Genomic DNA, 461,373 nt, shown 5'->3' on the forward strand with positions numbered 1-461,373 from the left:
CGCTATTGACATGCCTGCACGAGTCATTCATATAGATCGCACACGATCTAATTACCCATTCCCCCCGAAACGAAAGGACAGTCTCATGGCCAGCAAGATCCTCTACTCCACCACCGCCACCGCCAACGGAGGCCGCGACGGCCGCAGCCGCACCGAAGATGGCGCGCTTGACGTCACGCTGGCTGTCCCCGTCGAAATGGGCGGCAACGGTCAGGGCAACAACCCCGAGCAGCTCTTTGCCGCCGGCTACGCCGCCTGCTTCCTGGGTGCGATGAAGTTCGCCGCCAGCCAGGACAAGGACCTGCCCCGCGTGCCCAACGACACCACCGTCTCGGCCACCGTCAGCATCGGCCCGCGCGCCGACAAGGGCTTCGGTCTGGCTGTGAAGCTGTCGATCAACCTGCCCGGCGTGGAACGCGCCGCCGCCGAGGCTCTCGTCGCCGAAGCCGACACCATCTGCCCCTACAGCCACGCCACGCGCGGCAACATCACGGTGGACCTGTCGGTCGCCTGATCACCGGGTAGCGCAATGACAAGGCCGGAAGGGGGATGCCCTTTCCGGCTTTTGTCGTTCTCAGGCCGTCGAACGCAGCGTGTAGATCGCCGGCTGAGGCGCCGGGTCCTGGAGCCTCTGAAGCTTGATGATCGCCGAAGCGACATCGATCGCCGCAAGGCCGAGCTGAGCGCGATCAAGCTCTGCCAGCACACCGTCAAGCGTGGCAATAAGGGTTTGAACCTGACGCGGATCAGGCTGATTTGCGCGATACATGGCCAAATCTTGCTTTAAAGAGCGTCGCACCGAACGCCCTTCTCGCCACCGGACGCTGAACCTAGTTTGAACCTGAGCTGCGGTTTGTTTTCAAGGGATTGAAGGTCGGGAAAAGGGAAAAAGCGAGGGGGTTACCCCCTCGCGCTCCCATGACGTCTTCCGGCGAGAGGGTGGTGGCGCCCGATCGTGGTGCGGGAACCCTCCACCGGTGCGAGGCAAAGCACCGCAGGCAGGCAGTGTTGGAACGATGAGTCGTGCTGGCGATATGAAAGCCTGCGGCGCGGCGTCGTTGCTCCAAGGCCGAACCCGAAGCGCAACGCAGACAGTAAAGGGAGCGCGAGGGTGTAACACCCTCGCATTCTCTTTTCTCTTCATTTCTTTTCTGTCTCAACAAACAGCGCAGCGTAAGGCGGCAAGCTTGTGCTGGTCGCGCCATTGACCGCCAGCACGGTGCCGCCGTCCGGCGCCTTGTGCTTGATCGCCTCGCCCGAGAGGTTGAAGGCGCAAGCGATGCTCTGCCCCTCATGGCTGCGGGTGAAGGTGAGCAAACCGCCATCGGCCTTGGCCTCGGTCAGCGCGCCCAGCTTGAGGGCAGGATGGTGCTCGCGCAGGGCCAGCATGGCGCGGGTCCAGTGCAGCTGACTCTCGGGATCGGCCTCTTGGCCCGCCACCGCCTTGGCGATGTTGGTGGGCGAGAGCGGGAGCCAAGGCTCACCCTCTGTGAAACCGGCGTGGAAGTGCTCGCCGTCCCAGGGCATGGGGGTGCGGACGCCGTCGCGGCTCAGGGTCAGGGGCCAGTTGGCGATGGCCTCGGGGTCTTTCAGGAGGTGGAAGGGGATTTCGTCCTGCTCAAGGCCCAGTTCCTGACCTTGGTAGAGGAAGATGTTGCCGCGCAGGCTGGCCAGCAAAGCGGCGGTCAGGCGGGCGAAGGCGGGGCGATGCTCCTCGCTCACCCAGCGGGAGATATGGCGGGGAGCGTCGTGGTTCTCGAAAGCCCAGCTGGGCCAGCCTTCGGGGAGGCTTTCTTCGGAAGGCTCCTCGCCCCATTGCGACAGGGCTTTCACCACCAGATCGGCAGTGAGGTAAGGGGCATAGAGGAAATCGAAGCTGTAGGCTGAGGACAGGCGCTGCTCGCCTGCGGTGTAGGCTTTCATCAGCGGGACGGCCTCGTCTCCGCCCACTTCGGCGACGGTAAAGGTGGCGCCATACTCGGCACAGAGCTTGGCGATCTTCTCGACGAAGCCCACCACATCGGGGTGGTTCTGGCTGTTGACCTTCTGCTGGAAGTCGAACGGTCGCGTGCGGGGGCGGCCATCCTCGGGCGCGGCGGGATTGTCGGTGAAGGCGGGATCGAACATCGAGTGGTTGAGCGCATCGAGCCGGAAGCCATCCACCCCGCGATCCAGCCAGAAGCGCAGCGCATCGAGGGCCGCCGCCTGCACCGCCGGATTATGGGCGTTCAGCTGGGGCTGCTCCTTGAGGAACTGGTGCATGTAGTACTGCTGGCGACGGGCATCCCACGTCCATGCCGGGCCGCCAAAGACGGACTGCCAGTTGTTGGGCGGGGTGCCGTCTGCATTGGCGTCTTTCCAGACGTACCAGTCGGCCTTGTCATTGATCTTGTCCGCGCGGCTCTGGGCGAACCAGGGGTGCTTGTCGCTGGTGTGGGCGAAAACCATGTCGATGGTGACCTTCAGGCCCAGCCCATGGGCCTTCTCCACCAGAGCATCGAAATCCGCCAGCGTGCCGAAGATGGGATCGACATCGCAATAGTCCGCCACGTCATAGCCGAAATCCGCCATCGGGCTGGTGTAGAACGGGCTGATCCAGATCGCTTCCACGCCCAGACTGGCCACATAATCCAGCCTTGCGGTGATCCCGGCCAGATCGCCGATCCCGTCGCCATTGCTGTCCGTAAAGCTGCGCGGATAGATCTGGTAGATCGCCGCCCCTCGCCACCATGAATCCACAGATGCTTCCAAAGACGGGGCCAAAACGGTCTGAGAACTCATGCAGGCATCTCGCAATCGATGGTCGAGCCCGCACTCTATGGCAAGGATCGGGGCCTGCCCAGCGGTATACGAATGTGCTGACCTGCCCTGAGGATCAGCTTTGTGACGAATTTTTGCCGATCCGGTTCATCTTGCGCAAATCCTCGTGAAATTACAGGGCTCGACAAAAGCGAGCCTTGCATCTGGCGCACAGATGCGGGATCGGGGTTATTCAACCCTTGTTGCAGGACAAGGGCACAGGCAGGAGCATTTCGGCATGAGCATCACCGGCGGGGCGCGTCCCCCATTTCCCTCGCGGGCAGGCATCGCGCCCGTGGCGGAGGCCCGTGAAGCTCAACATCATGGCACAAGCCGCTGGCTGAAGGGCGCCGCCCTCGCCTCGGCGGGCCTGCTGGGGGCATGGGCTGCTCCCGCGCTGGCTGGTCCAGCCGATCAGGCCACGCTGACCTATGCGCCGCTCGATTCGCTACAGGCTGCCGATGGCGCCGCCCAGACCGCCGTGCCCGCGCCGGCCTTCCCCGCAGCCACCACGCCGTCCCCGGCAGCGGCGGACCAGCCCGCTCAGGCCCCGGCCAGCACGCCGCCCGCTGCAGCCTCCGCCGACGACAAGGGGTCCGCCACCGGCCAGCACAGCACCACGCCTGCCCCCGCGCACGCCACCAGCGCCCCGGGCGACATCGTCGTCTCGGGTGAGCGCAAGGCTCCGGCGGGCGATCCGCTGGAAGGCGTCAACATGAAGTCCTATGCCGTGGTGCAGGCGACGGACAAGGCGGTCGTCGGCCCGGCGGCCATGGCCTATAAGAAGACCCTGCCCTCGCCGCTGCGTCAGGGCCTGCACAATGTGCTCTACAATCTGCGCGAGCCCCCTGTGGCCGTGGCCTTTCTGGCGGAGCACAAATTCGGCAAGGCTTTCGAGACAGTCGGACGGCTGGCGATCAACACCACCATCGGTCTGGCGGGCATTTTCGACATCGCCAAGCGCAAGCCCTTCCATCTGCCCCGGCGCGCCAACGGCATCGCCGATGCCATGGGCTTCTACGGCATCAAGCCGGGCCCCTACTTCTTCCTGCCGCTGATCGGCCCCACCACGCTGCGCGACCTGATCGGCACCACCATCGACCGTGTCGGCTTCCCGGCGCTCTATGCCGACGAGCTGCGCGGGCCTGCCTATGGTCTGGCGGTGACGATCATCGGCGGCCTGGACGACCGCGTGATGATCGATCCGGAACTGCGCGTGTTCCGCGATGCGCCCGATTCCTATGCGGCGATGCGGCGTTTCTATCTCCAGCACCGTCAGGCCGAGATCGACGAGCTGCATGGCATCCACACCCGCCCGATCACGGCGGAAGAGGCTGTCTATGGCCCCTCGGCAGCGCCTGACGCCGCGCCTGCGGCCAGTTTGCCCCCGCTGATGATCCCGCCGATCATTCAGGAGCCGGCACCGCCGCCGCCGCCTGCGCCGATCATGGTGTCCAATCCCGTCGTTCAGCCGATTCCGCCCGGTCGACATCGCTGACGGCCATCAGGCGGTCAGCAGATCAGGCGGCGGAAGAAGGCGGCATTCTGCGCGATTCGTTCGCGCAGATGGCGCGGCACCTGTGACAGCGGACGGCGCAGGATCGTCGGGCTGCTGAGCGCCGGGGCGATCGAGACCATGATCGCTAGAGTCGCCTGCCGCCGCAGCACCGGCGTCAGGCGATGCAGAGAAAAGCCTTTCAGGAAGGCCACATCGCCCAACCGGGCCAGCAGCGCATGGGGCGGGCTCTGTCGCGCCAGCGCCTCGACCTCCTCCTCGGCATAGAGGCGGGGCTCCAGACATTCGGACCATTGCGCGCTGCCCGGCAGCACCAGCATCGGCCCGTCCTCCTCTCCCCGCACATCGCCGAGCGGCACCAGCACCTGCACGGCATTGAAGGGCTCGTCATTGTTGCGATGCCATTTCCATTTGGGCGATTCGAGATAACCCGGATTGGCGATCCACGCCTGCCCCCAACTGACCGCCGCACGCGGACCCATGATCTCGCGGCAAAACGTCATCACCTCGGGATTTGTGCAGATTTCGAGAAAAATATCGCTGGCAAACAGCGCATGCGGCAGCATGTGCAGCTCGCTGTAGGGCGCCGCCTCGACCAGGCCGCGATAGGTCCAGCCGGGAATCGTGGGGTCATGGTAGAGGTGCTGATGCATCACCTCATCACGCATGGCCCGCAGCAAGGCGGGCGGCAGGATGCCCGGCTCGGTATGGTGATCCTGCGCATCGAAGACGGCGGCGCGCGGCGGAAGGGGCGCCCGGTGATGCAGCGGATCGGACAGGCGCCGCTCCATCCGCGCCATACGCAGCAACCACGAGGGCTCGTTGGAGTGTTTCCTTAAGCCGTTGATATAGTTATAGGCTATGTTCAGTCTTAACCAATATATCAGGCGCGCAAAGACCCCGCCGGCGGGGCAGCGCCCCGCGTCCCTGTGATCCTGCCAGCTGTCGGCCCCCGCTTCGGGACGATACCCGAAGCCGACGAGCCCGCCGTGCCCAAAACGCATTCAAACTCCCTTGGCACCGGCCTGCGCCGGATGGGTTGCACCGTGACGGCTGTCACGACGGCGCCCTTGAAAGACCACGCGCGACGCCACGCGCAAGACGCTCTCATAGAACGGGCCAGGGATCATAACATTCAATTGCATAACACGCAGCCGCCGCCCGCTTACCAGCGTGTCCGCGCGACCACCCTAACAACCACGGTTAAGAGAGTTTTACCGAATCCCCTCTATGCAGAACGGGCAAGTTGATCGAATCCCGGCCCCCCGGGAGGACGCTGGCCTGCGAAAAGGGACATCACATGATCGCTCTGACGGCAAAAAGCCGGCACAAATCGAGTCGCGCCACGCCAACCAGCATTCTGCTCTGGGCGCTTCTGCTCGCCGTCATTTGCGGCGCGATCGACCTTGGCGAGCCGCTGGAGGATCTCTTCCGCGGTGGCCGCAACATGATTCGCGCCCGGCCCGCCGATGGCAAGATCGTGGTGGTGGGGCTGGACGAGAAGACCTTCCAGCGTTTCGACACTTTGAAATTCTCGCGCAAGGTCGATGGCAAGCTTATCGACAAGCTTGTCGCCATGGGTGCCCGCCATGTCTATTTTGACCGGGCCTACGCGGAACCGTCCTCACCTGCCGATGATGAAGCCTTTGCCGAAGCCTTGAAGCGCAACCGCGGCAAGGTTTCCCTGGGTAGTATGAGCGCTTCGGGCAACAGCGTAGGTGCCATGACCACCTATATCTTGCCGATCCCTCTCTTCCGTCAAAATGGTAATCTGGTCCTGCTCAACGGCACAACCAAGCCCTTTTCGCTTTCCGCAGAATTTCCCTACCAGGGAATCGTGGATGGCAAGACCGTCCGCTCTCTCGCCTCAGATCTGTCCAATCGCTCTGGCCCCACGGGAACACTGTTTCGCCCTGATTGGTCGATCCAGATGCGAACCGTTCCCACGATCAGCTTCATTGACGTGATTGATGGCAAGGTTCCGGCCTCCCAGGTGCGCGGCAAGGACATTCTGGTCGGCTGGACCTCGGTCAGGCAGCTCGACATGCATGGCATGGCCGGACAGGGCTGGATGCCGGGAGTCTATTTTCTTGTCGTGGCAGCACAGACGCTGCGTGAAGGCATTCCACAGAACTGGGGCTGGATTCCCGCCGTTGCCATCGCGACGGCCTTTGCCGCCCTGCTGCTGCGCTGCCGCCAGCGCCGGATGGCCGGGCTGGTAACGGCGGGAGCAATGGCTGTGCTGCTGGCAGTGCCGTTCATCCTCGATGCCCATTTTATCACCGCCGATTTCCTGCCTGCCTACCTGCTCTTCGGCATTGTGGCCTATCGCTCGATGATGCTGCGCGAGATCAGCCGGGCCCAGCGGCTGCATGCAGGCACGCTGCTGCCCAACCTCTCGGCGCTGCGTGAAGAGCCTCAGGCCACCGAGAAGCCTTTGGTGGCGATGCGCATCCGCAATTATGCCGCGATCTGCTCCAGCTTCCCCGAGGCGATCGAGACCGATCTGATCAACGAGCTGGTGCGCCGCCTGTCGCTGCCCGGCCACCGCAATGTCTTCTATCAGGCTGAGGACGTCATCTACTGGCTGGCCCCGCGCCTGCCTGCCGACGAATTGGCGGATCATATCGAGGGCCTTGCCCGCCTGATCGAAACGCAGATGATTCTCGGCACCCGCAAGATCGACGTGCAGGTCTCCTTCGGCCTCGACGATGAGTATGATCGCACCGTCACCAACCGCATCGCCAGCGCCCTGCTCGCCGCGGACCGCGCCGCCAGCCGCAACCAGCTGTGGCGCTTCCATCAGTCGGACAGCGAGGGCGACACCAGCTGGCAGCTGTCGCTGGTCGGCGAAATGGACAATGCGCTCGATCAGGGTGACATCTGGGTGGCCTATCAGCCGCAGTTCACCATCGACGATCTGCACATCATCGGCGCCGAGGCACTGGTGCGCTGGCAGCATCCCGAGCGTGGCTCGATCTCGCCCGAAACCTTTGTGGGTGCCGCCGAAGCACATAACCGCATCCTGCGCCTGACGCTCTATGTGCTGGAGCGCGCCACCAGTGATATGCTGCGCATCGTGGGCAAGCAGGCCGGTTTCCGCCTCAGCGTCAATCTCTCGGCCACGCTGCTGGACAATCCCGAGCTGGTCGCGCGCATCGCTGGCGTGCTGGCGACCACCGGCTTCCCGGCCTCAAGCCTGACGCTGGAGCTGACCGAGACCGCCCAGATCACCGAGAACAACAAGGCCAGCACCACGCTGGCCCAGCTGGCCGAGATGGGCATCCAGATTTCGATCGACGATTACGGCACCGGCAATGCCACGCTGGATTACCTCAAGAGCTTCCCCTGCGACGAGGTGAAGATCGATCGCAAATTCGTCACCCATCTCACCACCGATGAGGATGACCGCCTGATGGTCGAATCGACGATCGCTCTGGCGCACCGTCTGAACCGCCGCGTGATCGCCGAGGGCATCGAGGATCGCCCCACGCTGGACCTTCTGCGTCAGCTGGGCTGCGATATCGCCCAAGGCTACCATCTGGGCCGGCCGATGAAGTTTAAGGATTTGGTGACCATCGTGTTCCCTTCCAGGACACCACGCGCCGCCTAAAGGTTAACACGCGTTTACCACTTGCGTTTGGTTTACAACCAGTTAACGTCGCCCTTGCCGGAACCGTCTCCGGTAGGTCATGTTTTCTGGGAGCGTTACCATGACGAACAAGAAGCCTGCTGCCCGCAGCATCTGGGACAGCCTCGGCAATTTCTTCGGCACTTCCGACTAATCGGAAACTGCTGAATTTGCTGAATAAAAAGACGGCCTTGGATCACCTCCAAGGCCGTTTTCATATCTGATCCGGGGTGGAGACAAAGCCGGGCTCCATTCCGTGGCGAGCCCGCCAAACTGGTCAATTAGGGACGAATCCGGAAGCCATTTATGAAGGGCGCAATCATCAAGTTATAGGTAAATATACCCATTCCTTAACGCCCTTTCTTATCCCGCCGTCGCAAACCGGCCCGTCCCTGACAGCCAGCGGTCGATTGCATCGTAAACCTGCTTCACCGTGTCGCCATATTGGCCCGGCGTTTTTTCGCAGGGCTTGCAGGGGGTGTAGACATGAGTCGCCCCCTCCACGAAAAAGATCGAGCGGTCCCTCGCAGGTGAGCGTTCATACAAGGTCTCAGCCGCCAGATACTCCCAATTCGCCGTCATCCCCATCACCAGCGTAGGCACATGGATGCCCGTGATGTTGCCCGGCGTGTTCGACCAGCTTGACGACCAGTCGATCCCCCGCACGCCGCTTTCATCATAGCCGTAATCGGGCGTGGTGCGAATGGCATAGGTCATCAGATAGTTGCGCAAGGTGGTCTTCATCGCGCCCTTCACCATGCTGCCCGTCACCGACTGGTTGTTGGCGGGCACGCGCACCGTATGGACGATCTGTGTGGTGATGCTGCCATCGGGATGGATCAGTGGCCATGGCTTCTTCGTATGCGACATCAGCCGCACATCCTGAGCAAAAAGCTTGTTGTTCCAGCCCAGCAGGCTGGCACCCGGCACGAAATAGGGCTCGTCATCGGCGAATTGCCCCTCGCCCGCTTTCACCACCGCCATGCGCTTCAGCGCCGTATCGATCAGCCGGTTGTTGCGCGCGCCCTCGGCCTGCTGGAAGCGGACGACAAAGGCCTGCGGGAAGGTCGATCCCCCGGGTTTGAAGCCATTGGCCGGATTGAACAGATCGAGCGCGGGATCGAGCTTGAGCGCATGCCCCTCATCCGTCACAGCGGGATCGATGCTGAACAGAGTCATGGTGGAAAGGCCCCAATTGGCATCCACCGCCATAAAGCCATCCGCCTTGGGCAGCCCGGCCAGCGCATCGGAGCATTTGAAAATCTTCTCCGCCCCCTGACAGGTCGCCACCCCGCCCTCGGCGATCATCTGATAGGCGCTCATCACCGTGGCGCCGCCGCTATGCCCCATCAGCACCACATGTTTTACCTCGGGCAGGCTGCGCAGATAGGTCACCGCCGCCTTGGCATCGAGCAGCACCCGCTCCAGCGAGCCCTCATCGAAACTGCCGCCCTTGCCCGTGCTGTTGTTGGCGCAAAGCACGCGATAGCCGCGCTGAGCCAGCTGGGTGCAGGCCGAAAAGCTGAGATAATCGCCCGCCGAATGCATGGCGAACACAGCAATCGCCGCCTTCGTCCCGGGGTTCACCGGCTCATACAGCACGCCGGGCACGCCCTGCGCCAGATGGACGAAGCTGGTCTTCACCCCCGACGGCAGAGCGGGCGGATAGGCTGGCCCCTGCCGCACCGGGGCCTCCTGTGCCTCTGCTGAAGGTGCCGCCGATACAGCCAGCATCAAACCGGCCAGCGCCACCGGCGCCAGCCTTCCTTGTCGAAACATCCTCATGGTAACCTCTTTTCTTGCGAAGCTTCAGCGATGGGCGGCGAAGGTCACGCTCACCGGATGGCTCATCTTGAGATGGTGGCCGGTGTCGCTCACCTTGCCGGTGGCAGGATCGATCTTCAGCACCGCCACATCGTCGGACTGTTCATGCGCCACCAGCATCCAGCGGCCATCGGGCGAGATGCCGAAACCCCAGGGATAGGAGCCACCCGTCGGCACGCGCTGGATCAGCGTGGGCTTGCCGCTGGCCTTGTCGAGCGTGTAAACCTGAAGGAAGCTCTCCGCGCGGTTGCCGATATAGAGGAAGCGCCCATCGGCACTGGTGGCGATCTCCGAGCCCGAGCCCTCGCCCTTCAGATCGGGCGAGCTGATCGACTGGCGATCCACTTCGGTCAGCTTGCCTGCCCTGGCGTCCCACGCCAGCGTCGCAACATCCGCGACCAGCTCATCAAGCAGATAGACGAAACGCCCATCGCCCGAGGCCGCCATATGGCGCGGACCGCTGCCCGCAGGCGCCACGAAATCCTGCGCCTCGCCCGGCTGAGCCTCCCGCGCCTTATGCGTCGCGGGATCGAAGGGATAGACATAGACCCGGTCGGTCCCCAGATCGGCCACCAGCGCGAAATGGCCCCCCGGAGCAATCATCGCCGAATGGGCATGGGCGCTTTTCTGGCGCTTGTGCGGGCCCGAACCCTTTTCCACCGTCAGCGAGGCCAGCGGCCCCAGAGATCCATCCTTCTCAATGCCGATGGTCGTCAGCGATCCGCCGCCGTAATTGGCCGCCGTGATCGTCATGGACTTGGGATCGAGCGAGAGATGCGTGGTGCCGCCCCCGCCCGCATCGACCTGGCTGATCTGGGTCAGCTTGCCGCTCTTTTCGTCGACGCGATAGGCGATGACCATGCCATTGGTCTTGCCGTCATTGCCCAGCTCATTGGCGACATAGAGCACCGGCAGGCGCGGATGCATCACCGCCCATGTCGGCCGCCCCGGCGAGGCGACCGGGCCGATCAGCGTCAGATCGCCGGTCCTGCGGTCGAACCGCGCGGCGGTGATGTCCGTGCCATGCTGCCCGAAATAGACGATCTCGCTCGTAGGGGCTGCCGCAGGCCTGGCCACAGCCGGCCCGGCCATCGCCAGCATCATGCCCAGCCCCGAAACCGTGATCTTCCAGAAATTGCCCATGGCCTGTCCTCTTCCTTGCGCCGCCCGTGGCCGACGCCCTCTTCTCATGCGGGCAGGAGTTTAGGAGCCGCAAGCGCGATCCCGCATCGAAAAGACAGGCAGGGTGATCGCTTTACCGCTCAGCCCGGCGGGACATCGAATTTCCGCGCCGCGCGCAGCTCCGGAAACATCCGCGACCATGCCAGCGCCACCACCACAGCCCCCACGCCGCCAAACACCACCGAGGCCACCGGCCCCATCAGCGAGGCAAGAAAGCCGCTCTCCGCCTCGCCCAACTCGTTGGAGGCGGAGATGAACAGGGTGGAGATCGCCCCCACCCGCCCGCGCATCTCATTGGGCGTATGCAGCTGCATCAGCGACTGGCGGATCACCACCGAAACCATATCCGCCCCGCCGATCACCACCAGCGACAGGATCGAGAGCGGCAGCCAGCGCGACAGGCCAAAGCCCACCGTGCCCAGCCCGAAGATCGCCACCGCCACCAGCATCGCCCCGCCCACCTGATTGCGGATCGGCCGCCAGGCGAACCACACCGCCATGGTCAGCGCGCCCACCGCCGGGCTGGCCCGCAGCATGCCCAGCCCCTGAGGCCCGACATGCAGAATATCACGCGCATAGGCGGGCAGGATTGCCGTCGCCCCGCCCAGCAACACCGCGAAAAGGTCGAGCGAGATCGTCCCCAGCAGTAGCCGGTTGGTGAAGACATAGCTCAGCCCCTCGCGCATCTGCGCGAAGGGATGGGCCGTGCTGCGCTCGGCAGCGTTCATGCGGATGCGGATGGCGATCAGGCAGCACACCGAAACCAGCAGCAGCACCGCCGCCTGCCCGAAGGCGTAACCCGGCCCCACCGCATAGGCCATGCCGCCCAGCACCGGCCCCAGAATAGCCCCCGCCCGGCCCGCCATCGCATTGGTGGCAATGGCGCGCGGCAGCACCTCTCGCGGCACCAGATTGGGCGCCAGCGCATTCATCGAAGGCATGTAGAAAGCGCGAAACACGCCCAGCGCCGTGGACACCAGATACAGCACCACCAGGCTGACCGAGCCGCCAAAGGCCAGCACCGCCAGCAGCACCGCCCCCAGCCACTGCACCATCAGCGAGCCGCAAGCCACCAGCCTGCGGTCCACCCGATCCGCCACCAGCCCGGAAATCGGCGTGAGCAGCAGCACCGGCAGGAACTGGAAAAAGCCGATCAGGCCAAGGCGGAAAGCCGATTCCTTCACACTCATCGTCAGACGCGCGACATCATACACCTGCCAGCCGATCGAGAGCACCATGCTGCTCTGCGCCAGCATGGCGAAGATTCTTGCGACCCAGAACAGGCGGAAATCGCGATAGGCAAAGGGAAAGGTGCTGTCAGTCACAGGCGGTTCCTGAAGCCGGACGTGCCGCGGGGCAAGATGGAAAGGTTGTGGGAGGTATTAAAAAGGGAAATGCGAGGGGGTTACCCCCTCGCGCTCCCATGACGTCTTCCGACGCATGGGCAGTGGCGCCGAAATGCCGCGTCTCGGCTCTCCACCTGCGCAAGGCAAGGCGCCGCAGGGAAGAATGCCCCGGTGCCTCATGATCGATTAAAAGCCTGCGGCGCGGCGACCTTGCTCCAAGGCCGAACCCGAAGCACCACGTAGACATTCATGGGAGCGCGAGGGTGTAACACCCTCGCATTCTCCACTTCCCCTTGAATCCAAAAAAGCCCCCGCCTTGTGAGCGGGGGCCAGGGTGGAGAGCTTTATCCCAGATTGCCGGTCGTTTCGTCGAACAGCTCATCCACCGACAGCTTGCGGGGAATGATCTTCTGCTCGAAGGCCCAATCGATGGCCAGTTGCAGGCCCTTTTCATTGGCCGCGCGGCCCATCGGCGGGAAGGGATCGGGCACGCCACCTTCGGTCAGGTCGCGGCTTTCCTGGATCATGCGGTAGAGTTCGCGCACCACATCGGGGCGGTTTTTCGAGATGTCCTCATGCACCACGAAGATGTGGTTGATGGGCACGACGCCCTCGCGCGCGAACCAGTCCTTGGCGGCATTGAAGGGATCGGGGACAAGGCGCTCGACGCGCGGGTCCTTGGGCAGATCGACACCCTGAAGCGTGGCGGTCAGTTCTCCGTCGAGCATCATCTGGCCGATGTCGGAGCCCTTGGGCAGGCGCTCGCAATTGGCGGGGTCGGTGTATTCCAGCAGATGGCCCTCGCCCACGGTGCACCAGGTCACCTTGTCGAGATCGACGCCATACTCGTGCTGCAGAATGCCGCGCACCCACAGGCCGGTGGTCTGGGCATAGGTCCGCACGCCCACGCGCTTGCCCTCGATGTCCTTGGGGCTGACATGGCCAAGCTCGCGGTTGAAGCCCGCGCAATGGTGCTGGAAGCGGCCCGAGATGGGCGCGGGCAGCATCACATAGGGCTTACCGTAGCACTTGGCCTGCAGATAGGTGACGATGGCCAGCTCGCCGCAATCATAGGCGTTTTCGCGCAACATGGGCTTGAAGCCATTCTGCGCCGGGCTGGGGCCGCAAATGTCCAGCTTGACGATTGGCGAGGTGACGCGGCCCTCGCGCAGCGCTTTGGTAACGGGGTATTCGTCGATGTTGGCGCGCAGCGTGAGCACGTCTTGCGTGGTGTCGGTCATGAACCTCTTCCCTTTGTTTTACAGACAGACTTCGATGAGTGCCGGGCCGCTCTCGCCCACGGTGCGCACCATCTGGGCGTAGAAATCCTCGGCGGTTTCCACGCGCACGCTGGGCACGCCCATGCTGGTACCCATGGCCACCCAGTCGATCTTCGGATCGCCGATGTCGATCATCGCCAGCGCCTGAGGGCCCGGAGCGCCAAAGCCCATATTGGCATATTCGCTCTTGAGGATCTGGTACGAATGGTTGGCGAAGATGATGGTGGTGACGTTCAGGCTTTCACGCGCCTGAGTCCACAGCGACTGGATGGTGTACATCGCGCTGCCATCGCCCACGATGGTGAAGACGCGGCGGTCCGGGCAGGCCACCGCCGCGCCCGTGGCGACAGGCGTGCCATAACCGATCGAGCCGCCCATGTTCTGGATGGTGTCATGCGGCAGGGCGCCCGCCGTCAGCCCCATGGACTGGCGGCCTGTGGTCAGCGATTCATCGACCAGAATGCAGTGTTCGGGCATGGCGGCGGCCAGCGCATGGGCGATGCTGGTGGGGTCCAGCTTGCCCTGAGGCACAGGCGTTTCGATGCGCGGCTGCAGGATCGGCGCGGACTGGCGCGCGCCCAGAGCATCCAGCAGCATCTCCAGCGCCTTGGCGCTGTCCTCGCCGGTTTCGGAGAGGGTATGTACGGCGGCATCGGGATGCTTGAGCAGGCTGGGCGAGCCGGGATAGCTGAAGAACGCGATCGGCTCGGTGGTTTCCAGCGTGATGATGTGGCGGAAGGGCGCCAGATATTCGAGCGCCGCCGGGACGAAATAGGGAATGCGCTCCAGCGGAGCCCGGCCAGCGCCACGCTCGATACGGGCGGTGAAGAATTGCGTGGCGATGCGCGCACCGGTCGCAGCAGCAAGGCGCCCGGCCAGCTCGACAGCGGGGCCATGGGTGGCCAAACCGGCGAGGATCACCAATACCGGCTCGCTGGCGCCCTTGATGGTGCGGGCGATATGGTCGATCCGCTCTTGCGAGGGGGCGGGCGGCTCGGGCAGTTCGACAGGGAAGTTGGGCACCTCGCCTGCGTCGCCCCAGCTGGTGTCACCCGGCAGGATCAGCGTGGAAATCTTGCCCGGACGCGCTGCGGTGACGGCGCGATAGGCGTCATAGGCCAGTGTTTTCGCGGTATCCGTGCGGCGCACCCAATGGCAGAGCGGGCGGGCCAGACCCTCGATATCGGACTTCAAGGGCGCGTCATACTTCAGGTGATGCGTGGCATGCTCACCGATGATGTTGACCATCGCGCTGCCCGCGCGCTTGGCGTTGTGAATGTTCGACAGGCCATTGGCCAGACCCGGCCCCAGATGCAGCAGCGTGGAGGCCGGCGTGCCCTTCATGCGGTAATAGCCATCCGCCGCGCCCGTCGCCACGCCCTCATACAGGCACAGCACGGAGCGCATCGCGGGGTTCTCCAGCGCGGCCAGAAAATGCATCTCCGAGGTGCCCGGATTGGCGAAGCAGACGTCCACCCCCTGCGCAACCAGCGTGGTGACAAGGCTTTCCGATCCGTTCATGCGTCAGCTTCCATGTTCCAAAGGCGTTGAAACCACCATCGGGGGGAGCGGGCGTTCGCTCCAATCGAAACGAACGATATTGTGATCCGATTTGGGTTTCAGGGAAGGGAAGATGCGAGGGGAAAGTGGTTCCGAAACCAAGCGGCCAGCCTCCCCGCCAGCACGACAAAAGGCGCCGCAGGCAAAAAAGCCCCGGCGCCTTCCCATCACTTAAAAGCCTGCGGTGCGGCGACCTTGCCCCGAGGCCGAACCCGAAGCGCCACGCCGACACAATATGGGAGCGCGAGGGTGTAACACCCTCGCATGTCCCTTTTCTTCCAAACCTTAATAGCCGGCCATTTCCCGCGCCGCGCCCACGACCCCGAAGGACCGCACCGGCGCGCTCATCAGGAAGCCATAGCCTTCCGAGATCAGGCGATCGACATTCTTGGCGTTGGTGTGCGGGTTGCCGACCACCACATTGTGCTTCTTGCAGGTGGCGACGATCTGATCCATCGCGGCCTTGACCTCGGGGTGCTCATACTGACGGGGGAAGCCCAGCTCCTGCGACAGGTCGCCCTCGCCGATCAGGCAGAAGCCGATGCCGGGCACGTTGGCCAGCATATCGTCGAGGTTCTCGATGGCCTCGGTGCTTTCGATCATCAGGCCGACCAGCAGCTCGCCATGGGGGGCCAGCGGCCAGACATCGGCCTTGTCGTAATATTCGGCCTGAGTCAGGCCCCAATAGCGGGCAGCGGTGGCCGGGCCATCGCCGCGTACGCCCTTGGGCTCGTACAGAGGTGCGTTCTTGGGGCGGGCGTAGCGGCAGGCGGCCACAGCGTTCCAGGCCTGCTCCACGGTCTTCACATGGGGGGTGATGATGCCATAGACGCCGCGATCCAGCGCCTGCTTGGCCTGCCACTGGTCCATCTCGCCGCCATTGGAGGGGATGCGCACCAGCGGGGTGACGGCGGGAGCCACGGTGCCCGCCTTCAGGATCTGCTTGCGGTTGAGCAGATACTGCAGGAAGTCACCCAGAGCGCTCATGTCGAAGGGATTGTGCTCCATTTCGACCACGAGGCCGTCATAGGGGCTGTCCGAGAGATCGATGGCGCTCTGCTTGTCGGATTTGGCGAAGCAGGTGTAGGCGGGCTTGCCGGATTCAAAGGCGCGGATGATGCCGTTCAGGCGGGTGCTCATGGGGATATCGTCCTTGAAAGGGGGAGGCCGGGCGCGCGGGGCGGCCCGGCCGGAATGGATCAGGCTTCGGGCGCTTTCCAGTACATGAAGCCCATGCCCTCGCCCGTGCCGGCTTCGGTGCGCCAGCAGGGCACATAGTCCACCAGCCTCATCTGCGCGCCGGTGTGCTGAAGCGCCATCATCACGATGGAGTAGATCTTCACCTCGGAGGTGCCCGACTGGAACCAGCTGTCATCGATGGCCGAGAGGCCATCGTAATCATAGGCGGCCAGCTTGCCCATCACGTCGCGGTCGAACTCTTCATCGTTCACGAAATGCGTGAGGCCGCCGCTGGCGATCACCGCCACGCGCACATCCTCGGGCCAGGCCTCGATGGCCTCGCGCAGCACGCGGCCGAACTGGATGCAGCGCGCCATCGAAGGCTGCGTGGGCGGGTAGAACAGGTTGAACAGCATGGGCACATGGCGCGGCACATCGTCGCCCATGATCTGGTGGTAGACGAAGCTGTAGGCATGCGGCACCACCGGATAGTCCGGCTTCATGCCCTGGCGCTGGGCCATCCAGACGTTCTCGGGCCAGGCCTGAAGGTCGTTGAGGTCAAAGCCCTCCTGCTGGAAGGTCTTGATCAGATAGGTCGCGAAATCGGGATAGGCCTGATGCACCACATGATGGTCGGGCGCATAGACCGGGCGCTGCGGCGGGCCATTGTGCACATCCTCGCCGGTGTAGATGGTGATCGAGGGGGACTGATCGGGCCAGATCTCCTTCTGGTCCTTGCCCAGCACGATGGCCACGTCGACCTTGGCGTCGCGGTAAGCCTGAGCCATGTCATCAAGCGCCTTGCGGCAGCGGTCCGCGCGTTCGGTGCGCTCCTCGATGGTCAGGAACGGCTCGAAAGCCTTGCCGCGCAGCGCTTCCAGCTCGGGATAGGTGTAGGTGCGGCCCTTGAACCACAGCTCCTTGTTGTTGCGGTCACGCTCGCCGTTGGTCAGCCAGTCTTCCGGCTTCTGCCCCAGCATGCCGCTGTGCGGCACAGCCATGCCAAATACGATCTTAGCCATGCGAGTCCTCTTCAAATGTCTTCGTGGGATGCCGGGGGCAAGGCCGACCTAACCGTTGGAGCGGATGCGAGGCCAATCCATTCTTGTCTCACAGCGATTGCATCAGGGTGATTCAAGGGAAAGGAAAAAGGGAACAGCAGGGGTGTTACACCCCTGCACCCCATAACGTCTTCCGGCGAAACGGCTGCGTTTCCCACACGGTGCGCCCCACCTCTCCACCTGCGCAACAAAAAGGCGCCGCAGGCAAAAAGCCCCGGCACCTTGCTGTCGTTTCAAAGCCTGCGGCGCGGCAACGTTGCCCTGAGGCCGAACCCGATGCACCACGCCGACAAAACATGGGAGCGCGAGGGGGTAACCCCCTCGCATTTCCCCTTTCCTTCTTCAAACCTCACTCAACTTGGGCGCCCACTCGGGCCGCAGCAGAATCCATGTCGAGGCCGCGCCCAGCAGCAGGAACACGAAGATCACCATCATCGGCAGATCGTACCCCCCGCTGACCGAGAGCAACCAGCCCGACAGCGACGCCGAAACTCCCCCCGCCAAGGACGTCGCCACCTGCTGCACGCCCGTCACCAGCCCGACAGCGGGCTTGGGAATCAGCGTCAGGCGGCACAGGGCCAGGTTGTTGGCCGTGGCCAGCCCCAGCGCCGTCAGCGAGAAGACATTCCAGAACAGCGCCACATTCAGCGAGGAGGAGTAAGCCCCCAGCAGCACCGTGCAGCCGCCGAAGAAACCGGCGATGATGAAGGTCTTGCGCACCAGCACCGGGTCCTTGCCGCGAGCGATGAACTGGTCGGCGGCCCAGCCCGCGATCATGGCCATGATGGCGATGCCCGCAAAGCTGAAGAAGGTGTAGAGGCCTGATTTAGCTAGAGAAAGTCCGCGCTTTTCCACCAGATAGGCAGGCATCCAGGTCATGCAGTAGAAGGTGAAATAGCCGTAGCAGAAGTTGGTCAGCATGCCGCCCCAGACGACGGGGCTGCTCAGCGCGGCGCCCAGCGTGATGCCGCCGGCCTTGCGGCCGATCTCGGCGCGGGCTTCGGCTTTGGGCATGTCATCGGGCACCAGGAACATCCAGCCCAGCAGCCAGATGATGCCCACCACCGCCATGGAGATGAACATCGCCCGCCACGAATAGTTGACGATCAGCCACGCCGCCGCCGGAGCGCCGATGGCCGGGCCGAACTTGTTGCCCATGGCGAAGATGCCCACGGCCAGACCGCTGCGGCCTTCCTCGAAATTGTTGCGAATCCAGCGGTAGCTGGCGGGGATCACCACCGCCTCGGCCACGCCGACCAGCAGGCGCATCAGGAACAGCGCGCCCAGCACATTGATCATGCTGGTGAAGAAGGACACCGCGCACCACAGCAGGAAGAGGATGGCATAGGGGCGCTTCACGCCATAGCGGTCCACGATCCAGCCCATCGGCACCTGAGCCACGCCATAGGACCAGAAAAACGCTGAATTGATCCAGCCGCGCCCCACGTTGGAAAGCGCGAATTCCTTCACAAAGCCCTTGTCGGCAATGGCCGAGCCGATGCTGGTGCGATCCAGAAAGGAGATCAGCACGCCAAGCGCCAGCAGAAACAGAATCGCCCAGCGCGCCGCGGCGGAGAGGTCTGACGATGCCCTGACCGCGCCATCAGGCGCCGCAGGTGTGGTGGAAGTCGATGCCATGAACCCTCTCCCGGGTGTGTCTTGCGGTGTTATGCGACCCTTGGAAGGGGCCGTGCCATCTGCGTGGCGCGGCCCCTCGTGCCCGATCAGGCCAGCGAAGGATAGAGTTTTTGGGCGGTCTTGCCGAAGACCCAGGCGCGGTCCTCATCCGACAGGGTGGACAGGCGATCTTCCGCCGTCGCCTTGATCTCGGAGAGCGTGCCGGGCGAGGTCGGGAAATTCGAGCCCCAGGCCAGACGGTCGGCGCCGAAGGTTTCCACCACCTTGGGGAAGAAGGTTTCGGCGCTGGCCTCGCCCTTCTTTACATCGCCCATGATGCGCGGCGTCAGCTTCATATAGACATTGGGCAGATCGGCCATGTCCCACAGGCTCTGTGCATTGGCATAGGGCGGGCCGTCCAGCACATCGGGGCGGGCCAGATGGTCAAGAATGATGTTCACATTCTTGAAGCGCGTGGCCAGATCGCGCACCTGAGGCAGGCCGATGGGGCCGGTCTGGATGCACATGGGGATGCCCAGTTCACCCAGCAGCTCCCACGCGGGATAGGCTTCGGGGTTTTCCAGCTCGGTCGGGTCGAAATCCTTGGTCGAGCCGCCGGTGAAAATGCGCAGGCCCTTCAGGCCCTTGCCGACCCAGTCCTTGATCGTGGCCACCGCATCGGGCGCCGCCACATCCACGCTGCCCACCGCGATCAGGCGGTCCGCATACTGGTTGCAGCCATCGACCACATAGGCATTGTCAAAGCCATAGGTGGTGGAAGAATGCACCACCGCCGCCTTGGCCACGCCCGCCTCATCCATCGCGGCAATCAGCGCCTCGACGGTGTTCGGGCGCTCCTGCGACCAGTCCGAGCGCTTGCCGAACAAGGGCGCGGGCGGATAACGCGTCTCGTCATCCGAAATGATGTGCGGGTGGATATCGACATACTCAAAAGCCATCGCGGCCAATCTCCCCTCACCGGCGCGCTGGCCGGGGTGTTCCTCAAAAGCGCATTTACGTTCGCGCGATCGCCGAGCGCCGGGAAGTCGATGTTGGGGCTGGAGTCATAAGTTTGGTTGTTCGGAGGGAAGGGGTTTGGGCGTTTGAAGGGGGTTGGAAGAGAAGAAGCGAGGGGGTTACCCCCTCGCGCTCCCATGACGTCTCCCGACATTGAGGTTGGTGGCATCCTGGCGGTGCGCAACCTTTCCACGGGCACGAAAAAGGCGCCGCAGGCAGGAAGCCCCGGCGCCTTGAACTGGTGCCTGCGGCGCAGCGACGTTAGCCCTATGGCCGAACCCGAAGCGCCACGCAGACATTCATGGGAGCGCGAGGGTGTAATACCCTCGCATTCTCCTTTTCCTGCCTTCCTGAACCCTTACAGCTTGCGCGGATCGATAAACAGCTCATCCATGCTCATCCGGCGCGGGGTCAGGCCCTGATCGAAGGCGGTCTTCTCCAGCGCCTGAATGGTCTTGATGTTCTCATCGATGCCATAGGGCAGCGGATCATGCCCCACCAGCGGCAGCAGCTTGCGATAGCGCTTGTCCGAGGCCGTATCCGCCGCGCCCGAATGCAAGTCCTTGAGCCAGCCCTGCTTGGCCTCATCGAAGGCCTCATAGATGGCCTTGGCGACCCAGGGGTTCTCGCGCACCACCGATTCCTTGATCACAATCGTGCCGTGCATCGGGTAGACGCCGGTGCGGCGGTAGTAGTCCCACTCCAGCTCCTCGGCATTGGGGAAGAGGTCGGGGTAATGGGCCTCGACCTCCTGCCAGCCGGTGTTGCTGAAGCCGGCGGTGGGGTTGCCCTTGCGGCCAATGCCCGCGTTACCGTGGAAACCCGCCTGAAGCTCGCCATCGGCCATCATATCGGCCAGCGGGCGCGTGGCATGGGCGACATTGGCGGGCAGCTTCATCTGGGTGACGTGCTCTTCATCGTCCACGAACCAGTTGATCTTGCTGTTGTCCACGCCGTATTCGTCGATCAGCACCTGGCGGGTCCAGGCGCCGGTCGTCACCGAATAGGCACGCACGCCCACCTTCTTGCCTTCCAGATCTTTGGGGTGCTTGATGCCGCTGTCCTCGCGCACCAGCAGGCCCGCGTGATGGAACTTGCGCAGCACGAAGATCGGCAAAGCGATGAAGGGCGCGCCATAGGCACGGGCGATGATGTAGGTGGTGGGGGCCAGTTCGCAGACGTCGAACTCCACATCGCGGACCATGCGGCGGAAGGCGCCGATCTGCGGCTTGATGGTCAGCCAGTCACCCGCGACGCCCTCCACCCCAATCGTGCCATCGCGCAGCGCCGAGGTATGGGGCGCTTCGGCCACCGCGAATGTCAGGGGCAGCTTCTCGGCCATCGTCGTCTCTCCTTCAATCTTGCATAGCTGGCTTCAATACCCCGCCTCCTCACACCAACCCCCGCAACACCGTCAATCGAGCCGCACAACTTCCTCTAACCGAGGGAGCATTTCCTATCGCCCCTCCGCCAAGCGGGTGATTGAGGTCTTGTGCGCTGCGTTATAAGTTTTGCGCCCGGCTTATACATTCAACGCTCGGCGAGAGGGTGCGCCTGCCCTTGCCGGCACCATGCAAAACACCGCTCGCGCGATCTGCCGAGCTGCGATCCGCTCGCAGCAGGCATCCGCAAATTAGCGCATTATATCAAATTAATGCTGGGATTATCGCTTCTGAATCACATCCAGAAACGCGCACCCCGGCCGCCCTTTCAATCGCCGCCCCAGACCCGCATTGCACCGCAACATGGGGCAGCCCGATAAGTCGGGCGATATTCCCGGTGATAAATTTTACTGCTAAAGGCGGGATAAGGGAGAGCGAAAACCATGCCTATCGAACAGGATCAGGATCGCCACGAAGACATCAGCCATGATCAGGCCGATCAGGGCCAGGCCCATCATGAGCAGGACCGCGCTTCATCCATCAGCTTCCGCCAGCTGAAGCTGTTCGAAAGCGTGGGCCGCCTCAACAGCGTGCGGCGCGGGTCGGAGGAGTGCAACCTCTCCCAGCCCGCCGTCACACAGGCGCTGGCCAAGCTGGAGCAGCAGCTGGGCGCCTGCGTGCTGGAGCGGCGCGCCAGCGGCAGCTACCTCACCGATGCCGGGCGGATCATGCACAAGCGCGTCACCCGCCTGTTCGATCAGATGGAGCAGGCGCTGGTCGATCTCAACGTGCCGGGCGGCGCCAGCGGGGCCCATGCCATCGCCAACCGCATCTCGCGCTCGCAGGTGCGCAGCCTGATCTCGATCATCGAATGCGGCTCCTTCGCGCTGGCCGCCCGGGAGCTGGGCCTGACGCAAGCCAGCCTGCAGCGCGCCGCGCGCGATCTGGAAAGCAATCTGCGCCAGTCGATCTATTACCGCACGGCTGCGGGCGTGATGGTCACCCCGGCGGGCATCGAGTTTGGCCGCAAGCTGAAACTGGCGCTTCAGGAAATCGCCTGGGGCATTCACGAGATCGAGGTGGCGCGCGGCGCGGGCGAGAGCAAGCTGGTGATCGGCGCCCTGCCCTTCGGCGGCAGCGTGCTGCTGGCCAGCGTGCTTGAGGAGTTCCTCGCCCGCCACCCCGCCGCCGATCTGCGCATCATCAACGAAGGCGCCAGCGAGATGATGAAGCGCCTGCGCGCGGGCGATGTCGATCTGGTAATCGGCCTGCTTCAGGAGGCGCCCGAAGCCGATATCACCAATCAGATCCTTGCCGAAACGCCCTACACCATCGTGGCCCGGCGCGGCCATCCGCTGACGCGCAAGGGGCAGGTCACGCTGGAGGATCTGGCCCGCTATGACTGGATCGTCGGTTCGGAAGGCTCCAGCCGCCGCGCCTGTTTCGAATCGCTCTTTGCCGGGAGCGCCAAGCCGCATGCGCCCATCGCCACTTCGGCCATGGCGGTGATCCGCCATCTGCTGAGCGGCAGTGACCGCCTGACCCTGATGACCAGCTATGAGCTGATCCATGAGGGCAGCGCTCTGGCGCCCGTGCCCTTTGACGATATCCTGCCGCTGCCCGCCATCGGCATCACCCAGCGCGCCAACTGGTTACCCACAAGGCTGCATCAGGATTTTATCGACCTGCTTCGCGCCCATGTCACCGCCTCCACGGTGCTGCCTTTGAGGCAGTTGGCGGGCTGATCGAGAGGGCGCGCCGCCAAAAGGCGGCGCGCCTTGCCGGTCTCAGAATATATCGCCGCGACGCGGATTGGATAGCACCGCGCCGCCGCCAGCGGCCACAAGGCACTCCAGAAAAAACCATATATGTCGAGGAGAGCCCGCTTGCGCCGCCTGCCACCGATCATCGCCCCATCGCTCGCTGTGGCCCTGAGCAGCCTGATCGCTGCCCCGCTTCAGGCCCAGCCCGCCCCCTTGCTCAAGGTGAGGATCGAGACGGGCACGCTGAAGGGCACGGCAGGGCGCGATGCTGCGCTGGGCGTCTTCAAAGCCATCCCCTATGCCGCCCCACCGCTGGGCGATCTGCGCTTCCGTCCTCCGGCCCCCGCCACGCCGTGGCAGGGTGAGCGCGATGCCTCCGCCTTCGGCCCGGCCTGTCCGCAGGTCACGCCCCATGCGCAGGAGCAGCATCTGGCGATGAGCGAGGATTGCCTCACCGCCAATGTCTGGACCGGGGCCCGCAAGGCCGGTGAAAAGCGCCCGGTCTTCGTATGGATCTATGGCGGCGGCTTTAACGAGGGCAATGCCGCCGACCCCAATTTCGATGGCGAGGGTCTGGCGAAGAAAGGTCTGGTGGTCGTCACCTTCAACTATCGCCTGGGGCCGCTGGGCTTCCTCTCCACGCCGGAGCTGGACAAGGAATCGGGGCATGGCGCCTCGGGCAATTACGGGCTGATGGACGACATCGCCCTGCTGCAATGGGTGAAGCGCAACATCGCGGCCTTTGGCGGCGATCCCGCCAATGTCACCATTGCCGGGCAGTCTGCGGGGGCGGGATCGGTGCAGTTTCTCACCATGTCACCGCTGGCGCGCGGGCTGTTCAAGCATGGCATCGGCGAGAGTCAGGTGCGCGCGCCGGGCGATCCGGAGCTGCGCTATCTCGCCACCTCCTACCGCAGCAAACCGGCGGCACGCGCTCAGGGCGAGGCCTATATGGCGCAAAAGCACGCCACCACCATGGCCCAGCTGCGCGCCATGCCGTGGGAAGAGGTGATGCAGGGCACCAGCACCGCCGACACGGATGTCGACACCGGCAGCGGATCGCATCCGCCGCTCTATCGCCCGCTGATCGATGGCTATGTGCTGCCGCGCGGCTATGCCGCCACGCTGAAGGCGGGCACGATGAGCCCGATCTCCTATGCGGCGGGCAACAACAGAGATGAAAGCGGCGCCGTCACCGAGGCTGCCATCCTCCAGCGCCGCGCCCATCCCCAGACCGGCCCGCTGCGCGGCGGCGCGCCCACCACCAATGTTACGCTGAGCGCCTATCAGGCCTGGGCGAAGCACAAATTCGGGCCGATGGCGGCGGAGTTCCTGCGCCTCTACCCCGCCACCACCGATGATGAAGCGGCCCATGCCAACAATGATGCCGCGCGAGACAATGGCCGCATCTCGACATGGCTGTGGGCGCGCGACTGGAACAAAAAGGTCAAGATCCCGCTTTACACCTACTTCTGGACCCATGCGCTGAGCGGCCCCAGCAAGGAGATGGCCGGAGCTTTCCATGGCTCCGAAATCATCTATGCTTTCAACAGCCTCGACGCGAATGCACTCCCTTGGACTCAGGAGGACCGCAAGATTGGCGACACCATGTCATCCTATTGGGCCAACATCGCGCACACGGGCAACCCCAACGGCCCGGGCCTGCCGCGCTGGCCGGCCTATGACCCCGCCCAACCGCAAGTGATGGAACTGGGTGACCATTTCGGCCCCCAGACCATCGCCACCCCGGCCAAGCGCGCCTTCTGGGAGCGCTTCTTCCAATCGCAGGACCAGTGGTAACCATGACCGACACCATCCTCACCATCATCGATGTCACCACGCCCGATGGCGTGATGCCCACCCATGTCCACACGCCGCATGGCGAAGGCCCCTGGCCCACGGTGATCATGCTGATGGATGCCCCCGGCATCCGCCCGGCGATGCAGGATCTGGCGGCGCGCCTGGCCTCACACAGCTTCGCGGTGTTTCTGCCCGATCTGTTCTATCGCGCCGGCCCCTATGAGCCGATCGACGCGAAGAAGGTCTTCGGCAATCCGGAACTGCGCGAGGAGCATCGCGCCAAATTCATGACGCCCACCACCACCGAAAACACGCTGAGCGACCTTGGCGCCCTGCTGGAAGCGATCACCCTGCATGATGCGGCGCAGGGCGGCCCGGTGGGCGTGGTCGGCTATTGCATGGGCGGGCGCCTGGCGGTGACGGCGGCGGGCACCTTCGGCGACAGGATCGCCATTGCGGCGGCCTATCACCCCGGCGGTCTGGTGACCGACAAGCCGGGCAGCCCGCATCTGCTGGCCCCGCGCATCACGGCGAAAATCTATGTCGCAGGTGCCAGCGAGGACAAGAATTTCGACGATGCCCAGAAGGCCCAACTGATCGCCGCGCTGGATGAAGCCGGCGTGGACAGCAAGGTCGAGACCTATCCCGCCCATCATGGCTGGGTGCCTGCCGACATGCCCGCTCACAATCCTGCCGAGGCCGAGCATCACTGGCAGACTCTGGTGCCGCTGATGGAAGGCTTGCGGCCCTAATCTTTCAAGCCGAGCCGGTCGCGCAGAGCCCAGAGCGGCAGGTAGGGCCGTGCTAGCGCCTTGTCGATGGCATAAGCCCACCAGCCCGGCCCGGTGGGCAGATAGAGCCGCAAGGGAACACCGTGTTGCCGCGCCACCGCCTCGGTGCGGCGGTGCGGCAGGCCGCGCAATTGCTCCAGCAGGCAGGGCGTACCCGCAGCGATCAGCAGATCGAGCGCCTGCGCCGCCAGCGCCGGATCATGGGTCGCCACCACCACCGGCGCCGCGCGACCGGCCAGACCACGCACCAGATCGAGATAGGCCACGTCCGGATCAGCAGGATCGCCCTGCGGATCGGCCCACTCCCCCTTGACGATCCGCAGGCTCAGCGGCTGATCACGCAGCCTTGCGGCATCCTGAGCGCTACGCCGCCAACGTGCGGGAAGCGCACAGCCGACAGAGGGATGCAGCGCCATGGCCTGCTCCACCAGCGCCAGCGTGGCATCGGCCAGCGCCGGGCCATGGGCATCGAAAAGCAGCGGCACACCGGCCTGAGCCGCCGCCTCGGCCAGTGTGGCGATGCGCGCTTCACTCAGCCCCAGAGCGGGCGCTTTCACGGCCAGCACAGCATCCTGACCCGCCAATGCCGCAACCAGCGCCAGATGGCCCGCCAGCACACCATCGGCATCTTCAGCGCCGGGGAACCAGCCAAAGCTCGTCGCCCGGCCCCGCGCCTGCCAGAGCCGCGCCTGCTGCCCCGCCCAGACCGCATCGGGCGCGGGCAGATGGCGCCCGAGCAGACCCGGCAAGGCATAGCGGGCATCCCTGAGGCGACTGCGGAGACTCACATTCCTGAGGCTTTGCGCTTTGGCCGTCTCAACCGCCACCTCAGCCATTCCACACCATCCTGCGCCAACGCCAGAGCGCCGCGCGGGTTGAAGGGATAGGTCCGCACCCGCACACACTCATGGCTTTCGCGGGTCCAGAAATCGGCGATCCAGGGTTCGGCCTCGCCCAGCAGCTCATAGGCCTCAAGCCCGGCGCGCGCGGCGTGGCGCAGGCTGTGCAGCATCAGCAGATTGCCCGGTGAACAGCTGCGATAGGCCTCATCATAGCCGATCTTGAAGAGCCAGTAACGGTTGAGGCTGACCACCGCCAATTGCATCGCCACCGCCTTGTGACCGATGCGCAGAAAGGCGATGCGCAAGCTCCCCTCCTCGCAGGCATGGCGGAACCAGGCGCGGGCAAAGGCCTCTTTGGCCGGGTCGCAGGCGATGGCGCTGCCCGCCGCGCGCTTCCAGCTGTTCATCTCCACCGCGATAGCTTCATCGAACAGCGTGTCGAATTCGCCGGGGTCGGGCGCGATGATTTCATGGAAGACCGCGCCCATGGCGGCGGCACGGCGCTCGGCCCGGCGGAAATCGGAGCGGCGCCCGGCGTTGAGGAAGCTCTCGCCCTGCCCCCAGCCCGCATCGAGCGGAATGGTCGGGCAACCGCGCGCCGGGCGCACCGAGACCAGCCCGCGCCCGCGCATCGCCTCATGCAGGGCCGGGATCAGCAGCGAAGAGGCCGGAATGCGATCCAGACACAGCGCATGGGGATCGCGCGCCAGAACCTGTGCCAGCAGAGTGGCGCCCCGCTCGCCCGCGCACAGGGCATCGCCGGGCTCGAAGACCTCACGCGCGCCCGCCAGACGCCAGCGGGCAGCATAGGATTGTGCGCGGCACAGCGGGATCAGCGCCTCGATTCCGCCCTCGCCGCGCCCGAGGAAGACCGCGATGTTCACCCCCGCCAGCAGGCTGCGGGCCAGCGCCGCGATAAAGCCCAGAGTCTGAGTCGGCAGGCTGGCGTGGCGCTCCAGATTCAGCCAGGCGTCGGCCAGCAGATACCCCGCCTCGAAGCGCTGGAAATCCAGCGCCACCCCGCTTTCGGGGCGCGGATCAGGCTCGGCAAGACTGGTCGGCATGTTGAAACTCTGGTGTCCCACGAAAGCTGCCCTTTCACGGGGCGCTTTACAAGGTAATCCCTAAGGATTGCCTGCCCTCGCGCAGCCTATTGGTCCTCCGCAAGATAGGGCGCGCGCTTGGGCAGGGCCCAGCTGACCAGCACGACCAGCACCATCACTGCGGTGACATACCAGTAAAACGCACCTTCATGGCCGATGGATTTGGTCCAGAGCGCGACATATTCCGCCGAGCCGCCAAACACCGCATTGGCCAGAGCATAGGCAAAGCCCACGCCCAGCGCGCGCACCTGTGTGGGAAACAGCTCGGCCTTGATGATGCCGGAAATCGAGGTGTAGAAGCTGATCAGCGCCAGCGCCGAGGTGATCAGCAGGCCGGCCTCCAGCGGGCTTTTGGCGCCATGCAGCAGGGTGATCACCGGCACCGTCAGCACCACGCCGCCGATGCTGAAGATCAGCATGTTGCTGCGCCGCCCGATCCTGTCCGACAGGGCGCCCATCACCGGCTGCAGGCACATGAAGACAAACAGGCAGACCGTCATGATGCTGCTGGAGGTGGCGATGCTCATGCCCGAGGAGTTCACCAGAAACTTCTGCATATAGGTGGTGAAAGTGTAGAACAGCAGCGATCCGCCCGCCGTAAAGCCCAGCACCGAGAGGAAAGCGCGCGGATAGCGCTCCATCAGGGCGATCAGGCTGCCGGCCTCCTGACTTTCGCGCGCCTCATGCCCGGCGGTTTCCTGCAAGCGCAGGCGGGCGATCAAAGCGCCCAGCGCCGCCAGCGCGCCGATCACGAAAGGAATGCGCCAGGCCCAGGCCTTCAGCTCGGCCTCGGGGAAAATCTGCTGCAGCCCCACCACCACCAGCGAGGCCAGCAACTGCCCGCCGATCAGCGTGACATATTGGAACGACGACAAAAACCCGCGCCGCCCCGCCATCGAGACCTCGCTCATATAGGTGGCCGCCGTGCCATATTCGCCGCCCAGCGCAAAACCCTGCACCAGCCGCGCCACCATCAGCAACCCCGGCGCCCAGACGCCGATCTGGGCCTAGGTGGGCAAAGAGGCGATGCCCAAGGACCCGGCACACATCGTGAGCACCGAGGCGATCAGCGCGCCGCGCCGCCCATGCCGGTCGGCCATGCGCCCGAAGAACCAGCCGCCGACCGGGCGCGCCAGAAAGCCCGCCGCGAAGAGCCCCGCGGTGTTGAGCAATTGCGTGGTCAGATCCGCAGCCGGGAAGAAGGCCTTGGCAAAATAGATCGAGCAGAAGGAATAGATATAGAAATCAAACCATTCGACCAGATTTCCGCTGGATGCCGCGATGATCGCGCCGATCTTCGCCCGCGTGCTCTGGTCGGTCATGGCAACCATGATGGTCTCGCTTCCTCGCATGGCCCGGCACCTTGCCCTTTGCCCTGTGGCGGACCTTGTGCGTCAGGCGGGCGGTCAGCACAACCGGCAGCTTGCCCCTTGCTGATCATTGGCTTGCTCGACCAAAGCCGTCTTCGTGCGCGGCAAAAAACCGTGTATGACAAGCCGATGACCGGCCAGATTCACGAGTCACCAACGCCCATCGCTCGGTCGCGCCCCGCGCGCTCGACCCCGATCGAACGCGCGCTGCCCGCCGCCCTGCCCCGGCGCCGCGATGCCGTGCAAAGGCGTGAGGCGCTGCTCAATGCGGCGGCGGCCTGTTTCGAAACGCGCGGCTATTCGGTGCCGCTGGAGGAAATCGCCGATCTGGCGGGGGTCGGGCGCGGCACGCTCTATCGCAATTTTCGGGATCGCGTGGCGCTGGCCCTGGCCATTTTCGAGCGCGAGATCGACGAGCTGAACCCCGATCATGAGCGCAATCTGCCGCTGGATCAGGCCTTGCGCTCCATGGTGTTTCGCGGCGCGCGCATGTCCTCGCTCTTCACCCGCATGGCCGCCGAGGTGGATCTGACCGAAGCCCAGCTCGCCGATTTCAAGGCGCTGGGCCAGCGCGCGCAGGTGGCGATGGAGCCGCTGGTCAGCCGGGCCCATGCCGCAGGGCAGCTGCGCAAGGACATCGGCCCCGCCGAGGTGCTGACCGCCGTCCGCATGCTGAGCGCCCTGTGCAAGACGGTCAAATCCGACGAGGACACCACAGCCCATATCGATATGGGCCTCTCGCTGCTGATGGGTGGGCTGGCGCCGCGCTAAGGCGGCTTATTCGTGCCAGCCTAAACCCAGCGCCTTGTTCACCGCGATAAAGTCCAGCGTCAGATCGGCATTGGCCTGAGCCAGCGACAGGCTGGCCTGAAGCCGGGCATTCTCGCGCCCGATCTGCTCCAGCCCGGAGGCCGTGCCCGCCGCGAAACGCTGGGCACCCAGGGCTTCGTCGCGCTGTGCCGCTGCCTCGCCCTGCGCCAGATGCGCCAGACGCGTGCGCGCCGCGCCGAAGCGGGAGAGGCTGCTTTCGGCATCCTCCAGCGCTTTGAGCACCGCGCTGCGGTATTGCGCCTCGGCCGTGTCGCGCTGGGCTTCGGACTGGCGCAGCACGGCATGGGCCTTGCCCCAATCCAGCCCGGACCATTTGAGCTGAGGCAGCAGGCCCCATGCGCCCATCGAGGGATCGACCAGATCGCCCAGCTTGCTACCGCCCAGACCCAGAATGCCGGTAAAGCTGATGTTGGGCAGCAGCTTGGCCTTGCTGACGCCGATCTGCGCCGTGCTGGCGGCCAGCGCCCTTTCGGCCACGCGAATATCGGGCCGCTGGGCAATCAGCCGCGCCGGATCGCCAATGGCCACCTGAGCAGGCAGCGTGGGGATCGGCTGCGCAGCGCCAAGCTGGCTGTCCAGAGCGCCGGGCGCCTGCCCCGTCAGCACGGCCAGCTGGTTCATCGCCACCTCGGCCTGAGCCTGCAAGGGCGCGCCCTGTGCCAGCGTCGATTGCAGATCGGCCTGAGCACGCTCCACATCCTGCTGCGTGGCGGTGCCCGCGCTCTGACGCTGCTTGGTCAGATCCAGCGCATGGCTCTGGCGCTCGGCCAGCGTGGTGAGCAGCGCCTTGCGGGTCTGGGCATCGCGCAGGTTGACATAGGCCTGCGCGACCTGTGCCGAAAGGCTGACCTGCGTATCGGCAAGGCTGGCCTGTCGCTGGCCGATGGTGGCGCGCGCGGCTTCGTTGTTGCGGCGGTCCGCGCCCCACAGATCAGGCTCCCACGAGGCGGTGGCGCCCAGATTGTAGAAGGTGAAATTGGTGCGGTCGCCGCTGCCGCTGATCGGCGGAATGTCGAGATGCGCCGCCATAAAGCTGGGCGCCAGCGTGGGCAGGCCCGCCGCCTGACGCTGGCGCAGAATGGCGCTCGCCTCGCGGATGCGCGCCTGCGCCTCGTCGATGGAGGGGTTATGCGCCAGCGCGGCGTCGATCAGCGCGGAGAGCTGGGCGTCGTTGAGCGGCTCCCACCAGCGGGCGAGAGCCGGGCCATTGGTCACTGCATCGGCGCCACGCGCAAAGGCAGGGTTGGCCAGAGCGGCAGAGCCTTTGGGCGGCCCGGCGTAGTTCGGCCCCACAGTGCAAGCAGCCAGCCCCAGCGGCAGAACCATGGCGAAAGGAAGGAAACGCATCGTCATCTTGGGGCCTCAATGCATCGGCGCGCTGGGCGCGGCATCGCTGGGGAAAGGGCGAAGGAACAGGACCAGCGGCAGCACGATCAGCGTGCCCATGCCCATGATCCAGAAGATATCGTTGAAGGTCATCACCAGCGCCTGCTGCTCGATCTGCTGCTCCAGCTGGGGCGCGGCACGGATGATCCCGCCCAGCGAGGCCACCTTGGCCTGCACCAGATGGCCATTGGCGTTGAGCGTTTCCTCAATGCGACGGGCGTGGAACCACGAGCGCTGATCCTGCACGATGGCGATGCCCGCCAGCGCGAAGCTGCCCCCCAGATTACGGAAAGCATTGAAAAGCCCCGAGGCATCGCCCGAATCCTCACGCGAGACCGACCGCACACAGGCCTGACTCAGGAACAGCATGCCCAGAATCTGCCCGACACCGCGCATCAGCTGCGAAGCGACGAAATCCCCGCCATCCGAAACAGCCGTCAGATCCGTATCGAACAGTGCCGAGGTGCCCATGATCAGCAGCCCCGCGGCCACCGCGATCCGCACATCGATGCGCTTCAACAGGATCGGCACGATCGCCATCATAAACAGGCTGGGAATGCCCGAAAGCAGCACGATCTTGCCCGATTGCAAGGCATTGTACCCCGCGATCAGCGCCAGAAACTGCGGGATCGCATAGGATGTGCCATAGAGCACGATCCCCAGCACAATGCCCATCATCGCCACCGCGCCGAACTGCCGGTCGGCCAGCAGGCGCAGCTTGATGACGGGGCGTTTCGCGGTGAACTGCCCGACGGCAATGCTCACGAAGCCCAGCCCCGACACCAACGCCATATAACGGATCAGATCGGAGGCGAACCATTGCTCACGCTGGCCTTCTTCCAGCAGCACGGTCAGCCCGCCCAGCCCCAGCGCCAGCCCGATGATGCCGAACCAGTCGGCCTCCTTGAACTGGTTGAGGTGGCTCTTTTCATGCGGCAGGCCGATGATCAGCAGCGCCAGCAGCGCGATGCACACCGGCAGATTGAGGAAAAAGGCATAGTGCCAGCTGACATTCTCGGTCAGCCAGCCGCCGATCAGCGGGCCCATCACCGGGCCCATCACGGCGGTCACTCCGAAGGCGGCGATGCCGATGGGTTGCTGGCTGCGTGGCAATCGCATGGCGATGATGGTCTGCGCGGTGGGGATCAGCGCCCCGCCGGTAAAGCCCTGCCCCACGCGGCCGATGATCATCTGCGGCAGCGTGCCCGCCATGCCGCACAGCATCGAAAACAACGTAAACAGGCTGGCCGCGATCAGCAGAAAGGTGCGCAGGCCCAGCACCCGCTGAAACCATGCGGCCAGCGGGATGATGACGATTTCGGCCACCAGATAGCTGGTGGCGACCCAGGTGCCCTCGGTGCCGGATGCGCCGATCTCGCCCTGAATGGTGGGCAGGGCGGAGTTGACGATCGAAATGTCGAGCGTCGCCATCAGCGCGCCCAGCGTGCCCGCCGCCACGGCGAGCCATGCGGTCAGATCCGCCTTTTCGGGCGGGGGCGGAGGATGGGGCAGATCGCCGGCCATGGCCTTAGTGCGCCTCATCCTTGGCGGATTTGGTGTTGACGATCGTGGTCACAGACAGGCCCGGCACCAGCAGGCGGCGCGTGGCGGCATCGGCATCGATGCGGATGCGCACCGGCACGCGCTGGACGATCTTGGTGAAGTTGCCGGTCGCATTGCTGGGCGGGATCAGCGAGAATTGCGCCCCCGTGCCCGGCGCCATGCTCTCCACCGTGCCATTGACGGCGCGGCCACCCAGAGCATCGACCTTGATCTTCACCGGCTGACCGGGGCGCATCAGCTCAAGCTGGGTTTCCTTGAAATTGGCGGTGACATAGATTTTGCTCAGCGGCACCAGCGTCATCAGGCGCGTGCCCGCCTGCACATATTGGCCCGGGGTGACGCTCTTGTCACCGATGCGGCCATCCTCGCTGGCGCGGATCAGCGTGGCGTCGACATCGACATTCGCCGCCGCCAACTGAGCCTTGCCGCCCGCGCCCTGCGCCTTGGCCTGCTCGATCTGGGCCTGAAGCGAGGTGATCTTGCGCTGCTGGCCAAGGATCGCGGCCTGCTGCGCGCGCACCTGAGCCGCCGACTGCTGGGCATTGCTGCGCAGCTGCGCCAGCTGCTGGCCCTGCTCGGCCCCGCTGGCGACCAGCGGCGTATAGCGGCGCACCTGCTCGGCATCATAGGCGGCCTTGGCCTGCGCCACGACAAGCTGGGCGCGCGACTGCTCGATGGCGGCTTCCTGCTCGCCGATCCCGGCCTTGGCATTGGCGACCAGCGCATCAGCCACCTCGATCTGCGCCGAGGCCTGCGAGGATTTCGCCTGGAAATCGCGGGCATCGATGCGCACCAGCGGCGTGCCAGCCTTCACATCCTGATTGTCCGTCACCAGCACCTGAGCGACGTAACCGGCGATCCGCGGCGAAACGACCACCGAATCGACCTGAATCGTCGCATCATTGGTGTCTTCGAGATATTTGCCGGTGGTCTCATAATTGATCAGCCACCAGCCGCCGACGACCAGCGCCGTCACGCCCAGAACCGAGAGAACCAGCCGGGTACGACGCTTCTTGGCGGGGCTATCGGCCTCCTCGGGCATGGATTCCGGGGCGGGGGAGGAAGACTCGCTCATCGCTCTCTCTCATCTTTTGGCAGCAGTGTGGCAGGCCGTATCCGTCGGCCACGGGCACCCGCCGGAGCGGTTGACTGGACGCCCTCATAAACGGACACTTTGTCCGCTTCCACCAAAAAATGCATAGACCCGCGAAAATGAGCGGCGTGCAGGCACAAGGGTTCTGCAGGGAGGAGGCTCCCTGTTCAAACCTTTATGCCGTTGTTTTGATCCCGCGCAGGAGCCGTGGTCAGCCCTGCGCCTCGGCCAGTTCACGCGCCAGCAGGGCAACCAGCTCGGCAGCGGGCAAGGCCCGGGCCAGCGGAGCCCCCTGCCCGGCCCATTGCGCGGCAAAGCCGGTTTCGCCCTTGGCCTTGGCGGCGGCGTTCAGCGCCTTTCCGGCGTCATAGGTGCGGGGGTAGTCGGGGGGCTGCAGCCCGCCCAGCGCAGCTTCCAGAGCGGTAAAGCGATTGGGCAGGCTGCGCGCGATGCGGCCCGAAATCAGTTTCGTGAACGCAGTATGCCCCGCCCCCGGCCCGGCCAGAGCCGCCCGGAAGGCCGCATCGGCAGCGCTTTCCGGGCAGGGCACAAAGGCGGTGCCCAGTTGCGCAGCAACGGCGCCCAGCTTCAGCGCGGCGGCGATCCCCGCGCCATCCATGATCCCGCCCGCGGCGATCACCGGCAGGCGGCCCTGCTTCACCAGCAGGCGGGTGAGCGCCAGCGTGCCCAGCCGGTCGTCTGGCGCTTCGGGATCGAAGATACCGCGATGCCCGCCCGCCTCGATGCCCTGCGCCACCACGGCGTCCACACCGGCATCGGCCACCGTCAGAGCCTCGGCAGGGCTGGTGGCGCAGGCCAGCAGCACAATGCCTGCGCCCTTCAGCGCCGCAATCGCTTCCGCCGAGGGCAGGCCGAAATGGAAGCTGACCACCGCCGGGCGCGCCTCCAGCAACAGGGCCAGCATCGCCGGATCATCGGCAAAGCTGGTGTAGATGGTGGAAAGCTGCGCAGGTGGCTGAGCGCCGAATTCCGCGAAAACGGGAGTCAGGGCCTCCAGCCATGCGGCTTCGCGCACAGGATCTGCCTGAGGCGTGGCGTGGACGAAGAGATTGACGTTGAAAGCCCTGTCCGTCAGCGCACGCGTCTTGGCGATCATCGTTCTGGCGCCCGCCGCATCCGTCGCGCCCACCGCGATCGAGCCCAGAGCGCCTGCATGGCTCACCGCCGCTGCCAGTTCAGGCGTGGAGACGCCCGCCATCGGCGCCTGCACCAGGGGAAGCGTGACACCAAGCTGATCGAGAAGACTCATGGGCCATCCTTTCACGTCTCTCCCCCGTTCAGCGAACCTAACCCGCCCCCTCCCCGGCGACAATCGCCACGCTATGGCACCATGGTCCTATGTGCTTGGCGGCCTGTTAACCTTCTTTCGGCTAGAGCAGCGCCATGCCCTTCCCCGCCCTTTCCCGCCGCTGCTGGGCCGTGTTTGCATGGCTGCTGCTGGTCGCGCTGGTGACGCGGGCCTCGGTGCTGGGCGATGTCAGCTATTTCAACGATGAGTCCTTCTATCGCCTCGCCGGGCTGAGGCTGCATGAGGGCCTGCTGCCCTATGCCGATGTGTGGGACCGCAAGGGGCCCGGCCTGTTCCTGCTGTGGTGGCTGATCACCTTTCTGCCGGGCGGAGTGCTGGCCTATCAGTTGCTGGCCTGCCTTGTAACAGCGCTGACCGCCGCTGTGGCCACAACCATCACCCGCCGCTTTGCCGGCGAACAGGGCGCGGTGCTGGCGGGCACGGCCTATCTGGTCAGCCTGCCGCTGTTTGGCGGCGCGGGCGGGCAGAGCCCGGTGTTCTACAACCTTCTGACCGCGCTGGCGGCATGGCTGCTGCTGCGCGCCGGGCCAGCCATGGCGCAAGGCCGGATGCCGCGCGGCGTGATCGGCGCAATGCTTCTGGCCGGGCTGGCGATCAGCTTCAAGCAGACCGCCGCCTTCGAGGGCGCCTTTTTCGGCCTCTGGGCGCTGGCCGCCATGGCGCGGGGTGGCGCCTCCCTTGCGCGACTGGCTGGCAGGGCCGCGCTGATGGTGGCCGCCGGGCTGGCGCCACTGGCGCTGGCCGGAGCCTTTTTTGTGGCGCGCGGCCATGGCGCCGAATTCTGGCACGCCATGGTCACCGCCAATCTGGCCAAGCATTACGATCTTTTCGACGATTACTGGCATCGCTTCTGGGTGCTGGTGCTGGCCGCCGCACCCTTGCTGATTGCCGCCCTCTGCGGGCTGCTGTGGCGTGACAAGGCCCAGAGCGCGGGGCGCAGCTTTATGGCGCTGTGGCTGGTGGCGGCGTTGGCGGGCGTGCTGGTGCTGCCCAACCTCTATGAGCATTACCTGCTGCCGCTGATGCTGCCACTCAGCATCACCGCAGGCTTCGCACTCAATCGCGGCGCGGCAGGAAGGATCGGCGTGGTGGCTGTGCTGGGCTTCTATGTGGCCACCAGCACGATCCCCGATTTCGCCACCCGCCATGCCGCCAGCGCAAGGGTCAAGGCGCTGGCCGAAGCCATCGATGCGCGGCAGGCCCATCCGCGCCTGCTGGTCTATGAGGGGCCGATGTCGCTCTATGCGCTGGTGCGGGGGCCGGATGCCGTGCCGCCCAGCCCGCTGCTCGACAATTTCCACCTCTATTTCCCCGGTGAGGACAACACCAGCCACCTCGACACCGCCGCCGAAATGCGCCGCATTCTGGACTGGCATCCCAGCGTGGTGGTGGCCGGCACCGCCATGGGCGCGCGCAATGAGAACCAGCGCACCCGCCCGCTGGTCGATGCCTATCTGGCGCAGCATTGCAGGCCATGGCGCAGGCTGGACTATACCGAGATGAACGGCACGATGAAGGCCATGGCCTATCTCTGCGAGGGTTAGGGGCCGCTTCAATTCCGGCAGGTTTCACGCTATGGGCGCGGCCATGCAAGCCGATCCCACCCCTCTTTGCCCCCCATCCCTCTGCGTTGCGGCGCTCTACCAGTTCGCGCCCTTTGCCGATTGCGCCGCTCTGCGCGCGCCCTTGCAGGCGCTGTGCGACGAAGAGGGCATCAAGGGCACGCTGCTGCTGGCGCCCGAGGGGATCAACGGCACCGTCGCGGGCACGGATCAAAGCATCGCCCGCCTGATTCAGCATATCCGCGCCCTGCCCGGATGCGCCGGGCTGGATGTGAAATTCTCGACCGCGCCCGCCATGCCCTTCCACCGCATGAAGGTGCGCATCAAGCGCGAGATCGTCACCATGGGCCAGCCGGACATCGACCCGCTGGCCAGCGTCGGCACCTATGTCGAGCCGCAGGACTGGAACGCGCTGATCGCCGATCCCGACACCATCGTGATCGACACGCGCAATGATTACGAAGTGGCCGTGGGCACTTTCGCGGGCGCCATCGATCCGCAGACCCGCAGCTTCAGCGAATTCCCCGCATGGTTCCGGGAGCAGCGTGAAGCCCTATTGGGTGCGGGCAAGCCCCCCAAAGTGGCGATGTTCTGCACCGGCGGCATCCGCTGCGAGAAATCCACCGCCTTCCTCAAGGCCGAGGGCGTGGAAGAGGTCTATCACCTCAAGGGCGGCATCCTCAACTATCTGGAAAAGGTGCCCGAGGCCGACAGCCTGTGGCAGGGCGAATGCTTCGTCTTCGACCAGCGCGTCACCATCGGCCACGGTCTGGCGCAGGGCAGCCATCTGCTGTGCCACGCCTGCCGCCGCCCGATCACCGAGGCCGACACCGCCTCGCCGCTCTATGAGGAAGGCGTGAGCTGCCCGGCCTGCCACGGCGAGCGCACCGATGCCCAGCGTGCCTCCTATCGCGAAAGGCACCGGCAGGAAGCGCTGGCCGCCCGGCGCGGCGAGGCCCATCTGGGCGCGCGGCACGATCTTGACCGCGAGGCCCGTCACGCAACCGACATGCCCTCCTGATAGCCCTTAACGCCTGAGTCCGCAAAAAGTGGATGGCCGGATCGCGCTCTGGTGCGTTCCTCTCCCTGTGTGTGCGGCAAGGGTGTCCACGGCAAGGAGCAACAGGCATGAGCATCGAACACAAGGTGGCGGTTCTGATCGGCAGCCTTCGCAAGGAATCGATCAACCGCAAGCTGGCCCACGCCCTGATCGAGCTGGCGCCCGCCGAACTGAAGCTCTCCATCGTGGAGATCGGCGATCTGCCGCTCTACAATCAGGATCTGGACGACACGCCTCCCGAACAATGGGTGCGTTTCCGCGACGAGATCGCCGCTGCCCGCGCCGTGCTTTTCGTGACGCCGGAATACAACCGCTCGGTGCCCGGCGTTTTGAAGAATGCCATCGACATCGGCTCGCGCCCCTATGGGCATAGCGTGTGGAACGGCAAGCCCGGCGCGGTGATCAGCGCCTCGCCCGGCGGCATCGGCGGCTTTGGCGCCAACCATCACCTGCGCCAGTCGCTGGTCTTCCTCAACGTGCCCACCATGCAGCAGCCCGAGGCCTATCTGGGCCATGCCGACCAGCTGCTCGACGCCGAGGGCAAGGTCAGCAGCGAGGGCAACCGCAAGTTCCTCACCAGCATCATCGAGGCCTTCGCGCATTGGGTGGATATCCACCACTACTGACGCGCGGATATTCACCACCACTGACCGGAACAAGCGGGGCCGATGGCTCGTTGTCTTTGCATAAGGCGCGGTATGTGACCGCGATGCCCCTTACCGCCATAAAAAAGGGAATGAGCCATGCCCCGCCAGATCGACCCGACCGAAGAAGACAACAGCGAACAGCGCGATGAGGGCCAGGCGCAGGATGTCGCCGGGGACGCCCTCGACCGCCAGACCGGCCTCTATGAGGACAGCGACAAGGACGATGACAGCGATCCCACCGAGATCCTGCCCGATGACGTCCCCGATCTGATCGACACCATGAACCAGATGATCCGCAGCGGCCAGATCGACAATGGCGCCTATGCCGGTGAGCCTGTCCATGACGATGAGGAAGGCTTTCTGGGCGATACCGACAGTGATGAGGATGACGAATAGGATTTGAAAAGAAGAGGATATGCGAGGGGGTTACCCCCTCGCGCTCCCGTTCTTGTCTGCCTTGTTCGCAAACGATCTGTGGCGCGGGTTATGGCGTCCGCTCTCACACCACGCTGTTGAGAAAACTCGCAAGAATGCGATGGTAATCGGCGGGTTGCTCCAGTTCGATCAGCTCGCCGGCTTCCGGCATGACGACCAGTCTGGCGCCGGCAATCGCCGCAGCCATCTCTTCGGACAGAGGCAGCGGCGTGCAGTGATTCTGCTCTCCGCACAGCACCAGTGTCGGCACCGTGATCCTGCCAAGGTCCGGCAACGTGTCATGCGCGGCGATCATATCGATCCGCTTGAGCGCAATGGCCCGATCCTCCGCGCTGGCGGGATGAGAGGCGGCCTTGTCGATCCATGTCTGGACCGCCTCCGGCTGTTCACGGGTGTAGCGCGGCGAGAAGAGGAACAGCGAATAACCCGCCAGAAGCGAGGGCCTGTCCCATGTGGCAGCCATCCTGCCGCGAATGGCAAATTGCCGATGCATGTAGGCATCGAAGCGGGCGAAAGAGGAAGACAGCACCAGCGATGCCACCGCTTCAGGGTGATCAAGCGCCATATGCTGCGCGATCGCACCGCCGGTGGAGGCCCCCACCACATGAACCGGCCCCAGCCCCAGATGATGAAGCAGCCCCGCCATATCCGCGGCCAATTGCCGGGTGGTATAGCCATCAGCAGCCCGTGAACTGCGCCCGGTGCCACGCTGATCGGGCAAGATCACATGGAATTCGCGAGCCAGACGCTCGACCTGACAGCCCCAGCTCGCGCCCGTTCCGCCAAGCCCAGAAATCAGGAGGACAGGCGGTCGATCGGCCTGCCCATGCAGCTCATAATATTGGTCAAAGCCCTGGATGTTCACTGTCGGCACGATCTTGCTCCCGAAACTGGCGGATGGGTGGAGCGAAGGCGCGAAAGGGGCCAGCCCTCGCTTGCCCTTTCCGCCTTTGCGGCTATATACTTCGATTATCGAATCAATATAGTTCGGATATCGAAGCAATATGCCCCTGTCAAGCGACCGCATGTCCCGCTACATCCCCGCCATCCAGCTTTTCGCCGCGCGTCTGGTGCTGTTCCATCAGAAGGTTGCGGAACGCCTTGGGCTGACCGCGACCGAGTTCAAGGCGCTGCGCCTGCTTGAACTGCTGGGCCCGCTCACGCTGACCCAATTGGCAGAAGAGGCGGGGCTCGGGCTGGGCACGATGAGCGGATTGGTGGACAAATTCGTGGCCGAGGGCCTTGTCCTTCGCGAGAAGGATCAGGCCGACCGGCGACGCACGCTGCTGTCCATCACGCAGCGCGGAACGGGCGACGCCGGCCAATTCTACCAGGATCAGAGCGCGGCCATGGCAAACCTGCTGGAAGGCTATGAAGACAGCGACTTCGAAACGATCATGGCCTTCCTGACGCAGACCAGCGCAACCCTGGCCCTCTCGACCAAGACTTTGGATTAAAAAGGGATTGCAAAGGGTGATAACCCTTTGCCCGCCGGAGGCCTCTTACTTCACACCGGGCAGAGCCAGACGAATGGTTGCCACCATCCCCCCGCAACTGCGGTTCTCCAAGGCAACCTCGGCACGAAACAGCTTGGCCTGAGCCCGCGCAATCGTCAGCCCCAGACCGGTGCCCCCCGTGGCGCGCGACCGGCTCTGCTCCCCGCGCGCGAAGGGCTGGAACATGCGCTCCAGATCCTCGGGCGGGATGCCGGGACCTTCGTCGGAGATGCGGATCTCCAGCTGATCCGGCGTGGCGATGCAGTCGATCCGCGCCGATCCGCCATAGTTCACGGCATTCTCGACCAGATTGGTGACACAGCGGGTCATGGCATCGATCTTGATCGGGATCGCCAGCCCGCAGGTCTTGCCGATCTCCACCTCGGCGCCCAGCTCCATGGCATCCTCGGCGATGCTGGCCAGCAGGGAGTCAATGTCCACGGTGGACCATGGCTCGCGATTGTCGGAGCTGCGCGCCAGATCGAGCCCGTCGCGCACGATGGACTGCATAATGGCCAGATCGGCGCTAAGCTGCGCGCGGATCGCCGGGTCGCTCACCTCGTCCAGCCGCAGTTGCAGGCGGGTGAGCGGAGTCTGCAGATCGTGGCTGATCGCGGCCAGCATGCCGGTGCGCTCACGATGCCCCTCGCTGACGCGCTGCTGCATCAGGTTGAAGGTGGCGATGGCAGTGCGCACCTCGCTGGGGCCGGTTTCGGCGAGCAGATGCGGCTCCTCGCCCAGCGAGAAGGCCTCGGTGGCGCTGGTCAGCTGGCGCAGCGGGCGGATGGCGACATAGGCCGCCAGCGTGGCCAGCAAAGCGCTCAGCACCACGATCAGCACCAGATAGAGCGGATCATACAGCGTCTGGCTGACGTTGAGATAGCGCGGCAACACCACGGCCAGCATGCGCGGATGGCCGCGCGGATCGTCAAAGCGCACCAGCCAGCAGGTGGGCACACCGGGCCAGACGAATTGCATCTCGGGATCGTTGCGGTTGCGCGGGAAGCAATATTCATTGGGCTTGGCCTGCGCCAGAGCATGGGCGCGGGGCCCCAGCCGCGCGACCAGCAACTGGGTGAGCCGGGGACTGGGCCGGTCAATGGTCCAACCGGGCTGGGAGGTCAGAATATGCCGGACCAGACCGGCTTCCAGCAGCTTTTCGGTCACCTCGGGCCGGGCGCCCAGCTGGTTGGAGATATCCTCCACCGTGGAGGCGACGCTGGCCATGCGCAGATCGTTGAGGTTGCGGCGATGCGCCTCCTGCGCCACCATCAGCGCGGCGGTGGCCACCAGCGCCATGCCGCCCGTCAGCAGCAGCACCATGCGCCCCGCCAGAGAGGCCCAGAGGCGCGAAGCCCAGAAGCGAGACCTGCTCAGGCCCATTCAAAGCTGACGGTGCTGGCGAAGACATAGCCCTCATTGCGCACGGTGACGATCAGGCCTTCGTCCGCCCCTGCCGCCACCAGCTTCTGGCGCAAGCGGCTGATCTGCAGCACGATGGAGCGGTCCACCGCCACCGTCGCCTTGCGCTCGGGCAGCAGCAGTTCTTTGGAAAGCACCCGGTTGGGCATCTCGATAAAGCGTTCGAGCAGGCGGAATTCGGCCGAAGACAGGATCACCAGATGACCATCGGGCGCCACCAGCCGCCGCCCGATCAGATCGAGCCGCCACTCCCCAAAAATCGCATAGCGCGCCCCGCGCGGGCGCCCGGCAGGCATGGCGGCGAAACGGTGCAGCAGCTTGCGCACGCGGGCCAGCAATTCACGGAAATCGAAGGGCTTGGTCAAATAATCATCGGCGCCCAGTTCGAGGCCCAGCACGCGATCACTGGTGCTGTCACGCGCCGTCACCATGATGATCGCCCCGGCAAAACCCTGCGCACGCAATTGCGCGCAGAGCGCCAGCCCATCGCCATCGGGCAGGTTCAGATCCAGCACGATCAGGTCGATCTGCTGGCTGCCCACGATCTGGCGCACCTGCGCCACATTGCCCGCCGTGCTGACATGGAAATGCTCACGCCCGAAGCGCTGGGCCATCATCCCGCGAATATCCTCATCGTCATCGGCGACGAGGATGCTCTCTCCCTGTTGTTCGGCACCTTCCTGCATGCTTGGCCTATAACCTGCTCACGCCAAGCCTGTCACGCTGCGCCCCCGGCTTTGAGATGTTTTGAGACATTTCAAGATGCGCCGCAATGCTTCGAGACGCGCTGATCCTAGGCCCCGCCCGCCCCGAGGCCTAGCCTGACGGCACGATGACAAAGCCACACCTCTGCCCCAGCCGCCTGATCCCGGGAGCCCGCGCATGACCGACACTAGCGAAGCCCCCTCCTCCCAGAAGCGCCAGCGCCGCATCATCTTCGGCGCGCTGGGCGTGGTGGCGCTTGGCCTGCTGGGCTGGGGCGTCTTCCACAAGAAGGCCGACGCGCCCAAGCCCGCCGCCGCCATCCCCGTCACGGCGGAGAAGGCCGTGGTGCGCGATATGGCGATCAACATCGCGGCGCTGGGCGCGGCGCAGGCCTGGACCAGCGACACGATCTTCGCGCAGGTCAGCGGCCGGCTGCTGAAGGTGAACTTCACCGAAGGCACGATGGTGCAAAAGGGCCAGGTGCTGGCCGAGGTCGACCCTGCTCCCTATCAGGCCGTGCTGACCCAGGCCCTGGGCACGCTGCACCGCGACGAGGCCATTCTGGCCGGCGCCCAGCGCGACCTCACCCGCTATCAGCATCTGGTCGCCACGGAATCCATCGCCCGCCAGACCGCCGAGGATCAGGCCGCCACCGTCGCGCAGGACAAGGGCACGGTGGAGTATGACAAGGGCGTGGTCGCCGCCGCGCAGGTCAATCTGCGCTGGTGCCATATCGTCTCTCCGGTCACGGGCCGGGCGGGTGTCCGTCTGGTCGATCCGGGCAATCTGGTGAGCGCCAGCGGCTCGACCGCCAGCGCTCAGGCCACCGCTTCCGCCACCAGCAATGCTTCGGCTACCTCCTCCACCGGCAGCGGCATCGTGGTGATCAACCAGCTTGAGCCCATCGCCGTCACCTTCACCGTGCCCGAGGGCCAGTTCGAGCATCTGGTGCAGGCCTCGCAAGGCTTCACCAAGCCGTTGACGGTGCAGGCCTTCGCTCAGGAAAGCGGGCAGCTGCTCGACACCGGCCAGCTGACCATCGCCGACAACAAGGTCGATCCCTCCACCGGCACCGTGGCGATGAAGGCCCGCTTCACCAATGCGGGCAAGCATCTGTGGCCCGGCCAGTTCGTCAATGTGAAGCTGGCCAGCCAGACGCTGAGCCATGTGACGGTGATCCCCAATGCCGCGGTCAACCGCGGGCCCAAGGGCAGCTTCGTCTTCATCGTGGGCGCTGACGGCAAGGCCGCCATGCATCCCACCCAGATCATCGGCAGCGATGGCGGCTATACGGCGGTGAAGGGCGGGGTGAACCCCGGCGACACCGTGGTGACCGACGGGCAGATGATCCTGAAGGAAGGCTCCGCCGTGCGCATCGCCCATGCGCCTGCCGGGCAACCGTCCAGCCTGCAGGGTGGCGCATGAGCATCTCGCGCCCCTTTATCCAGAGGCCGGTGGCGACCACGCTGCTGGCCGCCGCGATCCTGCTGATCGGCATCGTCGCCTATTTCAACCTGCCGGTCGCGGCGCTGCCCAGCGTGGACTTTCCCACGCTGCAGGTCAGCACCAGCCTGCCCGGCGCCAGTCCGACCACCATGGCCTCCAACGTGGCCACCCCGCTGGAGCGGCAATTCGCGCTGATCCCGGGCATTTCGCAGATGACCTCGGTCAGTTCGCTGGGCAGCACCAGCATCACCCTGCAGTTCCAGCTCAACCAGAGCATCGACTCTGACTTCATGCAGGTGCAGGCCGCCATCAACGCGGCCAGCGCCCAGCTGCCATCGAACCTGCCCGCCCAGCCCACCATCCGCAAGGTCAACCCCGCCGACGCGCCGATCATGGTGCTGACCATGACCTCGGACACGCTGCCGCTCGATCAGGTGGACAATTACGCCGACGTGATCCTTTCGCAGCAGGTCTCCAGCATTCAGGGCGTGGGTCTGGTCACCATCGGCGGGCAGCAGAAGCCTGCGGTGCGCATCCAGCTCGATCCCAACAAGGTGGCCGCGCGCGGGCTTCAGCTCGACAATGTGCGCGCCAAGCTGGTGGCCTCCACCACCAATGCGCCCAAGGGCTCGATCAATGGCGCGCAGCAGGGGCTGACGGTCTATGCCAATGACCAGATTCTGGACGCCAAGGGCTGGCAGAATCTGGTGGTCGGCTATTCCGGCGGCAAGGCCGTGCATCTCTCAGACATCGGCAGCGCCGAGCCGGGGGTGGAAAACAATCAGGTCGGCGCCTGGACCTTCCCGGGCAAGGCCAATGAGGACCCCACCTTCAAGGCCAATCAGGGCATCCTGCTGGTGATCTACAAGCAGCCGGGCGCCAATGTGATCCAGACCGTGCAGGCCATCCGTGATGCCCTGCCGCGCCTGAAGGCCAACATCCCGCCGGGCATCAATGTTTCGGTGCTCCGCGATTCCACCCAGACCATTCAGGCCTCGGTGAAGGATGTGGAGCAGACCCTGCTGATCACCATCGTGCTGGTGGTGGCGGTGATCTTCGTCTTCCTGCTCGACATTCGCGCCACGCTGATCCCCAGCGCGGTGATCCCGCTCGCCCTGCTGGGCGCTGCTGCCGGTCTGTATATTCTGGGCGACAGTCTCGACAATCTCTCGCTGATGGCGCTCTCCATCGCGGTCGGCTTCGTGGTGGATGACGCCATCGTGATGGTCGAGGTGATCTGGCAGCATATGGAGCATGGCGCCAAACCGCTGGAGGCGGCTCTGGCCGGCGCCGGCGAGGTGGGCTTCACCATCCTGTCGATCACCGCCTCGCTGATCGCGGTGTTCACGCCGCTGATGTTCATGGGCGGCGTGGTCGGCCTGTTCATGCATGAGTTCGCCGTGGCGCTCAGCACCGCCGTGCTGATGTCCATGGTGCTGACGCTGACCCTGACGCCGATGCTCTGCGCGCAGTTCCTGAAAAACCCGCATCCGCCTACGCATGGCATCACCAAATGGCTGGAGCAGAGCTTCCACCGCATGGACCGCGCCTATGCCCGCGCGCTCGACCGGATCATGCATCACCGCCTGATCACGCTGATCATCTTCCTGATCACCATCGTGATCGCGGTGGTGCTCTATGCCACGGCCAACACCGGCTTCTTCCCGCAGCAGGACACCGGCTTCCTGTCGGGCGTGATGCTCACCTCGCAGGATGCCGCTTTCGGCAAGACCAAGGACAAGATCCAGCAGGTCGGCAACATCATCAAGAATGATCCCGATGTGGCCGGGCTGGGGCTGTTCGTGGGCAATGGCAGCGCCAATCAGGCCAATCTGATGATCGCGCTCAAGCCCAAAGATGCCGGTCGCGAGGCCACTGCCGATCAGATCATCGCCCGCCTGCGCCCCAAGCTGGCGCAGCTTGTTGGCGTGCAGACCTTCCTTCAGGCCACGCAGGACATCAATGTCGGCGGGCGTGCGGGTCAGGCGCAGTATCAGTACACGCTGTCGGATTCCGATCTCGATGAGCTGAACGAATGGGCGCCCAAGATGATGGCCGCCATGCAGAAGCTGCCCGAGCTGAAGGATGTCAGCTCTGACCAGCAATCGAAGGGCGGTTCGCTCAACCTCACCATCGATCGCGATGCGGCGGCGCGCTTCGGCCTCTCCCCCACCGATGTCGACACCGCCATCTATGAGATGATCGGTCAGGATGAGGTGGCGCAGTATTACACCCAGCAGAACTCCTATCACATCGTGATCGAGGGCCCGCCCAAGCTGCAACAGACGCCCGACATTCTGGACTCGCTCTACATCCTGTCGTCCAGCACCGGGAAGACCGTGCCGCTCTCCTCCTTCGTGAAGGCCACGCAGTCGGGCAACAGCAGCGTGACGATCAACCATCAGAGCGAATTCCCTGCCGCGACCCTGTCCTTCAACCTGTCGCCGGGCGTGTCGCTCAGCCAGGCCACGGCGGCGGTGGAGAAGGTGCGCGAGGATCTGGGCGCCCCGGTGACGCTGAACGGCGCCTTCCAGGGCAATGCGCAGGCCTTCAAGCAGTCGCTTTCCAGCGAGCCGGTGCTGATCGCCGCCGCGCTGATCGCGGTCTATGTGATCCTTGGCGTGCTCTATGAGAGCTTTATCCATCCGATCACCATTCTCTCAACCCTGCCTTCTGCGGGCGTGGGGGCACTGCTGGCGCTGCGCCTTGCCGGGCAGGATCTCAATGTGATCGGCATCATCGCCATCATCCTGCTGATCGGCATCGTGAAGAAGAACGGCATCATGATCGTGGACGTGGCCATGCGGCTGGAGCGCGAGGAAAACCTCTCTGCCGAGGATGCGGCGGTGAAGGCCTCGGTCCAGCGACTGCGCCCGATCCTGATGACCACGGCGGCGGCCGCGCTGGGCGGCGTGCCGATGATCCTGATGACCGGCACCGGCTCGGAATTCCGCCAGCCGCTGGGTTACGCCATCGTCGGCGGCCTGCTGGTGAGCCAGATCCTGACGCTGTTCACCACCCCGGTGGTCTACACCTATCTCGACCGCCTGCGCAGCCGCCACAGCCAGCATGGGGATGAGCCCCAAGAGTCGCATAAGCCCGAAGAGGGCCAGCATGAGGAGGTGGCCCCGGCATGATCCGCCTGCATAAAACCATCGCCGCCCTGCTGGCCGTCACCGCTTTGTCGGGCTGCGCCGTGGGCCCGAACTATCACCGCCCCGAGGCCCCCGTCGCGCCCAAATTCAAGGAGGCCGAAGGCTGGACCCCCAGCCAGCCAGCCGACGGGATCGACCGGGGCGCATGGTGGTCGATGTTCAACGATGCCACGCTGGATCAGCTGGAGCGGCAGGTCGCCAGCTCCAACCAGACGGTCAAGCAGTATGAGGCGGCCTATCGGCAGGCTCAGGCGGTGACCTCGGCGGCCAAGGCCTCCTTCTTCCCCACCGTGGGCGCCACGGCGGATGCTCAGAAAAGCCATGCCCCCAGCACGGCCAACCCCGGCCATGGCGTGACCACCACGACCTACAGCGGTGCGCTGGAAGCCAGCTGGGTGCCAGATCTATGGGGCAAGGTGCGGCGCACGGTGGAAAGCGACAAGGCTCTGGCCCAGGCCAGCGCCGCCGATCTGGCCAATGCGCAACTGGTGGCGCAGGCCACGCTGGCGCAGGACTATTTCGAGCTGCGCGTGCTGGATGAGCAGGCCAGCGTCTGGCGCGACACCATCGCCGATTATCAGAAATTCCTCGAACTGACGCAGAACCAGTTCAAGGAAGGCACCGCCGCCAAATCCGCCGTCATCACCGCGCAAACGCAATTGTACGGGGCACAGGCCTCGCTGGTGGACATTGGCGTCAAGCGCGCCGCCATGGAGCATGCCATCGCCATGCTGGTGGGCGTAACGCCCGCGCAGCTGACCATCGCCCCGGCCCCGCTGGCGCATACGGTGCCGGTGGCGCCGGTCTCGGTGGCCTCCACCCTGTTGCAGCGGCGGCCTGATATTGCGGCATCCGAACGGCGTATGGCCTCCTCCAACGCGCTGATCGGCGTGGCGGTCTCGGCCTATTTCCCTGACCTTACTTTGTCAGGCCAGGGCGGCACGCAGGGCGCCACTTTGGGCAGCCTGTTCAGCGCCGCCACCAACCTGTGGTCCTTTGGCGGGCAGCTGACCGAGACGCTGCTCGATTTCGGCGCGCGCAAGGCGCAGGTGCGCGAGGCGCGCGCCGCCTATGACGAAAGCGTCGCCTCCTACCGCCAGACGGTGCTGACGGCCTTCCAGGGCGTGGAGGATGAACTCGCCGCGCTGCGCGTCTATCAGGAAGAGGAGGATGTGCTGCTGCGCACGCAGGCCTCCGCGCGCGAAGCGGTGCGGCTGGACCTCAACCAGTATAAGGAAGGCACGGTGGATTACACCACCGTCATCACCGCTCAGGCCACAGAGCGCACCGCCTCGCAGAATGTGCTGACCGTGCTGCAACAGCGCCTGCAGGCCAGCGTGCTGCTGGTCGAGGATCTGGGCGGCGGCTGGGATGCGAAGGATCTCCCCAAAGGCTGATCTCGACATGAAAACGGAGCCTTTCCGCAGAAAGGCTCCGTTTCAAAGCATCAGGAGGTTTTCACCGCCCCCTTGGTGGGCAGAGCGACAACCTTGGGCGAAGGCTCATCCCTGCCGCAGGCATCCAGCGCGGTCGTGAACTCATTAAGCCACCACATCACATCGCGCTTCTGCACATCCTCCATCATGATGGTCCAGCGGCGCTTGCGCTCCTCCAGCGGCATCACCAGCGCCTGAAGCATGGCGTCGGACAGTTCCTCGGCGCTGTGCGGGTTGACGAGGATCGCCTCCTTCATCTGCGAGGCCGCCCCGGCAAAGCGCGAGAGGATCAGCACGCCCGGATCGGCAGGGTCCTGCGCGGCGATATACTCCTTGGCGACCAGATTCATGCCATCCATCAGCGGGGTCACCAGCCCGATGCGGCTGGCGCGATAGACGCCTGCCAGCATATCGCGCGCATAGGCCTGATTCACATAGCGGATCGGCACCCAGTCCAGCCCGGCGTAAGCGCCGTTGATGCGGCCCGCCAGACCTTCCAGCGTGGTGCGGATGCGCTGATAGCTCTCCACCGCCCCGCGTGACGGCGGCGCGATCTGCAGCAGCACCACCTCCTTGCGCTCCTCGGGGTGTTCGGTGAGGAAGCGTTCGTAGCCGAGGAAGCGCTCCTCCAGCCCCTTGGAATAGTCGAGGCGATCCACGCCCACCATCAGGGCACGGCCCACGGCGCTGTCCTTCACGCGACGGAAGGTGGTGCGCGCCGTGCCGCTGGCGGCCAGATCGGCGAATTCGCGCGCATCGATCCCCACCGGGCAGGCGATGAGTTTCAGCGTGCGGTCGCCCAGCGTGGCGGTGGTGCCATCATCGCTGATCGTGCCGCCCAGCTCCTCGCGCACGAAATCGCAGAAGCTGTCTAGCCATTCCTGCGTGTGGAAGCCCATCAGATCATAGGCGAAGAGCATCTCCACCATCTCGCGCGCCTCGGGCAGGGTCATCAGCAGCTTGCGCGGCGGCCAGGGGATATGCAGGAAAAAGCCGATGCGGTTGGTCACGCCCCGCTCGCGCAGATCGGCGCCCAGCGGCAGCATATGGTAATCCTGCACCCAGACCGAATCCTCAGCCTCGATCAGCGGCAGCACGGTTTCGGCAAAACGCTCATTCACCCGGCGATAGCCACCGGCGAAGCTGCGCTCATATTCGGCCAGATCGATGCGGTAATGGAACAGCGGCCACAGGGTGCGGTTGGCGTAGCCGTTGTAATATTCCTCGATGTCCTGATCTTCCAGATCGATGGTGGCGGTGCGCACATCGTCCTCGATATGGAAGTTGATATGGCCGGTGAACTGGTCGGTGCGACCACCGGACCAGCCGAACCAGATGCCGCCATTTTCGCGCAGCGCAGCCATCAGCGCCACGGCAAGGCCGCCAGCGGCGCCTCCGCCGGCACTGACACGGTTGGAGATGACGATCAGACGACTCAACGGATGGAACTCCAGGGTTTGCTGAGCAAAACAGCGCAGTTGATGATGCCGACCAGCGAATAGGTCTGGGGGTAATTGCCCCACAGCTCGCCGGTGACAGGGTCGATGTCTTCGGAGAGCAGACCCGCAGCGGTGCGGCGGGAGAGCATTTCCTCGAAGAGGGCGCGCGCTTCGGTCTCGCGCCCGGTGTAATAGAGCGCCTCGATCAGCCAGAAGGTGCAGACGTTGAAGGCGGTCTGCGGCAGGCCGAAATCATCCTCCGTGGCATAGCGCAGCATATGCGAGCCGCGCCGCAAGCCTTCCTCCACCGCCGCCAGCGTATCGAGAAAACGCGGATCGTCGGGGGCCAGAAAGCGCAGTTCGAGCAGCTGCAGCACGCTGGCATCCAGATCGTCGCCCGAGAAAGTGGCCGACAGACGATGCGTATCCGGGCGCCAGGCCGCGCTCTCGATGCGGGCGCGGATGGTGTCGGCCCGCTCCTGCCAGAGGCGCGAACGTTCCTCCAGCCCCAGCACATGGGCGGCATTGGCGAGGCGGTCGCAGGCGGCCCAGCACATGGCGGCGGAATAGGTGTGGACCGATTGCCGCGTGCGCAGCTCCCACAGGCCTGCATCGGGCTGGTCGTAATGGTGCCATGCGCGCTCGCCCACCCGTTCCAGCGACTGGAAATCATCGATCCCGGCCTTGCGGAACAGGCGCTCATCGAAAAAGGCCTGCGTGTTCGAAAGCACGATCTGGCCGTAGGCATCGTGCTGGATCTGCTCATAGGCCAGATTGCCCACGCGCACTGGACCCATGCCGCGATAGCCGGTCAGGCGTTCTTCCTCGCGCTCATGCAAGGTGGCCTCGCCCAGCACGCCATAGAGCGGCTGGATATGCCCGCCCCGCGCCGAATCCACGATGTTGCGCAGATAGACCAGATAGCCTTCCAGCACATCGAGCGCGCCCAGCCGGTTCAGCGCCTGCACCGTGTAATAGGCGTCGCGAATCCAGCAATAACGGTAATCCCAATTGCGCTGCGACCCCTTATGCTCGGGGATCGAGGTGGTCAGCGCGGCGACGATCGCCCCGCTTTCCTCATGCTGGCACAGTTTCAGCGTGATGGCCGAGCGGATCACCGGCCCCTGCCACTCCAGCGGAATGGCCAGACCGCGCACCCATTCGCGCCATTCATCCGCCGTGTTCTTCAGCATCTCGTCGAGCGTCGAACTCATATCCGCCGAGAAGCTCTCGTCGGGGCCGAGGAAGAAATGCATCGTCCCTTCAAGGCGGAACAGCCGCTCCTCATGAATATAGCCGACCGGCGCAGTGGTGGTCAGGCGCATCACCATCGCCTCGGTGGGATAGCGGATATGGTTGGTGCCGCCCACCACGCCGCGCGCCGGATGGCCCCAGTTGCGCGTGGGGCGCAACCGCATGCGGATGCGCGGATTGCCCGAGACGGGCCTCACGATGCGGGCAAAGGCCACCGGGCGATAGGTGCGGCCATGGCGGCGGAAATAGGGGCAGAAATCGAGGATCTCGATGGCATTGCCCGCGCCGTCGCTCTGTCGCGTCACCAGCACCGGCGTGTTGGTGAGATAGGATTGCGTGGTTTCGGCCACATCCTCCAGCTCCACCGACCAGAAGCCGTGGCCATCCGCATCGCTGACCGGGTCTTCCCCGCCGATCAGCGCGGAAAACAGCGGATCGCCATCGACGCGCGGCACGCAGCCCCAGACCATGCGCCCGGCGCGGTCCACCAGCGCGCTGACATGGCAATTGCCGATCACCCACAGGTCCAGATCGCTGGTGTTCTTGCTCATGCCGCATCCTCCAGCCAATGATGAACCGCCGCCACATCGGGCAGGCGCCACAGGGCAGCGGTCTGCCGCATCGGCCCCACGAGAATGCCCGCCCCGCCCAGCGCGCGGGCGGCGCGGAAGGCGGTTTCATCGGTGTCGTCATCGCCCAGAAACACCGGCTTGGTGCCGCGCATGGCGGTCTGGCCCATCAGCCGGTTGAGCGCGATGCCCTTGTCCGCCCCCCCCATGCGCAGCTCCACCATCATCTTGCCGGTCTGGAGATAGAGGCCCAGACGACGCGCCAGATCGGTGGCAAAACCGTCGGCGGCGTCCTGAAGCTCGGGCGCCATGCGGTAATGGAGCGCCACGCCCTGCGGCTTGTCCTCCACCAGCAGGCCCTGTTGGCCCCCCTCGCCCTGATAATCACGCGCGAAGGCCTGAACCGCCAGCACCGCCTCTTCCAGCGCCGCCGAGCGGGGCGGGGCGGCGATCCGACCCGAAGCATCGCGGAATTCGGCGCCATGGCTGCCGACGATCAGGCAGGAGGGCTGGCCCAATTGCTCGGCCACATCGCTGGCGCCACGCCCACTGACGATCGCCAGCCGCCCATCAAGGCGCCGGGCCAGCGTATCCAGCAGATCATGCAGCCGGGCGGAGACATGCACCGCGTCGGGCCGCTCCGCCAGATCGACGAGCGTGCCGTCGAAATCGAGGAAAAGGCTGGCATTTTCCAGCAGCTGTGGCGGGGGAGGCTGCAGATCAAGGCAGGCGGTCGAGCCCTCTTCGGGCGATGGAGCAAAATCCGTCATCCCTTGGCGAACGTTTTACAAGCGCCTTCGGTTCCCTGCCTTGCCGGTGGATGAACGGCTTATTCACACGCTTCGCCTTGCAGAACGGGGCTCCCGCCGCGCCTCACAAGCTATTGATGTGCTGGCTTTTCATGTTTTTCGCGCCGCACCACATACTCGCGCAGCGCCGCCCCCAGCAGCACCGCGGCCAGTGCCGCCTCCACCGCCAGCCGGGGCTGCTCATGCCCCAGCGGCAGGGCCAGCACCAGCACCGCCATGGCGATCAGATGCGAGAGCGGCCAATGCCCATAGACCACCCTTTTGTAGAGCGTGCTGCCCAGCAGATAGAGCCCCGGCCCGGCCCCCAGCGCCAGCAGGTCGCGCCATTCGGTATGCCCCAGCGGGGCCTCGATCACCAGATCATGGCCCACCGCCGCCGCCACAATGCCGCCCACCAACAGGGCATGGACATAATGGAACTGCGCCCCGATCGCGCCGGGGTCTTGCGCATGTTCGATCTTGGCATTGGCCGCCCGGCTGGAGGTGCCGAAATAGAGCCACCACAGCGTCAGCGTGGTGATAAAGGTAACGGCCAGCGCCGCCACCAGCCCCCAAGACCACTGCTGGCTTTCCGCAAAACCGCCGCCGGTGGCCAGCACCGCCTCACCCAGCGCGACGATCACGAAGCACTGGCAGCGCTCGGCCAGATGGGCGCCGTCGATGGTCCAGTCCTCAGTCTGTGAGCGGCCCAGCCCCGGCAGCCGGAAACCGATCATCGGCGAGATATAGATGCAGGCCACCCCGCCCAGCCACAGCGCGCGCCGGGCCATGGGCTCGGCCAGACCGCCCGCGATCCAGAAAGCGGCGGCGATCACCATCCAGCAGAAAATGCGCAGATAGTTCATCCGCAAGGGATGACCACCGCGCAGATCCCACAGGCTCCAGCCCGCACAGCCCACCTGCATGGCGGCATAGGCCAGCGCGAAGATCAGGCCCCTTTCGCCAAAGGCCTCGGGCAAAGCAGCGGCGATCACCAGAGTCAGCGGCATCACCGCGAAGAGCAGGCCCCGCACCCTTGGTGTTTCGGGGTCAAACCAGTTGGTGATCCAGCAGACATATTGCCAGCCCAGCCACATGGCGAACCACAGGATCAGCGTATCCACCGCGCCGAGCCAACCCAGCCGGTGCAGCAGCAGATGCGACAGCTGGGTGACGGCAAAGGCATAGACCAGATCGAAGAACAGCTCTTCATTGGTGACGCGGGCGTGCTTGCCGTCGCGACGACGCAACAGGGGTTGATGCTGGCCCTTCATGCGCGACCTCCCTTCAGCAGCTTGGGCAGGCCATGAGTCGCGCCCACCACCACAAATCCCGCGATCAGACCGGCCACCCCGGCCAGCGCCGCCGAGACCAGCCAGCCCAGAGCCGCCCCCGGAAAGCCCGCCAGCGCCGCTTCCACATGGTGCGACGCCTCATGCTGCCAGTCGGCCAGCAGCGGCCAGCCCAGCACTGCCGAGCCATGCAGCAGAATGCCGCCGCCCACCCAGAGCATCGCCGCCGTACCGATCCTGGCCAGCACATCGAGCATCACCGGCGTCCCCGTCACCAGAGAGCGGCCCAGCGCCTTCATCCCCGCGCCACCCCCCTGTTCGCCTTTGCGCACCAGATGCAGACCGATATCATCCAGCTTCACGATCAGCCCCACCGTGCCATAGACCAGCGCGGTCATCCCCACACCCACCAGTGCCAGCACGATGGCCCGCTCAAGCAGCGGCTCGGCAGTGACTTCGGCCAGCGCAATGGCCATGATCTCGGCAGAGAGAATCAGATCGGTGCGCACCGCGCCCGAGATGCGCTGCCGTTCAAAGGCGGCGGCATCGGTGATCGGGGCGTCGTCCTCGGCCTCATGTTGGCCGCCCAGCGCTTCGACCAGCTTTTCGGCGCCCTCATAGCTCAGATACAGGCCGCCCAGCATCAGCAGCGGGGTGATCGCCCCGGGCAGCAGCGCCGAAAGCACCAGCGCCAGCGGCAGCAAAATCACCAATTTGTTAATGAGGCTGCCCCGCGCAATCCGCGCGATCACCGGCAATTCGCGGTCCGGCGTGAAGGCGTTGACATAGGCGGGCGTTACCGCCGCATCGTCGATCACCACGCCCGCCGCCTTGGCGCCCGCCTGCGCCACGCCCGCCCCGATATCGTCGAGCGAGGCGGCGGCGCCGCGCGCAATCGTCGCCACATCGTCAAGCAAGGCGAGCAGACCCACGGACATAAAACGGAAATTCCCCAGCAATGAAGCCAAGGCATGCCGATTCGCAGGCGGGAGATCAAGCCGCCGCCAACCGTCACTATGGGCTTTAGAGGGGACCAAATCCGCACGAATCTTGCGCCGAGACGCCCCGCGGACGGCGCTGCGCCAGCGAATTTAAGGGCCCCATCCGCATTTGGGCCGAAAAAGAGCAAATATTAACCATTGCAGGCCATGCCTAAGCGCGAACACTTAAGGATAATTCCGATGCGCACGGATGTGGCCAATCTGCTCGAACGGCTGGGCAAACGCGATTTCCATTATCAGGACTTTGCCGAGCGCTTCACCGATATGGAGCTGTGGCCGCTGTTCGAAACGCTGATCCGCGATCCGCGCATTCTGGATGCCGCGCCGCATACCGATGCCGAACTGGCCGCCGCCCAGCCCCAGACCAGCCAGCCGCCCAAGGCCGAGCAGCTCCCCGCCGCTCCCGCCATCAGCAGCACCGATCTGACGGCGCTGTTCGCCCGCTATGGCGGCGCTCAGGCCGAGGAAGCGCCCAGCGATGTGCATGCGCTGCTGCAACGCCTCGCCCAGCAGCTCGATGCGCAGCAGCATGACGGGGGCGCGCGCTGATGCCTTTCATCCTTTGCCATTCACCCAAGGGCGGATCGGGCACCAGCTTTGTCGCCGCGCATCTGGCCATGGCGCTGGCCGAGGCGGGCCACGCCACCACCGCCATCGACTTCACCCGTCAGGACAGTCTGAAGCTCTATTTCGGCCTGACACCAGCCCAGCAGCTGCCCGATCTGGATCTGCCCTCCGATCAGGGGCTGACCATCGCGGGCGTGTCGCTGCGTCAGGGCCATCGCGTCTCGAAGGCGGCGGATTTCGCCCGCGCGCTGGCCGAGGGTGAGCTGCCGCTCGCCAATGATGGTTTCACCATCGCCGATGTGTCCGCCGATGATCTGGCGCTGCGCGATCTGCTGCTGCCTCAGGCCGCGCTGACCGTGGTGCCGATCACCCCGACAGCGCTGGGTCTGGCCACGCTGACTCAGGTCGGTTCGGGCACGCCGCTGATCGATCTGGACTACACCGCTTTCGTCATCAGCCGCCTGGACGAGACCCGCCGCTTCGCCCGCAACGCGCATACTTTCCTGCGCGAGCTGCTGGGCAGCAAGCTGGTGGGCGCCATCCATGAGGATGAATGCGCCAATGAGGCCACCGCCATGGCGCAGATGCTGCCGCGCTATGCCACGGCCAGCGTCGCTCTGGCCGATATGCGCGCGCTGGCCCGCACCGTGGCCGAGGTCTGCGGCCAGACCAGCGATGAGGAAGAAGCGGCGTGATCCAGCATCTCCTTCGCTTTGGTCAATGGGCCGCATGGGGCATTCTGGCCGTCATCGCCGCGCTGGTGATCTCCGTGCCGCTCGATGCGCTGGCGCAATGGCAGTTTGCGGGGGCCACCATTGTCGGCGTCTGGGCCATGTCGCGCTGGAAGGGCCGCAAGGGCACGCTGGCGATCGGCCTGCTCTCGATCATCGTCTCCACGCGCTACATGGTCTGGCGCACCACCCAGACGCTGACCTTCGGCGCCCCGCTGGAGGGCCTGCTGGGCACCGGCCTCTATCTGGCCGAGGCCTATGCGTGGCTCATTCTGGTGCTGGGCTTCGTGCAGACCAGCTGGCCGCTCGACCGGCCCGTGATCGAGCCCGAGGGCGATCCCTCCACCTGGCCCACGGTGGATGTGTTCATCCCCACCTACAATGAGAGCCTCTCGATCGTGCGCAACACGGTCTATGCCGCGATGGACATGGATTACCCGGCGGACCGCTTCAACGTCTACATCTTGGACGATGGCAAGCGCCCGGAATTCAAGGCTTTCGCGCGCAAGGTCGGCTGCGGCTACATCACGCGGGACAACAATCTGCACGCCAAGGCGGGCAATATGAACGCGGCGATGAAGAAGACCGATGGCGAGCTGATCGCCATCTTCGACTGCGACCATGTGCCCACCCGCGCCTTCCTGCAGCTTTCGGTCGGCTGGTTCGCCAAGGACCCCAAGCTGGCGCTGATGCAGACGCCGCATCATATGTACTCGCCCGATCCGGTGCAGCGCAACCTCGGCACGCTGAAAGACATGCCCGGCGAGGGCGACCTGTTCTATGGCCCCGTGCAAGGCGGCAATGATCTGTGGAACGCCGCCTTCTTCTGCGGCAGCTGCGCGATCATCCGCCGCGAGGCGCTGGAAATCACCAACGGCTTTGCGGGCGAGACCGTCACCGAGGACGCCCATACCGCGCTCAAGCTGCAGCGCATGGGCTGGAACACCGCCTATATTGAGGCGCGCCTTTCGGCAGGTCTGGCCACCGAGCGCCTGGTTTTGCATGTCGGCCAGCGCATCCGCTGGGCGCGCGGCATGACGCAGATCCTGCGCATCGACTGCCCGCTGTGGGGCAAGGGCCTCAGCCTGTCGCAGCGGCTTTGCTACCTCAATGCGATGATGCACTTCCAGTTTCCGCTGCCGCGCATCGTCTTCCTCACCAGCCCGCTGGCCTATCTGATCTTCGGGCAGAACATCATCCATGCCTCGGCCTCGCTGATCTTCGCTTTCTCCATGCCGCATCTGGTCTGTTCGCAGGCGGCGGCGGGGCGCACGCAGGGCGGCTGGCGCCGCCCGTTCTGGGGCGAGGTCTATGAGACGATCCTGGCCTTCCACCTCGTGAAGCCCACGGTGATGACCTGGTTCCAGCCCCGCAAGGGCAAGTTCAACGTGACGGACAAGGGCGACCTGCTCGACCAGACCTTCTTCGACTGGCGCATCGTGAAACCGCATCTGGTGACGATGGCGCTGCTGGCGGGCGCGGTGTCGCTGGGCTGGATCAAGTGGCTGTTCTTCTCCTCCACCTTTAACATCCAGATCGACACGCTGGTGCTGAACACGGCATGGGCGGGCTTCTCGCTGGTGATCCTGACGGCGGCGGTGTCCGTGGCGCGCGAGACGCGTCAGGCAAGGCAGGACATCCGCATCTATGCCGAGCTGCCCGTCACCCTCTACCTCAAATCCGGCCATGTGCTGACCGGCGTCACGCGTGACATCTCGATGGGCGGCGCCGCCGTGAAACTGCCCGCCGACATGCCGGTGAAAGACCCCGAACTCACCCATATCGGCCTCGATATGGACAGCGAGCGGCTGGTGCTGCCGGTCGACATGCTGCGCGCCGCGCGCGGCCATGCCTTCCTGCGCTTCCACCCGCTCGACATGGATATGGGGCGCAAGCTGGTGCGCGCGGTGATGGGCCGCGCCGACGCCTGGCAGGCCGATGGCCCGCCCCCGCAAGTGGGTGAGCTGCGCTCGCTCAACGACATTATCGTGGTGGATCTGATGACCCTCAAGCGCCTTCTTGGCCTGAACTTTGCCGAGCGCAAGCGCATGAAGGCGCAGCGCGCGGCCAGCCTCGCTGCCGCCAAGGCGGCGGCGGAAACCGCCCTGCCCGTGGCCCTGCCTGCTGCCGAGGCCGCGCCCGCCAGCCAGCCAGCCGCGCGCGCCACCCCCCGCCCCGGCCTGAGTGCCCGCGCTGTTGGTCAGGGCATGCGGGCTGCGGCCTGCGCTCTGGCACTGGCCGGTATGGCGCTGATCGCCTCGCCGCGTGACGCACAGGCTCAGGTGGCGCAGGCCCAGTCCGCCGCCCAGCAGATCGCTGCCGTCGCCGCTGTTTCGGGCACCGATGTTGCCGCGCCCGCCACGGGCAGCGCCCCGGTGCTGGTCACCTCGGGCACCAGCGGCACGCGCCATGAGCATCTCTCCTTCAAGGATCTGCGCATCAAGCAGCCGATCCGTCTGGCCGGCACCCATGGCGAGATCGGCATCCCCTTCGGCATCCGCCGCAGCGATGTGGTCACCAATGCCACCATCACCCTGCGCGCCGCCTGGAGCCCGGCTCTGCTGGGCGATCTCTCGCAGCTGGTCGTGCTGCTCAATGGCGAGGTGGTGCAGACCATCCCGCTGCGCCCTGGCGATTCCGGCGGCCAGACGCTGACCATCCCGGTCAACACCGCCCTGTTCCTGCCGGGTGACAACCAGCTCAACCTGCGCCTTGTCGCCCATTACGCCCGCGATTGCGAGGACCCGTTCCATTCCTCGCTCTGGGCCAACATCAGCAACATCCAGTCGAGCTTCGACCTGACGGTCTCCTCGGTGGCCAAGGCGCCCGATCTGGCCCAGCTGCCCGGCCCCTTCTTCGACCGCTATGACAATGGCGCGCTGCATCTGCCCTTCGTCTTCGCCAGCGCCCCCGGCCATGGCGAGTTGGAAGCAGCTGCCAGCATCGCCTCATGGATGGGTGGTCTTGCCTCCTATCGCGGTTTCGCCTTCCAGCCGGTGATCGGTCATCTGCCCACCGGCAATGCCGTGGTCTTTCTGAAGGGCCCGGCGCTGGGGCTGTCCATGCCCATCAATGGCGCCTCGGCCACGATGATGGCCAACCCCGCCGATCCTTCCGCCAAGCTGCTGGTGATCACCGGCCGCAACGATGCCGAGCTGCGCCTTGCCGCCGCCGCCCTCGCCAGCGCCAGAGGCGTGCCCGGCGGCGCCAGCATGAACTTCGACAATGCCCGCATCCCCTCCTACCCGCGCTATGGCGCCCCGCGCTGGCTGACCACCGACCGCCCGGTCAAGCTGGGCGAAATCATGGCCCCCTATGCCATGCAGGGCATGGGCCTGCCGCCCGGGCCGCTTTCGGCGCGCTTCCGTCTGGCGCCCGATCTGTTCTTCTGGCCGCGCGCGGGCGGTTCGCTCAGCCTTGGCTATCGCTATCCCGATGCCAAATGGCTGGACCATGAAGCCTCGCGCCTCGATGTCTCGATCAACGGCCAGTTTCTGAAGACCCTGCCGCTCACAGGCATGCACTGGTGGCAGCGCCTGTGGTGGGGCAATGGTGCCGCCAGCGCCGATGCGCGCGGCGACGTTGGCCTGCCGCGCTACAACCTCTTCGGCCAGAACGAGCTGGTCTTCGACTACAATCTCATCATCGCCGACAAGAAGAAGTGCAGCGGCACCTTGCCCGACAATGTGCGCACCGGCATCGATCCGAACAGCACCATCGATCTGACGCATGCTTCTCACGGCTTGCTGATGCCCGATCTGGCCAGCTTTGCCGGGGCCGGTTACCCCTTCACCGTCCGCCCCGACCTGTCGGAAACGGTGGTGGTGATGGACCAGCATCCCTCCGAGGCCGCGATCGCCGCATTCCTCAACATGATGGGCCGTCTGGGCGATGCCACGGGCGTTGCGGCCACCGGCGTCTCGGTGATGCTGGGCGCCGATGCCGACAGCCTTGCCGAGCATGACGTGCTGGTGATCGGCAGCGCGGCGCTGGCCGCCAATCCCATCTTCGCCAATGCCCCCGTCCGCACCGAGAACGGCCAGCTGCACGTCACCGAGCGTTCGCCGCTGCAATATGTCGAGGCGCTGCTGGGCGCTTCAGGCGGCAGCCGCAAGGATGATGTGGAAAGCGTCGTCTATGCCACCAAGGGCTTCAGCGGCATTCTGGGCTTCGAGAGCCCCGTCACCGCCGGGCGCAGCGTGGTGGCGCTGGTGGCCGATGACCCGGCCACCCTGCCCCAGCTGGTCGATTCCATGAGCGACGAGAAGATCAACGCCGAGATTCAGGGCGATCTGGCCGTGACCACCGGCGACGGCATGACCAGCTTTGCGGTCGGCCCGCGCTATTGGGTGGGCGATCTCTCGCTGTGGATGAAGATGGCCTGGTGGTTCAGCCAGCGCCCCCTGCTGATGGCCCTGAGCGGCGTGCTGATCGCCCTGCTGCTGGCCGGCCCCGCCTATGTGATCTTCAGCAAACAGGCCCAGCGCCGCCTCAAGGCGCTCGATAAGGGAGAGAGCAAGTGACCGAGCGTGCGGGCCTGTCGTTGAACCGGTCGCTGATCGCCACCGGGCTGGCCATGGCGGCCCCGGCGCTGGCCGCCGGGGAGGCCCATGCCGATGCCGCAGGCGTGAAGGCGCTGCAGGATCAGGCGCGTTACTGGGAAGGCAAGGGCCGCCACGATCTGGCGACTCAGGCCTGGCACCGCGTGCTGGAGATGGAGCCGGGCAATGCCATGGCCCGATCCGCGCTGGCGGGCGGCCCGGTGGCTGCCGCGGCGCCTGCTGCCGCGCCTGCTCCGGCCCCCGCCGCGCCGCGCCCTGTGGCCAAGCCCGCTCAGCCGCGCGTGGCAGCCCGCGTCGCCAAGCCTGAACGCGCCGAAAAGGCCGAACGCCAGCCGACTGTGCGCGTCGCCGCCGATGCTGCCGGGCAGGCCCGCGTGCTGGGCTACAACGCCTTGCGGGACAATGATCTGGACACGGCGCAGCGCCAGTTCCAGTTCGCCCTTTCGCGCAACAGCCGCGATGCCGATGCGCTGGGCGGCATGGGTCTGGTCTATCTCAAGCGCGGTCGCTTTGGCGAGGCGCGCGATGCGCTGGCTCAGGCAGGCTCGCTGGGCGATGCCGCCAAATGGACCGAGGCCCTGTCCTCGGCCCGCTATTTCGCCGATCTTCAGGATGCGCAGGCAATGGTCACGCGCGGCCAGCTTGACAGCGCCCAGCGCGCCACCGAGGCGCTGATCCGCTCCGGCTACAGCCAGAACGGCAGCGCCATGGAGCTGCTGGCGAACATCTATGAAAAGCAGGGCCGCTATGCCGATGCCGCCGATATGTACCGGCAGGCCGGGCAGGGCAGCAGCGCGGGCGCAGCGGGCAACGCCCGTTTGCAGAGCCGGGCTTTGCGCGGCACCGCTCTGGCCGATGCCGCGCGGGGCGACGATCTGGGCGCGGAACAAGCCTTTCAGCAGGGCCTGATGCTCGACCCCAGCGATCCATGGATTCGCTATGAATTTGCCCGTTTCATGCAGGCGCGCGGACGGGCTCCCGAGGCGGATTCGCTGATCTCCTCGCTCTCGGCCTCGACCGATCCCGATGCGCTTTATGCTGCCGCCATGCTCAATGCCGATGCCGGGCGCGGCGCAGTAGCGCAGGGGCTGATCGATCGCATTCCCGCCGAGGAACGCTCCGCCCCGGTGCGCAGCTTTGCCATCGGGCTGAAGGTGGACAATGCCGTCACCCGCGCCAAGGCGATTGCCGCCCAAGGCCAGCGCAGCGAGGCCATCGCGGCTCTGCGCCAGCTTGGCACCACGCAGGGCGTAGCCCCCACCAAGCAGGCCGCCATCGCCGATGCGCTGAACGATTTGGGCGATTCTGCTGGCGCCGCCAACATGGCCCAGCAGGCGCTGAACGGTCAGGTGACCGAGCTGGCCGGATATGAGGCGATCATGCGCATCGCCGCGCGCACCGGTCGCGACGATCTGGCCCGCACCGCCATGGCCCGCGCCTCGCAGCTGGCGGCAGGTTCGCCCGATGGTCAGCGTGCTTTGGGCCGCATGGGGGCCAGCGCCGCCGCGATTCAGGCGGATCGCCTGCGCAATGCCGGGCAATATGCGCAGGCCTTCGATGTGCTTCAGGCCGCCTATGCCGGAGCGCCGGACAATATGGACCTGCTGGGATCGCTCGCTCGGCTCTATCAGTCGGGGAGGATGAACGCCCGCGCGGCCCAAACCTTTCAGATCATCCTGACGCGCGATCCGCGCAACCGCGATGCGCTTTCGGGCCTGATGGAAACCGCGCAGGCGGCGGGCGACAAGACCCTGAGCCAGCAGGCCGAGCGCGATTTGCTCAGCCTCTATGGCGACCATTACGAGACCTATCTCGCCGCCGCCCGCACCGAGCAGGCGCGCGGCAATGCCGGAAACGCCACGCGCTATTTCAAGCAGGCGCGCGATCTCTACACGCGCGGCACAGGTGTGGGTGCGGAGGGAAGCAATCCTTTCGCAGCCTCGCCCTTCGCGCCGAGCGGGATCGCTCAGGCGGACAATCAGGCGGGCGGGGGCAATCCCTTCCGCAACCAGCCTCAGGCACAGGCGGCTCCGGCCACGCCCAACCCCTTTGCACTGGGCAACGGCACGCGGTTGAGCACCCCTGCCCAGCCTGCCTACACCGCGCCTGCCTATCAGAGCTATCAGCCCACCCCGCAGGCCTATCAGGCGCCGGGCAATTATGCCCAGACCCCCGCCTATGGCCAGCAGGCGCAGCAGCAAGCGGCGGCCTATGTGCAACCGGCCTCTTATCCACAATCGCAAGGCGCCGCCGCCCTGCCCGTCCCGGCCTTCGGCGCCGCGCCCGTTTACGGCGATGCTTCCCAGCCCGGCGGCAATGTCAGCAATGGCTGGGGCGGCACGCCGGTCGGGCCGCAGGTTGCGCCCGATGGGATGCCCCAGAACGTCTCCTCCGATCCCGTGCTGGCGGGCATCGAGAAGGACATCGCAGGCCTCGCCGAGGACAAGGGCCCCCGCGCCGAGGTCAACACCTCCTTCCGCTCGCGCGCTGGTGAAACCGGCCTGTCGCAGCTCGACGAGATCAAGGCCGAGGCCAAGCTCTCCACCGGGCTGGGCCGGGGCCGGGTCTTCGCCCGCGCCGAAGAGGTGGTGATCGACGCCGGCCGCCCCACCGGCTCCTCACTGGCGCGCTTCGGCACCAATGCCACCATCGAGGCGCAGGCCATCGTCAACAAGGTCGCCTCGCAGTTGGTGAATGCGGAAACGCAGCGCGCCTCGGGCGTGGCGGTCAGCGCGGGCTATGCCGACAAGCTGGTCCAGATCGAGGGCGGCACCACCCCCATCGGCATGGGCGAGACCAAAGCCGTCTGGCGCGCCGAAGTCACCCCCAAGCTGTCCGATGATTCCAGCGCCCGCCTGTGGTTCAAGCGTGAAGCCGTCACCGACAGCGTCCTCTCCTACGCCGGCACCCGCGATCCCGTGACGGGCCAGCGCTGGGGTCAGGTGATGCGCATGGGCGGCGGCGCGGGCTATTCCTATGACCGCGACGGCAATGGCGCTTACGGCGATGTCAGCTACAACGTCTATCGCGGCGACAATGTGCGCGACAATCACAATGTCGAGGTCAATGTCGGCGGCTATCTGCGCGCCTGGCACACCGAGCATTCGAATTTGAGCGCCGGCATCAACGTCAATTATCAGGCCTATGGCAACAATCAGAATGAGTTCACCTGGGGCTCGGGCGGCTATTTCAGCCCGCAGAGCTTCCTGGCGATCGGCTTCCCCATCAACTACACCTATGAGAAGAACAGACTGACGGCCAAGGCGGGCGTGACCCCCGGCTTCCAGACCTTCTCGCAGAACCAGACCAACCTCTATCCCACCGATGATGCGCTTCAGGGCACGCTCAACACGCTCAAGGCGCAGGACAGCGATGTGCGCAATTACTACGACAGCCTGAGCAAGACCAGCTTCGGCATGTCGGCGCAGGGATCGCTTTACTACGCCGTCAGCCCCGCCACGCGGATCGGCGGCGAGATCAGCTACAACAGTTTCGGCACCTATGACGAAGTGCGCGCCACGCTGGGCCTTCGCCAGACATTGGGGAGCAGCAAATGAGGCTTGCCTATCAAACCACCGGGGAGGATCTGGCCATGGAAGAAGCTGCTGCCTCTCAATCCATCGCCCCGCCCGTCAAAGCGCCCGATCCTTCCGCCTATGGCCGCGCTTTGCTCGCCACGCTGGTGATGAGCGAGGTCTTCGATGCGGCGCTGCCCGCGCAGGCACAGGGCTTCTATCGCGCCGTGGGCAAGCGTCTGGCCGCGCATCACCCCATCCCGCATATGCAGGATCTGCGCGAGTTGCAGCGCGCCGCCAATGCCGTGTGGGAGCAGCTGGGGCTGGGCCATGCCGACATCACTCTGGAGGTGCAGGGCGTGGTGATCCGCCAGATGGGCTTCCCCCCCGCCATCGAGGGCGACAAAGTCAACCATTGGGGCACGGCCCTGCCCGCCCTGCTGGAAGGGGCCTATGATGGCTGGTTGCGCTCGCTGGGCAGCCCCGAGGCGCTGGTGACCCGCGTCACCGCTCAGAGCGCCGACAGGATCGAGATCCGCCATGGCGCTCTGGCCGATGGCTGAGATGGGTATGAAGCCGGAGTCTTTCCTGTTCGACCGCCGCCGTATGCTGGTGGCCGCCGCCGCCGCTCTGGCCGTGGGCTGCTCACGCGAGGGGGAAGGCAAGGCTGTGGCGCGCAAAAGCGAGGAAACGGCGGAGGCCGACCCGATGTGGAGCGCTTTCCGCCAGATCTATCTCGATGCTTCGGGCCGGATCGTGGACAATGGCAATGGCGGTATCAGCCATTCCGAGGGTCAGGGCTATGGCATGGTGCTGGCCGTGCAGAACGGCGACCGCCCCGCCTTCGAGGCGATGTTCAACTGGACCCAGAGCAATCTGGCCCGTCAGGATGTCGCCCTGTTTTCATGGCGTTACGATCCGCGCCAGCCCAATCCGGTGTCAGACCCCAACAATGCCACCGATGGCGATCTGATGATCGCCTGGGCCATGGCCCGCGCCGCGCGGCAATGGGGCGTGGCGGCATGGGAGACGCGCTCGGCCCAGATCCGCGCCGCGATCCGCAACCGTCTGGTGGTGGACCGCTTTGGCCAGCATCTGCTGCTGCCCGGGCTGATGGGGTTCGATCAGGGCCAGTCTGTCACGCTCAACCCCTCCTATTTCGTCTGGCCCGCGCTGGATGCCTTTGCACAATATGATGGCGAAAGCACATGGGGCCCGGTGATCGAAAGCGCCGAGGCCGTGCTGCGCGCCGCCCGCTTCGGCCCCTCCGCCCTGCCGACCGACTGGATCGTGGTCGGGCCGGACGGCAAGCCCGCCCCCGCGCCTGACAAGCCCCCGCGCTTCGGCTTCGATGCGGTGCGCATTCCGCTCTATGCCGTGGCGGGGCATCGCGCCTCTCTGGCGGCGCCGATTGCCGATTTCTGGCGGGCGAAGCTGGCATCCGGACAGGTTCCGGCCTGGGTTGATGTCACCACCGGCGAGCAGGCGCCCTATGCCCTCTCGCCCGGCGCGCGCAATGTGATGCAGCGCCTGCTGGACCAGCCGCTGGGCCGCGAGGCGCTGGCTCAGGACTATTACGGCTGCGTGCTGCAGCTGCTGGCCCGCGATCTGAAGTGACGGATGGGCGGGGCCAAAAGCCCCGCCCCCTTACCCCAAGGCGATCCGGTCGCGACCCTTGTGCTTGGCCTCATAGAGGGCCTTGTCCGCCACCTCGACCAGCCCGAGCGGCTCACCATCCTTGTCGGGAACGCAGCAGGCCGCGCCCACGCTGATCGTCACATGATCGGCCACGGGTGAGGATTTATGCGGCTCATCCAGCGCCCGCACCGCCTCCACCGCGCGCTGGGCCAGCATGGCCAGCCCTTCGGGCGGGGTGGCGGGCAGCACGACGACAAATTCCTCGCCGCCCAGCCGCACCGTCAGATCGCGCGGGCGGCGGAAGGTCTCCTGCACGGCGCGCGCCACCTTGCGCAGCACCTCATCGCCCGAAAGATGGCCATAGGTGTCGTTATACTGCTTGAAATGGTCGATATCGATCATCAGCAGCGAGAGCGGCTCCTTCATGCGCGCCGCCTGCCGCCATTCGGTTTCGAGATAATCCTCGAAATAGCGGCGGTTGGACAGGCCCGTCAGCCCATCGACATTGGTCAGGCGCTGCAGCGCGAAATTGGCCTCCATCAGCTCCTGCTGGCTCTTGCGCAGGGCGCGATAGGCCTCATCACGCTGGATCTGCGAGAGATAGGCCGCCGAATGATAGCGGATGCGCGCGATCAGCTCGATCCTGTCAGGCAGCTTGACCAGATAGTCATTGGCCCCGGCCATAAAGGCATCGCTCTTGATCGTGGCCTCTTCCTTGGTGGAGAGCACGATGATCGGAATGCCCCGCGTCACCGGATCGGCGCGATAGGCCCGCACCAGATCGAGCCCGTTGACCTGAGGCATCACCAGATCCTGCAGAATCACCGTGGGCGCCACCTTGCGGGCGATCTCCACCGCCTCGACCGGGCTGGAGCAATAATGGAACTCGATCCCCGGCTCGCCCAGCAGGGCGCGGCGCACCGCCTCGCCGATCACGATCTGATCGTCGACCAGCAGCACCATCACCGAACGCGGCGCGACATCATGAGGGTTGACCATCGAAGGCTCGGTGCGGGCCAGAGTGTTCATGCATGAAATCCTTGATGACCGCGCCCGGCCGACAGCAACTCTATAAGCCGCGGCGCGATCCTCTCCAGAGGTAAGATCTGTGTAGCAGCGCCCAGCGCGGCGGCAGCCTTGGGCATGCCATAGACCGCGCTGCTCGCCTGATCCTGAGCGATGGTGTGATGGCCCATAGCGCGCAAATCCTTGAGGCCCCGGGCGCCATCGGCCCCCATCCCCGTCAGAAGCGCAGCAACCAGCGTTCCGTTCCACCAGCGCCCGGCGCTGGCAAAGAAGACATCGATGGAGGGGCGATAGGTGTGATCGGCCGGCTGGCTGGTGTAGCCCAGCCGGTCTCGGCTCTTGAACACCAGATGGTCGTCGGTGCCCGCCACCAGCACCGTGCCGGGCCGCAGACTGTCACCCTCGGCGGCGAGGCGCACCGGCAGGGCACAATGCTGGTCCAGCCACTCGGCCAGCCCCTGGGCGAAACGGGCATCGACATGCTGGACGATCACCGTGGCGGCCGGAAAATCGCGCGGCAACCGTCCCAGCACGGCGGCCAGAGCCGCAGGCCCCCCCGCCGAGGCGCCGATGGCCAGCAAGCCCCCGGCCGCAGCGCCGCGCGAAGCGGGAAGGACGCGCGGTGCCTCCCCCTCTTCCACCAGCCGGGCAATGGTGTCGATCTTGGCGAGCAGGGCCCTGGCGCCCTCCCCTTTACCGCCCGCATCCAGCAAGGGCGTGTCCACCGCATCGATGGCCCCCTGCCCCATGGCGGCGAAGACATGGGCGGCATTGTCCTCCACCCCGGCGGTGACGATCAGGATCGCGCAGGGGTTTTGCGCCATGATGCGGCGCGTGGCCTCCACCCCGTTCATGCGGGGCATGGTGAGGTCCATCAGGATGAGGTCGGGCCGGTCGCGGGCGCACAGGTCCACCGCTTCCGCGCCATCGCCCGCCGTCCAGACGATCTGATGCGGCGAGGCGGACAGGGCCCGGCGCATCGCCTCCACCGCCATGGGCAGATCATTGACGATTGCGATTCTCATGGCGCGATCCTCACGAAACCGCCTCCCCGATCAGATCGACCACCGCATCGATCATTGCATTGTTCTGGAAGCTGCCCTTGGTGAGATAGTAATCCGCCCCCACCTCAAGCCCGCGCTGGCGGTCTTCCTCACGGTCCTTGTAGCTCAGGATCATCACCGGCATGGCATGCAGCGCGGCATCGGCGCGGATGCGGCGCACCAGTTCGATGCCGTCCATGCGCGGCATGTCGATATCGCTGATCACCAGATCGAACTGCCCGCCGCGCAGCGCATTCCAGCCATCCATGCCATCGACCGCGACCTCCACATGATAGCCATGATGATCGAGCAATTTGCGCTCCAGCTCGCGCACGGTGAAGCTGTCATCCACCACCAGCACGCGCTTGCGCTGGCTGCCGCCCTGAGCCGGAGCCTGCCCACCCACCGTGCCCAGCCGGTCCGAGGCGGACAGCTTTTCCAGCGAGCGGATCATATCGTCCACATCCACGATCAGCAGCGGTTCGCCATCCTCGGTCAGCGCCGCCGCGCCGATATCCTTGATCTTGCCCAGCCGCGGATCGAGCGGACGCACCACCAGCTCCGCCCCGCCGACAAAGCGGTCCACCACCACGCCGTAAAGGCCGCCGGCGCCGCCCAGCAGCACGACGCTCAGATCCTGCCCGGCCTCTTCCACCGGCGCGGGCGCGCAGCCCAGCACCTGATGCGCCGCGACCAGCCCGACCGCCTGCCCCTCAAGCTCGATATACTGCCGCCCCTCCATCACCTTGACCTGAGCCAGCGGCAGTTTCAGCGCCCGCGCGATATGGGCGAAGGGGAAGGCATAGGGCTCGCCCCCGATGCTCACCAGCAGGGAGCGCACCACCGAGAGCGTCAGCGGCAGTTCCAGCTTGAAGCGGGTACCTTCGCCGGGCCGCGCGGTGATGCGCACCAGACCGCGCACCTGCCGGATCATCTCCTGCACCACATCCAGCCCCACGCCGCGCCCGGAGATCTGGGTGACACCCTCCTTCATGGTGAAGCCGGGCAGGAACAGGAATTCCAGCAATTCGCTTTCGCTGAGTCTGGCCGCCGTATCCTCCGGCGAAAGGCCCCGCGCGATCACCGTGGCGCGCAGCTTTGCCAGATCGATGCCGCGCCCGTCATCCTCCACCACCACCTGAAGCGCCCCGGCGTGATGACCGGCGGACAGGCGGATGACGCCCTCAGGCAGCTTGCCGGCCATCAGCCGTTCCTCGGGGCTTTCCAGCCCGTGATCCAGCGCATTGCGCAGCAGATGGCCGAGCGGCGCCTCCAGCCTTTCGAGGATGTCGCGGTCGACCTGGGTGCGCTCGCCGCTGATCTCCAGCCTCACCTGCTTGCCCAGCTCATGCGCGATGTCCCGCACCATGCGGGGGAAGCCGCCCAGCCCATCGGCGAAGGGGCGCATCCGCACCATCAGCGCCTGATGATAGAGGCGATGCGCCAGATCGCTGCTGCGATGGTTGCGGCTTTCCAGATGGCCGAGCCGGTCACCCAGATGCTGGCGGCAGGCGGAAAGCTGATCGCGCAGTCTGGAGAGCGCGGTGCGGGCGCGGTCATCGAGCTGATCGAGCGGCAGCGCGGCCTCCAGCGCATCGAGCGAGACCGAAGCCTCGCGCTGCATGCGTTTGAGGCGCAGGAGGGATTGCTCGAAGGGGCGCAGCTGGTGGGTTTCGACCAGCGTCTCGCCCGCCAGATCGAGCATGCGGTTGAGGTTTTCCGCGCTGACCCGCAGCGAACGGTCGAGCGGGTCTTCCGTCGGCGTGGGAACGGGCACGGCAGGGGCGGCGATCACAGTCCCTGCGTCAACCGGGGCATTCAGCTCCGCTGCGAAACGGTCGGCGTCGCTTTGCCATGCCGCGCGTTCCGCCTCGCTTTCCTGATCCGGCGCGCGGGACAGGGCCGAGAGCAGATCCACCCCGCCCAGCAGCCGGTCGATCCGCATCCGGTCCAGCACGGTCTCGCCGCGCTGGGCCGCCACGAAGAGGTCCTCCATGGCATGGGCCACCGTCACCGCCGCATGCAGATCGACGATCCGCGCCGCGCCTTTCAGCGAATGGGCCGCGCGCATGCATTCTTCCAGCAGATCGGGGCGGGCGGGCGCGCGTTCCAGCTCCAGCAGCGTGGCGGTGAGCGATTGCGTCAGCCCATCGGCCTCCATGCGGAAGAGGTCGCGCATCGAAAAGCTGCTGAGATCGGGCGCGCCCATCAGATCAGACACCGGTTCAGCGCGGCAAACAGCGCCTCGGCATCGAGCAGCCCCACGCGATGCTCGCGCCAGAGCAGCAGGCCTTTTGTCAGGCTGGCGGTCGAATGGGCCAGCGTGGCGGGCAGCGGCAGCACCGCACCGGGGGCATGATGCAGCGTCTGCGCCACCTCATCGACCGGGAAGGCAAAGCGCCCGCTCTCATGGCGCGCGACGATGATCCTTCCCTGCGTGGAGGCGATGCCCCCCTCACCCAGCACGGCGCGGGCGATCGAGACGCAGACCACCAGCTCGCCGCGCACATTGACCAGCCCCAGCAAACCGGGATCGCGGCGATGCGGCAGCGAATGGACGGCACGCGCGGGCACGATCTCATCCAGCACCAGCGTGGGCAGGGCGAACCATTCGGCGCCCAGCCGGAAAATCGTTACCGACTGGCCGCGTTCAGCAGGTTCGGCGGCGGCAGCGGGGATGGCGGGAAGCGGCGTGTCGTCCGGCGTTTCCCGGTCGAGCAGGCGCGCGGCCTGGCGCGAAAACACCGGGCAATTGCGGCAATGCGACAGGGCCGCCAGCTCCCGGCAGGACTGGTCGCCCTGAACGCCGATGCTTTTCCAGCAGGCGTCGATAGCAAGAGCAGCCTCTGTCATCAGCTGACCTTCCCGGTCTGGCGGGTGAGGCGGCGGGTCAGCAGATCGGCGCGGGCGTGATCGCCCTGTTTGCGCAGCAGCAGCGCCAGATGGCCGATGGCCTCGCCATGGTCGGGATCAAGGTACAGCACCTTGCGATAGGCGGCGGCGGCCCCGGCAGCATCACCGCGCGCATCGGCGATCAGGCCCTGAATCATCAGCGCATCGGCGCTGGCGCCATGGGTACGGATATGGGTCTGGCAGGCACGCTCGGCCTCTTCCAGCCGACCGCTGTCGAGCAGGGTCCACAGGCTCTCCAGACCGGGCGCCGGTGGGGGTGCAGGCTGGCTGATTTTGACCGCAGGGCGCGGCGCAGCAGGGCGCGATACGGGCGCGCGCTTCAGCGGCTTTGCAAGCGCTGCCGGGGCAGGTTTGGGCGCCGCCTTGGCAGGCTCTGGCGCCTCGGCCCGGCGGAACGCAAAGGCCATGGAAATCTGCGCCGAGGCAAAGCCATGCGCCGACACCACCCCCGATTCCGAATGGCCCGCCAGCAGCAGGCCTTTGGGCGCCAGCAAACGCCGCAGCACCGCCACCGCGCGGCCTTGCGTGGCGGCATCGAAATAGATCAGCAGATTGCGGCAGAAGATCACATCATAGGGCGCCGCCCCCGCCAGAAATCCGGGATCGAGCATATTGCCCTGCGCGAAATGCACACAGCCGCGCACCGCATCCTTCAGGCGCCATTCGCGTTCGACAGGCTCGAAATGGCGGTCGCGAAAGCCCAGATCGGGCGACCGGAAAGCATTGCGCCCATAGATACCGCGCCGCGCCAGCGTGAGCGCCCGGTTGCTGATGTCCACCCCGTCGATATGGAAGCGCCCGGCGGGCCACCCGGCCTCCAGCAAGGCCATGGCGATGGAATAGGGCTCCTCCCCCGTCGAGCTGGGCAGGCTGAGAATGCGCAGGGGCGGCGAACCATCGGCCAGACGCGGCGCGCACAGCTTCACCATGGCGTCAAAGGCGGCGGAATCGCGGAAAAACCATGTTTCGGGGATGACGACGGTTTCGATCAGCGCCTGCACCTCGCCGGGGGCCTGTTGCAGCAGGGCCCAATAGGCCTCCTCATCGGGCAGGTCGCAGGCGCGGATGCGCGCCGCCACCGCGCGATCCACCGCCGAGACGCCGATCAGCGCGGCATCCAGCCCCATCACCCGGTCCAGCAGATCGGCGAAACGCGGCTGGATCATGCCCGCGCCTCCTGCGGCACCAGATCGCGCGGCTCCACGCGCTGGACCGGCCCGTCGGGGCCTTGGGCGAAGGGTGCGAAATCGGCGGGCTCGAAGCGCAGCATGGTGCTGGCGCCCTCGGCGATCAGGCCCAGCAGCGCATCATCTGTATCGCTCCAGGGCGAGCGGATCACCACGATGCGCGTGCTCATCCGCCGCCGCGCCGGCTGGCCGGTTTCACGCAGGGCCAGATCGAGCACAGGGATAAAACGCCCGCGATAGTCAAAACCGGGCGCCCCCTGACGCGGCTGCTCGATATCGACCAGCGGCACGATCTCGACAATATGCTCCGCCGCCAGCGCGCACAGATCCTGTCCAAGGCGGAACTGGAGGAAGAGCATCGCCGTCTCTCAGCTCACCAGCCGGAAGCGGGTGATGCTGCCATGCAGACTGCCCGAGACATGGTTCAGCTCCTCGATGGCCGCGCTGGACTGGCGCAGCGATTCGACCGTCTGCTGCGTGGCTTCGGTCAGCTGCACCAGCGCCTCGCTGATCTGTTCGGCGCCGGTGGCCTGCGCCTGCATGCCCTCGGTCACGGTCTCGAAGCGGGGGGCCAGCGCCTGCACCTGGCCGATGATCTCGGCGAAGCGGTTGCCGATGTCATGCACGTCACTCATGCCGCGCCGCACTTCTTCCGAAAACTTGTCCATCCCCATCACGCTGGCCGAGACCGCCGACTGGATCTCCTTCACCATCTGCTCGATGTCATAGGTGGCCACGGCGGTCTGATCGGCAAGGCGGCGGATTTCGGTGGAAACCACAGCAAAGCCGCGCCCATATTCGCCTGCCTTCTCGGCCTCGATGGCGGCGTTGAGCGAGAGCAGATTGGTCTGATCCGCCACTTTGGTGATGGTGGTGACGACCTGATTGATGTCGCCCGCCTTCTCGTTGAGGATCGCCAGCTTGGCGTTGATGGTGTTGGCGGCCTCCATCACCTGCTCCATCGTCTCGCCCATATGGGCCAGCCCCTGCTGGCCGCCGCTGGCCAGCGTGGCCGCGTGGTCGGAGACGGCGGCGACATCGGTCATGGTGCGCACCAGCTCCTTGGAGGTGACGGTGATCTCGCGCGAGGTGGCGCCGATCTGCGTGGTGGTGGCGGCCACTTCGGCGGCGGTGGCCTGCTGCTGTTTGGAGGTGGCGGCGATCTCGGTCATCGAGGTGGAGACGCGGATGCCGGAACGCTGCACCTGCCCCACCAGCTCCATCACCTCGCCCGCCATGCGGTTGAAGCCCTCGGCCAGTTCGCCCATTTCATCCTGCTGAGTCACGGTGGCGCGATGGGTGAAATCGCCCTGTCGCATCACATCCATCGCCGCCATCAACGCGCGCAGCGGCACCAGAATCACCCGCATCAGCATCGTGCCGGAAATGACCGCCACCAGCAGCGCCATCACAAAGCCCAGCGACATGGACACCAGCAGGGCCCGGATCTGGCCGTCGATGTCATCCACCTTGGCGCCGCCCCGCTGCTGGTTCAGCACATTGACGGCAACGATATCGTCGAAAGCGGCCTTGAAACGGGCCTGCAATTCAGGCGCATCGCCATGCAGGCGGGCGCGCGCGGCCTGATAAAGCGCCAGATCGCCCTTGAATTTGGCGAAGGTCTGGCGGTCTTCCTCATCGAAGATGGTCTTTTCGTAATCGGCCACCAGCCCGGCCATCACCGCCGTGTCCGCCTCGGCATGCCGCGCAGCATCCCCGCTGTTTGCAGGGTCGCTCAGCGAATGGAGATAGTCCGCATTGAGCGCATCCTTCACCAGCCCGCTCTGATAAAGCCCGGCCAGCGCATCGCCCCGCAGCGAGAGGGCATGCTCCTCAATCACCGCAAGCCGCGCATGGACGAACAGGCCAACCGCCAGCATCGCGGCGAGAATGACGCCGAAACTGGCCAGAATTCTGGCGGAAATCCTGAATTTTACCATAGTCTGCGGCCCACTACCCAGTCATTCACCGAGGGGATGGAATTTAACCCGAATTAATCAGGAAATTTGCCATTTCGGAGAGGATAGCGATGTATAAGTTTCCAACTAAAAGATCATTAACACGGACCTAAAGCCCCTGCCTTGCCGCGCTGCTTCTGCACCGGGCCCCATAAGGCAAGAGGCCGGAATTTGCGCAATCCGCGCCGAATAAAACAGGCGGGCGAGATGATCTGCCCCCGCACGCCAAGACATTGCACAATGTTGCGCACCATAAGTTTGCGCCATGCGTCGAACCGATCAAGCGATGTAAAATAATTTAACACAATCTCCATAGTTTCAGCACTAGCCTGTCCCCCCAAACCTACATTGAGGCCCCCCACCGCAATGCCATCCGCCGCCCTCCCCCCCGACGAAGCCGAGCGCATCGCCACCCTGCGTGGCTATCGCATCCTCGACAGCCTGCCTGACGAACGCTTCGACCGGCTGACGGCGCTGGCCGCGCAGCATTTCGGGGTGCCCATGGCGCTGATCTCGCTGATCGACAGCGCGCGGCAATGGTTCAAATCCTCGGTGGGCTTTGCCCAGCGCGAAACCGAGCGCGACCACGCCTTCTGCGCCCATGCCATCCTCGCCCCCGATGCCGTCACCGTGGTGCATGATGCCACGCAGGACCCGCGCTTCGCCAACAACCCGCTGGTTCTGGGGCCGGATCATATCCGCTTTTACGCCGGGGCACCGATTCTCGCCCCCAATGGCCAGCCACTGGGCACGCTGTGCATTCTGGACCGGGAACCGCGCGCCTTCAGCGAGGAGGACCGCCATTTCCTCACCCAGCTGGCGGCGAACGCGAGCGACCTGTTCGACCTGCATCTGAGCCATCTGACTCTGGCCGAGGCCGCCACCCGCGATCCCCTCACCCGCCTGGCCAACCGCCGCCAGCTTGAGGCGGCGATGGATACGGCGATGGAAGCGGCCTTTGCCGGGCGGCCTTTCGCGCTGCTCACCATCGATCTCGACGGCTTCCGCGCCATCAACAACAAATATGGCGATGAGGCGGGCGATGATGTGCTCAGCCAGATCGGCCAGCGCCTGTCCTCCAGCATCCGCGCCAGCGATGTGCCCGCGCGGATCGGCGGCGACGAATTCGCCATCATCCTCTCCGATCCGGTCTCGCATGAGATCGTCAGCCGCGTCGCCCAGCGGCTGATCGCCGACATCAACGCACCCATCGAGATCGAGGGCGCGGCAGACGGCAGGCCGGTGGTGATGTCGGCGTCTGTGGGCTGCGCGCTGGCCTTGCGCCACGGCACCACGCCCGCCGAGGTGCGCCGCTCCGCCAAGGAGGCCATGTATATGGCCAAGCGCGAGGGCCGCAACCGGCTGGTGATCGCCGATGAGGTGGTGCCGCTGCTGGGCAATGCCTCCTACAACACCATCGAGCACCGGCTGGGCGAGGCCATCGCGCAGGATCAGCTGAAACTGCAGTGGCAGCCCTATTTCCTCACCGGCGAAGGCCGCCTGACGGGCTATGAGGCGCTGGTGCGCTGGACCTGCCCCGGCCTTGGCCCGGTGGTGCCCTCCACCTTTATCCCCGTGGCCGAGGCGTCCGGCCTGATCGGCGCGCTGGATGAATGGGTGCTGCGCGCGGCCTGCAAGGCAGCGCTGGAGATCCCCGAACAGCTGACCATCTCGGTCAATCTTTCGGCCTATTGGTTCAGCCGCGAGGAGCTGGTGCCGCTGGTCAAGCGCGTGCTGAGCGAGACCGGCCTCACGCCGCAGCGCCTGATTCTGGAGCTGACCGAGCGCACCATCATCACCCATGACGAAAGCGCGCGCCATTCGATGGAAAGCCTGCGCGAGCTGGGCGTGGGCTTTGCGCTGGACGATTTCGGCACCTCCTATTCCTCGCTCAACTATCTGCGCAAGCTGCCCTTCGACCGGCTCAAGCTGGACCGCAGCTTTGTCGGCGATCTGGGCGCGGACCGGCAGGCCGAGGCGGTGGCCGGTGCCATTGTGCAGCTGGGCCATGCGCTGGGCATGAGCGTCTGCGCCGAGGGGGTGGAGACGCCCTTGCAGCTGGGCTTCCTCAATGGCGCGTCCTGCGATCTGGTGCAGGGCTATCTGCTGGGCCGCCCGGATTGGGAGCCGATGAGCGCCTCGACCCCGGTTGCGGCTTTCGCCAAAGCCTGATCGCGGGGCCTGAGGATCAGGCCCCTTTCCCGGCGATGGCTTCGGCGATATGCCCGCGCCACAGGGCGCTCAGCAATTCGGTCTGGGTGACGAGGCCCAGATAGCGGCCATGGCCATCGACGATGATCGCCTCATGATAGCGGCCGCCCGAGAGGATCGGCAGCACCTCATCGATGGGCGTATCGGCCGAGGCGATGCAGGGTGACCGGTCCATCGCCTGCGAGACCATGCCCTGCCCGCCCAGTTGCGCCACGCCCAGCAGGCCCTCGACATGGCCATCGGGCGCCACCACCGGCAGGGCGTGCAAATCCTGCGCCGCCATGGCCCGCTCGGCATCCTGAAGCGAGGCCTCCGGGGCCAGCGCCCGGGCCTCGCGCATGATCTGGGCGCAGCGGATCACGCCATGCAGCCGGCGCCATGCCCGGCTCTCCACCTGACGGAACAGCGTATCGAGATCCTCGCTGCTGACATCGAGCAGATCGTCGTAATGGGCCAGCACCTCATCCACATCGGCGATGGTATAGCCCACGCCGCCCGCTGGCGGCGCCACATAGGCCGCCGCGCGATGCGGATAATTGCCGCGCACCGCCGCATTGAACAGCCAGCCGATCCCCACCAGCAGCAGGCAGTTCACCAGAACCGGCAGCAAGGCGAAACCCCACCCCGCGCCCACCACCGCCGGGCCGCCGATCACCGTGGTCAGCGCCACCGCGCCGCCGGGCGGGTGGAGGCAGCGGGCCAGGCTCATCATGGCAATGGCGGTGGCGACGGCCAGACCCGCCGCAGTGGCCGGATCACCGATCAGCTTCATCCAGAGAATGCCCGACAGCGCCGAGATCGTGTTGCCGCCAATGATCGCCCAGGGCTGCGCCAGCGGACTGGCCGGCACCGCGAAGAGCAGCACCGCCGAGGCGCCCATCGGCGCGATCAGCAGCGGCAGGCCTCCTGCATGCCCCAGCCAGAGATGCATCACCGCCCCGGTGAACAGAATGCCCAGCGCCGAGCCGATAAAGGCCTGCACGATGCGCGTGGGCGTGCTGGCCGGCTGGATGCCGATCCAATGCGCAAAGCCGTGAAGCCGGTTGGCCGGGGTGGTCATGCAATGTCCTGGGAGCAAGGGTGGTCGAGCGGCAGCCTTTAGGGATCGAGGGCGATCAGCGACAACACTCTCTTCCTGGGAGGGGCATAGTTTCTGTTGTCAGCGCGATGGCCGTCAAAGCCCCGGGCGGCCCTCGATCTGGTGAAGCAGGCCGTTGAGCATGGGGCGCAGGCGCAGGATTTCCTCGCGATGGGTGGCCGTCAGCCGGGCGAGTTGTTCGCGCGCCTTGTCGGTCAGCACCAGCAGGGCGCGGCGCTTGTCTCCGGGCGCGGCGCGGCGCTCGACAAGGCCGAGGGCCTCCAGCCGGTCGATCAGCCCGGTGGCGCTGTGAGGCTTCAGGATCAGCCGCTCGGCAACATAGCCCACGGTGACCTCCCGCTCCCCCGCACCGCGAATCGCCAGCAGCGCCTGATGCTGCTGAGGGGTGAGGCCGCAAGCGGTCGCCGCCGCCTCACTGAAGGCCAGAAACTGGCGCAGGGCATGGCGGAAATCGGCCAGCGCCACGTAATCGGTGTCGGCCAGATCGCCGGGCACGGCCTGGCTGAGGGCGTCGTCATTCATCATCTTTGCCTTCATGACTTGAATAATATCGTGATGCGATATAAATGGCCAGCATCTTTACGCAGCTCCACCCGGAAAAAATCACGCCATGGCTCAGGATTACAGCATAAACCCCGCCGCCGATACCAGCCCCAAACCCCTGGGCGATCACAGCGCCGATCGGCGCATGGTGATGCTGGCACTGGCCGCCACGGTGGCGGGCACGGGTGGCGCGCTGGGCGCATGGGTGCTGCTGCGGCTGATCGCTCTGGCCATCAACCTGTTCTGGTATGGCCGCGTCTCCACCGCCACCGCCGAGATCGGGGCCAGCCCCCTGTTTTCATGGCATGCGGGGCTGTGGGTGCTGGCGATCCCGGTCATCGGCAGCGTGATCGTGGGGCTGATGGCGCGCTTCGGTTCCGAGAAAATCCGCGGCCACGGCATTCCCGAAGCCATCGAGGCGATCCTTTATGGCGAGAGCCGCCTGTCGCTGAAGGTGGCGATCCTGAAGCCCCTGTCCTCGGCGATCTCGATCGGCAGCGGCGGGCCTTTCGGCGCCGAGGGGCCGATCATCATGACCGGCGGGGCGATCGGCTCGCTCTTCGCGCAATGCTTCCGCCTGAGCGCCGCCGAGCGCAAGACCCTGCTGGTGGCGGGCGCGGCAGCGGGCATGACCGGCATCTTCGGCACGCCTCTGGCCGCGATCCTGCTGGCGGTGGAGGTGCTGCTGTTCGAATGGAAGCCGCGCAGCTTTGTGCCGGTGGCCATCGCCGTGCTGGTCAGCTTTGCCTGGCGCCCGCTGCTGCTGGACCATGGCCCGCTGTTTCCGCTGCTGGCCACCAGCCTGCCTTCGGGTGGCGCGGTGGCGGGCATGGCGCTGGCACTGGGCGGGGTCATCGGGCTGGAGGCGGCGCTGCTGTCCTCCTGCCTCTATCGCATCGAGGATCTGTTCCACCGCCTGCCCATCCACTGGATGTGGTGGCCCGCGCTGGGCGGCGTGGCCGTGGGGATCGGCGGCTGGATCGACATGCGCGTGCTGGGCGCGGGTTATGGCAACATCCAGCTGCTGCTCGATGGGGCGTTTACGCTGAAGATGATCGCGCTGCTGCTGGTGGTGAAGGCGGCGGTATGGCTGGTGGCGCTGGGCTCTGGCACATCGGGCGGTGTGCTGGCGCCGCTGCTGATTCTGGGCGGGGCGACGGGGGCCTTGCTTGGCCATTTCCTGCCCGGGCCGATGGGCTTCTGGGCCATGGCGGGCATGGGCGCGATGATGAGCGGCGCCATGCGTGCTCCGCTGACCGGCGCCCTGTTCGCCGCCGAGCTGACGGGGCAGTTCAATTCCCTGCCCGCCCTGATGGCCGCCTCCATCGGGGCCTATGGGGTCAGCGTGCTGGTGATGCGCCGCTCGATCCTGACCGAGAAGATCGCCCGGCGCGGGCGGCATATCCTTCAGGAATACACCGTCGATCCGCTGGACTTTATGCAGGCCGGGCAGATCATGACTCACAATCCGCAAACCCTGCGTGGCAGCATGCAACTGCGCGAGGCCTCGGCGTTTTTTGCCCAGAGCGCCAAACACCGCTCCTATCCGGTGGTGGATGAGGATCAGCGCCTGCTGGGGCTGGTCTCGCGTTCGGATGCGCTGCGCTGGCGGGTGGAGGGCGCATCGGGCGAGCAGACGCTGGCCGAGGTGGTGTCCGATGCCTCGCAGCCCTTTGCCCGGCGCCAGAGCCCTATCGGGGACGTGGCCGATCTGATGGTCGAGACCGGGATCGGGCGGATTCCCATCGTGCAGGATGACAGCGCGCGGGTGATCGGCATCCTCTCCCGCCATGATCTGCTGAAGGCACGCAGCACCACGCGGGGCGCCGAACGCCGCTAGATTCGCTTTTTGGCGCGGGCCTGTGCTAGGGGCCGCGCCGATGAAGCAGCCAGCAGGAAACAAGTCATGATCGAGCCCGAATTGCTGGGCACCGCGCAGGTGCCCGATGGCGTGGAACTGCGCCTGATGCGTCGCGGCGCGGATTTCATGATCACGCTGGCCGGCAATGAGCTGATGACCACCCGCATGCATCATTCCGAGGACAGTCTCGCGGTGATGACTCACGAGCGGCTGGGCGAGCGCGGCCCGCAGCGCTGGCTGATCGGCGGCTATGGCATGGGCTTTACCCTGCGCGCGGCGCTGAACGTGCTGGGCACCGATTCCGCCATCACCGTGGTCGAGCTGGTGCCAGAGATCATCCAATGGGCGCGCGGCCCCATGGCCGAGGTGGCGGCGGGCTGCCTTGATGATCCGCGCGTGATGCTGGTCGAGGACGATGTAAGCAATGCCATCAAGGCCGCGCATGGCATCTATGACGCGATCCTGCTCGATGTCGACAATGGCCCGGACGGGCTGGTGCGTGAGGGCAACAATGGGCTCTACACCGGGCGCGGGCTGCGCGCCGCCAAGCATGCGCTGAGCCCCGGCGGCATGCTGGCGATCTGGTCGGCGCATCAGGACAACGCCTTTGTGAAGCGCCTGAAGGACACCGGCTTCGAAGTGGAGGAGCGCTTTGTGCGCGCCCGGCCCAACAACAAGGGGCCGCGCCATTTCATCTGGTTCTGCCGGAAGCCCGATCACGATGTGGCCGGATGAAGCTGTGGTTTGATGGCGGTTGCCGCCCCAACCCCGGCGTTCTGGAAACGTCGGTGGTGACGGGCGGCAAGGCACATATCCGCGCCGATTGCGGCAGCGGCGACAACAATGATGCCGAATGGCTGGCGCTGATCCATGCGCTGGAACTGGCGCAGGGCCTGGGCGCGAAGGATGTGGCGCTGCTGGGCGATGCCGCGATGATCGTGCATCAGGCGCGCGGCGAGTGGCCCTGCAAGACGGAGCGCTTCAAGGCCTATCATGCCCGCTTTACGGCTTTGGCCGCGCAGTTCGATCGCGTCCGTGTGCGCCATATCAAGCGGCAACAAAATCTGGCGGGAATTGCGCTGGAACGCCATCACGGCAAACTATAGATTGGCCCGATGCCCCGCCTGATCCTGCTCAACAAGCCCTTCGATGTGCTCTCGCAATTCACCGATGCGGGGACGGAAGGCAGCACGCGCGCCACGCTCTCGGACTTTGTGAAGGTGCCCAGCGTCTATCCCGCCGGTCGGCTGGACCGTGACAGCGAGGGGCTACTGCTGCTCACCGACGATGGCCGCCTGCAGGCTCGCATCGCCGATCCGCGCTTCAAGCTGCCCAAGACCTATCTGGTGCAGGTGGAAGGCGCCCCGGATGAGGTGGCGCTGGAAAATCTGCGCCGCGGCGTGATGCTGAAGGACGGCCACACCCTGCCCGCCGAGGCCGAGGCCATCGAGACGCCCGACCTCTGGCCCCGCGACCCGCCCGTGCGCTTCCGCAAAAGCGTGCCAGACCACTGGCTGCGCCTCACCATCCGCGAGGGCCGCAACCGGCAGGTCCGCCGCATGACCGCCGCCGTCGGCCTGCCCACCTTGCGACTGGTGCGCTGGAGCATCGGCGACTGGTCCGTGGAGGGCATCCCGCAAGGCGAATGGCGCGAGGGTGTGATCCCTCGCTTCGGGCGTTAATCCTCGCCTTCGAAGGCGAGGCTGCCCTGATTGCACAGGGCGGCGATCAGGGTGATGGCTTCGGGCAGATCGGCCAGCGAAGGATCGGGTTCGATGGCGCCGCCCGCGCAGATCTCTTTCGCCAGTTCGGCGGTGGCGCCTGACGCTTCGAAGCAGGTGCCATCGGCAAACAGCCACAACGCATCGCCGCCGCGTGCCACAAAGGCAAAGCGGCTGGCGGGGTTGCGATAAAGCGCCAGCCCCTCTTCCAGCCCTTCACTCACCTCTTCATCGGTGAGGGGTTCTTCGGGGCGCCAGTCCTGATCGGCATATTTGGGCGTGGTGTTGTGGCAGCCGAACCAGCGCGCGAAGGCCTCGCGGTCCTGCAGGCTTTCCGTCACCATCTTGTGCAAGCCGTCCAGCGCAGAGGCCACGATCTCGCCCGGATGGTCCTGAACGGGCAGGCCGGGGTCGGCATAGCGGTCATCGTCATTCTCGCGGGAGAGAAGTTCCTCGCTCCAGCCCTCGATCAGATCGTGGCGCGAGGGCGCGCGAAAGCCAATCGAATAGGTCATGCAATCATCGCCCACGGCCACGCCGTCATGCGCGAAGCCGGGGGGCACATAGAGCATATCGCCCGGCTCCAGCATGAAGTCTCCGGTGGGTTCGAAACCCTCCAGCAGGCGCAGATCCTCATGCGGGCGCAGCGGCGTGGTGTCATCGCAGCGCGGGCCCACCGTCCAGCGGCGGCGGCCAAGGCCCTGCACAAGAAAGACATCATACTGGTCGAAATGCGGGCCGACGCCGCCGCCATCCGTGGCGTAGCTGACCATCACATCGTCGATCCGCCAATCCGGGATAAAGCGGAAAGGCTCGATCAATTCGGCGACATCGGGGACATGCTGGTCCACCGCCTGCACCAGCAAGGTCCACGGCTGCGCGCCCAGCTTTGCGAAGCGATCCTCGGCCAGCGGGCCGTTTTCCATGCGCAGTTTCTCGCCATCCTGAAAGATCAGGCGGGATTCCACGCCCTCTTCGCAGGCCAATCCGGCCAGTTCATCGGGCTCCAGCGGGTTGGCCCAGTCGGGGAAGACGCCCCGGAACAGGCGGGGTTGGCGCTGCCAATCGTTGCTCAGGAAGGCGGGGATGTCGAAATTCTCAAGGGCCATGGGGCTGCTCTAGGCCGAGCGGCCCTTTCAGGCCAGCCTCTTGCACGCTACAGGCCCCTTTATGAAACGCAGAAAGCGCTATCTGACGGCCACCATGCCGGACGGCTATGTGAAGACCATCGGCCCCACCTCCGATCCCTTCACCCATTACTGGCGCATCGTGGCCATTCTGCAGAACGGCAAGACCGAGGTGTTCTGGGGCCATGCGCGCTCGCTAACCGAAGCGAAAAGCAAAAAGGCCGCCACGCAGGAAGCGGCCAAAATGCGCGGCTGGACCAGCTGGCAATTCGAAATCGCCGAGCTGGTCGAGAGCGATACGCCTCCAGACTAATCAGCCGAAGGTAAAAGCAAAAGCCTCCACACCGGGATCGAGGAAGGTGATCATAAAGCTGTGATCGCCCGCGCCCTTGGCCAGCCGCACCAGCTGATAGAGCCGGTTGTCCGTCACCACACCATTGCCCTGCGCATCGGTGTCCACACCATGGTCGGCACCGGGCGCATGGCCGTCGATGGTCACACGGAAGCGCACCAGCTTGCCGCCTGCCGCCGGGCCCAGCACCAGATGCAGGTCACGCGCCTGAAAGCGATAGGCGATGCCGCCGCCCGCCGTTTCCAGCCGCGCGCTTTCAGCGCCAACCGTCCAGCGCCCTTCCAGCCCCCAGCCATCCGACTGCAAGCCGCCCAGAGCATAGGTTTCCGCCGCATCCTGCTTCACCGCAGGCGTGCTGGAAAAGCCCTGAGAGCGGGCATAACCCACATAGGTTTCAGGTGATTGCTCCTGACCGCTGCGCTCGGCCTCAATGCCCTGGTCCATACCCTGCACCGTGCCGCCGGGCACCGCCGAGGCGCCATTTTCGGCCAGCACCTTCTGGATCAGCTTTTCGAAGGCGGCATCGTCGCCCTCGCCGAACATATGCGCGCGGATGCGGCCCTGAGCGTCGATCAGATATTCGGCGGGCCAGTACTCGTTGTTGAAGGCCTTCCAGATGGCGTAATTGTTGTCCAGCGCCACCGGGTAGGTCACGCCCAGCCGCTTCACCGCATCGCGCACATTGGTGGGGTCTTTCTCGAAGGCGAACTCCGGCGTGTGGACGCCCACCACTACAAGGCCCGCCTGCCTGTACTTCTCGGCCCAGCCCTTCACATAGGGCAGGGTGCGCAGGCAGTTGATGCAGCTGTAGGTCCAGAAATCGACCAGCACCACCTTGCCCTTGAGATCAGCCGCCGTCAGCGGTTGCCCATTGAGCCACAGCGTCGCGCCATTGAAACCGGGGTTGGCGCCTTCATCGCCGAGCCCGTCGCCGCTGCTGGCCGCTTTGCGGGCGATGCCGAAGCGTTCCAGCAGGCCCTGCTCGATCCGGTTGGTGCTGGCTGCCGAGAGCTTGGTCAGCACGCCTGTGTCAAGCCCCAGAGCGATCACCGCCACAGCGCCGAGAACCACCAGACCCAGAACCTGCCTCACCCTCTCGCCAAAGCCCAGCGAGCGCTTCATCGCGCCATAGACCTTGCCGCCCACCACCAGCGCCAGCGCCAGAGACGTCGCCGCGCCCAAGCCATAAGCCAGCAGCAAAGCGCCCGTCGCCAGCCCACCGCCTTTCAGCGCTGCGCCGGTCAGCACCAACCCAAGGATCGGCCCGGCGCAAGGTGCCCAGAGCAGGCCGGTGGCCGCACCCAAAGCCAAGGAACCGCGCCACCCGGAATCGCCATGGGCATTTTCCGCCCAGCGACCGCCCAGTTGCACCAGAGGCCGCGTCATCCTGTCGGCCAGCGAAGGAAACACCAGCGTCAGCCCGAAGAGCGCCAGCAGCACCAGCGCCACGCCCCGGCCCACATCATTGGCGCCCACCGCCCATTGCCCGCCCACCGAGACCAGCACCGCCATGCCGGCGAACATCACCGTCATGCCCGCCAGCATCGGCAGCCCATGCGAGAGGAAGGGCTTGCCCGCGCGCGCAAAGGCGAAGGGCAGGATCGGCAGGATGCAGGGGCTCATGATGGTGAGCGCGCCGGCCAGATAGGAGAGCAGGTAAAGCAGCATGGATCGTTGGCCTGAAATGTCTCGATACTGGCGTTACGTGCGAAACAGCCCTCAGGTTACGCTCAGGCCAGCAGATCCTCGTAAAAAGCGCCGAAACTGCGGGTGGGATGGCGGATCTGCATCTCCAGAATCCACAGGCCCGGCGTGGGCGCTTCGGGGAATTGCCCCAGCTTGCCGCCGTTGTGAACCGAATGCGGGTAGTCGCCCACGCGGTGGCCCTGAATGTCGAGGTTGATCACCCAGCCCAGCTTTTCAGCCTCGGCACGGGCAGCTTCGTACAGAGTTTCGCCCGTCACCGCACCGCCGTTCCACAGGGTAGCGACGGTGTCGAACAACACCTTCACATCGCGGGCACAGGCCTGCATCTCGGCATCATTGCCTGTGGTGAAAGTGGCCCCGGCATCGCCCTCATGCCCATCGAAGACCGGGCCCATATCGACGAACCAGATGTCATTCTCGCCCAGAACGGCGGTGCCTTCGGAGCGGTCCGAAAAGATCTTCAGCGTGTTTTCGCCAAAGCGGATCAGCAGCGGGTGCCAGGCCAGCTCCATGCCCATCTCGGCCAGAACGCCCTTGCCCATGGTGGTGGCTTCGGCCTCGGCCATACCGGGGCGGACCTGCGCGGCGATGGCGTTCAGCGCCTCCCAGCTTTTGGCCTGAGCCGCCTTGATCGTGGCCAGATCATAGCTTGCGCCAACAGCTTCGCGAGGGGACAGGGTGGTGGACATGCGGCAATCTCCGAGGTGGGTGAGGTCTGCGCTAAACCGCGCAAATTCTTAGCGCAAGGCCGCGTTGACGATACGGGTCTGGGTGAACTCCTCCACACCCTCGATCCCCTGATGCCGCCCCATGCCCGAGGCCCGCGCCCCGCCCAGCGGCACATCGAAAGGCAGATCGAACACGCGGTTGACCCAGACCAGCCCGGTTTCCAGCCGCGCCGCCACGGCCATGGCGCGCTGCACGTCGCCGCTCCACACCGATCCGCCCAAAGCGTAATCGGCAGCATTGGCCAGAGCGATGGCATGGTCCAGATCGTCAAAGGCCTGCACCGGGATCAGCGGGCCGAACTGCTCCTCGCGGATCAGGCGGGCGGTTTCGGGCAGATCACGCACGACCGTGGGGGCGATGAAATAGCCCTCGCCCGCAGGCGCGCTGCCCTTCCCCACGATGCGGCCCAAAGCGCTGGCTTCCGCCGCCAAATCCAGTACCCGGCGATGCTGCGCCATATTCTGCACCGGCCCCATGGTGGAGCCCGGCGCCAAACCATCGCCTACCACCGCCTTGCGCGCCAGATCGGCCAGTGCCTCGGCCAGATCGTCGGCCTTGTTGCGGGCGGCATAGATGCGCTTGATGCCAAGGCAGACCTGCCCGGCATTGGCGGTGGCGCCCGCGAAGAGATCCGCCGCGATGGCACCGACATCGGCATCGTCCAGCACCAGCGCGGCATCGTTGCCGCCCAGCTCCGCTGTCACGCGCTTGAGGCTGCCCGCCGCGCTAGACAGCACCTTGCGCCCCGTCGCTGTCGAGCCGGTGAAGCTGATATGCGCCACATCCGGATGCGCCACGAGCAGCGGCCCCAGATCACCGGCATCCCCCAACACCTGCACCACACCTGCCGGGAAGATGTCCGCCGCCAAGGTGCCCAGCATCAGCGTTGTCAAAGGCGTGGTCGGCGCGGGCTTGGCGATCACCGTGTTGCCCGCCAGCAGCGCGGGGGCCAGCTTCAGGATCAGCATCAGCAGCGGGTAATTCCACGGCACGATCGCCACCACCACACCCAGCGGGAAGCGCTGCTCCACCACCAGCTCATCGGCGGATTGCTTCAGCACGCGCGGTTCCAGCCGCAGCCCGGCGTGATAGCGCAGCGCGGCAATCGAACCCTCCACCTCGCCGCGCGATTCATCCAACAGCTTGCCCTGTTCGCGGGTGAGCATCATGGCGAAGGCCTCGGCATGGGCCTGCAGCGCATTGGCCAGCGCTTCCAGCGTGGCGGCGCGCCTTTCCATCGGCACCAGCGCCCAATCGCGGGCGGCGCGCTTGCCCGCAGCCACCGCCTGCCCGACCTGTGCAGCATCGGCGCGCGGCGCCTGAGCGAAGACCTGCCCGCTCGCCGGTTCGATCACCGGAAGAAGCCCTGCGCCCGCAACCAGACGCCCGTCGATCAGAAGATGGTCATGCATGCGGGCGCTTTACCCTGCTCCGCCCCTCAAGGCGAGCATCTCGGGTAAAATCCGCAGAATTCCGCGCACAATCCCCTGCAGCATGGAACAGCAGAGGCCACACCCCGTTTCACCAGCACGGGCGATTCACGTCCGGGGAGGCCGCGATGAAAAAGACCCTAGCCCTGTTCGCACTGTCCCTGTCGGTCACGACTTTGGCTGCCTGTGTCGATGATGGCTATGGTTATGGCGGCGGCGTGGCCTATGGCCCCGGCCCCTATGCCTATGACGGCTGGTATGACGGCGCCTATGGCCCGATCTATGACGGCTATTGGGGCTCGGACAATTACTTCTACTACCGCCATGGCGCGGGGGATCGCGGCTTTATCCGCGGCGATCGCGGGCATTTCTCGCGCGAGGCACCGCAGGGCCGCCCCAACTTCCAGCACTTCCAGGGCAATATGACGCCCGGCCAGGGCATGCATATGCCGCATTTCCGCGGCAATGGCGGCGGTGAGCGCCACCACTAAGCCGTCACACGCCAACAAAAAGGGCCGCGCCTGTTCACGCAGGTGCGGCCCTTTGTTCAGGCCCTAACTGAACATGCGCTTTCGAGCATGTTCCAGACAGACTCTCAGGGCTGGCCTGCCAGTTGCAGCGGCGGCTGATCGAGACTCGCTCCCTGATCCGCCGGGGCATAGAGCGTGACGTGCAAGGGCATGCTCACCCATGCCTTGCCGATCCCCACCGACAGCCGCGCCGCCACCAGCTTGCGACTGCCATCATAGACCGGGCCTGACACCCAGCGCAGCGTGCCCTGAGCCCGCGCGCCCTGCTCCAGCCGCAGCAGCACCATCACCGGTCCGGGATGCATCCCCACCGGCGCCTTGCGCGCGGCAGGAAGCGCCCGCCCGCGCGCATCGCGCAGCACCACCTGCGGCAAGGCAGGCAGGCGGCAGGCCGCGCCCCGGTTCACCAGCACAAAACCCGTTCCGGCATGCGACATGCCGTCCAAATCCCCATCCCGATCCTGAGGCAGCAAACGCAGCTGTGCCGCGCGGCATGGCGCAAGCGCAGCCTGCGGCGCCAGTGCGGAAGAGGGGGTGGAAGGGGGCACGGCGGGCAGGCCCTGAGCAAGGACCAGAAGGGCAGGCAGCAAGGGCATCATCGCTCTCCCATGGCAATGCGGATGTCTTAGCGGTTCACCCCTAATACGCCCGTCATCATGTCGTGATGATGAATGCCAATCACAGTTAATTATTTATTCCATAAAAGTAACCATTCAAGAATTCATCTTCATGAAAACGAACAAATTCAATATTGTTACAAATATTACATGAAATTCCCAAAATAAGCAGGAACCCGATAGCTCATGGCCTATTTCCCCGTTGGATTGGCACATGATCTGGCGCCTTTTCGCACCACCTCACGCCGCCAAGACGCGGGCCGCAAGACAGACAATCGGGCCGGCCCGTCCGCAAGCGAAGGAGGATGACATGATCGCACATCACAGCCGGTGGATGGCCTCAACCATGGCCGCAGCGGCCGGCATGTTGCTGAGCCTGAGCGCCTGTGCCGGTGATTCCCATCTGGCCTATGGCTCGGTCGGCACGCCGGGCGGCACCGGGTCGAGCGGCTCGGATGGATCGGGCGGCGGCACGGGTGGCAGTGGCAACACCGGCGGCAGCGGCAGCACAGGCGGCAGCGGAGGAACGGGCGGAACCGGCGGCACGCAGACCGCCGCCTCCAGCGATGTGCAGACCGTGCTGGCTCAGGCCGGGCCGGCTCTGGTGACGGCGGGCAATGCCTCGCTGGGTCTGGCCAGCGGCGTCGATGGCGCCACCACCACGCTGGCCAGCGCCGTGCCGATCACCGCCCCCATCACCGGCACGGTCACGCGGGTGCTGGGCGATACGGGTCAGGTGCTGGTCGATACCGGCAATGGCAAGACGCTGCTGCTCGATGGCGTGCAGAAGGTCGTGGGCGATGTGGTGACGATCAACCTCGGCAATCAGGGGGTGACCACCTCGGCGGATGGCACGCCGGGCGCCGTGGGTCTCAGCGTGCTGTCGCCCACGCAGGCGCAGGGCACGCTGGCCAGCGCGGGCGTGCTGACCTCGGGCCAGGTGGCGACGGCCAATGTTAACGGCGTGGCCAATGTGGCGGTGGCCAATGTCACGGCGCCGGGCGGCGGGCTTTCCAACCAGCTGCTCAATGTCGCGGTGGCTGATCACCAGATTCTGGGCAGCGGCAATCCCGCCCTTATCAACGCCAATCTGCTCTCGGGCGCGGCGGGCGGCGGGCTGACGAGCGGCGGCGCGGTGCTGACGCCCGTGACCAGCCTGCTGAGCGGCGTCACCAATGGCGCAACCTCTGGCAGCGGCGCGACCGGCGGCCTGCTCAAGCCGGTGACCGGGCTGGTCAGCAATCTGACCGGCAACACGGCCACAGCCACCCCCGCGACGGTGAGTGCCGGTGCCACCGCCACAGCGGCCAACACCGCGGCGACAGGTACGCTGACCGGCACCACCACCGGCCTGCTCAAGCCCGTCACCACGGCGGTGAACAACACGGTGGGCACGCTGCTGTCTGCCCAGCGTTGATGCCTCTGGCAGAGGGGCGCCCCGTTCGGCGCTCCTCTGCCCCCTTCCCCGTTTTCCGCTCCATCTTCGGGGAGACAGGCTTCCATGCTCACCCATCTGCTGATGGCGGTTGCACTGGCCGCCGGGCCCGTGGCCAGCACGCCGCCGCTGATCATCGATTCCGGCCGGGCCGACCGCGTGCAAACGCCCAACCTGCCCCCGCCCATGCCTGAAAAGCCTGTCGAGCAGCGCGCCAAGGTGTTGTCGCGGGTGGACGCCACCGGATCGGACCAGCCGATCAAGGGCATCCGCTTTATCGACGATCTGGTGCCCGCCCCCGTCGCCCATGCCGCCGAGCGTTTCGTGGGCCAGCCCGCCAGGCGCGACACGCTGGAGAGACTGGCGACGGCCATGTCGGATGCCTATGCCACCAGCGATGTGGCGCTCTACACCGTGGCGATTCCGGACCAGAATCTCTCGGGCGGGCGGGTGATTGTGCGGGTGGCGCAGGGCTTTATCGAGGGGATCACCTATCCCGATGGCTCGACCCCGCTGATCCGCGCCTATGCGCAGCATCTGTTGGGGATGAAGCCACTGCGCCGCTCCGCGCTGGAGCGGGAGCTGTCCCTGATGCGCGACATCGCCGGGGCCAGTGTCAGCGCCGATCTGCTGCGCGGTCGGCAGCCGGGCGGGGTGATCCTGTCGCTGAAGGTGAAGCGCAAGCATCTCGACGGCTCGCTGGCCTATGACAACAGCCGCTCCCAACTGCTGGGTCAGGGGCAGTTCAACGCCACGCTTGCGGGCAACAGCCTGCTGCGTGACGGCGACGAAACCAAGCTCAACGTGATGGTGGCCCGCAACTTCCGCAGCTTTATCTACACCGCCCTCACCCACGCCACCCCGCTGGGCCACGATGGCCTCAAGCTGACGCTTTCCGGCGCATGGCTGCAGACAAATGTTCCCGAATACAATCTGCGCGGCCATGCCGTGGTGGGCGGCGCCTCGCTCAGCTACCCCGTGATCCGGGGCTATCGCAAGAACCTGACCGTCAGTGCCGGGCTGGATGTGCTCAACAGCGATTCCGCTTTGTTCGGCACCGTGGCCTCCAGCGACCATATCCGCACCCTGCGCGTGGCGGCGGGCTACTCATGGGCGGGCAAGAAGACGGTCTGGTCGCTGGGCAGCACCGTGAGTCAGGGCCTGGCGATCCTCAATGACCGCGGGCTGGTGGGGCAGAGCGATCCGCGCTTCACCAAGATGAATGCCTCGGCCAGCTATGACCGCGCCTTCGGCAAGCATGTGGTGCTGCGCCTGAAAGCCCAAGGCCAGTACAGCCACAACCAGCTCCCCGCCACCGAGCGCATCGCCTTTGGCGGCAGCGACTATGGCCGCGCCTTCGACACCGCCGCCATCACCGCCGACAGTGGCGGCACCGGGTCTCTGGAATTGGCGCTGCGGCCCAAGCTGGGCAAAAGGCTGAACGGCACCGAGATCTACGGCTTTGTCGATCACGCCAAATTGCGGATCAATGATCGCGTTGGCGCTCCGGCATCGAGCTGGGATCTGGGCTCGGCAGGGGGCGGGATCAGACTGGCGTGGAACGATTGGGCGGTGATCGGGGTGGAGGGCGCAAAAGCCGTGACCGATCCCTTCCATGGCGCTCTGGGCGATTGGCGGGTGAATGTGAGCTGGAAGATCAGCAGGCCGCAGAAGAAGTGAAAAAGAGAGAATGCGAGGGTGTTACACCCTCGCGCTCCCGGGTTTGTCTACCTTGCGCTTCGGGTTCGGCCTTGGCGCAAGGTCGCTGCGCCGCAGGCAATCAAAGGGGTTTGCGCGAACTTGCCAACACAGCGCCTGCGATCGTTTCTGCCTGCGGCGCCATGAATCCGTGCCGAAACGATAGGTTGTGCGCAAGGTGGACAGGTATGGGAGCGCGAGGGGGTAACCCCCTCGCATGTCCCTTCTTCAATCCTCTTCCCTGCTATGCTCCAGATGCAGCGCCACAATCCGCGCCATCAAAGTGGCGGGGAACAACTGCCCCATCACCGCTTCCAGATTGGCCAGACTGCGCGCCAGCGGCAGCACGGGCACCACATCGCCATAGCCGGTGGTCGTCAGCGTCGAGAGGCTGAAATAGGTGAGCAGCGCGGTGCGCCCGCCCGCTTCGGGAGCGAGCGGGGTGCCGCTGCCGGTCACCAGCGCGCCGGGCCAGTGCGAGAGGACCGCCGTAAACACGATGCCGAAGATCGCCGCGATGTTGAGATAGAGCAGCACCGCCCCGCGCACGCGATGGCCCGTCACGCGCCCGGGGCCGAAGACATGGCGCGCCACCAGCAAAGTCACCCCCATGTTGAAGGCGAAGGCGGCGATCTGGATCAGATCATGACGCAACGCGGCGCTGGTGGTGGAATCGAGGCTGATCAGCACGCGCCGCCCGATCTCCGGCCCCACGATCAGCAGCAGCAAAGCGGCGATCAGCACCGCCTGCACCGCGCGGTGCCGCGCCAGCGCGGCCACGCAGACCAGCGCATAGGCCAGATGGCACAGATCGAGCAGGATATGCAGCGATGGATCTTCGGTGACCAGCGGCATGGCCACGAAGAGCGTGACCACCTGCACCGCCAGCAGCGTGGTGAGGCTGGGGTCGATCTTATGCGGCTGGGCCTGCGCTGGCGGCATGGTGGAGGTTCCTCTGCTGGCGGCGGGAGTGTGGCGGGCCGGGGCACAACCGGGGATGAACGGGTTTGCGGGGGGCGGTTCCGCTATTCCTTTTAAATCACATTATAAAATCCTTACTGACATCGTTGTCAGCAATCATTCTGCCGCTCGTCAAAGGCGGTGCGGGCCGCTTCCACAGCGCCCAGATGCTCCTCGGCCCAGATCCATACGCCGCAGAAGGCCGCACCCAGACTCTGGCCCAAAGGCGTCAGGCGGTAATCGACATGCGGGGGGATCACCGGGTGGATGGTGCGGATCACCAGACCGGTGCGCTCCATCTGGCGCAGGGTCTGGGTCAGCATCTTCTGGCTGATGCCTTGTACCGCCTTGACCAGCTGGGTGAAGCGCAACGTGCCATGCTCATCGAGCGCTTCGAGAATCAGCATCGTCCATTTATCAGCCACGCGGCCGATCAGCTCATTGACCAGCGCCTCGACGCGGGGATCGATCACGGGGGGCGGCGTCTGCGCCATGATCTCGCAGGCCTTGCTGACAGTCATTTCATCGAACGGCGGGGGCGTCATACCGACACTCTCTTTCAGGTAAGTATCAATCTTTGAGGTGCCTTCTTACCATTGGTGAGCAGCGGTTTAAATAAGGCTCATCCCTTCCTTCCCCAAAGCCTTCCTTCCCCAAAGCCTTCCTTCCAAGGAGACCTCCCATGAAGAACAGCGGCAACACCATTCTTGTCACCGGCGGCGGATCGGGCATCGGCGCGGCGCTGGCCCAGCGCTTTCATGATGCCGGCAACACGGTGATCGTGGCCGGGCGGCGGCAGGATGCGCTGGATCAGGCCATTGCGGGCCGCCCCAACATGCATGCGCTGACGCTGGATGTGGAAAGCGCCGATGGCGTGGCGGATTTTGCCAGGCGCCTGCTGGCCGCGCATCCAGCGCTCAATGTGCTGATCAACAATGCCGGGATCATGCGTTTCGAGGATGCCACGCAGAAGCGTGACCTTGCCGATGCCGAGGCGACGATCACCACCAATCTGCTGGGCCCCATCCGGCTGATCGATGCGCTGGTGGATCATCTTTCGGCGCAGAGCGATGCCGCGATCGTCAATGTCACCTCGGGTCTGGCCTTTGTGCCGCTGACCACCACCCCCACCTACAATGCCACCAAGGCGGCGATCCACTCCTACACCGTAGCCCTGCGCGAGGTGCTGAAGGGCAAGGTCGAGGTGATCGAGCTGGCGCCGCCCGCCGTGCAGACCGGCCTGACGCCCGGTCAGGAAAACCGCCCGGGCTATCAGCCGCTGGGCGAGTTCACCGATGAAGTGATCGCCCTGTTCGAGCAGGCCCCCACCCCCGCCGAAATCCTTGTCGAGCGCGTGAAATTCCTGCGCTTTGCCGAGGCGCAGGGCCGTTTCGATGAAACCCTTGTGCAGCTCAACGCTTTCGCGGCTAAGGCCCGCGAAGAGCAGTAAGCGAAAGAAGGATCAGACCCATGACCATGCGGCAGGCGATCACCACTTTGACGGTGGCCACCCATGGTCAGGGTCTGGTCGAGTTTACCCGCGAGATCCTGCGCTGGGTGGAGCAGACCGACATCCGTGATGGCCTGCTGACGGTGTTCTGCCGCCACACCTCGGCCTCGCTGCTGATTCAGGAAAATGCTGCGCCGGAGGTGAAGACCGACCTGCAGCATTTCTTCGCCCGCCTCGCCCCGGAAGACCCGCGCGCCTATGAGCATGACGATGAGGGGCCGGACGATATGCCCGCCCATCTGCGCACCGCGCTGACACAGGTGCAGCTGTCGATCCCGGTTGCGGGCGGCAGGCCGGTGCTGGGCACATGGCAGGGCGTCTATCTCTTCGAGCATCGCCGGGCGCCGCATCGTCGCGAGATCGTGCTGCATCTGCTGGGCACATAAAAAGGGAGCCGGACCGACGTCCGACTCCCCTTCAAGCCTTACGCGGCAAAAGGCTTAGCGATAGCGCCAGCCATCGCGATGACGCTCACGATGCTGCCAATAGCGATGGCCGTCCCAATAGCCGCGGCCCTGATAGAAATTGCCGATGATCAGGCCGCCAGGGCCAACGCCCACAACGGGACCACGCGGCCCGGGGCCACGGTTGGGACGGCAGTGGCCATAAGGCCCGCGATGGCCACCGGGGCCGCAGCCCTCGCGTGCTTCGGCGGGCGCAGCGGCGGCCAGCGCCGAGCCGGCGGCAAGGGCAATAAGAAGTGCGCGTTTCATCATGGTTGTTCTCCCATCTTTGGATCAGGCGGCTGGTCGCATAGCCGCAAAGCAGGTGATTGGCTGTGTAACGCTCGGCGCCGACTGCTTTTCGGCGTCAACACGGTCTATACAGCACAGTCTTTCTGAACATGTCATGGCTGGCATGTTATTGTTCATGCAGGGACAATAAACGAATTAAGCCGCCACCAGACGCAGCGGCACGGAGGGGCCCGCAGAGGATGCGGTCAGGGCCTGACCCAGCGGCGCCGTGATCGCCGCGCCGCGTGCCAGAATGGCATCGCGCAAGCGCACCAGATCGGTCCCGGCGCGGCGGCCAAGAGCGAAGATGCCCTCACCAAAGCGCTCATCCTCGGCGATCTGGCCACGCACCGCGCGCGACAGGCGGGCGACCATCACCGCCAGCCCATCATCGCCAATGCCGGATTCGCCGGTGCCGGTTTCCGCCGCTTCGACCGCCGCAACCAGCCCTGCCGCCTGCGCATGCAGACCACAGGCCCGGTCGAGCAGATCGTCGGCGACGCGGCCGCGCAGGGCGGGGTAGAACAGGCCAGCTTCAAGCGCGATCTGGCTTTTCCAGATGGCGCAGATCTGCGCGGCCAGCTTGCGGCGACGGGCGGGGGATCGGGTGGCTTCGAACCGCTCGAACAGATCCTCAACCTCGCGATGCCCGGCCTTGAGCACGGCGATGGCGTCGGTGAACTGCGGGTCGATCATGGCAAGCCCCTCGATTTCGGATTATCGAGTCAAAGAAGCCTGCAAAAGCCCTTTGGTTCCATGGTTTCGCACTGTTTCACGCAACTTTTATCCACAGGCCTCAGGTGCTATCTCAGTGCCCGAATGTGTCGGAATTGGCGATACCGCTATCACCCTCATCCAGAGCGGCGATGGCGGTCATGTCCTCCGCGCTCAGCGTGAAGGAAAAGACATCCAGATTGGCGCTTTGCCGCGCGGGATCGGCGGATTTGGGGATGGGAATGATCCCTTGCTGCACCTGCCAGCGCAGCGCGATCTGGGCCGTTGTGCGGCCATGTGCCTCGGCGATTTCGGCCAGCACCGGATGGGCCAGCAGATCATTGCCCTGCCCCAGCGGACTCCAGCCCTCGGTGACGATGCCGTGCAGCTTGTGGAAGGCCAGCAGATCACCGCGCCCATGGCGGGGATCGAGCTGGATCTGATTGACCTCCGGCACGAAACCGGCGTCGATCAGCCGCAGCAGATGCGCCTGCTTGAAGTTGGAGGTGCCGATGGCGCGCACCAGCCCCGCTTCGCGCAGTTTCACAAGGCCTGCGAAAGCCTCGACATAGGTGTTCTGATCGGGGTTGGGCCAATGGATCAGCAGCAGGTCGAGATAGTCCACACCCAGCCGCTTCAGACTGGCCTCGCAAGCGGTGCGCGCGCCGTCGACGCTGTGCCACTGGCGGTTGAACTTGCTGGTGAGGAAGATCTCGTCGCGCGGCAGGCCGGATTGGCGGACGCCCTCACCCACGCCGCGCTCATTGCCGTAATTTTCCGCCGTATCGATCAGGCGATAGCCGCGCTGGATCGCCGTGCTGACAGCGCGGGCCGCCTGAGCATCGTCGAGCGGCCAGGTGCCCAGCCCAAGTTGCGGAATCGAAGCCCCGCCACGCAGGGAGAGAGTGGGAGCGATCGTCATAAAACCAGTCCTTTATCAGGCCATACCGGGCCGAGATGGGAGAGGATGCTTCCGATTCAATGCGTTAATGCGAATTTCCAGCGCGTCTGCCGCACAGACCACGGCATTATCGCATCGCTTTTGGGAAAACCCGGTCCCCACTTTTTCGCGCGATGCACGTTTTTGTGCTCGCGTCGCTTTTGCGAAAAACCGGTCCCCACTTTTTCGCGCGATGCTCAGTGCCAGATCAATGCCCCCGCCACCATCGCCGCAGCGATGATCACTCCGCCCGCAATCCAGCGCGCGCCCTCCCGCAGCGCCGGGGCCAATTGCGCAGCGCCAGTGCTTTCCACCGGCTCGGCCTCCAGACGGCGGATCGCCGCGCGCAGCAGGCGGGGCGCATCCTCGCCCAGCCGCCCCAGCTCCCAGGCCAGCGCCATCAGCGTGGGCCGCCAATGCTCGGGCGAGAGCCGCGCCCGCACAATCCGCAGCGAGGACCGCTCCATCGCGCCCGACAGATCGAAATCCGGGCAGATCGCCGTCAGCACACCGTCGAGCGTCACCAAAGTCTTGAAGATCAGCAACAGGTCGGGCGGCATGGTCAGCCCCACCTCGCGCATCAGCGGCAGGAAATCGCCCACCAGTGCGCGCAACACCAGCCGCCCACGACCATGGCGCGCGATCAGCCTGTCCGCTGCCAAAGCGATCTGCGGGCGGGGCACCGCCTCTACGCCCTGCCCGGCGCTCTGCTCGGCCCAGACGGCCAGAATGTCGGTCAGCTGCGCCGGATCGCCCATCGCCAGCGACTGCACGAAAGCCATAAACTCCTCGCGCCGCCGGGGCGAGACATGGCCGATCATTCCGAAGTCGAGCAGCGCCAGCCGGTTGCCGGGCAGGCACAGCAGATTGCCCGGATGCGGATCGCCATGAAAGCGCCCATGCACCAGCACCATATCCAGCACCAGATCAGCGCCCAGACCGGCGATGGCCTCCGGATCGATGCCGCCGGCGCGTAAGGTTTCGGCATCGCGCGGCGGCAGGCCCTCAACGTAATCCATCACCAGCAAGGTTTCGGAGGACCAGTCCCAATGGATGCGCGGAATTTCCACACGCGGTTCGCCTGCGAAATCCTCACGCATGGCGTCGGCATTGCGGCCCTCCATAGTGAAGTCCAGCTCGCCCAGCACCGCATCGCCCAGCTGCCGCATCAGCGCCACCGGCGCAAAGCGCCGCGCCGCCGTGCTGGCCGCCTCCACCAGCGCCGCGCCTTGCGCGATCAGCCGTAGATCGGCCTCCATGCGCGGGCGGATATCGGGGCGCCGGATCTTGAGGATCACCTCCTGACCATCGGCCAGCCGCGCCCGGTGGATCTGCGCCATGGAGGCTGCCGCCAGCGGTTCGGGATCGAAATGGGCGAAGATCTCTTCTGGCGCGCCGCCCAGCGCTTCCTCCACCGCCGGGCGCAATTGCTCAAAGGGCAGGGTTGGCGCGCGGGAATGCAATTGCTCCAGTTCGGCGATCCATTCTGACGGCAGCAGATCGCCGCGCGTCGCCAGAATCTGACCTAGCTTGACGAAGGTGGGCCCCAGCTCCTCCATCGCCAGCCTTGTGCGCAGCGGCAGGCTGCGGGGATCATCGTCGCCATCTGCATCGCCGCCGCGCTCCAGCCCCAATTGCGCCAGCAGCAGCCCCAGTCCGAAGCGAGAGGCGATCTGGAGAATCTCGCCGAGCCGGTTGCGGTCCCGCGCGGCCACCAGCAGAGTCTTGATCATCACCACATCCTTTTACGCAGAACTTACATGAACCAGAGCGTACAATCGGATGACCCGCCCGCCATTTGATGGCACAGAAGACAGCATGAATGCCCCGAGCCACCGCCGCAAGCCAAGACCTGCCCCGGATGGCCGCCCTGTAAGCACGCCCTCACGCGGACCGCTGCTGCGCCGCATCGCCCGCAAACTGGAAGTGCGGGCCATCGGTCTGGTTCCCGAATATTTCAACCCCGCCGAGGGTTTGCGCGCCGCCGTGGCTGTCGGCGTGCCGCTGGTGCTGGTGTTGGCGAGCGGACTTTACGCCCTTGGCTGGTCGATCTTCGCCGCCTTCTGGACCTGCCTGTGCGTCGGGCCGGGATCGGGGCGCAGCCAGCGGCGCCTGCTGGGGACTTTCGTGGTGCTGGGGGCCGTCATCGCCTTTGCCGGATCATGGCTGGCCTTCTGGGGGCCGACAGCGGCGCTGGTGGCCGGGCCTGTGCTGGTGTTCCTCTCGATCCTGCTGCCCGCCCGCGTCGCCAATGCCAATCTGCTCGCCACCTTGCTGGCGGTGGTCGCGGTGGTGGCCGTGGGCTTTCCGCTGCCGATACACCAGGCGCTGATCGAGGCGGTGTCTTTCCTGCTGGGCGCGGGCTGGGCCTATGCGCTAATCCACGGGGTCTGGCGGATCGATCCGCATGCCCCGCTCGATCTGGCGGCACGGGCCGTTGTGGCCCGGCTGGCCGATATGGCCGCCGATCTGGTCGCCACCGGAGAAGGCCCGCATCGCGACGCGCAATGGCACCGCGCTCATGGCGAGCATCGCCGCGCCGTGCGTCTGGCGCTGGAGCGGCTGGGCGCGCTGCTGCCGCTGCATGCCGATGAAAGGCCCGAAAGGCTGGCGCCCTATCTGCGCGCTCAGGAGGCGGCAGAGACCGTGTTCAGCGCCCTGATCGCGCTGGACCATGCCTTTATCCTGCAAACCGGCCCCGCGCATGAAAGGCTGGCGGTGGCCCGTACCTTCCATAGCGGGCTGGAGGCATGGCGCCGCACACCTCGTGCGTTCCAGACCAACAGCGGCGTGATCGACCGCTGGCTCAAGCTGGTGGAGCATCGGCGCGAAAGGTTGCGCGGGGCTCTGGTCAGCGGCTGTCTGCGCGCGCTGGGTCAGGCGCTGGCCACGCTGAAGCAGAGCGGGCCGCCTGCCGCGATGCCGCCCTTACCGCGCCCCGTGGCGACGCGCGCCGCGCTCAGGCAGGCGCTGAGGCAGGCCACCGGCGTGCTGCTGGTCTATATCGCGGCGCGGGCCTTTCATCTGGGCTATCCCTATTGGGGGTCGATGGCGGTGGTCGTCGTGCTGCAAAAGGGCACGCGCGTCACATGGATGCGCGCCATGGAGCGCATCTGCGGCAGCCTGCTGGGCGGTGTCGGCGCGGCGGCCTTGCTGCATGTCGCCTATCCGGTGCCCTTGCTGGCCGCGCTTTGCGTGGTGCTGGCGGCCTTGGCTATCGCGCTGCGCAGCGTGAACTACACCAGCTTCGTGGTGTTTCTGACGGTGCTGTTCGTCACGGTGACAGCCCTGCTGCATCCGGGAGAAGGCATCGCCACCGCGCGCATTGCCGACAACACTCTGGGCAGTCTGGTGGCGCTGCTCAGCGTGCTGGCGGTCTGGCCCGAGCGGCGGCCCCGGCTGCGCGCCACGCTGAAAAACACATTGCAAGCCAACCGCGCCTATCTGGACGCTGTGGAGACCCTTGCGCCCTTCGCTCAGGTGCATGCGGCAAGGCGCGCGGCAGGATTGGCCAGCATCGAGCTGGAAATGGCGCTGCACGATCTGGGCAGCACGGTGCAGCGCCTGCGCGACCGCGCGCCCGAAGATCTGGCCGATCTGACCGCGCTGCGTCTGGTGGCCGGACAGGCCGCCGCCGCCTGGCATGAGCGGCTGGCGGACCTGCCCAGATAGATTACGCCGCGATCACCTCGATCTGCGCGGTGTCGATGGTGAAGGAACCATCGGCCTCGATCTCGAAGTGACGGACGGTTTCGGCGCCCGCGATCTGCTGCAGGGCGCGGATGGCGGCGCGATGGATTTCCGGCGTCTGCATGCGTTCGACCCAGCTTTCATACTCCATGCGCAGGCGGCGGGTCTGCACGGACTGCACGCGGAAGCCGGATTGCTCCAAAGCCTCCAGCCACTGCGCCACCGTATAGTCGCGCACATGCGAGGGATCGCGCAGCAATTCAACGGTTTGCAGATGGGTGTCGAAAGCGGCAGGGCCGGGAGACACCACATCGACAAACACCGCAGGCGCGCCAGCCTTCAACACCCGCCGCGCCTGACGCAATCCGCCGACAAAATCCTGCCAGTGATGCGCCGAAAAGCGGCAGGCGAGCAGATCGAATGTACCATCGGTAAAGGGCAGATTTTCCGCCGGACCCGCCTTGGTGCCGATGTTGGTGAGGCCGCGCTGCGCGGCGGTGGCGGCCACCACCTCCAGCATGGCAGGCGAGAGATCGCTGGCGGTCACCTGCGCGGCGTGCGCGGCCAGCGCATAGGCGACATGGCCGCCGCCCGTGCCCAGATCGAGCGCATGGGCCGGGGCATGGCGGTGGGCGATCTCGCCGATGGCGGCCAGATCCTCGCCGCTGGCATGGACGGCGCTGGAAACATAGGCCGAAGCGCGGGGGCCGAACTGGTGCTGGACCAGCGTGTCATGAGCCACAGATTCAGGGGTGGGGGTCATCGAAAGCTCTCCTTCTGGCCGCTGGGTGAACCTCTTCTTAGCCTAGGACCAGTTGCGATCTTATCCTGTTATAAGAAGGCCTAGGCTGGAGCCGCCTGCCCCATCAGCCAGTCGCGCCATTGCCGCATGGAGCGGCTTTCCGCGCGGGTGTGCAGGCGCGTCAGCCAATAGGCGCCCAGATCGACCTCCTGTGCAAAAGGTCGAACGAGGCGGCCGCTGGCCAGTTCCCGCGCGAACATGGCGGCGGGGGCCAGCGCCACGCCGCGCCCCTCCATCGCCGCCGTGACGCTGAGCACCGAGGCATCGAAGATCACCCCGCGCAGGGGCGGGCAGGCCAGACCGCAAGCGCCCAGCCAGCGCGGCCATTCATCGGCGCGGTAGGAGCGCAGCAGACTTTCGCGCAGCAAGTCTTCGGGGCTGTGGAGACGCGCCGCCGTGATTGGGTCGCAAAGGGGCGTCAGCGGCGCGGGCATGATGCGTTCGGCATGGGTGCCGTGCCACGCGCCATCGCCAAAGCGGATCGCCAGATCGAGCCCCTCGCCCGCCAGATCGACGCGGTTGTTGTTGGTGAGCAGGCGCAGGTCGATATGGCGGTGGGTGGTGGTGAAATCATCCAGCCGGTCCAGCAGCCAGCCCGAGGCGAAGGTGCCGACCACGCCCAGCGTCAGCACCTCTTCCACGCCGCCGCCCGCCAGACCGTCGAGCCTTGCGCCGATGATGTCGAAGGCGGTGCCCACGCTGGGGAGCAGGGCCAGCCCTTCATCGCTGAGTGCCAGCCCGCGTGGCAGGCGGCGGAACAACGGGGCGCCAACCATCCGTTCCAGCAGCGCCACCTGATGGCTGACCGCGCCTTGCGTCACGCATAATTCCCGAGCGGCGCGGGTGAAGGAGAGGTGGCGCGCGGCGGCCTCAAAGGCGCGCAGGGCGTTGAGCGGCAGGCGGGAGCGGTCCATGCGCAAACCATGAATTCAATTCATGGCTTTGTCGAGAATTGATGCTTTGTGATGAGCGCCCAGCGTTGCGAAAGGGGGACATCAACCGGAACGACCAACCAGACGGGAGCGCCGCGATGGTCAGACTTACCACCGCTTTTGCCATGAGCCTGATTGCAGCTTTGGGCCTTGCCGATGCCGTATCGCAGGCGCTCCGGGCCGAAACAGAGAGGAACACCATGCCCAGACTGACCACCACCCTTGCCATGAGCCTGATTGCGGCTTTGGGCGCCGCGCCCGCCCTTGCTGCCAAGACTCCCGCCGATGACCCGCTGCTGCGCCCCATCGCGCCAGCCTATTCGGCCAAGCGCTTCCTCACCCCGGCCCAGCCGGTGCGGGTCTATGGCAACACCTATCTCGTCGGCTTTGGCGGGGTGAGCGTGGCGCTGATCCGCACCAGCGCCGGGCTGATCCTGATCGACGGCAGCGTCCCTCAGGGCGTGCGCGCGGTGGAAGAGCATATGCGCGCGCTGGGCTTCTCGATCCGCGATGTGAAGCTGATCCTCTCCACCGAGCCGCATTTCGACCATGCCGGGGGCATCGCCGCGCTGGAGCGTGACAGTGGCGCCACCGTGCTGGCGGGCGCGGCGGCGGTGCCGGTGCTGCGAGCGCACGGGCTCGATCCCAGCGATCCTCAGGCCTCGGGGCTGGAGCGCTTTCCCGCGCCGCGCAACATCCGGGCCGTGCGCGACGGTGAGCGCATCACTTTGGGCGATGTGACGGTGACCGCCGTCGCCATGCCCGGCCATACGCCCGGCTCGACAAGCTGGAGCTGGAAAAGCTGCGAGGGACAGCGCTGCGAAACGGTGGTCTTCGCCGCCAGCATCAATGCTGTCGCGCTGGGTGGCTATCGCTTTTCGACGCCGGCGCATCGCGGGCGGGTGGAGGTTATTCGGCGCTCGATCACCAAATTGCGCGGCATGCCCTGCGATCTGGTTCTGACATCGCATCCGGAACTTTCGGATGGTGAGGCCAAGCAGAAGCAGTTGTTGCGCCAAAGGTCGCCCAATCCGTTTATCGATCCGCAGGGCTGCCGCAAGGCCGCCGATGCTTTCGAGAAACGGTTGAGCGACCAGTTGGCCGAAGAGGCAAAGCGTTAGAAGCGGCTAATCACGCCGCCCCCTCACACGCTGCCCTGAAGCACCAGAACCAGCAGAACGATGATCAGAATGGTGCCCAGACCCACCGGAGCATAGCCCCAATTGGCATTGTAGGCCCCCGCGCGAGGGAAGGAGCCGCCCAGCCACAAGACGAGCAGCACAATGAGCACGATGGTCAGCATAGGTCCATCCTTTCCCGTAAAAGATCAGTGATGTCGGTTAGCGGGGGATGGAATGTTTACCAAAAGCGGATGTTCCATGGCGGGATTGGCGGCGCTGGCTGGCCGGCCCATCCCGCCAGCCAGCGGCTTGCCGCAAGACCTCTTGTATCAGGACCTTGCTCTCCCCACTCTGGGAAGCATGACAGCCCCCGTCCCCCTCTCCGTCCTCGATCTGGTCCCCGTCAACGATGGGGGCAGCCTGAGCCAGGCGCTGGCCAATGCCGCCAGCCTGGCCGCCCATGCCGAAAGCGCCGGATACCACCGCTATTGGGTGGCCGAGCATCATGGCATGCAAGGCGTAGGCGGCGCGGCGACATCGGTGGTGCTGGCCCATGTCGGTGACGCAACGAAAACCATCCGCATCGGATCGGGCGGGATCATGCTGCCCAACCATGCCCCTTTGCAAATCGCCGAGCAGTTCGGCACTCTGGATGCGCTGTTCCCGGGGCGCATCGATCTGGCGCTGGGGCGCGCTCCCGGCTCGGACGGGCGGGTGGCGATGGCGCTGCGCCACGGCAATCCGGAAGAATTCCCCCGGCAGGTGGTGGATCTGCAGAACTATTTCGCGGGCGATCCGCGCATGGGCTTTACCGCCGTGCCGGGCGCGGGTGCTGCGCCCGAGATGTGGATTCTGGGCTCCAGCACCTATGGCGCGCAGCTGGCGGCGGCTTTGGGCCTGCCCTATGGCTTTGCCTCGCATTTCGCACCCGCCGCTCTGGATGACGCGCTGGCGGTCTATCGCCACCAGTTCCAGCCTTCCGCCGTGCTGGACAAGCCGCATGTGACGGTGGGCTTCAACATCTTCGCCGCCGATACGGCGGAAGAAGCGCGCTTTATCGCCACCTCCATGCAGCAGAAATTCGTTGCTCTGCGCAGCGGTCATGGCAGCGGCCCCTTCCGCGCGCCTCTGGAGGGGTTCTATGAGAATCTGCCGGTGCATCAGCGCGCCATGCTGGACCAGATGCTGCAATGCACCGCCATCGGCACGCGCGAGGATGTGGCGAAGAGCTTGGCGGCGTTGCTGGAGCGGACTCAGGCCGATGAGGTGATCGTCGCAGGACAGATCTTCGACCATGACGCGCGGCTGAAGAGTTATTCGATCGCCGCCGAGGCTATGGAGATGGTGGGGAAAGCTTCGGTTTCGGTTTGAAAGTAAGAAGAAAGGGAAGATGCGAGGGTGTTACACCCTCGCGCTCCCATTTGTGTCTGCGTTGCGTCTTGATCTCAGCCGAGGATGCGCATTCACAGCCTGGCGGGCTTTGACTTTGCCAGCCCAGCCCAGCCCAGCCCAGCCCAGCCCAGCCCAGCCCAGCCCATCGTCCAGATATTGACTGCCTGCGGCGCATCAAGAGCCGCTAATGCATATTCTGAATTGCAAAGCGGACTGTCCGGACACGACAACATTGCAGACATCTTATGAGGTTGACCATGAGATAATTTTTCGTTCTCATGGGGTATGTCTGATGAGCTTTCCACCCAACAAGAAGAGCAATGGTGTGCGGAGCAGCGGGCCAATGTGGTTGCCTATCTCGCCTTCGAGAAGTGCCCTTCGACCAGTGTTGGTGAGTGGCCGGCATGGCATGTCGCGCCACTCATATCGATTTGGGCGGTTGAAAGTGTCAAGGCCCCCGGATGGGTCGGTTGGTGGGCCGTATCGGGTGATTTTCCAACGGATTACATCGAATGCGGGGCAGAGCGTCATCCTCGTCAGGGGCTACGCGATATTGGGCTTCGCTGGCAAGAGGCAGCAAAGCGCTGGCGAAGCGGGGAGGAAGTTGAAGGCTGGCGAATGGGAGATGGCGAACAGCCTCGGGAGTTGGCTCCGCTGTTGGCTGAGCGCGCGATGATGTTTCTGGAAATTGCTGCCGACGATGAAAATTGGGCGGAGGAAGCTTAGTCCGCTTCCCCTAACTTAGCCGCCATTCACCTCCCGCGAAGCGGCCTACAATAGCTGCCACACCACCTCCTGCTTCTGAGGCCGCACCCATGGCGCGAGGCAGACAATAAAGGGATTGCAAAGGGCGATGGCCCTTTGCCCGCCGGAGGCAAACCCTTCAAACCTCCTTCAAATCCAGTCCCGCCACTTGAACCACAGATAGGGCACCACCGCCGACAGCACGCATAGTCCCAAAGCATAGGGATATCCCCATGCCCATCCCAGCTCGGGCATGTTCTTGAAGTTCATGCCATAGATGCCCACGATCAGCACCGGCGGGATGCCCACCACAGAGGCCACCGTCAGCAGCTTGACCACATCGTTCTGCTCGATGCTGATCAGCCCGGTCGCGGCATCCTGAATCAGCTGGATGCGGCCTGAGAGGCTCACCTCGAACTCATCCAGCGAGACGATGTCGTGGTTGATCGCCGTCAGCCTGTCATTGATGTCCTGCTCAAGCTTGGGGGTGCAGCGGTCACCCACGAAGCTGGCCATGCGCCCCATGCTCAGGAACATGTAGCGCACGCGCGAGGCGCGATCATTGGCGCGCCCGATGGTGCGGATCGTCTTGCGCAGCACGCGGGTTTCGCGGGCCAGACCGCCGTCCCCCATATCCTCGAAGAAGACGGTGCGGGCCACCTCGCCCACCAGTTCGGCGGCATGTTCGAGGTGATCGGCGGCGCGGTCCACCGCCGCTTCCAGCAGCATGACCAGCGCCATGGAGGGCGTCAAACCCTTGGCCTCGCCCGCTTCGGTCATCACGCCCTCGAACACGCCGAGCGGGGCGTAGCGCACCGTCACCAGCACGTCAGGAGAAAGGATGAAGCCGGTGGGCGCGGTTTCCCAACGCTCGGTGTCGGTATGGGCCAGCATGGGGACGCTCATATAGAGCGTGTCGCCATCGGCGCGCAGGCGGCTGCTGGCTTCGATTTCGCGCAGAGCCGCGCGGTCGGGCACCTTGATGCCATAGTCTTTGGCGATGCGGGCGATCTCGGCCTCATCGGGGGTCAGCAGGTCGATCCAGACCGGTTTGGCGGCGTCAGAAGGAATTGCAGTCAGCATGGATCTTCCGTTTCTTCCTTATCCCCCGCATGCCAACATCTTGAAACGCCGAATGTTGCGCTACAATGAAAAAGGACCGGCGAGGCCACCCCCGCCGGTCCTTTTTTACGTCCTGCGATCGGTCAGCGGGCGCCCAGCCAGTGGGAGAGGCCATCGACCGGCGCCGGGGTCTTCGCGGTGAAGCTGGCCGCCTCATCCATCGAGCCCTTGCCGGTGTAGACCGCCACCTGCGGATAGGCATAGACCGGACGGCTGCGCGGCGGCAGCTTGGGCTGAGGCGGCATCATGCCCGGAGGCGGGCCATCGGCAGGCGGCGGGCCCTTGGCCATCATGCCGGAGGGCGCCGTGGGCTGGCCCTCATGCGTCTGCCCGGCGCGATGGGCCAGCATCACCTGAGGGGCGGCACCATCCTCCACCCAACCCATGATCCCCGCCAGCATCGGGAACTCGCTGGGCCCGTCGCCGCCCGAGCAATGGCTCATGCCGGGGAAGAGGAACAGCCTCACCGAGGCATCGCGCTTCGCCTTGCCGAGCTTGAGGCCGATGCGCTCGAAATAATCGAGCGTGCCCAGCGGGCTGATATGCGGATCGCTCCAGCCGTGCCACAGGATCAGCTTGCCGCCATGGGCGAAGAAGGCCGAGAGATCGGGGTTGGTGGCATCGTACAGCGCGCGGGCCGGTTGCAGCCTGGCCAGCATCGCATCGTCGAAGGGGAAATCCGCGATGGTGTAGGGCGTGGCCGGATTGGGCGTGAACATCACATGGTTGATGGCATCGAGCGCAATGCGGCCCGAAAAGATCGGCATGCCGGGGCGCGGCGGCACGAAAACGCCCACCCAGTTCAGCTCGCTGCCCGGCTGCAGCGGGGCGACCTCCAGCAGGCGGCCCTTGGCGTCGCGCGCGCCGCCGAAGATCCGGCGCACGGCCTCGACCTGAACGGCGGTCAGGCATTTGCCTGCCTCATAGACGCCCTTGCAGAGCAGCGGCGCGGGGTTGAAACGGCACAGGCGCGGATCGGTGATCTGGCCATCGGCCAGCCCGTCGAGCTTATCACACTGGCGCAGCACCTCGGCATGGATCGGATTGACATCCACGGCGGTGATCAGCGGCTGGCCATCGGCGCCGGTGTTCACCCTGGCCAGCCAGGCGTGATGGAAGCTGTTCTGCATATGGAAATTCATCGCCGGAGCCCCGGCGGTGATGCCGTCGAAATCATCGGGGTAGCGCTGGGCGGCGATCAGCGCCTCGCGCCCGCCATCGCTGCATCCGGCGAAATAGGCATATTTCTGCGGCTGGCCATAGAAGGCGCGGATCAGCGCCTTGGCCGCCAGCGTGGTGGCATGCACGCCGCGAAAGGCGAAATCCTCGCGCTGCTGCTGGTTGTCGCCCCAGGCAGTGTCATTGCCCTGATGGCCCATATCGGTGCTGGCCAGCGCCAGCGTGCCATCGGTGGCCGGGGTGCAATCCTCCGCCTTGGAGACATCGATGCGCAGATTGCCGCACAGGCCGCCGCAGCCGGTCTGCAGGAAGCGCTGGCTCCAGCCCTGAAGCGGCAGGCGCACCTCATAGGTGATGGCCGGCGCAATGGTGCCGGTGAGCTTGCAATAGGGATGATCGCCAGAGACCTGCGTGGCGGTGATGGACGTTTTGGCGCCTGTGGCAGCGGACAGATCGAGCTGGGCCAGACTCTCGCAGCTGCGCAACGGCGCCACGCCGGCCAGAGCGGGCGCGGGCGCGGCTTGAGCCGGCGCCGCCAGCCCCAGCATCACGGCCAGCGCCACCATCATGGCAGTCAGCCACCCTGCCCCCTTGCGCAGGCTGCCCGGCCTTGCCGGTGTTGCTGCTCGAACCATCATCGTCCTCCCTTGTGCCGATCCCATCGTACCTTGTCTGCACCGATGGGCGCGGCGCATCAATCGCCCGGCCCATCGGAATTTTGTCGCAATCCATAGCATCAGCGAAAGGAGGCCTTGCGCGCCAGACACACAAACGGCGGGCCTGCCTGAGCAAGCCCGCCGCCTGATGGTCAGTCTGGCAGAGACTTACTGGCGATGGGCCACTTCAGCCGCCGCAATGGTCGTCAGGTTCAGAATCCCGCGCGCGGTCACGCCAGGCGTCAGCACATGGATCGGCTTGGACAGGCCCATCAGCATCGGCCCCACGGTGGGCGAGCTGGAAGAGGCCGCCAGCGCCGTCAGCGTGATGTTGGCAGCATCCAGATTGGGCATGACCAGCAGGTTGGCCGGGCCTTCCAGCGGGCTGTCGCCCACCAGCGTCTCACGCAGGCGCTGCGAGAGCGCGGCATCGGCATGCATTTCGCCATCGACCTGCAGATCGGGCGCCTGCTGCTTCACCAGCTTGAAGGCGGCGCGCATCTTGCGCGCGCTGGGGCTGTGCGAGGAGCCGAAGTTGGAGTGCGAGAGCAGCGCCACGCGCGGCGTCAGGCCGAATTGCGCGACATGGCTTGCGGCCAGCACCGTCATTTCGGCAATCTGCTCCGGCGTGGGATCGGGCACCAGATGGGTGTCGGTGATGAACAGCGCGCCCGCATCCAGAATCAGGCCCGACAGCGCATAGACGCGCTGCAAGCCCGGCAGCGGATCGATGATGCGCAGAATATGTTCGATCTGGCTCCAATATTCCGACTTGCCGCCCACCAGTGCGGCATCCACCCGGCCCGTGCGCAGCAGCATGGCTGCCGTCACCGTGGGGCGGCGATAGACATGGCGCGGAATTTCCTGCGAGGGCACGCCCTTGCGCGCGGCGATCTCGCGATAGGCCTCGACCAGCGGGCGCAGGATTTCGTGATCGGTCTCAGGATCGATCACCTCGACATCGCGGTCCAGCGCGAAACGCAGGCCCAGTTCGGGCATGAGTTTGGAGAGGATGCGGCGGCGGCCCACGATGGTCGGCTTGGCCAGCCCTTCGTCCAGCACGTCCTGAATGGCGCGCAGCACGCGCTCATCCTCGCCTTCGGCATAGACCACGCGCTTGTTGGTGCCGCGCGCCGCCTCGAACACCGGCATCATCAGATGGGTCGAGCGCAGGTTCTGCTCGGCCAGCGAGCGGCGATAGGCGTCGAGATCGATCGTCTTGCGGGCCACGCCGCTGTCCATCGCCGCCTTGGCGACAGCAGGGGCGATTTCCGAAATCAGGCGCGGATCGAAGGGCGTGGGGATGATGTATTCCGCGCCGAAGGTCAGGCGGCGGCCGCCATAGGCCTGGGCCACGCTCTCATGCGCGGGCAGGCGCGCCAGCGAGGCGATGGCCTCGGCCGCGGCCGCCTTCATCTCCTCATTGATCGCCGTGGCGCCGACATCGAGCGCGCCGCGGAAGATGTAAGGGAAGCACAGGACGTTGTTGACCTGATTGGGATAATCCGAACGTCCGGTGGCCACGATGGCGTCGGGGCGCTGCTCGCGCACCACCTCGGGGCGGATTTCCGGCTCGGGATTGGCGAGCGCGAAGATCAGCGGCTTTTCGGCCAGCAGCGGCAGCCATTCGGGCTTCAGCACGCCCGGCGCCGAGAGGCCGAGGAACACATTGGCGCCCGGCAGCACTTCGGGCAGGGTGCGGGCGTTGGTTTCGCGCGCATAGCGGGCCATGTTGGGGGCCATGCCCTCACGCCCGCTGTGGATCACGCCATCCTTGTCGGTCAGCGTGACATTCTCGATCCGCAGCCCCATCGAGACCAGCAGATCGACGCAGGCCAGCGCTGCCGCGCCCGCGCCGGAGGTGACCAGCTTGACCTCGGACAGCTCCTTGCCCTGAAGCACCAGCGCATTGCGCACACCGGCGGCCACCACGATGGCGGTGCCGTGCTGATCGTCATGGAACACCGGAATGTTCATGCGCTTCTTCAGCTCGGCCTCGATGAAGAAGCATTCGGGGGCCTTGATGTCCTCAAGGTTGATGCCGCCGAAGGTGGGCTCCAGCAGGGCCACCGCATCGATGAACTTTTGCGGATCGGTGGTGTCGACCTCGATGTCGAACACGTCGATGTCGGCGAATTTCTTGAAGAGGACCGCCTTGCCCTCCATCACCGGCTTGGAGGCCAGCGCGCCGATCGCGCCCAGACCCAGCACCGCCGTGCCGTTGGAGATCACGGCTACCAGATTGCCGCGCGCGGTATACTCCAGCGCCTTGTCAGGGTCGGCGGCGATTTCGGTGCAGGGGATGGCCACGCCCGGCGAATAGGCCAGCGCCAAGTCGCGCTGGTTGACCATGCGCTTGGTCGGCTCGATGCTGAGTTTGCCCGGCTTGGGATAGCGGTGGTAATCGAGTGCGGCGCGGTAAAGCGTATCGTCCATCTTCAAACCTTGAGCAAGGGCAGCAGGATACCCGGCAGGAATGCCCGGCAGACACGCAAGCGGGCCAATGCGTTAAGACACATGCCTTATGCATACGAACCCGCCGCGCGAGTCAGGGCCTTAACCCATTCATCTTGCCGAGGCGAGAGCGAACCGACACGGTTTTTACGCTTGGTTCGTTGCAGTTTTTGCGCCCATCTGCGCGTGGTATGCAATCATGCTGCACTTGGCTGCGCCTTGCCGCCCCGGCCCGGTCCGGCGTCTGATCGTCAGGCCAGCGCCGGCCTCAGCAGACATTTTTCCAGCAGGCGGCGGCAGCGCCGGGCCAGCGGCATCTCCAGCCAGCGGTAGCACAGATCGGCCAGCAGCACCGTCATCCCGGTGGACGCTACGAACAATGCCAGACGGAAGGCAATCTGTATGGCACCGGCTCCGCTGCGCATGGGGTCATGCCCGATCAGCAGCAGCACAGCTTCGCGCAGCCCCTCGATCACGGCGAAATGCAGCAGATAGCCGGAATAGGACGCCCGCCCGATCCGCGCCAGCCAGCGCCACCCCAGCAGCGCCGGAAACCACCCGCGCCCCGCCGCCGCCATGGCCACGCAGCCGACCCCCAGCATCGTCGCTGCGGAAAAGATGAAGGCGCCGCGCCCCTGCCCCATGCCGTCGCCCGAGAGGATCTTCTGCACCACCTCGATGCCCTGCGCCCCCAGATGGTGGTTCACCACGGCATAGACCGCCACCAGCAGGGCCATCGCCATCACCCCGAGCATCATCAGGAAAGAGGCCTGCATCGCCCCGATCTTTCGCCGATACAGCGCCAGCAGGCAGCCCGCCGAGAAGGCATCGAAATGCAGGAAGGAGATATGCGCCGACTGGTTGAAATGCTGCAACTGGCCGATCAAAGCGATGCGCCCCAGCAGGCACCCCACCACCACCCCGGCCAGACAGCGCTTGAGCGCGCCATCCGACAGCAGCACGATGGCGATCCCCGCCAGCGCATAGAACTGCATCTCCACCGAGATGGTCCAGAGATGGGTGGTAGGCACCACCGATATTTCGGGATGATCGAGCAGATAGAAATTATAGGTGAAGCTGGCCTGCGACAGGATCTCCCACGGGTCATCCGGCCCCGGGAGCCAGAAGGTGATCAGCCCGGCCAGTGCCACATAAAGCCAATAGAGCGGCATGATGCGCGCCGCGCGACGGATGTAGAAGCCCGCCAACATCGCCCCTTTCGTCGCGGGTTGGGCCGCACCCGCCACCGGCGCGGCGGCGCGGATCGAAAGGGTCACCACAAAGCCCGAGATCACATAGAACACCCAGACCCCCAGCCAGCCGAAGGGCAGAATATCCGTATGCTGGGCGATCACCGCCGCCATCGCCAGAGCGCGCAGGGCATCGACCCGGTCGTAACGCGCCCCATCGCCCGGCACCGCAGCGCCGGACGGCGAGGCCGCAGCATGAGGCGCGCAAGGGGGCGACACCACCGTCAGCCGCGGGCTTGTCAGCATGGATTCCATCGCAGCCCCTTCCCGGCCCGCCAGCCGCCCCTTGCGGACCGGGTCTGGCCATCTTGCCGCCACGCCCCGCCGTCCTCCGCTGGCTGGGGGGCGCCGCAGAACCCTTGTGGCCTAACATCCCCCCTCGCGAAGGGAACGGCACGAAACCTCCGAAGCGGAGCGATGGCCCGCGAAACCCTGCCCAGCCCGCGCTAAAATGCCCAAAGCGGATGCTTCATGCGCTCAAAACCACGCCTCAAGGCGCCGCGATCCCCCCGAATCCCAACCTGCTCATGGCTTGACGGGTATGCCCCGCAAGCGCACAGGAGCATCCCCAAGGTGCTCGCCAGGCCTTTGGAACCCAAGGCCCTGTGGGAACGGGAGTTTGCCCCGTGCATTCCCTTTTGCAGGATCACATGCATCTTACAGAGCAGGACAAAGCCTTCGTGTCAGAACAAGAGCAAACGGTCGACCTTACCAATTGCGATCGTGAGCCCATTCATCTGCTGGGGGCCATCCAGCCTTCGGGCTTCCTGCTGGCGCTGACCTCGGACTGGCTGGTGGCCCGCGTCTCCGCCAACATCGGCGAGTATCTGGGGGTTTCGCCCGAGCAGCTGATCGGCCAGCCGCTGGCCGATTTCGTGCCGCGCGTGCTGATCCACAATCTGCGCAACCGTGTGGCCTGCCTGACCAACCCCGATATGGTCGAACGCATGTTCGGCGCCACCTTCGCCGAGGATGAGCGCTTTTTCGACATCGCCATCCATGTCTCGGGCGGCCAGATCGTACTGGAGGCCGAGCCCGGCGCGCAGCACAATGGCGACGCCAATGGCACGGTGCGCAGCCTGATCGTGCGGCTCGATGCCCAGCCCGACCTGCCCTCCTTCTACCGCGAGGGCGCCCGCCAGATCCGCGCCCTGCTGGGCTATGACCGGGTGATGGTCTACAAATTCGCCCCCGACGGCTCGGGCGAGGTGGTGGCCGAGGCCTGCCGTTCGGGCATCGGCAGCTTCAAGGGGCTGCATTACCCCGCCAGCGACATTCCCCAGCAGGCCCGCCAGCTCTATAAGCGCAATTTACTGCGGCTGATCCGCGATGTTCACGCCCAGCCGGTGCCGATCGTTCCCGCGCTCGATGCCAACCGCAAGCCTTTGGACCTGTCGCTGTCGGTCCTGCGTTCGGTCTCGCCGATCCATATCGAATATCTGAAAAACATGGGGGTCGAAGCCTCGCTGTCGATCTCCATCGTGGTCGATGGCGAGCTGTGGGGCCTGTTTGCCTGCCACCATTACGCCCCACGCGCGCCCAGCTATGAATTGCGCTCCTTGAGCGAACTCTTCGCCCAGATGTTCGCCATGCGGCTGGAAAGCCGGGAACGCCGCGAGCTGGTGGACTATGAACGCCGCGCACGTGACATTTCCGATCAGCTGCTCAGCGCCGTGGCCTCGGATGAAACGCTGCTCAACGATCCCGACTGGCTGGGTGACATCCTGACCAATGCCATCCCTGCCGATGGCGTGGGCGTATGGATCAACGGCGGCTATGCCTTCTCCGGCATAACGCCCCCCACCGACGATTTCCGCCGCATCATCCGCGCCCTCAACGGCACGGCGGCGGGCAAGGTCTATGCCACCGATCATATCGGCTCACTGGTCGATGGGGCGGAGACCTTTGCCGAACTGGCCTCGGGCCTGCTGGCCATCCCCATTTCGCGCTCGCCGCGTGACTATGTGGTGCTGTTCCGGCGCGAGATGCGCTCGCAGGTGCGCTGGGCGGGCGATCCGCACAAGCCGGTCACCTATGGCCCCAACGGCCCGCGCCTGACCCCGCGCGAAAGCTTCGCCGAATGGCATGAGCTGGTGGAGGGCAAATCCACGCCCTTCAGCAACTCGCAGATTCGCGTGGCCGAAACCCTGCGCGCCACGCTGATCGAGGTGGTGCTGCGCCTGGCCGACGAGGCTACCGCCCATCGCCATCAGGCCAATGCGCGGCAGGAATTGCTGATCGCGGAACTCAATCACCGCGTGCGCAACATTCTGGGGGTGATCCGTGGCCTGATCCGCCAGTCGCAGCCCGATGAGGAGGCGGTGAAGGATTTCGTCCGCGTCGTCGATGGCCGCATCCATGCGCTGGCCCGCGCCCACAACCAGATCACCGACGACCACTGGGGCCCCGCCCCTCTGGAGGCGCTGATCGAGGCCGAGGCCGCCGCCTTTGCCGCCGACAAGGAAAGCTCGATCCTGTCGGACGGTCCGCCGATCCTGCTCAACCCGCAGGCCTATTCCTCGATGGCGCTGGTGGTGCATGAGCTGGTCACCAACTCCACCAAATATGGCAGTCTTTCGGGACAGGGCGAAGTCCATATCAAATGGTATCGCGAGGAAGCGGGCGATCTGCGCTTCGAATGGGTGGAAAGCGGCGGCCCGCCGGTGCAGCCCCCGCGCCGCAAGGGCTTCGGCACCACCATCATCGAGCGTTCGGTGCCCTATGATCTGGGCGGCACGGCGGACATCCGCTACGATCCGGATGGGGTGAAGGCGCGCTTCTGCATTCCCGCCCGCCATGTTTCGGAGCGCAAGAGCTTTGCGGGCAAGAAGATCCGCATCCCCCACGCCCATCCGCAGGAAAACTTCTCCTTCACGCCCAATTTTCTGTCGGGCAAATCGGTGCTGCTGGTGGAAGACAGCCTGATCATCGCGCTGGATGCCGAAGATATTCTGGTGCGCTTCGGCGCCTCCATCGCGACAGCCTCCACCACCGAGGCGGCGCATGACATTCTGGACGATGTGAAGCCCGATCTGGCGATCCTCGACATCAATCTGGGGGACCGCAACAGCTTCGGCATCGCCAGCCGGTTGCTGGATATGGGCGTGCCCTTCTTCTTCGCCTCGGGCTATGGCGAGCAGGCGCAATTGCCGATGGAGCATCGTTCGCGGCTGGTGGTGCAAAAACCCTATACCACGGCCAACATCGGGCGGGCGATCGTGGAGCTTTTGGGGCTGGAGAGCGAGCCGGAAGTGGTCGGCTAAGGCAGGTCAGGCGCTCGGCATATCCGTAGCGTCCCCTAGGGGAACATTCGGAAGAGCCGCAGCGCCTGAGGGGTGGTTAGCGGGGCAATGATGAACATGGCCCTAACCAAACATGGGCGGAAAGCTTAATCGCAAATCCTTGCTTTTTCAGGATAGCGGCAGCGCCGGCCCGGACTCCATTCGACGCGAAGCCCCTTATGCCACCAGTCCCTTGGCCGCCACGACGCTGCCGTCGAGAGCATCGAGCGCGCCGACCAGCAGCCGGTTGGTCAGCGCGGACCTGCTCCCCCGTTTTGCGTTGAACGATGGCTGCTTTCCGCATTCCAAAACCGTTCAGATGAGGACGCCCAAAGAGCCCTTGCCGCTTCGACGCCACGGGACAGCTCCGTCCCCGCGTCGACCGGCAAAGACAAGGTGCGATCAAAACGCTCGCCTGATTTTCTCGGGCGTTTTTACTGTCAGGAGGATTTATGAAACTCGCCATTGCGACTCTCGCCGTTGCTGCCAGCCTGATGACCGTCGGTGTCGCCAGTGCCCAGCCCGGGCCGTGGAACCCCGGGGCTTTCTGGCGCGGCGCTCCCGACAATCCCTATGAGCGCATCCACTTCCTGCGCGACCGCGTGGGCAATGGCCTGCGTGACGGCAGCCTCGACCGCCGCGAGGCCGCGCGGGTCAACCATGAGCTGGACGGGGTGGATCAGTGGATTCACCGCATGCATTGGGAAGACGCCGGCCGCCTGACGCCGGGCCAGCGCGCCCAGGTGCAGGGCCGCCTCGACGGGATCAGCCGCCAGATCCACTGGATGCGCCGCGACGGCTTCTGACGCCAACATGCCCTCCCGCCGGCTTTGACCGGCGGGGGTGGCTATGGGCAGACATGATGGAATGGTGAGCCCTGCTGGATTCGAACCAGCGACCTACTGATTAAAAGTCAGTTGCTCTACCGACTGAGCTAAGGGCCCCACCGGGCGCCGGGCCGGTTTACACCGCATCGGCGCCATCGTTGCGAGGCGTTCCCCTAGGGGCACGCGCCCGCGCGGTCAAGCGGCTGTGAAGATGTCTGGGGGTAAAGCCCGTCAAAGGGTCTCGCCACGTTGCCGCAATCGCCATCGCCGGGGCCAATACGAAGCCTCGCTCGCGGTAGGCGCCATGCGGCACGGTCAAGGCCTGACGCCCCGTCCCGCCCGAGCGCCAGCTGCCGCCTTCCCACAGCACGATGTCCAGATCCAGCACCCGCGAGCCCCAGCGCCGCGCCCGCCTGCGCCCGAAAGCAGCCTCGATCCCCTGCAGCACCCCCAGCATCGCCACCGGCCCCAGCGAAGAGCGCACCAGCGCCGCGCCATTGGCATAGCGCCGCAAGCTCGGCCCCAACGGAGCGCTATCGATCACCGGCGCCACCTCCAGCACCGTCACCCCGGCCTCACGCAAGGCCTCCACCGCCGCGCCCAACACAAAGCGCGGCCCGCCATAACGATGATGCCGCTGATTCGACCCCAGCGCGATCAGATAGAGCCAGCCCCCGCCAGAGCCCTCAACCGGCGCCTCAGATATCCTCAACGAGGCGGCCATAAAGCTGCGGGCGGCGATCGCGGAAAAAGCCCATGCCCGCACGGTGCATCGCGGCGCGGCTCAGATCCAGCGTGGCGGTCAGCACGCCGACATCCTCGCGGCCGTAATCGCCCAGAAGATCGCCCCATTCGTCGCTGATGAAGCTGTGGCCGTAGAACGTCTGGACGGTGTTCTCGCCCTCCACGCCGATGCGGTTGCTCGCCACCACCGGCATGCAATTGCTCACCGCATGGCCGATCATCGCGCGGCGCCACATGCGGCTGGTGTCCAGATTGGCGTCATAGGGCTCGGAGCCGATGGCGGTGGGGTAGAACAATACCTCCGCGCCCAGCAGAGCCATCGCCCGCGCGCATTCGGGATACCACTGATCCCAGCAGACGCCCACGCCGATGCGCGCGCCGAAGACGTCCCACACCTTGAAACCGGTGTTGCCGGGCCGGAAATAATACTTTTCCTCATAGCCCGGGCCGTCAGGAATATGGCTCTTGCGGTACGTGCCCATGATCTCGCCATCGGCATCGATCATCGCCAGCGTGTTGTAATAGTGATGCCCGTCACGCTCGAAAAAGCTGGTGGGGATCGCCACGCCCAGCCCCTTGGCCAGCTTCTGCATCGCCAGCACGCTGGGATGCTCCAGCGTAGGCTTGGCCAGAGCGAACAGCGCCTCATCCTCCACGGTGCAGAAATAGGGGCTGCTGAACAGTTCCGGCGGCAGGATCACCTGCGCCCCCTCTTTCGCGGCCTGCTCCACCAGCGCGGAGACGGCGGCAATGCTCTCCTGCTCATCCCACGAAGGCAGGGCGAGTTGCAGGGCGGCGACGGAAAGCGTGCGAGTCTGGGTCATGGCCCGTCTCCTATGCCCCCTCTGTTACAAAGTCTATCGCGGGGCGCCTGCACTTAACGCCCTCTTGCGAAACCGTCTCATCATCGCCACTTGGGCCCAGCCCCCCCAAACGGAGATTCCCCCATGGCCGACACTGCCACCCTTCCCCAAGCCATCGTCGCCGGCGGCTGCTTCTGGTGCACCGAGGCCGTGTTCCGCATGTGCGCCGGGGTGGAAAACGTGGAAAGCGGCTACATCGGCGGCTCCGTGCCCAACCCCACCTACAAGCAGGTGTGCAGCGGCGCCACCGGCCATGCCGAGGCGATCCGCATCACCTATGATCCCTCGGTGCTATCCTATGGTGATCTGCTCGATGTGTTCATGGCCACGCATGATCCGACGCAGCTCAACCGTCAGGGCGGCGACATCGGCACGCAATACCGCTCGGCGATCTTCCCCCTGTCGGACGAGCAGCGGGCAGAGGCTTCGGCTGCGATCGAGCGTTCGCAGGAAGATCACAAGCTGCCCATCGTCACCACCATCGAAGGCCCCGCCGAGTGGTATGCCGCCGAGGACTACCATCAGGACTATTGGGACGGCGAAGGCCAGCGCAACCCCTATTGCATGGCCGTAATCCCGCCGAAGCTGGCCAAGCTGCGCAAAGGGTTCGCAGCCAAGGTGAAGGAAGGCGCAGAAGGTTAAAGAGGTGAATGCGAGGGTGTTACACCCTCGCGCTCCCTTTAATGTCTACGTTGCGCATCGGGTTCAGCCTTAGAGCAACGTCGCAGGCTTTAAAATTGGAGATTATCGTAAGGCGCCGGGGCTTTCTGCCTGCGGCGCCTTTCCTTTGCGCAGGTGGAGAGTTGAGGCGCACGGATCGGGAATCACTGCCCGTGCGTCGGAAGACGTCATGGGAGCGCGAGGGGGTAACCCCCTCGCATTTCCCTTTTTACCCCTTCTGCCACCGGGCAACAAAGAACCCGTCCAAACCGCCTTGCTCGGCAAGCATCCCCGGATCGGTCCGCACCCAGCCTTCGGCGGTCGGAGCCACACCCTCGGGCAGTTCCGAGGCCAGCACCGGCTCGGCCACCAGACCCGCAACCTGTGCAGCCTGATCCTCGCCCTCTTCACGCTCCAGCGAGCAGACAGCGTAAACCAGCCGACCGCCCGGCTTCAGCCAGCCGGCAGCGCGCGCGATCAGCGCCTGCTGGATCTCGGCCATGTCGGCAATCTGGCGCGCACCGATGCGATGCAACACATCGGGATGGCGGCGCGCGGTGCCCGTGGCGGTGCAAGGAGCATCGATCAGGATCGCATCGAAAAGGCCTTCTGGCTCCCACTTCAGGGCATCGGCGGCGATGGCTTCAGCTTTCAGGCCCGTGCGGGTCAGGTTCTCGCGCACCAGTTCAAGGCGGCGGGCCGACTGGTCCAGCGCCGTCACATCCCAGCCCAGCGCGGCCAGTTGCATGGTCTTGCCACCGGGCGCGGCGCAGAGGTCCAAAGCGCGGCCCGTTCCAGCGCCGATCAGGCGGGTGGGGATCGCGGCGGCCAGATCCTGCACCCACCAAGCGCCCTCGTTAAAACCCTCCAGCGTCTCCACCGCACTGCCGCGCGATAGGCGCACATGGCCCGGCATCAGGCTAACCCCACCCAGCTTTTCGGCCCAAAGCGCGGTTTCGGCGGGATCACGCAGGGTAAGGTCCAAAGGGGGCGGCACGGCCAACCCCTGCGCCACAGGCAAAGCCCGCTCACCCCAGCGCGCGGCGACGGCCTCGGGCAGGCTGGGCGTTTCGGGCAAAACCGCATTGCGCTTCACCAAAGTCGAAAACACCCCATGCGCCAGACGGCGCGGGCCGCCCATCAGCAGGTCGAGGCCGGTCGCCACCACGGCGTGGGGCGGTGTGCCCAGCCGCAGCCAGCCCGCCAGCATCAGACGCAACACGGCGCGGGGCTTGGCGTCTTCCGGCAAAATCTGATGCGTGGCCGAATCGATCAGCGCGTCCAGATCGACCAGCCAGCGCAGCGCCTCCCCGGCCAAAGCGCGGGCCAGAGCGCGATCCTCGCGCGCCTTGATGCCCTGGCAGGCGGCGTGAGCGGCATTGTCCAGCGTTTCGCCCCGGCGCAGCACGGCATCCATCATGCGCAGCGCGGCGCGGCGGGCGGGAAGGCCTTTTGTATCCTGATCTGTCATCGTGGCCCCCCTACTCTATCTTTGGCCATATTGAAATCGCCGCGCTGCGGGTGCATCTGGGGGCCTATGGCCGACATGATCAAACGCTCGACTCAGCGCCCCGCCGCTTTCGCCAAGCCCGCGCATTGGTCGAACGATCCGGTACCCGCCCCCGCCGCTCCAGTGGCGGAGGACGACCCCGAGGGCCTCTCCCCCACGCGCTATGGCGATTTCACGCGCAAGGGCATCGCCTGGGATTTCTGAACCCGCCTCACAGCAAGGTCTGAAGCTGACGTAAGGGAGATACGCCATGCCGATTGCCAGCCTGCTCCTGCTGCTTGCCGCCCAGCCGACAGAGGCACCCGCTGCGGCCCCTGCAGCGACTCCCACCGCCGATCCGCTGGCCTTCGTGGCACAGGGCCTGCTAGAATGCGCCGAGCCCGATGAGGCTTCGAAAACCTGCCATGCGCTGGCCCATTTCACCCCGCGCCCCGACGGCAGCTTCACCGATGACACCGAAGTGCTGCTGCGCCCCGATATGAAGATGACGCTCAGCTTTTCCGGCGTTGCGCGGGTGAAGGGCAATCAGGTCTGCGGCACGGTCTCGATGCAGATGGTGCAGCAAGCCAAACTGCGTTTCGCCGGAGAGCCGCTTCCGCCCGAGCACAGCGCGGAATTGCTGCCGCGCATTCAGGAAGGCATGGCCCGCGAGGGGCTGATCGACCGGGAATTGTGCTCCACCCGCACGCCGGATGGGAGCGGCAATCCCCGCAGCTTCACCCGCCATGCCACCATTGCCGGGCAGCCGGTGAATCACCCTGATGATCATCTGCTCTGGGTGTCGCCCGATGCCGGCTACAGGGTGGCGCCCAAACCCAAACCCTAAGCCCAGCCGGACAGTTCTCGGCGCACCAGCGTTTCGATCATCGCCATGCCTTCCTCGCGCGCGTTGAGGCAGGCGAGCACAGCGAAATCCTGACCACCGGCTTCCACAAAGACCTCGCGCCCACGGATCGCCAGTTCCTCCAGCGTCTCGACGCAATCGGCGGAGAAGCCCGGCGCCACGATGGCCAGCCTGCGCGTGCCCTTGGCGGCCTCGGCGGCCAGCACGGTTTCGGTGGAGGGCTCCAGCCATTTGGCGCGGCCAAAGCGGCTCTGGAAGGCGGTTTCCACGCGCAGCGCCGGGAACAGCGGGGCCAGAGCCTCACTCAGCAGGCGGGCGGTCTTGCGGCATTGGCAGTGATAGGGATCGCCCAGATGCAGGGTGCGCTCGGGCATGCCATGGAAGGAAAGCAGCAGCACCTCGGGCACGAAGGGCAGCGCGGAAAGCTGCCGCGACACATCGCTGCTCAGCGCCGCGATATGGGCGGGATCGTCGTGATAGGGCGGCAGGGTGCGGATCGCGGGCTGCCAGCGCATCGCGGCCAGAGCCTGCCCCACGGCATCCATCACGCTGGCGGTGGTGGCGCCCGAATATTGCGGATAGAGCGGGCAAATCAGGATACGGTCGCAGCCCTGCGCCTTCAGAGCCTCGATCTCCCCGGCGATGGCGGGCTGACCATAGCGCATGCCCCAGCGCACCGTCACGCCCTCACCCAGCCGCGCCTGAAGCGCCACAGCCTGAGCCTTGGTGATAGCAGCCAGAGGCGAGCCTTCGTCGGTCCAGACCTGCGCATAGGCATGGGCCGATTTGGCAGGCCGCGTGCGCAGAATGATGCCATGCAGGATCGGCAGCCAGATGGCGCGCGGAATCTCCACCACGCGCGGATCGGAGAGGAATTGCGCCAGATAGGTCCGCACGGCAGCAGGCGTCGCGGCCTGAGGCGTGCCCAGATTGACCAGCAGCACGCCCACCTTCCCCACATTCACGGCGGGATGGTTTGCAGGCAAAGCGGTCTGGCTCACAGTCATATCCTCATTCTTCGCTGCCAAGAGGCAGACGGCGCAGGCGCAAGCCCGTCGCCGAAAACAGCGCATTGGCGATGGCCGGGGCGGCCACGGCCACACCCAGCTCGCCGGGATCTTCGGGATCGGCGGTGGAGGCGATCAGGTCAACCACCACTTCGGGGCAATTGCCCAGCAGCGGCAGATTGAGCGCCGCCAGCCGAGCCCCCATCGGCAAGCCACCATTCCACACCGGGGCCGAGCCCAGCGCCAGCCCCATGCCATAGACCAGCCCGCCCTCGATCTGCTGCCGGGCGATATCGACATTCACGATGCGGCCGATATCGGCCACGGCAACGATGCGGTCCACCGCCACGCCTTCGTCACCGCGCCGGGCCGTCACCACGGCGGCGATGCAGCCGCCACGGATGCGGTGGCAGGCGATGCCCTGCCCGCTGGCATCATGCCCGCCGTTCCAGTTGGCCAGCGCCGAAACGCGTTGCAGACACGCCGCCAGCCGGGGATCTCCCTCCAGCAAGGCCATGCGGTAGGAGAGCGGCTCGCGGCCCTGAGCGGCGGCGATTTCATCGACAAAGCTCTCGGTGATGAAAGCACCCAGAGCATGCCCATTGCCCCGCAGCCGCCCGGTCGGCAGGCCGACGCTGACGGGCGCCTGCTCGATGGTGAGGGCAAAGCTGTAGGGCGGAACGAAGCCCTCCATCGCCAGCGGATCGGCATGGGCGTTCTGGTGATGCGCCATCGCCTCGGCGCGGCTGGCGCCTTGCAGCAGGCGCGCACCGAACTCCCGCGCGGCAGAGGGCATCGCCACCCGCAGCCGCCATGCCGCGATGGTGCCGGTCTGATCGACGCGCGCCTCGATCTGCGCGGCCAGAGGCGGGCGGTGGATGGCGGTGACGGCCTCCTGCCAGCGGGTGTAGATCAGCAGCACCGGCTTGCCGGTCTCGCGCGCGATCAGCGCGGCCTCCACGGCATGGGGGCATTCCAGCCGCGCATCGAAACTGCCGCCCGCCGCCAGCGGGTACAGCACCACATGCTCCACGCTGATATCCAGCGCCTTGGCCACGGCGCGGCGGGTCTGTTCGGGGGCTTGTGAGGCCACCCAGATTTCGCAGCGGCCATCACGCAGTCGGGCTACCGCGCTGGCGGTTTCCAAAGGCGCGGCCACGGCGGCGGCGACGTCATAGCGCTGGCTGTAGGGCGGCTTGCTACCAAGCAGGGTCTCGGGATCGCCCTGCTTGGCGATGATCTGCCCGCCTTGCTTGATCGCCGCCTTCAGCGCCGTGTCGAGCGCGCCATCGATCTTTTCCGCACTGATCGGGCGATGGACCGAAAAGCGCGGCGCCACGGCGGCCAGCGCCTGTTCCGCCGCCCAGCTGTTGGTGGCGACGGCAGCCAGCCAATCGGGCCCTTCCACCAGCCTGAGGAAGCCGCTGATGCCCTTGGCAGCCTTGGCATCGTGACCGGCCAGATGCGCCGCCTCGCCCACGGGAGCATGGCGGATCGCGGCGAAGACCATATCGGGCAGGCGTACATCGCCCGCAAACATCCAGCCGCCATCGAGTTTGGCAGGCAGATCGAGCCGGGGGAAAGGCGGTGTACTGCCAGAAGGCAAACGCGCGGGGTTTTCGGCAGGGGGCGGGCCAAGCGGCAGGGGATCGGGCAGCGTCAGCCCGGAGGCTTCCTGCGCCAAAGCTCCAAACGTCAGGCTCTGCTGGCCATGGCGCACCAGCCCGGCGGAGACCGTGCAGTCTTCGGCATTAACGCCCCAGCGCTTGGCCGCAGCTTTCACGAGAAGCACCCGCGCCCCAGCGGCTGCGTGGCGCACAGGCGTTTCATAGGCCGCGAGTGACAGCCCATCGGCAGTGGCGCTAAAGCGATGCTCTTCCGCCCAATGGCGAGGCAACCACGTTGCCGGTTCGATTCCGTCCCCAGGAACCATCGGCAGCCACAGCTCCGCCCAGCGCGCCGCCAAAGGCGCATTGGCGAAAATCTCCGACACCGGCGCGAAGACCACGCCCATCTGCCGCCAGTCCGCGCCCAGTTCCAGCGCGGCGATCTGCGCCAGCTGGGTGCTGATCCCCTGCCCCATCTCCAGCTGCGGCACGCTGACGGTCACCACACCATCGCGCGCCACCCTGATCCACGCATCGAAGGCCACTTCGCCCTCGCCCGGGGGCAGAGGCAGCGGGTAAGGCCGCTGGCGCAGCCCCCATGCCACCACCAGCCCGCCGCCAAGGGCCGCGCCCACCAGCAATCGGCGGCGCGACAGCTCCATGGTCAGGCTTGCGCTTTCAGCCAGACGGCCAGCTTGGCGGCAATCGCGGCGAAGGCCTTGCCCTGCAGCGTGTCACCGGCGGCTGGAGGCCTGCCCGCATCGCTGTCCACGCGGATCGAGAGGTCCAGCGGCACGCGGCCAAGGAAGGGCAGGCCCATCTCATGCGCGGCCTGCTCGGCGCCGCCATGGCCGAAGGGGTCGGAATGCTCACCGCAATGGGGGCAGATGTAGCCCGCCATATTCTCGACCAGACCGATCACCGGCACGCCCACCGTGTCGAACAGCTGGATCGCGCGCGTGGCATCCATCAGCGCCAGATCCTGCGGCGTGGAGACGATGATCGCGCCCGCCGGCTTGTGCTTCTGCACCATGGTCAGCTGCACATCGCCGGTGCCCGGCGGCAAATCGATGATCAGCACCTGCGTGTCGCCCCAATGCGCCTCGACCATCTGGCCCAGCGCGCCCGCCGCCATCGATCCGCGCCAGGCGATGGCCTTGCCCGGCTCGATCAGATTGCCCATCGAGAGCGCCTTGACGCCGAAAGCCGTGGGGATCGGAAACATCTTGCTGTCGGCGGCTTCGGGCTTGATGCCTTCGGTGCCCAGCAGGCGCGGCTGGCTGGGGCCGTGAATATCGGCATCGACCAGCCCGACCTTGATCCCCTGCCGCGCCAGCGCCACCGCCAGATTGGCCGAGAGCGTCGATTTGCCCACGCCCCCCTTGCCCGCGCCGACCGAAATGATGATCGGCCCCTTGGGCTTGGGCGCCTCGGCAGGGCGGTCGGCCATGATGCCCACGCGCACCTCGTTCACGCCCTCCACGCCCGCCAGCGCCGCACGAATGGCCTGTTCGGCCTGCTCGCGCCCGGACTGATCCAGACCGGCGCCATCCAGCACCAGCGTCGCCACGCCCTCGGTCAGCCGCGCGGATTGCACCCGCTGCGCCAGAGCTTGGGGCAAATGCTGCTTGAGCATATCGGGCGAGGTCATGGGCAAAAAACTTTCAGGCATCGGAACATGGGAGATTGCCTAGGGCCCTAGCAGGCTTTCCGCCATGGCACAGGATGAATTTCGGCAATACCGGCGCTTGTCCCCTGTTCTTGCGCGAAAGGCGTCCTATAGATGTGTTCATGAAGCTTTTGGGTGAATGGATCGACCGTCTCAGGCCGGGGCACGCAGCCGCTCCGCATCTTCTGGCCAACCGCAAGGAGGATGGCGCGGGGGAAACGCCGCCGCCCGCTGCTGATGGCCCCGGCGATCAGCCGCCTGCTTCGGGTGACAGCACCCAGCCACCCCGCAATCCATGGGCGCCCGAAGCTCCTCCTCCCCGCCGCACGCCGGGGATCGAGGAGATTTTCCGCCAGACCCGCAATGGCGGCCCCCGGAAAGAGGGCGGAGACAAGCCCGGCGGCAACGGCGGTGGCGGCCCCAAGATCCCCACGCCGCCTGATCTGCGCCATCTGCTTCACCTGCCGCCGCGCCACAATGGCAAGAGCTGGTGGCCGATCATCATCGGCGGCGCGCTGGTGCTGGGCGGTCTGCTGTCTTCCGCGCATCAGCTGGGGCTGCATGAGCAGGGCATCGTCACCACCTTCGGGCAATACACCAAAACCCTGCAACCCGGCTTCAACCTCACCCTGCCATGGCCCTTGCAGGAGGTGGCGGTGAAGGATGTCACCACCATCAAGCAGCTCTCCGTCCCCAATGGCGAGGCGGAGAATCTGATGCTCACCAGCGATCAGAGTCTGGTCAACATCTCCTATGTCGTGCGCTGGAGCATCCGCGACCTCAAGCTCTACAGCTTCCAGCTGAAGGACCCCGAAGGCACCGTCACCGAAGTGGCCGAGGCCGCCATGCGCGCCACCATCGCCGAGGTGCGGCTGAACGATGTGATGGGCGGCACCGCCAGCGCGGAGGTCGGCGCCCATGTGCAACAGCGCATGCAGGCGCTGCTCGATGCCTATCACGCCGGCGTGCTGATTCAGGGCGTGGACCTCAAGAAGGCCGATCCGCCGAGCAAAGTGAACGAGGCCTTCCAGAAGGTGCAGGCGGCGCAGCAGGACCGCAGCCGCTACATCCAGCAGGCACGCGGCTATGCCCAGCAGACCGTCGCCCGCGCCGAGGGTGAGGCCGCCGCCTTCGACCGCGTCTACACCCAGTACAAGGCCGCGCCCGAGGTGACCCGCCGCCGCATGTATTACGAGACGATGGACCGCGTGCTCTCGCAGAATGACAAGGTGATCCTGCCCAACGGGCCGACAACCTATCTGCCGCTGCCCGAACTGCGCCGCCGCGCCGAAGCGGTGCCCGATGGTTCGGCCCCGCCGCCGCCCCAGATGGGAGGCGCCCAATGACCGGCACCTTCTGGCAGGATCACAAGCTGGCGCTCAGCGTGGTGGCCGCCGCTGCCGTGGCGGCGCTGCTCAGCGTGGTCGAGGTGGATGAGACCGAGCAGGCCGTGGTGCTGCGCAATGGCGCCCCGGTCTCGGTCATCAACAAGTTCAAGCCCAATCAGGATTTCGGCCAGACCGGCGCGGGTCTCTATCCGCGCATCCCCTTCTTCGAAACGGTGGTGCGCGTCGACAAGCGCATCCAGCCGATCGAGATGGACCGCCAGCTGGTGATCTCCTCCGATCAGCAGCGGCTGGAGGTCGATGCCTTTGCGCTCTATCGCGTGATCGATCCGGTGCTGATGGTCAGCACGGCGGGCACGATGGACCGGCTGAAGGAGCAGTTGCAGCCGATCCTCAATTCGCGCCTGCGCCGGGGGCTGGCCTCGCACACCTTCCAGACGTTGCTGACGGCCGAACGCGGCGCGGTGCTGGCCCAGATCCGCCAGCAGTTCGACCGCGAGGCGCGGCAATATGGCGTGCAGGTGATCGATGTGCGGATCAAGCGCGCCGACCTGCCCGAGGGCACCGCGCTGGAACGCGCCTTCGCCAATATGGAAGCCGCCCGCGAGCAGGAGGCCACCGCCATCCGCGCCGACGGCCAGAAGCAGGCCCAGATCATCGAGGCCGATGCCGAGGCCCGCGCGGCGCAGACCTATGCCGCCTCTTTCGGCAAGGACCCCGGCTTCTACGACTTCTACCGCGCCATGAAGAGCTATGAGGCGACCATGGCCAATCCGCAGGTCAAATCGGGCACCACCATCGTGCTGACGCCCGACAATGATTATCTGCGGCAGTTTCGAGGCGGCGGCAAAGCCGCCCCAACCCAGGGAGGCGGGAAAGCCAAATAGTTCATTTACCCAAATGGGTTACGCCCCAGCCACCAGAATCCCGCGAAGATGAACCATTCAAACTGCGTTCAGGGCAAAAAGCGCCAATATCCGGCGAAACCTGACGTCCATCCGCCCGTTAGAGCATCGTGCGAAAAAGTGGGAACCGGTTTTTCGCGAAAACGATGCGACAACAAAAATCAGGAAGATCCAGCGCGATCTTGAAATCACGCTGGATCTTCCAACCTGTTGAATTGCTCTTGCGCCTTGCGCCCCGACCGGGGCAGCATGCGCCGACTTCAGAAAAGAGGACCGAGCCCCGTGCGATATGCTTATGGATTGACCAGCGCCCTGCTGCTGGGTGGCGCCACATTCTCGCTGGTGTCCGGCTTCCCCGCCGGCGCGCAGGTGGCGCAGAATGATGCGCAGAAAATGTCCGCCGTGGTGCCCCGCGCCGGTGCGCCCGCCAGCTTCGCCGATCTCACCGCCCAGTTGCAGCCCGCCGTGGTCAACATCTCCACCCGCCAGAAGGTGAAGGTGCAGAACGAAAACCCGCTGGCCGGCACGCCCTTCGAAGGCATGTTCGGCGGCGGCGACAATGGTGGCGGCGGTGGCGGCCAGACCCGCGAAGCCCAGTCGCTGGGTTCGGGCTTCATCGTGTCGGCGGACGGCTATATCGTCACCAACAACCACGTCATCACCGCCGAGGGCCAGGGCGAGGTCGAATCGATCAGCGTCACCCTCACCGACGGCAATGAATATCCCGCCAAGCTGGTCGGCAAGGACGCCCAGTCCGACCTCGCCGTGCTCAAGATCACCACGCCCAAGCCCCTGCCCTTCGTCAAGTTCGGCGACAGCGGCGCGGCCCGCGTGGGTGACTGGGTGATCGCCATCGGCAACCCCTTCGGTCTGGGCGGCACCGTCACCGCCGGTATCGTTTCCGCCGTGCTGCGCAACACCGGCTCGGGCAGCGCTTACGACCGCTACATCCAGACCGACGCCGCCATCAATCAGGGCAACTCGGGCGGCCCGATGTTCGACATGAAGGGGCAAGTGATCGGCATCAACCGCGCCATCCTCTCGCCCACCGGCGGCAGCGTGGGCATCGGCCTCGCCATCCCCTCTGACATCGCCTCGCCCATCGTCGACAAGCTGATCCATGGCCAGACCATCGCGCGCGGCTACCTTGGCGTGCGCATCCAGCCGCTGAATGACGATCTGGCGGATTCGCTGGGCGTGCCCCACAACAAGGGCGAGTTCATTCAGGGCGTCGAGCCTGGCAAGGCCGCGGCTCTGGGCGGCGTGCTGGCGGGTGACGTCGTGCTGCGCGTCAACGGTCAGGATGTCAGCCCGCGTCAGTCGCTGTCCTATCTGGTGGCCAACACCGCGCCCGGCACGCGCATCCCGCTCGACATCATCCGCAACGGCAAGCCGATGACCCTGCAGGTCACCGTCGCCACCCGCCCGAGCGAGGAAGAGCTAGCCCAGCAGACTTTCGACCCCGACAATGCCGGCGGCGACAACCCCTTCAAGAAGGGCGCCAACCCCAAGGCCCCGGCCAGCAGCGGCCTGACGGAAAAGGCCATCGGCCTCTCCGTGCAGCCGCTGACGCCGCCGATCGCCCGCGCCGTGGGCGTGGCCGAGAACACCAAGGGCGTGGTCATCGGCTTCGTCGACCCCAATTCGGACGCGGGCGCCAAGGGCCTCTCGCGCGGGGACGTGGTCGTCTCGGCGGGCTACCAGCCGGTCAACACCGTGGCCGAGCTGGAAGCCGCCATCCGCGCGGCCCAGGCCTCGAACCGCCCGGCGCTGCTGCTGCAGGTGATCCACCGCGGCCAGCCTGCGGCCTATGTGCCGATCCGTCTGCGCTGATCGCGCCGGCTTCGATTGCAGAAAGGCCCTCGCCGGTTGGCGGGGGCTTTTTTGTTTGTGCAAGGGGTTTGAAGAAAAGAGAAGATGCGAGGGGGTTACCCCCTCGCGCTCCCGGAACGTCTTCCGACGCAAGGGCAGTCGTTCCGCAGCGGAGCGTAAACTTCCCACAGGCACAGAAAAGGCGCCGCAGGCAGTAAGCCCCGGCGCCTTACGATAGCTTGGTATTTTTAAAGCCTGCGGCGCTGCAACTTTAGCGCCTTGGCCGAACCCGAAGCGCCACGCAGACAAAAATGGGAGCGCGAGGGTGTAACACCCTCGCACTGTCCTTTTCCTTCTTAATAGATCCCGAACCCGGGCTGAGCCACCGGCTTCTTCTTCTGCTGAGGCGCCGGCACGGGCTGCGGCTGCTGCGCTTGAGGCGACTCCGGCACCTGCTGCTGATCCGTATCCCCTGCACCCTGCTGGGGCGCCTGCTGCGGCGGCAGGGGCTGGCCATCGGGGCCGACCAGATTGCCCTGATCGTCGGGCGAGTAATAGGCGTTGGGATCGCCCATACCGGCCTGATCGTCCGGCTCCAGCTGCCATTCGGGCAGCTTCAGCTCGGTGTCGAAGGGCTCGGCGGGGCGACCGGCGACGGCGATGCGCATATATTGCGCCCATGCGCGCGCCGGGGCGGTGCCGCCCTGCAGGCCGGGGACGGGGTGAGCGTCGTCGCGGCCCATCCACACGCCGGTGGTGATCCCGCTGGAGAAGCCCATGAACCAGCCATCCTTGTTCGAGGAGGTGGTGCCGGTCTTGCCTGCCACGGGGCGCCCGATCTGGGCGGCGCGACCGGTGCCGATGTTGACGGCGGTCTGCATCAGGTCGGTCATCCCGGCCGCGACGAAGGGGGCGACCAGCGTCTGGCCCTGCGGCTGGGGATGCTGGTAGAGCACCTTGCCACTGGCGGTCACGACCTTGACGATGCCATAGGGCGTCACCGAGGAGCCGTGCGCCTGCACTTCGGAGAAGGCGCGGGCCATCTCGATCAGGCGCACTTCGTTGGTGCCCAGCACCATTGAGGGGTTGGTGGCAATGGCGGTGGAGATGCCGAAGCGCCGCGCCATGGCCGCCACCTGATCGAAGCCCACCTTCTGGCCCAGCTGGGCGGCGACGGTGTTCTTGGAATAGGCGAAGGCGGTGCGGATATCGATCTGACCGGCATAGCGACCGGCATCGTTATGCGGCGTCCAGCCGTCGATGGTGACGGGTTCGTCGTTGATCGGATCATCGGGCTTCACGCCGGATTCCAGCGCGGCCAGATAGACGAACAGCTTCCACGCCGAGCCGGGCTGGCGCATGGCCTGCGTGGCGCGGTTGTAGTTGCTGGTCACGTAATCCGTGCCGCCGACCATGGCCAGCACGCTGCCGTCGCGGTCCAGCGAGACCAGCGCACCCTGCGCGCCCTTGGGGGCGTTGGCGGCGACAGCGGCGGTGGCCGCCGACTGCATCTTGGGATCGAGCGTGGTCCAGACTTCCACCGGCTCGGTGTTGTCAGTGCCGATCAGCGTGTCGAGCTGGGGCAGCGCCCAGTCGGTGAAGTAGCGCACCGAGTTCTGAGCGGGCTCGGCGGCCATCTTCACCTTGTCGAGATGCACGGCGGCATGCTCGGTGGAGGTGATGGCGCCGGCATCCTCCATCACATCCAGCACCACGCTGGCACGGTCGACAGCGGCCTGCGCGTCGGCGGTGGGCGAGTAATGGCTGGGGGCCTTCACGAGCCCTGCGATGATCGCCGCCTCGGGCAGGCTCAGCTGGGTGCCGGGGTGGTTGAAGAACTTGCGGCTGGCCGCGTCCACACCATAGGCGCCGCCGCCGAAATACACCTTGTTGAGGTAGAGTTCGAGGATCTGATCCTTGGAGAACTTCCACTCCAGCGCCATGGCGATGAAGATCTCCTTGATCTTCCGGCTGAAGGTGCGGTCATTGTTGAGGAAGATGTTGCGCGCCAGCTGCTGCGTCAGCGTCGAGGCGCCCTGACGGCGGTGGCCGCTCTTCACGTTGACCGCGGCCGAACGCATCATGCCGATGGGATCGATGCCGATATGGTCGCGGAAGCGGCGATCCTCGGTGGAGACGATGGCGTCCTTCATCACCGAGGGGATGCGGTCATAATCCAGCCACTGGCCATAGGAGGGGCCGATGACGACCAGCTGCGAACCATCGCGCGCGCGCACAAGGATCGTCTGGCCATTCTGGCTGGATTTCAGCGATTCCAGGCTGGGCAGGCTCTGGGCTTCGAAATAGACGATGCCGAAGACCAGCGAACATGCCAGCACGCCCAGGGCGGCCAGCCACACCAAGATTTTCACCCAGATACTCCGTTTGGAACGCCGTGGTTTCGGGGAGCCTCCGCGAGGGGGCTGCTCACCCGAACCCTGATTTGCCTGGCGCCGAATATCGCGTCTTGCCATTGCGTGAAATTGCATCCTATCGGCGGACAGGCAGGGCGCGAGTCCGCAGCTTTCGCGCCCTCCTAGGCTATCAAAGGGGCAAGGTTAACCCCTGCCCCCGCGAATTCTTGCCGAAAACCGCCTGAACAGGAGCTTAGGGCCTGTTTGGAAAATGCGCTTTCGCGCATTTTCAGCGCGGCACCGGCCCTCTCCCCCACCCGGCCACCCAACGGCAGTATCATATGGGTGGCCGGGTGGGGGAGAGGGCCGGTGCCGCAAATCCGGCTTTCGCCGGATTTCCAGACAGACTCTTAGTCCTTCGCTTCGGGCTCGAAATCCAGCGCGGCGCTGTTGATGCAATAGCGCAGGCCCGTCGGCCCGGGGCCATCGGGGAAGACATGGCCCAGATGGCCGTCGCAGCGGGCGCAGCGCACTTCGGTGCGCACCATGCCATGGCTGACATCGCGATATTCGGTGATGGCTTCCTCGGCCTGAGGCGCCGAATAGGCCGGCCAGCCGCAGCCCGAGTTGAACTTGTCCTCCGAGGTGAACAAAGGCGCCCCGCAGCCCGCGCAAGTGTACTCGCCATCCGCGAACAGATGGTCATACTCGCCGGTGAAGGCGCGTTCCGTGCCCGCCTCGCGCAGCACATGGTACTGCATGGGGGTCAGCCGCTCACGCCATTGCGCATCGGTCAGCGTCTGGGGATCGGCGGGAAGATCGGACATCACGGGGAACTCCTTGGGAAGCGAGCCCCCATATGGAAACGCCCCCGCCCGCCCGCAAGGGTGGAGCAGGGGCGCATCGGTTCAGGCGTGTCTACAGCTTGGCGAAGAGCGCCGTCATGCGGGTCCAGGCGCGCTCGGCCTCTTCCTTGTTGTAGCTGGGGGCGTCCAGCGTGGTCCAGCCGTGATCGGCGTGAAACACCTCCACCTCCGCCGGGCGACCGGCGGCGGCGCAGGCCTTTTTCAGCGCATCCTTGTCACCGGGGGCGCGCGCATCGTCGTTCTGGGCGATGGCAAACAGGAAGCTGGCCCTGGTCTTGGGGATCAGCGCGATGACGCCATCGGGTTTGTCGTCCACCAGCCCGCCGCCATGCAGCGAGGCGCAGGCCTTCACGCGATTGGGCGCCACAGCCGCCGCGCGCACCGTATAGCTCCCCGTCATGCAGTGCCCCGCCGCGCCCAGCCCGCGCGCCTTGTTGACCGAGGGCTGCTTGTCGAGAAAGGCCACGAAAGCCGCCGCGTCCTTGGTGATGCGTTCGGGGTTCAGCGCCGCAATGGCTGGCTTGAGCTTGTCAGCGCCAGCCGGGGTGCGCCATTCGGCCATCGTCGCCAGCAGCGGGGCTTTCGCCGTGCGGTAGTAGTGATTGACCACCAGCACGCTGTAGCCCTCACCCGCCAGCCGCTTGGCCCACAGCTTGTAGGCATCGCGCAGGCCCGCAATGTCCGGCCAGACGATGATGCCAGGATGCGTGCCCGTGGCCGGGTGATAGAGGAAGGCATCGCACTCGCCATCGCCCGTGGGGATGCTGACCGCCTTCTCCACCACGCCCGTCGCCGCATAGGCCGGGCTCGCGGCGATGGCGGCAAGGCCCGCGCCCGCCGCCAGACCGGCGAAATCGCGGCGGGACACGCCCATGGCCTTCAGGGCCGCGTCTTCCTCCAGAACGGTGAAATCATCGCACATGATTTGGATCTCCTGCTCATGCACCCCCTCTGTGCGGGGCGGAATGAAGCATATTGTGGAGAAGGGCGCCATGAAGGATTTGAGAGAAAAGAAGAAGGAAATGCGAGGGGGTTACCCCCTCGCGCTCCCGGAACGTCTTCCGACGATAGGGTATTGGCACCGCATCGTGGCGCCCCGCCTCTCCACCTGCACAAAGGAAAGGCGCCGCAGGCAGAAAGCCTCGGCGCCTTACACTGGTCTGGGAATTTAAAGCCTGCGGCGCTGCAACCCTAGCGCCTTGGCCGAACCCGTGGCGCAACGCAGACAGTAAAGGGAGCGCGAGGGTGTAACACCCTCGCACTTATTCCCTTCAAACCTTCTTACCGCCCCTTGAGAGCCGTCTCACACTCATCCAGCAGCTGGGTGATGATGTCCAGCACAGGCTCTTCCTTGGTAACCATGCCCACCGACTGGCCCGCCATCAAAGACCCGCTCTCGACATCGCCATCGATCACGGCGCGACGCAGGGCACCGGCCCAGAAGCGCTCGATCAGCAGCTGGGCCTCGTGCATGTCCACCTCACCGGCGTCCAGCTTGGCGGCGACTTCGCGCTGCTTGGCGGTGAACTCCTCGGTGCCCTTGTTCTTGAGGGCGCGCACGGGGATCACGGGCAGGCGGGCGTCGACCTGCACCGAGGGCATGGCGTCGCGCGCATGGCCACGGAAGAAGGCCTTCTTGAAATCGGGGTGAGCGATGCTCTCGGTGGCGGCGGCAAAGCGCGTGCCCAGCTGCACGCCAGAAGCGCCCATTTCCAGATAGGAGGCAATCGCCTCGCCGCGACCGATGCCACCGGCGACAAACACGATGTTGTCGGCAGCCAGCTCAGGCAGGATTTCCTGAGCGAGGACGCTGGTGGAGACGGGACCGATATGGCCGCCAGCCTCATGGCCCTCGATCACAAGGGCATCCGCGCCGCTACGCAGCAGCTTCTTGCCCAGCGCCAGCGTGGGGGCAAAGCAGATCACCTTGGCGCCGGTCTCCTTGATCGCCTCAAGGCTGCCCTTGGGGGGCAGGCCGCCGGCGAGGACCACATGAGTCACCTTGTGCTTCGCGCAGACCTCGATCAGCTCGAAGAGCTTGGGGTGCATGGTGATCAGGTTCACGCCGAAGGGCTTGCCCGTCAGCGCGGCGGTGGCGGCGATCTCCGCGTCGAGCAATTCGGGCGTCATGGCGCCGCAGGCGATCACGCCGAAGCCGCCAGCATTGCTGATGGCCGCAACGAGGTTGCGCTCCGAAACCCAGCTCATCGCCCCGCACAGAATGGCATGCTCGCTGCCCAGGAATGCGGCGCCCCGTGCCATCAGCGCCTTGGTCTTGTCCGTCACCAGTTTCTCATATTTTAGGGATTCTCAGGCCGCGCCTATAAAGCGGACATCAAGAAACGGCAATCCGCCTGCATATCAGGGCTGCTATACCCGAGTATGGCTCGGCAATATGGTCACAAATCCGTATTATCCAAAGGCTCGATCAGTGTGACAGGCTTAACCGCTTTTGCGGCACACGAGTGTCGCGCTAGCAAGGCATGCATCTGATCCGAAGGTTTTGAGGAGGCCCACCCATGTCCGATTCCAACAACCCCACCGGCAAATGTCCCGTTGCTCATGGCAGTGCCGCACCCGGCTCCACCCCGCTGACCACCGCCTTCGGCGCGCCGGTGGTGGACAATATGAACTCCATGACCGCCGGGCCGCGCGGCCCCCTGCTGATGCAGGATGTGTGGCTGCTGGAGAAGCTGGCCAATCTGAACCGCGAGGTGATCCCCGAGCGCCGCATGCATGCCAAGGGTTCGGGCGCTTTCGGCACCTTCACCGTCACGCATGACATCACCAAATACACCCGCGCCAAGTTCCTGGGCGAAGTGGGCAAGCAGACCGAGATGTTCGCGCGCTTCACCACCGTGGCGGGCGAGCGCGGCGCGGCTGACGCCGAGCGCGACATTCGCGGTTTCGCGCTGAAGTTCTACACCGAGGAAGGCAACTGGGACATGGTGGGCAACAACACCCCCGTGTTCTTCCTGCGCGATCCGCGCAAGTTCCCTGACCTCAACAAGGCGGTGAAGCGCGACCCGCGCACCAACATGCGCAGCGCCACCAACAATTGGGACTTCTGGAGCCTGCTGCCCGAGGCCTTCCATCAGGTGACGATCGTGATGTCCGATCGCGGCATCCCGGCCAGCTATCGCCACATGCATGGCTTCGGCAGCCACACCTACAGCTTCATCAACGCTGACAACGAGCGTTTCTGGGTCAAATTCCACTTCAAGACCCAGCAGGGCATCAAGAACCTGACCGACGCCGAGGCCGCCGAAACCGTGGCGGGTGACCGCGAGAGCCATCAGCGCGACCTGTATGACGCCATCGAGCGCGGCGACTTCCCCAAGTGGACGATGTTCGTGCAGATCATGCCCGAGGAAGAGGCGGCGACCTGCGGTTTCCACCCCTTCGACCTCACCAAGATCTGGCCCAAGGCGCAGTATCCGCTGATCCAGGTGGGTGAGTTCGAGCTGAACCGCAACGCCGCCAACTTCTTCGCGGACGTCGAGCAGAGCGCCTTCGCACCCAGCAATCTGGTGCCCGGCATCAGCGTTTCGCCCGACAAGATGCTGCAGGCACGTCTCTTCGCCTATTCGGATGCGCAGCGTTATCGTCTGGGCGTGAACTATCACCAGATCCCGGTGAATGCGGCGCGCTGCCCGGTGCACAGCAACCATCGCGATGGATACATGCGCGTCGATGGCAACTATGGCAGCACCATCCACTATCAGCCCAACAGCTTCCACCAGTGGGAATCGCAGAGCGACTATCGCGAGCCGCCGATGAAGATCGACGGCGCGGCGGACTTCTGGAACTTCCGCGAGGATGATGCCGATTACTTCAGCCAGCCCCGCGCTCTGTTCCAGCTGATGACGCCCGCGCAGCAGCAGGTGCTCTTCGAGAACACCGCACGCGGCATGGGTGATGCGCCGGACTTTATCAAGGCGCGCCATATCGCCAACTGCCTGCGCTGCGATCCGGCCTATGGCGCGGGCGTGGCCAAGGCTCTGGGCATGGACGTGCCTTCGGACGTGCCGAGCGATCCTGAACTGGCCGACTGATCCCCATAGCCCTGAAGGGTCGCACAAGAGCCCGCCCCCGGATGGACCACCGGGGGCGGGTTTTTGATTTGAGGTTTAAGGAAAAGAGAGATGCGAGGGGGTTACCCCCTCGCGCTCCCAGGAATGTCTGCGTTACGCCCTATTCTCACCGTTTGGTACGCATTCGGGCATGGGCTGTCCCCCTTCAGGGGGCGGTTCATCGGGATTGTCTGCCGCTCTGGCTTGCTTGTCGGCCTGTGGGGTGGCGACTTGCCGCTGCTCCGCCAACATGGCGGTGCATGCTGTTGCGGAGGATCACGTGAAGGAAAAAAACCGCCTTTCAGGCCGTGTTTGCGTGGTGGCAGGCGTCATGGGCGATATGGGGGAGGCCATCGCCCGGCGCTTCGCCGAGGAAGGCGGGATCGTCGTCGGGATTGATCGCCGCCCGCACGGGATCGGGGAGATGGCGCTGGTCGGGGATCTGACGGATGAGGCAACGGTTCAGGCCCTTTACGCAGACATAGCGGCGCGGTTCGGCCGCCTCGATGTGGTGTACAACAATGCCGGCCCGATTGACCCTGACGACCATTCAGCGCTCGACACCAGCCTTGCCACCTGGAACCGCGTGATCACCTCAATCCTCACCGCGACATGGCTCAGCTGCAAACATGCGATCCCGCATATGGGCAAAGGAACGACCACCGCTTCGATCATCAACACGGCCTCGTTTCTGGCGGGGATGGGCAGCGCGACAGGCCAGATGGCGTTCAATGCCGCCAAGGCAGGCGTGGAACAACTATCTCGCGATCTGGGCGTTCATCTGGCGCGCAGCAACATCCGGGTGAACGCGATCGCGATGGGGCCGATCGAAACCGCGCAGATCAAGGCCACATTCGACCGCATCGGGCCCGAGCAAGCCGCCCGCCGCTTCACCCATATGCCGATGGGTCGCTTCGGAACGCTGGAGGAACTGGCCGCGACAGCAGCCTATCTCGCCAGTGACGATGCGGGGTTTGTGACGGCGGCATCCTTCCCCCTGAACGGTGGCATCCCCCACGCCTTCACGGTTCCGGATGCCTGATCATCTTGTTCAGACAAAACGAATTTTCCCAAAACCAGCCGCACGCCTCCCCACACCCGACGCCAAGCCCCATGGCGCAAAGGCAGACAATAAAGGGATTGCAAAGGGCGATGGCCCTTTGCCCGCCGGAGGCAAAACCCGCTCCCCCTCCCTCACTACGCAATTAACCCCATCCCCTCCTGAAACACCATTAAGCTTAAATCTTTAGATTTGGCCACTCTGGCAACCGTGTCGGCAGTCAGGGAGCGCATCGTGATTCCAAAGGTTTTCCATTTCATCTGGGTGGGCGATGAAAGCCGCCGTCCTGACAATTGCATCCAGACCTGGCGCGATGCCCACCCCGATTGGACCTTCCGCATCTGGGGCAATGACGAGCTGGCCGCCGGCAACTGGATCAACACAATGCACATGAGGGCCATGTCCCAGCGCGAGCTGAACGGCGTGGCGGACATGATGCGCTGGGAAATTCTTCACGAGCATGGCGGCATCGTCTTCGATGCCGACAGCGTCTGCCGCCGCCCGCTGGATGACAGCTTCCTCGATTGCGAGGCCTTTGCCTGCTGGGAAAACGAGATCGCCAGACCGGGCCTGATCGCCGCGGGCTATTTCGGCTGCGAGGCGGGCAATCCCTTCGTCGGCCAGATCATCGCCGATATCCAGAACGAGCCGACCGTGGTGGATCGCATGGCGTGGGAAAGCGTTGGCCCCATGCGCCTGACGCAAAGCTATCGCCAGCACGTCTATACGCCGCTGCGCATCTACCCCAGCCACTATTTCATCCCCACCCATTTCACCGGCCTTACCTATCAGGGCAAGGGGCCGGTCTATGCCGACCAGCTGTGGGGATCGACCAACGGCAGCTATGAGCAGCTTCACACGCTCGATCTGGAGGCCAGGAGCCTGCCGGATATCGCCACCTCGGCGGCGAGCGCCTATGCGGCGGAAGCGCCGGCCCAGACCAAAGCTCAGGCCCGAGTTCAGGAGCTGGCGCGCGCGCAGACCGCCAACCCCGTCCATTCCCAGATCGAGCGGCTGCATGATGCCTATTTCGTGCAGAAGGTCACCGTCGGCACCGAGCTGATGGGCCTCTCGCGCATGCAGGTGCTGGGCGATCTGTGCGCGGGCAAGCGCGTGCTGCATGTCGGTTGCGCCGACTGGCCGATCACCGATCTGAACAGCTCACTGCATCTGCATCTGGACAAGGTCTGCGCCAGGCTCGACGGGCTGGACCCGCATGTCGAGGCGCTCGATCTGCTGCGCCCCCATGTCAAAGGGCGGCTGTTTGCCGATTTCTCCGAGGTGACGGACGACTATGATGTCGTGCTGGTGCCTGAAGTCATGGAGCATGTGCCCGATGTCGGCGATTTTCTGGCCAAGCTCTCGGCGGTCAAGGCGCAGTGCTACCTGATGAGCGTGCCCGATGCCTATCAGTGCCGGGCCGGCCATTTCGACTACATCGATGACAGCGAGACCTTCGTGGAAGTGGTCCACCCCGATCACAATGTCTGGTACACGCCCTACACCTTCCAGAACACCATCCGCAAATACAGCGATATGACCGTGGAGCGCATGTGGTTCTTCAACGGCATCTCGCTGCTGGCCCTGCTCTCCCCCGCGCGACTGGCGGCAGCGGCATGAGCATCGCCGCCGTACTCATCATGCGCAATGAGGCGCGCTGCATCGCTCGCTGCCTCACCAGCCTTGCGCCGCATGTCGACCGCCTCTTCTGCCTCGACACCGGTTCAACCGACGACACCATCGCCATCGCCAGAGCCCATGGCGCCACGGTGGAGCAGATGGTCTGGCCCGATGATTTCTCCAGGGCGCGCAACCATGCGCTGGCGCTGGCCGATGCCGACTGGAACCTGATCGTCGATGCCGACGAATGGATCGCCCAGGGCGGCGAACATATTCGCGCCTTCTGCAAGGGCGCGCCCCGCCTCGGCCGGGTCTGCGTGCTGAGCGATGATGACAGCGCGGGCATGCTGCAGGCAAGCGCCACCCCCCAAAGCCGCAGCTGGATCACCCGCCTCCTGCCGCGCGGCGTGCGCTTTTCAGGCCGCGTCCACGAGCAGGCGATCTCCGACCTGCCGCGTGAGAAGCTGGACGTGCAGATCGGCCATGACGGCTATCTGGCCGCGCATATGGTCGCCAAGCAGGGGCGCAACCGCGAGCTGCTGCTGGCCGAACTGGCCGCTCACCCCGGCGATGCCTATCTGCAGTTCCAGCTGGGCCGCGATGCCGAGGGCGCCGACCACCATGGCGAAGCCTGCCGCTGGTACGAGCAGGCGCTGGCGGGCGCCGCGCCCGATGTGCCATGGCGGCATGATCTGGTGGTGCGCTATCTGCATTGTCTGGGCCAGTCTGGCCGACGCCCGGAAGCGCTGATCATGGCCGAGGCGCAAATGGCCAACTTCCCGACCTCGCCCGACCTGTTCTTCGTCATCGGCAATCTGTGCCTCGATACCGCAGGCCATGAGCCTGCCCGCGCGCTGGACCACTGGCTGCCGCTGGCCGTGACGGCATGGCAGCGCTGCCTCGAAATCGGCGAGAGGCCCGATCTGGAAGGCTCCGTCGCCGGGCGCGGGAGCCATCTGGCGCAGCATAATCTCGATGTTCTGCTAGGCGGGATGCAGCATTTGCCGGGCTGATTGAGGGGTTTTCAGGAAGGAAGAGGCAATGCGAGGGGGTTACCCCCTCGCGCTCCCATGAATGTCTACCTTGCGCCCTGTCCTCGTCGTTACGCAAGTGTTCTGAGCGCTGCGTTTTTTGCTTTGCGCGTGCAGCTTTATTGGCCAGACATTGATTGCCTGCGGCGCACAGAAGGGCCGCTATCGGCAGGCCTCACCGCGTTGCTATCGCTCAAAAGATCATGCGCCTGCCGATTGCAGGCACCCACAGGGCGAGGCACAAAGCGTTTATTCGAATTGCGAGCGGAATGATGGATCGTCAATGAGCCAGCGCATAAACCAGCTGTTGCAAAGGCCGGATGAAGACTTGATCGAAAGATTGACGCTGCTGATCGAGAGTGCCGTCAGCGCACTCGATGAGGGTCAAGAATGCGCTCATGACATAGCAGAGATCAATCGCCTCTCTGGTGGAAGGCACTACAACCGTCATACCTTTTTCGAGCTGTATCGACACACCTCGGCAAGGACTTTTGCCGAAATTGCAGCCAAGGGCCGACCTCCTCTCTTGGAGAATCTTGACCGAGATGAGTTGATAGAGATTTTGGACGCAATCAAAGATCCAGACCTCTATCCCGAATATTTCATTGAGATTCTCGATCTTTCTTTGCCGAAAGTGTGGAGTAGCGACCTCATCTTTTGGCCGACTAAGGAACGATCGTCATCCGAACTTGCTGACTATCTCATCAGCCAAGATCAGAAAGAGGTCTAGAGCGACATTATATATCCGCGAATCGGCTTACAACAACAGCCACCTCGCCCCCAAACCCAAACGCTGCACTCATAACGCAAAGGCAGACAATAAAGGGATTGCAAAGGGCGATGGCCCTTTGCCCGCCGGAGGCATCATCCCCGAACCTGAACCTTAAGCCGGACGCCCCGGATAACGGCACCCCTTCGTCATCCCCACACCTTTCAGGAAACCGCGCCGCGCCATGCCCGCAGCGATGGCGGCTTGCAGCTTGCGCTCCTCGGCGCTGGCGCCTGAGACCTCGCGGATGATCCCGCGGAAGGGAATGAACGACCCCACCACCGTCTGGGCCACATGCCCTGCGCCAACGTTGCGCTTCTTCGCCTTGGCGATGTCCACATCATCGCCCAGCACCGCGTTCAGCTGCGACACCGCATTGGTGATCGCCGGGCAGCCCTTCAGCCCGGCAAGGCTATAGGGGTCCTGCTGGGCGCGCAGCAGCACGGGCGGGATCTCGCCCTTTTTCACATTGAGGTCGGTCAGCGGGGTCTCGGCCACCTGCTGGGCGTTGGGATTGTCCTTGGTGACGGGCTTGGGCGCCTTGTGGTCCTTCTCATCGGTCTTCTCGACGACGGGCTGGCTGGTGGTCTGCTGGGCATGAGCGATCAGGCTCCCCGCAGAAACAGACACCAGGGCGCCAAGCGCCATCGCCGCCGCGCGCAAAGGCCGAGGATTGGAGGATTGCAGCTTCACCATCTGGAGCACCTTTCAAGCTGATATGAAACCATTATGCCCGAAGGCTCGGCAAGTTCCACATCGCTGCTTCAGGGCGCCCGAACGCAAAAACCCCTCGGCAAGCGAACTTGTGCCTGCCGAGGGGTTTTTAAGCGAAACCTGTAACAGTTCCGCGACGTCGGAAGGCTTTAGCCGTCCAGACCGTAAGCGGTGTGCAGCAGGCGCACGGCCAGCTCGACCTCATCGGCGTCGATCACCACCGAGACCTTGATCTCGCTGGTGCTGATCGCCTGGATGTTGATGCCGCGATCGGCCAGCGACTTGAACATGGTGGCGGCCACGCCCGCATGGCTGCGCATGCCCACGCCCACCACCGAGACCTTGGCCACCTTGGGGTCGGTCGTCAGCTTCTGATAGCCGATGACCTCGCGGTTGGCTTCCAGCACGGCCTGCGTGCGGTCCAGATCGGCCTGGGGCACGGTGAAGGTCACGTCGGTGTCGGTGTCTTCACGGCCGACATTCTGGATGATCATGTCGACGTTGATGTTGGCCTCGGCCAGCGGCATGAAGATGGTCGCCACGGCGCCCGGGCGGTCCGGCACGGCGGTCAGGATGACCTTGGCTTCGTTCTTGTCGGCGGCGATGCCGGTGATCAGCTGGCGTTCCATGTCCAAACCTTCCAGTTCCTCGTCGGAAACAATCATGGTGCCCGGCAGCGTGTCTGCGGCGGGCGCGTTTTCATCGATAAAGGAGGAGAGCACCTGCACCCGCACGCCCTCTTTCATGGCGAGCGCCACACAGCGCGTCTGCAGCACCTTGGAGCCGACACTGGCCAGTTCCAGCATCTCTTCATAGGTGACGTTTTTCAGCTTGCGGGCCTTGGCCACGATGCGCGGATCGGTGGTGTAGACGCCATCGACATCGGTGTAGATGTCGCAGCGGTCGGCCTTGATGCCGGCGGCCACGGCCACGGCGGAGGTGTCCGAACCGCCGCGCCCCAGCGTGGTGATGCGACCGTCTTCGGTCACGCCCTGGAAACCGGGGATGACGGCGATCTCGCCCGCAGCCATGCTGGCCAGCAGAGCTTCGGATTCGATGCTCTGGATGCGGGCCTTGGCATGGGCGTCGTCGGTCAGGATCGGCATCTGCCAGCCCAGCCAGCTGCGCGCCTTGCAGCCCATGGCCTGAAGCGTCATGGCCAGAAGGCCGCTGGTCACCTGCTCACCGCTGGCGACGACGACGTCATATTCGGCGGGATCGTAAAGCGCATGGGCCTCACGGCTGAAGTTAACGAGGCGGTCGGTCTCGCCCGCCATGGCTGAGACGACCACCGCCACCTCATGCCCGGCTTCCTGCTGGCGTTTGACGATGCCCGCCACGCGCCGAATACGCTCGGTCCCGGCCATGGAGGTGCCACCGAATTTCATCACGATGCGGGCCACAACAGGCTCCTTACAACTTTGCCTTGAAGAAACTTGCCACCCCGCGCTTGCCCGGGGCGGACGCGGCGCTTTAGAAAGGGATCATGAGCAACGCAACAGGCAACATTGATACAATCCGCAAGGCCGAAGCAGACCATTTCGGAAAGCTGGCGGCGGAATGGTGGAATCCGAAGGGTTCCTCGGCGATGCTTCACCGGCTTAATCCGGTGCGGCTGGGCTTTATCCGCGATTCCATCGATTCGCACTGGAAGGGTGATTCGCGTTCCGTGCGCCCGCTGGCGGGCAAGACGGCTCTGGATGTCGGCTGCGGCGCGGGGCTCTTGTGCGAGCCTTTGGCCCGTCTTGGCGCGGCGATGACCGGCGTGGATGCGGCAGCGGAAAACATCGAGGCAGCGCGCGCCCATGCGGCGGGATCGGGCCTGCCGATCACCTATCACCATGGCGAACTCTCATCGCTGGGGCTGCGCGGCTTCGATCTGGTCACCAGCATGGAGGTGATCGAGCATGTGGCCGACAAAGCCGCCTTCATCGCCGCTCTGGCCGAGACGCTGGCCGACGATGGGCTGATGATCCTCTCCACCCCCAACCGCACGGCGGCCTCGCGCCTGCTGCTGATCGAGGCGGCGGAGCGCATCGGCATGGTGCCGCGCGGCACCCATCACTGGGACGATTTCATCACCCCGCCCGAACTGGCAATCCTGCTTCAGGATGCCGGTTTTCAGGTGGGCCAGCCGATGGGCATCGCCTTCTCGCCGCTGAAAGGCCTGCACCTCTCGGACGATATGAGCCTGAACTACATCCTGACCGCCAAACGCGGCTGAACCGGAACCGGCGGCCTTGCGAGGCCGCCGGGCCTTCACCTGATCAGAACACTTCAGCCCACTCGGGCTCCTTGAAGCCCACGGCGACGACCTTGCCGTCCTTCTCCACGATGGGCCGCTTGATGGCGCTGGGGTTGGCGGCCATGATCGCCACGGCCTTGGCCTCGTCCAGATCGGCCTTCTGCTCCTCGGGTAGTTTCTTGAAGGTGGTGCCGGCGCGGTTGAGCACCTTCTCCCAGCCCACAGCCTGAGCCCAGCGCGCGATCTGCGCCTCATCGGCCCCGGCCTTCTTGTAATCATGGAAGGCGTAATCCACGCCCTTGGCGCCCAGCCAGGTGCGGGCCTTTTTCACCGTGTCGCAATTGGGGATGCCATAGAGGATGATCGACACGGGCGCTGCTCCTTTGCCTGCAAGAGAGGCAGCCCCTAGCGCAAGCTTACGCCGGCATCAAATCGTCAAAGCTTTAAGGGAGATGGCGCATCCAGCAGGATTCGAACCTGCGACCCCTGCCTTCGGAGGGCAGTACTCTATCCAGCTGAGCTATGGATGCTTGCTCTGGCCATGCGACTAGCAGCGGTTGAATCGGATTGCCAGCCCTTTCAGCATTCAAAGCGCCGATGGCCCTCTTCCCAATCTTTCCATGCTGGCGCTCAGCCGGGCTCCCTCATCGGCTCATGCCCATCCTGCGCGCCATGAGCGACAACCGCATGCCTGTGCCCGGCGGACAGCTCGCCATAAGCTTTGTAACCGCTCAGGATCGACAGGCATAAGACGATCAGGAAGAAGCTGGCAAAAACCTGTTCCACCTCTTCATCCAGCATCGGCTGATTGATATCCATGTCCGCCTGTATGCCTTCTGTCTTTCAGCGATCGGGGCGCTCTGCCCGCCCGGCGCCCTTGCCTGCACGCGCCGCGCTTGTCTCTCCGTAAGATTTACGGAGAGACATCCCGACCATGGTCGCAGCGCGATGATCCCTTGTCGCGCGCCAGAATCGTCAGGCGCCCGGCCATGGTTTGTGATTATGCCGCAAGCAGCTCAGGGAAAGCGCCGCACCCGCGCCTCATCGGCCGCATACATCGTGAATTCGGCGTAGTAATCGTCACGCCCGCGCGCTTGGGCCGCCAGATGCTCGGGATTACGCGCCCAAGCCCTGGCCGCCTCGGTGCTTTCCCAGACCGAGATCGTCACCGTCTCGCCATCGGGAGCAGAGAAGCTCTTGTAATCGACAAAGCCCGGCTGCGCCTGCGCCAGCTCGCCCATGCGCGCGGCATCCGCCGCATAGGCGGCAGCATCGTAATCGGCTTTCTTACGGCTGCGGAAGACATTCATATACATGCCCGCCCTCCTATCCCCCGCGCAACCTTATTCCAACCCCGCAACGGTGGACTTTTGCGAGAATGCGCGCCAAAGGCTGGCCACATGAGCTGGAACACCTTTGGCCGCATCTTCCGATTCACCACCTGGGGCGAAAGCCACGGGCCCGCGCTTGGCGCCGTGGTCGACGGCTGCCCTCCGGGTCTGGCGATCGACGAGAGCATGATCCAGCCCTTCCTCGACGCCCGCCGCCCCGGCCAGAGCAAGTTCACCACCCAGCGTCAGGAGCCCGATCAGGTGCGCATCCTGTCCGGTGTGTTCGAGGGCAAGACCACCGGCACCCCGATCAGCCTGATGATCGAAAACACCGATCAGCGCTCCAAGGATTATTCCGAGGTCGCCAAGTCCTACCGCCCCGGCCACGCCGATTACACCTATGACGCCAAATACGGCTTCCGCGACTATCGCGGCGGCGGGCGCTCGTCCGCGCGCGAGACGGCAGCCCGCGTGGCCGCCGGCGGCGTGGCGCGTCTGGTGATCCCCGAGGTGACGATCCTTGCTTACGTGTCGGAAATCGGCGGTGACGCCATCGATCCGGCCAATTTCGATGCCGACCAGATCCGCGCCAACCCCTTCTTCTGCCCCGATGCCGCTGCCGCGCAGCGCTGGGAAAAGATCGTGGACGACGCCCGCAAGGCCGGTTCCTCGGTCGGCGCCGTGGTTGAATGCGTGGCCACCGGCGTACCCGCCGGTTGGGGCGCGCCGATCTACGCCAAGCTGGATTCCGACCTCGCCGCCGCGATGATGACCATCAACGCCACCAAAGGCGTGGAAATCGGCGACGGTTTCGCCGCCGCGCGCCTGACCGGCGAGCAGAACGCTGACCCCATGTATCCCGGCAATGAAGGCCCGCGCTTTTCCGCCAATCACGCGGGCGGCATCGCGGGCGGTATTTCCACGGGCCAGCCGGTGGTGACCCGCGTTGCCTTCAAGCCGACCAGCTCCATCCTCACCCCCATGCCCACCATCACCCGCGAAGGCGAGGCGACGGAATTGTTCACCAAGGGCCGCCATGACCCTTGCGTCGGCATTCGCGGCGTGCCTGTGGTGGAAGCGATGATGGCGCTGGTGCTGGCCGACCATAAGTTGCTGCATCGCGGTCAGACAGGGCGATAAGAAAAGGAAGATGCGAGGGGATTATCCCCTCGCGCTCCCATAACGTCTCCCGGCGATAAGGCAGTGGCGCCGAAACACAGCGCCTCAACGGTCCCCCAGCGCCGCAGGCAGGCATCCCTTGAACGATAGGCTGCGCTGGCGATTTGAAAGCCTGCGGCGCCATGAATCCGTGCCGGACCGATAGGTTACGCGCCACGTGGACATTAACGGGAGCGCGAGGGTGTAACACCCTCGCATTCTCTTTCCTGTCATACTACCATCACATAATCGCCTCGTCCGATCAGAACCACTGATCGGCAATCCTGTTCTGATTAATCGGGAAAGCCCACTTCGCATCTGCGGTGTGAGCCCCTATCTCCCCGTCAAGCAGTTCAACACCAAACGACCAAGGAGTTACCCCATGTCGCTTATCGGCTATTCGATTCAGCCCTTCACCGCCACGGCCTACAAGGAAGGCGCTTTCGTTGACGTCACCGATGCCGACATCAAGGGCAAGTGGTCTGTCTTCTTCTTCTACCCCGCCGACTTCACCTTCGTGTGCCCCACCGAGCTGGAAGACCTCCAGAACGAGTATGCCACGCTGAAGGGCATGGGCGTGGAAGTGTATGGCGTGTCGACCGACACCCACTTCAGCCACAAGGCCTGGGCCGACACCTCGCCCGCCATCGGCACCATCCAGTACTATCTGGTCGGCGACCAGAACCATGACCTGACCAAGCAGTTCGGCAACCTGCGCGAGGGCGTTGGCCTGGCCGACCGCGGCACCTTCGTCACCGACCCCGAGGGCGTGGTGCAGCTGGTCGAAGTGACCCCCGAGGGCGTGGGCCGCAACGCTGCCGAGCTGGTGCGCAAGATCAAGGCCGCCAAGTACTGGCAGGAGCACCCCGGTCAGGTCTGCCCCGCCAAGTGGGAAGAAGGTTCGGAAACGCTGGCTCCGTCGATCGATCTGGTCGGCAAGATCTAAGCAAGTAAAAAGGGATAAGTGCGAGGGGGTTACCCCCTCGCGCTCCCGATACGTCTCCCGACGCGAAGGCAGATTGTGCGGCGCCACTGCGCCCGATCTCACCGCCGGAGACATTAAATATTTTGGCTGCCACGCAGCTTGGGGACCGCACGCGACGTTATCCCCATAGAACTCCCCTCTCGCCGGAAGACGTTCCGGGGGTGCAGGGGGCGTAACGCCCCTTGCTTTTAACACTTCAAACCCCCTTATTCATTCCGAAGGACAAGATCATGCTCGACGCCGCCCTGACCGCCCAGCTCAAACAGTACCTCGCCATGCTGCGCGAGCCGATCGAGCTTGTCGCCACGGTGGGCGACGATGCGAAGTCCGCGCAGACCCGTGAGCTGCTGAACGAAATCGCCGCCCTGTCGGACAAGGTCACGGCCAGCTTCGATGGCGAAGATGCGCGCGTGCCCTCCTTCAGCATCACACGCGCCTCGGCCCGGCATGCCACCGTGCGCTTCGCCGGTCTGCCGCTGGGGCATGAGTTCACCTCGCTGGTGCTGGCGCTGCTGTGGGCCGGTGGCCATCCGCCTAAGGTGGAGCAGAGCGTGATCGATCAGATCAAGGCCCTGCCCGGCAGCCATGATTTCGAGGCCTATTTCTCGCTGACCTGCCACAACTGCCCCGAGGTGGTTCAGGCCCTGACGCTGATGGCGCTGAACAACCCCAACATTTCGGCGACCCTGATCGAGGGCGGCACGCATAATGCCGAGGTTGAGGCGCGCGGCGTGATGGCCGTGCCCGCCACCTTCCTGGGCGGTACGATGTGGGGCAGCGGCAAGATGACGGTCGAGGAAATCCTCGCCAAGCTGGACACCGGCGCTGTCGAACGCGCGGCTGCCGAAATCTCCCAGAAGGCGCCTTACGAGGTGCTGGTGATCGGCGGCGGCCCTGCCGGTGCGGCGGGCGCGATCTACACGGCGCGCAAGGGCATCCGCACGGGTGTCGTGGCCGAGCGCTTTGGCGGTCAGGTGCAGGACACGCTGGGGATCGAGAACTTCATCTCCGTATCCAAGACCGAAGGCCCCAAGCTGGCCATGGCGCTGGAGAACCACGTCAAGGATTACGACGTGGATGTGATGAACCTGCAGCGCGCCGAAAAGCTGATCCCCGCCAAGGATGAAGGCGGCCTGCATGAGGTCGTTCTGGCCAATGGCGCCAGCCTGAAGGCCCGCACGCTGATCCTCTCGACCGGCGCGCGCTGGCGCCAGATGAATGTGCCGGGCGAGACCGAATACGCCAACAAGGGCGTGGCCTATTGCCCGCACTGCGACGGCCCGCTGTTCAAGGGCAAGCGCGTGGCGGTGATCGGCGGCGGCAACTCCGGCGTGGAGGCTGCCATCGATCTGGCCGGGCTCGTCGCCCATGTCACGCTGGTAGAGTTCGACACGCAGCTGCGCGCCGATGCGGTGCTGCAGGCCAAGCTGCGCAGCCTGCCCAATGTCACCATCATCACCTCGGCGCTGTCGACCGAGGTGAAGGGTGATGGCTCGAAGGTGACGGCGCTGGTCTATAAGGACCGCAATGAGGAAACCTTCCACACCATCGCGCTGGAAGGCATCTTCGTGCAGATCGGCCTGGTGCCCAACACCGAATGGCTCAAGGGCACCGTTGCCCTCAGCCAGCGCGGCGAGATCGAGATCGACGCCCATGGCGCCACCAGCCTGCCGGGCATCTATGCGGCGGGTGACTGCACCACCGTGCCTTACAAGCAGATCATCATCGCGATGGGCGCGGGGGCCACGGCGGCGCTGTCGGCCTTCGATCATCTGATCCGCCTGCCCGCGCCGGAGACGGTGACCGAAAACGCCTGATCCCGCCCGGATCAAAGCTTTAGCAACATTGGAGACCGGGGGTGGCAACGCCCCCGGTTTTCGTTTGTCCGGCCTCGGCGCGCGTTCGGCGGTGTTGCGCGCGGGCCACGATTGCTATGGCCGATCCACAAAAAGAGCGAATCAGTCGCAACAATTGCTTGCAGTTGCGAGGCGCTCGCATTAGCGCGAGCGGCGATCGGTTTCCCCCGCCGAACGACAGACTCAAAACGGTCGCTGCCCACCCCTGCCATCGCGTGATGGCGGGAACGGCGGTGGTCAATCCCTTCCCCTTCGGGCGCAGGTCGCGCGCCTTTCAAGGATTTGCTCCATGTTTCCCCGCCCCTTCAATCGCCGCCTTCTGACCTGCGCCACGCTGGCGCTTGCCACGGCTCTGGCCGCTCCCGCCTTCGCGGCGGATGCTGCAGCCGCCGCCGCTGACGCCAATGGCGATGAGAACACCATTCTCGTCACCGGTGCTCTGGGTGACAAGGCAGTTTCGGCGGGCAGCAAGAGCGTGCTGCCGATTGCGGAAACCCCGCAGTCGATCAGCGTGATCAGCCGCGAGGATCTCGATCGTCTGGGCGTGGCCAACCTCAATCAGGCGCTGCGCTATGTGGCTGGCATCACGCCGGAAACGCGCGGCGCGGGCGCTGAAATCTACGACCAGTTCAAGCTGCGCGGCTTCGATGCGCCGATCTATCTCGATGGCCTCAAGCAGTTCGCCAGCACCACCGGCTATGCCACGCCGCAGGTCGATGTCTCGCGTCTGGAGAGCATCGACATCGTGAAGGGCCCGGCTTCGGCGCTCTATGGCCAGTCGAGCCCGGGCGGTCTGGTCGCCATGAGCAGCAAGCTGCCGCTCGACAAGGAGTTCTACGGTTCGGCTGCGGCCACCTATGGCACCTATAACCTCTACCGCGTCGATGCCGATGTGGGCGGCAAGCTGAGCGATGCCATCGGCGTGCGCCTCTATGGCAGCGCCAATGGCGCCGACACGCAGCAGACCTATGGCAGCCGCGCGCGCCAGACGATCAGCGGCGCCGTCACCGCCAAGATCGACAGCAAGACCACACTGACGGTGCTGACCGCCTATTCGCACGATCCCAAGAACGGCAATTACAGCGGCGCCCCGGCTTCGGGCACGCTGTTCCCCAACGTGCATGGCAAGGTTGCCACCACCTATGCCGATGGCGAGCCGGGCGGCTTCTTCCGCCGCGATCAGTTCGCCACCACCTATATCCTCAACCATGACTTCGGCAGCGGCTGGAAGTTCCGCGCCTCGGGCCGTTACCAGCAGGTGACGAGCAGCCTGGGCGCTGTCTATGAAAGCGGCCTGCAGACCGGCCTGTCGGACATCAGCCAGCAGACCACCTCCAGCCGCGGCAGCTATGCCACGCATGAAACGCTCAACAACTGGGCCTTCGACAATCAGCTGAGCGGCCATATCAAGACCGGCCCGATCACCCATGACATCCTGCTGGGCGTCGACCGTCAGACCGCCCATTCCACCGAGCTGGCAGCCTTCGGCACGGCCAATGACATCAGCATCTTCAACCCCGTCTATGGCACGCAGGCCGTGCCGCAGAGCGCGGAGCAGATCGGCGGCGCCTCCAACTATCTGGTCAGCCAGGGCCAGACCGGCATCTACGGTCAGGACACGATCAGCTATGGCGGCCTGCGCGTGCTGCTGAGCGGGCGTGAGGACTGGGCCGCGACCTGGAGCCAGACGGTCGGCTCTGCCGCAGCAGTGCAGAAGGACAGCAAGTTCACCGGCCGCGCCGGTGTACTCTACAAGACCGACATCGGTCTGGCGCCCTATGTCAGCTACTCGACCTCTTTCGAACCGCAGAGCGCCACGCTGGAAACCGGCGGCATCGCCAAGCCCTCGATGGGCAAGCAGGTGGAAGCGGGCGTGAAGTTCCAGCCCAATGGCTCGCCGATCCTGATCACCGCCTCGTGGTTCCATATCGAACAGACCAATGTCGTCTCGACCAACCCGATCACCTTCCTCGCCACCCAGAGCGGCAAGGTGCGCTCCGAAGGCTTCGAGGTGGAGGCCAATGCGCCGCTGCCCTATGGCTTCAACCTGCATGGCGCCTACAGCCATCAGCGCGTGCGCAATGTGGCCGATGACGACTCGCGCAATGTCGGTGGCGGGCTGATCGGTGCCGGCGACGGCAATCTGACCATCAACCTTGACTGGACCGCCAAGAGCGGCCCGCTCAAGAGCCTGAACATCGGCGCTGGCATGCGCCATGTCAGCCGCGTCTATGCCGGTGTGCTGGACCCCAGCCAGACCTATGTGAACAGCGGCTACACCGTGTTCAACCTGGGCAATTACAACAAGTATTACACCCCCGCCTACACGCTGTTCGATGCCTCGCTGCATTACGATCTGTCGAACCTGACCGAGAAGCTGAAGGGCATGACGCTGAGCGTCAACATCACCAACCTGTTCGACAAGAAGTATCTGACCAGCTGCTATATGTACCCCGATTACGACGCATGGTGCTGGTATGGCCAGCGCCGTACCGCTCAGGGTACGCTGGCGTGGAAGTTCTGAGTCTGACGGAGTAACCGACCGGTATGAGCCCCCTCACCCGTCCGTTCTGGGTGTTGATCCATCGCTGGGCAGGGCTGACTCTGGCCCTGTTCCTGGCGATGGCCGGGCTGACCGGCACCTTCCTGGCCTGGGAAGACGATCTGGAGGCGCTGACCGCACCGCACTGGCTGCGCGCGGCACCGCCAACCCCGGGCGCCCCGATGCTGGATGCCGCCGCGCTGGCTGTGGCGGCACAGGCACGTCATCCCGGCATGAGCGTCAGCTATCTGCCGCTGAGTGTCGAACCGGGCAAAACGCTGCGCCTGCGCGTGTTCTGGAAGGAGCCTGCGAAAGCGCCCGACTGGGACGAGCTTTTCATCGATCCCTACACCGGGGCCGAGCTGGGCCACCGCCGCTGGGGCGATATTTCGCAGGGCATCAACAACCTGCTGCCGCTGATCTACCGCCTGCATGAGAATCTGCTGGTCGAGGGCACCGGCACGCTGATCATGGGGACCGCCGCGCTGGTCTGGGTGGTGGACTGCTTTGTCGGCTTCTATCTGACCCTGCCGATGCGGCAGAAGGTGCCTGTCGGTGTCAGCAAAATCGGCGGCAAGACCAAGGGCTGGTGGCAGCGCTGGCGGCCTTCATGGCTGGTGCGGCGCGGCGGCTCTGCCTACAAGCTGAACTTCGATCTGCATCGCGCGGGCGGCCTGTGGGTCTGGCCCGTGCTGCTGGTCTTTGCGCTTTCCAGCGTGTCGTTCAACCTGCCGACGATTTACGGCCCGGTGATGAAGGCGCTGGGCGCGACGGATGACACCGCCCTCTACGCACCCCTACCCCAGCCGCGCCCGATACCGAAGCTGGATGTGGTGAAGGCCCATGCCGTGGGTGAGGTTCTGGCCCGCCAGCAAACCGCCAAGGCGCATGACAGCTTCGATGCCAACCGCCTGCAATGGCTCTATTACATGCCCACCACCGGAGCCTATATGTACGGCTTCACCACCAGCGGCGATGTGCCCGATGCGGGCGGCGCCTCACGCCTGATCTTCGATGGCGACACCGGCGCGCTGAAAAACGTGGCGCTGGCCAGCAAAGTGCCCGCCGCCAACCGCTTCACCGACTGGATCGTCTCGCTGCATATGGCCAGCGTGTGGGGTGTGGCGTGGAAGATCGTCACCAGCCTGATCGGCATCATGGTGACCATGCTGAGCATCACCGGCGTGGTGATCTGGATGAAAAAGCGCTCCGCCCGCGCCTTTCACCGCCATCGCGGCGAGAAACCCGCCGCAGTTACCCGGCCAGTCCGCAAGGCGGCCTGACCGGGATAGAAGGGGTCAAGGGTAAGAAATGCGAGGGCCATCGCCCTCGCGCTCCCTTGACTGTCTTCGTTGTGCCCTACCGATCGGTTCGGCACGCATCGCAACGCCGCCGACCCGATCGCAAACCGCTTTAGCCCCGCACCAGACCCAACGCATCGTAGGTCGCAGCCAGAGTGGGTGCCGCAGCCTCGCGAGCCTTGGCAGCACCCTTGCGCAGAATGGCGTCCAGAGCATCGCGATCCTGCTTCAGCTCCACAAAGCGGGCGTTGATTGGCGCCAGCTTCTCCACCAGCAGCTCGCCCAGCGCGGGTTTGAAGGCGCCGAAGCCTTTGCCGCCGAAGTCGGCCAGCACCTGCTCCACGCTGGTGCCCGCCATGGCGGCATAGATGCCCACCAGATTGCGCGCCTCGGGGCGGGCCTCAAGGCCGTCCTTTTCGCTCGGCAGCGGCTCGGGATCGGTCTTGGCCTTCTTCACCTTGTTCATGATGGTGTCGGCATCGTCGACAAGGTTGATGCGGCTCATGTCGCTCGGGTCCGACTTGGACATCTTCGAGGACCCGTCGCGCAGGCTCATGATGCGCGCGGCGGCGGGGGGGATGATCGGCTCGGGCAGGGTGAAGAGCGGCTTGTCCTCGGCGCAGAAGTCATTGTTGAACTTCTGGGCGATGTCGCGCGCCAGCTCCAGATGCTGCTTCTGGTCCTCGCCCACGGGCACATGCGTCGCCTGATAGAGCAGCACGTCAGCGGCCTGCAGCACCGGATAGGTAAACAGCGCCACCGAGACCGAATCCCGGTTCTTGCCCGCCTTGTCCTTGAACTGCGTCATGCGGCTGAGCCAACCCATGCGCGCCGTGCCGTTCAGCAACCATTGCAGCTGGGGATGCTCAGGCACCTGAGTCTGGTTGAACAGCGTCGAGCGATCGGGATCGATGCCGCAGGCCACCAGCGCCGCCACCATCTCGCGCGTGCCCGCGGACAGCGTGGCCGGGTCATGCGGCATCGAGATGGCGTGAAGATCGGCCAGAAAGAAGAAGCACTCGCCGCCGGTGTTGACCGTATCGTTCTGCATCGCCACCCAATTGCGGATCGCCCCCAGATAATTGCCGAGGTGGAGATTGCCCGTAGGCTGAATGCCGGAAACGATACGCATTGACGTGTACTCTTCTTGTTGAATTAGGCGCGCCGCCGTTTCAGCAGCGCCAGATCGGCTTTGGTAAAGGCCCCCAGCACGATGGTGGCCACGCCATAGACGCAAACCCCCGCCCCCACCAGAGCGCCCATCGCCGCGCAGCGCACATACCAGGCGCCATGGGTGTAGGGCATCAGATGATCCTCACCGGCCAGCAGCAGCCCGCCCATCGCCAGCGCCGCCAGCGCCAGACGCCACCAGCGGCGCTTGAGCCGAGGGTCCATCACGAAATGCCCGCGCTTCACCAGCGTGGTGTAGAGCATCACCACATTGAGCGTGGAAGACAGGGCGGTCGCCAAAGGCGGCCCCATATGGTGCAGCGGCAGGATCAGCGCCAGATTCAGCACCAGATTGGCGGCGATCGAGATCATCGCGAAACGCACCGGCGTCTTGGTGTCATGCCTTGCATAGAAGCCGGGCGTCAGCACCTTCACCAGAATATAGCTGGGCAGCCCCACCGAAAAACAGGCCAGCGCCTGCGCCGTGAAATGCGTGTCGGCAGCGCTGTAACGGCCATAGCCGAACAGCGCGGCGGCAATCGGCTCGCCGCAAAAGACCAGACCCATGGTGGCAGGCAGGGTCAGCAGCAGGGCCAGCTCCAGACCACGGTTCTGCGTGTCCATCGCGCCCGCCTCATCGCCCGCACCCAGCTGGCGGCTGATGGTGGGCAGCAGCACCGTGCCCAGCGCAATGCCGATCAGCCCGAGCGGCAGCTGGTTCAGCCGGTCCGCCATATAGATATAGGTCACGCTGCCGTGATCGAGCAGGCTGGCAGCCAGCGCGGTGGAGATCACCAGATTGATCTGCGCCGCGCCTGCTCCGGCAGCAGCAGGCCAGATCAGCGCCATCAGCTTCCTGACCTCGGGATTGAGGCGCGGCCAGCGCGGGCGCAGCGACACGCCGCTCGACCGCGCGGCCCATGCCAGCCAGGCCAGCTGCAAGGCGCCTGAAATGCTGACGGCCAGCGCCTGGTTGCGCGCCGTCACCATCGGGTCATGCGAGCCGAAGCCCAGCAGCGCCACGATCAGCGTCAGGTTCAGCAGGATCGGCGCTGCGGCATTGACCCAGAATTTCTGCAGCGAATTGAGGATGCCGCCCAGCAGGCTGACCAGCGAGATCAGCATCAGATAGGGGATCGTCAAACGCGAGAGGGTGACGGCGAAAGCGAATTGCTCGCTGGTCACGCCATGGAACTTGCCGGAGAGCGCCCAGGTGATCGGCCAGGCAAACACCTCCAGCACCACCGTCATCAGCGCCAGCACCGGCAGCAGCACGGCCAGAGCCTGCTCGGCGAAGATCAGGCCGGATTGCAGCCCCTGACCTTCCGGATCGGCCACCTTCTGGTTGAACATCGGCACGAAGGCGCTGGCAAAGGCCCCTTCCGCGAACAATGCGCGAAACATGTTGGGCAGGCGGAAGGCCACCAGAAAAGCGTCGGAGGCAAAGCCCGCCCCCACGATCCGCGCAAACAGCGAATCGCGCATCAGTCCCAGCACGCGGCTGGCCAGCGTCAGGCCACCGATGGTGCCCGTCGCCTTCAGCAGATTCATCTTGGCCGCCCTTCAAACGCCGAATGGACTACGGGCCGGAGCATCAAGCCCCGGCCCGTTTGAAATCAGGCGTGGCCAGCAGGCTCGGCCGTGGCGATGTCGGGGGTTTCACCCTGACCTTCGGCCTGAGCCTGCATCTGCTGGAAATAGAGCGCGCCGAAGTCGATCGGCTCCAGCAGCATCGGGCCGAAACCTGCATCGCGCACGGCATCGGCCAGCACGCGGCGGGCGAAGGGGAACAGCAGGCGCGGCGCCTCGGCGAAGATGAAGGCGTGCATCTGGCCTTCGTCCAGACCCTGCATCGCGATCAGACCGGCGAAGGTCAGGTCGACGATGTAGGCGGTGCCGGCTTCATGCTTGGCGGCCAGGGTGATCTTCAGCTCGGCCTCATGCACGGTGGGCTGGATGGCGCGGGCAGCGATGTTGAACTGGATGTCCATCTGCGGCTGATCGGTCCACTGGAACGATTCGGGCGCATTGGGATTCTCGACCGACAGATCCTTCACATATTGCGAAAGAATGCCCGCCGAAGGCTGGACGTCCTCTTCGAACTTCAGGCTGGAGGTGACGTTACCTTCCTCGGACATGGGACTGCTTTCTGTCTTGGCGCCGCCTCTGTAGAGGGCTGGCGCGTCAGGTGGATTGTGCTGGTTCCAGCGCCTAGCATCTGCCCCGCGAGGGCACAACCGCCATGGGATGGGTGCGCGATACCATGCGGGGAGAGGGCCGGTGCCGCAAAATCCGGCTCCTCAGCCGGATTTTCAACCAGACTCCCCGCGATTCGCCCCCTATGCTCGCACGCCTGCCACGGCACGGCGAAAAAAAGCCCTTAAAGGCCTTGTGCATGCGTTGTTCATTTGTGTTCGCTACCTATCTGTAGCATGATCGCGGTTCGTTAAGGCGGGTGGTCTATGCTCCCCGCATCTGCCGAACCTCTTTCGGCCCGGTCAAATCGACCACGCGTCAAATTGGACAAAGCTTGTGACTGTCGAAATCGTCATTCTGGCCATGATTGCTGCCTTCCTGGGCCTGCGGCTCTACGCCGTGCTGGGGCGCCGTGCCGAACAGGGCGACGAGCAGCGCGAACCCGCGCCGCGCGATGCGCTCGGGCGACTTGATGCGCAGGCGCCGACAGGTCAGGCCAACCTCTCCTCGCAGCCGCGCGGGACGGATCGCGGCGCAGACCGCAGCGCAGACCGCAAGGATGAGCGCGCCCCGCTGGCTGGTGGCCGCAGCGCCCGTGAGCCGCTGTCGGTGCTGCCCACCGTGGAGCGTGGCCTGCGCGAGATCATCGCTGTCGATCGCCGCTTCGATCCCCATGCCTTCCTCGAAGGCGCGCGCGGCGCCTATGGCATCGTGCTGGGCGCCTTCTGGCGCGGCGACAAGGATGAGCTGGCCAAGCTGTGCGACGCCGATGTCGCCACCGGTTTCGCCGCCGCCATCGATGAGCGCAACGCTGCGGGTGAAGTGGTCGACAACCGCCTGGTCCGCCTGAACGAGGTGGTCATCACCGGTGCCACCTATGCCGCGCCCTATGCCCGCATCACCGTGCGCTTCGTGGCCGATATCGCCGCGATCACCCGCGATGCCGAGGGTCATATGGTTGCAGGCTCGCTGCATGACGCGGTCGAGACGCGTGACGCCTGGACCTTCCGCCGCAACATCAATTCCGCCGATCCCGATTGGCTGCTCGACGAGACCGATGAAGGTTAAGGTCGGGAGCTGAATCCATGATCGCAGGGCTGGGGAAGAACAGGGCCGCAATGGCCCTGTTTACATTGATGCTGCTGGCCGGTTGCGGCCGGGTGATTCCTGAATCGCATGGGCCGGTCTCAAACCGCCCCTATCCCGCGCGCCCGGCGCCGGTGCCCGTGCAGCCCACCCAGCCTGCTGCGCCGCCCCCACCCGCCAATGCGCTGGTGGCTGGCGTGCATGCCGGCCCGTCGATCGCCAGCTTCGGCCTCACCCCCAGCAGCGCCGGACCGGTGCTGGCCGCCTTCCGCGCCAGCTGCCCCCGCCTCACCAGCCACAACGACCCCAGCGGCCTCACCATCAAGAGCGACTGGCAGAGCGCCTGCTCGGCGGCTGGTGACTGGCCCACGGCCGATGCGCCCAACTTCTTCAACACCTATTTCCGCGCCGTGACCATCGGCTCGGGCGCCACCTTCGTCACCGGCTATTACGAGCCGGAAATCGCGGGCAGCCGCCAGCATGCGCCAGGCTATGACGCGCCGGTCTATGGCATGCCGCGCGATCTGGTCCACGCCCGCCCCGGCGATGCCCCCGTCAAGGCCAATGGCCAGACCCCCTTCGGTCGCTATGACGAAACCGGCCATTTCGTCCCCTATTACGAGCGCGCCCAGATCGAGAACGGCCAGCTTGCCGGGCAAGGCGACGAAATCGCCTGGGCCGCCGATCCAGTCGAGCTGTTCTTCCTGCAGGTGCAGGGCTCCGGACGACTGCGTCTGGCCGATGGCTCGGTGATGCGCATCGGCTATGCCGGGGACAATGGGCAGAATTACACCAACATCGGCGGGCTGATGCGCCAGCAGGGGCTGATCGGCACCGGCCCGGGTCAATATCCCGGATCGATGCAGGGCATCGTGCAATATATCCACGACCATCCCGATGATGGCCGCGCCCTGATGCGCCAGAACAAGAGCTGGGTCTTCTTCCGCGAACTCAATGGCGACGGTCCTGTGGGCGCGATGGGCCTGCCGGTCCATGCCCATGTCAGCGTGGCCGCCGATCCGCTCTTCACGCCGCTGGGCGCTCCGGTCTTCCTCTCGATGGACCCGGCGCTGGCAGGGGCGACGCAGGCCAATGGGCTGTGGATCGCTCAGGACACCGGCGGCGCGATCAAGGGCGCCAACCGCTTCGACAGCTTCTGGGGCGCCGGGGCTGACGCACGCCGCATCGCTGGCGGCATGGTCGGCCATGGGCAGGCCAATGTGCTGCTGCCGCGTGCCTCGCTCGCCCGATTGGGCCTGCGATGAAACGGTCGGGCTGGGCACTCCCCCGGCCTGCATTCGCCCGCAGCCGCAAGCTGACGCAGGAAGAGGAGGCGCTCTGGGCCCGTCTGGCGCAGACCGTCACGCCTCTCGAACCGCAACGCCGCGCCACGCCTGTCGCCCAGCCCAGGCCTGCCGACAGTGCCGAGGCGCTGCCTCCTCCACCCAAGCGGATCAAGGGCCGCGTGCCGCCGCCCCTGCCGCCACCGCCCACCGCAGCCCCACCGCCGCGCCCGCTTGACCGGCACGGGCTGGATGCCGGGTGGGACAAGCGCCTTGCCAAGGGGCTGGTCGCGCCCGATTTCAGCCTCGACCTGCATGGCTTCACGCTGGATGAGGCCCATGCGCGGCTCGATCACGGGCTCACGCTGGCGCGCCAGCAGCAGGCGCGGCTGGTGCTGCTGATCACCGGTCGCCCGCGCCCGGCAGGCTCCTCGCGCGGGGCGATCCGGGCCCATGTGGCAGACTGGCTGGCACAGGGCGCGCATGGCCATGCCATTGCCGCCTTGCGCGTCGCCCATGTGCGGCACGGCGGGGCGGGCGCGCTCTATATCGTGTTGAAAAGGCAGCGCTGACACCATTTGCGACAAAATGTTGCACCCCTGCATTCAACATCTGTTCAGTCGCCCTCCGGTAAGGCACAAGGCGATAACACATGCGTCCGGACCGCTGGGGAGGATAGGCCCCGGGCGTGATCTGCGGAGGACAACACAATGAACGACGTCGCGCGTAAACCCTTCTCGCGCCTGGCGCAGGCCGCCATGGCTGGCCTGCTGGTGCTGGGCCTTTCGGCCTGCGCCGAAAACTTCGACAGCAAGGTCACCCGTTTCTCCAGCCAGCTGCCCGCACCCCAGGGGCAGACCTTCTCCATCGTTTCGGACAATCCGGCGCTGAACGGCGGGATCGAGTTTGGCCAATATGCCACGCTGGTGGCGCAGAACCTGTCCAAATATGGCTACACGCCCGCGCCCAATCCTGACGCCGCAACGCTGATCGTCCATTTCAACTATGGCATCGACAAGGGCCGCCAGGTCCTGCGCTCGACCGGCTTTGCCGATCCTTATTGGGGTCCGTGGCGCGGCTATCGCGGTCGCTTCGGCTATGGCTGGGGCGGTTACGGCGGCTTCGGTCGCGGCGCCTGGGGCTGGGGCTGGAATGATCCCTTCTTCGACAATGGCCTCGACGTCTCGACCGTCTACACCAGCGACATCACACTGCGCATCGACGACAAGGCCAGCCAGCGCCGCCTGTTCGAGGGTCGTGCCCAGGCAGCCTCCACCTCGGATCACCTGAGCTATCTGGTGCCCAATCTGGTGGAAGCGATGTTCACCGGCTTCCCCGGCAATTCGGGCGAATCGCTGAAGATCACCATCGCGCCTGAAAAGAAGGTCACGGTGAAGCCGGACAAGTAAGACGTTCTGATCGGCGCGGGTGAGGTCACCCGCGCCGACCTCAATACTGGCCAGATTTTCAGGGATAGACCGCGATGATCCTTGCTCCGCTGTTCCTGTTGGCAGCCACGCCCACGCAGGCCTTCAACGATCCGGCAGCGCCCTGCCGCTCGGCCAGCACAACCTATGATATGGTGCATTGCTACGCCGATGCGCTGGGGCGTGAGGACAAGACTCTCAACACGCTGTATTCCCGCATTTTGCGTGTGCTGAGCGGGCCGGAACGCACCGGGCTGGTCAATGCCGAGCGCAGCTGGATCGGCTATCGCGATACGCAATGCGCCGCTGAATTCTCGCTCTATGCCGGGGGCACCGGCGGCCCGCCCGCAGAGCTGGTCTGCCGCTGGAAGCTGACGCGCGAGCGCAGCGCCTGGCTGCGCCAATCCTATGACTGGGTGCTGAAACAGCGCGAGCGGTAAGCCGCCCGCGCTGCTTTCAAGCCTGAGCCGGCGCCTTAGTTGCCCAGAGCCACCACGCCGCCCGTGCTGCCGAAGCCGCCCTCGCCGCGATCGGTGGCGTCCAGCTCTTCCACTTCGAGCCAGCCACCCTGCACCACCGGGGCCAGCACCAGCTGAGCCACACGGTCACCGCGCAGGATTTCAAACGCCTTGTCGCCGTGGTTGATCAGGATGATCTTGACCTCACCGCGATAGTCGCTGTCGATGGTCCCCGGAGCGTTGGGCGCCGAAATGCCATGCTTCAGGGCCAGACCCGAACGCGGGCGCACCTGAATCTCGAACCCTGCGGGAATGGCCATCGACAGGCCCGTCGCCACCGCATGGCGCGCGCCGGGGGCCAGCACCACATCCTCGGCAGAGACCACATCCATGCCCGCCGCGCCGCTGGTGGCATAGGCGGGCAGAGGCAGGCCCTCGCCATGGGGCAGGCGCTTGACGCGCAGGGGGATGGTGTCAGTCGAATGCACGGGCAATCCTTTCAATCAATGCCTGGGCGATGGCCGCCTTGGGGGCCTGCTCGATGGCCTCGATGCCCTGCGCCGTGACGATCTGCACCGCATTGCGCGTGCCCCCCATCACATCGCCCGAGACATCATTGGCCACGATCCAGTCCGCCCCCTTGCGCAGGCGCTTGGCCTGAGCATTGGCGATCACATCATGGGTTTCAGCCGCAAAGCCCACCACCAGAGCAGGCCTGCGCGGCGAGGCACAGAGCCCCGCCAGAATATCGGGATTCTCGACCAGCCGCAGCGCCGGGGGCTGGCCAGAGCCATCCTTCTTGATCTTGCGCGCGGGATCGCCAGCGTTGTCGACACGCCAGTCCGCCACGGCAGCGACCATCACCGCCACATCGGCGGGCAGCGCCTTCTCCACCGCCGCTTCCATCTGCAGCGCGCTCTCCACATTCACCCGCGTGACGCCAAAGGGCGTGGGCAGATCGACCGGCCCGGCCACCAGCGTGACCTTCGCGCCCGCCGCCGCCGCCGCCTCCGCAATAGCAAAGCCCTGCAAGCCGCTGGAGCGGTTGGCGATATAGCGCACCGGGTCGATGGCTTCATGCGTGGGACCAGCGGTGACCAGCACATGGCGGCCTGTCAGCGGACCGGGGCCGCGCAGAGCATGCTGGATGGCCTGAAGCACCGCAGGCGGCTCCGGCAGGCGACCGGGGCCATATTCGCCGCAGGCCATGGCGCCATCATCCGGGTCCAGTACGGTGATATCGCGTGAGCGCAGCGTGGCGACATTGGCCTGAGTCGCCGCGTTCAGCCACATCCGCACATTCATCGCGGGCACCGCCAGCACGGGCTTGTCGGTGGCGAGGATCAGCGTGGTGGCCAGATCATCCGCAATGCCAGCGGCCATCTTGGCCATCATATTGGCCGTCGCCGGGCAGACCACCACCAGATCGGCCTGACGCGAGAGCTGGATATGGCCCATCTCCACCTCGTTCTTCAGATCCCACAGTGTGGTGTGAACGGGGTTTTCGCTCAGGGCCGCCAAGGTCATTGCCGTGACGAAATGGCTGCCGCCCTCGGTCAGCACACAGGTCACCTCGCCGCCAGCCTTGCGGATCAGGCGGACCAGCTCGCAGGATTTATACGCCGCGATGCCGCCGCCGATGATGAGAAGGATGCGTTTGCCTTGCATGCTGGCGTGATAGCGGGGGGTTGAGGCAAGGGGAAGAAGAGAAGATGCGAGGGGGTTACCCCCTCGCGCTCCCATGAGTGTCTACGGTGCGCTTCGGGTTCGGCCAAGGCGCTGAGTACGCCGCGCCGCAGGCAGGGATATTGATGCCTGCGGCGCCTGAGAGGTAGCGCAGGTGGAGAGCCCAGGCGCTTCGTTTCGGCGCCACTGCCGCTTCGTCGGGAGACGTTATGGGAGCGCGAGGGGGTAACCCCCTCGCATCTTCCCTTAAACCCCTTCCCGCCCCGTCCAGACCGCCTGCCAAACCCCTTGCAAAGCCATCGGCGCGAAAGCCAGCCCCACGAACATCGCCGGAGCGATCACCGCGCCCCAGTAGAAATTGTCATCCCGCCCGGCGATCATGAACAGCAGGCCATAGCCGAGGAACAGCAGCGTGGCGGTGGCGCCGGCTTCGCTGCGCCAGCCTGCCCAGCCGAGGATCATGGCGATCACGATGGGCCCGGCGATCCAGTGCGGCAGGAAGCGCAGGTTGGAGGCCAGCACCACATTGGAGAGCCAGCCGCCCAGCCCGCGCAGGGCGAACCAGCTGGGGCCAACAGGGTCCGTGGGCAATGTGTGCTGGGCGATCAGGTGGAGGTGAACCGCCATCCCGGCGAGGAACACCGCCACAAGCCCACCCCATGCCGCAGCCTCGCGCCGGTTGCCGCGCCACAGGGCCATGGCGCCCATCAGCAGCACATAGGGCAGCACCAGCTCGCGGATCGAGAGCGCGAGGGCGGCGGCCAGCCATGCGCCCAGCCAGCGGTTGCGCGTGGGCCGGTGCAGGCCCAGCGACAGGGCGATCAGCATCCCCGCCCAGAGTTCGTGAAGCACGAAATAATAGCGGTTGAGGCCCAGCGAGGCGCCCAGAAAGATCAGCGCCGTGCCGAAGAGGCGCTGGCTGTCGGAGCAGGCTTCCTCGGTCAGCCTCTGGCGCCAGGCCCAGATCACGGCCAGCATCAGGGCGATGGAGGCGGCGATGGCAAAGGGCGCGGGCGCGGCCTCGTCCACGCCCATGGCGGCGCAAAGATAGGCCAGCGTGGGCAGGCGGACGGCGAGGCCGGGGCGCAGGGGGTAATGCGCCTGTCGGTGCTCCTGCGCGATGAAGTCGTAATAGTTCTCGCCGTGGCGGATGCGGGCGATGGCGTGATCGTAGAGGGTCAGGTCGTCGTCACGCGGGCGCTCGGCCTGCTGGCTTGTGGCGCCCAACGTCGGGAGATGGGCGGGCTTGGCGATCTCGCCACGGCCCACGGTGAGCGGCACGATGGCGCTGGCCGCCAGCATCAGCACCAGCGCCACAAGCGCGGCCAGAGCGCGCCTGCGGGGCCATGAGGCAAAGCGATCCCAGACGGCAGCTGGCGCCAGATGCGCCAGCCCGCCACTCAGATATGCGCCATCACTCCCCACGTCGCCAGACCTCCTGCCAGAGCGGCGACCACATATCCGGCCCAAAGGATAAGATTGCGTTTACCATGCCCCCACATCAGCGGAATGTCCGGCAGCGGCGGCGGTTCGGGGGCGGCGCCCTTGGTGGGCACCATGGATTCGAGACGCTCCAGCACATCGGGCAGGCGGCGCAGCGCGCTCACCGCGCCCTGCACACGATCGGCGATGGCGCCTTCGGGGCCAAGCTCGTCGCGCATCCAGGCCGAAACGAAGGGGCCGGAGACGTCCCACATGTTGATGTCGGGGTCGAGGCTGGTGGCCAGACCTTCCACCATCACCATGGTCTTTTGCAGCAACAGCAGATGCGGCTGGGTGACCATATCGAAATCGCGGGTGATGGCGAACAGGCCGTCCAGCATCTGCCCCACCGAGAGATCCTTCACCGGGCGCCCGCGCATCGGCTCGCCCACGGCGCGCAGGGCCGTCGCGAACTCGTCGACCGAATGGTAGGAGGGGACGTATTGCGCCTCGAAATGGATCTCGGCCACGCGGCGGTAATTGCCGGTGGTGAGGCCATGCAGGATCTCGCCCAGCCAGATGCGAGCCTGACGGTTGATGCGCCCCATGATGCCGAAATCGATGGCGGCGATGGTGCCGTCCGCCTCGATGAAGAGGTTGCCCTGATGCATGTCGGCATGGAAGTAACCGGCGTGGATCGCCTGCGTGAGGAAGGCCAGCACCAGACGCCGAGCCAGCGACTTCAGGTCATGGCCCGCCGCGCGCAGGGCAGGCAGATCGCTGACCTTGACGCCATCGATCCATTCCATCGTCAGCACGCGGCCGCAGGTGCGCTCCCAGTCGATGGTGGGGACGCGGTAATGCTCGACGCCCGACATGACATCGGCCAGCTCGCTGGAGGACGCAGCCTCGCGGCGCAGATCGAGTTCGCGCGCGGTCCAGCGCTTGAAGTTGGCGATAATCAGGCGCGGACGCAGACGCCCCGCCTCACCACCGAGCGCTTCAAGATGGGCGGCGGCCCATTCATAAGTCTCGATATCGCGGGCGAATTTGCGGGCGATGCCGGGGCGCAGCACCTTGACTGCCACCTGCTGCCCATCATGCAGCCACGCGCGATGCACCTGCGCGATGGAGGCGGCGCCAACCGGCTCCTCCTCAACCCGCGCGTAAAGGTCTTCCAGCGGGCGCGCGAAGGCGCCCTCGATCTCGGCGCGGATGGCAGAGAAAGCGACGGGCGGCAGGCTGTCCTGAAGCGCCAGCAGATTATGCGCGGCTTCCTCGCCCACCAAATCGGGGCGGGTGGCGAGCGTCTGCCCCAGCTTGATCGCCGCCGGGCCGATGGCGCGGAAGGCCCCGGCGTAATCCGGCACCTCCGGCACACGGGCGCCAAAGCGCGCGATGCGGCACAGGCGCTTGACCGGGCCGGGGGTGGCGGGTGCGTCCTCGATGATCTTGAGCGCGCCATGCCGGGCCAGAATGCGGCCCCAACTCAGCAGGCGCCGGATATGCGTGATCGACGTCGCCAAGATCAGGCCTTCCAGCCCGAATGGATCGCCACCAGACCGCCCAGAATCGGCTCGACCTTGGTCTGGGTGAAGCCCGCATCGCGGATCATCTTCTCAAACTCGGGCATGGGCGGGAAGCGGCGGATCGATTCGATCAGATAGCGATAGCTCTCGGCATCGCCCGCGATCATCTGGCCGATCTGCGGCACCAGCTTGTGCGAGTAAGCGTCATACACTTCCTTGAAGCCCGGCCATTCGGTGGTCGAGAACTCAAGGCAGAAGAAGCGCCCGCCATAGCGCAGCACGCGATGCGCCTCGGCCAGCGCCTTGTCGATCCGCGTGACGTTGCGGATGCCGAAAGCAATCGTGTAGGCATCGAAGTGACGGCTGGGGAAGCTCAGCTCCTCGGCGTTCTGGCGGCTCCACACGAGGCCGTCGATGCCCCGCTCCACCGCGCGCTCCAGCCCGACATCGAGCATGTCCTGATTGATATCGGACACGGTGATGCTGGCGCCCTTCGCGGCCATGCGGAACGCGATGTCACCCGTGCCGCCCGCCATATCGAGGATCTGCTCATGGGGCTGCGGCTTCACCGCGCGCACGAAACGATCCTTCCACACCCGGTGCAGACCCGCCGACATCGCATCGTTCATGATGTCGTACTTCTTCGCCACGCTGGAGAAGACATGGCCCACACGGTCCACCTTCTCGTCAATGGGAACCTCCTCATAGCCGAAGGAAGCGGTCTGGGGCTGGTCTTGCGTGCTGTCGGTCATGGGGTGCGCTTTAGGGAATTTGAGGGAAGAGGCAAAGGGGAGGATGAGGCAGAATGAAAAGATAGAAAATGCGAGGGGATTATCCCCTCGCGCTCCCATGACGTCTCCCGACGCATGGGCAGCGGCGCCCGAAGGGTGCGCCCCACCTCTCGACCTGCGCCACCTATGGCGCCGCAGGCAGGAAAGTCTGGAATGCGAACGCCTGCGCAGGCTCAATGATCCCTGCCTGCGGCGCGGCAAGTTGGGCGCAAGGCCGAACCCATGGCGCAATGTAGACAGTAAAGGGAGCGCGAGGGTTATGACCCTCGCATCTTCTCTTTCCTTCTTATCCCCCTTACATCGCACACCATGCCAGAACTTCCAGAAGTCGAAACCACGATCCGCGGCCTGACGGGTTACCTTCACAACCGCCGCATCGAGCGCATCGAGGTCCGTCGCGAGGGCCTGCGCCGCCCCTTCCCGCCCGAACTGGTGCAGACCCTGACCGGAGCAAGGATCACCGACCTGACCCGCCGCGCGAAATATGGCGTGCTGCATACGGACCGCGATGTGGCGATGGTGTTTCATCTGGGCATGTCGGGCCGCTGGCGGATCGAGCCCGATGCGCTGGAAAAGCACGACCATCTGGTGCTGCACACGCAAGCCGAAGGCCCCCTGCCCGCCGCCATGCTGGCGCTGAACGACGCTAGGCGGTTTGGCTCGGTGGATCTGGTGACCAGCACGGCGCTGGATCTATGGCCCGCCTTTGCCGCTCTGGGGCCGGAGCCTTTGGGGGATGGGCTCAGCGTTGCCCATCTGGCAGCGGCCTTCAAGGGGCGTGTGGGGCCGGTGAAGCTGCTGCTGCTCGATCAGGGAATCGTGGCGGGACTGGGCAACATCTATGTCTGCGAGGCTTTGCACCGCGCGCATATCAGCCCGTTGCGCAGTGGCGGCTCGATCAAGAAGGCGGAGCTGACGCGGCTGGTGCCCGCGATCCGCGATGTGCTCTCGGAATCGATTCTCGCGGGGGGCTCGACCATCCGCGATTACGCCCAGCCCAATGGCGAGCTGGGCTATTTCGCGGCCAACTGGAGGGTGTATGGGCGGGAGGGTGAAGCCTGCCTCGCGCCGGGTTGCAGCGGCACGATTGCGCGGGTAACGCAGGGCGGCCGGTCCAGCTTCTGGTGTCCGGTGTGTCAGCGTTAAGGCCATTGAATGGCGCTCAGTGCTTGACGATTCGCAACACCCTCGCTAAGGGCGCTGCCTTCAAGGTGGCCTGTGCTTCTGGCGCGGGTCTGCCTGTATCAGGTTTCAGCAGCATTTTCGGCCGCATTCGGCCAGTTTGAGGATAGACATGGCCAATACGCCGCAAGCCCGCAAGCGCCTCCGTCGCAACGAGAAGCGCGCCGAGATCAATGGTGCCCGCGTCTCGCGCATCCGTACCTTCGTGAAGAAGGTGGAGGCCGCTCTGGCCGGTGGTGACAAGACCGCCGCCACCGAAGCCCTGCACGCTGCCCAGCCCGAGCTGGCCCGTGGCGTTGCCCGTGGCGTGATGCACAAGAACACTGCCAGCCGCAAGCTGTCGCGCCTGACCAAGGCCGTCGCTGCGCTGTAATCAATCGGCTGCGGCCACCATCCGAGTCGCTCTGGCGAGTCGTTTTACGGTGACCGAAAAAGCAGCGATTGTTTAAGTATTGTGACGAGGATTAACCGGTGGGGTTCCCCCCGCCGGTTTTTTCGTGCCCGCTGTATCCAAAATTCTTTCACCTGCGACGAATCGTGGAAATGCGCCGATTCGTGGAAAGTTGATGAAATTCGACTGCATTTTCTTGTTAATAATCAGTGGATTATTCGCTTTCACGGTTTTCTGCCGCTGCATCACTGTCAAGGTGGTTTATTTCAAAATTTTTGCAGGCAGCCCCCTTGCTCTGACCCCAGAGTCGTCCATAGAAACCCTTCTGCCCCGGACACATCCTGCTCGGGGCTTCATGGAAAAATGACTCACCGGATGTCCTTGCCGTGGGTGGTTTGGGCCAGCGGAGAAGCTGTGCCTGAAGTACGGTCGGGATTTCACGGAGGGGGTAGCGGATCGCGATGGCATGCATTCCCCCGCTCTTTGGGGCGGGGCAGGCATCCTCGTGTCCTGTGTGTGTAACATGGCCGTGGCAGGCGGCGCCCCCTTGGGGTGAAGCCTGTGCGGCCTGGTTGGTGACTGGTCGGCCTCGCAGCGGGCATGTGTACAGGCTATGACAGATCGGGAGTATCAACGGTGACAGGAACGGTGTGGGGCGGGCGACGTGCCGAAACGGCCAGCAAAAGCAAGGCCGCCCCGGACAGCGCGCAGGATCAGGAGGCGATCGATCTCGCCGCCGATTGGGCTGATATCAGCCAGGGCCTGCGCAAGGACCTGGGGCAACAGCTGTTCAACCAGTGGATCCGTCCGATCCAGCTGGGTGGTTTCTGCAAGGAAACCGGCACGCTGGACCTGTATTTGCCCACCGAATTTTCCGCCAACTGGGTGGCCGATCGCTATTCGGACCGCCTGACGCTGGCGTGGAAGATCACGCGTGACGTGCGCCATGTGCGCATCTCGGTGCATCCGGGCCGCCGCGCCATGCCCGAGCTGCGCCTGACCCGCGACACCGCCGCGCGCCCCGCCAACGATGCCCCCACGCCCCGCGCCGCCAGCCTGTCGGTGGGCGAGGTGGCCAGCGTGGTCACCGATACGCTGGGCATGGCCTCGATCGGTCTCGACCCCTCGCTGACCTTCGCGACCTATGTCACCGGCACCTCCAACGTGCTGGCCGCCAATGCCGCCCAGCGCATGGCCGCGCTGGAGCAGCCCCAGTTCTCGCCCCTCTACCTCAAGGCCGCCACCGGCCAGGGCAAGACCCATCTGATGCACGCCATCGGCCACGCCTTCCTGGCCAACCATCCGCGTGCCCGCATCTTCTACTGCAGCGCCGAGCGCTTCATGGTCGAGTTTGTTCAGGCCCTGCGCTCGAACCAGACCATCGAGTTCAAGGCCCGCCTGCGCGGCTTCGACCTGCTGCTGGTGGACGATATCCAGTTCATCATCGGCAAGGCCTCGGCTCAGGAGGAACTGCTCTACACGATCGATTCGCTGCTGGGTGAAGGCAAGCGTCTGGTGTTCGCCGCCGACCGCGCCCCTCAGGCTCTGGACGGCGTGGAGCAGCGCCTGCTCTCGCGCCTGTCGATGGGGCTGGTGGCCGATATCCAGCCCGCAGACATCGAACTGCGCCGCTCCATCCTCGAACACCGTCTGGCGCGCTTTGCCTCGCCTACGGCCGTCCCTGCCGATGTGATCGAGTTTCTGGCCCGCACCATCAACCGCAATGTGCGCGAGCTGGTGGGCGGCCTGAACAAGCTGATCGCCTATGCCCAGCTGACCGGCCAGCCCGTGTCTCTGGCGCTGGCCGAGGACCAGCTGACCGACATCCTGTCGGCCAACCGCAAGCGCATCACCATCGACGAGATTCAGCGCACCGTCTGCCAGTTCTACCGCGTGGACCGCACCGAAATGTCGTCCAAGCGCCGCGCGCGCGCCGTGGTGCGCCCGCGTCAGGTGGCGATGTATCTGTCGAAGGTTCTGACGCCGCGTTCCTATCCGGAAATCGGGCGCAAGTTCGGCGGGCGTGACCATTCCACGGTGATCCATGCCGTCCGTCTGATCGAGGACCTGCGCACGCGCGATGCCGATATGGATGGCGATGTGCGTTCGCTGTTGAGGCAGCTGGAAAGCTGAGAAGGATCGATGCGAGGGGGTTACCCCCTCGCGCTCTCATAACGTCTCCCGACACAAAGGTTGATGGCATCCTGATCGGTGCGCAACCTTTCCACGGGCACGAAAAAGGCGCCGCAGGCAGGAAGCCCCGGCGCCTTTTCTCGTTTCAAAGCCTGCGGCGCCGCGACGTTAGCCCTATGGCCGAACCCGATGCGCGACGCAGACAATCATGGGAGCGCGAGGGTGTAACACCCTCGCCCTTCCCCTTCCTTCTTCCTCTTAAAGCCCCCTTGCCTTCAACAGGGCATCCAGACGCGGATAGACGCGGCGGGCATTGCCCTCATAGATCGCATGACGATCCGCTTCGGACAGCGCCTCACAGGCGTCCACATAGCGCTTGGTGTCGTCGAAATAATGCCCGGTGCAAGGGTCCTTGCCGCGCACGGCGCCGATCATCTCCGAACCGAACAGCACGTTGGAGGTCGGCACGACCTTGGTGAGCAGCTCGACGCCCGGGTGGTGATAGACGCAGGTGTCGAAGAAGATGTTGCTCAGCAGGCCTTCCAGCGGGCGGTCCATCATCTCAAGGCTCATGCCGCGATAGCGGCCCCAGTGGTAGGGCACCGCGCCGCCGCCATGCGGGATGACCAGGCGCAGCGTGGGGAAGTCCTCGAACAGCTTGCTCTGCAGGATCTGCATGAACACGCTGGTGTCGGCGTTGAGGTAATGCGCACCGGTGCCGTGGAAGTTGGGGTTGCAGCTGGCGGCAACGTGGACCATCGCGGGCACATCCAGCTCGCACAGCGCCTCGAAGAGGGGGTACCATTCCTTGTCGGTGAAGGGCTTGCCGGTCCAGTAGCCGCCGGTGGGATCGGGGTTCACATTGACGCCCACGAAGCCCAGCTCGTTCACGATGCGCTTCAGCTCGGGGATCGAGTTCTTGGGCGGCGCATAGGGGCTCTGCGGCAGCATGCCGACGGGCACGAAATTCTCAGGGTAAATGTCACACACGCGGCGAACCAGATCGTTGCTGATCGTGGCCCATTCCAGACTGGTGCGCTCATTGCCCAGATGGTGGCTCATCAGGCCCGCGATGGGCGAGAAGAGCGTGAGGTCATAGCCGCGCTCCTGCTGCAGCTTGAGCTGGCCATTGCCGACACCCTCGCGGATCTGATCATCGGTGACGTAGCCGTCGCTGAGCGGGGGCGCATTGGCCGGATCATTGGCCGCCGCCACCTGAGCAGCGCGGAAATCGCGGAAGGACTTGGGGACGGTCGTGAAATGGCCGTGGCAGTCGATGATCATCGGAGGTCTCCGTCAAGCAGGGTTGGCCCCGGCTTAGGCGAATGTGAAGAAGCCCGATCATTGATAGTGATCTGCGGAAGATAAGTCTTGGGGTGGAGTTTGGGCGTTTGAAGGGGTTGGGAGAGAAGAAGCGAGGGGGTTACCCCCTCGCGCTCCCATGACGTCTCCCGACATTGAGGTTGGTGGCATCCTGGCGGTGCGCAACCTTTCCACGGGCACGAAAAAGGCGCCGCAGGCAGGAAGCCCCGGCGCCTTGAACTGGTGCCTGCGGCGCAGCGACGTTAGCCCTATGGCCGAACCCGAAGCACCACGCAGACATTCATGGGAGCGCGAGGGTGTAACACCCTCGCATTCTCCTTTTCCTGCCTTCCTGACCCCTCAAAGCTTGCGCGGATCGATAAACAGCTCGTCCATGCTCATGCGGCGCGGGGTCAAGCCCTGATCGAAGGCGGTCTTCTCCAGCGCCTGGATCGTCTTGATGTTCTCATCGATGCCATAGGGCAGCGGGTCATGCCCCACCAGCGGCAGCAGCTTGCGATAGCGCTTGTCCGAAGCCGTATCCGCCGCGCCCGAGTGCAGATCCTTGAGCCAGCCCTGCTTGGCTTCGTCGAAGGCCTCATAGATGGCCTTGGCGACCCAGGGGTTCTCGCGCACCACCGATTCCTTGATCACGATCGTGCCGTGCATCGGATAGACGCCGGTGCGGCGATAGTAATCCCACTCCAGCTCCTCGGCATTGGGGAAGAGGTCGGGGTAATGGGCCTCGACCTCCTGCCAGCCGGTGTTGCTGAAGCCGGCGGTGGGGTTGCCCTTGCGGCCAATGCCCGCGTTACCGTGGAAACCCGCCTGAAGCTCGCCATCGGCCATCATATCGGCCAGCGGGCGCGTGGCATGGGCGACATTGGCGGGCAGCTTCATCTGGGTGACGTGCTCTTCATCGTCCACGAACCAGTTGATCTTGCTGTTGTCCACGCCGTATTCGTCGATCAGCACCTGGCGGGTCCAGGCGCCGGTCGTCACCGAATAGGCACGCACGCCCACCTTCTTGCCTTCCAGATCTTTGGGGTGCTTGATGCCGCTGTCCTCGCGCACCAGCAGGCCCGCGTGATGGAACTTGCGCAGCACGAAGATCGGCAAAGCGATGAAGGGCGCGCCATAGGCACGGGCGATGATGTAGGTGGTGGGGGCCAGTTCGCAGACGTCGAACTCCACATCGCGGACCATGCGGCGGAAGGCGCCGATCTGCGGCTTGATGGTCAGCCAGTCACCCGCGACGCCCTCCACCCCAATCGTGCCATCGCGCAGCGCCGAGGTATGGGGCGCTTCGGCCACCGCGAATGTCAGGGGCAGCTTCTCGGCCATCGTCGTCTCTCCTTCAATCTTGCATAGCTGGCTTCAATACCCCGCCTCCTCACACCAACCCCCGCAACACCGTCAATCGAGCCGCACAACTTCCTCTAACCGAGGGAGCATTTCCTATCGGCCAAAAGGGTTCGGGCGATGACCGGTGGCTGATCGATTGTGCGACAGGGTGATCCGTTTTCCCCTTGGCGCCTTTCCTCCCCGCCCGCCTTTGCTGTTAGCCAGCGTCGGGGGAGAACAAGCATGGTTCCAGACAGGCTCCAGGATCAGGGAGAAGGCATCAGCTTCCGGCAGCTGAGATTGTTCGAAAGCGTCGGGCGGCTGGGCAGCGTGCGGCGCGGGTCGGAGGAGTGCAATCTGTCGCAGCCCGCCGTCACGCAGGCGCTGGCCAAGCTTGAGCAGCTGGTCGGCGTGGCTCTGCTCGACCGGGGCGCCAGCGGCAGCGATCTGACCGACACGGGGCTGATCCTGCACCGCCGCACCCGCCGCATGTTCGACCAGATCGAGCGCGCCATCGGCGAGCTGGGCGTGCTGCATCCGGCGGCGGCCAACAGCGCGCGGCGCATCACCCGCTCGCAGGTGCGCGTGCTGATCGCGATCATCGCCCAGGGCTCCTTCCCCGCCGCCGCGCGGGCGCTGGGGATCACGCAGGCCAGCCTGCAGCGCGCCGCGCGCGATCTGGAGAGCAGCCTTGGCCAGAGCGTCTATTGCCGCACCGCCGCCGGGGTGATGGTCACGCCCGAGGGCATCGAGTTTGGCCGCAAGCTCAAGCTGGCGCTTCAGGAGATCACCTGGGCGCTGCGTGAAATCGCCGCGCAGCAGGGCGACACCGCCACCAGCCGCATCACCATCGGCGCCCTGCCCTTTGGCGGCAGCGTGCTGCTGGCCAGCGTGCTTGAGGAGTTCATGGCACGCCACCCCCGCGCCGATCTGCGCATCACCAATGAGGGCGCCAGCGAGATGATGAAGCGCCTGCGCTCAGGCGATGTCGATCTGGTGATCGGCCTGGCGCAGGAGACCAGCGGCGCCGATCTGGCTCATGAATTTCTGGCCGAGACGCCCTGGCTGGTGGTGGCCCGCCGGGGCCATCCCTTGACCAGGGCGGCCATGGTCACGCTGGAGGATCTGGCCCGCTATGACTGGGTGGTGGGCGCCGAAGGCTCCAGCCGCCGGGCCTGTTTCGATGCGCTGTTCAGGGGTGCGGCGAGGCCCAAGGCGCCGATCGCCACCTCCTCCATCTCGGTGATCCGCCCGTTGCTGAGCGGCAGCGGGCGGCTGACACTGATGACCTCCTACGAGCTGACTCATCAGGACGGCACGCTGGCCGCCCTGCCCTTCCGCAGCATCAGCCCCGTGCCCGCCATCGGCATCACCATGCGCGCAGACTGGTTGCCCACCGCGCTGCATCGTGATTTTCTCGATCTGCTGCGGGCGCGTGTCACCGCCTCGACAAGTCCGCTGCGTTTGCCGCGTGTTTCCTCCGCGCAGGATCATGCGGAAGGTTGAAGCGTTGATGCAGCGAATGGACAGAAAAAGGCAGGAAAGCATGGTTTCTGAGCGACTTATCCCATGCCCCCGGCATCATCGCCCCGGCCCCGCATCTGCACAAGAAATTTGTGTGCAGCTGCACAACTGCACAAGCCCCTTCTTGTCCGCTTAAGGGAATCCCCCCTAAGGCACGATCAGAAACAGTGGCCCCCACGGTCGCGCCCCGTTTGCAGAGGACAGCATGAGCGATACTCCATACGTATTCAAGTTCGGGAATGGCGCCAATTCGGTCGATCCGCGCTCACGCGACAAGACCGTGGTGGGCGGCAAGGGCGCCAATCTGGCCGAGATGGCCAGCATCGGCCTGCCCGTGCCTGCAGGCCTGACGATCAGCACCGAGTTCTGCGCGGTCTACAACAGCAACGGCAAGCAGTTCGACGATTCGCTGCGCGCGGGCGTGGCCGATGGCGTGAAGCATATCGAAGAGGCCACGGGCCGCATCTTCGGTGACACCGCCAACCCGCTGCTGGTCTCGGTCCGCTCGGGCGCGCGCGTGTCGATGCCGGGCATGATGGATACGGTGCTGAACCTCGGCCTCAACGACCAGACGGTGCAGGGGCTGGCCGATGGTTCGGGCAATCTGCGTTTCGCGTGGGATTCGTACCGCCGCTTCATCCAGATGTACTCGGACGTGGTGCTGGGTCTGGAACATCATCTGTTCGAGGAAGCGCTGGAGCAGGCCAAGGAAGACAATGGCTTCCATGAGGACACCCAGCTTGAGGCCGAACACTGGCAGGCCCTCGTCACGGTCTACAAGCAGATCGTGCAGGATGAGCTGGGCCGCCCCTTCCCTCAGGATGTGCATGAGCAGCTGTGGGGCGCCATCGGCGCCGTCTTCGACAGCTGGGAGAGCGAGCGCGCCAAGGTCTACCGCCGCCTGAATGACATTCCCGGTGGCTGGGGCACCGCCGTCAATGTGCAGGCGATGGTCTTCGGCAATATGGGCGACACCTCGGCCACCGGCGTGGCCTTCACCCGCGACCCGGCGACCGGCGAAAAGGCCTATTACGGTGAATGGCTGGTCAACGCCCAGGGCGAGGACGTGGTGGCGGGCATCCGCACGCCTCAGTATCTCACCAAGCAGGCGCGTGAGCGCGCCGGTGCCAAGGCACCGAGCATGGAAGAAGCCATGCCGCAGGCCTATGGCGAGCTGGCCAATGTGTTCGAAGTGCTGGAAAAGCACTATAAGGACATGCAGGACATCGAGTTCACCGTCGAGCGCAACCAGCTCTTCATGCTTCAGACCCGCAGCGGCAAGCGCACCGCCAAGGCCGCGCTGAAGATCGCGGTGGAGATGGTGCAGGAAGGCCTGATTGACGAGAAGGAAGCCATCCTGCGCGTCGATCCCATGGCGCTGGACCAGCTGCTCCACCCCGCCCTCGACCCCAAGGCCGAGCGTGACAATCTGGGCAAGGGCCTGCCCGCCTCGCCTGGCGCCGCCAACGGCATCATCGCGCTCGACGCCGACACCGCCCAGCAGTGGGCCGAGCGCGGCGAGAACGTCATCCTCGTGCGCGTCGAAACCAGCCCCGAGGACATTGCGGGCATGCATGCCGCCCGCGGCGTGCTGACGGCACGCGGCGGCATGACCAGCCACGCCGCCGTGGTGGCGCGCGGCATGGGCCGTCCCTGCGTGTCGGGCATGGGCACGATCTCGATCGACAACCGCAGCCGCACGCTCCGTTTCGGCAATCGCGAGCTAAAGGAAGGCGACGTCATCACCATCGACGGCAGCACCGGCGATGTCTTCGCGGGCGCCGTCCCCACCATCGAGCCCGAACTGGGCGACGATTTCGCCACGCTGATGGGCTGGGCCGACAAGCACCGCCGCATGAAGGTGCGCACCAACGCCGAAACGCCGGAAGATTGCCGCATGGCGCGCGTCTTCGGCGCCGAGGGTATCGGCCTGTGCCGCACCGAGCATATGTTCTTCGACGCCGAGCGCATTCCCTATGTGCGCCAGATGATCCTCGCCGAGGATGAGGCCGGTCGCCGCTCGGCACTGGCGCATCTGCTGCCTGCCCAGCGCGAGGATTTCCGCTCGATCTTCAAGATCATGGCCGGCCTGCCCGCCACGATCCGCCTGCTCGATCCGCCGCTCCACGAATTCCTGCCGCACAGCGACGCCGAATTCGCGGACCTCTCGGAAACCGTCGGCATCGGCGTGGAAACCCTGAAGCGCCGCGCGGGCGAACTCCACGAGTTCAACCCCATGCTGGGCCATCGCGGCTGCCGCCTCGCCATCACCTTCCCCGAGATCTACGAGATGCAGGCCCGCGCCATCTTCGAGGCGGCCTGCGAGGTCGCGACGGAAAGCGGCGAGGCCATCGTGCCGGAAGTGATGATCCCGCTCGTCGCCACCAAGCGCGAGGTCGAGATCCTCAAGGGCCTGATCGACCGCACCGCCGCCAAGGTCTTCGAGGAGAAGGGCAAGACCCTCGACTACCTCGTCGGCACCATGATCGAGCTGCCCCGCGCCGCGCTGATGGCCGGTGAAATCGCCGAGGAAGCCCGCTTCTTCTCCTTCGGCACCAACGATCTGACTCAGACCACGCTGGGCATCAGCCGCGACGACGCCGCGCGCTTCCTGGGCGCCTATGTCGATCAGGGCATCTACCCGCGCGATCCCTTCGTCAGCCTCGACATCGAAGGCGTGGGCCAGCTTGTGTCTCTGGCCGCCGAGCGTGGCCGCAAGACCCGCCCCGACATCAAGCTGGGCATCTGCGGTGAGCATGGCGGCGATCCCGCCTCCATCGCCTTCTGCGAGGCGACCGGGCTGGATTACGTCTCGGCCTCGCCGTTCCGCGTGCCGATTGCGCGACTGGCGGCGGCTCAGGCTGCGATCAAGGGGTAAAAGAAAAGGGAAGGTGCGAGGGGGTTACCCCCTCGCGCTCCCATAACGTCTCCCGACATGAAGGTTGGTGGCATCCGAACGGTGCGCAAACTTTCCACGGGCACGAAAAAGGCGCCGCAGGCAGGAATGCCCCGGCGCCTTTTCTCGTTTCAAAGCCTGCGGCGCCGCGACGTTAGCCCTATGACCGAACCCGGTGCGCCACGCAGACACTAAAGGGAGCGCGAGGGTGTAACACCCTCGCATTCTCCTTTTTCTTCCAAACCCCTTACCAACCCCCGCCTAAAGCGAGAAACAGCGTCACCTGATCCTGAGCCAGCCCCTCACGCGCGCTCAGCTCGGAGGCCTTGGCCCCGACAGCGCCCTGACGCCCGCCGATATCCGCCAGCAGCGGCGACCGACCACCGGCACGCAATCTGCGCGCCTCATCGGCAGCCTTATCCGCTGCCTCACGCGCGGCGATGATCGCCACGGTGCGGTCACGGTCCTGCGCATAGGCGTTGAGCGCGGTTTCCGTCTCGCGCAGGGCGCCCAGCACCACGCCGTCGAAGCGGGCCAGCGCGGCATCGGCATCGGCGCCTGCCGCGCGGACTTTCGCGCGGGCTCCGGCGCCGGGGATGTTCCAGTGGATCAGCCCGCCCACGGCCCACATATTGGCCGCCGCCTGCCCCAGATCGCTGAGGAAGCCGCTTGAGCCGCCCGAAATGCCGATGCCCACGCTGGGGTACATTTCGGAGGTCGCCACGCCGATGCGCGCGGTGGCCCCGGCCAGATGGCGCTCGGCCATACGCACGTCCGGGCGGCGGCGCAGCAGGGCGGCGCCATCGCCGACGGGCAGCGGGTTTTTCAGCTGAGGCACGGCCTTGCAGCCTTCGGCCTCGCGCGGATATTCGGACGGGGTGCGGCCCATCAGATAGGCCAGCCTGTAGAGCGCCGCCTGCGCCCGCGCCTTTTGCACCGGCACCAGCGCGCGCAACTGCTCATAGCGGCCTTCCGCTGCGGTCACTTCCACCGTGGAGGTGCGCCCGGCGGCTTGAAGGCGTTTAGCCACATCCAGCGCGTGGCCTTGCAGCTCCACCGCCTGCTCGGCCAGTTCGAGGTCTTCGTTGGCGCCGCAGATGGTGATGTAGGAGCGGGCAACATCGGCGGCCAGAGTCACCTTCACCGCGCCGATGGTGGCGACAGTGGCTTCCTCATCGGCGCGCGCGGCTTCGATGCTGTGCTTGATGCGCCCGAAGAGGTCGATCTGATAGGACATCTCCAGCGAGCCCGTGCCCAGCGTGGAGACGGGGATCGGTTCAGTCAGCAGATAGGATTCGCCCGAGAGGCGCGCGCGTTCGGCGGCGAAGCTGGCGGCGAAATCGGGTTCGTGCTGCCCTTCCGCGGCGGCGGTGACGGCGCGGGCGCGGGTCAGGCTGGCCTGCGCCACGCGCAGATCGGTGTTGGCGGCCAGCGCCTGCTCTTCCAGCGCATCGAGCACCGGATCGTCATAGAGATGCCACCAGCGCGCGGGCAGATCCTCGCGAGACACAGCCCCGGCCTGCTGGAGGGCATCCCCCTCGCGGAAGGCGGCCTGGGTCGCGGGATTGTCGATCACCGGCTTCTGCGCGACATGGGGCGGCACGCCGCAGCCCGCCAGCGCCAGAAGGGCAACCCCGGAAAGCAGGCGCCTCACTTGTGCTGCTCCTGCTGCTTCTTCCTGCCCTGATCCAGCGTCACCGTGGCGGTGCGGCCCGAGATCAGCGCCACATCGGCGGGCGGATTGTCGAGAGCGATACGCACGGGCACGCGCTGGGCCAGACGCACCCAGCTGAAGTTGGGGTTGATCGCGGGCAGACCATTGGGGCTGGCCGAGCGGTCATGATCCTCGATGGCCGAGGCGATGGAGGTGACATGGCCGTTGAGCGTCCGGTTCTCGCCCATCAGGCGCACGGTGGCGCGCTGGCCGATATGGACCTGAGGCAGCTTGGTTTCCTCGAAATAGCCCTCGATGCGCAGCGAACCGGTGTCCACCAGCGCCAGCACCGGCTTGCCGGGCGACACATAATTGCCGGGCCGCAGCGAGAGGTCCGACAGGCGACCGTCCAGCGGCGCCACCACACGGGTGCGCTCCAGATTCAGCGCCGCCACATCGCGGGCGTTCTTCGCTTCGGCCACCGCCGTCTGCGCCTCGGCCAGAGCGGCACGGGCTTCGGCCAGCTTGGCCTCACCCTCGGCCACCTTGGTCTGGCTCTGCTCGGTGGTTTCGGTGGCGACCAGCTCGCCCAGCCCCTTGTTGCGGCTGGCCTCACGCCGGGCCTCGCTCACCGTGGCCGTGGCGCTCTGGATCGCGGCTCCGGCGCGGATCACGGCGGCGGCGGCCTTCTGCTGGGCGACCTCGGCCTGATGCAGCGCCAGTTCGAAGCGCGCACGGTCGATCTCGAAGAGCACATCGCCGCGATGCACCAGCTGGTCATTGCCGACATAGACCTTCGTCACCAGCCCCTGCACGTCGGGCGCCACCTGCACCACTTCGGCGCGGACGCGGCCATCGCGGGTCCATGGATCGACCTGATAGTGAATCCACAGGGCACGCGCGCCGATCACCGCCACGATCACCGCCGCTCCGGTGATGGCGACCTGGATCACCTGACGCAGATTGCGGGAAACGGGGGCGTTCATGGCAGGAGTCCTTGCGGTACGGGGAGGGGATAGAGGGTGATGAGGCACCAGATCGTGACGAAGACGGCCGTATCGAACAGCACGGGATGCCAGACCCAGCGATAGAAGCGCACAGCCACCAGCAGACGGTGAATCAGCAGTGCGATGATAAAGGCCAGAAAGGCGGTGACGGGCACGGTGGCCACCAGCACCCCGCCGAAGGAATATTCCGGGATCATGCAGTCACCTCCGGGCTGGGGCCCTCGACCGCGAAGGCCGGGGCGGCGGGGAAAAGATTGCGGCGCATCGCCACCAGAGCGGCGCGGCCCTGCGCGCGGTTGGCGACGATCAGCGCACCGGGGCCGATCAGCTCGCCCGCCGCTTCCGGCGTGGGCATGGGGCCATCCAGCGTGAGGCGCAGCGCCTTGTCGATCTGACCCAGCAGCTCGGGCGGCGGTGCATCGCCGGGCTGGCTGGTGGCGAAATGGTCCTGCGCGGTGCGCAGCAGGCGGGTCAGCGCCACGCGGGGGGCGCGGGGCGCGTTCACCCGCAGATGCTGGATCGTCACCAGATTGAGCGCCACGCGCACCTCGCCAAGGCCCGCCACCGAACCCTCGGTGTCATCGGTCAGGCGCTGGGTGATCAGGGCCAGCTGATCGGTGGCGCGCACCAGCGTGCGGTTGGGATCGGGCGGGGTGCGGGCCCCTGCCAGCACCGCCAGATCGTGATGCAGCCGCCTGACCAGCACGGCGATGGCGCTTTCCGAGCTGACCTTGCGGAAGGTGGCGGTCACGCCCACGGCCACCGCCACGGCCACCACCTGCCCGCCATTGGTGTTGATGAAATGGGCCAGATCGGCGTTGTAATTTTCGGTGATGGCGATGCCGCTGCCAAAGCCCACCATAAAGGCCGTGGCCGTGCCGCCATAGCGCGGATGCATCATGAAGATGCCCGCCACCAGACAGATCGGCAGCAGCACCACACACAGCATCTCGAAGGTTTCGACATGCGGCAGGATACCGAACAGCACCACCCCCGCCACCGGCACGCTGGCGATGATCGAGCCGCCGAAGTTGAGGATTGCGGGCACCGGATTGTCCAGCGCGGCAAACAGGCAGCAGAACACCGCCGTCATCGCCGCGGCCCCGCCGCCATCGACCCAGCCGGTCCAGATCCAGAAGGTGCAGATCAGCATCAGCGCGAACATCGCGGCCAGACCGGCCAGAATCGCCGAGCCCGGATCGGTGTGCAGCTTGAGGGGAATCCGCTCCGCCACCAGCGCATCGGGCACGGAGGCATGGGGATTGTCGAGCCGTGCCAGCAGCTGGCGGCATTCGGCGATCACCGTGGCGCTTTGCGTCAGGCGCACCAGAAAGCTTTCGCGCAGCAGTCCGCGCCAGTCGCGCTCGGGCGGAGCCATGTGCAGATAGTCCGGGACCTCCGGCGGCGCGCCATTGTCCAGCCAGCGGTCGGTGCTGGCCAGGGCCTCCTCCAGCACCGCATCGTCGCCCAGCGCCGCACGGCGGTCCACACTGCCCGAGAGCAGCGGCAGCAGCAGCAGCATGCGATAGAGCAGCGCCTGCACCACCCGCGTCGCCTCGCGCCAGTGCGAGGTGTCGTAGGGCACATGGGTCGCCAGCGCGATGCAGTCCAGCGCATCGACGGCCAGCTTGCGACGGTCGGCGATTTCATCGGGATTGCCCGCGATGGCATCGCGCATCCATTGCTCGGCATCGGAGAGCCAGCCATGCAGGCGCGGCCCCAGCCGATCGCCCACCGACAAGGGCCAGAAAAGGCTGTGCGACACCGTGACGCAGACGATGCCCAGCGTGATTTCCGTGACGCGCGCCGCCGCCGTGTCGAAGATCGCCTCGGGCCGGTCGACGCTGGAAAAGCCGATGATGGCGGCGGTGTAGCCCGCCAGCATCATCACATAGGCGCGCGGGCTGCGGTCCAGCAAGGAGACCGTCAGGCAGAAACCCACCCATGCCGCCAGCCCCAGGCTGAGCAGCGCGGGCCAGTCCACCAGAGCAGGCACCATGGCCACGGCCACCGCCGCGCCGATGGTGGTGCCCATCACGCGATAGATCGATTTGGAGCGCGTGGCGCCAGACAGGGGATTGCTGGTGATATAGACGGTGGTCATCGCCCAGAAGGGCATGGGCAGCCCCACCGCCAGCGAGATGCCCAGCGCGGCAAAGGCCGCCGCGGCGGTCTTGAGCGAATAGAGCGTGGCCGGGCCCAGATTCTTCATCAATCCTGCCCCGCCTGACAGGCGCGCGGCAAGGCAACGCGGCGGCATCCCGTCACGTCGGCACATGGCACACAAGCGCTTTGAGCGGCCATGCAGGCATGGCCGCTGCAGCAATTCACTGGGGTCAAGATCATCCGGTCTCTCATACCCCCCCATCTGCCCCGTTACGCAGGGGCCCCTCCACAATCAATCCGACCAACCGCCAATAAAGCCTTACCCCTTGGTCTAAACAACAGCTCTTCAGAATTGATGACGCAATCCGATGTTGATGGTCGTGGTGTCGCCCGAAACCAGCCCTGCGGTGCGCGCCACGGTCAGCTCCGCACGCAGCAGGCGGGTCATCGCCAGCGAGCCATGCAGCGCCACCTCCACCCAGGGATCATGCAGGCGATAGGCATTGGCGCCCGGCCCCGGCAGCCCCGGGCCAGACCCGGCAGGCCCGCCGACCCCGCCCACGCCGCCCGCCCCGGCAAAGGAGGTGGCATTGCTGGACCACAGACCGGCCAGAGACACGCCCAGATAGCTGCGCCGCGCCCGGCCCATCATATGATCGACGCGCAGCCGCATGGTGCCGGTCCAGGTCGGTTCGCCGGTGGCGTAATCCTGCCCGGCGCTTACCGGCTGATCGGGGCCCTGCAGCACGGTGCCCGCCGGACGCAGCCAGCGCCCCCAGGCATAGACCACCGCCAGCGTGGGCGTGATAAAGGTGCGGTTGCTGACCGGGATCATCTTCCCCACGCTGGCGCCCGCCGCGTAATAGGGGCTGCCGCTGGGCCCGTTGCTGGGGCGCACGATGGTGTTCACCCCGCTGCCATCGTCGACGCGCACCGCGCCGAAATGCTGCCAGCCATAGCTGACATAGCCATCGAGCAGCCAGTTGTTGAGGTTGATCCCCCCCGCCAGCGTGCCGACATTGAAGGTGGAGGCCGCCGACACCGCATCGGAGAGCAGCGGCGTGTGATAGCGCATGGCGCCCAGCTGCACATAGCCATGGCCGATCTGGCGGCGCAGCTCGACAGCGCCATAGGCGCCGGTCGCGCCGCCGTCGCGCGGGGCCAGACCGCCCGAGACACCGATCGACCACAGCGCGGGCGGCGGCACGATCACCGGATGATTGCCGGCCTCAGGCGGGACGGCCACGCCGGGGACCTGCAGGCAATGCTCCATGCCATCGGCGGGGCAGGGAACGTTCGCGGTGTCGGGCGGGGCCGGTTCGGACGACACGGCGTCAGCGGACGCAACGGCCTGTGCCTCGGTCCGAGTTTGTGTCTGGGCCAGCGCCATCGTCGGCAGGGCGGCCAGCATGGCTGCCGGCAGGCCGAACCGTACCCCCATGGACAGGAGGCCCTTGCCGCGGGCCGCGATGTCGATCTGTCTCATGTCCCGGCTTTCGTCGATAACCCCTTGGTCCCGCTGGCTTGCTCTAAGCTCTTCCCCGGCGAGACCCGTATCCTTCCTTACCCGGCAAGGCGCCGTCGCACCAGTCCCGGCAAGCACAAGAGTTGCCCGCCCGCGCGCGCGATCAGCAGGATGTAGAAAGAGAGCCACAGGCCGATGTTGCCCCAGGGCGCCGCCAGCCACAGCGCCGCATTGAAGGCCAGGAAAGCGGCGGCCATCGTGCCCAGCATCGCCCGCGCCCAGCCTGCCCCCACAAAGACCCCGTCCATCACATAGGAGGCCACCCCCAGCACCGGCAGGGCGGCGGCCCATGGCGCGATCCGGGTGGCGGCAGCGCGCACCTGAGGGTTGAGCGTGAAGCTGGAGGCGATGTCCGCCCCCGCCACGGCATAGACCAGCGTGATCACCAGCCCCAGCCCCAGCCCCCAGCGCAGATTGGCGCGCACCGCCGCGCGGAAGGCGGGGGCGTCACCCTGCCCTGCCGCCTCGCCGCAGAGGACCTGAGCGGCGGTCTCGAAACCGTCGAGGATCAGGGCGGAGAGCATGAACATCTGGAAGAGAATGCCATTGGCAGCCAGCGTCACGGCACCCGCCTTCGCGCCTGCCCGCGTGAATTCCAGCATCACGCCCGTCAGCAGCAGGGTGCGCAGGAACAGGTCCCGGTTGAGCGCCAGCAGGCGGCGGAAGGGCGCCAGATCGCCCAGCAGCGCGCGGTGCTGATGCAGGCCCTGCCATGCCCCCTGCCTGACCGCCAGCGTGAGAAGAAAGGCGAATTTCAGCCATTCGGAGATCAGCGAGGCGCTGGCCACGCCCTGCACGCCCCAATGCAGGCCCAGCACCAGAGTCAGGTCCAGCGCGATATGCACCAGATTGGCGCCCACCTCGGCGGCCAGCACACCGCGCACCTGCCGCTGCCCCACCAGCCAGCCGGTGAGCGCGCCATTGATCAGCGCGGCAGGCACCGCGCCATAGCGCCGCGCAATATAGGCCCCGGCCAGAACCGAGAGATCCCCTTTTGCCCCCAGCCACTCCAGCCCCAGCGGCACGATCAGCGGATAGGCCGCCAGCAGCAGCGCGGCGATGGCGCCCGCCAGCAGCGCCGCGCGGGCCAGCGTGGCGGCCTGCTCGCCCGCGTCACCCCGTCCGGCCTGTTGGGCGCTGAGAGCGCCAGCCTGTTGGGCGCTAAGCGCCGTGGTACCGGTGCGCAGGAAGTTGAACACCACCAGCAGCGAGGTCATGAAGCGCGCGCCCAGCTCCACCCCGCCCTGCGCGGCGGCATCGCCCAGCCGGCCGATCACCCACAGATCGGCCAGACCGAACAGGGCGGTGGCAATGTTGGTGAGCATGGCCGGCAGCGCCAATGCCCAGATCACGCGTGCCTTCATCATGCGTGTTACGGCGGCGTCAGGCCGAGATGCGTGGCCTGCGCCACGATGCCGGGATTGGCGGCGGTGACAGCGGCCAGCTCGGCCTTGCCCTCATCCGTCTGACCCAGCCGCAGCTTGGCCAGCGCCTGACCATAGCGCGCCCAGCCCATGGCGGGCGCCTGAGCCAGCACCTGCTTGTAACCGTCGAGCGCCGCCTGATTATGGCCCAGCCGCAGCTCGACCAGCGACTGGCTGTCCAGATAGGCGGGCTTGGGCCCGTCGCGCTTGATCGCCTTGCGGCAGTCCTGAGCGGCTTCCTCCAGCATGGTGCCTGCCAGCCCGCGCGCCCAGCAGCGCAGATTGAGCATGGAATTGACCTCGCTGTCCTCGGGGTGGAGGCGCATCCAGTCGTCGAGGAAGGGCAAGGCATCGGCAGGCTGGCCGGTCTCGATCAGCATGCTGGCCAGCGGGCGCACCAGCGTCGATCCGGCGGGAATCTTGCTGCGCAGCGTGGCGACATCGGCCTCACCCTTGGCACGCTCGGCCTTGTCGCGCTGGCCGCGGACCAGATGCAGGCGGGCGCGCATGATCAGCACCTCGGGCTTGTCGGGCGCCAGCTGCACGGCCATGTCCAGATCGGTGAGGGCCGTCTCCACCGTGGCGGCGGGGACGCGCGCGCCATCCTTCGGGGTCATTTTCGCGCGGGCGCGGGCATAGTAGAAATCGGCGCTGGCCGGGGCATCGGGGGCCATGGCGATGGCCTTGTCCAGATCGTCCATGGCGCCGACCGTATCGCCGCGCGTCAGCCGGGCCTGACCGCGCAGGCCATAATCCTGCGCCGTCCTGGGTTCATCCTTGTTTTCGACGCCGGGGGTGGAGGCCGCGCTCATCTCGCTCAATTTGTCATGCGCGGAAACACGGCCGCCATTGTAGCTGAAATAGATCTTGCGCTGGCTGTTGGCGATCCAGAGATGATGCGAAAGGATAAAATCCAGCCCCACCAGCATTTCGACCGGATCGCTGCGATCCTCGATATCGCCGTCGATCACCGACATGCGGCTGTTCTGGATGCTTTCGGTGCCCACCTGATACAGAGCGACGCGGGCGATCCATGATTCATAGCGCTTGCGCCCGAAGCCGCCCGTCATCCCGTTCGATTTGGCCGCGGCCGGAGACAGATCGATGCCGGTGCGCAGGGCAGCCTTGCGGCTGATGATCGTGCTGGGCGCGCCAGTGTCCAGCAGCGCCTTGACCGGCTTGCCATTGATCATCACGGTGAAGCGGCTTTTGCGGTCGAGCTGGCCTTCAGTGGGCAGCAGCTTCACCTCATTGTAATTGCCGTCTTTCGCCCAATAGGCCATCGACAGTTTCTGGCAGCTGAGGTTGGGCTTGAGCAGGCCCAGCTTGCCCTGCGCCAGATCGAGATCCAGATCGGCCAGATCCAGCAGATTGGCGCCCAGCAGCCCCATGCCCATGTCGCTGCCGCCGACGACGAATTCGATGTTGTGCAGCTCGGCCCCCAGAACGCCGAAATCCCGCACATGGGTGACATTGGCCCCTGACGAACCACCGATGCCGCTCAGAGTGAGGCCGATCGGCGCCATTTCCAGGGTCAGCCCCATGGCGCTGGCATTGGCCCGCGCCATAACATTGTAGAAGGCACCAGTATCGAGAATGAAGCGCGTATCGCGCCCATTGATCTTGACCATGGTGGTGGCACGCCCCCCCACAACCTCCACCGGCATTGTGCCATAATTGACGACCTTGCAACCATCCGCCCGGGCCGCCTGCGCCGTCATCGTGCAGACCAGCGCCATCATCACGGGCACAGCCCGCCTTCCAATGCTCGATACCATCTTGCCCTATCCCTTTGGCAACACCTTCGATTCATGATGGTTTCTAGCAACTTACAAGCATCTGTCTTGTCATTTCTCGAAACGATAAAGAAAGTTGCGTGATGGCCCCCGCCGCCGCAACAGACGGACGCAACTTTCTGTACCGCGCATGAATAAGTCACAAAAGCGCAACAGGCTGGTCATATCAGCGCCCCGACAGGACGGTCCCGCCCATGCTCCCCGGGCGAGAAGACCGCACGGGTTCTCTCCCTTCATGAGGTGTGTTTTCGATGACGTCTCCCTTTTGCCGTATGCTGGCGCTTGCCTCGGTTTCGCTGATGCCTTTTGTCGCGCTGTCCGCTCACGCTGAAACGGCCCCCGCGGCCGCAGCGCAGACAGAGCAGGCCACCGATGAAGCGCCGCCCGCCGAGGACCCGCATGAGGTTGTCGTCTATGCCCGCAAGCGCGCCGAAAACGCGCAGGCCGTGCCGATCCCCATCACCACCCTGTCCGCCAATGAGCTGACCCGCGAAAATCTGGTGAACTTCACCGATTTCCAGAGCAAGTTCCCGGCCTTCTCGGTCTATCTGACCAACCCCAAGCAGCTGAACCTTGGCATTCGCGGCATCGGCAACAACGGTTTCAACACCGATGGCATCGACGGCTCGGTCGGCATTTTCGTCGATGGCGTCTACACCGGCCGTCAGGGCATGGTCAGCAATGATTTCAACGACATCGCTGACGTGGAGCTGCTGCGCGGGCCGCAGGGCACGCTGTTCGGCAAGAACACCACGGCGGGCGCGGTGATCATCAACACGCTCAAGCCCAGCTTCAAGCCGGGCGTGACGGCGGAGGCCAATGTCGGCAATATGGGCCTCCGCGAGGGCAAGGCCAGCCTGACCGGGCCGCTGATCGACGGCAAGCTCGCCTTCCGCCTGTCGGGCTATTATTCGGAGATGGATGGCAGCTACAAGAACCTCTACAACGGCCAGTATCAGAATGGCCGTCAGGGTGAGGGTCTGCGCGGCCAGCTGCTGTTCACCCCCAATGAGAAGCTGACCGTCCGCCTGATCGCGGCGTGGAATCATCAGGGTTTCAACACGATGTCCCCCATCGTGACCCAGATCTACACCCCCACCGCGCTTCAGGCCCGCATGGCGGCGGCGGGCTATACGCTGAACGCCAGCAATGCCAGCCAGCGCTACATCAACATCGATGCCGCGCTGAACGCCCGCACCGATTCCTACACCGGCAGCGGCACCATCGACTACGATCTGGGCACCGCAGGCACGATCACCTCGATCACCGCCTGGGAGCACTGGAAGTGCTGGACCAACAACGACAATGACTACACCCAGCTGAACGCCATCCCCGATTACGGCTCGTGCAACAATGAGCAGCAGTTCAGCCAGGAACTGCGCTGGGCCACACCCAAGAGCCGCCCGATCGAGGCGACTGTCGGCGGCTTCCTCTCGCGCCAGCAGCTGGCGGTGGACAGCCGCATCCGCTTTGGTGACCAATATTACATCTGGGCCGCCAACCCCTCGGCCACCGATTTCCCCACAGTGGGCGGCAAGACCTGGGCGCAGGGCGCCTATGCCAGCGCCGTGGCGGGCGTGGGCATGAACAGCCATGCCGTGTTCCACACCAACACCGAAGCGCTCTTCGCCAATGTCAGCTGGCATCCCACTGCGGACCGCAAGCTCGCGCTGGATGGCGGGCTGCGCTACACTTGGGAAAGCCGCAGCGAGTTCTATTCGGGCATCCTGACCTCGAACACCGGCAACCTCAACGCCGCGCAGATCGCCGATATGTCGAGCGCTGCCGCCAATGCGGCGATGGGCTCGGTCAACCAGTCGCTGAAGGACAATGCGCTCTCGGGCGAGGGCACGCTGAGCTATCAGGTCACGCCTGACGTGATGCTCTATGCCAAATACGCGCGCGGCTACAAGTCGGCGGGCTTCAACCTGCTGCCGGTGGTCGATCCGCGCATCTTCGCGCTGGGCGGCGGCCAGACCGTGAAGGGCGAGCAGGCCGACAATTTCGAAGGCGGCATCAAGAGCCAGTGGTTCGACAAGCACCTGCAGATCAACCTGACCGCCTATCACACCAAGGTCAGCAACTATCAGGCCAATGAATCGGTGGGCGTGGGCAACACGGCGCTGAAATTCCTGGCCAATGTGGGTTCGCTCACCTCCAACGGCGTCGAGCTGGAAACCGAGGCCTGGCTGCCCAAGGGCTTCCACGCCAAGGGCTTTGTCGCTTTCGACCATGCCTATTACAGCTCGTTCCACAATTCGGCCTGCCCGGCGGAATACACCGCCCTCTCCTGCGACCTGACCGGCCAGCAGGTGGCCTGGGCGCCGAAGTGGACCGCCGACCTGAGCCTCGATCAGACCTTGCAGTTGAATCACAATGTGAAGGGCTACTGGATGGTCGATGCCAATTGGCGCACCAGCCAGAACACCACCATCACGCTGGACCCGCTGGCCAACATCCCGGCCTATGCGCTGGTCAATGCCCGCGTGGGTGTGAAGCTGCTGGGCGATGCGCTGGACGTGCAGCTCTGGTCGGACAATCTGCTGAACAAGAGCTATTACATCAACCTGCTGGGCCTGACCAAATCGACGGGCATCGCTCAGGGCTATCCGGGCAATCCGCGCAGCTTCGGCGTGCGGGTGCGCGCCAGCTTCTAAAGCTTGCGCTTGAACGCCATCGCGTAACACAAGAGGCCGGGCTCACCCCCGGCCTCACCTTATTTTGAGAGACAGTCCCATGGCCCAGATCCCCTTCCTCGACAGGCGCGCATTGATGGCGCTGATGGCGAAAAGCGGGATCGGAGCGGGCGCGCTGGCTTCGGGCTGGCCCTTGCTGGCGGCCACCCCATGGCCGCGCAACATAGAGGCCAATCCGCGCTTCACCGATTATCCCTTCGCGCTGGGCGTGGCCTCGGGCGATCCCGCGCCTGACGGTTTCGTGATCTGGACCCGCCTGTGCCCCCGCCCCGCCGAGCAGCATTACGGCATGCCGCGCGCACCTATGGTGGTGAGCTGGGAGGTGGCGCCCGACGAAGCCTTCGCCACCATCATCGCCAAGGGTGAGGCGCTCGCCTCCCCCGAACTGGGCCATAGCGTGCATGTCGAGGTGGGCGGCCTCTCGCCGGATCGCGTGTGGTTCTACCGCTTCCGCATCGCGGGGCAGGTCAGCGCCGCGGGCCGCAGTCGCACCCTGCCGCTGCCCGGCGCGCGGGTGGACCGCCTGCGCTTTGCCGTCGCGGGCTGCCAGCATTACGAGCATGGCCATTACACCGCATGGGCCCATATCGCGCAGGAGCCGGTGGATTTCGTCTTCCACTATGGCGACTACATCTACGAAACCAACGAAAAGGGCGCGGAAACCCTGACCATTCAGGGCAACCCCTTCCCCCGCGCCCGCAAGCACAACAATGACGAACCCTATTCGCTCGACGATTATCGCCAGCGCTACGCCCAGTACAAGACCGACCCGCACCTGCAGGCCGCCCATGCCGCCGCCCCCTTCTGGATGAGTCTGGACGATCACGAGATCGACAATGACTGGGCCGACCGCTGGGATCAGGACGGCACGCCTCCGGAGGTCTTCCTCTACCGCCGCGCCGCCGCCTTTCAGGCTTACTATGAGCATATGCCGCTGCGCCGCGCCGCCATGCCCGATGGCAGCCATATGCAGATGTATCGCGGCGCGCGTTACGGCGACCTCATGAACGCCTTCGTGCTGGACACGCGCCAATACCGCTCCGACCAGATCGGCGAGGCCGAAAAACTGCCCGGCGGCGACAAGCTGGCCCCGATGACCCCCGCCGCCTATGATCCCGCACGCACCATGATGGGCGATGCTCAGGAGCAATGGCTGTTCAACGGCCTCGCCAAGTCTGGCACGCGCTGGAACCTGATCGCGCATCAGGTGATGCTGATGCATCTGGTGGGCCGCGCGGGCGGTGGCGCGAAGGGGTTCAATATGGACCGCTGGTCGGGCTATATGCACAGCCGCCGCCGTCTGCTGGCCCATATCGACAAGGCCTGCCCCGGCAATGTCGTCACCGTCAGTGGCGACGCGCATCGCCATTATGCGGGGGATGTGGTGCAGGATGAGGGTGCCCCCCAAACCGACTGGCGCGCCAAGCCCGGCAAGGTGATCACCACCGAATTTCTCGGCACCTCGGTCTCTTCGGGCGACGATGGCATGGGGGAATTGAACACGCCGCAGCAGCTGGCGGACAATCCGGTGCTGAAGGCCACCATCGACCGGCGCGGCTATGTGCTGTGCGATATGGGGCGCGATCTGTTCCACGCCGATCTGAAAGTGATCGACCGCGTGTCGTCACCGGGCGGCACGCTCTCCACCTATGCCAGCTTTGCTGTCGAGCGCGGCCATCCGGGGATGCATAAAGCTTGAGACAGGCGCCCCGGTGCGAACCGGGGCAAAGGCTCAGGCCGAAGCCGGGCGAACCTTGTCCAGCGCCTGATCGATGTCGAGATCGTCGCCCGGCGCGTCAGCCCCGGCCAGAATATCGACCAGACCCGCCGCATCGGCCAGCGTGCGGTGATCCAGCACGGCGGCCAGCTGCGTGCGTGCCTCGATCATGATGCGGCGCAGGGCGCAGGCAGCCTCATCGGTGCAGTCGAGGCAGCGGCGGTAGAACTTCTGGCTGGCGCAATGGACCAGCGCCAGCGGCCCGTCCGTCACCCGCATCACCTCGGTAAAGCTGATCTGCTCGGCGGGGCGCGCCAGCACATAGCCGCCCGCCTTGCCGCGCGTGCTGTGAACGATGCCCGCCAGCTTCAGATCGAGCAAAATCGCTTCGAGAAATTTGCGAGGAATGTTGGCACCCGCGGCGATTTCCGCGCTGGGATAGGGCTTGCTCCCATCCTTGCCTGCCAGATAGATCAGCGCCTTCAATGCATAGCGCGATTGCTGCGATAGCATGAAAGCCCGCCTCCGTTCTTTGCGCGCCATAGGCGGTTTCGCAGGGCAAAGCAAGCGGTCGCGCAGCGTGGCGCGCCCGCAAGGGCGGGATCAGCTTTCGGGGGTTTCCTCGCTTTCGCCACGGGCGGCTTCGCCCAGACGTTCGGCCAGATCGCCCATATCCTGACGCAGCCGATGCAGCAGGTTTGACAGGCCGAAAAGCCGCCCGATATCGTCAAAATCGATCTGCCGCGCCGCCTCGGTCTGGCGCACCTCGGCAAAAGCGGCGTCAAAGGCATCGAGCGCCTGCTGCGCTTCGGGCCAGGCCCCCACCACGCCATCGCGCATCGCCTTCGCGCAGCTGGCCACGAAGAGCGCCTCCTGCCTCAGCACATGGGCGCCCTCCTGCCCCACGCCGCCCAGCGCATCGAGTGGGAAGGGCGCTTCCAGCACGCGGCCGATCTGCGCGATATCGTTGCGGATGCGCCAGAGCGTGCGCGGCACCGCATCGGACAGCTCGCCGCGCGCCAGCCGCAGCGAGCGTTCCTGCTTCACCTCGGCCAGCAGAGTTTCTGCACCGACCAGCGCCTGACGCAGGGCAATCGTCGCCGCGCTGGAGGAAAAGCCCTTGCCGCTTTCCAGCGCCCCGGCCTGACCTTCGAGCACCGGCACCATCGCCTCGGCCACGCCCGCCAGCCGCCCCTGCAGCACGCGATGCGGGCGGCGCGGCAGCACCAGCAGGCTGACGCCCACGCCGATCACCCCGCCCAGCAGGATTTCGGCAATGCGGTTGAGCACGAATTCACCCACCGGCGTCATCATCGGGCGGGTGAGGATCACAATGGAAGCGGTCAGCGCGGCAATCTTCAGACGCGGCTGCAAACCGGCGACAAAGGCCCCCGCCCCCGTGGCAATCACCAGCGCAATGCCGATGGGCAGCGGCTCATGCGGGGTGACCAGCACCGCCACCGCGCCCAGCAGTGCGCCCGCCACCGTGGCCAGCAGCCGGTCCATCGCCGCGCCCGCCGTCGCCCCGGTGGAGGCCTGCATCACCACCAGCACGGTGAAGACCGACCAATAGCCCTGCTGCAAACCCAGCGCATGCGAGAGGCCATAGGCCACGGCGCAGGCCACCATCACGCGCAGCGCCTGAGTGGCGGCATTGCGCAAGCGTGGCTGGGCGAAAAAGGCGGCGTTCAAAGCAGGCATCGCAAGTCCAGTGAGGTCAAGAGGCGCGCCCCCTATCCCTAGCCCGAAATGGTGCCAAGCGTGAAGAAAGCAAACGACTCGTCGCGCGACGCAAACACTATGGCGCAGTCATGCGGTCGAAGCGCAGATAGCGCGCCACCTGATGCCGCTGCGGCAGGCCATCGGGCCCATCGCGCCTCAGCCGCCAGCCGCGATCGAGCGCCAGCCGGTCGATGTTGACCACCGTATCGACATGCCAGCCCGGCATTTCGGCGCGGATCTGGGTGATGGCCTCGCGCCCGTCGCTGGCGGCGACAAAGCGGTAATCATGCTGTTCGCGCAGAAAAGCCGTGGAATTGCGCCCCAGTTCAACCAGATAGCATTGCAGGGTCGGCAGCGGCTGGAAGGGATCGTCCCGCTCCACCGGCAAGGCGACCCAGCCATCGATATGGGCGGCCTGAAGCTGATGGGTGAAGGTCTCGCGGCAGCGCTCGATCATGCTGCGCTCGTCCGGGGCGACCAGCGCATGGACGAGATGGCTCTCGAACAGGCAGTCCTGCCGCGTGCCGCCGATTTCAACGATATAGAGATGATCCATGGTCGGGAGGAAACGCGCGAAGCCGCCACCGGTTCTCACGCCCAGCGAAAAGCGCCGCGTGGTTTGCACTGTGCGCAACAGTCGGAGCGCTTCGATCATCGCCCTTGCCCTGATGCCCCGCCTGACGCCAAAGGGAGGCCCCTGTCCTCCCGCCGAAAGCCCATGCCCATGTCCAGCGATGCCGATCTTGCCATCCGCCTGCGCCGCGCTGCCTTCAACCATGCGCTCGCTCAGGGCGATCTGGCGGCCATCGGGCCTCTGCTGGCGCTGAATGCGCAGCTGGTGACCGGCACCGACAGCGCCGTGCTGGCCGGTCGCAAGGCGCAGCTGACGGCGTGGAAGCGCGAATTCGCCGCCAGGCCCCGCACCATCTATCTGCGCAAGCCCGAGCGGATCGTCGCCTCCAGCGCCGAACCCATCGCGTTTGAGCATGGCACCTGGAGCGGCACCACCGCAGAGCAGGTCACCCATGGCGATTACACCGCCAAATGGCGGCAGGTGGCAGGCGAATGGGTGATCGAGGCCGAACTCTTTCTGACGCTTGGCTAAACCGCCACACAATCTTTCACGGCCCGGCAATCTACGCAAAGACCGGGACACCCCTCCCGTCAATTACTATAGTATTTTTATACTAATTTCTGACAAGTCTCTGAAAATCCTGATTGAATTACGCCAATAAGCGTATTTGAAACTCCAATCATTTCCCCGAGCCTTCCTGCGCTAAGCACAACATCAGGGAGGCGCGGCACGTCACTTGCCCAGCAAGGACGGATGGCCGCCACAGCGATGACGAAGGCCGAATCAAGGGACCGCTGCCGCGCTCACACGCGGCGGGCATCGACAGGGGACATGACATGAGATTCCATTCCATCGCGCACAGCAGCGCCACAAGCCTGCTGACGCTGGCCGTGCTGATGGCCATCAGCGGCACGGCCCTTGCGCGCGATAACGCCCGCGATGCGGCGCCCACGGCGCCCGCCACCACCGAAACCAAGCCCCCCGAGAACGACGATGGCAATGTGGTGGTCGTCACCGGCCGCCGCCTGTCCGAAGCCTCGCAGAGCATCGGCGAGGATCAGGTGACCAACACCGTCGCCATCACGCGGCAGGCACTGCTCTCGGCCCCCGCCGGTGTCTCGGGCCTGAAGATGCTGGAGCAGCTGCCCGGCTTCAACGTGCAGACCGACGGCTCGCTCGGCCTCTATGAATTCGGCAACAGCGTGCAGGTGCGCGCCTACAACCTCGACCAGATCGGCTTTGTGGTGGATGGCATTCCCACCGGGCGCAGCGATCCCTTCGGCGGCAGCCCGGTGTTCCGTTACGTGGACAATGAGAACCTCGGCTCGGTGGTGGCTTCGGCTGGCGCTGGCGATGTCTCGGTGCCCAGCTATTCCTCGCTGGGGCCGGTGGTGCGGTACAACTCGATTGCGCCGCAGAAGAAGGCGGGCCTTTTCGTCTCCGAGGCGCTGGGCCAGTTCAACCTGCGCCGCAACTTTATCCGCGCCTCCACCGGGCAGCTGGGGCCGATCAGCGCCTATGTCAGCCGCACCAAGCTGGACAGCGATCTGTGGCGCGGCGCGGGCGGCGTGCACCGCACCCATTGGGAAGCGCAGCTCCATGCGGACCTTGGCGGTGACAGCTGGGCGCGGCTGAAATTCGTCTCCAACGACTTCCACGACAATGACTCGCCCACGCTGACCCGCGCGCAATACACCTCCACCACGCCCGATCTGGGCGGCAAGACCGGGCGCTATCGCGGCTATATCGACACGCCGCCCAACACCACGCCGGGCTTCGCCCCCAGCGTGGCGGGCGTGCCCTATTCGAACACCAACTACACCTACACCGCCCCGCTGGCGATCAATGTGCGCAATGACCGGCTCTATGGCGGCACGGTGCATCTTGGCATTGCGCAGGGCGTCTATCTGGAAAGCACCGGCTATTGGGAGCACAAGGCAGGCTACGGCGTCTCGCCAGATAGCTACGCCAACAGCCTCTCGATCTACACCAGTGAGAAGGCCGCCGGGCTGAATGTCGTCGCCCCCAAGGGCACGCAATATGGCAAGTCGGGCGTGGGCGGGAACCGCTATGGCATCACCAGCACGCTGCATTGGGACGCGGGCATCAACCATATCGAGGCCGGCATCTGGGGCGAGGTGGAGCATTACCACCGCACTCAGGCGCGCTACAACACCACCGACGGCTCGCCTGCCAGCGATCCCGATCTGAGCCAGACGGTGTTCTACCGCCGCGACTATCGCGCCGACCGCAACACCACCCAGATCTTCCTCAATGACCGCATCGATCTGGGCAAGCTTGAGCTGACGGCAGGCTTCAAGGGCCTGAACATCGACTATGTCCAGCGCGGCTACCGCGACTATGCCGATTACTACCGCGTGGTGAACGGTGTGGCGGTGGCGGGCTATGGCCCCCAGTCCAATCAGGTGAACTACAACGATCTGTTCCTGCCGCTGGTCGGCGCGCTCTACAAGATCGACAACCGCACCCAGCTCTTCGCCTCCTATGCCGAGAACATGGCCGAGCCCAAGGGGATCGACGACATCTTCTCGGTGACTTTGGCCAGCAGCAGCGGCGTGGTCCCCGCCCCGGCCCCGGAACGCTCGCAGAATGTCGAATTCGGCATTCGCACGCGGCAGAAGGAACTCTACGCCTCGCTGGCGACCTACTACACCAAGTACAAGAACCGCATCCAGTCGATCACCACCTTCCTTGCGGGCTCATCGGGCGCGACGGAAACCTTCTACACCAATGTCGGCCGGGTGGAGGCCTACGGCGCGGAACTCTCGGGCACCTACAAGCCCGGCTTCCTGCATGGGCTGGCCTATTTCAACCTGTCGGCCACCTACAACCACGCCCGCGCGCTGGACAATGTGATGAACGGCACGGCGATCCTCTATGCCACCAAGGGCAAGGTCCTGCCCGACAGCGCGACATGGCTGGTCAATGGCGGCATCACGGTGGAACCGGCCAGCTGGCTGGTGGCCAATTTCAGCGGCAAATACACCTCGGGCCGCTGGTCCACGCTGGACAACACGCCGGGCTCGAATGTGCCCGCCTACACCGTGTGGAACGCCTATGTGGACATCGGCGATGGCTGGCATCTGGGGCCGCTCAAGACGGTGAAGGCGCGCTTCAACATCGACAATGTGTTCAACAAGGACACGCTGGCTTTCGTCTCCACCGCGGCCACGGGGGATGGGTCGTTCCGTCCGCTTTCGCCGCGGACCTGGCAGGTCAGCATCTCGGCTGAGTATTGAGGATGAAGGCGCCTGCTGAAAGGCGGGCGCCTTGTTGGCGTTGAGCAGACGGAAGGTTGGAAGGGAAAGCCTCCGGCGGGCAAAGGGCCCCAAGCGTGCGCTTGTCGCACGCGACAAGCTAGGGCGCCCTTTGCAATCCCTTTCATGTCCGCCTTGCGCTTTGAGTTCAGCGGAGCATTTGAAGGCAGCGAGGATTTTCAGGCCGCTTCGCGGGAAGCTCTTTTGCAAGCTCCCTTTCCGGACACGACAACATTGTGGATGTAGAGCACTGCCGTTACGAGATGCAGAACCACTGCAATAGCGGTGCGATCTGAGGTTATGCATTTATGGCTTATCGCCCTCTCAGCGATTTGGAAGCAACTGATGTTGCCAACACGATAGATGCTGCGAGGCAGTTTTTTACAGGCTGTCCGATCCAGCAAGCCTATGACAACCTTCTATCCAGCACCGCAGATAGAAGCGACCATGCCACTAAACTTCTTGGATTTCTGTTTGGAATGTCCTTCCTATCCGAAGATTGGCTGGAATGGAGCATGCTTCTAGATGCTCGATATGGCGATGAAATCAGCTTACAAGTCAGAGGACGGGATTTGGGATGCGCTCCGTTATCCATGATTAAAAATCGACTTGAAGATGGCGAGCAATGGGATTTGGCTGAATTGCGTGACAGCACAATTGACCGTCTGCGCCAGCTTGGTCAGCACGCTGCCTGACGTCCGCTCCCCCCTAACATTCCCGCCGTTTCAGCTCCACGAAGCGGCTTATCATCGCTGCCACATCGCGCCCTACCTCTAACGCCGAACCCGAAGCGCAACGCAGACATGAAAGGGATTGCAAAGGGCGCCCTAGCTTGTCGCGTGCGGCAAGCGCACGCTTGGGCCCCTTTGCCCGCCGGAGGCACGTCTGCCCTAGCCTCTCAATCCCGCACCAACCCGTGCCCGCTGATCTCATCCCCGGCATCGGGGGCGAAACGCAAATTCCAGATCGTCGCCGTCAGCGAGACGGTGCAGACCACCCAGAAGGCCGCCGAGAAATCGCTCTGCAAGGGGCGGGCATGGCCGTCGATCAGCATCGCCCCATGCAGCGCCATCGCCCCGGCGCAAATGCCCAGAGACAGCATCAGCTGCTGGAAGGTGGCATAGAAAGCCGTCGCGCGGCTCATGGCGTCCTTCTCGATCCCCGCATAGGCGATGGTGTTGTAGGCCGTGAACTGGAACGACATCGACATGCCGCACACCACCAGCACTCCGAACATCGCCCAATCGGACCAGCCGGAAGAAAACAGCCCGCAGATGGCATAGCCGCAGGTGGCGATCACCCCGTTCCACACCAGCGCCTGACGGAAGCCGAAGCGCCGCAGCAGGCCGGGCGCCATGCTCTTCATCGCCAGCGATCCGCAGGCGGTGGCCACGGTAATCGTGCCGCTGCGCGCGGCGGAAAAGCCGAAAGACAGCTGCATCATCAGCGGCAGCAGGAAAGGCTGAGCGCCCTGAGTCACCCGCGTGATGGCCCCCGCGATCACCGACAGGCGGAAGGTCTCATCCTTGAGCAGGGTCAGATCGAGGATCGCCGCCGGATTGCCCTGAGCATGGCGCAGATAGGCCGTGCCCGTCGCCGTGCCCAGCGCCAGCAACAGCACCGCCAGCCATGCCTGCCCCGAGCGGCTGACAAATTCGCAGCCGAACAGCAGGCAGCCCAGCGCAATGCCGCTGAGCGCAAAGCCCAGCCAGTCGAAGGGATCGTCCACATCGTCACGGATATCGGGGATGTAGCGGCCCACCAGCCACACCGCCAGCACGGCCATCGGCAGGTTGATGTAGAAGATCCAGCGCCAATCGAGCCATGTCACGATCAGGCCGCCCAGCGGAGGGCCGAGGATGGGCCCGATCATCGCCGGGGCCATCAGCCAGCTCATGGCATCGACCATATCAGCCTTGTCCACCGAGCGCAGCAGCACCAGCCGCCCCACCGGGATCATCATCGCCCCGCCCAGCCCCTGCACGAAGCGCGCCGCCACCATGGCCTCCAGCGTGGGAGCAAGGCCGCAACCCACGCTGCCCGCCATGAACAGCATGATCGCGGTGCGGAACACGGTGCGCGCGCCGAACCGGTCAGCCAGACGGCCTGAGGCGGGGATGAAGATCGCCAGCGCCAGCAGATAGGAGGTGAGCGCCACGCTCATATCGGGCGCGCGGACATGAAAATCGCGCGCCATGGTCGGCAGCGCGGTGGAGAGCACCGTTGCGTCGAGGAATTCCATGAACAGCGCGCTGGCGATGATGATCGCCATGGTGCGATAGCCCACCACCCGCACCGGCGCCTCGCTGACAGCCGCCGCCGGGGGCGCATCGGCCTCGTCGCGGCAGGGCGGAGCGCCCACCGCCGCCGCGGCCCCGCCCGTCAGCCCGTCTCCGGTGCCGGAGACAAGGCTGGGCGGACGGGGCAGATCGGTGCTCACAGGCGACTCCTGAAAGGGGGCGGCAACGCCCGGTCAGGCATGTCCGCAAAGGCCGGATGCGCGGCGCTGGCTCTCTCCCGCGCCCTGCCGGGGGTGGCGAAAAAGCCAGCGCCGCGCTGATATTGTGCTTGTCTCCTAGGCCTTCTGCCAGCCGCCGCCAAGGGCCCGCACCAGCGCCACACCCGCACGCAGGCGCGCGGTCTCGACCTGAAGCGCCTTGCGACGGGCGGTCAGCTCGGTGGTCTGGGCGGTGACGACATCGAGATAGCTCGAAGCGCCCTTGTTGTAGCGGTTCATCGACAGCTGGGCGGCCTGCTCGGCATTGGCGACGGCGCGATGCTCGGCAGCATCCTCATCGCCCAGATGATGCAGGTCAGACAGGCTGTCCTCCACCTGCTGGAAGGCGGTCAGCACCGTCAGGCGGTAGGTGGCGGTGGATTCATTCCACTGCGCCCGCGCCCTGGCGACGCCCGCCTTGATCCGCCCGCCATCGAAGAGCGGCAGGCTGATCGAGGGGCCCAGCGCCCAGAACAGGTTGGGCGCCGACCCCAGACCCGAGAGCACCGTCGAATTGGTGCCGCCGCCGCCCAGCAGGCTGATCTGCGGGAAGGCCGCGGCGCGCGCCTGGCCGATGCCTTCATTGGCCGCGAACATGCGGCGCTCGGCAGCGGCGATGTCCGGGCGGCGTTGCAGCAGCGTGGAGGGCAGCCCGACATCGGCGCTCAAGGCATTGAGCGGCGTGATGCTGGCGGCCAGAGTCAGCTCCGAAGCGGGCGCGCCCACCAGCGTGGCGATGGCATGCTCGACCTTGGCGCGCGAGGCCTGCACATCGGCCAGCTGCGCCTGAGCATCCGCCAGCTGAGCGCCGGACTGGCCGGTCTCGATGCCGGTGGCGATGCCGCCCTTGAAGCGATGCTGGGTGACGTCATCGGCCTGCTGATAGGCCGCCACGGTGTGGACCAGCAGATCGGCCTCACGGTCCAGCCCGCGCAGGGTGATGTAATAGGCGGCCAGATCGGCCTGAAGGCTCAGGCGAACGGCGGCGACATCATCCTGGCTGGCCAGCGCATTGGCCCGGCCCGCCGCCACTTCGGCGCGCACCCGGCCCCACAGGTCCAGCTCGTAACTGGCCGTGCCGCCCAGCGTGTTGTTGCCGTAGATGTTTTCCTGATTCAGGCTGCGCAGCGGGCGATCCTGCGACTGGCGGTCGTAGGTCAGATTGCTGTTGGCATTGAGCTGGGGGAACAGATCGGCGCGCGCCCCGCGCAGCGCGGCAGTGGCCTGATCGCGACGGGCCAGCGCGGCGGCGAGCGTCGGGCTGTCCTTCTCGATGCGGCCTTCCAGCTCGTTGAGCACCGGATCGCCGAAGCCTTCCCACCAATGCCCGGCTTCGCTCAGGCTGGAAGGGGTGGCCATGCTCCACGGCCCGCCCTCGCGGAAGGCGGGGGGATTGGGGGCGACAGGCGGATGATAGGCGGGCACCTGCGAACAGGCGCCCAGCGACGTGGCCGCCAGCAGGGCCAGCCCGGCAAGGAGGCGCTTAGCCATGGCTGCCCCCGATCTGCACCTTCTGGCCATCCGCGATGGAGTCCGCCGGATCGTTGATGATCTTGGCATCGGGCGAGAGGCCCGAGGTGATCTGCACCGTGGCGCCCATATCGCGGCCCACCGTGACGGGGATCAGGCGGACATGGCCATCGGGCGTCACCGTGCCCACGCGCGTCCCGCCGCCACGCAGCACCAGCGCGGAAGACGGCACCGTCACCAGACCCACCTGCACCGGCAGGTTGAAGCTGACCTGGGCATAGCCGCCGGTCTTGAGCAGATGCTGCGGATTGTCGATTTCCAGCTGCACCTGAAGCGCGCCGCTCTGCTGGCTGATGGCGTTGGCCTGCGCCAGCACGGTGGCATGCATCACCTGACCCGGCGCTTCGGGCACGGTCAGGCCAGCGGTGAGGCCGGCATGGATCTGCGCCGAATATTGCTGAGGCACGTTCACATAGATGCGCATGCGGTGTTCATCGGCCACGGCGAACATCGGCTGCGGGTTGGTGGTGCCGGGGCCCACCAGATCGCCGATGTCCGACTGACGCAGCGTGACCACGCCCGCGAAGGGCGCGCGCACCGTGGCATAGGACTTCATCGCCAGCAGACGGCCCAGATTGGCCTGAGCCTCGGCCACGGTGGCCGTGGCAGTGGCGGCACCGGCGTTCTTTTCGTCCGCCTCCTGATGCGAGACCGAGTTGGAGGTCAGCAGGTCGTTCCAGCGCGCGGCGGTGGACTTGGCCAGCGAGGCCTCGGCCTTGGTGCGCTGCAGCGTGGCGCGGGCCTGAATGATCTGCTGATCGAGTTCGGGCGTGTCGATGTAGCCGAGCGGCGTGCCGGCCCCGACCTGCGAGCCGATGTCCTTGTCCCACGAGCGGACATAGCCGGAGACGCGGGGGAAGATGCGCGCCGAGGTCCAGGCCTGCATCGTGCCGGGCAGCACCAGCTGGGTGGAGGTGCCCGCCTTGCCCGGCGCCACCAGATGGACGGTGGGCACGGACTGCTCATCGGCGAAGCTCTGGGCGTTGACGTCGGCATGGTTGCGGCTGAACAGCCCCCAGGCCACCACCAGCACGGCCACACCGCCGGCGATCAGCCCGATCTTGGCCAGCCCCCTGGGGGGAGCCACATGGCCGGAGAGCAGGGCATCGGATTCATTGTGTTCAGACATGGACGGGCTCCGCGGCTTCATGGGCGGCAACAGGGGGGTGGGTTTCGGCAGGCTGCGAGGTGCCCGCCTTCACGTGACGGTGGACCATGGCAAAGACCACGGGGACGAAGATCAGCGTGGCGGTGGTGGCGAAGATCAGGCCGCCGATCACCGCGCGGCCCAGCGGCGCGTTCTGCTCGCCGCCGTCGCCCAGACCCAGGGCCATGGGGCCCATGCCGATGATCATGGCGAGCGCCGTCATGATCACCGGGCGGAAGCGGGTGGCACCTGCTTCCATCGCGGCCTTGTAGGCGTCTCCGACGATGGCCAGACGTTCACGGGCGAAGCTGACCACCAGCACCGAGTTGGCCGTGGCCACGCCCATGCACATGATCGCACCGGTGAGCGCAGGCACCGACAGCGTGGTGCCCGTGGCGAACAGCATCCAGACGATGCCGGCCAGAGCCGCAGGGAGCGCCGAGACGATCACCGCCGGGTCCGCCCAGCTCTGGAAGTTGACCACGATCAGCAGGTAGATCAGCACGATGGCGCCAGCCAGACCCAGGATCAGGCCCGAGAAGGCAGAGTTCATCGTCTGCACCTGACCGCGCAGCACCACCATCGAACCCTTGGGCAGATCCTTGTGCGTATCCTTGAGGATCTGCTGGATGCCCGCCGCCACGGCGCCAAGGTCACGGCCCTGGGTGGTGGCATAGACGTCGATCGCCGGGCTGATCGAATAGTGGGTGATCAGCGCCGCGGTCAGGCCGCGATGGATGTTGCTGACATTGTTCAGCGTCTGGAAGGTGCCGACACCGGTGACGGGCACATTGTTCAGCGCCGAAATCGAGTCATTGGCATATTGCGGCGCCTGCACCACGATCGGGTAGGAGATGCCGGTCTTGGGGTTCAGCCAGAAGGTGGGCGCCACCTGCGAGCTGCCCGCAAGGTTCACCGACAGCGACTTGGTCACGTCATTCTCGGTGATGCCGATGCGGTTGGCCTGGAAGCGGTCCACATTGACCTTCAGCTCGGGATAGTTGCTCGGCTGCTGCAGGCGCACGTCGGCGATGCCGCCGATATGCTTCATGCGCGCGGCGATCTCATTGGCATAGGTCTCGTTCGCGGCATTGTCCTTGCCCGAGACGACCACGTCGATGGGAGCCGGAGCACCGAAGTTCAGGATCTGGCTGACGATGTCGGCGGGCAGGAAGGCGAAGTTGGTGCCGGGGAACTGCTGAGGCAGATCCTTGCGCAGGGCTTCGACATACTGTGCCGTCGGCTTGTGGTCTTCCTTCAGCGTGATCAGAATGTCGCCATCCTGAGAGCCGATGCCGCCATTGTTCGAATAGGCCATGTTGATGCCCGACACGGTCATGCCGATGTTGTCGACCACCGAGGCGGTCTGCTCTTCGGGCACGGTGTGGCGGATGCGCTGCTCGATATGGTCGAACAGGGCGGCGGTCTCTTCCAGACGCGTGCCGGTGGGCGCGCGGACGTGGATGCTGATCTGGCCAGAGTCCACGGTGGGGAAGAAGTTGCGGCCCAGGAACGGCACCAGCGCAAAGCTGATCAGCACCACGCTCATGAAACCGATCACGAAGCGCTTGCGGTTGTCCAGCGCCAGCGTGAGAATGCCGACATAGACCCGGCGCACACCTTCAAAGCGCTTTTCAAAGCCATGCTGGAAGCGCTTGAAGGGGTTGCGCGTGTTGGGTTCACCGGCGGTGGCGTCATGGGTGGCCATATGCTCATGGGTGTGCGGCCCGGCATGGGCGCGCAGCAGCCAGTTGCCCATGGTGGGCACCAGCGTGCGGCTGAGCACGAAGCTGGCGATCATCGCGAAGACCACGGCCTTGGCCATGGGCGCGAAGAGGAAGCCCGCCACGCCATCCAGGAAGAACATCGGCACGAAGGCGATGCAGATGCAGAGCAGCGAGACGAAGGCCGGCTGCACGATCTGCTTGGCGCCATCCATGATGGCGTCCTGCACCTGCTTGCCGTGTTCAAGGTGCCAGTTGATATTCTCGATGGTCACGGTGGCGTCATCGACAAGGATGCCGACTGCCAGCGCCAGACCGCCCAGCGTCATGATGTTAAGCGTCTCGCCCGTCAGCGACAGGCCGCAGACGGCAGCGAGAATGGCCAGCGGGATCGAGGTGGCGATGATCACCGTCGAGCGCCAGGAGCCCAGGAACAGCAGGATCATCAGCGAGGTGAGCGCCGCAGCAATCACACCTTCACGCACCACGCCCGAGATGGCCGCCTTCACGAAGAGCGACTGGTCGGACAGCAGATCGATGTTCACGCCATCGGGCAGCGAGGGCTTGAGCCGGTCGAGCATCGCCTTGGTGCCGTCGACGATGTCGATGGTCGAGGCGGAACCCGCCTTGAGCAGCGTCATCAGCACCGAACGCTTGCCGTTCACGCGCACTTCGTTCTGCTGCGGAGGCGAGCCGTCATGCACATTGGCCACGTCGCGCATCATCACGGTGGCACCGTCCACGGTCTTGATCGGCAGGTTGTTGAGCGAGTCAATCGCCTCGGGGGCGTTGTTCAGATTGACGTTGTACTCATAGGTGCCGATGCGCGCCGTACCAGCCGGAATGATCTGGTTCTGCGAGGCCAGCGCCGCGCCCACATCTGCGGGCGAGAGATGGCGGGCCTGAAGCGCCTGCGGATCGAGATCGATCTGGATCTGACGCACCCGGCCACCATAAGGCGACGGCAAAGCCGCACCCTGCACTGTCGCCAGCGAGGAACGGATGGTGTTCTGGCCAAGATCGAACAGCTGCTGTTCCGACAAAACGCCCGAAGACAGCGCGATCTGGAGGATCGGCACGGTCGAGGCGCTGTAGTTCAGGATCAGCGGCGGGGTGATGCCCGCCGGCATCTGCTTCAGCACCGTCTGCGAGGTCGAGGTGACCTGCGCGGTGGCGGTGCGGATGTCCACGCCAGGGCGGAAGTAGATCTTCACCACGCCGATGCCGTTGTACGAGGAGCTTTCCATATGCTCGATGTCATTGACCGTGGCGGTCAGCTGACGCTCGTAATTGTAGATGATACGGCCCGACATGTCCTTGGGAGACAGGCCGGTGTAGGTCCACACGGCGGCGATCACCGGCACCTTGATGTCGGGGAAAATGTCGGTCGGGGTTTTGACCCAGGCAATGGAGCCGAACAGCACGATCAGAATCGCCATCACCACGAAGGTGAGCGGCCTGAGCAATGCGATCTTGACGAGTTGCAGCATGAAAGGCGCTCTCTCGTTAAACAATCGAGGGTTGGCGCGCCGGGCCCGGGGGGGATGGGAGGGGGACGAAGCCCGACGCGCCGAGGGGGTGCCGATGCATCTGCGCTCTTGTGCAGGTGCGAACAACTTAATTAAATTTAAGTTGGAGCGCCCCGAGCCAGCGACAATGCGAAGGGTCGGAAAAGCAAGGCAGAAAAGGGAAGACGCAGGGGTGTTACACCCCTGCACCCCTTAACGTCTCCCGACGCCGGCGTGGTGTGATGGGCAGGCGTGGCGCCCCGGCGTAAGCGTAAGCGCCGCAGGCAATTCCATAATGAGAGGGGTACATCGGCCTCTCCTGCCTGCGGCGCCTTCGGGTGCGCAGGTGGAGAGGCTGAGCACAACGATTGTGAACCACTGCCGTTTCGCCGGGAGACGTTATGGGAGCGCGAGGGGGTAACCCCCTCGCATCTTCCTGTTTTCCCTAAAAACCTTACCGCAACCGCCGCGCCACGATCCGCGCGACCAACCCCGGCCCGGCATCGTCCAGCGAGAATTCGAAGCCGTGGAGCTGCACGATGGCCACCACCAGACTCAGCCCCAGCCCCGATCCGGGCGCCATGGCGGCCCCTGCCCCACGCTCGAATCGGCGCTGCACGCGCTCGCGCTCGCCTTCGGGGATGCCGGGGCCCGAGTCGCGCACCTCGATGGCCACCGCTTCGGGCAAGGGTTTCAGCGCCAGCGTGACGGTGGAGTTCTCCGGCGCGAATTTGGTGGCGTTCTCGACCAGATTGCTGATCGCCTCGAACAGCAGCCTTTCGTCGGCGCGGATCACCAGCCCGCCGGTTGCGGCCACGGAGAGGGTGATGCCGCGCTCCTCGGCCAGCGGGTCGTAAAGTTCCGCCACGCCGGACAGCACATCGAGCGGATCGAGATTGGCAAAGGCAGCGTGGCGGCGCGAGGCCTCGATCTCGGAAATGCGCAGCAGGGCGCGGAAGCGGGCGAGAATGATGTCCAGCTCGCCCATGGCGCCGTAGATCGAGCCGCGCAGCTCGGTGTCACCGGCGATGGTGGCATGCTGGGCGATGCGGTCAAGGCGGGCGCGCAGGTGAGTCAAAGGCGTGCGCATATCATGGGCGATAGCATCGGTGGCGCCCTTCACCTGCCCCATCAGGCGCTCGATTTCCTCGACCATACCATTGATGATGGTGCCGATCACATCGATTTCGTCGCGTCGCGGGGTTTCCGGCAGGCGGTGGCGCAGATCGCCGCGCGCGATGGCGGTGGCCATCACCTGCATGTCGCGCACGCGCCGCATCGGGCCGATGCTGAGCGAGACCCCCACCACCAGCGCGATCAGAATCGTGGCCAGACCCGAGAAGGCCATGATGATCAGCACACGCTCATGCAGATCGCGCAAAGGCGAGATGTCGCGCGCCACCACCACCACATCGCCCGAGGACAGGCGCGCGGCCAGCAGGCGCAGCGGCAGACCGCGCGGGCCGCCATCGCTGCGCTCGAACGGCTTGTTGAGCGGGAAAGGCTCGGCCACCCGCACATTGCCCACCACCCGCCGGCCGTGGGCATCGTAAAGCGCGATGAACTCCAGACCGCTGGCCCAGGCATCGATGGCATGGCGGGTCATCACCGCCTCACGCCCGCGCGGCGTGTGCAGGATGCCGTCCATACGGGTGGTGAGAAACTGGTCGGTGCGCCAGAACAATTGCTGGGCGGTCAGCACATAGGTCAGGCCCAGCAGGCCGATCACCGCGACGACGAAGACCGCGCAAAGCCCCGCCGTCAGGCGGAAGGCCGTGGTGTGGCGCAGATCGGCCAGACGCAGGCCAAGCAGGGTTTCGGTCAGGGGAGGCATGCGGTTGGCCAGAAAGGTTTACTCGACCTCAAGGCGATAACCCTCGCCCTTGATGGTCTGGATCGGCGAGGGATGGCCGGGCCGCTCCAGCTTCTTGCGCAATTTGGCGATATGCACATTGATCAGATTGTCGCTCGCCTCGAAGAACCGGCCCCAAACCTGCTCGAAAATCACCTGACGCGCAACCGGGCGACCGGCATGGCGGGCGAGAAACTCAAGCAGGCGGAACTCGGTCTGCAGCAGCGAGACCGGCTCGCCGCCGACCCAGACCTGCCGCTTGACCAGATCGATCTCGACCTGCCCGGCGCGCAGAAAGCCATCCTCGGGATATTCGCGGTTGCGGCGCAGCAGCACCTCCACGCGCATGGACAATTCGCTGACAGCAAAGGGTTTGGCCAGATAATCGTCGCCGCCCGCGCGCAGGCCCGCCACACGCTCATCGACATCGCCCAGAGCGGAGAGCATCAGCACCGGCGTCTGCAAACGGCGCGCGCGCAGCCTTGCGACCAGCCCCAGACCGTCGAGGCCGGGCAGCATGCGATCCAAAGTGATGGCATCGAAGCGTTCGGTCTCCAGCCGGGTCAGCGCCACGCGGCCATCATCGACCCAGACAACATCATGCCCCTGACCCGTCAGGGCAGAGGCGATAATCTCGGCGGTTTCTGAATCGTCCTCGACGACCAAGATGCGGGCCATGCCGCTCTCCTCAATGCAGGTGCTCGGGGCCCCTTACCCAGGTTGGCCGTTCCGCCAGACGCATCGGGGGGGTGAATGCGTGGGCGGAACGGCCGTTCGGGCTTCCTCTCCGCCTGCCGCTTTTGCGCATCGCGCGCCAAGGCTCAAGTGAATAGAATTTCACTTTGGTCCTAGCGTTCAGACGCAAGGCGGCCTGCCGCATGGAAGCCCATGCGGCGGCAGGCCGTACCTGAACGTGCCTCAGTGCTTGATGATAAAGGGAATTTTTACCGTGCCGCGCACCTGCACGGCCTCACCATTGCGCATCACGGGGGACCAGCGCCATTTGCGCACAGCCTCCAGCGCGGCCTTGTCCAGCCGGGCGAAACCGCTGCTGCTGGAGACGGAAATCTCTGCGACTCGGCCATCGGTGCCCAGCAGGAGGGTGAGCGCCACCGTGCCCTCTTCCTTGTTGCGCCGCGATTCGAGCGGATAGGCGGGCGCCGTGAAGGACAGCATCTTGGCGGACAAATCGCCACCCTCGGCCGGGCCAACCGCCTTGGGCGGCGGCGGCGCGGCGGGCGGAGCCGGGGGCGCGGGCGGCGCTTGCACCACGGGCGCGGGGGCCGGTGCGGGAGACAGGGCCACGGGCGTGGGTGCCGGCTGCTGGGTCACCACCGGTTGCTGCACGGGGGTCGGCGTGGTGGGCAGTTCCACCTTCTCGACCTCGGGCTTGGGCTGCTGCTTGGGCGCGGCGGGCGGATCAAGCTTCAGATCCAGCGCCATAACGCGGTGATGGCGGTGGTGATGCTCATGCACATTCATCCACACCAGCGTCGAGAACAGCAGGCTGACCGCCGCAAAGGCCACCACGGCGGCGGGGGCCTGACGCTTCGCGCTGCCCTGCCCATAGGTGGAGGCATAGGAATAGATCGGCTCAGCCGCGCTCGCCGGGACCAGACGCGGGCCTGCCAAGGCCGCGCCCCGCTGGGGAAGTGCGAAATCCTCCGGCGCGAAGCGCGCGAGTGCGGAATTGTCTGCCAACATGACTGCCCCTGACGTGATGACGACGTGGTGACGACGCAAGGAAGCCCGGATCGGCGACCCGGGTTATTGAGAGTCAGTATCAATCACAGGAGCCGCCGTAAAGGCCAAAACCGCGCTATTGCGCCAGCATATGGGCCAAAGCAGGGCTGATCTCTTCGGAAAAGCGCTCATCAGCCATGCGGATCACCCAGCGCACCGCCAGACCGAGCCGAGTCGCCAGCGCCATGCCGCTGTGAGGATCAAGCACGCTGAAGGCGCTGGCCCAGCCATCGGCGCTCATGGCGCTGGCATGAATCACGCTGCAGGCCACCACGCCCGAGGTGGCCGGAGCGCCAGTGCGCGGATCGAGATTATGCAGCCCCCGCACATAGCTGCCCGAGGTGGCCACCGCCAAACCATGCAGCCCCACGCGCAGATCCGGCAAGCCGGTCTGCTCCGGCGTTTCCAGATCGACCCACCATGGCTGACCGTCAGGGCGCAGCCCTTTCCCGACCAGCTCGCCGCCGACCTCGACCAGCTGGTGGATCACGCCCAGCTTCGCCAGATCGCCCGCCAGCGCATCCGCCGCATAGCCCTTGGCGATCCCCGACAGATCAAGCGACAGACCGCCCGGCTGATAAAGGCGCCCCTCTTCCAGCTTCAGCAGGCGCCAGTCGGAGGGCGGCAGCGCCTCGGCAACAGCGGTCGGCGCAGGGGCCTGCGCCACCGGGCCGGGCGGTCCAAAGCCCCAAAGGTCGACCAGACGTCCGATAGCGGGGCTGAAGGCGCCCTCGCTGGCCTCGGCGATGGTCAGGGCTTCCTGCATCACATGGGCGAAAGCGGGCGGCAAGATCTGCCAATGCCCGGCGGGCGCGGCATTGAAGCGGCACAGGGCGCTTTGCGGCTCCCAATGGCTCATCTGCGCCACCAGTGCCTCCAGCCGCGCCTCGATCACCTCAGTGACGCGTGCGGCACCCAAACCTCGCGGCAGAACGGCATGCAGGCGCCATGTCGTGCCCATCGTCGGGCCGGACAGGGTGGTGACGGGAAGGTCGGCATCCATGCTGCGCAGGGCCAACGGATCGACCTGATCCGGCAGAGCGATGCGCAGTTCGTCCTCCATCACGGCACCAGAAAATGGATCAGCAGGATCGGGATCAGCAGCCCCAACCCGACGATCGGCCAGGTGCTGGGCCGGTGCTTGCTGTGAAGCTGCAAAAGCAACAGACCGGTCAGCGTGAAGATCACGCAGGCCCCGGCGAAAAGATCGATAAACCAGCTCCATGCGCCGCCGGAATTGCGACCCTTGTGCAGATCATTGACCAGCGAGAGCCAGCCGCGATCCGTCACTTCCGAAGCGATGGCGCCGCTCGCCGGATCGACCGTCACCCAGCCATCGCCACCCGGGCGCGGCATGTTGACGGTGACGATATCGCTGGCCCATTCCGCCGGGCGACCTGCCACATCGATCCCCACCTGCGCCTTCACCTGCGCGGCAACATCGGCAGGCAGCGGCGCATTCGGCTTGGCGGGCGCGGCCAGCTCCTTCACCATGGCGGCAGGCAGCTGACCGCTGCGCGAGACCACCTTGGGTTCGGTATGGATCGCCTCGGCATGGTTGAGCGTGATGCCGGTGATCGCGAAAGCCAGCATGCCGACCATCGAGAGCGCCGCGCTGATCCAGTGCCAGCTGTGCAGCTGCTTCAGCCAGAACTGCTTGGCCTTCTTGCGTTTCGCCAGCCTGTCCTTTTCGGCAGGCGTCAGCACCGGCTTCTGCTTCACAACCGTACTCATGCCCGACCCTGTTCACCCCATTGCAGCGCCAGTGCGCGCAGAGGCTCTTCCTCGCGCGCGGCCAGCCATGCCGCCATCTGATCCCCAAAACGCGCATGCCCCCCGGCGCGCGCGCTTTCCAGCCATGGCAGCGCTTCGGCCATCTGCCCAGCATCGATCAGCATGCGAGCGTGATTGAAAGCACCGCGAAAATCGCCGCCCTCCGCCGCGCGGGCGAAGTAATAGGCGGCCAGCCGCATATTCTGCGGCACCACCCAGCCATCCTCGTGAAAGATGCCGACCATATTGGTCGATTTGGCGTGGCTCTGCGCCGAGGCCTGACGGAACAGCTCCAGAGCCTCCGCCTTGTCCTCCGCCACGCCGCGCCCCAGCGTCAGCATGGTGGCCAGATTGTAGAGCCCCCAGTCCAGCCCCTGATCCGCCGCCGCGCGGAACCATGGCACGGCCTGCGCCGGGTCTTCGGCCACACCAAAGCCCTGATCGAAGCAGCGGCCCACCATGTTCATCGCCATGGGCAGCCCGGCCTGCGCCGCCTTGTGGAACCAGTGCAGCGCGGCGCGGGGGTCTGCCGACACCCCGCGCCCGTCGAGCAGAAACTGCCCGTAGTAAAGCTGCGCCAGCGCCATGCCGCCGCGCGCCGCCTGCTCCAGCGCCTGAGCGGCGCCCTCAGGCGGGCCGGTGAGCAGCGCGCGCCATTCCTCGGCGCTCCACACAGGGAGCGCCTCGGCTTCCGGCGAACTCTCGGCAGGCGCGGACGTCACGCCGCTCAGTACTTCAGGCTGAGCGTGCCGATCACCGTGCGGCCCGCCGCCTGATGAGCGTAATGGGTGGTATAGGCCTGATCGTAATACAGCTTGTTGGTGATGTTCAGCGCATTCACCCGCAGGCTCAGATGCTCGTTGACCTTGTAGGAGGCATTGGCATCAAAGCGCCAGTAGTCCGGCACATAGGTCGCACGGCTGGTCAGAATGGTGACGGTGCCATTGGCATTGGCCTGACGCGTGTCGGAGAAACCGCCATAGACCTTGCCCATATAGATCGCGCCGCCGCCCAGCGTGAACTTGCTGGTCACCTTATAGTTGGTGAAGAGCGTCGCGCTGCTCTGCGGCGTGTTGGGGAAGGGCTTGCCCTGCGCGGCGGCCACCGCATAGGCGGTGTTGGCACCCGTGACGGTCTTGGTCAGGCCGGCATCGGTGACCCTGGAGGGCTGGTAGACATAGCCGCCGAAGATGTTCCACTTGGGCGTGATGTTGCCGTTGAAGCCCAGCTCCACACCGCGAATACGCTTGGTGCCCACGAACAGCACGCCGCCCGTGGTGGGATCGGTGGTGCGGGCATTGGTGGTGCGGGTCTGGAAACCGTCGAGCGTCAGCAGCAGATTGCCGTCGAACAGCTCCCACTTGGTGCCCACTTCGTAAGAGGTGGTCTTCTGCACCTTGAGGTCATTGGCGCTGATCGCGCCGCCATTGACCGAATTGGTGCCGGTCAGGCTGTTGTCCTCGCTGCCCTGCGCCAGGAAGGAGCCCGGGGGCACCGCCGCGCTGCCGGTCGAGATGTAGAAGGTGCCGTTCTGCACGGGCTTGTACATCAGGCCCGCCTGATAGGTGAAGATGTCGTCGGTGCGGCTCACCCATGTGCGGTTGGTGGTGGCCCAGGTCTGGGCCAGGCTCAGGCCGGTGGCCGCCGTGGTGATGCCCGCGCTGGCGTTGGTGACATAGTGGTCATAGCGCCCGCCCAGATTGAGCTTCCACTTTTCGCCGATGCTGATCGTGTCGAACAGGCTGGCCGATGCGGTCGAGCTGTCGGCCAGCGTCATCGAATTGGGCGCGCCGCGCACAATCGAGCCCACATAGGGATCGTTGTAATTGGGGCTGGCCAGGCTGGTGCAGTTGTAATTGGTGCCCGAGGTCGGCGTGGGGCAGCTGATCGACAGTGGCAGCGACGTGCCGTTGGCGTCAGCATAGAAACTGCCGAAGCCGGACTTCTGCCAGCTGTATTCCGCCGCTGCGGCAAAGCTGTGGCGCAGCGCACCGGTGTTGAACTGGCCCGAAAGGTCGAGCTGATCGACATAGCCGGTCTGATAGGCATAGCGCGACAAAGCGCGGCGCCCGACAGTGCCATAGGTGCCGACATTGCCCTTGGAATCGTCGGGCTGGGTCCAGAGATATTCCTGCGTCGTGTTGTTGTAACGCGCGGTGTTGCGCAGCTTCAGGCCGCTTTCGAAATTATGCTCGAAGCGGGCGGTGAGCGCATCGGTGTTGATGGTGCGGAAATCGCGGTCGACCAGGCCATAGAAGGCGTTGCGCGGGCGCAGATTGGTGCCGGCGGGCGCGGTCTGGTAATTGGCGCTGGGCTGGTTGGCGATGGTGTAGAGATAGGGGATGCCCTGATCGGGCAGCTCGGTCGAATGCAGGTGATACCAGTCGAGTTCGAGGCTGGTCGGGCCGTTCAGGCCGAACTTGATCGAGGGCGCGATGCCCCAGCGCTTGACCCATGCCGCATCGCGACCGGCATAGCCCTGATCGTGATACATGCCCGCGATGCGCACGCCCACGAAGTCGTTGATCGGCTGGTTGATGTCCACCGTGACGCGCTTGTAATCGGCATTGCCAAGGCTGCCATCGACATTGGCGAAGCGCTTGGTCTGCGGGGTCTTGGAGACCATGTTGATCGAGCCGCCGCCATTGCCCGAACCATTGGTGACGCTGTCCGAACCCTTGGTGACCTCGATGGAGTCGATGTCGAAGGTTTCGCGCGCGGTGGCGGCCAGATCGCGCACGCCATCGAGATAGATCGAGTTCGAGCTGTCGGTGCCGCGGATGAAGGGGCGATCGCCCAGCGGGTTGCCGCCCTCGCCCGCGCCCATGGTGATGCCGGGGATGGTGCGCAGCGCTTCGGAGAGCGAGGTGGCGTTGGTGTCGTCCAGCACCTGACGCGAGATCACGGTGATCGACTTGGGGGTGTCGACCAGCGGCGCGGTCGCCTTGGGGCTGGAGAGGCGCTCGACCTTGTAGGTGCCTTCATCCACCGCCGTGTCGGTCACGGTCACGCCGCCGAGGTTCTGGCCTTCGCCACCCCGACCCTGCTGCTGGCCCTGCTGCTGGCCCTGCTGATCCTGTGCCATGGCGGGGAAAGCGGAGAACAGGCCGATGCAGCCAATCGCCAGCGTGCTGGCGCCCTGGGCGATGCTGCGTGAAGTGGTGGTCGGCATGGCGATCCTTTTATGCAATTAATACGCAATAGTTGGCGCGGGCTATTGCAACTGAGTTGCAAAAGGTCAATCGGCGGTGTTGCGGATTGTTGGACGCGTTGCCCGGATGCAACACCGCCCCCGGAGCAGGCTCCGGAGGCGGCTTGCTATCATGCTGGAAAGCTGGTGCTTTCTAGCTGCCTTTGACGAAATCCTCCGCCACATTGCGCGGCAGGCGGACCATATCCAGCACGCCCATCAGCGAGACCGCCGCCACCAGCAGGAAAGCGAAGCGATAGTCGGCACCCGGCGCGCTCCAGCCCAGATGCGGCGCCAGCGCATGGCCGATCCGCACACCCAGCGCGCCCAGCGTGATGCCCGCAGCCATGGTCAGCTGCATCAGCGTGTTGGACAGGCCATTGGCGTGAGTCATCTGCGGCCTGGGCACATCGGCAAAGGTCATGCTGCTGATCGAGGTGAACTGCATCGAGCGCGCGCAGCCCCCCGCCGCCAGCAGCGCCACGGCCACAGGCACCGCCGTATCGGGCTGAAGCAGGGCGCAGGCAGCCACCAGAATGGCACTGATCACGCCATTGACCACCAGCACATTGCGCATGCCGAAGCGGCGCAGGATCGGGGTGGTGATCGTCTTGATCCCCAGATTGCCGGCAAAGACCGCCAGCACCAGCAAGCCCGAGTGGAAGGCGTTGTAGCCAAAGCCGATCTGGAACATCAGCGGCAGCAGAAAGGGCACCGCGCCGATCGACATGCGCATCAGCGCCCCGCCCCGCTGCGCGGCACGGAAGGTCTGGATCGACCATGGCTCCAGCCCCAGCATGGGGGATGCGGCGCGGCGGAAATGGTTCAGCGTGGCCACGCCCAAGGCCAGCCCCAGCGCGATCAGCCCGGCGCCCAGCATATCGGGCTGAGCGGTGATCCGGTCGAAACCCAGCAGCAGGGCGAAGGTGGAAGCGCCGCACAGCACGAAGCCGGGCCAGTCGAAGGGGCGGCGCTCGCCCTTGTCGGATGGCACCATCCACAGGCAGGCGACTAGCGCCAGCAGCCCCAGCGGCAGGTTGAGGTAAAAGATCCAGCGCCAGCCCAGATGGGTGGTGATCAGGCCTCCCAAAGGCGGCCCCAGCACCGGCGCGATCAGCGCGGGCCAGATCAGCGAGGCCATGGCGTCCATCAGCTTTTCGCGCGGCGTGTGATGCATGATCACCAGCCGCCCGACGGGCACCATCATGGCGCCGGCCACACCCTGCAGAATGCGCAAGGCGACAAAGCTGTGCATGTCGCCCGCACTGCCGCACAGCAGCGAGGACACGGTGAACAGCACGATGGCCGCCCCCAGCACGCTGCGCGCGCCGAAACGGTCGGCCACCCAGCCGCTGGCCGGGATGAACACGCCGACGGCCAGCATATAGGCGCTGACCGCCAGCTCCAGCGCCATGGGCGCCTCACCGAAGCTGCGGGCGATGGAGGGCAGCGCGGTGACGATGATCGATCCGTCGAGGATCTCCATGAACATCGCGCCGGTGACCAGCAGCATCACCCAGCGCAGCCGCGCGGGCGTCATGGCCGATGCCGTGGCAGGCATCGGCCTGAGGGCAACATCGACAGCCATATCAGAGGTTTTCATGCGCGCCCGGTTCGCCCTTCAGCCAGTAACCGGCGGCGCGCATCCATGCGGCGGGGTGGCCGCGCTCTTCCAGCACATGGGTGCGCAGGGCCTTGGCCACGCCCGCCTCGGCGGCGATCCACACATAACCCTCGCCTTCAGGCCATTCGAGCGCGCTGAGAGCGGCGAGCAGCCGGGCTTCATCATCGCCCTCCCCTTCGTTGCGGGCCAGCCATTGGGCGGTCCATGCGGTTTGGGTTTCGATCTGCTGCGCCTCGGCCTGGCTGTCGACCAGCACGATGGTGGTGACCGGCACGCCCGCGCGCAGAGTTTCCAGACGGCGCCCGATCGAGGGCAGGCCGGTTTCATCGGCGATCAGCAGATACCAGTCGAAATCATCGGGCACGATCATCGAACCGCGCGGGCCGCCGATGTCGAGCGTGGTGCCGACCTGCGCGGTCTGCGCCCAGGTGGCGGCCGGGCCATGGTCATGCAGGGCAAAGTCGATGGTCAGGCTCTGGGTGGCATTGTCGAAGGCGCGGGGGGTGAAATCGCGCATCAGGCGCTCGCCATTCTCCTCGCCGAAGAACAGCTTGATGTGGTCGTCCACACCTGCGCTGTTGAAATCGGAGAGGTCGGGGGCGGTGAAGACGAAGCGGCGCATCTTGGGCGACAGATCGGTCACGCTGGTCACGGTGATGGTGCGGCGGCGCACCTCGTGGCGGACGCGCTCGATGTGGTGACGGGGTTGGGTCTGGGTCGACATCGGGAACAAACTCCAATGGCTGGGCGGCAGGGACAGACCCCTGCGCAAAGGGATGATTCTCAGTGGGTGCCCCGCCAATGCGCTTCCTGCGATCCAAAATCAAGATATATCTTGTAGCAGTTTTGTTAAATCACCCCAGCCGCTCTTGCAACCACGCCACCGCCCGCTCCGCCCGCTGCGAGAGCGGCCATTCGGCGCGATGCAGCAGCCACAGCCGGTCGATCACCGGCGGGCCATGCTCCACCACGCGGATCGCAGCCTGATCGCGGAAGGCCTGCCGCGCATGCCGGTGCAACACGGTGAAACCCATACCCCGCGCCACCGGTTCCAGCATCAACCCCACCTGATTGGAAAAGCCCTTCACCGGCAGGCTGGCCACCCCCGGATGGCGCGGAAAGGCCAGCCCGAGCAGCCGTGTGGCCATGGCCTTGCCCTCCGGGTGGTCGATGAAGCCCAGCCGGGCCAGATCGTCCCAACACCGCACCTGGGCATCGGCAGGAACGATCAGTTCCAGCGCCTCGCTGCCGAAGGGGCGGGCGATCAGGCGCGGATCATCGGGCAGCATGGTGGCCAGCCCCAGCTCGAAGCGGCCCGCCAGCACCGCCTCCAGCACCTCGGCATCGGGGGCAAAACGGTGATGGATCGCCAGCAGGGGATGCAGCGCCTGAAGATCGAGCAGCAGCGGATAGATCTTCAGCCCCACGCTGCCCGGCGTGATCAGCGAGACCGCCCCCTCGCAATCGCAATCGCCCTCGATCCGCTGATAGAGCAGCCTTTCGGCCTGCTCACGCGCCTGCGCATGATCGAGCAGCAGCTTGCCGGCCGGGGTCATCTCCACCTGCCGCCCGCGCCTCACCAGCAGCGGGCCCAGCTTGTCCTCCAGCGCGCGCATATGCTGGCTGATCGCCGCCTGAGTCACCCCCAGCCGCTCTGCCGCGCGGGTGAAGCTGCCCAGATCCGCCAGAGCGATAAAGCTGCGCAGCCAGATCGGGTTCAACATTAGCATGATTTATCGAATCCATAAGATGCCATGGGGTTATCTAATAGGACAAGGCACCTATCTTGGCCACACACCCTTCCTCCCCCCGGAGTTTATTCATGACAGCCCTGTTTACCCCCTTCACCCTGAAGGATGTCACCCTTCGCAACCGCATCACCGTGCCCCCCATGTGCCAGTACAGCGCCATCGACGGCGCCGTCACCGACTGGCATCTGGCGCATTACACCGCTCTGGCGCGCGGCGGCTCGGGTCTGGTGATCGTCGAGGCCACCGGCGTGCTGCCCGAAGGCCGCATCACCCCCGGCTGCACCGGCATCTGGGATGACAGCCATATCGAGGGCCTCGCGCAGATCGCCGCCGCCATCAAGGCCGCAGGCGCCGTGCCCGGCATCCAGATCGCCCATGCCGGCCGCAAGGCAAGCGCCAACCGCCCATGGGAAGGCGACGACCATATCCCCGAAGGCGATCCGCGCGGCTGGGAGACGATCTCCCCCTCGGCCATCGCTTTCGGTGGCGGTCTGGGCAAAGTGCCCCGCGCGATGACGCTGGAGGATATCGCAGAGGTCCGCGAGGCCTTCGCCGCCGCCGCCAGGCGCGCTCTGGCCGCCGGTTTCGAGTGGCTGGAACTGCATTTCGCCCATGGCTATCTGGCGCAGAGCTTCTTCTCGGTCCACGCCAACCACCGCACGGATTCCTATGGCGGCGACGCCACGAACCGGGGCCGCTTCATCCTCGAAACGCTGGGCGCCGTCCGCGCCGTGTGGCCCGAGCGCCTGCCGCTGACCGCCCGCTTCGGCGTGATCGAGTACGATGGCCGCGACGAGGAAACCCTCTCCGAAGCCATCGACCTCACCCGCAAGATGAAGGACGGCGGGCTGGATCTGCTGAGCGTCAGCATGGGCTTCTCCACCCCCGACGCCCAGATCCCATGGGGCCCGGCGTTTCTGGAGCCCGTGGTGGCCCGCGTGCGACGCGAGGCCGGGCTGCCCGTGTCCTCGGCATGGGGCTTCGATGCGGCAAAGGACGCCGAACGGGTGGTGGCTGAAGGGGCGATGGACCTCGTCGGCATCGGGCGCGCCATGCTCGCCAATCCGCATTATCCGCATCGGCTGGCGCTGGAGCTGGGTTTGGAGCAGCCTGATGACGTGCTGCCCGCGCCTTATGCCCATTGGCTGGCGCGTTATAAGGGGCCGGGCAAGGCTGTGGCTGCGTAAGACAGTGAGAAGGGAAAGTGCGAGGGTGTTACACCCTCGCGCTCCCATTACTGTCTGCGTGGGCGCTTCGGGTTCAGCCTTGCGCCCGGATTGCCGCGCCGCAGGCATCAAGGCCCGGCGCGGCCTATCTTCAGCCTGCGGCGCCTTGGGTTACGCAGGTGGAGAGGCTGGGCGCCTCATTTCGGCACCACCGCCCCATCGTCGGAAGACGTTTCGGGAGCGCGAGGGGATAATCCCCTCGCACTTCTCTTTCTCCCTTACTTGATCGCCCCGTTAAAGGCGATCTCCGCCACCGGCAGACGCGGGCTGGGCGCCTCACGCGCGGCCAGAGCTTCCGGCAAGGTCGATGCGTCCCCACGGCGACCGATCGCCACGGCGACTTCCACCTTATACGTCTCCTCTGCCCCGGTGATCTCGGCAGCGCGCGCGGCATCGAAACCGGCCATGGCATGCGTGGCGAGGCCGAGGCGCGTGGCCTGCAAAGCCAGATAGCCCCATGCCGCGCCGGCATCGAAGCTGTTCGTGGTCGCGGGCTTGGCCTCGGTCGAGCCGGGCGCGGTGATCTGCCGGTCGGAGAGGATGAACACCAGCGCAGCGGCATTCGAGGCCCATGTGGCGTTGAAGGGCAGCAGCGCCGAAACGTAATCGTCCCAATGCGCATCGCCCTTTACCGCCCATGCAAAGCGCCAGGGCTGGTAGTTGTAGGCCGAGGGCGCCCAGCGCGCCGCCTCGAACAGCGGCTTGAGATCGGCCTCGCTCAGCGTCGATCCGTCGAAGGCACGGGGGGACCAGCGGGCGAGGAAATATTCATCGATGGGATGGTCGGCAATGCGAGGGGCGCTCATGAAAATGCCTTTCTTCAATAGCTTGGGAAACATCCTTGACCGCAGGCTAGCCCATTGTGTGACCCGGCGCGAGCAGGCTTCCAAAAAAGAATTGCTTTTAGCCCTTTAATCTCTAGTGATTTGATGGAGTATATGGACTTATCATACATCGCCTGCCTCACCAGAAAGTCCCGGAAAAACGATGCCTGTCAATCTGCCCACCAATCTGCTCCGCAGTTTCGTCGCCATCGTCGATGCCGGTTCGATGCTGAGTGCATCGCATAAGGTCTTCGTCACGCAATCCGCGCTCAGCCTGCAGATCAAGCGGCTGGAGGAACTGCTGCGCCAGAACCTGTTCCACCGAGAGGGCCGCCGCCTGACGCTGACCCCGGCGGGCGAGTTGATGCTGGATTACGCGCGCAAGGTGCTGGTGCTGCATGATGAGGCGGTGGCCACGATCAGCGCAGGCCATTTCGCCAGCCCGACGCGCATCGGCGTGGCGCAGGATTTCGCCGAGAGTTTGCTGGCCGGGCTGCTGTCGCAATTTGCCGATCACCATCCCGGGACTCAGATTTACTCGCGGGTGGCCGATACGCAGGATCTGCTCACGCTGCTGGATCGGGGGCAGCTGGATATCGTGCTGGGCTTTGCTCAGGCGGCTGACGAACGGGCCATCGCTCACACCGCCATGAGCTGGTACGGCAGGCAGGACTTGCTGGAGCAGGCCGTGCTGCCGCTGGCCGTGCTTGAGGCGCCCTGCCGCTTCCGCGATGCCGCGCTGCGCGCGCTGGACAAGGCGGGCATCCCCTATCGCATCGCGGTGGAGACGCCGCATCTCACCGCCCTGCGCACGGCGGTGGAGGCCGGATTGGGCATCACCTGCCGCACGCAACTGTTCCTGACCGAGCCGCCGCTGTCCTCGCGCCGGTTGCCCGGTCTGCCGCGCCTGTCCTGCATCTTGCAGACAGCGCCCCGACTGGACATGGCCACCGGGCAGTTGGCGCGGCTGGCGCATCAGGCGATGGCAGCACTGTGATCTGGAGACATGACCAGAAACGTGTAGCCTGATGGTCGATGCATCAGTTCTCGACGTATGGATCTGGCCCTACATCTGTAGCGTTGCTGTCAATCCATCCAATCCGTAAGTCGCTCTGGAGACAAAGGGCGATTTCACAGCGATGACAGCGAGCCGCATCCTATTTCTTTTGTTCATCGCTCTGGTGTGGACCGCTTATGCATGGTCTCCCTACAGACATGCCACCGCCGATGCCGCCCCGGCATGGGCCATGCCCAAAAGCAGATCCGTGATTTTCGGGCACCGATAGCGGCCCTTTGAAGCCTCCCCTCAGCCCTCGGCCTGCAAGCGCGCCACCAGCGCCCTGGCGGCCTGGGTGACCTCACCCCAGGTCTGCGCAAAATCCTCCGGGCCGCCGTAATAGGGATCGGCGACGGACTGCCCTTGCAGCCCCGGCACCTCATCGAGCAGCAGGCCCAGATGCGCGGTGGCATCGGAGGGGCGCAGCTTGCGCAGATCGGACAGATTGTTGGCATCGAGCGCATAGATATGCGTGAAACGGGTGAAATCCGCGCGGTTCACCTGACGCGCGCGATAGGCTGAAATATCCACGCCGCTGCCTGATGCCTGGGCGATGGCACGCGGATCGGGTGCTGACCCCACATGCCAATTGCCGGTGCCCGCTGAATCCACCGTGACAGCAAGGCCCGCGCGCTGCGCCTCCTGCCGAAACGCGGCCTCGGCCAGCGGAGAGCGGCAGATGTTGCCAAGGCAAACAAAGAGAACGGAAGGCTGATGCATAAGGCCCGGCATAAAGCGGCGTTCAGGCCCTGTCATCCTCTTGGCTGTCATCTTCTTGAATGCCATCAGCCTGTATTGGTGATCGGGCCCAGGCGGGGCTCCGCGTCCATGCGCCAGCCACGAAGTCCCGCCCTTTGCCGATTCGCCCTGCCGCCTGCATCGGCCGAGCCATGCTGGGTAATAACTCAATTTCGGCAGTAGACAATCACCCCGCGACCAATGGCCCGCCCTTTTCGACGGATGGAGTTAGGCCGCTTAAAGCCGCAGAAATCTGCGCCTGAAGCCCAATTTGACACATGCCCTTTTGGCCCCGCAGACAACGCGCTAGGGTCTCCGCCAATGACCCGGACCGCCCTGCCTCAACCCGGCCCCAGCCCTGTGATGGAGCGCCACCCTGACATCGCCCGGCTGGTGCGCCTGTTCTATGAACGTGCCCGGCAGGATGCGCTGATCGGCCCGGTCTTTGAGGTGATCATCCATGACTGGGAGAGCCATTTTCGCGCGCTCACCGCCTTCTGGGCGGCACAATTGCGCGGGCGGGGCAGCTATCGTGGCCAGCCCGTCGCCGCGCATATCGCTCTGGCCAGCCGCATCACGCCCGACATGTTCGCGCGCTGGCTCACCCTGTGGCGCACCGCCGCCGCCGAGGTGATGAGCCCGGAAGACGCCACCCTGCTGACCGAAAAGGCCCAGCGCATCGCGCAAGTGTTGCAACAGGCCGTGACCGACAAGCGCGCAGAGGGCGAAACCCGGCCATGAACGGGCTCCTCTACGCCTTTGTCGCCTGCTTCCTTGCCGGTTGCGGCGCGCGCGATCAGGTGCTGGTCGCGGCGCTGACCGACCGCCTCGGCCCGCGCTTCAGCCTGCTGGCCATCGCCTGCATCACCGGCGGCCTGACCTGCGCGCTGGCCGCCTATTTCGCGCAGGATCTGGGCGGCGTGATGAACCACCGCGCCCGCCTGCTGCTGGCCAGCTTCGCGCTGGCGGCGGCCGGCGTGGAATCGCTGCTGGTCTCCCCCGGGCGCCGCGCCAAGGAGCCCACGCGCTCGCTCTTCGCCGCGCTGCTGGTGCTGGCGATCAGCCAGATCGTCGATGCCGCGCGCTTTATCGTGCTGGCCATCGCCCTGCTTCACGCGCCTTTGCCCGCCGCGCTGGGCGGCACGCTGGGCGGCGGCGCGGCCATCGCCATCGGCTGGTTCGGCGCCGGGCCGCTGCTGGCTGCGGAAAAGCATCTGCGCCTCGCCCGTCGCATTGCCGGAGCGATTCTGCTGCTGTCCGGCATCACGCTGGCCTGGACCACCTTAGGCGCGCTGTAATCGGAAATTCCGATCAGTCTCGCCGCGCTTGCAACCTTAACCTTGCCCGCGCAATGAACTACAAACCCTTCAAGATCATGCCGATGACCCAAAGGAGCGTTCCATGACCAACAATGCCACCGCCGCCCTGGTCGACAGCCTGAACGGCCTGCTGGCCGATCTCTTCACGCTCTATGTGAAGACCAAGAACTTCCACTGGCACGTCCGCGGCCCCAACTTCCGCGACCTGCACCTGCTCTTCGACGATCAGGCCACCGAAATCTTCGCCCTGACCGACATCATCGGCGAGCGCGTCCGCAAGAACGGCGCCACCACCCTGACCGGCATCGGCGCCATCGCCGCCAAGGCCAGCCTGAAGGACGAGCCCCGCGCCGATCTGAAGCCCGAAGAAATGGTCGCCCAGCTGCGCGACGATAACGCCAAGCTGGTCGAGGTGATCCGCGCCGTGAAGGCCGCCGCCACCGCCGCGGGCGACAACGCCACCGAAGGTGCCGCCGATGACTGGACCGATCAGGCGCAGCAGCGTCATTGGTTCCTGGCTGAAACGCTCAGCTAAGGTTTTCAGGAAGGATCAGTGCGAGGGTGTTACACCCTCGCGCTCCCTTTAATGTCTACGTTGCGCTTCGGGTTCAGCCTTGCGCCCGGATTGCCGCGCCGCAGGCATGAACATGATAGGAAAGGCGCTCAGGCTTACTGCCTGCGGCGCCTTTCGTTTGCGCTGGCGGGGAGGTTGGGCGCATGATTTCGGCGCCACTGCCGTATCGTCGGAAGACGTTATGGGAGCGCGAGGGGGTAACCCCCTCGCATCTTCCCTTCAAACCTTCTTACTTCAACAAATGCCCCGACCGATCCCGCTTGGTCGCCAGATAGCGCTCATTATGCGGGTTCGCGGGCAACTCATGCGGCACACGCTCGATCACCGGCACACCCACGCCGACCAGCGCTTCCACCTTGGCCGGATTGTTCGTCATCAGGCGGATGCCTTTCACGCCCAGCAGCGCCAGCATGCGCGCCGCGACGGGGAAATCGCGCGCTTCATTGGGCAGGCCGAGACGGTTGTTGGCGTCCACCGTATCGAAACCCTGATCCTGCAGACGATAGGCCCGCAGCTTGTTGATCAGGCCGATCCCGCGCCCTTCCTGACGCATATAGAGCAGCACGCCCCATCCGCCCTTGCCGGCTTCCTCGGCCATGGCGGCAAGGGCTGCGTCCAGCTGAGGCCCGCAATCGCATTTCAGGCTGCCGAGGACATCGCCCGTGAGGCATTCGGAGTGGAGGCGGACCAGCGGCGCGCGGTCCCCGCTCTGCTTGCCGATCACGAGGGCGACATGCTCGCGCAGATCGTTCACGCTGCGGAAGGCGACGATCTCGGCATGATCGCTGGCCGAAACGGGCAGGCGTGCGCGGCTGGCGATGGCGAGATGGGCGGTGTTCTTCCAGTCGGCCAGATCCTCGGCCTCCACCAGCTGGGCCTCGCCCGCACCTGTGGGATCGATCAGGAAGGCCGGGAGGATACCGGCGATGCGGGCCAGTTCATTGGCGGCGCGGGCGGTGTCGATGTCGGGGATCGGCTCGGCGCGGAAGGGCCCCTTGAGGGGGTAGTCCAGATCCAGCGACGGGTCCGCAATGGCGCGGGCCGTGGTCAGATCGAAGGGCTCGGCGGCGCGGATCACCACGGGGGCCTCCGGCTCGGCGGCATCGCGCTGGTTGGCAAGGCGCAGCGAGACCGCGCGGGCGGCGCTGATCAGCATGCGCTCGGCGTGCAGATCGGGGCCGAAGCCGGTTTCGGCAGGGATCAGCGTCCAGCTGCCGATCCGGATCGCCCAGCCATGGCGCAGCGCATCGACGGCCAGCGCCACGCGCCGCGCCGGACTGCTCACAGATCGAACCCGGTGATCAGCGGCACGTGGTCTGAGCATTTCTCCCAGTCGCGCGCGTCCTCGACAATGCGGTGGCTCACGGCTTTCGCCGCCACCGAGGGGGAAGCCCACATATGGTCGAGGCGGCGGCCACGGTCATTGGCGCGCCAGTCCTTGGCGCGGTAGGACCACCAGGAGTAATAGCGCGCCGGGGCGGGCACCAGCTGGCGGCCCAGATCGACCCAGTCATGCGCCACGCGGAAGCGCTCCAGCGTTTCCACCTCGATGGGCGTGTGGCTGACGACTTTCAGCAGCGCCTTGTGGCTCCACACATCCGATTCGAGCGGGGCAATGTTGAAATCGCCGACGATCAGCGTGGGCTCGGCCACGGCGCCTGCCCAGCCGATCATGCGTTCGAGGAAGTCCAGCTTCTGGCCGAATTTGGGGTTGATGGTGCGGTCGGGCTCATCGCCGCCGGCCGGGATATAGACGTTCTCGATCACCAGACCGGAGTCTTTCAGGCGCACGCCGACGTGACGCGCCTCGCCATTGGCCTGCCAGTCGTGGCGGTCCACCTCCTCGAAGGGAATGCGGCTGACGGTGGCGACGCCGTGATAGCCCTTCTGCCCATGCACCGCGTGATGCGTGTAGCCCAGCGCGCTGAAGGCTTCATAGGGGAAGAGATCGGCAATGGTCTTGATCTCCTGAAGGCACAGCACATCGGGTGCCTCATCCTTCAGAAAGCGTTCGACCAGCGGCATGCGGAGCCGCACCGAATTGATGTTCCAGGTGGCAACGGTGATCATGCGCGCCATTTAGGGCGCCGCGCGCCGCCTGACCAGTCCGTCAGGCGCTTATCAGGGAAGAAAATACCCCGCGGCCTTTTCAAGCCGTTGGCACAGTTGGCGGCCCGGAAAACGCGGCAATCAGAACGAGGCTGCGAAGGGCAAGAAAAAACCCTCGTCCCGGGGGCATGGGGACGAGGGTTCGTGTCTGCGTTCGTCACGCATATCAGGCGGTCTGTCTTGGGGCAGCGGGCAACAGGGGGGAAACCCGCTTTGTCATCCCGTCCTGACAAGAGTTGTTCTAGCCGGGTCTGCCTGTCTGTTAAGTGAACGAAGCTGGCAGGATTGTCGCAGATTGTCATAAGTTTGCGGCAGAGCGCGACGTTTTGGACAGAAAGAACCCCGCGCCGGACAGGCTCCGGCGCCGGGTTTCGTATAAAAATTCAATATTATATCCTACTTGTGCGGACGTGCCCTCGTATCGGTGAAGCGGAACAGGTCTTCCGAGGGGTTCACATTATATTGCTGGCCCGAAAGCGCGATTCGCGTCTGGCGATTCTGCGCATCGCGCGTGATCCAGGATTCCAGCTCCATGCCGCCCGGCGCGCCGCCCTTGCGGCGGAAGACCAGCGTCATCGTGCCATATTCGGGGTGAGTCTTGTCCTTCACCTCGATGGCGACGGCGCCGGGATCGTTCACCGGCACCAGCCGACCGAATCGCGCGGCATCCTTGTTGGGATCGAGCAGCGCGCCCAGCGGGCTGTTGTTGATCGGCCAGCGCTGGGTCTGGTTGACCTCCTTGTCGATCATGAACAGGGCGTGCCCGTCCGAGAGGATCGTCATCGGATAGCCGGGCTGGTACTGGAAGCGGATCTTGCCGGGGCGCTTGAGGTACAGCGTGCCGCGCACGCTGCCGCCGTTCGAATCGCTCTGCACGAAGTCTGCCTTGAGCGCGGTGATCGCGCGCAGCGCCGCCACCGCCTCGGCCACCTGCGCATTGCCGTCCTGCGCCATGGCGGGAACAGGCAGCGCAGCGACCAGCGCTACGGGAGCCATGCCACGCAAAAAGGCCGCCAACCCCATGGGCAGCAGCCTCTTCGCGAATGCCCCCCCAAGGTGCTTGGCAGGGGCGCTCAGGTTCGAAACCTGTCTTTCATTCATCCGGGTCATGTCCTGCGCTGTGTCAGCGCAGGCTTGAACCCGCGCTGAATTACTTGATCTTGGCTTCCTTGAACTCGACATGCTTGCGCACGACGGGGTCATACTTCTTGAACACGAACTTCTCGGTGGTGTTCCGAGGGTTCTTCTTGGTCACATAGAAGAAGCCGGTGTCGGCGGTCGAGACCAGACGGATCTTGACGGTTGCGGGCTTTGCCATGGCGCTTTCCTAAATTCCCTGCCTGACTGCCCCACCGCCACGGCCTTGCCGCCATGCCAATGTACAGTCTGTAAAAATCAGCAAAAGCGGCAGGCACAGGCCCGCCGCCCTTCAAGGTTGTGCCCCTTGGCTTAGCCGCGTGACAGAGTCAAGCGCGAAGAGCCAAAGCGCTGCAATCGGCCCTTCAATCCGGCAGGCCGCGCGAACGGCCCCAGCCGCGCACGGGCCCGTCGCCGATCCGGCCCACCACATGGGCCCCGATCACCAGCGCCAGAGCGCCCAGCGCCGCGGCGCCAAGGGAAACGGGGCTCAGGCCGGTCAGCAGGCCCTCGCTGTCCAGCGCGCCCGCCAGAACGGCGCCAAAAGCGCCCAGCGCAGCGTGAAGCAGCATACCACCAGTACGGAAGACGAGACCAGCAAGAGCGCCCAGCACGGCGCCTGCCAGCAGCATGACAAGAAGGGTCATCGCAGCACCTCTAACAGCCCCCTGTCATGCAACAGGATACGCCGATCAGAGTTCCGCGCCAACAGAACTTATCGCGCCGGAATCGCAGCCCGGCGCGAATCGGAGACTTTCGTGCGAATCAGTCCGCTGATCAGCTGTGGCTCAGCCAGACGATGGCCGCCGCGCCCAGAATGATTCGGTAGATCGCGAAAGGCATGAAGCCCGAGCGGCTGACATAGCCCACAAAGGGCTTCAGCACCGCCAGCGCCACCACGAAAGACACCACCGAACCGATGGCCAGCTGGGTGAAGCCCACCTCGGCCACGCCGCTCGAAAGCTCATGGCGATGGTCGAAGAGCTGCTTGGCGGTGGCCCCGAACATGGTGGGGATCGCCAGAAAGAAGCTGAACTCGGCTGCCGTGCGGCGCTCGACCCCCATGGAGAGCGCGCCCATGATCGTCGCGCCCGAGCGGCTGACGCCCGGCACCATGGCGAGGCACTGCATGAAGCCCACCGCCAGCGACTTGCCGACAGGCAGATCGGCCAGCCCCATCGGGCGGCCCTGTTTCACCAGCTTCTCGATGGCAATGATCGCCAGACCGCCGATCAGCAGCGCCCAGGCAATGACGATGGGCGTCTCCAGCAGCATGTCGATCTTCTTCTTGAGCAGCACGCCCAGAATCGCCGAGGGGATAAAGGCCACCAGAATGTTGCGAACAAAGCGGATCGCCCCCGCCTCGCCGCGCAGCAGGCCCTGAATCACCGCCCAGATCGTGCGCCAATAGACCACCACAACCGCCAGAATCGCCGGCAGCTGGATGACGATGTTGAACACCTCCCACGGGCGTTCGTCATAGCCGAAGAATTTGGTGGCCAGCACCAGATGCCCGGTCGAGGAGACCGGCAGGAATTCGGTCAATCCCTCGACAATGCCGAGCAGGATGGCGGTGGTCGTCAGCGACATGAGAGAGCTTTCCTTGAGGGATTTCGAGCCAGATGGCACATCTGGCGACTCGGAAATCACGGCAAACGACAAACCCGGGGTCGTTTCGGTTCAATCAGAACCGGAATGCCCCCGGGAGGGGGGAGAGGAAGGGGTGGAGCGCCCCCGAATCACCGTTACAGTTCAACGGAAAGCGCGTTCTCGTCAAATTGCAAAGCTGCAAGGCGAGCGTAGAGTCCGCCCGCCCGCGCCAGCTCGTCGTGACGGCCCACTTCCACGATGCGCCCGTTCTCCATCACCACGATGCGATCCGCCGCGCGCACGGTGGAGAGGCGATGCGCGATCACCAAAGTGGTGCGGCTGGCCATCAGCCGGTCGAGCGCATCCTGCACCAGCCTTTCGCTCTCGGCATCGAGCGCGCTGGTGGCCTCGTCGAGCAGCAGGATCGGCGCCTCGCGCAGCAGGGCGCGCGCAATGGCGATGCGCTGGCGCTGGCCGCCCGACAGGCGTGCCCCACCCTCACCCAGGAAGGTGTCGAGCCCCTCGGGCAGATCGCGCAGGAAGGTTTCCGCATTGGCGGCGCTGGCGGCTTCCCAGATCTGGGCGTCGCTGGCGTGCCAGTTGCCATAGCGCAGATTGTCCCGCGCGCTGGCGGCGAAGAGCACACCCTCCTGAGGCACCAGAGCGATGCGGCGGCGAATATCGGCAGGATCGGCGCCGGTCAGCGGCACGCCATCCAGCTTGATCGAGCCGGTGGCCGGGTCATAAAACCGCTCGGCCAGCTGGAAGATGGTGGACTTGCCCGCGCCCGAGGGGCCGACGATGGCCACTGTCTCGCCCGGCTCCACCTTCAGGGTGAAATCGCTGAGCGCCATATATTCGGGCCGCGTGGGATAGCGGAAGGTCACGCCTTCGAAGCTGATCGCGCCGCGTGCGGGCTCGGGCAGGATGATGGGCCGGGCAGGCGCCGCAATCGCGGGCTTTTCCTGCAACAGTTCGGACAGGCGGCTGGCGGCGCCTGCCGCGCGCACCAGATCGCCATAGACTTCTGACAAAGCGCCAAAGGCCCCCGCCACCACGCCGCCGGTCAGCACGAAAGCGGCGATGGTGCCGCCGGTGATCTCATGCCGGGCCACGCCCACGGCGCCGCGCCACATCAGCAGGTTCAGCGCCCCGAACACCAGAAACATCGCCACGCCCGTCATGCAGGCGCGGATCACGATGCGGCGCTTGGCGGTCTCGAAGGTGCGCTCCACCGTGGTCGAGAAGCGCTCGGCCTCAAGGCCTTCCTGGTTGAAGGCCTGCACGATGCGCGTGGCCCCCAGCACTTCGGAGACCAGCCCGCCGATTTCGGCCACCCGGTCCTGACTGTTGCGTGCCGCGCCCTTCAGCCGCCGCCCGAAGATGGTGATCGGCGCCACCACGCAGACGATGCCCAGCAGCAGCCACAGCGTCAGCCGGGGCGCCAGCAGGAACAGGAAGACGATGCCGCCCGTGCCGGTGATGATGTTGCGCAGCGCGATCGAGGCCGTGGTCCCCACCGCCTGCTCGATCAGCGTGGTGTCGGAGGTCAGGCGGCTGGAAATCTCACGCGGGGAGTTTTCCTCGAAGAAGCTGGGAGGCAGGCGCAGCAGATTGCGCTGCACGGCGATGCGGATATCGGCCACCACCCGCTCGCCCAGCCAGCTGACATTGTAGAAACGCAGCGCGGTGGCCAGCGCCAGCACCGCCACCACCGCCAGCAGGCCCTCGAACCAGATCGAGACATCCTCCGGCTTGCTGCCGGGGGCGAAGGCATGGTCGATGATCAGGCGGAACATCATCGGCACGCCAAGCGTTGCGGCCGAAGAGGTGACCAGCGCCATCAGCGCCATGGTCACCCGCCCGGGATAGGCCACCGCCGCCTGCCAGATCATGCGCAGCGCGCCCAGCTTGCGGGCCTCTTTCGCCGTGGCCGGCGCGCTCTGAGACGCCGCGTTTTCCGGCGCCTCCAGGGAAACGGCATCCGTTGCGCTGAGCGCGGGATCGGCGGCTGGAGCGGACGCGTCGATGGTCATGGCCCGAGCCCCTAAAACATTTCTGCGGGCGATGGAATGGGGCGATGAAATGGTGCGCGATCAAACCCTGATGGTGAATGCGCCGCAATTTTTACATGTCATCGGGTAAATTCATCCGGGCCAAGGCGATTGTGCATTGCAACATGGCGCAATCGCCCCCACATTTGGGGTCAAGCGGCAGCAAGACCGCCCGCCGGATCGCCCGGACCGGCATGCAGGAAAGTGCCAATGCTTTATAATCTTTATGAAATGCAGCGCAGCTTGCTGTCGGGCGCCAGTGCCTGGGCATCGGTGATGGCTGAAACTGTCACGAATCCCTCCATCGGCCCGTCGCTGCTGGGCATGGGGCCGGTGATCGCCAGCGCACTGGATGTCTTCGCCCATGCCGCCATGCCGCGCGGCAAGCCCACCTTCGATATCGAGACCGTCACCGTCGATGGCCAGAGCCATCCGGTCACGGAAGCCATCGTGCAGCACCGCCCCTTCGGCAATCTGCTGCGCTTCACCCATGACGGCCTGCCCGAAGACGCCCCGCGCCTGCTGATCGTCGCCCCGATGAGCGGCCACTATGCCACGCTGCTGCGCGGCACGGTGGCGCGCATGCTGGAACGCTCGGTGGTCTATATCACCGACTGGGCCGATGCGAAGATGGTGCCGGCCGAGGCGGGCAATTTCGACCTCGACGATTACATCGACTATCTGATCGGCTATCTGGAGCATATCGGCCCCGGCACGCATATGCTGGCCGTCTGCCAGCCCAGCGTGCCCGCGCTGGCCGCCACGGCGGTGATGGGCAAGGCGAAGCACCCCGCCCGCCCCCGCACCCTCACCCTGATGGGCGGACCGATCGACACGCGTGAGGCGCCCACCAGCGTCAATGACGTGGCCACGGATCGCCCCCTCGCCTGGTTCCAGCACAGTGTGATCGCCACCGTGCCGCTGCATTACCCCGGCGCAGGCCGCAAGGTTTACCCCGGCTTCCTGCAGCTGGCGGGCTTCATCTCGATGAACCTGCAGACCCATCTGATGAGCCACTGGCAGATGTTCCGCCACCTCGTCGACGGCGATGGCGAACATGCCAACAGCTCCAAGGCCTTCTATGAGGAATACCGCAGCGTCTGCGACATGACCGCGGAATTCTACCTCCAGACCATCGAGCATGTGTTCCAGAAGCACTCGCTGCCCAAGGGCGAGTTCGTCCATCGCGGCGAGCCGATCGATCTTTCGGCCATCACCGACACCGCCCTGCTGGCCGTGGAAGGCGAGCGTGACGACATCTCCGGCATCGGCCAGACCCGCGCCGCGCTGAAGCTGGCCCCGCGCCTGGCCGAGGATCAGAAGCGCTATCTGCTGGTGGAGAAGGTGGGCCATTACGGCATCTTCAACGGCTCGAAATGGCGCACCATCATCGCCCCGGTGGTGGAAAGCTGGATGACCCAGCATGGCGGCGAGGGTGCCAAGGCCCCTGCCCCCAGCCGGATCAAGGCCGTCAAGTAAGGCCTCAGACAAGCAAGCTATCAGGGCGAAGGCGGGCTATCCCTCCTTCGCCCAAATCTTATCGGCCGTCGGAATCGCCGCCGCTGCGCCGGGTGATGTCGAAGCGGATACGCACCCACTCCCCGACCTGCGGCTTGCCATTGATGCGCGGCGGCCAGACCAGGAACTGCCACGCCGCCTGCTGCAGCTGATGGCCCAACCCCGTACCATGCGGATTTTCATCGAGAATCTCGCAATCCTCGACATGGAAATGCTCGACCGTGCGGCAGGCGATCGTCGCCCAGGCACCCGGCGGCACCGAGGGCTTGATGTAAGGCCGCGTCTCGGCCTCGGTCGGCTCGCGATACCAGCGGGCATTGTACAGAATCTGTCCGCCCGGTCCGGTGCCCGCACCCTCGCCACCGCCCGAGCCACCACCACCGCCGCCGCCCCCGCCGCCACCGGCCGACTTGGGCATCTTGCTGATGTCTGACGAGGCCATCTCGTCATGGCTCATATGGATAAAGCCCGGCGTGACAGGCGCAGGCGGGGGCGGCGGCGCCTCCTCCGGCTTCTGCAAGGGCGCGGGCGGGCGCACGGCAGCGGTCACCGCATGGGTGACCTCGGTCTTCTGCTTCTGCTCGGGCGTCTTCTTCTGCTCATTCTTCTCCTGAGACAGGCTGAGCGAGACAAGATGCCCCTGCCCCGGGCCAGATCCCGGCCCCACCACGCCCAATTCCAGCAGAATCAGCGCAAACAGCAGCAGAATCGCCAGCGAAAGCAGCGCCGACACCGTGCGATCACGCAGGCGACGTTGTCCGGCAAAAGAGACGGGCAGGCTAATCGGTCGAACCTTTCATGGCCGCCTGGTGGAGCAAAGGCAGCGCGGGAATCGGAGGCGCATGGGGCATAGAGCCTGCATCTTTCCCTGCAAAGCGGAACATGTACGGGAGGTGAAAGGCTTTAGGCAGGAAAAGGAAAATGCGAGGGTGTTACACCCTCGCGCTCCCTTTAATGCCTACGTTGCGCCCCACCTTTGCGTCAGCCACGCATTCCGAGCGCCGCAGGCTTTAAATGGTGAGTGCAGCCTATCGTTCATCAAAGGCCTGCCTGCGGCGCCTTATGCAATGCAGGTGGAGAGCCCAAGCGCATGGCTTCGGTGCCACTGAGGCTTCGCCGGAAGACGTCCCGGGAGCGCGAGGGGATAATCCCCTCGCATCTTCCTTTTTCCTTCAAAAAACCTCCAGCAAGGCAGCCACCCCCTGCCCACCCCCGACACACATCGTCACCACCGCATAGCGCACACCCCGGCGGCGCCCCTCGATCAGCGCATGCATCACCAGCCGCGCCCCGGTCATGCCATAGGGATGGCCCAGCGCCAGCGCGCCGCCATTCACATTGAGGCGCTCCTCGGGCAGGCCCAGCGCATCGCGGCACAGGATGGCCTGCACGGCGAAGGCCTCGTTCAGCTCCCACAGACCGATATCCTCCACCCCCAACCCATGGCGGGCGAGCAGGCGGGGCACGGCGGCAATCGGGCCCAGCACCATGGCCTCGGGCGCGGTGCCCACCGCAACCATGCCGACAAAACGCCCCATCGGCTCCAGCCCCTTCGCAGCGGCGGCGCGGGCGCTCATCATCACCACGGCGGCAGCGCCATCGGAGAGCGGGCTGGCATTGCCCGCCGTCAGCGCATCGGTGCCGGGCGCGGGGGTCAGGCGGGCCAGCGCCCGGGCCGAAGCGTTGGGGCGCACGCCTTCGTCGCTGGCCAACACGCGGCCATCGGGCAGGGTGAAGGGGGCGATCTCGGCGTCGAAGGCTCCGGCCTGCTGCGCCGCTGCGGCCTTGCGGTGGGAGGCCAGCGCATAGGCATCCATCGCCTCGCGGCTTATCGCGTGGCGGGCGGCGACGGTCTGGGCGGTGTCGATCATCATCATGTCGGCGCCGGGATGCGTCGCCACCAGAGCGGGGTCGGGATCGTAGCGGAAGGCGTCGGTCTGGATCTGGCTGATCGATTCCTGCCCGCCGGCGATCAGCAAGTCGGCCTCACCCGCGCGGATGGTGCGGGCGGCCAGAGCGATGGCGGCAAGGCCCGAGGCGCATTGGCGGTCCACGCTCATGCCCGGCACGGTGTCCGGCAGGCCCGCGCGCAGGGCGGCAAGGCGTCCCAGATTGGGACATTGCCCACCCTGAAGCATCGCGCCGCCCCAGATCACATCCTCCACCTGCGCGCCGTCGATCCCGGCGCGGGAAAGGGCGGCGGCGATGGCATGAGCGCCGAGCGACACAGGATGGACCGAGGCCAGTCCACCGCGAAAGGCACGACCGATGGGGGTGCGCGCGGCGGAGACGATCACCGCGTCATCAGGCTGGAGAGAAGGCATGACGGCGCCGCTCTGGCCCCGCATGGGCCGCTTGGCAAGAGGGTGTCGGCAGGGGGCCGTGTCTACCCCGCGTGCAACGAGGCGGCCTGCATCCGCATGGCAGAGGCGCCCGGCATGGCGGGATGGCGGCGCTCATTGACCTGCCTCACCAGGGCGATCTGCAGGCCGATCAGCATATAGATGAAGGGCTGGAAGGCGATGCCCACAAAGGCCGCGCCCATTAGATAGACGATATGCCCCTGCTGCAGCGCCACGGCCATGCCGTAATCCTTGCGGTCCCCCGGATCGGTGGATTTGCGCAGCCGCCGCTGCACGCCTTCAAGCTGGATGATGCCGCTGATCTGCAAAGTCAGCCACAGGATCAGCCCGGGCCAGCCCTGTTCGCCCAGCATTTCGAAATAGGAGGAGTGGAAGGCGCGGGCCTGATCGCGGGTCTGGGTCGATTCCAGCGTGGTCACGCCGCCGCCTCCGGATTCGGCGGCCTGCGTGTTGATCACCAGCTTGTTGCTGCGATAGGCCTCGAAACCGCCGCCGAAGGGATGGTCGGCGGCGTAACCGATGGTCCATTTCCACACGGCGATGCGGGTGGAGGCCGATTCGTCGGACTTGTTGTTCTCGATGGTGTTCATGCGCGCGGTGAAGCTTTTGGGCAGGAAGGGCACCGCCACCAGCGCCGCCACCGCCATCAGCCCGATATAGAGCATGCGGTTCTTGGCCGAGCGCAGCATCAGCAGCGCCAGCAGACCCGCGCACATCAACCCGGTGCGCGCCTCGGTGCCCACGGGGATCAGCAGGGCGGAAAAGGCGATGCCCAGAGCGAAAAGCTGGGTGCGCCGGTCGGGCGGGAAGATCGTGCCCTCTTTCGCCAGCCACAGCGCCAGCGGCACCAGCGAGACCGACACGCAGGACAGGATCGAGCCCTCGTAAAGCCCGGTGTTGTCATTGATGAACAGCTTGAGCGCGCCATAACCGCCGCCGCCGCCCAGTGTCTTGAGCCCGCCATCGATGATGATCGATCCGGCGGCCAGCACCATCACCAGCGCGGCGGCCTCCAGCCTCAGGCGGGTGCGCAGGGTGAAGGGCAGGAAGATGGCGAAGACCAGCGCCTTCCACACCCAGTCCCACTTGCCCGCTGCCGCCTCGGCGAAATCGGCGGTCTGGGTGGAGATGCCGCAATAGACCAGCAGGATCAGCATCAGGAACTGACGGAAGGAAAAGCGCATGTTCTGCTTGTCGTCGAACACGGCCCAGCCCACCACGGCCAGCACGAAGGCCACCAGCGAGATGGGAATGCTGGCCAGCTGCGCGCCCGGCATCTTCTGCGGCGCGAGAATATCGACCCACAGATAGAGCAGCACCCAGATAAAGGGCCGCCGCAGCCCCATCGCCATCAGATAGAGCGCAAAGATCGCCAGCAGCAGGTTAAACACGAGGGCTGCCCCCGCCAGCTTTGCTCCCACCCAGCCCCGGCAGGCGGGCAATGCCCACGCGGCTGCCCGAAGCGCCATTCTGACCCGGCGCCGGGCTCATGGGTTGATCCGGTGTGGAGGAAGCCTCTGGCGCCTTCACCGGTTCCTTGTCCAGATCATTGCGGGCCAGCAGGCGGATGATGGCGATCACCAGCAGCAGATGGGTTATGCCGATGGCCAGATTGTCGATCAAACCCAGTGCCCCTGCTGCGCAACAACCCGTGCCAAACGGCAAAATCCCGAGCGCCCTGGCGCCACTTTACCCCCCGCCCCTAGCAGACCAGCGGTTGACGGAGCGTTAAGCCTTTTTCCATTAGAGCATTTGCGCTTCGAGCGACACCGCTCTCGTCATTTGATGCCTCATGTTCCGAGCCTTTGACCGTATACGGCCAACTCGAAAATGCTCTAGAGAAACCGAACCATGACGCGCGTGCTCCACATCCTCGATCATTCGCTGCCGATGCACAGCGGCTACACCTTCCGCACCCGCGCGATCATGACCGCCCAGACCGCGCTGGGGCTGGAGGTGCGCGGCATCACCGGCCTGCGCCATACCATGGATGGCCCCGACACCGAAGAGGCCGAGAGGCTGACCTTCCACCGCACGCGGGGCGAGGCCAAGGGCCCGCCCGGCCTGCGCGAATGGCGCGAGACCAGCCTGCTGGCCGATGCCATCGTGGCACTGGCGCAGGAATGGCGGCCCGATGTGCTGCATGCCCATTCTCCGGCGCTATGCGGGCTGGCGGGGCTGCGTGCCGCGCGGCGGCTGGGGATTCCGCTGGTCTATGAGATTCGCGCCTTCTGGGAAGATGCCGCCGTGGGCAATGGCACCGGCAGGGAAGGCGATCTGCGCTACAATCTGATCCGCCGGCTGGAGGATTATATCGTCGCCCGCGCCGATGCGGTGGTGACGATCTGCGACGGGCTGAAGCAGGATCTGGTCGCGCGCGGCAATGATCCCGAACGCATCACCATCATGCCCAATGGCGTGGACCTGACCCTGTTCGGCACGCCGCCGAGCCGCGATGAAAATCTCGCGCGCGATCTCACTTTGGGCAGCGGGCCGGTGATCGGCTTTATCGGCAGCTTCTATGATTACGAGGGCCTGGACGATCTGATCGAGGCGATGCGCTTCCTCTCCGAAACGCATCCCGATGCCCGCCTGCTGATGGTCGGCGGCGGGCCCCGCGCGGAGGCCCTGCGCGCTCAGGCCGCAGCCAGCCCGGTGGCATCGATGATCCGCTTCGTGGGCCGCGTGCCGCATGGCGAGGTCGAGAACTATTACGCCCTCTGCGACATCATGGCCTATCCGCGCAAGAAGAGCCGCCTGACCGATCTGGTCACGCCGCTCAAACCGCTGGAAGCCATGGCTCAGGGCAAGCTGGTGGCGGCCAGCGATGTGGGCGGCCACCGCGAGCTGATCGAGGATGGGGTGACCGGCACGCTCTTCCCGCCCGACGATCCCAAGGCCTGCGGCGAGGCGCTGGCCGCGCTGCTGTCGGACCGCTCGCATTGGGAAGAAAGACGTGAAGCCGGGCGCAACCATGTTGCGCAGGCGCATGATTGGCATCACAATGTTTCTCGTTATCTCGATGTTTACCAAAACTTGAGAGATCCGGGCAACAATGGGGCCCATGCAAGCGGCCCTCAGGGCTGAACGGATTAGAGAGCGGGACACAGGCTTTGGCAGATCAGGCATCTCTCGGCGGCAGAAAACCCCGGCCTTTGGCGGGTTACCCGGGTTTTACCCCGGCACTGGTGATCTGGTTCGCGGCGCTCTTCGGCCTGTCTGTCGTGGCGATTCGCGGCTCGCTGCTGGAAAGCTGGATGATGGGGGCGCAGCTCGATCTGATCGTGCCCGCCGCCGCTCCGCCGCTCGGCATGCTGTCACGCCTGCTGATCGCCCTGCCCTTTGCCGCTGTCGGCGGCGGCATCGGCTGGCTGGCCGCGCGTCTGCTGCGCAACAGGGGGCAGCACAGCGATGGCGGCTTCCAGCTGCGTTCGCGCGATCGCCATCCTGACCATCCGGCCCGCCGCCCGATCAGCGCTCATGCCGAATTGGGCGATGAGGGCCTGGGCCGTGCCGACGCGCCCCGCGCCTATGACGAGACCCCCGCCGAACCCTATCCGGTGGAAACCTTCCGTTCGAGCTTTGCCGAGCCCGCCCCGCTCAGCGAAACACCGCTGGTCGAAACTGCGGTGGTCGAGGCTGTGCAGCCGCTGCCTTTCGCGGTGGAGCTGCCGCCTGTCGCCCCCTTCACCGAAGATCCCTTCCTTGAGGATCAGCCGCTCGAAGCGCTGCCCATCGGCGCATCGGTGGCCGCGCTGCCGGTCTTTGCGACCCAGCCCGCCTTCAACGCTCCGGCCATGGCGACCGGCCATACAGCCGCGATCCCCGAGATCCTGCCGCCGCTGGCACAGGGCGAGTTCGTGCCGCCGCTGCTTCAGGTCGAGAGCATCGCGCCGATTGCCTATCCCCCGCCGCCGCCCGCCGCGCCGGTCAGCGATACGCCTTCCGTGCCCTATCCGGCTCCGGCCCGGGAGCAGGAACAGCACCCCGCGGAACAGGCCAGCGAAGAGACCGCCATCCCGGTCATCACCCCCTTCCCGCTGCTCACCCCGCCGCAGCCGCAGGCGGAAGCCGAGGCGCCGGACGTGCAGGAACCCTGGCACAGCCTGCCGCCGCTGGTGAGCGACAGCGATCTGGAGCAGCAGGCCCATCTGCGCGCACCCGTGGCGGCGCCGCCCTCGGCCTCGGTCACGCCGATCCGTCCGCGCGTGCATCTGGCCACGCTGCATGATCTGCCCATCGTCATCGATCCGATCACGCCCGACGCCGAGGAAGACGCGCCCGAAGCCGCCGCCAAGGAGGCTCACCATGAGGCCATGATCGGCGCCACCCCGGTGCAGCCGCGCAGCCACACCGAGGAACGCATCGGGCAAGCCGCGCTTGACGATCTGAGCCATGTCGAACTGATCGAGCGTCTCGCCCTCGCAATGAAGAAGCGTGACGATCAGGCGGCGGAGCATGACGACGCCCCGATCCCCCTGCCGCTGCGCGCCACCCCTCAGGGTCGCGCGCTGGCGGCTCAGGTCGATGAACTGGCGGGCACTCAGGCCAGCCTGCGCTCGGCGCTGGCCGCGCTGCGCGAAGTTAAATAATTACGCGCCGGACGTCGATTCCGGCATTTTCTGCACAAGCCTTACAGGCCCGAATTGCTATTCCTTACAACTCTGGCCGGAAATGTGCCCCGGACGGGGCCTTTCCCGGTTGCCAAATGCCCCTGCAATCGGCATGGGGCAAATTGCGCATTTCGGGCCGTAAAGGGCGGCCGCGATTCGCGCTCCAAACAGAGTTAGGCTAGGATATCGCCGTGGGAATCGGCGGTGTCCCTCGTTGCAGGAAAGATAATCGATGGGTTTTCCAGAGCCCCAGGGCCTCTACGATCCGAAGAACGAGCACGACGCGTGCGGTGTTGGTTTTGTTGCGCATATCAAAGGCGCCAAAAGCCACGAGATCATTACCCAGGCCCTGGAGATTCTGAAAAATATTGACCATCGCGGCGCGGTGGGCGCCGACCCGTTGCTGGGTGACGGCGCGGGCATCCTGATCCAGCTGCCCGACGCGCTGCTGCGCGACTGGGCCAATGGCGCGGGCCTCACCCTGCCCCAGCCCGGCGACTATGCCGTGGCCATGTGCTTCCTGCCTCAGGATGAGGCGAGCCAGAAGTTCATCGTTGAAACTTTCGAGAAGTTCATCGCCAAGGAAGGTCAGCATCTGATCGGCTGGCGCGATGTGCCCGTCACGATGGACGGTCTGGGCAAGGCCGTGCTCGATTCCATGCCGGTGATCCGCCAGTGCATCGTGGGCCGCGGTGAGAACTGCGCCGATCAGGACGCTTTCGAGCGCAAGATCCTGGCGATCCGCAAGCAGACCCAGAACCCGCTGGCGGCGCTGGCCGAAAAGCACGGGCTGCCCGGCCTGACCGAGCTGTACATGCCCAGCTTCTCGACCCGCACCATCGTGTACAAGGGTCTGCTGCTGGCGACGCAGGTCGGGTCGTTCTACAACGATCTGGTCAACCCGCTCTGCGTTTCGGCGCTGGGTCTGGTTCACCAGCGTTTCAGCACCAACACCTTCCCCAGCTGGAAGCTGGCGCATCCCTTCCGCTTCATCGCGCATAATGGTGAAATCAACACCGTGCGCGGCAATGTGAACTGGATGAACGCCCGCCGCCGCATCATGGAATCCGAGCTGCTGGGCCCGGATCTCGACAAGATGTGGCCGATCATCCCGCACAACCAGTCGGACACGGCTTGCCTCGACAATGCGCTCGAACTGCTGCTGGCCGGTGGCTACAGCCTTGTGCACGCCATGATGATGCTGATCCCGGAAGCCTGGGCCGGCAATCCGCTGATGGATGCGCAGCGCCGCGCCTTCTACGAATATCACGCCGCGCTGATGGAGCCGTGGGACGGCCCCGCTGCCGTCGCCTTCACCGATGGCCGCCAGATCGGCGCCACGCTGGACCGCAACGGTCTGCGCCCTGCCCGCTTCATCGTCACCAAGGACGATGTGGTGGTGATGGCCTCGGAAAGCGGCGTGCTGCCGATCCCCGAAGAGAGCATCCTGCGCAAGTGGCGCCTCCAGCCCGGCCGCATGCTGCTGATCGACTTCGAGGAAGGCCGCATCATCGAGGATGAGGAGATCAAGGCCCGCCTCACCAGCGAGGAGCCCTATCAGGAGTGGCTCGATCAGGCGCAGTACAAGCTGAAGGATCTGGAAGTCGTCGAGCCCGAGCTGGCCGCGCTTCCCACCGAAAGCACCAGCCTGCTCGACCGCCAGCAGGCCTTCGGCTACACGCAGGAAGACGTTTCGCGCTTCCTTGAGCCGATGGCTGTGCTGGGTGACGACCCCATCGGCTCGATGGGCACCGACACGCCGATTGCGGTGCTGTCGCGCAAGTCGCGCCTGCTGTTCGATTATTTCAAGCAGAACTTCGCTCAGGTCACCAACCCGCCGATCGATCCGATCCGCGAGGAGCTGGTGATGAGCCTTGTCTCGATGATCGGCCCGCGCCCCAATCTGCTGGGCCGCGAGGCGGGCACGCACAAGCGTCTGGAAATCGATCAGCCGATCCTGACCAATGACGATGTGGCCAAGATCCGCAGCGTGGAAGCAGCCCTCGATGGCGCCTTCCGCACCGCCACCATCGACACCACCTGGGACGCCAAGGCCGGTGCTGCCGGTCTGGAACAGGCGATCAAGGAAATGTGCTGGGCCGCCACCGAGGCGGTGCTGGCCGACAAGAACATCCTGATCCTGTCTGACCGCGCCCAGAACACCGACCGTATCGCCATGCCCTCGCTGCTGGCGACGGCGGCGATCCATCACCACCTCGTCCGTCAGGGCCTGCGCATGCAGGTCGGTCTGGTGGTCGAGACGGGTGAGGCCCGCGAAGTGCATCACTTCTGCGCGCTGGCCGGTTTCGGCGCCGAGGCGATCAACCCCTATGTGGCCTTCGAAACCCTCGAAGACATCCGCATCCGCAAGGAGCTGCCGCTGACCACCTATGAGGTTCAGAAGAACTTCATCAAGGCGATCGGCAAGGGCATCCTGAAGGTGATGTCCAAGATGGGCATCAGCACCTATCAGTCCTATTGCGGCGCGCAGATCTTCGACGCCATCGGCCTGTCGTCGGCTTTCATCGCCAAGTACTTCACCGGCACCGCCACCACCATCGAGGGTGTGGGCCTGCTCGAAGTGGCCGAGGAAACCGTGCGTCGCCACGCCGTGGCCTATGGCGACAACCCCATCTACAAGCATATGCTCGATGTGGGCGGCATGTATCAGTATCGCCTGCGCGGCGAGGATCATGCCTGGACGCCGGAAAATGTCGCCAGCCTGCAGCATGCGGTGCGCGGCAACACGCCTGAAAAGTATCGCGAATTTGCGGATTCGATCAACGATCAGGCACAGCGCAACCTCACCATCCGTGGGCTGATCGATCTGAAGCCCGGCGACAAGGCGATCCCTCTCGATGAGGTCGAGCCCGCCAGCGAGATCGTGAAGCGCTTCGCCACCGGTGCGATGAGCTATGGCTCGATCAGCTGGGAATCGCACACCACGCTGGCCATCGCCATGAACCGTATCGGTGCCAAGTCGAACACCGGCGAAGGCGGCGAGGACCCCGCGCGCTTCAAGCCGCTGCCCAATGGCGACACGATGCGTTCGGCGATCAAGCAGGTGGCCAGCGGCCGCTTTGGTGTGACGACCGACTATCTGGTCAATGCCGATGACATCCAGATCAAGATGGCTCAGGGCGCCAAGCCCGGTGAGGGCGGCCAGCTGCCCGGCCAGAAGATCGACAAGACCATCGGCAAGACCCGCCACTCGACGCCGGGCGTGACGCTGATCTCGCCCCCGCCGCACCACGACATCTATTCGATCGAGGACATCGCTCAGCTGATCCACGATCTCAAGAACGTCAACCAGCGCGCCCGTGTTTCGGTCAAGCTGGTGTCGGAAGTGGGTGTGGGCACGGTGGCCGCAGGCGTTTCCAAGGCGCGCGCCGACCATGTGACGATCTCGGGCTACGAGGGCGGCACGGGTGCCTCGCCGCTCACCTCGCTGACGCATGCGGGCAGCCCGTGGGAGATCGGTCTCGCTGAAACCCAGCAGACGCTGCTGCTCAACAATCTGCGTTCGCGCATCTGCGTGCAGGTCGATGGCGGCCTGCGCACCGGTCGCGACGTGGCCGTTGGCGCGCTGCTGGGTGCCGACGAGTTCGGCTTCGCGACCGCGCCGCTGATCGCCGCTGGCTGCATCATGATGCGCAAGTGCCACCTCAACACCTGCCCGGTGGGCGTCGCGACGCAGGACCCTGTGCTGCGCGCCCGCTTCACCGGCCAGCCCGAGCATGTGATCAACTACTTCTTCTTCGTCGCCGAAGAGCTGCGCGCGATCATGGCCGAGATGGGCTTCCGCACCGTCGCCGAGATGGTGGGCCGCGTTGACCGCCTCGACATGAAGAAGGCGATCAACCACTGGAAGGCGCAGGGCATCGATCTGGGCAAGCTGCTCCATCAGGTGCCGCTGGGTGACAGCCCCTCGCTGGGCTGGACCGGCACGCAGGACCACGGTCTTGAGGCTGCTCTGGACAATGAGCTGATCTCGGCCAGCGCCGATGCGCTGATCGAGGGCAAGCCGGTGCGGCTGGAGCGCAATGTCATCAACGTCAACCGCACGGTCGGCGCGATGCTCTCGGGCGAGGTGGCCAAGCGTTACGGCCATGCCGGCCTGCCCGACAACACCATCCACGTCAGCCTGAACGGCGTGGCCGGGCAGAGCTTTGCCGCCTTCCTGGCGCATGGCATCACGCTCGATCTGGTGGGCGATGCCAATGACTATGTCGGCAAGGGCCTTTCGGGTGGCCGCGTGATCGTGCGCCAGCCGGCGCATGTGAAGCGCGATCCCACCCAGAACATCATCGTGGGCAACACGGTGATGTATGGCGCGATCAGCGGCGAGGCCTTCTTCAACGGCGTGGCGGGCGAACGCTTTGCCGTGCGCAACTCGGGCGCTATCGCGGTGGTCGAGGGTACGGGTGACCATGGCTGCGAGTACATGACCGGCGGTGTGGTTGTGGTGCTGGGCAAGACTGGGCGCAACTTCGCGGCGGGCATGTCGGGCGGCATCGCCTATGTCTATGACGAGGAAGGCAATTTCGCCGATCTCGCCAACAAGGCACAGGTCGATCTGCTCCCGGTCAAGCTGGGTCGCGACGAAGATGAGGGCGCGGGTCGCCCCGGCCAGCGCACCGTCAGCGTCAACGATCTGGGTATGGGCGACATGCTCTATCACGACGCGGATCGCCTGCGCATCCTGCTGGAACGTCATCACCTGCACACGGGCAGCCAGCGCGCCCGCGACCTGCTCGACGACTTCGACAATGCTGTCAGCAAGTTCGTCAAGGTCATGCCGCGCGATTACGCCGGTGCATTGAAGCAGATGGAAGCCGAGCGCCTCGCCGCCGCCTCCGTCGCTGCCGAATAAGGGTTAGAATACAATGGGCAAGGAAACCGGCTTTCTCGAGCTTGACCGTCAGGATCGCACCTATGCGGACCCGAAGGAGCGTATCAGCCACTATAAGGAATTCGTCGTTCCGCACGCAGAGGGCGCGCTGAAGGCGCAGGCCTCGCGCTGCATGAACTGCGGCATTCCTTACTGCCACAACGGCTGTCCGGTGAACAACATCATCCCGGACTGGAACCACCTGACCTATGAGGGCAACTGGCAGGGTGCTCTCGAAACGCTGCACTCGACCAACAACTTCCCCGAGTTCACCGGCCGCATCTGTCCCGCCCCGTGTGAAGCTGCTTGCACGCTGAACATCGTGGACCAGCCCGTGACCATCAAGTCGATCGAATGCGCGATCGTCGACAAGGGCTGGGATGAGGGCTGGATCACGCCGCAGGTGCCCGCCAAGAAGACCGGCAAGTCGGTCGCGGTGGTCGGCAGCGGCCCGGCGGGTCTGGCTGCGGCTCAGCAGCTGGCGCGTGCAGGTCACTCGGTGACGGTGTTCGAGAAGAACGATCGCGTCGGCGGGCTGCTGCGTTACGGCATTCCTGACTTCAAGATGGAAAAGCACCTCATCAACCGCCGCATGGTGCAGATGGAGGCCGAAGGCATCTCCTTCCGCACCAGCGTGGAAGTGGGCGTGACCATCTCGGTGGCTTCGCTGAAGGAAAACTTCGACGCCATCGTGCTGGCGGGCGGTGCGGAAGATCCGCGTCCCCTCACCATCCCCGGTTTCGAGCTGCAGGGCGTGCGTTTCGCCATGGAGTTCCTGACCCAGCAGAACAAGCGCAACGCGGGTGACGATGAAATCCGCGCCGCGCCGCGCGGCTCGCTGGTGGCCACCGGCAAGCATGTGGTGGTAATCGGCGGCGGTGACACCGGCAGCGACTGCGTGGGCACCTCGAACCGTCAGGGTGCGCTTTCGGTCACCCAGCTGGAAATCATGCCCAAGCCGCCCGAGAAGGAAGACAAGGCGCTCAGCTGGCCGAACTGGCCGCTGAAGCTGCGCACCTCCTCCAGCCATGAGGAAGGCGTGGAGCGTGACTTCGCCGTGCTGACCAAGCGCTGCGTGGGCGAGAACGGCAAGCTGACCGGTCTGGAATGCGTCCGCGTCGAGTGGGTCAACGGCCAGATGCAGGAGATCGCGGGCAGCGAGTTCACGCTGAAGGCCGATCTGATCTTCCTCGCCATGGGCTTTGTCGGTCCGCGCAAGGCCGGTCTGCTCGATCAGGCGGGTGTGAAGCTGGATGGGCGCGGCAATGTCGCAGCCAACACCTTCGACTATCGCACCAGCGACGAGAAGATCTTCGCTTGCGGCGATATGCGTCGTGGCCAGTCGCTGGTGGTCTGGGCCATCCGTGAGGGCCGTCAGGCCGCCCGCGCGGTGGATGAGGCGCTGATGGGCGTGACCGAACTGCCGCGCTGATCAGGCATAAGCCATAGAAAGGGGCCGATGGGCGGAAACGCCCGTCGGCCCCTTTTTTATGCGCCGGTGAAAGAACTTACTGCGCGCCGCCGAACTGCACTGCGGCCTTGGGAATGCCGATCGTCAGCGTCACATGATGCGAATCCAGCTTGCCCAGATTATGGGCGATGGCGGTGAAGCTCATCTTGCTGTCACCATTGCTGGAGCGCACATTCTCCCAGGTCTGGCCATCGCCTTGCGGGGTGATGAACTCCACCGGCGGATCGCCGCCGCAGGTGCTGCCCGAGCACCATTTCTGATCGACCTGACAATGCACATCCACCAGCTCGGGATTGATCTTGGCCCCGGGAGGCGCCTGAACCGTGATGGTCGCACTATGCCCGGGCGCCACATCCGCCGAGGAGGAGAAGAACAGCAGCCGTTCGGGCGCATGCGGGTTGCAGCTGAAATGGCCGGTGGTCTTGTCCTCGGTCACCATCGAGGAATCGGGCGATGAGGGCGCCTTGTCCGAACCGCAGCCCGCGATCAGCAGGGGAAGCCATGGCGTGAACAGCATGGCCAGCGCCCGGCGCCGGCGAGGGTTGCTCGGTTGAATGGCCCATCACTCCTCTGCTGGAGAGCCACCTGAACGGCGGCCTGTTCGGTAAAACCACCTGAAGTTGATACGGATTTTTTATATGCCCGCAAGGACCGGCAAGATGAAACGCCCTTGGCTCAAGTCCCGATGCAGAAGGCTCAAGGCGCGGGCAATGCCGGGCAGTTGATCGACCCGAATGATGGTGCCGTTTTCCTTGAAAACCATGACATCACGGAAGAAACGGGCTGGAACGGCCGCTCGGTCTGACCGCTCCAGCCGTGTTTTCACACCACCATCTGCCCCGCCATGACGGCCACTGCCCGGGCCATGATCGCCATGGCATCCTTGCCGGGATGCTTGCCATCGGCGGCGGCAGACTTGCCGTTGATGGGCAGCCATTTGCCCGTGGGCGCGGTGGCTCCGCCCTCCTCGATCGGCGCGGCGATATCGATGCAGCCATCGCTGACCCCGGCGCTGATCGCCCCGCCCCTCACCCAGAGGTTCACCGCCTGACGCACCGCATCGAAACCACCCGCCGACTGGCTGACCGTGGTCGAGGCCCCCGCCGCGCTGGTGGAGGTGCTGCCCGGCGTGATGGTGCAAAGGAACACCTTCTCGAAGCCCAGCCCGCGCAGGCGGCTGGCCATGCCGGTCAGATTGGCGATGATCGTCGCGGCGCTGTCGCCGGACACATAATCATTGTTGCCCAGTTCGATGATGGCGTTCCTGGCGCCCAACTGCCCCGCCACGGCAAAGCGCCGCTGCGCCCCGCCCGCCGCCATATAGAGATTGGCCCGGTCCCCCGGCGAGCCGAAGATCACATGCGGCAGGCCCGCTGCCCCCAGCCCGCGCGCAAAAGGCCCGCAACAGCCGCGCATATCGCCTTCGTCCAGACTGCCGCTGCCCATGGAGGTGATGGTCAGGCTGGCCCCCGTGCCGCTGCCGCTCAGCGCGACAAGGCTGGTGGCCCCGCTCGGCTGGGTCTGCCCGGTCTGGCTGGCGGTGCCCGAAAAGCCGCCCAGATAGACCGGATTGACCGCCGTGATGGCCCCGCCGCTCACCGCCTCGACAAGGCCCACAAAGCCCGATCCGGAGGCCATCGCCCCCGCCGTCAGTGCCGATGTGTCGAGCGTGAAGAGATCGCCGACCGCCCAGCCGCTGCCGCCATTGGCGATCGCATAGCCGCCGATCCCCGCCGAGCCGCTGGTGCCCGATCCCACGCTGTCGGCAAAGACGGCCACGCCGGGCACCGGCACCAGCGGCTTGCCGAGGATCGCGATGGGCTGAAAGGGCAGCGCAACCGAAGAGTTCGCGCCGAACAGGTTCTGGGTCATGGTGTAATCGGCCTGCGCGGCGCCGCGTGTCTGCAGGCCGCCCAGCGCCATGCCCTGCATCGTCAGCCCGGCAGGATAAAGACCGTTGCTGTTGTTGACCCAGGTGTAGACCGTCAGGAAACCGCCAACCGGCACCCGCACCGGGATCGTGTCGGAAAGGCGATAGGTCTGGATCGCCGAGGCGCCGCTCGGCAAGGTGAGCATCGGGATGGTGCCGTCACGCGTGCCGTTGAAGGTAACGGGCACGGCGATGGGGCGGCTGCCTGCGGTCCAGTTGGCATTGCCCGGCTTGGGTGGTGAATTGGTGTTGGGTGCAGCGCAGGTGAAGAGCGGGTTGTTGGCGTAGCTCCCGCCGCCGCCGGTGGTGGCGTAAAAGCTCACCTTGTCACCCACGGCGTAGGTGCGTGTGGCGTCCCAGGGCGCGGGCTCATCGGCGGAGACCGAGGCGGTGAAGGGAATGGGCGCGGTGAAATCGACCTCCGCCGCGCCCGCGTAGAAACCGGCGAACATCAGCTGGATTTCCGTGGCACCCTGCGGGCAATAGAACATCATGCGGGCCATGGCGGCGGAGCCCGCGCTGCCATAGGTGGCGAAATTGGCGCGCGTGCAGCCCACGATCTGGCGTTGCAGCTTGGCCAGCGCCTGTTTCGCGCCCAGCGCCAGACCGCGGGCAGTGATATCGGTGGACATGGGGCTTTCTCCGGGCAGGAAGGAACGCCCTTCGCGCAAGCGCGGCCCCGCACCGGGCGCAGGCCGTCTCCGGCGCGTCCGTCATGGCGGCAGCGGCTGTGCAGGGGCGCATGGCAAGGCGCGCCCGAAGGAGCGCCTCAGGCGAAAGGGGATGGGCCAAGGGCCCGGTCAGGAAGGGACGGAATCAGCAATCGAGCCATGGAATCGCGCGGGACTCCATGGCTCGATGTCTATCGCAAGCGCTGCGCTGTAGGACAGCGCCTTTTCGCCCGGCGCCGGGCGATCCCGCCCAGCTTGAAGATGCTCTAGCGCTGCGGCGTCAGCACCAGCTTGCCCGCCACATAATCGCCGCCGCTGTCGCTGCGCCCGAAAGGCTTGTCGAGGCGGCGGGTGGCGCCATTCTGGATCAGCTGCAAATTCTCGATATCATAGGATTTATCGCCGCAGACGCCGCGCGTCACCGGCACCCCGTTGGCCTGGGCGCTGTTGTTGATGAAGCGCACCGAAGCGGCATGGGCGGGCTGATAGCAGAAGATCACCCCCTCGCCGAAATTGCTGAACTGATTGTCGGCGAAGAGCAGATCATGCCCGTCGGTCACCTGGATCGGCGCGTGGGACAGGTCGCTCACCACATTATGGGTGAAGCGGATGCCGCTGCTGCCCTCATCGGCATAGAGGCCATGGCCGCCATAGACCCGGGCGTAACCATGCGAGATGCGGTTGCCGTCCACCACCGTGTTCGGCATGCTGCCCAGCGTGTAGATGCCCCCGAAATCGGAAAGCACACCCTGCCCGAAATTGTCGATGGTGTTGCCGGTGACGGTGTTGTCATGGCTCAGCGTGGGCGCGTCGCTCCACACCCAGCCCAGCGAGATGCCGGTGTAGTAGAGATCGGCGATATGGTTGCCGGTGATGGTGACGTGATGGGCCTGGCCGGTCCAGATGCCGATCGCGGCGCGCTGCACCCGGCCCAGCATGCGGATGTCATTGCCCGCGATGGTGATGTGATGGGTTTCGGCGGGGCCGGTGGTGCCGCCGGGCCAGTCCGATCCGGCTTGCGGCTTGCGCTGGTCCGAGCCGATGGCGATGCCGCCGCCGCCCAGATCGACCAGATGGCTGGCATGCACCGTCACATTGGCGCAATCGCGCCCGATGCGGATCCCCCCGGCGCCGGTATGCGCCACCGTCACATTCTCCAGCGTGATGTTGCGGCAATGCTCCATGGTCAGGGCGGCGGTGACGGGCACCTCGCCCTGCATAGCGCCCCAGCCATTGGCCGGTGTCGCCCAGGCGGCATAGAGCAGCGCCAGATCGCGGATCGCGAAATCATGCAGCGGCTGGCCATCGGCACCGCGCAGCACGAACCACTGCCCCAGCCTTGGCGCGACGGCGAAGAGCGATTGCGCATTCTCCCCCGTCATCGGGCGGTAGCGCAGGGTGTGGCGGGCCGGATCGCATTGCCATGTGCCCGGGCTGAGCGTGGCACGCGGCACATTCTCCAGATAATAGGCTAGGCCCGGCGTGAAATTCGCCTGCCCCGCATGGCCCGCGAAGGTGCCATGCATCCACATCACGCGGGAGGAGGGATCATAGCCCGTGACCCACATGCGCGACGCCGTCCAGGCATCGAGCACCACGATCTCGGTCTGGGCCGAGGGCGCGAAACCATCGGGCAGATCGCCCGACCGCGCGGTGAAATGGTCATTGACCGGCGGCCCGCCGGGGCTGCGCGCATCGACCGAACCGATGGAATAGAAACCGGTCTGCGGCAGGCGCGGCCTTTCGCGACGCTGGCCGTTGACGAAAAGCTGGCTGGGGCAGCTGTTCACATTGCTGACGCTGAGCGTGCCATCCGGCCCGGCCTGCCAGGGGCCCAGCACATCGCCGCCCAGAATGCGCACGCTGGCGCCCGGCTCCGGGCGGATCAGCGTGCCGGAATCGTTCTGATCGAAGACCACCGGGCGCGGCAGGATGTAATTCCCCCCTGCCAGCGCGATGGTCACGCCGCCCGCGCCGCGCCCCCGCAGGCCGCGGGCGACATCGCGCGCATGTTCGATGCTGCGCAAAGGCGCGGCGGCGCTGCCGTCGCCCGAGTCATTGCCCTGAGGCGCGACATGGACCACCGGCGCATTGCCTTGGGATAGCGCGGGGCTGCCGGCCGCCAGCAAGGCGGTGCCGCCCGCAAGAAGGCCGGAGAGCAGCAGACTGGTTTTGGAAAGGCGCATGACCGTCACCTCGCATGATGGTTTCAGGCAGGATGGTTTCAGGGCAGCAGATAGGGTTGCAGATCGGGCACAGCCTTGCCCATCAGCCGGGCGACGATGGCCGAAATCGCCTGAGCGCCCTTGTCATTGAGATGGGTGTAATCGGCATGATAGCCGCGGCGCGGATCATTCGCCGGCACCGCCGCCGACACCGGCGTGCTGGCGGGCACGCGGATGGCCAGCGTGGTGCCGCTGGCCGCCGCCTGCATTTCGGCGGGGGTGGGCTGCATCTGCTCGAAGCCCATCGCGCCGGTGGCGCCCATGCTCTGGAAAAGCTTGCCGCTCTCGGCGTTGAGGTCGACCACGGGGACCTGCTCGCGCTGCGCCACCGCGCGCACCTGATCGGCCCAGGGGATCAGCGTGTCATCCAGCTTGCCCTGCTGGAAATGGCGCGCGGCCATCGGCGTCACCAGCACGGGAATCCCGCCCTTGGCCCGCACCTCGGCGATCATGCGCGAGAGGTTGGCGGGGAATTCCGTGGCCAGAGTGGTGCCGATGGCGGGATTGGAATTCTTGTCATTATGGCCGAAATCGATGAAGACATAGGTGCGGGCAAAGCCCGGCTGGGCCAGCGCGGCCATGGCCTTGGCCCAGCTGCCGTCCTCCCGATAGGTCTTGGTGCTGCGTCCGCCCTGCCCCAGATCGATGCAGGTGGCGGCGGGCTGCACATGGCCCGTGCAAAAGGCACCGCCCCAGCCGGTGTGCAGCGCGGTGGTGGAATCGCCGGTCAGCACGATATGCACCGGATCGAGCCGGGTCGAGGCGCTGAGCGTCACCGGCGTGCAGGCACACAGCGCCAGCAATGCGACAGACAGGCGGCTTTTGCGCGAGGCAGGGATCGAAGCGAGCATACATGGACACTCTCTGCTGGGCACCGCAAAGGGCGCCGATGAAGGCTTGGTCGTATCCCCGGCTATCCTATCCCCCGGCGCGGGGAGCTGGGCGCCGGAACGGGGATGCAAGCGATCAGGTCGGGGGGGAGATCATCAGGATTTATCCCGCGAGGCAAGGGGGCCTTGCGACAGGGCCACCCATTTATCAGGTGAATCCATAAGGCTGCCGATCACCGTGCCGGGATTGCCGATCACGATCGAACCTTCGGGCACATGCCCGCGCACCACCGCCCCGGCACCGATCACCACATTGTCCTCGATCACGCAGCCCGGCAGGATCACGCTGTTGAGGCCGATGAAGACATTGTTGCCCACGCTGATCGGCCTGCGGATCGCAATGTCGGTGGGCGGGGCCATGCCATTGGCGCGCAGCGCCGTGGTGACGACATAGTCATGCGTCAGGAAGGTGACATTTTTGGAGACCACCACCCGGTCGCCCAGCGTGATCAGCCCGTAATCGTCGAACCAGCTCTTGCTGGCGATGTAGCGCGGCTGGCCTTTCAGCGTCATGCCGAAATGGGTCAGCAGCCGCGTGTAGACCTGCATGTAGCGGCGCGGCGACACGGTTTCGAGCGGAATGCACAGCGCCTTGAAGCCGTAAAGCAGCAGGCGGGAGAAGCCGCGACGCAGCAGGCGCATATCAGGCCTTTCCTGAGGTGAAGATGCGGCGATAGGCCTCCGCCACCGCCTCGGGCGTCATGGCCCGCAGCCGTTCATGGGCATGGGCCAGCGGGGCGGTGTCTTCCATCTGCGCCATGGCGGCCTCGATTCCCTCGGCCACGGCCTGCGGATTGTCCCGGTCGGCCACCAGATAGGGATAATCGCCGCCCAGCAGCTCGCGATGCTCGGGAATGTCAGAGGCGACCACCAGCCGGTGTGCGCCCACGCTTTCCAGCATCACATTGGGCAGGCCTTCATGATGGCTCATGCTGACCACCAGGCCCGAGGCATGGATCTGGTCGATCACATCCTTGCGGAAACCGAGGAAGGCGATGCGATCCTGAAGGCCCTTCTCGCGCACCAGCGCCTGCAGGCTTTCGGCCTCGCTGCCGCCGCCGATCACCGCGAACTCCAGGTCCGGGTGGCGCCCGGCCAGCAGGATGAAGGCCTCCACCACGGTGCGGGCGTTCTTCTGCGGCTCCAGCCGGCCGATGGTGACGATGCGCCGGGGGCGCCCGGGCGCCACCGCGCCGATCCGCGCGTCAACGATGTTGGAGACGACATGCAGCGCCCCGCCCGCCCCGGCCTGCCGCCAGTAATCGGCGCCCTTGGCCGAGTTGGCGATCACATCCTCGGCATGGCGGCCCAGCATGCGGCGCAGGATGTAGCGCGGATCGGCGGGGTAGGAGGAATCGCGCTCGGCCATGATCCAGCGCAGGCGCGGGCTCAGGCGGCGGGTGAAAAAGCCGATGACATCGGCGCCATGCAGCCAGGTCATCATGATCTGCGCGTCGATCTGCTTCACGATGCGGCGCAGCGCCAGAATGTTGCGCGGATCATAGTTGGAGCGCACCGGCATATGGATCACCCGCAAGCCGTCGCGCTGCAGCAGATCCTCATGCACGCCGCCATGGAAATGGACCAGTGTGATGTCCAGCCCCACATCGTGGCGCAGCTGGTTGAGCAGGAAGATGCACTGCTTCTGCGCGCCCCCGTCGCTGAAGGCGGGGATGACGAAGCACAGCCGCAGGGGCCCGGCTGCGGAGGAGGGACGGCTCATGCCGGATGCCCGTATTTGCGCAGATAATAGTCGCGCTTGGCGGCCTCATCGAGCGATTTGGTGTCCTCGGCGCTTTGCAGCGCCCCCTCGCGATAGGCGTCGAGCGATTTGATCACCCGCGCGGGAATGCCCACCGCCACGCTGTTGGAAGGAATATCGCGCGACACGATCGAGCCCGCGCCGATCACCACATTGTCGCCGATGGTCACCCCCGGCAGGATGATCGCGCCATAGCCGATGAAGACATTGCTGCCGATGGTGATCGGCTTGATGATATCGACCTGCGGATAGCCGGGGCGCAGCACCCAGACCCCGCCGTCATGCGTTTCGAAGCGCACCTTGGTGGCGCTGACCCGGTCACCCATGGTGATGAGATAGGGCTCGGTCGAGAAATCGACATTGATCAGCCGGCACCCCTGCCCCATGCGCACGCCCAGCTTGCGGGCATAGGCTTCCGGCGCGAGACGTTTCTGGATGGCGGCCTGAATCTGGCTGAAAAGGCTCATGACGCGGGTCCTTGCGGGGTGGCGCGGGGAATGGGGGTGGCCGGCAGCGGGCGGCGCGGTATGCGCGGCGGGACCGGCAGCGGCGCGGCCATCGGCATCGGGGTCATGCGATCGACCTCCGCCTCCATCTGCGACAGCTTGCGGTTGCGGATAAACTGGCCGATCAGCATGCCGAAGGCCACGGTGAAGGGCCGGATCTGGTAGAAATCCATGATCGAGAGCGATGAGATCACCATCGTCACGATGAAGAAGCGCAGATTGTCGCCCTGCAGCCCCTGCAGGCGGATCAGCACGCTGGCCCGGCTCTCCCGGATGTAGATCACCAGCAGGCTGATCGCCACCAGCACCGGATAGGTCACGCCGAATTCGGTGCCCCATTCGATCCAGCTGTTCTGGCTGACCGCGACCAGATCGCCCCGGCTCACCAGCTCGCCGATCACATCGAGGCCATAGCCGGTGAAGGGCCGCTCCGAGATCAGGGTCATGAATTGCGAAATGGCCCGCACGCGCAGCTGGCTGCTCTCATCGGCATGGCTGCCATCGGCGAAGACCGCCGCCAGCAGGCCGGTGAAGCGGTCCATCATCGCATTGGAGCCGCTGCTGAGCGAATGGGATTTGACCACCAGCGCCGCCGCCCCCGCCGCCAGCAACAGCGGCAGCAGCACCATGGCGATGCGGATATAGGCCGGGCGGTTGGCCAGCGCCCTCAGCGCCACCCAGCCCAGCACCAGCGCCATCATGATCAGCGAGGTGCGCGACTGGGTGAGGAAGATCAGATAAGCCGCGATGAGGTTGAAGATCAGGAAGGGCAGCGTCACCCTGCGCGCCTGCACCGCCACCACGAAGACCGCCAGAAACACCGCATAGGCCGCCGTGTTGAAGATGCCGAAAAAGCCCATAAAGCGGTCGAGCGTCAGCGACTTGCTGATGACGCTGGCGGAGAAATCCAGCACAAGCATGGTGAACTGGTAGTTGGTGGCATTGCTGACGAATTCGCCCGCGATCACCAGCGCGGCCAGATAGTAGAACCAAGTGATCCTTCGGCTGTCCAGCACATAGCCGAAAATCACCGCATTCAGGAAAATCGCCGAGAAGGAGAGGTTGAAGGCGATCCAATAGCCCAGCTGTGGCATCTTGATCTGCCGCGCGGCCAGCAGGATGGCCAGATAGAGCAGCGGCGCGATATAGCCGACCAGCAGCGTGCCCCAGGCCGAAAAATCGCCCAGCACCGTCACCGCGATCCGCGGATTGAGCGCCACATAAAGGATCGAGAGCAGGCCAAAGGCCGCCGAGACGACCATCAGGCTGGGCGCATGCCCCAGAACGCCAAGCGCACCGTAAAGCGCGCAGAAATTGGCCATCAGCACGATGAAGCCGATGATGTTGCCCCGCCCGACCGGACGCGCCACCACGGGGCGCCCGTCGGCTGTCAGCTCGGCTTGGGCGGCGCGCGCCTCGGCGGCTTGCGCGACAGCGGCGGCCCGCCTCAGGGCATGGGTGCCTGCTTCGCTGCCCATTGTCGGATTGCCGTCTGCCATGATTGCGATCCCTGTCTGTGTCAGATCCGGCGGCGTGCCATTGCCAGCACCTGCGCTCTGGTCTGAGGGGAAAGGATGACCAGCAGCGACACCGTGACGCTCAGCGCCAGTGCCGCCACGGCGGAGAGCAGCAGCCCGCCCCAACCCGCCGGTTGCCACCAGCGCGACAGTGCATAGCTCGCCGCCACGATGGCCAGCATGCCCGCCATGCCGCGCAGGTCAACCCGTGCCTCGGGGATCAGCTGGCGCACCTGTCGCGGAAACAGCACGTTCAGCGGCAAACGGCCCACCACCAGCCCGATGAAGATCGCGGCGATCGCATGCGTCAGCAAATAGAACAGCGCCGCCAGCCCGACCGAGAGCGCCGCCGCCACGCTGCCCGTGATCACCTTGCCCGCGATCTTGAGCCCCACATCCTGGATCTGCGCATCGAAGCGCACCAGCGCCAGCTGCACCATCACCAGCACCATGGCGATGTTGGTTTCCGGCCCCAGGAAAAAGCGGCTGCCCGCCCAGACCGAGACAAAAGCGGCATTGCACAGGATCAGCCCGGCTGCCGCCACCGAGGCGATGGCCAGCAGCGCCTGCCGCGTGGCGGCATAGAGTTGCGCCGCCTCGGCCTGCTGCCCAGCCCCCACCATGGCGCCCAGACGCGGGGTGACGGCGCTGCCGGTCATCAGGCAGATCGAGATGGCGAATTGCGTGACATAGCTGGTGAAGGTGTAGCGCGTCACCGCATCGGGCCCGACCAGATAGCCGATCAGCAGCACCTCGCTCGACAGCATGAACATCTGCACCAGCGACCACACCATGGTCCAGTTGCTGAAACCGAAGACGCGCTTCACATCCGCCCTGGAAGGCCGCCGCACGCCCCACCACGAGACATAGCGCCGCGCCACCGCCAGAGCGACGATGCCGGTCAGCAGCGAGCCGCCCAGCGTCGCCGCGCCCAGCCCGACGATGCCCATGCCCGCCGCGCCCGCCAGCACCATGGCGGCATTGCTCAGCACGAGGAAGGTGGTGGTCACGACATAGGAGCGGAAGCCCTGATTGGTGCCCGCCAGCACGGAATCGGGAATGCCCAACAGCGCGGTCAGCACCACATTCATCGCCAGCAGCCCCGCTGCCATCCGCGCCGTGCCATAAAGCTGCGGCGGCACATCCTTGATCAGATGCGGCAGGGCAAAGATGGCAATGGCCACGCCCGTCAGCAGGAAGGGCAGCCAGATCATCCAGATGGCGATGGCCGCGCCCACCTCGCGCTGCTTCGCCTCGGTATCGTCCTGAAGCGCGCGATGGGCCAGAATCCATTTCAGTGCCTGTGTCGCGCGGCCATCGGCCACCGAGGTCAGATCGAGAATGCGCAGGCAGGAGCGCCAGATGCCGAATTGCTGCGAGCCGATAAAGCGCACCAGCAGCGGGTTGGCGACCAGCCCCACCAGCGCCAGCACGATGAAATTGGCATAAAGCGTGATGGCGTTGAGTTTGGTGTTGCTCAGGCGGGGCATGGGGCACTCTGCGCGAGAGGGGGGGCGGTGAGCAGCGAGGGGATCACGGCACGGGCCGCCTCATGCCGCACGCCATAGCGGGCCAGCCGGGCGGCGCGTGTGTCGCCTTCCGGCAGGGTGTTGATCCAGACGGTGACGGCGGCCACGAAATCCTGATCCTGAGGCACGATCAGATCGTCACTCAGGCGCTGATTGGCGATGCAGCCGCGGTCATAGCTGGCAAAGCGGCATCCGGCGGCCTGCGCCTCGAACAGCACGGTGGGCTGGGCTTCGTTCACATAGCGGGTGGGGAAGATGAAGATGTCGATGTCGCGGTAGAAACGGTCTTTCTCCGCGCCATAGAGCGCGCCGCGATAGTCCAGCCTGCCTTGCAGATCGGCTACAGCCTGCTCCACCGCCGCCTTGTCCTCGGCCAGAGCGATCGGCCCGGCCAGCACACCGCGCAGATCAGGGGTGGCCCGAAGCAGATCGAGGAAAAGATAGAGCCCCTTCTCCCGCGTCAGATTGCTGAGATGGCCCAGCACGGGCTGCTCGCGCTCGGCTTCGGCCTTGGCCATGGGGGGCACGAAAGCGGCATTGCTCAGCACGGTGGCGGCATGGCTGGGGCCATAGACCTGCTCGAAGCGCTGTTGCATCAGGCGGCAGAGGAAGACGTGATGCAGGCGCGGCTGCGCGCCCACGACCCGCTTCATCAGCCCCTTGGCCTGATCGATATAGGCAAAGCTGTGGTGGTGAAGCAGCGTGGTCAGCCCCGCCAGCCGCGCGCAGATCACCAGTTGCAGCGTGTAGACCAGCCCCAGCCCGCCCTCACAGGCGATGTAGCACAGCGGGCGCGGTTCGGCGGTACGGGCGCGCAGCAGCTTGCCGCAAGCGGCCCATGTCGCCTTCAGCCGCCCGAGATGCTTGGCCACGCCGCCGCTGCCGCGCGGGGCGGCGATATCGATGGTCTGAACCGGGCCCAGCTCGCCCATCGCCTCGGTGACGCAATGGGTGATATGCGAGAAACCGCTGAAAGGCGGCGGAAACTGGCCGATGGCGATGATGGGCGTCTGGCTCATGGAACGGGCCTTTCGCGCAGCACCTGCGCCGGGGCGCCCGCCACGATCATCCCGGGCGGCACATCGCGGGTGACGGTGCTGGTGGCCGCCACGATCGCGCCGCGCCCCACGGTGACGCCGGGCGCCACAAAGCAGCCGGTCGCCACCCACGCCTCCGCCTCGATCACCACGGGGCGGGCGACCAGCGGGAAGGTGATGTCCTCGTAATCATGCGTGCCCGCGCAGATGTAGCTGCGCTGGGACACCACGGCATGCGCCCCCACCGTGATCGGCCCGAGGCTGTAGAGTTCGGCATCGTCGCCGATCCAGCAGTGGTCGCCCAGAGTCACCTTCCAAGGATAGGTCACCCGCGCGCTGGGGCGGATGATCACCCCCTGCCCCACCTTCGCCCCGAAGGCCGAGAGCAGGAAGCGCCGCCAGCCATACAGCGGCTGGGGCGAGAGGCGGAACAGCGTGGCCTGCACGATCTGCCACGCCAGCACCACCAGCCCGGAGCGCTCACGAAAGCCATCCTGCACGCGAAAGCGCGAGAGATCCTGATAGATCGGCTGCATGGGTCTTCCCCGCGCGGGGCCGTCAGGCCGGGACGCAATGATAGGCGAGATACCATGTGGCGAAGCGCTGCAGCCCATCCTCCAGCATCACCTGCGGGTGATAGCCGGTCAGCGCCTGCAGCTTGGAGATATCGGCATAGGTGGTGGTGACATCGCCGGGCTGCATCGGGCGCATGATCTTCTGCGCCTCATGCCCCAGCGCCTGTTCCAGCGCCTCGATCATCGCCATCAGGCCAACCGGGCGGCTGTCACCGATGTTGAGCACGCGATGGCTGCCGTCCTCGGGCGGATGATCCAGCGCGCCCAGAATGCCATCGACGATATCGTCGATGTAGGTGAAGTCGCGGGCCATCTTGCCCTCGCCATAGACCTCGATCGGCTGGCCGCTCAGGATCTTCTGGGTGAAGCTGAAATAGGCCATGTCGGGCCGGCCCCAGGGGCCATAGACGGTGAAGAAGCGCAGCCCCGTCTGCGGGAAGCCATAGAGCTTGGCGTAGCTTTCGCTCATCAGCTCGCAGGCGGCCTTGGTGGCGGCATAGAGCGAGACCGGCTTGTTGACCGGCTCATCCTCGGAAAAACCCACACCGCCCATCGGCCGGTCGCCATAGACCGAGCTGGACGAAGCATAGACCAGATGGAGGAAATCCGGCGCATGGCGGCTGGCTTCCAGCAGCGCCAGATGGCCCGCCAGATTGCTCTTCTCATAAGCGAAGGGGTTGGCGATGCTGTAACGCACGCCCGCCTGCGCCGCGAGATGGATGATGCGCCGCACGCCGCGTTCGCGCACCAGCGCGCCGACCGCCTCGGCATCGGAAACATCCATGCGGTGGAACTCGAAGTGGTTCTTGCCTTCGAAGGTCTTGAGCCGGGCATGCTTGAGCGCCGGATCGTAATAATCATTGATGTTGTCGATACCGATCACCACCTCGCCGCGCTCCAGCAGGCGGTGGCAAGTGGCATGGCCGATAAAACCGGCGGCGCCGGTCACGAGAATGGGACCCAGATCAGACATCACGATTTCTCCAGAATGGGTTGCCCGGCAGGCTTGGCCACGCCCTCGATCACGCTGTCACGCAGCGCCAGTTCGAAATCATGCAGGATGCGCGGCTTGCTCCAGCGCTCCTCGGCGCGGGCGCGGGCGGCCTGACCATACTCGCGGCGCAGCGCCTCATCACCCAGCAGCGTTTCCACCGCGGCGGCAAAGGCGGGCGCGTTTTCGGGCGGGACCACCAGGCCACAGCCCTGCACCTCTTTGGCCAGCCCCGTATGCGCCTCTGCGGTTGCCACCACCGGGCGCCCGGAGGCCAGCATGTTGGTCAGCTTGGAGGGCAGCACCAGATCCGCCGCGCCGCCGATCTGCGGCAGTAGATGCACCGTGGCCAGCCCCAGCATCTGCGACATCATCTCCATCGGCTGCAGATCGGGGAAGCGCACATTGGTCAGATCGCGCGCGGCCTCCACCAGTGTCTCGCGCATCGCGCCATTGCCGCAGATGATGAAGGTGATGTCATCGCGGTGACGCAGCAGCCGCGCCACCTCGACAATGATCTCGATGCCCTGCTTGTTGCCGATGTTGCCCGAATAGAGCGCCACATAGGGCGTCTTGATGTCCCAGATCTCGCGATAGGAGGAGGGGGTGTCGAGCGGGCGGACATGATCGATGTTGGCCCAGTTGCGAAACTCCACCACGCGGGCCGAAGGCACATTGGCGCGGCGCAGTTTGGCGCACATCTGGGGCGAGATGGTGCTGATGCGCGTGGCCTTCAGGCTCCAGCGCTCGAACGCGCGGGCGGCGCTGGCCAGCAGGCCGCCATCCTTGAGCAGGCCGGTGGCAAAGGCGGCCTCCACCTCGAAATCCTGAATATGCAGCCACAATTTGGCGCGCGTCAGGAAAGAGGCCGCCCGCGCCACCACCGTCGAAATCAGCGAGGGGGCGATGCAGATCACCATATCGGGCCTGGCCCGCCAGGCCTCACGAGCCATCACCGGGCCCGCGCTGGCGGCAAAGGAGATATGATGCAGCAGGCGGCGCAGACCATTGGGCTTTTCCGGCACATAGATCGGCACGCGGTTGACCCGCACGCCGTTTTCCGCCGAGGTCAGCACGCCGCGCGCGCGATGGTCCTCATGCAGGCGCCAATGCGGATAATAGGCCTTGCCGCAGACCACCGAGACCTGATGCCCCGCCTGCGCCAGAAATTCCGCCATGCCAGTGGTATAGGGCCCGATCCCCACCGGTTCGGGAGCATAGTTCAGGCCAAGGATCAGAATCTTCATGGCTTAAACCACCCTTGCCGCGGCCGGTCTTTTGCAACGCATATATGCTTGCTTTCCGATGCGCAGAACCCGGCCATCAATGACGTAAATCCGCATAATTTTCGAGGAACCACCGGTAGGTCTCGGCCAGACCGGTCGGCAGGTCGATGCTGGCGCGCCAGCCCATATCGCCCAGCCGCGAAACATCCATCAGCTTGCGCATCGTGCCGTCCGGCTTGGAGGCATCCTGCGTGATGCGGCCCTGATAGCCCGTCACATCCGCCACCATCTGTGCCAGTTCGGCGATCGAGACATCGCTGCCTGTACCGACATTGATATGGCTGAGCATCGGCTGCGTGTTGGCCTGATAGTCGGCCAGCGGCAGATCGAGTACAAACAGCGAAGCCTCGGCCATATCGTCGACATGCAGGAATTCGCGACGTGGCTTGCCGCTGCCCCAGATCACCACCTCATCCAGCCCATCGCGCACCGCCTCATGAAAGCGGCGGATCAGGGCGGGCAGCACATGGCTGTTTTCCGGATGGAAATTGTCGCCCGGGCCATAGAGGTTGGTGGGCATCACACTGCGGTAATCGACGCCATACTGCCGGTTGTAGCTCTCGCACAGCTTGATGCCCGCGATCTTGGCCACGGCATAAGGCTCGTTGGTGGGCTCCAGAATGCCGGTCAGCAGCGCATCCTCGCGCATGGGCTGAGGCACCTCACGCGGATAGATACAGGAAGAGCCAAGCTGCAGCAGCTTGCCCACACCGGCGGCATAGGCCTGATGGATGACATTGCATTCCATCATCAGATTTTCATAGATGAACTGCGCCGGATAGGTGTTGTTGGCGTGAATGCCCCCCACCTTGGCCGCCGCCAGCACCACCGCATCGGGCTTCTCGCTCTGGAAGAAGGCGCGCACGGCGGTCTGGTCGGTCAGGTCCAGCTCGGCATGGGTGCGGGTGAGAACCTCCACCCCGCGCGCGACCAGCTTGCGGGTGATCGCCCCGCCCACCATGCCGCGATGACCTGCCACATAGATCCGCATCGCCTCAGCCTTCGACCGAAACCGGGATTTCGAGCCCATGCGCCTTGAGCAGCGCGTGGCGCTTGGCATCCTTGAGGTCCGACGCCACCATTTCCTCGCACATTTCCTGAACGGTGATTTCCGGCACCCAGCCCAGACGCTCCTTGGCGCGGGTGGGGTCGCCCAGCAGCGTGTCGACCTCGGCGGGGCGGAAATAGCGCGGATCGATCCGCACGATCACATCGCCCGCCTTCACCGCCGGAGCATCGTCACCCACGACCGCATCGACAATGCCGACCTCATCCACGCCCGTGCCCTGGAAGCGCAGGGTGATGCCCAGATGCGCCGCCGACCAGGTGATGAACTCCCGCACCGAATACTGAACGCCGGTGGCGATCACGAAATCCTCGGCATGGTCCTGCTGCAGCATCATCCACTGCATGCGGACATAGTCCTTGGCATGGCCCCAATCGCGCAGGGAATCGATGTTGCCCATGAACAGGCAGGGCTCCAGCCCCTGAGCGATGTTGGCCAGACCGCGCGTGATCTTGCGCGTCACGAAGGTCTCGCCACGGCGCGGACTCTCATGGTTGAACAGCACGCCGTTGCAGGCATAGATGCCATAGGACTCGCGGTAATTCACCGTGATCCAGTAGCCATAGAGCTTGGCCACCGCATAGGGCGAGCGCGGATAGAACGGCGTGGTCTCACGCTGCGGAATTTCCTGCACCAGACCATAGAGTTCCGAGGTGGAGGCCTGATAGAAGCGGGTCTTCTGCTCCAGCCCCAGAAAGCGGATGGATTCGAGCAGGCGCAGCGTGCCGATGCCATCGACATCGGCGGTGTATTCGGGCGCCTCGAAGCTGACGGCCACATGGCTCTGCGCGCCGAGGTTGTAGACCTCATCCGGCTCGATCTCGCGCATGATGCGCGTCAGGTTCGAGGTGTCCGACAGGTCGCCGTAATGCAGCTTCAGATTGGGCTGATTGTCATGCGGGTCCTGATAGATGTGGTCGATGCGCTGCGTGTTGAACAGCGAGGCGCGGCGCTTGATGCCATGCACCTCATAGCCCTTGGCCAGCAGAAATTCCGCCAGATAGGACCCGTCCTGACCCGTGATGCCGGTAATCAGCGCCTTTTTGCGTTCGGCCACATGCCACTCCATTTGTCCGTGAAGCCGGCGCGGGGCGCCGACCTCCATTGCAACGGTTTTGCGCAAGCGCCCGCCCGGTCAGGGGCGGCCGATGCTGCTGTAATCAATGCCCTGAGCGCGCACGTCCTCGGGCGGGTAGATGTTGCGCAGATCGATCAGCACCGGCGAGCGGGCCAGAGCCTTGAGCCGGTCGAGATCGAGCGCGCGGAACGCATCCCATTCGGTGACGATCACCACGGCATCAGCGCCCTCGATCGCCTCATAGACGCCCACCTTCATGGCGACGCCCGGCATCAACGGCGCGGCGGCCTCCATGCCCTCGGGATCATAGGCGGCCACCGTGACACCGGCGTCGGTCAGCGTCTGGGCGATGGCGATGGCGGGGGCATCGCGCATATCGTCGGTGTTGGGCTTGAAGGTCAGGCCCAGCAGGGCGACATGCTTGCCGCGCGCCTGGGCCCCGCCGCCCAGCGCCTCGATCACCTTGCGGCCCATGGCGCGCTTGCGGCTTTCATTCACCTTGACCACCGCCTCGACGATGCGCGTCGGGCTGTCATAGTCCTCGGCGGTCTTGAGCAGGGCCAGCGTGTCCTTGGGGAAGCAGCTGCCGCCGTAACCGGGGCCGGCATGCAGGAATTTTGAACCGATACGGTTATCCATTCCGATGCCGCGGGCAACGTCCTGAACATTTCCGCCGACCTTCTCGCACAGGTCGGCGATTTCGTTGATGAAGGTGATCTTCACGGCCAGAAAAGCGTTGGCCGCATACTTGATCATCTCGGACGAACGACGGCTGGTGAAGAGGATCGGCGACTGGTTGAGGAAGAGCGGGCGGTACACCTCGCGCATCACCGATTGCGTCCAGTCATCCTCGGCGCCGACGACGATGCGGTCGGGCCGTTTGAAGTCGCCGATGGCGGCGCCTTCCCGCAGAAATTCGGGGTTTGAGGCCACGGTGAAGCGCACCTGCGTGCCGGTGTCAGCGATGATCCGCTCCACCTCATCACCGGTGCCGACAGGCACAGTGGACTTGGTGACGATCACCGCAGGCGTCTTGAGATTCTGCCCCACTTCACGCGCCACGGCATGGACATAGGAGAGGTCCGCATGGCCATCACCGCGCCGGCTGGGGGTGCCCACGGCGATGAAAATCGCCTGCGCATCCTCGATCCCGCTGGGCAGATCGGTGGTGAAAGAGAGGCGGCCCGCACGCACATTGCCGGAGACCAGTTCGGCAAGACCGGGCTCATAGATCGGCATGATGCCACGGTTCAAATGATCGATCTTGGCCGGGTCCTTGTCGATGCAAACGACATCATGGCCGAAATCCGCGAAACAGGCCCCGGACACCAGACCGACATAGCCAGAACCCACCATCGCGATCTTCATGCAAAAGCTCCAAAGCCTAGTCTCTGCGGGACGCGCAGATTTCGCCAGAATGACACAATTACACTCGATTATTTATGCTGTTTTGGCGCAAATACCGGATAACCGCGATCTGCTGCGCCGCAGCAATCAAGGTCTGACCTGTCGGGCGGACCTTGTCAACAGACACCGTAAACTTGCGTAAATTAACCTGAATGGCTCATGAAGAGCCGAAGTTGCGCACAGCCATCATCCGTTAACCATGGCATGGGGCAGACTATCTGCCTTTGCGCGCCTTGATCTCGTCAAACAGTTGCTGCCCGGCCTCACGCCGTTTCGCGCTGCCGCCATCGCTGCCTTTGCGGCGGGATTTGCCGGAGCTTTCACCAGAACTCCGGCCAGAGCTGCGGCCAGAACTGCGGCCAGAACTGCGGCTTGAGCGTTTTGTCGGCAGCGAATAGGCGGAAAAGCAGGCCAGGAACATCGCCATCACGCCGGTCAGCGCATCGCGATCGAGCAGGCTGCTCTCGGTGAAATTATGGCCGATACAGAACATCAGCATGCCGCACAGCATGCCGCCCTTGCTCAGGCTGATCTTCTCGCTGCCCAGAATGCGCGCCATCGGCCAGACCATCACCGCGAACACGCCCAGCACCAGCCCCGGCAGGCCGGTGGCCGCCAGTAGATCGAGATAGCCATCATGCCCCACCGACACGGTGGTGGCAAAACCATGGCCATATTCGAACACCGGGCTGACCCCGCCCACGTTCCAGAACGACCCGAAGCCGGTGCCCGTCCAGAGATGGTCGCGCGCATAATAGATCAGCACGGCCCAGATCTGGCCGCGACCAGTGAAAGCATGGGGTGAGAGGCCGCCCTCCAGCAGGCGGAAGCGGAAGGCCATCAAGCCCATCCACACCGCAACACCCGTGAGAATGCCGAGCGGAATGAGATAGATGCGCAGGCGATAGTTCACCCGCTCATAGACCAGCCCCAACACCGCGGCAATCCCCGCCAGACCCACCGACGTCTTGGAATTGGTCTTGTAGAGGAAGATGCCCGAGATCAGCAGCATGCCAAAGCGCAGCACTTTGGGCATATGCTTGGTGTCGAAGACGAAGAGCAGGAAGCAGATCGCGGCCTGAGCCCCGGCCAGATTCTTGTCGGTCATCACCCCGCGCCAGCTGCCGAACACCGTCGCGCCCGACCAGTTCTCACTGTGCGGCTGCAGACCCGTCTCGGGAAAGAGCACCACCGCGCCGTAATTGAGCAGCATGGCAAATGCCATGCCCAGACGCAGATTGTCGATGGTCTGCTGATAGCCCGCGCCGCGCCCGATGATGATGCAGGTCCAGGACACCGTCGCCGTCAGCAGCAGACGGCGGATGCCGATCCCCGGCGCGATCGACCACAGCATGCTGATGGCGAACCACGCAAAGACCAGCAGCAGCGGCCATGGCACGGCCAGCGCCCGCCACCCCTTGTGCCAGGGGCCTGCCACCGCAATCGCGGCGATCAGCATGACGATGTAGCCCAGCTGGCGCAGAAGGCTGCCCTCATTGGCGCCTTCAGAGGTTTCCAGCGCGATGATGGGGCCCAGCACCACCAGCACGGAAAACAGCACCGTCACCACCCGCCATGCCGGGTTTTCGACCAGCCAGCCGATGGGGGTGCGAATCCTGCGCGTCTCGTTCAAACCGAGCTGGTCGAACAGATCCTGCGCCGTGCCGGCCTCAGCCATGATGCGTCACCACCTGAGTCATCGCGCGCCTTTCATCGGCCCCCGCCGCCCGAGAGAGCAGGCAGCAGAAAGCTTCGCTGAACCATCCGCCCGTCCGCAGCCCCCGGGCAAGAGTTGAACGGCGAACGGTGCTGGCTGTGGGACCACATCCCGGACCAGCACCGCCACCATCGTCCATCAGCGCCGCCTCCGCACGGCAACGCCAACGGCAAGCCCGGAGCTTATCGCCTCAGGGCTTCTCGTTGTAATATTCGTTATATTTGCTCGAATGGTAATAATAGGAACCATAGGTCTGCGACTTGGCATCGACCATTGTGTACATGGCGCCCACCAGATTGGCGCCATCCGCCCGCAGCCAGCCCACCGCCGAGCTGACAGCCTGAGACGGGGTGGCGTTCCACTTGATCGCCAGCACCACCGCATCGGCCAGCGCCGCCAGGAAGCGGCCATCGGCCAGACCCACCAGCGGCGGCAGATCGAGGATGATCACATCGTAGCGGCCGGTCAGCCCCTCGATCAGATCATGGATTGCCTGCGTGCCGAACAGATTGTCCGAGGTGAAATAGGGCTTCTGCACCGAAATGCTGTTGAGCGCCTCCAGACGGGTGGGCTGAATGGCCTGATCCAGCGTGGCCTCGCCGCTCAGCAGCTCCACCGTGCCGGGACCGGTGGTGTCGCTGTCGATGATGTTGCGCAGCTGGGCGCGGCGCACGTCGACATCGAAGATCACCGTGCGCTGGCCGTTGAGCGCCATGGTGCGCGCCAGAGCCAGGGCGGTGGTCGTCTTGCCCTCGCTGGGCAGGGACGAGGTCACCGCGATGACCTTGGGCGCCAGCTCTCCCTTCACGCCCATGAGACTGGCTCTGGCGTTGCGGAAGGCCTCGGCGAATTGCGAGGTCGGCTTTTCGACCAGCATGTCCGCCGGCATGTCGGTGCCGCGCAGCAGCGGGATCGCGGCGATGAGCGGCAGGCCGAGTTCGTCCTCGACCTGAGCCGCCGTCATCATGCCGGTCACCATCAGCTCCTGCACGGTGATCACCACCACGCCCAGCCCCGCACCCAGCAGCACGGAGAGCGCGATCAGCAAGCCCTTCTTCGGCCAGTAGGGGTCGATCGGGGTCTTGGCGGCATCGATCACGCGTGCCTGAGCGATGGAGTTCTGTGCCGCCTGGCGCGCATCCATGGTGGTCTGCGCCATGCGGTCATAGGCGGCATGCTTGCTGTCCGCATCGCGCTGCAGGCTGGCCAGAGTCACGGAATCGCGCGCTTCCTGCGCCTGCTTGTCGACCAGCTTCTGCATGCTGGCCTGCAGGCTGCCGGCATGGGCCTCCGCCGCATCGGCATCGGACTTGAGCGAGCGCACCACGCGCTCCTGCTCGGCAGCCAGCTGCGCATCGACATCGGCCAGCTGCTTGTTCGTCTTGATATAGTCGGGATAGCGCGGGCCATAGCGCGTGGCCATCTCGCCCAGAGTCTGGATCAGCGTGGCGCGCTGGCGGCGCAGATCCTGGATCGTGACCGAATTGCGCACGTCGCTGATCGAATCGAGATGGCCCGAAGCGATCTGCTGCTGCGCTGAAATCTGCTTCGAACGCGCCTCTGCCGCCACCGATTCCGCGCTGGCCAGCTGCAGCGAGAGCGGGCTGACCTGCTGATCGGTGATGGTTTCCTCAGTATGGTCATTGGTGCGCACGATGCCGGCCTTGGCGCCGAACTGGGCGACCTTTTCATCGGCGGCGCGCACATCATTGCCCATCTGGTCGAGCTGCTGCTCGAAGAAACCGGCCTGCTTGGAGGCCGTGCCGATGTTGGTGCCCACCTTCGTGTCCATATAGACCGAGGAGAAGGCATTGGCGATGCGCGCGGCCTTTTCCGGATCGCGCGAGGCCACCTTGATCGAGATGATGTAGGTCAGCTTCTCACGCGCGACATCCAGCTTGTTGCCCAGCGTGGTGGCCGTGGCATCCAGCTTCTGCTCTTCGGTCAGGCCGGGCTTGCTGGTGGCATCGGTGTTGTATTCGTCATCATTGACCAGCTTGAGGCGGCGCACCACCTCACGCGCCGTATCCAGCGAGTTGATCACCGACACTTCGGTCTCGATGGCCTCGGTGGCCAGATCGGCCTGGGCGTCGCCGGGGTTGTTATGGGCCAGCGGGTTCTGCTTGGGGTCGATCTGGATGCGCGTGACGCCTTGATAGGAGGGCTTGATCAGAAAGGTGATCGCCACACCGGCCAGCGTGATCAGCAAGGTGATGGCCAGCAGCGTCTTGTAGCGCCGGTACAGCACATCCCTTGTCTTGGCCATGACATCCGCAAGACGGGCTTCATAGGAAGCTGTGGAGACTTTCATGAATTCCAACCCTTGCCCAGAGGAATGATCTGCACACCCATAAGACTATCCCTTAGCCGCGTTTCATCGCCTCACCGTCATCGACAGCCCGAAAAGCACCCCATCGGAAGAGGTCCCCAGCGACGCCTGCGTGGGCCGCGAAGACCGGTAATTGACCTCGGCCTGGAAGCCGAGCCAGCGCGAGGCCTGATAGCGCACCGCGCCCTGGAACAGATGCGCGATGCGCTTGCCGCTCTGGCTGAAGTAGCTCTGATCGGCGAGGGCCGCGTTGAAGATCAGCGTCAGATTTTCCCGCAGCGACTGATCGACCTCGGCCATGACGCGCGTGTCGATATAGGGCGTGGAACTCAGGCTTGAATCCTGGATCAGCCGCTGGGTCGAAAGGGACACCGTCGTCATCTGGAAGGGGAAGAAATCCACCTTCGCCTGCGCCGAAAGCGCACTGACATTGCGATAGGCGGTGTCGAGATAGCCGCGATGCGTATAGCCCAGCCCCACCTGGCCGCGCATCACCCCGGCCAGATCGAAGCTGACCCCGCCCATCGCCGTCTGCCCGTTGGAGGTCTGCGGCGGATTGGAGGCGCTTTGCGCCACCGGATAATAGGTATGGTCCGCCGAAACCGCGCTGTAGACCGCAAAGCTGGGCGACAGCGCATATTCCGCCTGCCCGGTGTAGCGGTCGATCGTGCGGTTGCGATAGGACTGATCGGTCACATCGCCATTGTTGAAATCCAGCCTGGCGAAGCTGTAATGAGAATGCTCATAGCTGCCGACCAGCCGGAGACGCTCACCGGTGTAGGTGGCCCGCAGCAACGCCTGCTGGCGCTGGAAACTGGAAAGAACCTGAGCGTCAGGGCTCAGATCGTTGGTGTAGGGGCTTTCGTAATAGCGCCCCACCCGCCCCTCTGCATGCAGCACGAGGTGGCGGCCCAGCTCCATCTCGCCGATGGGATAGAGATCCCAATTGACCTGATTGCGACGGGTCTGGGTGGCATAGCGGCGGATGTCGGCGCTGCCGATCAGCTCCAGCATATGGCGCGACCAGTCCGAAACCAGCGTCGCGCTGGGCTTGAACACACCGCTGACGTCGCTCTGCTTGTTGGTGTCTGAGGCATAGACATTGTTGTCCGCCACCACGCCCAGCGTCGCCTGCGGATGCAGCATGAAAGAGCCGATCGCCGCGCCCGGCGCATCGAAATCGGGATGGGCCTCTTCCAGCACGCTGACATTGTGGTCACGCGCGAAATCGGGGGCCATCGTCGGCACGATCAGCGTGTTGAAGCTGGTGGGAGAGGCCACGAAGGGGGTCAGCACGCTTTGCGCGCGCGCCACGCCGCCATGCCCCAGGCAGGAGGCCACACAGGCAGCCACACCCACCGAAGGGGAGAGCAGCAGGCCATTCCACGCGGCGGCCCGACGCTTGAGACGAAGCCCGGAACCGGGCAGGCCCTTGCGCTGCGGCATGCGGAGTTTGCAAGGCACCCCCCGCATCATCAGGAACCCTCCCCGCTCAAGAATCAGCCCGATCAGAAGAAGCGCTCAGCGACCCGAATCGTATCGCCAGGCCATACGCGCAGGTCGGGGGTCAGCAGGTAACGCTTCTCGTCCGCCTCACCATAGGTGCGAATGTAGACATAGGATTCGCGGCCGCGCGGGGTCAGCCCCTGCGCGGTGGCGATGGCGCTCCAGACGGTCAGGCCCGGCACGAATGGATATTGCCCCGGCATATGCACCTGCCCCGCGATGAAGAAGGGGCGATAGGCGGTCACCTCGGCGGTCACCTTGGGGTTACGCAGATAGTCCTGTCCCAGCAGGCCCTCATAATCGCTCGCCACTTTGGTGGGTGCTTCCCCCAGCACGGCCATCGCGCCGGTTAGCGGCAGGGCGATGTTGCCATCGGCGCCGATCTGATACTCACCCGACAGTTGTGGTTCGTTGAAGACATTGACCTTCAGCTTGTCACCAGCGCCCAGCCGATAGCTTTCGGCAAGAGACTGGCCACCCTCATAGCGGGCACCAGTGTTGACCGTGGGAATTTTGGTCCCGGCCTGCGCCTCACCTTGCAGTGCGAAAAGCGCGAACGAGCAGAAGATCAGCAGACCCTTTTTCCTCACCGGAAAACGCCTTTCAATCAAACGGAACGATCATAGGCATATCAAGGCAAATCACTGTCTTCAAGGCACAAAACAAATTCTGCGACGAACTCAACTCGTCGCAAAAATCAAACAACCATTCTGTCGATTTAGTACCGATCCATTTAATGTAAATTATTTTTTACAACTCTGTCAGCACATGAACAATCAATTTTGCCAAGACACATTCTTGGCGCAAATAAAAAAACCACACCTTATTGACCCTGTGCTTCGGCAAAACACCTATTTGCGAAAGCCATTTTTACGACAGATGGCGCCCAAAGGCCAACCGCCTTCGCAATTGCAACATGAATTAAAATTTAGGTGTTCGCACCAAGGTCAAGGGTGCGCGCCGCTCGGAAGGCAGCCGCCCGCCCGGCGATGCCCTCTTTCAGGGCACCGCCGGGGCTGAATGATACGCTTACGCGCATGTTCCAAACCGGTTCTAAAACCAAGGCATGATCCGTGAATCACGCATGGGTTCCAGATTTTTATGGTCGCATCGTTTGCGCGAAAAACCGGTTCCCGCTTTTTCGCGCGATGCTCTAGTTGACCTTGAAGCAGCTCTTGCCAGCGGGCAGTTTTGCCGTCTTGCAGGGGGCGGGCTCACCCCAGACCCAGCTCGATCCGACATAGCCGATATAGACCCGCCCGAAGACATCGGGGTCCGCCGCGATCGCCGTCACCTGATCGAGATTGCCTGCCGGGAAGTCCGCGACCTGCTGCCAGCTCCCCGCATTGTCCACCGAGCGCCAGAGGCCATAGCGCCCATCGACCCGGCCCGAGATGAAGATGGTGGGGTAGCTCTTGCCCTTGGCGGCCTTGCCGAAGGCCACGTCATCGACGTGATCGACATGCGCCACCACCTGCCAGCTCGCCCCGCCATCGCTGCTGCGGCGCAATCCGGTGTCAGCGCCCCCCGCCACGGCGGAGGTGAAAAAGAGATGCCCGGCATGGCCCGGCACCGAACGCAGCTTGGCCGTCTCGCCGCTGGAGGGGGCGATCTCTCCGGCAAAGACGCGGCTCCAGCTGGCGCCGCCGTCGCGGCTGCGCCACAGGCCCTGCAGGCCGATGTTGGGCGCCTCGCCGCTGTGATAGAGGTAGAAGACCCCGCCTTCGGTCTTGTCGGCGGTCAACGTCTTGCGCTGCTGCCACATATGCGGGAAGGAGCCGGTCTTCGGGCCCACCTCGCCGGGCAGACGCACCGGGCTCCAGGTCCTGCCGCGATCCATCGTGTAGAAGGGCGTGCGGTTGTCCGAAGGCTCCCAGACGATGTTGTCGATGTTGCCCGAGGACACCGCGATGGCCCCGTAAGACATGCGCCAGGGATCATCATCCTTCTCGCCCGGCGGCGTGGGCAGGCTGGCGAATTTCGTCCATGTCCGCCCGCCATCGGTGCTGGTGCCGGCCATCACCGCATTGCCATCCTCCGAACAGCAATGGCGCGCGTCCGAGGCATTGCTGACCACGAATTTCGGATCGGCAGGCGACCAGTCCATCTGCTGCACCGACATCAGCCCGCGCTCATTGGGACCAAAGGTGGTGGAGAAGGCGTTGAGATCATCCTTCACATGCAGGCCAAAGTCCCACCCCGCGAAGATCGGCGACTGGCCGGGCGCCTGGATCGCATCATTGGTCACCAGCTCCTCGATGCCGCGTGCCTGGCTGACCCACTCGACCGCAGACGTCCCCGGCGGGAAATCGGCATAGAAGGGCCCGGTGCCGCCGCCGACCCACAGGCGGTTGGCCACCTTGGGATCGAACTGCACATCGCCGGTGGAGAAATAGGACGCGTCCGACACTTTCAGCCATGGCGGATCGCCCGCCCCCACCTTGGCGGAATGCGAGACATGGTTCCAGCTCTTGCCGCCATCGGTGGATTGATAGCCATCGCCGCTCTGATCGAAGATCACCAGCTGATCGGCCTGCGGGTTGGAGGCCGCCGCCGTCCAGGGCAGCATCGGCAGGCCCGCCTCATGCGTCAGATCGTGCCAGCGCCCGTCGCGATAGAGCCAGACGCCCTTGCCCACATCATCCACGCCAAGGAAGGCACCATGACGGTCGAAGGTGCCGCGCCGCAACGTCATCGGCTGCGCGCCGACCGAGGGCAGCGTGTTGAAACTGGCCCCGCCATCCTGCGAGACATACATGCCATGGCCCGAGGCCAGCGCGAAAATCCGCCCGCTGGGCTTGCCGCCCTCGCCCCGCTCGAACCAGATCTGCGTGCCGGGGGCCTGAAGGCCGGGCGTGGCCTTGTCGCGATCCTCGCTGGCCGGCACGGAGCTGACGCGCTGCCAGCTTTCCCCGCCATTGGTCGAGCGCCACAACCCGCTCGATGTGCCCAGAAACACCAGATCGGCATTGGTCGGCGACACCGTCAGGAAAGGCCCATTGGTGCGGAAGGCGCTGTTGGCGTCCCACACTTCGGGGAAGATGGTGCTGCTGCCCACCCAATGCGCGCCGCGATCGTCCGTGCGATAGACATGGCCCTTGGCCGCCATAAAGATGCGATCGGGCCGCGAGGGCGCCACCGCAATCTCATAAACGCCCGAGGCCTGTGTGCCCTGCACCCGGTCTGCGGCAGGCATGGCCGAAGCCGTCATCAACTGCACCCAGCGGTCGGCCTGAGGCGACCAGATATAGGCACCATAGACGTCGGTGCGCGCCACCATCGTGTTGCCGCCCGCATCGAAAGCCAGGCCGGTGATAAAGCCGCCGCCGCCGATGGCAACATGGCTCCATTGATAGGTTTCATCCGCCACGGGTCCTCCCGCAGTGGACAAAGCGGGCGGCGGCGCATGATGGGCCGCCTGCGCCTGAGAGGAATAGAAAAACGCCCCCACAGCCCCCGCGCCACCAAGGATGACAAAACCCAGCACCAGCCATGGCCAGCGTTTGCGCTTGCGGCGCGGCTTGGTGAACTGATCATAGCTGATGTTGCGGCGGCTGCGTGTCGTCGTCATCGGACCCCTGACAGTCTGTCTGTGGAAGGAAGCTGCGTGAAAGACCGGCAGTATCCGGTCAGTCATGCGTCTTGGTGGCGAGGTGATAAACCGCGCGCGGATTGGTCACGAGATAGCGCACGCCAAGCCGCAAAGGCTCACGCGCGGCGCGATAGAGCCATTCCAGCCCCGTCGCCTGCATCCATTGCGGGGCGCGCGAAACGCCGCCGCCATAATGATCGAACAGCCCGCCGCAGGTGCGTATCCAGGCCAGGCCCGCCAGATGCTCCCGCGCCTTCACAGCGAACTGCTCCTGACGCGGCGTGCCCATGCCCACCCACAGCACATCCGCGCCCGAGCGGCGCACCGCCGCGCAGATCGCCGGAATATCGCCGTCGGAGACATAGCCATGCCGCACGCCCACGATCTGCAAATCGGGATAGCGACTGCGCAGATAGTCGGCGGCCCGCGCCGCCACCCCCTGCCGCGCGCCCAGAAAATAGAAGCGAATGCCCTCACGCGCGGCCATGGAGGCGGCATCGAGCAGGAAATCGGTGGTCGCGGTGCGCTCGGTCAGCGGATCGCGGCAGAAGAGGCGGCTGGCAAAGACCAGCGGCATGCCATCGGCATCGACGATGTCCGCCCGGTCGATCGCGCCCTTGAGCGCCGGATCGGCATGATAGCTGGCCACCACGCTGCCATTGGCCGAGGTGACGAAGCGCGGCAGCGCCAGTTGCCCCCCGCGCGCCGCGCGCACATCATCCAGCATGATGGAGCAAAGCTGCTCGCAATTGGCCTTGGTGACGGGCAGGCCACCAATGGTCTGCGTGGGCGCGGTCATCTCATTTCACCAGACACGAACCGCTTCTCCCTGCCACTCACGATCAGGACGCTGATGTAAAATGATACTGCGATCCGCAGCCCTTGCCAAGCCAAGCGGCAGCGCCCCGCCGCAGCAGGGGCACGCCAAACGGCCATTTCATCAAAAGCTTAGGGCGCCGAGGGCGCGGCACCCGCAGCCGGCGCCTGATCCGGCCACGCGCCTTCCCAACGCCGCACGGTGATGACTTTCACCGGTTGGGCAAGCATCTGCCCCTTCATCACACCCTCGCCCTTCTCCGGATCGAGCGGCGCGTCGAAGATGCGGCGCGCCACATCCATGCCCTTCACCACATGGCCAAAAGCGGCATAGCCCTGCCGGTCATCCTCGCTGTCAGCCTTCGGATTGGCATCCAGCCCGTCAATGTCCGAAAGCAGGATCGAGAAGTCCCCCGTCGCCGTGCCCGGCGCATAGCGCGCCATGCTGATCGCCCCGGCCTTGTGATGCACGCCCGTCACCGTGGTCGGCTCATGCGCGATGGGCGGCAGCAGGCGGCGCGGATCACCCTGCGTGCCCGCCTGAATGAGCCCGCTGGGTGGCGTGCCCCAGGGCAGATGCATCGCGCGGTAGAACAGAATGCCGTCAAAACGCTTGCTCTGGGCATAGCGCAGGAAGTTGAGCGTGGTGATCGGCGCGTGCTTGCCGTCCAGCTCCAGCACGATCTCGCCCTGATCGGTGGTGATGACCACATGCTCCACATCCTGAAGCTGGATCGCAGGGGGCGGAGCGTATTTGGGCTGGGCCGCCTGTGCAGGGGCATGCCGGACGGGGGCAGCCGTCAGCGGGGTGGCGAGGATCAGCGCGAGAAGGGCGATTCGTTTCAGCATGGCTGAAGAATAATAAGAGAAAGATGCGAGGGCCATCGCCCTCGCGCTCCCTTTAATGTCTACGTTGCGCTTCGGGTTCAGCCTTGGAGCAACGTCGCCGCGCCGCAGGCTTTGAAACCGCCGACTCAACCTCGCGTCGATATGATCAGTTGCCTGCGGCGCCTTAGGCTGCGCAGGTGGAGAGGTTAGGCACTACGATGCGGAGCCACTGCCGCTTCGTCGGAAGACGTCATGGGAGCGCGAGGGGGTAACCCCCTCGCACCTTCCCTTTCACCCTTCCAATAACCCTCTTGCCACCAGATCCGCCTCCAGAGCCTGCGCCCCGCCGACAAAATGATGCGTATGCCACCCCAGCCGCTGCGCCGTGGCGATGTTGGCGGCGTTATCGTCCACAAAGAGCATCTCTGCTGGCGCGTGGCCGAAACGCTCTGCCGCGTGATGGAAGATGTCGTCATTCGGCTTCACCATCTTCTCCTCCCCGGAGACGACGATATCGCGCATATGCTCAAGCTGCGGCATGGTCGGGCGGAAGAGGTCGAAGGCTTCCACGCCGAAATTGGTGATGGCATAGAGCGGCACACCGCGTGCCGCCAGCCGGTCGACCAGCGCGGGAGTGCCGGGGATCGGGCCGGGGATGCTTTCGATCCAGCGGTCGGCATAGGCCTCGATCAGCTCGGCCTGATCGGGATAGAGCGCGCTGCGTTCGGCCACCATCTGGGCGAAGGGCTTGCCGGCATCATGCTCGAAGTGCCAGGCGACCGTAACCACATGGCTCAGGAACCAGTCGAGCTTTTCGGGATCGTCGATCAGCTTTTCATAGAGCCGGCGCAGATCCCAGTCGGTCAGCACATGGCCGATGTCGAACACCACCACATGGGGCTGGGTGGTGGAAGTCTGCGAGGTCATGAAAGCATCCTGTTTTACGGAAGCGAAAGAGAGGACCGCCCAAACGCCGCCAGCCCGCTGTCACCCGGATCGGGGCAACAGCGGGCTGGCAAGCGCATCAGACGGCAAAGGCGGGCAGATCACCCGCCTGTCGCGTTCAGCCCTGGCGGGCCTTGAAGCGACGCTGCGTCTTGTTGATGACATAGGTACGGCCGCGACGACGGATCACGCGGTTATCGCGATGACGGTCCTTCAACGACTTCAGGCTGTTGCGAATCTTCATGGGTCGTCTCTTTGTCGTGGGGCGACCAGTCTTACTGATTCTGTCCGCCGGAAATTGAAGCCGGGCCGATAAGGGGCGCAGCGGTGGAAGTCAAGGCCGGGAAGGCAATTCCCCGGCCCGTCAAAGCATCAACCCTCGCGAATCTCGGTCAAACGGCGCTCCCAGGCGAGGGCGTGCTGCACAATCACATCCAGATCGGCGTATTGCGGCACCCAGGGAACGGTCGCCTTGATGCGGCTGTTGTCCGAGATCAGCGAATCGGGGTCACCCGCGCGGCGGCCCTGCAGCACACGCTCGATCTTGCGGTTCGTCACGCGGTCCACCGCATCCAGCACATCGAGCACAGAGAAGCCCGTGCCATAGCCGCAGTTCATCGTGAGCGAACGCTCGGGCTGGTCGATCAGCCCTTCCAGCGCCAGCACATGGGCGGCGGCCAGATCGCTGACATGGATATAGTCACGCACGCCGGTGCCGTCAGGCGTGTCGAAATCGGTGCCGAAGACGCCCACGCTCTCACGCTTGCCCAGCGCGGCTTCCACCGCCACCTTGATCAGATGCGTGGCGCCTGCCGTGCTCTGCCCGGTGCGCGCCTGAGGATCGGCGCCCGCCACGTTGAAATAGCGCAGCGCGCAGAAGTTGAGCGGATGGGCCGCCGCCACGTCCTTCAACATGATCTCGGTCATCAGCTTGGACATGCCATAGGGGTTGATCGGCTGCTTGGGGCTGTCCTCGGTCACGGGCGAGACCTCGGGGATGCCGTAGGTGGCCGCCGTGGAGCTGAAGATGAAGTGCTTCACCCCGCCCTTCACCGCCGCATCGATCAGGGCGCGGCTCTTGGCAGTGTTGTTGTGATAATACTTCAGCGGGTCCTCGACCGATTCGGGCACGATGATCGATCCGGCGAAATGCATGATCGCCTGAATGCCGCGCTCGGCAAAGATGCGGGCCAGCAGGGCGCCATCCTCGATATCGCCCTGATAGAGCGGCACGCCCTCGGGCACGGCAAAGGTGAAGCCGGTGGTCAGATTGTCGATCACCGCCACATCCCAGCCGGCGTCTTTCAGGGCCAGCACGGCATGGCTGCCGATATAGCCCGCGCCACCTGTGACCAGCACCGGAACCTTCTTGCTCATATCCATCCCTTTATAGCGCGGACTTGCAGCCGATGTCTGTTCATACCCTGCCCAAACCCACGGTCCAGCCCTTATGCCGCATTGCGGTATCATGCTGATCCACCCTGAATGCATTTGGCAGGTTCATCCTTCAGAAAGCCCTAAGGGCCTAGCGCTGAAAGCGCGACGCAGCGGTTGCGCCACCGCAGACTGGCGCTCACGGAGTTTCTCATGACCTTTTCCGCCCATCCCTCATTCCGCCTGTCGCTGAGCGCCGCCATGCTGGCCCTGTCGATCGTCGGCACGGCCAGTGCCCAGCCAGGCTGGGGTGGCTGGGGTGGATATGGCGGCGGTTACGGCGGCTTTGGCAGCGGTTTCGGCGGGCGCGGCTATGCCGCCGCCTCCACCCGCGACGATCGCGAGGGCAAGCTGGACGCCGAGGGCTTCCCCTCCCCCGACGCAGGAAACCTGCTGGGCAGCGGCCATGTGACGATCACCGCCATGTCCGGCTCGATGGGCGAAGGGCGGGAGGAAGCCACTTTCGAGGCCGCCGTCATCGATCAGCTCGCCAAATCGGGCTATGATACGGTCACGCGCGATCCCAATGGCGGCCAGATCACCGAAATCGGCATCATCCATGACGAACTGGTCCCCGCCGAGCAGAAGCACAGCCCGATCTCGGGCGAGATGGAGGCAGGCGTCTCCAACTATGGCTCAGGCTTCGGCGTGGCGCTCAATTACGATGCCAGCAAGCCGCGCGGGGCGCTGATCGAAACGCGGCTGGACCTGCGCATCCGCGACCGCGCCACCGGCAAGCCCCTGTTCGAGGGCCGCGCCCGCATCGCCACCCGTGAGGGCGATTCGCACTGGACCGATGAAAAGATCGCCAACCGCCTGGCCGCCGCGATCTTCGCCAAATTCCCGCAGAATCCGCATCCTGCCGCGCCCGTACCTGTCCCCGCCCCTGCGGCACCACCTGCCCCTTCAGCCGGATGAACCCCTTCACAGCGGACGGGCCGCGCTCTATCGAGAGCAACATGACCCAGCCCATCGCGATCGACGCCCATTTCGACTCCGGCAACATCGAGCTGCTTCGGCAGAGCGGTGACACGCTGACCCTGGCCATCCATCAGGATCAGGACAGCGATTTCTTCCAGTGGTTCCATTTCCGCGCCACCGGCATCGCGGGGCGCACCATCACGCTGCGCATCACCAATCTGGAAGCGAGCGCCTATCCCGGCGGCTGGCCGCATTACCGCGCCTGCGTCTCGACCGACCGCCGCCTCTGGACCCGCGCCGACACCACCTACAGCGCCGCCGAAGACGGTGGCACGCTGACCATCACCTATAAGGCCGAGAGCAACATTGCCTGGTTCGCCTATTTCACGCCCTATTCGATGGAACGGCACCACGATCTGATCGGCGAAATGGCCGCCCAGCCCGGCTTTGCCTATCGCTGCCTGGGCCACAGCCTCGATGGCCAGTCGATCGACTGCCTCGAAGTGGGCGAGGGCCCGCTGGAAGTGTGGCTCTATGCCCGCCAGCACCCCGGCGAGAGCATGGCCGAATGGTGGATGGAAGGCGCCCTTGAAGCGCTGGCCGACCCCGCCAACCCTCACGCCCGCCTGCTGCGCCAGCGTTGCCGCTTCCACATCGTGCCCAACGCCAACCCCGATGGCTCGGTGCGCGGCCATCTGCGCACCAATGCGGTGGGTGTGAACCTCAACCGCGAATGGCACGAGCCCTCGCCCGAGCGCAGCCCCGAGGTGCTGGCCATCCGCAACGCCATGGACGACACCGGCGTGGATTTCGCGATGGATGTCCATGGCGACGAGGCCATTGCCGCCGTCTTCATGGCCGGTTTCGACGGCATCCCCTCGCTGCGCCCCGGCCAGCAGGCAGGCTATGACCGCTATATCGAGCTGCTCGACCGCCGCACGCCCGATTTCCAGACGCGTCTGGGCTATCCCAAGGCGCCCGCGGGCAAGGCCAACCTCACCATGTCCACCAACCAGCTGGCCGAGCGTTTCGGCGCGGTGGCCATGACGCTGGAAATGCCCTTCAAGGAGCATGACCCCCTGCCCGATACGCTGCAAGGCTGGAGCGCGGAGCGCTCGATGCGGCTGGGCGAGGATTGCATCGCGGCTTTGGCCGAATGGGTGCATGACGTTCCGGCTTCGGCCTGAGGTTCAGGCAGGAAGACAGGTGTGATGCGAGGGTGTTACACCCTTGCGCTCCCGGGTTTGTCTACGTTGCGCCACGGGTTCGGCCTTGCGCTCAGCTGGCCGCGCCGCAGGCTTTAAAGGACAACCTGCCTGCGGCGCCTTGCCTTGCGCAGGTGGAGAGCTGGTGCGAAAGGATTCGGCATCACCGCCGCTTCGTCGGGAGACGGAATGGGAGCGCGAGGGGGTAACCCCCTCGCACTTTATCCCTTCATTCCAGACCTTGATGCGAAAACCCCAAAAAGGTTCAGACGGCGCGTAAACGCCGCCTGAACCCCTCAGGCATAGGTTGTCACGGTGCTGCCGAGGGCAGCGGCTGCCGGGCTGGCGGCAACAGCGCTGGCCACCGTTGTGGTGGTGGCAGCGCTGCTGGCCAGATCGGCAAGCTGGGCTTCGGCGATGGGCTTACCATCATGCGACAGGTTGACGGTGGTGGCACCCTCTTGGCGCACCGCCACAATATCAACCCGCACCGCGGCGACCGAGGAGGATTGATAATTAACCGGTCCGTCGCTTGTGACGGCATTGACGGCGTAGCTCATGCAAGACTCCTTTCGCAGGAGGCCAGAACGGCGCAAAAACGGCAGAATTAAGCGGTTTCAGACCTAGCCGGTGATCCGTAACCAAGCCCGGATCGTGGGGTCAGGTAGCTTTACTGAGCAGGTTTGTGCGTGGCCGCTGTCACAATTTCATGCATGCGGGTTGTCGCCGTCACCGCCGCCGGGCCGTGATAGAGCCCCTTGAGATAGGCGCGGTCATAGGAGGTCAGCTCCATGATCCCGGGCGATCCATTGAAAAGGCCCAGAATAGTTGGCTCTGCCCCTGCCACGGCTGCCGCGCCCTTGATATCGGCCAGCGAGCGCAGCGCGGCATAATCGGCCAGCTGAGCCAGAGTCTTGCCCATGGTGGCCGCAGTTTCTATCCCTACCAGCACGGTAACAATATCCTGCCGCGTGGGCGGATTGATGATCGAGGCATCATGGACGATCATCATGGGCCGGTCACCCAGATCGCCCATCTTGCCCGCCCACAGGCGGTTGCCGTCGCGGCTGCGCTGTTCGGTGACGGTGACCACATAGGCGGGGCCGGGACCTTGCGCCGATTGCTTCAGATCCTTGTCCTCAAGGCCGAGACTGATCGCCGTATGGCCTTCCCTGGCCAGCCTTTCGAGTTCGCCCTGCACATGATCGGCCAGCACCACCACGATGTTGGGGCGGCACCCCGGCTTGCCGACTGCTACCCCGGCGTCCCGGGCATCCTGCTCCATGCGCTCGGCCATGATCCGGTCATAGGGCGCGTTTAGCCCGCCGACCTGAAAACAGACCTCGCCGTCGAAACGGGCCAGCTGGCGGTCATGCTGGCGGGAGAGGGCGGTGGTCATCCGCTTGATGACGGCCTTGCGCTCAGGATTGCCGGTGACGACGATGCTTGTGGGGTCCAGCCCGGACTTGGGCTTGGTGGTGGCGTGAACATCAGGGGCCTGAGCATCAGGCGCCGAAGCAGCGGCAGCCTGAACATCGGCGGCGGCTTGGGCACTCGCGACAGTCCCGGCCAGCAGCCATGCCGCGCCCATCACCCGATACGCCGATCGCCCGACCATGCCCGCAAGAAAACGCCCCATTTGCGCCACCCCATCAGCTTGCCTGCCACGGAATTGCGCGTGAATCGCGGCATGGTCAAGCAACGGGCGAGCCGCGACCCGATCGAGTGTGCGGGCTAACCCAGATGGGTCGGCCCGAAGGCGTGAGGCAGCAGGGCTGACAGGCGCATTTCCACCACGCTGTCAGCGCCAAGGCTCCACACCACGGGATCGGTGCCGCCCAGCTGCGCGATCTCGTTAAGCACCTGACGGCAGCGACCGCAGGGCGTAACCGGGGCCGCGCCGGGGCTGGCCGCGCCATCCTCGCCGGGGGTGCCGCCGATCACGGCCACCGCCATCAGACCGCCGCGCACGCCATCGGCCATGGCCTTGGACACGGCCACCGTCTCGGCGCAGAGGGCGAGGCCATAGGAGGCGTTCTCGACATTGGCACCGGTCACCACGCTGCCATCGGCAAAGGCCAGCGCCGCGCCGACATGGAACTTCGAATAGGGCGCATAGGCCCGCGCCGAGGCATCACGCGCGGCGGCAATCAGCGTGGCCTGATCGACAGTGAGGGTGGGATGCTTCTTCATCGTCATTCCTATTGTTGCACCACGACCCAGCGCAGCGGCGTTTCGCCGGCATTGTTGGCCAGTGCGTGATTGGCCGTCCACATCGCCCAGGGGCGGCCGACATCGGGGGCGAAGCGATCACCCTCGACCCAGAGATTGCGGTCCAGCCCGCGCGCGACATGATAGCGCGCATCGAAGGCCGCGCTGACCTTCAGGATTGCGGGCTTGCCGGTGTGAGTCTCGATCTGGTTGATAAAGGTCATCAATTCGCTGACCACGGCGGCGTCGGAAACCTTCACCGGGCAGTGATCCGCCACATCGTCAAGCGAGACGGCGGGCGGCAGCATCTTGGCATCACGCGGCACCACCGTGACGAAATTGGCGGCCTGCTTGTCGGCGGGCTGGCAGGGGTCATAGCGATGCACCGCGCCCACCTGCAGCCCGGCAGCGCGCGCGCCATCCAGATTGTGCACCACATTGGGATCGCGGGCAAAGGCGCTGGCCGAGGCATCGATATAGGCGAAATCGGCGCCGATGGCTTTCACCGCCGTCCAGTCGATGTCGCCATCTTCCTGCCCGATCTCCACGCCCTGCACGCCATAGGTGGAGCGCGGCGGCATCCAGTGACGCATCGACCACCAGCTCCATGCGCCGCCGATCATCGCCAGCAGCACCAGAGCGCCCAGCCAGCGCCACAGCATGCGGCGGGTGAACCAGCCTGTCGACGCTTTACGACCCGCCTTGCGCTGGCGAGTTCTGCTGATGCTCTTTGCCATGCCGCTTACGCCCGCAGATGCAACACGCAGACCAGCGTGAACAGGCGACGGGCAGTGGCGAAATCGGTCTCCACCTTGCCCTCCAGCCGCTCGATCAGCAGGCCGGCGGCTTCATTGTGGGTGGCGCGGCGGGCCATGTCGATCGTCTCGATCTCTTCGGCGGAGACGCGGCGCACGGCCTGATAATAGCTTTCGCAAATGGCGAAATAGTCGCGGATCGGGCGGCGCAGGCGGCCCAGGGCGAGGATGAAGGTTTCCAGCTGCTGCCCGCCCTCGTCCGACAGCTCCATTGAAAGCCGACCATCCTCCACGGCCATGCGCAGACGGTAGGGGCCTTGATGACCGGCCTCCCACGCACGCAGGGGCTTGAAGCTGTTCTCCTCGATCAGATCGAAGATGGCCACGCGCCGTTCCTGCTCGATATCGGCGTTGCGCTTGAGGATGCTGGCCTCATCAAGCTCGATATGGCTGATGCGCGGCTGGCCGGTTGGCTGGTCCATAGAGTCAGCCTGTCGCAAATGCGCGGAAGGGCCGCAAGGGGCAAACATCGCGCAATCGGAGCGATCCGGCCCTTGGGCCCCATTGCATCCCCGATATCCACAGGGTCAGGGTCTTACGCCCTTATGGACAGCACCGGCTCTGGCGCGCATGAGCATCCGAATGCCCAGCCCAGAACCCCTGTTCCCCTTCCCCGCCACCACCGAGTCGGGGCCCGATTCGCCTGCCAGCCGCGCCATGCCCGCCAACCTTGAGGCCGAGGCCGCCTTCCTTGGCGCCGTGCTGATCGACAACCGCGTGGTGGAGGAACTCAACACCCCGCTGGCCCCCACCCATTTCTTCGAGCCGGTGCATGGCCGCCTCTATGAGCGCATCCTGCAGCTGCTGGACCGCAAGGCGGTGGTCACCCCCGTGACCCTGCGCCCCTATTTCGAGAGCGATGAGGCGTTGAAGGCGCTGGGCGGCACCGCCTATCTGGCCCGCCTGACCTCAGACGGGCAGGGCCTTGTTGCGCCCCGCGTGCTGGCCGAGCAGATTTACGAGCTGGCCATGCTGCGCGAACTGGTGCGCGTGGGCCGCGAGCTGGTCGACAATGCCATCGACACCTCGCAGGAGATCGAGCCGCTGGCGCAGATCGAACGCGCCGAGGCCGCGCTCTATCAGGTGGCCGAGGGTGCTGGCGGGCAGAGCGAGGCGCAGAGCTTTTCGCAGGCGACGCGTACCGCGATCTTCAGCATTGAAAAGGCGTTCAATTCGGGCGGCCATGTCTCGGGCAAGACCACGGGCATGAGCAGCGTGAACGCCAAGATCGGCGGTCTGCACGATTCCGACCTTATCATTCTCGCGGGTCGCCCGGGTATGGGCAAGACCTCGCTGGTGACCAACATCGCCTTCAACACGGCGGATCGCTATCAGAACGATATGGCCATCGGCATTGCGCCGGAGAAGTCTGTCGGCGCACCGGTGGCCTTCTTCAGCCTCGAAATGAGCGCCGACCAGCTGGCCACCCGTGTGCTGGCCGAGCAGTCGGGCATTTCTTCCGAAAGCCTGCGTACTGGCAAGATCAGCCGCGAGGATTTCCAGCAGCTCTCCTTCGCCAGCCAGCGTCTGGCGCAATTGCCGCTGTTTATCGACGATACGCCGGGCCTGACCATCGCCGCTCTGCGCGCGCGTGCCCGCCGTTTGAAGCGCCGCCATGATATCGGGCTGGTGATCGTCGACTACCTTCAGCTGCTGTCCGGCACCGGCAAGGCGGGTGACAACCGCGTGAACGAAATTTCCGAGATCAGCCGTGGTCTGAAGCAGCTGGCCAAGGAGCTGCATGTTCCCGTGATCGCGCTCTCGCAGCTCAGCCGTGCGGTGGAGCAGCGTGAGGACAAGCGTCCCCTGCTTTCCGACCTTCGTGAATCGGGCTCGATCGAGCAGGACGCCGATATGGTGTGGTTCGTCTTCCGCGAGGATTACTACCACAAGGCCCGCGAGCCCAAGGAGCCCACCCCCACCGATCCGCCCGCCGTGCACGAACAGCACATGCAATGGGCGCAGGAAATGGAGCGCCTGAACGGTCTGGCCGAGCTGATCGTGGCCAAGCAGCGCCACGGTTCGACCGGCAAGGTGCGCCTGCGCTTCGAGGCGCGGATCACCAAGTTCAGCGATCTGGCGCCCGAGGATATGGCCGGTTACAGTCAGGATGACGACGAGTGACGAGACGAATCCTTGACTTTTGGGGCTTCGCTGCCTAGCTGCCCTATTCCCGAGAGATTCTCGCAGCCCTTTTTACGGAGTGCTCCATGGCACGCGTCACCGTCGAAGATTGCGTCGACAAGATTCCCAACCGTTTCGATCTCGTGCTGCTGGCCGCCCAGCGCGCCCGCGAAATCTCGGGCGGCGCCGAGCTGACCCTTGAGCGCGACCGCGACAAGAACCCGGTCGTCGCCCTGCGCGAAATCGCCGAAGAGAACGTCACCCCCAAGGTGCTCAAGGAAGCCCTCGTCACCTCGCTGCAGCGCGTGCTGCCCGATGATGACGATGAGGTTGATGACATCGGCTCGCTGTCGCAGCAGGCCGAGGCTCTGCGAATCACCGCCGCCGCGCCGGTGCGCAACACCTCGCTGGGTGGCGATTACGACGGCTGATGTTCGGCTGATCGTGGTTTAACGGAACCCCGCCGGGCTTGGGCCCTGGCGGGGTTTTGTTTTGGCCGTCAATCTTGTGACGCGGCCCACAGTTCCGGTCTGCGCAGCAGCAGAGCCTGTGCCAGAATCAGTGTCTTGGCATCGGTTAATTCGCCAGCCAGCACCAGATCGCGCAGGTGATCCAGCGTGATCTCATGCACGGTGATGTTTTCATCCTCATGCAGGGCGCCACCGCCCTCACCGATGCGATCCTCGCTTGAATAGGGCGTGAGATAGAGCTGAATCCGCTCGGTGGAGACCGGGCACAGGCTCCACATATTGGTCACCGGCTCCAGTTCGGAAATGCGCAGACCGCCTTCCTCAAGAGCCTCCTCGATGATGCGCTTGTCTGGCGCCATGCCCCCCAGATTGCCCGCAATCGCCTCCAGCAGAGGCGCTTCGCCCGCAGCCAGAACGCCCGCACGCGGCTGCTCGATCAGCATGCAGACGCGGCGGACCGGATCATAGGGCAAGACTGCCGCCGCCGAGCCATTGTCGATCAGGTGACGCTCCACGCGCACGCCATCGGGCATCTCCACCTCAAGGCGGGAAAAGCGATACCAGCCGTCATAGATCAGGGTCTGGTTGGTGATGCGGGCCTGGGTCATGGTGGGCAGGCTTATCGGGTTGCAGGCTTGTTGCAAGTGCGAAAGGGCTTTGAAGAAAGGAGGCAATGCGAGGGTGTTACACCCTCGCGCTCCCGTTAATGTCTGCCTTGCGCAGCGGGTTCAGCCTTGTGCCCGGATTGCCGGGCCGCAGGCTTTGGATTTGCCTGCGCGGCCCGTCAGGCGATAGCGCTGCATCTCAAGATCGCCGCGTGCATAAAGATCGGTACCCGGCGGCACCGGGATCGTCTCGATATAGACTGCGCCCGCCTTGGACGCAGCCCTTTGCGAGGCGAGATTGTCAGGCCGGATCATGATCCAGAGTTCGCGCAGATCATGCCGCTCAGCCAGCATCACGATCTGCCTGAGCGCCATCGCCGCATAACCATGCCCGCGATGCTCGGCCTCCACCGCATATCCGACATGGCCAATATAGTGCACAGCCTCCGCATCGCCGATCCGCAAGCGCATCGTGCCGACGGCCACATCATCAGCCACGATGTTGTAATGTTCGGCCGCAAGCCAGTTGCGGGCAGGATCTGCGGCAATCACCGCCTGCAGGACAAGCTCGACGGGCATAAACCCCTCCAGCACGACAAAGAGGCAAGAAGCAAGGATCGGGCGCCACCACCCTATAGCCGGAAGACGTCATGGGAGCGCGAGGGGGTAACCCCCTCGCATCCATCCTTCTTCAAAACCCACTGGAAACAGACAAAAGAAAACGCCCCGAGAATCCTCCCGGAGCGCCTTCCCTCGCTGTCTTGTCAAAAATCAGCTGGCCGAAATCGCCGGAGCCGGAGTCAGCCCGCCGATGCCGAAGCGCTTGCCCGCCTTGGGCACGCTCACGCCGCGCACGGGGATTGGCTTGGCCGGGCCGCTGGGCGTTTCGGGGCGGTCCAGCTTGCCGGTCTCGATCAGCTCCTTCAGCTCGTCGCCGGTCAGCGTTTCGTACTCCAGCAGGGCCTGCGCCATCAGGTGGAGCTTGTCCTCCTGCGACTTGAGGATATCCATGGCGCGGGCATAGCCATTGTCGACCAGAGCGCGCACTTCGCTGTCGATCAGCTTGCTGGTCTCATCCGACATCAGCAGGCGCTGCGAGCCGCCCATGCCGAGATAGCCTTCCTGCTGGTCCTCATACTGCAGCGGCCCCAGCTTGTCGCTCATGCCCCACTTGGTGACCATGTTGCGAGCCAGACCGGTGGCATACTGGATATCGCCCGAAGCACCGCTCGACACCTTGTCGTAACCGAAGATGATCTCCTCGGCGACGCGCCCGCCCATCGAGACCGACAGGTTGGCGTGCATCTTGTCGCGGTGATAGGAATAGCTGTCCCGCTCGGGCAGACGCATCACCATGCCCAGCGCACGGCCGCGCGGGATGATCGTCGCCTTGTGGATCGGGTCCGACGCCGGCTCGTTCAGCGACACCAGCGCGTGGCCGGCCTCATGATAGGCGGTCATCTTCTTCTCGTCCTCGGTCATGACCATGGAGCGGCGCTCGGCGCCCATCATGACCTTGTCCTTGGCGTCCTCGAACTCCTGCATGGCGACCAGACGCTTGTTGCGGCGGGCGGCGAGCAGAGCGGCCTCATTGACCAGATTGGCCAGATCGGCGCCCGAGAAGCCCGGCGTGCCACGCGCGATCACGCGCGGCTCGACGTTGGGGGCCAGCGGCACCTTCTTCATGTGCACGGCAAGAATCTTCTCGCGGCCCTCGATATCGGGCACCGGCACCACGACCTGACGGTCGAAACGGCCCGGACGCAGCAGAGCGGGGTCAAGCACGTCGGGGCGGTTGGTGGCGGCGATGATGATGATGCCTTCATTGGCCTCGAAACCATCCATCTCGACCAGCAGCTGGTTCAGCGTCTGCTCGCGCTCATCGTTGCTGTTGCCCAGACCATGGCCACGATGGCGGCCCACGGCGTCGATTTCGTCGATGAAGACGATGCAGGGGGCGTTCTTCTTGGCCTGCTCGAACATGTCGCGCACGCGGCTGGCGCCCACGCCGACGAACATTTCCACAAAGTCCGAACCCGAGATGGTGAAGAAGGGCACGCCCGCCTCACCCGCGATGGCGCGGGCGAGCAGCGTCTTACCCGTACCGGGCGAGCCGACCAGCAGCGCGCCCTTGGGGATCTGGCCGCCCAGCTTGGAGAAACGGCCCGGATCGCGCAGGAATTCCACGATCTCTTCCAGCTCCTCGCGGGCTTCATCGATGCCGGCGACGTCGTCGAAGGTGACGCGGCCCTGCTTTTCGGTCAGCAGCTTGGCCTTGCTCTTGCCGAAGCCCATGGCGCCGCCGCCGCCGCCCTTCTGCACCTGACGCAGCGCGAAGAAGGCCACGCCCAGGATCAACAGGAAGGGCAGAGCCTGCGCCATGATGTAGAGCAGCAGATTGTGCTCATCATCCGGCGCCTTGCCCGCGTACTTCACATTGTGCTGCTGAAGCAGGGGCTGCAGCGACACATCGTTGGGCACCGGAACGGTGGTGAAGCTGTCGCCATTCTTGAAATGGCCGGAAATCCGCTGCTCGCCCACGGCGGCGTCGGCGACGAGGTCGTCGGCCACCTTGGCGCGGAATTCGGAATACTGGAGCTGAGTCGCCCCAACGTCGCCGCGCGATCCGAAAAGGGAGACGGCGAAGACCAGCGCCAGGAAAATACCTCCCCAGACCAACAGGTTCTTCATCCAGGGGTTACCATTCGGCTGCTCTTCATTCATCGCGCGGTCCTTTCCAGAGGATCAATGTAGGAGCCCGGCGCTGAATGACAAGCTAACACGCACAGCGGATTCGCACAGGATTGCAGAAGATCTGCGGGCGGGCATGCTTAACGCACCCCGCCCGCGTCTTTTTTGGCCAATCTGCTGCGCAGATTGGCAGTGCGGCACCGGCCCACTCCCCCGGCCCGGCCACCCACAGCATACCACGATGGGTAGCCGGGCCGGGGGAGCGGCCCGATGCCGCCGCAGATTACTGCCCCGAAGGCGTCGGCCCCAGCTTGGTGTTCAGCACCCAGCCGACATTGTCGTTCTCGTCGGCCACTTCCCACCACAGGCCCTGCTTGTTGCCGGTGGGATAGAGGATCGCACCGGGCGCCAGGCTGCGCACGGTGGCGCCGGTGGCGGCAGGGGTCTTGCGCATCACCACCGGGGCAATCGCCTGGAAGGTCTTGGCGGGGGTGGCTTCCGCCGTGCCCGTCGAGCCCGGCTGCAGCCCGCCAAGCTGGTTCACCAGCTTGGCATAGGCATCGAGGAAGGACATGGTCACGATGCGACCGATGTCGGTGTTGTCATAGCCGCCGCCGACCAGACCCACCGCGCCGCTGCCGAAGAAGCCGCCGCCACCGCCGCCGAAGCTGATGCTGTTCTTGGCAGCGTAACCCTCGGTGGTGGCGATGGTTTCGGTGGTCCGCACATTGGTGACCGAGAGAACGGTGTTGGCCTCCATCTTGCGGCTGTGGATGCCGCCCAGCACCGCGCCGAAGCCGCCGCCGACCAGACCGCCAAGGCCAGCGCCCACGCGCGAGCCCGAGGCATTGGCATTGGCGCCCTGCACCTCGGCCTGAAGCACGTAATCGGCAGCCTTGATCTGGCCCTGACCGACGTTGGAACCACGCTGATGGCCCAGATCGCCGGCAATATCGCGCTCACGCTGGGCGGCCTGCAGGCCAGAGCCGCGATCGACGATGTTGAAGCAGCCCGAACGCTGCACGATCACCTTGAGCAGCTTCTGCGGCGGGGCCAGATTGTACTGGGTCCAGCCGCGCGCATCATCACCATCGACGATCGAGATGGTGCCCAGCTTGCGCACGCAATGCGGCACGTCATCAAGCGCCTGGCGCTGGTTCTTTTCCGCCTTGGAGGGGGCGGCCTGCGCCAGCGCGATATCGGGCGCCATCAGGGCGAGCGTGGAAACAGCGGCCGAAAAGGCCGTCACGGCGTTCAGGATCTTGTGCATGGAACCCCCGTTGGTCGCCGGCCCCGGGGGAGACCGGCCTTCATACTCTGGGGAGCGCTGATGCCAGAAGCCGATGCTAAGAATCAATAAAAATTACATAGAGAGCCTGCGCTTTACCGCAGAGTTGAAGGTCCCATTCGTAATCATCTTGCGCAATTTGCTAAACAACAAGGGTCAATCACCGTGACGCTTGAGCAGGAACACGGCATGTTCGGCGCGCCAGTTGGCGGCGGCGGCCCCGGTTAAAGCATCGCCTTCCAGAAACCATGCGCCTTCCACCGCGATGCCGCGCTGGGCAACAAAATCACGGAAGTCGGCGACGGTAAGATGGTGAATATTAGGGGTTTCATACCAGGCGACGGGCAGCAGCCGCGTCACCGGCATCCGCCCGCCCCACAGCAGCGAGAGCCGCACCCGCCAATGCGCGAAATTGGGGAAGCTGACGAATGCCCGCCGCCCGATGCGCAGCAATTGCTCCATCACCAGATCGGGGCGCTTGGTGGTCTGCAGGGTCTGCGAGAGGATGGCATAATCGAAACTGTCGTCCGGATAGAAGGACAGGTCGGTGTCGGCATCGCCCTGAATCGCCGAAAGGCCGCGCGCCACGCAGGCGGCGACATTGGCCGGTTCCAGCTCCAGACCGCGCGCGTCGCAATCGCGACCATCGCGCAAAGCCGCCATCAGCGTGCCGTCGCCGCAGCCGACATCCAGCACACGGGCGCCGGGCGCGACATTCTGGGCGATCACCGCCAGATCGGGGCGCAGAACCTGGGAACTCGTCATCGCAGCAGAAATCCTTCGATCACCCGGTCGAGCGCGGGCACGTCGAGCAGGAAGCTGTCATGACCGAAGGGCGCGGACAGCTCCATAAAGGACACCGGGGCCCCCGCCGCATTCAGCGCATGAGCGATGGAGCGCGATTCGCTGGTGGGATAGAGCCAGTCGGTGTCGAACGACACAAGGCAGAAGCGCGAATTTACGCCCTTGAAGGCCTCGGCCAGACGGCCCGGCAGATCGTCCTCGCCATGGCCCTCGGCGAGGTCGAAATAGCTCATCGCCTTGGTGATATAGAGGTAGGAATTGGCATCGAAGCGCCCGGTGAAGCTCTCGCCCTGATAGCGCAGATAGCTTTCCACCTGAAAATCCGCGCCGAAACCGAAGCTTTTCGCCTCGCGGTTCTGCAACCGCCGCCCGAATTTCTCCGAGAGGCTTGCCTCGGAGAGATAGGTGATATGCGCCGCCATGCGCGCCACGGCGAGGCCCGCATCGGGGCTGTTGCCGGTGCCGTGGTAAGCGCCGCCCTGCCAGTGGGGATCGGCCATGATCGCCTGACGGCCCAGCTCCTGAAAGGCGATGTTCTGCACCGGCATCGCCGCCGTGCTGGCCAGCACCAGCACGCGTTTCGCCATATCGGGCCAATTCACCGAGAGCGAGAGCGCCTGCATCCCGCCCATGCTGCCGCCGATCACCGCATAGAGGTTCTCCACCCCCAGAGCCTTCAGCAGCAGAACATGCGCCCGCACCATATCGCGGATGGTGATCACCGGGAAACGCGGGCCATAGGGCTGACCATCGGGCGCGAGGCTGCTCGGCCCCGTGGTGCCCATGCAGCTGCCCAGCACATTGGGGCAGATCACATAGAAACGGTCGGTGTCGATCGGCAGGCCGGGGCCGACCATGCGGCTCCACCAGCCGGGCTTGCCGGTGATGGGATGCGGCGTCGCCACATGTTGATCGCCGGTGGTGGCGTGGCAGATCAATATGGCGTTGTCGCGCGCTTCATTCAGCGTGCCATAGGTTTCATAGGCGATGCGCACGCCATGCAGCACCTGCCCGCCGTCCAGCTCCAAGGGCTGTTCGAGGTCATATGTGGCGCCGACTGCGTTAAGCGGGTTCTCGATGGGCAGGATCGCGCTGGTGTCCGACATGATGGCGCACGACTTGGGACTTTGCCCCCGCCCTGTCAATTGCGAGTGCGTCGATCCTGCGCCGAAGCATTTTCGAGTTGCCCGGCAACGGGCAACGGCTCGGAAAATGCGACCATCAAAAACAGATCATTTTCACCGCATGTGAAAATGATCTAGAGCCCCCCGCATCATGAGCAAGCGTCCCGAACCCAAATCATGGATCAGCGCGATCCACGCCTATGTCCCCGGCAAGAGCAAGGGCACTGACGGCAAGCCGCTGATCAAGCTGTCGGCCAATGAGAACCCGCTGGGCACCAGCCATGCGGCCTTGGAGGCACGCGCCCATGCCGCCGCCCCTTCGCTCTATCCCGATCCCGACAGCAAGGATCTGCGCGAGGCTTTGGGCAAGCTGAACGGCATCGATCCGTCGCGCATCGTGATGGGCACCGGTTCGGACGAATTGCTGCATATCGCCGCCCAAGCCTATGCCGGGCCGGGCGATGAGATCATCTATGTCCGCTACGGCTTCTCGGTCTATGATATTGCCGCGCGCCGCTGCGGGGCAGTGCCGGTGGTGGCGCCCGATCTGGATTACGGCACCGATGTCGATGCGCTGCTGGCGCTGGTGAGCGAAAAGACCCGCGTGGTCTTCGTGGCCAACCCCAACAACCCCACCGGCAGCTATTTGCCCAAGGGCGAGATCGCCCGCCTGCACGCCGGCCTGCCCGGCGATGTGCTGCTGGTGATCGATCAGGCCTATGCCGAATATGTCGCGCCCGAGGACGAGGATGGCGCTCTGGCGCTGGCCGAAGCCCACGACAACGTGCTGGTGACGCGCACCTTCTCCAAGATCTACGGCCTTGCGGGCGAACGCCTTGGCTGGGCCACCGGCGCCGCGCCGCTGGTCGATGCGCTCAACCGCATTCGCGGGCCCTTCAACCTGTCGAACAGCGCGCAGGCCATGGGGCTGGCGGCGGTGGCGGATCAGGACTTTGTGGAAAGCTCGCGCCTCCACAATCTGGCCGAGCGCACGCGGTTTGTTGAGCAATTGAACGCCCTGTCGAACCATGGCGTGCGCCCGCTGCCGTCTCAGGCGAACTTCGTGCTGATCCTGTTCAACGGCAAGCTGAGTGCCGAAACGGTCTACAACGGGCTGATGGAGCACGGCTACATCACCCGCTGGCTGCCGGGGCAAGGCCTGCCCGATGCGCTGCGCATCACCATCGGCACGGCGCAGCAAATGGATGAGATCGCCGCAGCCATCCGGTCCATGGTTCCGGGTGAATCCGGCGCATGAGCGACGTGCCCTTTACCAAGGTCGCGATCATCGGTCTGGGTCTGCAAGGCGGGTCGATCGGCCTTGCCCTGCGTGAGCATGCCCCGGCCATTGCCACCACCGGCTATGACCGCAACCCCGAAACCCGCGCCCGCGCCGCCGAGCGCGGGCTGGTCGGCACCGTAGCGGAGTCCGCGACCGAAGCCGTCACCGGTGCCGATCTGGTGATCTTCTGCGTGCCGCCTCTGGCCATGGGCGATGCCGCACGCGAATGCGCCCCGGCGCTCTCGCCCGATGCGCTGATCTCCGATGTCGGCTCCAGCAAGGTCACCGTGGCGCGCGCTCTGGGCGAGGCCCTGCCCGAGCATCTGGTGATCCCCGCCCACCCCGTGGCAGGCACCGAGAACTCCGGACCGGACGCAGGCTTTGCCAGCCTGTTTCATGGCCGCTGGTGCATCATCACCCCGCCCGAAGGCGCGGACGCCGCCAAGGTCCAAGGCCTCTCCGCCCTGTGGCAGGCCATCGGCGCCAGGGTCGAGATCATGGATGCCGCGCACCATGATCTGGTCCTCGCCATCACCAGCCACCTGCCGCATCTGATCGCCTACACCATCGTCGGCACCGCGGACGACCTGCAGGAAGTGACCCAGAGCGAAGTCATCAAATACTCCGCAGGCGGCTTCCGAGATTTCACCCGCATCGCGGCGTCAGACCCTACCATGTGGCGCGACGTGTTCCTCTCCAACCGCGACGCGGTGCTGGCCATGCTGCAGGTCTTCACCGAGGATTTGACGGAGCTGCAAAAGGCCATCCGCCTCGGCGATGGCGACAAGCTGTTCGACCATTTCACCCGCACCCGCGCCATCCGCCGCTCGATCATCGAGCAGGGGCAGGATGATGCGCGGCCGAATTTCGGGCGGCAGTAAGAGGTTTAAGAAGAAGGATAAGTGCGAGGGGATTATCCCCTCGCGCTCCCATGACGTCTCCCGACGCAAGGGCAGTGGTTCCCGGTCGTTGTGCCCTGTCTCTCTGTTGACCTCATTGGCCATCGATCATATCTGATCCCTGCGGCGACCACGTTCCCGCTCCCCTTCGGGACTCAAGACCGGGACGGCCCGGCGGTTTTCGAAGGATGTTGCCGTGGCCTGGTTTTCTCTGATAATCGCCGGATTGCTTGAAGTTATCTGGGCGACTGCCATGAAGCAGTCGCAGGGCTTTTCACGTTTCTGGCCGAGTGTGATCACCATCGTCGGCGTGATCGGCAGCTTCGGGTTGCTGTCATGGTCCATGCGGTCCTTGCCGCTTGGCACGGCCTACACCGTCTGGACAGGCATCGGAGCTGTTGGCGCTTTTCTGACGGGCGTCGTGGTGCTGGGCGAAGCCTTGACGATGATGCGCGCCGCTGCCGCCCTGCTGATCGTGAGCGGCCTCGTGCTGATGAAGCTGTCTGCCCCGCACTGATGCGCCGCAGGCCGTGAATCTGTGACGGATGGGCTGCGCTGGCAATAGGGAAGCCTGCGACGCAGCAATTTGGGCGCAAGGCCGAACCCGATGCGCAACGCAGACAATAATGGGAGCGCGAGGGGATAATCCCCTCGCATCTAACCTCTCTAAACCTCAATCATTCAAAGCATTAATCGCCCCATGCACCCGTGCCTCGATCTCGTCACGCGGCAGGCCTGCGGGGATGGTCTCGCCCACGCGATAGGTGATCGTGCCCTTGCGCTTCCAGAAGCCCCGGAACAGCGGCCCGCTGTTCACCGCGATGGGCACCACGGGCAGGCCGATCAGCTTGTAGATTCCGGCGAAACCCGATTGCAGCTCGGGCTTCTTGCCATGGTGGACGCGGGTGCCCTCGGGGAAGATCACCAGAGGGCGGGGAATGACCGAAAACTTGCGCGCCGCCGCGATCATTGCGCGCAGGGCCTTGGCGCCCTGATCGCGTTCGACGGGGACCAGGCCGTAAACCTCGCCGGATTTGCCCCAGCCGGGCACCTTCATCAGCTCCACCTTGGCGAAGATGGCGGGGTGATCGATCAGCGTGGGCAGGTCGACGGCCTCGAACATGGCCTCGTGCTTCACGGCGATCAGCACGGCGCCGGTGGGGATCTGCCCCTCGATCACCACGCGGATGCCCAGAACGTGGCGCGTGCACCAGCGCTGCCAGTTGGACCAATGCTCGCACATCCAGCGGTTGATGGCCTCGCCGCAGTGGCGGGTGATGGGGGTCAGCAGGCCCAGCAGCACCGAGCCGCCGAAGAAGAAGATCGCAAAGAGGATGCTGCGCAGCCTCTCTTCAAAGGTGTAGCCCCTGTCGGGAGTCATGTCTTTTTCCAGAAGTACCAGGCCTGGCGCGCCAGCCATTTGCAATATTCGGTGAAGAGGATGCGCAGGCTGGGCCGCGTGGGCACGGCATCCTCGATGATGGTCACGCCCTTTGGCACAGGATGGGTGAGTTCAAAAGCGGCGCGGCGCATATGCCAGTCCGACGTCACCAGCCGCACGCTGGAGAGGTGGTGGCTGGCGATCCATTGCGTGGATTCAGAGGCATTGCTGCGGGTATCGACACTGTCGTAACCCAGCGTGATGCAGCAGCGCATCAGCGCTGGCTCGATCTTGTAGAGCGTGGCGAACTCGGGCTGAGTCACCTCCTGATCGACGCCGGAGACCAGCATCTGGCGCGCCCAGCCTTTGCGCAGCGTTTCCAGACCGCGCTGGATGCGTCCGTCGCCGCCGGTCAGCACAATCACGCCATCGGCATGCACCTCGCCCGCCGGGCGCGGCAGAAAGGCGGCGAAGGCGATGAAGCCCAGCGCCCAGACCATCAGCACCAGAGAGAGCAGGCGCCTCAGCATCTCACAGCATCCGTCTCAGGGCCGAGAGCACGGTCACGCGCGCCGTCACCACGGCCAGCACCACGGCGGCCAGCGGGATCAGCACCATCAGCGCCCAGTCGAGCCAGCCCAGCGCGCCGCCCGCGATCAGCCCGGCGCCAAGCCCGGCAAAGCGCCGACCCAGCACCAGCACCGCCGCCACCGCGACCGCCAGCCCCAAAGCCGCACCCGCGAAGGCATCAAGGCCGATGGCGCGCTGAAAAATGCGGGCGATCTGGCTATCGGTGCCGCCCATCATATGGACAATGGCAATGGTCTCGCGGTGCTGGCCCAGCGCCGAGCGCGTGGCGAGCAGCACGGCAGCGGTCATCGCCACGCCCAGCAGGCCGACCATGGCGGCGGCCAGCCATTGCAGGGAATCGATCGCCCCGAACACGGGCGAAAGCCAATGCGACTGTGCATCCACCCGCGCGGCAGGCGCCACCTTGCCCAGCAGCTTGCGCAGCTTTTCCAGCTGGGCCTCATCGGCGGGGCCATTGGTCTTCACATCGATCAGCGCGGGCACGGGCACCACATCGGCGGCGCTGACACCCTGTTCCTGCGCCCCGCCCAGCCATGGGGCGAGCAGATTGTTCACCTCCTGCGCGGAGACCAACTGCACCGAGGCGACACCGGGCGCGTCCTGCAAGGCTTTCAGCGTAGCGCTGATCTGCCGGTCACGCCCTTCGCCGGCATCCAGCACCTGCACGCTGACGCCGCCCGAAAGGTCCGCCGCCGCCGCCAGAGCGATGTTGCGCAAGGCAAGGCCGGTGGCCGCCGCGATCACCGTCAGCGCCACCATGATGGCGATCACCCATGGCATCGGCCCGGAGAGCCGCGCCTGAGGCACCAGCTCGCTGTCCGCTCCGCGCCCGCGAATGTTGCCGAAGCCGGGCAGGCGCAGCAGGCGCTTTTCGGCGGCTGCGGCCTCTGCGGGGTCTTCGTTGATGTTCAGATCCTCAGCCATCGCGCAGATCCGGGAAACGGGCCGCCGTCTGGCCGCCGGCCTTGCGCGGGGGATAGCGCAGCGCGCCGGTGGGGTCGCTCATCTTGCCGCGATCCAGCCGCATGATCAGTGAATCCGGCACTTTCTGAAGCAGATGCATATCGTGGGTGGCCACCACCACGGTGGTCCCCAGCCGGTTGAGCGCCTCGAACAGGCGCAGCAGCTTGACCGCCATATCGGGGTCGACGTTGCCGGTCGGTTCGTCCGCCACCAGCAGTTCGGGGCGCCCAATCACCGCGCGGGCAATGCCGACACGCTGCTGCTCACCGCCCGAAAGCGAGGCCGGGCGCGCATGCATCCGCCCCTCCAGCCCCACCCATTCGAGCATGTCGTTCACCGAAGCGGTGATCTCCTTTTCCGGCAGGCCCGCGATGCGCAGCGGCAGCGCCACATTGTCATAGGCCGAAAGGTGAGGCACCAGCCGCACATCCTGAAACACCACGCCGATGCGGCGGCGGAAGCCGGGCAGGCGTTCACGCGGCAGGGTGATGGCATCGGTGCCGAACAGGCTGATCATCCCCCGGCTGGGCCGCTGCGCCAGATAGAGCATGCGCAGCAGCGAGCTTTTGCCCGCGCCGCTCGCCCCGGTGAGGAAATAGAAGCGGCCCGCGAAGAGGGTGAAGCCTACATCGGACAGCACCTCGCGCTCATTGCCATAGCGCAGGCCCACATTGTCGAAGCGGGCGATCTCGCCATCCATCCGGGTCATGCGCAAAGGCCTGACGCAGCGAAAGCAGGCCGGGGGGAGGCGTTCCGGGCAGACGCAAAAAAGGCGCTCGGTTCAGCGGAGGGGCATATCATCACCCTCATGCTATAACCGCCCCGCGCCTTAGAAAAAAGGGCGGTGGAAAAAAGCCTGCAGGTCGCTCTTTCGCAAATACCCTATCTTGCAGCGCTGGCCACAGCCATGCATGACAGGCAACGATGATTATCGCCTGTCCAGCCTGTGCGACACGCTATGCCGTTCCGGATAATGCCATCGGAGCGAAGGGTCGCACAGTGCGCTGCGCCAAGTGCCGCCACAGCTGGTTTCAGGATGGCCATGGGATAGAGGCAGAAGCGCCTGTTGCGGCGGTTCCTGTCGCCCAGCCGACCCCCGCGCCTGCCATGGCCGAGGCGATGGTTGCCGCGCCGGAGCCCGTTGCTCCACCCCCTCCTGCCCCGACAGTGCAGGAGGATTGGCCCTCATCCTACCCCGTTCCGGCCCCGGCGGGCGACATTGCTGTCGCAACGCCGACCGCTTTTGCCGCCCCTGTCCCGGCTTACGAGCGCGACAAGCCCGAAGCGCAACCCGCCGCGACCACCACCGTCGCCGACGATTTCGACGACACACCTTCCAGCTTCGCGCATGAGCCGCCCTTCCGCCCCCGCCGCAATCCGGCGCGGATGTGGACGATGCTGGCGATCACCTTCGGCCTGCTGGCGCTGGTGGCAGCGGGCGCGGTGTGGCGCTTCGGCCTGCCCGGCTGGCTGCCCTTCGGCCATTCGCCCTTTGCGGCGGGCCAGCCCGATCTGGTGCTGACCTTCCCCTCCAACCGGCAGGATCGCCGTTCGCTGGCCAATGGCGGGGAATATTTCGGCATCAGCGGCACGATCACCAATGTCGGCAAGCAGCGGCGCAATGTGCCCCAGCTGATCGTGGTGCTGCGCGATGCGGGCGGGCGGAAAGTCTACAGCTGGGAGATCACCCCGGCCAAGCGCGTGCTGGCTCCGGGCGAATCCCTGGCCGTCAGCGAGGCGATGACGGATATTCCCCGCTCGGCCCATGGGGCGGATATCGGCTGGAAAGCCGAATAAAAGCCTGCGCTTCGGGGCTTGTAAGAAATTTGCCAAACAGCGCTTGCAGGGTGTGACGCCCTCTGCTAGTGGCCCGCTCCTACCAAGCGAAGGGGCCTCGGCTCATCGCTGTCTTGATGCGGTCGTGGCGGAATTGGTAGACGCGCAACGTTGAGGTCGTTGTGGGCGAAAGCCCGTGGAAGTTCGAGTCTTCTCGACCGCACCAGGAACATAAAACACCCCCTCGCGGGGTCACTCGGGGGCAGGGCCCGGTTTTCCTATCCTTGGCATCTTTGAACCATCTGCAGGGCCCACCCTGTGGAGAGCGCATCAGCTGCTGATGGACATTGCGCCTCAATAAGAACATAAAGTGAACATGAAGTGCGATTCGCAGGATGTTCGCCATGATTCCACAACCCTCTCCGCTCCGGTCGCCTCTGCCGCCGCCACTGGCCGCCGGCCATCTGCACGAGATTCACGCCGATGCCGATGGCTGGGCAGCGGCCTTGGGCTTTGTGCTGGCGGCGGTGACCGGCACGCAAAGCCCCAAAGCGCCGCCCATCGTGCTGGTGCGCACCACCAAGACACGACAGGGCCTGCAGCCCTGCGGCGCGGGCTGGGCGCAGCTGGGGTTCGATTCCCGGCGGCTGGTGGTGGTGGAAGCGCCCGACAGCCTTGCCCTGCTGCGCGCCGGGCTGGATGCCGCGCGCTGCCCGGGTCTGGCCGCCGTGGTGCTGGAAACATGGGGCCCGCTGCCCGACTACGATCTGACCGCCAGCCGCCGTCTGGTGCTGGCGGCGGAGCGTTCCGGCGCGCTGGTGATCATGCTGCGCGGCGATGCCCCACCCCGCGCCAGCGCCGCGCAGACCCGCTGGCACATCGCCCCGGCGCCCTCCATCGCTCTGGCAGGACAAGCGCCGGGCCATGCCGCGCTGACGGCCACGCTGCAGCGCCAGCGCGGCGGCGCCTCGGGACTGAGCTGGCTGCTGCATCGCGACGGCTGGCAGGGAGGTTTCCATGACCCCGCAAGCTCAACAGAGATCAAGCCCGCGCCGCTGTCTGGCGCTGTGGTTCCCTTTCCTGCCCTGCGAGCGGGTGAAACGCACCGCGCCGCCTGACGCAGATCTGCCCTTTGCTCTGGTGGCCCGCGTGGGTCAGGCGCTGCGCCTCGCCGCGCTGGAGAGGGATGGCGCGAGTCATGGCCTGGCCGTGGGGATGACTCTGGCCGATGCGCGGGCGCGCTGCCCCGATCTGGTGACCGCCCCGCATGACCCGCCCGAGGATGCCAGGCTGTTGGCGGTTCTGGCCGGGCGCATGGCGCGCTTCACCCCGATGGTGGCGCTCGATCCGCCCGATGGGCTGGTGCTGGACATCACCGGCTGCGCGCATCTTTTCGGTGGCGAGGCCGCGCTGGCCCGGCTGGCGATATCCGAGGCGGGGCTTACCACGCGCCCGGCGTTGGCCAGCCATGCCGCTGCGGCCCGCGCCTTGGCCCGCTTTGAACGCGGGCAGGCGGGCGGTGAGGAAGCATTGCGCATCCGCGCCCTGCCCATCACCGCGCTGGAATTGCCAGAGGCGTCACTGTCCGGGCTGCGCCGCGCCGGGCTCAAGCATCTGGGCGATCTGGCCAGCCGCCCGATGGGCTCGCTCGCCGCGCGTTTCGGCGAGGAGGCCGTGGCGAAGCTGCGCGCCATTCTGGGCGAGGCAGGCAGTCCTATTGTGGCGCGCGCACGCCCGGTGCCGATCCGCGCCGACATCCGCTTTGCCGAGCCCATCGGCCGCACGCAGGATGTGCTGGAGGTCGCCGAGGCCTTGCTGGAAGACACTGCGCGGCAGATGGAAGCGCGGCGTCTGGGTGGCCGCCGCTTTGTGCTGCGGCTGGAACGCGCCGATGGGGCGCTGCGCCATCTGGCGGTGGAGACCGCCCTGCCCACGCGCGATGCGGCGCCGGTGGTGCGGCTGCTGCGCGAAAGGCTGGAGAATCTGGCCGATCCGCTCGACCCCGGTTTCGGCTTCGATGCCATGGCGCTGGCCGTGCCGCGCCATGAACCGCTGGCCGCGCGGCAAACCTCAAGCGAAGCGGAAGATCGGGAAGAGGAGACCATCGCCGCCCTGCTTGACCGGCTGGCGACGCGGCTGGGGGAAGGCGCGATCCTGCGCCTGCATCCGCGTGATCGGCACAGTCCGGAAAAAGCGCAAGCCCTGGTGGCTGCGGCGCGCGGTCTGCCCGGCGCGACGCAAGCACCTGCCCTGCCCCGCCCGCTGTTTCTCTTCGATCCGCCTCAAGAAGTGAGCGCCATCGCGGGTGTGCCCGATGGGCCACCTTTGCGCTTCACCTGGCGCGGGCGGGCGCATGAGGTGCGCCTAGCCGAGGGCCCCGAGCGGATCGCGCCCGAATGGTGGCGCCATGCCCAAGGCCATCTGCCCGAAACGCCGCTGCTCACCCGCGACTATTACCGGGTGGAGGACAGCGCCGGATACCGCTTCTGGCTGTTCCGCCATGGCCTGTTCGAGGAGCAGACGCATCCGCGCTGGTATCTCCATGGGTTGTTTTCATGAACTTTTTCGAGCCTGTCGCCGCCAGCGCCTTCAGCTTTCTGCGCGGCGCCTCCCAGCCCGGCGAGATGGTAGCGCGTGCCCATGCGCTGGGCATGGGCGGCATCGGCATCGCTGACCGCAACACGGTGGCGGGCGTGGTGCGCGCGCATAAGGCGTGGAAGGAGCTGGGTGGGCCGGGTAGCACCTTTCGCCTGATCGTGGGCGCGCGGCTGAGTTTTATCGATGGCACGCCGGACATCGTCGCCTATCCGCTGGACCGCAAGGGCTGGGGGCGGCTGACGCGCTTGCTCAGCCTCGGCAATCAGAAGGATGAGGTGGAAAAGGGCGATTGCCATCTGACATTGGGCGAGTTGCTGGCGCATGTCGGGGAAGAGGGTCAGGAAGGATGGGCGCTGATCGCGATGGAGGGCGATGCCGCTCTGCTGGAAACGCTGCAGGCCGCCACGCAGCATCTCTGGCTGAGCGCCGCCATGCCGCGCGGGGGCAGCGATGCGCGCGATCTGTCTGAACGCATGGCGCTAAGCGCGGAATGCGGCGTGCCCCTGATCGCCACCAATGATCCGCTCTATGCCACACCTGCCGCGCGGCCTCTGCATGATGTGCTGACCTGCATTCGTGAGGGGGTGACGCTGTCAGCCGCCGGGCGTCTGCTGGCGCCGCATGCCGAGCGGCATCTCAAAGCGCCCACGGAAATGGCGCGGCTGTTTGCCGCTTGCCCTCAGGCGCTGGAGGCGACGGGCGATCTGTTCTCACGCATCAGTTTTGTGCTGGATGATCTGGTCTACGAATATCCCCATGAGCCCGTGCCCGAGGGTTGGGAGGCGCAAAAATGGCTGGAACATCGCGTGCGGGAAGGCGCGAAGGAGCGTTTCCCCGATGGTCTGGACCCGCGCTATGAGAAGGTGCTGAAGGAAGAATTCCGGCTGATCCGCAAGAAAAAATACGCCCATTACTTCCTCACCGTCCACGATGTGGTGCATTATGCGCGCAGCCTTTCGCCGCCGATCCTGTGTCAGGGGCGGGGCAGCGCGGCCAACTCGCTGGTCTGCTATTTTCTGGGCGTGACGCCGATCGATCCGGTGCGCGAAAAGCTGCTCTTCTCGCGCTTTCTCTCCGAAGAGCGCGACGAGCCCCCCGATATCGACGTCGATTTCGAACACGAACGGCGCGAGGAGGTGATCCAGTACATCTACAAGCGCTATGGGCCCCGCCGCGCCGCCATCGTCGCCACGGTGATCCATTACCGCCAGCGCAGCACCATCCGCGAGGTGGGCCGCGCGCTGGGTTTTACCGAGGATGTCACGGCGCGGCTCTCCGGGCTGATCTGGGGCAGCCGGGGCGGGCCGGTGCCCGAGGAAAGGCTGACGCAGGCGGGGTTCGATGCCGGCAACCCGGCCATCGCCCGGCTGCGCGATCTGATCGAGCAGGTGCTGGGCCTGCCGCGCCATCTCTCGCAGCATGTGGGGGGCTTTGTGCTGTCTCAGGAGCCGCTCGATGAGATCGTGCCGATATGCAAGGCGGCGATGAAGGATCGCTTTTTCATCGAATGGGACAAGGACGATATCGATGAGCTGAAGCTGATGAAGGTGGATGTGCTGGCGCTGGGCATGCTGACCGCGCTGCGCAAGGGCTTCGATCTGATCCGCGGCGTGGGCTGCGGGGATTACACGCTGGCCACGGTGACGCCGCCGGATCAGGAGGTCGCCACCTTCGAGATGCTGACCCGCGCCGACAGTATCGGTACGTTTCAGGTCGAGAGCCGCGCCCAGATCGCCATGCTTCCCCGCATGAGACCCAAGGAATTCTACGATCTGGTGATTCAGGTGGCCATCGTGCGGCCGGGGCCGATTCAGGGCGGCATGGTCCATCCCTATCTGCGCCGTCGCACCAAGGAGGAGACGGTCACCTATCCCAGCGAGGCGCTGAAAAATCTGCTCGAACGCACATTGGGCGTGCCGCTGTTTCAGGAACAGGCGATGAGCATCGCCATCATCGGCGCGGGCTACAGCCCCGCCCAGGCCGATCGGCTGAGGCGCGACATGGCCAGCTTCCGTCAGGACGGCAAGATCGAGACTCACAAAACCCAGTTTATCGATGGCATGGTCAGGCACGGTTACACGCTGGATTTTGCCGAAAGCTGCTTCGCCCAGATCGAGGGTTTTGGCGAATACGGCTTCCCCGAAAGCCACGCACAGGCCTTCGGCTGGCTGGCCTATGTGTCGAGCTGGATGAAGTGCCACCACCCCGCCGCCTTCACCTGCGCCCTGCTCAACAGCCAGCCGATGGGCTTCTACGCCCCCGCGCAACTCGTCGCCGACGCCCGCGCCCATGGCGTGGAGGTGCGCCCCACAGACGCCACCATCAGCCCTTGGGACAACACGCTGGAAGGCCCGCGCATCCTGCGCTTGGGCCTGCGCCAGATCGATGGCTTCCGCGAGGAATGGGCCACAGCCATGGTGATCGCCCGCGAGAAACGCCCCTTCGCCAGCCTTGAGGATCTGGCCCATCGCGCCACCCTGCCCACCCGCGCCATGGCCCTGCTGGCCGATGCCGATGCGTTGATCGCCCTTGGCGCTGCTCGCCGAGAGGCCGGGTGGGAGGTCCGCCGCCTGCCCCCGCGCCAGCTTTCCCTCTTCGCCGCGATGGATGCCCCCGAACTCGGCGCCGAGCCCGATCCCGCCCTGCCGCCCATGCCCCTCTCCCAACAGGTGGTGGAGGATTACCAGACCCAGCGCCTCTCCCTGCGCGGCCATCCGTTGCAGTTTTTGCGCGCTCGGCTGGAGGAGAAGGGCATCCTGACCGCCGCTCAGGTCAATGCCGCCAAGGATGGCGCGCCCGTTTCCTGCGCCGGGGCCGTGCTGGTGCGCCAGCGCCCCGGCAAGGGCAACGCCATCTTCATCACCATCGAGGACGAAACCGGCATCGTCAACGGGCTGCTCTGGGCCCGCGAGTTCGAGAAGCAGCGCAACGCCGTGATGGCCGCAAGGCTGATGGTGCTCCACGGCAAGGTACAGCACAGCAAGGAAGGCGTGGTCCATCTGATGATCGACCGCGTGGTGGACGCCAGTGCCTTGTTGGCACGTCTGGAGGAAGGCGAGGGCATGGCGCAGAGTCTGGCCGCCACGCCGCCGCGTCTGGGGCATCATCCGAGGGATGCGCGGTTGCTGCCGCCTTCTCGGGATTTTCATTAAGGGATTGAAGAGAGACAATGCGAGGGCCATCGCCCTCGCGCTCCCTTTAATGTCTTCGTTGCGCTTCGGGTTCGGCCAAAGGGCGAGGCACGCTGCGCCGCAGGCTCTAAAAATCCCCGCACAGCCTTGACCTTCATAATCTGACTGCCTGCGGCGCTCCGCCTTGCGCAGGTGGAGAGCCGAGGCGCAACAATCGGGTGCCACCGCCCCATCGTCGGAAGACGTTCCGGGAGCGCGAGGGGGTAACCCCCTCGCATCTTTCCTTCTTCCCTCTTGCTGCCTCAACCTTCCCTGCCTTAGGCATACACCATGCCCATCCTAAAAACCGCCGCCCTATGGCTAACGCTGGCCCTCCCCATGCCGCTCGCCGCCGCGACTCCCGCCGATCTGGAAAGCCAAATCCGCGCTTTGCTTGCAAAACCCGATCTGGCCGGCACGCGCTGGGGGCTGCGGGTGGAGGACAAGACGGGCCATGTGATCGTCTCCATCGCGCCGGATGACAGGTTTCAGCCTGCCTCCAACACCAAGGTCTTCGTGACCAGCGCTGCGTTTGACGTTCTGGCGCAGGGCAAACTCGCCAATCCGGGGACTCAGGTGCGGCTGGAGCCCGGCGCAAAGGGCCTGCAGAACGTGGTGCTGGTGGGCAAGGGCGACGCCTCCCTTTCCGACCGCGCCGACTGCACGCGCGATTGCCTCAGCCAACTGGCCGATGCCGTGGCCGCCAGCGGGGTCAAGCGCGTGGGCGATGTGATCGGCGACGACAGCTTCATGCCCGATGAGCGCTGGGTCCGCTCAGGCCGCATCCGGCCGGGCAGCCACACCATCATGTCGGCGCTGACGCTGAACGATAATACGATCAGCATCACCGTCTCGCCCGGTGCGGCGCAGGGCTCTGCGGCCAGCGCGGCCATGCCCGATCTAGCGCCTGAAGTGGCGCTGATCGACGAGGTGACCACCGCCGCGCCCGGCACAGCCGCCGAAGTGCATGCCGAGATCGCTCCCGGCCAGCGCGCCATCCGCCTGTTCGGCTCGCTGCCGGTGGGTGGCAAGCCGCAAACTCTGCATTTCGACGTGGATGACCCCGCCGATTTCGCCGCTATCCGCTTCGCCCGCCTGCTGCGCGCCCGTGGCATCACCGTGAGCGGCAGTGTGAAGCCCCGCCACGCCCCCCTCACCGCCGAGGGTATTCTGGCCACCGCCCCCGCCGCGCCGGATGTGCCCGCTCTGGCCAGCCTGACGCCGCCCGATCCGATCGAGGATCTGACCCTCACCGCCAAACTCAGCCAGAATCTGCATGCGCATCTGTGGCTGAAGAAGCTGGCGCTGTCGCAGGGGCTGGCGCCTTCCACGCCCGCCGGGCTTACCGTGCTCAATGCCACGCTGGACCGTGCCGGCCTGCCGCGCTGGAGCCATGATTTCTACGATGGCTCCGGCCTCTCGCCCGACAACCGCATCACCCCGCGCGCCATGGTCGCCTATCTGCACTGGATCGATGGGCAAAACTGGGCCCCGCAATGGCGCGCCACGCTGCCCATCGCAGGTGTGGACGGCACGCTGGCCGGGCGGATGAAGAACACGCCTCTGGCCGGCAATCTGCGCGCCAAGACGGGGACGTTGCTGGCGGCAAATGCTCTGGCCGGTTACGTCACGGCGGCCAGCGGGAAGGAGTTGGTGTTTGCCTTCTACGCCAACGATCGGCCCGGGGATGCTCCATCCGTGTTGCCGGTGATGGATAGAGTGATGCAGGTGGTGGCAGCAGGGAATTAAGGGGATATGCGAGGGCCATTGCCCTCGCGCTCCCTTGAGTGTCTTCGTTGCGCGCAGGGTTCAGCCATAGAGCAACGCCGCCGCGCCGCAGGCTTTAAACATTGTATTTCTATAAAGAAACCCGCCTGCGGCGCAGTATCTTAGCGCTAAACTAGAGGTCACCCGCAACAATCGGGCAACACAACCCTTTCGTCGGAAGACGTCATGGGAGCGCGAGGGTGTAACACCCTCGCATTTTCTTCTTAATTCCTTCTGAAAACCCTCGAACCGCCCATAAGGCGTTTGCCCCGTTGCCGCCGTGCCCCCGGTGTTAAATCCTGCGTGGCAATGAGCGACTCCACACCCGTGTCACCGCGCCCTGCTCTGCCGGGCAGCGTCACGCTCCCCGCCCGGCCCGAGGGTTTGACGGTCAATCCCGCGCAGACGGCGGTGGTGGTGATCGACATGCAGAACGCCTATGCCAGCGAGGGCGGCTATGTTGATCTGGCGGGCTTCGACATCAGCGGCGCTCAGGGTGTGATCGGGCGCATCGGCAAGGTGCTGGAAACCGCGCGCGGCGCCGGCATGCCGGTGGTGTTTCTGCAGAACGGCTGGGATGCCGATTATATCGAGGCGGGCACGCCTTCCTCGCCCAATTACCATAAATCCAATGCCTTGAAGACCATGCGCGCCCGGCCGGAACTGTCCGGCCAGCTGCTGGCGCGCGGGGGCTGGGATTACGAACTGGTCGATGCGCTCAAGCCCCAGCCGGGCGACATTCGTGTTCACAAGACGCGCTATTCGGCCTTCTTCAACTCCCAGCTCGATTCCATTCTGCGCGCGCGGGGAATCACCACCATCGTCTTTGTCGGCATCGCCAGCAATGTCTGCGTGGAATCGACACTGCGCGACGGCTTCCACCTCGAATATTTCTGCCTGATGCTGGAGGATGCCACCCATCATCTGGGCCCGGATTTCATCCATCAGGCCACCATCTACAACGTCGAGAAGTTCTTCGGCTGGGTCTCCACCTCCACCGAGTTCTGCGGCGCTGTCAGCCAGATCGCTCCTTAAACCTCCACACCATAAACGGAGAGGCCCATGCCGTTCGAGCCGATCAACCCGCCGCAATTCCCCGCCCCCATCGCCCCCTATTCGGCGGCGGCGCGCGCGGGAGATACCATCTACGTCTCGGGCATGCTGGCGCTGGGGGAAGGCGGCGTGGTGCTCTATCCCGGCGATGCGGCGGCGCAGACGCGCCATATTCTGGCGATGATCGCCATCACGCTTCAGGCGGCGGGGGCCACGCTGGCCGATGTGGTGATGAACCATATCTTCCTGAAGAATATGGCCGATTACGCCGCCTTCAACGCCGTCTATGCCGAGCATTTTCCCGGCGCCAAACCCGCCCGCTATTGCATCCGCGCCGATCTGGTGCTGCCGGACTGCCTCGTCGAAATCGCCTCCGTGGCGCATCGCGGGGGGGCTGTCGTCCTGTGACCCTCACCACGCTTTGCGGCCTCTATCACGAGGAACATGGGCCACCCACGGGCGAACCGGTGATCCTGTCCGCCGGGCTGGGCGGATCGGGGGCCTATTGGGCGCCCAATCTTTCGGCGCTGGCGCAGTCGCACCGTCTGGTGCTGTATGACCATCGCGGCACGGGCCGCTCCTCGCGCTGCCTGCCCGAGACGGTCAGCGTCGAGGATATGGCCGACGACATCCTGATGCTGATGGATGAGCTGCACCTTGAGCGCGCCCATATCATCGGCCATGCGGCAGGCGGCATGGCGGCGCTGGCGCTGGCGCTGAAGGCGCCGGAGCGCGTCGGCGGCATCGTCATCGCCAATGGCTGGATCACGCCCGATCCGCATTTCCTGCGCTGTTTCGAGGCGCGGCTCAACCTGCTGCGCCACGCCGGGCCGGAGGCTTTCCTGCGCGCCCAGCCGATCTTCCTCTTCCCCGCGCCATGGATCTCCCAGCATCACGGCGAGCTGGACCATGAGCTGGACCACCAGATGGCCGCCTTCCCCGGGCGCGAAACCATGGAGAAGCGCATCGCCGCTCTGGCCTCTTTCGACATCGCCGACAGGATCGGCCAGATCACCCATCCCATTCTGGCCTATGCCGCGCGCGACGACATGCTGGTGCCCTTCACCTGCACCACCGAGGGGCTGAAACAGGCCCCCAATTGCGAGGTGGAGCTGGCGCCATGGGGCGGCCACGCCTGCAACCTCACCGATCCGCTGCGCTTCACCGGCGCGGTGCGCGATTTCCTGTCCCGTCACAAATTGTAGGAGGCCAAGCCCATGCAGGTCGGCGTGTTCGTGCCCATCAACAACAATGGCTGGCTGATCAGCGAGAACGCGCCCCAGTACCTGCCCTCCTTCGACCTCAACAAGCGGATCGCGCAGGGTGCCGAAAAGCACGGGCTGGATTTCCTGCTCTCGATGATCAAGCTGCGCGGCTTTGGCGGGAAAACGCGGTTCTGGGAGTATGGGCTGGAGAGCTTCACCCTGATGGCGGGCCTGGCCGCCGTGACCGAGCGGATCAAGATTTTCGCCACCTGCCCCACCCTCATCATCCCGCCCGCCTTTGCCGCGCGCATGTGCAATACGGTGGATTCGATCAGCCATGGCCGCTTCGGGCTGAACCTGATCACCGGCTGGCAGCCCCCCGAATACACGCAAATGGGCCTGTGGCCGGGCGAGGAGCACTTCCGCAGCCGCTACAAGGTGCTGGATGAATATGCCCGCATCCTGCGCGAACTCTGGGAAACCGGCGTCAGCGATTTCAAGGGCCAGTATTACCAGATGGACGACTGCCGCGTGCTTCCCCAGCCGCAGGCCGAGATGAAGATCATCTGCGCGGGATCGTCAGACGAAGGCCTCGCCTTTTCCGCGCAATGGGCGGATTACGCCTTCTGCCTCGGCAAGGGCGTCAACACGCCCACCGCCTTCGCCTTCAACAATGAACGCCTCGCGAAGGCGCTGGAGAAAACCGGGCGCGATGTGCAGATCTTCGTGCTGATGATGGTGATCGCCGCCGAAACCGACGAGGAAGCCCACGCCAAATGGCAGAGCTATAACGCCGGTGTCGATGTGGATGCGATCGGCTGGCTGGCCGAGCAGGGCGCCAAGGATACGGTGAACAAGGACACCAATGTCCGCCAGCTCGCCGCGCCCGAGGGGGCGGTGAACATCAATATGGGCACACTGGTGGGGTCCTATGAATCCGTGGCGCGGATGCTGGACGAAATGGCGCAGGTGCCCAACACCGGCGGAGTTCTGCTGACCTTCGATGATTTCGTGGAAGGTGTGGAGGCCTTCGGAACGCGCATCCAGCCTTTGATGAAGAGCAGGCAGCACGTTCAGGTGGAAGCATAAAAGAGAGAATGCGAGGGTCATAACCCTCGCGCTCCCTTTAATGTCTACGTCGCGCATCCGGTTCGGCCTTGCGCCCAGATTGCCGCGCCGCAGGCTTTAGGATCGCCAGCGCAGCCTGTCATTCAGAGGATAACCTGCCTGCGGCGCTTTGCCCTGCACAGGTGGAGAGCCGGAGCACGCCGTTTCGGAGCCACTACCCTGGCGTCGGAAGACGTTCTGGGAGCGCGAGGGGGTAACCCCCTCGCATTACCCTTCTTCAACCTCTTAAATTACCGAACCAGCATGGCCTCCAGCTGAGCCAGCTTCTCCGTATAAGGCGCGCGAAGCTTGCCCAGCCCGTCCCCGCCCTGCACCGCCACCGCGCGCGCGTGGCTGAAGCGGCGGAACCCATGGATGCCATGATAGGCCCCCATGCCCGAGGCACCCACGCCACCAAAGGGCAGCCCCTCGATCCCGACGTGAGTCATCACATCCTCGAACACCAGCGCCCCGCTGGTGGTACGCGCGGCGAAGGACTGGCGCGCCGCTTCGTCCGCACCGAAGTAATAGGCCGCCAGCGGGCGCGGGCCCGCGTTGATATGGGCCACGGCGGCATCCACGTCATCCACGCCCATCAGGGGCAGGATGGGTCCGAAGATTTCCTCGCGCATCACCTGCATGGCGGGGGTGACATCGGTGAGGATGACAGGCGCGATCTTGCGGGTGGCGGGATCGTGCGGCGGCTCGCCCAGGGGCGTGAGCGGGATCGGCGTCGCGCCCTTGGCCAGGGCGTCGGCGATCAGCTCCAGCAGGCGATCGTAATGACGCTGGCTGATGATCGCGGTGTAATCGGGGTTGCCCTGAATGGCGGGCCAGCTGGCGGCCACGGCATCGCGCGCGCCATCCACAAAGGCGGCTTCCTGACCGCGCGTCGCCAGCACGTAATCGGGGGCGAGGCAGATCTGCCCGGCGTTGAAGGTCTTCACCGCCATCACGCGCTGAGCCGCGCGCCCGGCATCGGCGTCCGGAGCGATCACGACCGGGCTCTTGCCGCCCAGCTCCAGCGTGACGGGTACCAGATTCTCCGCAGCCGCACGCATCACCTGCTTGCCGACCGTGGTGCTGCCGGTGAAAATCAGATGATCGAGCGGCAGGCGCGAAAAGGCCTCGCCCACCGTGGCATCGCCCAGAATCACGCCCAGCTCATGCGGGGCGAAATAGCGGCCCGCCAGCTCGGCCAGCAGCTCGCTGGTGCGCGGGGTCAGTTCGGAAGGCTTGATCAGCGCGGTGTTGCCCGCGGCAAAGACCCCGGCCAGCGGCGAAAACGCCAGATTCACCGGGAAATTCCAGGGGCTGATGATCCCCACCACGCCCAGCGGCTGATAGTCGATCCTTGCGCTGATCGCGCCATCGGGGGTTTCCACCGACTCGCTCTGCATCCATGCGGCGACATGCTCGGCGGCATAGGAGAGCGAGCGCACGCTGCTGCCCACATCGGCGGCCAGCGACTGGAAGCGGCTGCGCGTGCCGAAATCGGCGTTGATGGCGCCGGCCAGCGCCTCCCCATTGTCCAGCAGCAGGGCCATCGCCCGGCCCAGCCGATCGCGCCGCAGGCCCGCATCGGCGGGGCCGGAGGCGAGCTGGGCGCGTTGCATCGAACGGACGATCGCGGTCATTTCGACCGTGGCGTCGAAAGGGGTCATCTGTCGCTCATGGTTGGATCATGACTGAAAGGGAAGAGCGGCGAGGCATCGCTTCGGGGGTGGGGGGGAAATGCGATGCCTCGCCGCCATGCAGACTGCGGATCGTGGGGGGGGGGGGATGATCCGGCAGTCCGACAGGGGAATATTTCGTCTGGCACCGTCTATAGCGCCCCGAGCCGAGTCTGGCCCACAAGCAGGCTGGCGGTGATCCATAAAATAATTTATGAGACGCCCTATGTCTCTCCAGCGCCTGCGCACCTTTATCGAGGTCTATCGCCAAAGGTCGATCAGCGCCGCCGCGCGCAGCCTTGATCTGACCCAGCCGGCGGTCTCCCAGCATATCGCCGGGCTGGAATCCTCCATCGGGCGCCAGCTGTTCGAGCGGCAGGTGAAAGGCGTCACGCCCACCGCCGCCGCCGATGAACTCGCCGCCGACATCGGTGACCGGCTCGATGTGGCCGAAGCCGCGCTGTCCGCCGCGCGCGCCCGCTCCAACGATATGGTCGGGGCGATCCAGATCGTGGGCAATGCCGATTTCATGGCCGAGGTGGTCACGCCCCAGCTGATCCCCCTGCTGCGCTCCGGCATCCGCGTGCGCCTGCAGACCGGCGCGCTGGATCTAGTGATCCACAACCTTGTCGAGGGCCATGCCGACCTCGGCATCTCCGCCTTCCCCGTCAACGACCGCCGCCTGCGCACCGACGCCTTCCGCGACGAACCGGTCATGGCGGTGGCCTCCCCCGAAGTCGCCGCACGCCTCAACGCCGCGCCCGACCTTTCCGCCGCGCTGGCCGAGGAACCGGTGCTGGCCTACAACCTGGAACAGCCGCTGGTGGACGCCTGGCTGAGGCACAACAACCTCTCCACCGGCCCGGTCAGCCCGGCGCTCTCCGGGCAGGACATGCGCGCCCTGCGCCGCCTGCTCACCGAGGGTTTCGGCTGGGCGATCCTGCCCAACTACCTCTGCCAGCCCCGCATCGCCCGCGGCGAACTGGCGGAGATCAAGGCCCCCGTGGGCCCCGTGCATTACACCTACCACCTGATCTGGGCGCCTACCGCGCTGCGTCACCCGCGCGTCGCTCACGCCCGTCAGACCCTGCTGTGGAGCCTGCGCGCCACCGCGCCGCTGCTCTCCGCCCCCGTTCTCTCCGAAAGCCCGCTTGCATGAGTTCCGAAGCCACACTGTATGATGCCGTCGGCGGCGCGCCCGCCATTTCCGCGCTGGTCGACCGCTTTTACGCCAATATGGATCTGTGGCCCGAGGCTCAGGCGATCCGCGTGATGCATCCAGCGGACCTCTCGCACACGGCGCAGGTGTTCAAGGATTACCTCTCGGAATGGCTGGGCGGACCGGCGCTGTACTCGCCGGTGAAGGGCCACCCCCGGCTGCGCATGCGCCATATGCAGGCGCCCATCGCTTCGGCCGAGCGGGATGCGTGGCTGGCCTGCATGAAGGAGGCTCTGGATGCCGTGGTGGTTGATCGCACGGCGCGGATGCAGGTTTATGGAAACATGGAAAAGCTGGCGGACTGGATGAGGAACAAGGACGATTAAAGGAGAGATGCGAGGGTGTTACACCCTCGCGCTCCCGGGTTTGTCTACGTTGCGCATCGGGTTCGGCGTTACGCCCGGTTTGCTGTGCCGCAGGCTTGAAAATCGCACGCATAGCCCATCGATCATGAATTTGGCTGCCTGCGGCGCCTTGGGTGGCGCAGGTGGAGAGGTAAGGCGCATCATTGCGGCTTCCCTGCCGTCTCGCGGGGAGACGTTCCGGGAGCGCGAGGGGATAATCCCCTCGCATCTTCTCTTTTCTTCCCAACCCTTCCCTGTCCCAAATCCCGACACACTCAGCAAAACGCCCCTTCCCCCGCCAACAAGATATCTTTACGGAGGCAAACTTGTGCTTGCCGCGCAAGCTAGGCCGATCGCGCCGAAGGGGAACTGATGCATATTGTTTTGAGCCTGGCCGGAATCGCGTTGATTCTGGGCGTTGCCTTTGCCCTGTCGAGCGACCGGCGCGCCATCCGCCCCCGTGTTGTGGGTGCGGCTTTCGGGCTTCAGGCTGGCGTGGCCGCGCTGGTGCTGTACTTCCCTGAAGGCAATTATGCCCTGCAGATGGTCGCGGGCGGCGTCTCCAACCTGCTGGGTTATGCCCATGCCGGGATCGAGCTGCTTTTCGGCCCGCTGGCCGCGCCGGACGTTGGCGGCAAGAGCTTCGCCATCTCCAGCCTGCCGGTGATCATCTTCTTCGCGGCGCTGATTTCGGTGCTGTATTACATCGGCGTGATGCCGCTGGTGATCCGCTGGATCGGCGGCGGGCTTGAGAAGATCACGGGCATTTCCAGGCTGGAATCGCTCTGCGCGGCCTCCAACATCTTTCTGGGCCAGTCCGAAGCGCCGCTGGTCATCAAGCCCTATCTGGCGGGGCTGAAGCCCAGCCAGCTCTTCTGCGTGATGACCGTCGGCATGGCCGGCGTGGCGGGCACCATTCTGGCCGCCTATGCCGGGCTCGGCATCCGCATCGACTATCTGGTGGCGGCCAGCTTCATGTCGGCCCCGGGCGGCATCTGCATGGCCAAGCTGCTGATGCCCGATCCGAAAAACCAGCCCCTCGACACCGACGAAACCGTCACCCCGCTGCCCGGTGAGGGCCATGACGAAAAGCCCGCCAACATCATCATGGCCGCCAGCGAGGGCGCCCAGACCGGCGTGCGCCTTGCCGTCGCCGTGGGCGCCATGGTGCTGGCCTTCGTGGCGCTGGTGGCGCTGGCCAATGGCATCATGGGCTGGTTTGGTCACTTCTTCGGCTATCCTGATCTCTCGTTCCAGAAGCTGCTGGGCTATGTTTTCGCAGGGATTTTCTACCTGCTGGGCGCCCCCGACTGGACCGAGGCCATGCGCGCGGGCGGCATGTTCGGCACCAAGATCGTACTCAACGAATTCGTCGCCTTCATCGATCTGGGCCACGCCACGGACCTCTCCAAGCAGACCGTTGCGCTGGTGACCTTTGCGCTGTGCGGCTTTGCCAACTTCTCCTCCATCGCCATCCAGATGGCGGTGACGGGCAGCCTGGCCCCCAACCAGCGCGCGCTGATTGCCAAATTCGGCCTGAAGGCCCTGCTGGCGGGCAGCCTCTCCAACCTGATGAGCGCCGCGCTGGCGGGCCTGTTCCTCTCGCTCTAAGCCGATGCGCGACTGGGACGAGGATTGGGAAGCCCTCGTCCCCCGCAAGAATTTTCGCGAGAGCCGCACCGGCCATATCGCGCTGATCTTCGCCGCCGTGCTGGCGCTGATGCTGGCCATGCTGGCGGCCATCAACTGGCGCCAATGGCGCGCGGACCACACGCCGCAAGCGCTCTCCCCCGCCAAAGCCGCTCCGCATGATACGCTGCGCGCGCGGTTCGCCCTCTGCCGCCATAAGCGCTTCAATTGCGTGGTGGATGGCGACACCATCTGGTTTCAGGGCGAGAAAATCCGCGTCGCCGACATCAACGCACCCGAAGTCTCCGAGCCCCAATGCGATTATGAGCAGGAGCTGGGCGAAAAAGCCACCGACCGGCTGGTGCTGCTGCTGAACGCCGGGCCCTTTTCCCTGACGCCGCCTGCGGACCGGGATACCGATGTTTATGGCCGCAAGCTGCGGGTGATTTCACGCGGCGGGCAATCTTTGGGGGCCGTGCTGGTCAGCGAAGGGCTGGCCGAGACATGGACAGGGCATCGACGGGATTGGTGTCATTGAAGGGGTTTGAAGAAGGATAATGCGAGGGCCATCGCCCTCGCGCTCCCTTTAATGTCTACGTTGCGCTTCGGGTTCGGCCACAGAGCAACGTCGCAGCGCCGCAGGCAGGAACGATAGTACCACGCTAACAGATTAAGAGCCTGCGGCGCCTTAGGTCGCGCTGGCGGAGAGTTGAAGCGCTACAATCGGGCGCCACTGCCCATGAGCCGGAAGATGTCATGGGAGCGCGAGGGGGTAACCCCCTCGCATCTTACTTCCTTGAAACTCCTTACAGACTCCAATCCGCAGCCTGCCCGAACACGCCCTTCAGATCCGCCAGAGTCCCGCCCTTCTTCAACAGCGAGCGGAAATGCCCCGGCCCCAGCGCCAGATATTCGCGGTGCGGCACGGCCAGCACCACCATATCGTATTTCCGCTTGAAGGCGTCTTCCACCAGCGGGATGCCATACTCCTCGACAGCCTCGTGAGCATCGGCATGGGCGTCATGCACCGTCACGCCATGGCCGAGCCGCCCCAGCGCGGAGACCAGATCGGCCACCTTGGAGTTGCGCAGATCGGGGATGTTTTCCTTGAAGGTCAGCCCCAGCATCAACACGTTGCCGGGCTTGCTCTTGCGCGCGGTGTGCAGCTCTTTGGCCACCCAGCCAGCCATGCTGTCATTGATCCCGCGCCCTGAGAGGATCACGCGCGGGTCCAGCCCCAGCTGCTCGGCGCGGTGCGAGAGATAATAGGGGTCGACGCCGATGCAGTGCCCGCCGACAAGGCCGGGGGCGAAGGGCAGGAAGTTCCACTTGGTGCGGGCGGCGGCCAGCACGTCCCAGATGGAGAGGTCCATCTTCGAGAAGATCTGCGAGATCTCGTTCATAAAGGCGATGTTGATGTCGCGCTGGGCGTTTTCGATTACCTTGGCGGCCTCGGCGGCCTTGATCGAGGCCGCGCGGAACACGCCGCCGCTGGTGATGGCACCATACAAGTGCGCCACGCGCTCCAGCACCTCGGGCGTCTGGCCGGAGACGACCTTGGTGATCTTGTCGATCGTGTGTTCGCGGTCGCCGGGGTTGATGCGCTCGGGGCTGTAGCCGAGGAAGAAGTCGCGGCCGCACACCAGCCCGGAAACCTGCTCCAGAATGGGGGCGCAGATGTCCTCGGTCACGCCGGGGTAGACGGTGCTTTCATAGACCACCACGGGCACGCGGCCCTCGGCCACGGCGGCGCCCAGCATGGCGCCGATGGTGCGGCTGGCGGCTTCCACGATGCGCAGATCGGGGCGGTTGGCGCCGTCGATGGGGGTGGGCACGGTCACGATGTAGAAATCGGCGGGCGGGCAGACCTGCGGGTCGGCGGTCAGCGCCAGCGTGCTGGCTTCCAGACGGTCACGGTCGATTTCGCCGGTGCGGTCGTGGCCGGTGTTGAGTTCGGCGATGCGGCGGGCGTCGATGTCGAGGCCCACGGTCTCGAAGCGCCCGGCCAGCGCCACGGCCAGCGGCAGGCCGACATAGCCCAGCCCCACCACCACCACGCGCTGCGCCAGAGCAAAGCCACCGCCTTGGGGCAAGGCCGCGCCTTGGCCAACAGGGACGGCGCTGCTCTGGGCAAGATCGGGATACATCGACGTCAAGGCTGGCCCCCTCTGGTGGCGGATGGGCGCCGCGCAGGGCTCCCATGGAATCGGCGTGCTGTTTAGAGCTAAAGCTCTTATGCCGTGGTTAACACCTGCGATTCTAGATAGATCGTGCAATCAGACCGCCAGTGGACTTATTTCATGACCCAGACCGATCCGGCCAAAATCCTCCTGATCTTCGGCACGCGGCCCGAGGCGATCAAGCTGTTTCCGGTGGTGGCCGCCCTGAAGGCCGATCCGCGTTTCGATGTGAAGGTCTGCGTGTCGGCGCAGCATCGCGGCATGCTCGATCAGGTGCTGGCGATTGCCGGGATCACCCCCGATCACGATCTCGATCTGATGCGCCCGAACCAGACGCTCGATTCGCTCACCGCCGCGCTGATCGTGGAACTGGGCAAGGTGATGGATGCCGAACAACCCGCGCGCGTCATCGTGCAGGGCGATACGGCGACGGCCATGGCGGGCGCTCTGGCCGCCTATTACCGCAAGATTCCAGTGGACCATGTGGAAGCGGGCCTGCGCAGCGGCAACATCTACCACCCCTGGCCCGAGGAGGTGAACCGCAAGGTGATCGGCGCCATCGCCAGCCTGCATTTCGCCCCCACGGAAACCAGCGCCGATGCGCTCAAGCGCGAGAATGTCGATCCCAGCCGCATCCATGTCACCGGCAACACGGTGATCGATGCGCTGCACTGGGTGACCGCCCGCATCGAGGCCGAACCGAACCTCGCCGCTGATCTCGCCAATCTGGAAGAGCGCTTCAAGGGCAAGACCATCATCGGCGTCACCAGCCACCGCCGCGAAAACTTCGGCGGCGGGCTGGAGAACATCGCCGAGGCCATCCGCCAGATCGCCCAGCGCCCGGATGTGGCGATCATCTTCCCGGTCCACCCCAACCCCAATGTCCGCGCGGTGATGGATACGGCGCTGGCGAACCTCAACAATGTCGCGCTGATCGAGCCGCTGGATTATCCCCATTTCGCCCGTCTGCTCGGCCTTGCCCATATCATGCTCACCGATTCGGGCGGCGTGCAGGAAGAGGCCCCCGCGCTGGGCAAGCCGGTGCTGGTGATGCGCGAAACCACCGAGCGGCCCGAGGGCGTCACGGCAGGCACGGCGCGGCTGGTGGGCACGGACGTGGACACCATCGTTTCCGAAATCTTCAACCTTCTCGACAATAAAACGGACTATGACGCCATGGCGCGCGCCCATAATCCCTTCGGGGACGGGCAAGCCTGCGCCCGCATCGTGAACATCTTGGCTCAGGAGTTGGCCCAGTCATGAAGTCGGAGAACAAGCCGCAGGTCTGCGTGGTCGGGCTGGGCTATATCGGCCTGCCCACCGCCGCGATCATCGCGCGCAGCGGCAGCCGCGTGCAGGGCGTGGACGTGACGCAATCGGTGGTGGACACCATCAACCGCGGCGAAATCCATATCGAGGAGGTCGATCTCGACGGTCTGGTGCAGGGCGTTGTCTCACGCGGGCTGCTTTCGGCCAGCCTGACGGTTGAGGCGGCGGACGTTTTCGTGATCGCCGTGCCGACGCCCTTCGACAAGGACCATCAGCCCGATATCTCCTATGTGCTGGCCGCCGCGCGCTCCATCGCCCCGGTGCTGAAGACCGGCGATTGCGTGATTCTGGAATCGACCAGCCCCGTCGGCACCACGGAAGCAATCCGCGACCTGATCGCCGAATTGCGCCCCGATCTGAAGGTGCCGGGCCTCACCACGCAGACGCCGGACTTGTCGATCGCCTATTGCCCTGAGCGCGTGCTTCCGGGTCGCATTCTGGAAGAGCTGACCAACAACGACCGCTCGATCGGCGGCATCACACCGCGTTGCGCGCGCAAGGCCATCGCCTTCTACAAGCTCTTCGTGCGCGGCCAGTGCATCCCGACGGACGCCCGCAGCGCCGAAATGACCAAGCTGGTCGAGAACGCCTATCGCGACGTCAACATCGCTTTCGCCAACGAGCTGTCCATCGTGGCGGACCGCATGGGGCTGGATGTGTGGGAGGTGATCCGCCTCGCCAACCGCCACCCGCGCGTCAACATCCTTCAGCCCGGCCCCGGCGTGGGCGGGCACTGCATCGCGGTCGATCCGTGGTTTATCGTGGCCAGCGCGCCGGAGGAAACCCCGCTGATCCGCACCGCGCGCGGCGTGAACGATGGCAAGATCCGCCATGTGATCGCCAAGGCCGATGCCCTGATCGCCGCCCATCCGGGCGCGAAGATCGCCGCGCTGGGTCTGGCCTTCAAGGCCAACATCGACGATTTCCGTGAAAGCCCCGCCCGTCTGGTCGCCGCCACCCTGGCCCGCACCTATGGCGAGCGCATCCAGATCGTGGAGCCCTACGCCACGCAGCTGCCCCGCGAGTTCGACGGCACCGGCGCCACGCAGATCGACCTCGACACCGCGCTGGAGGATTGCGACATCCTGCTGGTGCTGGTGGATCACGACATCTTCCGCCATGTGCCGCTGGCGGAGCGCGCAGGCAAGATCGTCTATGACACGCGCGGCATCTGGCCCGATCAGCCCAAGCACGATTCTCAGGCCGGTTCGGTCAAGCTGCAGGTGGTGGGATAAATTGATAGGCGCCGGGGATGCTGCCCCCGGCGCCCTTTTTCATTACTGCGCAATACGATAGGTCAGCGATCCCGCGCTCAGCGTCACGGCCAGATAATAGGTCGCGGCGGCATCGCTTTCGGTTGCGACCTGCTCGTTGACGATGCTGCCCGTCACGGAGCCAAACGACCAGCCCGCCCAGGCCAGACCGCCCGCCGTCAGCCCGGCCATCGTCGCGCCACCATCGGTGGAGCGCAGCAATTGCGCCGAGCCACTGGCCCCCTGCCCCACCAGAGTTGCCCAGATCTCGCGCGCCAGTTGCGGCGTGAAGGGGCCGAAGACATGCGCCGCACTGTCGCTCACCGTGCCCGCCAGTGGCACCGATGTGGCGGCATAGGCCTGCGCCGCCGCCACCGGCAGGGGCGAGGTCTGGCTGACGGTCACCGCTTTGGCCGCGCCATCGGCAAAGGCTGAGGCATGCACCGGTACATAGCCGGCGGGTTGGGCAATCGACATTCCTTCGGACATAGACACCTCCATGTTTGCGCTTTGTTCACTATGGGAGTGGCGTGGAAGTAGGAAAGCCCAAACGCATATGTCGCTGGCGCAGCACTCTATGCCGCATCGCAACAATGAGCGATTGCCATCTATGTAAATCCGCCGATATATCTCGATCCGCCTTTGCAAATGCAGGCTGTTTTTCGGGGGACCAGGTGAGCAGCTTGCCGCGACCGGACAGGATCAGGGTGATGCATATCATCACGCATCTCGATCTGGGCGGCGCGGAAGGCGTGGCGATGCAGCTGATCGAGGGGCTGGCCGGGGAGGTCGATGCGATCCTCTTCGCGGTGCTGCGGGACAAGACCCTCTCCCCCATCGGCGCCGATATGGCGGCGCGGGCGAAAAGGCTGGGCGTGCCGGTGGTGTTCGGCACAGGGCGCGGTTTCAAATCGGGCGGCGTGATTCTGGCGGCTCTGGCGCTGGCACGGGCTGTGCGGCGGGCTCGACCGGATATGCTGCATGTCCATACCGAGATCCCGGAGCTGACTCTGGCGGTGGCCTGTGTGTTGTCGCCGCGCGTGGCCCGCACGGCTTTGCTGCGCACGGTGCATAACAGCGTGTTGTGGATCGCCTGGAGCCGGATCGGGCAATGGGTGACGCGGCGGCTGGCGCACGGCAGGGCTGTGGCAGTGTCTCAGGCCGCCGCGCAGGCCGATGCCGCGATTGAGGCGGGCGTGAAGCGCCCGCTGGCCGAAGTGATCTACAACGCCGTGCTGCCCCCGCCCATCGCGGCGCAGCGCGAAGCTCCTTCGCCGGTAAGGCTGCTCTTTGCCGGACGGCTGGTCGAGCAGAAGGGCGCCGATCTGCTGCCCGCGATCCTGAAGCAGGCCAGCGCTCTGGCCAGCCGCCGCGATGTCGAGGTGATCGTGGCGGGCGAAGGCACGCTTCACGCCGATCTTGCCCAATCCTTCAAGGCTTTCGACAGCCCTTGGCGGGTTTCGATGGTGCCGCCCATCGCCCAGCTTGCGCAGCATCTGGGGGATTATGACGCGGTGCTGCTGCCCTCCCGCTTCGAGGGCTTCGGGCTGCTCCATCTGGAGGTGCTGATGGCCGGGCTGCCGCTGCTCACCTGCCGCGCGCCGGGTCTGGCCGAGGTGCTGCCCGAAACCTATCCGCTGGCCACCGCGCCGGGCGACACGCAGGCTCTGGCGCAGGCTTTGGCCGCACTGGTCGATAACCTGCCGGCCCAGCGCCAGACCATCGCCGTCTATCGCCCCGCGCTGGTCGAGCGCTTTGCGCCGCAACGCATGCTGGCGGCCTATCTCCAGCGCTATCGCCAGCTGGCAGGAGCTTGTGCATGACCGTCACCGTCGCGATCAAGGCCCTGAACGAGGAAGCCCATATCGCCGCCGCCCTCGAAAGCGCGCTGGCCGAAGTGGCCCCGCTGGGCGGCCATGTCGTGCTGGGTGACAGCGGATCGCGCGATCGCACGATCCCTACCGCCAAGGCTTATCCGCGCGTCACCATCGTGCAACTGGCCGATCCATCGCAGCGCTGCTGCGGCGCAGGGGCGCAACTGGCCTTTCAGGGCGCGCTGGCGGCCACCAGCACCGACGATTACATCTATCTGCTCGATGGCGATATGGTGCTGCAGCCCGGTATGCTGGCGGCGGGCATCGCCTTTCTGCAGGATCATCCGCAGCATGCCGCCGTGGCGGGGCAGGTGATCGAGGCCAACACGCAGAGCATCGAGTTCGAGGCCCGCGCCCGCAATGACAAGGCCAAGCGCCGCGCGCTGGTCGAGGAGGTGGACCGGCTCGATTGCGGCGGGCTCTATCGCCTCAATGCCCTGCGCGATCTGGGCTATTTCGCCGACCGCAATTTGCACGCCTTCGAGGAGTTCGATCTGGGCGCCCGCCTGACGGCCAAAGGCTGGAAGCTGGCGCGCATCGATGTGCCCGGCGTGCGCCATCACGGCCATGCGATGGGCGGCTTGCCGCTGGTGTGGAAGCGCATCACCAGCGGCTATGCCGGGGGCACCGGCGAGGTGGTGCGCGCCGCCATCGAGCAAGGCCGCCTGCCCGAGATGCTGCGCGGCTTCTCCCATCTGCGCCATGCGGTGATGGTGGTGGGCTGGTGGACTTTCCTGCTGATCAGCCTGCTGGCGGGCTGGTGGTGGCTGCTGCTGGCGGCGCTGGTGCTGCCGGTGGCATTTCTGGGCGCGCGGCGGCGCAGCCTGCGCCATGGCCTCTATTCGGTCACGACATGGAACATGCATGCCATCGGCCTGCTGCAAGGGCTGGGGCGCAAGCGTGTGCCGCCCCGCCAGCCGCTCGATATGGTGGTGCTTCAGGACGGCGCGCCATGAAAGTCGTTATCCTGTGAAGGGTTTCACCGGCAAAATGGCGTGGACGGTGGGCGGTTTCTTCGCCTCATCGGGCCTGCGTTTTATCCTCAACATCATCCTCGCCCATCTGCTGGCGCCCGAGATCATGGGGGTGATGGTCGTCGTCAATGCGGTGCGGCTGGGGATCGATCTGCTGACCGATGTCGGCATCGAGCAGAACATCATCCACCACCCCGACGGGCTGACCAAAGCCTTCCGCGACACCGCATGGACGATGCAGGTGCTGCGCGGCGTGTTCCTGAGCGCGCTGTTCGCTCTGGCCGCGCCCTTTCTGGCCGATGCCTATCACATCGATGTACGGATCTTCCTGCTGGCGGCCTGCGCACCGCTGCTCAACGGGCTGCATTCCACCGCCGTCTTCGTGCTGGTCAAGCAGATGGAGGTGCGCCGCCGCAACCAGTTCGAGCTGGGCAGCGAGGGGCTGGCCTTCATCGTCTCGGTCGCGCTGGCCTGGAGTTTGCGCTCGGTCTGGGCCCCGGCGCTGGCGCTGGTGGCAGCCGCCGCGATCCGCCCGGCGCTCAGCTTTCTGCTGCCCGAAGCACGGCAGAGCTTCCGGATGGACGCCGAGATCCGCCGCCGCATCGTGCAGTTCGGCAAATGGATCATGGTCACCTCGCTGGTGATGTATGCCGCCACCAATCTGGACCGGCTCTATCTGGGCCGCGCGGTGCCGATCGCGCTGGTGGGCATCTATGGCATCGCCCGCGCCATCGCCGATCTGCCGACCAATCTGGCCCGCCGCCTGAGCTATCAGATCATCTTCCCCGCCATCGTCGCCGCCCGCAACGGAGAGGCAGATGGTGTGGAACACCATATGGCGCGATCCCGGCTGGTCTTTGTGGCGGGCGTCTGCTGCGCGCTGGCCGTGGGGGCGGGGATTGGCGATTGGCTGATCGGCCTGCTTTACGATCACCGCTATGCCTCGGCAGGGTGGATTCTGGGCGTGCTGCTGATCGGCGGGGTGTTTGCAGTGCTCTCCAACCTCAATGAGGCGCTGCTGCTCGGTGTGGGGCGGCCCGCGCTCAGCAGCTATGCCAATGCCGCGCGCTTTGTCACCATGGCGGCGCTGCTGCCGCTGGGACTGCACTATGGCGGCTTTGCCGGAGCAGTGATCGCCATCGCCTTCGTCGAACTCTGCCAATATGCCTATATTTCCGCAGGGCTGCTGCGGATGAGGCTGGGCTATTGGCGGCAGGACGGGCTGGCGCTGGTCTCGTCGGCCATCATGCTTGGCGGGGTTTGCGCCCTGCGTTCCGCCATGGGTCTTGGGACCTCCTTCGCACCGATCCGGGGGCTTTTGCCATGACGCGCCTGCTTATCGTCCAATATGCCGGAGACTATCGCGAGGCCCGCCAGCGTATCGAGCAGGACGGCAGCGAGATCTATTACGGCCACAGCTATGTGCTGGATCAGCTCAACCATCTGGCCGCGCGCCATGGCGAGGCGGGTTTCCTATGCTGCCTCGCGCCGCATTACGTGGAAAGACTGGAGGGCGGCGTCACACTGATGGGCGCCGCCGCCGGGCGCCGCAAGGACATCGATCCGGCCCCGGTGATCCGCATGATCGAAGAGTACGACCCGACCCATCTGATCGTGCATGGGCCTTTGAACCCTCTGCTGCGCCATGGGCTTAAACGGAACCTGCCGCTGGGTTGCATTCTGGCCGACAGCTTTAACATGCATCCGCTCGACCGCTGGCTGCGCTTCGGGCGTCTGCCAGGGCTGCTGAACGATCCGCATGTCTCGCTGGTGGCCAATCACGGGGTGAATTCCTCGCGCTCGCTGGTGAAGCTGGGGGTGGAGGCCGAAAAGGTCATCCCATGGGACTATCCGCAGCTGCGTCGCCCGGAGAGCTGGCCGGTGAAGGCGGCGCCCACGGAGGGCCAGCTTGAGCTGCTCTATGTCGGCTCCATCGGGCGCAAGAAAGGCGTGGGCGATGTGATCGATGCGCTCGCCCTGCTCAAACACCGCCCCGAGATCGTCCTGAAGATCGCCGGCGCCGGCCAGCGCGAACAGTTCGAGGCGCGCGCCCGCAAGATGGGCGTGGCCGACCGGGTGGAGTTCCTCGGCCTCGTCCCAAATGGTAGGATCATGGAGATGATGCATGCCAGCGCGGCGGTGATCGTCCCCAGCCGCCATGCCTTCCCCGAGGGCCTGCCGCTGACCCTGTATGAAGCGCTGGCCTCGCGCACGCCCGTCATCGCCTCGGACCATCCGATGTTTTCCGGTCATCTGGTGCATGAGGACAGCGCGCTGGTGTTCCCGGCGGGCCAGCCCCGCGCCTTGGCCGACAGGATCGAAAAGCTGCTCTCCGACCCCGCGCTTTACGCCCGCATCTCGCAAGGATCGGCGCAGGCGTGGGAGCGCATGCAGATCCCCGTCCGCTGGGGCGAGATGGTCGACCGCTGGGTCAGCGACACAGAAGAAGACCGCGCCTGGCTCTCCGGCCATACGCTGGCCCATGATCCAATTCACGCCTGAAAGAGACAAGATCGATGGAACGCGCCGAAGTCATTGACCGCCTGATGGATGTCCTTGCCGAAACCTTCGACGAGGATGACATCGCCTACAGCGACGACCTCACCGCCGCCGATGTGCCCGGCTGGGACTCGCTCAGCAACATCCGCCTGATGGTGGCGGTGGAGCAGGAGTTTGGCCGCAAGCTGTCGATCGGCGAGTGGCAAGGGCTGAAAAAGCTGGGCGATCTGGTCGCCCTGCTAACGGCCTGATCCTGATCCGCCTGCGCTGAATGGCCTTCAACTCCTACGGCTTTGCCTTGTGCTTTCTGCCGCTGGTCTGGCTGGGCTGGTGGCTGGCCGGGCGCTTTGCGGGGCAGCGCGGGCGGCTGAGCGTGATCGTGGCCGCCGGCCTTGGCTTCTACGCCATGGCCAGCGCCTGGGCTTTGCCGGTGCTGCTGGCGTCTCTGGCGGGCAATTACGCCATCGCCCGGCTGATTGCGGCCAGTGAAGGCCAGACGCGCCACCGCTGGCTGGTGCTGGGGGTCAGCGCCAATGTGCTGGCGCTGCTGGCGTTCAAGTTCACCGGCTTTCTGGGCGTCAATCTGGGCTGGCTGATGGGCCGTCCGCCGCTGTGGCGCGATCTGGCGCTGCCGCTGGGGATTTCCTTCTTCACCTTCCAGCAGATTTCGCTGCTGGTCGATCTGGCGCGCGGGGTGGTGCGCGAGGTGCGAGCGCTGACCTATCTCGCCTCAATCCTGTTCTTCCCTTATCTGATCTCCGGCCCGATCACCTATTTCCGCGAATTCGCCCCCCAGATCGAGGCCGAGCCGCGCGAAACCGGACGCGATGCGATGGCGGGCATCACCCTCTTCACCATCGGCCTGTTCAAGAAGGCGGTGCTGGCCGACACGATGGCCCTGTGGGTTGACCCAATGTTTACCGATGTCGCGGCGGGCCATCGCCCGGTGGCGGCGCAGGCCTGGGCGATGGTGATCGGCTTCCTGCTGCAGATGTATTTCGACTTCTCCGGCTATTCCGACATGGCGGCGGGCTGCGCGCGGCTGCTGGGGGTAAAACTGCCGCTCAACTTCTACTCGCCGATGCGCGTGACCAGCATCATGGACTGGTGGCGGCGCTGGCACATGAGCCTTGGGCGCTTCGTCAATGACTACCTGTTCCAGTCGCTGGCGCTGCCGCTGACACGCTGGTCGGCGGGGCGCGGCTTCGGGCGCTGGGGGGTAACGGGCTTTGGCGTGCTGCTGCCCACGGCGATCTCGATGTTCGTGATCGGCGCGTGGCATGGGGGGGCATGGACCTACATCACCTTCGGCCTGCTGCATGCCTTCTACATGGTGGTGGCCGAGGCCTGGGTCTTTGCCCATAAGAAGAAGAAACGCGGCGCGCCGCCTCCGTCCCGCTGGGTGCTGCTGCGCGGCCATCTGCTCACCATGCTGGCGGTGCTGATCGCGCTGGTGCCCTTCCGTGCGCCCGATATGGCCAGCGCCTGGCTGCTGTGGGGCGCGATGAGCGGCCTCGCCCCCGGAAACTGGCTGACATGGCCCGTGCTGGCGCCCGTTGGAGGCGCCGTGGTGGCAGGCGAACTGGTGGCGGCGATGCTGATCGTCTACACTTTGCCCAACACCGCGCAGCTGCTTGACCAGCTTGAACCCTCGCTGCCCTTTGCCGGGGCGGCCAAGGTTTCACGGGGGCTGCTGCCCTTGCGCTGGCGGGCCGGGCTGGTCTGGGGGCTGGCGATGGGGGCGATGTTGCTGCTGGGGCTGGGTTTCGTCAGCCGGGGTGGCAACAGCTTCGTCTATTTCGGTTTTTGAGCGGGAGGATGGCCAGCATGACCCAGCCCGAACCGCAAACAGCCCCGCCCGGCACCGCGCTGTATCTGCTGGGCATGGTGGCGGGCTTTGCGGTGCTGCTGGCGGTGCTGCTCACGCTGCCCTTCGACCGCTATATCGCCGCCCAGCGCGCCGCTGGCAGCGAGATGTTCCACGCCCGCTGGGTCTATGAGCGCATCCATTTCGACCCCGCCCCCATCGACGTGGCGATCATCGGCTCATCCCGGCTGGAATCGGGGATCAGCCCCGGCCTGCTGCAGCAATTGCTGAGCGCCAAGCTGGGCCGCACGGTGCATGTCGCCAATCTCTCGGTGGTGCAGGCCGGGCGCGACTATCACGATCTGCTGGTGCATGATCTGCTGAACGCCCATCCCGAGGTCCGCCTGCTGGTGCTGACCGACGATGGCTTCATGGTCTATTCGCACCCCATGTTTCAGGAGATGGCCAGCCCCGGCCAGATCGCCTCGGCCCCGCTGCTGGTGAACAAGTTCTATGTCTCCAACCTGCTGGCGGTGCCCTATCGCAATCTGCTCAATGCGGCGGAACAGGTGGCGCCCGGCTGGTTTGGCGTGGACCGTGCTTTCCGGCCCGAAGCCTATCTCGGCACCGACCTCGACCGCACCTTGGGCTATCGCCTGCCCGATGGCCATTGGCGCAACGGCAATGCCACCATGCCGCTGGCGCAGATGCAGGCGCGAGCGCAGGCCAGTCTGGCCACACAGAACCGCTTCACGATTTCGCATTTGCCCTTCCTCCCGGAGGACATGCAGCTGGCGATCGATCATCATTACATGCAGTCGATCGCCGATCTGGCGCGGCAACGCCATGTGGCGCTGGCCTTTGTCGGCCTGCCGATGTTCGGTCCCACGGATCTGCCGCGCAACCCGCGTTATTTCAGCCGCTTCGGCCCCGATTTCCTGCCGACCGCATGGCGCAATGATGCCGCGCTCTATCAGGATGACACCCATCTCAACCGCGCCGGAGCCATCCTTGCCACGCATTATCTCGCGGACAGGCTGGCCGGGTTGATCCCTCCCCCTCCGGCGCGCGCTCCGCAGCAAGGACCAAGCCATGGCCGATAACGTTTCGTCGCAGGTGGTCTTCGCCATCACCCACACCACGCCGGGCGGCCTGCGCGAAATCTGGCAGGATGTGGCCCATGGGCTGAGCGGGCGCGGTTTCCGGACCGGCCTGCTGGGCCTCTACCCCCAAGCCGCAGAGGAAGCCGCTGAAGCCCAAAGCGACGGCTGGCAGTTCATCGCCCCCAGCCCGCTGCGAAGTGCCGCCGCTGGTCTGGCCTTGCTGGCCGCCACGATTGGCTGGCTGCGTCGCCACAGGCCTCACGTGGTGATCACCGCCATGCCGCTGGCCAATGTGCTGTTTCCGCTGGCCGCCACGCTGGCCGGGGTGCGGACGAAGGTGGTGCTCTCGCATCACACGCCTGCCTTCACCTATCAGGGCGCGCTCAACCGGATCGACCGCTGGACGGGCTGCCTGCCCTGCGTCGCGGCCATCGTCAGCGTGTCGGACGCGGTGGGCATTTCCTTCGACAGCTGGCCCAAACGCTATCGCGCCAAGCGCCGCACCATCCACAATGCCCTGCCCGAGGGGGTGGAACGCATGGTCGATGCCATCGCCGCAGACCATCAGCGGACAAGCGCCACGCAAGGCCTGATCGTGGCGGTGGGGCGCCTGTCCCGCCAGAAGAACCACCCCCAACTGATCCGCGCCATGGCCCTGCTCCCCAAGGCCCGGCTGGAGATCATCGGCGCGGGCGAAGACGAAGCCGAATTGCGCGCCCTGATCGCGCAACTGAAGCTGGAAGACCGCGTTTCCCTGCTGGGCCAGATGCCGCGCGAAGAGGCCTTGCGCCGCGCCGCTCAGGCCGATGTTTTCGCGCAGGTCAGCCTGTTTGAAGGGCACAGTCTGGCCCTGATCGAGGCCGCGCGCCTCGGCCTGCCGCTGGTGGTCTCGCAGGTGCCGGTGCAGATCGAGGGCGTCACCGGAGAGGATGGCGCGCTTTGCGGCCTCACCGTGCCGCTCGACGATCCGCAGGCGCTTGCCCGTGCGCTGGGCAGCCTGCTGGATGATCCGGCCACCTATCGCCTCTGGGCGGAGCGTTCGGCACGGCTGGGCATGATGCGCGGCAGCCGGGCACTGATCGACCGCTATGTGGCGCTGCTCGGCGAACATGGCATCGCGCCGCAACACGCGGCAACCGGCGCCGAGACCGGCATGGCTTTCAGGGAGGTCGCCAAGGCATGACCAGCATCACCGACAGCCGTACAGCCGCCGCAAGGGGCAGACAAACCCCGCGCAGCTTCGCGCCGCCCGTCAAGGATATGTGGCGCCTGCGCTGGTCGGCCTTCTGCCTCTCGGCCTTCCTGCTCTTCGAGATGATCGACATGAACGGGTTGATGGGCGGCGTCGGCGATCCGCATGCGGGCGACGGCAGCAGCGTCAACCAGATCATCGTGATCGCCGTTGTCGGCATGATGGCCCTGTGCTGCTGGCGGCCCAGCCGGATGGAGGCCAATATTGCGATCCCCTGGCCGTTGCTGGGCCTTTTCGCCTATTGCCTCTTTACGCTGGCCTGGTCCGACGTGCCGCTGATCGGCTTTCGGCGGCTGGTGCTGGCGGTGATGTCGATGTGGCTGCTGTTCCGCTGTGTGAACGAGCTGGGCTATGGCCGCACCCTGTTCTATATCCGCGCGGTGATGATCGCGTTGTTGGCCGCCAATTATCTGGCGGTGATGTTCAGCCCGCATGGCATCCACGGCTATGTCTTCGGCGATGCCTCCACCGAGGCGGGCAGCTGGCGCGGCGCCATGATCCACAAGAACATCGCCGGCCCCGCCTGCGCGCTGACAGTGATGTTCTTCGCTTTCGACCGGCGCACCATGCCGGTGATGCTGCGCAATGCGGTGCTGGGTGCCGTGGTGATCTTCCTGTGGTTCACCCAGTCCAAATCATCGATGAGCAGCCTCGCCATCGCCCTGCTGTGCGGCTACGGCGTGCGCTTTCTGCGCATCAGCAAGGGATCGCAGACGCTGATCTATGTCGGGCTGGCACTCGCGCTCATGCTGGCCATCGGCGGCGTGTTCTACAGCGATGCGCTGGAGCAGCTGGACGATCCCAATGCCTTTACCGGCCGCATGCAGATCTGGCTGGCGCTGATCCTTTACACCAAGCAGCATCTGTGGACGGGGGCCGGTTTCGCCTCCTTCTGGCAGGTGGGCGCGGCCAGCCCGATCCTGCATCTGACCAACGGCTGGGTGGCCGAGGAGGCGCCCGCCGGGCACAATGGCTATCTCGATCTGCTGGTGACGATCGGCCTGCCGGGCGCGATCCTTGGCGTGGTCGTGCTGCTGCTGGCCCCCGCCCAGCGCCTGATGCTGGCCGAGGGCATGCCCGCGCAGAGCCGCTCTCTGCTGTTCTCGGTGATCGTCTTCTGCATCTGCAACAATTTCGCCGAGAGCGAGCTGATCGGCGGCATGCTGATCGACCAGATGTTCCTCTCGATCGTGCTGGCGCTGATCCCGCTGGCCATGCACATGGGCGCGCGCAGACTGCCCGCGCCCCGGCCCCAAACGCCATAAAGCGAAGGCCGGGCGGAGTTTTATTCCGCCCGGCCCCGTATCCCTTACGCCAGATCCAGCGCGGCGGTCAGATCGCCCGGCTTGCTGCCCTCGGCAGCCTGCATGGCGATGTCGCGGTCAGCCAGACCCGGCAGCATTTCCAGCCCCCAGCGGCGCGTGATGAAGCGCAGGATCGAGCCCGTGTCATAGACCGTGTGATCGACATGGCCCTTCTTGGCATGCGGGCTGACGATCACGGCGGGAATGCGCGTGCCCGGGCCCCAGCGGTCGGCTTTTGGTGGGGCGATATGATCCCACCAGCCGCCGTTTTCATCGAAGGTGATCACCACCAGCATCTTGCCCCATTGCGGGCTCTTGCGCAGCGCGTCGATCATCACCGCCAGATGCTGATCGCCCGCCTCCACATCGGAGTAGCCGGCATGCATGTTGAGGTTGCCCTGCGGCTTGTAGAAGGTGACCGCCGGCAGCTTGCCCGCCGCAATATCGGCCAGCAGCTTGTTGGTGCGCGGGCTCTCGCCCTCGCCCGCATCGCGCAGATGCTCCTCACGGTCGGCGGTGCCGGGGGCAAAGCGGCTGTAATAGTTGAAGGGCTGGTGGTGGACCTGAAAGCTGGCCTTGCCCGCGAAATCGGGCGTGGTGCCACCGGCCATAGCCGTGCCCCAGCCGCCGCTGTACCAGGCCCAGGTCACGCCCTTGTCGCTCAGCACATCGCCGATGGTCTTGTGAGTCTGCGGGATCAGCGTGCTGGGGCTGGTCCAGTCGGCATAGCCGGGCTTGGCCGGGTCCAGCTTGTAGGCGGGCGCATAGGGCGGGGTCATGGTGTTGACCGCGTAGAAATCCGGCGTCAGCACATTGGTGGTGAACTTGGCCGGGCCCTCCATCGCGCTGGCGGGCGAGCCTTCGCGCAGCATGGGGCGCAGGCCCTTGGGATCGCCGGGATCAAGCTTGGTGATGCCGCCCTTGGCCGGGCTCTTGTCCGCCTCGGGATAGAAGGGTGGGCGGGCCGCGATCAGATACTGGTGGTTGACGAAGGAGCCGCCAAACACGCCCATGAAGAAGTTGTCGCACAGGGTGAATTCGCGGGCGATGGTCCACAGGCGCAGCTTGGCCGAGGCCTCGCCATAATGGCCCATCACCAGAGCGCCGGAATCGCCCCAGGCCACAAAGCCATCGTTCTTGCCATCGTTGATCTGCAGCTGGTTGTTGTAGAAGGCATGGACCAGATCGCGCGTCACCACGCCATGCGGCAGCGGATCGCCCTGGGGCGTCTTGAGCGCGAAAGGCGCATTGGCCAGGCCGGTGATATCGCCCTGAGCGATCAGATACTCCTTGTGCTCCACCACCTGCTTGTCGGGCACCATGCCGTTCCAGATCGGCGGCAGGGTCTTGAGCGGCGTGCCGTCACGGTCGCGCTGCTTGTAGGTCTCGGGATCGACCACCGAGAGCGGCACCTGAAGGCCGGGAAAATCGGCAAAGAGATTGTTGAAGCTGCGGTTCTCGCAGAAGATCACCACAACGTTCTCGATCTTCTCGCGCAGCGCGGCATCCACCGCGCCGTCCGACAGGGCCCCGCCGGTCAGCACCTTGCGGCGCGTGGTGGCGGCCTGCGCCGGGCTCTCCACCGAGGCGGCGCCGATGGCGGCGGCGATGCCGCCCAGCACCAGTCGGCGATCGGGGTTGAAAGAGGTGTCGTTCTGCGGGGGAGTCTTGTCGGTCATGAAATCTCTTTAGCCTGAAGTGCGGCGCAGCCTAGCGGCGAAATATGGCAGATTGGCGCAGCAAGACCATTACGCCTTTCGCCGCATCAGCCTTGCCACCAGCGTGGCAGCGGTGAGGTCTCCGGTCACCGTGGAGGCGGTGATGATCGGATCGGGCAGAGCGATCACCGCGATATAGAGCGGCATGATTGCCAGCGGCGCGCCCAGCACCTGCAGGCCCGGCGCATAGAAAGCATAGATCACCGCCGCCCCCGGCAGGCCACCCGCCGTCATCGAGCCCAGCACCACCGCCACGCCCGCCAGCATCAGTTGCGTCAGCGTCGGTTCGATCCCCGCCGCATGCGCCGCCACCAGCACGGCGGGAATGGCATTGGCCACCGTGCCCATGCGGAACACCGACACCGCCATGGGGATCACCAGACCCGCCACATCCTCGGGCAGGCGCAGCTTTTCCAGCGCCACCTCCAGCATCACCGGCGTCGAGGCCATTGACGACGACGTGCCCGCCGCCATCGCCTGCGCCGGGGCCACGGCGGCGGCAAAGCGGCTCAGCCTCTCGGCACCAAGCACCGCCACCAGCAGATAGCACACCAGCGCCATCACCACGCTGTTACCAAGGCACAGCGCCACGAAGATCGCCAGCATCCGCGCCACCGCGAGGCCGGAGGTCGTCGCCAGACCCAGCGCCAGAATGAAGATGCCGATGGGCGCGGCCACCAGCACCCAGTCGACGATCACCATCATCGCCTGCGCCACCTGACCCAGCGTGGCGGGCAAGGTGGACGCCTTCCCCTGCCCGTCCTTCAGCCGCGCAATCGCCAGCCCGAAAGCCAACGCAAAGATCACCAGCGGAAAGATCTGCCCATTGGCCGCCGCCGCCACCGGATTGTCCGGAATGATCGCCAGCAACTGCTCGGCAAAGGAGGGCAGCTTCTGCCCCGGCGTATCCGCCAGCCCCGCCAGAGCATGCGGCGGCACCGGCCAGAGATGCAGCACCGTCTCGGTGGTGATGGTGCAGATCACCGCCGTCAGCCCCAGCAGCGCCACGAACACCGCCAGCGTCGTGCCGATCAACCGCCCGCCGCGACCACCCGCCACCGCATCCGCCGCGCCATGCGCCACCATCGCGAAGACCAGCGGGATCAACGTCATCTGCAAGGCGCGCACCCACATCTGCCCCAAAGGCTGGATCGCGCTGACCCCCGCCAGCAGGCTTTCGTGGCCATAGGCGCGGATCGCCAGACCCACGGCAAGGCCCAGCACAAGGGACAGCAGAATCGATTGGGTACGCGTCATGAAAGCTTCCGGAAAATCACGAAGCGATGGCGTTTAGGCCGAGTGGATCGGTAGGGGAAGGGGAAGTAAGGTTTTTAGGGGCAGGAAGAAAAGAGAAGATGCGAGGGGGTTACCCCCTCGCGCTCCCATGACGTCTTCCGACGAAAGGGCAGCAGCACCCGATCCCCGCGCCCAGCCTCTCCACATGCGCGATGCAGAGCGCCGCAGGCAGTCAAGTGTATGAACGATGAGCTGTGCTGGCGGCTTTCAAGCCTGCGGCGCGGCAATCTGGGCGCAACACCGAACCCTATACGCAACGTAGACAAACCCGGGAGCGCGAGGGTGTAACACCCTCGCATTTCCCTTCTAAACCTTCTTATTCGCCGTAACTGTAACCGTAAGCATAGCCGTGCGTCCCACTGGCCGTGCGCGCATCATACTTGCTGACGATCGCCCCCAGCACATGCCCGCCCGAGCGCTGCAAGCGCTGCAACGACTGCCGCATCGCCTTGATCTGCGCCGAACCTGCCTCCAGCACGAAAATCGTCGCCTGCGCCGCCGAAGTCAGCTCCAAAGTGTCCGCCAAAGACAGCACGGGCGGCGAGTCCATCACCACCAGATCGTAGCTGGCCCGCAAGCCTTCCAGCAACTCGCGCAGCACCGGGCCGGAGAACAGGTTGGCTGGATCGGGCGGAATGGGACCGGTAGGCAGGAAGCTCAGGTTTTCGATGCGCGTGGTCACCACCGCCTGACCGATCTCCATCTGCCGTGCCAGCACCGTGGAGAAACCGTCCTCGGCATTGTCCACATCCAGCAGACGATGCAGCGTCGGGCGCCGCAAGTCGGCGTCGATCAGCAGCACGCGCTTGCCCAGCAGGGCGAAATCGCGCGCCAGGGCGAAGCTGCTGGTCGATTTGCCTTCGGAGGGGCGGTTGCTGGTCAGCAGGATCGAGGCCGGCGTCCCCGCGCGGGAGGACAGTTCGATGGCCGTGCGGATCGCATGATAGGCCTCGGCAATGTCCGATTTGGGGCTGAGCAGCGTGGTCAGCGGCTCGCCGGTGGGGTCGATCGGCACCGCGCCCAGCAGGGGCAGGCCCAGCCTTGTTTCCACATCGCGCGGATCGGTGATCGTGTTGCTCATGCGCGAGCGCAGCAGCACCGCCATGGCGGCCACCGCCACCGCGCCGCCCAGCGCCACCGCCATGTTCAGCATGGCACGCGGCGAGGTCGGCTTGCGCGGCGGCTCGGCCACATCGACCTGCGTGATGTTGTTGACCGCCACGCCCGAGGCCGCGCTGACCTCCTTGTAGCGCTGCAGCAGGCTGTCATAGAGCTGGCGGTTGGTGTCCACCTCGCGCTTGAGGATGTTGTAGCGCACGCTGCGATCCTGTTCGGAGAGCGTGGCACTCTTCAGCCCGTTCACAGCGGACTGGATCGCTTCATCCTGACGCACCGCCACCAGATACTGGTTCTGGATCGAGCCGCGGATCGATTCCGCAAGGATGCGGGCTTCCTTGTCCAGCTCTTCAAGTTCGGTGGTGGCCTGAATCACCGTGGGGTGATCGGGCTTGAGGCGCGCGCGCAACTCTTCCAGTTTTGAGGAAAGTTGCGCCCGATTTTGCAGCAATTGCTGCACAGCATTGTTGCTCAGCACCTCGGGCAGCTGCATCAGCGGGGTGTTGCTGGCCTGGCGCCAGCGCTCCTCGGCCTGAAGGCGATCGGCCTTGGCGGTGGCCTGGCGCTGGTTCAGCTCAACGAGATTGGCCGTCACCAGCGATTGCGGGCCCTGCGGCTGGCCCACCGGCACGGCGGCGCCGGTGCTGGCATCGATCAGCCCGGCGGTGCGCGAATAGGTGATCAGCGTGCGTTCGGAGTCCTCCAGACGGCTCTTGGCCACGCCCAGCTGGTTGCTCAGGAAATCGAGCGAATAGCTGGAGGCGGAGAATTTGCGCTGGATGTTGCCCTTGATGAATTCGGCCACGAAGGTGTTGGAAATCTGCGCCGCCAGCACCGGATCGCGGCTCTTGAACATCACGCCTACCACGCGCGAGTTGTGCGGCAGATCCACGATCAGATTGCGCTGCAGCGTATCGATCACGCGGTCTTCGCGCTCGCCCGGCTCAAGGTTGCTGGGGGCGTGGCCGGTGGTGCGCTTGAGGAAAGCATCGCTGGCGGACAGGCCCAGCGTATCGGAGACGCGCTTGGCCATCGCCCGGCTGTTGAGAATATCCACCTGCGTCTGCAGGAAACGGTCGGCATCCTGCGTGCTGGTCTGCGGATCGGTGTCCTCGGTCGCCAGCACCTTGCGGACCTGCTGGTCGATCTGCACGCTGCCCCGCGCGGTGTAGATGCGCGGCATGAACACTACCGAGGCCACGCCCAGCATCAGCCCCAGCGCCAGAATCAGCACAATCAGGCGCCGGTTGAGCACCAAAGTCAGCCGCAAGGCCTCGAAATCGAGCAGGTCATTGTCATGCTCGACCGCGCTCACCCCATGGGTGTCGGCGGCGTGATGATGGTGGTCCCCGTGAACGGCCTGCTGGGCATTCATCCGCTGTATGCTCCGTTCAAGAGGGTCAGAATTGCGCGAAGACGTTGAGAAGAGGCGCCGCCCGCAACAGATCGTGCCAGACCTGCTTGCCGGTCGAATGGCCCACGATGATCACGTCGCGCGGCAGCAGCTGAGGGTCCTTGTCCTCGCCCCGGCGGATATGGCTGATGTCGAAGACCGCGCCGGTGCGCTTGCCGTTCTGGATGCGGATGATGGCCACCTGACGATAGGCGGCATTCTCCGTCTCGCCCTTGGCCAGAGCGATGGCATCCAGCAGGGTGGTGGCGCCATGGATCGGATAGATCCCCGGCTCGGTCACCTGCCCTTCCACCGTAACGCGCTGCGAGACCGAACTGGCCACCGAGACCGTCACCTGCGGATTGACATAGTAACGCTCACCCAATTGGTGAGCCACGAAATCGGCCAGCTCCACCGAGGTTTTGCCCGCGGCATGCACCCGCCCGATCAGCGGCATGGCGATATCACCCGCCGCATCGACCGGAATGCCCTTGGCCGAGATATCGGCTTCCTGAAACACGGTGACATCGACCGAATCGAGCGGCCCGATGCGGTATTCCGGCACGCTGCCATCGTCATCGGGCGCCGGAATGACCTTATAGGCCCCCGGCCCCTGCGCCAGCGGCGAATGGCCGAAAGAGCCGGAACACCCCGTCAGTGACATGGCCGCCAACACAGCGGTGACCGCCCCCAGCAGGATCATCCTGCCTGTGACACGTCCACTCCATCCTTCCCCCGTATCCGAGGCTTCCTGAATCTGTGTCACGATCAAGCCTCAATGGTCAGAGGACATCTGTGTTAGCAGTTGCACCATAATTTTACGTAGTGTCAATTCACCAGCCCGGGCGTGAAGAGACGAATTGCCGCACCTGCGAGATGGTCAGAGTCATGCCGCGATTTCGCTCTGTTAAAAAGCAACCAGATCGGAGAATTCGCCCTCCCCTTCTCCAGAGGCTGACAGCTTGGGGCGGGAGGGACAGGACAGCGTCCTAGCCAACCTGCAGCACCTCGCGCCGGTCACCTTCCAGATAGAGCGCGGTCAGCACGCCGGTGGCATAGGCGCCGGTATCGATGCCGATGCGGTTGGCATGCATGTCCACCTGCGGATGAATGCTGTGGCCATGCACGATCACCGCGCCATGGCCGGACTGATCGGTGAGGAAGTCATCGCGAATCCACAGCAGATCCTCACGCTTCTGCCGCTTGAGCGGTACGCCGGGGCGCACGCCGGCATGGCAGAAGAAATAGTCGCCCGAATGCGCCGTCAGCGGCAGGCGGCGCAACCATGAGGCCAGTTGCATCGGCAAGGCCCGCCGGATCGCGGTGAGGCAGTCGTCCAGATCATCGTCCGGACCGGGCACGGCCACGCCCATGCTTTCCAGAGTCTGCGCGCCGCCGAAGGTCAGCCAGCTGCGCAGGGCGCGCTGGTCACCCTCCAGCACCTTGAGCAGCACTTCCTCATGATTGCCCAGCAGCACGATCATGCCGGGCATCCGCCGCTGCGCCTGCGCCAGATAGTCCAGCACCTTCAGACTGTCCGGCCCGCGGTCGATCAGATCGCCCAGAAAGATGATGTGCAGGCCCTGGGTGGGCGGCAGATCGGCATGATGCTGCGCGATTTTCTCCATCAGCGCCTGCATCAGATCGAAACGCCCATGCACATCGCCCACCGCATAGATGCGATCGCCCGCATCGGTGGAGGGGAGAGAAGATTTGCGCCGGGGCAGAATCATAGAGCATTTTTTCCTGATCAATCGGCCATCATGATGGCCGTGCTGCATTGCGGGATCAACCGCCCAAAAATGATACGCCGCACTGCAAAAACAAATGGCCGCATCTGCGACAAATCCGTTTGCAAGTCGCCGCCGCCTTCGACTAGGCTACCTCTTAGGGGCATATGCTGCGGTGGTTCTACGGATACCCCTGCAGCAATGTGCGACGATCTTCTCGGACTTTGCAATAGGTTGAGGTGGATGGAACCCGGGAACAGGATCGTCTGGACTGGAGCACGCACACGGTGACGGCCCCGCAGCATTTCCCTTCAGATCGCCCCCTTTCAGATCGGCAGCTGCCCGACCGGCAGGCGCCTGATCGAAAGCGTGTGGCGCTGATCGCCTCTTCGGGCGGCCACTGGATCGAGCTGACACGGCTCTCGCCCGCCGTGCAGCATCTCGACTGTCTGTTCATCAGCACCACCCATGGGCTGACAGCGCCTTTCGGCACCCGCCCCGTGGCCCAGATCATGGATGGATCGCGCGATACGCCCTGGCTGCTGGTCCGCTCGATCGGCGGTATCGTGAAGACATTGCGCGATTTTCGCCCCGATGTGGTGATCACCACCGGCGCGGCGCCGGGCGCGGTGGCGCTGCTGATCGGCAAGATGCTGGGCGCCGTCACCATCTGGACCGACAGCGTGGCCAACAGCGAGGAACTCTCGCTCAGCGGCAAATTCGCCCGGGGCTTTGCCGATCTGCGCCTGACGCAATGGGAGCATCTGGCCTGCCCGCAGCAACAGATCAGCTATCTGGGCCGCGTTCTGTGATCCTGCTCTCGGTTGGCACCCAGCTGCCCTTCGATCGCCTGGTCACCGCGGTGGACCGCTGGGCGGCGCAGCATCGCGAGCAGGAGGTGATCGCCCAGATCGGCCCCTCGCGCTATGTGCCCACCGCGATGAAGAGCGAGACCTTCATCGATCCCGCCCGCTTTCGCGCGCTGCAGGCACAGGCCTCGCTGATGATCTCGCATGCCGGAATCGGTTCGATCATCAATGCGATGGAGCTGGGCAAGCCGATCATCATCCTGGCCCGCGACCACAAGCGGGGCGAGCATCGCAACGGCCATCAGATCGCCACGGTGCAGCGTTTCAGCCATCTGCCCGGCGTCCATGTCGCGCGCGATCCGGAGCATCTGCTGGCGCTGCTCGACCGGATCGACACGCTTGCCCCCTGCCAACCCCCGCCCGAGCAGGAGGCGCAAGCCCTGATCGCGGGGGTGCGCGACTATGTCGAAACCGCGCAGCCGCTGCCGCTCTGGCGCATTGTGGCAAGGGCCCTGCGCGGTGCGGCGTGATCGCGGCGCGCCCCCTTTTTCGCAGCCCGCAGCCGGGCCTGTCCGGCCTGTGCTGCACCGCAACATCTTCTTAACCTTCCGCACGCCATCAACAGCCCGAAAGGCACGATCTCGGTTTGAAGGAACAGATCCTGCATGACGACTGATCGCATCGAACCTGTCACGCCTCAGCTGCCGCAAGCGCAGCCTCTGTCGCTGTTCTGGCGGTGGTATGGGCGGCTGATCGATGTTCTGTCGCTGACCGGGCTGGCCGGGATGATCGGCACCACGCTCTACTGCCTTGAGATCCGCTCGCATTACGAAAGGTCTTACACGCTGGCCCTGCTGATCGCGGTGTTGGGGCTGATCGTGATGCTGATCGCCTGGGCGCAGCAGGTGATCGCGGCGCGCGATCTGGCCTCATGGCGCGACATGATCGAGTGGCAGATCCGCGCCGCCCATCGCAAGATCGCCCTGCGCGGCGACGAGGCCGAGCTGCAGGACCATTATTTCGAGCGGCTGATCGACACGCTGATCATGGATATGCGCTTTGGCGGGAACGGCATGTCTGTTCAGGAGGTCCCTGTCGAGGAGACCCCGGCCGATAAAGCTCCTGCCGATCTGGGCGCGCGATGAACCCGCTGCCCTCCAACCAGCTGGGCGAGAACTGGGCGCGTTTCCTCGCGCATTGGATCGCGTCATGCTTCGGCTTTATGCTCAACCGGCTGCTGCCGCTGGTGCTGGAGTGGCCCGCCCCCGCCGAGCATGCGATCTTTCCGCGCTGGTGGGTGCTGCTGGGTTCGGCAGGGCTCGCCTCGCTGGTGACGGTGGTGTTCAACGCCAACCTGCCTGTCACCTCGCGCGAGCTGATGAAAAGCGCGGCGATGGGCTTTGCGATCAGCGCCATCACCCAGATGTTCGGGTTGATCTGATGCCATTTGCTAACTGAGGCCCCCCGCCATGGTGACACAGAGTTTCGAACTGGGCCTGCCCTGGCTGCCCACTGCGCCGCAGGATCTGCGCCAGCAGATGCGCGCCCTGCCGGAAGCCGAGCATCCCGGTGCCGAGGTGCAGCGACTGGCCGGCTATGCGCTGAACGCCAACCAGCTTGACCGGCTGGCCAAGGTGATGGCCGAGTTGCGCGGACAGGGCCGTTCCTTGGCGCCGCTGACGCCGTTCAAACTGGGGGTTCTGGGCACGGGCACGCTCGATCTGCTGGCGGTGCAGCTGGTGGGCAGCGCCGCGCGCCATGGTGTCGATCTGGAGTGTGTGACAGCGCCTTTCGGCCAGATCGCCCAGCAGGCCTTCGATCCGTCTTCGGCCATCAATGCAGCAGGCTGCGATGCGGTGCTGCTGGCACTGGACCATCGCGATCTGCCGCTTACCGGTGAAAGCGGTGTGGAGGAGTCGCTCGCTCTGCTGCGCGGCCTGCGTCAGGCTTTGCGCAACAACGGTAAGGCGCTCTCCATCGTGCAGACCTTGGCCGAGCCGCCCGAACCGCTCTTCGGCCATTTCGACGCCCGCTGGCCGGGCAGCCTGCGCGCCAAAATCCGCGCCTTCAATCAGGCCCTGATCGAGGATCTGGCAGCCAGCCCCGATCTGCTGCTCGATGTGGCGTCGATGGCGGGCACGGTGGGCACGGGCAACTGGTTCAGCCCCGGCGAGTGGCATCTGGCCAAGCTGCCCGTCGCCATGGCCTGCCTGCCCTTCTACGCCGATCATGTCGGGCGGCTGCTGGGCGCGCTGCGCGGCAAAGCGCGGCGCGTGCTGGTGCTCGATCTCGACAACACGCTGTGGAGCGGGATCATCGGTGACGACGGCATGGGCGGCATCAGGCTGGGCCAGGGCGATCCGGTGGGCGAGGCGCATCTGGCGCTGCAGCAGCAGGCGCTGGCGCTGCATGGGCGCGGCATCGTGCTGGCGGTCTGCTCGAAGAATGAGGAGGCCACTGCCCGGCAGGTCTTCCGCGAGCACCCCGATATGGTGCTGCGCGAGGAGCATATCGCCGTCTTTCAGGCCAATTGGGTGGATAAGGCCGCCAATCTGCGCGCCATTGCCGAGGAACTCTCGCTGGGCCTCTCCTCCTTCGTCTTCGTAGACGACAATCCGGCGGAGCGCGCCATCATCCGCCAGCGCCTGCCCGAGGTGGCCGTCCCCGAACTGCCCGAAGATCCGGCGCTCTACACGCGCGTGCTGGCGCTGGCGGGCTATTTCGAGGCCACCGGCTTTTCGGCGGAAGATGCCGCGCGCACCGGCTTCTATCAGGACAACGCCCGCCGCGCCAAGCTGCTGGAGGCCAGCGACGATCTGGACTCCTACCTCGCCTCACTGGAGATGGAGATCCGCTTCGCTCCCTTCGACGCGATGGGGCGCGAGCGCATCGTCCAGCTCATCAACAAGAGCAACCAGTTCAACCTGACCACCCGCCGCTACACCGAGGTGGAGATCGCCGCCATCGAGCAACGCAGCGAAGGCACCACGCTGCAGGTTCGCCTCGCCGACCGCTTCGGGGACAATGGCATGATCAGCACGCTGGTCCTCACCCCCTCCGCGCCGGACACATGGCACATCGATCTCTGGCTGATGAGCTGCCGCGTGCTGGGCCGCCGCGTGGAGGATGCGGTGCTGAACGAGATCAGCCGCCTCGCGCGCGAACAGGGCGTGCTCTGGCTGGAAGGCACCTATCGCCCCACCGACCGCAACATGATGGTGCGCGACCATTACGCCAGGCTGGGCTTCGAAAGACTGGGCGAAGAGGCGGATGGCACCACCCGCTGGCGCTGGTCTACTGCAAAGACGCGCCCCGAGCCGCCGATGCAGGTCTCGCACGGCTAAGAGTCAGTCAGGACAGGCGCAAAAGCGCATGTTCGGCGCACCCCCGGCGCAATCCACCGCGCCGATCCGGCGGGCCAAACGCTTGCAACTTGCGGGCCCCCAACCCTTCGCCCATGCTCAGCATGCCTCTCCCTCTTTCAGGACGCTCCATGACCGACGCGCAGCTCTATGCCTTGATCGGCCTTGCCATCCGCACCCTGCTGACGGTGATGATCCTGACATGGCTGATCGAGATGGTGGCCTTCCGCCGCCTGCGCCCTGCCCTGCGCGCCACGATCACCGTCACGCTGGCATGGCTGATCTCTGCTGCCACCACCGGCCCATGGCGCGACTGGGGCCATCGCTATGACCCACACGCGCTGATCACCTATCTGCCCGCCGCCGCGATCATCTGGTTCTTCTATCTGCGCAGCCTGACGAAGGCTTACGGCAACGATCCGGACCACGCCGAATAAGCCCCATAACAAAAGGGCGCCCCCTTGCGGGGACGCCCTCCTGATTTGCAACGCTGATCGAAAGGATCAGCCGGCCAGCTTGCGCAGCACGTACTGCAGGATGCCGCCGTTGTTGAAGTACTCGACCTCATTGGCGGTATCGATGCGGCACAGCGCCGTGAAGGTGAAGCTGGTGCCATCGGGGCGCTTCACGGTCACCACCACGTCCTGACGGGGCTTGATGGTGGCCAGGCCTTCGATGGTAAAGCTGTCGTCGCCGGTCAGGCCCAGGCTCTGGCGGGTGTCGCCATCCTTGAACTGCAGCGGCAGCACGCCCATGCCGACCAGGTTCGAACGGTGGATACGCTCGAAGCTTTCCACGATCACCACGCGCACGCCCAGCAGGTTGGTGCCCTTGGCGGCCCAGTCACGGCTCGAACCGGTGCCATATTCCTTGCCCGCGATCACGACCAGCGGCGTACCGTCAGCCTTGTGCTTCTGGGCCACGTCGTAAACGGCGCCAGTTTCCGTGCCATAGCGCGAGAAGCCGCCCTCGATGCCGGGGACCATCTCGTTCTTGATGCGGATGTTGGCGAAGGTGCCGCGCATCATCACTTCATGGTGGCCACGGCGCGCGCCGTAGCTGTTGAAGTCGGCCTTGGCGACCTGATGGGCCTGCAGCCATTCACCGGCAGGGCTGTCGGCCTTGATGTTGCCAGCAGGGCTGATGTGATCGGTGGTGATCGAATCGCCCAGGATCAGCAGCGGCTTGGCCTCGATGATGTCGGTCACGGGGGCCGGGGTCATCGTCATGCCCTCGAAGTAGGGCGGGTTGGCAACATAGGTCGAACCGGCGCGCCAGCCGTAGGTTTCCGAACCCGTGACGTTGATCGCCTGCCAGTGCTTGTCGCCCTTGTAGACGTCGGCATAGCGGGCCTGGAACATGGCGCGGTCCATGCAGCCCGACATGGTCGTGTAGACCTCGTCATTGGTGGGCCAGATGTCCTTGAGGAACACGTCCTTGCCCTCGGTCGACGTGCCGATCGGGGTGGTGGTGAAGTCCTCGATCACCGTGCCCTTCAGGGCATAGGCGACGACCAGCGGCGGCGAGGCCAGGAAGTTGGCGCGCACGTCGGGCGAGACGCGGCCCTCGAAGTTGCGGTTGCCCGAGATGACGGCGGCGGCAACCAGACCGTTCTCGTTGATCGCCTTGCTGATCGGCTCGGCCAGCGGGCCGGAGTTGCCGATGCAGGTGGTGCAGCCGTAACCGACGAGGTTGAAGCCTATGTTGTCGAGGTGCGACTGAAGGCCGGCACGCTCCAGATAGTCGGTGACGACCTGCGAGCCGGGAGCCAGCGAGGTCTTGACCCAGGGCTTGGGCTTCAGGCCCAGCTCATCGGCCTTCTTGGCGACCAGACCGGCGGCGACCAGAACCGAGGGGTTGCTGGTGTTGGTGCAGCTGGTGATGGCGGCAATGGTCACGTCGCCGTCGCCGATGTCGAAGTCCTTGCCTTCGACCGGAACGCGGGTCTGGGCCTTCTTGTAGACGTTCGCCATGTCGGCGTTGAACACATCGTCCACGTCGGGCAGCGACACGCGGTCCTGCGGGCGCTTGGGACCGGCGAGCGAGGGCACCACAGTGCCCAGATCCAGCTCCAGCGTGGAGGAGAAGATCGGCTCGACAGCGGGGTCGATCCAGAAGCCCTGCTCCTTGGCATAGGCTTCGACCAGAGCGATCTGGTCTTCCTCACGGCCGGTCAGGCGCATGTAGTCCAGCGTCTTCTCGTCGATGCCGAAGAAGCCGCAGGTGGCGCCATATTCCGGAGCCATATTGGCCAGCGTGGCGCGGTCGGCCAGCGTCAGGCCGGCGAGGCCCGGGCCGTAATACTCGACGAAGCGGCCCACCACGCCATGCTTGCGCAGCATGTTGGTGGCGGTCAGCACGAGATCGGTGGCGGTGACGCCTTCCTTCAGCTCGCCGGTGAACTTGAAGCCGACGACCTCGGGGATCAGCATCGAGACGGGCTGGCCCAGCATCGCGGCCTCGGCCTCGATGCCGCCGACGCCCCAGCCCAGCACGCCAAGGCCATTGACCATGGTGGTGTGGCTGTCGGTGCCGACGCAGGTGTCGGGATAGGCGACCAGCGTGCCGTCCTGATCCTTGCTGGTCCACACCGCCTGAGCGATGTTCTCAAGGTTCACCTGGTGGCAGATGCCGGTGCCGGGGGGCACGGCGTAGAAGTTGTTGAGCGACTTGGAGCCCCACTTGAGGAAGTCATAACGCTCGAAATTGCGCTGATACTCGATCTCGACGTTCTGCTCGAAGGCCTTGGGCGTGCCGAACTCGTCGACCATCACCGAGTGATCGATCACCAGGTTCACGGGAACCAGCGGGTTGATCTTGCTGGTGTCACCGCCCAGCTTGGCGATGGCATCGCGCATGGCGGCCAGATCGACCACGCAAGGCACGCCGGTGAAGTCCTGAAGCAGCACGCGCGCCGGGCGGTACTGGATCTCGTTCTGCGATTCGGTGGGGTTCTTCTGCCAATCGGCAACCGCCTGAATGTCGGCGGTGGAGACGGTGAAACCGCCGTCCTCGAAGCGGAGGAGATTTTCCAGCAGCACCTTCATGCTGAAGGGCAGGCGGCTGATGTCGCCAATGTGGCTGGCGGCCTTCTTCAGCGAATAATATGCCACCTCGCGACCGGCAACATTCAGAGTGCTGCGGGTTTTCAGAGCGTCCTGTCCGACCTGAGTCATGCGGCGTGTTTCCCTCGGCTGTCACCAGACCGCAAAAGGCCGCCGCGCTTCGGGGATCAATCCCGTCCGCGCCATGCTGCTTTGCGGAAAAGGTGCATTGATGTTGGGAAGCCCCTGCGCGCTTGCAGCGAACTCGTCAAGTATGCCGAAGGTAGGGTGGTCGGTAAAATTTACCGATAGAACCCCTGCGTTTTTGATACTGACTTTCAACAGCAATTCAAGTCCTGAATTGGTGGCTCAGCTGGTCAATTCGCCCGGCAGACCGTCCTGCTCGGTCACCTGCCCGCGCTGCGCGGTGCCCACCCATACGCCCGCCACGATGAGCGCAACGCCGCCCAGAGTCCACAGGCTGAGCGCCTCGTGAAACCACAGATAGCCCATCAGCGCGGACCAGATAAATGCACTGTATTCAACGGGTAACAGCCGATGCGCCTCGGCCCGGGCCCAGCCCCAGCCCAGCAGCGCCAGCGAGACGGAGGCCAGCACGCCCGCTCCGGCCACCAGCGCGCCCGCGCTCCAGCCAAAGGCGCCCTGCCCCGGCAGCACCGCCAGCCAGGGCGACAAGGGCAGCATGATCAAAGCGATGAACAGCCCTTGAAAAAAGGCGATCTCCAAGGGAGCGGCACGCTGGGCCTGATGGCGCTGCAGCACCAGATTGCCCGCATAGAGCACCGCCGAGGTTAGGATCGCCCCTAGCCCCAGCCGCGAGTCCAGCGAATCGGCCACGCCGTCGCTCAGCCGTCCCGCCGCCACCACGCCCACACCCAGCAGGGCGATCAGCGAGGCCCAGAGCGCGCGCCGCGTGATCGGCTCGCCCAGAAACAGCGCGGAAAGATAAAGCGCGATCAGCGGCGCAATGAACGACAGCGCCATGCCCACCGCCATCGGCGTGCGCACCAGCCCCCAGAAGAACAGGCTGGCCATGGCGCAGACCAGCCCGGCACGCAGGGCATGCACCAGCAGCATGGCCCGCGCGGGCCAGACGATCCGCTGCCCCTTGATGCGCTCCGCCGCCCACCATGCCGCCAGAGTCAGCACCGATCCCAGCAGATTGCGCCACATCAGCGCCGTGAACACCCCCAGCACCATGGAGGCCCCCTTCATCAGCGCGTCCATCACGGCGAAGGTGGCGATCCCGGCGGCGGCGGCCAGCACGGGGCCCAGATGATGCGTGCGCGTCATATCCGGCCCTTAGCCGCTGAAAAACCACGCGTCATCTCCGCAAAGATGAACGCCAAGATGAGCGCCAAGATGAACAGGGCCCGAGCGGGCAATTCAGCAAGTTGCAAGGCACAATGCTTGATGCGCAGCGTTGAAAAGGGCAAAGCATCCGGCGCAGCTTTCGCGCATCCGGGCAACTATTGCCACGCCGGATGAGATTGAAGACAGGGATACGATACGGACATGGCCAATCAACCGCACGACCGCCTGACGCCGGGCTCGATCAGCGCTGCCGCTGCCCCCGGCAAGCGCAAGCGGCTGGCCCTGTGGCTGGGCAGCGCCGCGCTGATGATGCCGGGCGCCGCACTGGCCATTCCGCCGGGCGGCTACAGCGGACTGCAGGCCTCGCCCACGCCGACCCCCACGGCCACGCCGACCCCGAAGCCCAAGCCCAAGACCCCGCCGCCGACCTCGATCCTGCCGGCCTCGATGCAGCCTGCCACGCCGCGCCCCACCGCCACGCTGCAGAAGCCCGCCGCACAGCCCGCGCCCTATATCGATGCCCAGCCCACCACCGCGCCGGTGGCCCCGCCGCCGGTCCTGACCCCCGGCGCGCCCAACACGCGCACCGTCACCACCATCGTCCCCGCTGAACAGCCCGTGCGGACCTGGACTCTGGCCGATGCGCAGTCCCTGCTGGCGGTCATCAAGACCATCGACACCGAGGGCCTGTTCCCCGGCGACTACAAGCCCGAGGTGCTGGCCGCCGCCATCACGGCAGGCGCCGGCCCCGCGCTGGATGAAGCCGCCAGCCGCAGCTTCGACTGGCTGGCCGAAGACCTGCGCGATGGCCGCACCCCCATGGACAGCCGCATCCAGTGGTTCGCCGTCGATACCGATGTCGATGCCCATCCCACGCATGAGATTCTCGAACGCGCGCTGGCCACTCATGATGTGGCAGGCGTGCTGGCCGGGCTCGACCCGACCTATGCCGATTATGCCGCGCTGAAGGACGCGCTGGCCGCCACGCCCCGCGCCGACAAGGCCCGCCGCGACATGATCCGCATCAACATGGACCGCTGGCGCTGGCTGCCGCGCGAGCTGGGTCAGGTCTATCTGCTGACCAACATCCCGGAATTCCAGCTGCGCTTCAACGTGGGCGGCAAGATCATCAAGACCTACCGCACCGTCGTCGGCAAGCCGGGGCGCACCGCCACGCCTCAGCTGGCCGAAAAGGTGCAGGCCGTGGTCTTCAACCCCACCTGGACCGTGCCGCAGTCCATCGTGAAGGGCGAAAATCTGGGCGCCAAGCTGCTGGCCAACCCCGCCTCCGCCGCGCGTCAGGGTTACAAGGTGACCAAGTCCGAGAGCGGCATGATCACCGTGGTGCAGCAGCCGGGCGACAAGAACTCGCTGGGCCGCATGAAGATCGACATGCCCAACCCGCATGCCATCTATCTGCATGACACCCCCGCCAAGGCGCTGTTCGAAACGCCGGTGCGCGCCTATTCGCACGGCTGCATCCGCACGCAGGACGCGCTGAAGCTGGGCATGACCATCGCCATGGTGCGCGGCGACATGACTCAGGATGAGGCCTCGGAGCTCTATCACTCGCTGAAGTACAAGCGCGTGGTGATGAAGCAGGCCACACCCGTGTATCTGACCTACACCACCATGGGCCTGAACGTGGAAGGCCAGATGTCCACCTTCAAGGACATCTATGACCGCGACGCCCCCGTGCTGGCCAGCTTCCGCGGCCCTCGCGCGCTGCACACCACGCAGCGTACCAGCACGCAGGAAGTGATCGTGGCGGATGATCCTTTGTAAGGGGGTTTGAAGTCGGTTGAAGGAAGAGAAGGTGCGAGGGGGTTACCCCCTCGCGCTCCCATGACGTCTTCCGACACAAAGGTTTGTGGCATCCTGGCGGTGCGCAACCTTTCCACGGGCACGGAAAAGGCGCCGCAGGCAGGAAGCCCCGGCGCCTTTTCTCGTTTTAAGGCCTGCGGCGCGGCAATCTGGGCGCGATGCCGAACCCGTAGCGCAACGTAGACACTCATGGGAGCGCGAGGGTGTAACACCCTCGCACCTAACTTCTCTTAATCCTGCTGATTCACCAAATCAGGCGTCGGAAATCCGGTCAGCATAGAGCAGACGCCCCGCCGCCAGATGGGTCAGCGCCTTGTTGAACTGCTGCGGGTCCATGGCGAAGCAGCCTTCCGAGCGACCCAGTTTGCCATATTTCGTCAGCATATCCGGCGCGGCGTACCAGGCCGGGTGCATGACGATGGCGCGCTCCAGCGCATTGGAATTGTCGGCATCGAGGCCGCGCAGGCGGATCGAGGGGCCATACTTGCCGTCATAGATCGAGGCGGTGAGATAGGCCCCGCGCGAGGTCGCCTCGGAGTTCACCGTGTTCGAGAAATGCTTGAGCCAGCCGTCATGCTGCGGGTCGGAACCGCGGCCATGCGCCACCAGTTCGGAGCGCAGCGTGCCATTTTCGACATTTACGAAATGCAGGCGCGGCAGGTTGGAGGGCCGGCCGAAATCTGCCACAGCCACCAGATCGCGCTTCCAGATCACGCCGGACAGGCGGCTGATCTGCTGCTGGGCGATGCCCACCACCTGGCGCTCATAGGGCGTCAGCGGGCTGGCCGTGGCCGGCATGCCCGTGCTGGGCGCCATGGTTTCGAAGCCCGGCCCGGCTTGCATCAGATGCGATGCTCCGGCCTGAGCCGCGCCATGCGCAGCACTGTTCTTGTGAGCATGCGCCAGCAAGCGCATGGGCGTTGCCAAAGCCACACCAGTCCACAACCCGCCAACCAGCAGGTTTCTACGATTCAGCGATCCCGTCATGGTCGTCATCCATGCTTCAGCCCCTCCATTTTGGCTATTATGATTCGGCGGAAGCGCTTTGGCCTGCGGCGAGTTGAGACAAAGCGTCTGCATCAACGCGCATCACCGTCCATTGTTCCTGAGGAATCGCCCCGAGCGAGCGATAAAATCCGATCGCCGGTTCATTCCAGTCCAGCACCGACCATTCGAGTCGCGCGCAATTGCGCTCCACCGCCAGCGCCGCCAGCCTGACCAGCAGCGCCTTGCCCAGCCCGGCGCCTCGCGCGGCAGGGCGCACATAGAGGTCCTCAAGATAGATCCCGGGCCGCCCCTCGAAGGTGGAGAAATTATGGAAGAACAGCGCAAAGCCCTGCGCCTCACCAGCCACTTCGCCGATCAGCACCTCGGCCATGGGGCGCGGGCCGAACAGATGGTCATGCAGCACGGCCTCGTCGAAACGCACCGCATGGGAGAGTTTTTCATACTCGGCCAATTCGCGGATAAAGGCGCAGATCAGCGGCAGATCGTCAGGCGTGGCGGAACGGATAGAGGTGCTCATGCCGACGCCTTGGCAAAGGGTGCCCCGCCCCGCAAGCGGTCAATTGGGCATCAGCACCATCGTATCGCCCTTCAGCTCCACGCGCCCGATCTCGCGCAGCACCGACTGGCCCAGCAGATTCTCGGTGAGCCCCTGCGCCACCACCGCACGCTGGTGATCCATACGCCGCCCCATCAGTTCCACGCTGTCCAGCAACACCGGAGCGCCCATGCCTTGGCCTGACGCAGTACGCAAAATAGGCTGATAATCGCCGGCACTGATGTTCAACCCCAACGACTGCGCCGTCTCCGGCGTCAGCGCCACCATATCGGCGCCGGTGTCGACCAGAAACCGCGTGTTGCGCCCATTGACCGCAACATCGATGTGAAACTGGCCTGAGCGGTCACGCACCAACACCTTGGGCTCGACCGGCTGGCTGGCGCCCGGGGGAGTGTGGTTGATGCCCCATGGGTTGTAGGGCTCGCTCGCCGTGGCATCCGCCACCGCTACCGCCGGGGTTTCAGCCTGAGCGGCAGGCGTATTATGGTGAGTCATGGCCCGAGCCAGCCCGAACAGCAGCATCAGGATGAAGACAGTGAAACGGAGCAGGCGATTCATGGCCTTTTCCCTTAAGGGGAAAGAGTTAGGGAATCGTGGAAGGAAGGAAGATGCGAGGGGGAGTCCTTGTTGGTGCATCTCTCAAGAGAGATACTTCGGGCCCCTCCCGCTCCCATAACGTCTCCCGACGCTTGGACAGAGGCATCCTGCCGGTGCGCAAACTTTCTAAAGGCAGAGAAAAGGCGCCGCAGGCAGCATGCCCCGACGCCTTGTCTCGTTTGAAAGCCTGCGACGCAGCGACCTTAGCTCTATGGCCGAACCCGATACGCAACGTAGACATTAAAGGGAGCGCGAGGGTGTAACACCTTCGCACTTAACCCTTCACTTCTTACTCGGCTGCTTCCTTGGCCGCCTCGGCAGCTTCCATCTCGGCAGCCTTGGCTTCCACCAGCCCGACGATGTGATCCAGCATTTCCTCGCTGTTGATCACATGGTCGGTCACGCCCGACAGATAGACCATATGCTTGCCGTTGCCGCCACCGGTCAGGCCGATGTCGGTCTCGCGCGCCTCGCCCGGCCCGTTCACCACGCAGCCCAGCACCGAAAGCGAGATCGGCGTCTTGATGTGCGACAGACGCTGCTCCAGCGCCGAAACCGTGCGGATCACGTCAAAACCCTGACGCGCGCAGGACGGGCACGACACCACACGCACACCACGCGTGCGCAGGCCCAGCGACTTTAGGATCTCGTAGCCGACGCGGACCTCTTCCTCGGGCTCGGCCGAGAGCGAGACGCGGATCGTGTCACCGATACCGGCCCACAGCAGGTTGCCCATGCCGATGGCGCTCTTCACGGTGCCACCAATAAGCCCGCCCGCCTCGGTGATGCCCAGATGCAGCGGGCAATCCACCGCATCGGCCAGCGCCATATAGGCCGAGACCGCGAGGAACACGTCGGAGGCCTTCACGGCCACCTTATACTCGTGGAAATCATGGTCCTGCAGCAGCTTGATGTGGTCCAGCGCCGATTCGACCAGCGCCTCGGGGCAAGGCTCGCCGTATTTCTCCAGCAGATCCTTTTCCAGCGAACCGGCGTTCACGCCGATGCGGATGGCGCAGCCATTGGCCTTGGCGGCGCGCACCACTTCGGCCACGCGGTCGCTGCCGCCGATGTTGCCGGGGTTGATGCGCAGGCAGGCGGCGCCAGCGTCGGCGGCCTCAAGGGCGCGCTTGTAGTGGAAGTGGATGTCGGCCACCAGCGGCACGCGGGCAGCGCGGGCGATCTGCTTGAAGGCAGCCGTGCTTTCCACATCGGGGCAGGAGACGCGGATGATGTCGGCGCCCGCATCCTCGCAGCGGCGGATCTGGTCGATCGTCGCCTTGGCGTCGGAGGTGAGCGTGTTGGTCATGGTCTGCACCGAGATCGGAGCGTCGCCGCCCACGGGCAGCTTGCCCACCATGATCTGACGGCTTTGGCGGCGCGCGATATCGCGCCAGGGACGCACTGAAGACATGAACGGTCCTTGCTGGAGGGCTGGAGGGTGCCCCTCGTTTGCCCGCCCTATAGCGCATCGGGGCGCCGCCGCAAATGTGGCGGATGGGCCATAAGCGATTAAGCGTGCTTATCGGCCTTCCGCCGCCCCATGCGCATGCCGCCTTCCAGCCTTTCGCGCAGCTGGGTGTAATAGGCGTCGAGGAACGGCCCGACATCGGCGCCATGGGGCGTGTTCCAGCCGATCTTGTCGCAGATGGCGGTGGCGACCAGAGCCATCTGATCGTCCTTGCGTAGGCGCAGCACCTCTTCCAGCCGCTGCAGCTCATACTCGCCATAGGCGGCCAGATCGGTGTCGCGGAAGCGATAGGCGGCGGCAGGGGCATGGGCGGCCTGCTCGGTCATGGCGCGGGCCAGCGGCTTGCGGGGGCGCTCCACCACCCAGGTTCCGGCGATCAGATCGCCCGCCCGCAGCCGGTCACGGTTGAAGAGCGGCAGCAGCGCGAACAGCAGAAACCACAGCGTCGCCAGCCAGCCGGTGTTGTCACCCTGACCGATGCTGGAGCCCAGCATGATCAGCGGCAGGAACAGCTCGATATCGCGCAGCAGATTGCGGGCGATCACGCGTTCGGGGGTCAGCCGGGCGCCATCGCGCGCGGCGATGCGGATGCGCATCAGGCGCTTGCCGGGGGTGGCTCCGCGCGGGCCGAGTTCAAAGGCGATAAACCAGGCATTGCGGATCAGGAAAGCAGTGATGATCCACAGCGCAAAGAGCGCCTGCATCGCATGATCCTGAGCGGTGCCGCCACGCAGATGCTGGCCCATCTCGCTCAGACTGCCTGCCGTAAAGCCGATGGCGATGGCGGACAGCAGCAGCGAGAGCCCCATGCAGATCAGATCGATCAGCAGCGCCCCGAACCGGCTGCCGCGTGAAGCCAGAGTGAAAGGCACCGTCAGCCCTTCGGGTGTGACCAGCACGCGGCGGCGGGGATCATCCCGGCGAGGATCAGCCATGGCGCTTGCTCACCACACGCTGGCGCCCGTAAGCGAAGAAATAGAGCAGCCAGAAGCCCAGCATGCCGCCACCCACCGCCAGACGGCGCAAGGTGTCCTGAATCAGCTGGCGGGCGAACCCTTCCAGCAGGCCCGCCACCACCAGCATCAGCACCACGCCCAGCATCACCACCGCGCCGCGACAGCCCGCCTCCGCTGCCGCCGCCATGGCGCCGCGCCGCCCGGGAAAGGCCACCGCCCGCCCGATATGCAGCCCCGCCGCGCCCGCCAGCGTGATGGCGAAGAGTTCCGTGGTGCCATGGATCGACAGCCAGCCGACCACGTCGAAGGTCAAGCCCTGCCCGTGGAACAGCCAGAGCATCGCGCCGAGCATCCCGGCATTCTGCACCAGAAGCATCAGCGTGGGCACGCCAAAGGCAAAGCCCAGTGCAAAGCACAGGATGGAAATCTGCGCATTATGGCCAAAGAGATAGGCGGCAAAGGCCCCCAGCCCGTCCTGATCCTGCGTGCCGAACAAGGTGCCGCGCAGCACCTCGCGGCTGGCGCCGGGCACGCGCACATCGCCCGCTCCGCCCACCAGAGCGCCATACCATTGCGGATCATGCGCCACCAGCAGCCAACCCAGCACCGTGCCGACCACCAGCACCGCAAAGGCGATCAACAGATCCAGCCCCATGCCGCGCACCGCCCGGCTCCAGCCGCCGGTGAAAAAGCCCTTCAGCCAGCCGCCAAAGCCCAGCCGCGCGCCATGCAGCTGGAACCATGCGCGCTGCGCCAGCGCCTCCAGCCATTGCACCGTGGCCTGATCCAGCGAGGTTTCGCGCGCAATCGACAGCGAGGAGACCAGACCGCGATAAAGCACCGGCAGCTCCAGCAGATCCTCATCGGAAAGGCGGCGGATGCGCCCCTGCTCCAGCCGAAGGACAATGCTGTCCAGCCGCTTCCAGTCCTCCTCACGCTCCTGCCGGAACCGGTCGGAGCGCAGCAGGGCGGCGCGGATGGCGCCCTCTTCCGCCGGAGCCCCCCGGCCCAGCCGGGTTTTGACGGCATCGATCCAGTCGCTCATCCGATTCCCCCCGCCTGCCGGATCGAGAGATAGGCATCGATCAGGCTGAGCCCGAGCTTGTCATGCGGCGCCTCGATCACATCGACGCCCAGTTGCCGCAACCTCGCCGTCACCAGCGCACGCTGGCGCAGCAACTGCCCCGCGCCCACGGCCAGCGCGACATCCTGTGTCGCCTCGGGCTCGGCGCGGGCTAGGGCTTCGAGTTCCTCATCCAGCATGGTCACGAAGATCACGCGGTGGCGCGCGACCAGCCGCCCGATGCTCTCCACCATCAATTGCGCGCTGGTGGGATCGGTGAAATCGGAAAAGACCACGATCAGCGAGCGGCGCTGCAACTGCTGGGCCAGAGTCGCCAGCGCCAAAGTGAAATTGGGCTCCCGCGATTCGTAATCGAGCAGCGCGGCGGCCGACTGCAACCGCCCGAAACCGCTGGCATCGGTCACAAAGGGCGTGGAGAGCAGCACCCGGCTGGCAAAGCCGAACAGCGAGACCAGATCGCCACCCTTCAGCGCCACCCAGCCCGCCGCCAGCGCCACGGAAATCGCCCGGTCCAGCCGCGCAAGGCCGGCCACCGGCTCGCACATGGCCTGCCCGCAATCGAGGGCGAAGACGATGCGGTTGTTGCGCTCGGCCTCATACTCCTTGGCGTAGAGATGGGCGTGGCGGGCCGAGGCCTTCCAGTCGATGCGGCGGCGGTCCATGCCGGGATGATAGTCGGAGAGGGCCTCGAACATGGTGCCATCGCCATGGATGCGGCGGGCGACAAGGCCGATGTCGGCATCGCGCAAGGTGGCCTGCACCCCGCGTGAGCGCAGCAGCGCCAGATTGGGATTCACCCGCAAAGGCCGGTCGAAGGCACGCCGCGCCTGACGCGCGCCCAGACCCAGCGGCCCCTGCCAGCGCAGCCACACCGTATCGATCTGCCCCGGCCCGCGACGGCTGGGGGCGATGGCGGCATGGCCTTCATGGGTCTCGCCATCGCGCGTCAAGGGCATGGCCAGCACACCGCCCGGCGCCAGACGCGGATCGAGGCCGAGCGCCGCCTCCACCTGACTAGCGCGCGGGGACAGCGCGGCACGGATGGTCAGATTGGCTTTGGCGCCCACTTCCACCTCGGGCGGGGCGTTCAGGCTGATCTCGCCCAGACGGCCCGCCAGCGCGGCATCGACCAGCACCAGCACCAGCAAGACCACACCCAGCGACGGGCCGACGATCCAGCCATCCGGCACCATCACCGCAATCGCCAGCCCCAGCCCGGCCAGCGCCACCAGCGCCAGCACCGCGCGAGCGGTGGGCACCGGGGCCTGATCCGGCTTCAGGCGGGCCAAAAGGGCGGAAAGCCAGCGCATCAGGATCAGCGCGGCGCCTCGGTGCGGTCGATGAGTTCATCCACCAGCGCTTCGGCGGTCTTGCCCTCGATCTCGGCGGCGGGGCTGAGCAGCAGGCGATGGCGCAGCACGGCGGGGGCCAGCGCCTTCACATCGTCGGGCAGCACATAATCGCGGCCTTCCAGCGCGGCGCGGGCCCGCGAGGCATGGGCCAACAGCACACCGGCGCGGGGGCTGGCGCCACAGGCCAGATCGGCGCTGTCGCGCGTCGCACGCAGCAGGCGCACGATATAGGCGGCGACAGGCTCGGCCAGAGTCACCTGCGCCACCGCGCGCGATGCGGCGGCCAGAATCGCGGCATTGGCAACGGGGCGCACGCCCTGCGCCAGCGGATCGGGCGGGCCGCTCTGCTGGCCGAAGCGGGTGAGGATCGCCAGTTCCTCGGCCTCTCCGGGGTAATCGACGCGCAGTTTGAACAGGAAACGGTCCAGCTGCGCCTCGGGCAGCGGATAGACGCCCTGCTGCTCGATGGGGTTTTGCGTGGCCACCACCATAAAGCTTTCGGGCAGCGGATGGACCGCGCCGTCCAGCGTCACCCGGCGCTCCTGCATGGCTTCGAGCAGGGCGGCCTGGGTCTTGGGCGGGGTGCGGTTGATTTCGTCGGCCAGCAGCACCTCGCAGAAGATCGGCCCACGGGTGAGGGTGAAGGTGCTGGTCTGGAAGTTGAACAGGTTGGAGCCCAGAATATCGCCCGGCATCAGATCCGGCGTGAACTGGATACGCCCGAAATGCAGCCCCAGCGCGGTGGCAAAGCTCTGCGCCAGAAAGGTTTTCGCCGTGCCGGGCGGGCCTTCCAGCAGCACATGGCCGCGCGAGAACAGCGCCACCAGCAGGTGATCGACCACCTCGCGCTGGCCCACCACCGCCTTGCCGATCTCGGCGCGGATGGCCTGGGCCAGACGGGCCACATCGGTCAAGCTAAGGTCTTGGCTCAAGTCGCTCATGCGATCACAATCCTCTCGATGGCATGCAGGGTGCGGGCCAGAGCGAGAATCTCGCCCTCGCCCTGCGCACGCGCCAATTGCGCGGCGGCTGAGGTGAAAGTCTGGTCGGGCACAGCAAGGCCCGAGGCGCGGCGGGCGGCCAGCGCGCGGTCAATGGCGGCATCCACCGCCTCCGGCTTCATCTGACGCGGCAGGGAGAGCGCCCGGGCCAGCCGCGCGCGCGAGGCATCGGCATAGGGCGCGCCCAGCACATGGAAGCGCCGCGCCCGGCGTATCAGCGCCGCCGCATTGCCCAGCAGGCTGGCCTTGCCCAAAGCGATGGCCCGGCCTTCATCCAGCGTGGGGCCAAAGCGCAGCAGCCCGCGCCACATCGCCGCCACCACCGCCAGACCCAGCACCAGCGTGGCGGCCAGATAGGGCGGCATAAAGGCCAGAGTCAGCAGATTGGCCTGACGGCCCAGACCGTTGAAGGTAACGTCGAAGGTGACGCGGCCCTGAGGCTCCCCGATGCGGCGGAAGAAATCGGCGGCCCAGATGGCATTGTCGGCATGTGACAGGCCGTAATTGTCCAGCAGATCGGGTTCGAAGACCAGAAACAGCGGATGGGCCTGCTTCTCCTCACCCTCATTCTCATCATCACTGCTGAGCGGGAGGGTTTCGTCATAGCGGGCGGCCAGCACATGGCCCTGCGCATCGGCAAAGGGCATCAGCCGCTCACCTTGGCCCACTTCCACGGTCATCGCATCGGGCAGCACCGGGGCGGGGACATCCAGCGAGGTCGCCACGCGGCGCGCGCCATGGCCGAAGCCACGCGTGTCCACCGCGATATCGTCGAGAAAGCCCTTCCAATGCGGCAGTTCACTGCCGTTCACCCGTACCCAGCCCTGACGCTGGCCGGGCTGGCGCGTGTCCACCGGCATGGTCTGCCATTTGGGCGCGATCACCACCACCGGGCCAACGCGGCGATGTTCGTTCACCGCCTTGCTCAGCTTTTCGCCATCGGCATAGGCTTCGGGGGTCAGCACCAGCACGCCCGGCGTGTGCCAGTCACCCTCGCTGCGGCCCAGCGTGACGGCATAGCCCTCACCCTGAAGCAGGCGGTTGAGCCCGGCAAAGCCGTTGAGCCCCGTGCCGCCCGCATGCGCGCCGCCATTGTCCGTGCGCGAGGCGGCCAGCCCGCCACCCACCTGCCACAGCAGCGCGGCAAACAGGCCGACGCCCAGCAGCACCAGCAGCGCCACGGCGCGGGGGGAGAAAGCGCGCGGGTTCATGCCGGAGCGCTTTCAGCAAAAGTCAATTGGGTGAGGGGCAGGCGGGCGAAGGCGGCATAGGCGTCACGCGCGGCCAGCCAGTCACCCTCGACCAGCGGGCGCAGCGCATAGCGGCTGGCCTCCACCCGCGAGGCAATGGTGCCAAAGGCCCCGCGTGCCGCATCGGGCAGCGCGCGCAGCCCGGCAATCTCACGCGCCGTGCTGGCGGGATGGACAAGGCCGGGGCGCGCCAGAGACAGTTGCTGAACGCTGCGCCTGAGCAGCAGATGGGTCGCGCCGTCGAAATCGCCTGCCGCCGCCAGCCTTTCGGCGTCGCGCAGCAAGGCCATGGCCTCCTCGCTGGCAGGAATCCAGCCGGGCGCATCATCCTCATTCGCGGCGCGGCGGCGCAGGCGAATCAAGGGTGAAAGAATCGTCCAGAGCAGCCAGAGCACGCCCAGCACCGCCACCACGATCAGCAGCTTTTCCACCCATGGCCAGGCACCACCGAACAGACGGGCCAGCGGCGTGAACAGCCTGGCCAGTTGCTTGCCAAGCTCTTCCAGCCAGGGCGGCGGCGGATCGGGCTGCCATGGCGGGGGCGGGCTGAATTGCAGATCATGCCCGGCGCGCAGCTGCTGCCAATGCTCCAGCGTGGCCTGATGGGCTTGCAGGGCTTGCCCATGCGCCGGATCGACTGCCGCCTCGCCCGCCAAAACTCTGCCCCAGTCCCCTGAAAGCCGACCACACAGCCAGAGGGGCCGGGGCATCATCTGCACCCGGATGTGCCGGTTTTTTCAGGCGCGATCAAGTCTCTGTACGATCAGGCCAAGCACCATGCCTTACGCCAGCCTCGTTCAGCCGCGCTCTCGGGCCTGAGCGTAAGTACCCAGAATGCGCAGTTCCTTGCAGTGGAAGGCCAGTTCTTCCAGCGCATGATCCACACCTGTCTCGCCCGGCGCGCCGACAATATCGGCATAGAACATGGTGGCCGAGAAGCTGGCGCCCTTCTGATAGCTTTCCAGCTTGGTCATGTTGACGCCATTGGTCGCGAAACCACCCAGCGCCTTGTAGAGCGCGGCGGGGATGTTGCGCACCTCGAAGATCATGGTGGTCATCGCCACCTGCCCCTTGAGACTCGCCGGATCGAGCGGGGCGCGGGCCAGCACCACAAAACGCGTGGTGTTGTCGGGCGCATCCTCGACATTGTTCTCGATGATGTCGAGACCGTAGAGTTCGGCCGCCAGCGGGGGCGCGATGGCCGCCGCCTCGGGATCGTTCATTTCTTTCACATAGGCCGCCGCGCCTGCCGTATCGGCATAGCTCATCGGCGTGATGCCGCGCTGGCGCAGATAATGGCGCGACTGGCCCAGCGCCTGAGGATGCGACCAGGCCGCCGTGAACGGCCCTTTCGCGCCGGGCAGCGCCATCAGGCTGGGGTGGATGCCGATGAAATGCTCGCCCACGATCGAAAGGCCGCTTTCAGGCAGTAGAAAATGCATATCAGCCACGCGGCCATGCTGGCTGTTTTCGATGGGGATGATCGCGCGATCGGCACGGCCTTCCTTCACCGCATCGAGCGCATCCTCGAAGCTGAAACAGGGCAGAGGCGCGCATGTCGGATCAAAATCCAGCGCCGCGCGATGCGAATTGCAGCCCGGCGCGCCCTGAAAAGCCATGGCACGGCGGGGATCGGATTCGGCAACTTCGGTCAGCGTTTTGACCTGGATCAGAGCGGGCGCGGGATAAGAGTGCATAGCGAACCCGCGTTAGGGCCAGTGACGCCATCCCGCAATGGCTCTTGCGCTCGGTTTTTATGCTCCGTAACAAGGAGTATAAAAATATTTCTGCATGAACTTGGGCGAGGCAATCTGATGAGCGGTCGTTTCAATACCATTGCGGGTTGGGTTCTGGGTGCGGGCATCGTGGCCCTTGGGCTGACCAGCCTGTCGCGGCATCATTTCGAAGCCGACAAGAATGAGCGACCGGCCACCATGGGCTACCCCATCGCCGGCGTGGCCGCCGAGGGTGGGGCAGCAGCAGCCGTGCCGATCGAAACGCTGCTGGCCAAGGCCGATCCCAATGCGGGGCAGCAGGTGTTCCAGAAATGCGCGGCCTGCCATACGATCACGCAGGGCGGCCCCAATGGCGTCGGCCCCAACCTTTACGGCGTGGTGGGCGACGAGATCGCCAAGGGGCGCGGCGGTTTCGCTTTCTCCTCCTCGCTGGCGGGCAAGGGCGGCAAGTGGGACTTCAAGAGCCTCGACACCTGGCTGACCAACCCGCGCGGCTTTGCCGATGGCACGAAGATGACCTTCGCGGGCCTCGATTCGCCTGAGGATCGCGCCAATGTGATCGTCTATCTGAACAAGCAGGGCTCGAATGTGCCGCTGCCCGCCGCGCCTGCGGCTGGAGCAGCCCCTGCGGGCGATGCCAAGGCTGGTGAGGCCAAGGCCGGAGACGCCAAGGGCGAGGCCAAGGCGGGCGATGCCGCCAGCGGCGCCGCTTCGGGCGGGTAAAAGCGCCCTTCCACCTTGCTGCTTCAGGGTTCTGGAACCGGCTGCCGGTTCCGGAACCTAGAGTGGCGAGGACAGGCGGCCTGCGGAGCGGTCTCTCGACACTTCAAACTGATAGACGGCCAGAAGGTCGACCAGCTCCCGCAACCTGTCGGCGGCCGGATTTCTGGCGATGGCCGCTTTGATCAGCCCGATCTGGCTGCGGCAGAGTGTCTCCAGATCCTCGCGCGCGATCAGGCCATGGCGTTCGGCCACCCGCCATGCGACGATCATCGGCAGAAGCGTGGCATAGCCGGCATCCGTGTTGGCCAGAACCGCCGCATAGGTCGGCAGTTCAGCCAGCCTCGCCTGCCCTTCATCATCCATCGCGGCGAGCAGGTGATCCTTCCAGACGCGATCCGCCCTGGCGCGCCCGATGGCGTCTTGCCTGATCTGGCCAACCGCCGGGTCGATGATCCGATTCCCGTCCAGAACGACCGGAGCGTCCCCCGAGGTGTCGCACCGATATCCCGGCGTCGCGGTGAAGCCGTCCAGATAGGCCCGCAAGGTCGAGGGCGCGCGCGAATAATGCATCGGCACGGTGCGGCAGGTCAGCGGTCTGGCCGCATAGATGCCGCAAAGCCCGTCCTGCAGCGCCGGGCAATGCCGCTGCCCATCATCCTGCACCATGGCGGAGATCGTCAGGAAAAGCTGACGCCCACGCGCCCTTTCGCCCTGCTTGCGGCTGGCGAAATGGCTTAGATGGCGTCTCTGCTCCTCCAGCGCCGGGCGCAGGGGGATGCGGCTTTGGTGATCCTGCCACCAGCGCGCGGCATAATCCGACCGGTCGTCGATCGGCAGGCTGTGGACCTTGAACAGCACGGAAAGGATAAAGCTGTCGGCCAGCGCCGCCGCTTCGCCCAGCTCCATCTCCGGCCCCTTGTCGCAGCATTTGCCACAGGATGTGCAGGCAAACCGCCGAACCTCGCCCACCTCTGCCGTTCCAGCCATGCTCTTTCCCACCGCCCTGTCCGTGACGCTTTAAAAGCAGCCCTGCCCCGGCCCGCGCAAACAAAAAGGGCGGAAGCCTTGCGGCTTCCACCCTTCTCGCGTTGATCGGCGAACCGACCGACAGCTGTAGAGATCTTACTTGATCTCGACGGTGCCGCCGGCTTCCTCGATCTTCTTCTTGATGTCTTCGGCTTCAGCCTTCGACACGCCTTCCTTGACGGCCTTGGGGGCGCCCTCGACCAGAGCCTTGGCTTCGGTCAGACCCAGGTTGGTGATGGCGCGCACTTCCTTGATGACCTGGATCTTCTTGCCACCGTCGCCGGTGAGGATCACGTCGAACTCGGTCTTCTCTTCAGCGGCGGCAGCAGCTTCGCCACCAGCGGCGGGAGCGGCAACGGCAACAGCGGCAGCAGCCGAAACGCCCCAAGCCTCTTCGAGGGCCTTGGCGAGGTCAGCGGCTTCCATGACGGTCAGAGCCGACAGTTCTTCAACGAGCTTGGCGATATCAGCCATGATGATTACTCCATTCAATGTTGGGTGCGCCCCGCGCGGAATTGCTGCGGGGCACGAAACGCTTGAAACGTCTTACTCGGCCTGAACTCAGGCAGCCTTGTCCGCATAGGCGGCGAACACGCGGGCCAGCTTGGCCGCCGGAGCGGTCGAGAGCTGAGCCAGCTTGGTCGCGGGCGCCTGAACGAGGCCGATGAGCTTGGCGCGCAGTTCGTCGAGCGAGGGCATCGTGGCAAGCGCCTTGACCCCGTTGACGTCCAGCACCACGCCGCCGATCACGCCGCCGACGATCTCGATCTTGTCGGTCGTCTTGGCGAAATCGACCACCACCTTGGCGGCGGCGACCGGATCAATCGACCACGACAGCGCGGTCGGACCCGTCAGGAAATCACCAATGCCAGCGCACGGCGTTTCCAGAGCGGCGATCTTGGCAAGACGGTTCTTCGCAACCTTGTAGGTCGCGCCCGCATCGCGCATCTTCCCGCGCAGCACCGTGGACTGGGCCACGGTGAGGCCGAGGTTGCGGGTGACAACCACCACGCCGACCTCGTTGAAGACCGCGTTGAGAGCGGCAACCGAATCGGCTTTCTGCGAACGATCCATGCCATACTCCTTCACATGTGGCCGCATGAGGCATGCCCCTTGCGACCGGCTACGTTGTCCTTGAGCGATACGCAGGCGCGCACCGGCCCAAGGGCGGTTGTTCCGTATGTCGACATGGGGAAGGAGTGCGCGTTCCAAAAAGAAGCACGCAGGGCACATGCCAACATTGCTGGCAGGCCTGAAAATCTCTTTTCCCCGTCTAGGCTGGACGATTAAGCAGGGAACCTGCGCCAACTGTCTCGGACGGATGAAACCGGGTTGCCCCGGAATCGTGGGGCGCCATTACGCGCCGCCCGGGGCTGAGTCAAGCTGCTGCAGCGCGCGCGGGATCAGAACTCGGCTCGTCGCAAAGCGTGGCAACACGGGGGGCGCCTCATCACCTTGTTAACGGTTGCATATCTATAGCCAACCTCGGTTCGCAGAGGTCGGGGGGCCTCGCCAAAAACAGGAATATCCGGGGAATGGCCGCACATGTCAGGGCGGAGCCGCCGCCATTGAAGAATATCAATCCTTTGCAAGGCCCCAGGCTGGGCAAGGTGCTGGATCGTGCCGAGCAGGTGGTGATCCTTCTGCTGTGGGTCGCCCTGCTGGAACGGGTGATTCGCTCGGCCAACCCTTACGCGCCGCTGCTGCTGCTGTCGGAAACGGCGGTGCTGATCTTCGCACTGATTCGCCGCCCGACCGAAGCCATCACCCGCAAGCCGGGCGACTGGCTGCTGGCCATCACCGCTACAGCGGCGCCGCTGATGGTGCTGCCGGGCCATACGCTGTTTCCGCAGATCGTCGGCCTGGGGGTGATGCTGGTGCTGCTGGGCAATGTCGGCCAGGCCGCTGCCAAGCTGGCCCTGCGCCGCAGCTTCGGCATTGCGCCCGCCAATCGCGGGGTGAAGGTGTCCGGCCCTTATGCGCTGGTGCGCCATCCGATGTATGCGGGCTATCTGCTGGTGCATATCGGCAATCTGATGCTGTTCTTCTCATGGCTGAATGTGGCGATCTATGCCGTCGGCTGGAGCGCCCAGATCCTGCGCCTGCAGGCCGAGGAAAAACTGCTTTCGCAGGATGACGCCTATCGCGCCTATTGCGAGAAGGTGCGCTGGCGCTTGATCCCCGGCATCTTCTGACCACCATCTTCTGACACCCCACGACAAAGCGCCGGACGGTTGAACCATCCGGCGCTTCGCGGTGACCTCCCTTGACTCACATAGGGCCGGCGGGGAGCTTTCCGATTACTTGACGGGTTCGGCCTTCTGGGCCCCACCCTTACCCGCAGTTTCCGCCATAGGCTGAGCCGTGCTCAGGCCGGGCTTCATGCTGGGCTTGTAGGTGCGCCAGTCGAAGCGCTCGGTGGCCTTGTCGCGCAGCTCCTGCTCGCGGGTCTGCAGGATCAGACGGGCACGGCGCATGCGGGCGCGAGGCGTGTGGAAGGGGTTGGCCTCATCGGGCTCGGCTTCCATCATGCGCTGGAGCAGCTCGGCGCGTTCCTCACCGGTGGGCAGCGGCCCCTCGCGGAGCATCACCGCCTCAGGCGAGTCAGCGCGCTTGCGGCGGCTGATCGGCTTGGCGAAGGCTTCGGCAGCGGGGTCGTTGACGACCAAAGGCTGGGCATCCAGAGCCCGGGCATCAGCCTCGGCCACCGCATCGACCGGCACCGGCACGGCCCTGGCAGGCTCGGCCACCGTCGTGACAACAGCCGGTTCGGAATAGCTGGGATCGACATAGGTGCGGCCCTTGGGGGTCACCACGGTCTGGACCTCCTCCACCTCATCCTCGCGGCGGCGGCGCGTCAGGGCGTAACCCGCCAGACCGATCAGCAGGACGCCGCCCGCCACACCGACCGGCCAATAGCGCTCCATATCCGGGTTATTGGCTGCGGGGGCCGGGGCAGCGGCAGGAGCCGCAGCCGTGTTGTCATCGGTGTAGAGCCCCGCCGGGTCGCGACGCGTCAGGCCAGAATCTGTCTTCCCGGCGTCGGCAGGCTTGGCGGGCTCCTTGCTCACGCTCTGCGTGGTGCTTGTTTCGGTCTGGGCGCGCTGAACAGGTTCAGCCGGACGGGCTGCACGCGGCGCAGGCTGCTTTGCAACCTGCCGGGCGGGCGTGGCGGCGCTATCAGCGGCGGCAGCGGCGCTCTGGGCCTGAGCAGGCGTGCTGCTGTCCGGCACGGCCTGAACCACGGGGTTCGAGGTCATGGTCGGTGCCTGAGAGGTCGGCGCCTGAGGCGCGGCGGCAGGGGCCGGAGCCGTATCAGTGGTCGGCGGAGGAGCCGGGACCGGCGGAGCGGCAGGGGCCGGGGGCGGCGCGGGCACCTCGGGCGGGTTGGTCGCGGCCTGAGGCGCAGGGGCCGTCACAGCCGGGGCCGAAGCCGTGGCGTCTGGAGGCTGGGCTTGCGCGGCCTGGCCCTGAGCCATGGCCGGAGCGGTGGAAAGGAGCAGGCTGGCCGCGGCAAGGGCGGTGAGCGAGCTGAGCGAGCGGTCAAGTGCGTGTGTCATGCTGATGAAAGTGACAGATTGGCACTTTGTGGCCCCCACATGCGACCAATCGCGCCGATTCAACGACGAGATGACAAATATTTCACCATATTCATCATATCCACCGCCAATCTATACTTGAACTTTAAAAGCGATGAATTGCCAATTCATAAGCGGTTCATGGAAGTAAAGCCTTTTGCTGCAGACAGGCCACAGCACCATGACACAGCGTGACCTGACCGCTACACCGTGCGAACCCGCCTTTTCCTTGACAGGGTGGCGACTCCATCCTACATGCCGCCGGTTCTTGCAGCTTCGAGCAAGATCGGTCCAGCGCGGGGATCGGTCACGGAAGGAAGCTCAAGGGTCGTGCCATCTGACGCAACAGGCTGCGGGCCGGGTCTCTCCATCGGGAAAGAATCCAGCCACCCGTGGCCTTTTTTGCGTGATGGCGACCCTGAAAAAGTTCCGCGCAGCAAACAGTTTTTGAAAGACGTGTGCCGCCCGCGTGGCCCGCGTCAGAGCGAAAGAGGCAAGACCAGCAATGGCAACGAAGCCCCAGCAACCCTCGCGTGCGTCCTCCAAGCGGCGCATCCGCAAGATCTTCGGCGACATCCACGAAGTGGTGCAGATGCCGAACCTGATCGAGGTCCAGCGCGAGAGCTATGAACAGTTCCTGCGCTCCGATCCCTCGATCGGCTATGTGTCCGGTCTGGAAAAGACGCTGCGCAGCGTGTTCCCGATCCGCGATTTCGCCGGCACCAGCGAGCTGGACTTCGTCCACTATGAGCTGGAAGAGCCCAAGTACGACATCACCGAATGCCGTCAGCGCTCGATCACCTATGCCGCGCCCATGAAGGTGACGCTGCGCCTGATCGTCTTTGAAGTCGACGCCGAGACCGAAGCCCGGTCGGTGCTCGATATCAAGGAGCAGGACGTTTACATGGGCGACATGCCGCTCATGACCAACAACGGCACCTTCGTGATCAACGGCACCGAGCGCGTGATCGTCAGCCAGATGCACCGTTCGCCCGGCGTGCTGTTCGACCACGATCGCGGCAAGACGCATTCCAGCGGCAAGTTCCTCTTCGCCGCCCGCGTGATTCCGTATCGCGGCTCGTGGCTGGACTTCGAGTTCGACGCCAAGGACATCGTCAACGTGCGTATCGACCGCAAGCGCAAGCTGCCGGTCACCGCGCTGCTGCATGCTCTGGGTCTGAACGACGAAGAGATCCTGCACTATTTCTACCAGCGCATCACCTGGAACCGCGCTGGCGGCGGCTGGAAGATCCCCTACACCGCCGAAGCCTGGCGCGGCACCAAGCCGACCTTCGATCTGGTCGATGCCAAGAGCGGCGAAGTGATCTTCGCGGCCGGCACCAAGATCAGCCCGCGCGCCGCCAACAAGGCGGAGAAGGACGGCCTGACAGACCTGCTGATCCCGACCGAGGAAATCTTCGGCCGCTACAGCGCCAATGACGTGATCGACGAATCCACCGGCCGCATCTACATCGAAGCGGGTGACGAGGTTTCGCCGGAGAATCTGGCCGCGCTCGACGCTGCCGGGATCGACTATGTCGAACTGCTCGACATCGACCATGTCGCCACCGGTCCCTGGATCCGCAACACCCTCAAGGCCGACAAGGCCGAGGACCGCGATCACGCCCTGGCCGACATCTATCGCGTCATGCGCCCCGGCGAACCGCCGACGCGCGAAACCGCCGAAGCCCTGTTCGCGGGCCTGTTCTTCGATGCCGACCGCTACGACCTCTCGGCCGTGGGTCGTGTGAAGCTGAACATGCGTCTGGGCCTGAACGTGGAAGACACGGTCACCACGCTGGAAACCAACGACATCATGGCTGTCGTCAAGGAGCTGGTGAACCTGAAGGACGGCAAGGGCGAAGTCGACGACATCGACAACCTCGGCAACCGTCGCGTGCGTTCGGTGGGCGAGCTGCTGGAGAACCAGTACCGCGTCGGCCTGCTGCGCATGGAGCGCGCCGTCAAGGAGCGTATGTCGTCGGTCGATGTCTCGACCGTGATGCCCAACGACCTCATCAACGCCAAGCCCGCCGTGGCCGCCGTGCGTGAGTTCTTCGGCTCCTCGCAGCTCTCGCAGTTCATGGACCAGACCAACCCGCTGTCCGAAGTGACTCACAAGCGTCGCGTTTCGGCCCTCGGGCCGGGCGGTCTGACCCGCGAGCGCGCCGGCTTCGAAGTCCGCGACGTTCACCCGACCCATTATGGCCGTATCTGCCCGATTGAAACGCCGGAAGGCCCGAACATCGGTCTGATCAACTCGCTGTCCACCTTCGCGCGCGTCAACAAGTATGGCTTCATCGAGACGCCGTATCGCCGCGTGATCGACGGCAAGGTCACCAAGGACGTGGTCTATCTCTCGGCCATGGAAGAGCAGAAGCACACGGTGGCGCAGGCTTCGGCCGAAACCACCGCTGACGGCTCCTTCGTGGAAGAGCTGGTCTCGGCCCGTCAGAACGGCGAATTCGTGATGGCTCCGCGTGAGACGATCACGCTGATGGACGTTTCGCCCAAGCAGCTGGTCTCGGTTGCCGCCTCGCTCATTCCCTTCCTGGAAAATGACGACGCCAACCGCGCGCTCATGGGCTCGAACATGCAGCGTCAGGCTGTGCCGCTGGTGAAGGCCGATGCGCCTTTCATCGGCACCGGCATGGAAGAGACCGTGGCGCGTGACTCGGGTGCCGCCATCGCCGCCACCCGCGCGGGCGTGATCGACCAGGTCGATGCCGCACGTATCGTGGTGCGCGTCTCGGGCGACATCGAGCCGGGCAAGTCGGGCGTGGACATCTACACGCTGCAGAAGTTCGAGCGTTCGAACCAGTCGACCTGCATCAACCAGCGTCCGCTGGTGAAGGTGGGCGATATCGTCGAAAAGGGCGATATCATTGCCGACGGTCCGTCCACCGAGCTGGGTGAGCTGGCGCTGGGCCGCAACGTCCTCGTCGCCTTCATGCCCTGGAACGGCTACAACTACGAAGACTCCATCCTGATCTCCGAGCGGATCGTGAAGGAAGACGTCTTCACCTCGATCCACATCGAGGAGTTCGAGGTGATGGCCCGCGACACCAAGCTGGGGCCAGAAGACATCACCCGCGACATCCCGAATGTCGGCGAGGAATCGCTGCGCAATCTGGACGAGGCGGGCATCGTCTACATCGGCGCCGAAGTGCACCCTGGCGACATTCTGGTCGGCAAGATCACCCCCAAGGGTGAATCGCCGATGACCCCGGAAGAGAAGCTGCTGCGCGCCATCTTCGGTGAAAAGGCCAGCGACGTGCGCGACACCTCGCTGCGTCTGCCCCCGGGCGTGGCCGGCACCATCGTCGACGTGCGCGTTTTCAACCGCCACGGCATCGAGATCGACGACCGTACCCGCGCGATCCAGAACGAGGAAATCGAACGCCTCGCCAAGGACCGTGAGGACGAGCGTGCGATCCTCAACCGCGCCACCTACAACCGCCTGAAGGACATGCTGCTCGGCCAGACCGCTGCCGCAACGCCCAAGGGTCTGAAGAAGGGCGTGGAGATCACCGAGGAACTGCTCGGTGAGGTGGAGCGCCACGAATGGTGGAAGTTCGCCGTGGCCGACGATGCGCGCCAGCAGCAGCTGGAAGCGACCAAGGCGCAGTACGACTTCACCATCAAGTCGATCGTCGAGAAGTTCGAGGACCGTAAGGAAAAGCTGGAGCGCGGCGACGAGCTGGCTCCGGGCGTGCTGAAGATGGTCAAGGTCTTCGTGGCCGTGAAGCGCAAGCTGCAGCCGGGCGACAAGATGGCCGGCCGTCACGGCAACAAGGGCATCATCAGCCGCATCCTGCCTCAGGAAGACATGCCCTTCCTGGAAGACGGTACGCCGGTGGACTTCGTGCTGAACCCGCTGGGTGTGCCTTCGCGCATGAACGTGGGCCAGATCTTCGAAACCCATCTGGGCTGGGCCGCGCGTGGCCTTGGCCGCAAGATCGGCGATGCTCTGGACGCCTGGCGCGAAGCCAATCCGAACCCCGAAGTGGGCCAGCCTCCTGAAGCTCTGCGCGAGCTGATGAAGGACATCTACGGCGACAATTACGGCGAGCAGCTCGACGACCGCAGCGATGCGGAGCTGGTCGAGCTGGCCCAGAACATCCGCAAGGGCGTTCCCATGGGTTCGCCGGTGTTCGACGGCGCCATCGAGGCGGACGTTTCGGCCATGCTGCGCAAGGCAGGGCTGGATGAATCGGGTCAGGTGACCCTGTTCGACGGCCGCACTGGCGAGGCTTTCGACCGCAAGGTGACGGTGGGCATGAAGTATGTCCTCAAGCTGCACCACCTTGTCGACGACAAGATCCACGCACGCTCGATCGGGCCGTACTCGCTTGTGACCCAGCAGCCGCTGGGTGGTAAGGCGCAGTTCGGTGGCCAGCGCTTCGGTGAGATGGAGGTGTGGGCACTGCAGGCTTACGGCGCTGCCTACACGCTTCAGGAAATGCTCACCGTCAAGTCGGACGACGTGGTGGGCCGCACCAAGGTCTATGAAGCCATCGTCAAGGGCGACGACACCTTCGAGGCCGGCATCCCTGAGAGCTTCAACGTGCTCGTCAAGGAAATGCGCTCGCTGGGTCTGAACGTCGAACTGTCCTCGCTGACGGATGAGGATGACGACGATCTCGCGCAGGCGGCGGAATAAGGTGGGCGGGCGGCCTTTCGCGGGCCGCCCCTCCTCCCTTCCGCGCACAATTTGACGTCCAGCGCCCCTGATGGGGCAAGGGAACGAAACTATGAACGACCTGACCAAATTCACCAACCAGATGGCCAAGCCCGAGACCTTCGATCAGATTCAGATCGGTCTCGCTTCGCCTGAGCGTATCCGCAGCTGGTCCTTCGGCGAGATCAAGAAGCCGGAAACCATCAACTACCGCACGTTCAAGCCCGAGCGTGACGGCCTGTTCTGCGCCCGCATCTTCGGCCCCGTGAAGGACTATGAGTGCCTTTGCGGTAAGTACAAGCGCATGAAGTACAAGGGCGTCGTCTGCGAAAAGTGCGGCGTCGAAGTCACCGTGACCAAGGTGCGCCGTGAGCGCATGGGCCACATCGAACTGGCCGCCCCGGTCGCGCACATCTGGTTCCTCAAGTCGCTGCCTTCGCGCATCGGCCTGCTGCTCGACATGCAGCTCAAGAACCTTGAGCGCATCCTGTACTTCGAGTCCTATGTGGTCATCGAGCCGGGCCTGACCCCGCTTGAGAAGTACCAGCTGCTGACCGAAGACGAGCTGCTCGACTATCAGGACGAGTATGGCGAGGACAGCTTCAGCGCCGGCATCGGCGCCGAGGCGGTCAAGCACATGCTGATGGCTCTGGACATGGTGCAGGAGAAGGAAGACCTCCTTCAGGAACTGGCCACCACCAAGTCCGAACTGAAGCCCAAGAAGATCATCAAGCGCCTGAAGGTGGTTGAGAGCTTCATCGATTCGGGCAACCGCCCCGAGTGGATGATCCTCGACGTGGTGCCGGTCATTCCGCCAGATCTGCGCCCGCTGGTGCCGCTGGACGGTGGCCGCTTCGCAACCTCGGATCTCAACGATCTGTATCGCCGCGTGATCAACCGTAACAACCGCCTGAAGCGCCTGATCGAACTGCGCGCGCCCGACATCATCGTGCGCAACGAAAAGCGCATGCTGCAGGAAGCCGTTGACGCCCTGTTCGACAACGGTCGCCGTGGCCGCGTCATCACCGGTGCCAACAAGCGTCCTCTGAAGTCGCTGTCCGACATGCTCAAGGGCAAGCAGGGCCGCTTCCGTCAGAACCTGCTCGGCAAGCGCGTCGACTATTCGGGCCGTTCGGTCATCGTTACCGGCCCGGAACTCAAGCTGCATCAGTGCGGCCTGCCCAAGAAGATGGCTCTCGAGCTGTTCAAGCCCTTCATCTACGCCCGTCTGGACGCCAAGGGTCTCTCCATGACCCTGAAGCAGGCCAAGAAGTGGGTCGAGAAGGAGCGCAAGGAAGTCTGGGACATCCTGGATGAGGTGATCCGCGAGCACCCCGTCATGCTCAACCGTGCGCCCACGCTGCACCGTCTGGGCATTCAGGCTTTCGAGCCCGTGCTGATCGAGGGCAAGGCGATCCAGCTGCACCCGTTGGTCTGCTCGGCCTTCAACGCCGACTTCGACGGTGACCAGATGGCCGTCCACGTCCCGCTCTCACTGGAAGCCCAGCTTGAAGCGCGCGTGCTGATGATGTCGACCAACAACATCCTCTCGCCCGCCAACGGCAAGCCGATCATCGTGCCCTCGCAGGACATGGTGCTGGGCATCTATTACCTCTCGATGGACCGCATCGGCGAGCCCGGCGAGGGCCAGCTGCTGGCCGACATGGCCGAGGTGCATCAGGCGCTGGATTCGGGCGTTGTCACCCTGCACTCCAAGGTGATCGCGCGCGTTCCGCAGACCGACGAGAACGGCAAGACCTACCTGAAGCGTTTCGAGACGACTCCGGGCCGTATGCTCATCGGCGAATGCCTGCCCAAGAGCCACAAGGTGCCCTTCGACGTCGTCAACCGCCTCCTCACCAAGAAGGACGTGGGCGACGTGATCGACGAGGTGTATCGTCACACCGGCCAGAAGGACACGGTGCTCTTCGCCGACGCCATCATGTCGCTGGGCTTCCGTCACGCTTTCCGTGCCGGCATCTCCTTCGGCAAGGACGACATGATCATCCCTGACACCAAGGATGAATTCGTCGACCAGACCAAGGCGCTGGTGGCTGACTATGAGCAGCAGTATCAGGACGGTCTGATCACCCAGCAGGAAAAGTACAACAAGGTCATCGACGCCTGGAGCCGTTGCGGCGACCAGGTGGCCGCGGCCATGATGGACGAAATTAAGGCCACCCCGCTGGATGATGACGGCCGTCAGAAGCCGATCAACTCGATCTACATGATGAGCCACTCGGGCGCGCGTGGTTCGCCAACCCAGATGAAGCAGCTCGCCGGTATGCGCGGCCTGATGGCCAAGCCTTCGGGCGAGATCATCGAGACGCCGATCATCTCGAACTTCAAGGAAGGTCTGACCGTTCTTGAATACTTCAACTCGACCCACGGCGCTCGTAAGGGCCTGGCGGACACCGCGTTGAAGACGGCGAACTCGGGTTACCTCACGCGTCGTCTGGTCGACGTGTCGCAGGACTGCGTGGTGATCGTGAACGATTGCGGCACCGAGCGGGCGCTGGAAATGCGCGCGATCGTGCAGGGCGGTTCGACCATCGCCTCGCTGGCCGAGCGTATCCTGGGCCGTACCCTGGCCGAGGACATCCTCGCCAAGGACGGCAGCGTCATCGTCGCCAAGGGCACGCTGCTCGACGAGCCCGCCGTGGCCCGTATCGAGGCGGCTGGCACGCAGTCGGCCCGCATCCGCTCGCCGCTGGTCTGCGAAGCCCAGCAGGGCGTCTGCGGCACCTGCTACGGTCGTGACCTTGCTCGCGGTACGCCGGTGAACATCGGTGAAGCTGTCGGCGTGATCGCCGCCCAGTCGATCGGTGAGCCCGGCACGCAGCTGACCATGCGTACGTTCCACATCGGTGGCGCCGCGCAGGTCAACGAGCAGTCGAACCTCGAAGCGCTGTGCGACGGCACCGTGGTCTATCGCGACATCCCGACCATCACCGACAAGCGCAACCGCCGCCTGTCGCTCGCCCGTAACGGCGAGGTCGTGGTGATCGACACCGATGGCCGCGAGCGCGCGCTGCACCGCGTGCCCTACGGCACCCATCTGATCTTCGAGAATGGTGCGGAGATCAAGCAGGGCGACCGTCTGGCCGAGTGGGATCCCTTCACCACCCCGATGATCACTGAAAAGTCGGGCGTCGTGAAGTATCAGGACCTGATCGACGGTCGCACCATGACCGAGCAGACCGACGAAGCCACCGGCATGAGCAGCCGCGTGGTGACCGAGAACCGCGCCACCAGCCGCAGCAAGAAGGAGGACCTGCGTCCTCGTCTGACGCTGCTGGATGACGCCAGCGGTGAAGCCGCGCGCTACATGCTGGCGCCCGGCACCACCCTGTCGGTCGAGGATGGCCAGTCGGTTGAGGCCGGTGACGTGGTGGCCCGTGCCAGCCGCGAAGCCGCCAAGACCCGCGACATCACCGGCGGTCTGCCCCGCGTGGCCGAGCTGTTCGAAGCGCGCATCCCGAAGGACAATGCGATCATCGCAAAGATCTCGGGCCGCATCGAATTCGTTCGCGACTACAAGGCCAAGCGCAAGATCGCGATCGTCCCCGAGGAAGGCGAGACCGTCGAGTACCTGATCCCCAAGAGCAAGGTGATCGACGTTCAGGAAGGCGACTGGGTCAAGAAGGGCGACAACCTCATCAGCGGTTCGCCCAACCCGCATGACATTCTGGAAGTTCTCGGCGTGGAGGCTCTGGCTGAGTACCTCTGCTCGGAAATCCAGGAAGTCTATCGCTTGCAGGGCGTGAAGATCAACGACAAGCACATCGAGGTGATCGTTCGCCAGATGCTGCAGAAGGTTGAGATCACCGCCGGTGGCGACACCACCCTGCTGCCGGGCGAACAGGTCGATCTGGAAGAGATGCTCGAAACCAACGCCAAGCTGACCGAAGGCCAGATCCCGGCCGAGGGCAAGCCGGTGCTGCTGGGCATCACCAAGGCCTCGCTGCAGACGCGTTCGTTCATCTCGGCCGCTTCGTTCCAGGAAACGACCCGCGTGCTCACGCAGGCCGCCGTGGAAGGCAAGCGCGACAGCCTGATCGGTCTGAAGGAAAACGTGATCGTGGGCCGTCTCATCCCCGCTGGTACCGGCGCGGGCATGAACCGCATGCGCGTCACCGCCTCCTCGCGCGATGCCGCGCTGCGTGCCTCCTACCGCAAGCTGCAGGGGCACCTGATCGCCCCGGCAACCGCCGCGGAAGAGCATGCCGCCGAACTGGCGCAGGGGCCTGAGGCCGCTGGCATCGTCGATCCGCTGGGCGCCGTCGAAGGCACCACCCACGGCACCGACGCCGATGCCGGTGATTACCTGATCAAGGGCGATGAGGCCGAATAAGCCTTATCCCCTCAAGGGTTGAGAGAGCCCCGTCAGAGCTTCGGTTCTGGCGGGGTTTTCTTTTGGGTTTTGAAGGGGGTTTGAAGGGAAAGATGCGAGGGGGTTACCCCCTCGCGCTCCCATTCATGTCTGCCTCGGCGCTTCGGGTTCGCCCTTGCGCATAGTTTGCCGCGCCGCAGGCAGGGTGTCCTGCGCAGCCTGTGTTTTGATCGGGAGTTGAAAGCCTGCGGCGCCATGCGCAGGTGGAGAGGCCGGGCGCTCCAATTCGGCGCCCCTGCCCTATCGTCGGAAGACGTAACGGGGGTGCAGGGGGCGTAACGCCCCCTGCTTTCACTCTTCCCCGACTTCTTCCTCTTCAGCCCGCCCCTTGAACCCCTGAGCGATCACATACCACTCGGAGGAATCCTTGCGGCTCGCAGGCGGCTTGGCGTGCTTCACCGTGGTGAAATGCTTCTTCAGCAGCGCCAGCAGCGTAGGATCGGTGCCGCCGGCCAGAACCTTGGCCACAAAGGCCCCGCCCTTCGACAATTGCTGGATCGCAAAATCGGCAGCGGTTTCCACCAGACCCATCGTGCGCAGATGGTCCGTCTGCTTATGGCCCACCGTGTTGGCGGCCATATCGGAGATCACCAGATCCGGAGCCCCGCCCAGCGCCTCCATCAGCGCGCCGGGGGCCTCGTCGGCCATAAAGTCCATCTCGAACAGCACGGCGCCCTCGATGGGATCGGTGGGCAGCAGATCGATGCCGACCACGCCTGCCTGAGGCGAGCGCTGGCGCACCACCTGAGTCCAGCCGCCGGGCGCCACGCCAAGGTCCACCACCCGGCGCGAGCCCTTCACGAGGCCGAACTTGTCATCCAGCTCCATCAGCTTGTAGGCGGCGCGGCTGCGATAGCCGTCGGCCTTGGCCTTTTTCACATAGGGATCGTTGAGCTGGCGGGTCAGCCAGCGGGCGGAGGAGGCGGTGCGCTTCTTGGCGGTGCGCAGGCGCTCATTGGGGTCGCGGCCTGAACGGCTCATCGGCGTTTCTCCATGGGGCCCGCTGCGGGAGCGGGTGTTGTGTCGTCGGTGCCGATCAGGCTGCGCAGGATGCCCTCGCGGATGCCGCGGTCGGCCACGCCGAGGCGGTGAGCGGGCCACAGTTCGAGGATCGATTCAAGGATCGCGCAGCCCGCCACCACCAGATCGGCGCGCTCACGCCCGATGCAGGGCAGCTCGCGGCGGCGCGCGAGGGCCATGGTGGAGAGGCGCGTGGTGATGCCATGCATGCTTTTGGCGGGCACGATCACGCCATCCACGGCGCTGCGGTCATATTGTGGCAAGTCGAGATGGACGCTGGCCAGCGTGGTGACCGTGCCGCTGGTGCCCAGCAGGCGCAGCGGGCCGCCGGGGCCGCCTTCGGTCGCGGCCTCGCGGAACGGGTCGATGCGGCGGGCGAAATCGGCGAAGCTGTCGTCCACGCGGCCGCGCATTTCGGCGTAGCGGTCGATGCGGGCCTGTTCGTCCTGTCCTTCGCCCACGCAGGTTTCCGTCAGCGAGACCACGCCCCAGGGCACGCTCACCCAGTCGCGAATGATCGGCGGAGCATCGCTGCCGGGGATGGTTTCCACCAGCACCAGCTCGGTCGAGCCGCCGCCAATGTCGAAGACCAGCGCCGGGCCGGGGCCGGGTTCCAGCAATATATGGCAGCCCAGCACGGCGAGGCGCGCCTCTTCGCGGGCCGAGATGATGTCCAGCCGGATACCGGTTTCGGCGCGCACGCGCTCGATAAAGGCGGGGCCGTTGCTGGCGCGGCGGCAGGCTTCGGTCGCAACCGAGCGGGCCAGATGGACGTTGCGGCGCTTCAGCTTTTCGGCGCAGACGCGCAGCGCATTGAGCGCCCGATCCATCGCCTGATCGGAGAGCCGCCCGGTCTGGGCCAGCCCCTCGCCCAACCGCACCACGCGGCTGAAGGCATCGACCACCACAAAGCTGTCGCCCGCCGGGCGCGCGATCAGCAGGCGGCAGTTGTTGGTGCCCAGATCGATCGCGGCATAGGATTGGCGCGGCGCCCCGGGCCGGGCCGAAGCCACGCGCGGCGGGGTCTGGCGGGCAGGCGCAGGCCTTCCTCCATCGCGCCCCACACCTTCACGGTTGCTGTCCGCACGTCTGCGTTCCCTGCCCGGCGCATTGCCAGGATCGGGTTGTGTCGCGCCCGAAGGCGCTCTGTTATCGGCCGGGCCGGGGGCGGAGCGGGGCGCTTGAGGCGCGGCCACGCCGTCCGGACGGCCACCGGCAATGGCCCGGTTCGCGCCGGAAGGGGTGGATGCGCCGCTGGTCTTGCGCGCGTGCCGCTTGCGTTTACCCCCGTGCTTGCGAACCTTGTTGCGTTTTGCCGGCGGATGTTGGTCCGCCATGATCTTTAAACTCGAAAAACTGTGGGCCGCATTCCATGCGGTGAGATTGTCACAATCGTAACGCTCGCGGGCCTTGGGGGCAAGCGGCGTTTGCGGCCAACGCCTCCATCCCGGAGGCCACCATCCTTGACGAGGACTCCCCGAGCGGCGCATAAGAGAGCAAAGGGGGAACAGCGACGCGTTACGCGCCTGCTTCCGGACCCGCAGCATAAAACCACTTTAAGACAGGGCAAGCATCCGGCCATGGCAACCAGGCCCTATTCCTCCAGCGGCGGTTCTCGCGGCGGCCCCAACTGGCGCATGATCCTGCGCCGCAGCGTGAAGCGCAGCGCCGAATTGCTGGGCGCGGGGCTGCTGGTGGCGGTGATGGTCTTCACGGTGCTCTCGCTGCTGTCCTATCACCAGACGGACCCTTCGGCCTCCACGGCGGCGGCTGGCCCGGTGCTGAACTGGATGGGGCGGCCCGGAGCATGGGTGGCGGAGCGCGCGCTGTTCCTCTTCGGCCCGGCCTGCATTCTGCTGCTGCCGCTGCTGCTGGTCTTTGCCCGCCAGCTCTGGCGCATTGCCGAGGCCGATGCCGCCGATGTCGAGGATGAGGATGCCGTGCCCGCCCATCACTGGGTGCGCCCGATTGCCGTGCTGGTGGTGGCCACAGGGCTGATCTGCTCGGCCCTGTCGCTGGCCTTTGCCGACAGCGCGACCAGCCTGCCTGCCTCGCCGGGCGGCGTGGCCGGTCTGCTTGGCGCAGCGGTGGTGCATGGGGTGGCAGATCTGATCCCGGCCGCCGGGCGCGGCGTGTTCACCTTTATCTGCGGCGCTGTGGCGCTGCTGGCGGGGGCCGCTCTGGCCACGCAGGTTTTTGCCATCGACTGGATTGACCTGATCTCCATTCCGCTGCGCCGCCGCGCCGCCGCGCGTGCCGGGCTTGAGGAAGACGGCTTCGACGACGAGGACGAGCCTGCCGCGCGCAAGGCCAAGCCCGCCACTGTCGCCAGCAGCCCGGCCAAGGCGGCGCCTTTGCCCGATCTGCCCTTCACGCCCGATGGCCCTGCGCCTGTCATCGCCCAGCGTCGTGCGCCGGAAATCAGCGATCCGGCCCGTGCAGTGAAGCAGGCGGAGTTCTCCAGCCTGTCGCGCCAGACCGATCTATTCGATTCGGTAACGCTGCCCGGCCTCGAACTGCTGGCCGATCCGCCCGCCGATGCCGCCCAGCCCATCGACAAGCTGGCGCTGGAGCGCAATGCCCGCCTGCTCGAAACCGTGCTGGACGATTTCAACGTCAAGGGTGAGATCACCGGCGTGCGCACCGGCCCGGTCGTCACCAGCTATGAACTGGAGCCCGCGCCCGGCATCAAGGCCAGCCGCGTGATCGGTCTGGCCGATGACGTCGCCCGCAACATGAGCGCCATTTCCGCCCGCGTCTCGCCGATTCCGGGCCGCACCGTGATGGCCATTGAGCTGCCCAATGCGGTGCGCCAAATGGTCAGCTTCAAGGAGATGATCGCCAGCGAGACCTTCGTGGGCAACAAGGGCCAGCTGCCGATCATCCTCGGCAAGGACATTGCCGGTGAGCCCATCGTGGCCGATCTGGCCACCATGCCTCACCTGCTGGTGGCGGGCACCACCGGTTCGGGTAAGTCGGTGGGGCTGAACTGCATTCTGCTCTCGCTGCTTTACCGCCTGACGCCTGCCCAGTGCCGCCTGATCCTTGTCGATCCCAAGGTGCTGGAACTCAAGAGCTACGATGCCATCCCCCACCTGCTCAGCCCGGTGGTGACGGACCCGTCCAAGGCCGTGCGCGCCCTGAAATGGGCCGTGGAGGAGATGGAGCGCCGCTATCGCCAGATGAGCGAAATCAACGTGCGCAACATCGTCAACTTCAACGAGAAGGTGAAAAGCGCCGCCGCCAAGGGCAAGCCTTTGGGCCGCCGCATCTCGATCGGCTTCGATCCGGAAACCGGCGAGGAATTGTTCGAGGACAAGCAGCTCGATTATCAGGTGCTGCCGCTGATCGTGGTGATCGTCGACGAGCTGGCCGATTTGATGGTCACCGTCGGCAAGGAGATCGAGGTGCTGATCCAGCGTCTGGCGCAGAAATCGCGCGCCGCCGGTATCCACCTGATCATGGCCACGCAGCGCCCCTCGGTCGACGTCATCACCGGCGTGATCAAGGCCAACCTGCCCACGCGTATCTCCTTCGCCGTGACCAGTCGCATCGATTCCCGTACCATCCTTGGCGAGCAGGGCGCCGAGCAATTGCTGGGCAAGGGCGATATGCTGTTCAAGCCGTCATCCGGGCCTATGCTGCGCGTCCACGGTCCCTTCGTGGCCGACGATGAGGTGGAGAAGGTCGCCGATCACTGGCGTCTGCAAGGCGCACCCGAGTATGTGGATTCGGTGACGGAAGAGCCCGAAGAAGGCTCCTTCGGCTTCGACGACCTCGACGCCACCGCCAGCGACAATCCCGAAGAGCGCAAATACCGTCAGGCCTGCCAGATCGTGTTCGAGAGCCAGAAGGCCTCGACCAGCTGGCTGCAGCGCCAGATGGGCGTGGGCTACAACACCGCCGCCAAGTGGATCGAGCGGATGGAGAATGATGGCTTCGTTGGCCCAGCGAACCATGTTGGGCGTCGCGAGATTTACCGCGATAAGGATGGGCAGCCTTTGTAAGGGGCAGGAAGGTTTGAAGGGGAAAATGCGAGGGCCATCGCCCTCGCGCTCCCTTTACTGTCTGCCTTGGCGCTTCGGGTTCAGCCTTGCGCATAGTTTGCAGCGCCGCAGGCTTTCAGATTGCCAGCACGGCCTATCGATCATGAATTTAGCTGCCTGCGGCGCCATAGCTTGCGCAGGTGGAGAGGTTAGACGCACCGATGCGGCGCCCCTGCTCTCTCGTCGGAAGACGTTATGGGAGCGCGAGGGGGTAACCCCCTCGCATCTTAATCCTCTTTCCACCCCTTGAAAGGCTCAGCCACCTCAGGCGGAATCCGGCACAACCTGCCGCTGGCGAGATCAATCATCGCCCATGTCGTGCGGGCAGACACGATGGGCTTGTGCTCCCCCAAACGGCAGAAATCCACCCGACGATCAAACCGCGCCGCCTTCGGAGGATCAGGAATAAAGGTCCGCGCCACCACGCTCTCGCCCTCGCGGATGTTGCCGCGATAGTCGATCTCGTGGCGGGTCACGACCCAGATATAGGTGGCCACATCCTCGGGCCGCGCGTCGCTTTCCCAATGCGCCACCGCGATGGCTTCCATCCATTGCACCCAGACCGCATTGTTCACATGGCCGAGGATATCGATATGCTCGGGCCCTGCGGTGAAGGTCTGGGTGAAATGGTTGCTCAAGCCTTGCCTCCTCCAGAGGTCGCGATGGCCAGTGCCAGCCCCAGCAACGGGGTGTAAGCCCAGATCGCGGGGACCACCGCCAGCAGGGGCCACCAGCTGCGGCGGGTGCGGGCCGTCAGGATACAGGCCACGACCGAGGCCAGAACCAGCGGCCAGCTGACGATCAGCACCTTCAGGAAGGGATTGGCGTGGCCCAGCCAGCAGGCCAGCCACAGGGCCAGCGCCAGCAAATTGACCACAACCGCCCCCCGGAAGATCAGGCGCTGCTGCATCTTATGCCGCCATGCCCAGCTGCCAGAGGATGAAGGCGAATTCCTCCGCTGATTCGGTCAGGCTCTGGAAGCGGCCCGATTTGCCGCCGTGGCCCGCGCCCATGTTGGTTTTCAGCAGCAGCTCGTTGCTGTCGGTCTTCAGCTCGCGCAGCTTGGCGACCCATTTGGCGGGCTCCCAATAGGTCACGCGCGGGTCGTTCAGGCCAGCGGTCACCAGCAGCGGCGGATAGGCCTGCGCCTTGACCTGATCGTAGGGGCTATAGCTGTGGATCAGCTCGAAGGCGTCCTTGTCCTCGATCGGGTTGCCCCATTCGGGCCATTCGCCGGGCGTCAGGGGCAGGGTTTCGTCCAGCATGGTGTTGAGCACATCGACGAAGGGCACATGGGCCACCACGGCGCCCCACAGCTCGGGCGCATCGTTCATCACCGCACCCATCAGCTCGCCGCCGGCCGAGCCGCCACTGATGCTGATGCGGCCCGGGGTGGTGAAGCCCTGCTCGATCAGGCCGCGCGCCACATCGACGAAATCGTTGAAGGTGTTGGTGCGCTGCTCGCGCTTGCCCGCTTTGTACCAGCCGCGGCCCAGATCGTCGCCGCCGCGGATATGGGCGATGGCATAGGCAAAGCCGCGATCCACCAGCGACAGGCGCGTGGTGGAGAAGCCGGGGCTCATCGCCATGCCATAGGCGCCATAGCCATAGAGATGCAGCGGATCGCTGGCCTTGCGATCCTTGCGATAGACGATGCTGACGGGCACCAGCGTGCCATCGCGCGCCGGGATTTCCAGACGCTGGGTCTCGTAGAGGCTGGCATCGTAGCCGCTGGGAATCTGCTGCACCTTCAGCACTTCCAGCGACTTGTCCGCCAGATGGTAGTCGTAGACCGTGGCGGGGCTAACCATGCTCTCATAGGTCAGGCGCAGTTTTTCCACCGCCCATTCGGGGTTGTCGGCCAGGCCCGCGTCATAGCTGGCCTCGGGGAAGGTGATGGGTTCGATGCGGGTGGGATCGTCGTAATAGCGCAGCTCGATGGTATCGAGGCCGCGCACCCGGCTCTCTACCACGAAGAAATCGCGGTAGAGTTCGAAGCCGGTGACATAGAGGTCATCCGTGCCTTCCAGCAGCGTGGTCCACTCGCCGGGGTTGTCCAAAGGCGCAGTGGCGATACGGAAGTTCTCATGCGTGTCGTTGGCGTGGATGTAGAGCACGCCGTCGCGCTCATCGGCATCGTATTCCACGCCCTCCTGACGGGCTTTCACCAGCATGGGCTTGGCCAAAGGATCATGCGCGGGGATCAGATAGGTTTCGCTGGTTTCGTGATCGCTGGTGCCGATCACCAGCCATTTCTCATTGGCCGAAAGCGAGGAGCCGACGCGGAAGCCCTCGTCATCCTCATGGAACAGCTCGACATCGCTCTCCAGCGGCTGGCCCAGCCAGTGCAGGCGGGCATTGTCGGTGCGCCAGTTCTCATTGGCCAGCGAATAGACCAGCCCCTTGTCCCCCGCGACCCAAACCAGCGAGGACAGCGTGCCCTCGATCACATCGGGCAGCTCCTCACCGGTGGCGATCACCTTGATGCGGGCGGTGAAACGCTCCGAACCATTGTCGTCCACGCTCCAGGCCAGCATGGTGCCGTCGTTCGAAACCGACAGGGCGCCAAGGCGGAAATAGTCATGCCCCGCCGCCAGAGCGACCTCATCGAGGATCAGCTCATCCTCGCCGCCCGCCACGGGCTTGCGCCACCATTTCTTGTATTCCGCGCCTTCCTCGAACTCGATCCAGTAGAGGTAATCGCCATCCTTCTGAGGCACCGAGCGGTCGGCTTCCTTGATGCGGGCGCGCATTTCCTTGAACAGATCGTCCACCAGCGCCTTGCGCGGGGCCATGCGCGCCTCGAACCAGGCGTTTTCGGCCTCCAGATGCGCCAGCACCTCCTTGTCGGTCACCTGCGGATAACCGGCGTCGCGCAGCCAGGCGTAATCGTCGGTAACGGTGATGCCGTGATGCGTGATGCTGGCCGGCTTCTTGGCGGCAACGGGGGCGGAGAGTTGCGCGGTCGCGCTCTGGCTGGAATTGCTCATCACTTGCATTTATGGTGCCCGGCAACGCGCCGCAAGCTTGCTTGCGTGCATAAGACCCATTCCCCGGCCCGAATAAGCCGGACTGTCCTCAAGGAGGGACGCCCCCATGCTGATGCACCCCCATGAAGCCCGCCTCTCGGCGCTGCGCGCGCAGCTCGCCCGCGACGGCTATGACGGCTTCGTCATCCCCATCTGCGACGAGCATATGAGCGAATATGTCGGCGCCTATGCCCAGCGTCTGGAATGGTTGACGGGCTTTGGCGGCTCGGCAGGCAGCGCGGTGGTGCTGGGCGAGAAGGCCGCGATCTTCGTCGATGGCCGCTACACGCTGCAGGTGCGCGATCAGGTCGATGGCCGCCTGTATGAGTATCACAACGTCCCCGCCACCAGCCCTGCGGCTTGGCTGGCGCAGCAGGTGGGTGAAGGCGCGCGCATCGCCTATGATCCCTGGCTGCATACCCAGCCCTGGGTTGCCGCCACGCGCAAGGCGCTGGCCGCCAAGGGCGCGCAGCTGGTAGCGGTGGAGCGCAACCCGCTCGACGCCGTGTGGAACGACCAGCCCGCCCCCTCGCCCGCCCCGGCCTTCGTCCAGCCGCTGGAGCTGGCGGGTGAAAGCAGCGAGGCCAAGCGCGCCAAAATCGCCGAATGGCTGGCCGAGCAGGGTCTGGATGCGGCAGTGGTCAGCGCGCTCGATTCGGTGGCGTGGCTGCTCAACATCCGCGGCAGCGATGTGGAGCGCACCCCCGTCGCCCTGTCCTTCGTGATCGCCCATGCCGATGGCACGGCCGACTGGTTTATCGCGCCCGAAAAAGTCACGCCAGAAGTCGCCGCCCATCTGGGCAATGCCGTGCGCCTGCAACCGCGCGACGGCTTTACCGATGCGCTGACGGCGCTGAAGGGCAAGAAGGTGGCGGTGGACCCGGAACGCGCCGTCTCCGCCATATTCGCCACGCTGAAGCAGGCCGAAGCGCTGGTCACCGAAAGCCGCGACCCCTGCGTGCTGCCCAAGGCGATCAAGAACCCGGTCGAGCAGGTTGGCCAGCGCGCCGCTCAGGCCCGCGACGGCGGCGCCGTCGCCCGCTTCATGCACTGGCTTTCCGTGGAAGGGCCCAAGGGCGAAGTGACTGAACTCTCGGCGGCGGAAGCCCTGCACCAGTTCCGCCGTGATTGCGGCGACCTCCGCGATCTCTCCTTCGACACGATCAGCGGCGCGGGGCCGAACGGCGCCATCGTCCACTATCGCGTGAGCGAGGAAACCAATCGCACCCTGTCCCCCTCCAGCGTCTATCTGGTCGATTCGGGCGGGCAGTATCCCGATGGCACCACCGACATCACCCGCACCGTCTGGATCGGGCCCGGTGAGGCCGGCGCGGAGGAAAAGGACCGCTTCACCCGCGTGCTGAAAGGCCATATCGCTCTGGCCCGCGCCATCTTCCCACGTGGTACTGCGGGCAGCCAGCTCGACACGCTGGCACGCCAGCATCTGTGGCAGGCGGGCGTCGATTACGCCCATGGCACCGGCCACGGCGTCGGCAGCTTCCTCGCCGTGCATGAGGGGCCGCAGCGCATCGCCAAATCGGCGGGTGGTCAGGCGGGCACGGGTCAGGAGCTGCTGCCCGGCATGTTCCTCTCCAACGAGCCCGGCTATTACAAGACCGGCGCCTATGGCATCCGCATCGAGAATCTGGTGCTGGTGGAACAGCGCGACATCCCCGGCGCCGAGGGCGACTATTTCGGCTTCGAAACGCTGACTCACGTGCCCATCGGCCGCGAACTGGTCGAGCCCACGCTGCTGGATGGGCCGGAGACCGCATGGTGGAACGCCTATCACGCCCGCGTGTGGGAGATCCTTTCGCCCCAGCTTGAGGGCGCTGCGCTCGCTTGGCTGAAGGAGCAATGCGCGCCGCTGTAAGGCTTGCGACGCAGGCCTTGTTCCCTTATTGTTCCGACGTAAGGCGAGTCGTTCGGAGAGGAGAGGATCATGATCGGTTACGTTACGGTGGGCACCAATGATCTGCACGGATCGGCGCCGTTCTACGATGCTTTGGCCAAGGAGCTGGGCGTGGGCCGGATGATGGAGGATGAAAACTACATCGCCTGGGGCACGCCCGGCGGCGGCGCTGGCATCGGCCTGACCAAGCCCTTCGACGGCAACCCCGCCACCATCGGCAATGGCGTGATGGTGGCACTAGAAGCCAAGGACCGCGCTCAGGTTGACCGCCTCCACGCCATCGCGCTGGAGCAGGGCGGAAGCTGCGAGGGCCTGCCCGGCCCGCGCGGTGAGGGCGGCTTCTACGCCGCCTATTTCCGCGACCGCGAAGGCAACAAGCTCAACGCCTTCACCTTCGGTTGAGCGCATGACGGGGCAGGCCCTTCCGCTGGAAACCCACCCGGTCCACCTCGGCCCGGATGGCACGGCGCTGGACCTGCCCCTCATGACCGGCGACATGCAATGGTATCAGGCCTATGAAGCCGCCCACGGCGCCGAGGGCGCACAGGGGCGGCTGGTCAGCCTGCACCACTTCACACAGGACTGGGACGGCTGGGAAATGCATCCCCATGGCGCCGAGGTGGTGATCTGCATCGCCGGTGAGGCCACCTTGATCCAGCGCGATTCAGCCGGGATGGAAACACGCATCACTCTGACTGCGGGCGAGCGGGCGATCAATCCGGCAGGGGTTTGGCATACGGCGGATATCGCGGATCAGGCAAGTATGCTGTTCATCACCGTGGGCATGGGGACTCAAGGGATGAAGAGGGAAAAGTGATAAATGCGAGGGCCATCGCCCTCGCGCTCCCTTTAATGTCTACGTGGCGCATCGGGTTCGGCCCTAGAGCAGCGTCGCTGCGCCGCAGGCTTGAACATGGCCAGCGCAGCCTATCACTCAAGGATGACCTGCCTGCGGCGCACTGCCTCGCGCAGGTGGAGAGGCGGGGCGCTCCATTTCGGCGCCACTGCCCGATCGTCGGAAGACGTTATGGGAGCGCGAGGGGGTAACCCCCTCGCATCTTCTTTTCCGGCTTATTTCACACCACCAATCCCAAGCGACAATTGGCGACAAAAACCCTGTTCTCCGGCATAAACGCGCGACAGTCAGGGCCTAGAGAAACATTCGAAAGTCACGCGGACCTGTCGGTCTCCATCCCCCCTCCTTACGGGATCTTCGGGCCGCGCGGCTTTCACCTGATTTCCTGCGCAATAGGGGCATTGAGAAGGACCGCTCTGATGAAGCCATTCACCCTGCGCTCGCGGATGATCGCGCTGGCGCTGACGGGATCGATGTTGACGGGGGCAATGGTCGCCGTCCCGGCATCGGCCGCCACGAAGAAGGCGAAGCCCGCCGCCACGAAAACCGCGCCCGATCAGCCTCCCGCGCTGACCCGCGAAGAGGCCAAGGCTCACGCCGCCGAAATCTTCGACCATCTGGACTTCAACAAGGACGGCGTCTTCAACGAGGCCGATATGAAGGCCCGTTACGAGGACCGTCTGGGCCGCGAGTTCGACCGGCTCGACGCCGATCACGATGGCTCGGTGACCAAGGCCGAATTCATCGCCGCGCATGAGCAGCCGCATGGTCCCGAGGGAATGGGCCCTGAAGGCAAGGGCCCCGATGGCGCCCCGCCCCCGCCGCCCCCCGGCGCGGATGGCAAGCCCGGTCCTGATGGCCACCCCGGTCCGCATGGCGGCCCCGGCGAAGGCCCGCATCATGGTCCTCACGAAGGTATGGGCCCGCATGGTTTCATGTCGCCCATCGTGTTCCAGCTGCTGCATGAGGCCGATCCCAACCACACCGGCTCGGTGACCAAGGACGCCTTCATCGCCGCCGAACTCAAGCGCTTCGATGAGGCCGACACCAACCACGACGGCAAGGTCACCGAGGAAGAGCTGCGCGCCAGCCATCACGGCCATGGCGAGCGCTTCCACCACCGCTGGGGCGGCCCCGAAGGCCACGGTCCACATGATGGGGGCCCGGGCGGTGATGGTCCGCCGCCCCCGCATGGCGGACCGGATCGCGGCCCTGAAGGCAGCGACGCGCCGCCGCCCGCGCCCCTCACCTGAACGGAACCCGAGCAGGCGGGCCTTGACAGAGGCCCGCCTGACAGGTGCATGACCATGCCTGACGAAGACAGAACAGTGAACCAGACCGCGATGACCACCGGCATGCCTCAGGACTCAGCGCTCCAACGCATCTTGCTTGTCGATGATGAGCCGGGGCTGCGTGAGCCGCTCGCCTCCTATCTGGAGCGTCAGGGCTTCACCGTCAGCCAGGCCGCCAGCGCCGCGGAAGCCCGTGCGATCATGCGTGAGGCGGTGCCCGATCTGGTTCTGCTCGACATCATGATGCCCGGCGAGGACGGCCTTTCGCTGTGCCGTCACCTGACGGAATCGCGGGCCATTCCCACCATTTTCCTCACCGCCAAATCCGAGGCGACCGACCGCATCGTCGGGCTGGAGATCGGCGCGGACGACTATGTCGTCAAACCTTTCGAGCCGCGTGAGCTGGTTGCCCGCATCCGCAGCGTGTTGCGCCGCTCCGCGCGCGGCGGGGTGGACCCCACGCAGAATGAGGATTTCCTCTTCGATGCATGGCGGCTCGATCCGCTCAAGCGCCGGCTGATCGATCCCGAGGGCGCCATCGTGGCGATCTCCTCGGTGGAATTCCGCTTGCTGATGGCCTTCCTCGAACATCCGCGTCAGGTGCTGGACCGCGATCGCCTGCTCGATATGGTGCAGGGCCGCGAGGCGCATCTCTTCGACCGCGCGGTGGACAATCAGGTCAGCCGCCTGCGCCGCAAGATCGAGGTGGACAGCCGCAATCCGCAGGTGATCCAGACGGTCTGGGGCGGCGGCTATATGCTGGCCGCCGATGTGCGCCGGGTGCCCTCGGGCCCGGCATGACGTCCCCCGCATGACCGACAGTGAAACACCCCCTCCCCGCCCCGGCCTGATCGCCCGCACCTTCACCATGCTGTGGCCGCATTCGCTGCGCGCTCAGGTGATGGGCGCGCTGGCGCTGGCGCTGCTGCTGGCGCAGGGGATCGGCGCCGCGCTGCTCTATCGCGCGCAGCACGAATATCGCGAGGAACAGGTCACCCACGCTCTGGCGATCAAGCTGGTGATGGCCTCTCACGACGATTTCGCGCCGCCCCCTCCCCCGCCGGAAGAGCGCGCGCCAGATGGCAAAGATGCTGACAAGGATGCCGGCAAGAACGCCAGCCAGCCCACCGGTCCGGACAAGCCCCTGCTGGAAGGCGAGCGCCGCTTCCGCCACTTCCATCACGGCCCCCCGCCCGAGGATGTCTCGCGCGGGCCGCGCACCGAAAGTGTCGACCACTTCGCGCTTCAGCCCTTCGATCACCCGCGTCCGGAGATGGCCCGCCGCCTCTCCCCCATGCTGACCGAGCAGGACGTCAACCCCACCGGGCTGATCGTCTGCGAACGCCCGCTGGCCAAAGACCCGATGATGCTCCAGCGCATCGAGCGCCGCGCCGCGCTGATGCGCCGCCACATCAACCTGCCCCATCCCCCGCCGCTGGAGGCCAGCCGACTGCTGATCGCCGCCGTGCCGCGCCCGGGCGGTGGCTGGCTGGTGTCGCGCGTGGTGATCTCGCCGGAAGACCCGTGGCTGCCCTTCACGCTGATCGCGCAGACCTTGTTCATCTACCTCGTGCTGGTGGGCACCATGGCGGTGATCCTGCGCCGCATCATCCGGCCTCTTGCCGCGCTGACCGCCCAGGTGGAGCAATTTGCCGAGACCCGCGTCGCCTCCAGCCAGGTGGTGCCGCAGGGCCCCCATGACATCCGCCGTCTGATCGCCGCGCAGAATGCCATGGAAGACCGCATCATCGCCCTCATCAATGAAAAGGACGTGATGCTGGGCGCCATCGGCCATGATCTGAAAACGCCGCTGGCCGCGCTGCGCGTCCGCATCGAATGCGTGGACGATGACAATGAGCGCCTGCGCATGGCCCAGACCATCGAGGAAATCACCCGCTCGCTCGACGATATCCTCAGCCTCGCCCGCGTCGGCCGCCCCAGCGAGCCGCTGGAGACCAACGAACTCTCCGCCCTCGTCGCCTCCGTGGTCGAGGATTACGAGGATATGGGCGAGCCCGTCGAGCTGGACGATACCATGCGCATCGTCCTGCCCCTGCGCGCCGTCTGGGTGCGCCGCGCGCTGCACAATCTGATCGGCAATGCCGTGCGCTATGGCGCGGTGGCCCATGTCTCGCTGACGCGCGAGGACGATTGGGCCATCATCCGCATCGCCGACCAGGGGCCCGGCATCCCGGAAAGCCAGATCGCACGCATGTTCGAGCCCTTCACACGCGGTGAACCCTCGCGCAACACGCATACCGGCGGGGCGGGGCTGGGGCTGACTCTGGCCCGCGCGATTGCCGATCAGCATGGGGGGACGCTGTCTCTGGCCAATCATCTGGGGCCGGATGGGGGGATCGTCGGGCTGGTGGCGGAGTTGCGGTTGCCCTTGGGGGCTTAAGTCAAGGAAGTAAGAGAAAGATGCGAGGGCCATCGCCCTCGCGCTCCCTTTATTGTCTACGTTGCGCTTCGGGTTCGGCCTTGCGCTCAGCTTGCCGCGCCGCAGGCTTTCACATCGCCCGCGCAACCTATCGATCATAAAATCGCCTGCCTGCGGCGCCTTTGCTTGCGCCGGTGGAGAGGCCGGACGCACCAATCGGGTGCCGCTACCCGTGCGTCGGGAGACGTAACGGGGGTGCAGGGGGCCAACCGATTTCTCTTGAGAAATCGGCACTAAAAGCGCCGCCCCCTGCTTCATCCTTCTCACTTCAACTCGGAAATCTCTTTCGAAACCTCCTTCGCGCGGGCGTTCTTCAACACGCCGCAGCTGCGCACACGCTCGATGCTGCGCTCCAGCTCCAGCTGCCCGGTCAGGCCTGCCAGCTTGGGGCGGAAGTCCTTCGCCATGGCGTCGGCGGCCTCCACCGAGCACTGGTTGCCCAGCACCTGAGGCAGGCGGGAAGCCACGAAAATCCCCGCCGAGCCTTTCAGCAGTTCATCGCTATGATCGCGCACCCAGACATAGCCAAGATCGCGGGTGGTGCGGTTGCTGGTGATGTTCAGCACCATGCTCATACGCTCAGTGGGGCGCAGGCGCTGATCGTGGGCGTCGTTGAGCGCCCAATTGGCGATGGCGGGCTTGCCGGGCAGGCTCAGCGCGCTGAGCAGCGCCGGGCGCAGATGCGATTCCTGAGTCGAGAGCGCGCGCTCGAACAGATTCTTCGCGGCGCTGACACCGCCGTCCTTGCCCTTGGCCTGCTCGGTCAGCCAGAGGCCGAAGGCAAGACGATACCAGGTCGGATCGAGCGCCTTGCTGTCACCGCCCAGCCAGGCGGTAGCGGCCTTGGTCAGCGTGGCGATCACGGCAGGGTCCTGCGCGGCGCTGACAAGGCGGCCCACCAGCTGCACGCGAGCCTGAGAGCGCTCGGCATTCTCGCCCGCATAGGCATCGAGCGCGGGGTTGAAGCCGAGGCGCTCCAGTTGCGGCGCAAGGATGTGGCCGACAAAGCGGCGGTAGGCCACCGTCGCCTTGGTATCCAGCATGTCCGAGGTCTGCAGCGTGATCAGCCCGTCCATGGCGGAATCGGCGGCAAAGCTGTCGGGGTTGGTGGACATCACGCGGGCCAGCTCGGCCAGCTGGCCGGCGCTGGCGCGACCGGCCTGGAAGCTGGCGGCCAGCGAATCGGACAGGGCAAGGCCTTCGCCGCCGGTCAGGCTGGCGGAGCTGGCGATCAGCGCGTCCCAATCCGCCTTGGGCAGCTCGAAGCGGTAATAGCCGGTGCCGCCAGCGTTGGGCATGAACACCCCGCTTCCGCCGACCTGCACCGTACCGCTGACCGTATCGAGCAGCTGGCAGGCGCGCGCATCGCCCCGGCGCATGCAAAGCGGCACACCCCACGTTTGCGCGGGGGCCTGCGTGCCCAGCTGGGCATAGCGGCTCTGGGTGACGCTGTAGCGCCCGTCAGCGCCGGAGAAGGTCAGCAGCGGCACGCCCTGCTGGTCGGTGAAGCTCTGCAGCGCGGGCAGGATGCGCGGATCGCCGCTGGCCTGCGCCATGGCGGCGAAGAACTGCGCGCTGGTGGCATTGCCATAGCGATGCGCCGCCATATAGCCGCGCACGCCGTCGCGGAATTTGGTGTCGCCCATGAAGGCGGCGATCATCGCCACCACATGGCCGCCCTTGCCATAGGTGATGCTGTCAAAGGCGGCATCGATCTGGGCGTTTTTCTCGATGGCCTGATGGATCGGGCGACCGGCCAGCAGCGCGTCGGTGTCCATGGCGGCAAAGCCTTCCTCCAGCGCGCCCGCGCCGATGTTGAGGTCCGGCCGCCACTCATTGCCGATACGATAGCCCATCCAGTTGGCGAAGCTTTCGTTCAGCCAGATGTCGTCCCACCAGGCGGGGGTGACCAGATCGCCGAACCACTGATGCGCCAGCTCATGCGAAACGACCATGCCGAATTCGCGCTTCTGCTCGGTGCTGTCCTTGTCCTGCACGATCAGCAGGCGGTCCTGATAGAGGTCGGCCCCGGCATTCTCCATCGCGCCGCCCATGATGGGGGAGCTGATCTCGTCCAGCTTGGGATAGGGGAAGCTCTGGCCGAAGTAGTTCTCCAGATGGGCGACGATCTGCTTGGAGTTCTCCAGCGCGAAATCCAGCTTCCCGGCATTCTCCTTGGTGGAAACAATGCGCAGCGGCAGCGGCTGGGCGCGCTGGGGCGTGGCGGGGATTTCGCCCTTGGCCACCGCGAAGGGGCCGACCATCATCGCCAGCAGATAGGTGGGCAGCGGCGCGGTGGCCGCGAAATGATGGACATCGAGCCCGCCCTCCTGAGTCACCGAGGTCTCGGGCGCGTTGGTCACGGCCACCAGACCCTTGGGCGTGCGCAGGGTGACGGTGAAGGGCTGCTTGTAGCCGGGCTGATCGAAGGCGGGATAGGCGGCGCGGGCGTCGGTGGATTCGAACTGGGTCCAGCTGTACCAGTCGTCGCCCACCTTCACGCGGAACATGCCGTCGGGGCCTTCATGGAAGGGCGCGTCGTAATCGAAGGCGAAGGTGGCCTTCCCGGCCGGCAAAGCCTGCGCAAAGGTGAGCAACACCACGCCGGTGGGATCGACCTGCTTCCAGTCGGCCAGATAGGTCTTGCCCGCGATGGTGACGGCGGCCTTGCTGACGGCCAGCCCATTGCCATGGATGTAGATGAAGCGCCCGGGCGCCTTGATGGCGGCATCGATCTCGACATGGCCGCCAAAGCGCGTCTGCGTGGGATCGACCTTCAGATCCAGCCGATAGGCCGAGGGAATCACCGCATCGGGCAGGCGACCCGCAGGAACCGGGGGCGCTTCGGCAGCCGGGGCAGCTGGCGCCGCACTCTGGGCCAGCGCCGGGGCGGCGGTGAGCAGCGTGCCGGCCAGCAGCAGGGTCTTGAAGGTCGTCTTGAATGCGGGGGGCATCATGCAGCACGTCTTTCCGGCGCTGGATCATGCGCCTGTAAGGAACCGGAACGGGAATGGCGAAGCGATGGAGCCTCGCCGCGCGACCACGAAAGCGGCGAAACATAATTACCACCTCGCGCAATGGCGAGTGAATAATCGCCCCATCTGTGGTGACACCATCGCGCTTTGGACAGGGCGCTTCCAAGCCGCTAGAAGCCGCCCGCCATGCCTGCCATCCAGCCCTTTGACCGCACCACGCCCTTTATCCTGCTCGACGATGCCAGACAGCAGGGCGCCGGACCCGCGCGCCTCTATACCAGCCCCTATGAGGTGGTGATCGCCCGCCGCGCAGATGAGGTGGAGCCGGCCCTCGCCCGGCTGGAGACGCTGCGTCAGCAAGGTGCCGCACTGGCCGGTTACGCCGCCTATGAGGCCGGGCTGGCGCTGGAACCCCGCCTTGCCGCGCAAACGCACAGGCGCGGCGGCGGGGAAGGCCTCCTGTTGTGGTTCGGCGCTTTCGCGGGCTGGCAGGAGATTTCCGCAGCCGATGTGCCCGCATGGCTGGCCGCACAGGCGCGCGGCGAGCGCAGCACCATCGGCCCGCTGAAGCCCGGCGTCTCGCCCGGCGCCTATGCGCAGGGCTTTGCGCGGCTGAAGCAGGCCATTGCCGATGGCGATATCTATCAGGCCAATTACACCTTTCCGCTGAGCGGCCCGTGGCAGGGCGACCCTCTGGCGCTTTACGCCCTGCTGCGCGGGCGCGGCGGCGGGGCCTATGGCGCGCTGATCTTCGATGGTGATGCATGGCTGCTCAGCCACTCGCCGGAACTGTTCTTCACCTGCGACAATGGCCTGCTGACGGCCCGCCCGATGAAGGGCACACGTCCTCGTGGGCAAACGCCCGATCAGGATCGGGCGCTGCGCGCGCAGTTGCAGGCCAGCACCAAGGATCGCGCGGAAAATCTGATGATCCTCGATCTGATGCGCAACGATCTCTCGCGCATCGCCGTGCCCGGCAGCGTGAAGGTGCCCGAACCTTTCGCCATCGAGAGCTATCCCAGCGTCCACCAGATGGTCTCGGCCATCGAGGCGCAACTGCTGCCCGATCACAGCCCCATCGATGTGCTGCGTGCCCTCTTCCCCTGCGGATCGGTGACCGGCGCGCCCAAAATCCGCGCCATGGAGCTGATCGAGGCCGTCGAACCCTCGCCGCGCGGCGTCTATTGCGGCGCCATCGGCCATATCGATCCGCCTGAAAACAAGGAACACACTGGCCGCGCCGCCTTCAATGTGGCAATCCGCACGCTACGGCTGACGGGCGAGGACAGCGCTCCGTCCGCCAAGGCCCGCCATGGTCGCGCGGTGCTGGGGGTGGGTTCGGCGGTGGTGGCCGATTCCGCGCTCTGGCCGGAATGGCGGGAGTGTCTGGTGAAAGGGGGTTTCGTGCATCAGCCGGTCCATGCTGAAACGGGTCACGCGGCGCAGATCGATCTGATCGAGACCATGCGCTTTACCCCCGAAGAGGGCATGGCGCTGCTCGAATTCCATCTGGAACGGCTGAAGATCAGCGCCGCCGCGCTGGGCTTTTCGTTCGACCGCCATGCCGCCCGCAACGCCATCCACGCGCTGGGCTTCGAGCTGGAAACGCCTTCGCGCATCCGCCTGACGCTCAGCCGCAGCGGCGCGACCACGGTGGAGGCGGCGCCTCTGCCCGCGCCTCTGGATGCTCAGGCCCCGGTCAGCTGCATCCTGCTGCCCCTGCCCGTCGATCCTTCAGACTGGCGGCTGGCGCACAAGACCTCGGACCGCTGGTTCTATGAGGCCGGGCTGAAAGCCGCCCGCAAGGTCGGGGCGCATGAGGCCATTTTTGTCCGTGAAGACAACCTCATCACCGAAGGCTGCTTCACCAACGTCTTTGTCGAACGCGATGGTGTGCTGCTCACCCCACCCACCGCGCATGGGCTGCTGGGCGGCGTGCTGCGCCGTTCTCTGATCGAAGAAGGCAAGGCGCGCGAGGCCGATCTCACCCCCGACGACCTTGCGGAAGGCTTCCTGATAGGCAATGGGCTGCGCGGACTGATGCGCGCCCAGCTTCTGGATTGAATGATGACCGACACGACGATTTCAGCGGCTCTGGCCCGCATCCAGCCCTCGCAGACCAATGCGATGACCGACCGCGCCTTCGAACTGCGCGCCGCCGGGGCCGACATCATCTCGCTTTCCGTGGGCGAACCAGACTTCCCGACGCCGCCCCATGTGATCGAGGCCGCCAACGCCGCCATGCTGGCCGGCGAAACGCGCTACACCGCCGTGGCTGGCACCGCCAAGCTGCGCGAAGCCGCCGCGCTGCACTTCCAGCGCGATCTGGGCATCACCGTGCCGCCCGCGCAGGTACTGGTCTCCACCGGGGGCAAGCAATCGGTGTTCCTGTGCCTGACAGCCACGCTCAACCCCGGCGACGAGGTGGTGGTGCCCGCGCCATGGTGGGTCTCCTACCCCGAAATCGTCCGCTTTTCCGGCGCCGAGGTGGTGAAAGTCGCAACCACGCCTGCCAGCGGCTTCCGCATGAGCGCTGACCAACTGGAGGCGGCGATCACGCCGAAAACCCGCTGGCTGCTGCTCAACAGCCCCGGCAACCCCACCGGCGCCACCTACAGCGCGCAGGAACTGCTCAGCTTCGCCGAAGTCCTGCGCCGCCACCCGCGCGTGCTGGTGATGAGCGACGACATCTACGCCCCGCTGCGTTACGGCGAGGGCGCGCATGCCACGCTGGCCGCCCTCGCCCCCGATCTGGCGGAACGCATCGTCACCATCTCGGGCGTCTCCAAAAGCCACGCCATGACCGGCTTCCGCATCGGCGTCGCCGCTGGCCCGGCCTGGCTGATCGGCGCCATGACCCGCCTGCAGAGCCATATCACCGGCAATGCCAGCTCGGTCAGCCAGGCCGCCGCCGTCGCCGCCTTCACCGGGCCGCAAGAGTTTCTGCTCGACTGGCGCGAACGCTTCCGCGCCCGGCGCGACGCCGTGGTCGCCGCAATCAACGCCATCCCCGGCCTCTCCACCCCCGTGCCCGATGGCGCTTTCTATTGCATGGTGGACGCCACGCCCCATATGGCGCGCTTCGGCGACGACAATGCGCTGGCCATGCACCTGCTGGAGCATGGCGTGGCGGTCGTCTCCGCATCGGCCTTCGACGGGCAGGACGGCTTCCGCATCTCCTTCGCCGCCGATGACGCCACCCTTGAAACCGCCATCGCGCGCATAGCCAAAGCACTGGAATCCCAATGACTCTCCCCATCCTCTTCGAAGACGGCGAGGCGCTGGTGATCGACAAGCCCGCCGGCCTGCCGCTCGACATGCCCCGCGCGGGCGGCGTCAGCCTCGAAAACCACCTCGATTCGCTGCGCCTGGGCTTTGCCCGCGCCCCCGCCCCCGTCCACCGGCTGGACCGCGACACCTCCGGCTGCCTGCTGCTGGCCCGCAACCCCAAGGCCCTGAAGCGCTATTCCGCCGCCTTCGAGGAGCGCGTGGTGGAAAAGGTCTATCTCGGCATCGTCGCGGGCAAGATCGAGGAGGACAAGGGCGTCATCGAGCTGGCCCTCTCCAAGATTTCCAGCGCGGCGGCCGGCTGGCGCATGATCCCGGCGAAAAAGGGCAAGCCCGCCCTCACCCGCTGGCGCAAGCTGGCCGAGAATGAGGCCGGAACCCTCGTGGAATTCCGCCCCGAAACCGGCCGCACCCACCAGATTCGCGTCCACGCCCTGCACGGGCTGGGCATCGCGCTGCTGGGCGACCCCATCTATGGCGAGCGTCTCTCCAGCGGCGCCACGGCGGCGCGCACCATGCTCCACGCCGCCAGCCTGACCGTGCCGCGCCCCGGCAAGGACCCCATCGAGGCCCACGCCCCGCTGCCCGGCGACTTCCTCTCGCTGGGCTTCGCGGTGTGACGACGGATCAGGTCGAGGGCGCGATCAACCGCGCCTTCGCCGCCGTCAGCGAGAGCTTTATCACCGCCACCGGGCCGGGCGGGCAGAACGTGAACAAGGTGGCCACCGCCGTGCAGTTGCGCGTGAGCATCTATGCGCTGCGCCTGCCGCCTTTGGTTTTTGACCGGATGAAGGCACTGGCCGGATCGCGGTTGACCGATGCGGGGGAGATTCTTTTGGTCGCCCGCCGGTTTCGTACTCAGGAATCCAATCGGTCCGATGCTCGTGAAAGGCTGGCAGAGCTGATCCGTGAGGCCTTCAAGCTGCCCGAAAAGCGCGTGAAGAGCCGGTTGAACCGGGTCGGGAAAACGGCTCGGCTGGAGGGGAAGAAGATTCGCGGGGCCGTTAAGGCTGGGCGGGGGAAGGTTTCCTTCGATTGAAGAAGGTTTGAAGGGATAGATGCGAGGGCCATCGCCCTCGCGCTCCCTTTAATGTCTGCCTCAGCGCCACGGGTTCAGCGTTGCGCCCAGCTTGCCGCGCCGCAGGCAGCATTCCCCGCGCAGTGCTAGCGGATTGAGAGCCTGCGGCGCCAGAGGTCGCGCAGATGGAGAGATCGGGCGCAACAATGCGGCGCCCTTGCCCTATCGTCGGAAGACGTTCCGGGAGCGCGAAGGGGGTAACCCCCTCGCATCTTCCTTCTTATTCCCCTGAACTGGCTGCCTGAACTTGAGGCTGAGCCTGAGCCTGCACCGGCGCCCCGGCATCAGCTGAATCCGCCACCGGCCCCACGCCTGCGGGCAGGCCGCTCAGCGCTTCCTCGGCAGGGATTTCCACATTGTCGGCGGAGGCGGCGTCCGAGGCCTTGTCGGCATGGCCGCAAGCGGCGAGTGCCAGTGCCAGACCGGCTCCCAAAGCGGCGCGGAAAACGGGGGTTTGGGAAAGGGTCATGCTGGTCCTCGGGGTAACACTGTCTGGATGTTACTCTAGAAGCGCGTTTGGCAAACCGCAAAGGGCGTTGCAATCATATAAAGATATCTTTATATGCCTTCTCACACGAGGCCCAGAGACCCACATACGAGACCATTGGCGCCATGCAGATCGACCCCATCCTCCGCGCGCTGGCAGACCCGACCCGGCTGCGCATCATGCGCCTGCTTTCGGCGATGGAGCTGGCTGTGGGCGAATTGGCACAGGTGCTGGCGCAAAGCCAGCCGCGCGTGTCGCGCCATGTCAAAATCCTTTGCGATGCAGGGCTGGCGGAAAGGCGCAAGGAGGGCAGCTGGGTCTTCCTGAAAAGCGCCATTGCCGAGGATAAGGATCTGGCCGCGCCAACGCTGGGCGGGGCCACCACCCGCCTGCTGGCCGCCGCCGAGCATGACGATGCCGCTTTCGCCGCGCGTTGTGGCGAGGACCGGCGGCATCTGGCCGCAATCCGCGCCGCGCGCGAAACCAGCGCGGCGGCCTATTTCGAGCGCAACGCCGTGCAGTGGGACGAGCTGCGCAGCCTGCTTTCGGACGATGCTCCGGTGGAGGCGGCTTTGGAAGGCGCTCTGCTCGAAAATGGCAATCTGGGCGCGATGTTGGATGTCGGCACGGGCACGGGCCGCATGGCAGAGCTGTTCAGCCCCCATGCCAGCCATGTCACCGCCTTCGACAAGAGCCCGGAGATGCTGCGGATTGCGCGGGCTCGCCTGCAGCATCTGCCCACAGCGGAGGTGACGCTGGTGCAGGGCGATTTCACCGATCTGCCCTTCAAACCGGCGGCCTTCGACACGGTGTTGTTCCATCAGGTGCTGCATTTCGCGCAGGCGCCAGAGGTGGTGCTGGCTCAGGCGGCGCGCGTCACGCGGCCCGGTGGGCGCATCGCGGTGGTCGATCTCGCGGCGCATGAGCGGGAGGAGATGCGCTCCGTTCACGCCCATGCGCGTCTGGGTTTTACCGATGGCCAGATGGCCGAGCTTTTCTCGGGCGCGGGTTTCGAGCCTGCCGCCCCCCTCGCGCTGCCCGGCGGGCAGCTGACCGTCAAGATCTGGACCGGGCAGCGGACTGACGCTGCCGCCGCTGCATAAGGCTTTGATATGATTGCCACCTATGATGCGCTGCGCGAGGCTCGCACCGCTTTGGATACGCCGCTTTTCGCTGGTCTGCCCGGCGATATTCGCGTGTCTTTCGAATTTTTCCCGCCCAAGACCGATGCGATGATGACCCAGCTGTGGGACACGGTGACCACGCTGGCCCCGCTGGCGCCCGAGTTCGTCTCGGTGACCTATGGCGCGGGCGGATCGACCCGCGACCGCACCCATGACACGGTGGCCCGCATCATCAGCGAGGCCAAGCTACCCGCCGCCGCGCATCTCACCTGTGTGGACGCCACCAAGGCCGAAATCCGCGAGGTGGCGGAGGCCTATTGGCAGGCGGGCGTGCGCCATATCGTGGCGCTGCGCGGCGATATGGGCCAGCCGGGCGTGCCCTTCACCCCGCATCCCGAGGGCTATGCCAATGCCGCCGAGTTGGTGGCTGGCCTGAAGCAGATCGCGCCGTTTGAAATCTCGGTCGCCGCCTATCCCGAGCGCCATCCGGATTCGCTCGATCTGGTCGCCGATCTCGACAATCTGAAGCGCAAGCTGGATGCCGGGGCCACCCGCGCCATCAGCCAGTTCTTCTTCGAGCCGGAAACCTTCTTCCGTTTCCGCGATGCGCTGGCCGCCGCTGGCATCGATGCGCCGGTGCTGCCGGGTATTCTGCCGGTGACCAACTTCGCGCAGGCCCGCAAGTTCGCCGCCGCCTGTGGCGCGGCGATACCGGCATGGATGGAAGGCCTGTTCGAAGGGCTCGACAAGCATCCCGGCTCGCGCCAGCTGGTGGCCGCCACTCTGGCCGCCGAGTTCTGCCGCCGCCTCTATGCTGGCGGGGTGCGCGATTTCCACTTCTACACGCTGAATCGCGCCGAATTGTCCTATGCCATCAGCCATCTGCTGGGCCTGCGCCCCAAGGTTTCGGAGATCGCCGCATGACCATCACCCCCTCCGCAGCCCGCAAGGCCTTCCTTGAGCAGGCCGCCCAGCGCCTGCTGATCACCGACGGCGCCTTCGGCACGGAAATCCAGAACTTCAAGCTGAGCGAGGCCGATTACGCGGGCTCGCTGGGCCTCTCCCACGACCAGAAGGGCAACAACGACATCCTCGCGCTCACCAAGCCCGAGGTGCCGGAATCGATCCACCGCGCCTATTTCGAGGCCGGGGCCGATATTGCCGAAACCAACACCTTCTCGGCCAACCGCATCTCTCAGGCCGATTACGGCGCCGAGCATCTGGTGCGCGAGATCAATGTCGCCAGCGCCCAGCTCGCCCGCCGCATGGCCGATGAGTATCAGGCCAAGGATGGCCGCCCGCGCTTTGTGGCCGGCGCCATCGGGCCGACGAACAAGACGCTCTCGCTCTCGCCCGATGTGAACGATCCGGGCTATCGCGAGGTCGATTGGGACACGATGGTTGATGTCTATCTGGAGCAGGCCCGCGCGCTGGTCGAGGGCGGCGCGGACTTCATCCTGATCGAGACGGTGTTCGACACGCTCAACGCCAAGGCCGGGATCATGGCGGTCAAAAAGCTGGAGCAGGAGCTGGGCCGCGAGGTGCCGATCATGCTCTCCATGACGCTGACCGACCTGTCGGGCCGCAATCTCTCGGGTCACACTGCGGAGGCCTTCTGGCACGCCGTGCGCCACGCCAAGCCGCTGACCATCGGGCTGAATTGCTCGTTCGGCGCCACGCAGCTGCGTCCGCATGTGAAGCTGCTGAGCGAAATCTCCGACACGCTGATCATGATCTACCCCAACGCCGGTCTGCCCAACGAGCTGGGCGCCTATGACGAAATGCCCGAGACCACCGCTGGCCTTGTGAAAGAATGGGCCGATGCGGGTCAGGTCAATGTGCTCGGCGGCTGCTGCGGCTCCACGCCCGCGCATATCGGCGCGATGGCACGGGCTGTTACCGGCCTGTCGCCGCGCCATGCGCCCACCCTTTCGCATGTCACCCGCCTTGCGGGCCTTGAACCCTTCACCATGGCCGAGTGACCCACATGACCACGCAATCTTCCAGCCGTTTCGTCAATGTCGGCGAGCGTACCAATGTCACCGGCTCGGCGGCTTTCAAGAAGCTGATCCTCAACGGCGATTACAACAAGGCCATCGAGGTCGCCCGCAATCAGGTGGATGCCGGCGCGCAGGTGATCGACGTCAATATGGACGAGGGCCTGCTCGACGCTGTCGAGGCGATGACCACCTTCCTCAAGCTGATCGCGGCGGAGCCGGACATCGCCCGCGTGCCGGTGATGATCGACAGCTCCAAATGGGAGGTGATCGAGGCCGGTCTGAAATGCGTCTCGGGCAAGCCGATCGTCAATTCGATCAGCATGAAAGAGGGCGAGGAGGCCTTCCTGCATCACGCCCGCCTCTGCATGGATTACGGCGCTGCCGTGGTCGTCATGGCCTTTGACGAAAAGGGTCAGGCCGACACCAAGGCGCGCAAGATCGAGATTTGCCAGCGCGCCTACAAGCTGCTGACCGGCATCGGCTTCCCGCCCGAGGATATCATCTTCGATCCCAACGTCTTCGCTGTCGCCACCGGCATCGAGGAGCATGACAATTACGGCGTGGACTTTATCGAGGCCACCCGCGAGATCACCGCGACCTGCCCGCATGTGCATATCAGCGGCGGCCTCTCGAACCTGTCGTTCTCCTTCCGCGGCAATGAGCCGGTGCGCCGCGCGATGCACTCCGTGTTCCTCTATCACGCGATCCCCGCTGGCATGGATATGGCCATCGTCAACGCAGGCCAGCTGGACATCTACGACCAGATCGACCGCAAGCTGCGCGATGCCTGCGAGGATGTGATCCTCAACCGCCCGCAGGTCGGTGAGGAAACCAACACCGAAAAGCTGATCGCCATCGCCGAGACCTTCAAGGGCACGGACAAGGCGGCGGAAAAGGCCGCCGAGGAATGGCGTAGCTATGATGTGGTGAAGCGCCTCGAACATGCGCTGGTGAAGGGCATCGACGCCTATATCGTTGATGACACCGAGGAAGCCCGCGCCGCCATCGCCGCGCGCGGCGGGCGCCCCATCGAGGTGATCGAAGGCCCGCTGATGGGCGGTATGAACACCGTGGGCGACCTGTTCGGCTCGGGCCAGATGTTCCTGCCTCAGGTGGTGAAATCGGCCCGCGTGATGAAGAAGGCCGTGGCCCACCTCATCCCCTTTATCGAGGCGGAGAAGGAAGAAGGCGCCAAGGCCAAGGGCCGCATCATCATGGCCACCGTGAAGGGCGACGTTCACGATATCGGCAAGAACATCGTGGGCGTGGTGCTTCAGTGCAACGGCTATGAAGTGCTGGACATGGGCGTGATGGTGCCCTGGGCGACCATCCTCGACCTCGCCCAGAAGGAGCAGGTGGATATGATCGGCCTGTCAGGCCTGATCACGCCCTCGCTGGACGAAATGGTGACGGTGGCCGAGGAAATGCAGCGCGCAGGGATGACCATGCCCCTGCTGATCGGCGGCGCGACGACCTCGAAAGTCCACACGGCGCTGCGCATCGACCCGGCCTATGACGGCCCGGTGATCCATGTGCTGGACGCCAGCCGCGCCGTGGGCGTCGCCAGCCAGCTGCTCTCCGACACGCAGGCCGACGGCTTTATCGAGGCCACCGCCGCCGAATACGAAGCCACCCGCATCGCCCGCGCGGGCCGGGGCAAATCGAAGCTGGTCCCGCTGGAAGAGGCCCGCGCCAACGCCTATGCGCCCGATTTCGCGCAGAAGCCCGCAGCCCCGCTGCAGCCCGGCATCCACCGTTTCGACGACTGGGATCTGGCCGATCTGGCCGAATACATCGACTGGACGCCCTTCTTCCGGGCGTGGGAACTGGCGGGCGTCTATCCCGCGATCCTCGACGATGCGGTGGTGGGCGAAAGCGCCCGCAACCTCTTCGCTGACGCGCAGGCGATGCTGAAGCAGATCATCGAGGACAAGTGGCTCACCGCTCGCGCCGTCGCCGGTTTCTGGCCCGCCGTGCGCGATGAGGATGACATCGTGTTGCAGGATGGCACCGTGCTGCCCATGCTGCGCCAGCAATTCGCCAAATCGCGCGGCCGCGCCAACTTCTGCCTCGCGGACTTTATCGACCCCGCAGGCGACTGGCTGGGCGGTTTCGCCGTCGGCATCCACGGCATCGAGCCCCATCTGGAGCGCTTCAAGGCCGCCCACGACGATTACAACGACATCCTGCTCAAGGCCCTCGCCGACCGTTTCGCCGAAGCCTTCGCCGAGCGTCTGCACCTCCACACCCGCACCACCCTGTGGGGTTACGCACCCGACGAGCAACTCACCAACGAAGCCCTGATCCGCGAGCAGTATCGCGGCATCCGCCCGGCGCCCGGCTATCCCGCCTGCCCGGATCATTCGCTCAAGCCGATCCTGTTCGATCTGCTGGATGCCACCGAAAACGCAGGGATCACCCTGACGGAATCGCAGGCCATGCTGCCGACTTCGGCTGTCAGCGGTTTCTATTTCGCTCACCCGGAAGCGCAATATTTCGGCGTGGCAACGATCGGGACGGATCAGTTGGAAGATTACGCCGAGCGTCGGGGGGTTGATCTGGACACCGCGACGCGGTGGCTGCGCCCAAATCTGGATTAAGAACGGAAAAGAGAAGTGCGAGGGTGTTACACCCTCGCGCTCCCATGAATGTCTACGGCGCGCCACGGGTTCAGCCACAGAGCAATATCGCCGCGCCGCAGGCTTCCAAATTGCCAGCACAGCGTCTGCCCCATGGAAAACTGCCTGCGGCGCCTTAGGTCGAGCAGGTGGAGAGCCAAGGCGCCACCATCGGGCACCACTACCTTTTCGTCGGAAGACGTTCTGGGAGCGCGAGGGGGTACCCCCCTCGCATCTTCTTTTTCCCTTCTGATTCTGCCATACTCGAAACCGTGACCACTTCTGAAACCCTCCTCGACCCCATCGAAGCGCTGCATAAAACCTTCGGCTTCACCGGCTTCAGAGGCGTGCAGCAACAGGTGGTCGAACGCATTCTGGCGGGCCACTCCACGCTGGCCATCATGCCCACGGGCGCGGGTAAATCGCTGACATATCAGCTGCCAGCCACCATGCTGCCGGGCACCTGCGTCGTGGTCAGCCCCCTGATCGCGCTGATGCATGACCAGCTCCGCTCGGCCCGGGCCAATGGCATCCGCGCCGCCAGCCTGACCAGCGCGGATATGGACCGGGGGCAGACGGTCGCGCAGTTGCTCGATGGCAACCTCGACCTGCTCTATGTCGCTCCGGAACGCGCCAGCCAGAGTCATTTCCGCGACCTTCTGGAACAGGCGCATATCAGCCTGTTCGCCATCGATGAGGCGCATTGCGTATCGCAATGGGGCCACGATTTCCGCCCGGATTACCGCCTGCTGCGCCCGATGATGGACGCCTTTCCCGGCGTGCCGAGGCTGGCGCTGACGGCGACTGCCGACGAGCACACCCGCCACGATATCCTCGATCAGCTCGGCATCGCCAATGACGGCATGATCGTCGCGGGGTTTGACCGGCCGAACATCCGCTACACCATCGCCGCGCGGGACAATCCCCTGGCGCAGATCAAGCGGCTGATTGCCGACACGCCGGGCTCGGGCATTGTCTACGCCCAGACCCGCGCCGGGGTGGAGCGCATGGCCGAGGCGCTGGAGGCCACCGGGCGCGCGGTGCTGCCCTATCACGCGGGCCTGCCGCCCGAAACACGCGCCGCCAATCAGGCCGCTTTCGTGGCCTCGGAAGACATGGTGATGGTGGCCACCATCGCTTTCGGCATGGGGATCGACAAGCCGGACGTGCGCTTTGTGGCGCATGCGGGCCTGCCCAAGTCGATCGAGGCCTATTATCAGGAAACCGGCCGTGCGGGCCGCGATGGCGACCCGGCCCACGCCCTGATGCTGTGGGGCGCGGAGGATTTCGCCAAGGCCCGCCAGCGGCTGTCCGAAGTCGAGGAAGAGCGCCGCCCCGGCGAACTCGCCCGCCTGAACTCCATGGCCGCGCTGGTGGAAACCGCCGCCTGCCGCCGCGCCCTGCTGCGCCGCCATTTCGGTGAGCAGCCGCCTGCCAGTTGCGGCAATTGCGACAACTGCCTGCAGGCGCCCGATGTGATCGACGCCACCGATCTGGCGCGCAAGCTGCTCTCGGCCATCTACCGCACCGGGCAGAGCTTTGGCCTGGGCCATATCGCCAATGTGCTGACCGGGGTAGAGGACGAAAAGGTCCGCGCCCGCAGGCATGATGAGCTGACCGTCTTCAACATCGTCGATGCCGAGGAAGCGCAACTGCTGCGCCCGCTGGCCCGCGCGCTCCAAGCCCGAGGCAGCCTCGACACCACCGAGCATGGCGGTCTTCGCCTTGCGGGAGACGCCCGCGACATCCTGCGCGGCGAGGCCGCCGTGCTGATCACCCGCCCGCCACCGCGTGAAAAGGGCAAGCGCCGTGAGCGGTCCGGCAACAGCGCCAATCCTGTCAACGATCCGCTGTTCGAAGCCCTGCGCGCCTTGCGCCGCGATCTGGCCAAGGAGGGCAATGTGCCCCCCTATGTCATCTTCCATGACGCCACGCTGCGCGAGATCGCTGTGGCCCGGCCCCAGTCGCTCGATGAGTTGGGGCAGGTCAATGGCGTGGGCGCGCGCAAGCTGGAAGCCTATGGCGAGGCCTTCCTGCGCGTGGTGCGGGAGAATTAGGCCTGACTGGCAGGCCTGATCCCATACGGTTCAAAAAACGCTACTGAACAAGCCGCCAGCAAACTGTTAGAACAGAGCGACTCCGCAAGACGGAGCGAGAGGATGCCACTCAAGGCGCCTAAACAGGGAAGAACAAGCAGGCACCATCGTGTCCCGCCTCGATACAGTCGAGTAAGAATGACCGCAAATACAATAGATCAAAGGTTTTTTCTCAAGCGCCTTCTATCAATTCATCCGTTGAATTGACCCCGGCAATGCATCATAGTGCTATCAATAAAACATTAACCAACCTCTCCAAGGTCTTCACATAAAACCAGAAATCCCCCTCCAGAATGGGATGCATGAGCCATGCCTGAAACGGACATCGACTCTCATCAACTGCCGGAGAAAGCGACCGAAAAGCAGCCAGAAAAACCGGGGCTGATCCTCTCGGTTCAGGCCCTGCGCGGCCTTGCGGTGCTCTGCGTCGCCTTTCTTCACACGCATATCATTCTGACCCAGCCGGATTATGGCGGCCTGAAGATCTTCGAAACCCTCGCCCTGAAAGGCTGGACCGGCGTGGGCCTGTTCTTCACCATCAGCGGCTTCATCATCGTCCACGCCCATGCGAAGGACATCGGCCAGCCGGGCCGGATCGGGGCCTATCTCTGGCGGCGTTTCACCCGCATCTATCCGCTCTACTGGATCCTGATGAGCGGCTTTATCGCCGCCGCGCTGCTCGGGCTGGGCCATGCCGATTTCAAACTGCAACCGCTTCACCTGCTCAGCGCCTATTCGCTGCTGAGCCTGACCGATATGCCCTCCATGCCGCTGAAAGTGGCGTGGTCCCTGTTGTTCGAGGTGAAGTTCTACCTCTTCTTCATCCTCTTCCTGATCAGCCGACGCGCCGGGCTGATCACCATCGCCCTCTGGGCCGCCGCGATCATCACCCGCAACCTGTTCACCCCGCTGCCGGACTGGGGCTATATCGCGCCCGACTGGGGCATGCTGCATATCTGGAACCTCTATTTCCTGCTGGGCATGGCCAGCTGGTGGGCCTCGCGCCGCTTCAGCGCGCAATTTGGCACCGTCTTCCTGACGGCAGGCGTCCTGCTCTGCGCAGCCCTGCTGACCTTCGTCGCCCATGAAATGAGCGCCGACACCCGCAATCCACCCTTGATGGCCGCGCTGGCTCTCAGCTTCAGCCTGATCGTCACCGGCCTCGTGCTGAGCGAGAAGCGCTTCGCCTTCCGCCCCCCGGCGCTGTTTCTGAAGCTGGGTGATGCCTCTTACTCGATCTATCTCGTGCATTCGGCGGCGATTTCCTTCCTGGCGCAGGCCAATGCCAAGCTGACCGCCAAGCTGCATCTGAGCGGACTGCCACCCCATCTGCTCTTCGCGGTGATCTTCCTCACCTCGATCATCGCCGGGCTGATCTGCCATATCGTGCTGGAACAGCCGCTGACCGCCATGATCCGCAAGGCCGGCAAGATGTGGGAGGCCCGAAAGCCCCTCGCCCCGCTGCCCATTCCCCCACTGCCCGCCCCCATCGCCGCCGTTCTGGAGGGCAACAGCGCCACCCCGGCGATTTAGTCCTTTTCCCTGCACAGCATAGCTTTGCACACCGTTCCCCATGCCCGCCGCGGATGCTATCCCGGCGGGCATGGCTACCATCACCCTCACCCCCGCCGCCGATCCCGTCGCCATCGCCCAATGGCTGGCCGACCGGATCTCTGCCGCTCTGGCCAGCACCGATGGCCCCATCGCCATCACCGTGCCGGGCGGCCGCACCCCCTTCCCGGTGCTCAGCGCGCTGGTGAAGCACGATCTGCCCTTCGAGCGCGTCAGCGTCTGGCCCAATGACGACCGCATGGTGCCCGAGGATCACCCCGCCTCCAACCTCGCCAAGATCCGCGCCGTGCTGGAACCCGTCGGCGCGCAGATCGTCGGGCTGGAAGAGGGCCAGACCCCGCCCCGCTTCGCGCTGGCCCTGCTCGGCATGGGCGAGGACGGCCATATCGCCAGCCTCTTCCCCAACACCAACCCGCAGGCCACCGCCCCCGCCAGGGTGATCCGCCTGACCCCCGATCCCCTGCCCCCCGAGGCCCCCTTCGACCGCCTCTCGATGACCATCCCCTCGCTGGCCGCCTCGGACGCGATCGCCTTCCTGATCACCGGCGACGCCAAAAAGCGCGAGATCTTCGAAGCCGCCGCCGCCGGTCAGAACGACCTGCCCGTCGCCCGCCTGCTCGCCGCGACCGACCAGACGGTGACGTGCTTCTGCTGATGGCCGAGCGGCTGCTGGGCCTTGCCCCGGCGCCGCTCCATCGGTTTGCGCTGCGTCTGGCCCACAAGGTCAGGCGCCGCTGGTGGCGGATCAGAAAGCCACAACTGCAAGGCTGCCGCGTGCTGGGGATCGATGCCCAAGGCCGCGTGCTGCTGGTGCGCCACTCCTACGGCTCGGCCAACTGGATGCCGCCCGGTGGAGGCATGAAGCCAGGCGAAGACCCGCTGGTCGCTGCCGCGCGCGAGTTCCGTGAAGAGATCGGCATCGTGCTGGAAGCGCCGCATCTGGTGGCAACCACGCATGATGCGTTCCATGGGGCGGACAATGTGTCCTATGTGGTGGCCGGGCGGTGTTCCGGAGCGCCTGCGCCGGATGGGCGGGAGATCGTGGCCGCCGAGTTCTTTACGCCCGGGGAATGGCCTTCGGCCATGTCGGACTGGCTGAAGAAGCAGATGGGCGAGTGGCTGGAAGCAGAAAAGCAGTGAAATGCGAGGGTGTTACACCCTCGCGCTCCCATGAATGTCTACGGCGCGCATCGGGTTCAGCCACAGAGCAACGTCGCCGCGCCGCAGGCTTTCAAATCGCCAGCACACCCAATCATTCACTGCCTGCGGCGCCTTAGGTCGAGCAGGTGGAGAGACTGGGCGCTCCGATGCGGTGCCACTGCTTTTTCGTCGGAAGACGTTCTGGGAGCGCGAGGGGGTAACCCCCTCGCATTTCCTTCCTTCAAACCTTCTTCAAAACAACCCCAACTGCCCCCCTTCATCCACCGGAACAGGCGCTGAAACCGCCTGCTTCCCCTCCAGCGCGGACAGGGTCACCCCCATCAACCGCACCGGCTGAGGCAGCGGCAAGACCTTATCCAGCAGGTCCCCCGCCAGCCGCGCCAGTTCCTCACGCCCCTCCACCGCCCGGCTCAAAGACCGGGCGTGAGTGCGCAAGGTGAAATCCGAAAGACGCAGCTTCAGAGTCACCGTCCGCCCCCGCGCACCGACTTTCTCGATATCGTTCCACACCAGTTCAACGATATGCGCCAGAGCCCCACGCAGGCTGCTGCCGGTGGAGATATCGCGCTCGAAAGTCCGCTCGGCGCCGATGGACTTGCGCGGACGGTTGGGGCGCACGCGGCGCAGATCGATGCCCCGCGCGGCGCGATAAAGGTAATCGGCCTGAGCGCCGAAATGCTGGCGCAGGAAGGCCAGATCCTTCTCGCGCAGATCGGCGCCATTCACGATGCCCAGCGCCGCCATCTTCTCCGCCCCGCGCGGGCCCACGCCATGGAAGCGGCGCACCGGCAGGCTGGCCACGAATTGCGCGCCCTCGCCGGGGCGGATCACGCAGAGGCCGTCGGGCTTGTTCTGGTCGCTGGCCAGCTTGGCGATGAATTTGTTGTAGCTGACCCCGGCGCTGGCGGTGAGGTTGGTCTCGGCCTTGATGCGGGCGCGGATCAGCTGGGCGATGCGGGTGGCGCTGCCGATGCCTTTCAGATCTTGCGTCACATCCAGATAGGCCTCGTCCAGCGACAAGGGCTCGATCAGCGGGGTGTAATCGGCGAAGATCGCGCGGATCTGGCGCGAGACGGTGCGATAGACCTCGAAACGCGGCGGCTTGAAAATCAGGTGAGGGCACAGCCGCACCGCCTTCACGCTGGGCATGGCCGAGCGCACGCCGAACACTCGCGCTTCATAGCTGGCCGCCGCCACCACGCCGCGCGCGCGGCTGCCGCCGACGGCCACGGGCTGGCCTTTGAGGGAAGGATCGTCGCGCTGTTCGACGCTGGCGAAGAAGGCGTCCATATCGACATGGATGATCTTGCGCAGGCCCTCGGCCTCCTCGCTGTCATCATCATCGTCTGGCGCATGCGACTCCATAGCCCGCATGGTAGCGCCCCGGAGCGGGACGTGCACCGGGGCTCTACAAATCTGTCACCGGAAGATAATTGGCAGGGGGCCGGGGCGGGAGAGGCCTCCGGACGCCCCCTGCGATATGGGGGCTCAGTTGCCCAGCCCGTCGATGGCGGTGTGGCCCTGGGCGATGGCGTCGTGGCGGCAGCTCTGATAGGCGGAGGAGCGATCGGCTTCGACCGAGGCGACGCGCAGCGGTTCGCAGACGCGGGTGGCGGCGTGGGCCAGGCGGCGGTCCATGTCCTTGCGGCCCTGATCGCTGTTCAGATCCAGACCGGCATAAGACACGCGCAGGGTGGGAACGCCATTTTCGTCGATCTCGACATGATCGACCGGAGCTTCAACAGCGCTGGCATGGGCAACCATCGGGGCCATGCCGATGGCGAAGGTGGCGACAACGCCGAAGCTGGCGGCGAGGGTGGTGGCGAAACGGTTGAAATTGTTCATGATACTTCCCCTTGCTTGGTTCATCGCCGGACCATTCCAGCGGATGAAAGAGCTACAGCAGGAGGCGTGCCAATTTTAAAAAACGCCCGATTTCCGCCATTTTTGCGGTGCAACAGAAGATGAGCCGAAACTGACAAGGTAATTCACACCAAATTCATGATGTGAATTTCACCAAATCATAGGAAAATTTTCAAACACCCTAAAAGGCTGGCATAGACCGCCCCAAACCGCCATGAGACACCCCATGAACGCCCCCGAGTCCCCTCCGGCCTCCTGCGAAAAGGCCGATTCCGACAAGCCCGAACCCGAACAACCTGTCGCCCGGGCCATGGGCTCGCGCGAGTTTGTCGCGCTGATGGCCTTTATTCAGGCGCTGCAGGCGCTGTCGGTCGATTCCATGCTGCCCGCACTGGGCCATATCGCCGCCGACCTGCATGTCACCGATGCCAATCACCGCCAGCTGGTCGTGGGCATCTTCATGCTCTTCAGCGGCCTTGGCTGCCTTGTTCCCGGCGCGCTGGCAGACCGCTTCGGGCGCCGCCCGGTGCTGCTCACCTGCATGGCGCTCTATGTGCTGCTCACCACCGCCTGCGCGCTGGCGGTCAGCTTCCAGATGCTGCTGATCTCGCGCGCGCTGCTGGGGCTGGCCTGCGCGGGCTTCAACGTGCTGCCCGCCGCCATCATCCGCGACAGCTTCGAGGGCGACCGCATGGCCCGCACCCAGTCGCTGGTGGCGATGGTCTTCATGGTGGTGCCGATGATGGCCCCCAGCGTGGGGCAAGCGGTGCTGCTGGCCGCCAGCTGGCGCTGGATCTTCGGCGTGATGGGGCTGATGGGGCTGATCGTGTCGATCTGGGCCGTGCTGCGCCTGCCCGAAACGCTCCACCCGCAATACCGCCAGAGCATCGAGATCACCCGCCTGACCCGCACCATGGGCGAGGTCATCACCAACCGCGCCGCCATCGGCTATGTCATCGCCAATGCGCTGGTGACCGGCGCGCTGCTTGGCTACATCAACTCCGCCCAGCAGCTGGTGGCCGAGCATTTCGGCGCCGGCGCCCGCTTCCCGCTGATCTTCGCCGGCATGGCGCTGACCATGGCCCTTACCGCCTTTATCAACTCGCGCATCGTGATGCGGATGGGGGCGCGGCGCGTGTCGCACGGGGCGCTGCTGGTCTATATCTGCACCAGCCTGCTCCAGTGGAAGATGGCAGGCCCCGGCGAGACGATCTGGGAATTCCTGCCGCTGATGACACTGAACATGTGCCTCTCCGGCTTCCTTGGCGCCAACTTCTCCTCGATCGCGCTGCAGCCCTTTGCGCGCACGGCGGGGGCGGCGGCCTCGATTCAGGTGTTCATCCGGATCGTGGGCGGGTCGGTGCTGGGGATCATCATCGGCAATGCCTTCGATGGCACGGCGCGCCCTCTGGCCTTTGCTCTGGCGAGCGCCGGGGTGCTGACTCTGGGCCTGCTGCTGTTCAGCGAGAAGGGGCAGCTGTTCAAGCGGCGCAATCCGCCGGGGTTGCCGCGGCAGGTGGCTTAAGGGGTTTTAGAAAGGGAATTCTTGAGGGCGTTACGCCCTCAAACTCCCATAACGTCTCCCGACGAAGCGGTAGTGGTGCCCGATCCTCGCGCCCGACCTCGCCGCCCCGCAGGGAATAATTGCCTCCGGCGGCGGGACGTTTGCGCTGTGATCAGGCTTGGCGCTTCATTCATGTCGGAAGACGTAACGGGGGTGCAGGGGGCGTAACGCCCCCTGCTTATTCCCTTAAACCCTTGCCACAGCCCCGGCCAGAACACCCCGCCCATAAGGCACCGGCGCCACATCGGCAGGATGAGGCATAATCCCCAACCACCGCGCCTTGGCCGCCTGAGCCCCGGCGCGCAACAGCAGCCCCAGCTTCTCCGGCCTGCTGGTCGTCACACGCGCGTCCCATGCCCGCGCCCGCTTGGTGGCGACCTTGCGCGCGATGGCGCCGTAAATCCCGGCAGCCGCCAGCACCGACCACTGACTGCGCAAAGGCAACCGCGCCGCGCCAACGCGCGCGCTGGCTTCATAGCGCCCGGCCATGGCACACAGGCGCGCCACCATCGCCACCAGCGCCTCCCGGTTTTCAGGGGCCATCAGCGCTTCGGGGGCAACGCCGGCTTCCTCAAGCCATTGCGTCGGCAGGTAGATGCGCCCGGCGGCGTGGTCCTCGGCAATGTCGCGGGCGATGTTGCCCAGCTGGAAGGCAATGCCCAGATCGCTGGCGCGGTTGAGCGTATCGGCATCCTCGCGGTCCACGCCCATCACCAGCGCCATCAGCACGCCCACCGCGCCTGCCACATGATAGCAATAGGCCAGCATGTCGCGCTCGGTCCGGGGGTGCCAACCGTTGGTGTCGAGGGCGAAACCGGCGATCACATCGCCCGTATGCACCGCGCCGATGCCGCATTCGGCGGCCACCACGCCGAGGCAGTCGAAAGCCTCGCGCCCCGCACCACGCCCGCCCAGCGCCAGGGCGGTCAGGCGGCGGATTTCGCGCAGGCGGCCATCGGCGCCCGTCTGATCGCCCAGCGCGCCGCCATGGTCCTGCGCATCGGCAAGATCATCGCAGGCGCGGCACCAGGCGTAGAGCATCCAGACCCTTTCGCGCACATCGCGCCCCATCAGCTGGCTGGCGGTGGCAAAGCTTTTGGAGCCTCGCCGGATGCTGCCGTAAGCAGCCTCCACCAGCGCTGAACGGGGGGGCAAGGTGCGCGCGCAGGTCAAAGCGTGTCGGGGTCCATCTGCACGATCGGCTTGATCGGCTCATGCGCTTCCATACGGTCGAGCAGCAGGTCGAGTTCCCGCTCGGCCACGATGATGCCCTGATGGGCAGGTCGGATAAAGCCCACCTCGATCATGTGGCGGTTGAAGGCCAGCAGCTGGTCATAGAAACCGAAGGCGTTGAGCAGCCCCACCGGCTTGGTGTGATAGCCCAGCTGGGCCCAGCTGACGGCTTCCCACAGCTCGTCCATGGTGCCCACGCCGCCGGGCAGGGTGATGAACCCGTCGGACAGGCGGGTGAAGGCGGCCTTGCGCTGGTGCATGTCCTCCACAACGTGCAGCTCGGTGCAGTCATGGTTGGCGACTTCGGTGCGGGCCAGAGCCGTGGGGATCACGCCGATCACCTCACCGCCGTTTTCCAGAGCGCCATTGGCCACCGCGCCCATCAGGCCCAGCTTGCCGCCGCCATAGACGAGGCCAATGCCGCGCTGCGCCAGCGTGGCGCCCACAGTATAGGCCAGTTCGACATAACGCGGGTCCGACGGGGTGGCCGAACCGCAATAGACAGCAATCTTCTTCAAAGTCTCAAATCCTCGATCATCAGGCCGGCGGTCGCTTTCGCGCTGCCGACAACACCCGGAATGCCCGCGCCGGGATGGGTTCCCGCCCCCACCAGATAGAGGTTGGGGATGACATCGTCACGATTGTGCCCGCGGAACCATGCGCTTTGAGTCAGGATCGGCTCAAGGCTGAAAGCGCTGCCCATATAGGCGGAGAGGTCGCTTTCGAAATCGGGCGGGGCATAATGGAATTTGACCGTGATACGGTCGTGAATATCGGGGATGAAGCGCAGGCCGATCTCGTCGAGGATGCGCTTTTCCAGCACCGGGCCGATTGCGTCCCAGTCGATCGGCAGCTTGCCGAGATGGGCGACGGGCACCAGCGCATAGAAGCTGCTGTGCCCCTCGGGCGCCAGCGAGGGATCGCTGATCGTGGGGTGATGGAGATAGATCGAGAAGTCGCGCGGCAGCACGCCGTGGTCGAAAATATCCTCAAGCAGGCCCTTGTAGCGGGGCCCGAAGAGGATCGAGTGATGCGGGATGCCGGGCCATTTGCCCTCCATGCCGAAATGCACCACGAAGAGGCTGGGCGACCAGCGCTTCTTGGCCAGTTTCTTGGCATATTGCTCGCCACGCGGCGCCTCGCAGAGCAGATCGCGATAGGTGTGCATCAGATCGGCATTGCTGGCCACGGCATCGAAGCGTTCGCGCCAGCCGCTGGCGGTTTCCACCTCGCTGGCACGGTTGCCCACGGTGTGGATGCAGGAGACCTTGTCGTTGAGGCGCAGCGTGCCGCCCAGCCGCTCGAACAAAGCCACCATGCCGGAGACCAGCTTGTTGGTGCCGCCCCTGGCCCACCACACGCCGCCATCCTTTTCCAGCTTGTGGATCAGCGCATAGATCGAGCTGGTGGTCATGGGATTGCCGCCCACCAGCAGCGTGTGGAACGACAGCGCCTCGCGCAGCTTCTCGCTTTCCACATAGGAGCTGACGACATCATAGACGCTGCGCCAGGCCTGATGCTTCAGAAGCGCGGGCGCGGCCTTCACCATGCTGGCGAAATCGAGGAAGGGCACATGGCCCAGCTTCACATAGCCTTCCTGATAGACATCCGCCGCATAGCCGAGGAAATCCTCATACCCCCCCAGATCGGCGGGGGCGACGCGGGCGATCTCGCCGCGCAGCGCGCCTTCGTCGTTGGAATAGTCGAAATGGACGCCATCGGGCCATTGCAGCCGATAGAAGGGCATCACCGGCATCAGCTCGACATCGAAAGCCATGCGGTTGCCCGAAAGCGTCCACAATTCCTCAAGGCTGGCCGGATCGGTGATGACGGTGGGCCCGGCATCGAAGGTGTAGCCGTCCTTTTCGAAGACATAGGCCCTTCCGCCCGGCTTGTCGCGCGCCTCCACGATGGTGGTGGCGATCCCCGCGGATTGCAGGCGGATGGCCAGAGCCAGACCGCCAAAGCCGGCGCCGATGACACAGGCGCGTTTCATGATGGCAAGACTCCCGAAGCGCGTGGACCGGCAGAAGGCGACATTGTTGTGGACCCGATCGATGGTTGCAGCGAATCATGCCCGACATTGCCGGGATGATCCAGCCCCGCCAGCGGATTGCCCCCGCCCATAAGCGTGGCGATGGCGGCCCCGAGCGGAACCGGCGGGCGGCCCGTGACCAGCCGCAGCTTATCGGCGGCGGTCAGGCGTCCGGCGTAGAAGTGGGCGATCAGCCCTTCATCCAGCCGGTAGAAGCGTTCGAAGACGCGATGCCAGCGCTCCGGCTGCCCGGCGCCGAACATCATTTTGGCCAGCAGGCGGAAGAAAGCGCCCTCGCGCCAATGGCTGCGCGCCTGGCTTTCGCACAGGGCATCCAGTGCGGTCAGCGTGGGCGCGCGGGCGATGGCCAGCGCCGTTTCCACCGCCGTGGGCAGCGAATAGGAAGTCAGCGGATGGAACAGCGCCGCCCTTACGCCGATGCGGCCCACGCCGGGGATGCGGGTGGCGGCCAGATAGCTCTCGATCTCTCCGCCTGCCACGACTGGCAACACGCCCTGCTCCTCATGCACAATTTCGGCCTCTTTCAGGCCCAGCCCGGCCACATAATCCGCGATGCGCCCGGCCAGAACCTCCCGCTCCAGCCCGGGATGAGCCGAATAATAGGTGTCCTCGACAAAGAGCATGTCCGGCGCAAAGGGCAGCACATAAATAAAGCGATAGCCGTCCCGCTGTTCCACGGTGGCGTCCATGATGATCGGCTTTTCAATACCATGCGGAGCGGTGCGCCACATCTGGCCCACGAATTTCTGCCAGCCGCCCTTCAGCCCCGGAAAGCCCGAAGCGCCCCGCGCATCCAGCACCGCTTGCGTTTCCAGCTGCCGCCCATCGGCCAGGGTCACATGGCTGGCGCTCACCTCCACAGCCGCGCAGCCGCGCAGGATCGCGCCCTTTGGCAGGCGTTCCTCCAGCACCGCATCCAGCTTTTCGCCGGTCAGGCTGTTGTAGCCCATGGGGAGATGGCGCTCGGCCCCGGCAAAGCGTGTGCTGTGCCCGCCCCAGTGCCTCACCACCAGCGGATCGATCAGCCAGCGATCCGCCGCCGCCACATCGCTGTCGAAAAAGGACCAGACATGGTTGCCGCCGCAGCGCTCCCCGGCTTCCACCAGAGTCACGCGCCATTCCGGACGCAGCGCGCCGACGGCCAGCGCCGCCAGCCCACCGGCCAGCCCGCCGCCCAGAATAACCAGATCCGTTTGCGCTCCCATCCTGTCTTTGTATGGATTTACACAGGGCCCGGCAACGGGCCCAGCATACGGAATTTCGGGCAATTTTTTTGGCTGCCCCCGGCGCCATCGGGCAATGCCCTTCGGCCCTTGGCAGCAAATCCTTAAAGTCTGAGGCCGTAAAACCTCCCCGCGTCGATTGGGCCAGAGGAGCGGGCGCCATGGCAATCATCCTTTACCAGCAGGCCGGAGTCCTGCCCGCCGGTCGCCTGCGCGCGAAACTGGCCGAGGCCCTGCCCCTGCGCCGGTGGATCTGCGGCGAGGAGGATGACGGCTCCCCCAACCAGTCCATCCCCCTGCGCGGCCATCACCTGATCTGTGGACGCGGCGAGGGCGCCCCCCTCTTCGTGGAACTGCGCTGCATCGAGATGCCCTATGCGGGCGACACCGCCCCGCCCCATTGCGGCCATGTCACCCTCTCGCCCCCCACCACTGACGACCCTGCCGAGGCCGATCAGGTCACCGCGCTGATCGCCGACGCGCTGATGGGCCACGAGGGCGGCGGCTTGTGGTGCCGCCTGAGTGAAGGCTCCGGCTGGATGGCCGCCGCCGGCATGGAAGAGGTGCTGCGCCGCGTCGCCGCCGGGGAGCCGCTGCAACGCGCGGGCACGGACCCGCACCGCCCCAGCCCCGCCACGCGCCGCGCCGTGGCCCCGGCCTTCCACACCGAAGTCCCCCGCACCGATCGCCTGCCGACCCTGGCCCTGCTGATCGCGCCGGGCAGCGACGGGCGCAACACCCCACCCCCGCCTCCCGGCTGGGCACTGCTGGTACAGCATCTCGACGCGCTCGACCCGGACGGCGACTGGAGCATCGACCCGCGCGATGACAGTGCCGCTCTGCTGACCGGCCGCCCGGGCCGCATCGGCATCACCCTGCACAAGGCGCCCCTGCCCGCCGAATGGCTGCAACTGGCCCAGGGCCACAGCGACTGGCCCGGCCAGCCGCCAGACACCGCCGCCCTGCGCTGGCACACCGCCTGCCTTACGCTCACCTGCGATCTGGAAACCGGCGCTGCCGGGCCTCACGATACCGCTCAGGTCGCCCGTGCGATGGCCGCCGCGCTGCTGCTGCTGGGGCAGGATCTGCACAGCGCCGGGCGGCTGGCTGCTCTGGCCAATCCTGCTCATGCCAAGCTGTTCCCGCCGCAGTATCTGCCGAATCTGGCCGAGACTCTGGAAGCCGATGAAGTGCCTGTGCAGCTGTTCATTTCCACGGCCATCCATACCACCACGCCGGGGGCGGTTTCGCTCTCCACCACCGGGCTGATGCCCTTTCTCGACCATGAGGTGGAGGCCTGGAACGCGCCCGGCGACGCCGAGACTCTCGGCGAGAAGCTGGGCAAGGTGTTGCGCCAGCTGCTGATTCAGGAAATCGTGCCCCGCCATGGCGATACGCTGGGCAGCAGCCCTGTGCGCATTCTCCACGGCACCAGCCGCGCGGAGCGGCCCTATGCCGGAGGGAAGCCGATTCCCGCGCTGTGGCTGGAGTTCGGGGAGGCGCGGCCCTATCCCTCACGCCCGGCGGTGAGTGCTGCGGCGCCTTTGCGGCGGCCGGGGGGGTTTGGCCGGAAGGGATTGTAAGGGGGAAGAAGGAAGATGCGAGGGGGAAGTCCTTGTTGGTCGCATGTCTCAAAAGACATGCTCCGGGCCCTCGCGCTCCCATTCCGTCTTCCGACGATGGGGTGGTGGCGCCCGATCCTTACGCCACGGCTCTCCACCTGCGCCACGCAAAGCGCCGCAGGCAGTTTTATAAGGCATACGCTGCGCTGGTGATTTTAAAGCCTGCGGCGCGGCGTCGTTGCCCTTTGGCTGAACCCGTGGCGCCCACGTAGACATTAACGGGAGCGCGAGGGCGATGGCCCTCGCATCTTCTCTTTCCCCCTTCTGGACAATCCCCCTCCACGCTTCTAACCTGCGCCCAGTTTCCCCGGGGAGCCCGCATGGGCTGAGAGGTGGGCTTTGCGCCCCACGACCCGCTGAACCTGACCCCGTTAATGCGGGCGTAGGGAGGGAGTACCCGGCGGCGGATCTGTGCGATCAGTCCGTGTTCCGGGCGCCTTTTTCCTCACGCCACGCTCTTTGAGGAAGAGGCAAAGCGCATGGCCGATATCGATTCGAAAATGGAGGCTCTCAAAGGGAGCCAGTTCAATGTGACGACGGGCCCTATCCGGGGCAGTCGCAAGATCCATGTGCCGGTGCCGGGCACGGATATTCACGTCGCGATGCGTGAGATCACGCTGGAGCCGGGCAGCGGCGAACCGCCGGTGCGGGTCTATGATACCTCCGGCCCTTACACCGATCCCAAAGCGCAGATCGACATTCAGGCTGGCCTGCCCCTGCTGCGCCGCAACTGGATTCTCGCGCGCGGCGATGTGGAGGATTACGAAGCCCGCGCCATCAAGCCGGAGGATAACGGCCAGCTTGGCCCGGATCGCAGCGGCGGCGTGCCAGCATTTCCCAATCCGGTTCGCCGGCCTTTGCGCGCCAAGGCTGGCGCCAATGTCAGCCAGATGCATTACGCACGGCGCGGCATCGTCACGCCGGAAATGGAGTATGTGGCGGCGCGTGAGAATCTTGGGCGTATGGCGCTGAAGGATGCTTTGGTTCGTGACGGGCAGGATTGGGGCGCCTCCATTCCCGACTTTGTCACCGGCGAGTTTGTACGAGAAGAACTGGCACGCGGGCGGGCGATCATCCCCAACAACATCAACCACCCCGAAACCGAGCCCATGGCCATCGGGCGCAATTTTCTGGTCAAGATCAACGCCAACATCGGCAATTCGGCGGTGGCCTCGGATGTCGCCAGCGAGGTCGACAAGATGGTCTGGTCGATCCGCCATGGTGCCGATACGGTTATGGATCTTTCCACCGGGCGCAACATCCATGACACGCGCGAGTGGATCATCCGCAACAGCCCCGTGCCCATCGGCACCGTGCCGATCTATCAGGCGCTGGAAAAGGTGGGCGGCATCGCCGAGGACCTCAACTGGGAGATCTTCCGCGACACGCTGATCGAACAGGCCGAGCAGGGCGTCGATTACTTCACCATCCATGCGGGCGTGCGCCTGCCCTTTATCCCGCTGACGGCCAAGCGAGTCACCGGAATTGTTTCTCGTGGCGGCTCGATCATGGCGAAATGGTGTCTGGCGCATCACAAGGAATCCTTCCTTTACGAGCGCTTCGACGAAATCACCGAGATCATGAAGGCCTATGACATCGCCTATTCGCTGGGTGATGGCTTGCGCCCTGGCTCCATCGCCGACGCCAATGACGAGGCGCAATTCGCCGAACTCTACACCCTTGGCGAGCTGACCAAGCGCGCCTGGGCGCAGGACGTGCAGGTGATGATCGAGGGGCCCGGCCATGTGCCGATGCACAAGATCAAGCAGAACATGGACAAGCAGCTGGAAGCCTGCGGCGAAGCCCCGTTCTACACGCTCGGGCCGCTCGTGACCGATATCGCGCCGGGCTATGATCACATCACCAGCGGCATCGGCGCGGCGATGATCGGCTGGTTTGGTACGGCGATGCTCTGCTATGTTACGCCCAAGGAGCACCTCGGCCTGCCGGATCGCGATGACGTGAAGGTCGGCGTGGTGACCTACAAGCTGGCCGCCCATGCCGCCGATCTGGCCAAGGGGCACCCTGCGGCGAAACTGCGTGACGATGCGCTTTCGCGCGCGCGATTCGAGTTCCGCTGGCGCGATCAGTTCAACCTGTCCTTGGACCCGGACACTGCCGAGGCCTATCACGATCAGACTCTGCCTGCGGAAGGCGCCAAGACGGCGCATTTCTGCTCCATGTGTGGGCCGAAGTTCTGCTCGATGAAGATCACGCAGGAGGTGCGCGATTTCGCCGCCAAGCAGAATCAGGAGCCGGGGGCATTCATCGCCGCCGAGGAGGCCGAAAAGGGGATGGAGGAGATGTCCGCTTTGTATCGCGACGGCGGGGATCTTTACATTCCGGCTGCGGAGTAAGCTAGAAAGGCAGGTGCGAGGGTGGAGTCTTTCGTTGGTCGCCTTTCTCAAGAGAAAGGCTCCGGCCCTCGCGCTCCCATGATGTCTTCTGGCGAAGCGGCAGTGGCACCCGATCGTTGCGCCCTGTCTCTCCGTTGATTTGCCCAAGGGCCGCGCCTAGGCTGGGCGGCATCATGGATATCGCTGTTCTAGAGCAATATTTGCATCACCAGATCCCCTTGTCGGAAGCGATGCAGGTGACGGTTGATGCGGCTGGATCGGACTCGGTGGTGCTTTCCGCGCCGCTTGAACCCAACATCAATCACAAGAGAACCGCCTTTGGCGGCAGCATCTCGACCCTGGGCATCCTTGCCGCATGGTCTCTGGTGCATCTGCGGTTGCTGGAGGAGGGCCTGCGCTGCGAGGTTGTCATCCAGTCCAACCAGATGGATTATGAGCGGCCGATCACGGGGGCGTTTAGCGCCGCTTCTGCGGTGCGCGATCCGGCGGGATGGCCGACCTTCCTCAAGACATTGCGGCGCCGGAAGATGGCGCGCATTGAGGTAAGCTCAGACCTGATGTTCGAGGAAGCGGTGGTTGGCCGCCTGAGCGGACGCTTCGTGGCCTTCCTGCAGGAAGCCTGAGAACTCAACCCCGCTGCGAAGCAGCAGTAAAACCGGAAGCCCCACGCAGACCAGAAAGGGATTGCAAAGGGCGCCATAGCTTGTCGCGTGCGACAAGCGCACTCTTGGGGCCCTTTGCCCGCCGGAGGCAAAAAACCTAATGCACAAAGAAAAAGGCCGGATGAGGCAAACCCCATCCGGCCTTTTCAAACGCTTGGTTGGAAGCGCTTCGCCTTAGCGAGCAGCAACCAGCAGCTTGGCGTTCAGCGGCTGCACGTCGCGCAGCGAGAACGAAACCGGAGCGTTGTCGATGAAGCCCGACACGCCGCCCTTGGCAACGCGCAGTTCGAAAGGAACCGAACCCTTGTCGGCGGTGCCCTTCAGGATGCGGACGTCGCCCTTGGTCTCGACGGTGTAGGCGTAGTCGACGCCATCATACGAGAAGGTCTGCTTGGGAGCAGCTTCAGCCGAGGCAACGGCGGGCAGAGCGAAGAGAGCGGCAGCGGCAAAAACAGTCTTGAACATGGCAATTTCCCTTTGTGTCGAAGGCCTGCTTCGAAGGTGAGATTGCCTTCAGCATCCTTATCTGTTGCATTGCAGCATATGGAAATGCGCTGTGGCGCTCAATTGTGTTTGCCGTTTAGGTGATTGCAAGAAATGCAACATATTTGGCAATCGACGGAAATCAGCGCAGAATTTGCTCAACACGCCGCAGAAAAATGGTTCGCGCATAGCTATGCGTGCAAAGAGCGCATAAGAAGAAAGACCATTGCGGAAATTTTCCGAAATTACGCAAACCTAAATGGCTCAAGAAGATTCGAATCACACAGCCGCCATAAAACCATTCGGGTGCGCGTAATTGCGATATTACGCCATAACGGATAAAATCCAAATCAAGGCCCTTCCAAACACCCATCCTGCCTGCATAATCCACAAACCTCACCCTCTCTCCCTGTCTCACGCAAGTTAACTTGCCCCTCTGCAACAGGCGTGGCACGCCCCTCCCCACAGTCGCGGCAAACGCCGCTGGCAAAACACAAAATAACATCGGGGTCAGACTGCGTTCAGCATGAAGATCCTAGATATATCGGCACAGAAACTTTGGCCCTGTAGAACCGTTTACGCCCTACAGGCTTTGGAGAGTTGTCCCATGACCCCTTCATCAGGCGCTAAGCTGAAAAGCATGCGGAAGATCGTGCTCGCCGGTGGTGCGCTGGCGATGGCGGTAGGCCCTCTGGCAGCCGGTCTTGCCTCTGCGCAGGACGGTTCCTACGGCTACCCCGACCAGTCCCAGCAATATCCCAATGGGCAATACCCGAACGGCCAATATCAAGGTCAGTACCAGGGCCAGTATCCGAACCAGGGTTATCCCAATCAGGGCGGCCAGTATCAGAACCCGCCGCCCGAGCCCGTGGCCCCCGGCGGCTATGACGGCACCCGTCCGCCCCCGCCGCCTCCCGGCTATGCCGCGCCCAGCGATCTGGCCGCGCAGCAGATGGCCGATCAGCGCTATGCGCAGAATGCCGAGAACTGGGCGCGTGACAATTGCGTCAAGTCGCATGGCAATGTCGCGGGCGGCGCGGCGGTCGGCGGCATTCTGGGCGCCATCATCGGCGGCGCGCTTGGCGGTCGTCACGATCGCGGTGCGGGCGTCTTTGCCGGCGCGGCGGTCGGCGCGGTCGGCGGCGCGGCAGTGGCCAGCTCCAGCGGCGGCGCCACCAGCCCCGGTTGCCCTCCCGGCTATGTGACGCGCGGCGGTGCTCCGGAATGGGGTTATCAGCCCGCAGGCTACTACTATGCCGCGCCGGACTGGTATCGCCCCTGGGTCTTTATCGACAACAGCTGGGTCTATCGCCCCTATCCCTATCACGACTTCTATTACCGCACCTGGTGGGGTCCCCGCCATGGCGGCTGGCGTGGTGGTCCGGGCTGGCGCGGCGGCCCGCATGGCGGCTGGCGCCGCTGAGCGACACAAACAGAGAGGGCGGCATGCGAATGCCGCCCTTTTTGCATCGTGGCACCAAACCCCTTTTGCCTTCCGCCTGTAAACTTTCCCTGCGAAGAAGCGCTTGGCGGCAGAGGGGAATTCGTCCATCAGGCGCCAATCAGCCCCTCCTGCCGGTGTTTCATGACGATCGACAAACCCTCGCGTGGCGTGTTCCTTCTGCTGCTGGCCACGGTGCTGTATCTGACGCTGATGCCGTCACCGCCCCATGTCGCGCTCGACAATCTGCCCTTTGGCGACAAGATCGAGCATTTTCTGGCCTTTGGCTCGCTGACCTTTGCCGCCCGTTTCGGCTTTCCGCGCATGGCGGAGTGGCTGGTGTTGGAACGATTGTCGTTTCTGGGCGCTATGATCGAGGTGGTTCAAGGTTCCCCCGGCCTGCATCGCGATTGCGACTGGCGGGATTGGGCCGCCGATACGCTGGGTGTGCTGGTCGCCTTGGCGGCGGTGCGGGTGCTCTATGCCCTGTTTCGCAGCCGGCAGCCGCGACCCACGCTGCATTAAGCTGCTCCCCGAAAGGCAGCGGAAAGGACGTTGATGTCGCTGCCCGTTCTGAACTTGTCCTCCTCCAGCACGGGCCCGAGGCCTTCCCTGCCGCATCGCACCAAAGCGCAAAAGCCCGCATCCATGGCCGTCACCGGCCCCGCATCTGTATCAATATGACGCGATGCGATTGCCTTGCCGCGTTTTTTTGCTAGCAGAGGCCCTGTGACGACAGCCTTCCCCCCCATGGATCGGTCGCGCCTTGCTGTGCGGAACCTGGTGCTCACACTGGCCTTTGCCTGTGCCGGTTGCATGAGCGGCCACACCGATTCCCCGCCGCTGCGCCTGGTTTCCGAAACCGCGCCCTCCACGCCCGACGACGCCCTGCCCTGGTGGAAAGGCGCGGGCGATCCCGTGCTGGCCCAACTGATCGAGCAGGGTCTGGCGCATGATCCGGTGCTGATCTGTCAGGCCTTCAACCTCACCCAGAGCGAGGACAAGGCCCATGCGCCCGGCCTGCGCCACCGCCTCTCGCATCTGATCGCTCAGGATGACGACACCGCGCGGCGCGCTCAGGCCTATGCCTATGCCGACGCCCGCAACCATCTGGCCGAGCGTATCGCTCTGGCCTATATTGAGGCCCGGCGCTGGCAGGAACGCCTTGCGGTGCGCGTCAAGGCTGTCGACCCGCTGCGCGACAATGGCGAGATCGCCCATTTCCGCAAGGAAGCGGGGCTCGTCCCCGCGATGGACGGCGATATGGCCGATGTGATGACCGGGCTGGACACTGCCACGGTGGAAGCCGCCCGCAACAAGCTGGGCGAGGCCATCGGCAATCTGGCGAAACTCACTCACGCCCTGCCCGACGATCTGCGTGGGCAACTGGGCAGTGAGGGCCATTTGCCCGCGCTGGCCGCCAAGCCCGCCAATGATCGCAGCCACCGCGCCGATCTGCGCGGCCTCGAACTGCGGCTGACCGCCGACCTGACTCACCACAAGGTCGAGCAGGATGTGATCGACAGCGCCGCCAAGGCGCCCGAAGGCACGCCCGCCCCCGAAGCCCCCGCCAAACCGGCCGATGGCAAGAAGGGCGACCCCAAAATCACCGCCGATGCGCGCGCCCAGAACGCCGTGGCCGCATGGCGCGCCGCGCAGATCCGCGCCGATGCGGAAATCCGTGACGCCAGCGCCGCGCTGGACACCACCACCATGCGCCTCGCCCCGCTGGCCAAGGCAGAGGCGACGGCCACCCGCACCGTCACCGATGCCCGTCTGGGCTATCGCAGCGGAACCGAGACATTCTCCATGCTCTATGTCGCCGAAGCCGCCGTGCTGGCCGCGCAGGAAGGGCAGATCGATGCCCGCGCCGCCGCCGCCGCCGCTGCCGTCCGCCTGTGGTCCGCGCAGGGCCTGGGCTGGCACGATGCCGATCTGGCCCCTGCGCCGACTGAAGGTGTGACGGTCTGTGTCCAGCCCTGAACTCGACGCTTTTCTGGGGGCCCGCCCCCATCGCGAGCTGTATCACTGGCTCAGCGTGGGCGCCATTGTGGTGGCGCTGGCGGTGGCCTTCGTGCTGCTGGGGCGCTTCGTCAACGGGCCGGATCTGGCCTATTACAGCTCTCCGGTTGAGCGCGGTGACATCACCCCGGTGATCTCGGGCGAGGGCACGCTGCATGCCGTGGGCGAGGTGGCGATCACCGCCACCAGCGACGGCGCAGTGCAGAGCGTGCCGGGCCCGGCGCAGGGCCCGGTGGCTGCCGGGCAATTGCTGGTCACCATGGACAATGCCTCGCTGCTGGCCGAGCAGACCGCGGCTCAAGCGCAGCAGATGCAGGCGCAGGGCGATCTCGACCGCGCCAAATTGTCGCTGAGCGAGGCCCAGATCAAGCTGGCGCGCTATGATGCGGTGTGGCGCAAGTCGCAGGGCCGCGTGCCCTCGCTCAACGAGATGCAGGGCGCCCGCGCCGATGCGGGCCGCGCCGCCATTGCCGCCAGCACCGCCCAATCGGCACTCTCGGCAGCGCAGGCGAAGGTCAAGGCGGCTCAGGCCAAGCTGGCGGGCAGCGCGATTTCGGCCCCTGCCGCAGGGGTCGTGGTGGCCCGCATGGTCACGCCCGGGCAGGGCGTGCAGGCGGGCGCGCCGCTCTTCACGCTGGCGCCCGGCGTCGACAAATTGACCGTTGCCGTGCCGCTCGATGCCGCTCAGGCCCAGCGTCTGGCCATCCATGCCCATGCCCGCGTGCTGGCCCCGGCGCTCAGCGATGGGCCGCGCAGCGCCACGCTCGATCGCCTCGATCCGGGCCCGGGCGATGGGCGGCAGTTCGCCGTCTTCACGCTGGATGCGCCCGCAGCGCCGCTCAAGCCCGGCATGCCGGTGACGGTGGACATCGATCTGCCCGCGCGGCAGGGCGTGCTGCTGGTGCCCAATGCAGCGCTGACCTTCGCGCCTGAGGGCAAGCGCCCGGGCGGCAACGTCTATGTGCTGGCGCAGCATCAGCAGCCCCGGCAAGTGCCGGTTGCCGTCGGGGTCTCGGACGGTCAGCATACCGAAGTCATCGCCACCGGCCTGCAGCCGGGCGAACAGATCATCACCGGCTGGCGTCATGCACCGGAAAAAAATCAAACGGGGGGGAATCCGAAGGCGGCCACCACACCGCCCACGAAACCTTGAGCCGCGCCTTGCGCGTTACACGGATGATATCGATTATGACCAAGCCCCCGTTTTCGCCCCGGACTTCTCTCTCTCGGCGCGAGGCGACCGGCCTGATTTCCGCCTTCGTCGCTGCTCTGACGGCTCCGGGCGCCGCACTGGCCGCGCCCGCCGGACGCTTCGGCCCTGCCACGCCTTTCTCCTGGGATCGCCTTGTCGCCCGCGCTCAGGCCAATGCCCGCCGCCCCTACACCGAACGCCCCGTATCGAAGCTGGCGGTGGCTGATTTCGACACCCATGTCCGCCTCACCTATGGTCAGGCCGAGGAACTGCCCGGCCATGTCCGCCTGTTTCCCACCCGCGTCGGCATCGCCCCGCAGGCCGTGGGCATCAGCATCGTCGAGAACGGGCAGGCCCGCACGCTCACCGATATGACGGGCCTGTTCGGCGGCGGTCAGGATGGCGAGGCGGCCGGCTTCCGCGTGATGTGGGCCGATGGCCATGCCGACTGGCTGGCCTTCCTTGGCGGTTCCTACTTCCGCGCGGCGGGCAGCCATGACCAGTTCGGCCTGTCCGCACGCGGCATCAGCGTCAACACCGGCGCCCCCGGCCCCGAGGAATTCCCCGAATTCACCGACTTCTGGTTCGAGGGCAAGGGCGAGGACGGGCTGATCGTCCATGCCCTGCTCGATGGGCCTTCGCTGACCGGCGCCTATCGCATCGAAACCAAGCGCACGCCCGATGCGGGCATTCAGGACGTGACCGCCACGCTGTTCCTGCGCCGCGACATTGAGCGGCTGGGCCTCGCCCCCATGACCAGCATGTATCTTTATGGCGAGGGCGACCGCCGCGCCGACTGGCGCCCCGAAGTGCATGACAGCGACGGCCTCGCCATCGTGACGGGCACGGGCGAGCATATCTGGCACCCGCTGATCAACCCCGAGCAGGAACACAAGCCGCCCGTCACCAACGCCATGCGCGCGGATCATGTGAAGGGCTTCGGCCTGCTGCAGCGCGATCAGGATTTCGATCATTATCAGGATGATATGAGCTATTACCACCGCCGCCCCTCGCTCTGGGTGGAGCCGAAGGGGGATTGGGGGCCGGGCGCGGTGGCGCTCTATTCCTTCGCCTCGATTTCCGAGACGGTGGACAATGTCTGCGCCTATTGGCTGAGCGACACGCCTGCCAAAGCCGGGCAGCGCCGCGACTTCGCCTATCGCCTCACCTGGAGTTCGCAGGAACCGGCGCATGGAAACAATGCCCTGTGTACTGCGTTTCGTGTTGGACCCGGTGGTGTGCCCGGGCAAGATGAGATCAAGGGTGTCACCCGCTATGTGTTCGATTTCGAAGGCGATATTCTGGCGGGCCTCACCCGTGACAGCCATGTCGAAGCCCAGACGGACATTCCTGCCAAGGCCGTGCTGTTGATGGCGGTGGGCCCGGTGGGCGGCCAGAAGAACATCTGGCGCGTGACGATGGATGTGCGCCATGCCGATCTGCCTCACCCCGAATTCCGCCTGTTCCTCAAGCGCGGCGGTGCTGCCCTGAGCGAGACGGTGATCGCCACGGCCAAGCTACCATGAGCACAACCCTTCCCAATCTGCCGCAAGAAGCGCCGCTGGAGATGCCGATCCAGCGGCTGGACGGCGTTCCGCCCGCCGTGCGCGAAGTGGCCACCCGCCCGCAGGGGCTGGTGGTCAAGCGCCTGCTGCTGATCGCGCTGACCGCCGTGCTGGCACTGGCCGCCTCCAGCGAGATTCGCGCCGCCTTCTCGCGCGATGGGCTGGACGTCTTCGATGTGCTGCTGCTGCTGTTCTTCGTGCCGCTGTTCAGCTGGGTGGCCTTTGGCTTTGTCTCCTCCACCTTCGGCTTTTTGCAGCTGATGACCGGAGCGCATCCGGGGTTTGCCCCGGTGCCCCACCTGCCTGCACCGCTCACCAAGCGCACCGCCGTGCTGATGCCGGTCTACAATGAGAGCGTGGAGGATGTGTTCGCCCGCGTGCGCGCCATGGTCCATTCCATCGCGGCGGCGGGCGGCGGCGAGGCGGTGGACTTCTTCGTGCTGAGCGATTCCAACGAGTTGCACGGCAAGCGCGAGGAAGCGGCATGGGCCACTATGGCCGCCAAATCACCGATCCCGCTCTATTACCGCCGGCGCGAGAAGAACATCGCCCGCAAGCCCGGCAACATCGCGGAATGGGTGCGCCGCTTTGGCGGAGCCTATGAATCGATGCTCGTGCTCGATGCCGACAGTCTGATGAGCGGCGAGACCATCGTCGGCCTCGCCTCGATCATGGAGGCGCGCCCCTCGCTCGGCCTGCTGCAGACCGTGCCGATGATCACCAATGCGCAGACGCTGTTCCAGCGCTGGATGCGCTTCGCCAGCGAGGCTTACGGGCCGATCGCCTCGGCGGGGCTGCTGTGGTGGTCGGGCTCGGAAGCGAATTTCTGGGGCCATAACGCCATTTTGCGCACCCGCGCCTTTGCCGAAAGCTGCGGCCTGCCCGATCTGCCGGGCAAGCCCCCCTTCGGCGGCCATATCCTCAGCCATGACATGGTGGAATCAGCCCTGCTGCGCCGCCGCGGCTGGGCGGTGCATATGGTGATGATCGCGGGCAGCTATGAGGAATTTCCGCCCACCATCGTCGATCATGCCATCCGTGACCGCCGCTGGATGCAGGGCAATCTGCAGCATCTGCGGCTGCTGGGGGCCTCGGGCCTGTCCATGGCCAGCCGCTTGCATCTGGTGATCGGGGCTTCGGCCTATCTCACCTCGCCGGGCTGGCTGCTGCTGCTGCTGACCACCATCTTGCAGGTGACCGCCTCGCGCGATCAGAGCCTGCCTCAGGCCGCGCCTCCGGGCGTGCTGTGGCTGACGGTGGTGCTGCTGTTCGGGCCCAAGCTGATGGGGCTGATCTGGATGCTGGCCGACAGGGAGCGCCGCGCCAGCTTTGGCGGCGCCGGGCGCGCGATCAAATCGGTGCTGCTGGATATTCTGCTGGCCATGCTGCTGGCGCCGGTCTCGATGGTGATGCAGGTCAAGGCGCTGGTCAGTCTGGTGCTGGGCATTCCCAGCGGCTGGCACACCCAGAACCGCGAGGCGCAGCGCATCCCCCTGCGCACCATCCTGCCCGATCTGCGCGAGCATATCCTGCTGGGCATCCTGTTCGCCGCCACGGCATGGGTCGATCCGGTGACGGCCTTGTGGCTCTCGCCGCTGACCATCGGGCTGTTCACCTCGCCATGGCTGATCAGCATCAGTTCCAGTGAAGAGGTGGGCATGCGCATGGCCGCACGCGGCTATTTTCAGGCGCCGCCTGTCGATGTGGTGGCCACGCCTGACGATGATGGGGATGATACCAAGCCCGGCATTGTGCCCCTCGCGCTGGCCTGACGCAAGGGGGGGAATGCCGCCCCCCCATGGCATAGGGCTCTCCCATTTTCCGTGTTGCGGCGCACCATCATCTGCCGCACACTCGGCCCATGATCAAAGCAGGGCTCCACCACCTCACCCGCTACAATTACGATCGCCCGATCCGGCTGGGGCCGCAGGTCATCCGGCTGAGACCGGCGCCGCACAGCCGCACGGCGGTGCCCAATTACTCGCTGAAGATCAGCCCCGAAAACCACTTCCTCAACTGGCAGCAGGACCCTCACGGGAACTGGCAGGCACGCATCGTCTTCCCCGATCCGGTCGACCATTTCGGGGTGGAGGTGGACCTGCTGGCCGATCTGGCGGTGATCAACCCCTTCGACTTCTTCGTCGAGGAGTATGCCGAAACCTTCCCCTTCACTTATGCCGAAGAGCTGGAAGGCGATCTGGCCGCCTATTTCGAGATCGAGCCACAAGGCGCTTTGTTCGAAACCCTCTACCAGCGCTTCGCCGGGGTAGAGGAAGAACGCACCATCGATTTTCTGGTGGCGGTGAATCAGGCGGTGAATGCTGCGGTCAATTACGTCATCCGCATGGAGCCGGGCGTGCAGACGCCCGAGGAAACGCTGGAGGAAGCCAGCGGATCCTGCCGCGATTCGGCATGGCTTCTGGTGCAACTGCTGCGCCGCCTTGGCTTTGCCGCGCGTTTCGTCTCGGGCTATTCGATCCAGCTTCTGCCCGATGTGATCCCGGTGGAAGGCCCCAAGGGCGTCTCGCAGGATGTCTGCGATCTGCACGCCTGGGCCGAGGTCTATGTGCCCGGCGCGGGCTGGATCGGCATGGACGCCACATCGGGCATGCTGGCGGGCGAGGGCCATATTCCGCTGGCCGCCACGCCGCATTACCGCTCTGCCGCCCCGGTGGTGGGCATGGCCGAGCCCGCCGAGGTCGATTTCCATTTCGAGATGAGCGTCCACCGCATTCAGGAAGCGGTGCGCATCACCAAGCCCTTCACCGATGCCCGCTGGGAGGCGCTGTTGGCGCTGGGCGACCGGGTGGATGCCGACATCACCGCGCAGGACATGCGCCTGACCATGGGCGGCGAGCCGACCTTTATCGCCGACAGCGATTTCGACGCGCCCGAATGGAACGCCGATGCAGTGGGCCCCACGAAGGCGGGCTATGCCGACCGGCTGATCCGCAAGCTGCGTGAAGCCTTTGCGCCGGACTCGCTGCTGCATCATGGGCAGGGAAAATGGTATCCGGGGGAGAGCCTGCCGCGCTGGGGCTATTCGCTGTACTGGCGGCGAGACGGCCAACCGGTGTGGCGCGACGCCAGCCTGATCGCCGGGCAGCCCGTGCCGGGCGAGAAGGCCGACACGCCGATCACCGTCGAAACCGCCAGCGCCTTCCTCTCGGCCACGGCGAAGAAGCTGGGCGTCTCGCCCGATTACGCCATGCCGGTGTATGAGGATGCCGTGGAATGGATCGTGCGCGAGGCGCAATTGCCCGCCAACACCGATCCCCTCTCGCCCGAGATCGACGATCCCGAGGCGCGCGCCCGTTTCATGCGCACCTTCCAGCGCGGGCTGACCAAGCCCATCGGCCATGCCTTGCCGATTCAGCGCTGGCAGTCGCAGAACCACCCGCCGCGCTGGATGAGCGAACATTGGCGCGTGCGGCGCGGGGTGCTTTACGCGGTGCCGGGCGATTCCTCGCTGGGCTATCGCCTGCCGCTGGGCTCGCTGCCTTTCGTGCCCGCCGCCAACTATCCCTACATCAATCCGCAGGACACCGCCGAGCCGCGCGAGCCCCTGCCCGATTTCCGCGCCAAGCTGGCCGAGCGCGTGGCGGAACGCGGCGCGCAGGCCTCGATCGTTTCCGCGCCACCTCCGCCGCCGCAGCATCGTAACGAACAGGCGATCAGCAGCATCGAGGGCGCGGTGCGCACCGCCATCACCGTCGAGCCGCATAACGGCCCCGATGGCCATTACGTCTCGGTCTTCCTGCCCCCGGTGGCCCAGCTTGAGGACTATCTCGACCTGATCGCGGCGGTGGAAGCCGTGGCGGAAGAAACCCGCACCCCCGTCCGCATCGAGGGCTATCCCCCGCCCGCCGACCCGCGTCTGGTGGTGCTGAAGATCACCCCCGACCCCGGCGTGGTCGAGGTCAACATCCACCCCGCCACCAGCTGGCGCGAGCAGGTGGAGATCACCGAAACGCTCTACCAAGCCGCGCGAGAGGTTGGCCTCACCGCCGACAAATTCATGGTCGATGGCCGCGCCGTGGGCACCGGCGGGGGCAATCATATCGTGCTGGGCGGGCCATCGCTGCTCGATTCGCCCTTTATCCGCCGGCCCGATCTGCTGAAAAGCTTCGTGATCTACTGGCAGCGGCATCCGGCGCTGTCCTACCTGTTCTCGGGCCTGTTTATCGGCCCGACCAGCCAAGCGCCGCGCATCGATGAGGCCCGCCACGATGGCCTCTACGAGCTGGAAATCGCGCTGGCGCAGATCCCCGGCCCCAACCAGCCCCAACCGCTGGCATGGGTGACCGATCGCCTGCTGCGCAACAGTCTGGTCGATGTGACGGGCAACACCCACCGCACCGAAATCTGCATCGACAAATTCTTCAGCCCTGATGGCCCCACCGGGCGTCTCGGCCTGATCGAGTTCCGCGGCTTCGAAATGCCGCCCGAACCACGCATGAGCCTCGCCCAGCAATTGCTGATCCGCGCTTTGGCCGCGCTGTTCTGGCGCCAGCCGGTGGAGGGCGCTCTGGTGCGCTGGGGCACCACGCTGCATGACAAATTCATGCTGCCCCATTTCGTCTGGGAGGATTTCCTCGACGTTCTGGCTGACCTGCGCGCAGGCGGCTACGATTTCGATCCGGCATGGTTCGAGGCGCAGCGCCAGTTCCGCTTCCCCACCCATGGCTCGATCCACGCGGGCGGTGTCCATGTCGACATCACCCATGCGCTGGAGCCGTGGAACGTGCTGGGCGAAACCGGCGCCATCGGTGGCACAGTGCGCTTTGTAGACTCCTCCACGGAACGGCTTCAGGTCAAGGCCAGCGGGCTGGTGCCGGGCCGCCATATCATCACCTGCAACGGCCGCCGCGTGCCGCTGACCGCCACCGGCCAGCCGGGCGAGGCGGTGGGCGGCGTGCGCTACAAGGCATGGTGGCCCGCCGACTGCCTGCATCCGCTGATGCCGCCGCATGCCCCGCTCACCTTCGATGTGCTGGACACATGGAACGGGCGCTCGCTGGGCGGCTGCGTCTATCATGTGGCGCATCCGGGCGGGCGCAATTACGACACCGCCCCGATCAACGCCTATGAGGCCGAGGCGCGCCGCAAGGCCCGCTTCTGGGAGCATGGCCATACCCCCGGCCCGCTGCCCGTGCCGCCGCAGGAGCTGTCGGGCGAATTTCCCTTCTCGCTGGACCTGAGGCGCGGTCCGGTGGGTTCGGCGCCCGGGCTGTAGCATGCCGCGCAGCCGCGCCCTGCCCGCCGCGCCGGACTGGCTGACCAGCTATCTGCCTTCCAGCGCGGCCAGCGATCTTTATGCCTCGGCCTCACCGCAGACCGCCGCGCATTGGCACACAATGGCGCGCGGGCTGGCCGCGCTGGGCGACCAGAGCGGCGGCGTTCAGGAGCAGATCGCCCGCCAGATCCGCGATATGGGCCTCACCTTCCGCGTGGCCGGCGACGAGGCCGAGCGCGACTGGCCGCTCACCCCCATGCCGCTGATCATCGGCGGCGATGAATGGGCGGGGATCGAGGCCGGGGTGGTGCAGCGCGCCGATCTGCTCGAAAGGCTGATCGGCGATATTTATGGCCACGGCCAATTGGTGGCCAAGCGCCATCTGCCTGCCCCGATCCTGACCGGCAGCCCCTATTTCGCCCGCAAGATGCCGGGGATGGCGCCCCCCTCGGGCCATTGGCTGCATGTCTGCGCCATGGATTTGACCCGCGGGCCGGACGGGCAATGGTGCGTGCTGTCGGACCGGGTGCGGCTTGCTACCGGCGTGGGCTATGCTCTGGAAAACCGGCTGGCCTTTTCGCGCGCCACCGGATCGCTGCTGGGCGATATCCATGCGCGGCGGCAGGCGAGTTTCTTCTCCGCTCTGCGCGAGGGACTGGCGCGCGATTGCCAGCGGGATCGCCCCCGCATTGCCCTGCTGACGCCGGGGCGGCTCAACCAGTCCTATTCCGAGCAGGCGCATCTGGCGCGCTATCTGGGTTTTCCGCTGGTGGAAGGGCGTGATCTGGTCGTCAACCGGGATCGCCTGTTTGTCCGCACCATCGCGGGGCCCAAGCGCGTAGATGCGCTGTGGCGCTGGATCGACACCAATGCGCTCGATCCGCTCAGCTTCGATGTGCGCTCCACGCTGGGGGTGCCCGATCTGATGGCCACGCTGCCCGGCGGCGCGGTGGTGGCCAACTGGCCCGGCGCCGAGGTGGTGGAAAGCCGCGCCATGGCCGCCCAGATGGAGCGGCTCTGCCCGCTGCTGCTGGGCCAGCCTGCCATGCTCAAAAGCGTGCCAAGTTGGTGGTGCGGGCAGGAAGGGGCACTGGCCCATACCGAACAGCATTTCGATCAGCTGCTGATCGCCCCCGCCTTCGGTAGCGCCGAGGGGCTGGGCCGCCAGCCGGTGGTGGGCGCCTCGCTGTCGCCCGAACGCCGCGCCGCGCTGCTGGCGGCGATGCGCCAGCGCCCGATGGATTATGTGGTGCAGACGCTGCTGGCCTTGGGGCAGACGCCCACGCTGGTGGAGCAGCAACTCGTGCCGCGCCCCTTCTCGCTGCGGGTCTTCGCCGCGCGCGACGGGCAGGGCCGCTGGAAGGTGATGCCCGGCGGCTTCGCCCGCATCCTGCCCGGTGACGATGAAACCCCCGCGCTGATCGGCACCGGGGATCTCTCCGCCGATGTCTGCATTGCCGACGCGCAGAAGCAGTCCTCCATCGGCCACACCATGCTGGATGCGCCTGGCGTGGTGCGCGGCGGGGCGATTCTGGCCAGCCAGTCGGCGGACAATCTGTTCTGGTTCACCCGTTATGCCGAGCGGACCGAGTTTACCCTGCGTCTGCTGCGCGCCTTGCTGGGGGGCTCGATCGAGGCCGATGCCAGCGCGCATCAGGCCGGCGTCGGCGGCGTGCTCATCAACCTGCTGCATGCCGGCGGCGCGGTGCGCGCGCTGGGCATGGGCGAGCCCACGCTGGACATCTGCGCCGATGCCCTGACCGAAAGTGATCTGCCCGGCGGCATTCCTTCACTCATCCGGCAGTTGCAGAACACCGGGCGGGCTTTGCGACAGCGTTTCGCCCGCGACTTCTGGCTGATCGCCAGCCGCCCCATGCCGCAGTTGCGCGACCAGCACCCCCAGACCATGCTGGAGGTGATCGAGGAGCTGCTGGAACGCCTCAGCGCCCTCTCCGGCCTGATCGCGGAGAATATGATGCGCGGGCCCGCCCATGCCTTTATCGATATGGGCCGCCGCATTGAGCGCGCCCTCTCGATCTGCCGGGTGACGCGGGGCCTGCAGGCCTCGGGTCAGGAAGGGCTCAATGTGCTGCTGGAGCTGTGCGACAGCCAGATCACCTATCGCTCGCGCTATCTGAGCGGGGCGGCGCCCTTGCAGGTGCTCGATCTGGTGCTGCTCGATCCGGACAATCCGCGCTCGCTGGCCTTTCAGGTCGAGGCGTTGGTGCAGCGCATCTCGGGCCTGCCGCCGCTCGATGACCGCAATCTGCCCGAGCAGACCTTGCTCGATGCCCGCGCCATCCTTGCCCCGCTGCAGGCGCAATCCATCGCCGATATCGACAGCGGCACGCTGCATGCCATCGAGATCCAGTTGCTCAGCCTGTCGGACCGGATTTCGGAGCGCTATTTCCTGCCCAATGAGACGGTGGCGCCGCGCCAGCAAGGGGCGCTGCTGTCATGATCTACAACGTCACCCACACCACAACGCTGTTCTACAGCAATCTGGTGCGCCTTGCCCGCTTCAACCTGCGGCTGCGCCCCATCGACTGGCCGGGGCAAACGATCACCGAGTATCGGCTGGACGTCAGCCCCGCCCCTGCCGACATCCGCCAGAAAAGCAGCCCATGGCTGGCCAATGAAACGCGGCTGACCCTGCGCGACCCGATCACGAGGCTGTCGATCACCAGCCGTTTTCGTGCCCGTGTGCAGCCCCCCGCCTTCGACCGCGCCCAGGCCCCCAGCCCCGCCATCGCTCAGGTGCGCGCCATGGCCATGGGTTGGCCTGCTGTCGGCCCGGGCAGCCCGGCATCCTATCTCTTCGCCTCGCCCATTGCCGCGATCTGGCCCGGCGAGATCGGCGCATGGGGCCGCCAGTGGCTGCATGACGAAACGCCGGTGATGCAGGGCGCCATGGCGCTGATGCAGGCGCTGCATGAGGAATTCGCCTTCGACGCCAGCGCCACCAGCCCCGATCAGCCACCCATCGACGCGTTCCGGGCGCGGCGTGGGGTCTGTCAGGATTTCACCCATGTGATGATCTGCGCCTTGCGGGCCATCGGCCTGCCCGCCGCCTATGTCAGCGGCTATCTGCGCACCATTCCGCCGCCGGGCATGCCAAGGCTGGTGGGCGCGGATATGATGCATGCCTGGGTGGCGCTGTGGTGCGGCCCCGATCTGGGCTGGGTCGGGCTGGACCCGACCAATGCCACCTTGGCCACCACGGACCATATCGTGGTGGCGATGGGCCGCGATTACGGCGATGTCGCGCCGCTGGACGGCGTGTTCCATGGCGGCGCGGGCCAGACCATGACGGTGTCAGCCGATGTGGAACCTGTGGACGAGGAAACCGCCTGAAGCGGCTTACTGGCTGCTGTCCGAAGAACTGGCGTCCTTCTTTTTCTCCGGCACGGAGAAGGTGCCGCTGACACGGCCCGGGGTCGGCCCGGTCACCGCGCCGGGGCGCGCTGCGCCGCCCACGAAGTTGGACAGGCCCGTGTTGAGATCCACCACCAGCCGCGCGCCGTGCGACACATCGGTGCCCCGGCGCAGCGTGACATTGCCCGACATGACGATCACGCGGCGATCGAAATCATAAGTGCCCACATCGCCCACCGCGCTTTCGTTGTTGCGCGTGACGACGACACCGCCCGTCGAATTGATCAGCTTGATCTTCAGCGAGCCATTGTTGTTGGTGTAATCCACCAGCGTGCGCGCCGCTGTCATCTTCAGCTCGGCCTGGGTGATGATGACATGGCCGGAAAGCACCACATGATTGGCCTTGTCGTCCAGATCGATGCGATCAGCCTCGTAATTGACCGGGGCGTTGCTGTTGTGGCTGCCCAGCCCATTGGCGCTATGCGCCGTGCCCACCGACAGGCAGGCAGCGGCGGCAACACCGATCATCAGAGGGCGAAAGGGATTCGATCCGGACAGGGGCATGCGCATGGGGGCCGTCTAGCCTAACCGCACCGGGCCGTGAAGCGGCGCGCGGCGATATTTGTGAAACGGAGGGCGAAAAGGTCTGGCATCAGTGCTGGTTGCCCGGTGCAGGCGTTGTCTGTGCAGGCGCCTTCAGATCGGACTGGGCGCTTTGCATTGTCTTGCCCGGCGTCATACGCAGGCGAGCATGGCCCTCCAGCCGGATCGTATGCTGATCCAGATCGGCATAAAGCTTGTCGCCCGAGAAATCGCCCGAGGGAATCAGACCCGTCGCCTTGCCCTGGCTCTGAACCGTCTGGTGGCGCACATCGATCACCACCTGATTGGCGTGCATGTCATAGCCGCCCTCATGCTGGAAGCGCACCTGGCCCGGCACGGTCAGCTGATCGCGCGAGATGTCGAAATTGCCCTGCGCCGCCTCCAGCCGCGCGGGGCCGTCGGTGAGGGCAATGGTGCCGATCAGCTCATTCATCCGCACCAGCGGGTCCTGTGCCGAATGCTGCACGGCATCGGCGGCGGACAGCTCGAAAGGCCGCCCCCGATTGTCATTGCCGCGATAAGCCGCGCGCTGGATCAGCATGCGGTTCTCGGTCACCTGCACCTTGTTGCGGTCGAGCAGGAAGCTGACCGAATTGTGCGGGAACAGCGGCCAGACCACCATCAGCGCCACGACCACCCCCGCCGCACCCGGCAGGAAGCGGCCCAGCGTGCCCAGCAGCAGTTCACGCCGGCAGCCGGGCAAGGCCATTGCCCGGCGCTTGTCGTGAATCTGGCGCTTGGAGAGGATCATGACCCTGCTCAGGCCGCTTCGTGGCTGAAGATGTCGTGGTCTTCCCAGCCCGCCAGATCGAGCGCGGCGCGCGCAGGCAGGAAGTCGAAACAGGCCTGAGCCATGGCGGTGCGATTCTCACGCGCGAGGCGCTCGACCAGAATGGTGTGGCAGGCGTGCAGATAGCGCACGTCGCTCGCGGCATAGTCACGCTGCGCATCCGACAGATCCGCGCCGCCCCAGTCGCTCGACTGCTGCTGCTTGGAGATTTCCTTGCCCAGCAGCTCGCGCACCAGATCCTTCAGGCCATGGCGGTCGGTGTAGGTGCGCACCAGCTTGCTGGCGATCTTGGTGCAGAAGGCGGGCGCGGCGTTCACGCCGAGGTAGTGCTGAATGGCGGCAATGTCGAAACGGGCGAAGTGATAGAGCTTCAACCGCTCCGGATCAGCCAGCACGCCCTTCAGATTGGGCGCGTCATAGGTGCTGTTCGGGCCGAAGCGCACCAGATGCTCGTCACCGCTGCCGTCGCTGATCTGCACGAGGCAGAGGCGATCGCGACGGGTGATGAGGCCCATGGTTTCGGTGTCGACAGCGATGATGCCCGGCTTGAGAACGCCAGCGGGCAGGTCTTCTTCATGAAAATAAACAGCCATTGGGGCAATGTAGGCCAGCGGGGCGGAAATGGAAAGGGCGCGGCGTGTTTTCACGCCGCGCCCGGATCTCAGCACATCGCTGCTGCGGTGCCGGCTCGCTCCCCCGCCCGGTTACCCTACGGTGGTATCCTCTGGGTGGTCGGGCGGGGGAGCGGGCCGGTGCCGCAAAATCCGGCTCTTCCGCCGGATTTTCAAACAGACTCAAACCGGCTCAGAATTGAACGCGGATCGTGCCGCCATAGGTGCGCGGATCGCCCAGCTGGGCAGCGATCAGCCCGGTGTTGCCGCTGGTGACGATCAGCTGCTGCACATAGTTGGTGCCCGTGGCGTTGCGCACCCAGCCCGAGATATCCAGCCCGTGCTGCACGCGGAAACCGACGCGGAAATTATGCAGCGCATAGCCATCCACCCAGGTGTAGATCGAGGCCGAGGGGTTGGACGAGAAGTTCGAGCGGTACGAACCATCATAGCCGAAGTACACCTCGCCATCCTTGCCCAACAGCGTGGCAGGAATGTTGTACTCCCCACCCCAGCTGAAGGACCAGCGCGACACGCCCGGCAGGCGCTGCCCCGAAATGTCGCAGCTGGCCGGGCTGAGCGCGCCCGCCACACCGGCGGCCCCGGGCACCTGCGTACCGGTCACCGTGGTGCCGCCCGACAGTTCGGGCGGGCAGGGCGCGGCGGTGAACTTGGTGTATTTCGCATCGGTGAAGGCGCCATTGCCATAGACGTTGAAGCGCGCGCTGGGGCGATAGGACGCGTCAGCCTCGAAGCCCTGCGTGCGCACCTGCTCGGCATTGGCGAGATAGCCGCGCAGCACGCCCAGCGCGCCATTGGTGACCTGTGCCTGATAATTGTCGATGGTGGTGCGGAAGGCGGCCAGATTGACCGTCGCCTTGCGGTCGAGGAACTGGGTCTTGATGCCCGCTTCCAGATGGTGGACCGATTCCGGCTTCACCGTGGCAGCAGCCAGCAGCGGGTTGCCATTGGCGTCGGCCGGCACGCCGTTCAGATTGATGCCGCCCGATTTGAAGCTCTTGGCATAGGTGGCGTAGATGCGGATGTCCTGCGCCACGCGGTAGGTGGCGGTGATGTCATAGCTGAAGTTCCACGCGCTGAAACGCGGCGCGAACTGCTGGGGCGCCAGCACGCCCAGCTGGGCCGACTGGGTGGCCGTGGGCGTGGCGGAATAGACCACCGGCTGCCCCGCGCCATTGGTGACGGTGGCATTGTACCAGCCGTTCTTCTTGTCATAGTTCAGACGCACGCCCGGCTGGATGTCGAAGCGCTCGGTCACATGCCATGTCGCCTGACCATAGAGGGCAAGGCTGGTGTTGTTCAGGCGAATGTCGTTGCTGGAGGTGAGGCCATTGAGGATCGCCGTCGAGCAGCCCGCCGCCGAGCCCGTGGGGCAAGCCGCCGCGATCTGCGCGGAGGACAGCAGATAGGTGCTGGCCGCGCTGCCCTGCTGCTGCGTGCCCTCGGTATGGATCGCCTGATTGAAGGCGAAGACGCCGATCTGCAGGTCATATTTGCGCTGCTGCAGGCTGTAGCGCACCTCCTGCGTGTACTGATTCTGCTGGCTGGGGTTCTGGCTCAGCGTGGTGATCGGCAGGCCGGTGTAGTCGCGGTCGTTTGAGGGGTTCCAGTCCCAGAAGCGCCAGGCGGTGATGCTGGTCAGCGTGCCCTCGCCCAGCTGCGCCTTGACGCGCAGCGAGACGCCGCCGGTCTTGTTCTGGGCATAGAGCGGGCTGTCCAGATCGGTCAGGCGGTCATAGGGGTTGGTGGAAGGCGGGGCGTAGCCCAGCGCCTTGGCCAGTGCGGGATACTGGCGCGCCGCGGCCTTCTGGGTCGGGCCATAGCCATAATAGACGGTGGAGCAGCAGATCGGGTTCTGGCGGTTGTAATCGCCCGCCAGAGTCACATCCACGCTGGAAGACGGGCGCCACAGGATCTGCGCGCGCAGGCCCAGATTGTCTTGCGAATCGATGCCCTGCTGGGTCCTGGTGTTGTAGACCGTGCCGTTGCGGCTGGTTTCCGACACCGCGATGCGCGCCGCCACCGTGTCTGACAGAGGCCCGGAAATCGCCGCCTTGGCCTGTTTGAAGCCGTAATTGCCGATCGAAACCTCACCGCGCCCTTCCAGTTCGAAGGTGGGCTGGCGGCTGGTGATGCTGATCGCGCCTGCCGTGGTGTTCTTGCCGTAAAGCGTGCCCTGCGGCCCGCGCAGCACCTCGATCTGCTGCACGTCGAGGAAGTCGAAGGTACTCGATGCGGCGCGGCTGTAATAGACATCGTCGACATAGATGCCCACGCCCTGTTCGATGCCGTCGTTGGTGAGGCCGAAGGGCGCGCCCAAGCCGCGGATGTTGGCCGCCGAATTGCGCGGGTTGGAGGAATAGAACTGAAGCGTCGGCGTCAGCTGCTGCAGACGGCCCACGTTGAAAGCGCCGGTGTTGTCCAGATGGTCGCCGCCCACCACCGAGATCGCCAGCGGGATCGCCTGGCTGCTTTCGGTGCGGTGGCGCGCGGTGACGAGGATTTCGCTGCCGTCACTGGCGCCCGTGCCCGCCGAGGTGGTCTGGGGTTCACCGGCCTTGGCCGCGGCGACATCGCCCTTGGCGGCAGGCGCGGCGGCGTCATCGGCCAGAACGGGTGTGGCGATCAGCGCGGCCACAACGCCGCCGGCCAGCAGGCTCGCTCGAAACTTCATGAAAGGCTCCCTGTTGCATCTGTGCGAATCGGGCGCCCTTTCGGCACTGTCCCCGCTGCACCCCTCGCAGCCTGTTTATTCTCAACCTTCGAAGTAGAGTTAATCAGGAATTCTGTGGCGGCGCAAAGCTGGCCTATTCGCGCGGCTTATAACGCAGATGCAAAAAGGCGGCGGAGCCTTTCAGCCCCGCCGCCCGATTTTTGCGTCAAAATGAAGGGTTCAGATCACCACTTCAGACCGGCGCGCACATAGAGGTAACGCCCGTTCATGCCCCAGGGCACATAGGCCGGGAACGTGCCCGAACCCGTGGTGTTGACGTTGGTGGGGTTGGCGCGGCCATAGACGTCGAACAGATTGTTCACGCCGATCGCCAGACTCAGCGCCGTATCGGTGGGCTGATAGCGCGCTTCCAGATCGGTGATCGCGCGCGGGCCGGTCGAGGCATCGTTCACGGCCAGCGTGGCAGGCACCACCACATTGCCGTAATAGGTCACGCGGGCGGTGGCGCCGATCTTGCCCTTGGTCCAGTCGAGCGTGCCGGTCACCTTCTCGCCGGGCGTGCCCGACTGCATGGTGATGATGCGGGTGCGGGCAAACAGCGTCGGCGCCGGGTTCAGCGTGGCGGTGTTGGTCGGCACCGAATCCACGGTGATCTTGTTGATATTGCCGGCCAGAGTGAAGTCGAAATTGCCGAAGCCCTGGGTGCGCTGCTTGTAATGCGCAATGGCATCGATGCCGCGCGTGGTGGTGTGCACGCCATTGATGAAGAAGCGTGCCTGGCTGACACCATAGGCGTTCAGAATCGCGGCGACCTGCGTGGAGGAGCTGGTGGAGATGTTCTCCGACAGCGCCAGCGCGTCACGCACCTTGATGTAGTAGCCATCGACCGTCAGATCGAGCCCGCCCAGACGGAACACGCCGCCCGCCGAATAGTTGATCGACTTTTCCGGACGCAGCGGCTGGCCGCCCAGCGCCTTGCCGACCGCGCTGGTCGAGGAATAGGTGCCCGTGGTGACCGGCGTGTTGATCGGATAAGTCACGCCGCCGACGGTGATCGGCACGGTCGAGAGCACCGAAGCGGTCGAGGTGTAATATTCCTGGCCCAGCGAGGGGGCGCGGAAACCGCTCGAAATCGTGCTGCGCAGCGCGAAGACCGGGCTGAAGTCATAGCGGCCCGACGCCTTCCAGGTGGCCGTGCTGCCGAAGTCCGAATAATGCTCGAAACGACCGGCGGCGCCCAGACGCAGCTTCTGCGTGACCTGCTGGTCGAGATCGACATAGGCCGACACGTTGGAACGATGAGCGTTCAGCGCATCGGTGTTCTTGAAACCGCCGAAGCCCTGCGCGCCCGAAGCCGCCAGAGGATAGGCCGTGCCCGTGTTGTAGGAGGCCGGCTCACCCGCGCCGATGCTGTAGGTCTCGCGGCGTGCTTCCACGCCCCAGGCCACGTTCAGCCCCTGCAGCACGTCAAGCTTCTTGGCCACGTCCACGCCGCCCAGCGTCTGATCATACTTGAGCGAACCATCGTAGAAGTTGGTCTGGGTGGCCGCGCCATAGGAGTAGTTGGCCGAGTTGAGCGTCCAGAAATCGACCTTGTTCATGCCATAGCTGAACTTGGCATCGACGGTCCAACCGGCGATCTCGCCCTTCACACCCAGCGCGGTGTTCAGATCCTTGGAGTGGGTGTTGATCTGCGGGATGTAGCCCGTGGGGTAGATCGAGGTGATGCCATAAGCGCCATAGGCCGGGCTGCTGACATTGGGATCGCGCAGCGTGGCGTTGGAGATGGTGTTGCGATACTGGTAACCGGCCCAGCCATAGAGGCTCCAGGTGTCGGTCAGGGCCTTGCCGAAGTTGGCGAAGCCGCTGCCCTGGAACACGTCAGGGTCACCGGTGCGCGAATCCACCGTGCCATACTTCACGGCGCCGGTGCGCGGATCATTGTCGGCGCGGTTGGTGGCGCTGGTGTGCTGATAGTCACCCGAAACGGTCAGGAAGCCACCCTCGCCCAGCTTGAAGCCCTGCCAGCCGGACACATCCACGGTGGGCTCGCCCGTCACCGAATGCTTGCCATAAACACCGGTGTAGCTGGTGTCATAGATGCCGTAGCTGATGTTGGCCCCGCCGCCATGATCGGCCTTGCGCAGCTTCAGATCGATCACGCCGGCGATGGCGTCCGAACCGTACTGGGCCGAGGCGCCGTCACGCAGCACCTCGATGCCGTCAAGCGCGACGGTGGGGATGGTGTTGAGATCGACCGCCTGCGAACCACGGCCCACCGAGCCGTTCAGATTCAGCACCGAAGAGGCGTGAGCGCGCACGCCATTGATCAGCACCAGCGTCTGGTCGGGCGACATGCCGCGCAGCGTGGCGGGGCGGATGGCGTCGGTCGCGTCGGTGTTGGACGGGCGCGGGAAATCGATCGAGGGGGCGACATTGGCCAGAGCGGTGGCGAGCTGGGGGGTGCCCTGCTGCTTCAGGCTGTCAGCGTTGAACACATCGACCGGCGCGGTCGAATCGAGCCGGCTGCGGCCCGCAACGCGCGAACCGGTGACGACGATATCCTTGGCCGCGTCAGCGCCGGCATCGGCAGCGGCATCCTGCGCGAAAGCCAGAGCGGGAGCGCCCAGCGCCAGCGCCGCGAGGCTGATCGAGGTAAGGTAGCGGGTGGATGTCATACGTAATTCAACCTCATGATAGGGGCCGCCTGCGGATGCCCTTGCGACCGGGGCGCCGTGGGTCGGCCATCTGGTTCAGGCCTCCCTGGGCCCGCGTTCGATTGCTTCTTTTTTGGTCTGGTTTGAGACTGATTCCTGCTTAAATGCTCTAGATGCTTTCGCTTTCCAAATCGTAACATCGTTTACAATACGGAATTCGCGCATCCCCATCAGCCGAGGTGTGGTCCTAGAGCGTCATAGCGAAGTTTGTCTAGCGATTTGGTAGATATTTTCTCTAGGGTGGGGGGAAGGCGATCTTGTGAGGGCGCTGAGGGCAGGAAAATCAAAGGAAATAAAGGGCGAGGGGGTTACCCCCTCGCGCTCCCATACCGTCTTCCGACGCCCGGGCAGTGGCGCCGACATGGAGCGCAAAGCCTCTCCACCGGCGCGACATCGGGCGCCACAAGCGGGTGATCTTCGGGCAACAACTGTGTCGTAAATGTTACAGCCCGCAGCGTTTCGCATGCGGGACCGAGGTTTAGTCCGGGCGGAACGCAGATATCGATGCGAGCGCGAGGGTGTAACACCCCCGCATTGTCACCGCCTGTAAGCAGGCAGCGCCAGCTTCCAGCGGATCGCCGCACCGCGCAGGCCGACGCCCAGCGCGAAGGCCAATCCCGAGGCCAGCTTGCCGTCCACACCGGCCCAGATCAGCGCCACATAGCCGCCCGCCGCGCAGGCCGCCGCTGTCACATAGATCTCCGGCCTGATGACGATGGAGGGCACGCCCGCCAGCAGATCACGGAAAATCCCGCCCATCGAGGCCGAGACCACCCCCATGATCGCGGCGGGCAAGGGCGATATCCCCCAGGCCAGCGCCTTGGCCGCACCAAACACCGCATAGGCCGCCAGACCGAAGCCATCGAGCCAGTCCAGCGCCTGAATCGGCCACCAGCGATAGGGCGTGAACCAGACCGCCAGCGCCGTGATCAGGCAGATGCTGATCGGCAGCGAGGCATGCATCCAGAAAACCGGCGCGCCAATCAGCAGATCGCGCAAGGTGCCGCCGCCCACACCCGTGACAGCGGCGAAATACATCGCCGTCACCAGAGTCTGGCGCATTTTCGCCGCCGTCAGCGCGCCCGAAGCGGCAAACACCGCCAGCCCGCCCATATCGAGATAGGGCAGCAGCGCCGATGAGGCCTGCACCACCGAGACGATCCGCGCCTCGTCCATCCTGTCCCCCGCCCCCTTACGCGGTCAGGCAGCCACGCCCCAGCTTTCCAGCAGGGCCTCATTGTCGGGCTCGCGACCGCGGAAGGCGATGAAGTTGACCAGCGCATCGCGCGTGCCCCCGCGCGACAGCACCTGAAGGCGGAATTTCTCGCCCAGCGCGTGGCGGTTTTCGGGGGATTCCTCGAAGGCGGCATAGGCGTCGGCGGAGAGGCGCTCGGCCCAGAGATAGGAGTAGTAGCCCGCCGCATAGCCGCCCGCGAAGATATGGGTGAAGCTGTGCGGGAAGCGATGCCACGCGGGGAAGTCGATCACCGAGACGCGGCTGCGCACATCCTTCAGCACTTCCATGGGATCGGGCGCATTGTCGCCGCCCGCCGCGCGATGGATCGCCAGATCGAAGAGCGCGAACTCCACCTGACGCACCAGCCCCATCGCGCCGAGGAATTTGCGCGCGCCCAGCATGCGCTCGATCCATGCATCGCTCAGCGGCTCGCCGGTTTCGTCATGGCTGCTGGCGGCTTTCAGCGTGGCCGGTTCCCATGCGAAATTTTCGAGGAACTGGCTGGGCAGTTCGACAGCATCCCACTCGACGCCGGAGATGCCACCGATGCTGGCCAGATCGACCTCGCTCAGCAGGTGGTGCAGACAGTGGCCCATCTCGTGGAACAGCGTGACCATGTCATTGTGCTGCAGCGTGGCGGGCTTGCCCCCCACCGGCGGCGCAAAATTGGTGATGAGATAGGCCACCGGGGTGACCAGCGCCCCGCCCTCACGGCGGCGCACCCGGCAGACATCCATCCAAGCCCCGCCGCGTTTGCCTTCACGCGCATAGAAATCGGCATAGAGCGCGGCCACCGGCGCTTCCACGCCATCGCGGTGCAGGGTGAAGTGGCGCACATCAGGGTGCCAGACCGGCACGCCATCGGCAGCGCGGACTTCCACGCCGAACAGCTCATGCACCAGTCCGAACAGCGCCTCCAGCACGCGGGGCAGCGGCAGATAGCGGCGGATCTCTGCGGTATCGAGCGCATGGCGATCGCGGCGCACCGCCTCGCCCACCCATGACACATCCCAAGGCTGCATGTCCGGCAGGTTCAGATGATCGCGGGCGAAGGTGCCCAGATCGTTCAGCTCCGCCTTCGCGCGGGGGCGTGCCGCCGCGCCCAGACCGCCGAGGAAGTCTTCCACTTCATCGGCATCGCGCGCCATCTTGGTGGAAAGCGAAACCGCCACCGGATCGCCAAAGCCCAGCGCCAGCGCCGAGCGCCCACGCCGCTCAAGGATTTCCGCGATGCGCGGGCTGTTGTCGAACTGGCCAGCATTGGGCCCCTGATCGGAGGCGCGGGTGTTCCAGGCGGTGTAGACCTCCTGACGCAGCGCGCGATCATCGGCGTGAGACAGCACCGCCATCACGCTGGGCGCATGCAGGGTGACGCGCCAGCCCGCCTCCTGCCCGGCGGCGCGGGCAGCGGCTTCCATCCCGGCACGATCAGCCTCGGACAGGCCAGCCAGACGCGCCTCATCATGGATTTCGAGATGCCACGCTTGTGTGGCATCCAGCACGGCGTTGGAAAATTCGGTTTCCAGCCGCCCTTGCTCGACGCGGTTAGCGGCAAAATCATCGCGCGCCTGCCCTTCCAGCGCCACGCCGGAGAGTTCAAACGCCTGCAAGGCAAGCTTCAAAGCGCGCTGCTCACCGCTGTCCAGCGCATCGGGGTGGATGGCGGCCAGCGCCTCGTAAAGCCCGCGATCCTGCCCGACGGCGGTGTAATGGGCATCGATCAGCGGCTGGCCCTCGGCATGGGCGGCGCGCAGTTCGGGCGTGTTGGCAACCATCAGCAGATGCTCGACCACGCCCCACACCCGGCCCAAAGCGATGTCAGCTTCAGCCTTGGCCGCCAGCAGCCCGGGATCGCCCGCTTTCGCGGCGAGAGCAGCCATGGCCACTTTGTGATCGGCAATCGCCTGCTCAACAGCGGGGACGACATGCTCCGGGCGAATATCGCCATAAGCGGGCAAGTCAGTCTGGGCGAGCAGTGGATTGGCAGCGGTCATGCATCATCTTTCAAAAGCGCGGGGCCTGTCATGCCCCGCGCCCAAGATGGGGGCCAATGCTTAACGCATCAACCCCGAAAGCCGCTGTTTCAGGCCAAAGCGGCCTCTGGCGCGGTCGGTTCATAGCCCAGATCGCGGGCGACGGCCTCATAAGTCACCTTGCCGGCCCAGACATTCAGGCCCGCCAGCAGATGCCTGTCGCGCTTCAGCGCTTCCTTCCAGCCGAGGTTGGCAATCGCCAGAGCATGCGGCAGCGTGGCATTGTTCAGCGCATAGGTGCTGGTGCGCGCTACGGCGCCGGGCATGTTGGCCACGGCATAATGCACGATGCCATCGACGACATAGGTCGGCTCGGCATGGGTGGTGGCGTGGCTGGTTTCGAAGCAGCCGCCCTGATCGATGGCCACATCCACCAGCACCGCGCCGGGCTGCATGGTGGAGAGCATGGCGCGGCTCACCAGCTTGGGCGCGGCGGCGCCGGGCACCAGCACCGCGCCGATCACCAGATCGGCCTGAGCGACAGAGGCCGCCAGATTGGCGCGGCTGGCATAAAGCGTCTTGGCGCTGGCACCGAAATGCGTGGCCAGCTTTTCCAGCACCACCGTGCTGCGATCGAGGATGGTCACATCCGCGCCCATGCCAACCGCCATCTGCGCCGCATTGAAACCCACGACACCGCCGCCGATCACCACAACCTTGCCCGGCAGCACGCCTGGCACGCCGCCCAGCAGCACGCCGCGCCCGCCATGGGCCTTCTCCAGCGCGGTGGCCCCGGCCTGAATCGACATGCGGCCCGCAACCTGACTCATGGGTTTCAGCAGTGGCAACCCGCCAAAATCATCCGTCACGGTTTCATAGGCGATGCACACCGCGCCCGACTTGACCAGATCCTTCGTCTGCTCGGGATCGGGCGCGAGGTGGAGGTAGGTGTAAAGGATCTGCCCCTCGCGCAGCATGGCGCGCTCGACAGGCTGAGGCTCCTTCACCTTCACGATCATCTCGGCCTTGGCGAAGATTTCGGCGGCGGTTGTGACCAGTTCAGCGCCCGCCTCGGCATAGGCCTCATCGCTGGCGCCGATGCCCAGACCCGCGCCGCTTTCCACCAGCACGCGATGGCCATGCGCGGTCAGCTCATGCACGCTCTCGGGCGTGAGGCCGACGCGATATTCGTGGTTTTTGATTTCCTTGACGGTGCCGACGATCATGGTGCTCTCCCAAGCTATCTGTTGAGCCCAAACTAAACGCCCCACCCCGGCATGTTTTCCGAAATTTTTCCCATTGCAGGGTAAATTCCGGAATTTTATCCTGTTAAATGCCATTAAGCAGGATTTTTCACCATGGATCGTATCGACAGCCGCCTGCTGGAAGCCCTTCAGGCCGACTCTCAGGCCTCCATCTCCGTGTTGGCGGAAAAGATCGGTCTCTCCCCCTCCGCCTGCCACCGCCGGATCAAGGCGCTGGAGGATGCAGGCATCATCCGCGGCTATGGCGCGCGGGTGGATGCAGCGAAGGTCGGCATCGGCCTGCATGTGCTGATCGACATCACGCTGGTCAGCCAGAGCCGCGAGGCCATGGAGCGTTTCGAGCGCGCCGTGGGCGATTTTCCCGATATTCTGGAATGCCATCTGTTGTCAGGCACGGCGGATTACCGTCTGCGCACAGCGGCGCGCGATATGGCGGATTTTGATCGGCTGCATCGGGAGTGTCTGGCGCGATTACCGGGGGTGAGCGCGATGCATTCCAGCTTCGTGATCCGCACGGTGAAGGGATGGAATGGGTTTGTTTTGGGGGTTTGAAGGGGGGAAGAAGTGAAGATGCGAGGGCCATCGCCCTCGCGCTCCCTTTAATGTCTACGCCGCGCTTCGGGTTCGGCCTTGCGCCCAGTTTGCAGCGCCGCAGGCTTGAAAACGCCCAGCGCGGCCTTGGGACCATAAGAAGCCTGCCTGCGGCGCTCTCCCCTGCGCAGGTGGAGAGGCTGGGCGCGCCGATGCGGCACCCCCTCCCTCTCGCCGGAAGACGTTCCGGGAGCGCGAGGGGGTAACCCCCTCGCATTTCCCTCTTCTTCCTGACTCCCTCCAAAACCGATCCAGATCCTCCCCTGCCTCCACGTTCCCAGACTATTATCGCGACGGAGGTAAGGCGATCATGATCCGAGCATTGGGAATCGCACTGGCTGGCTCTGCCCTGGTAGCTCCCGCGCCTGCTGCCGATATGCAGGCGTTGGATCTCTCCCGGTTCTGCCCCTTCTTTATGGAGGATTTTCAGAATTTTCGCATAGCTCCGCGCAGTCTGGAACACGCCGACTGGATCGCCCATACCCCATGGAACGGCGATTTCGGCGATGCGGCTTTCAGCGATCCGGAGCCGGAGGGGCCGTTTGCTGTCGACAAGGGCGTGCTGCGGATCACAGCGCGCAAAGGCAAGGATGGGCGCTGGCGCTCGGGGCTGATTGCAGCGGGGGATGCTCAAGGGCGCGGGCACGGCGTGCGCTATGGCTATTTCGAGGCGCGGATGCAGCTGCCGCCGGGGCCGGGCACCTGGCCGGCCTTCTGGTTGCAGACACTGCATAATGTGGCTGACGGCACGCCCTCCGTGGAACTGGATGCCATCGAATATTACGGCCACAACCCCAGGGCGTTTCAGACCGGGCTGCTGGTCTGGCATGGCAACAAGCCGGTGGGGGGCAACAAGGCGATTTCCGTGCCCGAAGGCGCGCTGGTGCAAGGCTTTCACACCTATGGCATCGCCGTTCTGCCCGAAACAATTACCTATTACCTCGACCGCCGCCCGGTGTGGCGGCAACCGACACCCCCGGAACTGACAAGGCCGATGTTTCCACTGGTCAATCTGGCGTTGGGCTCAGGCTATCCGATCGATCATACGCCCGACCCTTCCGTGCTGCTGGTGAGCTATGTGCATGTCTATGCATGGCGAGCAGAGGGGGGGGCCGGCTGTCAGAAGGAGCGCAAGGGCTGATCCCCCGGCGCCTTCGCGTCCCGTCCGGCGACGCTTCCGACAACTGTAGGCTCGGCCATAGCGGGTAAAGGCAGCGCCGGGCGCGATGCCGCCACATCCAGCGCCCCGGGGGGCACCGATGGCATCAGGGGAGACGGCTTGCGCCAGCGCCCCACCGCCATCGGCAATCCACGCGGCGTAGGAACCAGCGGCACGGCCTCGCCGTCCTCCATGGCCAAAGGCGCAGCGGCGGCCACCGCCAGAATCACCGCGATCACCGCGCCATAATCGGCGGTGGTGGCCGATCCCATCGCCGGGATCATCGCCACCGCCAGCGCATAGCGACCGCCCCGCCCCATCGCCGCCAGCGGCACAGTCGGCCCGGCAGCAGGCAGCCGCGCCAGCATGCAGCGCAGGAAAAAGCTGCCCATCATCGCCGAGCCCACCACGCCCGAAGCCGCCAGCACCGCCACCGCCCAGTTCGACGCGCGCGAGGCCCCGGCGCCAATGCCATAGCCCCAGGTCAGCATCACGGCGTGGAAAGTGTCGCGTGTCCAGCCGCTGCGCTCGATGTAGGAGGCGCTTTCGCCCTTCTTGAGCACCAGCCGGTCGATCACATCATAGAGCTTGCCCAGAATGTCGGGCGCCATGATCAGATAGGCCGCCACGGCGGACAGCACCGCCAGCGCGGCCAGCACCTCGATCTGGGCCTGCGCGCGCTCATCCCGGTCGGCACTGGCCAGCGAGGAGGAGAGCATAAACCACAGCTGCAAGGCCACCATCAGCCCCAGTGCCGCCACCGCGCCGCTGGAGGTGGAGAGATAGGTCATCAGCTCCAGCACCAGACCCAGCGCGATGTCCATCATCGCCAGCAGCCCGCCGAATTCGCGCGCGGGGCGGATGAAGATCAGGCAGGCGGCCAGCGCGAGGGTCGCCGCGCCATAGGCCGAAGCCTCGCTGAAGACGCCGACCACGCGGCGCATGCCGATATCGTCAAAAGCCGCATCGAGAATCAGGCCATATTTCGCCGTCTTGAACACCGAAAGCGGCGCGCTGCCCAAAGTGGCATCCGCCGCGCCGGTGGCGATCAGCGCCAGCGCGCCCACCTGCAAACCCTCGGCCAGCAGCCGTCGGCCCTCGCGGCTCTGCACCATGATGCAGGTGGCCAGAGTGATGCCATAGCTGCCCAGCATGTAGCAGACCTGCGTGATGTTCGTGGGGCCGAAATGAAGCCGCCCCGGGCGCAAGGTGTTCAACTCCACAATGGGCACGCCCGCGAAAAGACGCGGCGCGGTGCAGGTCACCACCAGCGCGATCAGGCTATAGGCCGTCAGCAGGCCAAGGATGCGCCAGTTGAGCATGGCATCCACCACCTGCCCCGGCAGGCTCTGCGCGCGCAGCACGCGCCACACCAGCAGCGGCACGCAGGCCGTGGCGGGCAGCAGATTGATCCCGCCGGGCAGCGTGTTGGTGGCGCCAAACGCGATGCTGGCGAAAAACAGATAGATGATCCAGCGCAGGGAGCCCACCGCCGCGATGCCCCACAGCAGCCAGAAGATCGCCATCACCATGTATGCCGCCCCTTTCTGCGCGCAGCATAGGGCAAGGCGGGCGCCGCGCCGCATGGCGATGCCACCGGAACGGAGCCAGATCAGACACACAGCCGAGCGGGCCGGTGCCGCAAAATCCGGCTCTTTCGCCGGATTTTCAAACAAACATCAGCGCAGATAGGAGCGCAGGATCGCCACCAGCTCTTCGGCTGCCTGGCTGCGCGGATCGGCGGCGGGCAGGGCCGGATCGACCATATGCTCGCGGATATGGTCTTCGATCACCTCGACGATAAAGCCCTCCAGCGCGCCCCGGCAGGCCGTGGCCTGCTGCAGCACGCGGGCGCATTCCACATCGGCCTCCACCGCGCGCTCCAGAGCATCGATCTGGCCGCGCAGGCGTTTGAGGCGGTTAAGCAGCTTCTGCTTCTCGGCGGCGACGTGGCTCATAAGCGATCTCTGAAAAAGAGGGGTTGATACTATACCCCCCTAGGGTATAGGGCGCGCGCCGTCCAGACCGACAGTCTCCCGGCTTCCCCGCAGTTTTCCGGTGAAGCTGCTGTCGGAATTGTCACATTGCCATGCCAAGCGCCGCTGGGGGAGATTTCCATGGCCCGTTCGATCCTGCGTCCTCTTGTTTCGCTTGCTGTGCTGGGCGCCTCGCCCGTGCCTTTTGCCTATGCCCAAAATGCCGATGCCCCCGCTTCGGATCAGTCTGCTGCGGCCAAGCCCGATCAGACTTACGCCATCCATGCCCAATCGACGCTGGTGGTGCAGGGCGTGAAGGGTTTCGCTTCGCCCTACACCGGTGACAACAGCCTGCACCCGCATGACACCGAGGAGACTGTGGACGCCACGCTCTATCTGGGCGTGCGGCCGTGGAAGGGCGCGGAACTCTGGGTCAATCCCGAGATCGATCAGGGCTTTGGCCTGTCCAACACGCTGGGCGTGGCCGGCTTCCCCAGTGCCGAGGCCTATAAGGTCGGCAAGAACAATCCCTATTTCAAGCTGCAGCGCCTGTTCCTGCGCCAGACCATCGCGCTGGGCGGCAAGGCGCTGACGCTGGACGCCGCCGCCAACCAGCTGCGCAGCACCACCACGCAGAATCGCATCGTCATCACCGCAGGCAAGATGGGCGTGGGCGATGTGTTCGACACCAACAGCTACGCCCATGATCCGCGCGGCGACTTCCTGAACTGGTCGCTGGTGGACACCGGCAGCTTCGATTACGCCGCCAACGCCTGGGGCTACACCTATGGCGCGGCGGTGGAATGGTATCAGGGCGACTGGACCCTGCGCGGCGGCCTGTTCACCCTCTCCAAGATCCCCAATGGTGAGGAGCTGGGCACCAACCTCCACCAGAACGAGATCGTGGCCGAGATCGAGCATCGCCACACGCTGCTGGGCCAGCCGGGCGCGGTGCGCATCACCGGCTTCCGCAACCGGGGCATGTTCGCACGCTATGACGATGCCGTGGCACTGGCCCGCGCGACGGGTGACACCCCCGATCTGGCCCCGGTGCGCCGCATGCAGAACCGCGCGGGCATTTCGCTGAACGCCGAGCAGAGCCTCACCGCCAATCTGGGCGTGTTCCTGCGCGCGGGCACCACCAATGGCGCGATCGAGACCTATGATTTCACCGATATCGATCGCACGATCGCTTTCGGCGGCGCGCTGAAGGGCAAGGGCTGGGGCCGGGCGCAGGACACATTCGCGCTGGCCTTCGTGAACAACGCCATTTCGCAGAGCTTCCAGCGCTATCTGGCGGCGGGCGGCATCGGCGTGCTGGTGGGCGACGGCGCCCTGCCTCACCCCGGCGATGAGCGCATTCTGGAAGCCTATTACACCTATCGTCCGGTCAGCTGGGCCAGCGCGACGGTGGATTTCCAGCATATCGCCAACCCCGGCTACAACCGCGATCGCGGCCCGGCCAATGTGTTGGCCGCACGGCTGCATGTCGGTTTCTGACGGCCAGAGCACTTTCAGGCCGGGTGGCAACACCCGGCGGCTCGAAAAAGGCGGTCAAACGAAAGACTCGACCTTGGTTCCCCTCCCCGTCCCAAGGTCGGGGAGGAGGCCAATTTAGCTTTACATGGCCCGGCACAAGCGCAACCTAATCCCATAAGTCCGGCGGCACCCACCCCCAGCCCGCCGGAGGTGGAGACTGCCATGACCGATGCCGCCACGCCCACACCGGGTCACTCGCCGATTCCCCTCGCCATGGCGCTGTTTCGCGATGAGCCATGGCGGCGCAATGTCGTGCTGTGGCTGGGGAGCGTGCTGTGCGGCGCAGGGGTGATCGGCAAGATCGTCTCGGGCTCGAATGACTGGCTGTGGCTGCTGGTGGCGGGCCTGCCGATGCTGGCTCTGGCGTTGGCGGATCTCACGCAGCGCTCGCACAGTTTGCGGCGCAACTATCCCGGCGCGGCGCGCTTCCGCTGGCTGTTTGAATCGCTGCGTCCCTTCTCCCGCGCCTATCTGGTGGAGGGCGACCTTGATGGTCGCCCCTTCACCCATGAGGAGCGCGATCTGGTCTATGCCCGCGCCCATGGCACGGCGGATGCCCACCCCTTCGGCACCCAGCTCGACGTCTATTCCGACGAATATGAGTGGCTGGCCCACTCCATGGCGCCCAACCCCGATGCCGATCCCGATATGCGGGTGATGGTGGGATCGGACCAGTGCAAGCTGCCCTATTCCGCCTCGCGCCTGAATGTTTCGGCCATGAGCTTCGGCGCGCTGGGCGCCCATGCCATCGAGGCGCTGAATCTGGGGGCCAAGCTGGCGGGCTGCTATCACGACACGGGCGAGGGTTCGATGTCGCCCTATCACCTCAAGCATGGCGGCGATGTGTGCTGGCAGGTCGCCTCGGGCTATTTCGGCTGCCGCGACAAATCGGGCCATTTCGATCCGGTGATGTTCGCCGACCATGCCGCCCATCCTTCCGTCAAGATGATCGAGCTGAAGCTCTCGCAAGGCGCCAAGCCCGGCCATGGTGGTGTGCTGCCCGCCGCCAAGGTGACGCCCGAAATCGCCGCCACCCGCGGCGTGCCCATGGGCGAGGATTGCGTCTCTCCCCCGCGCCACAGCGCCTTTTCCACCCCGCGCGAGCTGGTGGAATTCGCCGCGAAACTGCGAGAGCTTTCGGGCGGCAAGCCGGTGGGGATCAAGCTCTGCGTCGGCCTGCCGCATGAGCTGTTCGCCATCGCCAAGGCCATGCTCGCCACCGGCATCACGCTCGATTTCATGGTGATCGACGGCGCCGAGGGCGGCACCGGCGCCGCCCCCAAGGAACTCTCCGACAAGATGGGCATGCCCCTGCGCGAAGGGCTGGTGCTGGCCCGCAACGCGCTGGTCGGCGCGGGGCTGAAAGGGCAGGTGAAGCTGGCGGCCAGCGGCAAGGTCACCTCCGGCGCCTCCATCGCGGTGAACGCCGCGCTGGGCGCCGACTGGTGCAACGCCGCGCGCGCCTTCATGTTCTCGATCGGCTGCATCCAGTCGCTCAAGTGCCATACTGGCAACTGCCCCACCGGCATCGCCACCCAATCGGCGGCCCGCCAGCGCGGGCTGGTGGTGCCCGAAAAGGCCGAGCGCGTGGCGCGTTTCCACGGCACCACATTGCGGGCCCTGCATGAGATCATCGTGGCAAGCGGCCTCAACAGCCCTTCGGATCTGCGGCCCTCGCATCTGCGCCAGAGGATCAACGTCGCCGAGATGCGCCAGCTGGACGAAATCTACGCCTTCGCCCGGCCCGGAGAGCTGGTGGCGGGCAGCGAAGACCCGCAGCTGCGCCGCTGGTGGGAGGCCGCCGATGTCGACAGCTTCCAGCGCGCGGATGGGGATCGGTTGGCTCTGGTTTAAGATTTAGGGGATTCACTGCCTCCGGCGGGCAAAGGGCCATCGCCCTTTGCAATCCCTTTATTGTCTGCGTGGCGCCACGGGTTTGGCGTTAGGTGTCGAAGGCGGTGTGAGTGCTTTTAAAGCCGCTTCGCGGAGAGAGGGTGGCCGCAGGGTTGCTCTAATCCTCAAAATCCATCGCCACCAGTTTTGCGATCAGATGATCATCAAGGTTCATCACAGCTTCTGCAATTCGATGGTGACCTTTTGCTATCGCTTGAGCTGAAATTGCAGACAGCATGGTTGCTTCATCCCACACAGAATGTCGATGAAGTGCAACGCAATCTGCCAAGCCCGTGACAGCCAGATGATAACCATCCGCAAGGTCGGGCGGAATGGCAGGGCCTCTGCCGTTCGCACGGGCGATTTCAATGGCGGCAGGCAACTGAAAAAAGGAAAACTCCAACGGGCCTTCCGCCGCGCAAGCGATTTCGACGATATGCGGAAGCGCAGCATAGGACGCATCAAAAACATCGCCCTGGTGGCAAAGGCTGGACCACAGCGTGAACCACGGCTCGCTATCAAAGCTCACCTTGGGACCGGTCTTGCAAGACAGTTGCCGAAGCAGGTCGGGAATATCGGCCGCACTGCCATAGGCGTGGGTTAGCGTCGTCCAGCGAGGATTATCGAGCGGAAGCATGCCGCTCTTCTAGGATCGTTCCTTGACCTTCGCCAGATGCCCGCGTCTGCCCAAATTACCCAGCCCAAAACGCCGCAAGCAACTTAAAACCAGCGAGCCTATGAATGCGCACCAAACCAATAGGCCCAAGCGCCACGCAGACACAAATGGGAGCGCGAGGGGGTAACCCCCTCGCATCTTCTCTTAATCCCTTAAATCCCTTAATAAGCCTTATCGTGCACCAACACCCGGAAGGTCGCGACGATGATCCACATATCGCGCCACAGCGACCAGCCCGCCAGATACTCCAGATCCGCGTTCAACCGGCCCGAGAGGTCTTCCTCGCGATCCGTCGCCCCGCGCAGGCCCCGGATCTGCGCCAGCCCCGTCAGCCCGGGCTTCAGCGCATGGCGCTGCCAGTAACGCACGTCCACTTCCCAGAACAGCTTGTCGCCCGCCAGCGATCCGGTGGCATGGGGACGCGGCCCGACAAGGCTCATATCCCCGCGCAGCACGTTGAACAGCTGCGGCAGTTCGTCGATCGAGGTCGAGCGGATGAACTTGCCGATGCGGGTGATGCGCTTGTCATCCTTGGAGGCCGACTGCCCGCCATCCTTGCCGACCTTGTTCTCCGTCATCGAGCGGAACTTCATGATCGGGAAAAAGCGGTTGCCGCGCCCCACACGGCGCTGGAAGAAGAAGACCGGGCCGCCATCCTCCAGCTTGATCGCCAGCGCCACGGCCAGCAGCAGCGGCGAGAGGGCCAGCACCGCCGTGCCTGCGATGGAGACATCCAGCAAACGCTTGGTGATGCGGCTGCGCAGTCCCAGCGGGCCCACGGAAACCTGCAGAATGCCATGACCGGCAGCGATACGCGCGCCATTGGCGCCCAGACGCATCACGCTGTCATCGATAACCTCGCCCGCGACATTGGCGCCCTTGAGGATGATGCTCCATTCCACGCGGCGCTCGGCAGGCGCGCTGACGATCACGCGATCGGCATTGCGCATCACCAGGCCGATGCGGTCCAGCGCGGCGGGGTCGCTCAGCGAGGGCTCAAGATTGAAGCTGCGGGCGGAGACATGATAGGCACCGGGCACGCTGATCGCCGGGCCATCGTCATCGATCACCAGCTCGTTGATCACCGAGGAGCCGCAGCGCCAGCGCACCACGCGGCGCATCTGCAGCCGTTCCCAGCCCAGAGTCAGCACGCTGGCCAGCACGCCCAGCGTAAAGCCGACGCGCGAGTAATCCGCCGTGCTGCGTGCGTAAAAGGTGATGAACAGCACCACCGCCGCCGAGACCATCAGCGCCATCAGCGCCGCGGTGACGCTGCGTTCCGTGCTGCGCAGGGATTTGATCGCATAGCCATCATTGTAGAGCGACACGGTCAGGAACACCGGCAGCACCAACTGGGCCAGCAGCAGCGATTCCGCCAGACCGGCGCGCGCGTTATAGGCATAGCCGGTAAGGGCAAAACCCACGAAAAGCGCGGCCATATCGGCCATCATCAACATGCCATAGCATTGCAGGCGCCGCCGCTGAAGCGAGGGCATCAAGGGCATACGCGCCGCGCGGGCGCGGGCCTTGGCCCTTTTGCGCAGTGAACCTCCCAGACGTGCAACAGGTGCGTTCATCTTGATCGTGGCTCCAGACATGGGCGCTCCTGCGAAGGTACGAGGAAGTCATGTCGGCGGCTGAAAGATAAGGGTGAACTTGCCCCCCGGCCGCTCATAAGGAACACTACTGGTTTGGGTGCAATGCAGCAAGGCGCAACTGAGACAAATGTAAATTCATGTCGCAGCCACGAAGCGGCTCATCGCTTTCGGGCAGCGGCCCGCGTTATTTCGGCCAGGCCCTGGGCCAGAAGAAGCTCAACTTGCTGACTATTGGTTAATAATTGGCGGTGAAGAATCAGGAGTCTATCCACCAGACGCTCCAGGGCGGGGCCCTGCCAGCGCGACAATTGGCGAGTCAGATCGTCGGCATCCTTCCAGAAGACGCGACGGGCTGATTTCTCGGCCTCGATAAAGGCGCGGGCATCGCCGCGCGGTCCCATGCGGGCGGCAAGACCAGCCAGTTGCGAGGCACGGCGTTCCACCGCCAGCAGCACGCCAACCGGGTTCAGGCCGATCTCGGCCATGCGCTTGAGTTCACCGCCCAGCCGCGCCACATCGCCCCCCAGCACGGCATTGACGATGGGATTGAGCCCGTCGTCCTCAGTCGCGGCGCCGATGGCGGCGAAGGCGGCCATATCGGCATCGCGCGGGCGTTCCGGGCTGGCGTCGAGATAAAGTGCCAGTTTGGTAACTTCGGACTGCGCAAGGCGCGTATCCAGCCCGCTGGCCGCCGCGATTCGCTCGGCAAGGTCATTGGCCATGCGCAGGCCCGCCGCGCTGGCCATGCCGCGTACCGATGCGGTGACAGAACGCAGATCGGGCGGATAAAACATCGCCACCACGGCGTCGTCGCGCTTTTCCAGCAGCTTCGCGCATTTGCCCTTGTCGGTGGCGCCGGGTGCCTGAACGATCACCGGCCACAGACGTTCGCCGCCGACAAGCACCTCCAGCGCATCATGCGCTTCATCGCCCGAGGCGCGGACCCAGAGATAACGCCGGTCCCCGAACAGCGAGGTGGAGCGGGCTTCGTCACCCAGCCGTGCGGTGTCGCGGCGCAGTTCTGCGCCGGTGAACTCCACCCTTTCGCCGGGATCGGGCAGCAGTTGCAGGATGCGCGTGGCGGCATCCTGCACGCTGGCCTCATCCGAACCGCAGAAGAAGAAGACGCTGCACTCCCGCGCCGCGCGAGCGGCCTGAGCGGGAAAATCCTTCTGCGTCAGCTTCATCGCGCGCTCAGCGCTTGGGCTGCGGGGTGTTGTCGGCGGGCTGGGGGTCAGCCTCGATATCGCCCTTGCGCAGACGCACCGCCAGCGAGGTGACGATGCGATCGGCCACCACGCGGGTCAGGTTCTCCAGCGCAGTCTGCTCGGCGGCCACGGTGGCATATTCGCTGGAGACCACATCGATGCCCGCATCCGAACCGGCGGTGGCGTCGAGCAGAATCTCGCCCGTGGTGGTGTCCACCAGCTGATAGCGCGCACGCAGGGTGCGCCTTTCGCGGCCCACCGAATCGTTGGCCAGCAGGCCAAGACCTTCCAGCTTGTCATCCAGCCGCACATCGAGACGGAAGCGCTTGGCGCCATCGCGGTTGCCGGTGGGGTGCATCCGGTCCTCAAGGGCATTGCGCATCAGCCAGCCCTTCTGCCCCGGAATCGCCGGTACATCGACATTGTCGAGCCCCTGCGAGACCGCCGCATGGCTGCCCCCCTCATAGAGCGGATGCAGCCCGCAGCCGCCCAGAACAGGCGTGGCGATCAGGGCAAGGGCCAGAAAGCGCTTCATAGGGTTCAGGCCACCAGATTGACGAGACGGTCGGGCACCACGATCACCTTTTTGATCTCGGCGCCTTCCAGCGCACGCTGCACCTTTTCAGAAGCGCGCGCCAGCCTTTCGAGTTCCTCCTTGGAGGTGCCCTTGGCGACGGTGACCGTATCGCGCAGCTTGCCCTTGACCTGAATGGCCACCGTGACCTCATCATCCACCAGCAGCGCCGGATCGACTTCGGGCCAAGCCGCGTCAGCAATCAGGCCCTCACCGATGGAAGCCCAGGCCTCTTCGGCCAGATGCGGCATCATCGGGGCGATCAGCAGCAGCACGGCCTTGATGCCATTGTTGCGGCTGGCCGAAGGCGCGGCCTTTTCCACCACGCCAGTCAGCTCGTAGATGCGCGCCACGGCCTTGTTGAAGCCCAGCGATTCAATGTCCTGCGCGGCGGCATGGACGGTCTGGTGGATCTTGCGCTCCACCGCCTTGTCCTCGCCGCTGGCAGAGGCGTCATACTGGCCGAACAGGCGCCACAGACGCTGCACGAAGCGCGCGCAACCCTCAATGCCCGCCTCGCTCCACGGCAGATCGCGCTCGGGCGGGCTGTCGGAGAGCATGAACCAGCGGATCGCATCGGCGCCATAGGTGGCGACGATCTCATCGGGGTCGACAACGTTCTTCTTCGACTTCGACATCTTGATGACGCGGCCAATCTCCACCGCGCCGCCGTCCGCCTTCAGCGTGGCGCCATCGCCGCCGCGCTCCACCTCGCCGGGGCTGAACCATACGGGCTGGCCATTGGCGGGATCGACGCGGGAATAGGTTTCATGCGTCACCATGCCCTGCGTGAACAGGCTGGCGAAGGGCTCCTTCACATCGATCTTGCCGATGCGCGAAAGAGCGCGCGTCCAGAAACGGGCGTAGAGCAGATGCAGGATCGCATGCTCGATACCCCCGATATACTGGCCGACGGGCAGCCAGCGGGCGATTTCGGCGGGATCGAAGGGCGCATCGCCGGGCTGGCTGGCGAAGCGCAGGAAGTACCAGCTGGAGTCCACGAAGGTGTCCAGCGTGTCGGTCTCGCGCCGCGCGGGCTTGCCGCATTGCGGGCAGTCGACATGCTTCCAGGTGGCATGGCGCGCCAGCGGATTGCCGGGCGTGGCGAAATCCACATCCTCGGGCAGCACCACCGGCAACTGCTTCTTGGGCACGGGGACCACGCCGCAGATTTCGCAATGGATGAAGGGGATCGGCGTGCCCCAATAGCGCTGGCGCGAAACGCCCCAGTCGCGCAGGCGCCACACGGTCTTGCCCTCGCCCGAACCGTCAGCTTCCAGACGCGCGATGATCGCCTTCTTGGCTTCGGCCACGGACATGCCGTTGAGGAAGTCCGAGTTCACCAGAATGCCGTCACCGGCTTCGGCTTCCTTGCCGAAGGGCTTGTCGGCCTCCTCGGCGCTGGCGGCGACGACGCGCAGGATCGGCAGGCTGTATTTGGTGGCGAATTCGAAATCGCGCTGGTCATGGCCCGGCACGGCCATCACGGCGCCGGTGCCATATTCCATCAGCACGAAGTTCGCGATGAAGACCGGCAGCTGCGCACCCGTGAAGGGGTGACGCGCGGTGATGCCGGTGTCGAAGCCCAGCTTCTCGGCGGTTTCCAGCTCGGCGGCGGTGGTGCCGCCCTGCTTGCACAGTTCGATGAAGGCGGCGGCGTCCGCGTTATGCTCGGCCACGCCCTGCGCCACCGGATGATCGGCGGCCACGGCCACAAAGCTGGCGCCGAAGATCGTGTCGGGGCGGGTGGTGTAAACGTCCAGCCCGGCGCCATTCGACAGATGGAAGCTGAACTGCAGGCCCTGGCTCTTGCCGATCCAGTTCTCCTGCATCAGCTTCACCTTCTCGGGCCAATGCTCCAGCGAGCCCAGACCTTCGAGCAGTTCATCCGCGAAATCGGTGATCTTCAGGAACCACTGCGAGAGCTTGCGCTTCTCGACCTGAGCGCCGCTGCGCCAGCCGCGCCCGTCGATGACCTGTTCGTTGGCCAGCACGGTCTGGTCGATCGGGTCCCAGTTGACCGTCGATTCCTTGCGGTAGACCAGCCCTGCGGCATAGAGATCGAGGAACAGCGCCTGCTCCTGCCCGTAATAGTCGGGCTCGCAGGTGGCCAGTTCGCGGCTCCAGTCGAGCGCGAAGCCCAGACGCTTCAACTGCGCCTTCATGTTGGCGATGTTGTCGCGCGTCCAGCCGCCGGGGTGGACGCCCTTTTCCATGGCGGCATTCTCGGCGGGCATGCCGAAAGCGTCCCAGCCCATGGGGTGCAGCACCTCGAAGCCCTGCATCCGCTTGTAGCGGGCCAGCACGTCGCCCATCGTGTAGTTGCGCACATGGCCGATGTGGATGCGCCCCGAAGGATAGGGAAACATCTCAAGCACATAGCTGCGCGGCTTGGTCGAGCTGTCGTCGGCCTTGAAGGACTGGGCCTCGTCCCACACGCGCTGCCAGCGGGTGTCAGCGGAGTTGGCTTCGAAACGCTCGCTCATGGTAACCTGTTCTTCCTTCTTGCCGCCCGCCCTTCCGCCTCACGCGAAACAGCGACGGGCGGAAGAAGGGGAACCGGCGAAACTTACTGCTGACCAGAATTTATTGTTGAATCGTGCCGCGACGCAGATCGCGCGCCTTGGTCAGGATCACATCTTCCAGCTGCTGCACGGTGGCAGCCTTCACCGGCGCATCCACCCAGGTGCCGCCCTGGTTGACCTGACGGCTGGCGGCCACGCGCAGCGCGTCCGAACGCAGATCCTTGTCGAGGATGGTCACGGTGACCTTCATACGCTCACCGGGGTTGCTGGGGTTCGAATACCAGTCGGTCACGATCACGCCGCCATTGCTGTCGGTCTGCACCAGCGGCATGAAGCTGAGCACGTCGAGGCTGGCGCGCCACAGGAAGCTGTTGACGCCGATCGTCGTCACATTCGTGGGCGGCAGGGCCAGACGGCCCGGGCGAACGCGATGATGCTTGATATGCAGCGGGCCATGGCTGCATGCCGCCAGCGCCAGAACGCCCAGCGCCACAGCCGCAACGCGCAAGCCCACACGCGACGCGCGACCAGCTTTCTTCACTTCCACCAATCCCGTCGTCATACACAATCCTTGCAACCGGCCGTAAACCCGCCCGCCATACATGCCGAACGCGCCGACATGCACCATGTCAGCGCGCAGACGTTCTGGCCTCTATAGCTGCCCCCGCCCCGGCGGCAAGCCCCGGCAGCATTTGAGAGGGCCGCAGCCTCTTCTCGTCTTTCCGGCGGTGAACCTGTGCTGAATATCCGGCCGAAAGGCCCTTGCCAGCCATTATGGGTTCAGCTTGGCGATGCCATGATGTGCAGCTATAGCGCATATCTACGGTATCACGCGTTAGGCAAGATTCGCGTTTCGCTTTGATTTGGAAAGTTCAGGCCCCTCCCAGCATGGCCATCGCTCAGACAAGATTCCCGGCAGGCAACAGGCTGGAGGCACAGGCCTCCTCCCCTGCCCTGGTGATGGGCATTGCCGTCTGCGTGCTGGCCCTGCCGAGCGCGGTGCTGGCCTATTCCAGCAAGCTGGAAGCCTCCCTGCCCGGCCTTGGCATCAACCAGAGCGTGCTGAAAGAGAGCGGCGGCGGCTTTGCCCCGGCTGAGGCCGACCCGCATCTCACCCGCGCGCTGGCCGCCCGTTCCGGCGGCGCGCCGCTGTTCCGCTACACCCCCGCCGGCCTGTCCTCACGGCCCGACCGATCGGTGACGGTGGCGGTGCGCGTGGATGAAGCGACCGCCCATGCCATCGTGGTGCGCGGGCCGGCCATCCGCAACCCGGCCTATTCCGCGCCCACGCCGCCGGTGCTGCATCTGGCCTCCACTGCCTACAATCTGGGGCTGGCGCATGGCTATCAGGGCTTCACCCCGGCCAGCGCCAATTTCACCCTGCCCAAGGATCTGCCCAAGGACATCGCCCGCGACCCGCGGCGCGGCGCCGAAATGCCGGATCTTTCGGCCTATACGCAGGCGGACAATTCGGCTGCGGCCACCGTCTCGCGCCTGGCCCCGCATGTGCAGCTTGATGACAAGGAGCGCGCCGGGCGCGCGCCCCGCACGCTCGAAACGCTGGGCGAGCAAAGCGTGGATGTCGGCGGCAGCTATCGCGTCACCCGCAATTTCGATGTGACGGCGGGCGTGCGTTATTCGCAGGACCGCGACCGGATGAAGAGCATGTCACCCGATGGCAAGTCTGACAGCCAGGCGGTCTATGTGGGCACGCAATTCCGGTTTTAAAACAAACCGAATCGGAACATGTTCCGCATTGCTGCAACTGCGAAGACGTTTCTTTTGCGCTGCAATGTCAAATAGTTGCAATATTCATCATTTTGTTGCCCGACGTGAATCGGTGATTGATTCACCGCGCCACTGATCTAGGATCACTTGTGCGGCGGCGGTCTGCCGCCCACCCGCCCATCCTCTTTCCCTGGGCCGGGGTTGTCGATCACGCTTCACGCATTGGGAGACTTTATGACTCGAATCGCCATCGTCACCGGCGGCACCCGCGGCATCGGCAAGGCGATCAGCCTTGCGCTCAAGGATCTGGGTTACACAGTCGCGGCCAATTACGCAGGCAACGATGACAAGGCCAAGGCCTTCACCGAGGCCACCGGCATCGCCACCTACAAATGGGACGTGGGTGATCACGACGCCACGCTGGCCGGCGTGAAGCAGGTTGAGGCCGATCTGGGCCCCATCGATGTGGTGGTCAACAACGCCGGCATCACCCGCGACGCCGTGCTCCACAAGATGAGCTTCGACGACTGGAACGAGGTGATGCGCATCAACCTCGGCGGTTGCTTCAACATGGCCAAGGCCACCTTCCCCGGCATGCGGGAGCGCAAATGGGGCCGCATCGTCAACATCGGCTCGATCAACGGCCAGTCCGGCCAGTACGGGCAGGTCAACTATGCCGCTGCCAAATCGGGCATCCACGGCTTCACCAAGGCGCTGGCTCAGGAAGGCGCCAAGTTCGGCGTCACCGTCAACGCCATCGCACCCGGCTATATCGACACCGATATGGTGGCCGCCGTGCCTGAGGCCGTGCTGGAAAAGATCGTCGCCAAGATCCCCGTGGGCCGTCTGGGTCAGGCCAAGGAAATCGCACGCGCCGTGGCCTTCCTCTGCGCCGAGGATGCTGGTTTCGTGACCGGTTCCACGCTGTCGCTCAATGGCGGGCAGCATATGTATTAAGAAGAAAGGGCAGGTGCGAGGGGGGTTACCCCCTCGCGCTCCCATTATGTCTTCCGACGCTGGGGTGGCGGTTCCCCCATCGTTGTGCACCATCGCTCCGTGACACCATAAAGCTGCATAAAGCACCTTCTCCCGGCGTCTATCCCTGATACACTTGGCCGCGATGACCACGCCCTATCATCCGCCGGTGAAACGCTCGGTCGAGATCGCCGGGCACAAGACCTCGATCAGCCTCGAACCCCTGTTCTGGGACTGGCTGCGCCACGAGGCCCATCATCTGGGGCTGCCGCTCAACGCTCTGGTTGCCCGCATCGATGCCGAACGCATTGCCGCCCCGCAGCCCCCCGGCCTCGCCGGAGCCGTGCGCCTGTGGCTGGCACGCCGCGCCATGGAGCGGACCGGCGCGACAATGAACGAAAGTCCCGCCGCCGATTTCAGCCCGATTCAGGTCACCGGCGGCACCTAGCGCCTCATCACGCGTTGCTAGCAAGGCATTCATCTTGCACGATATGTCCAGAGGAGGAGAAACCGCATGAAATCTCTGCTTCCCGCCCTTGCCGCCGCCGTGCTGGTCCTGCCGGCGATCGCCTCGGACGCCGATGCACGCCCTGTACACCGCAAGCAGGTCTACAAGGTCTGCCGCCATTCGAGCGGCACCACCGGTCTGGTCGCGGGCGGTGTGGCTGGCGCCGTGGTGGGCGGCAAGGTGATCGGCGGCGGCCTGGCCGGGCCGGTGGTTGGCGCGGCGGCCGGTGCTCTGGGTGGGCGCGCGATTGACCGTTCGATGACGGCCAAGAAGCGTTGCCGTTATTATCGTCGATGAGGGTTTGAAGTTGGAAGATGCGAGGGGGTTACCCCCTCGCGCTCCCGTGACGTCTTCCGACGATGGGGCGGTGGCACCCGATCATGGCGCCCAACCTCCCCACCAGCGCAACGAAAAGGCGCCGCAGGCATCAAGCCCCGGCGCCCTTCAATCCTTGATGCCTGCGGCGCAGCGACGTTGGCTCTATCGCCGAACCTCATGCGCAACGCAGACAGTCATGGGAGCGCGAGGGTGTAACACCCTCGCATTGCCCTCTTACGTCTTAGTCACTTCCAACCCGCTCGATATCCGCACCGAGCAGAGCCAGCTTTTCCTCAAGGCGCTCATAGCCGCGATCGAGATGATAGATGCGCGACACCTGAGTCTCACCCTCAGCGGCCAGACCGGCGATGATCAGGCTCATGGAGGCACGCAGATCGGTGGCCATCACCTGAGCGCCGGTCAGCTTGGGCACGCCCTGCACGATGGCGGTGCGGCCCTGCGTCGAGATGTTGGCGCCCATGCGGGCCAGTTCAGGCACATGCATGTAGCGGTTTTCGAAGATCGTCTCGGTCAGCACGCTGGTGCCTTCGGCGCGGCACAGCATGGCCATCAGCTGAGCCTGCATGTCCGTAGCGAAACCGGGATAGGGCGCGGTAGACAGCGTGACGGGGCGCAGCGGACCATCGGCGGCCACCTTGATACCA

Annotated in this window: 378 protein-coding genes, 3 tRNA genes, 1 pseudogene and 1 riboswitch (1 of these 383 only partly in view); of the genes and pseudogenes, 164 read left to right on the forward strand and 218 right to left on the reverse strand. The window is 65.4% G+C overall.

All coding sequences use genetic code 11. The features are described from left to right. The first annotated feature begins 85 nt into the window (after positions 1-85). On the forward strand, positions 86-514 hold the full coding sequence (locus HGK27_RS15625; protein ID WP_068086320.1) for an organic hydroperoxide resistance protein: 429 nt from the start codon (positions 86-88) through the stop codon (positions 512-514). A 60-nt stretch (positions 515-574) separates the two neighbouring features. On the opposite strand, the gene HGK27_RS15630 is transcribed toward HGK27_RS15625, so the two are convergent. Both HGK27_RS15630 and HGK27_RS15635 read right to left on the reverse strand, forming a co-directional pair. Further along, entirely contained in the window at positions 575-769 is a 195-nt protein-coding gene (locus tag HGK27_RS15630; RefSeq protein WP_206241726.1) for a hypothetical protein, read from the reverse strand. 371 nt (positions 770-1,140) lie between these two features. Then, the gene (locus HGK27_RS15635; protein ID WP_206241727.1) at positions 1,141-2,781 is read right to left on the reverse strand and encodes an alpha-amylase family glycosyl hydrolase; all 1,641 of its coding nucleotides are present in this window, start codon (positions 2,779-2,781) and stop codon (positions 1,141-1,143) included. Between the two features lie 256 nt (positions 2,782-3,037). Here HGK27_RS15635 and HGK27_RS15640 point away from each other — a divergent pair, with 256 nt between their 5' ends. Next, positions 3,038-4,297 carry an MlaA family lipoprotein gene (locus HGK27_RS15640; RefSeq protein ID WP_206241728.1) on the forward strand — a complete coding sequence of 420 codons (1,260 nt, stop codon included), beginning with the start codon at positions 3,038-3,040 and terminating at the stop codon, positions 4,295-4,297. Positions 4,298-4,311: 14 nt separating this feature from the next. On the opposite strand, the gene HGK27_RS15645 is transcribed toward HGK27_RS15640, so the two are convergent. Then, a complete protein-coding gene (locus HGK27_RS15645; RefSeq protein WP_206241729.1) occupies positions 4,312-5,124 on the reverse strand; it encodes a phytanoyl-CoA dioxygenase family protein in 813 nt (270 codons plus the stop codon). A gap of 491 nt (positions 5,125-5,615) precedes the next feature. Here HGK27_RS15645 and HGK27_RS15650 point away from each other — a divergent pair, with 491 nt between their 5' ends. Then, the gene (locus HGK27_RS15650) at positions 5,616-7,928 is read left to right on the forward strand and encodes an EAL domain-containing protein (protein WP_206241730.1); all 2,313 of its coding nucleotides are present in this window, start codon (positions 5,616-5,618) and stop codon (positions 7,926-7,928) included. A 381-nt stretch (positions 7,929-8,309) separates the two neighbouring features. Here HGK27_RS15650 and HGK27_RS15655 read toward each other — a convergent pair whose 3' ends face one another. The 10 genes from HGK27_RS15655 to HGK27_RS15700 all read right to left on the reverse strand — a co-directional run bounded on the left by HGK27_RS15655 (position 8,310) and on the right by HGK27_RS15700 (position 21,354). Next, positions 8,310-9,731 (reverse strand): alpha/beta hydrolase family protein, encoded by a 1,422-nt coding sequence (locus HGK27_RS15655; RefSeq protein ID WP_206241732.1) that lies wholly within the window; start codon positions 9,729-9,731, stop codon positions 8,310-8,312. Between the two features lie 24 nt (positions 9,732-9,755). Then, complete coding sequence (locus HGK27_RS15660) at positions 9,756-10,913, reverse strand: lactonase family protein (RefSeq protein WP_206241734.1); 1,158 nt, start codon at positions 10,911-10,913, stop codon at positions 9,756-9,758. A 119-nt stretch (positions 10,914-11,032) separates the two neighbouring features. Beyond that, a complete protein-coding gene (locus HGK27_RS15665) occupies positions 11,033-12,277 on the reverse strand; it encodes an MFS transporter (protein WP_206241735.1) in 1,245 nt (414 codons plus the stop codon). A gap of 365 nt (positions 12,278-12,642) precedes the next feature. Then, entirely contained in the window at positions 12,643-13,539 is an 897-nt protein-coding gene (locus HGK27_RS15670; RefSeq protein WP_206241737.1) for a type 2 periplasmic-binding domain-containing protein, read from the reverse strand. Positions 13,540-13,557: 18 nt separating this feature from the next. Next, on the reverse strand, positions 13,558-15,099 hold the full coding sequence (locus tag HGK27_RS15675; RefSeq protein ID WP_206241739.1) for an acetolactate synthase large subunit: 1,542 nt from the start codon (positions 15,097-15,099) through the stop codon (positions 13,558-13,560). A gap of 324 nt (positions 15,100-15,423) precedes the next feature. Continuing rightward, positions 15,424-16,278 carry an HpcH/HpaI aldolase family protein gene (locus HGK27_RS15680; protein ID WP_206241741.1) on the reverse strand — a complete coding sequence of 285 codons (855 nt, stop codon included), beginning with the start codon at positions 16,276-16,278 and terminating at the stop codon, positions 15,424-15,426. A gap of 59 nt (positions 16,279-16,337) precedes the next feature. Beyond that, positions 16,338-17,339 carry a DODA-type extradiol aromatic ring-opening family dioxygenase gene (locus tag HGK27_RS15685; protein WP_206241743.1) on the reverse strand — a complete coding sequence of 334 codons (1,002 nt, stop codon included), beginning with the start codon at positions 17,337-17,339 and terminating at the stop codon, positions 16,338-16,340. A 381-nt stretch (positions 17,340-17,720) separates the two neighbouring features. Then, complete coding sequence (locus HGK27_RS15690; protein ID WP_206241745.1) at positions 17,721-19,016, reverse strand: MFS transporter; 1,296 nt, start codon at positions 19,014-19,016, stop codon at positions 17,721-17,723. Between the two features lie 86 nt (positions 19,017-19,102). After that, the gene (locus tag HGK27_RS15695) at positions 19,103-19,954 is read right to left on the reverse strand and encodes an amidohydrolase family protein (protein WP_206241747.1); all 852 of its coding nucleotides are present in this window, start codon (positions 19,952-19,954) and stop codon (positions 19,103-19,105) included. Positions 19,955-20,370: 416 nt separating this feature from the next. Next, complete coding sequence (locus HGK27_RS15700; protein WP_206241749.1) at positions 20,371-21,354, reverse strand: PhnD/SsuA/transferrin family substrate-binding protein; 984 nt, start codon at positions 21,352-21,354, stop codon at positions 20,371-20,373. Positions 21,355-21,837: 483 nt separating this feature from the next. Here HGK27_RS15700 and HGK27_RS15705 point away from each other — a divergent pair, with 483 nt between their 5' ends. The 3 genes from HGK27_RS15705 (at position 21,838) to HGK27_RS15715 (ending at position 25,709) form a co-directional block, all read left to right on the forward strand. Continuing rightward, positions 21,838-23,139: a LysR substrate-binding domain-containing protein gene (locus HGK27_RS15705; protein ID WP_206241751.1), complete on the forward strand. Its 1,302-nt coding sequence runs from the start codon at positions 21,838-21,840 to the stop codon at positions 23,137-23,139. 141 nt (positions 23,140-23,280) lie between these two features. Further along, positions 23,281-24,957, forward strand: a complete 1,677-nt coding sequence (locus HGK27_RS15710) for a carboxylesterase/lipase family protein (RefSeq protein ID WP_241127214.1) — start codon at positions 23,281-23,283, stop codon at positions 24,955-24,957. A gap of 2 nt (positions 24,958-24,959) precedes the next feature. Further along, entirely contained in the window at positions 24,960-25,709 is a 750-nt protein-coding gene (locus HGK27_RS15715) for a dienelactone hydrolase family protein (protein ID WP_206241753.1), read from the forward strand. Here HGK27_RS15715 and HGK27_RS15720 read toward each other — a convergent pair. The 3 genes and pseudogenes from HGK27_RS15720 to HGK27_RS15730 form a co-directional block, all read right to left on the reverse strand. Then, entirely contained in the window at positions 25,706-26,536 is an 831-nt protein-coding gene (locus HGK27_RS15720) for a proline dehydrogenase family protein (RefSeq protein WP_206241754.1), read from the reverse strand. The genes HGK27_RS15715 and HGK27_RS15720 overlap by 4 nt on opposite strands. Continuing rightward, positions 26,533-27,654, reverse strand: a complete 1,122-nt coding sequence (locus HGK27_RS15725) for a GNAT family N-acetyltransferase (protein WP_206241755.1) — start codon at positions 27,652-27,654, stop codon at positions 26,533-26,535. The genes HGK27_RS15720 and HGK27_RS15725 overlap by 4 nt, the downstream gene beginning before the upstream one ends. 86 nt (positions 27,655-27,740) lie before the next feature. Beyond that, positions 27,741-29,045, reverse strand: a pseudogene (locus HGK27_RS15730) (MFS family transporter). Between the two features lie 132 nt (positions 29,046-29,177). Between HGK27_RS15730 and HGK27_RS15735 the strand changes: the two are divergent. After that, positions 29,178-29,834 carry a TetR/AcrR family transcriptional regulator gene (locus tag HGK27_RS15735; RefSeq protein WP_206241756.1) on the forward strand — a complete coding sequence of 219 codons (657 nt, stop codon included), beginning with the start codon at positions 29,178-29,180 and terminating at the stop codon, positions 29,832-29,834. Between the two features lie 6 nt (positions 29,835-29,840). Here HGK27_RS15735 and HGK27_RS15740 read toward each other — a convergent pair whose 3' ends face one another. The 4 genes from HGK27_RS15740 to HGK27_RS15755 all read right to left on the reverse strand — a co-directional run bounded on the left by HGK27_RS15740 (position 29,841) and on the right by HGK27_RS15755 (position 35,206). Further along, entirely contained in the window at positions 29,841-31,247 is a 1,407-nt protein-coding gene (locus tag HGK27_RS15740; RefSeq protein WP_241127216.1) for an efflux transporter outer membrane subunit, read from the reverse strand. A gap of 9 nt (positions 31,248-31,256) precedes the next feature. After that, positions 31,257-32,804 (reverse strand): MDR family MFS transporter, encoded by a 1,548-nt coding sequence (locus tag HGK27_RS15745; protein WP_206241757.1) that lies wholly within the window; start codon positions 32,802-32,804, stop codon positions 31,257-31,259. Between the two features lie 4 nt (positions 32,805-32,808). Then, positions 32,809-33,918: an HlyD family secretion protein gene (locus HGK27_RS15750; RefSeq protein ID WP_206241758.1), complete on the reverse strand. Its 1,110-nt coding sequence runs from the start codon at positions 33,916-33,918 to the stop codon at positions 32,809-32,811. Positions 33,919-34,147: 229 nt separating this feature from the next. Then, entirely contained in the window at positions 34,148-35,206 is a 1,059-nt protein-coding gene (locus tag HGK27_RS15755) for an NAD(P)H-dependent flavin oxidoreductase (protein WP_206241760.1), read from the reverse strand. Between the two features lie 134 nt (positions 35,207-35,340). Between HGK27_RS15755 and HGK27_RS15760 the strand changes: the two genes are divergently transcribed. The 4 genes from HGK27_RS15760 to HGK27_RS15775 all read left to right on the forward strand — a co-directional run bounded on the left by HGK27_RS15760 (position 35,341) and on the right by HGK27_RS15775 (position 38,931). Then, positions 35,341-36,810, forward strand: coding sequence for a hypothetical protein (locus HGK27_RS15760; RefSeq protein WP_206241761.1), 1,470 nt, complete (start codon positions 35,341-35,343; stop codon positions 36,808-36,810). A gap of 43 nt (positions 36,811-36,853) precedes the next feature. Next, on the forward strand, positions 36,854-37,849 hold the full coding sequence (trhO, locus tag HGK27_RS15765) for an oxygen-dependent tRNA uridine(34) hydroxylase TrhO (protein WP_206241763.1): 996 nt from the start codon (positions 36,854-36,856) through the stop codon (positions 37,847-37,849). Positions 37,850-37,956: 107 nt separating this feature from the next. Beyond that, positions 37,957-38,514, forward strand: a complete 558-nt coding sequence (locus HGK27_RS15770; RefSeq protein WP_206241765.1) for an NADPH-dependent FMN reductase — start codon at positions 37,957-37,959, stop codon at positions 38,512-38,514. 117 nt (positions 38,515-38,631) lie between these two features. Then, positions 38,632-38,931 carry a hypothetical protein gene (locus HGK27_RS15775; RefSeq protein WP_206241767.1) on the forward strand — a complete coding sequence of 100 codons (300 nt, stop codon included), beginning with the start codon at positions 38,632-38,634 and terminating at the stop codon, positions 38,929-38,931. Between the two features lie 103 nt (positions 38,932-39,034). Here the strand turns inward: HGK27_RS15775 and HGK27_RS15780 are convergent, their stop codons facing one another. Further along, positions 39,035-39,844 carry an alpha/beta fold hydrolase gene (locus tag HGK27_RS15780; protein WP_206241769.1) on the reverse strand — a complete coding sequence of 270 codons (810 nt, stop codon included), beginning with the start codon at positions 39,842-39,844 and terminating at the stop codon, positions 39,035-39,037. A gap of 151 nt (positions 39,845-39,995) precedes the next feature. Between HGK27_RS15780 and HGK27_RS15785 the strand changes: the two genes are divergently transcribed. Beyond that, positions 39,996-40,427, forward strand: coding sequence for a MarR family winged helix-turn-helix transcriptional regulator (locus tag HGK27_RS15785; protein ID WP_206241771.1), 432 nt, complete (start codon positions 39,996-39,998; stop codon positions 40,425-40,427). A 45-nt stretch (positions 40,428-40,472) separates the two neighbouring features. Here HGK27_RS15785 and HGK27_RS15790 read toward each other — a convergent pair whose 3' ends face one another. Beyond that, positions 40,473-41,849, reverse strand: a complete 1,377-nt coding sequence (locus HGK27_RS15790; RefSeq protein WP_206241773.1) for an ATP-binding protein — start codon at positions 41,847-41,849, stop codon at positions 40,473-40,475. Continuing rightward, positions 41,840-42,574, reverse strand: a complete 735-nt coding sequence (locus HGK27_RS15795) for a response regulator transcription factor (protein ID WP_206241774.1) — start codon at positions 42,572-42,574, stop codon at positions 41,840-41,842. Before HGK27_RS15795 ends, HGK27_RS15790 begins: the two co-directional genes overlap by 10 nt. 196 nt (positions 42,575-42,770) lie before the next feature. Here HGK27_RS15795 and HGK27_RS15800 point away from each other — a divergent pair, with 196 nt between their 5' ends. From HGK27_RS15800 to HGK27_RS15810, 3 genes are read left to right on the forward strand one after another with little or no spacing between them, the layout of a single operon-like run. Beyond that, positions 42,771-44,018: an efflux RND transporter periplasmic adaptor subunit gene (locus tag HGK27_RS15800; RefSeq protein WP_206241775.1), complete on the forward strand. Its 1,248-nt coding sequence runs from the start codon at positions 42,771-42,773 to the stop codon at positions 44,016-44,018. Then, positions 44,015-47,176 (forward strand): efflux RND transporter permease subunit, encoded by a 3,162-nt coding sequence (locus HGK27_RS15805; protein ID WP_206241776.1) that lies wholly within the window; start codon positions 44,015-44,017, stop codon positions 47,174-47,176. Before HGK27_RS15800 ends, HGK27_RS15805 begins: the two co-directional genes overlap by 4 nt. Further along, entirely contained in the window at positions 47,173-48,591 is a 1,419-nt protein-coding gene (locus HGK27_RS15810; RefSeq protein WP_206241777.1) for an efflux transporter outer membrane subunit, read from the forward strand. Before HGK27_RS15805 ends, HGK27_RS15810 begins: the two co-directional genes overlap by 4 nt. A gap of 50 nt (positions 48,592-48,641) precedes the next feature. On the opposite strand, the gene HGK27_RS15815 is transcribed toward HGK27_RS15810, so the two are convergent. The 5 genes from HGK27_RS15815 to HGK27_RS15835 all read right to left on the reverse strand — a co-directional run bounded on the left by HGK27_RS15815 (position 48,642) and on the right by HGK27_RS15835 (position 54,910). Continuing rightward, positions 48,642-50,069, reverse strand: coding sequence for an alpha,alpha-trehalose-phosphate synthase (UDP-forming) (locus HGK27_RS15815; RefSeq protein ID WP_206241778.1), 1,428 nt, complete (start codon positions 50,067-50,069; stop codon positions 48,642-48,644). Next, a complete protein-coding gene (locus HGK27_RS15820; RefSeq protein ID WP_206241780.1) occupies positions 50,066-51,874 on the reverse strand; it encodes a glycoside hydrolase family 15 protein in 1,809 nt (602 codons plus the stop codon). Before HGK27_RS15820 ends, HGK27_RS15815 begins: the two co-directional genes overlap by 4 nt. Then, positions 51,871-52,662 (reverse strand): trehalose-phosphatase, encoded by a 792-nt coding sequence (gene otsB, locus HGK27_RS15825; protein WP_206241782.1) that lies wholly within the window; start codon positions 52,660-52,662, stop codon positions 51,871-51,873. The genes HGK27_RS15820 and otsB overlap by 4 nt, the downstream gene beginning before the upstream one ends. Positions 52,663-52,772: 110 nt before the next feature. Then, positions 52,773-53,954 (reverse strand): low temperature requirement protein A, encoded by a 1,182-nt coding sequence (locus HGK27_RS15830; protein WP_206241783.1) that lies wholly within the window; start codon positions 53,952-53,954, stop codon positions 52,773-52,775. After that, entirely contained in the window at positions 53,951-54,910 is a 960-nt protein-coding gene (locus HGK27_RS15835; RefSeq protein ID WP_206241784.1) for a DUF808 domain-containing protein, read from the reverse strand. The genes HGK27_RS15830 and HGK27_RS15835 overlap by 4 nt, the downstream gene beginning before the upstream one ends. 243 nt (positions 54,911-55,153) lie before the next feature. Here HGK27_RS15835 and HGK27_RS15840 point away from each other — a divergent pair, with 243 nt between their 5' ends. From HGK27_RS15840 to HGK27_RS15865, 6 genes are read left to right on the forward strand one after another with little or no spacing between them, the layout of a single operon-like run. Then, a complete protein-coding gene (locus HGK27_RS15840; protein WP_206241785.1) occupies positions 55,154-55,522 on the forward strand; it encodes a hypothetical protein in 369 nt (122 codons plus the stop codon). After that, positions 55,522-56,235 carry a cellulose synthase operon protein YhjQ/BcsQ gene (locus HGK27_RS15845; RefSeq protein ID WP_206241787.1) on the forward strand — a complete coding sequence of 238 codons (714 nt, stop codon included), beginning with the start codon at positions 55,522-55,524 and terminating at the stop codon, positions 56,233-56,235. Before HGK27_RS15840 ends, HGK27_RS15845 begins: the two co-directional genes overlap by 1 nt. After that, a complete protein-coding gene (gene bcsA, locus HGK27_RS15850; protein ID WP_206241788.1) occupies positions 56,232-60,794 on the forward strand; it encodes a UDP-forming cellulose synthase catalytic subunit in 4,563 nt (1,520 codons plus the stop codon). The genes HGK27_RS15845 and bcsA overlap by 4 nt, the downstream gene beginning before the upstream one ends. Next, positions 60,791-64,390 (forward strand): cellulose biosynthesis protein BcsC, encoded by a 3,600-nt coding sequence (locus tag HGK27_RS15855; RefSeq protein WP_241127218.1) that lies wholly within the window; start codon positions 60,791-60,793, stop codon positions 64,388-64,390. Before bcsA ends, HGK27_RS15855 begins: the two co-directional genes overlap by 4 nt. Then, a complete protein-coding gene (gene bcsD / locus HGK27_RS15860) occupies positions 64,387-64,911 on the forward strand; it encodes a cellulose biosynthesis protein BcsD (protein WP_206241790.1) in 525 nt (174 codons plus the stop codon). The genes HGK27_RS15855 and bcsD overlap by 4 nt, the downstream gene beginning before the upstream one ends. Continuing rightward, entirely contained in the window at positions 64,904-65,965 is a 1,062-nt protein-coding gene (locus HGK27_RS15865; RefSeq protein WP_241127220.1) for a glycosyl hydrolase family 8, read from the forward strand. Before bcsD ends, HGK27_RS15865 begins: the two co-directional genes overlap by 8 nt. Positions 65,966-65,995: 30 nt before the next feature. Here HGK27_RS15865 and HGK27_RS15870 read toward each other — a convergent pair whose 3' ends face one another. Genes HGK27_RS15870 through HGK27_RS15900 form a run of 7 tightly spaced genes read right to left on the reverse strand, consistent with a single transcriptional unit; the run spans position 65,996 to position 74,095 of the window. Further along, positions 65,996-67,015, reverse strand: a complete 1,020-nt coding sequence (locus HGK27_RS15870) for a diguanylate cyclase domain-containing protein (RefSeq protein WP_274617169.1) — start codon at positions 67,013-67,015, stop codon at positions 65,996-65,998. Next, positions 67,012-68,037, reverse strand: coding sequence for a chemotaxis response regulator protein-glutamate methylesterase (cheB, locus tag HGK27_RS15875; protein ID WP_206241792.1), 1,026 nt, complete (start codon positions 68,035-68,037; stop codon positions 67,012-67,014). Before cheB ends, HGK27_RS15870 begins: the two co-directional genes overlap by 4 nt. 10 nt (positions 68,038-68,047) lie before the next feature. After that, positions 68,048-70,276 carry a hybrid sensor histidine kinase/response regulator gene (locus HGK27_RS15880; protein ID WP_241127222.1) on the reverse strand — a complete coding sequence of 743 codons (2,229 nt, stop codon included), beginning with the start codon at positions 70,274-70,276 and terminating at the stop codon, positions 68,048-68,050. Beyond that, positions 70,264-70,908, reverse strand: coding sequence for a chemotaxis protein CheW (locus HGK27_RS15885; protein WP_206241793.1), 645 nt, complete (start codon positions 70,906-70,908; stop codon positions 70,264-70,266). Before HGK27_RS15885 ends, HGK27_RS15880 begins: the two co-directional genes overlap by 13 nt. Beyond that, a complete protein-coding gene (locus HGK27_RS15890; protein WP_206241794.1) occupies positions 70,908-72,134 on the reverse strand; it encodes a CheR family methyltransferase in 1,227 nt (408 codons plus the stop codon). Before HGK27_RS15890 ends, HGK27_RS15885 begins: the two co-directional genes overlap by 1 nt. Further along, positions 72,131-72,514, reverse strand: coding sequence for a chemotaxis protein CheW (locus HGK27_RS15895; protein ID WP_206241795.1), 384 nt, complete (start codon positions 72,512-72,514; stop codon positions 72,131-72,133). The genes HGK27_RS15890 and HGK27_RS15895 overlap by 4 nt, the downstream gene beginning before the upstream one ends. A gap of 9 nt (positions 72,515-72,523) precedes the next feature. Beyond that, the gene (locus tag HGK27_RS15900; protein WP_206241796.1) at positions 72,524-74,095 is read right to left on the reverse strand and encodes a methyl-accepting chemotaxis protein; all 1,572 of its coding nucleotides are present in this window, start codon (positions 74,093-74,095) and stop codon (positions 72,524-72,526) included. Positions 74,096-74,479: 384 nt separating this feature from the next. Here HGK27_RS15900 and HGK27_RS15905 point away from each other — a divergent pair, with 384 nt between their 5' ends. Further along, positions 74,480-76,285, forward strand: a complete 1,806-nt coding sequence (locus HGK27_RS15905; RefSeq protein ID WP_206241797.1) for a putative bifunctional diguanylate cyclase/phosphodiesterase — start codon at positions 74,480-74,482, stop codon at positions 76,283-76,285. Positions 76,286-76,301: 16 nt separating this feature from the next. On the opposite strand, the gene HGK27_RS15910 is transcribed toward HGK27_RS15905, so the two are convergent. Continuing rightward, entirely contained in the window at positions 76,302-77,384 is a 1,083-nt protein-coding gene (locus HGK27_RS15910; RefSeq protein ID WP_206241799.1) for an HPP family protein, read from the reverse strand. A gap of 114 nt (positions 77,385-77,498) precedes the next feature. Continuing rightward, positions 77,499-77,948 (reverse strand): MarR family winged helix-turn-helix transcriptional regulator, encoded by a 450-nt coding sequence (locus HGK27_RS15915; RefSeq protein WP_241127224.1) that lies wholly within the window; start codon positions 77,946-77,948, stop codon positions 77,499-77,501. A gap of 85 nt (positions 77,949-78,033) precedes the next feature. On the opposite strand from HGK27_RS15915, the gene HGK27_RS15920 reads away from it, so the two are divergent. The 4 genes from HGK27_RS15920 to HGK27_RS15935 all read left to right on the forward strand — a co-directional run bounded on the left by HGK27_RS15920 (position 78,034) and on the right by HGK27_RS15935 (position 81,509). Then, the gene (locus HGK27_RS15920; protein ID WP_241127225.1) at positions 78,034-79,806 is read left to right on the forward strand and encodes a chloride channel protein; all 1,773 of its coding nucleotides are present in this window, start codon (positions 78,034-78,036) and stop codon (positions 79,804-79,806) included. Between the two features lie 66 nt (positions 79,807-79,872). Next, on the forward strand, positions 79,873-80,562 hold the full coding sequence (locus HGK27_RS15925) for a spermidine synthase (RefSeq protein ID WP_206241801.1): 690 nt from the start codon (positions 79,873-79,875) through the stop codon (positions 80,560-80,562). Next, entirely contained in the window at positions 80,559-80,933 is a 375-nt protein-coding gene (locus HGK27_RS15930) for a ribonuclease HI family protein (protein ID WP_206241803.1), read from the forward strand. The genes HGK27_RS15925 and HGK27_RS15930 overlap by 4 nt, the downstream gene beginning before the upstream one ends. Before the next feature lie 9 nt (positions 80,934-80,942). Then, positions 80,943-81,509: a pseudouridine synthase gene (locus HGK27_RS15935; RefSeq protein WP_206241805.1), complete on the forward strand. Its 567-nt coding sequence runs from the start codon at positions 80,943-80,945 to the stop codon at positions 81,507-81,509. Here the strand turns inward: HGK27_RS15935 and HGK27_RS15940 are convergent. Further along, positions 81,506-82,657: a cupin domain-containing protein gene (locus HGK27_RS15940; RefSeq protein WP_206241806.1), complete on the reverse strand. Its 1,152-nt coding sequence runs from the start codon at positions 82,655-82,657 to the stop codon at positions 81,506-81,508. The genes HGK27_RS15935 and HGK27_RS15940 overlap by 4 nt on opposite strands. Before the next feature lie 61 nt (positions 82,658-82,718). On the opposite strand from HGK27_RS15940, the gene HGK27_RS15945 reads away from it, so the two are divergent. Then, a complete protein-coding gene (locus HGK27_RS15945) occupies positions 82,719-82,988 on the forward strand; it encodes a hypothetical protein (protein ID WP_206241808.1) in 270 nt (89 codons plus the stop codon). Here HGK27_RS15945 and HGK27_RS15950 read toward each other — a convergent pair whose 3' ends face one another. The 3 genes from HGK27_RS15950 to HGK27_RS15960 all read right to left on the reverse strand — a co-directional run bounded on the left by HGK27_RS15950 (position 82,989) and on the right by HGK27_RS15960 (position 86,875). Beyond that, positions 82,989-84,695 (reverse strand): cytochrome c biogenesis protein DipZ, encoded by a 1,707-nt coding sequence (locus tag HGK27_RS15950; protein WP_206241809.1) that lies wholly within the window; start codon positions 84,693-84,695, stop codon positions 82,989-82,991. It abuts the gene before it with no gap. Positions 84,696-84,757: 62 nt separating this feature from the next. After that, positions 84,758-85,423: a M24 family metallopeptidase gene (locus HGK27_RS15955; protein ID WP_206241811.1), complete on the reverse strand. Its 666-nt coding sequence runs from the start codon at positions 85,421-85,423 to the stop codon at positions 84,758-84,760. 48 nt (positions 85,424-85,471) lie between these two features. Beyond that, positions 85,472-86,875 (reverse strand): aldehyde dehydrogenase family protein, encoded by a 1,404-nt coding sequence (locus HGK27_RS15960; protein WP_206241813.1) that lies wholly within the window; start codon positions 86,873-86,875, stop codon positions 85,472-85,474. Positions 86,876-87,021: 146 nt separating this feature from the next. Here HGK27_RS15960 and HGK27_RS15965 point away from each other — a divergent pair, with 146 nt between their 5' ends. Next, positions 87,022-87,384 (forward strand): hypothetical protein, encoded by a 363-nt coding sequence (locus tag HGK27_RS15965; protein ID WP_206241815.1) that lies wholly within the window; start codon positions 87,022-87,024, stop codon positions 87,382-87,384. 104 nt (positions 87,385-87,488) lie between these two features. Here the strand turns inward: HGK27_RS15965 and HGK27_RS15970 are convergent, their stop codons facing one another. Next, positions 87,489-88,022 (reverse strand): DUF4232 domain-containing protein, encoded by a 534-nt coding sequence (locus HGK27_RS15970; RefSeq protein WP_206241817.1) that lies wholly within the window; start codon positions 88,020-88,022, stop codon positions 87,489-87,491. A 328-nt stretch (positions 88,023-88,350) separates the two neighbouring features. On the opposite strand from HGK27_RS15970, the gene HGK27_RS15975 reads away from it, so the two are divergent. Both HGK27_RS15975 and HGK27_RS15980 read left to right on the forward strand, forming a co-directional pair. Next, positions 88,351-89,457 carry a hypothetical protein gene (locus HGK27_RS15975; RefSeq protein WP_206241819.1) on the forward strand — a complete coding sequence of 369 codons (1,107 nt, stop codon included), beginning with the start codon at positions 88,351-88,353 and terminating at the stop codon, positions 89,455-89,457. Between the two features lie 84 nt (positions 89,458-89,541). Next, entirely contained in the window at positions 89,542-91,155 is a 1,614-nt protein-coding gene (locus tag HGK27_RS15980) for a ShlB/FhaC/HecB family hemolysin secretion/activation protein (protein ID WP_206241820.1), read from the forward strand. Between the two features lie 246 nt (positions 91,156-91,401). Here the strand turns inward: HGK27_RS15980 and HGK27_RS15985 are convergent, their stop codons facing one another. Both HGK27_RS15985 and HGK27_RS15990 read right to left on the reverse strand, forming a co-directional pair. Then, positions 91,402-92,115, reverse strand: coding sequence for a potassium channel family protein (locus HGK27_RS15985; RefSeq protein WP_206241821.1), 714 nt, complete (start codon positions 92,113-92,115; stop codon positions 91,402-91,404). 128 nt (positions 92,116-92,243) lie between these two features. Beyond that, positions 92,244-92,627: a winged helix-turn-helix transcriptional regulator gene (locus HGK27_RS15990; protein WP_407674641.1), complete on the reverse strand. Its 384-nt coding sequence runs from the start codon at positions 92,625-92,627 to the stop codon at positions 92,244-92,246. Positions 92,628-92,815: 188 nt separating this feature from the next. Between HGK27_RS15990 and HGK27_RS15995 the strand changes: the two genes are divergently transcribed. Together HGK27_RS15995 and HGK27_RS16000 are read left to right on the forward strand one after the other, a co-directional pair. Continuing rightward, positions 92,816-93,583 (forward strand): SDR family oxidoreductase, encoded by a 768-nt coding sequence (locus tag HGK27_RS15995; protein ID WP_206241823.1) that lies wholly within the window; start codon positions 92,816-92,818, stop codon positions 93,581-93,583. Positions 93,584-93,609: 26 nt separating this feature from the next. Then, positions 93,610-94,029 (forward strand): secondary thiamine-phosphate synthase enzyme YjbQ, encoded by a 420-nt coding sequence (locus HGK27_RS16000; RefSeq protein ID WP_206243281.1) that lies wholly within the window; start codon positions 93,610-93,612, stop codon positions 94,027-94,029. Positions 94,030-94,083: 54 nt separating this feature from the next. Here the strand turns inward: HGK27_RS16000 and HGK27_RS16005 are convergent, their stop codons facing one another. The 4 genes from HGK27_RS16005 to HGK27_RS16020 all read right to left on the reverse strand — a co-directional run bounded on the left by HGK27_RS16005 (position 94,084) and on the right by HGK27_RS16020 (position 97,764). Then, positions 94,084-94,356, reverse strand: a complete 273-nt coding sequence (locus HGK27_RS16005) for a GCG_CRPN prefix-to-repeats domain-containing protein (RefSeq protein ID WP_206243283.1) — start codon at positions 94,354-94,356, stop codon at positions 94,084-94,086. Positions 94,357-94,533: 177 nt separating this feature from the next. Beyond that, positions 94,534-95,073: a hemerythrin domain-containing protein gene (locus HGK27_RS16010; RefSeq protein WP_206241825.1), complete on the reverse strand. Its 540-nt coding sequence runs from the start codon at positions 95,071-95,073 to the stop codon at positions 94,534-94,536. 112 nt (positions 95,074-95,185) lie between these two features. Continuing rightward, positions 95,186-96,013, reverse strand: coding sequence for an aldo/keto reductase (locus tag HGK27_RS16015; RefSeq protein WP_206241827.1), 828 nt, complete (start codon positions 96,011-96,013; stop codon positions 95,186-95,188). A gap of 215 nt (positions 96,014-96,228) precedes the next feature. Then, positions 96,229-97,764: an ABC1 kinase family protein gene (locus tag HGK27_RS16020; protein ID WP_206241828.1), complete on the reverse strand. Its 1,536-nt coding sequence runs from the start codon at positions 97,762-97,764 to the stop codon at positions 96,229-96,231. 85 nt (positions 97,765-97,849) lie between these two features. Here HGK27_RS16020 and HGK27_RS16025 point away from each other — a divergent pair, with 85 nt between their 5' ends. Then, the gene (locus HGK27_RS16025) at positions 97,850-99,703 is read left to right on the forward strand and encodes an FUSC family protein (protein WP_206241829.1); all 1,854 of its coding nucleotides are present in this window, start codon (positions 97,850-97,852) and stop codon (positions 99,701-99,703) included. Between the two features lies 1 nt (position 99,704). On the opposite strand, the gene HGK27_RS16030 is transcribed toward HGK27_RS16025, so the two are convergent. After that, complete coding sequence (locus HGK27_RS16030; RefSeq protein WP_206241830.1) at positions 99,705-100,484, reverse strand: class I SAM-dependent methyltransferase; 780 nt, start codon at positions 100,482-100,484, stop codon at positions 99,705-99,707. Positions 100,485-100,564: 80 nt separating this feature from the next. Continuing rightward, on the reverse strand, positions 100,565-101,437 hold the full coding sequence (locus HGK27_RS16035) for a LysR family transcriptional regulator (protein WP_206241831.1): 873 nt from the start codon (positions 101,435-101,437) through the stop codon (positions 100,565-100,567). A 116-nt stretch (positions 101,438-101,553) separates the two neighbouring features. Here HGK27_RS16035 and bla point away from each other — a divergent pair, with 116 nt between their 5' ends. Continuing rightward, positions 101,554-102,576, forward strand: a complete 1,023-nt coding sequence (gene bla / locus HGK27_RS16040; RefSeq protein WP_241127227.1) for a subclass B3 metallo-beta-lactamase — start codon at positions 101,554-101,556, stop codon at positions 102,574-102,576. A 23-nt stretch (positions 102,577-102,599) separates the two neighbouring features. Here bla and HGK27_RS16045 read toward each other — a convergent pair whose 3' ends face one another. Further along, positions 102,600-102,758, reverse strand: coding sequence for a DUF3309 family protein (locus HGK27_RS16045; protein WP_206241832.1), 159 nt, complete (start codon positions 102,756-102,758; stop codon positions 102,600-102,602). Between the two features lie 178 nt (positions 102,759-102,936). Here HGK27_RS16045 and HGK27_RS16050 point away from each other — a divergent pair, with 178 nt between their 5' ends. Then, the gene (locus HGK27_RS16050) at positions 102,937-103,947 is read left to right on the forward strand and encodes an LLM class flavin-dependent oxidoreductase (protein WP_206241833.1); all 1,011 of its coding nucleotides are present in this window, start codon (positions 102,937-102,939) and stop codon (positions 103,945-103,947) included. A gap of 306 nt (positions 103,948-104,253) precedes the next feature. Then, positions 104,254-104,694 carry a DUF4826 family protein gene (locus tag HGK27_RS16055; RefSeq protein WP_206241834.1) on the forward strand — a complete coding sequence of 147 codons (441 nt, stop codon included), beginning with the start codon at positions 104,254-104,256 and terminating at the stop codon, positions 104,692-104,694. A 168-nt stretch (positions 104,695-104,862) separates the two neighbouring features. Here HGK27_RS16055 and HGK27_RS16060 read toward each other — a convergent pair whose 3' ends face one another. From HGK27_RS16060 to HGK27_RS16075, 4 genes are all read right to left on the reverse strand, one after another. Continuing rightward, positions 104,863-105,795, reverse strand: a complete 933-nt coding sequence (locus HGK27_RS16060; protein WP_206241836.1) for a magnesium transporter CorA family protein — start codon at positions 105,793-105,795, stop codon at positions 104,863-104,865. Positions 105,796-105,917: 122 nt separating this feature from the next. Continuing rightward, positions 105,918-107,651, reverse strand: a complete 1,734-nt coding sequence (locus HGK27_RS16065; protein ID WP_206241838.1) for a tannase/feruloyl esterase family alpha/beta hydrolase — start codon at positions 107,649-107,651, stop codon at positions 105,918-105,920. Positions 107,652-107,837: 186 nt separating this feature from the next. Then, on the reverse strand, positions 107,838-110,105 hold the full coding sequence (locus HGK27_RS16070; RefSeq protein WP_206241840.1) for an NADP-dependent malic enzyme: 2,268 nt from the start codon (positions 110,103-110,105) through the stop codon (positions 107,838-107,840). 269 nt (positions 110,106-110,374) lie between these two features. Beyond that, on the reverse strand, positions 110,375-111,619 hold the full coding sequence (locus HGK27_RS16075) for an acyltransferase family protein (protein ID WP_206241842.1): 1,245 nt from the start codon (positions 111,617-111,619) through the stop codon (positions 110,375-110,377). Between the two features lie 404 nt (positions 111,620-112,023). Here HGK27_RS16075 and HGK27_RS16080 point away from each other — a divergent pair, with 404 nt between their 5' ends. Together HGK27_RS16080 and HGK27_RS16085 are read left to right on the forward strand one after the other, a co-directional pair. Beyond that, positions 112,024-114,636, forward strand: a complete 2,613-nt coding sequence (locus HGK27_RS16080) for an HWE histidine kinase domain-containing protein (protein ID WP_206243287.1) — start codon at positions 112,024-112,026, stop codon at positions 114,634-114,636. Between the two features lie 470 nt (positions 114,637-115,106). After that, the gene (locus tag HGK27_RS16085; RefSeq protein ID WP_206241844.1) at positions 115,107-115,460 is read left to right on the forward strand and encodes a hypothetical protein; all 354 of its coding nucleotides are present in this window, start codon (positions 115,107-115,109) and stop codon (positions 115,458-115,460) included. Between the two features lie 62 nt (positions 115,461-115,522). Here the strand turns inward: HGK27_RS16085 and HGK27_RS16090 are convergent. From HGK27_RS16090 to aguB, 3 genes are all read right to left on the reverse strand, one after another. After that, a tRNA-Lys gene (locus HGK27_RS16090) sits at positions 115,523-115,598 on the reverse strand. A gap of 19 nt (positions 115,599-115,617) precedes the next feature. Then, on the reverse strand, positions 115,618-116,193 hold the full coding sequence (gene folK / locus HGK27_RS16095; protein ID WP_241127229.1) for a 2-amino-4-hydroxy-6-hydroxymethyldihydropteridine diphosphokinase: 576 nt from the start codon (positions 116,191-116,193) through the stop codon (positions 115,618-115,620). Continuing rightward, on the reverse strand, positions 116,180-117,049 hold the full coding sequence (gene aguB / locus HGK27_RS16100) for an N-carbamoylputrescine amidase (RefSeq protein WP_206241848.1): 870 nt from the start codon (positions 117,047-117,049) through the stop codon (positions 116,180-116,182). The genes folK and aguB overlap by 14 nt, the downstream gene beginning before the upstream one ends. Positions 117,050-117,172: 123 nt before the next feature. Here aguB and msrA point away from each other — a divergent pair, with 123 nt between their 5' ends. Continuing rightward, positions 117,173-117,730 (forward strand): peptide-methionine (S)-S-oxide reductase MsrA, encoded by a 558-nt coding sequence (msrA, locus tag HGK27_RS16105; protein ID WP_206241850.1) that lies wholly within the window; start codon positions 117,173-117,175, stop codon positions 117,728-117,730. A gap of 247 nt (positions 117,731-117,977) precedes the next feature. On the opposite strand, the gene HGK27_RS16110 is transcribed toward msrA, so the two are convergent. Continuing rightward, the gene (locus HGK27_RS16110; RefSeq protein ID WP_206241852.1) at positions 117,978-119,219 is read right to left on the reverse strand and encodes an RsmB/NOP family class I SAM-dependent RNA methyltransferase; all 1,242 of its coding nucleotides are present in this window, start codon (positions 119,217-119,219) and stop codon (positions 117,978-117,980) included. Positions 119,220-119,285: 66 nt separating this feature from the next. Here HGK27_RS16110 and HGK27_RS16115 point away from each other — a divergent pair, with 66 nt between their 5' ends. Together HGK27_RS16115 and HGK27_RS16120 are read left to right on the forward strand one after the other, a co-directional pair. After that, positions 119,286-119,462, forward strand: a complete 177-nt coding sequence (locus HGK27_RS16115; RefSeq protein WP_241127230.1) for a DUF1674 domain-containing protein — start codon at positions 119,286-119,288, stop codon at positions 119,460-119,462. Between the two features lie 46 nt (positions 119,463-119,508). Then, entirely contained in the window at positions 119,509-120,084 is a 576-nt protein-coding gene (locus tag HGK27_RS16120; protein WP_206241854.1) for a hypothetical protein, read from the forward strand. Here HGK27_RS16120 and hemH read toward each other — a convergent pair. Genes hemH through HGK27_RS16135 form a run of 3 tightly spaced genes read right to left on the reverse strand, consistent with a single transcriptional unit; the run spans position 120,081 to position 124,166 of the window. Further along, the gene (gene hemH, locus HGK27_RS16125) at positions 120,081-121,109 is read right to left on the reverse strand and encodes a ferrochelatase (RefSeq protein WP_206241856.1); all 1,029 of its coding nucleotides are present in this window, start codon (positions 121,107-121,109) and stop codon (positions 120,081-120,083) included. The genes HGK27_RS16120 and hemH overlap by 4 nt on opposite strands. Positions 121,110-121,113: 4 nt before the next feature. Then, positions 121,114-123,378, reverse strand: coding sequence for a molybdopterin cofactor-binding domain-containing protein (locus tag HGK27_RS16130; RefSeq protein WP_206241858.1), 2,265 nt, complete (start codon positions 123,376-123,378; stop codon positions 121,114-121,116). 2 nt (positions 123,379-123,380) lie between these two features. Continuing rightward, entirely contained in the window at positions 123,381-124,166 is a 786-nt protein-coding gene (locus tag HGK27_RS16135; RefSeq protein WP_241127400.1) for an Mrp/NBP35 family ATP-binding protein, read from the reverse strand. A 341-nt stretch (positions 124,167-124,507) separates the two neighbouring features. Here HGK27_RS16135 and hflK point away from each other — a divergent pair, with 341 nt between their 5' ends. From hflK to HGK27_RS16150, 3 genes are all read left to right on the forward strand, one after another. Next, positions 124,508-125,731, forward strand: a complete 1,224-nt coding sequence (gene hflK / locus HGK27_RS16140) for a protease modulator HflK (RefSeq protein ID WP_206241862.1) — start codon at positions 124,508-124,510, stop codon at positions 125,729-125,731. Further along, positions 125,728-126,618 carry a protease modulator HflC gene (gene hflC / locus HGK27_RS16145; protein ID WP_206241864.1) on the forward strand — a complete coding sequence of 297 codons (891 nt, stop codon included), beginning with the start codon at positions 125,728-125,730 and terminating at the stop codon, positions 126,616-126,618. Before hflK ends, hflC begins: the two co-directional genes overlap by 4 nt. A 300-nt stretch (positions 126,619-126,918) precedes the next feature. Further along, positions 126,919-128,469, forward strand: a complete 1,551-nt coding sequence (locus HGK27_RS16150) for a Do family serine endopeptidase (RefSeq protein ID WP_241127231.1) — start codon at positions 126,919-126,921, stop codon at positions 128,467-128,469. 335 nt (positions 128,470-128,804) lie between these two features. Here HGK27_RS16150 and HGK27_RS16155 read toward each other — a convergent pair whose 3' ends face one another. The 4 genes from HGK27_RS16155 to HGK27_RS16170 all read right to left on the reverse strand — a co-directional run bounded on the left by HGK27_RS16155 (position 128,805) and on the right by HGK27_RS16170 (position 133,930). Then, positions 128,805-130,922, reverse strand: coding sequence for a transglycosylase domain-containing protein (locus tag HGK27_RS16155; RefSeq protein ID WP_206241868.1), 2,118 nt, complete (start codon positions 130,920-130,922; stop codon positions 128,805-128,807). Positions 130,923-131,212: 290 nt separating this feature from the next. Further along, complete coding sequence (msrB, locus tag HGK27_RS16160; RefSeq protein WP_206241870.1) at positions 131,213-131,629, reverse strand: peptide-methionine (R)-S-oxide reductase MsrB; 417 nt, start codon at positions 131,627-131,629, stop codon at positions 131,213-131,215. 91 nt (positions 131,630-131,720) lie between these two features. After that, on the reverse strand, positions 131,721-132,590 hold the full coding sequence (locus HGK27_RS16165) for a dienelactone hydrolase family protein (RefSeq protein ID WP_206241872.1): 870 nt from the start codon (positions 132,588-132,590) through the stop codon (positions 131,721-131,723). Positions 132,591-132,949: 359 nt separating this feature from the next. Continuing rightward, positions 132,950-133,930 (reverse strand): NAD(P)H-dependent flavin oxidoreductase, encoded by a 981-nt coding sequence (locus tag HGK27_RS16170; protein ID WP_206243291.1) that lies wholly within the window; start codon positions 133,928-133,930, stop codon positions 132,950-132,952. A gap of 257 nt (positions 133,931-134,187) precedes the next feature. Here HGK27_RS16170 and HGK27_RS16175 point away from each other — a divergent pair, with 257 nt between their 5' ends. From HGK27_RS16175 to HGK27_RS16195, 5 genes are all read left to right on the forward strand, one after another. Further along, positions 134,188-135,723 (forward strand): catalase, encoded by a 1,536-nt coding sequence (locus HGK27_RS16175; protein WP_206241873.1) that lies wholly within the window; start codon positions 134,188-134,190, stop codon positions 135,721-135,723. 298 nt (positions 135,724-136,021) lie between these two features. After that, entirely contained in the window at positions 136,022-136,783 is a 762-nt protein-coding gene (locus HGK27_RS16180; RefSeq protein ID WP_206241874.1) for an SDR family oxidoreductase, read from the forward strand. Between the two features lie 252 nt (positions 136,784-137,035). Then, the gene (locus HGK27_RS16185) at positions 137,036-138,421 is read left to right on the forward strand and encodes a glycosyltransferase (protein ID WP_206241875.1); all 1,386 of its coding nucleotides are present in this window, start codon (positions 137,036-137,038) and stop codon (positions 138,419-138,421) included. Continuing rightward, positions 138,418-139,434 carry a glycosyltransferase gene (locus HGK27_RS16190; RefSeq protein WP_206241876.1) on the forward strand — a complete coding sequence of 339 codons (1,017 nt, stop codon included), beginning with the start codon at positions 138,418-138,420 and terminating at the stop codon, positions 139,432-139,434. Before HGK27_RS16185 ends, HGK27_RS16190 begins: the two co-directional genes overlap by 4 nt. A 301-nt stretch (positions 139,435-139,735) precedes the next feature. Next, positions 139,736-140,182 carry a hypothetical protein gene (locus tag HGK27_RS16195; RefSeq protein ID WP_206241877.1) on the forward strand — a complete coding sequence of 149 codons (447 nt, stop codon included), beginning with the start codon at positions 139,736-139,738 and terminating at the stop codon, positions 140,180-140,182. Between the two features lie 153 nt (positions 140,183-140,335). Here HGK27_RS16195 and HGK27_RS16200 read toward each other — a convergent pair whose 3' ends face one another. Together HGK27_RS16200 and HGK27_RS16205 are read right to left on the reverse strand one after the other, a co-directional pair. Continuing rightward, positions 140,336-140,917: a hypothetical protein gene (locus HGK27_RS16200; RefSeq protein WP_206241878.1), complete on the reverse strand. Its 582-nt coding sequence runs from the start codon at positions 140,915-140,917 to the stop codon at positions 140,336-140,338. Positions 140,918-141,084: 167 nt separating this feature from the next. Continuing rightward, positions 141,085-142,338: an aspartate kinase gene (locus tag HGK27_RS16205; protein WP_407674624.1), complete on the reverse strand. Its 1,254-nt coding sequence runs from the start codon at positions 142,336-142,338 to the stop codon at positions 141,085-141,087. A gap of 83 nt (positions 142,339-142,421) precedes the next feature. Between HGK27_RS16205 and ubiG the strand changes: the two genes are divergently transcribed. Then, a complete protein-coding gene (ubiG, locus tag HGK27_RS16210) occupies positions 142,422-143,159 on the forward strand; it encodes a bifunctional 2-polyprenyl-6-hydroxyphenol methylase/3-demethylubiquinol 3-O-methyltransferase UbiG (RefSeq protein ID WP_206241879.1) in 738 nt (245 codons plus the stop codon). 43 nt (positions 143,160-143,202) lie between these two features. Here ubiG and HGK27_RS16215 read toward each other — a convergent pair whose 3' ends face one another. The 4 genes from HGK27_RS16215 to HGK27_RS16230 all read right to left on the reverse strand — a co-directional run bounded on the left by HGK27_RS16215 (position 143,203) and on the right by HGK27_RS16230 (position 144,496). Beyond that, positions 143,203-143,550, reverse strand: coding sequence for an arsenate reductase (locus HGK27_RS16215; RefSeq protein WP_206241880.1), 348 nt, complete (start codon positions 143,548-143,550; stop codon positions 143,203-143,205). A gap of 83 nt (positions 143,551-143,633) precedes the next feature. After that, positions 143,634-143,710 (reverse strand) — tRNA-Arg (locus tag HGK27_RS16220). 100 nt (positions 143,711-143,810) lie between these two features. Next, a complete protein-coding gene (locus HGK27_RS16225; protein ID WP_206241881.1) occupies positions 143,811-143,999 on the reverse strand; it encodes a hypothetical protein in 189 nt (62 codons plus the stop codon). Positions 144,000-144,196: 197 nt separating this feature from the next. Beyond that, positions 144,197-144,496 (reverse strand): antibiotic biosynthesis monooxygenase family protein, encoded by a 300-nt coding sequence (locus tag HGK27_RS16230; protein ID WP_206241882.1) that lies wholly within the window; start codon positions 144,494-144,496, stop codon positions 144,197-144,199. Between the two features lie 84 nt (positions 144,497-144,580). On the opposite strand from HGK27_RS16230, the gene aroC reads away from it, so the two are divergent. The 5 genes from aroC (at position 144,581) to HGK27_RS16255 (ending at position 152,335) form a co-directional block, all read left to right on the forward strand. Next, positions 144,581-145,651: a chorismate synthase gene (aroC, locus tag HGK27_RS16235; RefSeq protein WP_206241888.1), complete on the forward strand. Its 1,071-nt coding sequence runs from the start codon at positions 144,581-144,583 to the stop codon at positions 145,649-145,651. Positions 145,652-146,051: 400 nt separating this feature from the next. After that, a complete protein-coding gene (ahpC, locus tag HGK27_RS16240; protein WP_068090476.1) occupies positions 146,052-146,615 on the forward strand; it encodes an alkyl hydroperoxide reductase subunit C in 564 nt (187 codons plus the stop codon). A 269-nt stretch (positions 146,616-146,884) separates the two neighbouring features. Beyond that, the gene (gene ahpF, locus HGK27_RS16245) at positions 146,885-148,471 is read left to right on the forward strand and encodes an alkyl hydroperoxide reductase subunit F (protein ID WP_206241890.1); all 1,587 of its coding nucleotides are present in this window, start codon (positions 146,885-146,887) and stop codon (positions 148,469-148,471) included. A 328-nt stretch (positions 148,472-148,799) separates the two neighbouring features. Continuing rightward, positions 148,800-151,034: a TonB-dependent siderophore receptor gene (locus tag HGK27_RS16250; RefSeq protein ID WP_206241891.1), complete on the forward strand. Its 2,235-nt coding sequence runs from the start codon at positions 148,800-148,802 to the stop codon at positions 151,032-151,034. A 23-nt stretch (positions 151,035-151,057) separates the two neighbouring features. Then, positions 151,058-152,335, forward strand: a complete 1,278-nt coding sequence (locus tag HGK27_RS16255) for a PepSY-associated TM helix domain-containing protein (RefSeq protein WP_206241893.1) — start codon at positions 151,058-151,060, stop codon at positions 152,333-152,335. Positions 152,336-152,465: 130 nt separating this feature from the next. Here HGK27_RS16255 and trpS read toward each other — a convergent pair whose 3' ends face one another. The 3 genes from trpS to secB form a co-directional block, all read right to left on the reverse strand. After that, the gene (gene trpS / locus HGK27_RS16260) at positions 152,466-153,485 is read right to left on the reverse strand and encodes a tryptophan--tRNA ligase (protein ID WP_206241895.1); all 1,020 of its coding nucleotides are present in this window, start codon (positions 153,483-153,485) and stop codon (positions 152,466-152,468) included. Between the two features lie 23 nt (positions 153,486-153,508). Beyond that, a complete protein-coding gene (murJ, locus tag HGK27_RS16265; RefSeq protein WP_206241896.1) occupies positions 153,509-155,074 on the reverse strand; it encodes a murein biosynthesis integral membrane protein MurJ in 1,566 nt (521 codons plus the stop codon). A 65-nt stretch (positions 155,075-155,139) separates the two neighbouring features. After that, positions 155,140-155,661 (reverse strand): protein-export chaperone SecB, encoded by a 522-nt coding sequence (gene secB, locus HGK27_RS16270; RefSeq protein ID WP_206241897.1) that lies wholly within the window; start codon positions 155,659-155,661, stop codon positions 155,140-155,142. A gap of 394 nt (positions 155,662-156,055) precedes the next feature. Between secB and HGK27_RS16275 the strand changes: the two genes are divergently transcribed. The 5 genes from HGK27_RS16275 to HGK27_RS16295 all read left to right on the forward strand — a co-directional run bounded on the left by HGK27_RS16275 (position 156,056) and on the right by HGK27_RS16295 (position 159,955). Further along, a complete protein-coding gene (locus HGK27_RS16275; protein ID WP_206241898.1) occupies positions 156,056-156,787 on the forward strand; it encodes a Tim44/TimA family putative adaptor protein in 732 nt (243 codons plus the stop codon). Between the two features lie 17 nt (positions 156,788-156,804). Next, complete coding sequence (mltA, locus tag HGK27_RS16280) at positions 156,805-158,070, forward strand: murein transglycosylase A (protein ID WP_206241899.1); 1,266 nt, start codon at positions 156,805-156,807, stop codon at positions 158,068-158,070. After that, the gene (locus HGK27_RS16285; protein WP_206241900.1) at positions 158,067-158,660 is read left to right on the forward strand and encodes a Smr/MutS family protein; all 594 of its coding nucleotides are present in this window, start codon (positions 158,067-158,069) and stop codon (positions 158,658-158,660) included. The genes mltA and HGK27_RS16285 overlap by 4 nt, the downstream gene beginning before the upstream one ends. A 138-nt stretch (positions 158,661-158,798) precedes the next feature. Further along, positions 158,799-159,497, forward strand: a complete 699-nt coding sequence (locus HGK27_RS16290) for a DUF4136 domain-containing protein (protein ID WP_206241901.1) — start codon at positions 158,799-158,801, stop codon at positions 159,495-159,497. A gap of 74 nt (positions 159,498-159,571) precedes the next feature. Beyond that, positions 159,572-159,955, forward strand: a complete 384-nt coding sequence (locus HGK27_RS16295; RefSeq protein ID WP_206241903.1) for a lysozyme inhibitor LprI family protein — start codon at positions 159,572-159,574, stop codon at positions 159,953-159,955. A 35-nt stretch (positions 159,956-159,990) separates the two neighbouring features. Here the strand turns inward: HGK27_RS16295 and dut are convergent, their stop codons facing one another. The 5 genes from dut to HGK27_RS16320 all read right to left on the reverse strand — a co-directional run bounded on the left by dut (position 159,991) and on the right by HGK27_RS16320 (position 165,362). Then, on the reverse strand, positions 159,991-160,461 hold the full coding sequence (gene dut, locus HGK27_RS16300; protein ID WP_206241905.1) for a dUTP diphosphatase: 471 nt from the start codon (positions 160,459-160,461) through the stop codon (positions 159,991-159,993). Further along, positions 160,448-161,641 (reverse strand): bifunctional phosphopantothenoylcysteine decarboxylase/phosphopantothenate--cysteine ligase CoaBC, encoded by a 1,194-nt coding sequence (gene coaBC, locus HGK27_RS16305; protein WP_206241907.1) that lies wholly within the window; start codon positions 161,639-161,641, stop codon positions 160,448-160,450. The genes dut and coaBC overlap by 14 nt, the downstream gene beginning before the upstream one ends. A gap of 264 nt (positions 161,642-161,905) precedes the next feature. After that, on the reverse strand, positions 161,906-163,084 hold the full coding sequence (locus HGK27_RS16310) for a hypothetical protein (protein WP_241127233.1): 1,179 nt from the start codon (positions 163,082-163,084) through the stop codon (positions 161,906-161,908). Next, entirely contained in the window at positions 163,060-164,607 is a 1,548-nt protein-coding gene (gene ubiB / locus HGK27_RS16315) for a 2-polyprenylphenol 6-hydroxylase (RefSeq protein ID WP_206241909.1), read from the reverse strand. Before ubiB ends, HGK27_RS16310 begins: the two co-directional genes overlap by 25 nt. Before the next feature lie 2 nt (positions 164,608-164,609). Further along, positions 164,610-165,362: a class I SAM-dependent methyltransferase gene (locus tag HGK27_RS16320; protein WP_206241910.1), complete on the reverse strand. Its 753-nt coding sequence runs from the start codon at positions 165,360-165,362 to the stop codon at positions 164,610-164,612. A 348-nt stretch (positions 165,363-165,710) separates the two neighbouring features. Between HGK27_RS16320 and mutM the strand changes: the two genes are divergently transcribed. The 3 genes from mutM to dnaA all read left to right on the forward strand — a co-directional run bounded on the left by mutM (position 165,711) and on the right by dnaA (position 169,107). Further along, entirely contained in the window at positions 165,711-166,547 is an 837-nt protein-coding gene (gene mutM, locus HGK27_RS16325; RefSeq protein WP_206241912.1) for a bifunctional DNA-formamidopyrimidine glycosylase/DNA-(apurinic or apyrimidinic site) lyase, read from the forward strand. Positions 166,548-166,695: 148 nt separating this feature from the next. Further along, positions 166,696-166,956 (forward strand): 30S ribosomal protein S20, encoded by a 261-nt coding sequence (gene rpsT / locus HGK27_RS16330; protein WP_068090504.1) that lies wholly within the window; start codon positions 166,696-166,698, stop codon positions 166,954-166,956. A 741-nt stretch (positions 166,957-167,697) separates the two neighbouring features. Beyond that, the gene (dnaA, locus tag HGK27_RS16335) at positions 167,698-169,107 is read left to right on the forward strand and encodes a chromosomal replication initiator protein DnaA (protein ID WP_407674642.1); all 1,410 of its coding nucleotides are present in this window, start codon (positions 167,698-167,700) and stop codon (positions 169,105-169,107) included. 258 nt (positions 169,108-169,365) lie between these two features. Here the strand turns inward: dnaA and HGK27_RS16340 are convergent, their stop codons facing one another. Together HGK27_RS16340 and HGK27_RS16345 are read right to left on the reverse strand one after the other, a co-directional pair. Continuing rightward, the gene (locus HGK27_RS16340) at positions 169,366-170,391 is read right to left on the reverse strand and encodes an amidohydrolase family protein (RefSeq protein WP_206241914.1); all 1,026 of its coding nucleotides are present in this window, start codon (positions 170,389-170,391) and stop codon (positions 169,366-169,368) included. Positions 170,392-170,769: 378 nt separating this feature from the next. Further along, positions 170,770-171,753 carry a PhnD/SsuA/transferrin family substrate-binding protein gene (locus HGK27_RS16345; RefSeq protein ID WP_206241749.1) on the reverse strand — a complete coding sequence of 328 codons (984 nt, stop codon included), beginning with the start codon at positions 171,751-171,753 and terminating at the stop codon, positions 170,770-170,772. A gap of 243 nt (positions 171,754-171,996) precedes the next feature. On the opposite strand from HGK27_RS16345, the gene HGK27_RS16350 reads away from it, so the two are divergent. Together HGK27_RS16350 and ppdK are read left to right on the forward strand one after the other, a co-directional pair. Continuing rightward, the gene (locus HGK27_RS16350; protein WP_206241915.1) at positions 171,997-173,259 is read left to right on the forward strand and encodes a LysR family transcriptional regulator; all 1,263 of its coding nucleotides are present in this window, start codon (positions 171,997-171,999) and stop codon (positions 173,257-173,259) included. A 223-nt stretch (positions 173,260-173,482) separates the two neighbouring features. Further along, positions 173,483-176,155, forward strand: a complete 2,673-nt coding sequence (ppdK, locus tag HGK27_RS16355) for a pyruvate, phosphate dikinase (RefSeq protein ID WP_206241916.1) — start codon at positions 173,483-173,485, stop codon at positions 176,153-176,155. Between the two features lie 265 nt (positions 176,156-176,420). Here the strand turns inward: ppdK and HGK27_RS16360 are convergent, their stop codons facing one another. The 7 genes from HGK27_RS16360 to HGK27_RS16390 form a co-directional block, all read right to left on the reverse strand. Next, entirely contained in the window at positions 176,421-177,827 is a 1,407-nt protein-coding gene (locus HGK27_RS16360) for an efflux transporter outer membrane subunit (protein WP_206241917.1), read from the reverse strand. Next, entirely contained in the window at positions 177,824-178,813 is a 990-nt protein-coding gene (locus HGK27_RS16365; protein WP_206241918.1) for an HlyD family efflux transporter periplasmic adaptor subunit, read from the reverse strand. The genes HGK27_RS16360 and HGK27_RS16365 overlap by 4 nt, the downstream gene beginning before the upstream one ends. After that, positions 178,810-179,031, reverse strand: a complete 222-nt coding sequence (locus tag HGK27_RS16370) for a DUF1656 domain-containing protein (RefSeq protein ID WP_206241920.1) — start codon at positions 179,029-179,031, stop codon at positions 178,810-178,812. Before HGK27_RS16370 ends, HGK27_RS16365 begins: the two co-directional genes overlap by 4 nt. Beyond that, a complete protein-coding gene (locus HGK27_RS16375; protein ID WP_206241921.1) occupies positions 179,028-181,046 on the reverse strand; it encodes an FUSC family protein in 2,019 nt (672 codons plus the stop codon). Before HGK27_RS16375 ends, HGK27_RS16370 begins: the two co-directional genes overlap by 4 nt. Positions 181,047-181,286: 240 nt before the next feature. Further along, complete coding sequence (locus tag HGK27_RS16380) at positions 181,287-182,426, reverse strand: hypothetical protein (protein ID WP_206241922.1); 1,140 nt, start codon at positions 182,424-182,426, stop codon at positions 181,287-181,289. A gap of 77 nt (positions 182,427-182,503) precedes the next feature. Continuing rightward, positions 182,504-183,832 (reverse strand): MATE family efflux transporter, encoded by a 1,329-nt coding sequence (locus HGK27_RS16385; RefSeq protein ID WP_456094183.1) that lies wholly within the window; start codon positions 183,830-183,832, stop codon positions 182,504-182,506. A 5-nt stretch (positions 183,833-183,837) separates the two neighbouring features. Next, complete coding sequence (locus HGK27_RS16390) at positions 183,838-185,667, reverse strand: retroviral-like aspartic protease family protein (RefSeq protein WP_206241923.1); 1,830 nt, start codon at positions 185,665-185,667, stop codon at positions 183,838-183,840. A gap of 269 nt (positions 185,668-185,936) precedes the next feature. On the opposite strand from HGK27_RS16390, the gene HGK27_RS16395 reads away from it, so the two are divergent. Next, on the forward strand, positions 185,937-188,342 hold the full coding sequence (locus HGK27_RS16395; RefSeq protein ID WP_206241924.1) for a TonB-dependent receptor: 2,406 nt from the start codon (positions 185,937-185,939) through the stop codon (positions 188,340-188,342). Positions 188,343-188,421: 79 nt separating this feature from the next. Then, positions 188,422-190,080, forward strand: coding sequence for an alkaline phosphatase D family protein (locus HGK27_RS16400; protein ID WP_206241925.1), 1,659 nt, complete (start codon positions 188,422-188,424; stop codon positions 190,078-190,080). A gap of 33 nt (positions 190,081-190,113) precedes the next feature. Here the strand turns inward: HGK27_RS16400 and HGK27_RS16405 are convergent, their stop codons facing one another. From HGK27_RS16405 to HGK27_RS16415, 3 genes are all read right to left on the reverse strand, one after another. Further along, entirely contained in the window at positions 190,114-190,611 is a 498-nt protein-coding gene (locus HGK27_RS16405; protein ID WP_206241926.1) for an RrF2 family transcriptional regulator, read from the reverse strand. 90 nt (positions 190,612-190,701) lie between these two features. Next, positions 190,702-191,799 (reverse strand): FUSC family protein, encoded by a 1,098-nt coding sequence (locus tag HGK27_RS16410; RefSeq protein WP_206241928.1) that lies wholly within the window; start codon positions 191,797-191,799, stop codon positions 190,702-190,704. Positions 191,800-191,896: 97 nt separating this feature from the next. Beyond that, positions 191,897-192,475: a hypothetical protein gene (locus HGK27_RS16415; RefSeq protein ID WP_206241930.1), complete on the reverse strand. Its 579-nt coding sequence runs from the start codon at positions 192,473-192,475 to the stop codon at positions 191,897-191,899. Positions 192,476-192,544: 69 nt separating this feature from the next. Here HGK27_RS16415 and HGK27_RS16420 point away from each other — a divergent pair, with 69 nt between their 5' ends. The 3 genes from HGK27_RS16420 to HGK27_RS16430 all read left to right on the forward strand — a co-directional run bounded on the left by HGK27_RS16420 (position 192,545) and on the right by HGK27_RS16430 (position 196,367). Further along, positions 192,545-192,925, forward strand: a complete 381-nt coding sequence (locus HGK27_RS16420; RefSeq protein WP_206241931.1) for a DUF4440 domain-containing protein — start codon at positions 192,545-192,547, stop codon at positions 192,923-192,925. 365 nt (positions 192,926-193,290) lie between these two features. Then, positions 193,291-195,654 carry a TonB-dependent receptor gene (locus tag HGK27_RS16425; protein WP_206243298.1) on the forward strand — a complete coding sequence of 788 codons (2,364 nt, stop codon included), beginning with the start codon at positions 193,291-193,293 and terminating at the stop codon, positions 195,652-195,654. 326 nt (positions 195,655-195,980) lie between these two features. Then, positions 195,981-196,367: a DUF3806 domain-containing protein gene (locus HGK27_RS16430; RefSeq protein ID WP_206241932.1), complete on the forward strand. Its 387-nt coding sequence runs from the start codon at positions 195,981-195,983 to the stop codon at positions 196,365-196,367. A gap of 203 nt (positions 196,368-196,570) precedes the next feature. On the opposite strand, the gene HGK27_RS16435 is transcribed toward HGK27_RS16430, so the two are convergent. The 14 genes from HGK27_RS16435 to HGK27_RS16500 form a co-directional block, all read right to left on the reverse strand. After that, positions 196,571-198,112 (reverse strand): MDR family MFS transporter, encoded by a 1,542-nt coding sequence (locus HGK27_RS16435; RefSeq protein ID WP_241127239.1) that lies wholly within the window; start codon positions 198,110-198,112, stop codon positions 196,571-196,573. 135 nt (positions 198,113-198,247) lie between these two features. Next, positions 198,248-199,660 carry an efflux transporter outer membrane subunit gene (locus tag HGK27_RS16440; protein ID WP_206241933.1) on the reverse strand — a complete coding sequence of 471 codons (1,413 nt, stop codon included), beginning with the start codon at positions 199,658-199,660 and terminating at the stop codon, positions 198,248-198,250. Then, positions 199,653-200,828: an efflux RND transporter periplasmic adaptor subunit gene (locus HGK27_RS16445; RefSeq protein WP_206241934.1), complete on the reverse strand. Its 1,176-nt coding sequence runs from the start codon at positions 200,826-200,828 to the stop codon at positions 199,653-199,655. Before HGK27_RS16445 ends, HGK27_RS16440 begins: the two co-directional genes overlap by 8 nt. Beyond that, positions 200,821-204,060, reverse strand: a complete 3,240-nt coding sequence (locus HGK27_RS16450) for an efflux RND transporter permease subunit (protein WP_206241935.1) — start codon at positions 204,058-204,060, stop codon at positions 200,821-200,823. The genes HGK27_RS16445 and HGK27_RS16450 overlap by 8 nt, the downstream gene beginning before the upstream one ends. A gap of 472 nt (positions 204,061-204,532) precedes the next feature. Beyond that, positions 204,533-205,912, reverse strand: coding sequence for a sensor histidine kinase (locus HGK27_RS16455; RefSeq protein WP_206241937.1), 1,380 nt, complete (start codon positions 205,910-205,912; stop codon positions 204,533-204,535). An 18-nt stretch (positions 205,913-205,930) separates the two neighbouring features. Beyond that, complete coding sequence (locus tag HGK27_RS16460; RefSeq protein WP_206241939.1) at positions 205,931-206,608, reverse strand: response regulator transcription factor; 678 nt, start codon at positions 206,606-206,608, stop codon at positions 205,931-205,933. Positions 206,609-206,848: 240 nt separating this feature from the next. Further along, positions 206,849-207,634, reverse strand: coding sequence for an energy transducer TonB (locus HGK27_RS16465; RefSeq protein WP_241127241.1), 786 nt, complete (start codon positions 207,632-207,634; stop codon positions 206,849-206,851). Positions 207,635-207,749: 115 nt separating this feature from the next. Continuing rightward, the gene (locus HGK27_RS16470; RefSeq protein ID WP_241127243.1) at positions 207,750-208,736 is read right to left on the reverse strand and encodes an FAD:protein FMN transferase; all 987 of its coding nucleotides are present in this window, start codon (positions 208,734-208,736) and stop codon (positions 207,750-207,752) included. Next, the gene (locus HGK27_RS16475; protein ID WP_206241940.1) at positions 208,736-209,407 is read right to left on the reverse strand and encodes a PepSY-associated TM helix domain-containing protein; all 672 of its coding nucleotides are present in this window, start codon (positions 209,405-209,407) and stop codon (positions 208,736-208,738) included. Before HGK27_RS16475 ends, HGK27_RS16470 begins: the two co-directional genes overlap by 1 nt. Continuing rightward, positions 209,404-210,168 carry a tetratricopeptide repeat protein gene (locus tag HGK27_RS16480; RefSeq protein ID WP_241127245.1) on the reverse strand — a complete coding sequence of 255 codons (765 nt, stop codon included), beginning with the start codon at positions 210,166-210,168 and terminating at the stop codon, positions 209,404-209,406. Before HGK27_RS16480 ends, HGK27_RS16475 begins: the two co-directional genes overlap by 4 nt. Positions 210,169-210,173: 5 nt before the next feature. Further along, complete coding sequence (locus HGK27_RS16485; protein WP_206241941.1) at positions 210,174-212,618, reverse strand: TonB-dependent receptor; 2,445 nt, start codon at positions 212,616-212,618, stop codon at positions 210,174-210,176. 172 nt (positions 212,619-212,790) lie between these two features. Then, on the reverse strand, positions 212,791-214,239 hold the full coding sequence (locus HGK27_RS16490; protein ID WP_206241942.1) for an MFS transporter: 1,449 nt from the start codon (positions 214,237-214,239) through the stop codon (positions 212,791-212,793). Beyond that, entirely contained in the window at positions 214,226-214,984 is a 759-nt protein-coding gene (locus HGK27_RS16495; RefSeq protein ID WP_206241943.1) for a siderophore-interacting protein, read from the reverse strand. The genes HGK27_RS16490 and HGK27_RS16495 overlap by 14 nt, the downstream gene beginning before the upstream one ends. Positions 214,985-215,114: 130 nt before the next feature. Beyond that, positions 215,115-215,990: a LysR family transcriptional regulator gene (locus HGK27_RS16500; protein ID WP_206241945.1), complete on the reverse strand. Its 876-nt coding sequence runs from the start codon at positions 215,988-215,990 to the stop codon at positions 215,115-215,117. Between the two features lie 92 nt (positions 215,991-216,082). Between HGK27_RS16500 and HGK27_RS16505 the strand changes: the two genes are divergently transcribed. Beyond that, positions 216,083-217,198: an oxidoreductase gene (locus HGK27_RS16505; RefSeq protein ID WP_206241947.1), complete on the forward strand. Its 1,116-nt coding sequence runs from the start codon at positions 216,083-216,085 to the stop codon at positions 217,196-217,198. A gap of 257 nt (positions 217,199-217,455) precedes the next feature. Here the strand turns inward: HGK27_RS16505 and HGK27_RS16510 are convergent, their stop codons facing one another. Further along, positions 217,456-218,043: a nitroreductase family protein gene (locus HGK27_RS16510; RefSeq protein ID WP_206241949.1), complete on the reverse strand. Its 588-nt coding sequence runs from the start codon at positions 218,041-218,043 to the stop codon at positions 217,456-217,458. A gap of 181 nt (positions 218,044-218,224) precedes the next feature. Between HGK27_RS16510 and HGK27_RS16515 the strand changes: the two genes are divergently transcribed. Next, a complete protein-coding gene (locus HGK27_RS16515; RefSeq protein WP_206241951.1) occupies positions 218,225-219,058 on the forward strand; it encodes a LysR substrate-binding domain-containing protein in 834 nt (277 codons plus the stop codon). 309 nt (positions 219,059-219,367) lie between these two features. On the opposite strand, the gene HGK27_RS16520 is transcribed toward HGK27_RS16515, so the two are convergent. Continuing rightward, positions 219,368-219,838 carry a low molecular weight protein-tyrosine-phosphatase gene (locus tag HGK27_RS16520; RefSeq protein ID WP_206241953.1) on the reverse strand — a complete coding sequence of 157 codons (471 nt, stop codon included), beginning with the start codon at positions 219,836-219,838 and terminating at the stop codon, positions 219,368-219,370. 339 nt (positions 219,839-220,177) lie between these two features. On the opposite strand from HGK27_RS16520, the gene HGK27_RS16525 reads away from it, so the two are divergent. From HGK27_RS16525 to HGK27_RS16535, 3 genes are all read left to right on the forward strand, one after another. Continuing rightward, on the forward strand, positions 220,178-220,597 hold the full coding sequence (locus HGK27_RS16525; protein WP_206241955.1) for a group III truncated hemoglobin: 420 nt from the start codon (positions 220,178-220,180) through the stop codon (positions 220,595-220,597). Beyond that, positions 220,594-221,154 (forward strand): hypothetical protein, encoded by a 561-nt coding sequence (locus tag HGK27_RS16530; RefSeq protein WP_206241957.1) that lies wholly within the window; start codon positions 220,594-220,596, stop codon positions 221,152-221,154. The genes HGK27_RS16525 and HGK27_RS16530 overlap by 4 nt, the downstream gene beginning before the upstream one ends. Positions 221,155-221,257: 103 nt before the next feature. After that, positions 221,258-221,710 carry a Dps family protein gene (locus HGK27_RS16535; RefSeq protein WP_206241958.1) on the forward strand — a complete coding sequence of 151 codons (453 nt, stop codon included), beginning with the start codon at positions 221,258-221,260 and terminating at the stop codon, positions 221,708-221,710. A 268-nt stretch (positions 221,711-221,978) separates the two neighbouring features. Here HGK27_RS16535 and ribA read toward each other — a convergent pair whose 3' ends face one another. The 7 genes from ribA to HGK27_RS16570 form a co-directional block, all read right to left on the reverse strand. After that, on the reverse strand, positions 221,979-223,073 hold the full coding sequence (gene ribA, locus HGK27_RS16540) for a GTP cyclohydrolase II (RefSeq protein WP_206241959.1): 1,095 nt from the start codon (positions 223,071-223,073) through the stop codon (positions 221,979-221,981). Continuing rightward, a complete protein-coding gene (locus HGK27_RS16545; protein WP_206243308.1) occupies positions 223,031-223,819 on the reverse strand; it encodes an exodeoxyribonuclease III in 789 nt (262 codons plus the stop codon). The genes ribA and HGK27_RS16545 overlap by 43 nt, the downstream gene beginning before the upstream one ends. 435 nt (positions 223,820-224,254) lie before the next feature. After that, complete coding sequence (locus tag HGK27_RS16550) at positions 224,255-224,881, reverse strand: LolA family protein (protein WP_241127247.1); 627 nt, start codon at positions 224,879-224,881, stop codon at positions 224,255-224,257. A 127-nt stretch (positions 224,882-225,008) separates the two neighbouring features. Beyond that, positions 225,009-225,176 carry a 50S ribosomal protein L33 gene (rpmG, locus tag HGK27_RS16555; RefSeq protein ID WP_068089980.1) on the reverse strand — a complete coding sequence of 56 codons (168 nt, stop codon included), beginning with the start codon at positions 225,174-225,176 and terminating at the stop codon, positions 225,009-225,011. Positions 225,177-225,360: 184 nt separating this feature from the next. After that, positions 225,361-225,642, reverse strand: a complete 282-nt coding sequence (locus HGK27_RS16560) for a hypothetical protein (protein WP_206241961.1) — start codon at positions 225,640-225,642, stop codon at positions 225,361-225,363. Between the two features lie 130 nt (positions 225,643-225,772). Continuing rightward, entirely contained in the window at positions 225,773-226,585 is an 813-nt protein-coding gene (locus tag HGK27_RS16565) for an undecaprenyl-diphosphate phosphatase (RefSeq protein WP_206241962.1), read from the reverse strand. A 155-nt stretch (positions 226,586-226,740) separates the two neighbouring features. Beyond that, on the reverse strand, positions 226,741-228,621 hold the full coding sequence (locus HGK27_RS16570; RefSeq protein ID WP_206241963.1) for an ABC transporter transmembrane domain-containing protein: 1,881 nt from the start codon (positions 228,619-228,621) through the stop codon (positions 226,741-226,743). Positions 228,622-228,849: 228 nt separating this feature from the next. Here HGK27_RS16570 and HGK27_RS16575 point away from each other — a divergent pair, with 228 nt between their 5' ends. After that, complete coding sequence (locus HGK27_RS16575; protein WP_206241964.1) at positions 228,850-230,118, forward strand: polyhydroxyalkanoate depolymerase; 1,269 nt, start codon at positions 228,850-228,852, stop codon at positions 230,116-230,118. 58 nt (positions 230,119-230,176) lie between these two features. Here HGK27_RS16575 and HGK27_RS16580 read toward each other — a convergent pair whose 3' ends face one another. The 4 genes from HGK27_RS16580 to HGK27_RS16595 form a co-directional block, all read right to left on the reverse strand. Then, positions 230,177-230,890 carry a hypothetical protein gene (locus HGK27_RS16580; protein ID WP_206241965.1) on the reverse strand — a complete coding sequence of 238 codons (714 nt, stop codon included), beginning with the start codon at positions 230,888-230,890 and terminating at the stop codon, positions 230,177-230,179. 439 nt (positions 230,891-231,329) lie between these two features. Continuing rightward, a complete protein-coding gene (locus HGK27_RS16585; RefSeq protein WP_206241966.1) occupies positions 231,330-232,481 on the reverse strand; it encodes a thiolase family protein in 1,152 nt (383 codons plus the stop codon). 62 nt (positions 232,482-232,543) lie between these two features. Continuing rightward, positions 232,544-233,911: a DUF5935 domain-containing protein gene (locus tag HGK27_RS16590; protein ID WP_241127249.1), complete on the reverse strand. Its 1,368-nt coding sequence runs from the start codon at positions 233,909-233,911 to the stop codon at positions 232,544-232,546. Further along, the gene (locus tag HGK27_RS16595) at positions 233,904-234,143 is read right to left on the reverse strand and encodes a hypothetical protein (protein ID WP_206241968.1); all 240 of its coding nucleotides are present in this window, start codon (positions 234,141-234,143) and stop codon (positions 233,904-233,906) included. Before HGK27_RS16595 ends, HGK27_RS16590 begins: the two co-directional genes overlap by 8 nt. Before the next feature lie 228 nt (positions 234,144-234,371). On the opposite strand from HGK27_RS16595, the gene HGK27_RS16600 reads away from it, so the two are divergent. The 4 genes from HGK27_RS16600 (at position 234,372) to HGK27_RS16615 (ending at position 243,456) form a co-directional block, all read left to right on the forward strand. Beyond that, positions 234,372-235,607, forward strand: coding sequence for a TIGR04063 family PEP-CTERM/XrtA system glycosyltransferase (locus HGK27_RS16600; protein WP_206241970.1), 1,236 nt, complete (start codon positions 234,372-234,374; stop codon positions 235,605-235,607). Positions 235,608-235,675: 68 nt separating this feature from the next. Beyond that, positions 235,676-237,112 carry a hypothetical protein gene (locus HGK27_RS16605; RefSeq protein WP_206241971.1) on the forward strand — a complete coding sequence of 479 codons (1,437 nt, stop codon included), beginning with the start codon at positions 235,676-235,678 and terminating at the stop codon, positions 237,110-237,112. Between the two features lie 253 nt (positions 237,113-237,365). Then, positions 237,366-242,006, forward strand: a complete 4,641-nt coding sequence (gene gltB / locus HGK27_RS16610; protein WP_206241972.1) for a glutamate synthase large subunit — start codon at positions 237,366-237,368, stop codon at positions 242,004-242,006. Between the two features lie 13 nt (positions 242,007-242,019). Next, positions 242,020-243,456 carry a glutamate synthase subunit beta gene (locus HGK27_RS16615; RefSeq protein ID WP_206241973.1) on the forward strand — a complete coding sequence of 479 codons (1,437 nt, stop codon included), beginning with the start codon at positions 242,020-242,022 and terminating at the stop codon, positions 243,454-243,456. A gap of 76 nt (positions 243,457-243,532) precedes the next feature. On the opposite strand, the gene HGK27_RS16620 is transcribed toward HGK27_RS16615, so the two are convergent. Further along, positions 243,533-244,012, reverse strand: coding sequence for a hypothetical protein (locus tag HGK27_RS16620; protein ID WP_206241974.1), 480 nt, complete (start codon positions 244,010-244,012; stop codon positions 243,533-243,535). 153 nt (positions 244,013-244,165) lie between these two features. Between HGK27_RS16620 and HGK27_RS31295 the strand changes: the two genes are divergently transcribed. Further along, entirely contained in the window at positions 244,166-244,300 is a 135-nt protein-coding gene (locus HGK27_RS31295; protein ID WP_274617170.1) for a hypothetical protein, read from the forward strand. A 17-nt stretch (positions 244,301-244,317) separates the two neighbouring features. On the opposite strand, the gene HGK27_RS16625 is transcribed toward HGK27_RS31295, so the two are convergent. The 25 genes from HGK27_RS16625 to galE form a co-directional block, all read right to left on the reverse strand. Then, positions 244,318-246,057 carry an SGNH/GDSL hydrolase family protein gene (locus HGK27_RS16625; RefSeq protein ID WP_206241975.1) on the reverse strand — a complete coding sequence of 580 codons (1,740 nt, stop codon included), beginning with the start codon at positions 246,055-246,057 and terminating at the stop codon, positions 244,318-244,320. Positions 246,058-246,362: 305 nt separating this feature from the next. Then, positions 246,363-248,282: a right-handed parallel beta-helix repeat-containing protein gene (locus tag HGK27_RS16630; RefSeq protein WP_206241976.1), complete on the reverse strand. Its 1,920-nt coding sequence runs from the start codon at positions 248,280-248,282 to the stop codon at positions 246,363-246,365. 38 nt (positions 248,283-248,320) lie between these two features. Continuing rightward, positions 248,321-249,172, reverse strand: coding sequence for a GDSL-type esterase/lipase family protein (locus tag HGK27_RS16635; RefSeq protein ID WP_206241977.1), 852 nt, complete (start codon positions 249,170-249,172; stop codon positions 248,321-248,323). 135 nt (positions 249,173-249,307) lie between these two features. Continuing rightward, complete coding sequence (locus HGK27_RS16640) at positions 249,308-249,853, reverse strand: acyltransferase (RefSeq protein WP_206241978.1); 546 nt, start codon at positions 249,851-249,853, stop codon at positions 249,308-249,310. A 1-nt stretch (position 249,854) separates the two neighbouring features. Then, on the reverse strand, positions 249,855-250,934 hold the full coding sequence (locus tag HGK27_RS16645) for a glycosyltransferase (protein WP_206241979.1): 1,080 nt from the start codon (positions 250,932-250,934) through the stop codon (positions 249,855-249,857). Further along, the gene (locus HGK27_RS31300) at positions 250,931-251,440 is read right to left on the reverse strand and encodes an acyltransferase (RefSeq protein ID WP_206241980.1); all 510 of its coding nucleotides are present in this window, start codon (positions 251,438-251,440) and stop codon (positions 250,931-250,933) included. The genes HGK27_RS16645 and HGK27_RS31300 overlap by 4 nt, the downstream gene beginning before the upstream one ends. Further along, entirely contained in the window at positions 251,437-252,978 is a 1,542-nt protein-coding gene (locus HGK27_RS16655; RefSeq protein WP_206241982.1) for an O-antigen ligase family protein, read from the reverse strand. The genes HGK27_RS31300 and HGK27_RS16655 overlap by 4 nt, the downstream gene beginning before the upstream one ends. Before the next feature lie 20 nt (positions 252,979-252,998). Continuing rightward, entirely contained in the window at positions 252,999-254,486 is a 1,488-nt protein-coding gene (locus HGK27_RS16660) for an oligosaccharide flippase family protein (RefSeq protein WP_206241984.1), read from the reverse strand. After that, a complete protein-coding gene (locus HGK27_RS16665) occupies positions 254,474-255,544 on the reverse strand; it encodes a glycosyltransferase family 4 protein (RefSeq protein WP_206241985.1) in 1,071 nt (356 codons plus the stop codon). The genes HGK27_RS16660 and HGK27_RS16665 overlap by 13 nt, the downstream gene beginning before the upstream one ends. After that, entirely contained in the window at positions 255,541-256,098 is a 558-nt protein-coding gene (locus HGK27_RS16670; protein ID WP_206241986.1) for a putative colanic acid biosynthesis acetyltransferase, read from the reverse strand. The genes HGK27_RS16665 and HGK27_RS16670 overlap by 4 nt, the downstream gene beginning before the upstream one ends. Before the next feature lie 22 nt (positions 256,099-256,120). After that, a complete protein-coding gene (locus HGK27_RS16675; protein WP_206241987.1) occupies positions 256,121-257,110 on the reverse strand; it encodes an SDR family NAD(P)-dependent oxidoreductase in 990 nt (329 codons plus the stop codon). Then, positions 257,110-258,375: a WcaI family glycosyltransferase gene (locus HGK27_RS16680; protein WP_206241988.1), complete on the reverse strand. Its 1,266-nt coding sequence runs from the start codon at positions 258,373-258,375 to the stop codon at positions 257,110-257,112. Before HGK27_RS16680 ends, HGK27_RS16675 begins: the two co-directional genes overlap by 1 nt. Positions 258,376-258,451: 76 nt before the next feature. After that, a complete protein-coding gene (fcl, locus tag HGK27_RS16685; RefSeq protein WP_206241989.1) occupies positions 258,452-259,405 on the reverse strand; it encodes a GDP-L-fucose synthase in 954 nt (317 codons plus the stop codon). Between the two features lie 4 nt (positions 259,406-259,409). Next, the gene (gene gmd / locus HGK27_RS16690; protein ID WP_241127250.1) at positions 259,410-260,537 is read right to left on the reverse strand and encodes a GDP-mannose 4,6-dehydratase; all 1,128 of its coding nucleotides are present in this window, start codon (positions 260,535-260,537) and stop codon (positions 259,410-259,412) included. 78 nt (positions 260,538-260,615) lie between these two features. Next, positions 260,616-261,926, reverse strand: a complete 1,311-nt coding sequence (locus HGK27_RS16695) for a UDP-glucose dehydrogenase family protein (RefSeq protein ID WP_206241990.1) — start codon at positions 261,924-261,926, stop codon at positions 260,616-260,618. Between the two features lie 253 nt (positions 261,927-262,179). After that, complete coding sequence (locus HGK27_RS16700; protein WP_206241991.1) at positions 262,180-263,643, reverse strand: O-antigen ligase family protein; 1,464 nt, start codon at positions 263,641-263,643, stop codon at positions 262,180-262,182. 229 nt (positions 263,644-263,872) lie between these two features. Further along, positions 263,873-265,993, reverse strand: coding sequence for a GumC family protein (locus HGK27_RS16705; RefSeq protein ID WP_206241992.1), 2,121 nt, complete (start codon positions 265,991-265,993; stop codon positions 263,873-263,875). Positions 265,994-266,056: 63 nt separating this feature from the next. Further along, the gene (locus tag HGK27_RS16710) at positions 266,057-267,457 is read right to left on the reverse strand and encodes an outer membrane beta-barrel protein (RefSeq protein WP_206241993.1); all 1,401 of its coding nucleotides are present in this window, start codon (positions 267,455-267,457) and stop codon (positions 266,057-266,059) included. A gap of 62 nt (positions 267,458-267,519) precedes the next feature. Continuing rightward, positions 267,520-268,107 carry a polysaccharide biosynthesis/export family protein gene (locus HGK27_RS16715; protein ID WP_206241994.1) on the reverse strand — a complete coding sequence of 196 codons (588 nt, stop codon included), beginning with the start codon at positions 268,105-268,107 and terminating at the stop codon, positions 267,520-267,522. Between the two features lie 563 nt (positions 268,108-268,670). Further along, positions 268,671-271,088 (reverse strand): hypothetical protein, encoded by a 2,418-nt coding sequence (locus HGK27_RS16720; protein WP_206241995.1) that lies wholly within the window; start codon positions 271,086-271,088, stop codon positions 268,671-268,673. A 58-nt stretch (positions 271,089-271,146) separates the two neighbouring features. Beyond that, positions 271,147-271,908 (reverse strand): WecB/TagA/CpsF family glycosyltransferase, encoded by a 762-nt coding sequence (locus HGK27_RS16725; protein WP_206241996.1) that lies wholly within the window; start codon positions 271,906-271,908, stop codon positions 271,147-271,149. Positions 271,909-272,057: 149 nt separating this feature from the next. Continuing rightward, positions 272,058-272,810 (reverse strand): peptidylprolyl isomerase, encoded by a 753-nt coding sequence (locus HGK27_RS16730; RefSeq protein ID WP_241127251.1) that lies wholly within the window; start codon positions 272,808-272,810, stop codon positions 272,058-272,060. Between the two features lie 234 nt (positions 272,811-273,044). Continuing rightward, on the reverse strand, positions 273,045-273,680 hold the full coding sequence (locus HGK27_RS16735; protein ID WP_206241997.1) for an HAD family hydrolase: 636 nt from the start codon (positions 273,678-273,680) through the stop codon (positions 273,045-273,047). A 136-nt stretch (positions 273,681-273,816) separates the two neighbouring features. Beyond that, positions 273,817-273,942 carry a type B 50S ribosomal protein L36 gene (ykgO, locus tag HGK27_RS16740; protein ID WP_008069451.1) on the reverse strand — a complete coding sequence of 42 codons (126 nt, stop codon included), beginning with the start codon at positions 273,940-273,942 and terminating at the stop codon, positions 273,817-273,819. A 128-nt stretch (positions 273,943-274,070) separates the two neighbouring features. Continuing rightward, complete coding sequence (galE, locus tag HGK27_RS16745) at positions 274,071-275,075, reverse strand: UDP-glucose 4-epimerase GalE (protein ID WP_206241998.1); 1,005 nt, start codon at positions 275,073-275,075, stop codon at positions 274,071-274,073. 210 nt (positions 275,076-275,285) lie between these two features. On the opposite strand from galE, the gene HGK27_RS16750 reads away from it, so the two are divergent. Both HGK27_RS16750 and HGK27_RS16755 read left to right on the forward strand, forming a co-directional pair. Next, on the forward strand, positions 275,286-276,050 hold the full coding sequence (locus HGK27_RS16750; protein WP_206242000.1) for a DUF4136 domain-containing protein: 765 nt from the start codon (positions 275,286-275,288) through the stop codon (positions 276,048-276,050). 41 nt (positions 276,051-276,091) lie between these two features. Next, a complete protein-coding gene (locus HGK27_RS16755; RefSeq protein WP_206242001.1) occupies positions 276,092-277,240 on the forward strand; it encodes a M14 family metallopeptidase in 1,149 nt (382 codons plus the stop codon). A gap of 314 nt (positions 277,241-277,554) precedes the next feature. Here HGK27_RS16755 and HGK27_RS16760 read toward each other — a convergent pair whose 3' ends face one another. From HGK27_RS16760 to HGK27_RS16780, 5 genes are all read right to left on the reverse strand, one after another. Continuing rightward, positions 277,555-277,818, reverse strand: coding sequence for a hypothetical protein (locus HGK27_RS16760; RefSeq protein ID WP_206242003.1), 264 nt, complete (start codon positions 277,816-277,818; stop codon positions 277,555-277,557). Positions 277,819-277,928: 110 nt separating this feature from the next. Next, on the reverse strand, positions 277,929-278,897 hold the full coding sequence (locus HGK27_RS16765) for a hypothetical protein (protein WP_206242005.1): 969 nt from the start codon (positions 278,895-278,897) through the stop codon (positions 277,929-277,931). Between the two features lie 95 nt (positions 278,898-278,992). Further along, positions 278,993-279,451, reverse strand: coding sequence for a cytidine deaminase (locus tag HGK27_RS16770; RefSeq protein WP_206242007.1), 459 nt, complete (start codon positions 279,449-279,451; stop codon positions 278,993-278,995). Positions 279,452-279,459: 8 nt separating this feature from the next. Next, positions 279,460-280,206, reverse strand: a complete 747-nt coding sequence (locus tag HGK27_RS16775; protein WP_322099041.1) for a glycoside hydrolase family 25 protein — start codon at positions 280,204-280,206, stop codon at positions 279,460-279,462. Positions 280,207-280,211: 5 nt separating this feature from the next. Next, complete coding sequence (locus tag HGK27_RS16780; RefSeq protein ID WP_206242009.1) at positions 280,212-280,706, reverse strand: UPF0262 family protein; 495 nt, start codon at positions 280,704-280,706, stop codon at positions 280,212-280,214. A 160-nt stretch (positions 280,707-280,866) separates the two neighbouring features. On the opposite strand from HGK27_RS16780, the gene HGK27_RS16785 reads away from it, so the two are divergent. Beyond that, complete coding sequence (locus HGK27_RS16785; RefSeq protein WP_206242010.1) at positions 280,867-282,408, forward strand: replicative DNA helicase; 1,542 nt, start codon at positions 280,867-280,869, stop codon at positions 282,406-282,408. Between the two features lie 86 nt (positions 282,409-282,494). After that, positions 282,495-282,839 (forward strand): DNA-directed RNA polymerase subunit omega, encoded by a 345-nt coding sequence (gene rpoZ, locus HGK27_RS16790; RefSeq protein ID WP_068085599.1) that lies wholly within the window; start codon positions 282,495-282,497, stop codon positions 282,837-282,839. A 68-nt stretch (positions 282,840-282,907) separates the two neighbouring features. On the opposite strand, the gene HGK27_RS16795 is transcribed toward rpoZ, so the two are convergent. The 6 genes from HGK27_RS16795 to metX all read right to left on the reverse strand — a co-directional run bounded on the left by HGK27_RS16795 (position 282,908) and on the right by metX (position 289,372). Beyond that, the gene (locus HGK27_RS16795) at positions 282,908-283,486 is read right to left on the reverse strand and encodes an NUDIX hydrolase (RefSeq protein WP_206242012.1); all 579 of its coding nucleotides are present in this window, start codon (positions 283,484-283,486) and stop codon (positions 282,908-282,910) included. A 120-nt stretch (positions 283,487-283,606) separates the two neighbouring features. After that, positions 283,607-284,062 carry a GNAT family N-acetyltransferase gene (locus tag HGK27_RS16800; RefSeq protein WP_206242013.1) on the reverse strand — a complete coding sequence of 152 codons (456 nt, stop codon included), beginning with the start codon at positions 284,060-284,062 and terminating at the stop codon, positions 283,607-283,609. Positions 284,063-284,254: 192 nt separating this feature from the next. After that, on the reverse strand, positions 284,255-286,207 hold the full coding sequence (ftsH, locus tag HGK27_RS16805; RefSeq protein ID WP_206242014.1) for an ATP-dependent zinc metalloprotease FtsH: 1,953 nt from the start codon (positions 286,205-286,207) through the stop codon (positions 284,255-284,257). 250 nt (positions 286,208-286,457) lie between these two features. After that, positions 286,458-287,444 carry a CsgG/HfaB family protein gene (locus HGK27_RS16810; protein WP_206242015.1) on the reverse strand — a complete coding sequence of 329 codons (987 nt, stop codon included), beginning with the start codon at positions 287,442-287,444 and terminating at the stop codon, positions 286,458-286,460. A gap of 174 nt (positions 287,445-287,618) precedes the next feature. Next, positions 287,619-288,227, reverse strand: coding sequence for a methionine biosynthesis protein MetW (gene metW / locus HGK27_RS16815; RefSeq protein ID WP_206242016.1), 609 nt, complete (start codon positions 288,225-288,227; stop codon positions 287,619-287,621). Continuing rightward, entirely contained in the window at positions 288,224-289,372 is a 1,149-nt protein-coding gene (gene metX, locus HGK27_RS16820; RefSeq protein ID WP_206242017.1) for a homoserine O-acetyltransferase MetX, read from the reverse strand. Before metX ends, metW begins: the two co-directional genes overlap by 4 nt. A 169-nt stretch (positions 289,373-289,541) precedes the next feature. Here metX and hisC point away from each other — a divergent pair, with 169 nt between their 5' ends. From hisC to HGK27_RS16835, 3 genes are all read left to right on the forward strand, one after another. Then, positions 289,542-290,648, forward strand: a complete 1,107-nt coding sequence (gene hisC / locus HGK27_RS16825) for a histidinol-phosphate transaminase (RefSeq protein ID WP_206242018.1) — start codon at positions 289,542-289,544, stop codon at positions 290,646-290,648. Then, positions 290,645-291,553 carry a prephenate/arogenate dehydrogenase family protein gene (locus HGK27_RS16830; protein ID WP_206242020.1) on the forward strand — a complete coding sequence of 303 codons (909 nt, stop codon included), beginning with the start codon at positions 290,645-290,647 and terminating at the stop codon, positions 291,551-291,553. Before hisC ends, HGK27_RS16830 begins: the two co-directional genes overlap by 4 nt. A 214-nt stretch (positions 291,554-291,767) precedes the next feature. Further along, entirely contained in the window at positions 291,768-292,088 is a 321-nt protein-coding gene (locus tag HGK27_RS16835; protein ID WP_206242021.1) for a DMT family transporter, read from the forward strand. A gap of 156 nt (positions 292,089-292,244) precedes the next feature. Here HGK27_RS16835 and HGK27_RS16840 read toward each other — a convergent pair whose 3' ends face one another. The 4 genes from HGK27_RS16840 to ftsE are packed head-to-tail and all read right to left on the reverse strand — an operon-like array spanning position 292,245 to position 295,215. After that, positions 292,245-292,952 (reverse strand): lysophospholipid acyltransferase family protein, encoded by a 708-nt coding sequence (locus HGK27_RS16840; RefSeq protein ID WP_206242022.1) that lies wholly within the window; start codon positions 292,950-292,952, stop codon positions 292,245-292,247. Beyond that, positions 292,949-293,482 (reverse strand): YdcF family protein, encoded by a 534-nt coding sequence (locus tag HGK27_RS16845; protein WP_206242023.1) that lies wholly within the window; start codon positions 293,480-293,482, stop codon positions 292,949-292,951. Before HGK27_RS16845 ends, HGK27_RS16840 begins: the two co-directional genes overlap by 4 nt. 1 nt (position 293,483) lies before the next feature. Continuing rightward, positions 293,484-294,467: a cell division protein FtsX gene (locus HGK27_RS16850; protein ID WP_241127254.1), complete on the reverse strand. Its 984-nt coding sequence runs from the start codon at positions 294,465-294,467 to the stop codon at positions 293,484-293,486. Continuing rightward, positions 294,460-295,215, reverse strand: a complete 756-nt coding sequence (gene ftsE / locus HGK27_RS16855) for a cell division ATP-binding protein FtsE (RefSeq protein WP_206242024.1) — start codon at positions 295,213-295,215, stop codon at positions 294,460-294,462. The genes HGK27_RS16850 and ftsE overlap by 8 nt, the downstream gene beginning before the upstream one ends. A gap of 215 nt (positions 295,216-295,430) precedes the next feature. Here ftsE and HGK27_RS16860 point away from each other — a divergent pair, with 215 nt between their 5' ends. The 10 genes from HGK27_RS16860 (at position 295,431) to rutA (ending at position 307,164) form a co-directional block, all read left to right on the forward strand. Next, positions 295,431-296,303 (forward strand): zinc-ribbon domain-containing protein, encoded by an 873-nt coding sequence (locus HGK27_RS16860; RefSeq protein ID WP_206242025.1) that lies wholly within the window; start codon positions 295,431-295,433, stop codon positions 296,301-296,303. 118 nt (positions 296,304-296,421) lie between these two features. After that, positions 296,422-296,508, forward strand: a tRNA-Leu gene (locus tag HGK27_RS16865). A gap of 178 nt (positions 296,509-296,686) precedes the next feature. Beyond that, positions 296,687-297,400 (forward strand): ImuA family protein, encoded by a 714-nt coding sequence (locus HGK27_RS16870; RefSeq protein WP_206242026.1) that lies wholly within the window; start codon positions 296,687-296,689, stop codon positions 297,398-297,400. Next, positions 297,300-298,841 carry a Y-family DNA polymerase gene (locus HGK27_RS16875; protein ID WP_206242027.1) on the forward strand — a complete coding sequence of 514 codons (1,542 nt, stop codon included), beginning with the start codon at positions 297,300-297,302 and terminating at the stop codon, positions 298,839-298,841. Before HGK27_RS16870 ends, HGK27_RS16875 begins: the two co-directional genes overlap by 101 nt. Further along, entirely contained in the window at positions 298,838-302,032 is a 3,195-nt protein-coding gene (locus tag HGK27_RS16880; protein ID WP_206242029.1) for an error-prone DNA polymerase, read from the forward strand. The genes HGK27_RS16875 and HGK27_RS16880 overlap by 4 nt, the downstream gene beginning before the upstream one ends. A 309-nt stretch (positions 302,033-302,341) precedes the next feature. After that, positions 302,342-303,799 (forward strand): D-alanyl-D-alanine carboxypeptidase/D-alanyl-D-alanine endopeptidase, encoded by a 1,458-nt coding sequence (gene dacB / locus HGK27_RS16885; protein WP_206242030.1) that lies wholly within the window; start codon positions 302,342-302,344, stop codon positions 303,797-303,799. Between the two features lie 327 nt (positions 303,800-304,126). After that, the gene (gene rutB, locus HGK27_RS16890) at positions 304,127-304,852 is read left to right on the forward strand and encodes a pyrimidine utilization protein B (RefSeq protein WP_206242031.1); all 726 of its coding nucleotides are present in this window, start codon (positions 304,127-304,129) and stop codon (positions 304,850-304,852) included. Positions 304,853-304,879: 27 nt separating this feature from the next. Further along, positions 304,880-305,278: a Rid family hydrolase gene (locus HGK27_RS16895; RefSeq protein ID WP_206242032.1), complete on the forward strand. Its 399-nt coding sequence runs from the start codon at positions 304,880-304,882 to the stop codon at positions 305,276-305,278. After that, the gene (gene rutD / locus HGK27_RS16900; protein WP_206242033.1) at positions 305,275-306,075 is read left to right on the forward strand and encodes a pyrimidine utilization protein D; all 801 of its coding nucleotides are present in this window, start codon (positions 305,275-305,277) and stop codon (positions 306,073-306,075) included. The genes HGK27_RS16895 and rutD overlap by 4 nt, the downstream gene beginning before the upstream one ends. Positions 306,076-306,087: 12 nt before the next feature. Beyond that, positions 306,088-307,164 (forward strand): pyrimidine utilization protein A, encoded by a 1,077-nt coding sequence (gene rutA / locus HGK27_RS16905; RefSeq protein WP_206242034.1) that lies wholly within the window; start codon positions 306,088-306,090, stop codon positions 307,162-307,164. 269 nt (positions 307,165-307,433) lie between these two features. Here rutA and HGK27_RS16910 read toward each other — a convergent pair whose 3' ends face one another. Then, on the reverse strand, positions 307,434-308,846 hold the full coding sequence (locus HGK27_RS16910) for a coniferyl aldehyde dehydrogenase (RefSeq protein WP_206242035.1): 1,413 nt from the start codon (positions 308,844-308,846) through the stop codon (positions 307,434-307,436). 235 nt (positions 308,847-309,081) lie between these two features. Here HGK27_RS16910 and HGK27_RS16915 point away from each other — a divergent pair, with 235 nt between their 5' ends. The 4 genes from HGK27_RS16915 to HGK27_RS16930 all read left to right on the forward strand — a co-directional run bounded on the left by HGK27_RS16915 (position 309,082) and on the right by HGK27_RS16930 (position 312,585). Then, positions 309,082-310,014: a LysR family transcriptional regulator gene (locus HGK27_RS16915; protein ID WP_206242036.1), complete on the forward strand. Its 933-nt coding sequence runs from the start codon at positions 309,082-309,084 to the stop codon at positions 310,012-310,014. Next, on the forward strand, positions 310,011-310,400 hold the full coding sequence (locus HGK27_RS16920) for a group II truncated hemoglobin (RefSeq protein WP_206242037.1): 390 nt from the start codon (positions 310,011-310,013) through the stop codon (positions 310,398-310,400). The genes HGK27_RS16915 and HGK27_RS16920 overlap by 4 nt, the downstream gene beginning before the upstream one ends. Before the next feature lie 390 nt (positions 310,401-310,790). Continuing rightward, positions 310,791-312,029 (forward strand): NupC/NupG family nucleoside CNT transporter, encoded by a 1,239-nt coding sequence (locus HGK27_RS16925; RefSeq protein WP_206242038.1) that lies wholly within the window; start codon positions 310,791-310,793, stop codon positions 312,027-312,029. Positions 312,030-312,033: 4 nt separating this feature from the next. Next, entirely contained in the window at positions 312,034-312,585 is a 552-nt protein-coding gene (locus HGK27_RS16930) for a thermonuclease family protein (protein ID WP_206242039.1), read from the forward strand. Positions 312,586-312,853: 268 nt separating this feature from the next. Here the strand turns inward: HGK27_RS16930 and HGK27_RS16935 are convergent, their stop codons facing one another. Then, positions 312,854-314,203 carry a nucleotide sugar dehydrogenase gene (locus HGK27_RS16935; protein ID WP_241127256.1) on the reverse strand — a complete coding sequence of 450 codons (1,350 nt, stop codon included), beginning with the start codon at positions 314,201-314,203 and terminating at the stop codon, positions 312,854-312,856. A 144-nt stretch (positions 314,204-314,347) separates the two neighbouring features. Between HGK27_RS16935 and wecB the strand changes: the two genes are divergently transcribed. Together wecB and wecC are read left to right on the forward strand one after the other, a co-directional pair. Next, positions 314,348-315,490, forward strand: a complete 1,143-nt coding sequence (gene wecB / locus HGK27_RS16940; protein WP_206242040.1) for a non-hydrolyzing UDP-N-acetylglucosamine 2-epimerase — start codon at positions 314,348-314,350, stop codon at positions 315,488-315,490. Beyond that, positions 315,487-316,791: a UDP-N-acetyl-D-mannosamine dehydrogenase gene (gene wecC, locus HGK27_RS16945; RefSeq protein ID WP_206242042.1), complete on the forward strand. Its 1,305-nt coding sequence runs from the start codon at positions 315,487-315,489 to the stop codon at positions 316,789-316,791. Before wecB ends, wecC begins: the two co-directional genes overlap by 4 nt. 42 nt (positions 316,792-316,833) lie before the next feature. Here wecC and HGK27_RS16950 read toward each other — a convergent pair whose 3' ends face one another. Beyond that, a complete protein-coding gene (locus HGK27_RS16950; RefSeq protein ID WP_206242044.1) occupies positions 316,834-317,298 on the reverse strand; it encodes a hypothetical protein in 465 nt (154 codons plus the stop codon). Positions 317,299-317,519: 221 nt separating this feature from the next. On the opposite strand from HGK27_RS16950, the gene HGK27_RS16955 reads away from it, so the two are divergent. From HGK27_RS16955 to HGK27_RS16995, 9 genes are read left to right on the forward strand one after another with little or no spacing between them, the layout of a single operon-like run. Further along, a complete protein-coding gene (locus tag HGK27_RS16955) occupies positions 317,520-318,632 on the forward strand; it encodes a glycosyltransferase family 4 protein (protein ID WP_206242046.1) in 1,113 nt (370 codons plus the stop codon). After that, the gene (locus HGK27_RS16960) at positions 318,629-319,639 is read left to right on the forward strand and encodes a glycosyltransferase family 2 protein (RefSeq protein WP_206242048.1); all 1,011 of its coding nucleotides are present in this window, start codon (positions 318,629-318,631) and stop codon (positions 319,637-319,639) included. The genes HGK27_RS16955 and HGK27_RS16960 overlap by 4 nt, the downstream gene beginning before the upstream one ends. A gap of 13 nt (positions 319,640-319,652) precedes the next feature. Next, positions 319,653-320,984, forward strand: a complete 1,332-nt coding sequence (locus HGK27_RS16965) for an oligosaccharide flippase family protein (protein ID WP_206242050.1) — start codon at positions 319,653-319,655, stop codon at positions 320,982-320,984. Continuing rightward, positions 320,981-322,159, forward strand: coding sequence for a glycosyltransferase (locus HGK27_RS16970; RefSeq protein ID WP_206242052.1), 1,179 nt, complete (start codon positions 320,981-320,983; stop codon positions 322,157-322,159). Before HGK27_RS16965 ends, HGK27_RS16970 begins: the two co-directional genes overlap by 4 nt. A 14-nt stretch (positions 322,160-322,173) precedes the next feature. Further along, complete coding sequence (locus HGK27_RS16975) at positions 322,174-322,407, forward strand: acyl carrier protein (RefSeq protein WP_241127258.1); 234 nt, start codon at positions 322,174-322,176, stop codon at positions 322,405-322,407. A gap of 20 nt (positions 322,408-322,427) precedes the next feature. Continuing rightward, entirely contained in the window at positions 322,428-323,966 is a 1,539-nt protein-coding gene (locus tag HGK27_RS16980; RefSeq protein WP_206242054.1) for an MBOAT family O-acyltransferase, read from the forward strand. A gap of 17 nt (positions 323,967-323,983) precedes the next feature. Continuing rightward, complete coding sequence (locus HGK27_RS16985) at positions 323,984-325,066, forward strand: hypothetical protein (RefSeq protein WP_206242056.1); 1,083 nt, start codon at positions 323,984-323,986, stop codon at positions 325,064-325,066. Then, positions 325,056-326,249 (forward strand): glycosyltransferase, encoded by a 1,194-nt coding sequence (locus HGK27_RS16990; protein ID WP_206242057.1) that lies wholly within the window; start codon positions 325,056-325,058, stop codon positions 326,247-326,249. The genes HGK27_RS16985 and HGK27_RS16990 overlap by 11 nt, the downstream gene beginning before the upstream one ends. Then, the gene (locus tag HGK27_RS16995; RefSeq protein WP_206242059.1) at positions 326,246-327,583 is read left to right on the forward strand and encodes an O-antigen ligase family protein; all 1,338 of its coding nucleotides are present in this window, start codon (positions 326,246-326,248) and stop codon (positions 327,581-327,583) included. Before HGK27_RS16990 ends, HGK27_RS16995 begins: the two co-directional genes overlap by 4 nt. A gap of 44 nt (positions 327,584-327,627) precedes the next feature. On the opposite strand, the gene acpA is transcribed toward HGK27_RS16995, so the two are convergent. From acpA to HGK27_RS17020, 5 genes are all read right to left on the reverse strand, one after another. Beyond that, positions 327,628-329,301 carry an acid phosphatase gene (gene acpA, locus HGK27_RS17000; RefSeq protein WP_206242061.1) on the reverse strand — a complete coding sequence of 558 codons (1,674 nt, stop codon included), beginning with the start codon at positions 329,299-329,301 and terminating at the stop codon, positions 327,628-327,630. Between the two features lie 69 nt (positions 329,302-329,370). Next, positions 329,371-330,597: a dicarboxylate/amino acid:cation symporter gene (locus HGK27_RS17005; RefSeq protein WP_206242063.1), complete on the reverse strand. Its 1,227-nt coding sequence runs from the start codon at positions 330,595-330,597 to the stop codon at positions 329,371-329,373. 355 nt (positions 330,598-330,952) lie between these two features. Continuing rightward, positions 330,953-333,127 carry a GumC family protein gene (locus HGK27_RS17010; protein ID WP_206242065.1) on the reverse strand — a complete coding sequence of 725 codons (2,175 nt, stop codon included), beginning with the start codon at positions 333,125-333,127 and terminating at the stop codon, positions 330,953-330,955. 25 nt (positions 333,128-333,152) lie between these two features. Further along, positions 333,153-333,911: a polysaccharide biosynthesis/export family protein gene (locus tag HGK27_RS17015; protein WP_206242066.1), complete on the reverse strand. Its 759-nt coding sequence runs from the start codon at positions 333,909-333,911 to the stop codon at positions 333,153-333,155. A gap of 223 nt (positions 333,912-334,134) precedes the next feature. Beyond that, positions 334,135-334,878: a metallophosphoesterase family protein gene (locus HGK27_RS17020; protein ID WP_206242068.1), complete on the reverse strand. Its 744-nt coding sequence runs from the start codon at positions 334,876-334,878 to the stop codon at positions 334,135-334,137. Positions 334,879-335,114: 236 nt separating this feature from the next. Between HGK27_RS17020 and HGK27_RS17025 the strand changes: the two genes are divergently transcribed. From HGK27_RS17025 to HGK27_RS17050, 6 genes are all read left to right on the forward strand, one after another. Continuing rightward, entirely contained in the window at positions 335,115-335,687 is a 573-nt protein-coding gene (locus HGK27_RS17025) for a glycosyltransferase family protein (protein WP_206242070.1), read from the forward strand. Next, complete coding sequence (locus tag HGK27_RS17030) at positions 335,684-336,214, forward strand: glycosyltransferase (RefSeq protein ID WP_206242072.1); 531 nt, start codon at positions 335,684-335,686, stop codon at positions 336,212-336,214. The genes HGK27_RS17025 and HGK27_RS17030 overlap by 4 nt, the downstream gene beginning before the upstream one ends. 135 nt (positions 336,215-336,349) lie before the next feature. Continuing rightward, positions 336,350-336,829: a hypothetical protein gene (locus HGK27_RS17035; RefSeq protein ID WP_206242074.1), complete on the forward strand. Its 480-nt coding sequence runs from the start codon at positions 336,350-336,352 to the stop codon at positions 336,827-336,829. Continuing rightward, a complete protein-coding gene (locus tag HGK27_RS17040; RefSeq protein WP_206242076.1) occupies positions 336,826-337,125 on the forward strand; it encodes a hypothetical protein in 300 nt (99 codons plus the stop codon). The genes HGK27_RS17035 and HGK27_RS17040 overlap by 4 nt, the downstream gene beginning before the upstream one ends. Before the next feature lie 28 nt (positions 337,126-337,153). Beyond that, positions 337,154-339,028 (forward strand): HAD-IIIC family phosphatase, encoded by a 1,875-nt coding sequence (locus tag HGK27_RS17045; RefSeq protein ID WP_206242078.1) that lies wholly within the window; start codon positions 337,154-337,156, stop codon positions 339,026-339,028. A gap of 149 nt (positions 339,029-339,177) precedes the next feature. Then, positions 339,178-339,483: a hypothetical protein gene (locus tag HGK27_RS17050; protein WP_206242080.1), complete on the forward strand. Its 306-nt coding sequence runs from the start codon at positions 339,178-339,180 to the stop codon at positions 339,481-339,483. A gap of 66 nt (positions 339,484-339,549) precedes the next feature. Here the strand turns inward: HGK27_RS17050 and acnA are convergent, their stop codons facing one another. Genes acnA through HGK27_RS17065 form a run of 3 tightly spaced genes read right to left on the reverse strand, consistent with a single transcriptional unit; the run spans position 339,550 to position 343,404 of the window. Then, a complete protein-coding gene (gene acnA / locus HGK27_RS17055; RefSeq protein WP_206242082.1) occupies positions 339,550-342,222 on the reverse strand; it encodes an aconitate hydratase AcnA in 2,673 nt (890 codons plus the stop codon). 21 nt (positions 342,223-342,243) lie between these two features. Beyond that, complete coding sequence (locus HGK27_RS17060) at positions 342,244-342,438, reverse strand: hypothetical protein (RefSeq protein WP_206242084.1); 195 nt, start codon at positions 342,436-342,438, stop codon at positions 342,244-342,246. 21 nt (positions 342,439-342,459) lie between these two features. Further along, positions 342,460-343,404: a DMT family transporter gene (locus tag HGK27_RS17065; RefSeq protein WP_206242086.1), complete on the reverse strand. Its 945-nt coding sequence runs from the start codon at positions 343,402-343,404 to the stop codon at positions 342,460-342,462. 222 nt (positions 343,405-343,626) lie between these two features. Here HGK27_RS17065 and HGK27_RS17070 point away from each other — a divergent pair, with 222 nt between their 5' ends. Further along, a complete protein-coding gene (locus tag HGK27_RS17070) occupies positions 343,627-345,210 on the forward strand; it encodes a L,D-transpeptidase family protein (RefSeq protein WP_241127260.1) in 1,584 nt (527 codons plus the stop codon). A gap of 291 nt (positions 345,211-345,501) precedes the next feature. Here HGK27_RS17070 and HGK27_RS17075 read toward each other — a convergent pair whose 3' ends face one another. The 11 genes from HGK27_RS17075 to HGK27_RS17125 all read right to left on the reverse strand — a co-directional run bounded on the left by HGK27_RS17075 (position 345,502) and on the right by HGK27_RS17125 (position 356,221). Further along, positions 345,502-346,236 carry a murein L,D-transpeptidase catalytic domain-containing protein gene (locus HGK27_RS17075; RefSeq protein ID WP_241127262.1) on the reverse strand — a complete coding sequence of 245 codons (735 nt, stop codon included), beginning with the start codon at positions 346,234-346,236 and terminating at the stop codon, positions 345,502-345,504. A 37-nt stretch (positions 346,237-346,273) separates the two neighbouring features. Continuing rightward, positions 346,274-346,774, reverse strand: a complete 501-nt coding sequence (locus HGK27_RS17080; RefSeq protein WP_206242089.1) for a GNAT family N-acetyltransferase — start codon at positions 346,772-346,774, stop codon at positions 346,274-346,276. 39 nt (positions 346,775-346,813) lie between these two features. After that, positions 346,814-347,371: a retropepsin-like aspartic protease family protein gene (locus HGK27_RS17085; RefSeq protein ID WP_206242091.1), complete on the reverse strand. Its 558-nt coding sequence runs from the start codon at positions 347,369-347,371 to the stop codon at positions 346,814-346,816. A gap of 328 nt (positions 347,372-347,699) precedes the next feature. Further along, complete coding sequence (gene ispG / locus HGK27_RS17090; RefSeq protein WP_068085750.1) at positions 347,700-348,824, reverse strand: flavodoxin-dependent (E)-4-hydroxy-3-methylbut-2-enyl-diphosphate synthase; 1,125 nt, start codon at positions 348,822-348,824, stop codon at positions 347,700-347,702. Positions 348,825-348,922: 98 nt separating this feature from the next. Next, positions 348,923-349,816 carry an RDD family protein gene (locus tag HGK27_RS17095; RefSeq protein WP_206242093.1) on the reverse strand — a complete coding sequence of 298 codons (894 nt, stop codon included), beginning with the start codon at positions 349,814-349,816 and terminating at the stop codon, positions 348,923-348,925. After that, on the reverse strand, positions 349,809-350,882 hold the full coding sequence (locus tag HGK27_RS17100; protein ID WP_206242095.1) for a stage II sporulation protein M: 1,074 nt from the start codon (positions 350,880-350,882) through the stop codon (positions 349,809-349,811). The genes HGK27_RS17095 and HGK27_RS17100 overlap by 8 nt, the downstream gene beginning before the upstream one ends. After that, complete coding sequence (locus HGK27_RS17105) at positions 350,879-352,231, reverse strand: DUF58 domain-containing protein (protein WP_206242097.1); 1,353 nt, start codon at positions 352,229-352,231, stop codon at positions 350,879-350,881. The genes HGK27_RS17100 and HGK27_RS17105 overlap by 4 nt, the downstream gene beginning before the upstream one ends. A gap of 5 nt (positions 352,232-352,236) precedes the next feature. Further along, positions 352,237-353,214, reverse strand: coding sequence for an AAA family ATPase (locus HGK27_RS17110; RefSeq protein ID WP_206242099.1), 978 nt, complete (start codon positions 353,212-353,214; stop codon positions 352,237-352,239). Further along, on the reverse strand, positions 353,211-354,485 hold the full coding sequence (locus tag HGK27_RS17115) for a DUF4350 domain-containing protein (protein WP_206242101.1): 1,275 nt from the start codon (positions 354,483-354,485) through the stop codon (positions 353,211-353,213). The genes HGK27_RS17110 and HGK27_RS17115 overlap by 4 nt, the downstream gene beginning before the upstream one ends. Continuing rightward, on the reverse strand, positions 354,482-355,180 hold the full coding sequence (locus HGK27_RS17120) for a hypothetical protein (protein ID WP_206242103.1): 699 nt from the start codon (positions 355,178-355,180) through the stop codon (positions 354,482-354,484). The genes HGK27_RS17115 and HGK27_RS17120 overlap by 4 nt, the downstream gene beginning before the upstream one ends. Positions 355,181-355,321: 141 nt before the next feature. Beyond that, on the reverse strand, positions 355,322-356,221 hold the full coding sequence (locus tag HGK27_RS17125) for a prephenate dehydratase (protein ID WP_206242105.1): 900 nt from the start codon (positions 356,219-356,221) through the stop codon (positions 355,322-355,324). Positions 356,222-356,338: 117 nt separating this feature from the next. On the opposite strand from HGK27_RS17125, the gene HGK27_RS17130 reads away from it, so the two are divergent. After that, the gene (locus HGK27_RS17130; protein ID WP_206242107.1) at positions 356,339-356,983 is read left to right on the forward strand and encodes a c-type cytochrome; all 645 of its coding nucleotides are present in this window, start codon (positions 356,339-356,341) and stop codon (positions 356,981-356,983) included. Positions 356,984-357,040: 57 nt separating this feature from the next. Here HGK27_RS17130 and HGK27_RS17135 read toward each other — a convergent pair whose 3' ends face one another. The 3 genes from HGK27_RS17135 to rplJ all read right to left on the reverse strand — a co-directional run bounded on the left by HGK27_RS17135 (position 357,041) and on the right by rplJ (position 359,083). Next, positions 357,041-357,970, reverse strand: coding sequence for a YkgJ family cysteine cluster protein (locus HGK27_RS17135; RefSeq protein ID WP_206242109.1), 930 nt, complete (start codon positions 357,968-357,970; stop codon positions 357,041-357,043). A 135-nt stretch (positions 357,971-358,105) separates the two neighbouring features. Continuing rightward, positions 358,106-358,483 carry a 50S ribosomal protein L7/L12 gene (gene rplL / locus HGK27_RS17140; protein WP_206242111.1) on the reverse strand — a complete coding sequence of 126 codons (378 nt, stop codon included), beginning with the start codon at positions 358,481-358,483 and terminating at the stop codon, positions 358,106-358,108. 87 nt (positions 358,484-358,570) lie between these two features. After that, complete coding sequence (rplJ, locus tag HGK27_RS17145) at positions 358,571-359,083, reverse strand: 50S ribosomal protein L10 (RefSeq protein ID WP_206242113.1); 513 nt, start codon at positions 359,081-359,083, stop codon at positions 358,571-358,573. A gap of 494 nt (positions 359,084-359,577) precedes the next feature. Here rplJ and HGK27_RS17150 point away from each other — a divergent pair, with 494 nt between their 5' ends. After that, positions 359,578-360,204, forward strand: coding sequence for a methyltransferase family protein (locus HGK27_RS17150; RefSeq protein WP_206242115.1), 627 nt, complete (start codon positions 359,578-359,580; stop codon positions 360,202-360,204). Between the two features lie 105 nt (positions 360,205-360,309). On the opposite strand, the gene HGK27_RS17155 is transcribed toward HGK27_RS17150, so the two are convergent. After that, complete coding sequence (locus tag HGK27_RS17155) at positions 360,310-361,569, reverse strand: hypothetical protein (RefSeq protein ID WP_206242116.1); 1,260 nt, start codon at positions 361,567-361,569, stop codon at positions 360,310-360,312. A gap of 523 nt (positions 361,570-362,092) precedes the next feature. Here HGK27_RS17155 and rpoB point away from each other — a divergent pair. After that, a complete protein-coding gene (gene rpoB / locus HGK27_RS17160) occupies positions 362,093-366,250 on the forward strand; it encodes a DNA-directed RNA polymerase subunit beta (RefSeq protein ID WP_206242119.1) in 4,158 nt (1,385 codons plus the stop codon). Between the two features lie 91 nt (positions 366,251-366,341). Then, positions 366,342-370,622, forward strand: a complete 4,281-nt coding sequence (gene rpoC / locus HGK27_RS17165; protein ID WP_206242121.1) for a DNA-directed RNA polymerase subunit beta' — start codon at positions 366,342-366,344, stop codon at positions 370,620-370,622. A 330-nt stretch (positions 370,623-370,952) separates the two neighbouring features. Here the strand turns inward: rpoC and HGK27_RS17170 are convergent, their stop codons facing one another. Next, positions 370,953-371,642, reverse strand: coding sequence for an RlmE family RNA methyltransferase (locus HGK27_RS17170; RefSeq protein ID WP_206242122.1), 690 nt, complete (start codon positions 371,640-371,642; stop codon positions 370,953-370,955). Next, entirely contained in the window at positions 371,639-373,018 is a 1,380-nt protein-coding gene (locus HGK27_RS17175; RefSeq protein WP_206242124.1) for a Ppx/GppA phosphatase family protein, read from the reverse strand. Before HGK27_RS17175 ends, HGK27_RS17170 begins: the two co-directional genes overlap by 4 nt. A gap of 243 nt (positions 373,019-373,261) precedes the next feature. Between HGK27_RS17175 and HGK27_RS17180 the strand changes: the two genes are divergently transcribed. Next, positions 373,262-375,688 (forward strand): FtsK/SpoIIIE family DNA translocase, encoded by a 2,427-nt coding sequence (locus HGK27_RS17180; RefSeq protein WP_206242126.1) that lies wholly within the window; start codon positions 373,262-373,264, stop codon positions 375,686-375,688. A gap of 266 nt (positions 375,689-375,954) precedes the next feature. Here the strand turns inward: HGK27_RS17180 and HGK27_RS17185 are convergent, their stop codons facing one another. The 3 genes from HGK27_RS17185 to HGK27_RS17195 are packed head-to-tail and all read right to left on the reverse strand — an operon-like array spanning position 375,955 to position 378,717. Next, entirely contained in the window at positions 375,955-376,365 is a 411-nt protein-coding gene (locus HGK27_RS17185; protein ID WP_206242128.1) for an acyl-CoA thioesterase, read from the reverse strand. After that, entirely contained in the window at positions 376,362-376,637 is a 276-nt protein-coding gene (locus HGK27_RS17190; protein ID WP_206242130.1) for a hypothetical protein, read from the reverse strand. The genes HGK27_RS17185 and HGK27_RS17190 overlap by 4 nt, the downstream gene beginning before the upstream one ends. 1 nt (position 376,638) lies before the next feature. Further along, the gene (locus tag HGK27_RS17195; RefSeq protein ID WP_241127263.1) at positions 376,639-378,717 is read right to left on the reverse strand and encodes a S9 family peptidase; all 2,079 of its coding nucleotides are present in this window, start codon (positions 378,715-378,717) and stop codon (positions 376,639-376,641) included. Between the two features lie 112 nt (positions 378,718-378,829). Here HGK27_RS17195 and HGK27_RS17200 point away from each other — a divergent pair, with 112 nt between their 5' ends. From HGK27_RS17200 to HGK27_RS17225, 6 genes are all read left to right on the forward strand, one after another. Beyond that, entirely contained in the window at positions 378,830-380,629 is a 1,800-nt protein-coding gene (locus HGK27_RS17200) for an aminopeptidase P family protein (RefSeq protein WP_206243324.1), read from the forward strand. 69 nt (positions 380,630-380,698) lie between these two features. Further along, positions 380,699-381,070: a VOC family protein gene (locus HGK27_RS17205; RefSeq protein ID WP_206242134.1), complete on the forward strand. Its 372-nt coding sequence runs from the start codon at positions 380,699-380,701 to the stop codon at positions 381,068-381,070. A gap of 4 nt (positions 381,071-381,074) precedes the next feature. Beyond that, positions 381,075-381,485 (forward strand): cupin domain-containing protein, encoded by a 411-nt coding sequence (locus HGK27_RS17210; protein WP_206242136.1) that lies wholly within the window; start codon positions 381,075-381,077, stop codon positions 381,483-381,485. Positions 381,486-381,943: 458 nt separating this feature from the next. Further along, entirely contained in the window at positions 381,944-382,777 is an 834-nt protein-coding gene (locus HGK27_RS17215; RefSeq protein WP_206242138.1) for an EF-hand domain-containing protein, read from the forward strand. Between the two features lie 90 nt (positions 382,778-382,867). Continuing rightward, a complete protein-coding gene (locus HGK27_RS17220) occupies positions 382,868-383,617 on the forward strand; it encodes a response regulator (RefSeq protein ID WP_206243326.1) in 750 nt (249 codons plus the stop codon). Between the two features lie 10 nt (positions 383,618-383,627). Continuing rightward, complete coding sequence (locus tag HGK27_RS17225; RefSeq protein ID WP_241127264.1) at positions 383,628-385,217, forward strand: sensor histidine kinase; 1,590 nt, start codon at positions 383,628-383,630, stop codon at positions 385,215-385,217. A 302-nt stretch (positions 385,218-385,519) separates the two neighbouring features. Here HGK27_RS17225 and HGK27_RS17230 read toward each other — a convergent pair whose 3' ends face one another. Continuing rightward, positions 385,520-388,213: a M1 family metallopeptidase gene (locus HGK27_RS17230; RefSeq protein ID WP_241127265.1), complete on the reverse strand. Its 2,694-nt coding sequence runs from the start codon at positions 388,211-388,213 to the stop codon at positions 385,520-385,522. A gap of 204 nt (positions 388,214-388,417) precedes the next feature. Here HGK27_RS17230 and pabB point away from each other — a divergent pair, with 204 nt between their 5' ends. The 4 genes from pabB to arfB are packed head-to-tail and all read left to right on the forward strand — an operon-like array spanning position 388,418 to position 392,558. After that, positions 388,418-390,295 (forward strand): aminodeoxychorismate synthase component I, encoded by a 1,878-nt coding sequence (gene pabB, locus HGK27_RS17235; protein ID WP_206242140.1) that lies wholly within the window; start codon positions 388,418-388,420, stop codon positions 390,293-390,295. Between the two features lie 3 nt (positions 390,296-390,298). Further along, positions 390,299-391,480, forward strand: a complete 1,182-nt coding sequence (locus tag HGK27_RS17240; RefSeq protein ID WP_241127409.1) for a pyridoxal phosphate-dependent aminotransferase — start codon at positions 390,299-390,301, stop codon at positions 391,478-391,480. Next, positions 391,477-392,139 (forward strand): RluA family pseudouridine synthase, encoded by a 663-nt coding sequence (locus tag HGK27_RS17245; protein WP_206242142.1) that lies wholly within the window; start codon positions 391,477-391,479, stop codon positions 392,137-392,139. Before HGK27_RS17240 ends, HGK27_RS17245 begins: the two co-directional genes overlap by 4 nt. Further along, complete coding sequence (arfB, locus tag HGK27_RS17250) at positions 392,136-392,558, forward strand: alternative ribosome rescue aminoacyl-tRNA hydrolase ArfB (protein ID WP_206242144.1); 423 nt, start codon at positions 392,136-392,138, stop codon at positions 392,556-392,558. The genes HGK27_RS17245 and arfB overlap by 4 nt, the downstream gene beginning before the upstream one ends. A gap of 259 nt (positions 392,559-392,817) precedes the next feature. Here the strand turns inward: arfB and HGK27_RS17255 are convergent, their stop codons facing one another. After that, positions 392,818-393,066, reverse strand: a complete 249-nt coding sequence (locus tag HGK27_RS17255) for a hypothetical protein (RefSeq protein WP_206242146.1) — start codon at positions 393,064-393,066, stop codon at positions 392,818-392,820. 143 nt (positions 393,067-393,209) lie between these two features. On the opposite strand from HGK27_RS17255, the gene HGK27_RS17260 reads away from it, so the two are divergent. From HGK27_RS17260 to HGK27_RS17295, 8 genes are all read left to right on the forward strand, one after another. Continuing rightward, positions 393,210-394,187 carry an ArsR/SmtB family transcription factor gene (locus HGK27_RS17260; RefSeq protein WP_206242148.1) on the forward strand — a complete coding sequence of 326 codons (978 nt, stop codon included), beginning with the start codon at positions 393,210-393,212 and terminating at the stop codon, positions 394,185-394,187. 9 nt (positions 394,188-394,196) lie between these two features. Continuing rightward, a complete protein-coding gene (gene metF, locus HGK27_RS17265) occupies positions 394,197-395,132 on the forward strand; it encodes a methylenetetrahydrofolate reductase [NAD(P)H] (protein WP_206242150.1) in 936 nt (311 codons plus the stop codon). Continuing rightward, positions 395,129-396,190 (forward strand): homocysteine S-methyltransferase family protein, encoded by a 1,062-nt coding sequence (locus tag HGK27_RS17270; protein ID WP_206242152.1) that lies wholly within the window; start codon positions 395,129-395,131, stop codon positions 396,188-396,190. The genes metF and HGK27_RS17270 overlap by 4 nt, the downstream gene beginning before the upstream one ends. Positions 396,191-396,195: 5 nt before the next feature. Further along, positions 396,196-398,808 carry a methionine synthase gene (metH, locus tag HGK27_RS17275; protein ID WP_206242153.1) on the forward strand — a complete coding sequence of 871 codons (2,613 nt, stop codon included), beginning with the start codon at positions 396,196-396,198 and terminating at the stop codon, positions 398,806-398,808. 290 nt (positions 398,809-399,098) lie between these two features. Continuing rightward, positions 399,099-400,883 carry a DNA helicase RecQ gene (gene recQ, locus HGK27_RS17280; RefSeq protein ID WP_206242155.1) on the forward strand — a complete coding sequence of 595 codons (1,785 nt, stop codon included), beginning with the start codon at positions 399,099-399,101 and terminating at the stop codon, positions 400,881-400,883. A 348-nt stretch (positions 400,884-401,231) separates the two neighbouring features. Further along, positions 401,232-402,455: an acyltransferase family protein gene (locus HGK27_RS17285; RefSeq protein WP_206242156.1), complete on the forward strand. Its 1,224-nt coding sequence runs from the start codon at positions 401,232-401,234 to the stop codon at positions 402,453-402,455. A gap of 70 nt (positions 402,456-402,525) precedes the next feature. Continuing rightward, positions 402,526-403,149 (forward strand): 6-phosphogluconolactonase, encoded by a 624-nt coding sequence (locus tag HGK27_RS17290; RefSeq protein ID WP_206242158.1) that lies wholly within the window; start codon positions 402,526-402,528, stop codon positions 403,147-403,149. After that, complete coding sequence (locus HGK27_RS17295; RefSeq protein ID WP_241127266.1) at positions 403,137-403,634, forward strand: NUDIX domain-containing protein; 498 nt, start codon at positions 403,137-403,139, stop codon at positions 403,632-403,634. Before HGK27_RS17290 ends, HGK27_RS17295 begins: the two co-directional genes overlap by 13 nt. Positions 403,635-403,886: 252 nt before the next feature. On the opposite strand, the gene dinB is transcribed toward HGK27_RS17295, so the two are convergent. After that, entirely contained in the window at positions 403,887-405,029 is a 1,143-nt protein-coding gene (dinB, locus tag HGK27_RS17300) for a DNA polymerase IV (RefSeq protein WP_407674627.1), read from the reverse strand. A gap of 114 nt (positions 405,030-405,143) precedes the next feature. Next, positions 405,144-405,500, reverse strand: coding sequence for a UrcA family protein (locus HGK27_RS17305; protein WP_206242159.1), 357 nt, complete (start codon positions 405,498-405,500; stop codon positions 405,144-405,146). A 244-nt stretch (positions 405,501-405,744) separates the two neighbouring features. Between HGK27_RS17305 and HGK27_RS17310 the strand changes: the two genes are divergently transcribed. Next, positions 405,745-407,043: a multidrug effflux MFS transporter gene (locus HGK27_RS17310; RefSeq protein ID WP_241127267.1), complete on the forward strand. Its 1,299-nt coding sequence runs from the start codon at positions 405,745-405,747 to the stop codon at positions 407,041-407,043. Between the two features lie 225 nt (positions 407,044-407,268). Here the strand turns inward: HGK27_RS17310 and HGK27_RS17315 are convergent, their stop codons facing one another. Genes HGK27_RS17315 through crtY form a run of 4 tightly spaced genes read right to left on the reverse strand, consistent with a single transcriptional unit; the run spans position 407,269 to position 411,576 of the window. Continuing rightward, a complete protein-coding gene (locus tag HGK27_RS17315) occupies positions 407,269-408,237 on the reverse strand; it encodes a phytoene/squalene synthase family protein (RefSeq protein WP_206242161.1) in 969 nt (322 codons plus the stop codon). 14 nt (positions 408,238-408,251) lie between these two features. Then, entirely contained in the window at positions 408,252-408,833 is a 582-nt protein-coding gene (locus HGK27_RS17320) for an LOG family protein (protein WP_206242163.1), read from the reverse strand. Next, positions 408,830-410,311, reverse strand: coding sequence for a phytoene desaturase (locus tag HGK27_RS17325; RefSeq protein WP_206242165.1), 1,482 nt, complete (start codon positions 410,309-410,311; stop codon positions 408,830-408,832). The genes HGK27_RS17320 and HGK27_RS17325 overlap by 4 nt, the downstream gene beginning before the upstream one ends. Next, positions 410,308-411,576, reverse strand: a complete 1,269-nt coding sequence (gene crtY / locus HGK27_RS17330; protein WP_206242166.1) for a lycopene beta-cyclase CrtY — start codon at positions 411,574-411,576, stop codon at positions 410,308-410,310. The genes HGK27_RS17325 and crtY overlap by 4 nt, the downstream gene beginning before the upstream one ends. A gap of 179 nt (positions 411,577-411,755) precedes the next feature. Here crtY and HGK27_RS17335 point away from each other — a divergent pair, with 179 nt between their 5' ends. The 3 genes from HGK27_RS17335 to HGK27_RS17345 all read left to right on the forward strand — a co-directional run bounded on the left by HGK27_RS17335 (position 411,756) and on the right by HGK27_RS17345 (position 416,196). Continuing rightward, positions 411,756-413,177 carry a hypothetical protein gene (locus HGK27_RS17335; protein ID WP_206242168.1) on the forward strand — a complete coding sequence of 474 codons (1,422 nt, stop codon included), beginning with the start codon at positions 411,756-411,758 and terminating at the stop codon, positions 413,175-413,177. A 337-nt stretch (positions 413,178-413,514) separates the two neighbouring features. Next, positions 413,515-413,622: riboswitch (TPP riboswitch) on the forward strand. Positions 413,623-413,695: 73 nt separating this feature from the next. Continuing rightward, complete coding sequence (gene thiC / locus HGK27_RS17340; RefSeq protein WP_206242170.1) at positions 413,696-415,573, forward strand: phosphomethylpyrimidine synthase ThiC; 1,878 nt, start codon at positions 413,696-413,698, stop codon at positions 415,571-415,573. 173 nt (positions 415,574-415,746) lie between these two features. Then, the gene (locus tag HGK27_RS17345; protein ID WP_206242171.1) at positions 415,747-416,196 is read left to right on the forward strand and encodes a YiiD C-terminal domain-containing protein; all 450 of its coding nucleotides are present in this window, start codon (positions 415,747-415,749) and stop codon (positions 416,194-416,196) included. A gap of 213 nt (positions 416,197-416,409) precedes the next feature. Here the strand turns inward: HGK27_RS17345 and HGK27_RS17350 are convergent, their stop codons facing one another. Together HGK27_RS17350 and HGK27_RS17355 are read right to left on the reverse strand one after the other, a co-directional pair. Beyond that, on the reverse strand, positions 416,410-416,700 hold the full coding sequence (locus tag HGK27_RS17350) for a hypothetical protein (protein WP_068089913.1): 291 nt from the start codon (positions 416,698-416,700) through the stop codon (positions 416,410-416,412). A gap of 160 nt (positions 416,701-416,860) precedes the next feature. Next, entirely contained in the window at positions 416,861-417,118 is a 258-nt protein-coding gene (locus HGK27_RS17355; protein ID WP_206242173.1) for a hypothetical protein, read from the reverse strand. A 240-nt stretch (positions 417,119-417,358) separates the two neighbouring features. Between HGK27_RS17355 and HGK27_RS17360 the strand changes: the two genes are divergently transcribed. The 9 genes from HGK27_RS17360 to HGK27_RS17400 all read left to right on the forward strand — a co-directional run bounded on the left by HGK27_RS17360 (position 417,359) and on the right by HGK27_RS17400 (position 431,528). Next, on the forward strand, positions 417,359-418,141 hold the full coding sequence (locus HGK27_RS17360) for a hypothetical protein (RefSeq protein ID WP_206242175.1): 783 nt from the start codon (positions 417,359-417,361) through the stop codon (positions 418,139-418,141). Positions 418,142-418,303: 162 nt separating this feature from the next. After that, positions 418,304-418,684, forward strand: a complete 381-nt coding sequence (locus HGK27_RS17365) for a VanZ family protein (protein ID WP_206242177.1) — start codon at positions 418,304-418,306, stop codon at positions 418,682-418,684. A gap of 204 nt (positions 418,685-418,888) precedes the next feature. After that, positions 418,889-420,142 carry a TolC family protein gene (locus tag HGK27_RS17370; protein ID WP_206242179.1) on the forward strand — a complete coding sequence of 418 codons (1,254 nt, stop codon included), beginning with the start codon at positions 418,889-418,891 and terminating at the stop codon, positions 420,140-420,142. Beyond that, on the forward strand, positions 420,129-421,334 hold the full coding sequence (locus HGK27_RS17375; RefSeq protein ID WP_206242181.1) for an efflux RND transporter periplasmic adaptor subunit: 1,206 nt from the start codon (positions 420,129-420,131) through the stop codon (positions 421,332-421,334). Before HGK27_RS17370 ends, HGK27_RS17375 begins: the two co-directional genes overlap by 14 nt. A gap of 35 nt (positions 421,335-421,369) precedes the next feature. Further along, on the forward strand, positions 421,370-422,899 hold the full coding sequence (locus HGK27_RS17380) for a glucan biosynthesis protein (protein ID WP_206242183.1): 1,530 nt from the start codon (positions 421,370-421,372) through the stop codon (positions 422,897-422,899). Beyond that, positions 422,896-424,710, forward strand: coding sequence for a glucans biosynthesis glucosyltransferase MdoH (gene mdoH, locus HGK27_RS17385; protein WP_206242185.1), 1,815 nt, complete (start codon positions 422,896-422,898; stop codon positions 424,708-424,710). Before HGK27_RS17380 ends, mdoH begins: the two co-directional genes overlap by 4 nt. Positions 424,711-424,799: 89 nt before the next feature. Further along, positions 424,800-428,174 carry a transglutaminase family protein gene (locus tag HGK27_RS17390; protein ID WP_206242186.1) on the forward strand — a complete coding sequence of 1,125 codons (3,375 nt, stop codon included), beginning with the start codon at positions 424,800-424,802 and terminating at the stop codon, positions 428,172-428,174. Position 428,175: 1 nt separating this feature from the next. Continuing rightward, positions 428,176-430,635: a circularly permuted type 2 ATP-grasp protein gene (locus HGK27_RS17395; RefSeq protein ID WP_206242188.1), complete on the forward strand. Its 2,460-nt coding sequence runs from the start codon at positions 428,176-428,178 to the stop codon at positions 430,633-430,635. Then, positions 430,632-431,528, forward strand: coding sequence for a transglutaminase family protein (locus tag HGK27_RS17400; protein ID WP_206242189.1), 897 nt, complete (start codon positions 430,632-430,634; stop codon positions 431,526-431,528). Before HGK27_RS17395 ends, HGK27_RS17400 begins: the two co-directional genes overlap by 4 nt. A gap of 6 nt (positions 431,529-431,534) precedes the next feature. Here HGK27_RS17400 and HGK27_RS17405 read toward each other — a convergent pair whose 3' ends face one another. From HGK27_RS17405 to ald, 8 genes are all read right to left on the reverse strand, one after another. After that, complete coding sequence (locus HGK27_RS17405) at positions 431,535-432,119, reverse strand: LptA/OstA family protein (protein ID WP_241127268.1); 585 nt, start codon at positions 432,117-432,119, stop codon at positions 431,535-431,537. 82 nt (positions 432,120-432,201) lie between these two features. After that, the gene (lptC, locus tag HGK27_RS17410) at positions 432,202-432,903 is read right to left on the reverse strand and encodes an LPS export ABC transporter periplasmic protein LptC (protein WP_206242191.1); all 702 of its coding nucleotides are present in this window, start codon (positions 432,901-432,903) and stop codon (positions 432,202-432,204) included. 8 nt (positions 432,904-432,911) lie between these two features. Further along, complete coding sequence (locus tag HGK27_RS17415; protein ID WP_206242193.1) at positions 432,912-433,535, reverse strand: ribonuclease D; 624 nt, start codon at positions 433,533-433,535, stop codon at positions 432,912-432,914. A 211-nt stretch (positions 433,536-433,746) separates the two neighbouring features. Then, positions 433,747-436,248 carry a TonB-dependent receptor gene (locus HGK27_RS17420; RefSeq protein ID WP_206242194.1) on the reverse strand — a complete coding sequence of 834 codons (2,502 nt, stop codon included), beginning with the start codon at positions 436,246-436,248 and terminating at the stop codon, positions 433,747-433,749. Positions 436,249-436,472: 224 nt separating this feature from the next. Beyond that, positions 436,473-438,926, reverse strand: coding sequence for a TonB-dependent receptor plug domain-containing protein (locus HGK27_RS17425; RefSeq protein ID WP_206242196.1), 2,454 nt, complete (start codon positions 438,924-438,926; stop codon positions 436,473-436,475). Between the two features lie 576 nt (positions 438,927-439,502). After that, a complete protein-coding gene (locus HGK27_RS17430; protein ID WP_206242198.1) occupies positions 439,503-440,141 on the reverse strand; it encodes a trimeric intracellular cation channel family protein in 639 nt (212 codons plus the stop codon). A 24-nt stretch (positions 440,142-440,165) separates the two neighbouring features. Beyond that, a complete protein-coding gene (locus tag HGK27_RS17435; RefSeq protein WP_206242200.1) occupies positions 440,166-442,196 on the reverse strand; it encodes a M3 family metallopeptidase in 2,031 nt (676 codons plus the stop codon). 89 nt (positions 442,197-442,285) lie between these two features. Beyond that, positions 442,286-443,401 (reverse strand): alanine dehydrogenase, encoded by a 1,116-nt coding sequence (gene ald, locus HGK27_RS17440; protein ID WP_206242202.1) that lies wholly within the window; start codon positions 443,399-443,401, stop codon positions 442,286-442,288. Between the two features lie 132 nt (positions 443,402-443,533). Between ald and HGK27_RS17445 the strand changes: the two genes are divergently transcribed. Together HGK27_RS17445 and HGK27_RS17450 are read left to right on the forward strand one after the other, a co-directional pair. Beyond that, positions 443,534-443,992, forward strand: coding sequence for an Lrp/AsnC family transcriptional regulator (locus HGK27_RS17445; protein ID WP_206242203.1), 459 nt, complete (start codon positions 443,534-443,536; stop codon positions 443,990-443,992). Positions 443,993-444,341: 349 nt separating this feature from the next. Beyond that, on the forward strand, positions 444,342-445,172 hold the full coding sequence (locus HGK27_RS17450) for a glycoside hydrolase family 16 protein (protein WP_206242205.1): 831 nt from the start codon (positions 444,342-444,344) through the stop codon (positions 445,170-445,172). On the opposite strand, the gene HGK27_RS17455 is transcribed toward HGK27_RS17450, so the two are convergent. Together HGK27_RS17455 and HGK27_RS17460 are read right to left on the reverse strand one after the other, a co-directional pair. Then, positions 445,151-446,722, reverse strand: a complete 1,572-nt coding sequence (locus HGK27_RS17455) for a hypothetical protein (RefSeq protein ID WP_206242206.1) — start codon at positions 446,720-446,722, stop codon at positions 445,151-445,153. The two genes, HGK27_RS17450 and HGK27_RS17455, sit on opposite strands and share 22 nt — an antisense overlap. Before the next feature lie 147 nt (positions 446,723-446,869). Then, on the reverse strand, positions 446,870-447,148 hold the full coding sequence (locus HGK27_RS17460; protein WP_206242208.1) for a metal/formaldehyde-sensitive transcriptional repressor: 279 nt from the start codon (positions 447,146-447,148) through the stop codon (positions 446,870-446,872). A gap of 159 nt (positions 447,149-447,307) precedes the next feature. Between HGK27_RS17460 and HGK27_RS17465 the strand changes: the two genes are divergently transcribed. After that, a complete protein-coding gene (locus HGK27_RS17465) occupies positions 447,308-448,666 on the forward strand; it encodes a carbohydrate porin (protein ID WP_206242210.1) in 1,359 nt (452 codons plus the stop codon). A gap of 201 nt (positions 448,667-448,867) precedes the next feature. Further along, the gene (locus HGK27_RS17470; RefSeq protein WP_241127269.1) at positions 448,868-450,559 is read left to right on the forward strand and encodes an FMN-binding glutamate synthase family protein; all 1,692 of its coding nucleotides are present in this window, start codon (positions 448,868-448,870) and stop codon (positions 450,557-450,559) included. 157 nt (positions 450,560-450,716) lie between these two features. Here the strand turns inward: HGK27_RS17470 and HGK27_RS17475 are convergent, their stop codons facing one another. The 6 genes from HGK27_RS17475 to HGK27_RS17500 all read right to left on the reverse strand — a co-directional run bounded on the left by HGK27_RS17475 (position 450,717) and on the right by HGK27_RS17500 (position 457,741). After that, positions 450,717-451,235 (reverse strand): hypothetical protein, encoded by a 519-nt coding sequence (locus HGK27_RS17475; RefSeq protein WP_206242212.1) that lies wholly within the window; start codon positions 451,233-451,235, stop codon positions 450,717-450,719. 200 nt (positions 451,236-451,435) lie between these two features. Next, the gene (locus HGK27_RS31090) at positions 451,436-452,872 is read right to left on the reverse strand and encodes a sugar transferase (protein WP_241127271.1); all 1,437 of its coding nucleotides are present in this window, start codon (positions 452,870-452,872) and stop codon (positions 451,436-451,438) included. A 158-nt stretch (positions 452,873-453,030) separates the two neighbouring features. Next, positions 453,031-454,059, reverse strand: coding sequence for a DNA polymerase III subunit delta (gene holA / locus HGK27_RS17485; protein ID WP_206242214.1), 1,029 nt, complete (start codon positions 454,057-454,059; stop codon positions 453,031-453,033). Between the two features lie 7 nt (positions 454,060-454,066). Beyond that, entirely contained in the window at positions 454,067-454,615 is a 549-nt protein-coding gene (gene lptE, locus HGK27_RS17490; RefSeq protein WP_206242216.1) for an LPS assembly lipoprotein LptE, read from the reverse strand. Positions 454,616-454,620: 5 nt separating this feature from the next. Further along, a complete protein-coding gene (gene leuS, locus HGK27_RS17495; RefSeq protein ID WP_206242217.1) occupies positions 454,621-457,140 on the reverse strand; it encodes a leucine--tRNA ligase in 2,520 nt (839 codons plus the stop codon). 100 nt (positions 457,141-457,240) lie between these two features. Next, the gene (locus tag HGK27_RS17500; RefSeq protein ID WP_206242219.1) at positions 457,241-457,741 is read right to left on the reverse strand and encodes a DUF3576 domain-containing protein; all 501 of its coding nucleotides are present in this window, start codon (positions 457,739-457,741) and stop codon (positions 457,241-457,243) included. A gap of 326 nt (positions 457,742-458,067) precedes the next feature. Here HGK27_RS17500 and HGK27_RS17505 point away from each other — a divergent pair, with 326 nt between their 5' ends. The 4 genes from HGK27_RS17505 to HGK27_RS17520 all read left to right on the forward strand — a co-directional run bounded on the left by HGK27_RS17505 (position 458,068) and on the right by HGK27_RS17520 (position 460,687). Then, the gene (locus tag HGK27_RS17505; RefSeq protein ID WP_241127273.1) at positions 458,068-458,907 is read left to right on the forward strand and encodes a hypothetical protein; all 840 of its coding nucleotides are present in this window, start codon (positions 458,068-458,070) and stop codon (positions 458,905-458,907) included. 234 nt (positions 458,908-459,141) lie between these two features. Beyond that, positions 459,142-459,864 (forward strand): acetoacetyl-CoA reductase, encoded by a 723-nt coding sequence (gene phbB, locus HGK27_RS17510; protein ID WP_206242220.1) that lies wholly within the window; start codon positions 459,142-459,144, stop codon positions 459,862-459,864. Between the two features lie 163 nt (positions 459,865-460,027). Further along, a complete protein-coding gene (locus HGK27_RS17515; protein WP_206242222.1) occupies positions 460,028-460,330 on the forward strand; it encodes a ribbon-helix-helix domain-containing protein in 303 nt (100 codons plus the stop codon). Positions 460,331-460,396: 66 nt separating this feature from the next. Beyond that, on the forward strand, positions 460,397-460,687 hold the full coding sequence (locus tag HGK27_RS17520; RefSeq protein ID WP_206242224.1) for a hypothetical protein: 291 nt from the start codon (positions 460,397-460,399) through the stop codon (positions 460,685-460,687). 262 nt (positions 460,688-460,949) lie between these two features. Here the strand turns inward: HGK27_RS17520 and murA are convergent, their stop codons facing one another. After that, on the reverse strand, positions 460,950-461,373 hold the 3' end of the coding sequence (murA, locus tag HGK27_RS17525; RefSeq protein WP_206242226.1) for a UDP-N-acetylglucosamine 1-carboxyvinyltransferase. 860 nt of this gene lie beyond the right edge of the window; only the last 424 of its 1,284 coding nucleotides appear in the window; its start codon lies off the right edge, out of view; its stop codon occupies positions 460,950-460,952.

Source organism: Novosphingobium terrae, from assembly GCF_017163935.1.
Taxonomy (GTDB): Bacteria; Pseudomonadota; Alphaproteobacteria; order Sphingomonadales; family Sphingomonadaceae; genus Novosphingobium; species Novosphingobium terrae.

What these genes read in the sequence shown, in the direction of transcription:
- HGK27_RS16525 (WP_206241955.1), top strand. Translation starts at nt 220,178, where the DNA reads ATGACCCGGACCGCCCTGCCTCAACCCGGCCCCAGCCCTGTGATGGAG.
- HGK27_RS16020 (WP_206241828.1), bottom strand. Translation starts at nt 97,764, where the DNA reads ATGATCAAGACTCTGCTGGTGGCCGCGCGGGACCGCAACCGGCTCGGC.
- HGK27_RS17180 (WP_206242126.1), top strand. Translation starts at nt 373,262, where the DNA reads ATGGCAACCAGGCCCTATTCCTCCAGCGGCGGTTCTCGCGGCGGCCCC.
- HGK27_RS16230 (WP_206241882.1), bottom strand. Translation starts at nt 144,496, where the DNA reads ATGTATATGAATGTCTTCCGCAGCCGTAAGAAAGCCGATTACGATGCT.
- HGK27_RS17035 (WP_206242074.1), top strand. Translation starts at nt 336,350, where the DNA reads ATGACGACTGATCGCATCGAACCTGTCACGCCTCAGCTGCCGCAAGCG.
- HGK27_RS15980 (WP_206241820.1), top strand. Translation starts at nt 89,542, where the DNA reads ATGCTCACCCATCTGCTGATGGCGGTTGCACTGGCCGCCGGGCCCGTG.
- HGK27_RS17100 (WP_206242095.1), bottom strand. Translation starts at nt 350,882, where the DNA reads ATGAGCGACTGGATCGATGCCGTCAAAACCCGGCTGGGCCGGGGGGCT.
- HGK27_RS16465 (WP_241127241.1), bottom strand. Translation starts at nt 207,634, where the DNA reads ATGTTGGCAGACAATTCCGCACTCGCGCGCTTCGCGCCGGAGGATTTC.
- HGK27_RS16620 (WP_206241974.1), bottom strand. Translation starts at nt 244,012, where the DNA reads ATGCTGTTCACGCCATGGCTTCCCCTGCTGATCGCGGGCTGCGGTTCG.
- HGK27_RS16695 (WP_206241990.1), bottom strand. Translation starts at nt 261,926, where the DNA reads ATGAAGATCGCGATGGTGGGTTCTGGCTATGTCGGTCTGGTGTCCGGG.
- hflC (WP_206241864.1), top strand. Translation starts at nt 125,728, where the DNA reads ATGACCGGCACCTTCTGGCAGGATCACAAGCTGGCGCTCAGCGTGGTG.
- HGK27_RS16045 (WP_206241832.1), bottom strand. Translation starts at nt 102,758, where the DNA reads ATGCTGACCATCGTGCTCATTGTGCTGCTCGTCTTGTGGCTGGGCGGC.
- HGK27_RS16860 (WP_206242025.1), top strand. Translation starts at nt 295,431, where the DNA reads ATGATTATCGCCTGTCCAGCCTGTGCGACACGCTATGCCGTTCCGGAT.
- HGK27_RS16050 (WP_206241833.1), top strand. Translation starts at nt 102,937, where the DNA reads ATGACAGCCCCCGTCCCCCTCTCCGTCCTCGATCTGGTCCCCGTCAAC.
- HGK27_RS15865 (WP_241127220.1), top strand. Translation starts at nt 64,904, where the DNA reads ATGGCTGAGATGGGTATGAAGCCGGAGTCTTTCCTGTTCGACCGCCGC.
- galE (WP_206241998.1), bottom strand. Translation starts at nt 275,075, where the DNA reads ATGAGCAAGAAGGTTCCGGTGCTGGTCACAGGTGGCGCGGGCTATATC.
- HGK27_RS16990 (WP_206242057.1), top strand. Translation starts at nt 325,056, where the DNA reads ATGGCCGATAACGTTTCGTCGCAGGTGGTCTTCGCCATCACCCACACC.
- HGK27_RS16200 (WP_206241878.1), bottom strand. Translation starts at nt 140,917, where the DNA reads ATGGTGAAGCTGCAATCCTCCAATCCTCGGCCTTTGCGCGCGGCGGCG.
- HGK27_RS17205 (WP_206242134.1), top strand. Translation starts at nt 380,699, where the DNA reads ATGATCGGTTACGTTACGGTGGGCACCAATGATCTGCACGGATCGGCG.
- HGK27_RS17115 (WP_206242101.1), bottom strand. Translation starts at nt 354,485, where the DNA reads ATGAACCCGCGCGCTTTCTCCCCCCGCGCCGTGGCGCTGCTGGTGCTG.
- HGK27_RS31090 (WP_241127271.1), bottom strand. Translation starts at nt 452,872, where the DNA reads ATGTCTGGAGCCACGATCAAGATGAACGCACCTGTTGCACGTCTGGGA.
- HGK27_RS16675 (WP_206241987.1), bottom strand. Translation starts at nt 257,110, where the DNA reads ATGTCTGATCTGGGTCCCATTCTCGTGACCGGCGCCGCCGGTTTTATC.
- HGK27_RS17470 (WP_241127269.1), top strand. Translation starts at nt 448,868, where the DNA reads ATGACCGATGCCGCCACGCCCACACCGGGTCACTCGCCGATTCCCCTC.
- ubiG (WP_206241879.1), top strand. Translation starts at nt 142,422, where the DNA reads ATGAGCAACGCAACAGGCAACATTGATACAATCCGCAAGGCCGAAGCA.
- HGK27_RS17395 (WP_206242188.1), top strand. Translation starts at nt 428,176, where the DNA reads ATGCCGCGCAGCCGCGCCCTGCCCGCCGCGCCGGACTGGCTGACCAGC.
- aguB (WP_206241848.1), bottom strand. Translation starts at nt 117,049, where the DNA reads ATGACCCAGACTCGCACGCTTTCCGTCGCCGCCCTGCAACTCGCCCTG.
- HGK27_RS15895 (WP_206241795.1), bottom strand. Translation starts at nt 72,514, where the DNA reads ATGCTCTTCCTCCAGTTCCGCCTTGGACAGGATCTGTGCGCGCTGGCG.
- HGK27_RS16730 (WP_241127251.1), bottom strand. Translation starts at nt 272,810, where the DNA reads ATGGCCCTCGCATCTTTCTCTTATTATTCTTCAGCCATGCTGAAACGA.
- HGK27_RS16420 (WP_206241931.1), top strand. Translation starts at nt 192,545, where the DNA reads ATGTCCAGCGATGCCGATCTTGCCATCCGCCTGCGCCGCGCTGCCTTC.
- HGK27_RS16460 (WP_206241939.1), bottom strand. Translation starts at nt 206,608, where the DNA reads ATGGCCCGCATCTTGGTCGTCGAGGACGATTCAGAAACCGCCGAGATT.
- cheB (WP_206241792.1), bottom strand. Translation starts at nt 68,037, where the DNA reads ATGAGAATCGCAATCGTCAATGATCTGCCCATGGCGGTGGAGGCGATG.
- HGK27_RS16575 (WP_206241964.1), top strand. Translation starts at nt 228,850, where the DNA reads ATGCTTTATAATCTTTATGAAATGCAGCGCAGCTTGCTGTCGGGCGCC.
- HGK27_RS16115 (WP_241127230.1), top strand. Translation starts at nt 119,286, where the DNA reads ATGGCCGACATGATCAAACGCTCGACTCAGCGCCCCGCCGCTTTCGCC.
- HGK27_RS16110 (WP_206241852.1), bottom strand. Translation starts at nt 119,219, where the DNA reads ATGACAGATCAGGATACAAAAGGCCTTCCCGCCCGCCGCGCCGCGCTG.
- HGK27_RS17270 (WP_206242152.1), top strand. Translation starts at nt 395,129, where the DNA reads ATGACCATCACCCCCTCCGCAGCCCGCAAGGCCTTCCTTGAGCAGGCC.
- HGK27_RS16895 (WP_206242032.1), top strand. Translation starts at nt 304,880, where the DNA reads ATGCCGTTCGAGCCGATCAACCCGCCGCAATTCCCCGCCCCCATCGCC.
- HGK27_RS16155 (WP_206241868.1), bottom strand. Translation starts at nt 130,922, where the DNA reads ATGGCAAGACGCGATATTCGGCGCCAGGCAAATCAGGGTTCGGGTGAG.
- mltA (WP_206241899.1), top strand. Translation starts at nt 156,805, where the DNA reads ATGATCGCAGGGCTGGGGAAGAACAGGGCCGCAATGGCCCTGTTTACA.
- ftsH (WP_206242014.1), bottom strand. Translation starts at nt 286,207, where the DNA reads ATGAATGAAGAGCAGCCGAATGGTAACCCCTGGATGAAGAACCTGTTG.
- HGK27_RS17215 (WP_206242138.1), top strand. Translation starts at nt 381,944, where the DNA reads ATGAAGCCATTCACCCTGCGCTCGCGGATGATCGCGCTGGCGCTGACG.
- HGK27_RS17065 (WP_206242086.1), bottom strand. Translation starts at nt 343,404, where the DNA reads ATGACGCGCACGCATCATCTGGGCCCCGTGCTGGCCGCCGCCGCCGGG.
- HGK27_RS17400 (WP_206242189.1), top strand. Translation starts at nt 430,632, where the DNA reads ATGATCTACAACGTCACCCACACCACAACGCTGTTCTACAGCAATCTG.
- HGK27_RS16850 (WP_241127254.1), bottom strand. Translation starts at nt 294,467, where the DNA reads ATGGCTGAGGATCTGAACATCAACGAAGACCCCGCAGAGGCCGCAGCC.
- HGK27_RS16700 (WP_206241991.1), bottom strand. Translation starts at nt 263,643, where the DNA reads ATGGCTGAGGCCGGCACGGCGCAGGATCTGTTCGACCAGCTCGGTTTG.
- HGK27_RS16925 (WP_206242038.1), top strand. Translation starts at nt 310,791, where the DNA reads ATGCATATTGTTTTGAGCCTGGCCGGAATCGCGTTGATTCTGGGCGTT.
- rpmG (WP_068089980.1), bottom strand. Translation starts at nt 225,176, where the DNA reads ATGGCAAAGCCCGCAACCGTCAAGATCCGTCTGGTCTCGACCGCCGAC.
- HGK27_RS16600 (WP_206241970.1), top strand. Translation starts at nt 234,372, where the DNA reads ATGACGCGCGTGCTCCACATCCTCGATCATTCGCTGCCGATGCACAGC.
- HGK27_RS16725 (WP_206241996.1), bottom strand. Translation starts at nt 271,908, where the DNA reads ATGACCGCGCCCACGCAGACCATTGGTGGCCTGCCCGTCACCAAGGCC.
- HGK27_RS17325 (WP_206242165.1), bottom strand. Translation starts at nt 410,311, where the DNA reads ATGAAACGCGCCTGTGTCATCGGCGCCGGCTTTGGCGGTCTGGCTCTG.
- rpoC (WP_206242121.1), top strand. Translation starts at nt 366,342, where the DNA reads ATGAACGACCTGACCAAATTCACCAACCAGATGGCCAAGCCCGAGACC.
- bcsD (WP_206241790.1), top strand. Translation starts at nt 64,387, where the DNA reads ATGAGGCTTGCCTATCAAACCACCGGGGAGGATCTGGCCATGGAAGAA.
- HGK27_RS17020 (WP_206242068.1), bottom strand. Translation starts at nt 334,878, where the DNA reads ATGATTCTGCCCCGGCGCAAATCTTCTCTCCCCTCCACCGATGCGGGC.
- HGK27_RS15790 (WP_206241773.1), bottom strand. Translation starts at nt 41,849, where the DNA reads ATGGGCCTGAGCAGGTCTCGCTTCTGGGCTTCGCGCCTCTGGGCCTCT.
- HGK27_RS17040 (WP_206242076.1), top strand. Translation starts at nt 336,826, where the DNA reads ATGAACCCGCTGCCCTCCAACCAGCTGGGCGAGAACTGGGCGCGTTTC.
- murJ (WP_206241896.1), bottom strand. Translation starts at nt 155,074, where the DNA reads ATGAATCTGCTGAAGGCGACGGGCACCATCGGTGGCCTGACGCTGGCC.
- HGK27_RS16795 (WP_206242012.1), bottom strand. Translation starts at nt 283,486, where the DNA reads ATGACCCAGGCCCGCATCACCAACCAGACCCTGATCTATGACGGCTGG.
- rpsT (WP_068090504.1), top strand. Translation starts at nt 166,696, where the DNA reads ATGGCCAATACGCCGCAAGCCCGCAAGCGCCTCCGTCGCAACGAGAAG.
- aroC (WP_206241888.1), top strand. Translation starts at nt 144,581, where the DNA reads ATGAGCTGGAACACCTTTGGCCGCATCTTCCGATTCACCACCTGGGGC.
- msrB (WP_206241870.1), bottom strand. Translation starts at nt 131,629, where the DNA reads ATGTCCGATCTTCCCGCCGATCCCCAGACGCTGACCGATGCGCAATGG.
- HGK27_RS16845 (WP_206242023.1), bottom strand. Translation starts at nt 293,482, where the DNA reads ATGCTGAGGCGCCTGCTCTCTCTGGTGCTGATGGTCTGGGCGCTGGGC.
- HGK27_RS15950 (WP_206241809.1), bottom strand. Translation starts at nt 84,695, where the DNA reads ATGCTGCTTTACCTGCTCTCCTATCTGGCCGGCGCGCTCACCATCATG.
- HGK27_RS16800 (WP_206242013.1), bottom strand. Translation starts at nt 284,062, where the DNA reads ATGCCCGTCGAGCTTGTCCTGCAGGCGGTGATTGCCGCAGATCCTGCC.
- HGK27_RS15795 (WP_206241774.1), bottom strand. Translation starts at nt 42,574, where the DNA reads ATGCAGGAAGGTGCCGAACAACAGGGAGAGAGCATCCTCGTCGCCGAT.
- HGK27_RS16585 (WP_206241966.1), bottom strand. Translation starts at nt 232,481, where the DNA reads ATGCCTTCTCTCCAGCCTGATGACGCGGTGATCGTCTCCGCCGCGCGC.
- HGK27_RS16765 (WP_206242005.1), bottom strand. Translation starts at nt 278,897, where the DNA reads ATGGGGCGTTTTCTTGCGGGCATGGTCGGGCGATCGGCGTATCGGGTG.
- lptC (WP_206242191.1), bottom strand. Translation starts at nt 432,903, where the DNA reads ATGATCCTCTCCAAGCGCCAGATTCACGACAAGCGCCGGGCAATGGCC.
- HGK27_RS17130 (WP_206242107.1), top strand. Translation starts at nt 356,339, where the DNA reads ATGAGCGGTCGTTTCAATACCATTGCGGGTTGGGTTCTGGGTGCGGGC.
- HGK27_RS16350 (WP_206241915.1), top strand. Translation starts at nt 171,997, where the DNA reads ATGGTTCCAGACAGGCTCCAGGATCAGGGAGAAGGCATCAGCTTCCGG.
- ppdK (WP_206241916.1), top strand. Translation starts at nt 173,483, where the DNA reads ATGAGCGATACTCCATACGTATTCAAGTTCGGGAATGGCGCCAATTCG.
- HGK27_RS16670 (WP_206241986.1), bottom strand. Translation starts at nt 256,098, where the DNA reads ATGCAGCCGATCTATCAGGATCTCTCGCGCTTTCGCGTGCAGGATGGC.
- HGK27_RS17075 (WP_241127262.1), bottom strand. Translation starts at nt 346,236, where the DNA reads ATGACGGGATCGCTGAATCGTAGAAACCTGCTGGTTGGCGGGTTGTGG.
- HGK27_RS16070 (WP_206241840.1), bottom strand. Translation starts at nt 110,105, where the DNA reads ATGGACGATACGCTTTACCGCGCCGCACTCGATTACCACCGCTATCCC.
- HGK27_RS16565 (WP_206241962.1), bottom strand. Translation starts at nt 226,585, where the DNA reads ATGTCGCTGACGACCACCGCCATCCTGCTCGGCATTGTCGAGGGATTG.
- HGK27_RS15975 (WP_206241819.1), top strand. Translation starts at nt 88,351, where the DNA reads ATGATCGCACATCACAGCCGGTGGATGGCCTCAACCATGGCCGCAGCG.
- HGK27_RS16960 (WP_206242048.1), top strand. Translation starts at nt 318,629, where the DNA reads ATGACCGTCACCGTCGCGATCAAGGCCCTGAACGAGGAAGCCCATATC.
- HGK27_RS17170 (WP_206242122.1), bottom strand. Translation starts at nt 371,642, where the DNA reads ATGAGCCGTTCAGGCCGCGACCCCAATGAGCGCCTGCGCACCGCCAAG.
- HGK27_RS16030 (WP_206241830.1), bottom strand. Translation starts at nt 100,484, where the DNA reads ATGACCCCCACCCCTGAATCTGTGGCTCATGACACGCTGGTCCAGCAC.
- HGK27_RS16535 (WP_206241958.1), top strand. Translation starts at nt 221,258, where the DNA reads ATGACCAACAATGCCACCGCCGCCCTGGTCGACAGCCTGAACGGCCTG.
- HGK27_RS16415 (WP_206241930.1), bottom strand. Translation starts at nt 192,475, where the DNA reads ATGATCGAAGCGCTCCGACTGTTGCGCACAGTGCAAACCACGCGGCGC.
- HGK27_RS16710 (WP_206241993.1), bottom strand. Translation starts at nt 267,457, where the DNA reads ATGCCGCAGCGCAAGGGCCTGCCCGGTTCCGGGCTTCGTCTCAAGCGT.
- HGK27_RS16410 (WP_206241928.1), bottom strand. Translation starts at nt 191,799, where the DNA reads ATGCCTGCTTTGAACGCCGCCTTTTTCGCCCAGCCACGCTTGCGCAAT.
- holA (WP_206242214.1), bottom strand. Translation starts at nt 454,059, where the DNA reads ATGAAGCTGACGCAGAAGGATTTTCCCGCTCAGGCCGCTCGCGCGGCG.
- HGK27_RS16255 (WP_206241893.1), top strand. Translation starts at nt 151,058, where the DNA reads ATGAGCCCCCTCACCCGTCCGTTCTGGGTGTTGATCCATCGCTGGGCA.
- HGK27_RS16430 (WP_206241932.1), top strand. Translation starts at nt 195,981, where the DNA reads ATGGCTTATCGCCCTCTCAGCGATTTGGAAGCAACTGATGTTGCCAAC.
- HGK27_RS16175 (WP_206241873.1), top strand. Translation starts at nt 134,188, where the DNA reads ATGTCCGATTCCAACAACCCCACCGGCAAATGTCCCGTTGCTCATGGC.
- HGK27_RS16830 (WP_206242020.1), top strand. Translation starts at nt 290,645, where the DNA reads ATGAGCGACGTGCCCTTTACCAAGGTCGCGATCATCGGTCTGGGTCTG.
- HGK27_RS16225 (WP_206241881.1), bottom strand. Translation starts at nt 143,999, where the DNA reads ATGGATATCAATCAGCCGATGCTGGATGAAGAGGTGGAACAGGTTTTT.
- HGK27_RS16375 (WP_206241921.1), bottom strand. Translation starts at nt 181,046, where the DNA reads ATGAAGAATCTGGGCCCGGCCACGCTCTATTCGCTCAAGACCGCCGCG.
- HGK27_RS17255 (WP_206242146.1), bottom strand. Translation starts at nt 393,066, where the DNA reads ATGACCCTTTCCCAAACCCCCGTTTTCCGCGCCGCTTTGGGAGCCGGT.
- HGK27_RS16775 (WP_322099041.1), bottom strand. Translation starts at nt 280,206, where the DNA reads ATGGCAAAGAGCATCAGCAGAACTCGCCAGCGCAAGGCGGGTCGTAAA.
- HGK27_RS15770 (WP_206241765.1), top strand. Translation starts at nt 37,957, where the DNA reads ATGAGCATCGAACACAAGGTGGCGGTTCTGATCGGCAGCCTTCGCAAG.
- HGK27_RS16380 (WP_206241922.1), bottom strand. Translation starts at nt 182,426, where the DNA reads ATGAGACAGATCGACATCGCGGCCCGCGGCAAGGGCCTCCTGTCCATG.
- mutM (WP_206241912.1), top strand. Translation starts at nt 165,711, where the DNA reads ATGCCAGAACTTCCAGAAGTCGAAACCACGATCCGCGGCCTGACGGGT.
- HGK27_RS17435 (WP_206242200.1), bottom strand. Translation starts at nt 442,196, where the DNA reads ATGACCGCTGCCAATCCACTGCTCGCCCAGACTGACTTGCCCGCTTAT.
- HGK27_RS17415 (WP_206242193.1), bottom strand. Translation starts at nt 433,535, where the DNA reads ATGGCTGTTTATTTTCATGAAGAAGACCTGCCCGCTGGCGTTCTCAAG.
- metH (WP_206242153.1), top strand. Translation starts at nt 396,196, where the DNA reads ATGACCACGCAATCTTCCAGCCGTTTCGTCAATGTCGGCGAGCGTACC.
- HGK27_RS16470 (WP_241127243.1), bottom strand. Translation starts at nt 208,736, where the DNA reads ATGGAGGACGAACTGCGCATCGCTCTGCCGGATCAGGTCGATCCGTTG.
- ald (WP_206242202.1), bottom strand. Translation starts at nt 443,401, where the DNA reads ATGATCGTCGGCACCGTCAAGGAAATCAAAAACCACGAATATCGCGTC.
- HGK27_RS16010 (WP_206241825.1), bottom strand. Translation starts at nt 95,073, where the DNA reads ATGATCGACCCGCAGTTCACCGACGCCATCGCCGTGCTCAAGGCCGGG.
- HGK27_RS16340 (WP_206241914.1), bottom strand. Translation starts at nt 170,391, where the DNA reads ATGATCATCGACTGCCACGGCCATTTCACGACCGTCCCCAAGTCCTTC.
- HGK27_RS15755 (WP_206241760.1), bottom strand. Translation starts at nt 35,206, where the DNA reads ATGAGTCTTCTCGATCAGCTTGGTGTCACGCTTCCCCTGGTGCAGGCG.
- HGK27_RS17220 (WP_206243326.1), top strand. Translation starts at nt 382,868, where the DNA reads ATGACCACCGGCATGCCTCAGGACTCAGCGCTCCAACGCATCTTGCTT.
- HGK27_RS17190 (WP_206242130.1), bottom strand. Translation starts at nt 376,637, where the DNA reads ATGCAGCAGCGCCTGATCTTCCGGGGGGCGGTTGTGGTCAATTTGCTG.
- HGK27_RS16640 (WP_206241978.1), bottom strand. Translation starts at nt 249,853, where the DNA reads ATGCGCCTGCTGCGTCGCGGCTTCTCCCGCCTGCTGCTTTACGGCTTC.
- HGK27_RS16750 (WP_206242000.1), top strand. Translation starts at nt 275,286, where the DNA reads ATGACCTTTTCCGCCCATCCCTCATTCCGCCTGTCGCTGAGCGCCGCC.
- HGK27_RS16770 (WP_206242007.1), bottom strand. Translation starts at nt 279,451, where the DNA reads ATGAAGAAGCATCCCACCCTCACTGTCGATCAGGCCACGCTGATTGCC.
- HGK27_RS16720 (WP_206241995.1), bottom strand. Translation starts at nt 271,088, where the DNA reads ATGACGACGACACGCAGCCGCCGCAACATCAGCTATGATCAGTTCACC.
- gltB (WP_206241972.1), top strand. Translation starts at nt 237,366, where the DNA reads ATGGGTTTTCCAGAGCCCCAGGGCCTCTACGATCCGAAGAACGAGCAC.
- HGK27_RS17260 (WP_206242148.1), top strand. Translation starts at nt 393,210, where the DNA reads ATGCAGATCGACCCCATCCTCCGCGCGCTGGCAGACCCGACCCGGCTG.
- HGK27_RS16840 (WP_206242022.1), bottom strand. Translation starts at nt 292,952, where the DNA reads ATGACTCCCGACAGGGGCTACACCTTTGAAGAGAGGCTGCGCAGCATC.
- HGK27_RS17200 (WP_206243324.1), top strand. Translation starts at nt 378,830, where the DNA reads ATGCACCCCCATGAAGCCCGCCTCTCGGCGCTGCGCGCGCAGCTCGCC.
- HGK27_RS15990 (WP_407674641.1), bottom strand. Translation starts at nt 92,627, where the DNA reads ATGGCGCAGACGCCGCCCCCCGTGATCGATCCCCGCGTCGAGGCGCTG.
- HGK27_RS16760 (WP_206242003.1), bottom strand. Translation starts at nt 277,818, where the DNA reads ATGAGCTACGCCGTCAATGCCGTCACAAGCGACGGACCGGTTAATTAT.
- HGK27_RS16655 (WP_206241982.1), bottom strand. Translation starts at nt 252,978, where the DNA reads ATGGCAGACGGCAATCCGACAATGGGCAGCGAAGCAGGCACCCATGCC.
- HGK27_RS16250 (WP_206241891.1), top strand. Translation starts at nt 148,800, where the DNA reads ATGTTTCCCCGCCCCTTCAATCGCCGCCTTCTGACCTGCGCCACGCTG.
- ribA (WP_206241959.1), bottom strand. Translation starts at nt 223,073, where the DNA reads ATGCTCAGACCACGTGCCGCTGATCACCGGGTTCGATCTGTGAGCAGT.
- HGK27_RS16485 (WP_206241941.1), bottom strand. Translation starts at nt 212,618, where the DNA reads ATGCCGACCACCACTTCACGCAGCATCGCCCAGGGCGCCAGCACGCTG.
- HGK27_RS17135 (WP_206242109.1), bottom strand. Translation starts at nt 357,970, where the DNA reads ATGGCTGGAACGGCAGAGGTGGGCGAGGTTCGGCGGTTTGCCTGCACA.
- HGK27_RS16450 (WP_206241935.1), bottom strand. Translation starts at nt 204,060, where the DNA reads ATGCTGCAACTCGTCAAGATCGCATTGCTCAGGCCGCTCACCTTCGTG.
- HGK27_RS17380 (WP_206242183.1), top strand. Translation starts at nt 421,370, where the DNA reads ATGACCAAGCCCCCGTTTTCGCCCCGGACTTCTCTCTCTCGGCGCGAG.
- HGK27_RS15680 (WP_206241741.1), bottom strand. Translation starts at nt 16,278, where the DNA reads ATGAGCACCCGCCTGAACGGCATCATCCGCGCCTTTGAATCCGGCAAG.
- rpoZ (WP_068085599.1), top strand. Translation starts at nt 282,495, where the DNA reads ATGGCACGCGTCACCGTCGAAGATTGCGTCGACAAGATTCCCAACCGT.
- HGK27_RS15995 (WP_206241823.1), top strand. Translation starts at nt 92,816, where the DNA reads ATGAAGAACAGCGGCAACACCATTCTTGTCACCGGCGGCGGATCGGGC.
- HGK27_RS15940 (WP_206241806.1), bottom strand. Translation starts at nt 82,657, where the DNA reads ATGGCCCTTGAGAATTTCGACATCCCCGCCTTCCTGAGCAACGATTGG.
- HGK27_RS16385 (WP_456094183.1), bottom strand. Translation starts at nt 183,832, where the DNA reads ATGATGAAGGCACGCGTGATCTGGGCATTGGCGCTGCCGGCCATGCTC.
- HGK27_RS17080 (WP_206242089.1), bottom strand. Translation starts at nt 346,774, where the DNA reads ATGAGCACCTCTATCCGTTCCGCCACGCCTGACGATCTGCCGCTGATC.
- metW (WP_206242016.1), bottom strand. Translation starts at nt 288,227, where the DNA reads ATGACGAGTTCCCAGGTTCTGCGCCCCGATCTGGCGGTGATCGCCCAG.
- hisC (WP_206242018.1), top strand. Translation starts at nt 289,542, where the DNA reads ATGAGCAAGCGTCCCGAACCCAAATCATGGATCAGCGCGATCCACGCC.
- rplJ (WP_206242113.1), bottom strand. Translation starts at nt 359,083, where the DNA reads ATGGATCGTTCGCAGAAAGCCGATTCGGTTGCCGCTCTCAACGCGGTC.
- HGK27_RS15920 (WP_241127225.1), top strand. Translation starts at nt 78,034, where the DNA reads ATGGCTCAGGATTACAGCATAAACCCCGCCGCCGATACCAGCCCCAAA.
- rpoB (WP_206242119.1), top strand. Translation starts at nt 362,093, where the DNA reads ATGGCAACGAAGCCCCAGCAACCCTCGCGTGCGTCCTCCAAGCGGCGC.
- HGK27_RS16400 (WP_206241925.1), top strand. Translation starts at nt 188,422, where the DNA reads ATGGCCCAGATCCCCTTCCTCGACAGGCGCGCATTGATGGCGCTGATG.
- HGK27_RS15930 (WP_206241803.1), top strand. Translation starts at nt 80,559, where the DNA reads ATGAAGCTGTGGTTTGATGGCGGTTGCCGCCCCAACCCCGGCGTTCTG.
- HGK27_RS17345 (WP_206242171.1), top strand. Translation starts at nt 415,747, where the DNA reads ATGGATATCGCTGTTCTAGAGCAATATTTGCATCACCAGATCCCCTTG.
- HGK27_RS16165 (WP_206241872.1), bottom strand. Translation starts at nt 132,590, where the DNA reads ATGTGCGATGATTTCACCGTTCTGGAGGAAGACGCGGCCCTGAAGGCC.
- acnA (WP_206242082.1), bottom strand. Translation starts at nt 342,222, where the DNA reads ATGACTCAGGTCGGACAGGACGCTCTGAAAACCCGCAGCACTCTGAAT.
- HGK27_RS16025 (WP_206241829.1), top strand. Translation starts at nt 97,850, where the DNA reads ATGAATGCCCCGAGCCACCGCCGCAAGCCAAGACCTGCCCCGGATGGC.
- HGK27_RS16930 (WP_206242039.1), top strand. Translation starts at nt 312,034, where the DNA reads ATGCGCGACTGGGACGAGGATTGGGAAGCCCTCGTCCCCCGCAAGAAT.
- HGK27_RS16615 (WP_206241973.1), top strand. Translation starts at nt 242,020, where the DNA reads ATGGGCAAGGAAACCGGCTTTCTCGAGCTTGACCGTCAGGATCGCACC.
- trhO (WP_206241763.1), top strand. Translation starts at nt 36,854, where the DNA reads ATGCAAGCCGATCCCACCCCTCTTTGCCCCCCATCCCTCTGCGTTGCG.
- HGK27_RS15805 (WP_206241776.1), top strand. Translation starts at nt 44,015, where the DNA reads ATGAGCATCTCGCGCCCCTTTATCCAGAGGCCGGTGGCGACCACGCTG.
- crtY (WP_206242166.1), bottom strand. Translation starts at nt 411,576, where the DNA reads ATGGGAGCGCAAACGGATCTGGTTATTCTGGGCGGCGGGCTGGCCGGT.
- HGK27_RS15890 (WP_206241794.1), bottom strand. Translation starts at nt 72,134, where the DNA reads ATGATCCAGCCGCGTTTCGCCGATCTGCTGGACCGGGTGATGGGGCTG.
- HGK27_RS17475 (WP_206242212.1), bottom strand. Translation starts at nt 451,235, where the DNA reads ATGCTTCCGCTCGATAATCCTCGCTGGACGACGCTAACCCACGCCTAT.
- HGK27_RS16000 (WP_206243281.1), top strand. Translation starts at nt 93,610, where the DNA reads ATGCGGCAGGCGATCACCACTTTGACGGTGGCCACCCATGGTCAGGGT.
- HGK27_RS16950 (WP_206242044.1), bottom strand. Translation starts at nt 317,298, where the DNA reads ATGTCCGAAGGAATGTCGATTGCCCAACCCGCCGGCTATGTACCGGTG.
- wecC (WP_206242042.1), top strand. Translation starts at nt 315,487, where the DNA reads ATGAAGTCGGAGAACAAGCCGCAGGTCTGCGTGGTCGGGCTGGGCTAT.
- HGK27_RS15840 (WP_206241785.1), top strand. Translation starts at nt 55,154, where the DNA reads ATGCGCACGGATGTGGCCAATCTGCTCGAACGGCTGGGCAAACGCGAT.
- HGK27_RS15925 (WP_206241801.1), top strand. Translation starts at nt 79,873, where the DNA reads ATGATCGAGCCCGAATTGCTGGGCACCGCGCAGGTGCCCGATGGCGTG.
- ispG (WP_068085750.1), bottom strand. Translation starts at nt 348,824, where the DNA reads ATGTCTTCAGTGCGTCCCTGGCGCGATATCGCGCGCCGCCAAAGCCGT.
- fcl (WP_206241989.1), bottom strand. Translation starts at nt 259,405, where the DNA reads ATGCGGATCTATGTGGCAGGTCATCGCGGCATGGTGGGCGGGGCGATC.
- HGK27_RS16735 (WP_206241997.1), bottom strand. Translation starts at nt 273,680, where the DNA reads ATGACCTCGCAGACTTCCACCACCCAGCCCCATGTGGTGGTGTTCGAC.
- ahpF (WP_206241890.1), top strand. Translation starts at nt 146,885, where the DNA reads ATGCTCGACGCCGCCCTGACCGCCCAGCTCAAACAGTACCTCGCCATG.
- HGK27_RS15960 (WP_206241813.1), bottom strand. Translation starts at nt 86,875, where the DNA reads ATGCATGACCATCTTCTGATCGACGGGCGTCTGGTTGCGGGCGCAGGG.
- HGK27_RS16500 (WP_206241945.1), bottom strand. Translation starts at nt 215,990, where the DNA reads ATGCTAATGTTGAACCCGATCTGGCTGCGCAGCTTTATCGCTCTGGCG.
- HGK27_RS15985 (WP_206241821.1), bottom strand. Translation starts at nt 92,115, where the DNA reads ATGCCGCCAGCGCAGGCCCAGCCGCATAAGATCGACCCCAGCCTCACC.
- ftsE (WP_206242024.1), bottom strand. Translation starts at nt 295,215, where the DNA reads ATGACCCGGATGGATGGCGAGATCGCCCGCTTCGACAATGTGGGCCTG.
- mdoH (WP_206242185.1), top strand. Translation starts at nt 422,896, where the DNA reads ATGAGCACAACCCTTCCCAATCTGCCGCAAGAAGCGCCGCTGGAGATG.
- HGK27_RS15800 (WP_206241775.1), top strand. Translation starts at nt 42,771, where the DNA reads ATGACCGACACTAGCGAAGCCCCCTCCTCCCAGAAGCGCCAGCGCCGC.
- HGK27_RS16550 (WP_241127247.1), bottom strand. Translation starts at nt 224,881, where the DNA reads ATGGGGTTGGCGGCCTTTTTGCGTGGCATGGCTCCCGTAGCGCTGGTC.
- metF (WP_206242150.1), top strand. Translation starts at nt 394,197, where the DNA reads ATGATTGCCACCTATGATGCGCTGCGCGAGGCTCGCACCGCTTTGGAT.
- HGK27_RS16295 (WP_206241903.1), top strand. Translation starts at nt 159,572, where the DNA reads ATGATCCTTGCTCCGCTGTTCCTGTTGGCAGCCACGCCCACGCAGGCC.
- HGK27_RS16085 (WP_206241844.1), top strand. Translation starts at nt 115,107, where the DNA reads ATGAAACTCGCCATTGCGACTCTCGCCGTTGCTGCCAGCCTGATGACC.
- HGK27_RS16515 (WP_206241951.1), top strand. Translation starts at nt 218,225, where the DNA reads ATGCCTGTCAATCTGCCCACCAATCTGCTCCGCAGTTTCGTCGCCATC.
- lptE (WP_206242216.1), bottom strand. Translation starts at nt 454,615, where the DNA reads ATGAAGCGCTTTCTGGCCCTTGCCCTGATCGCCACGCCTGTTCTGGGC.
- HGK27_RS17010 (WP_206242065.1), bottom strand. Translation starts at nt 333,127, where the DNA reads ATGAATGCCCAGCAGGCCGTTCACGGGGACCACCATCATCACGCCGCC.
- HGK27_RS16975 (WP_241127258.1), top strand. Translation starts at nt 322,174, where the DNA reads ATGGAACGCGCCGAAGTCATTGACCGCCTGATGGATGTCCTTGCCGAA.
- HGK27_RS16425 (WP_206243298.1), top strand. Translation starts at nt 193,291, where the DNA reads ATGGCCATCAGCGGCACGGCCCTTGCGCGCGATAACGCCCGCGATGCG.
- HGK27_RS15670 (WP_206241737.1), bottom strand. Translation starts at nt 13,539, where the DNA reads ATGACCGACACCACGCAAGACGTGCTCACGCTGCGCGCCAACATCGAC.
- HGK27_RS15835 (WP_206241784.1), bottom strand. Translation starts at nt 54,910, where the DNA reads ATGTCCGTGGGTCTGCTCGCCTTGCTTGACGATGTGGCGACGATTGCG.
- HGK27_RS17195 (WP_241127263.1), bottom strand. Translation starts at nt 378,717, where the DNA reads ATGAGCAATTCCAGCCAGAGCGCGACCGCGCAACTCTCCGCCCCCGTT.
- HGK27_RS17365 (WP_206242177.1), top strand. Translation starts at nt 418,304, where the DNA reads ATGACGATCGACAAACCCTCGCGTGGCGTGTTCCTTCTGCTGCTGGCC.
- HGK27_RS16665 (WP_206241985.1), bottom strand. Translation starts at nt 255,544, where the DNA reads ATGAGCCAGACGCCCATCATCGCCATCGGCCAGTTTCCGCCGCCTTTC.
- trpS (WP_206241895.1), bottom strand. Translation starts at nt 153,485, where the DNA reads ATGCGTATCGTTTCCGGCATTCAGCCTACGGGCAATCTCCACCTCGGC.
- HGK27_RS17175 (WP_206242124.1), bottom strand. Translation starts at nt 373,018, where the DNA reads ATGGCGGACCAACATCCGCCGGCAAAACGCAACAAGGTTCGCAAGCAC.
- HGK27_RS15935 (WP_206241805.1), top strand. Translation starts at nt 80,943, where the DNA reads ATGCCCCGCCTGATCCTGCTCAACAAGCCCTTCGATGTGCTCTCGCAA.
- HGK27_RS16130 (WP_206241858.1), bottom strand. Translation starts at nt 123,378, where the DNA reads ATGGAGCTGTCGCGCCGCCGATTGCTGGTGGGCGCGGCCCTTGGCGGC.
- HGK27_RS16320 (WP_206241910.1), bottom strand. Translation starts at nt 165,362, where the DNA reads ATGACCGACAGCACGCAAGACCAGCCCCAGACCGCTTCCTTCGGCTAT.
- HGK27_RS16810 (WP_206242015.1), bottom strand. Translation starts at nt 287,444, where the DNA reads ATGCACAAGATCCTGAACGCCGTGACGGCCTTTTCGGCCGCTGTTTCC.
- HGK27_RS15945 (WP_206241808.1), top strand. Translation starts at nt 82,719, where the DNA reads ATGAAACGCAGAAAGCGCTATCTGACGGCCACCATGCCGGACGGCTAT.
- rutA (WP_206242034.1), top strand. Translation starts at nt 306,088, where the DNA reads ATGCAGGTCGGCGTGTTCGTGCCCATCAACAACAATGGCTGGCTGATC.
- HGK27_RS17445 (WP_206242203.1), top strand. Translation starts at nt 443,534, where the DNA reads ATGGATCGTATCGACAGCCGCCTGCTGGAAGCCCTTCAGGCCGACTCT.
- HGK27_RS17070 (WP_241127260.1), top strand. Translation starts at nt 343,627, where the DNA reads ATGGCCAATCAACCGCACGACCGCCTGACGCCGGGCTCGATCAGCGCT.
- HGK27_RS16170 (WP_206243291.1), bottom strand. Translation starts at nt 133,930, where the DNA reads ATGGCACGGGGCGCCGCATTCCTGGGCAGCGAGCATGCCATTCTGTGC.
- dacB (WP_206242030.1), top strand. Translation starts at nt 302,342, where the DNA reads ATGCCCATCCTAAAAACCGCCGCCCTATGGCTAACGCTGGCCCTCCCC.
- HGK27_RS15785 (WP_206241771.1), top strand. Translation starts at nt 39,996, where the DNA reads ATGTCCCGCTACATCCCCGCCATCCAGCTTTTCGCCGCGCGTCTGGTG.
- HGK27_RS15700 (WP_206241749.1), bottom strand. Translation starts at nt 21,354, where the DNA reads ATGGCCGAGAAGCTGCCCCTGACATTCGCGGTGGCCGAAGCGCCCCAT.
- HGK27_RS15685 (WP_206241743.1), bottom strand. Translation starts at nt 17,339, where the DNA reads ATGGCTAAGATCGTATTTGGCATGGCTGTGCCGCACAGCGGCATGCTG.
- HGK27_RS16980 (WP_206242054.1), top strand. Translation starts at nt 322,428, where the DNA reads ATGGCCTTCAACTCCTACGGCTTTGCCTTGTGCTTTCTGCCGCTGGTC.
- HGK27_RS16785 (WP_206242010.1), top strand. Translation starts at nt 280,867, where the DNA reads ATGCCCAGCCCAGAACCCCTGTTCCCCTTCCCCGCCACCACCGAGTCG.
- HGK27_RS16510 (WP_206241949.1), bottom strand. Translation starts at nt 218,043, where the DNA reads ATGAGCGCCCCTCGCATTGCCGACCATCCCATCGATGAATATTTCCTC.
- HGK27_RS16910 (WP_206242035.1), bottom strand. Translation starts at nt 308,846, where the DNA reads ATGACCCCTTTCGACGCCACGGTCGAAATGACCGCGATCGTCCGTTCG.
- HGK27_RS17240 (WP_241127409.1), top strand. Translation starts at nt 390,299, where the DNA reads ATGACCGACACGACGATTTCAGCGGCTCTGGCCCGCATCCAGCCCTCG.
- HGK27_RS17455 (WP_206242206.1), bottom strand. Translation starts at nt 446,722, where the DNA reads ATGGTGATGGCGATCTTCTGGCTGCTGTGGGGCATCGCGGCGGTGGGC.
- HGK27_RS16530 (WP_206241957.1), top strand. Translation starts at nt 220,594, where the DNA reads ATGAACGGGCTCCTCTACGCCTTTGTCGCCTGCTTCCTTGCCGGTTGC.
- msrA (WP_206241850.1), top strand. Translation starts at nt 117,173, where the DNA reads ATGGCCGACACTGCCACCCTTCCCCAAGCCATCGTCGCCGGCGGCTGC.
- HGK27_RS16570 (WP_206241963.1), bottom strand. Translation starts at nt 228,621, where the DNA reads ATGACCATCGACGCGTCCGCTCCAGCCGCCGATCCCGCGCTCAGCGCA.
- ahpC (WP_068090476.1), top strand. Translation starts at nt 146,052, where the DNA reads ATGTCGCTTATCGGCTATTCGATTCAGCCCTTCACCGCCACGGCCTAC.
- HGK27_RS17335 (WP_206242168.1), top strand. Translation starts at nt 411,756, where the DNA reads ATGGCAATCATCCTTTACCAGCAGGCCGGAGTCCTGCCCGCCGGTCGC.
- HGK27_RS15845 (WP_206241787.1), top strand. Translation starts at nt 55,522, where the DNA reads ATGCCTTTCATCCTTTGCCATTCACCCAAGGGCGGATCGGGCACCAGC.
- HGK27_RS16120 (WP_206241854.1), top strand. Translation starts at nt 119,509, where the DNA reads ATGCCGATTGCCAGCCTGCTCCTGCTGCTTGCCGCCCAGCCGACAGAG.
- HGK27_RS16065 (WP_206241838.1), bottom strand. Translation starts at nt 107,651, where the DNA reads ATGATGGTTCGAGCAGCAACACCGGCAAGGCCGGGCAGCCTGCGCAAG.
- HGK27_RS17450 (WP_206242205.1), top strand. Translation starts at nt 444,342, where the DNA reads ATGATCCGAGCATTGGGAATCGCACTGGCTGGCTCTGCCCTGGTAGCT.
- HGK27_RS16635 (WP_206241977.1), bottom strand. Translation starts at nt 249,172, where the DNA reads ATGCTCGCTTCGATCCCTGCCTCGCGCAAAAGCCGCCTGTCTGTCGCA.
- hflK (WP_206241862.1), top strand. Translation starts at nt 124,508, where the DNA reads ATGAAGCTTTTGGGTGAATGGATCGACCGTCTCAGGCCGGGGCACGCA.
- HGK27_RS15760 (WP_206241761.1), top strand. Translation starts at nt 35,341, where the DNA reads ATGCCCTTCCCCGCCCTTTCCCGCCGCTGCTGGGCCGTGTTTGCATGG.
- HGK27_RS15810 (WP_206241777.1), top strand. Translation starts at nt 47,173, where the DNA reads ATGATCCGCCTGCATAAAACCATCGCCGCCCTGCTGGCCGTCACCGCT.
- HGK27_RS15715 (WP_206241753.1), top strand. Translation starts at nt 24,960, where the DNA reads ATGACCGACACCATCCTCACCATCATCGATGTCACCACGCCCGATGGC.
- metX (WP_206242017.1), bottom strand. Translation starts at nt 289,372, where the DNA reads ATGTCGGACACCAGCGCGATCCTGCCCATCGAGAACCCGCTTAACGCA.
- HGK27_RS17105 (WP_206242097.1), bottom strand. Translation starts at nt 352,231, where the DNA reads ATGCGCTGGCTTTCCGCCCTTTTGGCCCGCCTGAAGCCGGATCAGGCC.
- HGK27_RS17210 (WP_206242136.1), top strand. Translation starts at nt 381,075, where the DNA reads ATGACGGGGCAGGCCCTTCCGCTGGAAACCCACCCGGTCCACCTCGGC.
- HGK27_RS16290 (WP_206241901.1), top strand. Translation starts at nt 158,799, where the DNA reads ATGAACGACGTCGCGCGTAAACCCTTCTCGCGCCTGGCGCAGGCCGCC.
- HGK27_RS17245 (WP_206242142.1), top strand. Translation starts at nt 391,477, where the DNA reads ATGACTCTCCCCATCCTCTTCGAAGACGGCGAGGCGCTGGTGATCGAC.
- HGK27_RS15745 (WP_206241757.1), bottom strand. Translation starts at nt 32,804, where the DNA reads ATGGCCGGCGATCTGCCCCATCCTCCGCCCCCGCCCGAAAAGGCGGAT.
- HGK27_RS16920 (WP_206242037.1), top strand. Translation starts at nt 310,011, where the DNA reads ATGAGTTCCGAAGCCACACTGTATGATGCCGTCGGCGGCGCGCCCGCC.
- HGK27_RS16630 (WP_206241976.1), bottom strand. Translation starts at nt 248,282, where the DNA reads ATGCGCCTTTCCAAAACCAGTCTGCTGCTCTCCGGCCTTCTTGCGGGC.
- HGK27_RS16035 (WP_206241831.1), bottom strand. Translation starts at nt 101,437, where the DNA reads ATGGACCGCTCCCGCCTGCCGCTCAACGCCCTGCGCGCCTTTGAGGCC.
- HGK27_RS16445 (WP_206241934.1), bottom strand. Translation starts at nt 200,828, where the DNA reads ATGTCTGAACACAATGAATCCGATGCCCTGCTCTCCGGCCATGTGGCT.
- HGK27_RS16705 (WP_206241992.1), bottom strand. Translation starts at nt 265,993, where the DNA reads ATGAAAGTCTCCACAGCTTCCTATGAAGCCCGTCTTGCGGATGTCATG.
- HGK27_RS16660 (WP_206241984.1), bottom strand. Translation starts at nt 254,486, where the DNA reads ATGCCCCGCCTGAGCAACACCAAACTCAACGCCATCACGCTTTATGCC.
- pabB (WP_206242140.1), top strand. Translation starts at nt 388,418, where the DNA reads ATGCCTGCCATCCAGCCCTTTGACCGCACCACGCCCTTTATCCTGCTC.
- wecB (WP_206242040.1), top strand. Translation starts at nt 314,348, where the DNA reads ATGACCCAGACCGATCCGGCCAAAATCCTCCTGATCTTCGGCACGCGG.
- HGK27_RS15775 (WP_206241767.1), top strand. Translation starts at nt 38,632, where the DNA reads ATGCCCCGCCAGATCGACCCGACCGAAGAAGACAACAGCGAACAGCGC.
- HGK27_RS17405 (WP_241127268.1), bottom strand. Translation starts at nt 432,119, where the DNA reads ATGCGCATGCCCCTGTCCGGATCGAATCCCTTTCGCCCTCTGATGATC.
- HGK27_RS17465 (WP_206242210.1), top strand. Translation starts at nt 447,308, where the DNA reads ATGGCCCGTTCGATCCTGCGTCCTCTTGTTTCGCTTGCTGTGCTGGGC.
- HGK27_RS16135 (WP_241127400.1), bottom strand. Translation starts at nt 124,166, where the DNA reads ATGGCCGACCGCCCTGCCGAGGCGCCCAAGCCCAAGGGGCCGATCATC.
- HGK27_RS16680 (WP_206241988.1), bottom strand. Translation starts at nt 258,375, where the DNA reads ATGAAGATTCTGATCCTTGGCCTGAACTATGCTCCCGAACCGGTGGGG.
- HGK27_RS15675 (WP_206241739.1), bottom strand. Translation starts at nt 15,099, where the DNA reads ATGAACGGATCGGAAAGCCTTGTCACCACGCTGGTTGCGCAGGGGGTG.
- HGK27_RS15635 (WP_206241727.1), bottom strand. Translation starts at nt 2,781, where the DNA reads ATGAGTTCTCAGACCGTTTTGGCCCCGTCTTTGGAAGCATCTGTGGAT.
- bla (WP_241127227.1), top strand. Translation starts at nt 101,554, where the DNA reads ATGGTCAGACTTACCACCGCTTTTGCCATGAGCCTGATTGCAGCTTTG.
- HGK27_RS16475 (WP_206241940.1), bottom strand. Translation starts at nt 209,407, where the DNA reads ATGAGTACGGTTGTGAAGCAGAAGCCGGTGCTGACGCCTGCCGAAAAG.
- HGK27_RS16495 (WP_206241943.1), bottom strand. Translation starts at nt 214,984, where the DNA reads ATGTCGACCCAGACCCAACCCCGTCACCACATCGAGCGCGTCCGCCAC.
- HGK27_RS16080 (WP_206243287.1), top strand. Translation starts at nt 112,024, where the DNA reads ATGCATCTTACAGAGCAGGACAAAGCCTTCGTGTCAGAACAAGAGCAA.
- HGK27_RS17005 (WP_206242063.1), bottom strand. Translation starts at nt 330,597, where the DNA reads ATGACGCGTACCCAATCGATTCTGCTGTCCCTTGTGCTGGGCCTTGCC.
- HGK27_RS15650 (WP_206241730.1), top strand. Translation starts at nt 5,616, where the DNA reads ATGATCGCTCTGACGGCAAAAAGCCGGCACAAATCGAGTCGCGCCACG.
- HGK27_RS16915 (WP_206242036.1), top strand. Translation starts at nt 309,082, where the DNA reads ATGTCTCTCCAGCGCCTGCGCACCTTTATCGAGGTCTATCGCCAAAGG.
- HGK27_RS17350 (WP_068089913.1), bottom strand. Translation starts at nt 416,700, where the DNA reads ATGTTCAAGACTGTTTTTGCCGCTGCCGCTCTCTTCGCTCTGCCCGCC.
- HGK27_RS17155 (WP_206242116.1), bottom strand. Translation starts at nt 361,569, where the DNA reads ATGACACACGCACTTGACCGCTCGCTCAGCTCGCTCACCGCCCTTGCC.
- rplL (WP_206242111.1), bottom strand. Translation starts at nt 358,483, where the DNA reads ATGGCTGATATCGCCAAGCTCGTTGAAGAACTGTCGGCTCTGACCGTC.
- HGK27_RS15695 (WP_206241747.1), bottom strand. Translation starts at nt 19,954, where the DNA reads ATGGCTTTTGAGTATGTCGATATCCACCCGCACATCATTTCGGATGAC.
- phbB (WP_206242220.1), top strand. Translation starts at nt 459,142, where the DNA reads ATGACTCGAATCGCCATCGTCACCGGCGGCACCCGCGGCATCGGCAAG.
- acpA (WP_206242061.1), bottom strand. Translation starts at nt 329,301, where the DNA reads ATGACCGACAAGACTCCCCCGCAGAACGACACCTCTTTCAACCCCGAT.
- HGK27_RS16505 (WP_206241947.1), top strand. Translation starts at nt 216,083, where the DNA reads ATGACAGCCCTGTTTACCCCCTTCACCCTGAAGGATGTCACCCTTCGC.
- HGK27_RS17425 (WP_206242196.1), bottom strand. Translation starts at nt 438,926, where the DNA reads ATGACATCCACCCGCTACCTTACCTCGATCAGCCTCGCGGCGCTGGCG.
- HGK27_RS15870 (WP_274617169.1), bottom strand. Translation starts at nt 67,015, where the DNA reads ATGAACACTCTGGCCCGCACCGAGCCTTCGATGGTCAACCCTCATGAT.
- HGK27_RS17050 (WP_206242080.1), top strand. Translation starts at nt 339,178, where the DNA reads ATGACCGACGCGCAGCTCTATGCCTTGATCGGCCTTGCCATCCGCACC.
- HGK27_RS16005 (WP_206243283.1), bottom strand. Translation starts at nt 94,356, where the DNA reads ATGAAACGCGCACTTCTTATTGCCCTTGCCGCCGGCTCGGCGCTGGCC.
- HGK27_RS15905 (WP_206241797.1), top strand. Translation starts at nt 74,480, where the DNA reads ATGCCATCCGCCGCCCTCCCCCCCGACGAAGCCGAGCGCATCGCCACC.
- HGK27_RS17390 (WP_206242186.1), top strand. Translation starts at nt 424,800, where the DNA reads ATGATCAAAGCAGGGCTCCACCACCTCACCCGCTACAATTACGATCGC.
- HGK27_RS15830 (WP_206241783.1), bottom strand. Translation starts at nt 53,954, where the DNA reads ATGAAGGGCCAGCATCAACCCCTGTTGCGTCGTCGCGACGGCAAGCAC.
- HGK27_RS16780 (WP_206242009.1), bottom strand. Translation starts at nt 280,706, where the DNA reads ATGGACCAGCCAACCGGCCAGCCGCGCATCAGCCATATCGAGCTTGAT.
- HGK27_RS16285 (WP_206241900.1), top strand. Translation starts at nt 158,067, where the DNA reads ATGAAACGGTCGGGCTGGGCACTCCCCCGGCCTGCATTCGCCCGCAGC.
- HGK27_RS15625 (WP_068086320.1), top strand. Translation starts at nt 86, where the DNA reads ATGGCCAGCAAGATCCTCTACTCCACCACCGCCACCGCCAACGGAGGC.
- HGK27_RS17500 (WP_206242219.1), bottom strand. Translation starts at nt 457,741, where the DNA reads ATGACGACGGGATTGGTGGAAGTGAAGAAAGCTGGTCGCGCGTCGCGT.
- HGK27_RS16440 (WP_206241933.1), bottom strand. Translation starts at nt 199,660, where the DNA reads ATGGCTAAGCGCCTCCTTGCCGGGCTGGCCCTGCTGGCGGCCACGTCG.
- HGK27_RS17420 (WP_206242194.1), bottom strand. Translation starts at nt 436,248, where the DNA reads ATGAAGTTTCGAGCGAGCCTGCTGGCCGGCGGCGTTGTGGCCGCGCTG.
- HGK27_RS16365 (WP_206241918.1), bottom strand. Translation starts at nt 178,813, where the DNA reads ATGAACGCCCCCGTTTCCCGCAATCTGCGTCAGGTGATCCAGGTCGCC.
- HGK27_RS15705 (WP_206241751.1), top strand. Translation starts at nt 21,838, where the DNA reads ATGCCTATCGAACAGGATCAGGATCGCCACGAAGACATCAGCCATGAT.
- dinB (WP_407674627.1), bottom strand. Translation starts at nt 405,029, where the DNA reads ATGCGGGCTATGGAGTCGCATGCGCCAGACGATGATGATGACAGCGAG.
- HGK27_RS17125 (WP_206242105.1), bottom strand. Translation starts at nt 356,221, where the DNA reads ATGCACTCTTATCCCGCGCCCGCTCTGATCCAGGTCAAAACGCTGACC.
- otsB (WP_206241782.1), bottom strand. Translation starts at nt 52,662, where the DNA reads ATGACGGATTTTGCTCCATCGCCCGAAGAGGGCTCGACCGCCTGCCTT.
- HGK27_RS16880 (WP_206242029.1), top strand. Translation starts at nt 298,838, where the DNA reads ATGAACTTTTTCGAGCCTGTCGCCGCCAGCGCCTTCAGCTTTCTGCGC.
- HGK27_RS17230 (WP_241127265.1), bottom strand. Translation starts at nt 388,213, where the DNA reads ATGATGCCCCCCGCATTCAAGACGACCTTCAAGACCCTGCTGCTGGCC.
- leuS (WP_206242217.1), bottom strand. Translation starts at nt 457,140, where the DNA reads ATGAGCGAGCGTTTCGAAGCCAACTCCGCTGACACCCGCTGGCAGCGC.
- HGK27_RS17225 (WP_241127264.1), top strand. Translation starts at nt 383,628, where the DNA reads ATGACCGACAGTGAAACACCCCCTCCCCGCCCCGGCCTGATCGCCCGC.
- HGK27_RS16875 (WP_206242027.1), top strand. Translation starts at nt 297,300, where the DNA reads ATGACCCCGCAAGCTCAACAGAGATCAAGCCCGCGCCGCTGTCTGGCG.
- HGK27_RS15900 (WP_206241796.1), bottom strand. Translation starts at nt 74,095, where the DNA reads ATGGTAAAATTCAGGATTTCCGCCAGAATTCTGGCCAGTTTCGGCGTC.
- HGK27_RS16985 (WP_206242056.1), top strand. Translation starts at nt 323,984, where the DNA reads ATGACCCAGCCCGAACCGCAAACAGCCCCGCCCGGCACCGCGCTGTAT.
- HGK27_RS16060 (WP_206241836.1), bottom strand. Translation starts at nt 105,795, where the DNA reads ATGCTGACTGCAATTCCTTCTGACGCCGCCAAACCGGTCTGGATCGAC.
- HGK27_RS16625 (WP_206241975.1), bottom strand. Translation starts at nt 246,057, where the DNA reads ATGTCCACCGATATCACTGCCCGCGGTCTGGCGCTGGGCGCGAAACAG.
- HGK27_RS15630 (WP_206241726.1), bottom strand. Translation starts at nt 769, where the DNA reads ATGTATCGCGCAAATCAGCCTGATCCGCGTCAGGTTCAAACCCTTATT.
- HGK27_RS15750 (WP_206241758.1), bottom strand. Translation starts at nt 33,918, where the DNA reads ATGAGCGAGTCTTCCTCCCCCGCCCCGGAATCCATGCCCGAGGAGGCC.
- HGK27_RS16995 (WP_206242059.1), top strand. Translation starts at nt 326,246, where the DNA reads ATGACCAGCATCACCGACAGCCGTACAGCCGCCGCAAGGGGCAGACAA.
- HGK27_RS17305 (WP_206242159.1), bottom strand. Translation starts at nt 405,500, where the DNA reads ATGAACAATTTCAACCGTTTCGCCACCACCCTCGCCGCCAGCTTCGGC.
- HGK27_RS15655 (WP_206241732.1), bottom strand. Translation starts at nt 9,731, where the DNA reads ATGAGGATGTTTCGACAAGGAAGGCTGGCGCCGGTGGCGCTGGCCGGT.
- HGK27_RS16075 (WP_206241842.1), bottom strand. Translation starts at nt 111,619, where the DNA reads ATGCTGACAAGCCCGCGGCTGACGGTGGTGTCGCCCCCTTGCGCGCCT.
- HGK27_RS17460 (WP_206242208.1), bottom strand. Translation starts at nt 447,148, where the DNA reads ATGAGCCACGTCGCCGCCGAGAAGCAGAAGCTGCTTAACCGCCTCAAA.
- HGK27_RS15965 (WP_206241815.1), top strand. Translation starts at nt 87,022, where the DNA reads ATGAAAAAGACCCTAGCCCTGTTCGCACTGTCCCTGTCGGTCACGACT.
- HGK27_RS16190 (WP_206241876.1), top strand. Translation starts at nt 138,418, where the DNA reads ATGAGCATCGCCGCCGTACTCATCATGCGCAATGAGGCGCGCTGCATC.
- HGK27_RS16755 (WP_206242001.1), top strand. Translation starts at nt 276,092, where the DNA reads ATGACCCAGCCCATCGCGATCGACGCCCATTTCGACTCCGGCAACATC.
- HGK27_RS16645 (WP_206241979.1), bottom strand. Translation starts at nt 250,934, where the DNA reads ATGAGCCGTCCCTCCTCCGCAGCCGGGCCCCTGCGGCTGTGCTTCGTC.
- HGK27_RS17085 (WP_206242091.1), bottom strand. Translation starts at nt 347,371, where the DNA reads ATGAATCGCCTGCTCCGTTTCACTGTCTTCATCCTGATGCTGCTGTTC.
- HGK27_RS15885 (WP_206241793.1), bottom strand. Translation starts at nt 70,908, where the DNA reads ATGACAGAGGCTGCTCTTGCTATCGACGCCTGCTGGAAAAGCATCGGC.
- HGK27_RS17290 (WP_206242158.1), top strand. Translation starts at nt 402,526, where the DNA reads ATGGCTACCATCACCCTCACCCCCGCCGCCGATCCCGTCGCCATCGCC.
- HGK27_RS15955 (WP_206241811.1), bottom strand. Translation starts at nt 85,423, where the DNA reads ATGTCCACCACCCTGTCCCCTCGCGAAGCTGTTGGCGCAAGCTATGAT.
- HGK27_RS17095 (WP_206242093.1), bottom strand. Translation starts at nt 349,816, where the DNA reads ATGGCTGATCCTCGCCGGGATGATCCCCGCCGCCGCGTGCTGGTCACA.
- secB (WP_206241897.1), bottom strand. Translation starts at nt 155,661, where the DNA reads ATGTCCGAGGAAGGTAACGTCACCTCCAGCCTGAAGTTCGAAGAGGAC.
- HGK27_RS16455 (WP_206241937.1), bottom strand. Translation starts at nt 205,912, where the DNA reads ATGCCTCCCCTGACCGAAACCCTGCTTGGCCTGCGTCTGGCCGATCTG.
- HGK27_RS16955 (WP_206242046.1), top strand. Translation starts at nt 317,520, where the DNA reads ATGCATATCATCACGCATCTCGATCTGGGCGGCGCGGAAGGCGTGGCG.
- HGK27_RS15640 (WP_206241728.1), top strand. Translation starts at nt 3,038, where the DNA reads ATGAGCATCACCGGCGGGGCGCGTCCCCCATTTCCCTCGCGGGCAGGC.
- HGK27_RS17515 (WP_206242222.1), top strand. Translation starts at nt 460,028, where the DNA reads ATGACCACGCCCTATCATCCGCCGGTGAAACGCTCGGTCGAGATCGCC.
- HGK27_RS15970 (WP_206241817.1), bottom strand. Translation starts at nt 88,022, where the DNA reads ATGATGCCCTTGCTGCCTGCCCTTCTGGTCCTTGCTCAGGGCCTGCCC.
- ykgO (WP_008069451.1), bottom strand. Translation starts at nt 273,942, where the DNA reads ATGAAGATTCGCAACAGCCTGAAGTCGTTGAAGGACCGTCATCGCGAT.
- HGK27_RS16490 (WP_206241942.1), bottom strand. Translation starts at nt 214,239, where the DNA reads ATGAAAACCTCTGATATGGCTGTCGATGTTGCCCTCAGGCCGATGCCT.
- HGK27_RS16520 (WP_206241953.1), bottom strand. Translation starts at nt 219,838, where the DNA reads ATGCATCAGCCTTCCGTTCTCTTTGTTTGCCTTGGCAACATCTGCCGC.
- HGK27_RS15915 (WP_241127224.1), bottom strand. Translation starts at nt 77,948, where the DNA reads ATGATGAATGACGACGCCCTCAGCCAGGCCGTGCCCGGCGATCTGGCC.
- HGK27_RS17110 (WP_206242099.1), bottom strand. Translation starts at nt 353,214, where the DNA reads ATGAGCGACTTGAGCCAAGACCTTAGCTTGACCGATGTGGCCCGTCTG.
- HGK27_RS17285 (WP_206242156.1), top strand. Translation starts at nt 401,232, where the DNA reads ATGCCTGAAACGGACATCGACTCTCATCAACTGCCGGAGAAAGCGACC.
- HGK27_RS15660 (WP_206241734.1), bottom strand. Translation starts at nt 10,913, where the DNA reads ATGGGCAATTTCTGGAAGATCACGGTTTCGGGGCTGGGCATGATGCTG.
- HGK27_RS16405 (WP_206241926.1), bottom strand. Translation starts at nt 190,611, where the DNA reads ATGCTATCGCAGCAATCGCGCTATGCATTGAAGGCGCTGATCTATCTG.
- HGK27_RS17360 (WP_206242175.1), top strand. Translation starts at nt 417,359, where the DNA reads ATGCGGAAGATCGTGCTCGCCGGTGGTGCGCTGGCGATGGCGGTAGGC.
- HGK27_RS16870 (WP_206242026.1), top strand. Translation starts at nt 296,687, where the DNA reads ATGATTCCACAACCCTCTCCGCTCCGGTCGCCTCTGCCGCCGCCACTG.
- HGK27_RS16195 (WP_206241877.1), top strand. Translation starts at nt 139,736, where the DNA reads ATGAGCCAGCGCATAAACCAGCTGTTGCAAAGGCCGGATGAAGACTTG.
- coaBC (WP_206241907.1), bottom strand. Translation starts at nt 161,641, where the DNA reads ATGCAAGGCAAACGCATCCTTCTCATCATCGGCGGCGGCATCGCGGCG.
- HGK27_RS31300 (WP_206241980.1), bottom strand. Translation starts at nt 251,440, where the DNA reads ATGAGCCTTTTCAGCCAGATTCAGGCCGCCATCCAGAAACGTCTCGCG.
- HGK27_RS16545 (WP_206243308.1), bottom strand. Translation starts at nt 223,819, where the DNA reads ATGATCACCGTTGCCACCTGGAACATCAATTCGGTGCGGCTCCGCATG.
- HGK27_RS16055 (WP_206241834.1), top strand. Translation starts at nt 104,254, where the DNA reads ATGTCTGATGAGCTTTCCACCCAACAAGAAGAGCAATGGTGTGCGGAG.
- HGK27_RS16370 (WP_206241920.1), bottom strand. Translation starts at nt 179,031, where the DNA reads ATGATCCCGGAATATTCCTTCGGCGGGGTGCTGGTGGCCACCGTGCCC.
- HGK27_RS16015 (WP_206241827.1), bottom strand. Translation starts at nt 96,013, where the DNA reads ATGACGATCGCTCCCACTCTCTCCCTGCGTGGCGGGGCTTCGATTCCG.
- thiC (WP_206242170.1), top strand. Translation starts at nt 413,696, where the DNA reads ATGGCCGATATCGATTCGAAAATGGAGGCTCTCAAAGGGAGCCAGTTC.
- HGK27_RS16345 (WP_206241749.1), bottom strand. Translation starts at nt 171,753, where the DNA reads ATGGCCGAGAAGCTGCCCCTGACATTCGCGGTGGCCGAAGCGCCCCAT.
- HGK27_RS16395 (WP_206241924.1), top strand. Translation starts at nt 185,937, where the DNA reads ATGACGTCTCCCTTTTGCCGTATGCTGGCGCTTGCCTCGGTTTCGCTG.
- HGK27_RS17430 (WP_206242198.1), bottom strand. Translation starts at nt 440,141, where the DNA reads ATGGACGAGGCGCGGATCGTCTCGGTGGTGCAGGCCTCATCGGCGCTG.
- HGK27_RS15820 (WP_206241780.1), bottom strand. Translation starts at nt 51,874, where the DNA reads ATGAGCAAGAACACCAGCGATCTGGACCTGTGGGTGATCGGCAATTGC.
- HGK27_RS16970 (WP_206242052.1), top strand. Translation starts at nt 320,981, where the DNA reads ATGACGCGCCTGCTTATCGTCCAATATGCCGGAGACTATCGCGAGGCC.
- HGK27_RS17505 (WP_241127273.1), top strand. Translation starts at nt 458,068, where the DNA reads ATGGCCATCGCTCAGACAAGATTCCCGGCAGGCAACAGGCTGGAGGCA.
- HGK27_RS16560 (WP_206241961.1), bottom strand. Translation starts at nt 225,642, where the DNA reads ATGACCCTTCTTGTCATGCTGCTGGCAGGCGCCGTGCTGGGCGCTCTT.
- rutB (WP_206242031.1), top strand. Translation starts at nt 304,127, where the DNA reads ATGAGCGACTCCACACCCGTGTCACCGCGCCCTGCTCTGCCGGGCAGC.
- HGK27_RS17520 (WP_206242224.1), top strand. Translation starts at nt 460,397, where the DNA reads ATGAAATCTCTGCTTCCCGCCCTTGCCGCCGCCGTGCTGGTCCTGCCG.
- HGK27_RS15725 (WP_206241755.1), bottom strand. Translation starts at nt 27,654, where the DNA reads ATGCCGACCAGTCTTGCCGAGCCTGATCCGCGCCCCGAAAGCGGGGTG.
- HGK27_RS15740 (WP_241127216.1), bottom strand. Translation starts at nt 31,247, where the DNA reads ATGACGATGCGTTTCCTTCCTTTCGCCATGGTTCTGCCGCTGGGGCTG.
- HGK27_RS17310 (WP_241127267.1), top strand. Translation starts at nt 405,745, where the DNA reads ATGAACGCCCCCGAGTCCCCTCCGGCCTCCTGCGAAAAGGCCGATTCC.
- HGK27_RS16390 (WP_206241923.1), bottom strand. Translation starts at nt 185,667, where the DNA reads ATGGTATCGAGCATTGGAAGGCGGGCTGTGCCCGTGATGATGGCGCTG.
- HGK27_RS15690 (WP_206241745.1), bottom strand. Translation starts at nt 19,016, where the DNA reads ATGGCATCGACTTCCACCACACCTGCGGCGCCTGATGGCGCGGTCAGG.
- HGK27_RS17045 (WP_206242078.1), top strand. Translation starts at nt 337,154, where the DNA reads ATGGTGACACAGAGTTTCGAACTGGGCCTGCCCTGGCTGCCCACTGCG.
- hemH (WP_206241856.1), bottom strand. Translation starts at nt 121,109, where the DNA reads ATGACTGTGAGCCAGACCGCTTTGCCTGCAAACCATCCCGCCGTGAAT.
- HGK27_RS15910 (WP_206241799.1), bottom strand. Translation starts at nt 77,384, where the DNA reads ATGACCACCCCGGCCAACCGGCTTCACGGCTTTGCGCATTGGATCGGC.